423 protein-coding genes, 8 tRNA genes, 4 pseudogenes and 2 riboswitches (2 of these 437 only partly in view) are annotated in these 458526 nt (G+C 70.4%); of the genes and pseudogenes, 260 read left to right on the top strand and 175 right to left on the bottom strand.

All coding sequences use genetic code 11. The annotated features are described in order from the left end of the window. Together ABD784_RS05495 and ABD784_RS05490 are read left to right on the top strand one after the other, a co-directional pair. Positions 1 to 941: the 3' portion of a thiamine pyrophosphate-binding protein gene (locus ABD784_RS05495; protein ID WP_344881042.1), read on the top strand. 757 nt of this gene lie to the left of the window's left edge; the window shows 941 of its 1698 coding nt (coding positions 758–1698); its start codon lies off the left edge, out of view; its stop codon occupies positions 939 to 941. 41 nt (positions 942 to 982) lie between these two features. Beyond that, positions 983 to 2045 (top strand): annotated as a pseudogene (locus tag ABD784_RS05490) (zinc-dependent alcohol dehydrogenase family protein). Positions 2046 to 2068: 23 nt separating this feature from the next. Here the strand turns inward: ABD784_RS05490 and ABD784_RS05485 are convergent. Continuing rightward, entirely contained in the window at positions 2069 to 5509 is a 3441-nt protein-coding gene (locus ABD784_RS05485; RefSeq protein ID WP_344881039.1) for a DEAD/DEAH box helicase, read from the bottom strand. Positions 5510 to 5812: 303 nt separating this feature from the next. Between ABD784_RS05485 and ABD784_RS05480 the strand changes: the two genes are divergently transcribed. Continuing rightward, the gene (locus ABD784_RS05480; RefSeq protein ID WP_344881036.1) at positions 5813 to 7318 is read left to right on the top strand and encodes a CoA-acylating methylmalonate-semialdehyde dehydrogenase; all 1506 of its coding nucleotides are present in this window, start codon (positions 5813 to 5815) and stop codon (positions 7316 to 7318) included. A 24-nt stretch (positions 7319 to 7342) separates the two neighbouring features. Here ABD784_RS05480 and ABD784_RS05475 read toward each other — a convergent pair whose 3' ends face one another. Beyond that, positions 7343 to 8452 carry a VIT1/CCC1 transporter family protein gene (locus tag ABD784_RS05475; RefSeq protein ID WP_344881033.1) on the bottom strand — a complete coding sequence of 370 codons (1110 nt, stop codon included), beginning with the start codon at positions 8450 to 8452 and terminating at the stop codon, positions 7343 to 7345. Between the two features lie 134 nt (positions 8453 to 8586). Here ABD784_RS05475 and ABD784_RS05470 point away from each other — a divergent pair, with 134 nt between their 5' ends. Beyond that, a complete protein-coding gene (locus ABD784_RS05470) occupies positions 8587 to 9393 on the top strand; it encodes a DUF4190 domain-containing protein (protein ID WP_344881031.1) in 807 nt (268 codons plus the stop codon). Here ABD784_RS05470 and ABD784_RS05465 read toward each other — a convergent pair. Next, on the bottom strand, positions 9380 to 10306 hold the full coding sequence (locus ABD784_RS05465) for an inositol monophosphatase family protein (RefSeq protein WP_344881028.1): 927 nt from the start codon (positions 10304 to 10306) through the stop codon (positions 9380 to 9382). The two genes, ABD784_RS05470 and ABD784_RS05465, sit on opposite strands and share 14 nt — an antisense overlap. Positions 10307 to 10469: 163 nt before the next feature. Here ABD784_RS05465 and ABD784_RS05460 point away from each other — a divergent pair, with 163 nt between their 5' ends. Both ABD784_RS05460 and ABD784_RS05455 read left to right on the top strand, forming a co-directional pair. After that, a complete protein-coding gene (locus ABD784_RS05460) occupies positions 10470 to 11549 on the top strand; it encodes an App1 family protein (protein WP_344881026.1) in 1080 nt (359 codons plus the stop codon). 49 nt (positions 11550 to 11598) lie between these two features. Continuing rightward, positions 11599 to 12030: an acyl-CoA thioesterase gene (locus tag ABD784_RS05455; RefSeq protein ID WP_344881332.1), complete on the top strand. Its 432-nt coding sequence runs from the start codon at positions 11599 to 11601 to the stop codon at positions 12028 to 12030. On the opposite strand, the gene ABD784_RS05450 is transcribed toward ABD784_RS05455, so the two are convergent. Beyond that, positions 11955 to 12458, bottom strand: a complete 504-nt coding sequence (locus tag ABD784_RS05450) for a hypothetical protein (protein WP_344881024.1) — start codon at positions 12456 to 12458, stop codon at positions 11955 to 11957. The two genes, ABD784_RS05455 and ABD784_RS05450, sit on opposite strands and share 76 nt — an antisense overlap. A gap of 12 nt (positions 12459 to 12470) precedes the next feature. Continuing rightward, a riboswitch (SAM riboswitch) is annotated at positions 12471 to 12609 on the bottom strand. 156 nt (positions 12610 to 12765) lie between these two features. Here ABD784_RS05450 and ABD784_RS05445 point away from each other — a divergent pair. Then, a complete protein-coding gene (locus tag ABD784_RS05445; RefSeq protein ID WP_344881022.1) occupies positions 12766 to 13623 on the top strand; it encodes a siderophore-interacting protein in 858 nt (285 codons plus the stop codon). A gap of 72 nt (positions 13624 to 13695) precedes the next feature. Here the strand turns inward: ABD784_RS05445 and ABD784_RS05440 are convergent, their stop codons facing one another. Both ABD784_RS05440 and ABD784_RS05435 read right to left on the bottom strand, forming a co-directional pair. Continuing rightward, positions 13696 to 17448: a TM0106 family RecB-like putative nuclease gene (locus ABD784_RS05440; protein ID WP_344881020.1), complete on the bottom strand. Its 3753-nt coding sequence runs from the start codon at positions 17446 to 17448 to the stop codon at positions 13696 to 13698. 11 nt (positions 17449 to 17459) lie between these two features. Then, a complete protein-coding gene (locus ABD784_RS05435; RefSeq protein WP_344881018.1) occupies positions 17460 to 17798 on the bottom strand; it encodes a hypothetical protein in 339 nt (112 codons plus the stop codon). 214 nt (positions 17799 to 18012) lie between these two features. Here ABD784_RS05435 and ABD784_RS05430 point away from each other — a divergent pair, with 214 nt between their 5' ends. Next, entirely contained in the window at positions 18013 to 18945 is a 933-nt protein-coding gene (locus ABD784_RS05430; protein WP_344881016.1) for an MBL fold metallo-hydrolase, read from the top strand. A 13-nt stretch (positions 18946 to 18958) separates the two neighbouring features. After that, the gene (locus tag ABD784_RS05425) at positions 18959 to 20236 is read left to right on the top strand and encodes an MFS transporter (RefSeq protein ID WP_344881014.1); all 1278 of its coding nucleotides are present in this window, start codon (positions 18959 to 18961) and stop codon (positions 20234 to 20236) included. A gap of 55 nt (positions 20237 to 20291) precedes the next feature. Here the strand turns inward: ABD784_RS05425 and ABD784_RS05420 are convergent, their stop codons facing one another. Continuing rightward, positions 20292 to 21209, bottom strand: coding sequence for a phosphatase PAP2 family protein (locus ABD784_RS05420; RefSeq protein ID WP_344881011.1), 918 nt, complete (start codon positions 21207 to 21209; stop codon positions 20292 to 20294). 40 nt (positions 21210 to 21249) lie between these two features. Between ABD784_RS05420 and ABD784_RS05415 the strand changes: the two genes are divergently transcribed. The 3 genes from ABD784_RS05415 to menD all read left to right on the top strand — a co-directional run bounded on the left by ABD784_RS05415 (position 21250) and on the right by menD (position 26431). Continuing rightward, a complete protein-coding gene (locus tag ABD784_RS05415; protein ID WP_344881008.1) occupies positions 21250 to 22296 on the top strand; it encodes an o-succinylbenzoate synthase in 1047 nt (348 codons plus the stop codon). A 58-nt stretch (positions 22297 to 22354) separates the two neighbouring features. Then, on the top strand, positions 22355 to 24451 hold the full coding sequence (locus ABD784_RS05410; RefSeq protein WP_344881005.1) for a PhoX family protein: 2097 nt from the start codon (positions 22355 to 22357) through the stop codon (positions 24449 to 24451). 108 nt (positions 24452 to 24559) lie between these two features. After that, positions 24560 to 26431: a 2-succinyl-5-enolpyruvyl-6-hydroxy-3-cyclohexene-1-carboxylic-acid synthase gene (gene menD / locus ABD784_RS05405; protein ID WP_344881002.1), complete on the top strand. Its 1872-nt coding sequence runs from the start codon at positions 24560 to 24562 to the stop codon at positions 26429 to 26431. A 90-nt stretch (positions 26432 to 26521) separates the two neighbouring features. Here menD and ABD784_RS05400 read toward each other — a convergent pair whose 3' ends face one another. From ABD784_RS05400 to ABD784_RS05385, 4 genes are all read right to left on the bottom strand, one after another. Further along, positions 26522 to 27307, bottom strand: coding sequence for an amino acid ABC transporter ATP-binding protein (locus tag ABD784_RS05400; protein ID WP_344880999.1), 786 nt, complete (start codon positions 27305 to 27307; stop codon positions 26522 to 26524). 12 nt (positions 27308 to 27319) lie between these two features. After that, positions 27320 to 28114, bottom strand: coding sequence for an amino acid ABC transporter permease (locus ABD784_RS05395; protein WP_344880995.1), 795 nt, complete (start codon positions 28112 to 28114; stop codon positions 27320 to 27322). An 88-nt stretch (positions 28115 to 28202) separates the two neighbouring features. Beyond that, positions 28203 to 28994: an ABC transporter substrate-binding protein gene (locus ABD784_RS05390; protein ID WP_344880992.1), complete on the bottom strand. Its 792-nt coding sequence runs from the start codon at positions 28992 to 28994 to the stop codon at positions 28203 to 28205. A 141-nt stretch (positions 28995 to 29135) separates the two neighbouring features. After that, positions 29136 to 30383: an isochorismate synthase gene (locus tag ABD784_RS05385; protein ID WP_344881329.1), complete on the bottom strand. Its 1248-nt coding sequence runs from the start codon at positions 30381 to 30383 to the stop codon at positions 29136 to 29138. 212 nt (positions 30384 to 30595) lie between these two features. On the opposite strand from ABD784_RS05385, the gene ABD784_RS05380 reads away from it, so the two are divergent. Then, on the top strand, positions 30596 to 31366 hold the full coding sequence (locus ABD784_RS05380; protein ID WP_344880988.1) for a demethylmenaquinone methyltransferase: 771 nt from the start codon (positions 30596 to 30598) through the stop codon (positions 31364 to 31366). A 109-nt stretch (positions 31367 to 31475) separates the two neighbouring features. Continuing rightward, complete coding sequence (locus ABD784_RS05375) at positions 31476 to 32597, top strand: polyprenyl synthetase family protein (RefSeq protein ID WP_425582921.1); 1122 nt, start codon at positions 31476 to 31478, stop codon at positions 32595 to 32597. Positions 32598 to 32606: 9 nt separating this feature from the next. Here the strand turns inward: ABD784_RS05375 and ABD784_RS05370 are convergent, their stop codons facing one another. Continuing rightward, on the bottom strand, positions 32607 to 33113 hold the full coding sequence (locus ABD784_RS05370; protein ID WP_344880982.1) for an HIT family protein: 507 nt from the start codon (positions 33111 to 33113) through the stop codon (positions 32607 to 32609). Position 33114: 1 nt separating this feature from the next. Beyond that, the gene (locus tag ABD784_RS05365; RefSeq protein WP_344880979.1) at positions 33115 to 33549 is read right to left on the bottom strand and encodes an SMI1/KNR4 family protein; all 435 of its coding nucleotides are present in this window, start codon (positions 33547 to 33549) and stop codon (positions 33115 to 33117) included. 230 nt (positions 33550 to 33779) lie between these two features. On the opposite strand from ABD784_RS05365, the gene ABD784_RS05360 reads away from it, so the two are divergent. Together ABD784_RS05360 and ABD784_RS05355 are read left to right on the top strand one after the other, a co-directional pair. Continuing rightward, the gene (locus ABD784_RS05360; RefSeq protein WP_344880976.1) at positions 33780 to 35360 is read left to right on the top strand and encodes a sodium-dependent transporter; all 1581 of its coding nucleotides are present in this window, start codon (positions 33780 to 33782) and stop codon (positions 35358 to 35360) included. Between the two features lie 2 nt (positions 35361 to 35362). Then, positions 35363 to 35500, top strand: a complete 138-nt coding sequence (locus tag ABD784_RS05355; RefSeq protein WP_344880974.1) for a methionine/alanine import family NSS transporter small subunit — start codon at positions 35363 to 35365, stop codon at positions 35498 to 35500. Between the two features lie 189 nt (positions 35501 to 35689). On the opposite strand, the gene ABD784_RS05350 is transcribed toward ABD784_RS05355, so the two are convergent. The 6 genes from ABD784_RS05350 to ABD784_RS05325 all read right to left on the bottom strand — a co-directional run bounded on the left by ABD784_RS05350 (position 35690) and on the right by ABD784_RS05325 (position 45070). Further along, on the bottom strand, positions 35690 to 36880 hold the full coding sequence (locus ABD784_RS05350) for an MFS transporter (RefSeq protein WP_344880971.1): 1191 nt from the start codon (positions 36878 to 36880) through the stop codon (positions 35690 to 35692). Positions 36881 to 37025: 145 nt separating this feature from the next. After that, positions 37026 to 37970 carry an EamA family transporter RarD gene (gene rarD, locus ABD784_RS05345; protein ID WP_344880969.1) on the bottom strand — a complete coding sequence of 315 codons (945 nt, stop codon included), beginning with the start codon at positions 37968 to 37970 and terminating at the stop codon, positions 37026 to 37028. 51 nt (positions 37971 to 38021) lie between these two features. Beyond that, complete coding sequence (gene eccCa, locus ABD784_RS05340) at positions 38022 to 42023, bottom strand: type VII secretion protein EccCa (RefSeq protein WP_344880966.1); 4002 nt, start codon at positions 42021 to 42023, stop codon at positions 38022 to 38024. Further along, on the bottom strand, positions 42020 to 43234 hold the full coding sequence (locus ABD784_RS05335) for a hypothetical protein (protein WP_344880963.1): 1215 nt from the start codon (positions 43232 to 43234) through the stop codon (positions 42020 to 42022). The genes eccCa and ABD784_RS05335 overlap by 4 nt, the downstream gene beginning before the upstream one ends. A 16-nt stretch (positions 43235 to 43250) precedes the next feature. Further along, the gene (eccD, locus tag ABD784_RS05330; protein ID WP_344880961.1) at positions 43251 to 44744 is read right to left on the bottom strand and encodes a type VII secretion integral membrane protein EccD; all 1494 of its coding nucleotides are present in this window, start codon (positions 44742 to 44744) and stop codon (positions 43251 to 43253) included. Then, positions 44741 to 45070 carry a hypothetical protein gene (locus ABD784_RS05325; RefSeq protein ID WP_344880958.1) on the bottom strand — a complete coding sequence of 110 codons (330 nt, stop codon included), beginning with the start codon at positions 45068 to 45070 and terminating at the stop codon, positions 44741 to 44743. Before ABD784_RS05325 ends, eccD begins: the two co-directional genes overlap by 4 nt. Before the next feature lie 261 nt (positions 45071 to 45331). Between ABD784_RS05325 and ABD784_RS05320 the strand changes: the two genes are divergently transcribed. The 8 genes from ABD784_RS05320 to ABD784_RS05285 all read left to right on the top strand — a co-directional run bounded on the left by ABD784_RS05320 (position 45332) and on the right by ABD784_RS05285 (position 52562). Continuing rightward, positions 45332 to 45685 carry a WXG100 family type VII secretion target gene (locus ABD784_RS05320; protein ID WP_344880955.1) on the top strand — a complete coding sequence of 118 codons (354 nt, stop codon included), beginning with the start codon at positions 45332 to 45334 and terminating at the stop codon, positions 45683 to 45685. Positions 45686 to 45735: 50 nt separating this feature from the next. Further along, positions 45736 to 46044 carry a hypothetical protein gene (locus ABD784_RS05315; RefSeq protein ID WP_344880952.1) on the top strand — a complete coding sequence of 103 codons (309 nt, stop codon included), beginning with the start codon at positions 45736 to 45738 and terminating at the stop codon, positions 46042 to 46044. Positions 46045 to 46297: 253 nt separating this feature from the next. Beyond that, positions 46298 to 47734 (top strand): FAD-dependent oxidoreductase, encoded by a 1437-nt coding sequence (locus tag ABD784_RS05310; RefSeq protein ID WP_344880949.1) that lies wholly within the window; start codon positions 46298 to 46300, stop codon positions 47732 to 47734. Further along, a complete protein-coding gene (locus ABD784_RS05305; RefSeq protein ID WP_344880946.1) occupies positions 47731 to 48729 on the top strand; it encodes a DUF368 domain-containing protein in 999 nt (332 codons plus the stop codon). The genes ABD784_RS05310 and ABD784_RS05305 overlap by 4 nt, the downstream gene beginning before the upstream one ends. A gap of 66 nt (positions 48730 to 48795) precedes the next feature. Continuing rightward, on the top strand, positions 48796 to 50112 hold the full coding sequence (locus ABD784_RS05300) for an MFS transporter (protein WP_344880944.1): 1317 nt from the start codon (positions 48796 to 48798) through the stop codon (positions 50110 to 50112). A 33-nt stretch (positions 50113 to 50145) separates the two neighbouring features. Continuing rightward, positions 50146 to 51018, top strand: a complete 873-nt coding sequence (htpX, locus tag ABD784_RS05295; protein ID WP_344880941.1) for a zinc metalloprotease HtpX — start codon at positions 50146 to 50148, stop codon at positions 51016 to 51018. Between the two features lie 122 nt (positions 51019 to 51140). Next, entirely contained in the window at positions 51141 to 51743 is a 603-nt protein-coding gene (locus ABD784_RS05290; RefSeq protein WP_344880938.1) for a hypothetical protein, read from the top strand. Positions 51744 to 52295: 552 nt separating this feature from the next. Next, on the top strand, positions 52296 to 52562 hold the full coding sequence (locus ABD784_RS05285; protein ID WP_344880935.1) for a hypothetical protein: 267 nt from the start codon (positions 52296 to 52298) through the stop codon (positions 52560 to 52562). Between the two features lie 165 nt (positions 52563 to 52727). On the opposite strand, the gene ABD784_RS05280 is transcribed toward ABD784_RS05285, so the two are convergent. The 3 genes from ABD784_RS05280 to ABD784_RS05270 form a co-directional block, all read right to left on the bottom strand. Beyond that, entirely contained in the window at positions 52728 to 52943 is a 216-nt protein-coding gene (locus ABD784_RS05280) for a MerR family transcriptional regulator (protein ID WP_344880931.1), read from the bottom strand. Next, complete coding sequence (locus ABD784_RS05275; protein ID WP_344880928.1) at positions 52918 to 53172, bottom strand: hypothetical protein; 255 nt, start codon at positions 53170 to 53172, stop codon at positions 52918 to 52920. Before ABD784_RS05275 ends, ABD784_RS05280 begins: the two co-directional genes overlap by 26 nt. Before the next feature lie 412 nt (positions 53173 to 53584). Beyond that, complete coding sequence (locus ABD784_RS05270; RefSeq protein ID WP_344880925.1) at positions 53585 to 53839, bottom strand: hypothetical protein; 255 nt, start codon at positions 53837 to 53839, stop codon at positions 53585 to 53587. A 544-nt stretch (positions 53840 to 54383) separates the two neighbouring features. Between ABD784_RS05270 and ABD784_RS05265 the strand changes: the two genes are divergently transcribed. Both ABD784_RS05265 and ABD784_RS05260 read left to right on the top strand, forming a co-directional pair. Further along, positions 54384 to 55607: an HIRAN domain-containing protein gene (locus ABD784_RS05265; RefSeq protein ID WP_344880922.1), complete on the top strand. Its 1224-nt coding sequence runs from the start codon at positions 54384 to 54386 to the stop codon at positions 55605 to 55607. A 188-nt stretch (positions 55608 to 55795) separates the two neighbouring features. Continuing rightward, entirely contained in the window at positions 55796 to 55933 is a 138-nt protein-coding gene (locus ABD784_RS05260) for a hypothetical protein (RefSeq protein WP_344880920.1), read from the top strand. Here ABD784_RS05260 and ABD784_RS05255 read toward each other — a convergent pair. The 19 genes from ABD784_RS05255 to ABD784_RS05170 all read right to left on the bottom strand — a co-directional run bounded on the left by ABD784_RS05255 (position 55930) and on the right by ABD784_RS05170 (position 71255). Next, a complete protein-coding gene (locus tag ABD784_RS05255) occupies positions 55930 to 56352 on the bottom strand; it encodes a hypothetical protein (RefSeq protein ID WP_344880917.1) in 423 nt (140 codons plus the stop codon). The two genes, ABD784_RS05260 and ABD784_RS05255, sit on opposite strands and share 4 nt — an antisense overlap. Then, on the bottom strand, positions 56345 to 56830 hold the full coding sequence (locus ABD784_RS05250; protein ID WP_344880914.1) for an ImmA/IrrE family metallo-endopeptidase: 486 nt from the start codon (positions 56828 to 56830) through the stop codon (positions 56345 to 56347). The genes ABD784_RS05255 and ABD784_RS05250 overlap by 8 nt, the downstream gene beginning before the upstream one ends. Positions 56831 to 57187: 357 nt before the next feature. Continuing rightward, positions 57188 to 57523, bottom strand: coding sequence for a hypothetical protein (locus tag ABD784_RS05245; RefSeq protein ID WP_344880911.1), 336 nt, complete (start codon positions 57521 to 57523; stop codon positions 57188 to 57190). A gap of 70 nt (positions 57524 to 57593) precedes the next feature. Next, positions 57594 to 57929 (bottom strand): DUF2283 domain-containing protein, encoded by a 336-nt coding sequence (locus ABD784_RS05240; protein ID WP_344880908.1) that lies wholly within the window; start codon positions 57927 to 57929, stop codon positions 57594 to 57596. 61 nt (positions 57930 to 57990) lie between these two features. Beyond that, positions 57991 to 58239 carry a DUF4258 domain-containing protein gene (locus ABD784_RS14335; RefSeq protein ID WP_425582920.1) on the bottom strand — a complete coding sequence of 83 codons (249 nt, stop codon included), beginning with the start codon at positions 58237 to 58239 and terminating at the stop codon, positions 57991 to 57993. 5 nt (positions 58240 to 58244) lie between these two features. Further along, positions 58245 to 58667: a DUF6941 family protein gene (locus tag ABD784_RS05235; protein WP_344880905.1), complete on the bottom strand. Its 423-nt coding sequence runs from the start codon at positions 58665 to 58667 to the stop codon at positions 58245 to 58247. Between the two features lie 330 nt (positions 58668 to 58997). Then, a complete protein-coding gene (locus tag ABD784_RS05230; protein WP_344880902.1) occupies positions 58998 to 60158 on the bottom strand; it encodes a hypothetical protein in 1161 nt (386 codons plus the stop codon). Positions 60159 to 60335: 177 nt separating this feature from the next. Beyond that, complete coding sequence (locus tag ABD784_RS05225) at positions 60336 to 60578, bottom strand: holin (RefSeq protein ID WP_344880899.1); 243 nt, start codon at positions 60576 to 60578, stop codon at positions 60336 to 60338. A gap of 2 nt (positions 60579 to 60580) precedes the next feature. Further along, positions 60581 to 61414 (bottom strand): N-acetylmuramoyl-L-alanine amidase, encoded by an 834-nt coding sequence (locus ABD784_RS05220; protein ID WP_344880895.1) that lies wholly within the window; start codon positions 61412 to 61414, stop codon positions 60581 to 60583. Then, positions 61411 to 61695 (bottom strand): putative phage holin, encoded by a 285-nt coding sequence (locus ABD784_RS05215; protein ID WP_344880892.1) that lies wholly within the window; start codon positions 61693 to 61695, stop codon positions 61411 to 61413. The genes ABD784_RS05220 and ABD784_RS05215 overlap by 4 nt, the downstream gene beginning before the upstream one ends. Further along, positions 61692 to 61904, bottom strand: a complete 213-nt coding sequence (locus ABD784_RS05210; protein ID WP_425582929.1) for a DUF7620 family protein — start codon at positions 61902 to 61904, stop codon at positions 61692 to 61694. Before ABD784_RS05210 ends, ABD784_RS05215 begins: the two co-directional genes overlap by 4 nt. Further along, a complete protein-coding gene (locus ABD784_RS05205; RefSeq protein ID WP_344880885.1) occupies positions 61897 to 62187 on the bottom strand; it encodes a hypothetical protein in 291 nt (96 codons plus the stop codon). The genes ABD784_RS05210 and ABD784_RS05205 overlap by 8 nt, the downstream gene beginning before the upstream one ends. A gap of 77 nt (positions 62188 to 62264) precedes the next feature. After that, complete coding sequence (locus ABD784_RS05200) at positions 62265 to 63107, bottom strand: hypothetical protein (RefSeq protein ID WP_344880882.1); 843 nt, start codon at positions 63105 to 63107, stop codon at positions 62265 to 62267. 3 nt (positions 63108 to 63110) lie between these two features. After that, positions 63111 to 63584, bottom strand: coding sequence for a hypothetical protein (locus ABD784_RS05195; RefSeq protein ID WP_344880879.1), 474 nt, complete (start codon positions 63582 to 63584; stop codon positions 63111 to 63113). 3 nt (positions 63585 to 63587) lie between these two features. After that, on the bottom strand, positions 63588 to 64493 hold the full coding sequence (locus tag ABD784_RS05190; RefSeq protein ID WP_344880876.1) for a hypothetical protein: 906 nt from the start codon (positions 64491 to 64493) through the stop codon (positions 63588 to 63590). A gap of 1 nt (position 64494) precedes the next feature. Beyond that, positions 64495 to 65052, bottom strand: coding sequence for a hypothetical protein (locus ABD784_RS05185; RefSeq protein ID WP_344880873.1), 558 nt, complete (start codon positions 65050 to 65052; stop codon positions 64495 to 64497). Continuing rightward, the gene (locus ABD784_RS05180; protein WP_344880870.1) at positions 65049 to 67265 is read right to left on the bottom strand and encodes a hypothetical protein; all 2217 of its coding nucleotides are present in this window, start codon (positions 67263 to 67265) and stop codon (positions 65049 to 65051) included. Before ABD784_RS05180 ends, ABD784_RS05185 begins: the two co-directional genes overlap by 4 nt. Then, entirely contained in the window at positions 67266 to 68093 is an 828-nt protein-coding gene (locus tag ABD784_RS05175) for a hypothetical protein (RefSeq protein ID WP_344880866.1), read from the bottom strand. It abuts the gene before it with no gap. Positions 68094 to 68102: 9 nt separating this feature from the next. Then, a complete protein-coding gene (locus tag ABD784_RS05170) occupies positions 68103 to 71255 on the bottom strand; it encodes a phage tail tape measure protein (RefSeq protein WP_344880863.1) in 3153 nt (1050 codons plus the stop codon). 43 nt (positions 71256 to 71298) lie between these two features. Between ABD784_RS05170 and ABD784_RS05165 the strand changes: the two genes are divergently transcribed. After that, the gene (locus ABD784_RS05165) at positions 71299 to 71520 is read left to right on the top strand and encodes a hypothetical protein (RefSeq protein ID WP_344880860.1); all 222 of its coding nucleotides are present in this window, start codon (positions 71299 to 71301) and stop codon (positions 71518 to 71520) included. Positions 71521 to 71823: 303 nt separating this feature from the next. On the opposite strand, the gene ABD784_RS05160 is transcribed toward ABD784_RS05165, so the two are convergent. The 17 genes from ABD784_RS05160 to ABD784_RS05080 all read right to left on the bottom strand — a co-directional run bounded on the left by ABD784_RS05160 (position 71824) and on the right by ABD784_RS05080 (position 82416). Further along, the gene (locus ABD784_RS05160) at positions 71824 to 72369 is read right to left on the bottom strand and encodes a hypothetical protein (protein ID WP_344880858.1); all 546 of its coding nucleotides are present in this window, start codon (positions 72367 to 72369) and stop codon (positions 71824 to 71826) included. A gap of 101 nt (positions 72370 to 72470) precedes the next feature. Then, positions 72471 to 72977 carry a phage tail tube protein gene (locus ABD784_RS05155; protein WP_344880854.1) on the bottom strand — a complete coding sequence of 169 codons (507 nt, stop codon included), beginning with the start codon at positions 72975 to 72977 and terminating at the stop codon, positions 72471 to 72473. Between the two features lie 2 nt (positions 72978 to 72979). Beyond that, positions 72980 to 73150: a hypothetical protein gene (locus tag ABD784_RS05150; protein ID WP_344880851.1), complete on the bottom strand. Its 171-nt coding sequence runs from the start codon at positions 73148 to 73150 to the stop codon at positions 72980 to 72982. A 76-nt stretch (positions 73151 to 73226) separates the two neighbouring features. Then, a complete protein-coding gene (locus ABD784_RS05145; protein WP_344880848.1) occupies positions 73227 to 73589 on the bottom strand; it encodes a hypothetical protein in 363 nt (120 codons plus the stop codon). Further along, a complete protein-coding gene (locus tag ABD784_RS05140) occupies positions 73586 to 73975 on the bottom strand; it encodes a hypothetical protein (protein WP_344880845.1) in 390 nt (129 codons plus the stop codon). Before ABD784_RS05140 ends, ABD784_RS05145 begins: the two co-directional genes overlap by 4 nt. After that, positions 73975 to 74367, bottom strand: a complete 393-nt coding sequence (locus ABD784_RS05135) for a DUF6093 family protein (RefSeq protein ID WP_344880842.1) — start codon at positions 74365 to 74367, stop codon at positions 73975 to 73977. Before ABD784_RS05135 ends, ABD784_RS05140 begins: the two co-directional genes overlap by 1 nt. Beyond that, a complete protein-coding gene (locus tag ABD784_RS05130) occupies positions 74367 to 74795 on the bottom strand; it encodes a Gp19/Gp15/Gp42 family protein (RefSeq protein WP_344880840.1) in 429 nt (142 codons plus the stop codon). Before ABD784_RS05130 ends, ABD784_RS05135 begins: the two co-directional genes overlap by 1 nt. Positions 74796 to 74810: 15 nt before the next feature. After that, positions 74811 to 74972 carry a hypothetical protein gene (locus ABD784_RS05125; RefSeq protein WP_344880838.1) on the bottom strand — a complete coding sequence of 54 codons (162 nt, stop codon included), beginning with the start codon at positions 74970 to 74972 and terminating at the stop codon, positions 74811 to 74813. Then, on the bottom strand, positions 74972 to 75874 hold the full coding sequence (locus tag ABD784_RS05120; RefSeq protein ID WP_344880835.1) for a phage major capsid protein: 903 nt from the start codon (positions 75872 to 75874) through the stop codon (positions 74972 to 74974). The genes ABD784_RS05125 and ABD784_RS05120 overlap by 1 nt, the downstream gene beginning before the upstream one ends. A gap of 9 nt (positions 75875 to 75883) precedes the next feature. After that, entirely contained in the window at positions 75884 to 76387 is a 504-nt protein-coding gene (locus tag ABD784_RS05115; protein ID WP_344880832.1) for a hypothetical protein, read from the bottom strand. A gap of 62 nt (positions 76388 to 76449) precedes the next feature. Then, the gene (locus ABD784_RS05110; protein ID WP_344880829.1) at positions 76450 to 77700 is read right to left on the bottom strand and encodes a VG15 protein; all 1251 of its coding nucleotides are present in this window, start codon (positions 77698 to 77700) and stop codon (positions 76450 to 76452) included. A gap of 1 nt (position 77701) precedes the next feature. Beyond that, the gene (locus ABD784_RS05105) at positions 77702 to 79045 is read right to left on the bottom strand and encodes a phage portal protein (RefSeq protein ID WP_344880825.1); all 1344 of its coding nucleotides are present in this window, start codon (positions 79043 to 79045) and stop codon (positions 77702 to 77704) included. An 11-nt stretch (positions 79046 to 79056) separates the two neighbouring features. Further along, on the bottom strand, positions 79057 to 80691 hold the full coding sequence (locus tag ABD784_RS05100) for a hypothetical protein (protein ID WP_344880822.1): 1635 nt from the start codon (positions 80689 to 80691) through the stop codon (positions 79057 to 79059). Between the two features lie 79 nt (positions 80692 to 80770). After that, entirely contained in the window at positions 80771 to 81265 is a 495-nt protein-coding gene (locus ABD784_RS05095) for a hypothetical protein (protein ID WP_344880819.1), read from the bottom strand. A 697-nt stretch (positions 81266 to 81962) separates the two neighbouring features. Beyond that, on the bottom strand, positions 81963 to 82160 hold the full coding sequence (locus ABD784_RS05090) for a DUF7455 domain-containing protein (RefSeq protein WP_344880816.1): 198 nt from the start codon (positions 82158 to 82160) through the stop codon (positions 81963 to 81965). Positions 82161 to 82204: 44 nt separating this feature from the next. Continuing rightward, positions 82205 to 82275: transfer RNA gene (locus tag ABD784_RS05085), tRNA-Trp, on the bottom strand. A 68-nt stretch (positions 82276 to 82343) separates the two neighbouring features. After that, a tRNA-Met gene (locus ABD784_RS05080) sits at positions 82344 to 82416 on the bottom strand. 74 nt (positions 82417 to 82490) lie between these two features. On the opposite strand from ABD784_RS05080, the gene ABD784_RS05075 reads away from it, so the two are divergent. Next, complete coding sequence (locus ABD784_RS05075) at positions 82491 to 83210, top strand: hypothetical protein (RefSeq protein ID WP_344880813.1); 720 nt, start codon at positions 82491 to 82493, stop codon at positions 83208 to 83210. A 377-nt stretch (positions 83211 to 83587) separates the two neighbouring features. Here the strand turns inward: ABD784_RS05075 and ABD784_RS05070 are convergent, their stop codons facing one another. The 6 genes from ABD784_RS05070 to ABD784_RS05045 all read right to left on the bottom strand — a co-directional run bounded on the left by ABD784_RS05070 (position 83588) and on the right by ABD784_RS05045 (position 87857). Then, on the bottom strand, positions 83588 to 84172 hold the full coding sequence (locus tag ABD784_RS05070; protein WP_344880810.1) for a hypothetical protein: 585 nt from the start codon (positions 84170 to 84172) through the stop codon (positions 83588 to 83590). Between the two features lie 56 nt (positions 84173 to 84228). Beyond that, positions 84229 to 84390 (bottom strand): hypothetical protein, encoded by a 162-nt coding sequence (locus ABD784_RS05065; RefSeq protein WP_344880807.1) that lies wholly within the window; start codon positions 84388 to 84390, stop codon positions 84229 to 84231. Beyond that, positions 84387 to 85646, bottom strand: a complete 1260-nt coding sequence (locus tag ABD784_RS05060) for an AAA family ATPase (protein WP_344880804.1) — start codon at positions 85644 to 85646, stop codon at positions 84387 to 84389. The genes ABD784_RS05065 and ABD784_RS05060 overlap by 4 nt, the downstream gene beginning before the upstream one ends. Continuing rightward, positions 85595 to 86272 (bottom strand): hypothetical protein, encoded by a 678-nt coding sequence (locus ABD784_RS05055; protein WP_344880801.1) that lies wholly within the window; start codon positions 86270 to 86272, stop codon positions 85595 to 85597. The genes ABD784_RS05060 and ABD784_RS05055 overlap by 52 nt, the downstream gene beginning before the upstream one ends. A 108-nt stretch (positions 86273 to 86380) precedes the next feature. Then, positions 86381 to 86791 (bottom strand): hypothetical protein, encoded by a 411-nt coding sequence (locus ABD784_RS05050; protein WP_344880799.1) that lies wholly within the window; start codon positions 86789 to 86791, stop codon positions 86381 to 86383. An 871-nt stretch (positions 86792 to 87662) separates the two neighbouring features. Continuing rightward, positions 87663 to 87857 carry a helix-turn-helix transcriptional regulator gene (locus tag ABD784_RS05045; protein WP_344880796.1) on the bottom strand — a complete coding sequence of 65 codons (195 nt, stop codon included), beginning with the start codon at positions 87855 to 87857 and terminating at the stop codon, positions 87663 to 87665. Between the two features lie 96 nt (positions 87858 to 87953). Here ABD784_RS05045 and ABD784_RS05040 point away from each other — a divergent pair, with 96 nt between their 5' ends. Further along, a complete protein-coding gene (locus tag ABD784_RS05040) occupies positions 87954 to 88568 on the top strand; it encodes a helix-turn-helix domain-containing protein (RefSeq protein WP_344880793.1) in 615 nt (204 codons plus the stop codon). Between the two features lie 250 nt (positions 88569 to 88818). Beyond that, positions 88819 to 89670 (top strand): tyrosine-type recombinase/integrase, encoded by an 852-nt coding sequence (locus ABD784_RS05035; protein WP_344880790.1) that lies wholly within the window; start codon positions 88819 to 88821, stop codon positions 89668 to 89670. A 24-nt stretch (positions 89671 to 89694) separates the two neighbouring features. Here the strand turns inward: ABD784_RS05035 and ABD784_RS05030 are convergent, their stop codons facing one another. Beyond that, positions 89695 to 90183, bottom strand: coding sequence for a YajQ family cyclic di-GMP-binding protein (locus tag ABD784_RS05030; protein ID WP_344880787.1), 489 nt, complete (start codon positions 90181 to 90183; stop codon positions 89695 to 89697). A gap of 112 nt (positions 90184 to 90295) precedes the next feature. On the opposite strand from ABD784_RS05030, the gene ABD784_RS05025 reads away from it, so the two are divergent. Continuing rightward, positions 90296 to 90377, top strand: a tRNA-Tyr gene (locus ABD784_RS05025). A gap of 111 nt (positions 90378 to 90488) precedes the next feature. Here the strand turns inward: ABD784_RS05025 and ABD784_RS05020 are convergent. Next, on the bottom strand, positions 90489 to 90893 hold the full coding sequence (locus ABD784_RS05020; protein WP_344880784.1) for a hypothetical protein: 405 nt from the start codon (positions 90891 to 90893) through the stop codon (positions 90489 to 90491). Positions 90894 to 91031: 138 nt separating this feature from the next. On the opposite strand from ABD784_RS05020, the gene ABD784_RS05015 reads away from it, so the two are divergent. Together ABD784_RS05015 and ABD784_RS05010 are read left to right on the top strand one after the other, a co-directional pair. Further along, positions 91032 to 91400 carry a thioredoxin family protein gene (locus tag ABD784_RS05015; protein WP_344880781.1) on the top strand — a complete coding sequence of 123 codons (369 nt, stop codon included), beginning with the start codon at positions 91032 to 91034 and terminating at the stop codon, positions 91398 to 91400. A gap of 356 nt (positions 91401 to 91756) precedes the next feature. Beyond that, positions 91757 to 92275 (top strand): annotated as a pseudogene (locus tag ABD784_RS05010) (AMP-binding enzyme); the annotation flags it as partial. Between the two features lie 64 nt (positions 92276 to 92339). On the opposite strand, the gene ABD784_RS05005 reads toward ABD784_RS05010, so the two are convergent. Continuing rightward, positions 92340 to 93437 (bottom strand): DNA-3-methyladenine glycosylase family protein, encoded by a 1098-nt coding sequence (locus ABD784_RS05005; protein ID WP_344880778.1) that lies wholly within the window; start codon positions 93435 to 93437, stop codon positions 92340 to 92342. Positions 93438 to 93556: 119 nt separating this feature from the next. Between ABD784_RS05005 and ABD784_RS05000 the strand changes: the two genes are divergently transcribed. From ABD784_RS05000 to ABD784_RS04990, 3 genes are read left to right on the top strand one after another with little or no spacing between them, the layout of a single operon-like run. After that, positions 93557 to 94987, top strand: coding sequence for a cystathionine beta-synthase (locus tag ABD784_RS05000; RefSeq protein ID WP_344880775.1), 1431 nt, complete (start codon positions 93557 to 93559; stop codon positions 94985 to 94987). Positions 94988 to 95040: 53 nt separating this feature from the next. After that, the gene (locus ABD784_RS04995) at positions 95041 to 96210 is read left to right on the top strand and encodes a cystathionine gamma-synthase (RefSeq protein WP_344880774.1); all 1170 of its coding nucleotides are present in this window, start codon (positions 95041 to 95043) and stop codon (positions 96208 to 96210) included. Between the two features lie 8 nt (positions 96211 to 96218). Further along, positions 96219 to 96818 carry a hypothetical protein gene (locus ABD784_RS04990; protein WP_344880771.1) on the top strand — a complete coding sequence of 200 codons (600 nt, stop codon included), beginning with the start codon at positions 96219 to 96221 and terminating at the stop codon, positions 96816 to 96818. Positions 96819 to 96944: 126 nt separating this feature from the next. Here ABD784_RS04990 and ABD784_RS04985 read toward each other — a convergent pair whose 3' ends face one another. Genes ABD784_RS04985 through ABD784_RS04975 form a run of 3 tightly spaced genes read right to left on the bottom strand, consistent with a single transcriptional unit; the run spans position 96945 to position 99748 of the window. Continuing rightward, complete coding sequence (locus ABD784_RS04985) at positions 96945 to 97970, bottom strand: D-2-hydroxyacid dehydrogenase (protein WP_344880768.1); 1026 nt, start codon at positions 97968 to 97970, stop codon at positions 96945 to 96947. Between the two features lie 9 nt (positions 97971 to 97979). After that, a complete protein-coding gene (locus ABD784_RS04980) occupies positions 97980 to 99182 on the bottom strand; it encodes an amidohydrolase (protein ID WP_344880766.1) in 1203 nt (400 codons plus the stop codon). A gap of 35 nt (positions 99183 to 99217) precedes the next feature. Then, on the bottom strand, positions 99218 to 99748 hold the full coding sequence (locus ABD784_RS04975; RefSeq protein WP_344880762.1) for a hypothetical protein: 531 nt from the start codon (positions 99746 to 99748) through the stop codon (positions 99218 to 99220). Between the two features lie 50 nt (positions 99749 to 99798). On the opposite strand from ABD784_RS04975, the gene ABD784_RS04970 reads away from it, so the two are divergent. From ABD784_RS04970 to ABD784_RS04910, 13 genes are all read left to right on the top strand, one after another. After that, positions 99799 to 100524: an MOSC domain-containing protein gene (locus tag ABD784_RS04970; protein ID WP_344880759.1), complete on the top strand. Its 726-nt coding sequence runs from the start codon at positions 99799 to 99801 to the stop codon at positions 100522 to 100524. A 397-nt stretch (positions 100525 to 100921) separates the two neighbouring features. Further along, entirely contained in the window at positions 100922 to 102742 is a 1821-nt protein-coding gene (locus tag ABD784_RS04965) for a DEAD/DEAH box helicase (protein WP_344880756.1), read from the top strand. Positions 102743 to 102965: 223 nt separating this feature from the next. Then, positions 102966 to 105353, top strand: a complete 2388-nt coding sequence (locus ABD784_RS04960; protein WP_344880753.1) for an excinuclease ABC subunit UvrA — start codon at positions 102966 to 102968, stop codon at positions 105351 to 105353. Between the two features lie 96 nt (positions 105354 to 105449). Beyond that, a tRNA-Thr gene (locus ABD784_RS04955) sits at positions 105450 to 105521 on the top strand. A gap of 61 nt (positions 105522 to 105582) precedes the next feature. Beyond that, a tRNA-Met gene (locus ABD784_RS04950) sits at positions 105583 to 105656 on the top strand. Positions 105657 to 105943: 287 nt separating this feature from the next. Further along, positions 105944 to 108553 carry a rhamnogalacturonan lyase gene (locus tag ABD784_RS04945; RefSeq protein WP_344880750.1) on the top strand — a complete coding sequence of 870 codons (2610 nt, stop codon included), beginning with the start codon at positions 105944 to 105946 and terminating at the stop codon, positions 108551 to 108553. Positions 108554 to 108793: 240 nt separating this feature from the next. Then, on the top strand, positions 108794 to 110287 hold the full coding sequence (locus tag ABD784_RS04940; protein WP_344880747.1) for a MinD/ParA family ATP-binding protein: 1494 nt from the start codon (positions 108794 to 108796) through the stop codon (positions 110285 to 110287). 10 nt (positions 110288 to 110297) lie between these two features. Next, positions 110298 to 110537 carry a hypothetical protein gene (locus tag ABD784_RS04935; RefSeq protein WP_344880744.1) on the top strand — a complete coding sequence of 80 codons (240 nt, stop codon included), beginning with the start codon at positions 110298 to 110300 and terminating at the stop codon, positions 110535 to 110537. Between the two features lie 65 nt (positions 110538 to 110602). Next, entirely contained in the window at positions 110603 to 111049 is a 447-nt protein-coding gene (locus ABD784_RS04930) for an FAS1-like dehydratase domain-containing protein (RefSeq protein ID WP_344880741.1), read from the top strand. 2 nt (positions 111050 to 111051) lie between these two features. Beyond that, positions 111052 to 111495 (top strand): MaoC family dehydratase, encoded by a 444-nt coding sequence (locus ABD784_RS04925; RefSeq protein ID WP_344880738.1) that lies wholly within the window; start codon positions 111052 to 111054, stop codon positions 111493 to 111495. Positions 111496 to 111497: 2 nt separating this feature from the next. Further along, positions 111498 to 112562, top strand: coding sequence for a UDP-N-acetylmuramate dehydrogenase (locus ABD784_RS04920; RefSeq protein WP_344880735.1), 1065 nt, complete (start codon positions 111498 to 111500; stop codon positions 112560 to 112562). A 19-nt stretch (positions 112563 to 112581) separates the two neighbouring features. Beyond that, on the top strand, positions 112582 to 113838 hold the full coding sequence (locus tag ABD784_RS04915; RefSeq protein WP_344880732.1) for a winged helix DNA-binding domain-containing protein: 1257 nt from the start codon (positions 112582 to 112584) through the stop codon (positions 113836 to 113838). A 41-nt stretch (positions 113839 to 113879) separates the two neighbouring features. Further along, a complete protein-coding gene (locus tag ABD784_RS04910; RefSeq protein WP_344880728.1) occupies positions 113880 to 114071 on the top strand; it encodes a hypothetical protein in 192 nt (63 codons plus the stop codon). An 18-nt stretch (positions 114072 to 114089) separates the two neighbouring features. Here the strand turns inward: ABD784_RS04910 and asd are convergent, their stop codons facing one another. The 12 genes from asd to ABD784_RS04850 form a co-directional block, all read right to left on the bottom strand. Continuing rightward, positions 114090 to 115208 carry an aspartate-semialdehyde dehydrogenase gene (gene asd, locus ABD784_RS04905; protein ID WP_344880725.1) on the bottom strand — a complete coding sequence of 373 codons (1119 nt, stop codon included), beginning with the start codon at positions 115206 to 115208 and terminating at the stop codon, positions 114090 to 114092. Between the two features lie 88 nt (positions 115209 to 115296). Further along, positions 115297 to 115560 (bottom strand): NF038396 family protein, encoded by a 264-nt coding sequence (locus tag ABD784_RS04900; protein WP_344880722.1) that lies wholly within the window; start codon positions 115558 to 115560, stop codon positions 115297 to 115299. A 4-nt stretch (positions 115561 to 115564) separates the two neighbouring features. Further along, positions 115565 to 116113: a dihydrofolate reductase gene (locus tag ABD784_RS04895; RefSeq protein ID WP_344880719.1), complete on the bottom strand. Its 549-nt coding sequence runs from the start codon at positions 116111 to 116113 to the stop codon at positions 115565 to 115567. A gap of 46 nt (positions 116114 to 116159) precedes the next feature. Next, complete coding sequence (locus ABD784_RS04890) at positions 116160 to 116963, bottom strand: thymidylate synthase (RefSeq protein ID WP_344880716.1); 804 nt, start codon at positions 116961 to 116963, stop codon at positions 116160 to 116162. Positions 116964 to 117000: 37 nt separating this feature from the next. Further along, positions 117001 to 117543, bottom strand: a complete 543-nt coding sequence (locus ABD784_RS04885; RefSeq protein WP_344880713.1) for a DUF1648 domain-containing protein — start codon at positions 117541 to 117543, stop codon at positions 117001 to 117003. After that, positions 117540 to 117920, bottom strand: a complete 381-nt coding sequence (locus tag ABD784_RS04880; protein WP_344880710.1) for a GntR family transcriptional regulator — start codon at positions 117918 to 117920, stop codon at positions 117540 to 117542. Before ABD784_RS04880 ends, ABD784_RS04885 begins: the two co-directional genes overlap by 4 nt. Continuing rightward, the gene (locus ABD784_RS04875) at positions 117917 to 119575 is read right to left on the bottom strand and encodes a hypothetical protein (RefSeq protein WP_344880707.1); all 1659 of its coding nucleotides are present in this window, start codon (positions 119573 to 119575) and stop codon (positions 117917 to 117919) included. Before ABD784_RS04875 ends, ABD784_RS04880 begins: the two co-directional genes overlap by 4 nt. 142 nt (positions 119576 to 119717) lie before the next feature. After that, on the bottom strand, positions 119718 to 120026 hold the full coding sequence (locus ABD784_RS04870) for a GNAT family N-acetyltransferase (RefSeq protein ID WP_344880703.1): 309 nt from the start codon (positions 120024 to 120026) through the stop codon (positions 119718 to 119720). 152 nt (positions 120027 to 120178) lie between these two features. Then, complete coding sequence (locus ABD784_RS04865; protein WP_344880700.1) at positions 120179 to 121126, bottom strand: NUDIX hydrolase; 948 nt, start codon at positions 121124 to 121126, stop codon at positions 120179 to 120181. Positions 121127 to 121134: 8 nt separating this feature from the next. Continuing rightward, positions 121135 to 123342, bottom strand: coding sequence for an RNA degradosome polyphosphate kinase (locus ABD784_RS04860; RefSeq protein ID WP_344880697.1), 2208 nt, complete (start codon positions 123340 to 123342; stop codon positions 121135 to 121137). Between the two features lie 112 nt (positions 123343 to 123454). Beyond that, positions 123455 to 124456, bottom strand: coding sequence for a mycothiol synthase (gene mshD, locus ABD784_RS04855; protein WP_344880694.1), 1002 nt, complete (start codon positions 124454 to 124456; stop codon positions 123455 to 123457). 33 nt (positions 124457 to 124489) lie between these two features. After that, complete coding sequence (locus ABD784_RS04850) at positions 124490 to 125194, bottom strand: winged helix-turn-helix transcriptional regulator (RefSeq protein WP_344880691.1); 705 nt, start codon at positions 125192 to 125194, stop codon at positions 124490 to 124492. 219 nt (positions 125195 to 125413) lie between these two features. On the opposite strand from ABD784_RS04850, the gene ABD784_RS04845 reads away from it, so the two are divergent. The 3 genes from ABD784_RS04845 (at position 125414) to ygfZ (ending at position 127976) form a co-directional block, all read left to right on the top strand. Further along, on the top strand, positions 125414 to 126064 hold the full coding sequence (locus ABD784_RS04845) for a hypothetical protein (protein WP_344880688.1): 651 nt from the start codon (positions 125414 to 125416) through the stop codon (positions 126062 to 126064). Between the two features lie 182 nt (positions 126065 to 126246). Further along, positions 126247 to 126843: a heme-binding beta-barrel domain-containing protein gene (locus tag ABD784_RS04840; protein ID WP_344880685.1), complete on the top strand. Its 597-nt coding sequence runs from the start codon at positions 126247 to 126249 to the stop codon at positions 126841 to 126843. After that, entirely contained in the window at positions 126843 to 127976 is a 1134-nt protein-coding gene (ygfZ, locus tag ABD784_RS04835) for a CAF17-like 4Fe-4S cluster assembly/insertion protein YgfZ (RefSeq protein WP_459127258.1), read from the top strand. The genes ABD784_RS04840 and ygfZ overlap by 1 nt, the downstream gene beginning before the upstream one ends. 114 nt (positions 127977 to 128090) lie before the next feature. On the opposite strand, the gene ABD784_RS04830 is transcribed toward ygfZ, so the two are convergent. The 4 genes from ABD784_RS04830 to ABD784_RS04815 form a co-directional block, all read right to left on the bottom strand. After that, complete coding sequence (locus tag ABD784_RS04830) at positions 128091 to 129119, bottom strand: 6-phosphofructokinase (protein ID WP_344880682.1); 1029 nt, start codon at positions 129117 to 129119, stop codon at positions 128091 to 128093. Between the two features lie 181 nt (positions 129120 to 129300). After that, positions 129301 to 129546: a PspC domain-containing protein gene (locus ABD784_RS04825; protein ID WP_344880679.1), complete on the bottom strand. Its 246-nt coding sequence runs from the start codon at positions 129544 to 129546 to the stop codon at positions 129301 to 129303. Between the two features lie 4 nt (positions 129547 to 129550). Beyond that, a complete protein-coding gene (locus ABD784_RS04820; protein ID WP_344880676.1) occupies positions 129551 to 130027 on the bottom strand; it encodes a hypothetical protein in 477 nt (158 codons plus the stop codon). After that, entirely contained in the window at positions 130024 to 131367 is a 1344-nt protein-coding gene (locus ABD784_RS04815; protein WP_344880673.1) for a PspC domain-containing protein, read from the bottom strand. The genes ABD784_RS04820 and ABD784_RS04815 overlap by 4 nt, the downstream gene beginning before the upstream one ends. Before the next feature lie 126 nt (positions 131368 to 131493). Here ABD784_RS04815 and ABD784_RS04810 point away from each other — a divergent pair, with 126 nt between their 5' ends. Together ABD784_RS04810 and ABD784_RS04805 are read left to right on the top strand one after the other, a co-directional pair. Further along, entirely contained in the window at positions 131494 to 132969 is a 1476-nt protein-coding gene (locus ABD784_RS04810) for an ATP-binding protein (protein WP_344880670.1), read from the top strand. After that, positions 132966 to 133667, top strand: a complete 702-nt coding sequence (locus ABD784_RS04805; RefSeq protein ID WP_344880667.1) for a response regulator transcription factor — start codon at positions 132966 to 132968, stop codon at positions 133665 to 133667. Before ABD784_RS04810 ends, ABD784_RS04805 begins: the two co-directional genes overlap by 4 nt. On the opposite strand, the gene ABD784_RS04800 is transcribed toward ABD784_RS04805, so the two are convergent. Beyond that, complete coding sequence (locus tag ABD784_RS04800) at positions 133664 to 134857, bottom strand: pyridoxal phosphate-dependent aminotransferase (protein ID WP_344880664.1); 1194 nt, start codon at positions 134855 to 134857, stop codon at positions 133664 to 133666. The two genes, ABD784_RS04805 and ABD784_RS04800, sit on opposite strands and share 4 nt — an antisense overlap. Positions 134858 to 135075: 218 nt before the next feature. On the opposite strand from ABD784_RS04800, the gene ABD784_RS04795 reads away from it, so the two are divergent. The 8 genes from ABD784_RS04795 to ABD784_RS04760 all read left to right on the top strand — a co-directional run bounded on the left by ABD784_RS04795 (position 135076) and on the right by ABD784_RS04760 (position 140587). Then, positions 135076 to 135148: transfer RNA gene (locus ABD784_RS04795), tRNA-Trp, on the top strand. 159 nt (positions 135149 to 135307) lie between these two features. Continuing rightward, positions 135308 to 135538: a preprotein translocase subunit SecE gene (gene secE / locus ABD784_RS04790; RefSeq protein WP_344880661.1), complete on the top strand. Its 231-nt coding sequence runs from the start codon at positions 135308 to 135310 to the stop codon at positions 135536 to 135538. 76 nt (positions 135539 to 135614) lie between these two features. After that, positions 135615 to 136433: a transcription termination/antitermination protein NusG gene (gene nusG, locus ABD784_RS04785; protein WP_344880658.1), complete on the top strand. Its 819-nt coding sequence runs from the start codon at positions 135615 to 135617 to the stop codon at positions 136431 to 136433. A 144-nt stretch (positions 136434 to 136577) separates the two neighbouring features. Then, positions 136578 to 137009 carry a 50S ribosomal protein L11 gene (rplK, locus tag ABD784_RS04780; RefSeq protein WP_309081139.1) on the top strand — a complete coding sequence of 144 codons (432 nt, stop codon included), beginning with the start codon at positions 136578 to 136580 and terminating at the stop codon, positions 137007 to 137009. A 150-nt stretch (positions 137010 to 137159) separates the two neighbouring features. Beyond that, positions 137160 to 137864, top strand: a complete 705-nt coding sequence (gene rplA, locus ABD784_RS04775; protein WP_344880654.1) for a 50S ribosomal protein L1 — start codon at positions 137160 to 137162, stop codon at positions 137862 to 137864. A 431-nt stretch (positions 137865 to 138295) separates the two neighbouring features. Beyond that, positions 138296 to 138856 (top strand): 50S ribosomal protein L10, encoded by a 561-nt coding sequence (gene rplJ / locus ABD784_RS04770; RefSeq protein ID WP_344880651.1) that lies wholly within the window; start codon positions 138296 to 138298, stop codon positions 138854 to 138856. Positions 138857 to 138924: 68 nt separating this feature from the next. After that, the gene (gene rplL / locus ABD784_RS04765; protein WP_309081136.1) at positions 138925 to 139302 is read left to right on the top strand and encodes a 50S ribosomal protein L7/L12; all 378 of its coding nucleotides are present in this window, start codon (positions 138925 to 138927) and stop codon (positions 139300 to 139302) included. Between the two features lie 169 nt (positions 139303 to 139471). Next, positions 139472 to 140587 carry an acyltransferase family protein gene (locus tag ABD784_RS04760; protein ID WP_344880648.1) on the top strand — a complete coding sequence of 372 codons (1116 nt, stop codon included), beginning with the start codon at positions 139472 to 139474 and terminating at the stop codon, positions 140585 to 140587. On the opposite strand, the gene ABD784_RS04755 is transcribed toward ABD784_RS04760, so the two are convergent. Next, a complete protein-coding gene (locus tag ABD784_RS04755) occupies positions 140535 to 141752 on the bottom strand; it encodes an acetyl-CoA C-acetyltransferase (RefSeq protein WP_344880646.1) in 1218 nt (405 codons plus the stop codon). The genes ABD784_RS04760 and ABD784_RS04755 overlap by 53 nt on opposite strands. A 310-nt stretch (positions 141753 to 142062) precedes the next feature. Here ABD784_RS04755 and rpoB point away from each other — a divergent pair, with 310 nt between their 5' ends. The 29 genes and pseudogenes from rpoB to map all read left to right on the top strand — a co-directional run bounded on the left by rpoB (position 142063) and on the right by map (position 167557). Continuing rightward, the gene (gene rpoB / locus ABD784_RS04750; protein WP_344880643.1) at positions 142063 to 145569 is read left to right on the top strand and encodes a DNA-directed RNA polymerase subunit beta; all 3507 of its coding nucleotides are present in this window, start codon (positions 142063 to 142065) and stop codon (positions 145567 to 145569) included. Positions 145570 to 145690: 121 nt separating this feature from the next. After that, entirely contained in the window at positions 145691 to 149581 is a 3891-nt protein-coding gene (locus ABD784_RS04745) for a DNA-directed RNA polymerase subunit beta' (RefSeq protein ID WP_344880640.1), read from the top strand. 341 nt (positions 149582 to 149922) lie between these two features. Continuing rightward, positions 149923 to 150297: a 30S ribosomal protein S12 gene (rpsL, locus tag ABD784_RS04740; RefSeq protein WP_189349245.1), complete on the top strand. Its 375-nt coding sequence runs from the start codon at positions 149923 to 149925 to the stop codon at positions 150295 to 150297. Next, positions 150297 to 150767, top strand: a complete 471-nt coding sequence (rpsG, locus tag ABD784_RS04735) for a 30S ribosomal protein S7 (RefSeq protein WP_309081131.1) — start codon at positions 150297 to 150299, stop codon at positions 150765 to 150767. Before rpsL ends, rpsG begins: the two co-directional genes overlap by 1 nt. An 87-nt stretch (positions 150768 to 150854) precedes the next feature. Beyond that, complete coding sequence (gene fusA, locus ABD784_RS04730; protein ID WP_344880637.1) at positions 150855 to 152969, top strand: elongation factor G; 2115 nt, start codon at positions 150855 to 150857, stop codon at positions 152967 to 152969. A gap of 226 nt (positions 152970 to 153195) precedes the next feature. Further along, positions 153196 to 154386, top strand: a complete 1191-nt coding sequence (gene tuf, locus ABD784_RS04725) for an elongation factor Tu (protein ID WP_344880634.1) — start codon at positions 153196 to 153198, stop codon at positions 154384 to 154386. Positions 154387 to 154912: 526 nt separating this feature from the next. Then, a complete protein-coding gene (gene rpsJ, locus ABD784_RS04720) occupies positions 154913 to 155221 on the top strand; it encodes a 30S ribosomal protein S10 (RefSeq protein WP_013349689.1) in 309 nt (102 codons plus the stop codon). Between the two features lie 19 nt (positions 155222 to 155240). Further along, entirely contained in the window at positions 155241 to 155891 is a 651-nt protein-coding gene (gene rplC / locus ABD784_RS04715) for a 50S ribosomal protein L3 (protein WP_344880632.1), read from the top strand. A 4-nt stretch (positions 155892 to 155895) separates the two neighbouring features. Then, on the top strand, positions 155896 to 156498 hold the full coding sequence (gene rplD / locus ABD784_RS04710; protein ID WP_344880629.1) for a 50S ribosomal protein L4: 603 nt from the start codon (positions 155896 to 155898) through the stop codon (positions 156496 to 156498). After that, positions 156495 to 156800 carry a 50S ribosomal protein L23 gene (gene rplW / locus ABD784_RS04705; RefSeq protein WP_344880626.1) on the top strand — a complete coding sequence of 102 codons (306 nt, stop codon included), beginning with the start codon at positions 156495 to 156497 and terminating at the stop codon, positions 156798 to 156800. Before rplD ends, rplW begins: the two co-directional genes overlap by 4 nt. 28 nt (positions 156801 to 156828) lie before the next feature. Then, complete coding sequence (gene rplB, locus ABD784_RS04700) at positions 156829 to 157668, top strand: 50S ribosomal protein L2 (RefSeq protein ID WP_344880623.1); 840 nt, start codon at positions 156829 to 156831, stop codon at positions 157666 to 157668. A 12-nt stretch (positions 157669 to 157680) separates the two neighbouring features. Then, positions 157681 to 157962 (top strand): 30S ribosomal protein S19, encoded by a 282-nt coding sequence (gene rpsS, locus ABD784_RS04695; RefSeq protein WP_344880620.1) that lies wholly within the window; start codon positions 157681 to 157683, stop codon positions 157960 to 157962. 56 nt (positions 157963 to 158018) lie between these two features. Continuing rightward, a complete protein-coding gene (rplV, locus tag ABD784_RS04690; protein WP_309081123.1) occupies positions 158019 to 158384 on the top strand; it encodes a 50S ribosomal protein L22 in 366 nt (121 codons plus the stop codon). After that, positions 158385 to 159200 carry a 30S ribosomal protein S3 gene (gene rpsC, locus ABD784_RS04685; RefSeq protein WP_344880617.1) on the top strand — a complete coding sequence of 272 codons (816 nt, stop codon included), beginning with the start codon at positions 158385 to 158387 and terminating at the stop codon, positions 159198 to 159200. Beyond that, positions 159200 to 159616 carry a 50S ribosomal protein L16 gene (gene rplP, locus ABD784_RS04680; RefSeq protein ID WP_309081121.1) on the top strand — a complete coding sequence of 139 codons (417 nt, stop codon included), beginning with the start codon at positions 159200 to 159202 and terminating at the stop codon, positions 159614 to 159616. The genes rpsC and rplP overlap by 1 nt, the downstream gene beginning before the upstream one ends. A gap of 2 nt (positions 159617 to 159618) precedes the next feature. Then, a pseudogene (gene rpmC / locus ABD784_RS04675) lies at positions 159619 to 159861 on the top strand (50S ribosomal protein L29); the annotation flags it as partial. A 2-nt stretch (positions 159862 to 159863) separates the two neighbouring features. Beyond that, positions 159864 to 160154 carry a 30S ribosomal protein S17 gene (gene rpsQ / locus ABD784_RS04670; protein WP_344880614.1) on the top strand — a complete coding sequence of 97 codons (291 nt, stop codon included), beginning with the start codon at positions 159864 to 159866 and terminating at the stop codon, positions 160152 to 160154. Positions 160155 to 160515: 361 nt separating this feature from the next. After that, on the top strand, positions 160516 to 160884 hold the full coding sequence (gene rplN / locus ABD784_RS04665; RefSeq protein WP_309081119.1) for a 50S ribosomal protein L14: 369 nt from the start codon (positions 160516 to 160518) through the stop codon (positions 160882 to 160884). 2 nt (positions 160885 to 160886) lie between these two features. Beyond that, positions 160887 to 161249: a 50S ribosomal protein L24 gene (gene rplX / locus ABD784_RS04660; protein WP_344880612.1), complete on the top strand. Its 363-nt coding sequence runs from the start codon at positions 160887 to 160889 to the stop codon at positions 161247 to 161249. Further along, positions 161249 to 161812: a 50S ribosomal protein L5 gene (rplE, locus tag ABD784_RS04655; RefSeq protein WP_344880609.1), complete on the top strand. Its 564-nt coding sequence runs from the start codon at positions 161249 to 161251 to the stop codon at positions 161810 to 161812. The genes rplX and rplE overlap by 1 nt, the downstream gene beginning before the upstream one ends. A 62-nt stretch (positions 161813 to 161874) precedes the next feature. Beyond that, positions 161875 to 162273 (top strand): 30S ribosomal protein S8, encoded by a 399-nt coding sequence (gene rpsH / locus ABD784_RS04650; RefSeq protein WP_344880606.1) that lies wholly within the window; start codon positions 161875 to 161877, stop codon positions 162271 to 162273. 20 nt (positions 162274 to 162293) lie between these two features. Continuing rightward, positions 162294 to 162830, top strand: a complete 537-nt coding sequence (rplF, locus tag ABD784_RS04645) for a 50S ribosomal protein L6 (RefSeq protein WP_344880603.1) — start codon at positions 162294 to 162296, stop codon at positions 162828 to 162830. A gap of 2 nt (positions 162831 to 162832) precedes the next feature. Then, the gene (gene rplR, locus ABD784_RS04640) at positions 162833 to 163204 is read left to right on the top strand and encodes a 50S ribosomal protein L18 (RefSeq protein WP_309081114.1); all 372 of its coding nucleotides are present in this window, start codon (positions 162833 to 162835) and stop codon (positions 163202 to 163204) included. After that, entirely contained in the window at positions 163201 to 163911 is a 711-nt protein-coding gene (gene rpsE, locus ABD784_RS04635) for a 30S ribosomal protein S5 (protein WP_309081113.1), read from the top strand. The genes rplR and rpsE overlap by 4 nt, the downstream gene beginning before the upstream one ends. A 3-nt stretch (positions 163912 to 163914) precedes the next feature. Next, a complete protein-coding gene (gene rpmD / locus ABD784_RS04630) occupies positions 163915 to 164121 on the top strand; it encodes a 50S ribosomal protein L30 (RefSeq protein WP_309081112.1) in 207 nt (68 codons plus the stop codon). 2 nt (positions 164122 to 164123) lie between these two features. Continuing rightward, complete coding sequence (rplO, locus tag ABD784_RS04625; protein WP_344880600.1) at positions 164124 to 164579, top strand: 50S ribosomal protein L15; 456 nt, start codon at positions 164124 to 164126, stop codon at positions 164577 to 164579. Positions 164580 to 164755: 176 nt separating this feature from the next. After that, complete coding sequence (gene secY / locus ABD784_RS04620) at positions 164756 to 166060, top strand: preprotein translocase subunit SecY (RefSeq protein WP_344880596.1); 1305 nt, start codon at positions 164756 to 164758, stop codon at positions 166058 to 166060. Then, the gene (locus ABD784_RS04615) at positions 166057 to 166632 is read left to right on the top strand and encodes an adenylate kinase (protein WP_344880593.1); all 576 of its coding nucleotides are present in this window, start codon (positions 166057 to 166059) and stop codon (positions 166630 to 166632) included. The genes secY and ABD784_RS04615 overlap by 4 nt, the downstream gene beginning before the upstream one ends. A 91-nt stretch (positions 166633 to 166723) precedes the next feature. Further along, a complete protein-coding gene (gene map, locus ABD784_RS04610) occupies positions 166724 to 167557 on the top strand; it encodes a type I methionyl aminopeptidase (RefSeq protein ID WP_344880590.1) in 834 nt (277 codons plus the stop codon). 7 nt (positions 167558 to 167564) lie between these two features. Here map and ABD784_RS04605 read toward each other — a convergent pair whose 3' ends face one another. Both ABD784_RS04605 and ABD784_RS04600 read right to left on the bottom strand, forming a co-directional pair. Next, positions 167565 to 168206: a maleylpyruvate isomerase family mycothiol-dependent enzyme gene (locus tag ABD784_RS04605; RefSeq protein WP_344880588.1), complete on the bottom strand. Its 642-nt coding sequence runs from the start codon at positions 168204 to 168206 to the stop codon at positions 167565 to 167567. Further along, positions 168203 to 168841, bottom strand: coding sequence for a maleylpyruvate isomerase family mycothiol-dependent enzyme (locus ABD784_RS04600; RefSeq protein WP_344880586.1), 639 nt, complete (start codon positions 168839 to 168841; stop codon positions 168203 to 168205). Before ABD784_RS04600 ends, ABD784_RS04605 begins: the two co-directional genes overlap by 4 nt. A 79-nt stretch (positions 168842 to 168920) precedes the next feature. Between ABD784_RS04600 and ABD784_RS04595 the strand changes: the two genes are divergently transcribed. Continuing rightward, positions 168921 to 169628, top strand: a complete 708-nt coding sequence (locus ABD784_RS04595) for a winged helix-turn-helix transcriptional regulator (RefSeq protein ID WP_344880583.1) — start codon at positions 168921 to 168923, stop codon at positions 169626 to 169628. 115 nt (positions 169629 to 169743) lie between these two features. Here ABD784_RS04595 and ABD784_RS04590 read toward each other — a convergent pair whose 3' ends face one another. From ABD784_RS04590 to ABD784_RS04580, 3 genes are all read right to left on the bottom strand, one after another. Next, positions 169744 to 171135, bottom strand: a complete 1392-nt coding sequence (locus ABD784_RS04590; RefSeq protein ID WP_344880580.1) for an ABC transporter substrate-binding protein — start codon at positions 171133 to 171135, stop codon at positions 169744 to 169746. Between the two features lie 140 nt (positions 171136 to 171275). Next, a complete protein-coding gene (locus ABD784_RS04585; protein WP_344880577.1) occupies positions 171276 to 172184 on the bottom strand; it encodes a carbohydrate ABC transporter permease in 909 nt (302 codons plus the stop codon). Further along, positions 172181 to 173209 (bottom strand): carbohydrate ABC transporter permease, encoded by a 1029-nt coding sequence (locus ABD784_RS04580; RefSeq protein ID WP_344880574.1) that lies wholly within the window; start codon positions 173207 to 173209, stop codon positions 172181 to 172183. Before ABD784_RS04580 ends, ABD784_RS04585 begins: the two co-directional genes overlap by 4 nt. A 271-nt stretch (positions 173210 to 173480) precedes the next feature. On the opposite strand from ABD784_RS04580, the gene infA reads away from it, so the two are divergent. From infA to rplQ, 6 genes are all read left to right on the top strand, one after another. Next, complete coding sequence (gene infA / locus ABD784_RS04575; protein ID WP_344880571.1) at positions 173481 to 173702, top strand: translation initiation factor IF-1; 222 nt, start codon at positions 173481 to 173483, stop codon at positions 173700 to 173702. A gap of 110 nt (positions 173703 to 173812) precedes the next feature. Then, positions 173813 to 173926 carry a 50S ribosomal protein L36 gene (rpmJ, locus tag ABD784_RS04570; RefSeq protein ID WP_102159552.1) on the top strand — a complete coding sequence of 38 codons (114 nt, stop codon included), beginning with the start codon at positions 173813 to 173815 and terminating at the stop codon, positions 173924 to 173926. Between the two features lie 156 nt (positions 173927 to 174082). Then, complete coding sequence (rpsM, locus tag ABD784_RS04565) at positions 174083 to 174457, top strand: 30S ribosomal protein S13 (RefSeq protein ID WP_344880568.1); 375 nt, start codon at positions 174083 to 174085, stop codon at positions 174455 to 174457. 46 nt (positions 174458 to 174503) lie between these two features. After that, the gene (rpsK, locus tag ABD784_RS04560; RefSeq protein ID WP_309081103.1) at positions 174504 to 174905 is read left to right on the top strand and encodes a 30S ribosomal protein S11; all 402 of its coding nucleotides are present in this window, start codon (positions 174504 to 174506) and stop codon (positions 174903 to 174905) included. A gap of 173 nt (positions 174906 to 175078) precedes the next feature. Next, complete coding sequence (locus ABD784_RS04555; RefSeq protein WP_344880565.1) at positions 175079 to 176086, top strand: DNA-directed RNA polymerase subunit alpha; 1008 nt, start codon at positions 175079 to 175081, stop codon at positions 176084 to 176086. A gap of 93 nt (positions 176087 to 176179) precedes the next feature. Next, positions 176180 to 176737 (top strand): 50S ribosomal protein L17, encoded by a 558-nt coding sequence (gene rplQ / locus ABD784_RS04550; RefSeq protein ID WP_344880562.1) that lies wholly within the window; start codon positions 176180 to 176182, stop codon positions 176735 to 176737. Positions 176738 to 177271: 534 nt separating this feature from the next. Here the strand turns inward: rplQ and ABD784_RS04545 are convergent. Further along, on the bottom strand, positions 177272 to 177460 hold the full coding sequence (locus ABD784_RS04545; RefSeq protein ID WP_344880559.1) for a hypothetical protein: 189 nt from the start codon (positions 177458 to 177460) through the stop codon (positions 177272 to 177274). A gap of 230 nt (positions 177461 to 177690) precedes the next feature. Between ABD784_RS04545 and truA the strand changes: the two genes are divergently transcribed. From truA to glmM, 4 genes are all read left to right on the top strand, one after another. Then, positions 177691 to 178632: a tRNA pseudouridine(38-40) synthase TruA gene (gene truA, locus ABD784_RS04540; RefSeq protein WP_344880556.1), complete on the top strand. Its 942-nt coding sequence runs from the start codon at positions 177691 to 177693 to the stop codon at positions 178630 to 178632. Between the two features lie 339 nt (positions 178633 to 178971). Further along, positions 178972 to 179415 carry a 50S ribosomal protein L13 gene (gene rplM / locus ABD784_RS04535; RefSeq protein ID WP_344880553.1) on the top strand — a complete coding sequence of 148 codons (444 nt, stop codon included), beginning with the start codon at positions 178972 to 178974 and terminating at the stop codon, positions 179413 to 179415. A 40-nt stretch (positions 179416 to 179455) separates the two neighbouring features. After that, entirely contained in the window at positions 179456 to 179956 is a 501-nt protein-coding gene (rpsI, locus tag ABD784_RS04530) for a 30S ribosomal protein S9 (protein ID WP_344880550.1), read from the top strand. Positions 179957 to 180101: 145 nt separating this feature from the next. Continuing rightward, positions 180102 to 181457 (top strand): phosphoglucosamine mutase, encoded by a 1356-nt coding sequence (gene glmM, locus ABD784_RS04525; RefSeq protein WP_344880547.1) that lies wholly within the window; start codon positions 180102 to 180104, stop codon positions 181455 to 181457. Positions 181458 to 181601: 144 nt separating this feature from the next. Here glmM and ABD784_RS04520 read toward each other — a convergent pair whose 3' ends face one another. The 3 genes from ABD784_RS04520 to coaA form a co-directional block, all read right to left on the bottom strand. Then, complete coding sequence (locus ABD784_RS04520; protein ID WP_344880544.1) at positions 181602 to 182573, bottom strand: nucleotidyltransferase family protein; 972 nt, start codon at positions 182571 to 182573, stop codon at positions 181602 to 181604. Positions 182574 to 182705: 132 nt separating this feature from the next. Further along, complete coding sequence (gene mscL / locus ABD784_RS04515) at positions 182706 to 183083, bottom strand: large conductance mechanosensitive channel protein MscL (protein ID WP_344880541.1); 378 nt, start codon at positions 183081 to 183083, stop codon at positions 182706 to 182708. Between the two features lie 47 nt (positions 183084 to 183130). Next, the gene (gene coaA, locus ABD784_RS04510; RefSeq protein WP_344880538.1) at positions 183131 to 184090 is read right to left on the bottom strand and encodes a type I pantothenate kinase; all 960 of its coding nucleotides are present in this window, start codon (positions 184088 to 184090) and stop codon (positions 183131 to 183133) included. Between the two features lie 117 nt (positions 184091 to 184207). Between coaA and glmS the strand changes: the two genes are divergently transcribed. Continuing rightward, positions 184208 to 186082: a glutamine--fructose-6-phosphate transaminase (isomerizing) gene (gene glmS / locus ABD784_RS04505; protein WP_344880535.1), complete on the top strand. Its 1875-nt coding sequence runs from the start codon at positions 184208 to 184210 to the stop codon at positions 186080 to 186082. Positions 186083 to 186175: 93 nt separating this feature from the next. On the opposite strand, the gene ABD784_RS04500 is transcribed toward glmS, so the two are convergent. Beyond that, entirely contained in the window at positions 186176 to 186763 is a 588-nt protein-coding gene (locus ABD784_RS04500; RefSeq protein ID WP_344880532.1) for a mycothiol transferase, read from the bottom strand. 59 nt (positions 186764 to 186822) lie between these two features. On the opposite strand from ABD784_RS04500, the gene ABD784_RS04495 reads away from it, so the two are divergent. Together ABD784_RS04495 and ABD784_RS04490 are read left to right on the top strand one after the other, a co-directional pair. Then, a complete protein-coding gene (locus ABD784_RS04495; protein ID WP_309081089.1) occupies positions 186823 to 187179 on the top strand; it encodes a holo-ACP synthase in 357 nt (118 codons plus the stop codon). A gap of 41 nt (positions 187180 to 187220) precedes the next feature. After that, positions 187221 to 188735, top strand: coding sequence for an NAD(P)H-hydrate dehydratase (locus ABD784_RS04490; protein ID WP_344880529.1), 1515 nt, complete (start codon positions 187221 to 187223; stop codon positions 188733 to 188735). 22 nt (positions 188736 to 188757) lie between these two features. Here the strand turns inward: ABD784_RS04490 and ABD784_RS04485 are convergent, their stop codons facing one another. Then, positions 188758 to 190206, bottom strand: coding sequence for a sugar transferase (locus tag ABD784_RS04485; RefSeq protein WP_344880526.1), 1449 nt, complete (start codon positions 190204 to 190206; stop codon positions 188758 to 188760). A gap of 81 nt (positions 190207 to 190287) precedes the next feature. After that, a complete protein-coding gene (locus ABD784_RS04480; protein ID WP_344880523.1) occupies positions 190288 to 191547 on the bottom strand; it encodes a nucleotide sugar dehydrogenase in 1260 nt (419 codons plus the stop codon). Between the two features lie 168 nt (positions 191548 to 191715). Between ABD784_RS04480 and ABD784_RS04475 the strand changes: the two genes are divergently transcribed. From ABD784_RS04475 to ABD784_RS04460, 4 genes are all read left to right on the top strand, one after another. Continuing rightward, complete coding sequence (locus ABD784_RS04475) at positions 191716 to 193122, top strand: O-antigen ligase family protein (protein ID WP_344880520.1); 1407 nt, start codon at positions 191716 to 191718, stop codon at positions 193120 to 193122. A 1018-nt stretch (positions 193123 to 194140) separates the two neighbouring features. Then, a complete protein-coding gene (locus ABD784_RS04470) occupies positions 194141 to 195361 on the top strand; it encodes a glycosyltransferase family 4 protein (protein WP_344880517.1) in 1221 nt (406 codons plus the stop codon). Further along, positions 195354 to 196160, top strand: a complete 807-nt coding sequence (locus ABD784_RS04465; RefSeq protein WP_344880514.1) for a polysaccharide pyruvyl transferase family protein — start codon at positions 195354 to 195356, stop codon at positions 196158 to 196160. The genes ABD784_RS04470 and ABD784_RS04465 overlap by 8 nt, the downstream gene beginning before the upstream one ends. Next, positions 196157 to 197611, top strand: a complete 1455-nt coding sequence (locus tag ABD784_RS04460) for a lipopolysaccharide biosynthesis protein (protein WP_344880512.1) — start codon at positions 196157 to 196159, stop codon at positions 197609 to 197611. The genes ABD784_RS04465 and ABD784_RS04460 overlap by 4 nt, the downstream gene beginning before the upstream one ends. Here ABD784_RS04460 and ABD784_RS04455 read toward each other — a convergent pair. Genes ABD784_RS04455 through ABD784_RS04440 form a run of 4 tightly spaced genes read right to left on the bottom strand, consistent with a single transcriptional unit; the run spans position 197608 to position 201649 of the window. Further along, positions 197608 to 198711, bottom strand: coding sequence for a glycosyltransferase family 4 protein (locus ABD784_RS04455; protein ID WP_344880509.1), 1104 nt, complete (start codon positions 198709 to 198711; stop codon positions 197608 to 197610). The genes ABD784_RS04460 and ABD784_RS04455 overlap by 4 nt on opposite strands. After that, positions 198708 to 199586 carry a glucose-1-phosphate thymidylyltransferase RfbA gene (rfbA, locus tag ABD784_RS04450; RefSeq protein ID WP_344880507.1) on the bottom strand — a complete coding sequence of 293 codons (879 nt, stop codon included), beginning with the start codon at positions 199584 to 199586 and terminating at the stop codon, positions 198708 to 198710. Before rfbA ends, ABD784_RS04455 begins: the two co-directional genes overlap by 4 nt. A 54-nt stretch (positions 199587 to 199640) precedes the next feature. Then, the gene (locus tag ABD784_RS04445) at positions 199641 to 200549 is read right to left on the bottom strand and encodes an NAD-dependent epimerase/dehydratase family protein (protein ID WP_344880504.1); all 909 of its coding nucleotides are present in this window, start codon (positions 200547 to 200549) and stop codon (positions 199641 to 199643) included. After that, positions 200546 to 201649, bottom strand: coding sequence for a glycosyltransferase (locus ABD784_RS04440; protein ID WP_344880501.1), 1104 nt, complete (start codon positions 201647 to 201649; stop codon positions 200546 to 200548). The genes ABD784_RS04445 and ABD784_RS04440 overlap by 4 nt, the downstream gene beginning before the upstream one ends. A gap of 133 nt (positions 201650 to 201782) precedes the next feature. On the opposite strand from ABD784_RS04440, the gene rfbB reads away from it, so the two are divergent. Genes rfbB through tsaE form a run of 3 tightly spaced genes read left to right on the top strand, consistent with a single transcriptional unit; the run spans position 201783 to position 204538 of the window. Further along, positions 201783 to 202802 carry a dTDP-glucose 4,6-dehydratase gene (gene rfbB / locus ABD784_RS04435; RefSeq protein ID WP_344880498.1) on the top strand — a complete coding sequence of 340 codons (1020 nt, stop codon included), beginning with the start codon at positions 201783 to 201785 and terminating at the stop codon, positions 202800 to 202802. A gap of 13 nt (positions 202803 to 202815) precedes the next feature. Then, positions 202816 to 204009 carry an alanine racemase gene (gene alr, locus ABD784_RS04430; RefSeq protein ID WP_344880495.1) on the top strand — a complete coding sequence of 398 codons (1194 nt, stop codon included), beginning with the start codon at positions 202816 to 202818 and terminating at the stop codon, positions 204007 to 204009. Next, positions 203999 to 204538 (top strand): tRNA (adenosine(37)-N6)-threonylcarbamoyltransferase complex ATPase subunit type 1 TsaE, encoded by a 540-nt coding sequence (gene tsaE, locus ABD784_RS04425; RefSeq protein WP_425582919.1) that lies wholly within the window; start codon positions 203999 to 204001, stop codon positions 204536 to 204538. Before alr ends, tsaE begins: the two co-directional genes overlap by 11 nt. A 24-nt stretch (positions 204539 to 204562) precedes the next feature. Here tsaE and ABD784_RS04420 read toward each other — a convergent pair whose 3' ends face one another. Next, positions 204563 to 206482, bottom strand: coding sequence for a sigma-70 family RNA polymerase sigma factor (locus ABD784_RS04420; RefSeq protein WP_344880492.1), 1920 nt, complete (start codon positions 206480 to 206482; stop codon positions 204563 to 204565). A gap of 201 nt (positions 206483 to 206683) precedes the next feature. Between ABD784_RS04420 and ABD784_RS04415 the strand changes: the two genes are divergently transcribed. The 9 genes from ABD784_RS04415 (at position 206684) to ABD784_RS04375 (ending at position 215009) form a co-directional block, all read left to right on the top strand. Beyond that, positions 206684 to 207544, top strand: coding sequence for a winged helix-turn-helix transcriptional regulator (locus ABD784_RS04415; protein ID WP_344880489.1), 861 nt, complete (start codon positions 206684 to 206686; stop codon positions 207542 to 207544). A gap of 54 nt (positions 207545 to 207598) precedes the next feature. Then, a complete protein-coding gene (gene tsaB / locus ABD784_RS04410) occupies positions 207599 to 208312 on the top strand; it encodes a tRNA (adenosine(37)-N6)-threonylcarbamoyltransferase complex dimerization subunit type 1 TsaB (RefSeq protein ID WP_344880486.1) in 714 nt (237 codons plus the stop codon). A gap of 17 nt (positions 208313 to 208329) precedes the next feature. Continuing rightward, positions 208330 to 208770, top strand: coding sequence for a ribosomal protein S18-alanine N-acetyltransferase (rimI, locus tag ABD784_RS04405; protein WP_344881320.1), 441 nt, complete (start codon positions 208330 to 208332; stop codon positions 208768 to 208770). 128 nt (positions 208771 to 208898) lie between these two features. After that, positions 208899 to 209510, top strand: a complete 612-nt coding sequence (locus tag ABD784_RS04400; RefSeq protein ID WP_344880483.1) for a SipW-dependent-type signal peptide-containing protein — start codon at positions 208899 to 208901, stop codon at positions 209508 to 209510. Positions 209511 to 209513: 3 nt separating this feature from the next. Beyond that, entirely contained in the window at positions 209514 to 210242 is a 729-nt protein-coding gene (locus tag ABD784_RS04395) for a SipW-dependent-type signal peptide-containing protein (RefSeq protein ID WP_344880480.1), read from the top strand. A gap of 61 nt (positions 210243 to 210303) precedes the next feature. After that, positions 210304 to 211725: a S24/S26 family peptidase gene (locus ABD784_RS04390; protein ID WP_344880477.1), complete on the top strand. Its 1422-nt coding sequence runs from the start codon at positions 210304 to 210306 to the stop codon at positions 211723 to 211725. Next, positions 211722 to 212216 (top strand): hypothetical protein, encoded by a 495-nt coding sequence (locus tag ABD784_RS04385; RefSeq protein ID WP_344880474.1) that lies wholly within the window; start codon positions 211722 to 211724, stop codon positions 212214 to 212216. The genes ABD784_RS04390 and ABD784_RS04385 overlap by 4 nt, the downstream gene beginning before the upstream one ends. 37 nt (positions 212217 to 212253) lie before the next feature. Then, positions 212254 to 213336, top strand: coding sequence for a tRNA (adenosine(37)-N6)-threonylcarbamoyltransferase complex transferase subunit TsaD (tsaD, locus tag ABD784_RS04380; RefSeq protein WP_344880471.1), 1083 nt, complete (start codon positions 212254 to 212256; stop codon positions 213334 to 213336). 104 nt (positions 213337 to 213440) lie between these two features. Continuing rightward, positions 213441 to 215009: a tyrosine-protein kinase domain-containing protein gene (locus ABD784_RS04375; RefSeq protein WP_344880468.1), complete on the top strand. Its 1569-nt coding sequence runs from the start codon at positions 213441 to 213443 to the stop codon at positions 215007 to 215009. Between the two features lie 135 nt (positions 215010 to 215144). Here the strand turns inward: ABD784_RS04375 and ABD784_RS04370 are convergent, their stop codons facing one another. Both ABD784_RS04370 and ABD784_RS04365 read right to left on the bottom strand, forming a co-directional pair. Beyond that, positions 215145 to 215735, bottom strand: coding sequence for an arsenate reductase/protein-tyrosine-phosphatase family protein (locus ABD784_RS04370; protein WP_344880465.1), 591 nt, complete (start codon positions 215733 to 215735; stop codon positions 215145 to 215147). 38 nt (positions 215736 to 215773) lie between these two features. After that, a complete protein-coding gene (locus tag ABD784_RS04365) occupies positions 215774 to 216916 on the bottom strand; it encodes a glutamate--cysteine ligase (RefSeq protein WP_344880462.1) in 1143 nt (380 codons plus the stop codon). Positions 216917 to 217004: 88 nt separating this feature from the next. On the opposite strand from ABD784_RS04365, the gene ABD784_RS04360 reads away from it, so the two are divergent. The 3 genes from ABD784_RS04360 to ABD784_RS04350 all read left to right on the top strand — a co-directional run bounded on the left by ABD784_RS04360 (position 217005) and on the right by ABD784_RS04350 (position 221098). Further along, a complete protein-coding gene (locus ABD784_RS04360) occupies positions 217005 to 218972 on the top strand; it encodes a glycoside hydrolase family 3 N-terminal domain-containing protein (RefSeq protein WP_344880459.1) in 1968 nt (655 codons plus the stop codon). 20 nt (positions 218973 to 218992) lie between these two features. Beyond that, positions 218993 to 219805, top strand: a complete 813-nt coding sequence (locus ABD784_RS04355) for a shikimate 5-dehydrogenase (RefSeq protein WP_344880456.1) — start codon at positions 218993 to 218995, stop codon at positions 219803 to 219805. 252 nt (positions 219806 to 220057) lie between these two features. Next, positions 220058 to 221098: a hypothetical protein gene (locus ABD784_RS04350; RefSeq protein WP_344880453.1), complete on the top strand. Its 1041-nt coding sequence runs from the start codon at positions 220058 to 220060 to the stop codon at positions 221096 to 221098. 173 nt (positions 221099 to 221271) lie between these two features. On the opposite strand, the gene ABD784_RS04345 is transcribed toward ABD784_RS04350, so the two are convergent. Then, positions 221272 to 222525, bottom strand: a complete 1254-nt coding sequence (locus ABD784_RS04345) for a class I SAM-dependent methyltransferase (RefSeq protein WP_344880450.1) — start codon at positions 222523 to 222525, stop codon at positions 221272 to 221274. A 147-nt stretch (positions 222526 to 222672) separates the two neighbouring features. Between ABD784_RS04345 and ABD784_RS14330 the strand changes: the two genes are divergently transcribed. Both ABD784_RS14330 and ABD784_RS04340 read left to right on the top strand, forming a co-directional pair. Continuing rightward, positions 222673 to 223014 carry a type II toxin-antitoxin system HicA family toxin gene (locus tag ABD784_RS14330; protein ID WP_425582918.1) on the top strand — a complete coding sequence of 114 codons (342 nt, stop codon included), beginning with the start codon at positions 222673 to 222675 and terminating at the stop codon, positions 223012 to 223014. Between the two features lie 7 nt (positions 223015 to 223021). After that, complete coding sequence (locus ABD784_RS04340; RefSeq protein WP_344880447.1) at positions 223022 to 223609, top strand: hypothetical protein; 588 nt, start codon at positions 223022 to 223024, stop codon at positions 223607 to 223609. A 377-nt stretch (positions 223610 to 223986) separates the two neighbouring features. Here the strand turns inward: ABD784_RS04340 and ABD784_RS04335 are convergent, their stop codons facing one another. The 5 genes from ABD784_RS04335 to ABD784_RS04315 all read right to left on the bottom strand — a co-directional run bounded on the left by ABD784_RS04335 (position 223987) and on the right by ABD784_RS04315 (position 228902). Continuing rightward, positions 223987 to 224667, bottom strand: a complete 681-nt coding sequence (locus ABD784_RS04335; protein WP_344881317.1) for an HAD-IA family hydrolase — start codon at positions 224665 to 224667, stop codon at positions 223987 to 223989. A gap of 5 nt (positions 224668 to 224672) precedes the next feature. Beyond that, positions 224673 to 225719 carry an NAD(P)-dependent alcohol dehydrogenase gene (locus ABD784_RS04330; protein ID WP_344880444.1) on the bottom strand — a complete coding sequence of 349 codons (1047 nt, stop codon included), beginning with the start codon at positions 225717 to 225719 and terminating at the stop codon, positions 224673 to 224675. Between the two features lie 25 nt (positions 225720 to 225744). After that, positions 225745 to 226611, bottom strand: a complete 867-nt coding sequence (locus tag ABD784_RS04325) for a carbohydrate ABC transporter permease (protein WP_344880441.1) — start codon at positions 226609 to 226611, stop codon at positions 225745 to 225747. Further along, positions 226608 to 227465 carry a carbohydrate ABC transporter permease gene (locus ABD784_RS04320; protein ID WP_344880438.1) on the bottom strand — a complete coding sequence of 286 codons (858 nt, stop codon included), beginning with the start codon at positions 227463 to 227465 and terminating at the stop codon, positions 226608 to 226610. Before ABD784_RS04320 ends, ABD784_RS04325 begins: the two co-directional genes overlap by 4 nt. A gap of 66 nt (positions 227466 to 227531) precedes the next feature. Beyond that, a complete protein-coding gene (locus ABD784_RS04315) occupies positions 227532 to 228902 on the bottom strand; it encodes an ABC transporter substrate-binding protein (protein ID WP_344880435.1) in 1371 nt (456 codons plus the stop codon). A gap of 143 nt (positions 228903 to 229045) precedes the next feature. On the opposite strand from ABD784_RS04315, the gene ABD784_RS04310 reads away from it, so the two are divergent. From ABD784_RS04310 to ABD784_RS04175, 28 genes are all read left to right on the top strand, one after another. Continuing rightward, positions 229046 to 229972, top strand: a complete 927-nt coding sequence (locus ABD784_RS04310) for a sugar-binding transcriptional regulator (RefSeq protein ID WP_344881314.1) — start codon at positions 229046 to 229048, stop codon at positions 229970 to 229972. Positions 229973 to 230092: 120 nt separating this feature from the next. Continuing rightward, positions 230093 to 230443 carry a DUF6507 family protein gene (locus tag ABD784_RS04305; protein WP_344880432.1) on the top strand — a complete coding sequence of 117 codons (351 nt, stop codon included), beginning with the start codon at positions 230093 to 230095 and terminating at the stop codon, positions 230441 to 230443. 2 nt (positions 230444 to 230445) lie between these two features. Then, positions 230446 to 231795 (top strand): hypothetical protein, encoded by a 1350-nt coding sequence (locus tag ABD784_RS04300; RefSeq protein ID WP_344880429.1) that lies wholly within the window; start codon positions 230446 to 230448, stop codon positions 231793 to 231795. A gap of 75 nt (positions 231796 to 231870) precedes the next feature. Next, on the top strand, positions 231871 to 232383 hold the full coding sequence (locus tag ABD784_RS04295) for a hypothetical protein (protein WP_344880425.1): 513 nt from the start codon (positions 231871 to 231873) through the stop codon (positions 232381 to 232383). Beyond that, entirely contained in the window at positions 232380 to 233732 is a 1353-nt protein-coding gene (locus tag ABD784_RS04290) for a hypothetical protein (RefSeq protein ID WP_344880422.1), read from the top strand. Before ABD784_RS04295 ends, ABD784_RS04290 begins: the two co-directional genes overlap by 4 nt. Positions 233733 to 233953: 221 nt before the next feature. Continuing rightward, the gene (gene groES, locus ABD784_RS04285; protein WP_309082146.1) at positions 233954 to 234250 is read left to right on the top strand and encodes a co-chaperone GroES; all 297 of its coding nucleotides are present in this window, start codon (positions 233954 to 233956) and stop codon (positions 234248 to 234250) included. Positions 234251 to 234316: 66 nt separating this feature from the next. Continuing rightward, a complete protein-coding gene (groL, locus tag ABD784_RS04280; RefSeq protein WP_344880419.1) occupies positions 234317 to 235921 on the top strand; it encodes a chaperonin GroEL in 1605 nt (534 codons plus the stop codon). 129 nt (positions 235922 to 236050) lie between these two features. Beyond that, entirely contained in the window at positions 236051 to 237121 is a 1071-nt protein-coding gene (locus tag ABD784_RS04275; protein ID WP_344880417.1) for a LacI family DNA-binding transcriptional regulator, read from the top strand. A gap of 319 nt (positions 237122 to 237440) precedes the next feature. Then, positions 237441 to 239072 carry a xylulokinase gene (locus ABD784_RS04270; protein WP_344881311.1) on the top strand — a complete coding sequence of 544 codons (1632 nt, stop codon included), beginning with the start codon at positions 237441 to 237443 and terminating at the stop codon, positions 239070 to 239072. A 74-nt stretch (positions 239073 to 239146) separates the two neighbouring features. Further along, a complete protein-coding gene (locus ABD784_RS04265; protein WP_344881308.1) occupies positions 239147 to 239827 on the top strand; it encodes an L-ribulose-5-phosphate 4-epimerase in 681 nt (226 codons plus the stop codon). A gap of 43 nt (positions 239828 to 239870) precedes the next feature. After that, positions 239871 to 241382: an L-arabinose isomerase gene (gene araA, locus ABD784_RS04260; RefSeq protein ID WP_344880414.1), complete on the top strand. Its 1512-nt coding sequence runs from the start codon at positions 239871 to 239873 to the stop codon at positions 241380 to 241382. A 370-nt stretch (positions 241383 to 241752) separates the two neighbouring features. Continuing rightward, positions 241753 to 242745: an ABC transporter substrate-binding protein gene (locus ABD784_RS04255; RefSeq protein ID WP_344880411.1), complete on the top strand. Its 993-nt coding sequence runs from the start codon at positions 241753 to 241755 to the stop codon at positions 242743 to 242745. 8 nt (positions 242746 to 242753) lie between these two features. Beyond that, positions 242754 to 244331, top strand: a complete 1578-nt coding sequence (locus ABD784_RS04250; protein ID WP_344880408.1) for a sugar ABC transporter ATP-binding protein — start codon at positions 242754 to 242756, stop codon at positions 244329 to 244331. Further along, a complete protein-coding gene (locus tag ABD784_RS04245) occupies positions 244328 to 245347 on the top strand; it encodes an ABC transporter permease (RefSeq protein WP_344880405.1) in 1020 nt (339 codons plus the stop codon). Before ABD784_RS04250 ends, ABD784_RS04245 begins: the two co-directional genes overlap by 4 nt. Further along, positions 245344 to 246339 carry a galactofuranose ABC transporter, permease protein YjfF gene (gene yjfF, locus ABD784_RS04240; RefSeq protein ID WP_344880402.1) on the top strand — a complete coding sequence of 332 codons (996 nt, stop codon included), beginning with the start codon at positions 245344 to 245346 and terminating at the stop codon, positions 246337 to 246339. The genes ABD784_RS04245 and yjfF overlap by 4 nt, the downstream gene beginning before the upstream one ends. A gap of 256 nt (positions 246340 to 246595) precedes the next feature. Next, positions 246596 to 250912, top strand: a complete 4317-nt coding sequence (locus ABD784_RS04235; protein ID WP_344880399.1) for an alpha-L-arabinofuranosidase C-terminal domain-containing protein — start codon at positions 246596 to 246598, stop codon at positions 250910 to 250912. Positions 250913 to 250997: 85 nt separating this feature from the next. Next, positions 250998 to 253292, top strand: a complete 2295-nt coding sequence (locus ABD784_RS04230; protein WP_344880396.1) for a LamG-like jellyroll fold domain-containing protein — start codon at positions 250998 to 251000, stop codon at positions 253290 to 253292. Between the two features lie 335 nt (positions 253293 to 253627). After that, the gene (chvE, locus tag ABD784_RS04225) at positions 253628 to 254797 is read left to right on the top strand and encodes a multiple monosaccharide ABC transporter substrate-binding protein (protein WP_344880393.1); all 1170 of its coding nucleotides are present in this window, start codon (positions 253628 to 253630) and stop codon (positions 254795 to 254797) included. A gap of 110 nt (positions 254798 to 254907) precedes the next feature. Next, the gene (gene mmsA, locus ABD784_RS04220; protein WP_344880390.1) at positions 254908 to 256446 is read left to right on the top strand and encodes a multiple monosaccharide ABC transporter ATP-binding protein; all 1539 of its coding nucleotides are present in this window, start codon (positions 254908 to 254910) and stop codon (positions 256444 to 256446) included. Further along, a complete protein-coding gene (gene mmsB / locus ABD784_RS04215; RefSeq protein ID WP_344880387.1) occupies positions 256443 to 257624 on the top strand; it encodes a multiple monosaccharide ABC transporter permease in 1182 nt (393 codons plus the stop codon). The genes mmsA and mmsB overlap by 4 nt, the downstream gene beginning before the upstream one ends. A 314-nt stretch (positions 257625 to 257938) precedes the next feature. Further along, a complete protein-coding gene (locus ABD784_RS04210; protein ID WP_344880384.1) occupies positions 257939 to 260026 on the top strand; it encodes an acyltransferase family protein in 2088 nt (695 codons plus the stop codon). 88 nt (positions 260027 to 260114) lie between these two features. Further along, a complete protein-coding gene (gene guaB / locus ABD784_RS04205) occupies positions 260115 to 261620 on the top strand; it encodes an IMP dehydrogenase (RefSeq protein ID WP_344880381.1) in 1506 nt (501 codons plus the stop codon). Positions 261621 to 261627: 7 nt separating this feature from the next. Further along, positions 261628 to 262962 carry a DUF4872 domain-containing protein gene (locus ABD784_RS04200; protein ID WP_344880378.1) on the top strand — a complete coding sequence of 445 codons (1335 nt, stop codon included), beginning with the start codon at positions 261628 to 261630 and terminating at the stop codon, positions 262960 to 262962. A 142-nt stretch (positions 262963 to 263104) separates the two neighbouring features. Further along, positions 263105 to 264250 (top strand): GuaB3 family IMP dehydrogenase-related protein, encoded by a 1146-nt coding sequence (locus ABD784_RS04195; protein WP_344880375.1) that lies wholly within the window; start codon positions 263105 to 263107, stop codon positions 264248 to 264250. 2 nt (positions 264251 to 264252) lie between these two features. Next, positions 264253 to 265992 (top strand): glycerol-3-phosphate dehydrogenase/oxidase, encoded by a 1740-nt coding sequence (locus ABD784_RS04190; protein ID WP_344880372.1) that lies wholly within the window; start codon positions 264253 to 264255, stop codon positions 265990 to 265992. A 118-nt stretch (positions 265993 to 266110) separates the two neighbouring features. After that, complete coding sequence (locus ABD784_RS04185) at positions 266111 to 267565, top strand: SURF1 family cytochrome oxidase biogenesis protein (protein WP_344880369.1); 1455 nt, start codon at positions 266111 to 266113, stop codon at positions 267563 to 267565. A gap of 95 nt (positions 267566 to 267660) precedes the next feature. Beyond that, positions 267661 to 269247: a glutamine-hydrolyzing GMP synthase gene (guaA, locus tag ABD784_RS04180; protein WP_344880366.1), complete on the top strand. Its 1587-nt coding sequence runs from the start codon at positions 267661 to 267663 to the stop codon at positions 269245 to 269247. Positions 269248 to 269426: 179 nt separating this feature from the next. Next, positions 269427 to 273284, top strand: a complete 3858-nt coding sequence (locus ABD784_RS04175; RefSeq protein ID WP_344880363.1) for a DUF4011 domain-containing protein — start codon at positions 269427 to 269429, stop codon at positions 273282 to 273284. 43 nt (positions 273285 to 273327) lie between these two features. On the opposite strand, the gene cpaB is transcribed toward ABD784_RS04175, so the two are convergent. From cpaB to ABD784_RS04160, 3 genes are all read right to left on the bottom strand, one after another. Continuing rightward, on the bottom strand, positions 273328 to 274023 hold the full coding sequence (gene cpaB, locus ABD784_RS04170; RefSeq protein ID WP_344880359.1) for a Flp pilus assembly protein CpaB: 696 nt from the start codon (positions 274021 to 274023) through the stop codon (positions 273328 to 273330). 116 nt (positions 274024 to 274139) lie between these two features. Then, positions 274140 to 274436 (bottom strand): FmdB family zinc ribbon protein, encoded by a 297-nt coding sequence (locus ABD784_RS04165; protein ID WP_344880356.1) that lies wholly within the window; start codon positions 274434 to 274436, stop codon positions 274140 to 274142. Between the two features lie 42 nt (positions 274437 to 274478). Continuing rightward, positions 274479 to 275117 carry a 5-formyltetrahydrofolate cyclo-ligase gene (locus tag ABD784_RS04160; RefSeq protein WP_344880353.1) on the bottom strand — a complete coding sequence of 213 codons (639 nt, stop codon included), beginning with the start codon at positions 275115 to 275117 and terminating at the stop codon, positions 274479 to 274481. A 90-nt stretch (positions 275118 to 275207) separates the two neighbouring features. On the opposite strand from ABD784_RS04160, the gene ABD784_RS04155 reads away from it, so the two are divergent. From ABD784_RS04155 to ABD784_RS04140, 4 genes are all read left to right on the top strand, one after another. Beyond that, positions 275208 to 275846: a GNAT family N-acetyltransferase gene (locus ABD784_RS04155; protein ID WP_344880350.1), complete on the top strand. Its 639-nt coding sequence runs from the start codon at positions 275208 to 275210 to the stop codon at positions 275844 to 275846. 66 nt (positions 275847 to 275912) lie between these two features. Then, on the top strand, positions 275913 to 276947 hold the full coding sequence (locus ABD784_RS04150; RefSeq protein WP_344880347.1) for a hypothetical protein: 1035 nt from the start codon (positions 275913 to 275915) through the stop codon (positions 276945 to 276947). Positions 276948 to 276959: 12 nt separating this feature from the next. Continuing rightward, the gene (locus tag ABD784_RS04145; protein ID WP_344880344.1) at positions 276960 to 278294 is read left to right on the top strand and encodes an aminoglycoside phosphotransferase family protein; all 1335 of its coding nucleotides are present in this window, start codon (positions 276960 to 276962) and stop codon (positions 278292 to 278294) included. A gap of 152 nt (positions 278295 to 278446) precedes the next feature. Then, positions 278447 to 278893 carry a hypothetical protein gene (locus ABD784_RS04140; RefSeq protein ID WP_344880341.1) on the top strand — a complete coding sequence of 149 codons (447 nt, stop codon included), beginning with the start codon at positions 278447 to 278449 and terminating at the stop codon, positions 278891 to 278893. A gap of 62 nt (positions 278894 to 278955) precedes the next feature. Here the strand turns inward: ABD784_RS04140 and ABD784_RS04135 are convergent, their stop codons facing one another. The 4 genes from ABD784_RS04135 to ABD784_RS04120 form a co-directional block, all read right to left on the bottom strand. Beyond that, on the bottom strand, positions 278956 to 279633 hold the full coding sequence (locus ABD784_RS04135; protein ID WP_344880338.1) for a response regulator transcription factor: 678 nt from the start codon (positions 279631 to 279633) through the stop codon (positions 278956 to 278958). Continuing rightward, a complete protein-coding gene (locus ABD784_RS04130; protein WP_344880335.1) occupies positions 279634 to 281148 on the bottom strand; it encodes a sensor histidine kinase in 1515 nt (504 codons plus the stop codon). Continuing rightward, complete coding sequence (locus tag ABD784_RS04125; RefSeq protein ID WP_344880332.1) at positions 281145 to 283031, bottom strand: tetratricopeptide repeat protein; 1887 nt, start codon at positions 283029 to 283031, stop codon at positions 281145 to 281147. The genes ABD784_RS04130 and ABD784_RS04125 overlap by 4 nt, the downstream gene beginning before the upstream one ends. An 88-nt stretch (positions 283032 to 283119) precedes the next feature. Then, entirely contained in the window at positions 283120 to 283605 is a 486-nt protein-coding gene (locus ABD784_RS04120) for an Lrp/AsnC family transcriptional regulator (RefSeq protein WP_344880329.1), read from the bottom strand. Between the two features lie 133 nt (positions 283606 to 283738). Between ABD784_RS04120 and ABD784_RS04115 the strand changes: the two genes are divergently transcribed. The 5 genes from ABD784_RS04115 to ABD784_RS04095 all read left to right on the top strand — a co-directional run bounded on the left by ABD784_RS04115 (position 283739) and on the right by ABD784_RS04095 (position 288910). Then, a complete protein-coding gene (locus tag ABD784_RS04115; RefSeq protein WP_344880326.1) occupies positions 283739 to 284995 on the top strand; it encodes an MFS transporter in 1257 nt (418 codons plus the stop codon). 44 nt (positions 284996 to 285039) lie between these two features. Then, positions 285040 to 285561, top strand: a complete 522-nt coding sequence (locus ABD784_RS04110) for an NUDIX hydrolase (RefSeq protein WP_344880323.1) — start codon at positions 285040 to 285042, stop codon at positions 285559 to 285561. A 125-nt stretch (positions 285562 to 285686) separates the two neighbouring features. Then, positions 285687 to 286670, top strand: a complete 984-nt coding sequence (locus ABD784_RS04105; RefSeq protein ID WP_344880320.1) for a glycine betaine ABC transporter substrate-binding protein — start codon at positions 285687 to 285689, stop codon at positions 286668 to 286670. 19 nt (positions 286671 to 286689) lie between these two features. Beyond that, positions 286690 to 287934: a pyridoxal phosphate-dependent aminotransferase gene (locus tag ABD784_RS04100; protein WP_344880317.1), complete on the top strand. Its 1245-nt coding sequence runs from the start codon at positions 286690 to 286692 to the stop codon at positions 287932 to 287934. Positions 287935 to 287998: 64 nt separating this feature from the next. Further along, a complete protein-coding gene (locus tag ABD784_RS04095) occupies positions 287999 to 288910 on the top strand; it encodes a PPK2 family polyphosphate kinase (RefSeq protein ID WP_344880314.1) in 912 nt (303 codons plus the stop codon). A gap of 78 nt (positions 288911 to 288988) precedes the next feature. Here the strand turns inward: ABD784_RS04095 and ABD784_RS04090 are convergent, their stop codons facing one another. Together ABD784_RS04090 and xseA are read right to left on the bottom strand one after the other, a co-directional pair. Then, positions 288989 to 289255, bottom strand: a complete 267-nt coding sequence (locus ABD784_RS04090; protein WP_344880311.1) for an exodeoxyribonuclease VII small subunit — start codon at positions 289253 to 289255, stop codon at positions 288989 to 288991. A 70-nt stretch (positions 289256 to 289325) separates the two neighbouring features. Continuing rightward, on the bottom strand, positions 289326 to 290657 hold the full coding sequence (gene xseA, locus ABD784_RS04085) for an exodeoxyribonuclease VII large subunit (protein WP_344880308.1): 1332 nt from the start codon (positions 290655 to 290657) through the stop codon (positions 289326 to 289328). A gap of 109 nt (positions 290658 to 290766) precedes the next feature. Between xseA and ABD784_RS04080 the strand changes: the two genes are divergently transcribed. Together ABD784_RS04080 and ABD784_RS04075 are read left to right on the top strand one after the other, a co-directional pair. After that, positions 290767 to 291855: a 4-hydroxy-3-methylbut-2-enyl diphosphate reductase gene (locus tag ABD784_RS04080; protein WP_344880305.1), complete on the top strand. Its 1089-nt coding sequence runs from the start codon at positions 290767 to 290769 to the stop codon at positions 291853 to 291855. Positions 291856 to 291952: 97 nt separating this feature from the next. Continuing rightward, entirely contained in the window at positions 291953 to 293641 is a 1689-nt protein-coding gene (locus ABD784_RS04075) for an SLC13 family permease (RefSeq protein WP_425582917.1), read from the top strand. Between the two features lie 115 nt (positions 293642 to 293756). Here ABD784_RS04075 and ABD784_RS04070 read toward each other — a convergent pair whose 3' ends face one another. The 5 genes from ABD784_RS04070 to ABD784_RS04050 all read right to left on the bottom strand — a co-directional run bounded on the left by ABD784_RS04070 (position 293757) and on the right by ABD784_RS04050 (position 298569). Next, complete coding sequence (locus tag ABD784_RS04070; protein WP_344880302.1) at positions 293757 to 294368, bottom strand: response regulator transcription factor; 612 nt, start codon at positions 294366 to 294368, stop codon at positions 293757 to 293759. Next, positions 294365 to 295456 carry a sensor histidine kinase gene (locus ABD784_RS04065; protein WP_344880299.1) on the bottom strand — a complete coding sequence of 364 codons (1092 nt, stop codon included), beginning with the start codon at positions 295454 to 295456 and terminating at the stop codon, positions 294365 to 294367. Before ABD784_RS04065 ends, ABD784_RS04070 begins: the two co-directional genes overlap by 4 nt. Before the next feature lie 41 nt (positions 295457 to 295497). After that, positions 295498 to 296259, bottom strand: a complete 762-nt coding sequence (locus ABD784_RS04060; RefSeq protein ID WP_344880296.1) for an ABC transporter permease — start codon at positions 296257 to 296259, stop codon at positions 295498 to 295500. Next, positions 296256 to 297173: an ABC transporter ATP-binding protein gene (locus ABD784_RS04055; protein ID WP_344880293.1), complete on the bottom strand. Its 918-nt coding sequence runs from the start codon at positions 297171 to 297173 to the stop codon at positions 296256 to 296258. The genes ABD784_RS04060 and ABD784_RS04055 overlap by 4 nt, the downstream gene beginning before the upstream one ends. 91 nt (positions 297174 to 297264) lie before the next feature. Next, positions 297265 to 298569 carry a DNA recombination protein RmuC gene (locus ABD784_RS04050; protein WP_344880290.1) on the bottom strand — a complete coding sequence of 435 codons (1305 nt, stop codon included), beginning with the start codon at positions 298567 to 298569 and terminating at the stop codon, positions 297265 to 297267. A 92-nt stretch (positions 298570 to 298661) separates the two neighbouring features. On the opposite strand from ABD784_RS04050, the gene ychF reads away from it, so the two are divergent. Further along, positions 298662 to 299747 (top strand): redox-regulated ATPase YchF, encoded by a 1086-nt coding sequence (gene ychF, locus ABD784_RS04045; RefSeq protein WP_344880288.1) that lies wholly within the window; start codon positions 298662 to 298664, stop codon positions 299745 to 299747. 53 nt (positions 299748 to 299800) lie between these two features. Continuing rightward, complete coding sequence (locus ABD784_RS04040; RefSeq protein ID WP_344880285.1) at positions 299801 to 300499, top strand: catalase family protein; 699 nt, start codon at positions 299801 to 299803, stop codon at positions 300497 to 300499. 18 nt (positions 300500 to 300517) lie between these two features. Here ABD784_RS04040 and ABD784_RS04035 read toward each other — a convergent pair whose 3' ends face one another. Continuing rightward, a complete protein-coding gene (locus ABD784_RS04035) occupies positions 300518 to 300757 on the bottom strand; it encodes a hypothetical protein (protein WP_344880282.1) in 240 nt (79 codons plus the stop codon). Further along, positions 300754 to 301029 (bottom strand): hypothetical protein, encoded by a 276-nt coding sequence (locus tag ABD784_RS04030; protein ID WP_344880279.1) that lies wholly within the window; start codon positions 301027 to 301029, stop codon positions 300754 to 300756. Before ABD784_RS04030 ends, ABD784_RS04035 begins: the two co-directional genes overlap by 4 nt. A gap of 115 nt (positions 301030 to 301144) precedes the next feature. Here ABD784_RS04030 and ABD784_RS04025 point away from each other — a divergent pair, with 115 nt between their 5' ends. Together ABD784_RS04025 and ABD784_RS04020 are read left to right on the top strand one after the other, a co-directional pair. Continuing rightward, positions 301145 to 301744 (top strand): class I SAM-dependent methyltransferase, encoded by a 600-nt coding sequence (locus ABD784_RS04025; protein ID WP_344880276.1) that lies wholly within the window; start codon positions 301145 to 301147, stop codon positions 301742 to 301744. A 6-nt stretch (positions 301745 to 301750) separates the two neighbouring features. Beyond that, positions 301751 to 302446: a hypothetical protein gene (locus ABD784_RS04020; RefSeq protein ID WP_344880273.1), complete on the top strand. Its 696-nt coding sequence runs from the start codon at positions 301751 to 301753 to the stop codon at positions 302444 to 302446. Between the two features lie 92 nt (positions 302447 to 302538). Here ABD784_RS04020 and ABD784_RS04015 read toward each other — a convergent pair whose 3' ends face one another. Both ABD784_RS04015 and ABD784_RS04010 read right to left on the bottom strand, forming a co-directional pair. Next, the gene (locus ABD784_RS04015; RefSeq protein ID WP_344880270.1) at positions 302539 to 303156 is read right to left on the bottom strand and encodes a DNA alkylation repair protein; all 618 of its coding nucleotides are present in this window, start codon (positions 303154 to 303156) and stop codon (positions 302539 to 302541) included. Between the two features lie 103 nt (positions 303157 to 303259). Then, entirely contained in the window at positions 303260 to 303850 is a 591-nt protein-coding gene (locus ABD784_RS04010; RefSeq protein ID WP_344880267.1) for a GNAT family N-acetyltransferase, read from the bottom strand. 131 nt (positions 303851 to 303981) lie between these two features. Here ABD784_RS04010 and ABD784_RS04005 point away from each other — a divergent pair, with 131 nt between their 5' ends. Then, positions 303982 to 304968, top strand: a complete 987-nt coding sequence (locus ABD784_RS04005; protein WP_344880264.1) for a squalene cyclase — start codon at positions 303982 to 303984, stop codon at positions 304966 to 304968. Positions 304969 to 304995: 27 nt separating this feature from the next. Here the strand turns inward: ABD784_RS04005 and ABD784_RS04000 are convergent, their stop codons facing one another. From ABD784_RS04000 to ABD784_RS03985, 4 genes are all read right to left on the bottom strand, one after another. Continuing rightward, complete coding sequence (locus ABD784_RS04000; protein ID WP_344880262.1) at positions 304996 to 305325, bottom strand: carboxymuconolactone decarboxylase family protein; 330 nt, start codon at positions 305323 to 305325, stop codon at positions 304996 to 304998. Positions 305326 to 305365: 40 nt separating this feature from the next. Continuing rightward, positions 305366 to 306796: an MFS transporter gene (locus tag ABD784_RS03995; protein ID WP_344880258.1), complete on the bottom strand. Its 1431-nt coding sequence runs from the start codon at positions 306794 to 306796 to the stop codon at positions 305366 to 305368. A gap of 182 nt (positions 306797 to 306978) precedes the next feature. Further along, positions 306979 to 307608: an isochorismatase family protein gene (locus tag ABD784_RS03990; RefSeq protein ID WP_344880255.1), complete on the bottom strand. Its 630-nt coding sequence runs from the start codon at positions 307606 to 307608 to the stop codon at positions 306979 to 306981. A 47-nt stretch (positions 307609 to 307655) separates the two neighbouring features. Further along, positions 307656 to 308741: an LLM class flavin-dependent oxidoreductase gene (locus tag ABD784_RS03985; RefSeq protein WP_344880252.1), complete on the bottom strand. Its 1086-nt coding sequence runs from the start codon at positions 308739 to 308741 to the stop codon at positions 307656 to 307658. A gap of 75 nt (positions 308742 to 308816) precedes the next feature. Between ABD784_RS03985 and ABD784_RS03980 the strand changes: the two genes are divergently transcribed. Both ABD784_RS03980 and ABD784_RS03975 read left to right on the top strand, forming a co-directional pair. Continuing rightward, complete coding sequence (locus tag ABD784_RS03980) at positions 308817 to 309404, top strand: CGNR zinc finger domain-containing protein (RefSeq protein ID WP_344880249.1); 588 nt, start codon at positions 308817 to 308819, stop codon at positions 309402 to 309404. 451 nt (positions 309405 to 309855) lie between these two features. Then, on the top strand, positions 309856 to 310605 hold the full coding sequence (locus tag ABD784_RS03975; protein ID WP_344880246.1) for a response regulator: 750 nt from the start codon (positions 309856 to 309858) through the stop codon (positions 310603 to 310605). A 63-nt stretch (positions 310606 to 310668) separates the two neighbouring features. On the opposite strand, the gene arfB is transcribed toward ABD784_RS03975, so the two are convergent. Continuing rightward, positions 310669 to 311109 carry an alternative ribosome rescue aminoacyl-tRNA hydrolase ArfB gene (gene arfB / locus ABD784_RS03970; protein ID WP_344880243.1) on the bottom strand — a complete coding sequence of 147 codons (441 nt, stop codon included), beginning with the start codon at positions 311107 to 311109 and terminating at the stop codon, positions 310669 to 310671. An 84-nt stretch (positions 311110 to 311193) separates the two neighbouring features. Between arfB and ABD784_RS03965 the strand changes: the two genes are divergently transcribed. From ABD784_RS03965 to ABD784_RS03950, 4 genes are all read left to right on the top strand, one after another. Beyond that, positions 311194 to 311721: a DUF421 domain-containing protein gene (locus ABD784_RS03965; RefSeq protein WP_344880241.1), complete on the top strand. Its 528-nt coding sequence runs from the start codon at positions 311194 to 311196 to the stop codon at positions 311719 to 311721. Positions 311722 to 311808: 87 nt separating this feature from the next. Next, positions 311809 to 313497, top strand: coding sequence for an ABC-F family ATP-binding cassette domain-containing protein (locus ABD784_RS03960; RefSeq protein ID WP_344880238.1), 1689 nt, complete (start codon positions 311809 to 311811; stop codon positions 313495 to 313497). A 66-nt stretch (positions 313498 to 313563) separates the two neighbouring features. Beyond that, a riboswitch (TPP riboswitch) is annotated at positions 313564 to 313658 on the top strand. Positions 313659 to 313740: 82 nt separating this feature from the next. Further along, on the top strand, positions 313741 to 314577 hold the full coding sequence (locus ABD784_RS03955; RefSeq protein ID WP_344880235.1) for a 3-oxoacyl-ACP reductase: 837 nt from the start codon (positions 313741 to 313743) through the stop codon (positions 314575 to 314577). Next, positions 314577 to 315902, top strand: coding sequence for an LLM class flavin-dependent oxidoreductase (locus ABD784_RS03950; RefSeq protein WP_344880232.1), 1326 nt, complete (start codon positions 314577 to 314579; stop codon positions 315900 to 315902). The genes ABD784_RS03955 and ABD784_RS03950 overlap by 1 nt, the downstream gene beginning before the upstream one ends. Positions 315903 to 315924: 22 nt before the next feature. Here ABD784_RS03950 and ABD784_RS03945 read toward each other — a convergent pair whose 3' ends face one another. Continuing rightward, positions 315925 to 317385, bottom strand: coding sequence for a sodium/glutamate symporter (locus ABD784_RS03945; protein WP_344880229.1), 1461 nt, complete (start codon positions 317383 to 317385; stop codon positions 315925 to 315927). Positions 317386 to 317607: 222 nt separating this feature from the next. Between ABD784_RS03945 and ABD784_RS03940 the strand changes: the two genes are divergently transcribed. The 10 genes from ABD784_RS03940 (at position 317608) to ABD784_RS03895 (ending at position 331112) form a co-directional block, all read left to right on the top strand. After that, a complete protein-coding gene (locus ABD784_RS03940) occupies positions 317608 to 318462 on the top strand; it encodes a formate/nitrite transporter family protein (protein WP_344880226.1) in 855 nt (284 codons plus the stop codon). A 48-nt stretch (positions 318463 to 318510) separates the two neighbouring features. Continuing rightward, positions 318511 to 319422, top strand: coding sequence for an NADP-dependent oxidoreductase (locus ABD784_RS03935; protein WP_344880223.1), 912 nt, complete (start codon positions 318511 to 318513; stop codon positions 319420 to 319422). Between the two features lie 303 nt (positions 319423 to 319725). Further along, on the top strand, positions 319726 to 321015 hold the full coding sequence (locus ABD784_RS03930) for a mechanosensitive ion channel (protein ID WP_344881302.1): 1290 nt from the start codon (positions 319726 to 319728) through the stop codon (positions 321013 to 321015). A gap of 248 nt (positions 321016 to 321263) precedes the next feature. Continuing rightward, positions 321264 to 321836 carry a mismatch-specific DNA-glycosylase gene (locus ABD784_RS03925; protein WP_344880220.1) on the top strand — a complete coding sequence of 191 codons (573 nt, stop codon included), beginning with the start codon at positions 321264 to 321266 and terminating at the stop codon, positions 321834 to 321836. Between the two features lie 340 nt (positions 321837 to 322176). Next, entirely contained in the window at positions 322177 to 323916 is a 1740-nt protein-coding gene (locus ABD784_RS03920; protein WP_344880217.1) for an ABC transporter family substrate-binding protein, read from the top strand. A gap of 119 nt (positions 323917 to 324035) precedes the next feature. Further along, on the top strand, positions 324036 to 325556 hold the full coding sequence (locus ABD784_RS03915; protein ID WP_344880214.1) for an ABC transporter permease: 1521 nt from the start codon (positions 324036 to 324038) through the stop codon (positions 325554 to 325556). Beyond that, on the top strand, positions 325553 to 326605 hold the full coding sequence (locus ABD784_RS03910; RefSeq protein WP_344880211.1) for an ABC transporter permease: 1053 nt from the start codon (positions 325553 to 325555) through the stop codon (positions 326603 to 326605). The genes ABD784_RS03915 and ABD784_RS03910 overlap by 4 nt, the downstream gene beginning before the upstream one ends. Before the next feature lie 2 nt (positions 326606 to 326607). After that, positions 326608 to 328302 carry an ABC transporter ATP-binding protein gene (locus ABD784_RS03905; RefSeq protein WP_344880208.1) on the top strand — a complete coding sequence of 565 codons (1695 nt, stop codon included), beginning with the start codon at positions 326608 to 326610 and terminating at the stop codon, positions 328300 to 328302. A 168-nt stretch (positions 328303 to 328470) separates the two neighbouring features. Further along, positions 328471 to 330378 carry a translational GTPase TypA gene (gene typA, locus ABD784_RS03900; protein WP_344880205.1) on the top strand — a complete coding sequence of 636 codons (1908 nt, stop codon included), beginning with the start codon at positions 328471 to 328473 and terminating at the stop codon, positions 330376 to 330378. Positions 330379 to 330656: 278 nt separating this feature from the next. Next, positions 330657 to 331112 carry a hypothetical protein gene (locus ABD784_RS03895; protein ID WP_344880202.1) on the top strand — a complete coding sequence of 152 codons (456 nt, stop codon included), beginning with the start codon at positions 330657 to 330659 and terminating at the stop codon, positions 331110 to 331112. A 6-nt stretch (positions 331113 to 331118) separates the two neighbouring features. On the opposite strand, the gene ABD784_RS03890 is transcribed toward ABD784_RS03895, so the two are convergent. Both ABD784_RS03890 and ABD784_RS03885 read right to left on the bottom strand, forming a co-directional pair. Beyond that, positions 331119 to 331625, bottom strand: coding sequence for a helix-turn-helix domain-containing protein (locus tag ABD784_RS03890; RefSeq protein WP_344880199.1), 507 nt, complete (start codon positions 331623 to 331625; stop codon positions 331119 to 331121). 75 nt (positions 331626 to 331700) lie between these two features. After that, the gene (locus ABD784_RS03885; protein ID WP_344880196.1) at positions 331701 to 331946 is read right to left on the bottom strand and encodes a hypothetical protein; all 246 of its coding nucleotides are present in this window, start codon (positions 331944 to 331946) and stop codon (positions 331701 to 331703) included. A 167-nt stretch (positions 331947 to 332113) separates the two neighbouring features. On the opposite strand from ABD784_RS03885, the gene fdxA reads away from it, so the two are divergent. The 3 genes from fdxA (at position 332114) to ABD784_RS03870 (ending at position 334970) form a co-directional block, all read left to right on the top strand. Next, positions 332114 to 332437 carry a ferredoxin gene (gene fdxA / locus ABD784_RS03880; protein ID WP_344881298.1) on the top strand — a complete coding sequence of 108 codons (324 nt, stop codon included), beginning with the start codon at positions 332114 to 332116 and terminating at the stop codon, positions 332435 to 332437. Between the two features lie 6 nt (positions 332438 to 332443). Continuing rightward, positions 332444 to 333553 carry a succinyldiaminopimelate transaminase gene (gene dapC / locus ABD784_RS03875; protein WP_344880193.1) on the top strand — a complete coding sequence of 370 codons (1110 nt, stop codon included), beginning with the start codon at positions 332444 to 332446 and terminating at the stop codon, positions 333551 to 333553. Between the two features lie 133 nt (positions 333554 to 333686). Beyond that, on the top strand, positions 333687 to 334970 hold the full coding sequence (locus ABD784_RS03870; protein ID WP_344880190.1) for a citrate synthase: 1284 nt from the start codon (positions 333687 to 333689) through the stop codon (positions 334968 to 334970). Positions 334971 to 335072: 102 nt separating this feature from the next. Here ABD784_RS03870 and ABD784_RS03865 read toward each other — a convergent pair whose 3' ends face one another. Continuing rightward, entirely contained in the window at positions 335073 to 335978 is a 906-nt protein-coding gene (locus tag ABD784_RS03865) for a hypothetical protein (protein WP_425582916.1), read from the bottom strand. Positions 335979 to 336012: 34 nt separating this feature from the next. Then, the gene (gene dapD, locus ABD784_RS03860) at positions 336013 to 336957 is read right to left on the bottom strand and encodes a 2,3,4,5-tetrahydropyridine-2,6-dicarboxylate N-succinyltransferase (RefSeq protein WP_344880187.1); all 945 of its coding nucleotides are present in this window, start codon (positions 336955 to 336957) and stop codon (positions 336013 to 336015) included. 40 nt (positions 336958 to 336997) lie between these two features. On the opposite strand from dapD, the gene dapE reads away from it, so the two are divergent. Further along, entirely contained in the window at positions 336998 to 338125 is a 1128-nt protein-coding gene (dapE, locus tag ABD784_RS03855; protein WP_344880184.1) for a succinyl-diaminopimelate desuccinylase, read from the top strand. A gap of 49 nt (positions 338126 to 338174) precedes the next feature. On the opposite strand, the gene ABD784_RS03850 is transcribed toward dapE, so the two are convergent. From ABD784_RS03850 to ABD784_RS03835, 4 genes are all read right to left on the bottom strand, one after another. Then, positions 338175 to 339056 (bottom strand): amino acid ABC transporter permease, encoded by an 882-nt coding sequence (locus ABD784_RS03850; RefSeq protein ID WP_344880181.1) that lies wholly within the window; start codon positions 339054 to 339056, stop codon positions 338175 to 338177. Next, a complete protein-coding gene (locus ABD784_RS03845) occupies positions 339053 to 339733 on the bottom strand; it encodes an amino acid ABC transporter permease (protein ID WP_309080106.1) in 681 nt (226 codons plus the stop codon). The genes ABD784_RS03850 and ABD784_RS03845 overlap by 4 nt, the downstream gene beginning before the upstream one ends. An 85-nt stretch (positions 339734 to 339818) precedes the next feature. Next, complete coding sequence (locus ABD784_RS03840) at positions 339819 to 340661, bottom strand: glutamate ABC transporter substrate-binding protein (RefSeq protein WP_344880178.1); 843 nt, start codon at positions 340659 to 340661, stop codon at positions 339819 to 339821. A 71-nt stretch (positions 340662 to 340732) separates the two neighbouring features. Further along, complete coding sequence (locus ABD784_RS03835; RefSeq protein ID WP_425582928.1) at positions 340733 to 341452, bottom strand: amino acid ABC transporter ATP-binding protein; 720 nt, start codon at positions 341450 to 341452, stop codon at positions 340733 to 340735. A gap of 176 nt (positions 341453 to 341628) precedes the next feature. Here ABD784_RS03835 and ABD784_RS03830 point away from each other — a divergent pair, with 176 nt between their 5' ends. From ABD784_RS03830 to ABD784_RS03820, 3 genes are all read left to right on the top strand, one after another. Then, on the top strand, positions 341629 to 342465 hold the full coding sequence (locus ABD784_RS03830) for an LOG family protein (RefSeq protein WP_344880172.1): 837 nt from the start codon (positions 341629 to 341631) through the stop codon (positions 342463 to 342465). Between the two features lie 4 nt (positions 342466 to 342469). Then, positions 342470 to 342766, top strand: coding sequence for a DivIVA domain-containing protein (locus tag ABD784_RS03825; protein ID WP_344880169.1), 297 nt, complete (start codon positions 342470 to 342472; stop codon positions 342764 to 342766). A 165-nt stretch (positions 342767 to 342931) separates the two neighbouring features. Further along, positions 342932 to 343099 carry a DUF3117 domain-containing protein gene (locus tag ABD784_RS03820; RefSeq protein WP_309080102.1) on the top strand — a complete coding sequence of 56 codons (168 nt, stop codon included), beginning with the start codon at positions 342932 to 342934 and terminating at the stop codon, positions 343097 to 343099. A gap of 77 nt (positions 343100 to 343176) precedes the next feature. Here the strand turns inward: ABD784_RS03820 and ABD784_RS03815 are convergent, their stop codons facing one another. Next, positions 343177 to 343809, bottom strand: a complete 633-nt coding sequence (locus ABD784_RS03815) for an O-methyltransferase (protein WP_344880166.1) — start codon at positions 343807 to 343809, stop codon at positions 343177 to 343179. A gap of 153 nt (positions 343810 to 343962) precedes the next feature. Here ABD784_RS03815 and sigE point away from each other — a divergent pair, with 153 nt between their 5' ends. From sigE to ABD784_RS03800, 3 genes are all read left to right on the top strand, one after another. Next, complete coding sequence (gene sigE / locus ABD784_RS03810; protein ID WP_344880163.1) at positions 343963 to 344565, top strand: RNA polymerase sigma factor SigE; 603 nt, start codon at positions 343963 to 343965, stop codon at positions 344563 to 344565. Between the two features lie 8 nt (positions 344566 to 344573). Further along, positions 344574 to 345689, top strand: a complete 1116-nt coding sequence (locus ABD784_RS03805) for a zf-HC2 domain-containing protein (RefSeq protein WP_344880159.1) — start codon at positions 344574 to 344576, stop codon at positions 345687 to 345689. 83 nt (positions 345690 to 345772) lie between these two features. After that, positions 345773 to 346261 (top strand): Sec-independent protein translocase family protein, encoded by a 489-nt coding sequence (locus ABD784_RS03800; RefSeq protein ID WP_344880156.1) that lies wholly within the window; start codon positions 345773 to 345775, stop codon positions 346259 to 346261. 90 nt (positions 346262 to 346351) lie between these two features. On the opposite strand, the gene ABD784_RS03795 is transcribed toward ABD784_RS03800, so the two are convergent. Genes ABD784_RS03795 through ABD784_RS03785 form a run of 3 tightly spaced genes read right to left on the bottom strand, consistent with a single transcriptional unit; the run spans position 346352 to position 349372 of the window. After that, positions 346352 to 347479, bottom strand: a complete 1128-nt coding sequence (locus ABD784_RS03795) for an Mrp/NBP35 family ATP-binding protein (RefSeq protein ID WP_344880153.1) — start codon at positions 347477 to 347479, stop codon at positions 346352 to 346354. Further along, positions 347476 to 348099, bottom strand: a complete 624-nt coding sequence (locus ABD784_RS03790) for a DUF1003 domain-containing protein (protein WP_344880151.1) — start codon at positions 348097 to 348099, stop codon at positions 347476 to 347478. Before ABD784_RS03790 ends, ABD784_RS03795 begins: the two co-directional genes overlap by 4 nt. Next, the gene (locus ABD784_RS03785; RefSeq protein ID WP_344880148.1) at positions 348092 to 349372 is read right to left on the bottom strand and encodes a magnesium transporter MgtE N-terminal domain-containing protein; all 1281 of its coding nucleotides are present in this window, start codon (positions 349370 to 349372) and stop codon (positions 348092 to 348094) included. The genes ABD784_RS03790 and ABD784_RS03785 overlap by 8 nt, the downstream gene beginning before the upstream one ends. 154 nt (positions 349373 to 349526) lie before the next feature. Here ABD784_RS03785 and ABD784_RS03780 point away from each other — a divergent pair, with 154 nt between their 5' ends. Beyond that, complete coding sequence (locus ABD784_RS03780; protein ID WP_344880145.1) at positions 349527 to 350516, top strand: general stress protein; 990 nt, start codon at positions 349527 to 349529, stop codon at positions 350514 to 350516. Between the two features lie 143 nt (positions 350517 to 350659). On the opposite strand, the gene ABD784_RS03775 is transcribed toward ABD784_RS03780, so the two are convergent. Beyond that, the gene (locus tag ABD784_RS03775; RefSeq protein ID WP_344880142.1) at positions 350660 to 352207 is read right to left on the bottom strand and encodes an aminopeptidase P family protein; all 1548 of its coding nucleotides are present in this window, start codon (positions 352205 to 352207) and stop codon (positions 350660 to 350662) included. 61 nt (positions 352208 to 352268) lie between these two features. Between ABD784_RS03775 and ABD784_RS03770 the strand changes: the two genes are divergently transcribed. Continuing rightward, positions 352269 to 353117 carry a PHP domain-containing protein gene (locus tag ABD784_RS03770; protein ID WP_344880139.1) on the top strand — a complete coding sequence of 283 codons (849 nt, stop codon included), beginning with the start codon at positions 352269 to 352271 and terminating at the stop codon, positions 353115 to 353117. 15 nt (positions 353118 to 353132) lie between these two features. Here the strand turns inward: ABD784_RS03770 and ABD784_RS03765 are convergent, their stop codons facing one another. From ABD784_RS03765 to ABD784_RS03755, 3 genes are all read right to left on the bottom strand, one after another. Next, a complete protein-coding gene (locus tag ABD784_RS03765; RefSeq protein ID WP_344880136.1) occupies positions 353133 to 354005 on the bottom strand; it encodes a DNA-methyltransferase in 873 nt (290 codons plus the stop codon). Between the two features lie 3 nt (positions 354006 to 354008). Further along, the gene (locus ABD784_RS03760; protein ID WP_425582915.1) at positions 354009 to 355718 is read right to left on the bottom strand and encodes a DEAD/DEAH box helicase; all 1710 of its coding nucleotides are present in this window, start codon (positions 355716 to 355718) and stop codon (positions 354009 to 354011) included. Positions 355719 to 356000: 282 nt separating this feature from the next. Next, positions 356001 to 357458 carry an RNB domain-containing ribonuclease gene (locus ABD784_RS03755; protein WP_344880133.1) on the bottom strand — a complete coding sequence of 486 codons (1458 nt, stop codon included), beginning with the start codon at positions 357456 to 357458 and terminating at the stop codon, positions 356001 to 356003. Between the two features lie 70 nt (positions 357459 to 357528). Here ABD784_RS03755 and ABD784_RS03750 point away from each other — a divergent pair, with 70 nt between their 5' ends. Continuing rightward, positions 357529 to 358188 (top strand): ferritin-like fold-containing protein, encoded by a 660-nt coding sequence (locus ABD784_RS03750; protein ID WP_344880130.1) that lies wholly within the window; start codon positions 357529 to 357531, stop codon positions 358186 to 358188. A gap of 32 nt (positions 358189 to 358220) precedes the next feature. Here ABD784_RS03750 and ABD784_RS03745 read toward each other — a convergent pair whose 3' ends face one another. Both ABD784_RS03745 and ABD784_RS03740 read right to left on the bottom strand, forming a co-directional pair. Beyond that, positions 358221 to 358442 (bottom strand): DUF3107 domain-containing protein, encoded by a 222-nt coding sequence (locus ABD784_RS03745; protein ID WP_344880127.1) that lies wholly within the window; start codon positions 358440 to 358442, stop codon positions 358221 to 358223. Positions 358443 to 358457: 15 nt separating this feature from the next. Further along, positions 358458 to 359111: a TetR/AcrR family transcriptional regulator gene (locus tag ABD784_RS03740; protein WP_344880124.1), complete on the bottom strand. Its 654-nt coding sequence runs from the start codon at positions 359109 to 359111 to the stop codon at positions 358458 to 358460. 166 nt (positions 359112 to 359277) lie between these two features. Between ABD784_RS03740 and moeB the strand changes: the two genes are divergently transcribed. Continuing rightward, a complete protein-coding gene (gene moeB, locus ABD784_RS03735) occupies positions 359278 to 360492 on the top strand; it encodes a molybdopterin-synthase adenylyltransferase MoeB (RefSeq protein WP_344880121.1) in 1215 nt (404 codons plus the stop codon). A gap of 92 nt (positions 360493 to 360584) precedes the next feature. Here the strand turns inward: moeB and ABD784_RS03730 are convergent, their stop codons facing one another. Next, the gene (locus tag ABD784_RS03730) at positions 360585 to 361979 is read right to left on the bottom strand and encodes a glutamyl-tRNA reductase (RefSeq protein ID WP_344880118.1); all 1395 of its coding nucleotides are present in this window, start codon (positions 361977 to 361979) and stop codon (positions 360585 to 360587) included. Positions 361980 to 362128: 149 nt separating this feature from the next. Here ABD784_RS03730 and hemE point away from each other — a divergent pair, with 149 nt between their 5' ends. The 8 genes and pseudogenes from hemE to hemL all read left to right on the top strand — a co-directional run. Next, entirely contained in the window at positions 362129 to 363190 is a 1062-nt protein-coding gene (hemE, locus tag ABD784_RS03725) for a uroporphyrinogen decarboxylase (protein WP_344880115.1), read from the top strand. A 31-nt stretch (positions 363191 to 363221) separates the two neighbouring features. Continuing rightward, the gene (locus ABD784_RS03720) at positions 363222 to 364784 is read left to right on the top strand and encodes a protoporphyrinogen/coproporphyrinogen oxidase (RefSeq protein WP_344880112.1); all 1563 of its coding nucleotides are present in this window, start codon (positions 363222 to 363224) and stop codon (positions 364782 to 364784) included. Positions 364785 to 364848: 64 nt separating this feature from the next. After that, positions 364849 to 365556 (top strand): hydrogen peroxide-dependent heme synthase, encoded by a 708-nt coding sequence (gene hemQ / locus ABD784_RS03715; protein ID WP_344880109.1) that lies wholly within the window; start codon positions 364849 to 364851, stop codon positions 365554 to 365556. Continuing rightward, complete coding sequence (locus ABD784_RS03710; protein ID WP_344880106.1) at positions 365556 to 366776, top strand: ferrochelatase; 1221 nt, start codon at positions 365556 to 365558, stop codon at positions 366774 to 366776. Before hemQ ends, ABD784_RS03710 begins: the two co-directional genes overlap by 1 nt. Continuing rightward, positions 366773 to 367741: a hydroxymethylbilane synthase gene (gene hemC, locus ABD784_RS03705; protein ID WP_344880103.1), complete on the top strand. Its 969-nt coding sequence runs from the start codon at positions 366773 to 366775 to the stop codon at positions 367739 to 367741. Before ABD784_RS03710 ends, hemC begins: the two co-directional genes overlap by 4 nt. 11 nt (positions 367742 to 367752) lie before the next feature. Beyond that, positions 367753 to 368691, top strand: coding sequence for a uroporphyrinogen-III synthase (locus ABD784_RS03700; RefSeq protein ID WP_344880100.1), 939 nt, complete (start codon positions 367753 to 367755; stop codon positions 368689 to 368691). A gap of 42 nt (positions 368692 to 368733) precedes the next feature. Then, complete coding sequence (hemB, locus tag ABD784_RS03695; protein WP_344880097.1) at positions 368734 to 369714, top strand: porphobilinogen synthase; 981 nt, start codon at positions 368734 to 368736, stop codon at positions 369712 to 369714. A 12-nt stretch (positions 369715 to 369726) separates the two neighbouring features. Then, a pseudogene (hemL, locus tag ABD784_RS03690) lies at positions 369727 to 371082 on the top strand (glutamate-1-semialdehyde 2,1-aminomutase); the annotation flags it as partial. 103 nt (positions 371083 to 371185) lie between these two features. On the opposite strand, the gene ABD784_RS03685 reads toward hemL, so the two are convergent. The 4 genes from ABD784_RS03685 to ABD784_RS03670 form a co-directional block, all read right to left on the bottom strand. Then, positions 371186 to 372019: a MetQ/NlpA family ABC transporter substrate-binding protein gene (locus tag ABD784_RS03685; RefSeq protein ID WP_344880091.1), complete on the bottom strand. Its 834-nt coding sequence runs from the start codon at positions 372017 to 372019 to the stop codon at positions 371186 to 371188. 126 nt (positions 372020 to 372145) lie between these two features. Continuing rightward, positions 372146 to 372826, bottom strand: coding sequence for a methionine ABC transporter permease (locus ABD784_RS03680; RefSeq protein WP_344880088.1), 681 nt, complete (start codon positions 372824 to 372826; stop codon positions 372146 to 372148). 2 nt (positions 372827 to 372828) lie between these two features. Then, a complete protein-coding gene (locus ABD784_RS03675; RefSeq protein ID WP_344880085.1) occupies positions 372829 to 373818 on the bottom strand; it encodes a methionine ABC transporter ATP-binding protein in 990 nt (329 codons plus the stop codon). Positions 373819 to 373985: 167 nt separating this feature from the next. Then, complete coding sequence (locus ABD784_RS03670) at positions 373986 to 374708, bottom strand: 3'-5' exonuclease (RefSeq protein WP_344880082.1); 723 nt, start codon at positions 374706 to 374708, stop codon at positions 373986 to 373988. 81 nt (positions 374709 to 374789) lie between these two features. On the opposite strand from ABD784_RS03670, the gene ABD784_RS03665 reads away from it, so the two are divergent. The 3 genes from ABD784_RS03665 (at position 374790) to ABD784_RS03655 (ending at position 381993) form a co-directional block, all read left to right on the top strand. Then, the gene (locus ABD784_RS03665; protein ID WP_344880079.1) at positions 374790 to 375167 is read left to right on the top strand and encodes an MGMT family protein; all 378 of its coding nucleotides are present in this window, start codon (positions 374790 to 374792) and stop codon (positions 375165 to 375167) included. 71 nt (positions 375168 to 375238) lie between these two features. Further along, the gene (locus ABD784_RS03660) at positions 375239 to 378586 is read left to right on the top strand and encodes an ATP-dependent helicase (RefSeq protein WP_344880076.1); all 3348 of its coding nucleotides are present in this window, start codon (positions 375239 to 375241) and stop codon (positions 378584 to 378586) included. Then, the gene (locus ABD784_RS03655) at positions 378583 to 381993 is read left to right on the top strand and encodes an ATP-dependent DNA helicase (protein WP_344880073.1); all 3411 of its coding nucleotides are present in this window, start codon (positions 378583 to 378585) and stop codon (positions 381991 to 381993) included. Before ABD784_RS03660 ends, ABD784_RS03655 begins: the two co-directional genes overlap by 4 nt. A gap of 76 nt (positions 381994 to 382069) precedes the next feature. On the opposite strand, the gene ABD784_RS03650 is transcribed toward ABD784_RS03655, so the two are convergent. Beyond that, positions 382070 to 383422 carry a phosphotransferase gene (locus ABD784_RS03650; RefSeq protein WP_425582914.1) on the bottom strand — a complete coding sequence of 451 codons (1353 nt, stop codon included), beginning with the start codon at positions 383420 to 383422 and terminating at the stop codon, positions 382070 to 382072. Positions 383423 to 383599: 177 nt separating this feature from the next. Here ABD784_RS03650 and nudC point away from each other — a divergent pair, with 177 nt between their 5' ends. Together nudC and ABD784_RS03640 are read left to right on the top strand one after the other, a co-directional pair. Beyond that, positions 383600 to 384673: an NAD(+) diphosphatase gene (gene nudC, locus ABD784_RS03645; RefSeq protein WP_344880067.1), complete on the top strand. Its 1074-nt coding sequence runs from the start codon at positions 383600 to 383602 to the stop codon at positions 384671 to 384673. Beyond that, positions 384670 to 386775 carry an ATP-dependent DNA helicase UvrD2 gene (locus ABD784_RS03640; protein WP_344880064.1) on the top strand — a complete coding sequence of 702 codons (2106 nt, stop codon included), beginning with the start codon at positions 384670 to 384672 and terminating at the stop codon, positions 386773 to 386775. Before nudC ends, ABD784_RS03640 begins: the two co-directional genes overlap by 4 nt. 14 nt (positions 386776 to 386789) lie before the next feature. Here the strand turns inward: ABD784_RS03640 and ABD784_RS03635 are convergent, their stop codons facing one another. Beyond that, positions 386790 to 387905, bottom strand: coding sequence for a hypothetical protein (locus ABD784_RS03635; protein WP_344880061.1), 1116 nt, complete (start codon positions 387903 to 387905; stop codon positions 386790 to 386792). A 159-nt stretch (positions 387906 to 388064) separates the two neighbouring features. Between ABD784_RS03635 and ABD784_RS03630 the strand changes: the two genes are divergently transcribed. Then, entirely contained in the window at positions 388065 to 388751 is a 687-nt protein-coding gene (locus ABD784_RS03630; protein WP_344880059.1) for a M48 metallopeptidase family protein, read from the top strand. Between the two features lie 22 nt (positions 388752 to 388773). Here the strand turns inward: ABD784_RS03630 and ABD784_RS03625 are convergent, their stop codons facing one another. After that, a complete protein-coding gene (locus ABD784_RS03625; protein ID WP_344880056.1) occupies positions 388774 to 390279 on the bottom strand; it encodes a zinc-dependent metalloprotease in 1506 nt (501 codons plus the stop codon). 99 nt (positions 390280 to 390378) lie between these two features. Between ABD784_RS03625 and ABD784_RS03620 the strand changes: the two genes are divergently transcribed. From ABD784_RS03620 to ABD784_RS03600, 5 genes are all read left to right on the top strand, one after another. Then, positions 390379 to 391452 (top strand): YlbL family protein, encoded by a 1074-nt coding sequence (locus ABD784_RS03620; protein WP_344880053.1) that lies wholly within the window; start codon positions 390379 to 390381, stop codon positions 391450 to 391452. 153 nt (positions 391453 to 391605) lie between these two features. Further along, a complete protein-coding gene (locus tag ABD784_RS03615) occupies positions 391606 to 394638 on the top strand; it encodes a UPF0182 family membrane protein (RefSeq protein ID WP_425582913.1) in 3033 nt (1010 codons plus the stop codon). A 53-nt stretch (positions 394639 to 394691) separates the two neighbouring features. Further along, positions 394692 to 394765 (top strand) — tRNA-Met (locus ABD784_RS03610). A gap of 169 nt (positions 394766 to 394934) precedes the next feature. Next, a complete protein-coding gene (locus ABD784_RS03605; protein ID WP_425582912.1) occupies positions 394935 to 395882 on the top strand; it encodes a cytochrome b/b6 domain-containing protein in 948 nt (315 codons plus the stop codon). 110 nt (positions 395883 to 395992) lie between these two features. Next, positions 395993 to 396066, top strand: a tRNA-Met gene (locus ABD784_RS03600). Positions 396067 to 396175: 109 nt separating this feature from the next. Here the strand turns inward: ABD784_RS03600 and ABD784_RS03595 are convergent. Together ABD784_RS03595 and ABD784_RS03590 are read right to left on the bottom strand one after the other, a co-directional pair. Continuing rightward, a complete protein-coding gene (locus ABD784_RS03595; RefSeq protein WP_344880050.1) occupies positions 396176 to 396949 on the bottom strand; it encodes a PspA/IM30 family protein in 774 nt (257 codons plus the stop codon). 97 nt (positions 396950 to 397046) lie between these two features. Further along, positions 397047 to 399263: a TPM domain-containing protein gene (locus tag ABD784_RS03590; RefSeq protein ID WP_344880047.1), complete on the bottom strand. Its 2217-nt coding sequence runs from the start codon at positions 399261 to 399263 to the stop codon at positions 397047 to 397049. A 312-nt stretch (positions 399264 to 399575) separates the two neighbouring features. Here ABD784_RS03590 and ABD784_RS03585 point away from each other — a divergent pair, with 312 nt between their 5' ends. The 4 genes from ABD784_RS03585 to ABD784_RS03570 all read left to right on the top strand — a co-directional run bounded on the left by ABD784_RS03585 (position 399576) and on the right by ABD784_RS03570 (position 403812). Beyond that, positions 399576 to 401105 (top strand): trypsin-like peptidase domain-containing protein, encoded by a 1530-nt coding sequence (locus ABD784_RS03585; protein WP_344880044.1) that lies wholly within the window; start codon positions 399576 to 399578, stop codon positions 401103 to 401105. Positions 401106 to 401269: 164 nt separating this feature from the next. Next, positions 401270 to 402079 (top strand): electron transfer flavoprotein subunit beta/FixA family protein, encoded by an 810-nt coding sequence (locus ABD784_RS03580; protein ID WP_344880041.1) that lies wholly within the window; start codon positions 401270 to 401272, stop codon positions 402077 to 402079. Between the two features lie 18 nt (positions 402080 to 402097). Next, a complete protein-coding gene (locus ABD784_RS03575; RefSeq protein ID WP_344880038.1) occupies positions 402098 to 403051 on the top strand; it encodes an electron transfer flavoprotein subunit alpha/FixB family protein in 954 nt (317 codons plus the stop codon). Further along, positions 403048 to 403812 (top strand): PIG-L deacetylase family protein, encoded by a 765-nt coding sequence (locus tag ABD784_RS03570; RefSeq protein WP_344880035.1) that lies wholly within the window; start codon positions 403048 to 403050, stop codon positions 403810 to 403812. The genes ABD784_RS03575 and ABD784_RS03570 overlap by 4 nt, the downstream gene beginning before the upstream one ends. Before the next feature lie 75 nt (positions 403813 to 403887). On the opposite strand, the gene ABD784_RS03565 is transcribed toward ABD784_RS03570, so the two are convergent. From ABD784_RS03565 to folP, 5 genes are all read right to left on the bottom strand, one after another. Then, complete coding sequence (locus tag ABD784_RS03565) at positions 403888 to 404559, bottom strand: anti-sigma factor (RefSeq protein WP_344880032.1); 672 nt, start codon at positions 404557 to 404559, stop codon at positions 403888 to 403890. A gap of 198 nt (positions 404560 to 404757) precedes the next feature. Then, a complete protein-coding gene (locus ABD784_RS03560; RefSeq protein ID WP_344880029.1) occupies positions 404758 to 405231 on the bottom strand; it encodes a tRNA (cytidine(34)-2'-O)-methyltransferase in 474 nt (157 codons plus the stop codon). Positions 405232 to 405323: 92 nt separating this feature from the next. Beyond that, positions 405324 to 406256, bottom strand: a complete 933-nt coding sequence (locus ABD784_RS03555) for a J domain-containing protein (protein ID WP_344880026.1) — start codon at positions 406254 to 406256, stop codon at positions 405324 to 405326. Positions 406257 to 406332: 76 nt separating this feature from the next. Next, positions 406333 to 407076 carry a pyrimidine reductase family protein gene (locus ABD784_RS03550; RefSeq protein ID WP_344880023.1) on the bottom strand — a complete coding sequence of 248 codons (744 nt, stop codon included), beginning with the start codon at positions 407074 to 407076 and terminating at the stop codon, positions 406333 to 406335. Continuing rightward, the gene (gene folP / locus ABD784_RS03545) at positions 407076 to 408029 is read right to left on the bottom strand and encodes a dihydropteroate synthase (RefSeq protein ID WP_425582927.1); all 954 of its coding nucleotides are present in this window, start codon (positions 408027 to 408029) and stop codon (positions 407076 to 407078) included. Before folP ends, ABD784_RS03550 begins: the two co-directional genes overlap by 1 nt. A 121-nt stretch (positions 408030 to 408150) precedes the next feature. Here folP and ABD784_RS03540 point away from each other — a divergent pair, with 121 nt between their 5' ends. The 3 genes from ABD784_RS03540 to mnmA all read left to right on the top strand — a co-directional run bounded on the left by ABD784_RS03540 (position 408151) and on the right by mnmA (position 411405). After that, on the top strand, positions 408151 to 408942 hold the full coding sequence (locus ABD784_RS03540) for a hypothetical protein (RefSeq protein WP_344880017.1): 792 nt from the start codon (positions 408151 to 408153) through the stop codon (positions 408940 to 408942). A 130-nt stretch (positions 408943 to 409072) separates the two neighbouring features. Next, positions 409073 to 410263: a cysteine desulfurase family protein gene (locus ABD784_RS03535; RefSeq protein ID WP_425582926.1), complete on the top strand. Its 1191-nt coding sequence runs from the start codon at positions 409073 to 409075 to the stop codon at positions 410261 to 410263. Then, entirely contained in the window at positions 410260 to 411405 is a 1146-nt protein-coding gene (gene mnmA / locus ABD784_RS03530) for a tRNA 2-thiouridine(34) synthase MnmA (RefSeq protein WP_344880011.1), read from the top strand. The genes ABD784_RS03535 and mnmA overlap by 4 nt, the downstream gene beginning before the upstream one ends. A 37-nt stretch (positions 411406 to 411442) precedes the next feature. On the opposite strand, the gene ABD784_RS03525 is transcribed toward mnmA, so the two are convergent. After that, positions 411443 to 411817, bottom strand: a complete 375-nt coding sequence (locus tag ABD784_RS03525) for a hypothetical protein (protein WP_344880008.1) — start codon at positions 411815 to 411817, stop codon at positions 411443 to 411445. An 87-nt stretch (positions 411818 to 411904) separates the two neighbouring features. On the opposite strand from ABD784_RS03525, the gene ABD784_RS03520 reads away from it, so the two are divergent. The 8 genes from ABD784_RS03520 to secA all read left to right on the top strand — a co-directional run bounded on the left by ABD784_RS03520 (position 411905) and on the right by secA (position 422377). Beyond that, complete coding sequence (locus ABD784_RS03520; protein WP_344880005.1) at positions 411905 to 412345, top strand: chorismate mutase; 441 nt, start codon at positions 411905 to 411907, stop codon at positions 412343 to 412345. Further along, entirely contained in the window at positions 412342 to 413424 is a 1083-nt protein-coding gene (locus tag ABD784_RS03515) for a uroporphyrinogen decarboxylase/cobalamine-independent methonine synthase family protein (protein WP_344880002.1), read from the top strand. Before ABD784_RS03520 ends, ABD784_RS03515 begins: the two co-directional genes overlap by 4 nt. A 133-nt stretch (positions 413425 to 413557) precedes the next feature. Next, on the top strand, positions 413558 to 414235 hold the full coding sequence (gene mtrA / locus ABD784_RS03510; RefSeq protein ID WP_344879997.1) for an MtrAB system response regulator MtrA: 678 nt from the start codon (positions 413558 to 413560) through the stop codon (positions 414233 to 414235). A 53-nt stretch (positions 414236 to 414288) separates the two neighbouring features. Continuing rightward, positions 414289 to 415836 (top strand): MtrAB system histidine kinase MtrB, encoded by a 1548-nt coding sequence (gene mtrB, locus ABD784_RS03505; RefSeq protein WP_344879994.1) that lies wholly within the window; start codon positions 414289 to 414291, stop codon positions 415834 to 415836. Then, positions 415833 to 417578, top strand: a complete 1746-nt coding sequence (locus ABD784_RS03500; RefSeq protein ID WP_344879990.1) for an LpqB family beta-propeller domain-containing protein — start codon at positions 415833 to 415835, stop codon at positions 417576 to 417578. The genes mtrB and ABD784_RS03500 overlap by 4 nt, the downstream gene beginning before the upstream one ends. 97 nt (positions 417579 to 417675) lie before the next feature. Next, positions 417676 to 418611: a ComF family protein gene (locus tag ABD784_RS03495; protein ID WP_344879987.1), complete on the top strand. Its 936-nt coding sequence runs from the start codon at positions 417676 to 417678 to the stop codon at positions 418609 to 418611. Between the two features lie 145 nt (positions 418612 to 418756). Further along, the gene (gene hpf, locus ABD784_RS03490) at positions 418757 to 419434 is read left to right on the top strand and encodes a ribosome hibernation-promoting factor, HPF/YfiA family (RefSeq protein ID WP_344879984.1); all 678 of its coding nucleotides are present in this window, start codon (positions 418757 to 418759) and stop codon (positions 419432 to 419434) included. Positions 419435 to 419656: 222 nt separating this feature from the next. Further along, on the top strand, positions 419657 to 422377 hold the full coding sequence (gene secA / locus ABD784_RS03485; RefSeq protein ID WP_344879981.1) for a preprotein translocase subunit SecA: 2721 nt from the start codon (positions 419657 to 419659) through the stop codon (positions 422375 to 422377). An 84-nt stretch (positions 422378 to 422461) separates the two neighbouring features. Here secA and ABD784_RS03480 read toward each other — a convergent pair whose 3' ends face one another. Both ABD784_RS03480 and ABD784_RS03475 read right to left on the bottom strand, forming a co-directional pair. Then, the gene (locus tag ABD784_RS03480) at positions 422462 to 423055 is read right to left on the bottom strand and encodes an Rv3235 family protein (RefSeq protein ID WP_344879978.1); all 594 of its coding nucleotides are present in this window, start codon (positions 423053 to 423055) and stop codon (positions 422462 to 422464) included. A gap of 291 nt (positions 423056 to 423346) precedes the next feature. Beyond that, entirely contained in the window at positions 423347 to 424180 is an 834-nt protein-coding gene (locus ABD784_RS03475; RefSeq protein WP_344879975.1) for a LysM peptidoglycan-binding domain-containing protein, read from the bottom strand. Positions 424181 to 424427: 247 nt separating this feature from the next. Between ABD784_RS03475 and ABD784_RS03470 the strand changes: the two genes are divergently transcribed. The 5 genes from ABD784_RS03470 (at position 424428) to ABD784_RS03450 (ending at position 433364) form a co-directional block, all read left to right on the top strand. Continuing rightward, on the top strand, positions 424428 to 424979 hold the full coding sequence (locus ABD784_RS03470; RefSeq protein WP_344879972.1) for a hypothetical protein: 552 nt from the start codon (positions 424428 to 424430) through the stop codon (positions 424977 to 424979). Positions 424980 to 425106: 127 nt separating this feature from the next. Next, entirely contained in the window at positions 425107 to 425757 is a 651-nt protein-coding gene (locus ABD784_RS03465; RefSeq protein ID WP_344879969.1) for an SAF domain-containing protein, read from the top strand. Further along, positions 425754 to 427013 (top strand): AAA family ATPase, encoded by a 1260-nt coding sequence (locus ABD784_RS03460; protein ID WP_344879965.1) that lies wholly within the window; start codon positions 425754 to 425756, stop codon positions 427011 to 427013. Before ABD784_RS03465 ends, ABD784_RS03460 begins: the two co-directional genes overlap by 4 nt. 68 nt (positions 427014 to 427081) lie before the next feature. Further along, entirely contained in the window at positions 427082 to 431902 is a 4821-nt protein-coding gene (locus tag ABD784_RS03455) for an NAD-glutamate dehydrogenase (RefSeq protein ID WP_344879963.1), read from the top strand. Position 431903: 1 nt separating this feature from the next. After that, the gene (locus tag ABD784_RS03450; protein ID WP_344879960.1) at positions 431904 to 433364 is read left to right on the top strand and encodes a sensor histidine kinase; all 1461 of its coding nucleotides are present in this window, start codon (positions 431904 to 431906) and stop codon (positions 433362 to 433364) included. Between the two features lie 99 nt (positions 433365 to 433463). Here the strand turns inward: ABD784_RS03450 and ABD784_RS03445 are convergent, their stop codons facing one another. After that, on the bottom strand, positions 433464 to 435011 hold the full coding sequence (locus ABD784_RS03445; RefSeq protein WP_344879956.1) for a LysM peptidoglycan-binding domain-containing protein: 1548 nt from the start codon (positions 435009 to 435011) through the stop codon (positions 433464 to 433466). 351 nt (positions 435012 to 435362) lie between these two features. Between ABD784_RS03445 and ABD784_RS03440 the strand changes: the two genes are divergently transcribed. Beyond that, positions 435363 to 435716: an Rv2175c family DNA-binding protein gene (locus tag ABD784_RS03440; RefSeq protein WP_344881283.1), complete on the top strand. Its 354-nt coding sequence runs from the start codon at positions 435363 to 435365 to the stop codon at positions 435714 to 435716. Positions 435717 to 435723: 7 nt separating this feature from the next. On the opposite strand, the gene ABD784_RS03435 is transcribed toward ABD784_RS03440, so the two are convergent. Further along, positions 435724 to 436833: a polyprenyl synthetase family protein gene (locus ABD784_RS03435; protein WP_344879953.1), complete on the bottom strand. Its 1110-nt coding sequence runs from the start codon at positions 436831 to 436833 to the stop codon at positions 435724 to 435726. 74 nt (positions 436834 to 436907) lie between these two features. On the opposite strand from ABD784_RS03435, the gene dinB reads away from it, so the two are divergent. The 20 genes from dinB to ABD784_RS03335 form a co-directional block, all read left to right on the top strand. Further along, on the top strand, positions 436908 to 438107 hold the full coding sequence (gene dinB, locus ABD784_RS03430; protein WP_344879950.1) for a DNA polymerase IV: 1200 nt from the start codon (positions 436908 to 436910) through the stop codon (positions 438105 to 438107). 227 nt (positions 438108 to 438334) lie between these two features. Further along, positions 438335 to 438706 (top strand): DUF3040 domain-containing protein, encoded by a 372-nt coding sequence (locus ABD784_RS03425; protein WP_344879946.1) that lies wholly within the window; start codon positions 438335 to 438337, stop codon positions 438704 to 438706. Between the two features lie 297 nt (positions 438707 to 439003). Then, on the top strand, positions 439004 to 439435 hold the full coding sequence (gene mraZ / locus ABD784_RS03420) for a division/cell wall cluster transcriptional repressor MraZ (RefSeq protein WP_344879943.1): 432 nt from the start codon (positions 439004 to 439006) through the stop codon (positions 439433 to 439435). Between the two features lie 257 nt (positions 439436 to 439692). Continuing rightward, positions 439693 to 440721: a 16S rRNA (cytosine(1402)-N(4))-methyltransferase RsmH gene (rsmH, locus tag ABD784_RS03415; RefSeq protein ID WP_344879940.1), complete on the top strand. Its 1029-nt coding sequence runs from the start codon at positions 439693 to 439695 to the stop codon at positions 440719 to 440721. 5 nt (positions 440722 to 440726) lie between these two features. Next, positions 440727 to 441473 carry a hypothetical protein gene (locus tag ABD784_RS03410; RefSeq protein WP_344879937.1) on the top strand — a complete coding sequence of 249 codons (747 nt, stop codon included), beginning with the start codon at positions 440727 to 440729 and terminating at the stop codon, positions 441471 to 441473. Positions 441474 to 441544: 71 nt separating this feature from the next. Continuing rightward, positions 441545 to 443398 carry a peptidoglycan D,D-transpeptidase FtsI family protein gene (locus tag ABD784_RS03405; protein ID WP_344879934.1) on the top strand — a complete coding sequence of 618 codons (1854 nt, stop codon included), beginning with the start codon at positions 441545 to 441547 and terminating at the stop codon, positions 443396 to 443398. A gap of 2 nt (positions 443399 to 443400) precedes the next feature. Then, on the top strand, positions 443401 to 445104 hold the full coding sequence (locus ABD784_RS03400) for a UDP-N-acetylmuramoyl-L-alanyl-D-glutamate--2,6-diaminopimelate ligase (RefSeq protein WP_344879929.1): 1704 nt from the start codon (positions 443401 to 443403) through the stop codon (positions 445102 to 445104). Then, a complete protein-coding gene (locus ABD784_RS03395; protein ID WP_344879924.1) occupies positions 445101 to 446567 on the top strand; it encodes a UDP-N-acetylmuramoyl-tripeptide--D-alanyl-D-alanine ligase in 1467 nt (488 codons plus the stop codon). The genes ABD784_RS03400 and ABD784_RS03395 overlap by 4 nt, the downstream gene beginning before the upstream one ends. Then, positions 446564 to 447673, top strand: coding sequence for a phospho-N-acetylmuramoyl-pentapeptide-transferase (mraY, locus tag ABD784_RS03390; protein WP_344879921.1), 1110 nt, complete (start codon positions 446564 to 446566; stop codon positions 447671 to 447673). Before ABD784_RS03395 ends, mraY begins: the two co-directional genes overlap by 4 nt. Then, entirely contained in the window at positions 447673 to 449181 is a 1509-nt protein-coding gene (murD, locus tag ABD784_RS03385) for a UDP-N-acetylmuramoyl-L-alanine--D-glutamate ligase (RefSeq protein WP_344879918.1), read from the top strand. The genes mraY and murD overlap by 1 nt, the downstream gene beginning before the upstream one ends. Positions 449182 to 449215: 34 nt before the next feature. Further along, complete coding sequence (gene ftsW / locus ABD784_RS03380) at positions 449216 to 450394, top strand: putative lipid II flippase FtsW (RefSeq protein WP_344879915.1); 1179 nt, start codon at positions 449216 to 449218, stop codon at positions 450392 to 450394. Further along, complete coding sequence (gene murG / locus ABD784_RS03375; RefSeq protein WP_344879912.1) at positions 450391 to 451563, top strand: undecaprenyldiphospho-muramoylpentapeptide beta-N-acetylglucosaminyltransferase; 1173 nt, start codon at positions 450391 to 450393, stop codon at positions 451561 to 451563. The genes ftsW and murG overlap by 4 nt, the downstream gene beginning before the upstream one ends. After that, complete coding sequence (murC, locus tag ABD784_RS03370; RefSeq protein WP_344879909.1) at positions 451560 to 453029, top strand: UDP-N-acetylmuramate--L-alanine ligase; 1470 nt, start codon at positions 451560 to 451562, stop codon at positions 453027 to 453029. Before murG ends, murC begins: the two co-directional genes overlap by 4 nt. A gap of 7 nt (positions 453030 to 453036) precedes the next feature. After that, positions 453037 to 453777 carry a cell division protein FtsQ/DivIB gene (locus ABD784_RS03365; RefSeq protein WP_344879906.1) on the top strand — a complete coding sequence of 247 codons (741 nt, stop codon included), beginning with the start codon at positions 453037 to 453039 and terminating at the stop codon, positions 453775 to 453777. A 213-nt stretch (positions 453778 to 453990) separates the two neighbouring features. Next, positions 453991 to 455274, top strand: a complete 1284-nt coding sequence (gene ftsZ, locus ABD784_RS03360) for a cell division protein FtsZ (protein ID WP_344879903.1) — start codon at positions 453991 to 453993, stop codon at positions 455272 to 455274. A gap of 83 nt (positions 455275 to 455357) precedes the next feature. Then, complete coding sequence (locus ABD784_RS03355) at positions 455358 to 456167, top strand: polyphenol oxidase family protein (RefSeq protein WP_344879900.1); 810 nt, start codon at positions 455358 to 455360, stop codon at positions 456165 to 456167. Further along, positions 456164 to 456937: a YggS family pyridoxal phosphate-dependent enzyme gene (locus tag ABD784_RS03350; protein ID WP_344879897.1), complete on the top strand. Its 774-nt coding sequence runs from the start codon at positions 456164 to 456166 to the stop codon at positions 456935 to 456937. Before ABD784_RS03355 ends, ABD784_RS03350 begins: the two co-directional genes overlap by 4 nt. A 68-nt stretch (positions 456938 to 457005) precedes the next feature. Beyond that, positions 457006 to 457530 (top strand): cell division protein SepF, encoded by a 525-nt coding sequence (locus ABD784_RS03345; RefSeq protein WP_344879894.1) that lies wholly within the window; start codon positions 457006 to 457008, stop codon positions 457528 to 457530. Positions 457531 to 457545: 15 nt separating this feature from the next. Continuing rightward, positions 457546 to 457839, top strand: coding sequence for a YggT family protein (locus tag ABD784_RS03340; protein ID WP_344879891.1), 294 nt, complete (start codon positions 457546 to 457548; stop codon positions 457837 to 457839). Positions 457840 to 458004: 165 nt separating this feature from the next. Then, positions 458005 to 458526, top strand: the 5' portion of a protein-coding gene (locus ABD784_RS03335) for a DivIVA domain-containing protein (RefSeq protein ID WP_344879889.1). The gene runs 183 nt beyond the window's last position; only the first 522 of its 705 coding nucleotides appear in the window; it begins with the start codon at positions 458005 to 458007; its stop codon lies off the right edge, out of view.

Genomic DNA, 458526 nt, shown 5'->3' with positions numbered 1-458526 from the left:
ACCCCCTCTCGCTGCAGTCGTGGATCGAGGACCGCTGCACCACCGACCTGCTGGAGGAGGCCGACGTCCTGCTCGCCGTCGGCACGTCCCTCGGCGAGGTCTCGTCCAACTACTTCACGCTCGCCCCGCGCGGCCGGCTGATCCAGATCGACGCCGAGCCCCGCGTCCTCGGCTCCAACCTGCCCGGGCTGGGGCTCCACGCCGACGCGCGCCTGGCGCTGGAGGCCCTCGCCGCGGGGATCGAGGCGCAGCCGGGGCAGCCGTCCGCCTCGGACTGGTCCGGCCGCAGCGCCGCCGCCGAGACCGCCGCGAGACTGGGGGCCGTCCGCGACCGGCTCGACGCACAGGACCTCGGGCACGAGCGGACGTTCATGCAGGCAGTGCGGGACGCCGTGCCGTCCGGGGCGCAGACCTTCTGGGACATGACGATCGCCGCCTACTGGGGCTGGTCCTGCTGGGACGCCCGGGCCGGCGCGTTCCACTCCGCCCAGGGCGCCGGCGGCCTCGGCTACGGATTCCCGGGCGCCCTCGGGGGCGCTGTCGGGCTCGCGGCGACGGACCGGACCGAGCGCGTGCTCGCCGTCTCCGGCGACGGCTCCGCCATGTACTCGATCGCCGAGCTGGCCACCGCCCGCCAGCACGGCGCGGCCGTGACCTGGCTGATCGTCGACGACGGCGGCTACGGCATCCTCCGCGAGTACATGACGGACGCGTTCGGCCAGGCCACGGCGACCGAGCTCGCCCGCCCCGACTTCGCGGCCCTCGCCGAGTCCTTCGGCGTGCCCGCCCGCACGGTCGAGGCAGCCGAGGTCGGCTCCGCGCTCGAGTGGGCGTGGGCGCAGGACGGCCCGAACGTCGTCGTCGTCCGCACGCTCCTGCGCATGTTCGCGCCCACCCACCTGGAGGAGGCGCAGCCGGAGGACGCGGCCGCCGCGTCGTAGGCTGGGAGCGGACCACCAGCCGCCCCAGACAAGGAGCATCCATGCGCGCCGCCATCATCCACGCCCCCGGAGACATCCGCGTGGAGGACCGCCCGGAACCGCAGCCGATCCGCCCGACCGACGCCGTCGTCCGGGTCAGCGCGTCCTGCGTCTGCGGCTCGGACCTGTGGCCCTACCGCGGCGTCCGGGCGGTGGACGAGCCGCGGCCGATCGGCCACGAGTTCGTCGGCCGCGTCACGGCCGTCGGGGACGAGGTGCGCGCGGTGACCGTGGGCGACTTCGTCGTCACGCCCTGGAAGAACAGCTGCGGGGACTGCATCAACTGCCGCAACGGGGTCCTCGTCGCGTGCGAGCACGCCGCGGGCTGGGGCTGGAGCGACGAGCACGGCGATCCGGTCGAGGGCGGCCAGGGCGAGGCCGTGCGCGTCCCCAACGCCGACGGCACCCTCGTCCCCGTCCCGCAGTTCCGCGCCGAGGACCCCGACGAGTCGACCCTCAAGTCCCTGCTGGCGCTCACCGACGTGATGGGCACCGGGCACCACGCGGCCGTCTGCGCCGGGGTCGGACCCGGCCGGAGCGTCGTCGTCGTGGGCGACGGCGCCGTCGGCCTCTGCGCGGTCCTCGCCGCCAAGCGCCTCGGCGCGGAGCGGATCATCGTGATGTCGCGGTACGAGGACCGGGCCGCGCTGGCCCGCGAGTTCGGCGCCACCGACGTGGGTCCCCGAGCGCGGAGCCGACGGGGCAGCCCGGGTCCGGGAGCTCCTGGGCGGCCGGCTCGCCGACTGCGTCCTGGAGTGCGTGGGCACCAAGGAGTCCATGGAGCAGGCGCTGCGCTCGACGCGGCCGGGCGGCGCCCTCGGGTTCGTGGGCGTGCCCGCCGGCGGGGCCGAGATCCCCGCGGGCGTGCTCTTCGCCAAGAACATCGCCGTCTCCGGCGGGGCGGCGTCCACGCGCCTGTACATCCCGGAGCTGCTCGAGGACGTCCTCGCCGGGACGATCGACCCCGGCCGGGTCTTCGACGCCGTCCTGCCCCTCGAGGACGCCGCCGAGGCCTACCGCGCCATGGACGAGCGCCGCTCCATCAAGGTCATGCTCCGGCCGTAGGACCGGGGCGGCCGGGGGATCCGTCAGTCGTTCAGCAGGTCGCGGATGTCATCCGCGGAGAGCACCGAGCCGAAGCCGTCGCCCTCGTCCATGACGGAGGAGATCAGCCGGCGCTTCGCGTCCTGGAGTGCCACGACCTTGTCCTCGATCGTGTCCTTGGCGACCATGCGGTAGACCATGACGCTGCGGGTCTGCCCGATGCGGTGGGCACGGTCCACGGCCTGCGACTCGGCGGCCGGGTTCCACCAGGGGTCCAGCAGGAAGCAGTAGTCGGCCTCGGTGAGGTTCAGCCCGAAGCCGCCCGCCTTCAGCGAGATGAGGAAGACGGGGGCCTGACCCTCCTTGAACTGGGCGATGACCTCCGGCCGGTTGCGCGTGGAGCCGTCCAGGTAGACGTAGGGGACCTCCTCGGCCTCGAGCCGGTCCGCCGCCTTCTTCAGGAAGGACGTGAACTGGCTGAACACGAGGGCCCGGTGCCCCTCCGCGAGGACGTCCTCCAGCTGCTCGAACAGCATGTCGAGCTTGGAGCTGGCGACGCCGTCGTACTCCGGGTCCACCAGGGAGGCGTCCAGCGCCAGCATCCGCAGCAGCGTCAGCGACTGGAAGATCGTGAACCGGTTCTTGTCCATGTCGTCCACGAGCCGCAGGATCTTCTGGCGCTCGCGCTGCAGGTGCGTGTCGTAGACCTTCCGGTGCTTCGGCGCCAGCTCCACGTGCAGCACCTGCTCCTGCTTCGGCGGCAGGTCCGTCACCACGGCGTCCTTGGTGCGTCGCAGCATGAACGGCCGGACGCGGCGGCGGAGCCGTTCGCGCGGCTCGTCCAGACCCTGCCGCTCGATCGGCCGCTGGTAGTGCTCGGCGAAGCGCAGCGCGGACGGGAAGAGCCCGGGGGAGACGATCGCGAAGATCGACCACAGCTCCATGAGGTTGTTCTCCATGGGCGTGCCCGTGATCGCGAGCTTGAAACGCGCGTTCAGGTCCCGGGCGGCGTGGTGGGCCTTGGTCGCCTTGTTCTTCACGAACTGCGCCTCGTCCAGGATCAGGCCGGCCCAGGTCTGTTCCTGGTAGGCAGCGTCGTCCAGCCGGAAGAGCGTGTAGGAGGTAATGACGACGTCGTTCTCCGCGGCCAGCTGCCGCAGCTTCACCCGGGCGCGGGGCTGGGTGTCGGTGACGGTGGCGATCTTGAGGTCGGGCGCGAACTTGCGGGCCTCGTCGGCCCAGTTCCCGACCACCGACGTGGGCGCGACCACGAGGAACGCGCCCGGGAGGTTCGCGTCGGCGGCGGTGGTGCTCGCGGTGACCTCGGTGCGCTCGCCCTGTCCGTCCGGGCCCGCCGCGGCCCACGCCTGCTTGGCGTGGAGCATCAGCGCCAGGGTCTGCAGGGTCTTGCCCAGGCCCATGTCGTCGGCGAGGACGCCGCCGAGGCCGTTCTGCCAGAGGGTGGACAGCCAGCGGAAGCCGTCCACCTGGTAGGGCCGCAGGGAGGCGTTCAGGCCGGCGGGCAGGTCCAGGGGCCCGGTCTCGGCGAAGTTCAGGAGGGACCCGACGCCGGCGTACCAGGAGTCCGGGCCCGCGGTACTGGCCGCCAGCGCGTCCAGCTCCTCCCAGAGCGAGGCCTGGTAGCGGGTGATGCGCAGCTCGTCCGACTTGCGGTCCGCCAGCTGGGACGCCTCGGCGACCAGCGCGCGCAGCTTGTCGAACAGCGGGTGCTCCAGGGAGAAGTACGTCCGGTCCGGCATGAGCATCCGCGCCTGGCCCCGCGAGAGCGCGCGGAGCACGTCGGCGAACGGCATGCTCAGCTCGCCGACCCGGATCATCAGCCCGAGGTCGAACCAGTCGCGCTTGTCCGACTCCACGGTGGTGACCGTCAGCTCCGGGGACTCCGTTAGCTCCGTGAACTCCGGCGGCTCGCCGTGGGTGCGCACCTCCGTGTCCTCGAGCGTCTCGAGCGCCGGCAGGACCCGGCGCATGAAGTCCACCGTGTCGAGCCCCTTGAGCGTGCGGGGGACCAGGACGTTCCCCGCCAGCGGAGTGTCGGCGAGGGCGGCGAGCGCGGCGTCCTCGAGGCGCTGCTCCACCTCGGTGTCGCGGGTCTCCGCGTCCACCGTGGTGCCGGCGTAGTCGAAGGACCAGTTCAGGGACGCCTTGTCCTCGCCGGTGTAGTCCACGTCCAGGACCAGGCGGGGCGGCTCGATCCGGGGCAGCAGCACTTCCGGGTCGGTGCTGGAGACCGAGACGCGGCGGCCCAGGCGCGGGTACACGCGCTTCATGAACTCGTCCACGTCGCCCGCCGGGATGTCGATCCGCTCGGGGGACCGCAGCATTTCCTGCTCGGCGGGGTTGAGCCGGTGGTCGGTCGGCGCGATGGTCAGCGCCGCGCCGCGCAGCGCGTAGACGCCGTGGTCGCCGATGGCGCCCATCGGGCGGTTGGACGCGACGGCGAGCGACTCGCCGTTGAGCTCCAGATGCGGCGAGAGTCCGAGCCCGCCGTCGTTCCCGGCACCGCTGTTCCCGGCACTGCCCTTCCCGGCACCGGCGGTGCCGGCTCCCTCCGCGGTGGCCCCGGAGCGTTCGACGGCGAGCGTCACCCGGGCGGGCGGATCGATCCGGACCGTCTCGACGGGGGAGAGACCGAGGAAGCGGATGCCCAGCCCGGCGGCCTCCTCCAGCAGGGTCCAGAGCAGCGGGGAGGAGAAGTCGTCCAGGTAGATCCAGTCGTTGTCCTCGCCGAAGTACAGCTGGCCGTTGGCGCGGTAGAGCGGGACGAACTGGCAGAACCACCGGTGCTGCTCCTCGTCGAGGTTCAGCCCGTAGGTCTTGAAGCTGATGGTATTCCAGCGCAGGTTGCCGCGGACCCAGCGCCCGTTGCCGGAGCGGACCATCGGACGCACGCCGAGGCGGAACCGGCGGGTGGGACGCTGGCGTCCGGCGCCCGAGCCGGGCGCCCAGCCGCGGTGGGCGGAGAGCTGGCTGTCCTGCACGTCGAACTGCAGGGCGAGCGGCTGGACTGGGTCCGGTGCGTCGTCGCCGCCGCGCGGGCGGGGCGAGGCCTTCGCGCGGGTCGGCTTCGCCGCGGTGCCGGCGCTGAGGAGGGTGCTCAGGCTTTGGTGCCACCCCGGGGCGGGCTCTGGCTCCCGGTAGACCACGTCCTTGGCCTGCAGGTGCAGCGTGTTGGAGAGGATCATCAGCGCCGCCGCGTGCTTGCACGCGGTCCCGACGGGGCAGCTGCACCACGAGTCCGCGATGGCCCAGGCGCCCTTCTTGTCGACCAGGCGGACCGTGGTCGAGTACGGCTCGCGCTCCGTGCCCTGGACGCGGCCGGAGAGCTCGGCGGCCCCGGGGTCCCAGGCCAGCTGGGAGATGTGCTCCGACGAGGCGTAGCCCTTCCCGCGCGTGAAGGCGGCGCCTCCGACGACGCGGAGGATCTCGCGGGCATCGATCAGCGGGAACTGCGGGCCGGTCATCCGCACATCTTTTCACGCCGCGTGCTGGCAGGCGAATCGGCCCCTGTCCGGGCCGCCGGATCCGGCTGTCGGCACGGCCGTCGGGACGGTCGTCGGGATGGCCGCCGGGATCCCGACGGGGCCTCCGGGCGGGCCCGGCGACACGGAGCTTCGTGGAGTGGTTCGACGGCGCTTACGATCAGGGAAGTCCGGCCTCCTCGCGGAGCATGACCACGATGGCGTGCGCGAGGCGTCCGCTACCTGATCGAGCACCCACGAGTCCGTCGAGCGCACCGGCGCCCGACACGCAGAGGCAGGCAACAGATGACCACCAGCATCAAGCACTTCATCAACGGCCAGGAGACCCCCGGGTCCGGGGGAGCCACCCAGCCGGTCTACAACCCGGCGACCGGTCAGGTCTCCGCGGAACTCCACCTGGCCGGGCAGGAGGACCTCGACGCGACCGTCGCCGCGGCCCGCACGGCCGCCGACGCCTGGGCCGAGGCATCGATCGCCAAGCGCACCGCAGTCCTGTTCAAGTTCCGCGAGCTGCTCGCGGCCAGCCGCGACGAGCTCGCGGCGATCGTCACCAGCGAGCACGGGAAGGTGCTCTCCGACGCGGCCGGCGAGGTCGGCCGCGGACTCGAGGTCGTCGAGTACGCCTGCGGCGTCTCCCAGTCGCTGAAGGGCGAGTTCTCGGACCAGGTCGCCACCGGCATCGACGTCCACTCGTTCCGCCAGCCCGTCGGCGTCGTCGCCGGCATCACGCCCTTCAACTTCCCGGTCATGGTTCCCCTGTGGATGGCGCCCGTCGCGATCGCCACCGGAAACGCCTTCATCCTCAAACCCAGCGAGCGGGACCCGTCGGCATCGGTCTTCATCGCCCGGCTGTGGAAGCAGGCCGGCCTGCCGGATGGCGTGTTCAGCGTCCTGCACGGCGGCAAGGAGACCGTCGACGGCCTGCTGACGCATCCGGACGTGGACGCGATCTCGTTCGTCGGCTCCACCCCGATCGCCAAGTACGTCCACGAGACGGCCACCGCGCACGGCAAGCGCGTCCAGGCCCTGGGCGGAGCCAAGAACCACGCCGTCGTCATGCCCGACGCCGACATGGACGTCGCGGCGGACCACCTGACGGCGGCCGCGTTCGGATCGGCGGGGCAGCGCTGCATGGCGATCTCCGTGGCCGTGGCGGTCGGCGAGGCCGGCGACCTGGTCGTGGACAAGCTGATCCAGCGCGCCAACGACGTCAAGGTGGCCGAGGGCACCGTGCCGGACGCGGACATGGGCCCGGTCATCACGCCGCAGTCCAAGGCCCGCATCCAGAGGATCGTCGGCGAGGCCGAGCAGGACGGCGCCGCCATCCTCGTCGACGGCCGCGACCTGGTCGTCCAGGACCACGAGGATGGATTCTTCGTCGGCCCGACCCTCGTGGACCGCGTCACGAGCGAGATGAGCGCCTACACCGAGGAGATCTTCGGCCCCGTCCTCGTGCTCGTGCGCGTCGACACCCTCGAGGAGGCGATCGAGCTCGTGAACGCCAACCCGTACGGGAACGGCACGGCGATCTTCACCTCCTCCGGCTACGCCGCCCGCACCTACACGCGCCGCATCCACGTCGGCATGGTGGGCGTCAACGTGCCGCTGCCGGTCCCGGTGGCCTGGCACTCCTTCGGCGGCTGGAAGGACTCGCTGTTCGGCGACCACCACATCTACGGCCCGGACGGCGTCCGCTTCTACACCCGAGGCAAGGCGGTGACGACTCGCTGGCCGGAGGTCTCCGAGGCCTCCGGAGCCTCGTTCGCCTTCCCGTCCTCGGGCAAGCACTGACGAGTCGCCCGAGCGGCGGCGCTCCTAGACGACCGTGGTGCCGAAAAGGAGGCCGAGCACGTAGGTCACGGCGGCCGCGCCCCATCCGATGGCGAGCTGCCGCAGCGCCCGCCGCAGCGGCGGAGCGCCTGAGAGGAGCCCGACGACCGCGCCGGTGCACAGCAGGGCGATGCCCACGAGCGCCACGGACAGCACCAGGGCGGCGACCCCCGTCATCCCGAACAGGTACGGCAGGATCGGGATCAGCGCCCCGGAGGCGAAGAAGCAGAAGCTCGACGCGGAGGCACCCACGGCGGAGCCCATCGTGTCCTCGTGGTCCTCGGCCGGGCGTTCGTCCTCCGGCCTGAAGGAACGGGACGGGTCGCAGTCGCAGGCGAAGTAGCCCATGCGCTCCGCCGCGCGGTGCTCGGCGGCCTCCTCGGTCATGCCGCGGGCCTTGTAGACCAGGACCAGCTCGTTGTGGTCCAGGTCCAGGTGGGGCGCGGCCGAGAGCGTCACCTGGGTCGGCTGCGAGGCGCTCACCAACTCGCGCTGCGACCGGACGGACACGAACTCGCCGGCCGCCATCGACAGGGCGCCGGCGAGCAGGCCGGCGACACCGGAGACCAGGACCAGGCCGCTGCCCACTCCCGTGGCCCCGATGCCCATGACCAGGGCCAGGTTGGAGACCAGGCCGTCGTTCGCGCCGAAGACGGCGGCCCGGAAGTTGCCGGAGAGGCGGCGCCGGCCGGCGGTCGCGAGCGCCCGGACCACTTCCTCGTGGACCATCTCGTCCGCGGCCATCTGCCGGGAGGCGTCGGTGTCGGCGGTGTAGGGGGAGCTCCCCTCGGCGCGCTGGGCCAGCGCGAGCACGAAGACGGAGCCGAAGTGCTGGGCGAAGAAGCGCAGCAGGGCACGGCGCGGCGACGGCGCGGTGGCCCGGGCGGCGTCGTCGCCGAGGAGGTCGATCCAGTGCTGCTCGTGCCGCTGCTCGGCCTCGGCCAGCCCGAGCAGGATCATCCGCTCCTCGCCCGTGCGCTTCTCGGCGAGCGTCTCGTAGACGGCCCGCTCCGCCCGCTCATCGGCCAGATAGCGACGCCAGCGGCGCAGCTGGGCGGGTGTGGGGGACGCTTCTGCGTTGCGGTGCGGAGTCATCACCGGAAAGTATAGAGCCCGCCGTCCGGCAGGACCCTCCCCGGTGACAGCGGATATCGTCCACGAGGACGACGGCGCTCGCCGGTCTCCCGCCTAAGCTGGACGCAGCAGCACCGCAGGAGGCGAGCACCACCATGAGCCAGAACGACGACGGCCGACGACCGGCCTGGGAGAACCCCTGGGACCGCCCGCACCATCAGGGCCCGACCGACCCGAACGCGCCGTCGGCCTGGGAGCAGCCGGGCCCAGTACCGGGGCAGCCGGACCCGCGGACGATGCCGCCGGGCGGCGATCCGCGCGATGGCCGGCCCGCCCCTGCCGCACCGGGCTACGGCCCCGGCGGACCGTACGGCTCAGGAGGAGGCTACGGGGGCGGCTATCCCGGGCCTCCCGGGCCGCCGAGAGCCACCGGCCTGACCATCACCGCCCTGGTCCTGGGCATCGTCGCGGTGGTGGTCTCCGTGGTGCCCGTGGTGCACTTCCTGGCGTTCGTGATCGGCCTGGCGGCCGTCGTCCTCGGCATCGTCGGGCTGGCCCGCCGGCAGCCCCGCCGGGGCTTGTCCATCGCCGGCATCGTCACCGGCGTCTTCGCCCTGCTGTTCGCCACCCTGTGGACGATCGCCTCCGTGGCACTCTTCGGCTGGGTCTCCGACTCGATGGGGGAGACGGCCGAGTTCCGGTTCGAGGCCATCGCCGAGGGGCCGGCCACCGCCACCTACACGCTGACCCTGGAGGACGTCACCACCGTCCCGGTCGGCCCGGAGTCCCCCTGGTCCGAGGACGTGCAGGCCAACCCGCTGTTCGGCACCATCACCGTGGAGAGCGACGAGGGCAGCGGCCGCGTGGGCTGCCGGATCCTCGACGCGGAGGGGACGGTCGTCGACGAGGAGTTCGGCAGCGGACCCGGCGCCAGCGCCGAGTGCCACGTCACGGACTTCTGACCGGCTCGACGTCCTTGCCGCGGTAGCCGGCCCGGCGGCGGGTATCCATGATCCGGCGGACGGCGGCCAGCGCCGTCGCCGCATCGGTGCCCGGCGCATGCGCCAGGTACGTCGGCGCCTCGTGGGCCCGGCGCCCCAGGACGCCGGGCGCGGCCGGCGACGCGTCGTCGTCGTACCGGAAGGGCACGTAGGTGCCCCCGGCCTGCGCCACGATGAACGCCCCCGCCGCGACGTCCCAGGGATTCGTGTCGAAGCCCAGCGTGATGTCGGCCCAGCCGGCGGCCACGTGGGCCAGCTCCAGCGCGCCGGACACCTTGCGGCGGACGGTCGCGTACGTGGTGACGAGCTCGGCGAAGGCGTCCAGCGCCGCGCCGCCGTCCACCTCGATCGCCTCGGCCGAGGGATAGTCCGTCATGACGGAAGCCGCGTGCTCCTCCTCCGCCCCGGCGGGGGCCAGGGGCACACCGTTGCGGAACGCCCCCGTGGCGTCGGCGGCGAAGAGGTCCCCGGCGACCGGGTCGTAGACGACCCCGGCGACCACGGCGTCCTCGACCACCGCTGCGATCGAGACGCAGAAGAACGCGACCCCGTGGGCGAAGTTGCTGGTCCCGTCCACCGGGTCGATGATCCACTCGACCCGTCCGGAGCCGTGCGCGCCGCCCTCCTCGCCGCGGAACCGGCTGTCGGGGACGGCCGCCGCGAGGGACTCGACGATCCGCGTCTCGCTCGCGCGGTCGAACTCCGTGACCAGATCGTGGTGGTTGCGCTTGCTGGTGGCCGTCATCGCGGAGCGGAAGGCCCCGCGGAGCAGGTCGCCCACACCGGTCGCGGCGGACTCGGCGGCGGCGCGGAGGCGGCGGGATTCGTCGTCGGACACGGGCAGGAGGGCGGGGGAGGGTTCGGAGTCGGCCACGCCACCAGCCTAGCGACTGCCCCGTCCCGCCCGGTCCCCGGCCACCGGCGGGACGGGCGCCGAGGAGCGTGCGGCGGAGCGCGCGGTGGAGTGTGCGGTGGAGCGTGCGCGGGGAGGGCCGGCGATTCGGCGCGCGAGCCCGGGGGCGTGCGAGACTGATCCCATGCCCGCACCGAAAAAGCACCCGGGGGTCCAGCTCGAGGACGCCTGGCACGCCTACCGCGAGCGCGCGTCGCGTGCGCGCGGCCACCTGCCCACGGTGACGCCGTTCCGGGGGTACGGCGCCACCGCCGACCCGACCTCGGAGAACGACGCCGAGGCGTCGGGCTGGGTGCGCGTGCTCGCGCGCGTGGTCCTCGCCAAGCCCGGGATCTTCACCAACGGCCTGCGGCACTCGAAGATGGTGGCCGACGGGATCCGCGGCTGGCGCAACTTCATCTCCCCGCCGATCCCGTACGCCGAGGTCGAGGCGCGCGTGGGCGGCCGCGTCTTCCACGTCGACGCCGACCGCGGCGGGGTCCTGGACGTCCGGCTCGCGATCGACCTCGAGCCGGGGTGGCACGAGGTGGTGCTCACCGCCGAGGGGTCCGAGCCGTCCACCGTCGACGTCTTCGTCGTCGACGCGTCCTCCGACTTCGGGATCGTCTGCGACGTCGACGACACCGTGGTCGTCACGGCCCTCCCGCGGCCGCTGCTGGCGGCGTGGAACTCGTTCGTGCTCTCCGAGCACGCCCGCCTGGCTACGCCCGGCATGGCCGTGATGATGGAGCGACTCGCCACGACCTGGCCCGGCTCCCCGGTCATCTACGTCTCCACCGGCGCCTGGAACGCGGCGGCGACGCTCACCCGGTTCCTCACCCGGAACCTCTACCCGACCGGGCCGCTGCTGCTCACCGACTGGGGGCCCACCGAGGGCCGGTGGTTCCGGTCCGGCCTGCAGCACAAGGTGGACGAGCTCCGCCGCCTGGCCCGCGAGTTCCCGCACGTGAAATGGCTGCTCATCGGCGACGACGGCCAGCACGACCCGGAGATCTACGCGGAGTTCGCCAGCCGCCACCCCGGCCACGTCCGCGCGATCGTCATCCGCCAGCTCACCCCGTCGGAGGCCGTGCTCGCCGGGGGCCGCTCCTTCCACACCGTCCACGCCACCCCCGGGGTCCCGTGGGTGTACGGGCCGGACGGGGCCACCATCGCCAAGCAGCTCCGCGACCTCGGCCTCCTCGAGGAGGCCGAGGGTGAGTAGCGAGGCGGCCTCCCCGCCCGCCGGCGGCCGCGTCCCGGTCCGCGTGCCGATGCGCTGGGCCGACATGGACGCCTACGGGCACATCAACAACGTCAACATCGTCCGGATGATGGAGGAGGCCCGCATCGCGGCCTTCGGCGTCCCGGGCGGGACCGGCAGGCCCGTCAGCCAGCCCCGGGTGGACCTCTTCGCCAACGTCCCCGAGGGGACGCAGGTCCTCGTCGTGGAGCACCGCGTGCGCTACACGCGGCCGCTGGAGTACCGCAACGTCCCGGCGGAGGTGGACGTGTGGATCTCCAGTCCCAAGGCCGCCAGCTTCGACGTCAGCTACGAGTTCCGTGACGCCGTGGACGGGACCGTCTGCGTGCGCGCGCTGACCACGCTGGCGTTCTTCTCCACCGCCGATCAGCGGCTGATGAGACTGCCCGGGGAGCACCGGTCCGCGCTCGCGGCCTTCGTGGGACCGCCCGCCGTCGGATAGTCCTCCGGCGGCGGCCCGGACTTCTCCACCCCGGCGCCGAGTGCTGCGCCGGGTGCTGCGTGGCATGCGTCGAGGGGCGCCGCGGCCAGGCTCAGGGCCCGCCGGACGATCTCCCGGTGCAGCCCCCGCGCGCGGACCGCGATCTCCGGGCCGATCAGGACGCCGAGGTCGGCGTTCCAGAGGCAGCCCCGGCCGAGCGGCAGGAACCGGGCCACCGCGGCGGCGTCGTGGTGGTGCGCCTCGAACGGGGCGCCGGAGGCCGGCTGCACGGTGAACCTCCCCGTCCGGCGGTCGGCGCTCGTCACCGTGGCGGGCAGCCACTCTCGACGGTCGGCCTCGAGGACGGAGACGATCTGGGTGGTGCTGAGCGCGTGGCCGGGGGCGGGGTGCGCGCACACGGCGCCGCGGTCGGCGAAGACGACGGTCACGGGGTTTCCCTTTCGTTGCTCTTGCCCGCGCGCGTCTGCGCGGGGCCGCTTCGTCATCCGAACCACCCGTGAGACCGCCGCGAGGCGCTCTGTGAGCATGGGGTTGGTGCGCGGCCGGGTCGGAGCCCGTCGTTGGCCGCATCTCGTGAAGCTGCCCCCATCCTACAGCGGCCGCTCGGCGCGCGGGCAAGCCCTGGCACGGGAGCGATCCCGGGCCGGCGACGGTTTGCGATTCATTCCGAGTTAGGAGAGCCTAAGAACTGAGGCCCGGTCGAGTTCCCCGGGCCCGCCGACGAAGGAGTGACCGATGTCCGACGCCCGTCCAGCCCGCGGACCCAAGCCCCAGGTGGTCCTGGAGGTCCTGCGCAGCGAGCGGATCGGCGGCCACATGGTCCGGCTCACGCTCGGCGGGGAGGGCTTCGCGGCCTTCCAGGACAAGGAGGCCACCGACAAGTACGTCAAGCTCCTCTTCGCCGATCCCGAGCTCGGGCTGACCCCGCCGTACAACCTCGAGGAGCTGGCCAAGGCCCTCCCGCCGGAGCGGATGCCGGTCCGGCGCACCTACACCGTGCACGACGTCGACCACGACGCGCAGACGCTGCAGATCGATTTCGTCGTCCACGGCGACCAGGGCCTCGCCGGGCCGTGGGCCGAGCGCGCCCAGCCGGGCGACGTCGTGTGCTTCGCCGGACCCGGCGGGATGTACCTCCCGGACCCCGCCGCGGACTGGCACCTGATCGGCGGCGACGAGTCCGCGCTGCCGGCGATCTCGGCGACGCTGGCCGCGCTGCCGGCGGATGCCCGCGGCCTGGTCTGGGTGGAGGTCGTCGACGCCGCCGACGAGGTCCCGCTGCAGGCGCCGGAGGGCGTCGAGGTCCGTTGGGTCCACCGCGGCGGCCCGTTCGCCCCGGAGTCGACGCGTCTGGCGGCCGCGATCCAGGACGGGCCGTGGCTCGACGGGGACGTGCAGGTCTTCGTCCACGGCGAGCGGGAGATGATCAAGGCGGTCCGTCGTTACCTCACGGACGTCCGCGGGGTGCCCCGCACCCGGATGTCGCTCTCGCCGTACTGGGCGTACGGCCGGGTCGAGGACGTGTTCCAGGCGGAGAAGCGCGAGCCGATTGGCCAGATCTTCCCGGAGAACCAGCCGCTCCCGGGCAACTGACGCGCCGCGGCGGCGCGGCCGCCCCCAGCACGGGATCCACCGCCGGACCGCTCCCGCGTCAGCGTCCCTGCATCAGTTCCCCCGCCCCGGCGCCCCGGCGTCGGTTCCCCCGGCCTCGAGGCGCAGGAACGCGCCGAGCTCGGCCATGGACGCCGGGCTGGACGGCAGGAAGTCCGTCAGCCGGGGCGAGCGGACGATGACCGCCCTCCACATGCCGCGCGAGACCGCGACATTGAGCCGGTTGCGGTTCAGGAGGAAGTCCATCCCGCGCGGGGCCTCCTCGGGCGAGGAGACGGCCAGGGACAGGATGACGACCGGCGCTTCCTGGCCCTGGAACTTGTCCACCGTGCCAACCCGCACCCGGCGCAGACCAGCGGCGTCGAGCGCCTCCCGCAGCAAGTGCACCTGCGCGTTGTACGCGGCCACGATGAGGACCTGCTCCTCGCCCAGCGGCTCGGGCGCCGAAGTCGGACCGGCGCCCGGACTCGGACCGGCGCCCGGGGCGGGACTGGCCTCCGGGGCGGGGCGGAGGCCGTCCGGATCGTGCCACGGGGTCCCGAGATGCCGGCGGACCTGCTCGACGGTCGCGGCCGCCTCCTCCGGCGAGGACGTGGTGCAGCCCGCGTGGTCCACCAGGACGGTCTCGACGCCCGCCGGGAACCCCTCGAGCCGTCGACGGGACGCCGCCGGGGCGGACTCCAGCTCCCCGGCGTAGCTCAGCCGCGACACCGGGCGGCACAGGTCCGGGTGCATCCGCCAGGTGTCGGCGAGGAAGTAGCCGAACTGCGGCGGCAGCGTGGCATGGCCGGCGGAGAGCCAGCCCAGGGCCGACTCGTCGACCGGGGCCGGGTGCTGGCCCTGCGATACCTGGGGCAGCTGCTGCGGGTCGCCGAGGAGGAGCAGGTTCCTGGCCGCCCGTCCGACGGCGAGGGTGTTGGCCAGGGAGAACTGCCCGGCCTCGTCGATGACCAGGAGGTCCAGCCCCTGCCGGGGGACCCGGCGCCCGGTCATCGTCCACGCGGTGCCGCCGACGAGGCAGCCGCCGGGCTCCGCCAGCAGGTCCTCGAGGGCGTCGTCGGTGACGTGGCGCCAGGGCGGCGGGCCGGAGTCGGCGCCGGCCTTGGGCTTCTTGGCGACGCGGTCGGCGGGGACGCCGGCCTCCACGGCGCGGGCCAGCAGGCCGTCGACGGTGACGTGGCCCTGCGCCACGACGCCCACCTTCCACCCGTCGCGGACGAGCCGTTCGATGACGCGGGCACCCACGTAGGTCTTGCCGGTCCCGGGCGGACCCTGGACCGCCAGGTAGGAACCGTCGAGCCGGCGCACCGCCTCCGTCACGGCTCCCGCGTAGTCGTGGCCCGTGGACGTCTCCTGCGCCCGGGGGAGGGCGACGCCGTCACGCAGCCGGGGGCGGGCACGGGTCAGGAGGTCCATCCCGGCGCTGGCGGGCAGGGAGGGCAGCGCCGCGCCGACCTGCTGCGCCACCTCGGAGAGCGCCTGCTCGATCGAGGCGGTGTTGATCGGCCGGTCCGGCGTCAGCGCCAGCGGGAGGTCGGTGTATCCCTCGGCCCCGGCCCTGGCGCGCTCGGTGCAGACCAGCGTGATCCGTCCGTCCGGGTGCGGATGCACCTCGTCCACGGCGAGGCCGAAGTGCCCGGCGCGTCGCGACTCCGCTGGTGCGCCCCCGTGCCGCGGGCCCGTGGCGTGGCCCGGGGCCGCCGCGCCCTGCGGCTGCCGGTCCAGGAGCTGCTCGGGGGCCGGCGCCCCGTAGAGGGCGAACCAGTTCGAGCCGGGGCCCAGGACGGTGCCCTCGCCGGGTCGCCCGGTCAGCCGCAGCCGCCGCTGGAAGGTGCGCTTGCGCGGCGGCTTCTCCCAGTCGAGCTCGACCTCGCCGTGCTCGACGACGATCACGTCCCGGGTGTCCCGCCAGTCCTCGAGGCTTCCCTCGAGGCGGTCGTAGTGGGCCCACCAGAACTGCTTCCGCTCGCGCCGGTGGTAGGCCGTGGCCGCGGCCGTGAGGGCCACGGCCCGCTGCTGCGGCGTCTGCGCGGCGGCCTCGGGGAGCGCGGCGAGGTACTCGGCGAGCCGGGTCTCCTCGGCGCTCGGCTCCTCCTGCACCGGTCCTGCCTCCGGCTCCCCGGACGCCTCCGCGCGGGAGGGGTCCTCGCGGTCGCTGCCGTCGGCGTGGGCGGGGTCCGGTCCGAGGTCGAGCCGCCGGGCCGGATGCCGCCGGCCCAGCTCGAGGAGCCAGTCGCGCAGCCGGAGGGTGGAGAGGCAGTCGTACCGGTTGTAGTCCGCGATGCTGTCGAGCACGGAGGCGGCCTGGCCGTCGTCGCCGGCGTCGCGCGCCGCGCAGAAGGCGGCGTACGCGACCACGGAGGCGCCGGCATCGGTCACGTCCCCGGCGCGGTGCTCATCGCCCATGTAGAACGGCTCGAGCTTCTTGATCGAGTAGGAGCTGGAGCTGATCCGCAACGAGTCGCGGACCGTCTCGAAGAGGTCCACGAGCAACCCGGTGCGCAGCCAGTCGTCGACGATTTCCTCCGCGGCGCCGTGGCGGGTGGACAGGTGGCGCAGCGCCGTCTTCTCGTACGGCGCGTAGTGGTAGATGCGCAGGTCCGGCCAACGACGCCGGCGCTCCTCGACGTAGTCGACGAACGCGAGGAAGGCGGCGCGCTCCTGCCCGCGGCTGTGCGCCCAGAACGGCCGGAACACGGGCGCCCCGGAATCGTGCTCCACGACGCCGAAGAGGTACTCGAGACCCCAGGAGCCGTCCGCCGGGTCCTGCCAGAGCGGGTCGCCCTCGAAGTCGAAGAAGATGTCCCCGGCGCACGGCTCCGGGAGCGCATCGAGCCGATGGCGCTCCAGGACCCGGAAGCGGAGGGACGCGTCCCCGGGGGCCCGGCCGTGCCCGGCCTCGAGACCGCACTGCATGCGGGCCTGGTCCCGCAGGCGGGCGAGGGCGCCGGGGGAGACGCGCAGCCCGGCCGTGCGGGCGGCCTCGTCCGTCAGCTCGGCGAGCTCGCGCACCGTCCGCACGCCGACGGCGCGCAGCCGGGCGCGGGTGGAGAGCGTCATCCGGGAGACGAGCAGTACGTCGTCTCGCTCCCGGGCCTGCCCGGCGCAGTAGTCGCAGCGTCCGCAGACGAGCAGGCCGGACTGCTCCCAGTCGACGGGTCCGGTCGCGGCGCGGTGCGCCTCGACGAGGGCGAGGAAGCGCCGGCGCCGCTCCCGCAGGACGGGGATGAGCTCCTGGACCGGGTGGCGCGACTGCTGCCCGGTCCCGAGGACCAGCACGGCGTCGTCGGCCGGCTCGAGGCCCAGCCCCTGCAACTGCTCGGCGTAGGCGGCGATCTGCAGCAGCGCCGTCGGCTTGGCGTGCCGGGCGAGCTTGGTGTCCCAGACGGCGTAGCGGCCATCCGGCTCGCGGACCAGGAAGTCTGCGAAGCCGACGAAGCCGTCCTTCCAGAAGGTGGCCTGGAAGACGACGTCGGCCCCGCACCGCAGGGCGTCCTCCGTCGCCCGCCGCCGCTCCGCCAGGACGTCCGGGGACGTCTCCCCGGCGGCGGCCAATTCCAGGACGCCGCGGCCGGAGTCCGGGTCCCAGCGGCCGAAGCGGTCGACGAGCTCGTCGAGGACGCGCCGCTCGTGGGCGTCGCCGAGCCGCGCAGCGCGCTCGAGCATCTCGTCCGGGTCGACGTCCGGGGCCGGGCGCCGGCCGAGCCGGTCGTCGAGCTTGACCAGCGTCTGGTACTCGCACTGGCTCGCGGTGACCAGGTCGCTCGCGGAGTAGACGAGGTCGCCGCCCGGCTCCTGCAGGTACATCCGGGACGGCTTTACTTCCGGCGCTTCTTCGCCGACGCCGGCCGGTCCTGCCGGCGGGGTCCGCCGAGGACGAGTGAGGCCAGCGCGGTGACGCCGGTGACGGTGAAGACCGCCGGCCAGGCGCCGATGCGCTTCGCCAGCGGGTGGGACAGGCCGAACGACGCCACATACACGGCGGTGAGCAGCGTGGCCCGAGCGGTGCCGGCGTCGTTCCTCCAGACGGTGAAGGCGGCCGCGCCGCAGGCGGCCAGGACGGTGCCGCCGGCCTGGCGGTTGCCGGTGTCGCGGGCGACCTTGTAGCCGAGCAGCAGGCCGGCCTTGGCGAGGCCGGTGGAGACGATGCGGGACATGGTGGCTCCTGTGGGTCGGGGATCGGAGGTCGGTGATCCGACTGTCCGTCTCAGCATAGGGGCGTGCCCCGCGGATATGGGACGGCGTCAAGGAGCGTCGTGTTGCGCCAACGTCGAGGGGCTCGCGTTAGGCTGAGATGCACCGCACAGAACGTGGCACAGCAACCGGGAGCATGCGGCCGAACCGTCGTGGGACGGGGCCGGGAGGGGCACTATGAGCGAGCGCAGCACGGGCGAGGGCTTTCACGACCGGTCGGCTTTCGGGCCGGGGCCGGCCGAGCCGCAGGATTCGACGGAGGCGGTGCTGCCCACGGTCGACGCCGGCTGGCTCCGCGTGGGCGGGCGCACCCATGCCATGACGCTGCCGTCCTTCGACGTCAACGTCGGGCTCGTCATCGGCGACGAGCGCGCGCTCCTCGTGGACACCGGCTCCGGCCCGGCCGACGCTGCACGGATCCACGCAGCCATCCGGGAGGTCACGGACCTGCCCCTCGTGGTGGTCAACACGCACGCCCACGCGGACCACTTCTTCGGCAACGCCTACTTCGCGGCCCAGGGCGTCGAGGAGTTCTGGGCCCACGCCGGCGCGGCGGCGGCCATGGAGGCCGCAGGCGAGTCCCAGCGGGCGCTGGTGCGCACGGCGGACCCGGCCATGGCGGCCGCCGACGGCGAGCACACCGGACTGCACCTGCCCACGGACCTCGTCCGCGACGAGCCGGTGGACATCGACCTCGGCGGGCACACCGTGACGCTGTTCCACCTCGGGCCGGGGCACACGGACGGAGACCTGCTCGTCGGCTCGGACCGCGTCCTGTTCGCCGGCGACCTCGTCGAGGAGGGCGGGCACCCCAGCTTCGAGGACTCCTACCCGTACGAGTGGCGCCGGACCCTGGGCAAGATCATCGCCATCGACGAGCTGTACTCGGAGATCATCCCCGGCCACGGGCGGGTGGTGGACCCGGACTTCGTCCGGTCGCAGCTGAAGAACCTGCGCCAGGCCATCCGGACGTGCACCACGGCCATCCACGAGGCCTCCGTGGACTACACCAAGGCCGTACCGGTCCTGCCGTACGGTCCGGTCCAGTCGCGGCACCTGATCATCCGGCTCAAGGCGACCGAGCCGGGCAACGTCGTCCCGCAGCAGTAGGCGCGCCGGACGGGTGGGTGCGGCGGAGAGCTTCGGGCTGCGCGACCTCGGCCTGAAGGTCTACGGCCCCTCCCTCCTCTACGCGGTGGGCCTCGGCGCCATCACCCCGGTGGTCGCGCTCACCGCGCGCGAGCTGGGAGCGTCCGTGGCCACCGCGGCGCTCGTGGTCACGCTGATCGGCGTCGGATCGCTGATCACCAACGTGCCTGCGGCGCTGCTGACGGCGCGGTTCGGGGAGCGGCTCTCGATGATCGCGGCAGCGGGCGTGGCCGCGCTCGGCATGGTGCTCGCGCTGCTGGCGGACGACGTCGCGCTGCTCGCCGGGGCCATCCTCCTGGTGGGGATGGCCGGCGCCGTCTTCAACCTGGCCCGCCAGAGCTATCTCGCGGAGGCCGTCCCCGCCTACTTCCGGGCGCGGGCCATGTCCACGCTCGGCGGCACCATCCGCATCGGCGCGTTCGCCGGCCCGTTCCTGGGCGCCGCCGTGATGTCCTTCGCCGGGCTCGACGGCGCCTACTGGTTCGGGCTCGCCGCGATGCTCGCCGCCGCCGGCGTCGGGTTCCTCGTGCCGGAGCTCCCGGTCCCCGTCGCGCCCGGCCCGGCCCCGCGGCCGGACGGCGTCCCCCGTGAGGCGGGGGCAAGCGGCCAGGCCGCCGACCCGCTGGCAGCCGACGCCGGCGGGCCCGGCCGGACGACCATGCGCGCGATCGGGGTGCGCTACTGGCGGACCTTCGCGACGGTCGGGACCGGCGTGGTCATCCTCTCGGCCATCCGCGCCTCGCGCCAGGTCGTCATCCCGCTCTGGGCGGACCAGCTGGGACTCGACGCGTCGACGGCGTCGCTGGTCTACGGGGTCTCCGGTGCGCTGGACGTCCTGGTCTTCTACCCGGCCGGCCGGCTGGCCGACCGCAGGGGCCACGTCTGGGCCGGGGTGCCGTGCGTGTTCTTCCTCAGCGCCTCGCTGGCCCTCATGCCCCTCGCGCACGACGTGACGACGCTGATGGGGATCGGCGCGCTCATGGGCCTGGCGAACGGGATGGGGACCGGGATCGTCATGACCCTGGGCGCCGAGTACGCCCCGCCGGACGCCCGGCCGCAGTTCCTGGGGCTGTGGCGCCTGTTCGCCGACACCGGGATGATGGCCGGGCCGATCGTGCTCTCGGCGGTCGCCTCCGCGGCGTCGCTGGCGACCGGCATGTGGGTGCTGGCCGGAGCCGGCCTCGTGGGGACCGGGGTGTTCGCCTGGTACCTGCCGCTATACCAGCACGGGCGGCGCGGCCGGCCCCGGTGAGCCGGTCGGCTCGGCCAGCCCCGGTGAGCCGGTCGGCCCGGGCGACCCGGGTGGCTCAGTGCCGGTGCCGGATCCGGCTCTGCAGCATGTAGACGGTGTTCGTCAGTGCGAAGACGAGGAGGGCCGCGCTGCCGATCGCGAGGACGCCCCCGAGCAGGAAGCCGAGCAGCTGCTGCGGGTCGTCGTCCCCCTGCGTGCTCGGGAGGAACGCGAGCAGGCCGGCGGAGGCACCGAGGGCCAGCAGGCCGGGCGCCCACAGCAGCACGGACCAGAGGCGCGAGGCCGCCCAGAACCGGCGCGGGTGCCAGCGGTTCCAGCGCGGCGCCGCCACGGAGAGGCACCAGCCGGTCAGCAGGGCCCAGGCGGCGGCGATCAGGTAGGCCCCGACGATGTCCGCTGGCCGGTGCCAGCCGAGCACCAGCGTCGCCATCCCCGCCACCGCCGAGAACGCGCCGCCGAGCAGCGCCACGAGAGGCCGCCAGCGCGGCGTCACCACCGCGTACACCGCGAACATCGAGGCGGCGGCGAGCGTGGTGTGGCCGGAGGGGAACGAGTTGACGGTGGCCTCCGAGATGCCCATGTCCGGCCGGGCCAGCAGCTCGTGCTTCAGCAGCTGGGTGGTCAGCAGCGCGCCGCCCGTGCCCAGCAGGGTGATCAGCGGCGCGGTCACGGACCGGTGGACGATCGCCGAGGTCACCAGCGCGATCGCACCGAGCACGGCGGAGATCCGGGGCAGCTCGCCCAGCAGCGCCAGGGCCGGCAGCCGGGCCTCGTCACGCGCGGCGAGGAACACGTTGGCGCCGCGCAGCGCGTCGTCGTCCACCTGCTGGCCCATCGGCGTCAGCACGAACAGCCAGAAGGCCGCGCAGAAGGTGGCGGCCAGCAGCAGCAGGGCGACGATCCAGCCGACCGGCCAGAGCACCCGCTGTCCATCGCGCCCGCCCCTGCGGACACCGTCACCCGTGTGAGTCATCGCCCCCAGCTTGCCACGGTGCCGGTCTAAAGTGACGTATATGCCCGTGCCGAATCCATCACCCCTGCCGCCGCTGGAGGAGGTCCTCGCCGCGCTGCATGTGGTGCGCCTGCCGCTGACCGTGCGCTTCCGCGGCGTCACCGAGCGGGAGGCCGTGATCCTCGCCGGACCCCGCGAGCACGCCGAGTTCTCCCCCTTCCTCGAGTACGGCGACGCCGAGGCGGCCGCCTGGCTGCGCTGCGCCCTCGAGGCCGGCTGGCACGGGTTCCCGGATCCGCTGCGCACGGAGATCCCGGTCAACGCGACCGTCCCCGCCGTGGCCCCGGACGCCGTCGAGTCCGTCCTCGCGCGCTACGGCCCCGGCGGGCCGCACACCGTGAAGGTCAAGGTCGCCGAGCGGGGGCAGACCCTGCACGACGACGTCGCGCGCCTGGCCGAGGTCCGCCGCCTGGCGCCGTCGGCGGCCCTGCGCGTGGACGCCAACGGAGGCTGGGGCCACGACGAGGCGCTGACCGCGCTCGAGGCCCTCGCCGGCTTCGGGCTCCAGTACGCCGAGCAGCCCGTTCCCGGGGTCGTGCCGCTGGCCGAGTTGCGCGCCGAGCTCGTCCGGCGCGGCCTGCCCGTGCCGATCGCCGCGGACGAGGCCGTGCGCAAGGAGGCCGACCCTCTCGCCGTGGCCCGGCTCGGAGCCGCGGACGTGATCGTCATCAAGGCCCAGCCGCTCGGGGGAGTGCGGGCGGCGCTGGACATCGTCGCGGCCGCGGGCCTGCCCGCCGTCGTCAGCTCCGCCCTGGACACGTCGGTGGGCACCCGCGTGGGCGCGGCCCTGGCCGCCGCGCTGCCCGCGCTGCCCTACGCCTGCGGCCTCGGGACCGTCGCCCTCTTCGGGGAGGACGTCACCGCGGACCGCTACGTCCCCCGCAACGGGTCCCTGGACCTGCGCCGGATCGCCGCCGACCCGGAGCTGCTGCAGCGGCACCGGGCGCCGGCGGAGCGCCGCGCATGGTGGGCCGAGCGCGTACGCCGCTGCCATGAACGCCTGGTTAACGCGGCTTCGCCCGCAGTTCAGGCGGATGCTCCGAAGTAGTTGCTTGAAGCTGGAAGCGTGAGGGCCGGAAAAGTCCACCCCAAGCGAAAGACGGACGATGACTCCTCGCAACATGCTCCAGCTCCTCCCGATGGCCGGGCACACCCGCGGCAACCGCTCCGCCGCGACCTGCCACTTCAAGTGCGGCGACGCCTGTGCCAAGGACGTCTGCAACACCAGTGACAACTCCTACTTCCGCGACATCGCCGACCAGGCCCTGTCCCGCCGTGCGGCCCTCGGCCTCGGCGGCGTGGCCGCAGCCGCAGTCGTGGTCGGCCAGCAGCTCGCCTCCGCGCCGTCCGCGGCCGCGGACAACGGCGGATTCGGCAAGGGAGGCGGCAAGCTGCCGTTCCAGGCCATCGCTCCGGTCGAGCGGACCGTCGACGCGGTGACAGTGCCCGAGGGGTACGACTGGGCGCCGGTCATTCGCTGGGGCGATCCGCTGTTCTCCTCCGCCGGGGACTTCGACGCCTCGAACCAGTCCGCCGAGGACCAGAAGCAGCGCTTCGGCTACAACTGCGACTACCTCAACATCCTCGCCGACCGCGGCAACGGGACCACCGGTGTCCTCGTCGCCAACCACGAGTACACCAACGAGAACGTCATGTTCGACCCGGCCTGGCTCGAGGCCAACCCCGACGAGGCCCGCCTCACGGCCATGGCCGCGCACGGCTTCTCCGTCGTGGAGGTCCGCCGCGACAAAGCAGGCCAGGCGTGGAAGCCGGTGGTCGACGGCAAGCGCAATCGCCGCATCCACATGCACACCGAGTTCGCGGTCGACGGGCCGGCCGCCGGCTCCGACCTGCTCAAGACCAAGGACGACCCGACCGGCACGGTGGTCTGGGGCATGAACAACAACTGCGCCGGCGGCACCACCCCCTGGGGCACGGTCGTCACGGGCGAGGAGAACTTCAACCAGTACTACGTCGGCCGCGGCACCCCCGAGGAGGCGCGCTACGGGATCAGCACCGAGCCGAGCAGCCGCGGCTGGGAACTGACGGAGGAGCGCTTCGACGCGAAGAACGCCGGCTACGAGAACGAGGCCAACCGCTTCGGCTACATCGTCGAGATCGACCCGCACGATCCGGAGTCGACCCCCGTCAAGCACACCGCGCTGGGCCGGTTCAAGCACGAGGGCGCCAACGTCACGATCGCCGCCGACGGCCGCGCGGTCGCCTACATGGGCGACGACGAGCGGTTCGACTACATCTACAAGTTCGTCTCCAGGAACAAGTACCGCGAGGGCGATCGCGAGCACAACAAGACGCTGCTCTCCGAGGGCGACCTCTACGTCGCGAAGTTCAACGCCACCAGCGCCGCCGAGATCGACGGCTCCGGCAAGGTCCCGTCCGACGGCGCCTTCGACGGCTCCGGCGAATGGCTGCCGCTCCTGGTCCGCGGAACCTCCCGCGTGCCCGGCATGAGCGTCGAGGAGGTCCTCGTCTACACGCGCCTGGCCGGCGACAAGGTCGGCGCCACGAAGATGGACCGCCCGGAAGACGTCGACGTGAACCCGGCCACCGGCAAGGTCTACGCGGCGCTGACCAACAACACCCGCCGCGGCACCGACGGCAACGCGCTCGCCGACGAGGCGAACCCGCGCTCGCGCAATCGCGACGGCCACGTCCTCGAGCTCACCGAGCGCAACGGCGACGCGGCGTCGCTGACCTTCGGCTGGAACATCCTCCTGGTCGCCGGCGACCCCTCCGTCGACACGACGACCTACTTCTCCGGCTACCCCGCGGACAAGGTCTCGCCGATCTCCTGCCCGGACAACGTCGCCTTCGACTCGGTCGGCAACCTGTGGATCTCCACGGACGGGCAGCCGGGCACCATCGGCTACGCCGACGCCCTGCACAAGGTCACGCTGACCGGCGACGAGCGCGGCCGCGTCCAGCAGTTCCTCGCCGTCCCCAACGGCGCGGAGACGTGCGGCCCCGTCATCCACGACCGCGAGAACTCGGTGTTCGTCTCCATCCAGCACCCGGGTGACGACGGCACCTGGGACGAGCCGACGTCGTTCTTCCCGGACTACGTGGAGTCGCGGGCGACGGCCGGCCGGGGCGAGTTCTTCGGCCCCCGCCCGTCCGTCATCCAGGTCTTCCGGACCACCGGGAACAACGGCAACGGCAAGGGCCGCGGCCCCAAGAAGTAGGCCGCGGGGCGCGGGCGCTGCACCGGTCCGCAGCGCGCGCCGGGAACAGGCTCTGGCCAGGCGCGGGGCGCGCGGGGGCGGCGCGCGGCCCGTCCTAGGATGGACCGTATGACGACCGGAGCACCGAACCCCGATCCCCGCGAACCGGGCTCACGCGAACTGGGCTCGTGCGAACTGGGCTCGCTCGAGGTGGCCCGCCTCCTGCTCGATGCACTCGTCGAGGAGGGGGTGGGCCACCTCCTGCTGTCTCCGGGCTCGCGCAGCGCTCCGCTGGCGTACGCGGCGGCGGAGGCCGAGGCCGCCGGCCGGCTCGCCGTCCACGTGCGCATCGACGAGCGCGACGCCGGTTTCACGGCCCTCGGCCTGTCCCTCGCCACCGGTGCGCCCGTGGCGGTGGCGACGACGTCCGGTACCGCCGTCGGCGAGCTGCTCCCCGCCGTGATGGAGGCCGACCACGCCGGGGTGCCGCTGCTAGTCCTCTCGGCCGACCGGCCCGCCGAGCTGCACGGGACTGGGGCGAACCAGACCACCCGCCAAGCGGGGATCTTCGGCACGCACGTGCGGGCCGAGGCCGGCGTCGCCGCCGGGACGGACCCCCGGGGCCCGCTGGGACATGCCCTGGCGGCGCTCGCCGGGCAGGGCGCCCGCGGCGTGGGACCGGTGCACGTCAACGTCGAGTTCCGCGACCCGCTCGTCCCGGACGACGGCGACAGTCTCGCCGGGGCCTGGAGGGAGCCGGCTGCCGTCGGGGCCGGCAGAACAGGGGGCGACGCCGGGGCCCCGGCAAGCGCGCTCGGCGCTCGCGACGCCGCGCAGCGACCCACGCCCGCGCCCGTCCCCCCGGCCGCGCCCGCCGCCCCGGCCGTGCCCGCGCCCACGACCTCGGGCCTGGCGCGGCGGCGCACCGTGGTCGTCGCCGGCCACGGTGCCGGCGAGGAGGCGGAGCGGTTCGCGCGCGCCCTGGACCTGCCGCTGCTCGCCGAGCCCAGCTCCAACGCCAGATTCGGGCCCAACGCGATCGGGCCCTACCGGGTCCTCCTCGGTCACTTCGCGGGGCACGCCGACGCGCCTGCGCCGCCGGGGGAGCGGATCGAGCGGGTCGTCGTCTTCGGCCGGCCGACCCTGAGCCGTCCGGTCGCCCGCCTGCTCGCCGATGCGCGGATCCCCTCCGCCCTCTACCTCCCCGAGGCCGTCGCCTGGTTCGAGCCCGGCCGCCGCCGCGAGGCCGTGATCGCCGACCTCGACGAGCTCGCCGCCTTCGCGGGCGCGGGGCCCGAGTGGTGGCTGGACGCGTGGCGCAGCGCCGGGGAGCTGGCCGGGGCCGCCGTCGAGCGAGTGCTCGCGGGCGAGCGCCGCGACGGCCTCACTGGGCCCGACGCCGCCCGCGCCGTCTGGGAGTCGGCGCCCGAGCAGCTGGTGATCGGATCATCGAACGCGATCCGCGACGCCGACCTCTTGGCGGTCCCGGACACCGGCGCCGGGACGGCGGGCCGGCGCGTCTTCGCGAACCGGGGGCTCGCCGGCATCGACGGGACCGTCGCCACGGCCACCGGGATCGCCGCCGCAGCGCCGGCCGGGGACCGCACCTGCCTGCTGGTCGGCGACGTGACCTTCCTGCACGACGTCGGCGGGCTGCTCCTCGGCGACGGTGAGCCCGAGCCGCGGCTCGACGTCGTGGTCCTCAACGACTCCGGCGGGGCGATCTTCTCGACGCTCGAGCACGGCCGGGTCGCCGCCGGCGGCGCCTACGGAGACGCCGTGGAGCGCCTCTTCGGCACGCCGCACCGGGTCCGTCTCGGCGCGCTCGCCGAGGCCTACGGGCTCGACTACGTCCGCGTCGCCACCCTGGAGGAGCTCCGGGCGGCCCTCGCCGCGCCGCCGGAGCGGCCGCGCCGCCTCATCGACGTGATCCTGCTCCGGGACCGGGTGGCCGGGCGCCACCGGCTGATCGCCGAAGAGCTGGGCGCCGTGCTCGGCTGAGACGTGCCCGCCAACGGCGACGGCGCCCGTCCCCGGCTCCGGCGTGGAGCGAGGGACGGGCGCCGTCGGCGTCCGCGATGGGCCAGCGGGTTACTCGTCGACCTCGACGTGCGTGGGATCCAGGACGCGCTTGAGGAAGTCCTGGGTCCGCGGCTGCTGCGGGTTGCCGATGACCTCCTCGGAGGTGCCCTCCTCGACCACGACGCCGCCGTCCATGAAGACCACCCGGTCGGCCACGTCGCGGGCGAAGGCCATCTCGTGGGTCACCACCAGCATGGTCATGCCGTCGCGCGCGAGGTTGCGCATGATGGACAGGACCTCGCCGACGGTCTCCGGGTCCAGGGCCGAGGTCGGCTCGTCGAAGAGCATCAGGCTCGGATCCATGGACAGGGCACGGGCGATCGCCACGCGCTGCTGCTGCCCGCCCGAGAGCTGGGCGGGGTAGCGGCTCGCGAACTTGCCGAGGCCGACCTTCTCCAGGTTCCGCTGGGCGACCTGGTCGGCTTCGGCCTTGCTTCGCTTGAGCACCTTCAGCTGGGCGACGGTGCAGTTCTCCAGCACGGTGAGGTGCGGGAAGAGGTTGAACTGCTGGAACACCATGCCCACGTGGCGGCGCATCTTGTCCACGTCGACGTCGGGGTCCGTGACGTCGAAGCCGCCGACGTCGATGGCTCCGCCGTTGGGCTGCTCCAGGAGGTTCACGCAGCGCAGCAGCGTCGACTTGCCTGAGCCCGAGGGCCCGATGAGGCAGACGACCTGGCCGGGCTTGACCTCGAGGTCGATGCCCTTGAGGACCTCGATGGGCCCGTAGGACTTGCGAAGTCCCTCGATCACGACACCGGCTGCCTGGAAGTCCTTGGGAGGTGTAGAAGTCATGTTGGTTTTCTCCTAACGCTTCGCCAGATTGGACTTGGCTTCGAGGCGGCGGGTGAGCAGGCTCAGCGGGACGGTGATCACCAGGTACAGCGCGCCGGCGACGACGAGGGGCGTCAGCCCGGCGCCGAGCGAGGTGATGCCGTCGCGGCCGAACTTGGTCATCTCGTACTGCGACGCGACCGTGCCCAGGATGAACGCCAACGAGGTGTCCTTGGTCAGCAGGATGATCTCGTTGGTCAGCGGCGGGAGCACGATCCGGAACGCCTGCGGGATGATGATCGTGACCATCGCACGCCAGGCCGGCATGCCCAGCGACCGGGCCGCCTCGGCCTGGCCCCTGGGGACGGCCTGCAGGCCCGCGCGCAGCGTCTCGGCGATGTAGGCCGCCGCGACCAGTCCGAGCGAGACCATCACGACGACCGCGTATGGCCAGGAGGTCCCCGGGAAGGCCGCCGGCACGCCGTAGCCCAGCGCCAGGAGCACCAGCAGTGCGGGGATGCCGCGGAAGAACTCGATGTAGCCGGTGGCGAACCACCGGTAGGGGGCGAAAGTCGCCATCTTCATCAGGGCCAGGACCATGCCGAGGACCAGGCCGAAGGCGAACGAGATGGCCGTGTAGTAGATGGTGTTCTTTAGGCCCACCAGGATCAGCCCGGGGAACATCGGTGCGATCTTGTCGAACGCGAAGAAGGATTCGGCGACCCTGGCCCAGTCCATCGCCAGCACCACGGCGACGACGATCGCGATGAACAGGACGATCTGGACGATCTTGCTTGCTCGGGCCCGTTGAGTTGTGGTCATAGCCATGGGATGGAGCTACCTTCCGGTTAGAGCGGGCCCCGGGTCAGCCGGCGCAGCGGCGACCCCGGGCCCGCGACATCACGAGGTGGGGCGACTACTTGGTGTCCAGCCACTTCTCGGTGATGGCGTCCAGCTCGCCGGACTCGCTCAGGCGCGTGAGCGTGCCGTTGACCTTCTCGATCAGCTCCGTGTTGCCCTTGGCCGCGGCGATGCCCAGCTGCTCGCCGGTCGCGATCTTGTCCACGACCTCGAACTCGTCCTTGTCCTTGATGGCGTGGCCCATGACCGACTGGTTGCCGAGGGCCGCGTCGACCTGCCCCGACTCGAGCGCCTGCAGCTGCAGCCCGGCGTCCTCGTAGCCGACGGTCTCCAGGCCGTTCTCCTGGCCGTAGTTCTCGCCGGTCGTCGCCTGCTGGACGGCGACCTTCTTGCCCTTCGCGGACTCGAAGTCGGTCACGCCCGAGCCCTTGCGGGCGATGAGCATGAGGTCATCGTCCAGGTACGGGTCGGAGAAGTCCATGTTTCCCTTGCGCTCCTCGGTGATCGAGATCGAGGACATGGCGAGGTCGCACTGGGTGCTGAACAGGCCGGACTCGATCGCGTCGAACGAGGAGTCGACGATCTTCGTCTCGAGCTCGAGGTCCTTGGCGATCTCGTTCGCGAGGTCGATGTCCAGGCCGACGATCTCGCCGTTCTCGTCGGTGAATTCGAACGGCTCGTAGGGGATGTCCGAGCAGACGGTGAGCTTCCCTTCCTCTACGAACTGCAGCCCCTCCTGGCCCTCGGCGGCGGGCTCGTCGGACTGGCCGGAGGAGCAGGCGGTGAGGGCCAGGCCGGCGGTCGCGACGATGGCGACGGCCTTCCAGGCACGCGAGGTGATCTTCATGATGGGGGAGTCCTTCTCAAGAGACAGTGAAAATTTATGCAAGCGCGTGCGATTCTATACATCGGAGATGTCGACCGCGTCACGCCGTGTGCCATCACAATAGCCGGTGTGATGCAATTCACTGCACTTGAAAGGAAGTCTTCAGATTCCGAGGGCCTCGCGCATGGGGCGCATCTTGGCCCAGGTCTCCGCGAGCTCGGCCTCCGGCTCCGAGGCCGAGACGATCCCGCCGCCCGCGTACAGCCGGACGTGGCGCGGATCCTCGACCACCCCGCCGCGCAGCGCGATGCCGAATTCGCCGTTGCCGGCCGCGTCCACCCACCCCACGGGGCCGGCGTACGGCCCGCGGTCCATGCCCTCGAGCCGGCGGATCAGCGCGGCGGCCTCCTCGGTGGGCGTCCCGCACACCGCCGCCGTCGGATGCAGCACCTCGGCGAGGTCGAGGGCGCTGGGCGTCCGGCCGTCGTCGTGCAGGGTCAGCTGGGCCTCGACGTCCGAGGCGAGGTGCCACACGTTGGGCAGCTGCAGGACGAACGGCTCGGCGGGAGCGGTCATCGTGTCCACGAGCGGGCCGAGCTGGCGCGTCAGCGAGTCGATGGCCAGCTGGTGCTCGTGGCGCTGCTTCTCGTCGCCGGCGAGCACGCGGTCGGCGTATCCGGCGTCGCCGGCGGGCGCCGTGGCCCGGTCCAGGGTGCCGGCCAGCACGCGGGCCTGCGCCGTGGTCCCGGTGACCCGCACCAGCATCTCCGGGGTCGCGCCCACCAGGCCGCGGACGCTGTAGGTCCAGCAGTCGGAGTAGCGCAGGGCGAGCTCGCGGAGGACCTGCGCCACGGCCACCGGTTCGTCCAGTTCCGCGACCGCGTCCCGCGCCAGGACCAGCTTGGTCAGATCGCCCGCGCGGATGGCCTCGACGCCGGCGGCGACCGCGGCGACGTGCTCCTCGTCCGAGATCCGGCCCGGCTGGAGCGTGCCCCCGGAGCCGAGCTCGTGCTCCAGGGAGCCCTCCTCGAGCAGCAGCGCCAGCTCGGCCTCCGCCGACTCGACGGACAGGTCGGCGTCCGGATCGTCTGAGATCACCGTCAGCCAGCTCTCGTCGCCCCGCCGGCCGACGATCAGCCGCGGCACCACCAGCGTGGAGGGCCACGTGCTCGTCGCGTCGAACGCGATCGTCGCGAAGGCGGCCGGCCCGGTCCCGGGCCAGCCCAGGGGATTCCGCACGACGGCGGCGCGGCCGATCGCGTCCCACCACCGGCGGGCGCCGTCGAACCGTTCCGCGCCCCGGGCGGTGAAGCGGGCGACCTCGCCGAAGCCGACGATCCCGTCGCCGCGGCGGGCCCAGACCAGCGAGTCGTCGCGCACCAGGTAGTCGAGCAGTCCGGCCTCGCTCATCGGCGGACGACGGTGGGTGGCGCTGTGCAGGACGGGAACGGGGGAGCCGTCCGCAGGGGTGCTGGGGGCCGCCGTTCCGGGTGCGGGGGCGGTGCCGGGGACGGCGCTGGAGGTGGCGGGCGCGGGCGTGGACATGATGGCAACAGCCTACTCCGGCGGCGATACCGCGGTGTCGTTTCGCGCCTCTGACGAGGTTTGCAAGAATGTGGGACGTGAGTCGCGCAACGCTGCAGAAGCGTCCCGAAGAAGTCCAGGCCATGTTCGACGACGTGGCGCCCCGCTATGACCTCGTCAACGACGTCCTCTCCCTGGGCCAGGACCGGCGCTGGCGCAAGATCGTGGTGGACGCGGTCGGCGCGGAGCCCGGGCAGACCGTCCTGGACCTGGCGGCCGGGACCGGCACGTCCTCGGAGCCCTACGCCGACGCGGGGATCCGCGTGGTGGCGTGCGACTTCTCCCTCGGAATGCTCGAGGTCGGCAAGCGTCGCCGCCCCGACATCGACTTCGTCGCCGGCGACGCCACGGCGCTGCCCTTCGCCGACGACACGTTCGATGCGGTGACCATCAGCTTCGGCCTCCGCAACGTCTCCGACCCGCACCAGGCCCTGCGCGAGATGCTCCGCGTCACCAAGCCGGGCGGCCGCGTCGTGGTGTGCGAGTTCTCACACCCCACCTTCGCGCCGTTCCGCACCGTCTACACGGAGTACCTGATGCGGGCGCTGCCGGCCGTCGCCGAGCGCATCTCCTCCAACCCCGACTCCTACGTCTACCTCGCCGAGTCCATCCGCGCCTGGCCCACCCAGGACCGGCTGGCCGGCTGGCTGTCCGAGGCCGGCTGGGAGGACGTGAAGTACCGCAACCTCTCGGCCGGCATCGTGGCCGTCCACCGCGGCTTCAAGCCGGGCGCAGCGGGCACTGCGGCGGAGCGCGCCGAGCGCGCGTCCGAGTACCTGCGCCGCCGCGCGTCCCGACGGCCGCACTAGTCGCGCACCGGCCGCGCGGGAGCGGAGGGGACGTTGCGCCGGGCGCTAGAGTGACAGTGCGGGGCGACGCGCCCCGTCGCTGGACCGAGACCGAGCCGGAGCCCCGGCGATGACCAATGAGGCAGCTAGAGACGTGACTGAAGCCCAGAGCAACTGGACCTCCGCCGGGCACTCGGTGCCCGAGGCGCTGGACCTGAATCCGCAGACGGCGGCGCTCGCTGCCACGATCAAGCTGCCCGCCGGATTCCGCGCCGTCGCCGACGACCCGGAGTTCGGTCCCGCCATCTCCGAGGGCATGGCCCGCGTCGAGAAGCTCCTGCGCGATGCCGTCGCGAACTCGGACCCGCTCATCGACGCGACCAGCCGCCACCTCGTCGAGGCCGGCGGCAAGCGCATCCGGCCGCTGCTCGTCCTCCTCTCCTCGCTGCTGGGCCAGGGCATCAACGAGGACGTGGTGCGGGCCGCCGCCGTCTGCGAGCTCACTCACCTCGCCACGCTGTACCACGACGACGTCATGGACTCCGCGCCCTACCGCCGCGGCGCCCCGACCGCCCACGAGGTGTGGGGCAACTCCGTGGCGATCCTCGCCGGGGACCTGATCTTCGCCCGCGCCTCCGTCATCGGCTCCGAGCTCGGCCCGGAGGCCGTGAACATCCAGTCGCGCACGTTCGAGCGCCTCTGCCTCGGCCAGCTCCACGAGACGATCGGGCCCCGCGAGGGGGACGACGCGATCGACCACTACCTCGGCGTCATCGGCGACAAGACGGCCTCGCTGCTCTCCACCTCCGGCCGCTTCGGCGCCCTGTTCGGCGGTGCGGAGGAGCTCCAGCCGATCATGGCCGAGTACGGCGAGAAGGTCGGCGTCGCCTTCCAGCTCGCCGACGACGTCATCGATGTCACCGGCGCCCAGGAGAGCTCCGGCAAGACCCCGGGCACGGATCTGCGCGAGGGCGTGCCCACGCTGCCCGTCCTGCTGCTGCGCCAGGCCGCGGACGACGGCGACGCGGCCGCCCAGGAGGCGCTGGCCCTCGTGGACGGCGACCTGACCAGCGACGAGGCCCTCGCCGACGCCGTGCGGGCGCTCTCCGCCCACCCGGCCACCGCCCGGGCCTGGGAGGTGGCGCGCGAGTGGGCCGACGCAGCCGTGAGCGCGCTGGCGCCCCTGCCGGACGGCACGGTCAAGACGTCGCTGGCCGCGTTCGCCGACGCCGTCGTCACCCGCGAGGTCTAGCCGCCGCCGTCAGCCGCCGAAGCCGACCTCCTCGAGGGCGTCCGCGAGCTCGCGGGCCTTCCTGGCCCGGTCCTCGACGGGCACCCGGTGGCGGACCTGCCCGTAGAGCCGGTCGTCCGCGTAGCGGGGGAACACGTGCTGGTGGTAGTGCCAGACGTGCTGGTTGCCCGAGGGCTCGTTGTGCTGGCGCGTGGACGTGCCCTCCGGGGCCCAGGCGAGCTTCATCGCCTTGGCGGTCTCGCGGGTGGCCCGCATGATGGCGGCGGCGACGTCGTCGGGCAACTCGTAGAGGGTCTCCAGATGCGCGGTCGGGATGACCATGGCGTGCCCGCCGTAGGGGCCGAAACCGTCGCAGGCCATGATGACGGCCACGGTGGAGTCCCGGTAGACCAGGTCGCTCAGGGCGCACAGGTTGCCGGGGGAGACGATCTCGCCGGTCAGCAGCTCGCAGAACGGGCACGCGTAACCGGCCGGCGCATGCGAGCGCCACAGCGGGTCCCGGCGTGCGCCCGGCATCTCAGTTGTCGAGTTCCGGCTCGAGCTCGTCGAAGACCCACGAGTACATGTCCAGCATGTACTCGCTGAAGGTCCCCTCCTCCGACTTCCAGGTGCCACGCTGGTTGTTCCGGCGGTGCACGATCGGGTCCGGGACGTCGAGCTGGTCCACGCGCAGGCCCCACGTGTACTTCTCGTCCTCGTCCTCCATGAAGAGCAGGTAGCCGTCGTCGTACTCGAGCTCCTCGGGGTCCCAGACGTAGTAGTAGGCCTCCATGAGGTCCTCGCAGCCGCCCAGGGTCAGGTAGAACTCCCGCAGGGCCAGCGGGATCTCGACGCCGGCCTCCTCGAGCGCGTCGTCGAGCTCCTCGGGGCTGAGCCCGTCCTCCGAAACCCACTGGTCATCGAGGTATTGCGGAACGAGGGAGCGGAACTTGTCCACGAACATCTCAGCCATGCCCCAAATCCTATCCGGCCCCGGGCCGGCCCGTTGCGCCCGCGCCGGGGACCGCCGGCGCGGCGGTCCGACGGCAGGGTCCGAGGGCACGCAGCGGCGGCACCTCGGGGGAGCGGCGCGGGGCAGCCGGGGATGCTACTAGAATATTTTCGAACTGTGTCCAAATTGTGACGCTTCATATACCGGGACCGATATGTTCGCAGGCCGGAATTCCGTCTAGCGTGACCGTTATGAACACTGCACCCACCCGCAGCAACGGCGGCAGCGCCGTGCGCGAGACGTTTTCCTCGCGGAAGCTGTTCATCCTCTCCGCCATCGGATCGGCGGTCGGGCTGGGCAACATCTGGCGATTCCCCTACGTGGCCTACGAGAACGGCGGCGGCGCCTTCCTGATCCCGTATCTGGTGGCCCTCCTGACGGCAGGCATCCCGCTCCTCTTCCTGGACTACGCGATCGGGCACAAGTTCCGCGGCTCCGCGCCCCTGGCGTTCCGCCGCATGAGCCGCCCGGCCGAGTTCCTCGGCTGGTGGCAGGTCCTGATGTGCTTCGTCATCGCCGTCTACTACGCCGTGATCATCGGCTGGGCCGGCATGTACGCGTGGTACTCCATCAGCAAGGCGTGGGGCGACGACGCCACCGGCTTCTTCACGGGCACCTTCCTGGAGGTCGGCGACCCCGGCGTCTCCATGGACTTCGTCCCCCAGGTCCTCTGGCCGCTCATCGCGGTCTGGGTCATCACGATCGTCATCCTCGTCGCCGGCGTCCGCAAGGGCATCGGGCGGGCCAACGGCATCTTCATGCCGCTCCTGCTCGTCATGTTCCTCCTGCTGGTCATCTCCTCCCTGTTCCTCCCCGGCGCGGCCACCGGCCTGAACGCCTTCTTCACGCCCAACTGGGAGGCCCTCGGCGATCCGGCCGTCTGGGCGGCGGCCTACGGCCACATCTTCTTCTCGCTGTCGATCGCCTTCGGCATCATGGTGACGTACTCGTCCTACCTGCGCCGCAAGACGGACCTGACCGGCTCCGGCATGGTCGTGGCCTTCGCGAACTCGGGCTTCGAGATGCTCGCGGGCATCGGCGTCTTCGCCGCCCTGGGCTTCATGTCCGTTGCGGCCGGCACGTCGGTGGAGGAGTCCGCCGCCGGAGGCGTCGGCCTGGCGTTCATGGCCTTCCCGACCATCATCTCGGAGGCGCCGTTCGGCGCCGTTCTGGGTGTGCTGTTCTTCGGCTCGCTGGTGTTCGCCGGCCTGACGTCGCTGACCTCGATCGTCGAGGTGATCATCTCGGCGGTGAAGGACAAGATGGGCTGGGCGCGCCGCGCCTCGGCGCTCGCGGTCACCCTGCCCCTGGCCCTGGTCTCGGTGCTGCTCTTCGGCACCACCACGGGTCTGCACGTCCTCGACATCGCGGACGCCTTCGTCAACCAGTTCGGCATCCTCTTCGGCGCGTTCGTGACGGTCGTGGTCGTCGCCTGGCTGGCCCGCAAGCTGCCGGTGCTGTCCAACCACCTCAACCTGTACGGCTCCATCCGGATGGCGGGGGTGTGGAAGCTGCTCGTCGGCATCGTCGCCCCGATCGCCCTGGGCTACATCAGCTTCGAGGCGTTCCGCACGTTCATCACCGAGCCGTACGGCGGGTACCCGGACTGGATGCTCAACACGTTCGGCTGGGGCATGGCGGCCGCGCTGGTGATCATCGGCATCCTGCTCACCCTGATCCCGTGGAGCAAGAACTCGCTGCTCAACGACGATCCGGAGTACGACGCCATCAAGGCCCACGAGGACACCCTGTCCCCGACCAAGGAGAAGTAGCCATGACCGCAACAGCCATCGTCATGATGATCATCGCGCTGGTCACCGTCTGGGGCGGCCTCGCGGCGGCCCTCGTGCACCTCTCGCGCCACCCGGAGCTGGACGAGGACCTCCCGGCGCAGACCGCGCCCGAGCTCTAGCCGGACCGGCACCGGACCTCCAGCGCCCGGGCCTGAAACGCGGAAGGCCCCTCATCCGTCACGGGTGAGGGGCCTTCCGCGTTCCCGGCTCCCGGGTGGCGTTCCGTCGTGTGCGCCCGCCGCCCGTCGCCGTGGGGCCCTTCGCGGTGCCGCCCTTCGCGGTGCCGACCGTCGCCTTGCCGGGCCGGCTCAGGCGGCGACGGCGTGGCGCGCGCGGGCCCACAGCAGCACGGGGATCAGCAGCAGCGCGAGGATGCCGCCCCCGAGCGCCAGCGCCTGGTAGCTCGTGGCCGTCATGACCACGCTGGACATCGCCCCGCCACCGGCCCCGGACAGGGCGACCAGGACGTCGATGGTGCCCTGCGTGCGCGGGCGGTTCTCGGGGACGGTGGCGTCCACCACCAGAGCGGTGCCGGCCACCAGGCCCAGATTCCAGCCGAGGCCGAGCAGGACCAGGGAGAGGATCAGCAGGCCGAGGGAGTCGCCCGGGGCCGCCGCGCCGACGGCCCCGGCCAGGAGCAGGGTCACGCCGGCGGCGATGACCATCGGGGTGCGCCCCAGACGGTCGACCAGCACGCCGGTGACGAGGGAGGGCAGCCACATGGCGCCGATGTGCAGCCCGATGACCAGCCCGACGGCGTCCAGCCCGTGGTGGTGCGCCCGCATGTGCAGCGGCGTCATCGTCATGACGGCGACCATCACGATCTGTGTGAGGACCATGACGGCGGCGCCGACGTAGGCGCCCGTCCCGACCCGCGGCACCGGGCCGGACGCGGCCGGGCCGTCCGCCTGCGCCGCGGCGGCCGTCGCCAGCCGTCTCGCCAGGAGGTAGGGGTCGGGGCGCAGAAGGACGAACAGGACCAGTCCGGCCGCACCGTAGGCGGCCGCGGCCAGGATGAACGGCCCGGCCAGGGCGGGGACGCCCCACACCTCGGCCAGGCGGCCGAGTGGTCCGATCAGGTTGGGCCCCGCGACCGCGCCCACGGTGGTCGCGACCATCGCCACGCTGGCGCCGAACCCGCGCCGGTCCGCCGGGGCCAGGTCGGTGCCGGCGTACCGGGCCTGGAGATTGGTCGCGGAGCCGGCCCCGTAGACGAGCAGCGAGACGAGGAGCAGCGGGATGCTGCCGGTCGCGGCCGCGACCACGACGCCGAGGGCCCCGGCGCCGCCGGCCATGAACCCGTAGGCCAGGCCGATGCGGCGGCCGAGCCTCTGCGTGGAGCGGCCCACCAGGAACGCGGCGAGCGCCGATCCGAGCGTGAACAAACCGGTGGGGAGCCCGGAGAGGGCGTCGGACCCGAGCATGTCCTGGGCCAGCAGCGCGCCCACGGCGACTCCGGCTGCGAGACCGGCCCCGCCGAGGATCTGGCTCAGGACCACGACGCTCAGCGTCCGCCGGTGGACCCGTGCACGCTCGGCCTCCGCGGCGGGCGCGCCACCGGGCCACCCGCCCGGCGCCGGCGGGCCCGCGACCGGAGAGCCGGCGCCCGGCGCGCGCCCCCGGGGCGGCCTCGGCCGTCCCACGTCAGGCACCTGCCGTCCGGCGCGGGCGGCGGCGGAAGAGATCGACGCTGAAGACGATGATCGCGATCCAGACCAGCAGGAAGCCGATCCACCGCTCCACCGGCATCGGCTCGTGGAAGAGCACCAGCGCGATGACGAACTGCAGCGTCGGCGCGAGGTACTGCAGGGAGCCGAGGGTCGACAACGGCAGGCGCGAGGCGGCGGTCCCGAAGAGCAGCAGCGGCACGGCGGTGATGACGCCCGAGGCCGCGAGCAGCCAGAAGTGCCCGGACCCGAGCTCGGTGGCGGTCGCCAGCCGGCGGGCGGAGAGGACGGCGATCGCGATCGCCGCCGGCAGCGCGAGGAGCGCGGTCTCCACGGTCAGGCTCGCCACCGCCGTCGTCCGCTTGCCCACCCGGTTCTTCGCGTACCCGTAGAACGCGAAGGACGTCGCCAGGATCAGCGCCGTCCACGGCAGCGAGCCGTAGCCGACGGCGAGGACCACCACGGCGACGACGGCGATGCCGACGGCCAGCCACTGCAGGCGGCTCAGCCGCTCGCCGAGCAGCAGGACGCCCAGGGCCGTCGAGACCAGCGGATTGATGTAGTAGCCCATGGCCGCGGAGACGGTGTCGTGACTCAGCACGGCCAGCGTGTAGGTCAGCCAGTTGACGGCGATGAACGCGGCGGCCAGGCCGAGCCAGCCGATCGCGCGCGGGTCCGCGACCAGCGCCATCAGCTGACGGCCCTGCCGCGTCACGGCGATCAGGAGCCCGCAGAAGAGCAGCGACCAGAGAACCCGGCTCGCGACGATCTCCACCGGGTCGGCGGCGGAGACCAGGACGAAGTACAGCGGCAGGATGCCCCAGAGCCCGTAGGCGGCCGTCCCCGAGAGCAGACCGACGCTCTGCTCGCTGCGGGGCGGGCGGCCGCCGCTCGGCGGGTCGGGGACCGGTGGAGTGCTCACCGGAACATCCTACTCAGTCGACGTTTGCCCGGGCCCGCCCCGGACCGGCGCTCAGCCGTCCGTCCGCGGGGTGCCCGGGTGGAGGAACGTCTGGACGGTCTGCACCGGCCGGCCGGTCTGGACGAGCTGGCCGCGGCCCGGCGGGAGGGCGCGGGCGCGGACGTTGTTGACCAGCATGCCCTCGGACCGGTCGCCGCTCATGATCAGCGTCGAGGACCCGGAGTCCCGCAGGACGGAGAACAGGGACTCGTACATGCCGCGGCTGGCGCCGCGCACCTTGCGCGTGAGGACCACGTTGAGGTTCAGCTCCCCGGCCATGGGCAGGTAGTTCGCCAGCCGGCCCATCGGCGAGCTGTTGCCCGCGGTGAGGACGTCGTAGTCGTTGGCCAGCACCACGAGCCGCGCGGCGCCGGGCTGCTCGTCGTCGGTCCCGCCGTTGAGGCGCAGCCCGAGCTCCTTCACGAGGGCCGCGGTGAGCTGCTCGCCGACGGCGGCGCTGCCGGCGTAGCCGCCCAGGTAGTCGTCCGGCACCACGTCGTCGAGGTCCTTGCGCGGGTCGTAGACCGCGAACAGCAGCTCGTCCGGGGTGTGCTGGGCGACGAACGCGTCGATCAGGTTCCGCAGCAGGTTGGACTTCCCGGTGCCCTCGTCGCCCATGACGATCAGGTGGCGGTCCTTGTGGGTCATGTCCATGGTCTGGGCGGCCAGGTCCACCTCGCGCAGGCCGATCGGGAACAGTCCCTGCGTCGCCGGCACGGGGGCCTCCGCGGTGGAGACCTCGGCCGGCAGGACGCGCACCTGCATGGCGGTCTCGCTGGTGGACGCGGCCACGGCGTCGACGAGCGCGCGCAGCCCGTCGGAGAGCGTCTCCGGGTCCGCGTCGCCGTCGATCCGCGGCAGTGCGACGTGCCCGATGAGCTTCTGGTCCGAGAGGCCGCGGCCCGGCGCGTCGGAGCGGACGCCCTGGGCGACCTTGCGGTCGATCGCGGAGTCCGCCGGATCGGCCAGCGCCAGCTCGACCTTGTTGCCGAAGAACCCCTGCTGGGCCATGCGGATCTCGCCGGAGCGGTTCAGCGTGGCGACCACGTGGATGCCGTAGCCGCCGCCGCGCATGATGAGGGTGGTGACGGCGTCCTGGATCTCCTCGAAGTCCTCGTTCATCTGGGCGTACCCGTCGATGAGCAGGAACACGTCGGCGCTGGGCAGCTCGGGCAGCTCGCCGGCGGCGTGCAGGCGGCGCATGGTCGCCAGCGAGTCGATCTGCCGCAGCTCGAAGAGGCGCTCCCGGTGGTAGAGCATTCCGAGGATCTCCTCGACGGTGCGCCGGACGACCTCCCGGTTGGTGCGGATCGCGGTGCCGCCCACGTGCGGCAGCCGACCCAGCGGCAGCAGGGCCGAGCCGAGCAGGTCGACGCAGTAGATGCCCACCTCGCCGGGCCGGTGCGTCAGCGCCAGCGACGAGGCGATGGTGCGCAGCAGCGTGCTGCGGCCGGACTGCGGCCCGCCGACGATCATCAGGTTGCCGCCGCCCGAGGCGAAGTCGATCTCCCAGAGCCCCTGCCACTGCTTGGCCGGATCGTCGAGCAGGCCGATCGGCACCCGCAGGCGGCCGCCGTGCTCGAGCCGCAGCCCGTGCTCGCCGGGGTGGACCTGGCCGACGACGGCGTCCAGGGTGATGGCGTCCGGCAGCGGGGGGAGCCAGATCTCCTGCACCGAACGGGGGAACGTCCGCAGGGTCTCCATCAGGGTCGACATGACGGTGGGGCCGGTGGTGCGCTCGGGCAGCGCCTTGCCCGCCGGCTTGGGTGCGGATCCGTCGTCGTCCCCGGCGCCCGCGGCGGCCTCCCCGGCGTAGAAGCCCAGCGGCAGGACCTCGGGGCGGGCCGGCTCGACCGGCTCGTCGGTCCGGCCGCGCTCCGCGTCGACCGAGCCGGAGACGTAGCCGGACTTGAAGCGCGTGTAGACGGTCGTGTCCACCTTCAGGTAGCCGTAGCCGGGCATCGGCGGCAGGTGGAACGCGTCGCCGGTGTCCAGGACCGTGCGGGACTCGGCCTCGGAGAGCGTGCGCAGGCCGATCCGGTAGGACAGGTACGTCTCCAGCCCCTTGAGCTTGCCGCCCTCGACGCGCTGCGAGGACAGCAGCAGGTGCACGCCGATCGAGCGGCCGATGCGCCCGATGGAGAGGAAGAGGTCGATGAAGTCCGGCCGGGCGGTGAGCAGCTCGCCGAACTCGTCGATGATGACCACCAGGTGCGGCAGCGGGTCCATGTCCTCGCCGCGGGCCAGGCGCTCGGCCCGGTGCGCCTGGTAGTCGGTGATGTTCGCGATGTTGCCGGCCGCCTTGAGGACCTCCTGGCGGCGCAGGATCTCGCCGTTGAGGCTCGCGTAGACGCGCTCGATCAGGGAGAGGTCGTCGGAGAGGTTGGTGATGATGCCGGTGACCTGCGGGGCGCCCTCGAAGGGGGCGAAGGTGGCGCCGCCCTTGAAGTCCACGAGGACCATGGCCAGCACGTCGGGGGAGTGGGTGGCCAGCAGGCCGAACACGAGCGAGCGGAGCATCTCCGACTTGCCGGAGCCGGTGGCGCCCACGCAGAGCCCGTGCGGGCCCATGCCGAGCTGGGCGGACTCCTTCAGGTCGAGCATGACCGGCTTGCCGCGGTCGTCCGGGCCGAGGGGGACGCGCAGGAAGTCGGCGTCGGCGCGGGGGCGCCAGGTCCGCTCGACGTCGGCGCGGCCGAGCTCGGGGGTGAGCCCGAGCATCTCCAGGAAGGACTGGCCGCCGGCGTTGGACGGGCCGTGCTCCAGGGAGTCGGCCGAGAGCCGCAGCGGCGCGAGCTCGCGGGCGAGCGCGCTGGCGGTCGCCGCGTCGAGGGCGTCCAGCTCGCCGTGGCGGACCACGGGCTGGGCCGGGTCGTTCCGGTAGTCCTCCAGCCGGAACCCGCCGTCGGTCTCGGTGATGCGCAGCGCGACGTCGTCGGGCTCGTCGTCCCGCCGGGAGACCAGGTGCAGCACGGTCGTGCCCAGCTGGGCGGGGGTGACGTAGCGGTCCGCGAGTGGGAGCTCCTGGGCCGGGGCGCCGTGGACGTCGCTGACCAGCACCAGCCGGGCGAGCACGCCGGAGGCCGCCTCGGAGTTCTTGCGGGCCTCCGCGGCGACCTTGGAGCGCTGGGCGAGCTCGGGCGCCATGACGTCGGCGAGGTCGTCGAGGCCGGCCCCGATCCGCCGGACGGGCCCGGCCGCCGTCGTCTGCTGCTGGTCCGCGAGGTGGGGCAGCCACTTGGCCCAGTCCCAGTCCCCGCGCCGGTCCGTGGGGACGGCGAGCCCCAGGCCGAGGTCCTCGGGCGAGTGCAGGGCCGCGGCGCTGGTGAGCAGGTTCCGGGCGACGGCCAGGGCGAAGCCGCGGGAGCCGACCACGGAGACGTTGCCGACCGAGTCGAGGGGCACGGTCACGGGCATGGTGGGGCTGGTGGCGTAGCGGCGGCGCAGGATCTCCGCCTCGGCGACCATGAACGTGTCCTCGAGCTGACCCGGTGCGGACGTGTCGGCGACCCGGAGGCCGCGGACCGGCCGGTCGCCGGTGCCGAGCCGGACCTGCAGGAAGTCCTCGTTGGAGCGCCGGCGCTCCCACAGGCGCAGCGGGTTGCGCACGACGTCGAACAGGGCCTCCGGGGGAGGGCTCGCCACGCGCGCGGTGGCCAGGGCCTCCTGCTCGTCGGCGCGGAGCCTCACGCGGGTGCGCTCGAGGTAGCGCAGGTAGAGGTCGCGGGCCTGCCGGCGCTGGCGCTGCTGCTTGCCGCGCTGGCTGAACATCATGAACACGGCGACCACCACGGTCAGCACCATCATCATGGCGCCGACGGCCGCGAACGGCGAGTTGCGGAACAGCATCATGACGGTCATGGACACGGCGCCGCCGAGCATGGGCACGATCGCCATCATGTTGGGGCCGGCGGCCTCGCCCTCGCTGGGCGGCGGGGCGTCGATCGTGAACGGATGGTACTCGCGCAGCGGCGGCGTGGTGCGGGCCGGGCGGTGGACGAGGCGCTGGCTCATGCCCGCCGTCCGGAGCGCGGTGCCGCAGACGGGGCGGAGGCCGGTGCGGCGTTCGCGACGTCCAGGACGCGGGCGGCCAGCCCGGCGAGCGCGGTGCGGCGCTCCGCGCCGAGGAGGCCGGCCCGGATCCGCGCGCCGGCGGCCAGGTGGGCGTCGTAGCCGAGCGCGTGCGCCTCGTAGCCGAGCTCGTTGAACCGGCGGGCGTGGACGGCGGTGGGCACGGGCGCGGCGCGGTCCTGCTGCGCGACGACGACGAGCAGCCGGCCGGAGGCGGCCAGCCCGCGCAGGGTCGGCCCGGCCAGGCGCGCCAGGGCGTCCTCCACGCCGCTGAGGGTGCCGGGGACCACCCACACGGCCGCGTGCGCGTCCGCCAGCGCGGCGCCGGTGGCCGGCCGCCGGATGCCGGTGGGGCAGTCGACGATCGTGAGGGCGAAGTAGCGGGAGATCGTCGCGCAGGCCTCGCGCAGCAGCGAGCCCGGGACCTCGTGCGCCTGGTCGGCCGCGTCGGCGCCCGGGCTGGCGGTGGCGGCGAGGTTCTGCGCGGCGTGGCCGAGCAGCCCGTCGAGCTCCTCGGCGGTCGGCAGGTTCCCGCCGGTGGTCGCGGGCAGGAGCCCGGCCAGGGTTGCGGGCCCCGGCCGCCCGCCCGCGACGCCCAGCCGCAGCCCGAGCGAGCCGTGCTCCTCGGCCGCGTCGAGGACCGCCACGCGGTCCGGCCGGGCCGCCGAGAAGAAGCGGGCCAGCAGGGCCGCCGTCGTGGTGGCGCCGGCGCCGCCGCGGGTCGCGAACACGGCCACCCGTCGCCCCGTCGCGACCGGGGCCTGGGCGAGCGCCGCCAGCTCCGGCAGCCGCTGCGCGTCTGGGTCCCCGCCCACCAGGGCGCCGAGCGTGCGGGCGAGCGCGGAGTCGCTCCCGCGCACGCCCGACAGGCGCAGGACGTCGTAGCTCAGCGCCTCGCCGACGCCGCCGGCGCCGGTGCCGGCCGTGACGCGGGATCCGCCCCTGCCGCGCGGGGCGCCCGCGCCCCGGCGGGACGAGCCCGGGACCGGCTGCTCGATCGTCCGCCGCGCCGCCGGCGACCCCGGCCGGGGCCCTGCGGCGGGAGTCCCGGGCTGGCCGGCGCCGCCGCCGTCGTCGGGCCCCCACGGGTCGGGGAGCGTGCGGGAGAGCGGCCGGCGCTGGCCGTCGGGCTGCGGGGGAGTGTTCGTCGACATCAGGGACCCTCGGGCGTTAGAAGGAGTTCAGCAGCAGGTGGAAGACGCCGAAGTACCCCACGGCCAGGGGGACGGAGGCGAGGGCCGTCAGCGCCTCCACCCGGGAGGCGAGCTGGCGCAGGCGCGCCTGCGTGTGCTCGGCCAACCGGGTCACCAGGCCCAGTCCGGCGAGCACGCCGAGGACCACCAGGACGACGGCGACGAGCCAGGTCCGCTCCGGGAAGGCGGCGGCGAGCCGGGCCGCGGTGGCCACGACCCCCAGGACCGCCGCGGCGTACAGCGCGTACCGCTGCACGGCCAGCGGGAAGGACCGCGCGCGCAACCCCGTCGCGGCGGCCAGGACCAGGGCCAGCGGCACGGTCCAGACCAGGCCGGCCCGGGCGTCGTCGGCGGGCCCGCCGGAGGCGAGCAGGACCAGGGCGGCGCCCACCGACGCGGCGGCCACCACGGTGGACCAGCGCAGAGCGCTGTGGGCGGCCCGGATGGCGTCGAGGGCGTGGCCGCGCGCGATCTCGGCGCCCTGGGCGCGCAGGTCGTCCAGGCGGGCGAGGCCGGAGGCGTTCAGGGCCAGCGTGGGGAGCAGGCCCAGCGCGGCGACCGAGCCGATGCCGGCGATCGCGGCCGTGCCCACCAGCGGGTCGGCGGCGGCCGGCTCGGCCCCGGAGGTGCCGACGGCCCAGACCGAGAGGAGCGCGGCGGCGGCCCACAGCGCGGTCAGCCCGCCGGCCACCCCGGCCGTCGCGTAGACCGCCGGCGGACGCGGGGCCAGCGGGGCGAGCCCGCCGATCAGGAGCGTGCCGACCAGGGCCGCGGCCAGCGCCGCCACCCCGACCGGCAGCCAGCCGGCGTTCCACACGCCCAGCGCCGCGACCACGGCGCCCAGGACCTGCAGCGTCGCCGAGACCGGGCGGTGCGTCCGGACCAGGGCGGCACCCGTGACCAGGAGCGCGGCGCCGACGGCCAGGAGGATCCACCAGGCCCGCCCGCCGGCGTAGGTGCTCGTGAGGGTCCACAGCCCCAGCAGGACACCGAGGCCGGCGGCGACGCCGGAGGCGACCAGCAGGTGCGTGCGGGTCCACGGGGACGCGGTCCGCTCCGACTCGTCCACCACGGCGTCCGTCACGTCGTAGACCACGGCCGGCGGCGGGGCGTCGTAGTTGTTGTGCAGGCTAAGGACCGCCCCGTCCGCCACGCCGGCCTCGGCGAGCGTGGTGTGCGCGGGCAGTGGGGCGCCGGTGTCGGTCAGCAGGATCTTCGAGGCCACGCGCTCGCCGGGGGTGTCGCCGAGCAGGCGGAGGATCTGCGGCATCAGCGTGCCGATCTCCGCCGTGGACGGCAGCACCAGGTCCAGCCGGCGGCGCTCGCCGACGAGGGTGACGCGCGTGTACGGCTGGACGGACGTGGTGGTGTTGGACCGGCCGCCGGCCGCCGCGGCGGCCTCCGTGCCGGCCCGGCGCGGGCCGCCGTCCCGGCCGGGGGCCTGCAGGGTGCTCAGGGAATCGTGCATCATGCTCCGGTACCGCTCGTGGTCGCTTCGGCCGCAGGGGCCGGGAGGAGTGGGTGGGCCAGGGGATCCGCGGGGGCCTCGACGACGGCGGCGGCGCTCTGCCGCTCGGCCTTCTCGGCGGCCTGCTGCTCCAGAATGTTGCTCACGAACGAGATGCCCACGCAGACGGCGGCGATGAGCGCGGCGATCACCACGCTGTAGACGAACAGGCGCACGGTGCTCTTCCAGCGCCGCTCCGTGGGGTTCGCGCCGAACAGCAGCGCGTCGGTCAGCCGGTCCCGGCGCACGGAGACCGCTTCGATCAACTGCGCGTCGAACTCTGTGGACATCGCTCCTCCTCCCGGCGCGGTGCGCTGCGCTCGTCTCGCGGAGGGGCCGCCTCCGTCCTGGTCCGGTCCCATCATGTCAGCTCCGACCCCGCCCCGGGCGGGAATCCGGGGCAGGTGGGGAGTTCTCCCCATCGCCCGACCTTGACCGGGTGCCCGCCAGACCGTTGGATTGGAGTGTGCCCCTCGCCGGGCGAACCGGACAGAATTCCTGCAGCAGCACGCCGCGAGCCGCCGCTGCACCAACGTGAAGGAGAACCGCCCATGACTGGATTCAAGGGCAAGATGAGCGTCCCGGCCATGTCGGACGCCTCCCAGCAGTCGGAGGGTTCCGGCACCGAGCTGGTCCGCCTGGTCGAGGAGATGATCGATGGCGTCGAGGAGCTCAAGGGCACCTTCAAGGGCAACGCCGCCGTGAAGTTCACGGAGTTCATCAACGAGGCGACCCGCGTGGAGGGCGAGCTCATCGCCGCCCTGGCCTCGATCTCCAGCGGCCAGGCCGAGGCCGCCAAGGCCTACCTCGACATGGACGACGAGATGGAGGGCGACGGCCGCGACGCCGCCAGCGTCGCCGCGGCCGCCTCCGGCAGCACCGGCTTCAATCTCGGTGGTCGCTGAGCCGACGCTCACCGATCCTGACCCCCACAGACTTCGAAGGAGAACACACCATGCCCACCGAGAATGACGTCATCCAGTTCGACACCGCGTCCGCCGGACAGATGGAGGCGACCGTCCTGCGCATCGCCGGCCGGATCGAGACCATCATCGGCGACCGCGAGCAGCAGCAGAAGTTCGTCGCCGACAACTGGGAGGACGCGAACAACCGCGAGGGCTACGACACCAAGGAGCGCGCCTGGGTCACCGCCGCGGGCGACACCCTCGAGCTGGTCCGTCGCTGCCGCCGACTCCTCGCCGACAACCAGGTCACCGCCACGAGCACCGGACGCCGCGTCGGGAACATCGTCGACAACATCTGAGCCGGCCCCGCACCTCGCAGCCAGCACAGCGCACGCAGCCAGCACAGCACAGTCAGCACAGCCCCGTCCCTGCACGATCGCAGGGGCGGGGCTGCGCCGTCGTGCCTCGTCCCGTGCGGGCGTGCGCGGGTGAGGTCGGGCACACGGGCGATGGACGACGTCGTGCGGGCAATTACACTAGGGAGCCGTGCGCTATTCGTGCCGCGCGCTCACCATCCCGTAGCTGCGCGATTCCCCTCCGGAAGGACAACACGTGTCACACTCCGTCGACGGACGTCCGTTGCGCGTCGCCATCATCGGTGCCGGTCCCGCCGGCGTCTACGCGGCCGACATCCTGACCAAGGCCGAGCGGGACTTCGAGGTCTCGATCGACCTGTTCGACGCCTACCCGGCGCCGTACGGCCTGATCCGCTACGGCGTGGCCCCGGACCACCCGCGGATCAAGGGCATCGTGACGGCCCTGCACCGGGTCCTGGACCGCGGCGACATCCGCTTCCTCGGGAACGTGACCTACGGGCGGGACCTGCTGCTCTCCGACATCCGCGACATGTACGACGCCGTCATCTTCGCCACCGGCGCGATCAAGGACGCGCCGATGGACGTCCCGGGCGTCGAGCTGGAGGGCTCCTTCGGTGCCGCCGACTTCGTCTCCTGGTACGACGGGCACCCCGACGTCCCCCGCGAGTGGCCGCTGGACGCGAAGGAGGTCGCCGTCATCGGCAACGGCAACGTCGCCCTCGACGTAGCCCGCGTCCTCTCCAAGCACGCGGACGACCTGCTGAGCACCGAGATCCCCGACAACGTCTACCGGGGGCTGAAGGCCTCGCCCGTCACCGACGTGCACGTCTTCGGCCGCCGCGGCCCCGCGCAGGTGAAGTTCACGCCGCTGGAGCTGCGCGAGCTCTCGCACAGCCGCGACGTCGACATCGTCCTGTACCCGGAGGACTTCGAGTTCGACGCGGCCTCCGACGAGGCGATTAAGACCAACAACCAGGTCAAGACCATGGTCAACACGCTGACCAACTGGCTCGTGGAGCAGGAGGAGCGCGAGGAGGCGGGCCGCGCACCGGCCAGCCGCCGCCTGCACCTGCACTTCCTGCACTCACCGGTCGAGATCGTCGGCGAGGACGGCCGCGTGACCGGCATGCGCTTCGAGCGCCAGGAGCTCGACGGCACGGCCAACGTCCGCGGCACCGGCGAGATCGTCGAGTACCCGCTGCAGGCCGTCTACCGGGCGATCGGCTACTTCGGCTCGGAGCTGCCCGAGCTCGGCTTCGACGCCCGCCGCGGCGTGGTCCCGAACGACGGCGGCCGCGTCCTCGACGCGGACGGCGCCCCGGTGCCCGGCGTCTACACGACCGGATGGATCAAGCGCGGCCCGGTGGGCCTCATCGGCCACACCAAGGGCGATGCGCTGGAGACCATCGGCAACCTCCTCGAGGACCGCCACGACCTCCCGGCGGCGAGCCGCCCGGACGAGGAGGCGATCCTCGAGCTGCTGCGCGAGCGCGGCGTCGAGCACACCACCTGGGAGGGCTGGCTGGCGCTCGACGAGCACGAGCGCGCCCTCGGCGCCGCCGCCGGCGCCGTGGTGACCGAGGCCGGCGAGATCACCCGCGAGCGCATCAAGGTGGTCCCGCGGGCGGACATGGTCCGCATCTCCACCGACGGCGCAGTGCAGCGCGCATGAGCGGGGCACCGGAGACCGTGGAGCAGGGCACCCCGGGGGAGCGGAACCCGGCCGGGGCCGCCCGGAGCGGGCGCGCCGGACGGCGCCCCGGACGGGAGATCGTCGCCAACGGGCTGCGCGGCGCCCTGATCGGCACCGTCGAGACCATGCCGGGCGTCAGCGGCGGCACCGTCGCGCTGGTCGTCATGGTCTACGAGCGGCTCATCGCCAGCGCATCGGCGCTCATCGTCGGCGTCTGCGGTCTGATCGCCGGGATCTTCCGGGGGCCCGAGCGCCGCAGCGCGGCGCGGGATCGCCTGCGCGAGGTGGACTGGCTGCTGCTGCTGCCGCTCTTCGCCGGCATGGGCGTCGGCATCCTCGTGATGGCCCACTTCATGGAGGACCTCGCAGCGAACCACCCGGTGCTGATGCGGGCCGCGTTCTTCGGTATGGTGCTCGTCTCGCTGCTCGTGCCCATCCGCCTGGCCGGCCGGTGGCGCAGCCGGGACTGGCTCTACCTGGCCATTGCCACGGCGGTCGCCGCCGTCGCGGTCAGCCTGCCCGCGCAGAACGTCGCGATCACGCCGGTCACGCTCATGCTCTGCGCCGCGCTGGCCGTCGGCGCCCTCGCGCTGCCGGGGCTGTCCGGGTCCTTCCTGCTTCTCGCGCTCGGGGTCTACGAGCCGACGCTGGCCGCGGTGAACGATCGCGACCTGGGCTACCTCGGCGTCTTCCTCGCCGGCGCGCTCGTCGGCGGCGTCCTGATCGTGCTCGCCCTCCGCCGGCTGCTGGCCGTCCGCCACCACGTGACCATGGTGGTCATCACCGGGCTGATGGCCGGCGGACTGCGCGCCCTGTGGCCGTGGCAGGCGGAGGACCGGAGCATCGTCCCGGCGGACCCCGCCACGGTCTGGCCCGTGATCGGCCTCGCCCTGGCCGGGGCGGCGGTCGTCGGCGCCGGCGTGTACCTGGAGCGGCGGATGATCGCCCGGGAGGCCGCGCACTCCGAGGCGTAGCCCGGCCCGCGCCCCGCCCGCGGGGCGCTGCCGCCCTGCGCGCGGGGAGGGGCTAGGCTCACGAGCGTGCCCAGACTCCTCGCCGACCTCACCCCGCTGCGGGTCAGCCCGGACTTCCGGCGGCTGTGGCTCGGCAACACGCTGTCCGCGGTGGGCAGCCAGCTCACGCTCGTCGCGGTGAGCCTGGAGGTCTACAAACTGACCCAGTCGAGCCTCTACGTGGGGCTCCTGGGCCTGTTCGCCGTCGTGCCGCTCGTCGTGGCGGGCCTCTACGGCGGGGCCGTCGCCGACGCGTTCGACCGCCGCCGGGTCGCCCTCGCCTCGGCCGCGGTCCTGTGGCTGGCGACCGCGGCCATCGCCGCCCAGGCGTGGGCCGGGCTGGAGAACGTCTGGGTCCTCTACGCGCTGATCGCCGTCCACTCGGGCGCCGTCGGCATCAATCAGCCCACGCGTGGGGCCATCATCCCCGCCCTCGTCGGCGTCAAGCTCCTGCCGGCCGCGAACGCCCTGAACATGCTGACCTTCAGCGTCGCGATGATGGTCGGCCCGCTCCTGGGCGGTGTACTCGTCGCGCAGGTCGGCTACGCCTGGACCTACTCGGTCGACGTCGTCACCTACCTCGCCGCGCTCTGGGCGATCTGGCGCCTGCCGCCGCTCCCGCCGGGGCAGGGGGAGGACAGCGGCGGTGCGGCCACGCTGTCGCCGCGGCGGCGCCGCGTGGGCCTGGGGTCGGTGATCGAGGGCTTCGGGTTCCTCGCGACGCGGCGGAACGTGCGGATGACCTTCCTCATCGACCTGGCGGCCATGATCATGGCCGCCCCGCGCGCCCTGCTGCCCGCGATCGGCGCCGTGCTCATCGGCGGCGGCGAGACCACCGTCGGCGTGCTGCTGGCGGCCACGGCCCTCGGCGCGTTCCTCACCGGCCTCTTCTCCGGCCCCCTGGGCCGCGTCCACTGGCACGGGGCGGCCGTGTACTGGTCGGTGGTCGCGTGGGGGCTGTGCATCTGCGGCTTCGGCGTCGTCGTCTACCTCGCCGCCGGCTCCGAGCTGCCGGACGACGGCGGTGCGACCGCCTGGCTCTGGCCCGCCGCCGGGTTCATGCTGCTGGCCGGCGTCGCCGACTCGGTCTCCGGCGTGTTCCGCAACACCATCCTGCAGTCGGCCACGCCGGACCGGCTGCGGGGACGCCTGCAGGGCGTGTTCATCGTCGTCGTCGCGGGCGGACCGCGCGTCGGCGACCTCGTCGCCGGCGGGGCGGCGAACATCGTCGGCGAGCCGTGGACACTGATGGTCGGGGGCGTCCTCTGCGTGGCGGTCGCCACCGGGCTGATGCGCTGGCAGCCCGGCTTCCTGCGCTACGACGCCCGGCGCCCCGTCCCGTAGCGGGTGGCCTCGCGGGGTCAGTACTCTGGAACCGTGCACAACCACAACAACGGACTGAAGACGGCCCTGCTCCTGGGGGCCCTGTTCGCGCTGCTCCTCGTCCTGGGCGCGCTGATCGCCTCCGGCACGGGCAACTCGATGTTCATCTGGCTGTTCGCGCTGATCGGCCTGGGCACCACGGCGTACGGCTACTGGAACTCGGACAAGATCGCGCTCCGCTCCATGCAGGCCTACCCGGTCACGGAGGCCGAGCACCCCGCCTACTACCGGATCGTCCGCGACCTCTCGATGACCGCGCAGAAGCCGATGCCGCGGCTCTACGTCTCGCCGACCCTGGCCCCCAATGCCTTCGCCACGGGCCGGAATCCGGAGAACGCGGCCGTGTGCTGCACCGAGGGCATCATGCAGCTGCTGGACGAGCGGGAGCTCCGCGGCGTCCTCGGGCACGAGCTCATGCACGTCTACAACCGGGACATCCTCACCTCGTCCGTGGCGGCGGCCGTCGCCGGCGTCATCACCTCGGTGGCTCAGTTCATGATGTTCTTCGGCGGCGGCGGGGACCGCCGGAACGTGAACCCGATCGCCATGATCGCACTCGCGCTGCTCGCACCCCTGGCCGCCGCGCTGATCCAGATGGCGGTCAGCCGGACCCGCGAGTACGACGCCGACGAGGACGGCGCGCAGCTGACGAACGACCCGCTGGCGCTGGCCTCCGCCCTGCGCAAGCTGGAGCTCGGCGTCCAGCGCGCGCCGCTGCCGGACGATCAGAAGCTGGTCAACACCTCGCATCTGATGATCGCGAACCCGTTCCTCGGCGGGGCCAAGAAGCTGTTCGCCACGCATCCGCCGATGGCGGACCGCATCGCGCGGCTGGAGAAGATGGCGGGACGCCCGCTCGGCTGGTAGCCGCCCGATGCTAGGGTGCGAGGAACATCCAGGACAATCCGTTGGGGGAACCTTGTCGTCGATCACCCGCGCCCACGGCCCCAGGAGGGCCGTCCGCCGCCGCACCGCGCCGGGAGTCGCCCGTGGGTAGGCGCAGTGCTCCGCGCGAGCGCCGCCGGCGCGGCGGCCCGCTGGCGGGCATGCTCCTGCTCCTGCTTGTCGGCACGTCGATCGTGGCCGTCGTCGGCGTCGGCCTCACCATGGGCATCGTCCACCTCGTCCAGGAGGCCCGGGGCGGGCCCGCCCCGGAGACGCCGCGGCTCAGCAAGATCGAGGACTCCGCGGGGACCGGGGCCGACGAGGACGGTGCCGGCGTCGCGCAGCCCTCGGTCGAGGCGCCGGGCCCGGAGGAGCTCCAGGCCTGGGCCGACGAGAGGATGCAGCAGTGGCTGGCCGCCGAGGGCGTCTCCTCGGTCGAAGGCTTCAGCTGCCCGTTCGATCTGATCCGGTCCTGGGACTCCCCGGACGCCGGCCTGCTCGCCCTGCACATCGACGCGGACACCGGCGGCGGTGCGCCTGCGACCTGTCCGGGCACGGAGGCCGAGGTCGACCTCGAGGGGATCGCGTCCGAGGCCATGGCGACCCTCGGGCCGGACGCCCCGGACCTGGACATGGTCGTCGCGATGACCCTCGACGGCGACTCGCTCGCCACCTACACCCGGCAGGATCTGGAGTCGGCGGGCTGATGTCCGGAGCTCCCTGTCGCGACAGAGAGGCCACCACCGTCCTGCGGACAGTGGTGGCCTCTCTGCGTCGCCCCGGCCGCTGCGAGCGCGTCCGGGCCCCGGCTCAGCGGAAGTTGACGGACCGCTGTCACGCTATTGGTTAGCGTTGCGGTCGCCTGAATTCCGCACAAACCCGGGGCACTCAGCATTGGTCGTCGCTGGTAGGGGTAGTTCGGTTTTGGAGCGCTTGCGGACTCCGTGCGGACTACGGCTCGGGGGTGGCCGGCTCAGGGCGGAATATGTCTGGCCACCACGCCGGGTGATGGCGGTCTCGTCCTTCCGGGCCAGCGCGCTTCGCTCTGTGCCCGTCAGGCCGTCGTCACCTTCGATCTCGCCGGGCAGAGTTGAGGAGATCGAGCACCTCGGGGGAAGGTGCCCACTACTGGGCCTTCGCTTGACCTCGGCAACCTGAGACTTGCTTGACTTCCGCCGTCGCTATGTCACGACCAGCGAACCATAGTCTGGTCTCGACCGGCCGTAGTGGACGTCCGGCACCAAGGGAAGGGAGTTCTAATGGCAGATGGCGGATACGCTCAGCCGCAGATCTTCGTCAGGTACATCGCTGACGATGGAGAGCAGTGGGACGATAGCTACTGCGAAACTACGCCGGTGGCGGGACAGTTCATCCTCACCACGAGGGCCGCATACCGCATCGATGAGGTCTGGGACGTCCAAGAAAAACACGGGGCCGTGCCTTACGGCCTGACGGTTTTCCTGACCACAGTCGATGTCATGGATCACCGTCTAGGCAAGAGCGCCCCGGACTACTACAGCGGCTAGGACATGCGTGTGGCCCAGGCGGGTACACGCCTGGGCCACACGTTCAACCCCCTCCGGGATGCGGATCAGGAAGAAACTTGTAGATGAGCCGGACGCGCCGGTGTGCGCCTTGAGCTGCGCGCATGCACTTGCCTGTTCGTCCCAGCGAGCCCACCCGGCCTCGGACTACGACTCCGGTGGCTCGGTCGGGAGTGCCTCGAGCCAGTCCCCGAGTTCCTGGGCACTGATGATTGGCCTGCTGGACGGATAGCGGGCGACCAGGTTACCCCGCTTGATGTGAGCTCTGATGATGTCCTTCGAAACTCCGACTGCGGACGCGGCCTGCTCGACGGTGTAGGCAATCCGGTCAGGATGTTCAGGGAGTTGCGGCAGGTCTTCCATGGGGCTCCTCGGCGAAGGGATCGGGTTCGGGCTCTTCCCACCAGCGGTTTTTCTTCTCTTGTTCAACCGCCAAGTGCCGGAGAACTCGTTCGATGTCGGCCTGGGTTAGCGTGATGCGCCGGCGTTCGAGGCGCGTGCAGAACCCGGTGTTCTTGCAGATGAGGCGCAGGGTTGTCGGCGTGATGCCCAACTCCGGGGCGACTTCTTCGGGGGTTCGGAAGTATGCCATTCGCCCTCCAGTTCCTAGCACGGGCCCGCAATTCACTTGTACGGCCCAATACGCATCAGCTGGGTTGTAAGTTTTGCGAATCTCTGAGTTCGCGGTCAACCTTCCTGTCGCTGGCTGGGACATTCGCGAGGTCCGTCGCTGCACCAGCGTCTCACTGTCAGCCGCTGTGCGGAACGGCGTCGCCCGTATCGTCCGCGAGAAGCCCGAGGAGCGCACCGCGGATCACCCGCTCGGCGGCTCCGATGGCAGCGACTCGAACCATTCGGCTAGTTCATCGACCCCGATCACTGGTCGGCTACTCGGGTAGCGAGCAATCAAATTGCCGTGCCTGATGTGCGCCCGAATGACGTTAGGTGAGATGCCGTATGCGGCCGCAGCCTGCTGGACCGTGTATGCCTTCTGCCCGGGCTGGTCATTTGTCTGCGGCGGATACTCCACGGCTCTCCTCTGTGAAGGGGTCGGGCGTGAGGTCGTTCGCCCCACGGCTTCGCTCGTGCCCGCCGATCAGGTGCTTGATGACGCCTTGAACATTCTCGTCAGTCAGGACGAGCCGGCCGCGCTCGAGGCGCGTGCAGAGGTGGTCGTTGGTTCGGCAGATCCGGCGGAGCATGCCGATCTTCAAACCCAGCTCATTGGCGACGTCCTCGGGCGTGCGGAAATGCGGCATGACAGCATCCTAGGTGGCGACGACGAAATGCTTCACCTGCGCCGGAGCCTCGGGTGGGGCTTCGCCGGGGTTCACCGGACGGGCTGCACGAGCGCCCGTGATACAAGCGGCCATGTGAACGGACCGTCCCGCGACAGCGATGATGGCCCTACGCATGATCTGACCTAGACATGTCCCTAACGCGGCGCAGGACTATGCTCGGTGGCACACACTATGGAGGGCGGTTCATGCGCACTCGTTCGAGGCGGCCGACGATGTTTGCGGTCGCGGTGGGCTCAAGGCCCGCTTCGTCATCGTGCTCGGCGTCACGCGGAGAGGAGTCTCAGCTTTTCTGACGCACCGGGAGCCTGGCGGTGGTCGTGACGCTTGCGAGGGACAGACGCCCGGTGAGCCGGCGGGGTCGGCTGATGTGTAGGACTTGGCGGTCATTCGCCGATGGAGCTGGCGCGCGAGCGGTTCGCGCGTGAGCCCGAGCCCGCTGGCGAGGAGTCGCAAGCGGGGTTTGACGAGCAAAACTAGGGACGACGAGTGATTGGGGCGGGTCATGGAGAAGTTCGAGTTGGTGCGGTGCTCAGCGCGGGCTGAAGTCGTCGGCGAGTCCTACCATCAGCGGGGTGTGCTGGGGGCGTTGATGCAGAAGCCGACGCGGGAGGACTGGGTGTCGGAGGACGTCGAGGCGGACCTGGTGCCGGAGCCAAGCAATCCGAAGGACCCGCTTGCGGTCTCGGTCCGGGTTCGTGGGCACATTGTGGGGTATCTGGATCGTGAAGCGGCGAGGGAGTTAGCACCGGAGCTGCACCGGCTGGCGGCATCGGGGTACCGGGCGACGACACGGGGCAGCATCTTCGCGCAATACCGGGACGGCTACGACTCGTCGCAGAAGGCGACCTTGCACAGTCAGGTGCATGTCCAGTTGCCGGCGGCGGGGAACGTCCTGCCGGTGAACCAGGGGTCGCTCGACGGTGTGGTCGTGCTGCCCCGGGGCGGGTCTCTACAGGTGACGGGCGAGGAGCACCATTTCGAGCATCTCTTCGACTACGTGACCGAGCGGGGCGAGGCCCCGGTGATCCTGACGCTGCACCGGATCGAGCGGCCTGCGAAGTCGGGGCCCGCCCGGGAGCTGGCCGAGGTCCGGCTCGACGGCGAGCGCATCGGCGAGCTGACGGCGGCGAGTTCGAAGCACTTCCTGCCGACGATCGACCGGATCGAGGCCGACGGGTGGAGCCTGGGCGTGTGGGGAGTCGTGGTAGGCAATGAGCTGAGTGCGGAGGCCAAGGTGCTCGGGGCGAAGGCCGCCGAGTTGCCGGGGTCGTGGCTGACGACGCCGACGAAGGCGCCCATCCTGGTCCCGCCGGCGGCGTCCTACGACGTGCCCGAGCCGGAGCCAGCGGCGGGACGGGGCGAGGCCGGACTCCGGCCGGGGCAGAAGGCCCCAAACCAGGACGAGAAGGCGCCCGCGGCGGCCCGACGGCCGTTGCCAGGAGAGCGCGACGCCGCAGACCCGACCGCACGGGCCGTGCAGGTCGGGAAGAAGATCGTCCACGTGACCGACCGGGAGCGCCGGACCTCGCCGACTATGCACCGTGTCAGCGGAGTCGTGATCCTCGTGCTCGCCATCGGGATCGGACTGCTGCTGGGCCTGATCCCGGGCGTCGGGCCCCTCCTGACCATCGGCTGCATCGTCGTCGGGATCGTCGTACTCATTCAGTCCCGGCGCATGGCTAGGGCCGTCGAGGTCGACGCCCTGGAGCTAAGACCAGAGGCCTAGGCCGGGGGCGCCTCGGGCCGACGCGCCCAGGACCCCAAGTAATTCCTCCGGTCGGCCGACGTTCTCGATGTCCGACTGCACGACGGCCGGCACGCCGCGGCCCTGCTGCTGCTGATGGGCGTCGACGGGCGCGTTGTCATGGACATGATGGGCTGGTCCCAGGCGAGCATGCTCACGCGATACCGCACGTGATCGATGAGATGAAGCACGCCGCCGCAGCGAAGATGACGAGCGCACTGTCGACCGATCCGGCACCCGCCGAACCGAGCCCAGAGGACTCCAACGTGCTCTCCCTCGAGGCGTTCCGGCGCCGCTCCGGAGCTTAACCTCCGGCGGCCCGTCTGCCGTCGAATAGGTAGTTGGCGATGACATACCCGAGGCCGAGGACCTCAACGAGTGTCGTCGCGAACCAACCGACCATCACGGTGTCCGAGAGTCGCCCCCACTGCGAGATCAGGTAGAGGAACATGCCCACCGCGTTGACCGTCAGGGCTCCCGTGATGAGCCACATGGCCCAGCGGAAGAACTTTTGACGCAGATCATTCTTATCGTGGGCCTCGTTGGCTTCAGCGGCCTTCAGCTCCTTGTCGACGTCTGAGGAGGACGACGCTTCAGCTCCGTCGAGGTCGTCAGCGACCTCGTGGGCAAACTCTCTGTCTAGGGGGTCCGGCTGGCCAGCTGACCTAGCCTCCACGTCTCGGAGCAGCTCTTCGAGCCAGTCCGAGCTCCCTGCAGGTTCAGGCATCAGCGTGAAGCCGACGCAACCGGACCATCATGGCATCCAGGCTCACTCCGAACGCCTTGGCCATCTCAAACGGCTTCTTTCCCTCACGCCCCATCTTCTCGACATCCTTCTGCGGCATGAGGACGTGCCCCGCGAACTCATCGGCGTAGAACTCCTGGAGCGTGCGCTTGCCGCCTCGCTTCTCCACGTAGCCGAAGTCATCGTCCCCCGCGCGAGTCGTCCGCTCAACGAAGTGGCCCAACTCGTGCGCGACCGTGAACCGCTTTCTGGTCGGGACGTGGTCCGTCGCTACATGGATCTCGGCCGGCTCACCGGGGCGCTTCACGATGTAGCCGGAGATGTCGGAGGCGAGAATCGAGTCGAAGACCTCGACGCCCATCTTCTTGGCGATACCGTTGACGTCGACGGGGAAGTTGCCGTCCCAGTACGTATTCAGCACCTGTTCAGCGTCAAGCTTCGCGACTTCCTTTACGAGCACGATTCCTCCTTCCCCGTCTCCAGTTGTATACGCCAACTCTAATGCGCGAGTGTCCATTCCCCGCGCGCCCACGCCGCTCGGCGCGGTCCATGGCGCGACCCCAGCATGACAACTCCGGTCAAACTCCGGTCGAAAACGCGAGAAACGCCCAGCCAGCTCGAGTGACTCGGCTCTGACTGGGGCGTTTCTCGTAGGGAGAGTGGGGCTTGAACCCACGACCCAAGGATTATGAGTCTCAGCCTTGGACGTTCGCCCGTGTCCGGGGTGACTCTCTGCCCCGGATCGACGCCGGTATCGAGGTTATCCCATTCCGGAGCCGTCCGCCGTCGTGGGCGAAAACTCCGGTCAGAACTTCGGTCAGATTGTGGAACCCGTCTCGAGTCGGGGCCACGGGCAGGTGCTCGGCTCCCATCGCACCTCGTATGAATCCCCGGTGCATCGCATTGTCTTGTACTCGGGGAGATTGCCGGGCTCGCGGGTGACCCAGTCGCGGTGCACCCAGAAATCCTCGAGGTCGAAGTGTCCGTCGCCGGTTCGCATCATGACGGCGATCCAGGGGCCGCGCCACATTTGCGCTGACCCGTGGAGGACGTCACCGTCGGGGGTGTCGATGCGGACGAACGGCCTGTCGGCGGGCGGCCACCGGTGGATCTCGTCTGGGTGCTCGGGTGGGCTGGTCGGCGCATCGAACATGGGGCAATCGTAGCTGGCGCCAAATACGCGTAGTGCCCCGCCTCCGAAGAGGCGAGGCACTACGTCATTGCTAGACCGCCAAGGCGCGAGGGTCTGTCCAGCTCGTCGCACGGTTGAAAATTCCGTCGCCCGAGCTCTCGGTACGCACGCTCATCAGTTGCCGCAACTGCGCAACCGCCTCATCGACACGCTCTAGGGCATTCTGGGTCCATCCGTAGCGCTGACCCATGTCGTAAACGTGGTGCGCCGAAATAGGCCCAAGCACCTCGATGCCGACGGGCTCGTCATTCTCATCGACATCCACCAGCAGTGTGCTCGTGTACTCGATCGTCTTCTTTACGGCACGATCCGCAATGTGGGCATAGCCCACCTTCAGTGCCTCGTCAAAGTATGTGCTGTCAGTCACTGTTACGTCATCCTCTCGCAACGTAATCTGGCTTCTACCCGTACGTCCGGGGTTAGCCGTATCACCGCCAGTAGGCAGTGATGATCAGTACCTCACCTGTGGGAGAAGTGTCCTCGACAGGTGGAGAAGTAACTACCACAAGTCTACCGCCCTCCAGGTTGACTTCATACACCATACGGTCCGCATGGTCTTTGGACAGGTAGCTTACGCCACGCCGCCTGTGCTCAGTCAGCACCTCACTGACGTCAGCCTTCGTGATCCCCCGCCTTCGCATCTGCTGCTCTGCGTGCCGGACATATGCCAGTCGCATGGCAGTCAGCTCTCGGGCGAAGTGACCGAGTGAACAGAAAAGTACAGGCTACGGACCAGCTCGTCCTGGAGGAATATCTGGGCCATGTATCGTCCCTCATGGTCGAAAGTAAGCGGGACGCCGGCAGAAAATATCATTCCCACCTTGCCCGAATACGGGTTGATGGCCTTCGTCGGTTCGAGCGTAGTCTCGAGCTCCACACCACTAGATCGGTCGTCTGGGCCAAGCCTGAGGCGAAGGCCAAACGGATCTCCACCTTCCTCTGCCCGCACCCTACCGGCAACGTAGATGGTGGCCGTTGAAGGAAACGTTGCCACCTCTACGCGCGTGAAGCTAGCGCCGACCGAGGTCAAACTGTCCCCTTCGACGCGTGCGAACTCAGCGAGGAACGCGTAGTCCAGGTTCGGAAGTGCGCTTGGGCTGCTCATGTCGATCATGCTAGCCCTATGTAGCTGCTCACTACCACCAACACGAATAGCGCCCCACCCTCGTGATGATGAGGGTGGGGCGCTTCGAGGCGCAGCGCTGGACCATTTTCGCTGCTTGACGAAAAAGGTCTGCGTCTGCTAAGTCTGCCAGTCGCTCGGGTAGCTGCAGGCTCCGAGCGACCGGCAGTGCGACGGTCTCACCCCGCCGTCGCGCGGGGGTCTAGTGGACATGCAAACAATCGGGCCGATTCTTTACACGTCGGGTGGATGGTCGAAGGATGTTGGCACGTTACCCATAATTCTCGGTCGCGGGCTTATGGGTAACTGCGGTTAGGCGGCGATGAGTGCGCCGTTGTAGATGGCGGCACCGTTGCGGATCCGGTACACCTGTGGCCATGACTCGGTGTCGGTGTAGAGCAGGACACCGAAGCCCTGCTGCCAATTCTCCACCACGCCGGCCGGAGTTCCGTCAGCACCGATGGCGCCATTCACGGACGGCACAGCACCATCGGTCCGGCAGAGGCACCCGGGGTTCGCCGAGTAGGATTCGACGGGCTGTCCACGGTGGCCGATGGATGACCGGTAGGTGATTTCCGTGCGGTGTGTGTGACCGGCCCAGGTGTTGAGGTGGGGCAGGTCGGACACGTACTGGGCGGTGGTCGATCCGCGGCTGTTCGCCTTGGTGCCGTGGATGTTGCGGGTGGTGTCGTTGTCCCAGTCCGTGGCTGCCGGGTAGGCGTCCACGTAGCGAACGCTCAGCTCGTCCAGGCGCAGCAGGTAGGGCAGGGACATGACGGGCCACGAGTCGGGCATCTGAGCCCGCTTGAGACCGAATGCAGCGAGCGCGTTGGCCTCGATGAACGACTGCATGCGCTTGTCATGGTTACCCTCGATGACGATGATGTCAGCGGTGGGGCATGCGGTCCGCAGCTCGGCCAGGAACTGGTGCCCCGTGTCGAGTGCAGCCTGCGTCGTCTGCGCGAACGCCGCCTCCTGTGAGAAGCGGCCCTGCGATGCGAGGTCCAGGAAGTCGCCGAGAATCTGGATCTTCTCCGGCTGCTCCTGGAGGCACACCTTGACGAACGCTGCCATCGCTGCGGCATCGTGGAACGGGTCCATCGTGCCGTCGGCGAGCTGCCGGAACCCGATCTGCGTGTCCGCACCCTTGATCGCCATGAGCAGGTCACGGCGGGGCCTGGATGGTCGGTGCGCGATGGTCACCTGGACGGGTGCCGCCTGCTGGATGACCGGCCATGCGGTTCCCGGCGTACAAGCTTCGTCCTGTTTGATGGGACGAACGTTGTTGAGCTTGTTCCAGAAACCGCCGCTGGGGTTCGAGGTCCAACCCCACGTGAAGGTGACCTCGTCGGGATCCTGCCCCTGCTGGCGGATGAAGTCGCAGTGGTCCTCATATCCCCACGGCCGCTCGGAATAGCGGACGTAGCTCGAGCCTGTCGCCGAGTGGAGCTCCGATTCGCCCGCCGCCTCCACCACTGGGTCGCTGCCGCCCGCATCGCATGAGCATGTCCCGGCACGGTGCGAGCTGATCGTGGCCTTGTGGACTGCTCTGCCGATGCCTTTGAGTGCGAGTGCGACCTGCGCCCCGGACAGGTCGTGGTCTATCTCTGGTGTCTCAGCTTTTGCCCGCGCATAGACGCACGCCACGGGTCAGCCGGCCCGGTGCTTGGGCTCGTTGGTGTTGACGAGGGATGGGGTGTGGTCGCCGATGCCGGATGCTGCGACGGCCTTGAGGAGTGCGACGACACCGCCACCGACGGAGACCGCAGCGATGGCAGCCCAGTCGGCCTCGATGACGTTGAACGCCTCAGCGCCGATGGTGACGAGTGCGACCTGCGCGATGGTGGAGATGACGCGTTCAGCCGTGTCTTTCCAGAAGGTTGCTGTCCACATGGTTACTTGACCACCTCTACGAGATCGGGGGTGCCGTTGAAGTTGCGGGAGAGTTCAGCGTTCTCCTCGGCGGTGACTGCGACGACCTTGTGCCCGGCCTTGATCATCTTCTCGGCGAGCGACTTGCTGACCCCGCGGTATGCGGTGCCGGAGAGGAGGCGGTACTTGGCGCCTCCGAGCTTGAAGAGCTGCATGTCGATGTCCTCCTGTGGGGCCGGCTTGGGCTCGGCGGGTATGGCTGGTGCTGGTGCGGCGGCGGGCTTGATGGTCCCTGCCGGCTTGGTGGTGGGCTTGGTCCAGTAGCCGCGTCGGACGGCTGCCCGGAAGTCGGCCATGTCGAAGCCGTTCGCGGAGAAGTTCGGGTCGATCTTGCGGCGGGGTGCGATCTCCTTGTGGCCGAGCACGTCATTGGCGGACAGCCCGAACTCATCGATCAGTGCGCGGCAGAGCTTCACGTAGGCGTCGAGCTGCTTGTCGGGCCAGCGCTCACCGAGGCCCGTGTTCTCTGCTTCGATGCCGATGGCGCAGTGGTTGCGGTGGGCTGGGGCGAGCTGGGAGTCCTTGCCCGCGTGCGCGCAGAGCCCGGCGGCGATGACGTAGATAGTCCCGTCGCGGCCGATGCCGTAGTGGGACAGTGGCCCCTTGAGCCCTGTGCGGCCGTATGCAACCACGTTCAGCGACGGGTAGTTTCCCGTGCTGGATCCGGCGGTGTGGTGGCAGACGATGGTGCGTACGGCCCCCATGTGCCCGTGTCCGCGCCCCTCCCAGCCGTCGACCTCAATGACTGGGTATCCGGTGGCACGAGCGACCCTTGCGAGGCCGGTGAAGTAGGTCATGGCCTATCCTTCCCGCGGAAGTGCCACTGCTTGTAGGTGATGGTCCCGAGATTGAAGGCGAGGGCGGCGGCGAGGATGCCGATGACCGCAGACTCACCCCACGCCGGAAGCTGACCGAGGATCGCCTCTGCCAGGAACCATGTGGTGGCGATGATCAGGGCCGTGAAGAGGGCGAACGTTGCCCGGCCAGCCCGAGTCGTCCACCAGGGGGCGACGATGACGTAGGCAATGAACGTCAGGTAGGCCAGGATCGTTGTGATGACGACGAGCGTGAACGTCATGTTGTTCTCCTGTCATAGAGCGATTGCAAGCTCTGCCCGAAGTGGTTGCGTTCACGCATGCGCCGAAGCTCCCCGCCGATGCGGTGGGCGCCGGCGAGGCTGTCGACTGCTTGCTTGTGCTGCAGTTCGGCCTCAATCTTGGCGGCGAGCTGGTCGGGGCTCGGGGCGGACGTGTGGGCCTTGCGGCGTCGGAACGGCCAGTTAGCCATCGTGTACACCTGCCTTGTCTTGGATGGCCCCCATGACCTTCGTGACTGATGCACCGGTCTCGTCTGCGAGGATCCTGTTGGCCTCGGAGAGGAGTTCGATGGTGTGGTCCTTCTTCTGTGCGGTGGTCCGCCAGAAGGTGAGTTGTTCGACGAGTCCGGCTTTGACGTCCTCGAGGGTGGACCTGGGAACGATGCGGCCGGTGAGTACGAGGTAGACGGCGAGGGCGAGTAGGCCGGGGGTGCCGATGGCGCCGATAGCTGCGAGTGGTAGCTGTTCCAGCACGCGGCCTCCTTCGGGTATGAGTGATGGGAAGCAGTGAGGCCCCCGCGATTGCGAGGGCCTCACTGGGTGGTGCGGGGTTACGCGAGCGGTGTGGCGGTGTCGCCGGACCAGCGGCCGGACGCGCCCGCCTGGAACGCCTGCTGGTCGAGCGCGGACACCTGCGCGTGCGTGCGCCCGGACACCGTCAGGTCCTCGATGTACAGGGACCGGAGGATGAAGCTCGGGCTGTTGTTGACCGCGGACCCGTTGTAGGGTCCGGCGCCGACCACGTACGAGGACGCGTCGGCGGCGAGGTTGTTGTTCAGCCCGTTCGACGTGAGCGCGGCGAAGCGGTTCGCGTTGGTCCCCGTGGTGCTGTCGAAGCCGAGCCGGGTCGCATCGGAGGACGTCGGGTAGCCGGCGAATGTCCCGTCCGCCAGCAGCCCGAGGGCCACCTGTGCTCCGACTCCCCAGTTGGTGCCGGAGAACACGCCTCCGAGGTATCCGACGGTCGCGCCGGCGGTGCCGACGCGGGTCGTCTTCACAGCCAGTCCCACATAGAACTTGTGAGTCTTGTTCGCGAACAGGTAGCTCCGGAGAGCTGCGGGGATCGCGAGGCCGACACGCTCTTCGAGGACGTCCACGGTCACGGACGTGGTGAAGTGCAGCGACCCGGAGGCCGTGCGTTCGATCTTGGCCTTCGTGGTGGCCGTCGCGGTGTTGAAGATCTCGACATTGTCCGCAGCGACTCCGATGGCGAGGGCCTGCGTCTTGGCGATGTTCGGCACCAGCGACCCGTGTGTGAGTGTCCCGCTGTAGGGGTTCGTCGGGTGCGTGGTGTCGACCAGCAGCAGCGATCCGTTGACCAGCCGCCCATCGGCCGGCGGGATCGGGACACCCGTGATCGTGGCACCCGGGATGCGGAGGATGCTCGGAGACATGGCTCAGTCCTCCGTCATCGTCAGGGCAGGGCTCTTGAATCCCGGGTCAGTGCCCCCCGTGAAAACCGGGTAGAACCGCAGCCGCACCGAATCAACGTGCAGCTCAGGGATCGTCACCGCGAAGAAGTGCGGGAACGCTGTCCCGGCCTCACTCGAAGCGATCTGGACGGTGCCCGCAGCGTTGATCGTCGCCCCGGAAACCTTTGCCCCCAGGAAGCCGGCGTCAACGTCCATCCACTCAGGGCGAGAGTTCTGGTAGCCGGACGTGTGGACCTGCAGGATCTGGAAACGCGCCTCGAGCGACCACCCCGTCGGGGCGCCCACGAGACCGGGCAGCATCCCGGTGAAGGTGACGGCCCTGACCTTCGTCTGCCTGTGGTTGTTCGGCGGCTGCACGAGCGAGACGCCGCCCGTGCCAGCCGTGTTGAGGGTCTGGGGGTATCCGGCAGAGAGCAGGATGTGAGTCATCTTCGGCATGGGTTAGGCCTCCTTGTCTCCGTAGGTGACCAGCACGTTGGTTAGCAGCAGTGCTGCCGACCGGAGATCCGGCTGATCGGTGCGCGCCTGAATCCCGAAATGCGGGTTGAAGCCGCCACGGAAGTCGGCCCACGGGTCCGTGTCGCTGTACTGCAGCGGCTCGACAATGTCGGGCAGGGCGAGCCCGCGGAGGTCGTGGACCTGCGAGCCCATCTGCGCCTCGATGTAGCGGGGGGTCGCCCCGTACTCGAAGGTAATCCGGCCGTACGCCAAATTCGTCTTGTTCTCGTTCTCGCCGATCATCGTCCCGCCGAGCGAGGCAACGGCCGAAGCCGCCGGGGAGCCGGAGGGGTTGCGGTGCGTCCGCAGGAGCCAGCGTGAACCGATGGCCCGGTCCTCCGACGGTGTCGGCGCCCCGGGGAAGGTGGGGCGACCGAGGAGTTCGAAGAACTGCCTATTCGCGTTCTGCGGGTCCTGCGTGTCCAGGCCGAAGCCGATCTGGAAGGCGCCGGGCGCGTTGACGCTGGTGGGCGCGTGGTAGTGGTACTCGGTGGAGAGCCCGTACATGAACGACACCGAGGCGATTCCGCTTCGCTCCGGGCGGTTCAGGCGGACGATTGCGGTTGCCGCGTTCCCCTGCTGCCCGTACCCGGTGCCGCTGCCAGGGCCCGTGCCGATCCGCAGGGCACTTCCCATGCCGGGCAGATTCACGATGGACAACGGGACACACGCGGGGTTGCCGCCCGCATTGAACACGGGGTTGAATCCGCCGTACCCGTCCTCGAAGTTCTCCGCCATGACGACCTTGCCGCGACTGTGCAATGCTCCGCCCCGGTCCGAGAGGATGTCCTGTGCGGCGAAGCGCTGGATCACGTCCGTCTCGCTGCCGATGGATGTCCATGTAGTCAAGTCAGTTCCGTCCGATCTGGGTGTCGATGGGGGTCCCGTCACCGGTGGTGCGGACCCAGAGGATGAAGTTTCCGGGGTACACGTACGGTGGCGTGGGTCCGGCGTAGTAGTGGACGGCGTTGGCGATGGCGGTGGTCGCTACGAGATCGGGTCGCCCGTCCGGGCCGGCGGAGAGCCATGTGGGCTCCCCGCCGTTCCCGGCGAGCCGCAGCCCGTCATCGTCGGTTTCTGTGGTGGTGTGCGGGACGCCGGCCGTGTAGAGGCCGTCGACCGCACCCGCGGTTGGCATCCCGTATCCGTCGTACTGGATCCAGGAGGGCCGCCCGTCCTTGTCGCCGACCACCCCCTCGAAGGGGGCGATAGCGGTGATGAGGGCGGTCGCCGCGGTCTTCTCGACGAACGCGATGTCGTCCTCGAGCATCGAGATTGATGCGGTCATGTCCGTGTCGATGGCCATTGCCAGGTCGACGATGTCCACCCGGAGGTTGTCCGTCGTGTTTCCCCGGATCGGGTCGCCACCGATGGGCATCGGGTATCCGCGGGGGCTTGGTGTGCTCATTGCGGGTCTCCCGTCGTAGAGGTGAAGCTGTCGTAGGACTGGCTGGTGAGCGCGTCCCACTGCTCATACGCGAGCGGGGTCGCCGCGGCGTCCCACGCGTTGTAAGACATCGCGGTCACGGCTATGGCGATAACCCGGACGGTTAGGTCTTGCGTGTAACTGTCCGCATGACCCTCATCGATGCCGAGGATCACGGCGGTGATCGTCACCCCTAGGTACTTCGGCGAGGGGATTCTGATGATGTCGCCTCGCTGGCGGCGGGGGTCTGCTCGGACCCTCATGCGCCGGATCATTGGCTCAGGTGCCGTGACCCTTGCTGCGATGAAGTCGCGCAGGTAGTCCGGGTGGGACCAGTTGCCCGACTCCCAGCCCGCCCAGTGCTTGACGTCATGCTCAAGCGAGGGGCCCGTGGTCGCGGCCGCCACCGTTGTTGTTTTGGCCTCGGCGAACATGACCTTTGGGCCGCGGAGCAGCGGCAGGCCCACGCCCCGATACTTAGGCCACAGGGTGGTCGACGCGTTCTCCGCGGTCTGCAGTGACAGCTTCCACCCAGTGGTGAGGCCGGAGACTGTGTGCGTGAACTTGAACGTGCGGTAGGAGATCCGCTCGAACACGACGGTGAGGACCGCGTTCGCCCACTCCCACACGTTCCCGTCGGAACTCATGGCCCCGCCGACGAACGAACCCCGGCCCGTGTTGAAGGACGGGGCGCCGGCCTCGGCGGTGAACGCAGGGAGATCGTCGAGTTCGACGAGCCATTCCTCGTCGTTCGGGACGTTGACGAAGTCCTGCCGGCTTTCGCCCTCCTCCATCTGGTCCCCGGAGCCGCGCCACAATTCGACGTTGCGGCGCTGCGTGTTCGCGTACACATGGCTGAGTCCGGTAACCGTGACGTCCTTGCGGCGCGAGAGGAGGTTGGTCTCCCACTCAATGTCGAGGACGTCCAGCTCGGTCCCGACATCCTGGACGGGGCTCCCTGTCGCGAGCCGGTCCGATGACCGAATGACGAGGCGCCCCAGCTCGTCGAAGTGAGTCGCTAAGAGGAGTGCACGCGAGATCTCGTCCAGGGTGTCCGCCGCCATGGTCGATTCGATGGCCCTAATGACGACGTTGACCGGCATGTGCTGATAGGAGACGTCGAGAGTGAGGTTCGGAGTCCAGGTCGTCGGCAGCGTCCAGGTGCGCGCCGCACTGACGCCGGCGATGTTCGCCCCGACCGCGGCCACCACTTCGATGGAATCGAGTGAGGTCGTGGGCCGGGCGGTGCCGGTGAGCGTGGTGGTCCCGGTCGCCGTCTTGATGACGTACGAGGTGCCGGAGACGTGGAGGGTCGCATGGACCCCGGTGCCGAGCGAGCGGCCGCCCAGGTTCGTGTTACCCACCCACGCCTCGGCGACCCGTGAGGCGGAGATCCGCAGGCGAACGCTCGAGGCGCCGTAGTGGGCGAAGATCGACGCGGCCGCCGTGTGATCGGCGCCGACACTGACCATGAGCTGCAACGGCTGGTCTCCGGTCGCCGTGTACTGGGGGGTGTACCGGGCACGGAGGTCGTGCATTCCCCAGCCGAAGCTCGCGGTGGTGCGGAAGTTCGGGAACCCGCCGTCGACGGCAATGTTGCTGGCACTCGTGCACCGCCCGGCGAGAGGCCACGCGGACCCCTGCAGTGGTGCGTCCACGAGGACCGTACCGATGGGCGGGTGCACCGACCGGTACCCTGCCGTAGCGGCCGCGGCCGTGAGGACCTGCACCGGTGACGTCGACACCCGGCGCCACGCCCCACCGTCAGTCAGCGGCGGCATCGACCGGATCACCGGCGGATAGTTGAACGGGACCTGCAAGTTTTCGCGGTCATCGATGATGGACGAGGTGGCAGTTCCGTCGCGGAGGGCGCCGCTGGTGCTCGCTATGCGGCCCTCGAATCGCGGGAAACTAGTAAGGCCGTCGGATACGTAGATCTGCACGCGGTCGCCGTCCGCTGGGAGCCATCCCTCGCCACCTCCCAGCGGGTTGGTTGGCGCGCCCTCGGACAGCTCGGTCGCCCATTGAATCGCGCCGGTGATCTGCGAGAGGCCATTGCCAGCCTCTACGGCGTCTGGCAGGTCCCCCGTGATCTCACCCGATGCCGACCATTGGCCGGAGCGTTCGATTCCATTGACCAGGATCTTCGTCGTGAACTGTCGAACGTTCGACGGGTCCAGACTTCCGGGAAGCATTTATCCGACCTCCTGGATTGTGAATGAGGGCCGCGAGAACCGGCCGCCCGCTGTGCCGCTCGCCGCCATCACCAGGTCGCGCGAGTCGCCGTACGGGATGGCCTGCTCGCAGCCCTGCCCCTTGCCATACTCGAGGAGCGAGCTGGTCCACGTGATGACGGGGTCCGCGGTCGTGGACGCTGCGGCGTTGGCGTGCACGCGGGCCGACACGGCCCCGGCGGGAACCGTGGCGGTTACGAATGATCGAGCAACGGTCGAAGCGCTAGCCGTCACCGCCGAGATGGTCGATGTGATCGTGGCGCCGAGCCCGTTGTAGAAGATGATCCCGGCGGCCGCCCCTGCCCCGCGGACGTACGCGGAGGCGGTGACGACGGTTCCGGGGACGACAACCGTGGGGTTGGCGCCGTAGAACAAGCTGCCATCGTTCGTCTTGTTCCAGGACCGTGGCGTGGTCCGCCCGCCCGGGAGGGTCAGCGGGCCACCCTCGGTCACCTGTGTCAGGCCGGGGCCCTTCACGTAGGTGCCGGGGCGGCACGCGGACGTCTCCGGGGTGAGCGTGTTCACGACGAGCGCTTCGGAGGACAGAAACGCGAAGGGTCCGACGTCCCAGTCCCCGTCGAGGAAGCCCGCGAGCACGGCGACCTCGGAGGGGGTGGTCGCTTCCGGGAGGGACGCGTCCCAGACTCGCCGGCCGATGGGCCGGACCTGCCCACTGACGCGTCCCTCCACGGATTCCTCCGGGGTGAAGCGGGGTGCCGGCGTGATGCGCAGGCTGGACGCCCCCTTGATCTCGATCATGCGGCCGGGTGTGCCGAGGTACATCGCCACTGGGGCCTCCTATTTGCGGTAGATCGACTGCCGGCCAGATGTGGCGTTCTTGACTTCCCTGTTGACCAGGTCGGCTAGAACGCGGCCTGCACCTGGGCCGAACTTCGCCTCGAGGGTGCTCGGGAACGAGGCGGCAATGGCGGCGGACACGGCCGCCGATACCTGCTCGGCGATTTGAGCGCCACCCTGCACGCCGACCGGCCCCGCACTTCGAGGGCTCGGTGACGGCGCAGGAACAAGGCCGCCACCCGCGAGCTGCGGGAACGTGCCGTTATTGATGGCCTGCAACTCGTCGTGATACTTGTCCGACATGCGCCGATTGATGACCCACTCACGGTCATCAACCCATGCGGTCGGGTTGCCGTTCGCGTCCATCCCGAGGATCTTGTCGGTGCCCAACCCGGTAGCCGGGAGTCGGCCACCGTTCGAGTACCTGCGAATGACCCGCCCGCCGTGCTGCTGACGTGACTGTCCAAAGTTCGCCCGCTCGGCAGCACGCTGGCCCGTGGACGTGTAGTTCGTATGGATCGTGGCGGTGCGGCTGCGAGCCAACCAATCGAGAGCACTGTTCGCAGCCCCTGTAATCGCTTCCGCGTCGATCTTCGCGGTGCGCTTCTTCCCGGCTGTCTTGTCGATTTTCTCGCCGGTCGCCGTCGTGCCCGTCTCCGAGACTTCGATCCGACCATCGGGCAGAGTCGTCACGATGTAACCGAGGTCCTCCAGCGCCTTCTTCGTCACCGGGGAGTCGTCCGTGATGGTGATCTTCTTATCCGGGGTCGACTGAATCCATGCGTGCAGATCCGTGATTTTCTGGATCTCGCCGGCCGCGTTCGACTCGTACTCCGTGAACACGTTGGCAGGAATCAGATTCGCCTCGTCGGCTAGGCGCGCAGCCTCGTCGGCCTCCATACCGGCAGCAGTCGCGGCCTGAATGAACGCGTCACGGCCCTTCTGGACCTCGACAGCCATCTCGCCGGCCGTGCGCCCACTGTCCTGCATGGAAGACATCACACCGTGGGTGGCATCTGCGATCCCGTTGAGGGCACGCCGATTCGCTGCACCCTTCTCGGTGTTGATATCGAGCGTCTTGCCGTTCTCGTCCAAGGCCGACGCGGCACCGCGGATGGACTCGGCGAGCCGGATGTGCGCTTCACTCTCCGAGATGGCTATCTGACCAGTCGCGACCAGCCCGTCGAAGTAGTCATCGAGCGCGTCCGCCGCATCCTGTGCAGCGTCAGCGGACTCCTGCATCGGATCCACGGTCTCAGCCACAGCCTCGGCCATCGCGGGAGACTCGGCCTCCACGCGAGCCAAAGCGTCCGCGTACATCGGGAACAGACGGGCCGCCTCTTCGGCGCCAACCCCGGACTCCTTGAGTTTCGATTCGACCAAACCCATGGCATCGGCTGCCGCGTCGGCACTGCCCGAGCTGACCAAGTTGGCAAGCTCCTGATCGATACCCCCGAAGGCGTCCTCGGCGATGGACACCGAGCCCTTGATTCCCGTGAGGGGCGTGATGATCCCCTGCGCCCAGCGCTCGGCCTTCTGCACTCCCGAGTCGCCGAACAGGACGTCGATGGCGTCATTCATGCTCTTGATGGACGGGGACAGGCCTTCCCCGTTGATGCCCGAGAAGACCGAGTCGAGGGCCTCTGCTGCCCCCGGGGCCTCCTGCGCGACCTTCGCCAGCGCTTCGGCAATATGGCCAGTTCCCTCGGGGATGTCCTTCATGTAGCCGGCCGACTGGATCTTGCCGCCGATGACCGCGAACGCGGCGAGCCCGGCCGCAAACCCGGCGGCCTTCCCGACATTCTTCAGGGCTCCGCTGGCCTTCGATCCGGCGGGGGCCAGTGCTTGGAGGGCGTCTCGTGTGGCGCGGACTTCCGGCGCGAGCTTCAGGAACGCACCGACTACACCCGCACCCACGCCGGTAATGCCCCCGAGGAGCACCAGTGCGGTTTGAACGGGCGCAGGCAGGCTCCCGAACCACTGCGCCAAGTCGGCCACACCGTCGGCCAGTCCCGCGATCATCGGGAGCATCACCTCGCCCGCCGTGATTGCGGCGTCCTTGATGTTGTTCCAGGCGATCTTGATCTTCGACTCAGCCGTCTCATACCGCTTCTGGGCTTCCTCGGTCAGAGCCGAGTTCTCTTCCCAGGCGGCAGCGCCCATCTTCAGCGATTCGGTGAGCAGGTCGCCCGAGTTGGCGAGGGCGAGCATGACCTGAGTCTCCTCGGTGCCCTTGATGCCCATGTCCTTGAGCGTGGCGGTCACGTTGCCGCCGGCTTCGTTGACGTTGTTGATGCCACCGGCGACGAGCTGCAGGGCCTCCATCGGGGAGGACCGGAACTTGGATGCGAACTCCTCGGCGGAAACGCCCGCGGTCTCCGCGAATGTCTGCAGCGAATCGCCGCCCTCGTCGACAGCCGTGCGCATCTTCAGCAGCACGCGGGTGGCGACACCGCCACCAAGCTCAGCCCGGACACCCATCGATGCGAGGGTGTTCGACAAGGCGAGAACGTCGGACTCGGTCGCGCCGACCGTCGCACCAGCGCCAGCGATCCTTTGCGCCATGTTCAGGATGTCGGCCTCAGTGCTGGCACCGTTGTTGCCCAGCTCGACGAGGGTGGCGCCGAAGCGCTCCACACCCTCGGAGCCTTCGCGCTCCATCGTGCCCATGACGTTCGAGATCTGCGCGATAGAAGTCGCGGCGTCCTCGGCGGTCAGGTTTGTTGACACCCCGAGGTCGATCATCGTCTCGGTGAAACCGAGGACATCCTCGCGAGCCACACCCAACTGACCGGCCGCCTCAGCGACGCCAGCGATCTCCTCATGCGTCGCCGGCAGGGTCTTGGCCAGGTCGCGGAGCCCCTGCTCCAGTGCCTCATACTGCGCGGGGGAAGCGTCGACTGTCTTCATGACGCCGGCCCACTGGGACTCCCAGTCGATGGCCGCCTTGCCTGCGGCGGCGAACCCGGCCCCGATGACAAGGCCGACGCGCGTTGCGTCGGTGCCGATGCGATCCAGGGAGGCTGCATTCTTCTGCTGGAACGTCTCGAGGCGGTTGCCAAAATCTGAAACGGCGCGCTGGCCCGTCTTGAGCCCGTTGACCAGACCCGTGACCTTTGCATCCAGCGTCAACTTCACGGAGCGATCAGCCACGGGTCCTCCTATTAATTGGGGTGAGCGCGCATACACTTGGCGCATGACGATCAAGAATGAGAACAAGGCCAAAGTTGCCGTGCCCGGTGATTTCCTAATTGGGATCGGCGGTGCGCTGGCCACAATCTGCGTATTGATCGCGATCTTCGTGGCGTTTAGCGGGGGAACTGCCGGCACCGTGCTTGGCGGAGTAGTCCCCGGGCTGCTGCTGGTGGTGGTCGGCTACCTCAAGAAGATTGCCGTCGCGGTATCGGCGGATCTGTAAGCAGACGCGACCGCAGCATGAGCGCGCCCGTCTCCTTGCGCCCCTGCTTCTCCCACTGATCGACCTCACGAATATGTGCGGTCATCCGATGGCAGCGGGTCGGCGGTTCGACGGCGTACCGGCCCTGATTCTTCGGGTCCGTGCACTCGCCTAGTGGGCCACCGCACTTCGGGCACAACAGCGCCTCATAAGTGGACAGGGCGAGCATCTTGTCCTGCTCCATGTCCGACCACTCCGACTCACCCTCGGCAGGCATCCAGCCCCGGAAACGCCGGTGACTGATGCCCAACTGCCGGGCAACCTCTACTTGCCGGCGGAATCCTGCGTCGCCTTGAAGGCGGTCAACGAAAAAGGGACTGCCGACTCACCCGCATTCACGTTCGTCACCGCGGCACGAAACCGCTCGAACTGAGACCGGGTGAGATCCTTGGAGAACTCGGTCCAGTCAGCCGGCTTGAACTCCTGCAGCGCACCGTCCGCGTCCAGCACCTCGGCGATGGAAGCCGGGGCGTCGTGCGACAGGATCGCGTCGAAGATCGTCTCCGTGTTGAAGCCGTACTCTTTGTCCAGCTCGACGCCCTCGCGCGGCGGGTGGGCCTCAACGAACTCATCCCACTTGGAGCGGGGCAGGCCGCGGACCACGAACGTGACGGTCTGCTCGCGCTGGGCCTCGAACAGCCGGTGCTGCTCGCGCTGCAACGCGGCCACCGGATCGTTGAGGCGGTTGTCGATCAGCTTCTCTTTCAGCTTCGTCTCGAGCTGCTCGGTCACTGCCTCGTACTGGGCCACAAGCGACCCGTCCAGGCAGACACTCACACGACGCTCGGCGCGCTTCACGGAAAGGGCCACAGGGGCCTCCTAAACCTTTGGGGGCAGGGTGTTGGTGGGGGTAGAACCCCGTGAGTGCCGCGCCCCACCGGCACGACACTCACGGGAGATAGAAGGGGCTACTAGATCGCCACCGTCGCGTCCTTCACCTCGCCGGTGACGAACATCTTCGTGGTGGCCGTCAGGACCGAGTTCGCCTCGGGCGCGTTCGGGCGATATGCGCCAGCCTCGGTCGGATACACGCGCACCTTCTGCGACGCCGCGAACGCATCCTCGTAGGCGATGCCGCGACGGATCACCACGTAGCCGGTCGTCCCCCGCACGAGGGTGTCCACCGCCTTGTTGTCCGTCGCCGCGTTCGGCGAGTTCGTGTTGTCGATGTACGTGAGTTCGAGCGAGTTCGAGGACCGGCCCGGCTGCTCGAATACCTGCACAGAGCACAGGCGCTCGTCGGCGATTGACTGCTCATCGACCGTCGCGGCCAGTCCGCCGCCGGTGATGTAGCAGGACAGGTCGACAGCGGTGCCGGCGCCAAGCTCGGTCACCGTCGGTGCCGTCGGATCAGCGATGGTCGGAACGAAGACCACACGGACATTGCCGTCGGCCGGAGTGGATGGAATCTCAGCCATATCTAGGCCTCCTTCTTAGGTGCTGCCGACTTGGCAACGACGTGATGTTTGGGCCGGCGAGGCTGCTGCGCCGCCGGGTATCTGTCCGACTTGATGAGCTCGAACAGGCCGGCATCGATGCGCCAGTCCGTCTCGAGCACGTCGAACTCGTGCTTGGTTTCCTTGTCCTTCACGCGGACATAAGCCACGGGCGGACTCCTTTCGGGCATGAAAAAAGCCGCCCCGAAGGACGGCTCAGAACTCATGGAATTAGGGGAGGGTCACGCGCCAGTCGAGAACCGCGTAGCTCACCGGCGGGCTGACATCGAGATCCTGCATGATGTGCTGCACGTTCGGCACCGCCTCCACCCGCTGACCGGCCACACGCGCCCCCTCAAGGGCCGCAATGACCTTCCGGCAGATGATGTGCGCCGACGTCTGATTCGCGCCCACAACAGTCGTCCTCCACCGCTCAACACGGCCGTGAACATCCCGGGACAGTGCGCGCTTCGACGGGGACTGCGCGGACCCCATCACCAGCACATACGGCAGCAACGGCGTATCCGGCACATCGCCGTCATGCACGTTCGCGATCCCCGACAACAGCGCCAGAAACTCCGAATGAGCACTCAAAGCGAGTCACCCCACTTCGACACCAGCTTGCCCAACTCCGAATACGTGCGCGGCTCCTCAGTAGCAAGCGGGCCATCAATATCGCCCGTGCCACCACCACGGCTCGTACCGAAGTAGTAGATGTTGCCGAGAGCGCCACCGCGGCGGCCCTTGTCCGGCCCGATCTCATAGCGAAGATGGCCAACAGCAGCCGCAGAGTCATACGAGATCGCACCCGTCATGCCCTTGAAGTGGGCTGACTCCTTCACTGCTGCCACCATGTCGTTCTTGATGTTCAGCGCGCCCTTCTCAAGGACCGCATCAACCTCCGGCAAAGCCTTCGACGCGATGCGGCCAAGACTGGCCTCGAACCTGTGGAGTTCGGACAGGTCAACTTCGATGCCCATCACTTCACCCACAATTCGACGGCCCAGCGATCAGCGGTCTTGTAGGTGCCACGAGCCATCTCCACCAGCCGAAGCCGCAAGCCCACGAGATCCGGGTCCATCGGCGACGCATCAATGACCACCTGGTCGTCAATACGAAGCTGCGACGTCACCGGAAAGTGGACTGCGAGCTGACCGAAGTAGTAGTTCGTTGCCCCGGCCGCTTCCTCCTTGGCTTGAAGGCCCGAGGATTGCACCTTGCACTTGCCCGTATAGGCGGTCGTGAAGGTCGGCGAAACGACGCCCGTCTCCGGGTCCGTTGCCTCCGAGCCGGGCCGAAACACCGTGCAAGAGTCCGTCATCAGGGACTCAGCCCAGAAGCGGCCCTCCAGCGTTGCAGCCTCAGGGATCATCAGTAGGACTCCCATGTCGTCGGACTCGACCAGTACCCAGCCAGGCGAGCGGCGTTGTACGGCGTGATCGTGAATGCATCGCCACTGGAGCCCGGAGAGAGCAGGCCCCATTCCTCGTCCGTCAGGTAGAGCGCGCCCGACGACAGTGCCGAATCGACGGTCTCTGTGCGGGAGAAGTCGTCAATCGACACGGTGTGCTGACGGAGGCCCTTGGGATTGTTCAGAACCCGGATGATCGCCGTAGCGAACACCGACCGAACAACGCCGGCAGGGATATCGCCAGCGGCCACCTGCTCAGCGAAGTCAGGAACCCGGGACAGCACCATCGCCTCTAGATCGTCCAGCCACGCCGTCACCTGAGCCGTCTCGGCAGTGGTGAGGGCGCGGCCAAGACGAACGCTCACATCATCGACGGTTGCGTATGCCATGGCCGCGCCTCCCAGCTATTCGGACTTCTTCGCGGTGCGCCTGCGCGGCGCGGGAGACTGCTTCTCCTGCGCCGCTTCAACGGCCGGCTCCGTAAAACCGGCACGCACAAGCTGGTCGACGAACGCCTCAGCGACGTCAACCGGCTTGCGCGTGTACGGATTGATGAGAGTCGGCATTACGGGGCGGTCGTCGCGCCGGTCAGCTTCACGAAGTGAGCGCCGTTGCGGACGATGAAGCCGACCTCGACCTCAGCACGCAGAGCGAACATGTTGCGCTGCCAGAGGTTGATCTGCACGCCACCGTTGTTCACGGTCGCCTGGTCGCTGATGTCGACCTTGATGCCCTCGACCGAACCCCAGATGGCCGAACGGGCGAAGTCGCCGGCGAAGCCGATGGTGTCGGGGGCCGGGTCGGTCGGGTTGCCGTAGACGGCCGTCGACTTGAGGACTGGACGGGAGAGCAGGGAGCCAATGGCGCCCGAGTCGTTCCGCACGTCGCGCATCAGGGCGTAGTTGCCCTGACCGTCCTTCGCCGTCATGACCGTGCCCTCGGCCTGCGGGGACAGTAGCCAGTGGCTCAGATCGCCGCCGGCCGTAGCGACCGTCGACAGGGCGTTCACCAGGTCGCCAACAGTGTCAGTGCCGTCGACGGCCACAGCGGACGAGCTGGACAGGACGTCGAAGTTCGAGCCCGGAGCGGTCCCGTGGAGGATCGTCTGGTCGAACTTGCGGCCCAGAGCAGCGGGAAGCCGGCGAGCGAGCTCCGCGTACAGGCCCGGCAGGTCGCGGCGGAACTCGTCGGAGAACGTCTCGATGACGGCCAGCTTGTACGGGGTGATGGACTTGTTGCTTACCGTGGCCTGCGAGACCGGCTTTTCGTCGGTCTCGTTGACCCAGTCAGCCTCAGCGTCGCCGGTGATGATCGGGATGGTCAGCCCGGAACCCGGGAGAGTGATGCGCCGAGCGGCCTGCATGATGACAGACTCGTTCACGGCGTTGGCCCAGATCTCGGACGAGATCTCCTTCGGGAGGAGATCGGCCGCACCAGCGGAGGTGCGGTTCAGGTCGATGCCTGCCATTTGTTACTCCTAAGAGGACAGTTTTGAGGTGAAGAAGTCCGCGAACTGGTCACCAGTGGAGGACTTCTTGTCGCCGCCTTTCGCACCCTGCGAAAGGTCAGGCTTGGGGGACTTCGGAGCGGTCAGGCGAGACATGAGGAGATCAGCCTTCGCGGCAATGTCTTCCTCCGTGTCGCCAGTGAGGAACCCGACCAGATCGGCGGGCACCCCCTTCTCGAGGGCCACGCGACTCCGCAGGGACTCGGTACGCAGTGCGGCAAGCTCGGCGGCAGATTCAGCCGCCAGCCGGTTCGCCTTCTCAACCTCGGAGAGGTTGGCGTCTTCGATCTCCTTGAGCTTCGCCTTGTACTCGGCCGCAGCCTTCTCGGCTGCCTTGCGGGCATCGCGCTCCGCCTGGATAGCCTTCTTGCCGGCATCCCCCAGCTCGGGGGCTTCGGCATTTTCGGTTTCCGTCGACTCCGGGGCAATCGCCTCGGGCTCGACGGTCGGGTTCTCAGTGTTCTGCTCCGACATTGCGATTTCCCTCCATCGCGGAAGTGGCCCCAAGCGCATCGCGCGCAAGGGGAAGATTTTTGTTATTCCTCGCTGAACCATTTGCGGGGTGAGATTTTCGTTTCCTCTCGCCCGTAAACATTCAGAAGTCGGTACTCGTACTCGATCTGCGCCTCCTGCTCAGGAGTGAGGCGCCATCGCCCGTATGGGTTTCGCCCCTGTTGGACGGCTTCCCATCGCAGTCGAGAATCCTGAAGCCTGCGCTCGGCGGCAGTCAGAGAGTTTCGGGCGCCCTCCGGGCGTATGCCGGTGCGGCGAGCTTCTGCAATCTCTGCGCTCGCTCCTCGCCGAGTGCCACCTCGCCCGAGGGCGCCGAAACCGTCGACCCTCCCGCGGATCGCCCCTTCGGGGGTCTGGCCCCCGCCGACGATGTACCCGTAGCGCTCAAGCTCGGCAATCGTCTCCTCGCGGGAGAGCCCCTTGCGATAGATGGCCTCGGGCGTCAGGCGTGGCGGCTTCCCGCGGCCATAGAATCCACGACGCGACGTTCCCTCGTATGTCACAAGCCCGCCCGGCTTCATGCCTCGGCGAGAGTTGACGACCTGATAAATGTCGGCGCCATCATCAATGGCCTGCGCCCCCGCCTTGGTGAACACCTTTTGGCGCTCCTTGTCGGACAGGCTCTCGAAGTATTCATAGGGGTCGGTGGTCGCGCCCTCGGCCTTGCCGTGCATGGTCTGGACGTGCACGCAGTCGCACCCCGGGTGCCGACTAAAGCCCGTGTTCCACCAATAGACACGGCCGGCGAGAATCACGCACCGTGCGCACGATGGGGGGTTCAACATTCGGACGTACTGCACGCCCTTGCGAGTCGCCGTATCGACACCAGCGGCACCTCGGCCGCTGTCGGCAATCAGGGTGCCGACGGCCATCTCCAGGAACTTGCCGCCCTTGATCTTGGCCTGCTGCGGATCCATGCCCCCGCCGATCAGGCGCTTAGTGTGCGGCGCTGCCGAATACATGAGCCCGTCGAGCGGGCGACCGTCCGACGCGAACCCCGCGAAACCCGTCGGGTCGACGAACGCCTGCGGGGGCTCATAAAGACCCTGCGCCGCGAGCGTCGCCGCCCCGTAGGATGCGCCGGCTACCGCGGCCTCCTCCTGCAGCGCTGACATTGCTGCCACCAGCCCGGAATTGCGGAGAATTAGCTCCCAGGACGGCGAGATCATGCCAACCTGAACCTGGGACCAAGCGCGCCGGGCCTGCAGCTTTCCAAGCGACTGTAGACGCTGCATCTGCTTGTAGTGATCAACCGCCGGAGCCGGGATAGTCACGTCAGACCTCCTCGGCCACATCCTTCTCAAGGGCGGTCAGGGTGATTCGGGCCTCGCTCTCGAGATACCCGCGCTCCCGATCCTTGCGCGCCTCAGACCACCCAAGCTCGTCCCAGACACCCTCGCGGGAGAGGATGCCCTGACCGTTGGCATACAGCTTCGACATCGCATCCGCGGTCTGTGCCCGCGTCGGGGTGCCCGCGTCGTACCACTCGGTCTTGATGCGGGAACCCTGCACCCAGTCGCCAGTGCGGAACCGCAGCGATAGGGCCATGACCCAGCCCCACGAATCGCCAAACATCGCCTGCTTGCGCTCGGCATTCAGGATTAGCCGGGACTCATCCGCACGAATCGCGCCCTCGGCGGCCGGGTTCACGGACGTCTGACCGAAGTAGCGAGCGGGCAGGCCGGTAATGCCGGCGACCTGCTGCGCGTAGTGGTTGACGGTGTCATGGAAGTTCTTGAGATCCGACGCCGCGAACTGGCCCACCTTGGCGTCCTTGTTCGCGTTCGCCCAGATCGAATTGAAGTAGGCCTCCCACGCGGGAATCGGGTTCCCTGCCTTGTCTACGAAGTCGCCCTTCGTCATGCCGAGGACGTACTTCTGCGGCACCGAGTGGGTCTCGCCCGCGAGCTGCAGGTTCGTCAGTGACCGGCAGGCCGCATCCGTGAGCGAGATGACGTCTTTCATCTCCGAGCTGCCATCCCACCGACCAACGCGCCGGCGATTCAGGAACATCACCAGGGGAACGACGCCTAGGCCGTGCTCATCCTTGTCGATCTCTGTCCACTGACCGCGCACCCTCTCGAACCATGTGGTGCTGTTCGGCTCATACAGGGTTGCGAACTGGGCGGTCGGGTCCAAGTCGTCCTCGCCCGGCTCGAAGCGGGCAGCGACATCGATTCGTCGCCACCGTCGGTTGACGCGGGCCACAATCTCCCGCGGCGACTCCACTCGAATTAGCGGGAACTCAGGGTCGGCCTCGTTCGCACCGACCGACACGAACCCGCGCCCCAGGATCATCGTCTCCTGGTGATTCAGGACCGCCTCAGAATCAAGGTTGTTGTAGTCCCACTGTTCGAGCAGGTCATCGGACGCCTGGTCCTCGCCGGGCATGTAGAAGCGGCGCATCTGCAGCCGATCCGAGACCGAATCGACGGTAGTCCGGCACCAGTTCACTACAGTCTCGAGCTTCTCCATCTCCGGGGGAACCGCGAGACCAAGCCGCTCAAGCCGATGCGAGCCCTCGTAGTAGGCGTCATACCGGGTGTCGTCATTGACCCGCTGCTGAAGCTCCCGCTCCAGTTGCTCGAGGAGGTCTGAAACCTCACGGCTAACAGCCATCGGCTACCTCCTCATAGACAGAACATGCGGGAATCGACTTCTTCTTCAGTGAATTCATCAGCCACCAGCGCGTCGGACCATGCCTCATAGCAGAGGACGGACGACATGGCTTGATCGATTTTCTGGTTCTCGTTTGGCTTGCCCAGGATGTATCGCTGGCCGGTGCGCGCCCGAACCACCGCGTTCAAAACGTGCGTCCGAGTTATAACGCACCCGTCATGCCGAAATTCGGAATCATCACCATTGACGGCCTGCTTGAAGGCCTCGAGGACAGGATGGATTTTCGAGACGGTCGACGTTTCCCAGGCGAAGACCTTCGGCGCCCCGTCGGCGGTCTTGTATTTCGCCTGCCATTGTTTCAACTCGAGACGCCAGGAATCGTCCTCGACAACCTCCATAGCATCCGCTTCGGCGGAAATACCGCGGGCCGAGCCGGCGGGATCCAAGTAAGAGCGAACGACCTTGAAGCGGGCCTGCAGCTCATCGAACGCCGCGCGAACCTCGGCGCGGGGGATCAGAAGCGATCCGTCAGTGGGGCGCCAAATCGCGGGTTCGTGATTAGGGCCGTACGTCGGAGTGAACTGGTACCCGTCGGCAGTCATGGCCCGGAATCCCGTCCAGTCGTTATTGTTGGACAAGTCTCCCGCGAGCACGATGGGGGTGCCATCTGGTACCTCTCGGGGGGCCGACTTGCCGTCCCATGGGATTTCTTTGAGCCACGCGCCGGAGCCCTGGACGCGGCGGTTTCCGTAAAATCGCTCGGCCTCCGCCGGGTCGCGCCGCATCGCCTGCTTGATGTCCTCCTCGAGTCCATCAAGATTCATGAGCACCCAAGGGGCGTCCGAGTAATTGAATTTCAGGATCTTGCGGCGGTCGGCCTGGTTGGTCCACTTCCAACGCGCCGGCGGGGGCGTCCACTGGAAGTAGACGCCATCGGACGGGTTCTCGTAGAGATCCTTGACTACATTGTCGGTCGCGGGGTCGTCGGGATTGGAGGTAATGAACCCTCGTCCACCCATGGCCGTTAGCCCGCGCTTCTGTGTGCGGAAAACCTTCCACATGGACTCGTCGGCAAACAGGCCGGCCTCATCCCAGGGGACGCAAGTGACGCGTGCGCCAAGACGGGACTTGGCCTTGGAAGTCACGGGGACGATCTGATTCGATTTCCCGCCGGGGAGGCGAATGACCTCTTCGCCGGTCCGGGGAATCTGAGAGGAGAGGGGGCCGTAATCGATCATTGGCCGGAGGGCGCCGTAAGTATTCTCGGTCTGGGCCTCAGAGTTCGCCGTGATCTGAATTAGGGGCGCCGTCCATTTGCGCGCCATCGGCTCGCCGGGGCGGTAGTGGTAGACCCATCCGCAGTCGCAGCCCTGCTCTTCGCAATCCCAGACTTCTCCGCCCTTTGCGAACCCAGCGAAGAGGGCCGGGCCAACTGCCTCCACGCAAATCATGGCGGCCACGAGGGGCGACTTTCCCTTCTTCTGGGAGTCGATCAGAACCGAGAGCTGATGCACGAACGCCGAGGATTTCATCCCGGGCGTTGCCGACTTGCGGATCGCATAATGATTCGACACGAAGCAAAGCTGATAGTCGCGCAGTAGAAATGGCGGCTTGCGGCCATATGCATCGAAATCTCCGTCAGGCACGACGCAATGCTTCTCGATCCACTCCGGAACGACGTCCAGACTTAGGCCAGGCCACCACTTCAGCGCCTCAGAGGCTGTCTTAGGTTCCACCGCCATCGCCAACAGCCCTCAACCTTCGCTCGCGCGCCGACAGAGTGCCACTCGAGCCCTCATTCGACGACCTAGCCGCCTCTCGCTCGGCGCGCCGCTTGGATACTTGATCCCGAGCGATCTGCCAGCCGTTCAGACGAAGACCTGCGGGCGTCAAGCCGATCTGCTCGCGATAACGATGGAGCTGCCCGACAAGAGAGGCGTTCGAGCCGGGATCCAGCTCAACGGTCACCTTGAGGCGGCAATACTCCGCGATGACCGGCCAGCGCCATGGATCCAGTGCCCACGCGGCGGCCTGCGGAGTTCGCCACGCCTCGGCCCATACAGCGCCCTCGCGCGAATGAAAGTCCTCCGACGCACCCTCGTCGACCTCTCGGATCTTCTTCCCATCAGCAAAGTGCTCCGCGAAGAGCACGATGGGGTCGAGGGGGAAGGCGGGAATGTCACCCGAGAAGCCCTCCGAGGGGAGGGCCTGGAAGTCCAACCCACGTGCGGCCGAGCGACCGGAAGCGGGGTCCGGAGCCGGCCCCGAGTTCGCGCGGAATCCACCACTTGACATGCCGGACCACCGCCCTCCTGAATTGTTTGAACCCTCCGCGGACTTTTTTCACCTCACCGGCGGTGTCGGTGACTAGGCCCTTTAGGTCCCCCCGGGTAGGGTCATCCACAGGGTTATCAACAGGTTATCCACACGTTATGCACAACCTCCACATGTAGGTACAAAGGTTGATACAAACGCGGTTCAGGCATCGAATTGATGTGCTCGTTTGCCGCCATCAGATGTGTTGCAGCTTGGATGTTCAGCGCCCTTGTAGCCTGACCGATCATCGGTGTGGCCGAGGTGGAAGGGTGCGCCTGGCTGGATGGGTCGGTCGCAGGTGGGGCAGGTGACGCCACCCTGGTCGACCCGGGCCCGCCACTGTTTGCGTAGGCGGATATGGTCGGCGCCGTATCCGCGTTCGGTCCTCGTGCCGCGCTGCGCCTCGTACTCCCTGTTGTGCTGGGGACAGTACCGGCCGTCGCATATGCGGGGGCATCCGGGGCGTGGGCAGATGCGCTTAGCTCGTGGCATGTGACCTCGCTGGCTTGGCTCTACGCTCCGATGGTGACGGCCTCGTTGGCCCGTGAGCACCAGTCGGGGCCGGGGCGGCGGTGAGCTTGCCGGGCCCTACTGGCCGGGCCTATGCCGCGACTGTCACCGGCTCGTAGTTGATCTCGTATTCGCAGGTGAGGTCGGTCGCGGTGAGCTGTCGGCTGTGGTGTGCGCAGAAGTACAGGTCGAGCATGACGGGGATGACGGTCATGCGTGCTCGTGCTGCTGCGCCGCATCGGTCGTCGCCTACGTCGCAGCGTGTGCCTGTGGGGATGATGTCGCCCATGTCCCGCTCCTTTGCGGTGTGGCCCGCGGTGTGCGGGCTGGTTGCAGCGGGGCCGGGAATCGAACCCGAGGCTGCGGTTTTGGAGACCGCCGTTCTGCCACTGAACTACCCCGCCTGGCAGCGCTGTAACGGGCGCTTCCCGGACCGTCACCGTCAGGTGTCACGCTCGTTCGGCGTGGATCGTGGCAGCGTCAGGGCTCGAACCTGAAACCTCCCGCTTATGGGGCGGACGCTCTACCAATTGAGCTACAAAGCCGAGAACCCCCGAAGTGCGCATCGTCGAGAGGCGTCGGGGGTGTGGGGTGGGGACGATTCGAATAAGATGCAACCATGCCTATTACGTCGCAATTTGCTTCAAATTCTTCCAGTGAGAAGTCAACTGGAGAAGGTGCATCCGATGAGAAGGAGCTGAGCCCCGCCCAGGCCGGCAACGAGCGCCGCACTCGCCTAGCCCTATTCGCGGGAGCGTTTTTGATCGTTCTAGGTCTCGTTATATTGAGCTTCGCACTTGTTCGATTTATCACCGAGCGCCGCGGCATTGGACTAGTCGTTCCAGGATGCAGTCTGGTGGCGGCCGGCGTAGCCTCACTGGTCGCCACAATGGGAATTGCCTCTTGGAGCGAGCAACGAGAGCGCGACCGACAGGCGAAAGAGTATGAACATCGTGAAAAGGTCTATGAATCCATTGCCGAATTCATGATCGCCAGGTTCGTCGGCAAGGGCTACGACGCTTCGGCTGACGGTCAATTGCGCGCACGAGCGGCGCTCTGGGGTAGCCCAGCCGTTGTCGACGAACTTGCTGAATGGCAGCAAGCGTTAACGGTAGTCCTCGAGCGTTCCCGCGTCTTCTCGGTCGACGATAGTGGTAATCCTACGAGGGTCATGAGCCCACAAGATAGCGCGCTGGCAAAGAGGCGGCTGGGGTCCGCCCTGGCCGCAATGCGTCGAGATCTAGCTTCCGAGACCTCGCTTGAAGTAGACAAGGTATCGATCCTGCGTTCCATCTTCAACGAGGACATCCCCGCCAGCCTTTATGAAGAGGAAGCGTAGGGTGCGGCAGTTGAGCAGCGCGGACGCATGCAAGCGCAGCTAGGAGGCTGAAGCGTTGAGTTCGGCCCATGCCTAAGAAGCACCCCTCGCAGGTTGGCCATGGCATCGGATGCGATACACAACCTGCGAGGGGAAGGGCATAAAAGATGCCCCGCCGAGCGGCTAGGGCTTGATTTTGGGTTCGCTGTTTAGCGCTTTTGACTCACTTTATCATGATGAGGGAAGCTTGCCAACCCCAACGATGATGGCCGCGGCGTAGGCGGTCCGGAGGTGCTTGTGACATAGCTGGATACTTACCTTGTCGGGCACTTCGGCCGCACAGAAGGCGTACTGGCAGATGCCTTCGTCGTTGTTCTTGGGTCGGGCGTGGTGGAGGATCATGCGTGGGACCTTTCGTTCCAGACGTCTAGGACTTCGTGGGGCAGATAGGTGGGTAGTGGTTTCCTGTCGACCGGCCGCAGCCAGCCCCGGCGGCTCCAGTTGTTGATGTCTGTGCGCTTGATCGGAATGCCGGCCTTTTCGCGCAGGAACGCGAGGAGCTGCCGCGTCGGCATTGGGGGTGCGATGTTGGCAATGCGCTCCTGCAGTGCGGCGTGGTCAATGAACTCTGGTTTGGGCCCGCTGACGAGCAGCTCGGCCTTCTGGTGCCAGTCGCGGATCATGCCTGCGATTCCAGCCGCGAAGGGGTCGGCTGCATAGTCCGTGGCGTCCCGAGCGATGCTGCGTAGGTTCTGCTGGAGCTGGACCGCGTCGAGGCTGACTGGCGGCATTGAACCGGCCTTCTGGCCCGCCCCGCCGGTTTGTGCGACATGGCGGAGCCTGTCTTGCCTCATGATGGTGACCGTTAGTTCCGGGGCTAGGTCGATGGCTTGGTCGATCCATGATTGGAGGTCGCTGACGCAGCGGCCGCACAGGTATGTCTCGGTTGGAAGTTCGCAGTCGACGGTGGTGCAGAGTGCCATGCGGTCTCCTTGGGTGCCTTGTTGATGGGGTGAGCGAGGGTGTAGACGGCGGTCGGTTAGGCGAGTAGCTGTTTGAGGATTTCGCCCACTCGTACGGGGTCGGAGAGGTGGGTTCGGTCGGGCGGCCCGGGCCATGAGCCGGTGCCGTGTTGGCCCTCGTACAGGTCCTTGATTGTGGTGCCGATGGTCTCGTTGAAGAACTTTGGTTCGTCGCTCACGGGTTGCCTCCGTAGTATCTGCGTCTGGTCTCGGGGTGTACGTTGTCGGCCGTCCATGGGAACGGCCCTCCCTTCCATAGCTGGGTGGGCCACAGGCGCTTGCGGTCGCGGTCAGCGCGCCATCGCTTGATCTCGGCGCCTTCCTCGCTCGGTGCGAGGCCGAAGCCGAACTCAGGCCAGCCCATGAGCGCGGCCGAACCACGGGGAGCCAGGTTGCGCTCGCCCATCTGCCCCTTGGGCGCATGTGCCTCCATGACCAGCACGAGGCCCCGATCCCGCAGCGTGTCGAGTGCGGCGATCAGTGGCGCGGCCTCCTCATCCGAGTTGATGCCGGTCGGCACGAGTCGGTAGATCGGGCCGATGAACAGGATCTCCGGGCGATGCTCATCCACGAGGCGATGAACGAGGCCTAGATCTTTGTCCCGGCGCAGGTCCATCCGCCCACCACAATGGATGTGCAGGTTGTCGCGTGGGCTCTCGAGGCCGTGCGACGCAGCCTTAGCGGCCATGCCGAACGTCTCGCGCTTCCACTGCTTCTCACTGTTCTCGACGTCCACCACGAGCCCGCGAACCGGGGAACGCAGATGATCCAACGTCACCGGATTGATGCCCGCTGCCGCACAGATCGCCATCTGCCTGATCCACGTGGTCTTGCCGAGCCCCTCGTAGCCGGTGACGATCAGCCGGTCACCGCGCTCGAAGAGTCCGGGGATCACCCAGTCGGCCTCCGTGTCCTCGAGGTCGAGGATCTGGCCGAGGCTCTTGGCGATCAGCTCCGGATTGGTGGAGTTGTCGCGGATGGCCTGCAGCCGTTCGAGCATGAGCGCCACGGTCTCCGCGGCGGGCACGGATGGGTCCGTGACGTCACGGTGAAACGAGGCACCCGCCCGTGAGAGCCGCCGGCGGGTTGCCTGCTCCTTGACCTCGCGGGCGTAGTGCTCGACGGATTGCGCCGACCCGACACCGCTGAGCCAGAAGTGCAGGTGGGTGATCTCCAGGCCGCGGGCGCCGAGTTCGATGGCCCGACTGAACACGGTGAACGGCTCGACCGGTTGGCCCGCCTTCTTCAGGGCGACCATGGCCCGGAACACGATCTCGTGGCGGGGCTCGGCGAAGTCGCCGGGTTCCAACTGATTCGACGCGAAGGGGATCGCATCGGGGCTCAGGAGGCAGCCGCCAAGTACGTACTCGTCCGGGGTCATGGTCACCAATTCGTCGGGTCGGATAGATCTCTTGTGCTCGTCGGCGGCTTCCACCCCTTCGCCTCGGCGTCTTGCTGCTTGCGGCGCATCCAGTTGCGCCAGGTTGTCTCCCAGTTGGTCTTGGGCTTCTGGCAGTCCCGCCAGTAGTCGACGAAGTCACCGGTTGCGAGTGTCGCGTTGACGGCGGGGGTGTTCTCTTTGGCCCAGGTGGTTCGCTCGGGGGTCAGGGAGAAGTCTTCGGGGATCGGGTGGGGCTCACTCCTTTCCCCTCCACTTCCTTTCCTTTCCTTTCCTTTCCCACCCGGAATGGTGTCGGAGCCCTCCGTTACCATTCCGGTAGGAGTAGCGGACGGGGCGGGGAGCTTGGATGGAGTCGGCTTGGCAATGCGCTGATGAGACTCCCAGTTCGTCACCTCTAAGAACCGCTTTCCGTCGACCTCATAGCGGACGATTCGGCCGGCTCTTTCCAGCTCCTCAAGGTCTTGGTCCACGTCTTCCGAGAGCACGTTGTCCTCGAGTGGCCAGATGCTCCCCTTGATCAATCTGGGGCTGTCCTTGTGCCGTCCCGCGTCGTCGGCGTAGACCCAGAGCCCGATCCACGTCAGCCGCGCCCGGTAGCTCAGGGCCGCGACGTCTTCGGACTGGAAGAACTCAGGCTTGATGGTCCTGATGCGTGCCATGCACACCTCTTCTCATAGTGCTGCGGTTGCGAGTACGAACGAGGCCTCCCTTGAACGCCATATGCGGCGTTCAAGGGAGGCCTCCGAATCGTGATGCGAGCGCGGCGGTTACGCTGCAGCCTCCGTGTAGCGATCGGCATTGATGGCGACGAGAGTTTCGGCCTCATCGGCCTTGGCGACGAGCCAACGCCCGAGTGCCCGCAGTGAGTCGGCGGACTGGTCGAGATTGACGGACCAGTCACCGTCGTCCGTCTCGTCTACATCCGGGAAGCCGCTGAGGCGCACAATGACGAGACGGGCGACGCCTTCTTCGTCCCGGACCTCATTGAGGACTGCCTGGGCGGTGATGCCGGCGTTGAGCCAGCCGTCATCGCCGGACGTCGTGAACTCGGACCGGAAGTCGCCGAGGTCGCGGAGGAACCACGCTTCCGTCTCGGTGATGATTTCCTGCCGCTCGGCCCAATCCGGGCACTTGATGGAGGGAGAGAGGGTGACGGTAGACTGGGACATAGTGATCATTCCTTTCAGTGGGATTGGTCAGACGGCTTCGGAGCAGATCTTGGCGGATGGCTCCGGAGCCGATTTCTTTTGTGGGCTTAAGGTCAAAGGCCTGAAAAACGGTTTCTACGTGCGAGGGCGACCGCATGATCATGCTTCGACTGCGAGCCGGTCTACATGGGTGGCATGCGGAGCCCGAAGTATTCCAGGAGGGCACAGCCGGGGCAGGTAGGCGTCGATGGCCGAGCACACCGGCCACCGGTTCCCGGAATGACTGCGAGTCCGACCCAAGTGCCGCAGCGCGAGGGAACTTTGACGCCGTCGACCAGGGAGTGCGTGATGTCCTCTGGTGCGAAGAAGTGCGCATACTTCCTGCCAGAAGAACGAACCGTGACCGCCAACGTTGTGACCATCTGGATGTCAATGCTCTCGGGGGCTGCGGTGGGAGCGGTGGTCATCGGCTCGATGGTCGGAGTAGACTGCGGCATAGTGATCATTCCTTTCAACTGGGTTGGTCAGGCGGCTCGAGGATCTTCTTGGTGGGAGGTCTCGGGCCGCTTTTTCTGTAGGTGGGGGAGGGACGTTCGGCCGGCGCTCAAGTGCCGTACTACGTCGTTGTGGGTGGGGTCGCTGTAGCCGTCCACGTGGCGGCGAGTGAATGTATTCGCGGGCGGGTGAAGTAAGTCTGCCCAGCCGCTCGGCAGGTGCCTCCGAGCGACAGCTTCATCACGAAGCGCTTCCCAGGCGATGCCCCGGGCGGCTCGCTTCGAGTGGTTTCGATCTTCGCGGAGGTACTGCTCGACCTCGCGCTGTGTGATGGTTCGTCGATCTTCGATTGTCGGCATGGCGCCTCTTTCGTGCGACCCCGGGCATCCGCCCGATGGGCCGGGGGTTAGCTGGCTTTACCGGTTTCGAACGCTTCATTGAGCCAGGCATCGACGTCTCCCCGCCGGTACATGAGGCGCTTCCCAATGCGTGCACACCGCGGGCCGGAACCTTTGTGTCGGTACCAGTAGAGAGTGGCAACGGGGATGCTGAGTTCCTCCGAGAGCTCATCGATGGTCATCAGTCGGGCAGTGGCGTTCATGGCTGACTCCTTGTTCCCATTGGCAACGTTTGTTCTAGCTGACAATTCAACGATAACCGTTGGACATGTTGTGGTCAAGCGCATAGCATGTTCACCATGCAACAAGGACACGCGGGAAGCCCTGAGGAGCTATTCGGGCGAGTCGTCGCCATGATTAGAAAGCATGAGAATCTCAGCCAGCGGGAGTTTGCTGAGCGGCTCACTCGGCGAGGGATGCCCGTGGACGCATCCGCCGTCTCTCGGATTGAGAAGGGGACGCGCTCTGTCCGTCTCGTGGAGGCGCTCGTCATCGCAGAAGTGCTGGATGTCGACTTGAATACACTGGCCGGGTTGTCGGAGACGCCGGGACAGTCGTTGAGGCACGCCCGCAAGGCGGCGGACCGAGCCATGCAAGAGGCCTTGCCACGCCTGGTCGCGATGGGGTGGGCTTTGCTGGATGCTCAGGACCTTCTCGACAGCGAACCATCTTTGCTTGAGCAACTTACGGATGACGCGGGCGGCGGACCCCGTGATGCGGAGGACTACCTAGCGTGGGTTGCTCGTCGCATCAGTGAATGGGACGAGCCGAAGACTGAAGAGCACGTCGTCGTGACCGGAAGTGACGAGCGGACTGCTCGCATGCGCGGCGTCTATCTGGCGCTGATCGATCAGGTAGTGACGACAGCGGGGGAGGCCGAGGGCGGCGATGGCGAGCGTCAAGAAGAGGCCTGATGGCAAATGGCGCGCCCGCTACCGTGACGCGGCTGGCAAGGAGCATGCTCGGCACTTCCCGCGGAAGGTCGACGCGCAGCGTTGGCTTGACGAGGTCACGGCGGACGTAATGACGGGACGCTGGGTGGATCCGCGTAGCGGCAAGGTTCGATTTCGGGACTGGTTCGCCACTTACGCTGAGCGCCAGATCTGGTCACGGGGGACGCGCTTGTCGGCCCAGCAGGCTCTCCATTCGGCGACCTTCGCGGACATGCCGATTGGGAAGATCGCGAACGCGCACATCCAGGAGTGGATCAAGGGCATGACGGTCCGTGGCGCCAAGAAGGCCACGGGACTCGCGCCGGCGACCATCGAGACCCGATACAACTTGATCCGCCAGGCCTTCAAGCAGGCTGTCCGAGACCGCGTGATCGCCGAGGATCCGACCGACGGCGTCAAGCTCCCCAGACAGCGCCGCAAGGCGGCCGCCATGACCGTTCCCACTGTCGAGCAGGTCCGTCGTGCGCTCGAGTGCGCTCCAGACTGGTTCAGGACGTACGTGGCCGTGTGCGCCTTCGCGGGCCTCCGCCTCGGGGAGGCGGCAGGACTCCAACTCAAGGACGTCGACTTCCTGCGCCGGACGATCAGCGTGCGGCGGCAGCTACAGGGCGCCAACAACCACGCCCTTGAGGAAGTGCCGCCCAAGCACCAGTCGGAGCGCGCCATCTATATCCCGCTGCGGCTCGCCGAGATGCTGTCCGCCCACGTCCAGGAGTTCGGAGTGCGCGGTGACGACGAGTGGCTGTTCAGCGTGAACGGCAGGCTCCTCAATCGGGGGTCGGCGGGCCACTACTGGCGGGAGACGCGCAAGGCGGCCGGCTTGGACGAGTTCACCCTCCACGACCTGCGACACTTCTACGCCTCGGCGCTCATCGCCGACGGGTGCGACGTCGTCACGGTGCAGCGTGCCCTCGGCCACTCCGTCCCGAGCATCACCCTGAACACGTACTCGCACCTCTGGCCGACGGCCGAGGACAAAACAAGAACCGCAGCCACCGGGCTGATGACTGCGGTTCTTGACGGCGGTGCGGACTCCCTGCGGACCGCCGAGGGGTCGCCCTAGTCTGACTAGGCTCGATGTGTCGTTTTAGCGGAAGTTGACGAACTGCAGCGCAGCCTCGTCGAAGCCCTTCAGCAGGGAGATGGTCTGCTGGAGGTCGTCGCGCGACTTGGACGTCACGCGGAGTTCGTCGCCCTGGATCGTCGCCTTGACGGACTTGGGTCCCTCGTCGCGGATCAGCTTGGTGATCTTCTTCGCGACGTCCTGCGCGATGCCCTCCTTGATGGTGGCCTCGATGCGGTACTCCTTGCCGGAGGCGAACGGCTCGCCGGCGTCGAGGGACTTCAGGGAGATGTCGCGCTTGACGAGCTTGGACTGGAAGACGTCGAGGATCGCCTTCACGCGCTCCTCGGAGCTCGCCTTCATCAGGATCTTCTCCCCGCTGAAGTCGATCTCGGCGCCCACGCCCTTGAAGTCGTACCGCTGCGCGATCTCCTTCTGCGCCTGGTTCAGGGCGTTGGAAACCTCCTGCTTGTCGACCTTGCTGACCACGTCAAACGTAGAATCGCTCGCCATGACTCACCTTTCGGATCGGGTTGGTGTCTGCGTCCAAGGGTACCGGGATCGCACGATTCGATTCTGCTGGCAAAGTTCGGTAGAGTATTTTCTCGTTCCCGAGGGAACACCGGGCAGATTACCCGAGCGGCCAAAGGGGGCTGACTGTAAATCAGCTGGCAATGCCTACGGGGGTTCGAATCCCTCATCTGCCACCCGGTTCGAATGGCTCCGCTTCCACCAGGAAGCGGGGCCATTCGTGTCTCCGGAGCCTGTTCCCGGGGCCGGCTCCGCGCACCGGCCCCGGCGCTGGAACGGACCGGCGCTCAGGCGGCGAGCTCGTCGGCCAGACGCAGATCCCACAGCACCAGGTAGGACCTCGGCGGAGCGTCCATCACCGCGTTGTAGTGCGCCCACTGCCAGGCCGTGGCCCCGTTGTCCTCCGGCGGCGGGGGCGGGCAGGATCCGGGGGTCAGCCAGCCGCCGCCGCGCCAGATCGCATGGACGGGCCCCAGGCTCGTCTCCGCCGAGTCGCCAGACCGGGAGGGACGCAGCGGGCGGATCCGCTCCTGGATGCGCTCGGCCTCGCCGAACGCGTAGAGCTCCTCCGACTCCACCGGCAGGCCGAGGGGGAAGTCCTCGCGGTAGCGCAGCGCCAGGTCGATGGACTGGCGGATCGCCCCGGACAGGGGCGCCTCGTCGATGATGAACAGGAGCGAGCAGCGGCTCATGGCCCCTCCTAGCGGGGTCGCAGGCGGTGGAGTGATCGTCCAGAACGCTAGGCGTGTCGCCCGCCCTGGGCCAGAGCTGCCCACCCGCCTGTGGACAAGTCGCCGACGACGGGAGCCGGGCGCGAGTACCGTGGAGCCATGGCAACCGTAGACATCACCCAGGCCGACTTCGGCCAGACCCTCGAGGACCACGAGATCGTCTTCATCGACTTCTGGGCCGGCTGGTGCCGGCCCTGCCAGGCGTTCGCACCGGTCTACTCCGCCGTCTCGGAGCAGCATCCGGACATCGTCTTCGGCAAGGTGGACACCGAGGCGGAGCAGGAGCTCGCGGCCGCAGCGGCGATCACCTCCATCCCGACGCTCATGGCGTTCCGCGACCAGGTGCTGGTCTACTCGCAGCCCGGCGCCGTCGACGCCGGGACCCTCGCCGGGCTCGTCGACGCCGTCAAGGGCCTGGACATGGACGCGGTCCGCGCCGAGATCGCCGAGGGCGGCGCCGCCGAGTAGGCACCGGGCCACTTGCCGTCCCGCGGCTCGGCGGGCGCACCCGGGCCGGCAGCAGGCCCGCCGGAGCCGCCCGCAGCGGCACGGCGCCAGTCCGGAATCAGCGCGGCGCCAGCCCGGAAGCAGCGCGGCGCCGGCGTTAGCGGCTATTAACATCCGGGATCGGCCGCTGCTATGGTCTGGATCACACTGACGTCCGTCGATCCGGAGCCGATGATGCCGCACACCCGAACGCCCCGCCCCACCCCAGACCTCCCGCGCCCGCCCCGGACCTCCCGCGCCGCGGAGGCCCCGGCCCGGACGGCTCCGGCGGGCGCAGCCTGCACGGCCGGGCCCACGGACCTGCCCCTCCTGGACGAGCCGGGGAGACCGTGGCCCGCGGGGAGGCCGGCGAGCTGTGCACGCGCGGCTACGCCGTGATGCGCGGCTATTGGGGCGAGCCGGAGAAGACGGAGGCCGCCATCGACGCCGACGGCTGGATGCACACCGGCGACCTCGCCGTCATGGACGACGACGGCTACGTCCGCATCGAGGGGCGCATCAAGGACCTCATCATCCGCGGCGGCGAGAACATCTCGCCCCGCGAGATCGAGGAGTTCCTGCACCGGCACCCGGACATCCAGGACGTGCAGGTGATCGGCGTGCCGGACGAGCGCTACGGCGAGGAGGTGATGGCGTGCATCATCCCGCACGAGGGCGCCGCCGAGCTCACGGCCGAGGAGCTGCGGGAGTACTGCCGCGGCAGGATCGCGCACTACAAGATCCCGCGCTACGTGCAGATCCGCTCCAGCTTCCCCATGACGGTCTCGGGGAAGGTGCGCAAGGTGGAGATGCGCCAGGAGGCGCTCGACGTCGTCCGGAGCCGGGACAGCGCCTAGTCCGGTCCCCGGTTCGGGCGTTGGTCAGGCGTCGGTCAAGGGGGGGCGTCGGTCTGGCGGTGCTCTAGCGGCGTCGGTGGTCCATCGGTGCGAGCCGGGGCCCGTAGGTCGGCTTGCGGAACCCCGTGGCCTGGATCAGGCGCACCACCCGCTGGCGGTGCCCCCGCCAGGGCTCCAGGAGCCGCAGCATCCCCGCGTCGTCCGTCCTGCGCCCGGTCAGGGCCGCACCGACGTACGCGGCCAGATGGTAGTCGCCGACCGACACGGTGTCCGGCGCGCCGTGGCTGCGCTGCAGCGTCTCCGCCACGGTCCAGGGCCCGATGCCCGGGATGGACTGCATGGCCCGGCTGACCGCGTCGTGCTCCGCGGCGTCGAGGATCCGGCGCGCGCCCAGGCGGTCCAGCCCGGCAGCCGATTCGGCCGCCAGCAGCAGGGCACGGCTGCGCTTGGCGTCCACGCGGGCCGCATGCCACTCCCAGGACGGCACGCGACGGAGCTGCGCGGCGGTCAGCGGGAGCCGCAGACCCTCCGGGAGGGCGGCCGTCCCGGGGGCCGGCGCCGGATCGCCGAAGCGCCGCACCAGGTACCGCCAGGCGTGCCGGGCCTCGATGGTGGTGACCTTCTGCTCCAGGACCACCGGCACCAGCGCGTCGAAAACGCGGCCCGTCGCCGGAAGACGAAGCCCCGGGGCGCGGCGCCGGGCCTCGCGGAGGGCGCGCGGCAGGGACGCCGCGACGTCGGGACGGTCCAGGCCGGACCAGTCGTCCTCGGCACCCAGGAGCCGCTCGACCCGCCCCGGCTCGGCCGCCAGGTCCGCCGCCCCGTCGCCCCAAGCTCGCCACCGCACCCTGCCGGCACCCTGCTCGGGGCCGCCCGGCCCGGTGTCGTCGTCGTGGGGCCCGGGGTCGTGTGTCCCCGACGCGTGGTTGCTGCGGTCCCGGCCCGATCCGCGCACGGGCGGGTCGTGCTGGAGGAGGAGGGTGACGGGCCCGGACGGGGTCCGGAAGCACAGCCATGCCGTGCGGTCGCCCACCCGCACGCACGGGTCCCTGGTGCCGCGCTGGAGGACGCCGAGGGTCGGCCGCAGCGCGTACGCCCGCCCCGGCCGCCAGACGCCCTCGGCATCCGGGCGCGCCAGCGGCAGGGCGGGGGACTCGGTCATGCCCTCTATGATGCACCCCGCCGCCCCCCGGAAGGCGCACGGTGTGCCCGGGCCCACGCGCGTGAACCAGCGTTTCCTCGCCCTCGGCCGCGCGGGGCCCCGCCGGTAGAGTCGGGCCCATGAAGTACGCCAACTCCGTGATCGACCTGATCGGCGACACACCCCTCGTCCGCCTCAACCAGGTCACCCAAGGGCTCCGCGCCACCATCCTGGTCAAGCTCGAGTACCTGAACCCCGGCGGATCCATCAAGGACCGGATCGCCCTGAAGATGGTCGAGGAGGCGGAGCAGTCCGGCGCCCTGCGCCCCGGCGGCACCGTCGTCGAGCCGACCTCCGGCAACACCGGCGTCGGCCTGGCCCTCGTGGCGCAGCAGAAGGGCTACCGGACCGTCTTCGTCACCCCGGACAAGGTGGGCGAGGAGAAGCGCGACGTCCTCCGCGCCTACGGCGGCGAGGTGGTGGTGACGGCCTCGTCCGTCCCCCCGGAGTCCCCGTACTCCTATTACGGGGTCTCGGACCGGCTGACCCGCGAGATCCCCGGCGCCTACAAGCCGGACCAGTTCTCCAACCCGGCCGCCCCGGCCAGCCACTACGAGACCACCGGCCCGGAGATCTGGCGCGACACCGACGGGCGGATCACCCACGCCGTGATCGGTGCCGGCACCGGCGGCACCATCACCGGCACGGGCCGCTACCTCAAGGAGGTCTCCCGGGACCGGCCCTCCGGCCCGGTGCGGATCATCGGCGCGGACCCGGACGGCTCCGTCTACTCCGGCGGCACGGGCCGCCCCTACTTCCTCGAGGGCGTCGGCGAGGACATGTGGCCGGGCAACTACGACCCGGAGGTCGCGGACGAGGTCGTCCCCGTCACGGACGCCGAGTCCTTCGCCATGACGCGGCGCCTGGCCAGGGAGGAGGGCCTGCTGGTCGGCGGCTCGTCCGGCATGGCCGTCGTCGCGGCCCTGCGCGCGGCACAGGACCTGACCGAGGACGACGTGGTGGTGGTCATCCTGCCCGACGGCGGCCGCGGCTACCTCGCCAAGATCTTCAACGACGACTGGATGGGCCGCCACGGCTTCCCGCTGGAGCAGCACCCGGCCGGGGAGGACGGGAACGACGGCGGCCCGACCGTCCGCTCCCTCCTCGTCGCGGACGATCCTGACGGCGGCCCCGACGGGGGCCTCCGCGCACTGCCGCATGTGCGGTCCGGCGCGACCGTGCGGGAGGCGCTGGAGGCGCTGCGCGAGTCGTCCCTGCCCGCCTTGCCCGTGCTCGACGGCCAGCCCGCGGCCGGCGGCGTCCGGCTCGGCGAGGTGGCCGGCGCGGCGACGGCCCAGGGGCTGACCGAGGCCGTCTTCACGGGTGCGGCGCCCCTGAACGCCCCGGTCACGGATCACCTGGACGGGCTGCCGGCGCTGATCGGCGTGCGGCAGCCGCTGGAGGCCGCCCGCCGCCTGCTGGCCGAGACGGACGTCGCCTTCGCCACCCTGGACGGCGACCTCGTCGGCGTGCTGGCGCGGCGGGACCTCGTCGCCGCCGCCACCCGTTGACGGCCCGCCCCGACCCTCCACGATTCCGCCACGATCCCGAAGGACGGCAGAGCATGACCAACGCAGAGAACACCACGCCCGGCTTCAACACGCGGGCCATCCACGCCGGGCAGGAGCCCGAGCGCCACACCGGGGCCGTGGTCCCGCCGGTCCACTTCTCCACCACGTACGCGCAGGACGGCATCGGCGGCCTGCGCAACGGCTACGAGTACGGGCGCGGGACGAACCCCACCCGCGACTCGCTGCAGGAGCAGCTGGCCGCCCTGGAGCAGGGCACCCACGGCCTGACCTTCGGTTCCGGCCTGGCGGCCGAGGACGCCATCATCCGCGCGGTGCTGCGCCCGGGGGACAGCATCGTCCTGGGCAACGACGCCTACGGCGGAACCTACCGGCTGATCAGCAGGATCTTCGGGGACTGGGGCGTCGCCAACCGCCCGGTCGACATGGCGGACCTGGACGCGGTGCGGGCCGCCGTCGCCGAGACCGGCGCCCGGCTGGTCTGGCTCGAGACGCCGTCCAACCCGCTGATGAAGATCACCGACATCGAGGCGATCGCCGCGATCGCCCACGATGCCGGCGCCCTGCTGGTCGTGGACAACACCTTCGCGTCCCCGTACCTCCAGCAGCCCCTGACGCTCGGTGCCGACATCGTCATCCACTCCACCACCAAGTACATCGGCGGCCACTCCGACGTCGTCGGCGGCGCCGTGGTGGTCCGCGACGACGCGCTGGCGGAGAAGATCGGCTTCCTGCAGTTCGCCGCCGGCGGCGTGAACGGGCCGATGGACGCGTTCCTCACCACGCGCGGGCTCAAGACGCTCGGCGTGCGGATGGACCGGCACTCGGACAACGCCGAGCGGATCGCGGCCTGGCTGCTGGAGCGGCCGGAGGTGGAGAACGTGCTGTACCCGGGGCTGGAGGGGCACCCCGGGCACGAGCTGGCGAAGAAGCAGATGACGCGCTTCGGCGGCATGGTGTCGGTGCAGTTCGCCGGCGGCGCGGAGGCGGCCCGCACCGTCGCCGAGTCCACCCGGCTGTTCACGCTGGCGGAGTCCCTCGGCGGCATCGAGTCGCTGATGAATTACCCGTCGGAGATGACGCACGCGTCCGTGAAGGGCACCGAGCTCGCGGTGCCGGAGAACCTGTTGCGCCTGTCCGTCGGCATCGAGGAGGCGGAGGACCTCGTCGCGGACCTCGAGCAGGCCTTCGCGAAGCTGGCCTAGGCGCAGTCGTGGCAGGCTTCGGATTCGGGCGCTTCCTGCGCCGTCGGCGTCCGGCCGCGCCGGGCCCCGGGGGTTCGGCGCGCCCGCCGCTGCGGTGCTTCCCGGGGTGGGCCGGCTCGCTGCTCTGGTGGCCGTTCCCGCTCGACTACGAGGAGACGGCCCTGCCCGCCGAGCTCGTCTCGGAGCTCAGGGACTGGGAGGCGCGCTGGGAGGCGCGCTCCAGTGCCGCGATGGGCGGTGACGATGCCGACCTCGACGCGGGCACCGATGCCGACGTCGCCGAGGCCACGGAGCAGCAGCGCCAGCTCGTCGCCCTGGCGACCCGCGTCGCCGAGGAGCTGGGCGCCGGGTACTGCATCGAGCTGGACGACCCCGATGCGCAGGTGCCCCTCCACCTGCCGCCGCGGAAGCTGCGCCTCGCCAGTTCGCGGCCGGGCTCGCCGGACGTCGTCGCCGCCTTCGAGCGTCTGGAGGAGAGGCTCCGCGACGATCTCTACCCGGAGCGCAACGCCCCCGCGCCCGGCGAGCGCTGGTACGCGTACGCGCCACGGACCGGGGCCTTCTTCTCGCCGCGGCGGCGCGGACGCCGCGGGAAGCCGGCGCCGTAGGGGAGGCCCGCCCGTCCCTTCCGTCCCGCCCGTCCCTTCCGTCCCGCCCGTCGCCCCAGCTGCCCGTGCCGTGACCAGACGTACTCGGCCGGGGGAGCGCCCCAGGCGGCGTTGCGGCCGTGTTGGTCAGGACGCCGGGACGGGCACCTTCTGGGCGTACCCGCGTTCCTTGTCCACCGGGTTCCTCAGTTCCCGGCCCTCGACGAAGCGGTGCAGGTTCTCGAGGAACTGATCCGCGACGGCGTCCTGCCAGCCCGTGACGTCGCCGCACATGTGAGCCGAGACGTGGACGCTGTCCATCCTCCAGAACGGGTGCTCCTCCGGCAGGGGCTCGGTGGCGAAGACATCCAGTGAGGCCGCGGCGATCTGATCGGTCTGGAGGGCCTGCACGAGGGCCGGCTCGTCCACGAGGGCGCCCCTGCCGACGTTGATCAGGTGGGCCGAGGGCTTCATCGCGGCGAGGACCCGCGCGTCCACGACGCCCCGGGTGTCCGGTGTCAGTGGCGCGATGAGGACCAGATGGTCGGCCCAGCCGGCGTGCTCCGCGAGCTCGGAGCTGGGGACGACGGTGCCGAAGTCCGGATCGTCGTCGCGCTCGGTGCGCCCGGCCCCGCGCACCTCGAGTCCGACGGCGGAGAGGAGGCGGGCCGTGGCCCGTCCGATGCCGCCCGTGCCCACGATGAGCACCCGCTGGCCGGCGGTGCGCGTCAGCTCGCGGCGTCGCCATTCCCCGACGCGCTGGAAGCCCTTGCTGACGTGGAGCTGCTTGTCGTGGGCCAGCACCGCGCCGAGCACGAATTCGGCGATCGGCGCGTCGTAGACGCCGTGAGCATTGGTGACGCTGACCGGTGCGTCCCGGAGGCCGTCGAAGAGCACTGAGTCGACGCCGGCGGCGGCCACGTGGACCCACTGCAGTCGGTGTGCGGCAGGCCAGGCCCGTTGCAGCACACCGGCGAAGCGTGTCCAGAGGAGCAGCGCATCGGCGTCCGGCAGTGCCGTCCCGAGCCCGTCCGGCGTGGTGTACACCACGTCGGCCAGGTCCTCGATGGCGGCGGCGTTGTACGGCTTCGGCGCGCCGTCGATCGTCTGGATGACGAGCCGCGGCCTGGGAGACTGGCCAGGGTGCGGCGAGGTCCGTTTCGCTGTTTCCACGGGTCCAGCCTAGGAGATGGCGCTGCGGGCGGCGACGCGCGGGGCGCGGGCGTCGTCGTCGTACTCCATCACCGTCCGCCCGCCGATGAACACGCGGCGGGCGCGCTGCATGACGTCGAGCGGGTCGCCGGACCAGAGCACCAGGTCGGCGTCCTTGCCGGGCTCGATCGAGCCGATCCGGTCCGCGAGGCCCAGCACCCGGGCCGGGTTGATGGTGATGGAGCGCAGCGCGGTCACCGGATCCAGCCCCTCCTTCACCGACAGCGTCGCCTGGTGGACCAGGAAGTGGATCGGCACCACCGGATGGTCCGTGATGATCGAGATGTCGACGCCCGCGGCGGCCAGCCTCCCCGGGTTCGCCAGGGAGCGCCCGCGCAGCTCCACCTTGGACTTGGTGGTGAACAGGGGCCCGATCAGCACCGGCGTCCCGCGCTCGGCGAGCACGTCCGCGAGCACGTGCGCCTCGGTGCCGTGGTCGAGCACCAGCTCGTACCCGAACTCGTCGGCGATGCGCAGCGCGGTCGCGATGTCGTCCGCCCGGTGGCAGTGCTGGCGCCAGGGGATCTCGCGCTGGAGCACCTGGCCCAGGGCCTCCAGCCGGGCGTCCCGGGGTGTGGTGTCGTCGGCCTTCCGCGCCCGCAGGTAGTCCTGGGCCTCGATGAAGGCCTGGCGGATGACCATCGCCGTGCCCAGCCGCGTGGACGGCGTCTGCTTCTTCTCGCCGTAGACCCGCTTGGGGTTCTCGCCGAGGGCGGACTTCAGCCCGCTGGGGGAGCGCAGCACCATCTCCTCGAGGTAGCGGCCGTGCGTGTGCAGGGCGACGGCGAGCCCGCCGACCGGGTTCCCGGAGCCCGGATTGACGTTCACGGTGGTCACGCCGCCGGTGAGCGCGTCGTCGAACCCGGGGTCGAACGGGTCCACGGCGTCGATCGCCCGCGCCGCGGCCGTGACCGGGTCGGTCATCTCGTTCACGTCGGCCGTGGAGGCGTTCTCGCCCTCCGGGTCCATGCCCAGGTGGACGTGGGCGTCCACGAAGCCGGGCAGCAGCCACTGGCCCCCGGCGTCGATCATCTCGCCCTCGGGGACCACGTCGGCCCCGGCCGCCGCGATGCGACCGTCGCGGACCACCACGGTCCCGTCGAAGGGCGCGCCGCCGGTGGTTCCGCCCTCGATGGGGACGACGTGCGCGTTGACGATGGAGAAGGTACTCATTCAGCAGTCCTTTCGGATCGGGTGGTACTCCGACCCTACTCCCGCCGCTGTCTCCCCTGGAGGCGGTCCTTCTCGCGGCGGCGCGCTGCGCGGGCCTGCCGCGCCTGCGCCTTGAAATAGCGCAGCGACGGCGGCAGCCACAGCAGCAGCACGCCGATGAGCAGCCCGATCGCGGGGATCATCAGCCGCGGCCCGCGGAAGAGCAGCGGCAGCCCGGCGATCAGGCCGAACGTGGTGAGCTGGGTCCGGCCGGACAGGCGGCCCCGCAGGAGCAGCACCACGCCCCACCCGGTGACCACGGCCAGCCCGCCCAGGAAGACGCCGAGGACCACCAGCGCGGACCGGTCCGTCCCGTCGCCGAGCAGCTGGTGGTTCGCGAAGGCCGCCGCGGCGAAGACCACCAGCGCCACGGCGAGCATGCCCCACCAGACGGTCGCCGCGCGCAGCGTGCCGGGCAGCCGCGGCCAGGCCCACCGGGCGCTGGAACCGACGCCGGGGCGGGTGCCGGCCGCCGGCTCCTGGTCGCGGGAGGGCTCGGGTCGGCGGTTCGAAGGCGAGGGATTCACGGGTCGAGCCTACCGGCGGCGCCCTTCGGCGTCCCAGTACGCTGGGAGGCATGAGCGCCGACCAGCACACGCCGTCCACCGCCCCGGCAGCGGGCACCGCCGCGTCACCCGGGCCGGGCCCGGCGCTCGCCGTCGGCGAGGTGCTGGCGGTCTGCCGGGTGCACCAGCTCGTCCCCGACGCCGGGCCGGTGGGCGTCAGCGCGATCGACAAGCGCCCGGTCCACGGCGCCGTGAAGGTCGGGCGGCTCGGGCTCTACGCGGACGTCCAGGCGGACCGGGCCCACCACGGCGGCGAGGAGCAGGCGGTCTACGCCTACGCCGAGGAGGATGCCGCCGCCTGGGCGGAAGAGCTCGGCCGCGAGATCCCGCCGGGCCTCTTCGGCGAGAACCTCCGCCTGCGCGGGCTGGCGGTGTCCGACGCCGTCGTCGGCGAGCGCTGGCAGGTTGGCACCGCGCTGCTCGAGGTCACGGTCCCGCGCACCCCGTGCGCGACCTTCGCCCGCCGGATGGCCGAGCCGAAATGGGTCCGGCGCTTCTCCGAGCGCGCCGCCACGGGCGCCTACCTGCGGGTGCTCCGCCGCGGCGAGCTCTCCGCGGGGGACGCGGTCGCCGTCGTGCACCGTCCCGGGCACGGCGTCACCGTCCGGGACCTCTTCCTCGGCCCGACGGAGGAGGAGGCGCGCCGGCTGCACGCCGGACGCGAGGCCGGCGCCTGGGAACTCACGTCGAAGGCCGCCCGCGAGGTGGACCGGGTGCTCGGCACCGTGGAGTCTTGACGGAGTAGCGACGCCGCAGGAGCGGCGGCGTGGCAGCGATGTGCCGCATCGCACGCCGCCCGGAGCATCCGCTGGGAGACGCGGCGCCGCGCGTCGGCTAGAATGAAGTGTTCACTCATTCCGGTTTCCCTCGCTTCCTGCCCAATATTTGAGGCAGGAGCCCCCTCGTGTCGTGTGTGTAATCCGCAGGCTGCTGACTGAAGTAGTGCGGGTCAGAGTCATAGGGGAGTCGCCGGGCCGTAGTGATCGAGTCCGAATGCGTAGCGGCCTCCCGCGCCCAGCGCGGCGATCCTGCCGCCCCCGCCACACCAGCCCATTGCAGCGCCCGCCACGGGTTCCGCGCCTGGGCCAACCACACAGAGGTTATTGAACCGTGTCTAACGACGTGTCATCTGACGTGCCCACGAACGAAGAGAACATCCCCACTTTCGCCGAACTCGGCATCGACGGCCGGGTCCTGGCCGCCCTGCAGGACGTCGGCTATGAGAAGCCCTCGCCCATCCAGGCCGCCACCATCCCGCTGCTGCTCGAGGGCAACGACGTCGTCGGCGTCGCCCAGACGGGCACCGGCAAGACCGCCGCGTTCGCCGTGCCGGCCCTGTCCCGCATGGCCGAGCTCGCCGATCTCAACGGCACCGCCAAGAGCCCGCAGGTCCTGGTCCTCGCCCCGACCCGCGAGCTCGCGCTCCAGGTCGCCGAGGCCTTCACCTCCTACGCCAAGCACATGGACGGCGTCACCGTCCTCCCGGTCTACGGCGGCGCGCCGTACGGCCCGCAGCTGAACGGCCTGCGCCGCGGCGCCCAGGTGGTCGTCGGCACGCCGGGCCGCGTGATCGACCACATCAGCAAGGGGTCCATGGACCTCTCCGACCTGCAGTACGTGGTCCTCGACGAGGCCGACGAGATGCTGCGCATGGGCTTCGCCGAAGAGGTGGACCGCATCCTCGAGGCCACGCCGGCCACCAAGCAGGTCGTCCTGTTCTCGGCCACCATGCCGGGCTCGATCCGCCGCATCTCCAAGCAGTACCTGCGCAACCCGCAGGAGGTGACGGTGAAGTCCCAGACCTCCACCGGCACCAACATCCGCCAGCGCTACGTCCAGGTCATGGGCGCGCACAAGCTGGACGCCATGACCCGCATCCTCGAGTCGGAAGAGCACGACGGCGTCATCGCCTTCGTCCGCACCAAGATGGCCACCGAGGACCTCGCGGACAAGCTGCAGGCCCGTGGCTTCACCGCCGCCGCCATCAACGGCGACATCCCGCAGCAGCAGCGCGAGCGCACCGTGGAGAACCTCCGCGCCGGCAAGGTGGACATCCTCGTCGCCACCGACGTCGCGGCCCGCGGCCTGGACGTGGAGCGCATCAGCCACGTCATCAACTTCGACATCCCGCACGACACCGAGTCCTACGTGCACCGCATCGGCCGCACGGGCCGCGCCGGCCGCAAGGGCGACGCGATCCTCTTCATGACCCCGCGCGAGAAGTACCTGCTGCGGGCCATCGAGAAGGCCACCCGCCAGCCGGTCGAGCTCATGCAGCTGCCCAGCGTGGACATCGTCAACGACAAGCGCCTGGACAAGTTCGCCCAGCGCATCACGGCGACCCTGGAGTCGGAGGACCTCTCGGTCTTCCGCAACCTCGTCGAGAAGTACGTCGAGGAGCACGACATCACGGCCGTCGAGGTCGGCGCCGCACTGGCGCACATGGCCCAGGGCGGCCGCCCGCTGCTCATGCAGGACCTCCCGGTCCCGCCGACCAAGCAGGCCCGCATGGCCAAGGGCGCCAAGGACGGGTTCGGCTCCCGCGGCCCGACGCGCTCGCTGACCGAGGGCAACGCCACCTACCGGATCGCCGTCGGCCGCCGCCAGCGCGTCATGCCCGGCTCGATCGTGGGCGCGCTCGCGAACGAGGGCGGCTTCAACGCCGCCGAGATCGGGGGCATCGACATCCGCAGCGACCACTCCCTGGTGGAGCTGCCCGCGGACCTGAGCAGCGAGCAGATGCAGGCGCTGTCCAAGACCCGCATCGGCGGCGAGCTGATCAACCTCGAGCTCGACTCCGGCCGCAAGCCCCGCCGCGACGGCGACTCCGGCGGCTTCCGCGGCGGCAAGGGCGGCGGCTTCCGCAAGGAGCGCGGCGGCTTCAAGAAGGAGGGCGGCTTCAAGCGCGGCGGCTACAGCGAGGGCCGCGGCGGCCCGCGCAACTCCCGCGGCTGACCAGCCACTCTCGTCCGGGCCGCAGGCCCGGACGCCGGCCAGATCCGGCCGGCACCCGACCACGGGCCCCGTCCCGCGCACAGCGCGCGGCGGGGCCCGTCGTCGTTCCCGGCCCTGCGCCCATCCGCCGGAGGATTTCTCCAGAACTGCTCGATCCGGCCCCGCGGGCCCGAATCCGGGCCCAGCGGTGCCGCTCGCGGCGGATCGGTGCTCATAATGGGGCATGACCTCCACCACTCACACCGCTGAGCACGCCCTCGACGGCGAGCATCCCGCCGACCGGCACGACGTCATCCGCGTCCGCGGCGCGCGCGAGAACAACCTGCGCGGCCTCGACCTGGACATCCCCAAGCGGCGCCTGACGGTCTTCACGGGCGTGTCCGGCTCCGGCAAGTCATCGCTGGTGTTCGGCACCGTGGCCGCCGAGTCCCAGCGCATGATCAACGAGACCTACAGCGCGTTCGTGCAGGGCTTCATGCCGTCGGTGCCGCGGCCGGACGTCGACGTCCTGGAGGGGCTGACGACGGCGATCGTCGTGGACCAGGAGCGCCTCGGCGCCAACCCGCGCTCCACCGTCGGCACGGTGACGGACGCGAACGCCATGCTCCGGATCCTCTTCAGCCGGCTCGGCGAGCCGAGCATCGGCGGGCCCACCGCCTACTCGTTCAACATCCCCACCCAGAAGGCCAGCGGGGTGATGACCAGCGCCAAGGGCGAGAAGAAGATCGTCAAGGACGTGGTCTACCTGGGCGGCATGTGCCCGGAGTGCGAGGGCCGCGGGACGGTCTCCGACGTGAACCTCGCCGAGGTCGTGGACGAGTCCAAGTCGATCCTCGACGGGGCCATCAAGGTCCCCGGGTACACCGCGGACGGCTGGATGGTCCGCGGCTTCGCCGAGTCCGGGTTCTTCCCCGCCGACGAGCCGGTCTCCACGTTCACCGAGCAGCAGCGCCAGGACTTCCTCTACAAGGAGGCCACCAAGATCCGCGCGCTGGACATGAACATGACCTACGAGGGCCTGATCCCCAAGATCACCAAGTCCATGCTGTCCAAGGACGTGGACTCCCTCCAGCCGCACATCCGCGCGTTCGTGGAGCGCGTCGCGACGTTCACCGCCTGCCCGGAGTGCGAGGGGACGCGACTCACGGAGGCGGCGCGGAACTCCAGGATCGACGGCGTCTCGATCGCCGACGCCTGCCGGATGCAGGTCACCGACCTCGCCGCGTGGGTGCGCGGGCTGGACCTGCCGTCCGCCGGGCCGCTGCTGGAGGCGCTGGGCGCCAACCTGGACGCGTTCGTCACCCTGGGCCTGGGCTACCTGAGCCTGGACCGGCCCTCCGGGACGCTCTCCGGCGGCGAGGCCCAGCGGATCAAGATGCTCCGCCACCTCGGCTCCGCCCTGACCGACGTCACCTACGTGTTCGACGAGCCGACCATCGGCCTGCACCCGCACGACATCGAGCGCATGAACACGCTGCTGCTGCAGCTGCGGGACAAGGGCAACACCGTCCTGGTGGTCGAGCACAAGCCGGAGGCGATCGCGATCGCCGACCGCGTGGTGGACCTGGGCCCCGGCGCGGGCAGCAACGGCGGCGAGCTCTGCTACGTCGGCGATCTCGAGGGCCTGGCCGCCAGCGACACGACGACGGGCCGGCACCTGCACTACAGGGCGCGCCTGAAGGACTCGGTCCGGCAGCCCGAGGGCAGCCTCCGGGTCCGCGGGGCGGACGCGAACAACCTGCAGGACGTCGACGTCGACGTGCCCCGCGGGGTGCTCACCGTGGTCACCGGGGTCGCCGGCTCCGGCAAGAGCTCCCTGATCCACGGCTACATCGCCCCGCAGGAGGGCGTGGTGGCGATCGACCAGAGCGCCATCAAGGGGTCCCGCCGGTCCAACCCGGCGACCTACACGGGGCTGCTGGAGCCGATCCGCAAGGCGTTCGCCAAGGCCAACGGCGTCAAGCCGGCCCTGTTCAGCGCCAACTCGGCCGGCGCGTGCCCGTCCTGCAAGGGCGCCGGCGTCATCGTCACCGAGTTCGGCTTCATGGACACCGTGGAGACGCCCTGCGAGGACTGCGGCGGGCGCCGCTTCATGGCGGAGGTCCTGGAGTACACGCTCGGCGGCAAGGACATCACCGAGGTGCTGGACCTCCCCGTCGCCGAGGCGCGGGCGTTCTTCTCCTCCGGCGACGCGAAGCTGCCGGCGGCGGAGAAGATCCTGACCCGGCTGGACGAGGCCGGCCTCGGCTATCTCAAGCTGGGCCAGCCGCTCTCCACCCTCTCCGGCGGCGAGCGGCAGCGCATCCGCCTCGCCAACCAGATGGGGGAGAAGGGCGAGGTCTACGTCCTGGACGAGCCGACCACCGGCCTGCACCTCGCCGACGTGGACAACCTCCTGGGCCTGCTGGACCGGCTCGTGGACGCGGGCCGGACCGTGATCGTGATCGAGCACCACCAGGCCGTCATGGCGCACGCGGACTGGATCATCGACCTCGGCCCCGGGGCCGGGCACGACGGCGGCCGGATCGTCTTCGAGGGCACCCCGGCCGACCTCGTGGCGGACCAGACGACGCTTACCGGGCGCCACCTGGCCCAGTACGTCGGAGCCTGAGCGACGAGGCCGGGGCCCGAGTGACGAGCGACACGGCCGCGCAGGTCATCGCCGATTTTGCGCGGACCCCCGGCGCTGGTAAAGTATTTCTCCGTTGCCCCCCTAGCTCAGTGGTAGAGCGCGTTCTTGGTAAGAACGAGGTCACGGGATCGATTCCCGTGGGGGGCTCTGAATGGATGCCCGCGTCTGTGTCGTGCAAACTGGCGCAGTCGCGGGCAGACCCATTCGTGGCGGTGTAGCTCAGCTGGTTAGAGCGCACGACTCATAATCGTGAGGTCCCGGGATCGAGTCCCGGCACCGCTACCGGACGAGAGGCCCCGAGATCATCGATCTCGGGGCCTCTCGCGTCTCCGCGGCCGGTGCGCGGCGGCGCCCCGGGGCGTTCGCGCACCGCCCCGCCGCCGAGGACGGCGCCGACATCTCCTTGACCCTGACTGTGACGTGGATTACGTTCGTGGGCGGAATGCGCGTTCCGCGCGTCCGACTCCCGCGGCCCGTGCCGCGGATCAGCGGCGGACCACTGCGACGTCCGCCTCCCAGAGGAGATGCAGGTGACCAGAAATTCGATGACGAACAACTCCGGCCTAGCAATGAATCGATTCACAAACGGGTGGTCAACCGGGCGGCCGCGGCCCCGCGGCTGGCCGCGAGCCGTCGCGGCGACCCTCGCCGCCGGCGCGCTGGCCCTCGGCGCCGCCCCGGCCGCGGCGGCACCGGCCGACCCAGCCGCGGCGGCCCCGGCCGACCCGGCCCCGTCGCGCGGGTCCGACGGACCGCTGGTCCTCGGTGGCGTGCAGCTCGAGAACCTCGATCGCGGCCTCGTCGCGGCGGCCGCGGACGAGCAGGTCTTCCTGAGCTGGCGGCTGCTCGCGAGCGAGACCCGCGGCGCCACCGCAGACGGGGCCACCGGCGCCGACTTCGCCGTCTACCGCGACGGCGAGCGGATCGCGGAGGTCTCCGACTCGACGTCGTACGCCGACCCGGACGGGACCGCGCAGAGCACCTACGCGGTCGCCCCGATCGTCGGCGGCGTCGAGCTCGAGCCCAGCGCCGGGACCACGGCCTGGGCGGACGGCCACCACGACCTGCCGCTCCAGCGGCCGGAGGGCGGCGTGACGCCGGCCGGCGAGGAGTACACGTACTCGGCCAACGATGTCTCCGTGGGCGACGTGAACGGCGACGGGACCTACGAGTACGTGGTCAAGTGGTACCCCTCCAACGCCAAGGACGTCTCCCAGAAGGGCTACACCGGCAACACCTACCTGGACACGTACACGCTCGGGGGCGAGCTGTTGAACCGGATCGACCTGGGCGTCAACATCCGCTCGGGCGCCCACTACACGCAGTTCGTGGTCCAGGACTTCGACGGCGACGGCCGCAGCGAGATCATGGTCAAGACCGCGCCGGGCACCAGTTCCACCGCGTACGCCGACGGCGAGGCCGCGGAGCGGCGCCACGTCACCCTGCCCGAGGACGACGTCGCCGCCGGCGTCACGCACGACGACGACTACCGGATGAGCGCCGCGGACTACCGCGAGCACCTGATCGGCATGTTCTCCGCCTGGGACGAGCACCCCGAGGTCGTGGCCGGGAACTGGCCGGCGACGATCGAGGAGGCGCTCGGCATCGAGCCGCGGCACGAGTACCCGCTCTCCGAGGCCGCCGCCACCGACCTGGCCGATTACTTCATCGACGAGTACGCCCCCGCGCGGAGCAGCCGCAACGACCTCACCACGTTCGAGGGCTTCGTCGTCACCGGCCCCGAGTACCTCACCGTCTTCGACGGCGAGACCGGCGCCGAGCTGGACACGGTCGAGTACGAGCCCGGCCGCGGCGACGACGGCCTGCTCTGGGGCGACTACGCCATGAGCCGCATCGAGCCCGGCAACCGCGTGGACCGCTTCCTCGCGACCAGCGCCTACCTCGACGGCGAGCAGCCGTCCGCCGTCTTCGCCCGCGGCTACTACACGCGCACGGCGGTCGCCGCCTACGACTTCGACGGCGAGCGGCTCACCCAGCGCTGGATGGCGGACAGCGGGCACGTGCCCATGGACAACCCGTTCGACGCCAACCCCCACGGCAAGGACGGCAGCGACCCCGTACACGGGGAGATCGCGTCGCAGGGCTTCCACTCGATGAGCCCCGCCGACGTGGACGGCGACGGAAGCCAGGAGATCGTCTACGGCGGCGTGACGCTGGACCACGACGGCTCGGTGCTGTACAGCTCCACGGACGTGCTGCCCGAGGGCAGCGTCGCGCCGGGCGAGACGGCCAAGCTCGGCCACGGCGACGCCATGCACGTCGGTGACCTCGACCCGTCCCGCGAGGGCCTGGAGATCTGGACGGTCCACGAGGCCGGCCGGTGGGCTCCGTACGGCTCGGTGATGCGCGACGCCGCCACGGGCGAGGTCCTGTTCGGCGCCTACTCGGGCCGGGACACCGGCCGCGGCATGGTCGGCGACGTCGATCCCGCCACTCCGGGCCTCGAGGTGTGGGCCTCGATGCCCGGCGGCACCGACGCCTCCGGCCTGCTCTCGGCCACGGGCGAGCACCTGCGCGACGAGACCCCCGGGACCAACGCCTCGATCCGCTGGGCGGCCGACGGGACCACCGGCATCGTGGAGCGTGACGGCGAGTCCCAGCCGGTGGTGCGCAATGTCGCCGCCGGCACCGAGTGGGTGGCCGAGGGGACGCGGACGAACAACGGCACCAAGGGCAACCCGTCGCTCGTCGCCGACGTCCTCGGCGACTGGCGCGAGGAGCTGATCGTGCGCACCGAGGACTCCTCCGCGCTGCGGTTCTACACGAGCACGGAGACCGGCGCGGACAAGCTGCCCACGCTGATGCACGACCCGCAGTACCGGTCGCAGGTCGCGGGGCAGCAGACGGCGTACAACCAGCCCGCCTATCCCGGTTTCTACCTGGCCTCGGACGCGGACTACGGCGACCTGCCCGTGCTGACCGCGGACGCCGCGCCAACGGCGCCGAAGGTGCTGGACCGGGCCGGCGCCGACCGCGACGAGGTCAAGGTCAAGAGCCAGGATCCGGCCTTCCGGTACTTCGTCCACGGGGCGGAGGTCACCGCCGCCAACGGCAAGGTCCGGCTCGACGGCGCGGCGACCGTGGTCGCCGTCCCGAAGCCCGGCTTCCGGGTGGCCGAGGGGACGCGGACCCAGTGGGAGGTGACGGCGGGGCAGTAGCCGCACCGCGCCAGTAGCCGCACCGCGCAAGCAGCCGCCCCGCGCCCCGTTCGGAGTAGCCCGCCCGGCCCGATCCCGAGACGTCAGTCCCGGGATCGGGCCGGACGCGGTTCTGTAAGCTGGGCGGAGGCCCGGGGGAGTCGCCGGGGCCGCTCGACGGCCGTGCGCGGACCGGTCGGGCATGCACCGGTATCGAGATCCGCAGAGAGGACGGCCGTGGCAGAGCCGAACAGGGAATTCATGACGCGCGCTGAGTTGCGACGCGCGCGGCAGCAGGCCGAGGAGGAGCGCCGGCGCGCCGAGGACGCCGAGCGGCAGCGTCACGCGCAGGAGGTCCTCGCGGAGGAGAGCGCCGACGAGTTCGACGACGTCGACGAGTCGCGCGCCGAGGACGCCGAGTACGCGCCGGAGGGTGATCTCGACGACACCGACGCCGCGGAGCCCGAGACCGCCGCGACGCCGATCATCACCGCCGTGCCCCGTGCGGGGCGTACCGGCACCGGGGCGACCGGCGACGCCGCCACCCGCCCGGACGACTTCGACGACGTCGTCGGGCCCCAGCGAAACGAGAAGCAGCACGTGACCCACGCCCCGCAGGATCCCGCAGCGCAGGCCCCGGACCTCCAGGATCCCGCCCCGCAGGCCGCGCAGGCCCGGCCGGCGTCGCCTCCCGCGGACGAGCCGAGCGCGTCGGCGGTGGCGGAGCCGACGGTGGCCCAGCCGGCGGTGGCTGCGTCGACGGCGGCCCGGGCCGGCGACCGTCCGGGGGCCGCGGACGCCGACGACCGGCAGACCTTCCTCCGGCACGACGAGGACCTGGGCGAGCTGCCCGCCCAGCAGGGGCTGCGCGGGTTCCTGAACCGGCTGGGCTTCTCCCTGGAGCCCACGGGCGAGGAGCTGCGCGACCGGGCCCGCCGCGCCCGCGTCGGCCGGCGCGTCGGCCGCCCGCGCACCGTGTCGATCGTCAACGGCAAGGGCGGCGCCAATAAGACGCCCACCACCGTGCTGCTCGCGGCCGTCTTCGGGCGGAACTCCAGCCAGTCGGTGCTCGCCTGGGACAACAACGGCACCCGCGGAACCCTCGGCTGGCGCACCGCCAAGGACGCGCACGAGGGGCACGTCATGAATCTGCTCCACGACGCGGACCGGCTGCTGGGCGTCTCGCCGACCGAGCTGAGCATCGACGGCTACGTGCACTACCAGCAGACCGACCGGTTCAGCGTGCTGCGCACGGAGCCGACCCTGCTGGCCGCGGAGCAGTCCGTGTCCAGCAAGGACTTCGACACCCTCCACGAGGTCGTCAGCCGCTACTTCCAGCTCACGTTCGTCGACTCCGGCAACGACGAGTCGGCCGAGCGCTGGCTGCGCATGATCGACCACACCGACCAGCTGGTCATCGCGTCCACGACGGTCGAGGAGCACGCCGAGGCCGGCGCCCTGCTCCTCGCCGCGCTCACCAAGCGCGGCGGCCGCTACGCCGAGCTGGCGCGCAACGCCGTCGTCGTCGTGTCCCAGCAGTCCCCGAACATCAACCCGGGCCAGCTCCGGCGAATCCGCCGCGGATTCGAGGACCTGGCCCGCGATGTGGTCACCGTCCCGTACGACCCGCACCTGGTGAAGGGCAAGATCCGCTACGACGCCCTGAAGCCGGCCACGCAGCGGGCCTGGCTCGAGGCGGCCGCGGCGGTCTCCGACGGGCTCGTCGACGCGGCGTCGGAGCCGGCGCCCCAGTAGACTGGCAGGCATGCTCTCGATCCCGTGGGACGCGCTCTCCCCGCTGTACAAGATCCTGGTGGCCGCCTCGATGGGCCTGTCGGCGCTCGGCATCGTGCTGGCCCTCGTCGGCGCAGGCACCAGCACCCAGCCGCTGCTCTACACCGCGATCGGGCTGATCGTCGTGGGCGTCGGCCTGCACGTCGCCGGTCTGGTGGTCCGCGGTCGCGACGCCCGTGCCTACCGGATGCAGAACCCGCCGCGCCAGTAGGCGCCGAGAGCCCACCACCGACCGCGGGCGCAGCCGCGTCCGCCCCCGAGCGCAGAAGGAGCCGCATGTCGATCAACCCGGAACTCGCCGGGCGGGTGTACCCCGCCGGTGAGCCCTACCTCGTGGGACGCGAGAAGATCCGCGAGTTCGCCGCCGCCGTGAAGGCGAACCACCCGGCGCACTTCGACCCCGCCGCGGCGCAGGAGCTCGGCTACGCCGACGTCGTCGCGCCGCCGACCTTCGCCGTCATCGTCGCCCAGCGCGCCGACGCCCAGCTGATCGCGGATCCCGCGTCCGGCATCGACTTCTCCCGCGTGGTCCACGCCGACCAGCGGTTCACGCACCACCGCCCCATCGTCGCGGGGGAGGCGCTCGCCGCCGAGCTGCACGTGGACCAGGTCCGCGCCATGGGCGGCGGCGCCATGATCACCACGCGCGCCGAGATCAGCACCACCTCGGGCGAGCGCGTCGCCACCACCGTCTCATCGCTGCTCGTCCGAGGAGAGGACTGACCATGGCCGTCGAATTCGAGTCCCTCGCCGTCGGCGACGTCATCGGCGAGACCGCCGTGGCCCTCAACCGTGCGGACCTGGTCCGCTACGCCGGCGCCAGCGGCGACTTCAACCCGATCCACTGGAACGAGCGCTTCGCCACCGAGGTGGGCCTGCCCGGCGTCATCGCCCACGGGATGCTGACCATGGGGGCCGCCGTGCAGCTCGTCACCGACTGGGCGGGCGACCCCACCGCCGTCGTCGACTACCAGACGCGCTTCACCAAGCCGGTCGTGGTCGAGGACGTCGCCGGCGTCTCGCCCACCGACGCGGAGGGCACCCCCGTCCGCATCGAGGCGAAGATCGGTGCCAAGGACGACGACGCCCGCACCGTGCGCGTCGACCTGGCGGTCAGCGTCGAGGGACAGAAGGTCCTGGTCAAGTCGCAGGCCGTGGTGAGGTTCTGAGCGTGCGCCTCGCCGAGCTCACCACCACCGGCGTCGGCGGGCCCGCGGCCCGCTACGTCGAGGCGACCACCGAGGCCGAGCTGATCGACGCCGTCACACGCGCCGACGACGCCGGGGAGCCGCTCCTGCTGATCGCCGGCGGCTCCAACCTGGTGGTCTCCGACGCCGGCTTCGCCGGCAGGGTGGTCCGCGTCGCCACCCGGGGCTCCTCCCTCGAGGACCTCGCCTCCTGCTCCGGCGGTATGATCGCCGTCCAGGCCGGGCACCCGTGGGACGAGTTCGTCGCCGAGACCCTGCAGAACGGCTTCGTGGGACTGGAGGCCCTCTCCGGGATCCCCGGGTCCGCCGGCGCCACGCCCGTGCAGAATGTCGGCGCGTACGGGGCCGAGGTGGCCCAGACGATCTCCCGCGTGCGCACCTGGGACCGGGCCGAGCGCCGGATCGTCTCCTTCGCCAACGCCGACCTGCAGTTCGCCTACCGCGACTCGCTGCTGAAGCGGACCACCGCCAACGGGTCCCCGCGCTACGTGGTCCTGCAGACCACGTTCCAGCTGAAGCAGGGCACGCTCGGCGCCCCCATCGGCTACGCCGAGCTGGCGCGCGCCCTGGACGCAGAGGTCGGCGACCGGGTGGAGGCCGCCCGGATCCGCGAGGCCGTCCTGCGGCTGCGTGCCGGCAAGGGGATGGTGCTGGACGCGGCGGACCGCGACACCTGGAGCACCGGCTCCTTCTTCACCAACCCGATCGTCCCGGCGGAGCGCGCCGAGGGCCTGCCCGACGGCGCGCCCCGCTACCCCGCGGGGGACGGGCTCGTGAAGCTCTCCGCCGCCTGGCTCATCGACCGGTCCGGGTTCGGCAAGGGCTACGGGCTCGAGGGCACGGACGGCTTCGGCCTCGCCGGCGGCCGGGCCTCGCTGTCCACCAAGCACACGCTGGCGGTGACCAACCGCGGCGGCGCCACGGCGTCGGACATCCTCGCGGTCGCGCGGGCGGTGCGCGACGGGGTCGAGGAGCGCTTCGGCATCCGGCTCCACAACGAGCCGCTCCTGATCGACGAGAGCCTCTAGGCGACGAGGGGGAGGGCCCATGGAGCGCACGGTCGGCCGGCTGCGGCTGCTCGCGCAGGGCCTCCTCCCGTCCGCGTCGCCGACGGGCGGCGCCCCCGCCTGCGTCGAGGACGTGGTGCGCCGGCTGGGCATGGTCCAGGCGCAGGACCTGCGCCAGGCCTTCTGGGCCGTGGGCGTGCGGCTGCCGGGCTCCAGTGAGGCGGACCTCCGTGCCGCGTTCGACGCCGGGCGGATCGTCCGCACCTGGGGGGCCCGCGGCACGCTGATGCTGCTGGCGCCGGAGCGCGTCCGGCCGCTGCTCTCCCTCACCGCCCCGCGCATGATGGCCCAGATGGCGTCCCGCCGGCGGGAGCTCGGGATCGACGACGGCGTGGTCGCCACGGCCGTCCAGGTGGCCCGGCCCCTGTGCGCGGTCCCGCCCGAGGCCCGGCCGCCGGAGGCGCGTTCGCAGGAGGCCCGGCAGCTGGCCAGCGGACCGACGCCAGCCGTCCCCGGTCACCGCGCCCCGGACAGGACGGGCCCCCGCGCGGCCCGCCCCGGGGCGACGCGGGCGGAACTGCTCGCCGCCTTCGAGGAGGCCGGGCTGCGCACCGACGGCCAGCGGGGCATCCACACGCTCATGGCGGTCTGCCTGGCCGGGCACCTCGTGCAGGGGCCCATGGCGGACGACGGCCGGACCGCCGGGCAGCGCTTCGTCCTGGCCGAGCACTGGCTCCCCGCCGGCGACCTCGCAGGACCGGGCGACCCGGCGGGACCGAGAGTCCTGGACCGGATCGCCGTCGACTACTTCCGCGGCCACGGGCCCGCCACGGAGCGCGACCTCGCCTGGTGGTTGGGCCTGCCCCTGACGCCTGTCCGTGCGGCAGTGGAGCGGCTGACGCAGCCGGCGCCCGGCGAGCCGGGGCTCGTCGGACGTGAGCGTGCCGGATCCGAGGAGCGCTACTGGATGGCCGCGGAGACAGCGGAGCGCTGGGACGACCCGCCGGGGGCGCGCAGCGTCCTCGCGCTCCCCGGATTCGACGAGTTCCTGCTCGGCTACGCGGACCGCAGCGCCGTGCTGGACCCCGCGCACGCCCAGCGCGTGGTGCCCGGCAGCAACGGGGTCTTCCGCCGCACGCTGGTGGTCGGCGGGTCGGTGGCCGGCTGCTGGGAGCCTCCCGCACGGGGCGGCCGCGACGAGCCCCGGGCCGAGCACTTCGAGCCGCCTCCCGGCCCGCGGACGCGCGCCGGATGGGCGGCCCGCATGCGCGAGTACCAGCGGTTCGTGGGCCGCTGAGATCGCTGGACAAGCGACGGGCGCGGATGGAGGATTGCCGTATGGAACACACGACGAGTCTCGAGATGGCCATGGAGCAGGCGGACGGCAACTACAAGGAGGCCAAGCGCCTCCTGGACAAGGCCCGGGCGCAGCACGAGGCGGGGGAGATCGACGCCGACCGGCTCGCCCAGATCGAGCGCCTGTTCGAGGCCGCGGTGTCCGAGGTGCAGCGCACCCACCGCGAGGCCTAGCAGCCCGCCGGTGACGGGCTAGAGGCGCCCGAGCGCGATGGCCAGCATGCGGCGCAGCGGCTCCGCCGCGCCCCACAGCAGCTGGTCGCCGACGGTGAACGCGGAGATGTACTCCGGGCCCATCTCCAGCTTCCGGATGCGGCCCACCGGGATGTCCAGGCTGCCGGAGGCGGCGACCGGGGTGAGGCCCTCCATGGTGGCCTCCTTGGCGTTCGGGATGACCTTCGCCCACTCGTTGTCGGCATCGAGCAGGCGCTCGATCTCCTCGACGGGGAGGTCCTCGGTCAGCTTGATTGTCAGGGCCTGCGAGTGCGAGCGCATCGCGCCGATGCGGACGCAGAGACCGTCCATGGTGATCCGGTTGGCCTCGGTGGTGCCCAGGATCTTGTTGGTCTCGACGCCGGCCTTCCACTCCTCCTTGGACTGGCCGTTGCCGAGATCGGCGTCGATCCACGGGATGAGCGACCCGCCGAGCGGCACGCCGAACTGGGAGGCGTCCAGGCCGCCGCGCTGGGTCTCCAGGACCTTGCGGTCGATCTCGAGGATCGCGGAGGCGGGGTCGGCCAGCTCGCCGGCCACGGAGGCGCTGATGTCGCCGAACTGGGTCAGCAGCTCGCGCATGTGGCGGGCGCCGCCGCCGGAGGCGGCCTGGTAGGTCATCGCCGTCGCCCACTCCACCAGCCCGTTGCGGAACAGTCCGCCGAGGCCCATGAGCATGCAGGAGACGGTGCAGTTGCCGCCCACGAAGTCCTTGACGCCAGCCTCGAGGCCGCGGTCGATCACGTCCCGGTTGACGGGGTCGAGCACGATGATGGAGTCGTCATTCATCCGCAGGGCAGATGCGGCGTCGATCCAGAGCCCGTCCCAGCCGCGGCCGCGCAGCTCGCCGTGCACGGCCTTGGTGTAGTCGCCGCCTTGGGCGGTGACGATGATCGGCAGCTTGGCCAGCGCGTCGAGGTCGTGGGCGTCCTGGAGCGGGCCGGCCCCCTCGGCGAAGGACGGCGCCGCGCCGCCGGGGTTGGACGTGGAGAAGAAGACGGGGTCGATGCCCGCGAAGTCGTTCTCCTCCAGCATGCGCTGCATCAGAACGGAGCCCACCATGCCGCGGTAGCCGACAAAACCAACGGAAGAAGTCATGCCTTCCATGGTAGAGGCAGGCCCCGGTGCGCCGCAGAGTCGATGACGCGCATGTGATGAGGCCGGCGCCCCCGTGACGCGAGGGAGCCTACGGCGTGTCCCTCTTCGACTGCGGGGTGTCCAGGATCCGGCGGCGGCGGGCGATGGCCCAGAGGGCGCCGATCGCGAAGACCTGGGTCACCACCAGCAGGACGATCAGCCCGCCGGCCCGCTGGCCGGTGATGACCATCCACAGGCCGAGCGCGGCGAAGACCACCGCCAGCAGCGGGAAGAGCATGTAGCCGAGCAGGAACAGCGGCTCCGGCTTCGAGACGAAAGCCCGGAGGGCGGTCTTGAGATCGGTCTTCTCCACCGGATCAGTTCCTTTCGGCGGTGCGCCGCCAGCGTTCGATGCGGAATTCGGTGCCGTTGGCGGCGGTCCGCCAGCCGTCGGCGGGCTCGGCGGAGGCCAGCTCCCACTCGGCCCCGAGCGCGGGGGCATGGGTGTCGCCGGCGACCTCGGCGTTGATGACGGTCACGACGGCGGTGTCCGCCAGGGGGACCGACGCGGCGAAGACCTGGCCGCCGCCGATCACGCAGATCGTCTCGCCGCCCGCGGCCTCGCGCCCGGCGCGGAGCGCCTCGTCCAGGCGTTCGACGACGACGCCGCCGGCCCGGCGGACGTCGTCGGCGGTCTCGGGATCGCTGGTCAGGACGATGTTGGTGCGGCCCGCGAAGGGCCGGAAGCGCGGCGGGATGGAGGCCCAGGTGCGCCGACCCATGATCACCGGGTGCCCCATGGTCTCGGCCTTGAAGTGGGCCATGTCCTCGGGGAGGTGCCACGGCAGGTCGCCGTCGCGGCCGATGACGCCGTCGACGGTCTGGGCCCAGACCATGGCGACGGACGCGTGCTGGTGGGAGGTCATGGTGCTCTCACAGTTCGTGTGGGGTGCGTGGGGGAGAGGGGCACCGTCAGACGGCGATCGGCGCCTTGATGCCGGGGTGGTGCTGGTAGTCGAGGACCTCGAAGTCCTCCAGCGTGTAGTCGAAGATCGAATCCGGCACGCGGGCCAGCCGCAGCCGGGGGTAGGGGTACGGTTCCCGCTCGAGCTGCTGCCGCACCTGGTCCAGGTGGTTCCCGTAGATGTGGACGTCCCCGCCGGTCCACACGAAGTCCCCGACCTCCAGCCCGGTCTGGGCGGCGACCAGGTGCGTCAGAAGGGCGTAGGACGCGATGTTGAAGGGCACCCCCAGGAACAGGTCCGCGCTGCGCTGGTACAGCTGGCAGGAGAGGCGCCCGTCCGCCACGTAGAACTGGAACAGGGCGTGGCAGGGCGGGAGCGCCATGTCCTCGACCTCGGCCACGTTCCACGCGCTGACGATGTGCCGGCGCGAGTCCGGATTGGACTTGATCTGCTCGACCACGCGGGCGATCTGGTCGATGTGTCCACCGTCCGGGGTCGGCCATGAGCGCCACTGCACCCCGTAGACGGGGCCGAGCTCGCCGTCGGCGTCGGCCCACTCGTCCCAGATGGTCACGCCCTGCTCCTGCAGCCAGCGGACGTTGGAGTCGCCGCGGAGGAACCAGAGCAGCTCGAGCGCCACCGACTTGAAGTGCACCCGCTTGGTGGTGATCAGCGGGAACGACTCCGTGAGGTCGAACCGGATCTGACGGCCGAAGACGCTGTGCGTGCCGGTGCCGGTGCGGTCCGATTTCACGGTGCCGTTGGCCAGCACGTCGCGCAGCAGGTCCTCATACGGGGTGGCGGTAGGCATGCTCCCAGTCTAGAGGAGCTCAAGCAGGTCGGCGGGCCTACCGCAGCGGCGCGGGGCGCTCCGGGTAGCGCCGGCGGATCCAGTCGTTGAGCCGCCCGGTGTCCCGGAAGGCGCTCACCAGGGTGGGGACCACGAGCGCCAGCGCGAGCATCGACCAGGCGCTCCCCGTGGCGATCAGCAGCGTGGGCAGCAGGCAGAGCAGCCAGTTGGTCCAGCAGAGGCACTTGAAGCACACCAGCCGCAGGAACCGGCCCTTGACGGCGTAGTACTCGTCCGCCTCGGCCGCGTCCAGGCCGCGGGGATCGCGCACGCCGTTGACCGGGACCCGGCGCGGATCCGCGCGGCCCAGACCCACCAGGAGCGCCGTGAGAGCGGCGATCAGGCCGAGGTAGGCGATGAACTGCCAGGGCGACTTCGCGGACCAGGCATCCGGTTCGCCCGCCCCGTTCCAGTGCGTGGGCATCGGATCGGGCAGCAGCGGGTAGGCGAGCACCATGGCGACGACCAGAAGCGCCACCGGCGCGAGCCCGGCGAGCAGCCAGGGCCGCGCCGCCTCCTGGAAGGGCGGGTCCGGCCTCATGCCTTCAACCTCCTGCTGAGCAGCGCGATGAGGGCATCGTCCGGCAGCCGCTCGCCGCGGGCGAGGGTCACCAGCGCGTCGACCGCGGCATCCACCGCGGACGACGGTACCGGCGCCGAGGGTGCGGCGCCGACGGACCCGCTGACGACCGTCCCCGCCCGGCGCCGGCTGGCGATCAGTCCCTTGGACTCGAGCTCCCGGTAGGCACGGTTGACGGTGCCTGTCGAGACGCCGAGGTCGGCGGCGAGGGCGCGCACCGTCGGGAGGCGCTCGCCCGGGCCCAGGTCTCCGAGCATGATCGACGCTGCGATCTGCTGGCGGATCTGCTCGTAGGGCGGCGTGGGCGCCTCCAGATCGATGGTGACGGAGACGGTCACGCCGAGGACCGTTCCGCGAGGGCCGGGCGCGGGACGGGGCTCCCGGGCATCCTTGCCGGCAGGTAGCAGAGGACGACGGCGGCGCCGAGCAGGAGGTTGGGCACCAGTGCCCCGTCCAGCCACGGGAAGGTGTGCTGGTCCAGCCGGATCAGCTGGGCGAGCAGCGCGAGACTCGCCGCCCCGAGGGCGCGGACGGCGCGATGCACGGTGACCATCCGGGTCTCCCGGTCGTCCAGGGGCGAGGCCAGCCCCAGCGGTCGTCGCACGCGCGCGAGCCAGGCGAGTGCCAGAACCAGTGCGCCCACGGCCAGCAGGCATGCGGCCGCCGTGAGCGCGGGGCCCAGGGTCGCCCCGCCCCGGGAGAGCCCCACAACGCCCAGGGTGGTCGCGGTCAGCGCCACCAGCGCGAGCGCGAGGGCGCGCAGCCAGCCGGGAAGCAGGGCGCTGTGGTCCGGCGGGGTCCTGCGGGGGTCGCCGTGGGCGCGGGCGAGCAGGAACTCCATGATCAGCAGGCAGGCGAGGTACAGACCAGCGACGATCAGGACCTGCAGGGCCGCCACCGCCGCGGCGTCGAAGGGGAACGGGCCGGCGGGGCGCCCCTGCTCGTCACGGAGGGGATCGCTGTAGGCCTCCGGGGGCAGCCGGAGGGGAGCGGCGACCACCCACCCCACGACGGCCAGGATCGTCGCGAAGAACAGGGCGAGGTGCTGGTGGTACTGCGCGGCGCGGAACGTACCCTGCGTCGCTTCCGCGGAGTCACGGTCCGCGCGGAGGGTCGGTGGAGCCCACAGGAGCACAGCCGCGACGAGCACCGCCGTGCCGATCCCGTGGGCGGTCTGGAGCTGGGGCAGGGCGAGCGGCAGGAGGGAGCCGGGGCCGGCCGCCGCCTCGCCGCGGTAGGCGAGTGCGGCCCCGGTGAACCCGAACGCGACGAGCGAGGCGGTCCGCAGCAGGCGGTTCAGCCAGATCCGGCGCAGGGTGCGGCTGTCGTCGGCCTCGAGGGCGGACAGGGGAGGCCGCCGCACGATGACGCGCGCGGCGAGCGCGACCGCGCCCACGAGGAGTGCCAGCCCGCCGAGCAGTGCCGTCCCGACGATGCTCCCGGGCAGCAGCCCGGGCATCCCGACCTCCGCGGTGAGGTCGCCGACGGTGCCCGCCCCCGGCGTTCCGGCGCGGCCCGGCATCCAGAGCATCGAGGCCGCGGCGGCCACCGCTGAGGCCGTGCAGCAGGCGAAGAGCGCGGCGAGGCCGCGCGGCGGGTAGTCGCGCACGCGGCGCACCTCGAGCGTGGCGCGGCGGACGGGGCCGGCGGGCTTCGGCCAGGTGTGCTGGCCGATCACGTAGCAGGCACCGAGCCAGAACGCCGGGCCTGCGGCGTCGACCGCGAGCTCGACCGTCTGACCCGCGGTGAGCTGGCCCCAGGAGGCGGGGACGCGGCCGGCCTCCTCCGGCAGCCGGCCGAGGGCCGCCAGGCTGTTGGTGCTCGAGGCGAAGAAGGCGATCACCGCCGTCCACAGCGCGTGGCTCTGGATCTGCGGGAGGGCCGCCCGCGAACCCGGTGACCAGGCGACGAAGCGCAGGAACCCGTAGAGCAGGAGGGCCGCGAGGGCCATCTCCAGGGCGGCGTTGGAGAACGCCGGGATCAGTTCATTCACTGTGCTCCCCCTCTGCACGGTTGTCCGCGCGGACGCCGCCGACCGCCTCAATGTATCAAGTGGTTGAGACAAATGGACAGAGGGAGGCCAGAGGGTCAGGCAGCCGGGTCGACGACTCCGGCACGGCGGGGCAGAGGACAGGTCAGGCCAGGAGGTCCTCGTACTCCGGGTAGCGCGTCAGGTAGTCCTGCACGTAGGAGCACTCCGGGACGATCTTCACGCCCTCCCCGCGGAGCCGGTCCAGCACCAGCGTCACCAGCGCCCGGGCGTACCCGCGGCGGCCGTAGGCCTCGTTGATGATCGTGTGCTGGAGCGTGGCGACGCCGTCGTTCAACTCGTAGCCGAGGAACCCCACGTAGGTGGCCCCGTGCCACAGGCTGTAGCGCTGGCGGCCGGGATCGTGGTCCAGCCGGAGTCCATGGTGCACGATCTTCTCGGGCGCTGCGGTCATCGTTCCTCCTGGGCGTTCGTCCTGCCGGGAGGGCGTGGCGCGGGCCATGCCCCCTGCGCTCAGCCTAGCGCCGAGCCCCCGCGGGCGGGAGCACCGACCGGCGCCCGGTGCGGGAGCAGCCGGGCACGGCCTGGAGCGCCCGCCGCAGCCGGTCAGTCGTCGTAGGACTCCACGACCTCGATCGAGACGATCCTCCCGTTGCGCGCCTGCTGGGCGACGATCGCCGCACCCGGACGGAGGTACGGGTCGGACTCGGGCAGGCACGCGGCGACCTGCGCCGTGCTCCGCTGCCGCAGCAGCTCGATCGCGATCGGCAGCACCGGCCGGTGCGTGCAGACGGCCGCGGGGACCCGCTTGTCCAGCAGCTTCTCGAACGACTGCGTCGCCTTGTGCGGGCGCCGGCCCGCCTCGGCCTCGGTGATGTTCTTCAGCAGCTTGAGCTTGCCGTCCTGGGCGTGGACCAGCGGCGACATGGTCTGCACGCAGCGCTTCCACGGGCTGGAGGCCAGCTTCAGGGCGCCCCAGCAGCGCAGGAGCCGGCACACGGCCCAGGCCTGCCGCTGCCCGGTCGCCGCGAGCGGCCGCTCGCCCTCCGCCTTGGTCCAGGAGGACCGCGGCTTGGCCTTCGCATGGCGTACCACCACGTAGGGCGTCGTCGCGAGGGTGCCCGCCTCGTGCGCGGCGACGAGCGCGTCGAGCGGCTCGATGTCGCTGGTGTTGGTGAGCCACTTGCGCGCCTTCCGGGCGGAGACCCACTCGCAGCGGTCCACCTCGTCGCCGTCGGGCACGGGCGCGGCCGATACCTCGGCCGCCCAGTAGTAGACCACCTTGGGGCCCGACTTCACGTCGTACCGGATGGCGGGCAGCGGCACGCCCAGCGCGACGTCGAGGCCGACCTCCTCGCGGGTCTCCCGGACCGCGCACTCGGGCAGCGTCTCGCCCGGGTCGCGCTTGCCCTTGGGCCACGACCAGTCGTCGTAGCGCTCCCGGTGGATCATGAGCAGCTGCAGCTCGTCGTCGCGCAGCCGCCAGGGCAGGACGCCGGCGGCCACAACGGCGGGGGACTCCACCGTGCCCGGGACGTCGGACGAGCGGCACATCGCCACCACTAGCGGCGCACCGTTCCGCGCTTGCGGGACTCCAGCAGCCAGGTCTGGACGTCGATCAGGGGGCGGCCCTCGGCGTCCCGGTGGTGGCGCGTCCACTTGCCGTCGGCGCCCAGGTGCCAGCTCGAGGTCGCGTCGTCCAGGTACCGGTCCATGATGCGGCTGAGCTCGGCGAGCGACTCGCGGTTGGAGAGCCGGACCAGGGCCTCCACGCGGCGGTCCAGGTTGCGGTGCATCATGTCGGCCGAGCCGATGTAGACCACCTCGTCGCCGCCGTTGCAGAACATGAAGACCCGCGAGTGCTCCAGGAACCGGCCCAGCACCGAGCGGACGCGGATGTTCTCGCTCAGGCCCGGCACGCCGGGGCGCAGCGCGCAGATGCCGCGGACCACGATGTCGACGCTCACGCCGGCCTGGGAGGCGCGGTAGAGGGCGTCGATGATCGCCTCGTCGACCATCGAGTTGACCTTGATCACCACCCGGGCCTGGAGGCCCGCCTTCTTGTTGGCGATCTCCTGCTCGATCCGGTCGATCAGGCCCGAGCGCAGCGAGCGGGGCGCGACGAGGAGGCGCTTGTACGTCGACCGCGGCGCGTAGCCGGAGAGCTGGTTGAACAGCCGCGAGACGTCGTCGCCGACCTGGTCGTCGCAGGTGAGGAGGCCGAAGTCCTCGTAGTACCGGGCGGTGCTCGGGTGGTAGTTGCCGGTGCCGATGTGGCAGTAGCGGCGCATCCGCTCGCCCTCGCGCCGGACCACCAGGGAGAGCTTGCTGTGCGTCTTCAGGCCCACGATCCCGTAGACCACGTGCACGCCGGCCTGCTCCAGCTTCCGGGCCCAGGAGATGTTGGCCTGCTCGTCGAACCGGGCCTTGATCTCCACCAGGGCCAGGACCTGCTTGCCGGCCTCGGCGGCGTCGATCAGGGCGTCGACGATCGGCGAGTCGCCGGACGTGCGGTACAGGGTCTGCTTGATGGCCTGGACCTGCGGGTCGGCGGCGGCCTGCTCCAGGAACGCCTGCACGGAGGTGGAGAACGAGTCGTACGGGTGGTGCAGCAGGATGTCGCGCCGGCGCATCGCCGCGAACACGTTGGCCGCCTTGGACGTCTCCGACTCGTTCAGGTAGCGGGAGGTCTGCGCGAGCTGGCGCGGGTAGTGCAGGTCGGCGCGGTCGACCTTCGCGATCACGCCGAGGCCGCGCAGGTCCAGCGGGGCGGGCAGCTCGAACACCTCGTCCCGCTCCACCCCGAGCTCGCGGACCAGCAGGTCCAGGACGGCCGGGTTGATGTCGCTGCCGACCTCGAGCCGCACCGGAGGGCCGAAGCGGCGGCGCAGCAGCTCCTTCTCGAGCGCCTGCAGGAGGTTCTCGGCGTCGTCCTCCTCCACCTCCAGGTCCTCGTTGCGGGTGACGCGGAACGTGTGGTGCTCCACCACCTCCATGCCGGGGAAGAGGTGCTCGAGCTGGTGGGAGATGACGTCCTCGAGCGGGATGAAGCGGGCGCGGCTGCCCGGGTTCTTCCCCGGGTGGCGGCCGTCCACGGAGACCAGCCGCGGCAGCGTGTCCGGCACCTTCACGCGGGCGAAGAGCTCCTTGCCGCTGGTGGGGTTGCGCACGATCACCGCGAGGTTCAGCGACAGCCCGGAGATGTACGGGAAGGGATGCGCCGGGTCCACGGCGAGCGGCGTGAGGACCGGGAAGACCTGGTCCACGAACCACTGGTGGAGGCTGTCCTGCTCCTCCTCGTCGAGGGCCGCCCACGAGACCAGGTGGATGTTCTCCTGCTCCAGCGCGGGGCGGATCCTGTCCGCGAAGACGGCTGCGTGCCGCTCCTGGAGCCGGCGGGCGCCGTCCAGGATCTGCTCCAGCTGGACGCTGGGGCTGACGCCGGCGGCGGAGGGCACCGCCAGGCCGGTCGCGATGCGGCGCTTGAGGCCGGCGACGCGGACCATGAAGAACTCGTCGAGGTTGGACGCGAAGATCGAGAGGAAGCTGACCCGCTCCAGCAGGTACAGGTCGTCGTCCTCGGCGAGCTCGAGGACGCGGGCGTTGAAGTCCAGCCAGCTGAGCTCGCGGTCCAGGAAGCGGCGCTCGCTGGTGAAGTCGCCCTCGGGGCCGAGCGTCGGCTCGAACTCGGGCAGCTCGATGCGGTCCTGTGTGGCCCTCGCGGCCGGCATGTCCCGGTCGCCGAAGGTATGCGTCTTGACGGTGTTCATGGCACGTTCCCTCCCGGGCCCCGGACGGCTGCGGGTGCAGAGCGGGACCGGCATCGTCGCAGTTCACCGACAACATTACCGGCGAACCGGCCGCACCCGCGGAGCGGAGGGGTCAGGCGCGCGGGCCGAACATCACGTCGACGTCCCAGCGGGTGAACCCGAGCCGCTCGTAGAGCTTGACGGCCGCCGTGTTGTCGGCGTCCACGTAGAGCATGACCCCGTGCACGTCGCGGCCGAGCAGGTAGTTCACGCCGGCCACGGTCAGGGCCCGGCCCAGGCCGCCGCCCTGCGCGCCGGGGAGGACCCCGACCACGTAGACCTCGCCGATCGCGGCGTGCTCGCCGGTCTCGTCGGTGGCGGCCGGGTGGACCTTCGTCCAGTGGTAGCCGAGCACGTTGTCCTCGTCGTCGACGGCCAGGAAGAAGCCGGCCGGGTCGAACCAGTCCTCCGCCATCCGGGCCTTGAGGTCCGTCAGCGTCAGCCCGCCCTGCTCCGGGTGGTGGGCGAACGCCTCGGCGTTGGCGCTGAGCCACTTCTGGTCGTCGTGGCCCGGCACGAACGTGCGCAGCCGGACGCCGGCGGGCAGCTCCGGCTGGTCCAGCGCGGTGTGGCCGCTGAGGCGCATCCTCCACAGCTCGCGGACGGGCTCGAACCCGTGGCGCTCGGCCAGGCGCGCCGCACCGTCGTGCTGGCCGTGGGACCAGGCACGCAGCAGCTGCACGTCGGTCTGCGCGGCGACGACGTCGGCGAGCGCGCCGCCGATGCCGTCGCAGCGGAAGCGGGGGTGCACCACGAGCTCCAGGACGCCCGGGCCGTCCGCGGTCGGCTTCGGCAGGACGGCGACCGCCACGCCCACCAGGTCGGCCCCGTCCAGCGAGACCGGGGACGGTGCGCCGGCCGCGGGGGACTCGGCGAGGTAGGCCAGCGCCACGAACAGGTCGGCGCTGCCCGTGCGCAGCTCCACCAGGGTCTGCTCGGAGAGCGGGGGATTGCCGTCGGCTGCGGCGGCGCCCGCGGCGAGCGCCTCGATCGCTTCCAGCTGCTCGGCGGTGGGGGCGGACGTGCGGGTGCGGATCGTCCAGTCGGTCGTCGCGGTGGTGTCGGCGTCGCTCATGGCTCCAACTTAGCCCGCGAGCCGCCCGACGGGCTACGCCTCGGCGGCGGTTTCCGACTCGACCGGCTGGCGCGGCGCGGTGAACCGGTAGCCCACGTTGCGCACGGTCCCGATGAGCTGCTCGTGGTCCGCGCCGAGCTTGGCGCGCAGGCGGCGGATGTGCACGTCCACCGTGCGCGTGCCGCCGTAGTAGTCGTAGCCCCAGACCTCGTGGAGCAGCTGGTCGCGCGTGAACACGCGGCCCGGGTGCTGCGCCAGGTACTTGAGCAGCTCGAATTCCTTGTAGGTCAGGTTCAGCGGCTTGCCGTGGACCTTGGCCGTGTAGCTGGCCTCGTCGATCACCACGCCCGCGGCCCGGATCTCGGTCGGCTCGTCCTCCGCCGGGGCCTGCGTCCGCGTGGAGGCCAGCCGCAGCCGGGCCTCCACCTCCGCCGGACCGGCCGACTCGAGCACCACGTCGTCCGCCCTCCACACGCTCGAGACGGCCGCCATGCCGCCCTCCGTCAGGACGAGGATGACCGGCACGGACGTCCCGGTGGTGTGGAGCATCTGGCACAGGGAGCGGGAGCCGGACAGGTCGCGCCGGGCGTCCACCATCACGACGTCGGCGCGGTCCGCGTCGAGCAGGGCCGTCGCCGAGGCGGGGAGGACGCGGATCTCGTGGGCGAGGAGCTCGAGGGCCGGGAGGACGCCCGAGGGCGCGTCCCTGGTGTTCGTCAGGAGCAGGATGCTCGCCATTTCCGGTTCTCCTCTGTGCCGTGGGACCGTGCGTCGGGGTGACCGAACACGCCGGTGGGCCGGATTCGTTCCAGTATAGGAGCGGGCCCGTTTCCGGCAGATTGCGTATGTCACGCCCCTGTTACACGGGACCGGTCGCGGCGGCCCCGGCGGAGCGCCCGCCTCGCGCCGGGAGCGCGCTGTCGCCCCCGGCGGCGTGGGTAGGGCAGGATGGAATCCGTGAGTACTCGAAGCCCGGCCGCCACCGCGATCGTCGCGCCGACTGCCGTCGTCGGAGCCGGCGCCCTGATCAGCGGCGGGCTGTTCGCCGCCGCCCTCGGCGCCGATGCGTCGACCGAGGCCCTCGCCGCCGTGCCGATGGCCGGGATCGTCGGGCTCCTGGTCGCCGCCTTCGCCTACGGGTGGCCCCGCCTGCTCGGGCTCCCCGGCCCCTGGCACGTCACCTGGCTCCTGCTCCTGGTCGGCTTCGCCTCGGCGCTCGCCGCCCTCTGGACCCCGCTGCCGAACCCCATGCAGTGGCTCCCCGCCGCGATCGGCGTGGGCGTCCTCGCGACGTTCGTCACCCAGCTCGTCCGCGGCACCGGCACCAGCCAGCGGCTGGAGGCCACACTCGCGTCGCTGCTCGGCGTCGTCGTGGTCGCCCTCGGCTCCGGCTGGGTCGGCGTCGTCACGACGTCGGCGCTCGCCGGCAGCCCGCTGACGGTCCCCGTGGCCGCGGGGGCGGTGGCGCTCGCGACGCTCGGCGTCCTCTGGGTCCTGGCGCAGCGGATCCCGCGCATGGGCGTCTGGGCCGTCGCGGCCCTCGGGATCGGCCCGCTGCTGGCCGCGGGGAGCGCCGCCTACTTCGTCCAGCGCCTGCTCTCGGCGTGACGCCGCGCGCTTAGCCGCACGCGCCCGCGGGAACTAGTATGGGGGCCATGGAAAACTACCTGGCACTGGAAATCTTCTTCATCAGCCTGCTGGTCGTCGCCGGGCTCGGCATGGCCGGCGTCGCCGGCCTGGTCATCTCGCGCCTCTTCAAGGGCCAGAAGTAGAGCAGGAGCCCTAGCTCTATGCCGATCGAGATCCCCACGAACCTCACTCCGGAGCTCGTCCCGCTCTTCTGGCTGCTCGGCACCTGGGAGGGGACCGGCCGCCTCGGCGAGGGCGCCGTGGACGACGAGTACTTCTTCCAGCGCGTCGAGTTCACGGAGAACGGGCAGCCGTTCGTCCAGTACCGGGCCGAGAGCTGGCTCGTGGACGAGGACGGCAACGTGCTCCGCCCGCTCGCCGTCGAGCAGGGCTTCTGGCAGCTGCGCCGCGGCCAGGTCGACGCCGACGTCGGACCCGGCATGGTGCCCGCGGACGTGGTCCCGGCGCTGCGCAACGCGGAGGACGTCGAGCAGCTGCGCGGCGAGGGCGGGTTCCCGATCCAGGCGAACATCGTCCACCCGGGCGGCATCTCGGAGATGTACTACGGCACCATCGACGGGCCCCGCGTGCAGCTGGAGACGGACGAGGTCATGCGGGCGGACGGCTCCAAGGACTACGTCCGCGCCACCCGCCTCTACGGGCTCGTCAACGGCGAGCTCTTCTGGCGCTGGGACTCCCAGCGCACCGGCGAGGACCTCGCAGCCCACGCCTCCGCCGTCCTGAAGAAGCAGCAGTAGTGGCCGGCGAAACCGCGACCCCGGCCGACGGGCAGCCGCTCGGCCCCGCCTACTCCTCCCCGCTCCTGGCCCGCCCCGGCGCGGTGGCCGGCACCGGTCTGGACGCCGGCGTGGCCGCCCACTACGGAGAGCCGCTCCAGGAACAGCGGCGTCTGGAGCGCGGCCAGGCCGTGGCGGACCTCTCCCACCGCGGCGTCGTCACCGTGACCGGCCCGGACCGGCTGAACTGGCTGAACTCCCTTTCGTCGCAGCACCTGCTGAACCTGCGCCCGGGCGTCTCCACGGAGGCCCTCTTCCTCACCGTCCAGGGCCGCATCGAGTTCGACTGCCGTGTCGTCGACGACGGCGGGACCACCTGGCTGATCGTCGAGGCCTTCGAGGCGGCGCCGCTGGCCGCGTGGCTGGACTCCATGCGCTTCATGCTGCGCGTCGAGGTCGCGGACGCGACCGCCGACTGGGCCGTGCTGGGGGCGACGGCGCCGATCGAGCCCCTCGCGGACCGGCTCGCGTGGACCGATCCATGGCCCCACGTGCAGGCCGGCGGAGTCGCCTACTCCGTCGCCGAGCACCCGGGCGCCGAGCGCACCTGGATCGAGTACCTGGTGCCCCGGGCGCAGTTGGAGGAAGCCGTCGCGGACCGGCAGCTGGCCGGCACGCTGGCCGTCGAGGCCCTGCGCATCGCGGCCTGGCGGCCCCGCCACGGGCTGGACACGGACGAGAAGACCATCCCGCACGAGCTGGACCTGCTCCGCACCGCGGTGCACCTGGAGAAGGGCTGCTACAAGGGCCAGGAGACCATCGCGCGCGTCCACAACCTGGGCCACCCGCCGCGCCGGCTCGTGTTCCTCGACCTGGACGGCAGCCACCACACGCTGCCCGAGCCCGGCGCTGACGTGCTCTTCGACGATCCGGGCCGTGGCGAGCGCAGCGTCGGCCGCGTGACCTCGGCGGCGCTGCACCACGAGGCCGGGCCGATCGCCCTCGCCCTGGTGAAGCGCACGGTCGACCCCGAGGCGACCCTGTCCATCGTGGTGGGCGAGGACCGGCTCGCCGCCGCACAGCACGTGATCGTCTCGCCGGACGCGGGCAAGACCGTGGGCCGGCAGAGCGGATTCCTCCGCGGACCCCGCTGACCCGCCGGCGCCGCGGCCCCGGCGGAGCACCGCGCACGGAACGCCGAGGCGGCCCGGACCGATCGGTCCGGGCCGCCTCTGCGTTCCCTCGGCCCGTCCCCGGGCGGTCGCGCGCTAGCCGAAGAGGATCGCGGCCTCCTCGTAGCGCTTCGGCGGGACGCGCTTGAGGTTGTTCAGGGCGGCCTGGAACGGCACGCGGATGACCGAGGTCCCCCGCAGGGAGACCATCATCCCCCATGCCTCGTCGGACACCGCGTCCACCGCCGCCATGCCCAGCCGGGTCGCCAGGGTGCGGTCGAACGCGGTCGGGACGCCGCCGCGCTGGATGTGCCCGAGCACCGTCGCGCGCGACTCGATGCCGGTCGCGGCCTCGATGGACTCGGCGAGCTGCTCGCCGACTCCGCCGAGCCGGGGCCGACCGAACGAGTCGAGCCCGCGGGTCGAGAACGCCTCCTCGGCGCCGTCGGGGATCCAGCCCTCGGCGACGACCACCAGGGGCGCGCGGCCGCGCTCGGCGGCCTGGCCGACCCACTCGTTGACCTGCTCCATGGTGACGGACTGCTCGGGGATGAGGATCGCGTGCGCGCCCGCGGCCATGCCGGAGTGCAGGGCGATCCAGCCGACGTTGCGGCCCATCACCTCGGCAACCATGCAGCGGTGGTGGGACTCGCCCGTGGTGCGGAGCCGATCCATGGCCTCGGTGGCGATGGACACGGCGGTGTCGAAGCCGAACGTGTAGTCGGTCGCGTCCAGGTCGTTGTCGATGGTCTTCGGGACGCCGACGATGTTGAGGCCGGCATCCGTGAGTCGCTTCGCGGCCGCGAGGGTGCCCTCGCCGCCGATCGCGATGACGGCGTCGATCCCGAGCTCGGCCATGGTGCGGGAGATGTTCTCCGGGCCGCCGCGCTCGCCCTCGAAGGGGTTGGTGCGGGAGGTGCCGATGATGGTGCCGCCCTGCTTGGAGATGCCGCGGACCTCCGCGCGGGGCAGCTCCATGACGTCGCCCTCCACGAGGCCGCGCCAGCCGTCGCGCAGGCCCACGAACTCGTGTCCGTAGGTCTTGATGCCGTTGAGGACGGCGCCGCGGATGACGGCGTTGAGGCCGGGGCAATCACCGCCGCTGGTCAGAATGCCGATGCGCATGCGTTCTGCTTCCTGTCTCGCTGTGGTCGGCAGATGCCGAACTGACTGTTGAGCACGACGCTGGGCTGACATAGATGCTAGCAACAAAGGAGACGGCCACCACAGCCTGGGCTGTGGTGGCCGTCGGGGTGACGCCTGGTCGGGATGGGCCGACGCTCGGTCGGGGAGGGGCTGCCGCCGGTCAGCGCGCGCTGCCGACGAGCTTCTCGAGGGCGATCGTGCCGTCCTCGTAGGGGATCAGCAGCCAGGCGACCACGTAGAGGCCGATGCCGACCACCGGCAGGAGGAAAGACAGCAGGACGCCGATGCGGACGAGCGTGACGTCCCAGCCGGTGCTGTCGGCGATGCCGCCGGCGATGCCCGCGACCACGCGGCGCCGGCTGCGGCGGAACTTGATCGAGCGGAGCGTGTCGAAGAACTTGTCCATGGCGTCAGCCTCTCACATGGGGGTCGGTGGTGTCAGCGTTGTAGGGGTCGGAGCCGGGGCGGTGATCCTCGGCGTCCCTGCGCCGCCGGGTGGCGGCGATGCCGCCGATGACCATGATGGCACCGGCGCCGAGCAGGATGAGGACCACGACGATGGCCGGGTTCACGGCGATGTCCAGGAAGGCGTTCGCCAGGAGCGCGACCGCGACGACGAGCGACGCGAGGCCGAACACGAGCGTCCCCAGGGGGATCCCGCGCTTGATCGGCCGCTGGGCCGGGACCGGGGGTGCGGGCGGGGACCAGGCCGGGTCCGCTCCCACGGTTCCCTCGGGGGTGGGCCGCTCGCCCTGGAGGGGCCGGGCGGGCTGCTCGTCGTGGATCGGCCGGGTCGGCTGCTCGTCGGCGGCGTACTCCTCGGCCGTGCGTTGCTCGTCGGCGGCCTCGGGGCGGCGGCCGTGGTCGGGGATGTCGGGGTTGTTCACTGGGTGACCTCCTCGGTCTTCGTCTCCACCACGTCGATGGTGACGTCGTTGAAGGCGCCGTTGAGCACCAGGCGCAGGGCGGGTCCCTCGGTCGTGTCGGTGACGAGCACGCCCTTCGGGCCGCTGATCCCCTCGAACTCCTGCGTCCGCTCGTCGGCATCGGAGCCGGCGCCGCTGCGGTTGATGGTCAGCTCGGCGAAGGCGCTGTTGGCGTCCAGGTACACCGGGATGCTGTCCGGGACGCGGATGGTGGTGTCGCTGAAGGCCAGCGAGAGCGGCACGGTCACGTCCTCCGTGAGCGAGCCCGCGTAGCCGGTCATGTCCAGCGTGTGGTCGGAGAACACGTATCCGCGCTCCCCGGTCCCGGAGTCGATGGAGAACGGCTGGTTCCAGTCCTGCCCCCACCGGTCCGCGCCGTGGTCGCGGAGGCTGGCCAGCCCGCCGAAGAGCAGCGCGGCGATGAGCGTCAGCACCGTCCAGCCGGTCAGGGCGCCGCCGCTGCGCTGGGAGAGCGCGCTGGTGACCACGCCCAGGGCCAGGACGGCCAGGGCTACGGCCAGGGCGATCGCCAGCGCCGCCGCGCCCTCGGGCAGGACGCCCAGGTTCAGGACGTCGAGCAGGAACACGGCCCCGCCGGCCAGGACGGCCAGGCCCAGCCAGATCAGCGTGCCTCCGGTGCCGAGGGGACGGTACATCGGCTTCAGCGGCCGCGGAGGCTTCGGCGGGCGGGGCGGTGCCGTGGACGACGCCGTGGCGCCACCGTCCGTGCCCGGCCGGTCCGCTGCGGCACCGGCCGCGGCGAAGGACGCCGGGGCGGCGCCCCTCGCGGAGGCCTCGGCTGCGGCGGACGCGGCCCGTCCCTCCGCGTGTCCCTCTGCGCGTCCCTCGGCGCCGTGGTCCGTGGCGGTGGGGCTGCCGTCGTTCTTGCGGGACCGGGCGATGAGGAACCAGACCACCAGACCGACGATGAGGAGCAGGACCACGTCGCCGCCGTCGAACCCGCCGTCGAACGCGTGCCAGGGGCGGAACCAGCCGAAGAGGCCGATGAGCGAGACGACGAGGGCGCCGGTGAAACCGGTGGTCCAGTTGCCGCGGGCCACCTCCTGGGCGTGGATCCGCCCGTCCGGGCCGGGCAGCAGGGCCCACGCCGCACCGTAGAGGAGCAGCCCGAAGCCGGTGAAGATGACCACCAGGGCGGTGAGGCCGCGGACGAGGATCGGGTCGAGGCCGGTCCGGTCGGCGAGGCCGCCCGCGACGCCGCCGATCCATCGGTCGGAGCTGCGGGCGACGCCCAGCGACCGCAGCCAGCGGAAGAAGGAGTTCTCAGGCATGGGGTTCATGGCATCCATCCTTCTCCTTGCCGCCGTGCCGCACCATGAGGGGAGGCCCTGAACGGACCCTGAACCCGCCCCGGGGTACCCCGGGATCGGCCCCTGGCGGGAGGGTCCGCGTGCTTTAGTAGTTCCATGACTGCCACTCCACCCGGGACCCCGCCGGGACCCGACGCCGCCGGCGCGCGTTCGGCCGGCCGGGAGCCGTTGCTGCGGAGCGAGCCCGGCGTGCTCGCGGGCGTCTGCTCCGGGCTCGCCGCGCACCTGGGGACCCAGGCGTGGGTGGTCCGGCTGCTGATGGTGCTGGCCGCCTTCGCCGGCGGGGCCGGCGTCTTCCTGTACGCGTGGCTGTGGATCCTGCTGCCCAGCAGCACGGACGCCGCCCGGACATCGGAGACGCTCGGCGCCTCCCGGCGCCGGACCCTGGCCGACGCCATGCGCGGTCTCCCGGCCGGTCTCGGCGACCCGGGCGCGGGACAGGCCCTGCGGACCGTGCTGATCGGCGTCGCCCTGCTGGCCGCCGGTCTGCTGCTGGTCGCGCAGCTGCTCGGCGTCGACCTGGCGTGGGGCTTCGTGTGGCCGATGGTGGTGACCGCCGCGGGCGCGGCCCTCGTGTGGACGCAGATCGACGCGGGGCGCTCCCGCTTCCATGCGTCGGCCCCCGCGGAGCCGGGCGCCCGGGCGGACGCCGATCCGGAGGCAGGCGCCGCCGGGACTCCGCGACGGGGCCGGCGCTGGATCCTCGGAGTCCGGCTCGCGGCCGGTCTCGCGCTCGTGATCGTCGGCCTGATGCTCCTGCTCGCGCAGAGCCTGCAGGTCGAGGCGATCTGGGCCGGGGCCCTGGTCTCCCTGGTGGTCCTGGCGGGCGTGGTGGTGGTGCTCCTGCCCTGGGGGCTGCGCTTCTGGCGCGACTACCAGGCCGAGCGCGCGAGCCGCATCCGCGCCGCGGAGCGGGCCGACATCGCCGCCCACCTGCACGACTCCGTCCTGCAGACCCTCGCCCTGATCCAGCAGCGCGCCGGCGACGAGGCGCACGTGGTCCGGCTCGCCCGCGCCCAGGAGCGGGAGCTGCGGCAGTGGCTCTACCGGGACGCGCCGACGGAGCAGACGGACGTCGGGGACGGGATCCGGAACGAGGCCGCCGAACTGGAGGCGCACTACCCGGTCCGGTTCGACGTCGTGACGGTGGGCCGGGTGGAGGGCGTGCCCGGGCAGGACGCCCTGGTCCAGGCCGCGCGCGAGGCGATGGCCAATGCGGCCAAGCACGCCGGCGGCAGCGTCTCGGTGTACGTGGAGAGCGGCCCGCGCGAGGTCGCGGTGTTCGTCCGCGACCGCGGGGACGGCTTCTCCCTGGACACCATCGCCGAGGACCGGCTCGGCGTGCGCGAGTCCATCATTGGACGCATGCAGCGTCATGGCGGCACCGCCCGGATCCGCAGCGGTCCCGACGGCACGGAGGTCCAGCTCTGCCTGCCCGTGACGGCCGAGGACGGGCGCAACGGGAACGGGAACGGCCGCGCGGGCGGCCGGTCGACCGACGGACAGGGCGCCGGCGACGAGCCGGCCCACGAGGAACGGGCGCAGCGCGCCCACCAGGAGGAACAGGCATGAACCAGCACGACGGCGTCGTCCCGGACCAGCCGACCGGCGCCCCGGGTGCCGGGGCACCGATCCGGGTGGTGGTCGTGGACGACCACGCGGTCTTCCGGGCCGGCCTGCGGGCCGAGCTCGACGGGCGGCTGGAGGTCGTCGGCGAGGCGGCGACGGTCGAGGAGGCCGTCGCCGCCGTGCAGCGGCTGCGGCCGGAGGTCGTCCTGCTGGACGTCCACCTGCCGGGCGGTCGCGGCGGCGGCGGGGCGGAGGTGCTCGCGGTCTGCGCGGGCCAGCTCGCGGCGACCCGCTTCCTGGCCCTCAGCGTCTCGGACGCGGCCGAGGACGTCGTGACCGTCATCCGCGCCGGCGCGCGCGGCTACATCACCAAGTCGGCCTCGGGCCGGGAGATCTCCGACGCCGTCGTGCGGGTGGCCGGGGGAGACGCCGTCTTCTCGCCACGGCTGGCGGGTTTCGTGCTGGACGCGTTCGGCACGGGTGCCGCGGTGAGCGCGGACGACGATCTGGACCTGCTCTCGGCGCGCGAGCTCGAGGTCATGCGGCTCATCGCCCGCGGCTACAGCTACAAGGAGGTCGCGAAGGACCTCTTCATCTCCGTCAAGACCGTCGAGACCCACGTCTCCTCCGTGCTGCGCAAGCTGCAGCTGTCCAACCGGCACGAGCTCACGCGCTGGGCCGTGGACCGCCGCATCCTCTAGCGGGCGAGGAGCCTCTGGATGCGGGCGACGCCCTCGGCCAGGTCCTCGTCGCCGAGGGCGTAGGAGAGACGGATGAAGCCCGACGGGCCGAAGGCCTCGCCCGGGACGACCGCGACCTCGGCCTGCTCGAGGATCAGCGCCGCCAGCTCCGCGGACGTCGTCGGGGTGGCCCCGCCGATCTCCCGGCCGAGCGCCCCGCGGACGTCGACGTACGCGTAGAACGCGCCCTGCGGCGTCGGCGCGTAGAAGCCCTCGATCTCGTTCAGCGCGGAGACCATCGCCCGGCGGCGGCGGTCGAAGGCCGCGCGCATCTCGTGCACCGCGTCCAGCGACCCCGTGACGGCGGCCAGGGCCGCGCGCTGGGAGACGTTGGAGACGTTGGAGGTGGCGTGCGACTGCAGGTTGGTGGCCGCCTTGATGACGTCCTGCGGGCCGACCATCCAGCCGACGCGCCAGCCGGTCATGGCGTAGGTCTTCGCGACGCCGTTGAGGATCACCACGCGGTCGGCCAGCTCGGGGACGGCGCCGGCGATCGACGTGAACTCGACGCCGTCGTACACCAGGTGCTCGTAGATCTCGTCCGTCACCACCCAGAGGCCGTGCTCCGCAGCCCAGCGGCCGATCGCGACGACCTCGTCCGGGGAGTACACGGCGCCGGTCGGGTTGGAGGGGGAGACGAAGACGAGGATCTTGGTCCGGTCCGTGCGGGCGGCCTCGAGCTGGTCGACGGTGACCTTGTACTCGGCCTCCGGCCCGGCGAACACGTCGACGGGCACACCGCCGGCGAGGCGGATGGCCTCCGGGTACGTGGTCCAGTACGGGGCGGGGACCAGGACCTCGTCCTCGGGGTCCAGCAGCGTCGCGAACGTGTTGTAGACGGCCTGCTTGCCGCCGTTGGTCACGAGGACCTGGCTGGCGGCGACCTCGTACCCGGAGTCCCGCAGCGTCTTCGCGGCGATCGCCTCGCGCAGCTCCGGCAGGCCGGCGGCGGGGGAGTAGCGGTGGTTCCGCGGATCGCGCGCGGCCTCGACGGCGGCGTCGACGATGTACTCGGGGGTCGGGAAGTCGGGTTCGCCGGCGCCGAAGCCGATCACCGGGCGCCCGGCGGCCTTGAGGGCCTTGGCCTTCGCGTCGACGGCGAGGGTGGCGGACTCGGCGATGGAACCGACGCGGCGGGAGATCCGGGACATGCGCTTCTGGCTCGCTTTCACTGTGGTTGCGGGGCGACGGTCCCAGCTTAGTGGTGCGGGCCCGCGACATGGTGCCCGGCGGCTCGCCGCGACGTCCGGTTCGACTTGTGGCGATCCATTGCGTAAACTTTTACCTCGGTGTTGCGAAGCACCGCGATCGGACCGTGCAGTCGGTGGGGCAGTTGCCCCGAGCCGGGTGCGGGCGATCGGAACAACCTAGGGTAGTGGCGCAATTGGTAGCGCAGCGGTCTCCAAAACCGCAGGTTGCAGGTTCGAGTCCTGTCTGCCCTGCGCAGTGGCCATCATGGATCCGTCCGTGATGTGCTCAGCGATAACCACGTCACGGTGTCTCGCGGGTCTGAGGGACCAGCGGGGCACCGTGACTGTTTCATCGGAAACCACCTGGATCGAGGTAGCGTGAGCGATACCGCGGCGAGCGACTCTAACGACATGCGAGCTCCCAAGGCCGACAATCGGGGGATCTTCGCCAAGATCGCGCTCTTCCTCCGTCAGGTCGTCTCCGAGCTGAAAAAGGTCGTCACGCCGACGAAGAAGGAATGGGTCAACTACACGATCACCGTTCTCTGCTTCGTCATCATCGTGATGCTGATTGTCAGTGCACTGGACTTCCTGTTCGGCAACGCGTCGATCTTCGTTTTCACGGAACCGCTGGAGCAGTAAGTCTCGTTGACGCGTGGCGACGGCCCGCTGCACGATGAACACTTCTGGTTAACCAGTGACAGAAAGCAGGAACCCCGTGTCCGATCAGGAACTCGAAGCCCAGGGCAACGAAGAGAACGTTGACCTGGCACCGGAGGCCGACGCCGAGGCGTCGGCCGAAGCTGCCGTTTCCGAGGGCGCAGATTCCGACGGCGCAGCGCCGGCGCAGGACGCGCCCGCCGCCGAGGCGGACGCCGAGGCCCCGGACGCCGAGTCGGCCACCGAGGACGCGGACGCCGCGCCGGAGGTCGACCCCAAGGAGGAGTTCCGGGCCAAGCTGCGCCGCCAGCCGGGCGACTGGTACGTCATCCACTCCTACGCGGGCTACGAGAACCGCGTGAAGGTCAACCTGGAGACCCGCATCCAGACCCTCAACATGGAGGATTTCATCTACGAGATCCAGGTCCCCATGGAAGAGGTCATGGAGATCAAGAACACCACCAAGAAGATCGTCCGCCGCGTGCGCATCCCGGGCTACGTGCTCGTGCGCATGGAGCTCACGGACGAGTCCTGGGGTGTCGTCCGCCACACTCCCGGTGTGACCGGATTCGTCGGCAACGCCCACGATCCGACGCCGCTGAGCCTGGACGAGGTCTTCTCGATGCTGGAGCACACGATCGTCTCGGAGGAGGACGGGGAGGGCTCCTCGAAGCCGGGCCGCGCCCCGATCTCCGAGGTCACCGTGGACTTCGAGGTCGGCGAGTCGGTCACCGTCAACGACGGCCCGTTCGAGACGCTGCCGGCCACGATCTCCGAGATCAAGCTGGACACCAAGCAGCTCGTGGTCCTGGTCTCGATCTTCGAGCGCGAGACGCCGGTGACCCTGTCCTTCGACCAGGTCACCAAGATCCAGTAGCGATCCCGTAGTATTAACAGGCTTCGGCCCCATTCCGGACCGCTTTGACCGGATGGGGCCGTTCGGTTGCCGCGCCACGGCAATCAACCCCCTCCAGCACGCTCCTGTGCTGCGTGGGAAACGTAAAGAGTAGAAGGACCCGACATGGCCCCCAAGAAGAAGGTCACCGGCCTCATCAAGCTGCAGATCCAGGCAGGCGCCGCCAACCCGGCCCCGCCGATCGGTCCCGCGCTTGGTCAGCACGGTGTCAACATCATGGAGTTCTGCAAGGCGTACAACGCTGCGACCGAATCCCAGCGCGGCAACGTGATCCCCGTGGAGATCACGGTCTACGAGGACCGTTCCTTCACCTTCATCACGAAGACCCCGCCGGCCGCCGAGCTCATCAAGAAGGCTGCAGGCGTCCAGAAGGGCTCCGCCACCCCGCACACCGTCAAGGTCGCCAAGCTGACCCAGGCGCAGTGCGAGGAGATCGCAGAGCAGAAGATGACGGACCTGAACGCCAACGACGTCCAGGCCGCCGCCAAGATCATCGCCGGCACCGCCCGCTCCATGGGCATCACCGTCGAGGGCTGACCAGCCCCACCCCGCCCCGGTTCGTCCGGAGCAGTCCCACCCGGGACACCTCAACATCGAAGACGCGGGCCGGCCGAATGAGCCGGACACCGCAAGTGGCAGGGTCGAGCGCGACCCACTGGACCACGACTGCATAAGGAGAAAACGCAGATGGCAAAGCGCAGCAAAGCATACGAGGCAGCTGTAGCCAAGATCGACTTCGGCAAGCTGTACTCGCCGGCCGAAGCCGTGGCTCTCGCCAAGGAGACCGCTGTCTCCAAGGCCGACCCGACCGTCGAGGTCGCCTTCCGCCTGGGCGTCGACCCGCGCAAGGCCGACCAGATGGTCCGCGGCACCGTCAACCTGCCGCACGGCACCGGCAAGACGGCCCGCGTGGTCGTCATCGCCACCGGAGACAAGGCCGAGGCCGCTATCGCCGCCGGCGCCGACTACGTCGGCTCGGACGACATCATCGAGAAGATCCAGGGCGGCTGGACCGACTTCGATGCCGCCGTCGCCACCCCGGACCTCATGGGCAAGGTGGGCCGCCTGGGCAAGATCCTCGGCCCACGCAACCTCATGCCGAACCCGAAGACGGGCACGGTGACCATGAACGTCGCCAAGGCCGTCGAGGACATCAAGGGCGGCAAGATCGACTTCCGCGTCGACAAGCACTCCAACCTGCACTTCATCATCGGCAAGGCGTCCTTCGACGTCGAGAAGCTCGCCGAGAACTACGCTGCAGCCCTGGAGGAGATCCTCCGCCTGAAGCCGACCGCTTCCAAGGGTCGCTACATCAGCAAGGCCACCGTCGCCACGACCTTCGGCCCGGGCATCCCGGTCGACCCGAACGTCACCAAGGTCGTCACGGCCTAAGGTCCCCGGACCGCCGCCGGAAGGCCCCGCTGCTCGCGCAGCGGGGCCTTCCGCGTCTCCGGGCCAGTCCGGGTCCGGGCGGGTGGGCGGGATCCGCTCCCGCGGCTCGCCGCGGGGCCCGCCTCGGGGTGCGGCCCGCCGATTTGGCGCGCGGACGCCGCATCGCTATAGTTGTCTGTACCTAAGACCGTCGGTCGGTGTGTGCCCATGGCGAATCCGCGAGGATGAGCCGGGGCGGGCATCTGAAAGTTCCTCGTAGAGGACGACCCACGCAGGTGACACACTTCCTCCACGGTGACCACGTCGTCGTACTCGAAGCCCTGTGCGCCTGCACGGGGCGTTTTTTGTGTGCGGCCCTCCCGGGCCCGAGCCCCCAGGGGCGGGACTTCCGGAACTGATCGACATCCGACTCAATCCCCGGAAGGAGGGTTATGGCAACGCAGAGCAAGATCACCGCTGTTGAGGAGATCACCGCCGACTTCAAGGAGTCGAACGCCGCTGTCCTGACCGAATACCGCGGGCTCTCGGTGGCGAAGCTCAAGGATCTGCGCCGTGCACTTGGTCCCGAGACCAAGTACTCGGTCGTCAAGAACACCCTGACCAGCATCGCCGCCAAGGAAGCGGGCATCGACGCGTTCGATGACCAGCTCTCCGGCCCGACCGCCATCGCCTTCATCAAGGGCGACGCCGTGGCTGCTGCCAAGAGCCTCACGGACTTCGCCAAGGACAACAAGCAGCTGGTCGTGAAGACCGGCTTCTTCGAGGGCAAGGCACTCGACGCGAGCGGGGTCGAGGCCCTGGCCGCACTCGAGTCGCGTGAGCACCAGCTGGCCCGCGTCGCCGGTGTCCTGCAGGCCCCGGCGTCCGCCGCGGCCCGCATCATCGACGCGCTGCGCGCGAAGCTCGAAGAAGAAGGTGGCGCCCCGGCTGAGGCTCCCGCCGCCGAGGCCGAGGAAGCGCCCGCTTCCGACGCCGCCACCGAAGAGGCCTGAGGCTTCTCACCCCACCGCAAACTTGCGGCGCCTCCAGGGCGCCGCTCAAAGGAAAGGACGCCAAAATCATGGCGAAGCTTACCACTGACGAGCTGCTCGACGCTTTCAAGGAAATGAGCATCATCGAGCTCTCCGAGTTCGTGAAGTCCTTCGAGGAGACCTTCGAGGTCACCGCTGCTGCCGTCGCCGTTGCCGGCCCGGCCGCCGGTGGCGGCGAGGCCGCTGCCGAGGAGCAGACCGAGTTCGACGTCATCCTCGAGGCCGCCGGCGACAAGAAGATCGGCGTCATCAAGGAGGTCCGTGGCCTCACGTCGCTGGGCCTGAAGGAAGCCAAGGAGCTCGTCGACGGCGCTCCGAAGGCCGTCCTCGAGGGCGCCAACAAGGAGACCGCCGAGAAGGCCAAGGAGGCCCTCGAGGCCGCCGGCGCCACGGTCACCCTCAAGTAAGTCCCCCGGACTTCTCGAGGCCGGTCCCGACCGGATCTCACCGACGAAACCCCGTTCCCCGCAGCAGCGGGGGACGGGGTTTCGTCGTACCAATCCGCCCCTCCGGCGCGCACCGGCGTCCCAGTCAACGTTGACCGGGCTCCAAGCCTGACTTCGTATCGTTACCAATATGAGATCTCGGCTGGCCCTCCTCGATGTCACGCGCCTCGTGGCGGCGCTGCTGGTGGTCTTCTACCACTACACCGCATGGCACCACAGCAACTGGGGTCCGGACAACGCCAGCGAGGCCTGGCCGCTGCTCAGCCGGATCACGACCTTCGGCAACCTCGGCGTTCCGCTGTTCTTCATCGTCAGCGGCTTCGTCATCCTGCTCTCCAGCTACGGCCGGCGGCCCAGCCAGTTCGTCGGTTCGCGCATCGGCCGGCTCTTCCCCGCCTACTGGGTGGGCGTCCTCGCCACCGGGGTCCTCGTCTTCTTCATCTGGGCCGACGCCGGCGACAAGCTCACCTACGCCGACTGGGCCGTGAACTTCACGATGTTCCAGTCCGCGGCCGACGTCCCGGACATCGACGGCGTCTACTGGACCCTCTGGGCCGAGATGCGCTTCTACGGCTGGATCCTGCTGTTCATGCTCCTCGGCTGGCTCACGCCCGGGCGCATGCTCGCGTTCGCCGGCCTCTGGCCGGTGGCGGGGATCCTCGCGGACGCCGCCGGGCTCGGGGCGCTGGACGCCGTCCTCATGAAGCAGCACGCACCGCTCTTCGCCGGTGGCATCGCGCTCTTCCTCATCTTCCGCTTCGGGCACACGCCGCTGCGCTGGATCGTCCTGGGCACCAACGTGGCCCTCAGCGCCTTCTTCACGGGCAAGCGCATCAGCGGCGAGGTCGAATCGCTGGTCGGCTACACGATCGCCCCCGAGGTCTACTGGCCGATCGTGGTGGCCCTGTTCGCCCTGCTCGCGGGCATGACGCTCACCCGGGCCCGCGACTGGCAGGTCCCCGGCGCCACGACTGCTGGCGCCCTGACCTACCCGGTCTACCTCCTGCACCAGATGTGGGGCTGGTGGCTCATCGGGATCCTGGCCCCCGTCCTCCCGCGCCCCCTGACGCTCGCCGCCGTCGTCGCCCTGGTCCTCGTAGCGGCCTACGCGGTGCACCGCGCGGTCGAGCGGCCGTACGGCAAGCCGCTCTCCCACGCGGTCACGCGCGGCCTGGACTGGGCGGGGGAGCGCGTCAGCGCTGCAGCAGGAGGGCTTCGCCCTGCCCTCCTCCGCCGCACAGGCTGACCGCGGCCCGGCCGGATCCGCGGCGCGCGAGCTCCAGCGCCGCGTGCAGCGCCAGGCGCGCACCGGAGGCGCCGATCGGGTGCCCCAGCGCGATCGCCCCGCCGTGGATGTTGGTCCGCTCCAGCGGGTAGTCCAGGTCCCGCAGCGACTGGCACGCCACGGCGCCGAAGGCCTCGTTGATCTCGACGAAGTCGACGTCGGCGATGCTCCAGCCGGCGGTCGCCAGCGCCCGCTCGATCGCCCGGGAGGGCTGCGAGTGCAGCGAGTTGTCCGGGCCGGCCACCTGCCCGGGGGCGCCGATCGCCGCCAGCACGGTCAGCCCGTGCTCCTCGGCGTAGGCCCGGGACGCGACGACGACGGCCGCCGCGCCGTCCGAGAGCGGCGAGGAGTTGCCGGCCGTGATGGTCCCGTCGGGGTCGAAGGCGGGGCGCAGCCCCGCGAGGGTCTCCGGGGTCGTGTCCGGCCGGACGCCCTCGTCCGCGGAGACCACCACGGGCTCGCCCTTGCGCCGGGGGATCTCCACCGGCACGATCTCCTGCTCGAACACGCCCTCGGCCTGGGCGGCCGCCGCGCGTCGGTGCGACTCGGCGGCGACCTCGTCCTGATCGGCGCGGGCGATCCCGAGGCCGCTGTTGTGCCGCTCGGTGCTCACGCCCATGGAGACGCCGTCGAACGCGTCCGTCAGCCCGTCGTGGGCCACGGAGTCGACCGCCGAGATGTCCCCGTAGGTCCAGCCCCGGCGCGATCCGGGCAGCACGTGCGGGCCGTTCGTCATGGACTCCATGCCGCCGGCCACGACCACGTCCGCCTCGCCCAGGCGCACCAGGCGGGCGGCGTCGGTGACGGCGGCCAGCCCGGAGAGGCAGACCTTGTTGATGGTGACGGTGGGGACGTCCCAGCCGATGCCGGCGGCGACGGCCGCCTGCCGCGCCGGGTTCTGGCCGGCGCCGGCCTGGACCACCTGGCCCATCACGACGGCGTCGACGGCGTCCGCGCCGACCCCCGAGCGCTCCAGTGCCCCGGCGATCGCGCGGGCGCCGAGCTGCACCGCGGTCAGGGCCGCGAGGCCCCCGTTGAACCGGCCGAACGGCGTGCGCGCGCCGCCGACGATCACGGCCTCCCGGGCGGCGCCGGCGTCCTTGCTCCCCATATCCCGAATGCTCATGCAACCACTCTAGCGTGACCAATGACACAGTGGAGTCCGCTGGTCAGGGCCGCATCGGCGGGAATCCCGCGTGTGCCGCTTGTCAATCCTCCACTAGACATGCTAGGTGCCCGTATGTAGAATGGAGCTTTGCGTCTTCCCTCTCTGCGTTCTGGCCTTCATATAGCGGTGGGTCCGAGAATCCCGTGATGTCGACCGGCAACCCGATCAGCAGCACCCAGTACGACGACTGGTGTGCCCGACTGACGGCGGCGGCATGGACGGGCGGGGGAGGCGCTCGGAAACCTGACGGTCTGTGGAAGGATCCATCTTGGTCGCCTCGAGCACCTCTCAAAACGTAACCGCTAGTTCGGCGCGGTCCGCAGAAGCGGCTGGCCGAATCTCATTCGCAAAGATCCACGAACCGCTGGACGTGCCCAACCTGCTGGCACTGCAGACGGAGAGCTTCGACTGGCTGGTGGGCAACCAGCGGTGGAAGGACCGCTTCGCGGCGGCCCAGGAGATCGGCGACGACAGCATCGCCGAGGTCTCCGGCCTCTCCGAGATCTTCGAGGAGATCTCCCCGATCGAGGACTTCCAGCAGACGATGTCGCTGAGCTTCTCCGATCCGGAGTTCGCCGACCCCAAGTACACCGAGGCCGAGTGCAAGGACCGCGACGCGACCTACGCCGCGCCGCTGTACGTCAAGGCCGAGTTCATGAACAACAACACGGGCGAGATCAAGCAGCAGACCGTGTTCATGGGCGACTTCCCGCTGATGACCCAGAACGGCACGTTCATCATCAACGGCACCGAGCGCGTCGTCGTCTCGCAGCTGGTCCGCTCCCCGGGCGCCTACTTCGAGCGCACCCCGGACAAGACGTCCGACAAGGACATCTTCACCGCCAAGGTCATCCCCTCCCGCGGTGCCTGGCTCGAGCTCGAGATCGACAAGCGCGACCAGGTCGGCGTCCGCCTCGACCGCAAGCGCAAGCAGTCCGTCACGGTCCTGCTCAAGGCCCTCGGCTGGAGCGAGGCCGACATCCTGGCCGAGTTCGGCAACTACGAGTCGATCCGCGCCACCCTGGAGAAGGACACCACGGAGACGCAGGAGGAAGCCCTCCTCGACATCTACCGCAAGCTCCGTCCGGGAGAGCCGCCGACAGTCGAGTCCGCGCAGAACCTGCTGGACAACCTGTACTTCAACGCGAAGCGCTACGACCTGGCGAAGGTCGGCCGCTACAAGATCAACCGCAAGCTGGGGCTGGACAAGCCGCTCTCCGGTCCGGGCGCCTCGGTGCTCGGCAACGACGACATCGTCGCCATGATCAAGTTCCTCGTCGCGCTGCACGCGGGCGAGGCCACGGTCCCGGGTCGCCGCAACGGCGAGGACGTGGACATCCGCGTCGAGGTCGACGACATCGACCACTTCGGCAACCGCCGCATCCGCGCCGTCGGCGAGCTGATCGAGAACCAGGTCCGCACCGGCCTGTCCCGCATGGAGCGCGTCGTCCGCGAGCGCATGACCACGCAGGACGTCGAGGCCATCACGCCGCAGACGCTGATCAACATCCGCCCGGTCGTCGCCGCGATCAAGGAGTTCTTCGGAACCTCCCAGCTGTCGCAGTTCATGGACCAGAACAACCCGCTGGCCGGCCTGACGCACAAGCGCCGCCTGTCCGCGCTCGGCCCGGGCGGCCTGTCCCGCGACCGCGCCGGCATGGAGGTCCGTGACGTCCACCCGTCGCACTACGGCCGCATGTGCCCGATCGAGACCCCTGAAGGCCCGAACATCGGCCTGATCGGCTCGCTCGCGACCTACGCGCGCATCAACGCGTTCGGCTTCATCGAGTCGCCGTACCGCAAGGTCGTCGACGGCCGGGTCACCGAGGAGGTCCAGTACCTCACGGCCGACGAGGAGCTCGACGCCCTCATCGCCCAGGCCAACGCGCCCCTGACGGACGACCAGCGCTTCGCCGAGGACCTCGTCCTCTGCCGCGAGCGCGGCGGCGGCGGCGAGCCCGTGCTCGTCTCCCCGTCCGAGATCGACTTCATGGACGTCTCCCCGCGCCAGATGGTGTCCGCGGCGACGGCCCTGATCCCGTTCCTCGAGCACGACGACGCCAACCGCGCGCTCATGGGCGCCAACATGCAGCGTCAGGCCGTGCCGCTGCTCCAGTCGGAGGCCCCGCTCGTGGGCACCGGCATGGAGAAGTACGTGGCCGTCGACGCCGGTGACGCCGTCACCGCCGAGAAGGCCGGTGTGGTCACCACGGTCTCCGCCGACCTGGTCATCGTCATGAACGACGACGGCACGGAGTCCGCGTACCCGATCATGAAGTTCGCGCGCTCCAACCAGGGCAACGCGTACAACCAGCGGGTCCGCGTCTCCGAGGGCGACCGCGTGGAGTTCCAGAGCATCCTCGCCGACGGTCCGTCGACCGACAAGGGCGAGCTGTCGCTGGGCAAGAACCTCCTGGTGGCGTTCATGTCCTGGGAGGGCCACAACTTCGAGGACGCCATCATCCTGTCCCAGCGGATGGTGTCCGAGGACGTCCTGACCTCGATCCACATCGAGGAGCACGAGGTCGATGCCCGCGACACCAAGCTCGGTGCCGAGGAGATCACCCGCGACATCCCGAACGTGTCCGAGGAGGTGCTGAGCCAGCTCGACGAGCGCGGCATCATCCACATCGGCGCCGAGGTCGAGGCCGGCGACATCCTGGTCGGCCGCGTCACGCCGAAGGGCGAGACGGAGCTGACCCCGGAGGAGCGCCTGCTGCGCGCCATCTTCGGCGAGAAGTCCCGCGAGGTCCGCGACACGTCCCTGAAGGTGCCCCACGGCGAGTCCGGCACCGTCATCGGCGTGCGGATCTTCGACCGCGACAACGACGACGAGCTGCCCCCGGGCGTGAACCAGCTGGTCCGCGTCTACGTGGCGCAGAAGCGCAAGATCACCGACGGCGACAAGCTCGCCGGCCGCCACGGCAACAAGGGCGTCATCTCGCGCATCCTGCCCGTCGAGGACATGCCGTTCCTCGAGGACGGCACGCCGGTCGACGTGATCCTGAACCCGCTGGGCGTCCCGGGCCGCATGAACATCGGCCAGGTCCTGGAGATCCACCTGGGCTGGGCCGCGAAGCAGGGCTGGAAGATCGAGGGCGAGCCCGAGTGGCTGCAGCACCTCCCGAACCTGCCCCGCGAGTCGGGCCCGACGACGGTCGCGACCCCGGTCTTCGACGGCGCCGAGGAGGGCGAGGTCCGCAACCTGCTGGACCACACCACCCCGACCCGCGACGGCCAGCGGCTGATCGGCAACACCGGCAAGGCGAACCTGTTCGACGGCCGCTCCGGCGAGCCGTTCCCGGACCCGATCTCCGTCGGCTACATGTACATCCTGAAGCTGCATCACCTGGTCGACGACAAGATCCACGCGCGCTCGACCGGCCCGTACTCCATGATCACCCAGCAGCCGCTCGGCGGTAAGGCCCAGTTCGGCGGCCAGCGCTTCGGTGAGATGGAGGTCTGGGCCCTGGAGGCGTACGGCGCCGCCTACACGCTGCAGGAGCTGCTGACCATCAAGTCCGACGACGTCCACGGCCGCGTGAAGGTCTACGAGGCGATCGTCAAGGGCGAGAACATCCCGGACCCGGGCGTGCCCGAGTCCTTCAAGGTGCTCATCAAGGAAATGCAGTCGCTGTGCCTGAACGTCGAGGTGCTGTCCGCGGACGGCACCACGATCGAGATGCGTGACTCGGACGAGGAAGTCTTCCGGGCCGCGGAAGAACTCGGCATCGACCTCTCGCGGGCCGAGCCGAGCTCCGTCGAGGAGGTCTAGTACACGGGCGGGGGCCCGGCGCACCGCCGGGCACCCGCCGTCGTACCGATCTTTTTCCCGAACCCATCAGCGGCCCGCGCCGCTGGACAAGACTTCAGAGAATTAGAGAGATAGGGACCATATGTCCAACGATTCCTCCTTCGGCCTCATGCGAATCGGCCTGGCCACCGGCGAAGACATCCACGAGTGGAGCTACGGCGAGGTCAAGAAGCCGGAGACCATCAACTACCGCACCCTGAAGCCCGAGAAGGACGGACTCTTCTGCGAGAAGATCTTCGGTCCGTCCCGGGACTGGGAGTGCTACTGCGGCAAGTACAAGCGCGTGCGCTTCAAGGGCATCATCTGCGAGCGCTGCGGCGTCGAGGTGACCCGTGCCAAGGTGCGCCGCGAGCGCATGGGCCACATCGAGCTGGCCGCCCCCGTCACGCACATCTGGTACTTCAAGGGCGTCCCGTCCCGTCTGGGCTACCTGCTGGACCTGGCCCCGAAGGATCTCGAGAAGATCATCTACTTCGCGGCCTACATGATCACCTCGGTCGACGAGGAGCGCCGTCACGCCGAGCTGCCGAACCTGCAGGCGCAGCACGACCTGCAGCGCAAGCAGCTCGTCGAGAACCGCGACTCGGACATCGCCGCCGTCGCCCGCGACCTGGAGAACGACCTCGCCCGCCTCGAGGCCGAGGGGGCCAAGGCCGCGGAGAAGAAGAAGGCCCGCGACCTCGCCGATAAGACGATGGCGCAGATCCGCAAGCGCGCCGACGCCGAGATCGAGCGCCTCGAGCAGGTGTGGGACCGCTTCAAGAACCTCAAGGTCGCCGACCTCGAGGGCGACGAGGGCCTGTTCCGCGCCATGCGCGAGAAGTACGGCCTGTACTTCGAGGGCGCGATGGGCGCCGAGGCGATCCGCAAGCGCCTCGAGTCCTTCGACCTCGAGGCCGAGGCCGAGCACCTGCGCGACATCATCAAGAGCGGCAAGGGCCAGCGCAAGACCCGTGCGCTGAAGCGCCTGAAGGTCGTCAACGCGTTCCTGACCACGGACAACAGCCCGCTGGGCATGGTCCTGGGCGCCGTCCCGGTGATCCCGCCGGAGCTGCGCCCGATGGTCCAGCTGGACGGCGGCCGCTTCGCGACCTCCGACCTGAACGATCTGTACCGTCGCGTGATCAACCGCAACAACCGCCTGAAGCGCCTGCTGGACCTCGGTGCCCCCGAGATCATCGTGAACAACGAGAAGCGTATGCTCCAGGAGGCTGTGGACTCCCTGTTCGACAACGGCCGCCGCGGCCGTCCGGTCACGGGGCCGGGCAACCGTCCGCTGAAGTCGCTGTCCGACATGCTCAAGGGCAAGCAGGGCCGCTTCCGCCAGAACCTGCTCGGCAAGCGCGTCGACTACTCCGGCCGTTCGGTCATCGTCGTCGGCCCGCAGCTGAAGCTGCACCAGTGCGGCCTGCCCAAGCAGATGGCGCTGGAGCTCTTCAAGCCGTTCGTGATGAAGCGCCTGGTGGACCTCAACCACGCGCAGAACGTCAAGAGCGCCAAGCGCATGGTCGAGCGCTACCGCCCGCAGGTCTGGGACGTGCTCGAGGAGATCATCACCGAGCACCCGGTGCTGCTCAACCGTGCACCTACCCTGCACCGTCTGGGCATCCAGGCGTTCGAGCCGCAGCTCGTCGAGGGCAAGGCCCTGCAGCTGCACCCGCTCGTCTGCGCCGCGTTCAACGCCGACTTCGACGGCGACCAGATGGCAGTGCACCTGCCGCTGTCGCCGGAGGCGCAGGCCGAGGCGCGCATCCTGATGCTCTCGTCGCACAACATCCTGAAGCCGTCCGACGGCCGTCCGGTGGCTCTGCCGTCGCAGGATATGATCATCGGCCTCCACCACCTCACCACCAAGCGCGAGGGGGAGAAGGGCGAGGGCCGTGTCTTCACGACCGCGGCCGAGGCGATCATGGCGCACGACGCCGGCGAGCTGCACCTCAACGCCGTCGCCAGGATCCGCGTGGAGGGCTTCGTGCCGTCCGACGAGCAGCCGGCCCCCGAGGGCTGGGAGCCGGGCACCCCGGCGCTCATCGAGACGTCCCTGGGCCAGGTGCTCTTCAACGAGACCCTGCCCGAGGACTACCCGTGGGTCGAGCACGTCGCGGGCAAGGACGCGCTCTCGGAGATCGTCAACGACCTCGCCGAGCGCTACCCGAAGATCATCACCGCGCAGACGCTGGACAACCTGAAGGACGCCGGCTTCTACTGGGCGACCCGCTCGGGTGTGACGGTCGCGATCTCGGACGTCTCCTCCAACATGAACAAGGCGGAGATCCTGGCGCCGTACGAGGAGCAGGCACTCAAGGTGCAGGCCCAGTTCGACAAGGGCCTGATCGCCGACGACGAGCGCCGCACCGAGCTGGTCGACATCTGGACCAAGGCGACCGACGAGGTCGCCGAGGCGATGAAGAACGGCATGGAGAAGCTGAACACCATCAACCGCATGGTGACCTCGAAGGCTCGAGGCAACTGGCTCCAGCTGCGCCAGATCGCGGGTATCCGTGGTCTCGTGTCCAACCCGCGCGGCGACATCATCCCGCGTCCGATCAAGTCCTCGTACCGTGAGGGCCTCACGGTCCTCGAGTACTTCATCGCGACGCACGGTGCGCGCAAGGGCCTGGCCGATACGGCGCTGAAGACGGCCAACTCGGGCTACCTGACCCGTCGTCTGGTCGACGTCTCCCAGGACGTCATCGTCCGCGAGGACGACTGCGGCACCCGCCGCGGCCTGACCGTGCCGATCGCGACCGTCGACGACCTGGGCACCGTGCGCAAGCACGAGACCGTGGAGAACTCGGCCTACACCCGCACGCTGGCCACCGACGTCAACGACGCCGAGGGCAACGTGCTGGCCGAGGCCGGCGCCGACGTGGGCGACGTCCTGATCGACCGCCTCTACGAGGCGGGCGTCCAGGAGATCAAGGTCCGCTCCGTGCTGACCTGCGAGTCCGCCGTCGGGACCTGCGCGCTCTGCTACGGCCGCTCCCTGGCCACGGGCAAGCTCGTGGACATCGGCGAGGCCGTCGGCATCATCGCCGCGCAGTCCATCGGCGAGCCGGGCACGCAGCTCACCATGCGTACGTTCCACACGGGTGGTGTCGCCTCCGCAGAGGACATCACCCAGGGTCTGCCCCGTATCCAGGAGCTCTTCGAGGCCCGCACCCCGAAGGGTGTGGCCCCGATCTCCGAGGTCGCCGGCCGCGTGACTATCGAGGACGCCGACCGTCAGCTGCGCATCGTCATCACCCCGGACGACGGCACCGAGGACATCGCGTACCCGATCCTGCGCCGTGCCCGCATGCTGGTCGTCGACGGCGACCACGTGGAGGTCGGCCAGCAGCTCGTCGCCGGTGCGATCGACCCCAAGCAGGTGCTGCGCGTGCTCGGCCCGCGGGAGGCGCAGAAGTTCCTGGTCCGCGAGGTCCAGAACGTCTACCAGTCCCAGGGTGTGGGCATCCACGACAAGCACGTGGAGGTCATCGTCCGGCAGATGCTGCGCCGGATCACCGTGATCGAGCAGGGCGACACCGACCTGCTGCCGGGCGAGCTCACCGACCGCGCCCGGTTCGTCTCGGAGAACCGCAAGGCCGTGTCCGAGGGCAAGACCGCGGCGTCCGGCCGCGACGAGCTCATGGGCATCACCAAGGCCTCGCTGGCGACCGACTCGTGGCTCTCCGCCGCCTCCTTCCAGGAGACGACGCGCGTGCTCACGCAGGCCGCCATGGAGGCCAAGTCGGACTCCCTCGTCGGCCTGAAGGAGAACGTGATCATCGGCAAGCTGATCCCGGCCGGCACCGGCCTGGACCGCTACACGAAGGTCTCGGTGGAGCCGACCGAGGAGGCCAAGGCCAACCTGTTCACCGGGCCGAGCGCCTTCACGGGCTTCGACTACGAGGGCATGGACAACGGGCTGAGCCCCGAGTTCACGGCCATCCCGATGGACGACTACGACCTGGGCAGCGACTTCCGCTGATCACAGGCAGTAGGGGACTGATCCCCTAGGGGAGAGGTCATCCGGCCGATCCACGACGAGGGGCGGCACCGCAGCGGCGGTGCCGCCCCTTCGCCGTCGCCGGGCTCACACGCTCCGATTCGGAGCACGGGCCCGAATCGTGGTAGATTGATGTCAATTGTTTTGTGTGTGGCAAAGGGACACGGTCCGGGTCGCGGGGAAGTTGCGCGACGAATGCCACACTTTTGCACGCCTACGGTCGATTCCGCTGCCGTTGCGTTGCGATGAAACGACCACACCGCAGTGCCGGCGGCTCCCTGGGCCCACGGCGCGGCAGATCACAGAAACCGGAGGACACGAAAGTGCCTACTATTCAGCAGCTGGTCCGCAAGGGCCGCTCGCCGAAGGTCAACAAGACCAAGGCCCCCGCCCTGAAGGGCGATCCCATGCGCCGTGGCGTGTGCACCCGTGTGTACACGACCACCCCGAAGAAGCCGAACTCCGCGCTCCGCAAGGTCGCCCGCGTGCGCCTCTCCGGCGGCGTCGAGGTCACGGCGTACATCCCGGGCGTCGGCCACAACCTGCAGGAGCACTCCATCGTGCTGGTCCGCGGCGGCCGTGTGAAGGACCTCCCTGGCGTGCGCTACAAGATCGTCCGCGGTGCTCTCGATACCCAGGGTGTGAAGAACCGTAAGCAGGCTCGTTCCCGCTACGGCGCCAAGAAGGAGAAGAAGTAATGCCTCGTAAGGGTCCGGCGCCCAAGCGCCCGCTCGTCGCCGATCCGGTCTACGGGTCGCCGCTGGTCACGCAGCTCATCAACAAGGTCCTCGTCGACGGCAAGAAGTCGACCGCCGAGCGCATCGTCTACGGTGCCCTCGCCGGTGCCGAGGCCAAGTCCGGCAACGACCCGGTGGTCACCCTCAAGAAGGCCATGGACAACGTCCGCCCGGCCCTCGAGGTCCGCTCCCGCCGCGTCGGTGGCGCCACCTACCAGGTCCCGGTCGAGGTCAAGCCGGGCCGCGCCACCGCCCTCGCCCTCCGTTGGCTCGTCGGCTACTCCAAGGACCGCCGCGAGAAGACGATGATCGAGCGTCTCATGAACGAGATCCTCGATGCCTCGAACGGTCTCGGTGCCGCTGTGAAGCGCCGCGAGGACACCCACAAGATGGCCGAGTCCAACAAGGCCTTCGCTCACTACCGCTGGTAAGCATGACGTCGCGTGGACGACGGCGGCCGAAGCACCCAGGTGCCCCGGCCGCCGTCGTCCCCGGGTCAACAGACAAAGGGAGACAACGTGGCACAGGATGTGCTCACCGACCTCAAGAAGGTCCGCAACATCGGCATCATGGCCCACATCGATGCCGGTAAGACCACCACGACGGAACGCATCCTCTTCTACACGGGTGTGAACCACAAGATCGGCGAGACGCACGACGGCGCCTCGACGACCGACTGGATGGAGCAGGAGAAGGAGCGCGGCATCACCATCACGTCCGCCGCCGTGACCTGCTTCTGGGACAACAACCAGATCAACATCATCGACACCCCGGGCCACGTTGACTTCACCGTCGAGGTCGAGCGCGCACTGCGCGTGCTCGACGGCGCCGTTGCCGTCTTCGACGGCAAGGAGGGCGTGGAGCCGCAGTCGGAGACCGTGTGGCGCCAGGCCGACAAGTACGACGTCCCGCGCATCTGCTTCGTCAACAAGATGGACAAGATGGGCGCCGACTTCTACTTCACGGTGGACACCATCGTGAAGCGCCTGGGCGCGACCCCGCTGGTCATGCAGCTGCCGATCGGCTCCGAGTCCGACTTCGTCGGCGTCGTGGACCTGCTCTCCATGAAGGCCCTCGTGTGGCCGGGCGACTCCAAGGGCGACGTCACCATGGGTGCGGCCTACGAGACCCGCGAGATCCCCGAGGACCTCAAGGAGCGCGCGGAGGAGTACCGCAACAAGCTCATCGAGCAGGTTGCCGAGTCCTCCGAGGAGCTCATGGAGAAGTACCTCGAGGGTGAGGAAATCACCAACGAGGAGCTCAAGGCCGGCATCCGCAAGATGACGGTCAACTCCGAGGCCTACCCGGTCTTCTGCGGCTCCGCCTTCAAGAACCGCGGCGTCCAGCCGATGCTGGATGCGGTCATCGACTACCTGCCGGCCCCGCTGGACGTCCCGCCGATGATCGGTCACGACCCGTCGGACGAGACCGTCGAGCTGACCCGCAAGCCGAGCAAGGACGAGCCGTTCTCGGCCCTCGCCTTCAAGATCGCCTCGCACCCGTTCTTCGGCCAGCTGACCTTCGTGCGCGTCTACTCGGGCCGCGTCACGGCCGGCACGCAGCTGCTGAACACGACCAAGGGCAAGAAGGAGCGTCTGGGCAAGCTGTTCCAGATGCACTCCAACAAGGAGAACCCGGTCGAGGAGATCGTGGCGGGTCACATCTACGCCGTGATCGGCCTCAAGGACGTCACCACCGGTGACACCCTGAGCGCCACGGACGCCCCGATCGTCCTCGAGTCGATGACCTTCCCGGAGCCCGTGATCTCCGTGGCCATCGAGCCGAAGACCAAGGGCGACCAGCAGAAGCTGTCCACGGCCATCCAGAAGCTGGCCGCCGAGGACCCGACCTTCACGGTCAACCTCAACGAGGACACCGGCCAGACCGAGATCGGCGGCATGGGCGAGCTCCACCTGGACATCCTGGTGGACCGCATGAAGCGCGAGTTCAAGGTCGAGGCCAACGTCGGCAAGCCGCAGGTGGCCTACCGCGAGACGATCAAGAAGGCCGCCGAGAAGGTCGACTACACCCACAAGAAGCAGACGGGTGGCTCCGGCCAGTTCGCCAAGGTGCAGGTCTCGTTCGAGCCCCTGGACACCTCCGAGGGCGAGATGTACCAGTTCAAGAACGCCGTCACCGGCGGTCGCGTCCCGCGCGAGTACATCCCGTCCGTCGACGCCGGCATCCAGGACGCCATGCAGTTCGGCATCCTGGCCGGCTACCCGGTCGTGGGCGTCAAGGCGACCCTGATCGACGGCGCGTACCACGACGTCGACTCCTCGGAGATGGCGTTCAAGCTCGCCGGTTCGCAGGTCTTCAAGGAAGGCGCACGCCGCGCCAACCCGGTCCTGCTCGAGCCGGTCATGGCCGTCGAGGTCCGCACCCCGGAGGAGTACATGGGCGACGTCATCGGCGACCTGAACTCCCGCCGTGGCCAGATCCAGTCCATGGAGGACGCGCAGGGCGTCAAGGTCGTCAAGGCCTCGGTCCCGCTGTCCGAGATGTTCGGCTACATCGGCGACCTGCGTTCCAAGACGCAGGGTCGTGCCGTCTACACCATGACGTTCGACAGCTACGCCGAGGTCCCGAAGGCCGTGGCCGACGAGATCATCCAGAAGTCCCGCGGCGAGTAATCGCCTGAGGAACCTGGTCTGCCGCCGCCCGGAGACGGTCGGCGGCGACCGGGCGGGGACCGCACCGGCGGTCTCCGCCCGGGCAGACTGAGGGGCCCGGACGACGCGGGCGCCTGCGGAAAGCAAATTTAGCGAAACAAACCAGCCCCCATTAGACTTGCATGAGTTTCGTCCACGAACCGCGTGGGCGAGGGTAAGTCTTCTGACTATGTTCTAGGAGGAACCTGTGGCGAAGGCAAAGTTCGAGCGGACTAAGCCGCACGTCAACATCGGCACCATTGGTCACGTTGACCACGGTAAGACCACGTTGACTGCTGCCATTTCCAAGGTGCTTGCTGACAAGTACCCGGATCTGAACGAGCAGCGCGATTTCGGCGCCATCGACTCCGCACCGGAGGAGCGCCAGCGCGGCATCACCATCAACATCGCGCACATCGAGTACCAGACCGAGGCGCGTCACTACGCCCACGTCGACGCCCCGGGTCACGCTGACTACGTGAAGAACATGATCACCGGTGCTGCTCAGATGGACGGCGCCATCCTCGTTGTGGCCGCCACCGACGGCCCGATGGCCCAGACCCGCGAGCACGTGCTGCTGGCCCGCCAGGTCGGCGTGCCGAAGCTGCTCGTGGCGCTGAACAAGTCGGACATGGTCGACGACGAAGAGCTGCTCGACCTGGTCGAGATGGAGGTCCGCGAGCTGCTGTCCTCCCAGGAGTTCGACGGCGACGACGCACCCGTCATCCGCGTCTCCGGCCTGAAGGCTCTCGAGGGCGACCCGCAGTGGGTCAAGGCCGTCGAGGACCTCATGGAGGCAGTCGACGAGTACATCCCGACTCCGGTCCGTGACCGCGACAAGCCGTTCCTCATGCCGATCGAGGACGTCTTCACCATCACCGGCCGCGGCACCGTCGTGACGGGCCGCGCCGAGCGCGGTACCCTCGGCATCAACTCCGAGGTCGAGATCGTCGGCATCCGTCCGGTCCAGAAGACCACGGTCACCGGCATCGAGATGTTCCACAAGCAGCTCGACGAGGCATGGGCCGGCGAGAACTGTGGCCTGCTGCTCCGCGGCATCAAGCGCGAGGACGTCGAGCGCGGCCAGGTCATCGTGAAGCCGGGCTCGATCACCCCGCACACGAACTTCGAGGCGAACGTCTACATCCTGTCCAAGGACGAGGGTGGGCGTCACAACCCGTTCTACTCGAACTACCGCCCGCAGTTCTACTTCCGCACCACCGACGTCACCGGCGTCATCACGCTGCCCGAGGGCACCGAGATGGTCATGCCGGGCGACAACACCGAGATGACCGTTGAGCTCATCCAGCCGATCGCCATGGAAGAGGGCCTCGGCTTCGCTATCCGCGAGGGTGGCCGCACCGTTGGCTCGGGCCGCGTCACCAAGATCATCAAGTAAGGTTCCGACCTTCTTGTAGATCCGCAGGATCGCACGAGAGGACCCCGTCGCCGGAAGGCGGCGGGGTCCTCTCGCCGTTAACGCCGGCACCGGCCGCCGGGGCGGGCCGGCCATGAGGGATCTCACGCGCCGGCGAGCGGTGCGGGGGAGGCCCCGAGTTGCAGCGCCGCGGCCGGGCATGGCACACTAGACAAGTTGTTCATTTGCTTTGCCTGCGGTCAGCCGTGTCCGGTACCAGGACATGGTCCGCAGGCCGGCTCCGACGGAGCCAGCTCCCCGCCCGGGATAATGCCCGGGGCGGGGGAGTGGCCGACTGGAGCGAACAGAGCGCAACTGAAGATCCCCCTACGGCAGGCAACTCTGAGAAGAGTTAGCGACACGCCCGACCGCGGGGGTCGGACCTCGGCGGGGTGAGGAACCCGGATTCATCCGGATTCAGTCCGTGCGAGGCGTGCCGGTCCGACGAGGACCACGTCTAGGGCACAGCAACTGTACAGAGAGTGCTATCAGAAAGAGGCATGACGCCATGGCGGGACAAAAAATCCGCATCCGGCTGAAGTCGTATGACCACGAGGTCATTGACGTTTCTGCCCGGAAGATCGTAGAGACGGTCACGCGCGCAGGCGCAACCGTAGTCGGCCCCGTGCCGCTGCCGACGGAGAAGAACGTGTACTGCGTCATCCGTTCGCCCCACAAGTACAAGGACAGCCGCGAGCACTTCGAGATGCGCACCCACAAGCGCCTGATCGACATCGTCGATCCGACTCCGAAGGCCGTCGACTCGCTCATGCGTCTCGACCTTCCGGCTGACGTCAACATCGAAATCAAGCTTTAAGGGGAGGTGCTGAGAGACTATGACCGCAACCCGTAATGTCAAGGGCCTGCTGGGCACGAAGCTCGGCATGACCCAGGTGTGGGATGAGAACAACAAGCTCATCCCGGTCACCGTCGTCCAGGCCGACTCCAATGTCGTGACCCAGCTGCGCAACGCAGACCGCGACGGATACACCGCGCTCCAGATCGGCTTCGGCCAGATCGACCCGCGCAAGGTCACCAAGCCGCTCGCCGGCCACTTCGAGGCCGCCGGTGTCACGCCGCGTCGCCACGTCGTCGAACTGCGCACTGCTGATGCCGGCTCCTACGAGCTCGGCCAGGAACTCTCTGTCGAGATCTTCGAGGCCGGCCAGAAGGTCGACGTCGTCGGAAAGAGCAAGGGCAAGGGCTTCGCCGGTGTCATGAAGCGTCACGGCTTCTCCGGCGTCGGCGCTTCGCACGGCGCGCACAAGAACCACCGTAAGCCGGGTTCCATCGGTGGCGCGTCCACCCCGGGCCGCGTCTTCAAGGGCCTGCGCATGGCTGGCCGCATGGGCGCCGTTCGCCACACCACGCAGAACCTCACGGTTCACGCTGTGGATGCCGAGAAGAACCTCCTCTTGATCAAGGGTGCCGTTCCCGGCGCCCGCGGCCAGGTCGTCCTCGTGCGCTCTGCCGTGAAGGGAGCATAACCAAATGGCTAACTCTGTGAAGGTCGATCTCCCCGCCGAGATCTTCGACGTCCAGACCAATGTCCCGCTGCTGCACCAGGTCGTCGTTGGCCAGCTGGCCGCGGCTCGCCAGGGTACGCACAAGACGAAGACCCGCGCCGAGGTTTCGGGTGCAGGCCGCAAGCCGTTCAAGCAGAAGGGCACCGGCCGGGCTCGTCAGGGCTCGATCCGCGCCCCGCACATGACCGGCGGCGGCATCGTGCACGGCCCGACCCCGCGCGACTACTCGCAGCGGACCCCCAAGAAGATGAAGGCCGCCGCGCTCCGCGGTGCTCTGTCGGATCGCGCTCGTCACGAGCGCATCCACGTCATCGAGTCCCTCGTGGCCGGCACCAAGCCGTCCACCAAGGAAGCGCTGGCAACCCTTCGCGCTCTCACCGAGCGCAAGAACATGCTCGTTGTCATCGACCGCGCCGATGACGTTGCAGCACTCTCCGTGCGCAACCTCACCGACGTCCACGTGATCTACGTCGACCAGCTCAACACGTACGACGTGCTGGTCGCCGATGACGTGGTCTTCACCAAGGCTGCCTTCGATGCCCTGGTCAACAAGGAGGAAGCCAAGTGAGCGCCGCCTTCACCAAGACTCCGCACGACGTGATCATTGCTCCCGTCGTCTCCGAGAAGAGCTACGGCCTGATCGACGAGGGTAAGTACACCTTCCTGGTCGACCCGCGCTCGAACAAGTCCGAGATCAAGAACGCCGTGGAGAAGATCTTCGGCGTGAAGGTTGCCTCGGTCAACACCATCAACCGTGCCGGGAAGCGCAAGCGCACCCGCTTCGGCTGGGGCGAGCGCAAGGCTACCAAGCGTGCGATCGTGTCGCTGAAGGAAGGCACTATCGACATCTTCGGCGGTCCGCTTTCCTAAGCGGAGACCACTTTAACGAGGAATAAAAATGGGAATCCGTAAGTACAAGCCGACAACGCCGGGCCTCCGTGGCTCGTCCGTTGCCGACTTCGCAGAAATCACCCGGACCACTCCGGAGAAGTCGCTGGTTCGCCCGCTGACTAAGTCCGGTGGTCGCAACAACAGCGGCAAGATCACCACCCGTCACAAGGGTGGCGGCCACAAGCGCGCCTACCGTCTGATCGACTTCCGTCGTCACGACAAGGACGGCGTGCCGGCGAAGGTCGCTCACATCGAGTACGACCCCAACCGCACGGCCCGCATCGCGCTGCTCCACTACGTGGACGGCACGAAGCGCTACATCATCGCCCCGAACAAGCTCTCCCAGGGCGATGCGGTCGAGGCCGGCCCCAACGCCGACATCAAGCCGGGCAACAACCTCCCGCTGCGCAACATCCCGGTGGGTACTGTCATCCACGCCGTGGAGCTGCGTCCGGGCGGCGGTGCCAAGATGGCCCGCTCGGCCGGTGCCTCCATCCAGCTGGTGGCCCGCGAGGGCAAGTTCGCCCAGCTGCGTCTGCCCTCGGGCGAGATCCGCAACGTCGACGTCCGCTGCCGCGCGACGATCGGCGAGGTCGGCAACGCCGAGCAGTCGAACATCAACTGGGGCAAGGCCGGCCGTAACCGCTGGAAGGGCATCCGCCCGACCGTCCGCGGTGTGGCCATGAACCCGGTCGACCACCCGCACGGTGGTGGTGAGGGCAAGACGTCCGGTGGCCGTAACCCGGTCAACCCGAACGGTAAGAAGGAAGGCCGCACGCGCCGCCCGAACAAGGAAAGCGACAAGCTCATTGTGCGTCGTCGTCGTACTGGCAAGAACAAGCGATAGGAGCCTGGAGACATGCCACGCAGCCTGAAGAAAGGCCCCTTCGTAGATCAGCACCTGTTCCTCAAGGTTCTGGCTGAGAACGAAAAGGGCACCAAGAACGTCATCAAGACGTGGTCCCGCCGTTCGATGATCGTCCCCGACATGCTCGGGCACACGATCGCCGTACATGACGGCCGCAAGCACGTGCCGGTGTTCATCACCGAGTCGATGGTCGGGCACAAGCTCGGCGAATTCGCTCTGACGCGGACTTTCCGCAGCCACGTGAAGGACGACAAGAAGGGCAAGCGCCGCTAGTCCCCTCGGGGACCGGAGGCATTTGCACTTCTTCGAAAGACGAGAGAAGGAAAGCAATGGAAGCCAAGGCTATTGCGCGCCATATCCGCGTGACGCCTATGAAGGCCCGGCGCGTCGTCGACCTTGTTCGTGGCAAGCAGGCGAATGAGGCTCTGGCGATTCTGAAGTTTGCCCCGCAGGGCGCTTCGGAGCCGGTCTACAAGGTAGTCGCATCGGCGGTCGCGAACGCTCGCGTCGCAGCCGACCGTGCCGGTGTTGCGTTCAACGAGGACGAGCTGGTCATCAGCGAGGCCTTCGTGAACGAGGGTGCCACCATGAAGCGGTTCCAGCCGCGGGCCCAGGGCCGCGCGTTCCGCATCAACAAGCGGACCAGCCACATCACGGTGGTTGTGTCCAGCCCGGAGAAGGGTGGGGAGAAGTAAATGGGTCAGAAGATCAACCCGAACGGTTTCCGCCTCGGCATCACGACCGACCACGTGTCGCACTGGTTCGCCGATTCGAGCAAGCCCGGTCAGCGCTACAAGGACTTCGTTAAAGAAGATGTGAAGATCCGCGAGCTCATGACCACCGGCATGGAGCGTGCCGGTATCGCCAAGGTGGAGATCGAGCGTACGCGTGACCGCGTCCGCGTCGACATCCACACCGCCCGCCCGGGCATCGTCATCGGCCGCCGCGGTGCCGAGGCCGAGCGCATCCGCAGCGAGCTCGAGAAGCTCACGGGCAAGCAGGTGCAGCTGAACATCCTCGAGGTCAAGAATCCCGAGATCGAGGCTCAGCTGGTCGCCCAGGGCATCGCCGAGCAGCTTGCTTCGCGTGTGGCGTTCCGCCGCGCGATGAAGAAGGCCATGCAGGGTGCGATGCGCGCCGGCGCCAAGGGCATCCGTGTCCAGTGCTCCGGCCGTCTCGGCGGCGCCGAGATGTCCCGCAAGGAGTTCTACCGCGAGGGTCGCGTGCCGCTGCACACCCTGCGGGCGAACATCGACTACGGCAAGTTCGAGGCCAAGACCACCTTCGGCCGCATCGGCGTGAAGGTCTGGATCTACAAGGGCGACGTGACCGCGAAGGAGCTCGCAGCCCAGGCTGCCGCCGCTCCGGCCCGCGGCCGCGGTGGCGACCGTGACCGTGGTCCCCGTGCCGGTGGCGAGCGCCGCCGTCGTAACGACCGCAACACCGGTGGCAAGCCCGAAACGGCTCCGGCCGCCCAGGCGCCGGCCGCCGCAGAAGGAGGACAGGCGTAATGCTTATCCCACGCCGAGTTAAGTACCGCAAGCAGCACCACCCCAAGCGGAGCGGCGCTGCCAAGGGCGGCACCACGGTGTCTTTCGGTGAGTACGGCATCCAGGCCATCACTCCGGCCTACGTGACGAACCGCCAGATCGAGGCCGCTCGTATCGCCATGACCCGCCACATCAAGCGTGGCGGCAAGGTCTGGATCAACATCTACCCGGACCGTCCGCTGACGAAGAAGCCTGCCGAGACCCGCATGGGTTCCGGTAAGGGTTCGCCGGAGTGGTGGGTCGCCAACGTCAAGCCGGGACGCGTCATGTTCGAGCTCTCCGGTGTCAATGAAGAAGTGGCTCGCGAGGCTCTGCGCCTGGCGATCCACAAGCTGCCGATGAAGGCTCGCATCGTGCGTCGTGAGGGTGGTGAATGAGAATGGCAATCGGTTCTAAGGACCTTGCTGTCGAGAAGTTGAATGGTCTCGACGACGCAGCCCTCGTCGAGGAGCTGAAGAAGGCCAAGGAGGAGCTGTTCAACCTCCGGTTCCAGTCCGCCACCGGCCAGCTGGAAAACCACGGTCGCCTGAAGACTGTCAAGCGCGACATCGCCCGCATCTACACGGTGCTGCGCGAGCGCGAGCTGGGCATCCGTCAGGCCGCACCCGCAGAGGACGCCAAGTAATGAGCGAGAAGGAGAACGCAGTGGCTGAGCAGGCAGAGGCCCGCGGTTACCGCAAGACCCTTCGCGGGTACGTGGTTTCCGACAAGATGCAGAAGACCATCGTCGTCGATGTGGAGGATCGCGTGAAGCACTCCCTCTACGGCAAGGTCATGCGCCGCAACAAGAAGGTCAAGGCCCACGACGAGAACCAGACCGCCGGCATCGGCGACCTGGTGGTCATCGCCGAGACCCGTCCGCTGTCCGCGGACAAGCGCTGGCGCCTCGTCGAGATCGTCGAGAAGGCCAAGTAGCCCTCTCGTCACTCGACGGACTGCAGACCACGGCGGCCCCCACCTCACCCGAGGCGGGGGCCGCCGTCGTCGTACCCGGGCCTATATCACGGGATTGGCGCGATGCGCCAACATGGCCTAGACTGGGAGATCTGTGCGCTCTGTGCGTCGGGACTATCCACCCCGGCGTCGGACATTCGTGGCAGGAGCCGGCAACGGCCGCCACGGCACGGCCCCGCGATATTCGCCTCGGCCCTGCTTCACTCATGCAGCTGACTCACGTCCGCGCTGTTTCGAAGCAGGGGTAAGCGCCAGTCGCGGGCGGTACATATCCGTTCCGCAAGGCTCCCAGCGAGAACCAGCGAGACGACAGGAGCAGATAGTGATTCAGCAGGAGTCGCGACTCAAGGTTGCCGACAACACTGGTGCCAAGGAAATCTTGACCATCCGTGTTCTCGGTGGCTCTGGCCGTCGCTACGCAGGCATCGGCGACACGATTGTCGCCACCGTCAAGGATGCAATCCCTGGCGGCAACGTCAAGAAGGGTGACGTCGTCAAGGCCGTCATCGTTCGTACCAAGAAGGAGCGCCGCCGTGCGGACGGCTCCTACATCAAGTTCGACGAGAACGCAGCCGTCATTCTGAAGAACGACGGCGAGCCGCGCGGTACCCGTATCTTCGGCCCGGTCGGACGCGAGCTTCGCGACAAGAAGTTCATGAAGATCGTTTCCCTGGCTCCGGAGGTGCTGTAACCATGGGTGCAAAGATCAAGAAGGGCGACCTGGTCCAGGTCCTCAACGGCGCCAAGCAGGACCGCGGCGGAGACCGCGGCAAGCAGGGCAAGGTGCTGAAGGTCTTCCCGGAGACCAACCGCGCCATCGTCGAAGGCATCAACCGCGTGACCAAGCACGTCAAGGCCGGTCAGAACGCATCGGGTGGCGCCACCGGCGGCATCGAGGTCGTCGAGGCGCCGATCCACATCTCCAACCTTGCGGTGGTCGACCCTGAGTCGAACAAGCCGACTCGTGTTGGTTTCCGCGAGGAGACCGTCGAGAAGGATGGCGTGAAGAAGACCGTGCGCGTTCGCTACGCCAAGGCTTCCGGAAAGGCTCTGTAATGACTGATGTGAAGATTCAGCCGCGACTCCGGGGCAAGTACCTCGGCGAGGTCCGCGACGCTCTCCAGGCGGAGTTCGAGTACGCCAACGTCATGCAGGTCCCGACCCTGACCAAGGTTGTCGTGAACATGGGTGTCGGCGAGGCCGCCAAGGACTCGAAGCTCATCGAGGGCGCTGTCCGCGACCTCACCCAGATCACCGGCCAGAAGCCGGTCGTCACCCGTGCCCGCAAGTCGATCGCCCAGTTCAAGCTGCGCGAGGGCATGCCGATCGGTACGCACACCACGCTGCGCAACGATCGCATGTGGGAGTTCGTCGACCGCCTGGTCACCCTGGCGCTGCCGCGTATCCGCGACTTCCGCGGCCTCAACGGCAAGCAGTTCGACGGCAACGGCAACTACACCTTCGGTCTGACGGAGCAGTCGATGTTCCACGAGATCGACCAGGACCGCATCGACCGGGTCCGCGGCATGGACATCACTGTGGTGACCACCGCCAAGACGGACGAGGAAGGCCGCGCGCTGCTCAAGGCGCTGGGCTTCCCGTTCAAGACCGAAAACTAGACAACTACGTTGCAGGTCCGCACTGATCGCGGAAACCACAACGAGGAAGGGCTGAAGCCCACATGACTATGACAGATCCTGTCGCAGATATGCTGACTCGTCTGCGCAACGCCAACTCGGCTTTCCATGACTCGGTCTCCATGCCGTCGTCGAAGCTGAAGATGCGCGTCGCGGAGATCCTCAAGCGCGAGGGCTACATCGCCGACTACGCCGAAGAGGCAGCTGAGGTCGGCAAGACGCTGACCATCACCCTGAAGTTCGGCCCGAGCCGCGAGCGCTCGATCGCCGGCATCCGCCGCATCTCGAAGCCGGGCCTTCGCGTGTACGCGAAGTCCACGAACCTCCCGCACGTGCTGGGCGGCCTCGGCATCGCCATCCTGTCCACGTCCTCCGGTCTGCTGACGGACCGCCAGGCAGCCAAGAAGGGTGTGGGTGGGGAAGTCCTCGCCTACGTCTGGTAACGGGAAGGGAGAACAGACACATGTCCCGTATTGGAGTACGTCCAATCACCGTCCCGTCCGGCGTCGAGGTCACGATCGACGGCAACGTCGTGAAGGTCCGCGGTTCCAAGGGCGAACTGTCCCAGACCATCGCTAACCCCATCACGGTTTCGATCGAGGAGAGCACCATCACGGTGTCCCGCCCCGACGACTCCCGTGAGGCCCGCTCGCTGCACGGCCTGAGCCGCACGCTGATCGCCAACATGATCCAGGGCGTCACCGAGGGTTACACCAAGAAGCTGGAAATCCACGGCACCGGTTACCGCGTGCTGGCCAAGGGCCAGGACCTCGAGTTCGCCCTCGGCTACTCGCACCCGATCACCGTCACCGCGCCGGAGGGCATCACGCTCGCCGCCGAGGGTGCCAACAAGGTCGTCGTCTCCGGCATCAGCAAGCAGCGCGTCGGCGAGGTCGCCGCCAACATTCGCAAGCTGCGTCGCCCCGACCCCTACAAGGGCAAGGGCGTCCGCTACGAAGGCGAACAGATCCGCCGCAAGGTCGGAAAGGCTGGTAAGTAGATATGGCTATCGGTATCAAGGGTAAGAGCAAAGCCGCGGCTCGCGGCCGCCGCCACCTGCGCCTGCGCAAGAAGCTGGCCGGCACGACCGCGCGTCCGCGCCTGGTCGTCACCCGGTCCACGCGTCACATGTTCGTCCAGATCGTGGACGACAGCCGCAGCGTGACCGTGGCCTCCGCTTCCACCATGGAAGCCGACCTGCGCGCGTTCGACGGCGACAAGACCGCCAAGGCCAAGCGCGTCGGCGAACTGGTCGCCGAGCGCGCCAAGGCTGCCGGCATCGAGGAGGTCGTCTTCGACCGCGGCGGCAACAAGTACCACGGCCGTGTGGCCGCGGTTGCCGACGGCGCACGTGAAGGTGGGCTGGCACTGTGAGCGAAGCAACTAACGAGAAGGAAACCCAGGTGTCTGAAGCTACTGAGCAGACCGCCCAGGCGACCGGCCAGGCCGAGAACACCGGTGGCCGTCGTGGCGAGGGTCGCGGCCGGGGCGAAGGCCGTGGCCGTGGCGAGGGTCGTGGCCGTGGTGGCCGCGATTCGCGCGACAGCCGCAACGACGACAAGGACAAGTTCCTCGAGCGCGTTGTGACCATCAACCGCGTCTCCAAGGTCGTCAAGGGCGGCCGTCGCTTCAGCTTCACCGCCCTCGTGGTGGTCGGAGACGGCAACGGCCTGGTCGGCGTCGGCTACGGCAAGGCCAAGGAAGTTCCCGCGGCCATCGCCAAGGGTGTCGAGGAGGCGAAGAAGAACTTCTTCCGCGTCCCCCGCGTCGGCACCACCATCCCGCACCTGGTGACGGGCGAGGCCGCTGCCGGCGTCGTCCTGCTCCGCCCGGCCGCACCGGGTACCGGCGTTATCGCCGGTGGCCCGATCCGCGCCGTGCTCGAGTGCGCCGGTATCCACGATGTCCTGTCCAAGTCCATGGGCTCTGCCAACCAGATCAACATGGTGCACGGCGCCATCGCTGCTCTGAAGGGCCTCGAGGAGCCGGCCGCCGTGGCCGCGCGCCGTGGACTGGCTCTGGACGAGGTCGCGCCGGCAGCGATGCTGCGCACCCTCAATGATCAGAAGGCAGGTGCCTAGCCCATGGCGAAGAACCTGGTCCCCAGCGACACCAAGCTGGCCATCACCCAGACCAAGTCCACCATTGGTGGCAAGCAGAACCAGCGCGATACCCTGCGTTCGCTCGGTCTCAAGCGCATCGGCCACACCGTGGTCCGTGACGCCGACGCCGTGACCGTGGGCATGATCAACACGGTTCGGCACCTCGTTCAGGTTGAGGAGGCGAAGTAATCATGGCTAAGAACGAATCGGCTCTCAAGGTTCACCACCTGCGTCCCGCCGAGGGTTCCAAGACCGCGAAGACCCGTGTGGGTCGCGGCGAGGCATCCAAGGGCAAGACGGCAGGCCGCGGTACCAAGGGCACCAAGGCTCGTTACCAGGTCAAGGCCGGCTTCGCAGGCGGGCAGCTGCCGCTGCACATGCGCCTGCCGAAGCTCCGCGGGTTCAAGAACCCGTTCCGCGTCGAGTTCCAGGTCGTGAACCTCGACAAGCTGAACGAGCTCTTCCCCGAGGGTGGCGAGGTCACCGTCGAGTCCCTGGTCCAGAAGGGCGCCGTTCGCAAGAACCAGCCCGTCAAGGTCCTCGGCACCGGCGACATCACCGTCAAGGTGGACGTGAAGGCCAACGCCTTCTCGAAGTCCGCCGCTGAGAAGATCGCCGCCGCAGGCGGCTCCGTGACCGAGCTCTAGGCTTGGCCCACGGCTAGGCGAGCCCCCGGCCGACGCGCACTGCGTCGGCCGGGGGCTCGCTGTTTAACCCCTATTTCACTCTCGGGTGAGCCTAATGTGAGCGCCGCGTCACGATTGCCGGTAGACTTCAACGGGCATTCCGCCCCCGTACGCCCCCACAGTTCTCAGGAGGACGCTTGTTCAGCGCCATTGCCCGGATCTTCCGGACGCCTGACTTGCGACGCAAGTTGTTGTTCACGCTTGGGATCATCGCGATCTATCGCCTCGGTGTCTTCATCCCGACCCCCGGTGTGGACTACGGCAACGTCCAGCGGTGCCTGGCACTGGGCAACACCTCGGGTGGCGTCTACGAGTTCGTCAACCTCTTCAGCGGTGGCGCACTCCTGCAGGTCTCGATCTTCGCGATGGGCATCATGCCGTACATCACGGCGTCCATCATCGTGCAGCTGCTCCGCGTGGTGATCCCACGCTTCGAGGAGCTCCACAAGGAGGGCTCGGCCGGTCAGTCGAAGCTGACCCAGTACACGCGCTACCTGACCATCGCCCTCGGCCTGCTGCAGGCGACGACCCTGGTCTCGCTCGCCCGCAGCGGCATGCTCTTCAACGGCTGCCAGTTCCCGGTGGTCCCGGACCAGCACCTGCTGATCATCCTGCTGATGATCCTCACGCTGACGGCCGGCACGATCGTCATCATGTGGATGGGCGAGATGATCACCGAGCGCGGCATCGGCAACGGCATGTCCATGCTGATCTTCGTCTCCATCGCGGCCGGCTTCCCGTCCTCGATGGGCGCCATCGCCTCCGCCCAGGGCTGGGGCGTCTTCGCCGCGGTGATCGCGATCGGCCTGCTGGTCATCGCGGGCATCGTCTTCGTGGAGCAGTCCCAGCGCCGGGTCCCGGTGCAGTACGCCAAGCGCATGGTCGGGCGCCGCACCGTCGGCGGCTCGTCCACGTACATCCCGATCAAGGTCAACATGGCCGGCGTGATCCCCGTGATCTTCGCGTCCTCGATCCTCGCGCTGCCCGGCATGCTGGTGCAGTTCAACTCCAACCCGGAGGGGCCGCAGCCGGGCTGGGCCACCTGGCTCGGGACGTACATGAGCAGCTCGAGCCCGCTGTACATGGCGGTCTACGTGCTCCTGGTCATCGGCTTCACCTACTTCTACGTCTCCATCACCTTCAACCCCACGGAGGTCGCGGAGAACATGAAGAAGTACGGGGGCTTCATCCCCGGCATCCGCGCGGGCCGGCCCACGGCGGAGTACCTGCAGTACGTCCTCAGCCGCATCACCTTCCCGGGGTCCCTGTACCTGGGCGTGATCGCGCTGACCCCGTTGATCGCCTTCGTGCTGATCAACGCCGACCAGAACTTCCCCTTTGGCGGCATCTCGGTCCTCATCATGGTCGGTGTGGGCCTTGAGACCGTCAAGCAAATCAATGCTCAGATGCAGCAGCGACACTACGAAGGACTCCTGCGATGACACGTCTCCTCATTGTCGGCCCCCCAGGTTCGGGCAAGGGCACCCAGGCCGTTCGGATCTCCGAGCGCCTCGGCGTCGTCGCCATCTCCACCGGCGACATCTTCCGCGCCAACGTCAAGGGCGGGACCCCGCTGGGCCTCGAGGCCAAGAAGTACATCGACGCCGGCGACTTCGTTCCGGACTCGGTCACCAACAACATGGTCCGCGACCGGCTCCAGCAGGAGGACGTCAAGGACGGGTTCCTGCTGGACGGCTACCCACGCACCTCGCCTCAGGTCGACGAGCTGGACAGCATCCTCGCCGAGAACGGCCAGGAGCTGGACGCCGTCCTGCAGCTCACCGCGGACGACGAGGAGCTCGTGGAGCGCCTGCTCAAGCGCGCGGCCGTCGAGGGCCGCGCCGACGACACCGAGGACGTCATCCGCCACCGCCTGGCGCTGTACCACGAGCAGACCGAGGTCGTCGTGAAGCGCTACCGCGAGCGCGGCATCGTCCGCGAGGTGAACGGCATCGGCGAGATCGACGAGGTCACCGCCCGCGTCCTCGACGCCCTCGGACAGCCCGCAGCCTGACCGGCACCCGACTCACCCGGACGGCAGCCCTCGCACGCACCGCGAGGGCTGCCGTCTTTGCCGTCCCACCTGCTCCACCGATAGGAACTCCATGAGCTTCATCCGCTCGTCCAAGATCGAGTACAAGTCCAACCCCCAGATCCTCAAGATGCGCGAGGCCGGCCTCATCCTGGCCGAGGCGCTGGACGCCACCGTCGCCGCGGCGGCGGTCGGCAAGACGACGGCGGAGCTGGACCAGGTGTTCGAGTCCGTCATCACCGGGCACCACGCCACCAGCAACTTCAAGGGCTACCACGGCTTCCCCGCCACGATCTGCGCGTCCGTCAACGAGGAGGTCGTCCACGGCATCCCGGGGGAGCGGGTGCTCCAGGACGGCGACGTGCTGAAGATCGACGGCGGCTGCATCGTGGACGGCTGGCACGCCGACTCGGCCCGCACCGTCATCGTCGGCACCGCCGACCCCGCGGACCAGCGTCTCTCCGACGTCACGGAGGAGGCCATGTGGCGCGGCATCGCGGCGCTGGCCGAGGCGCGCTTCGTGGGCGAGATCGGCGAGGCGATCGACGACTACGTCTCCGAGCAGGACGGCGCCCGGCTCGGGATCCTCGAGGACTACGTCGGCCACGGCATCGGCTCCGAGATGCACATGCCGCCGGACGTGCTGAACTACCGCTCCGGTCACCGGGGCCCGCGGGTCAAGCCGGGCATGTGCCTGGCGATCGAGCCGATGCTGGTGCGCGGCGACATCGAGACCGCCGTCCTCGAGGACGACTGGACGATCGTCACGACCGACCGCAGCCGGGCCTCCCAGTGGGAGCACACGGTCGCCGTCACCATGGCGGGGATCTGGGTGCTCACCGCGCACGACGGCGGGGCGGAGCGCCTCGCGAAGTACGGCGTCACGCCGTCGCCGATCCAGCCGTAGCCGGACGTCAGCGGGTGGGGACGCGCGAGCGGAGCGTGGGCAGCCCGGGGCCGTCGAGCTGCTCGAGATAGACCGCCCGGCCCGCCATCGCCATGACCAGCGCGAGCGTCGGACCGGAGACCGCGGGGCCGGAACCCGCGGCGAAGGGGCCGTCGTCCGCGCGGAGCTCCAGGCCCGCCGCCGTCTTCCGGCTGGAGACGGTGAAGTCGTTGGCTGCGAAGAACTCCGCGACGGGAGTGAGCGCCTCGACGCTGGGGGAGTGGTCGAGGCCCAGCGGGTGCCGGATGTCCTGCGCGTGGACGAGGACCTCGCCGAGGTAGGCGGGCGTGTGACCGGACGGCGCCGTGGTACTGCCGATCACCCCGCGGAAGCGAGCCAGCGTCTCCTCCGGGGTGGCGCCGCGGTGCTCCTCCAGCCGCCGTTGGTTGTGCAGGTCCGGCCGGAACCGGGCGCCGACCATGCTGCGGATCCACGCCCACTGGCCGATGCTCGCCGCGGCCGTCAGGTGCGCCACGACGTCCTCGACATTCCAGGCCCCGCAGAGCGTCGGGTGCCGCCACTGCTCTGCCGAGAGGCCGGCGAGGTCGTCCGCCAGGGCGGCCCGCTCGGCGTGCGCGAGGGCCCACAGCTCGTCGTCCTGCTGCTTCATGCCGCGGCCGTCCCGTGAAGTCGGGGAGCGCCGGGGCCCGAGAGGCGGTCGGCATCGATCGGGCGGCCGGAGACGGCCAGCAGCAGGTCCACGCCGTCCGCGACGACGTCGTCGCCGGAGCCCCACGCCGTGCCCGTGCCGGACTCGACGAGGCGCAGGCCCGCGACGCGCTCGCGTCCGCCGCCGAAGGAGACCGGCGTGCGGACCTGGTAGTCGATGGCCCGGGTGACGGCCTCCGCCGGGTAGTCCCCGGTCAGGCCGAGGGGGCGCCGGATGTCCTCGCCGTGGACAACGCCCTCGACGAGTCGGGTGGCGGGGCTGGCCGGGGGCGTGCGCTCGAGGCCGGCTGAGGCCTCGAGGTCCGCGAGTGTCTCCTGGGGAGAGGGTCGCCTGGACCGGGCGATCCCAAGCTCGTTGGCCCGGTCGAAGTCGAAGCCCGCCCGCACCAGGTCCCGGACGAAGGCCAGGCGGCCGGAGCGGGCGGAGTCGACGAGGTGGGCCACGACGTCGTGCACGTCCCAGCCGGGACAGAGCGAGGGCGTCCGCCACTGCTCGGGCGAAAGCCCGGCGAGGTCGCGGACGAGGCGCCGGCGCTCGGTGTGCACCGTGGGCCAGACTGGTCGGGATGTGCTCATATCGCTCCCCTCGAGCGCCCCACGAGGAACGCTACTACTAATGAAGTCGACACTACTGCAGCAGTAGTACGATGTGTCAATGGCTTCCCGACGCTCCTACGGCTCCTACAACGACGGCTGCGCGGCCGCCCACGCCCTGGATCTGGTGGGCGAGCGATGGACGATGATCGTGGTCCGGGAACTGCTGTTGGGCCCCAAACGCTTCTCCGACCTGCAGCGGGACGTCCTCGGGATCGGCCCGGCGGTGCTCACGCAGCGGCTCCAGGGACTCGAGTCCAGCGGCATCGCCGTGCGGCGCCGGCTCCCGGCGCCCGCCCGGGTGGAGGTCTACGAGCTCACGGAGTGGGGCTACGCCCTGGAGGACGTCAACACGGCGCTGTCCCGCTGGGCGGTCTCCTCGCCGGCGCTCCCGATCGAGGCGGACATGAGTCCCGACACGGTGGTCCTGGCCATGCGCGCCCACGCGCGGCCGGTGCCGGGGCCGGCGGGGGAGCAGCGGATCTCGCTGCTGCTCACCGACTCCCGGCGAGAGGGGGCGGATCCGGTCGGCTACACGGCGCTGGTCTCGGAGCAGGGCACCAGCGTGGTCCGGGACGAGGCGGGCGACCCGTCGCGGGCCGACGCCTGGATCGCCGCGACGACGCGGGACTGGAAGGCCTGCCTGATCGGAGGCGTCCCGCTGGACGATCTGCCCGGGGTGACCGTCTCCGGTGACCCCGGGGCGGTGCGGCGGCTCGTCGGCGCCACCGCGCTGCGCGGCCCCGCCAGCCCTGCCAGCGTCGGGTGATGCGGCGCAGCCCCGCCAGCGCCGGGTCGGGCTGACGGGGCTGCGCGACGAGCGAGGCAGCGAGCTAGGCAGCGAGCTAGGTAGCGAGCGAAGCAGCGACCGAGGCGGCGGGCGGTCAGGCCTGGAGCTTCGGCGCGACGTCGTTCTCGTAGATCCCCTCGAGCGTCTCGCGGAGCTCGGACAGGGCGCCCGCTGGATCGGCCTGCTGGGTCAGGATCGCCGTGGCGGTCTTGGCCATCTCCTGATCGGCGCCGGGAAGGAACACGCGCGCGTAGTCCTGGACGCGGGTGACGGCGAGCTGGTCGACGGCGGTCTGCAGCTGGGGGACCTCGGCCAGCACCGAGCTCAGGTCCGCCGACTTCCGGTTCGGCAGGTAGCCGGTGGCGGCGGAGAAGGCCGCGGTGTTCTCGGGCTCGCCGACGAACTTGATGAACAGGGCCGCGGCCAGCTGCTCCTCCGGCGTGACGCCGGACGGGATGCCGAGCCCGGCGCCGCCGGTCGGGCAGACGGGGCCCTCGACGCTCCCGCCGGGCAGGAAGCCCACGCCCACGTCGAACTGGGCGTTCTCCAGCACGCCCACCAGCGAGCCGGTCGAGAGGAGGGTGGAGGACACGGCGCCGGAGGAGAAGTCGGCCGCCGCGTCGGAAGAGGAGACGCCCGCCCACCCGTGCGTGTACACCGAGTCCTGCATCCACTGGAAGGCCTGGACGGCGGCGTCCGAGTCGCACGCGATCTCCCACTCGTCGGACCAGGCGGCGCCCTCGCCCCAGAGGTTGTTCTGCATGGTCCACCCGGCGTAGCCGGCCACGTCCGGGTACATGAAGGCGTGCAGGAAGCCGTCCACGCCGCGGCCGGAGGCCATGAGCTCGGGCGCCCACTGCCCGAACTCGGCCCACGTCTCCGGGGCCCGGTCCGGCAGGCCGGCGGCCGCGAAGTGCTCCTTGTTGTAGTAGAACAGCGGCGTCGAGCGTCCGTACGGCATGGCCCACTGGGCGCCGTCGTACTGGTAGTCGGCGACGAGCGAGTCCTGGTAGTCGGACAGGTCCCAGTCGAGCGCGGAGATCATGGGGTCCAGCGGGACGATCGTCCGGTCCATGTAGTAGCGGAACCACCAGACGTCGGAGAGCACCACGACGGCGGGCAGCCCCGACTTCGCCGTGAGGGTCGACTGGAACTTCTGGGCGATCTCCTCGTAGTTGGAGCCGGCCGTCACCAGGTTGACCTTGATGTCGGGGTGGGCGGCCTCGAACTTGGCGATCAGCTCCTTCTCCACCGCCTGGGACTGACCGGGGTGGTTGGACCAGAAGTCGATCTGCGCGGCGGGGGTCACGCCGCTGAAGTCGACGGCGGCGGACGCCTGGGCGGCCCCGCCGGACGCCGTGGACGGGCCGCCGCAGGCCGCGAGGGCGGCGGTGGCCCCGCCCAGCGCCGCGAGCGACAGGAAGCGGCGGCGACCGAGGCCGCGGGACGGGTCGGAGTTCGGGAGGACGAGCTGGTTCGCGGGCATGGTGGCCTTTCGGTTGTTGGCTCGGGCGAGCCGGTGGAGGGCGGATGATGTTGAGGTGGAACGAGGTGGGTGGAACAGCAGGTGGGTGGAACGGCGGGGGAGAGCGGCGGCCGGGAGGCCGGCTCGGAGGGTGCGGGCGGTCAGCCGGTGACGGACCCCTGGGTGAGCCCGGCGACAATGTGCCGCTGCAGCAGGGCGAAGACGATGAGGACCGGGACGATCACGAGGACGGCGCCGGCCATGAGCACGCCCCAGGCCGCGTTGCCCTCGGAGTTCTGCAGCAGGGTCAGGCCGACGGGGAGCGTCATGACGTCGGGGCTGTCGACGATGATGAGCGGCCAGATGTACTCGTTCCACTCGTTCACGATCGTGACGAGGGCGACGGTCGCGATGGACGGCATGGAGACCGGGACGATGATGTGCCACAGCCGCTTCCAGTGCCCGGCGCCGTCCACCTCCGCCGCTTCCACCAGGGCCCCGGGCAGCGTCAGGAAGTGCTGGCGCAGCAGGAAGGTGCCGAAGGCCGTGCCCAGGCCCGGCAGGATGATGCCCCACAGGGTGTTGCGCCCGCCGAGCTCGGTGACGAGCAGGAAGTTCGGGAGCACGGACACCTGCGGCGGCACCATGAGGGCCACCAGAATGAGGACGAAGATCGCGTTCTTGAAGGGGAACCGGACGAACACCAGCGCGTAGGCGGTCAGGATCGCCAGCAACACCTTGATGACGGAGCCGACGGCCGTGACGATCACCGAGTTCAGGAAGAACGTCCCGAAGGGGACCGAGCTCATCGCGGTGGCGTAGTTCTCCAGCGTGGGCTGCTGCGGCAGCAGGCTGAGCTGCGTGGTGACGATCTCCTGGGCCGGCTTCAGCGAACTCAGCACCATCCAGGCCAGCGGCAGGAACACCATGGCCACGGACAGGACCAGCGGGACGTAGCCGCCGCGACGGCGGGCCCGGGGCTCGCCCGGGCGGTGCGCTTCGGCGTCGTGGTCCTCGGTGCGGTGCTCCCCGGTCCGGCCGGCGGGGGCGGGGAGGACGGGGGTGCTCACGAGTAGTGCACCTTCCTCTCGACGAAGCGGAGCTGCAGCAGCGTGACCGCCAGCAGGATGACGAACAGGACGGTGGAGATCGCGGCCGAGTAGCCGGCGCGGTTGTAGCCGCCGAAGGCCTGCAGGTACGCCTCGTACACCAGCGTGGAGGTGCCCTGGCCCAGCGGCGTCATGATCCGGATGAGGTCGAAGGCCTGCAGGGAGGAGAGCAGGCACGTGATGGACAGGAAGAACGTGGTGGGGGAGAGCAGGGGCAGCTTGATGCTGACCAGCTGCCGCCACCCCGAGGCCCCGTCCAGGGCCGAGGCCTCCAGGACGTCGCGGCTGAGCGACTGCAGCCCGGCGAGGTACACCACGGCGCAGTAGCCGAGGTTCTTCCAGACGTAGACCACGATCACCATGACCAGGGCCAGCTGCGGATCGTTGATCCACTGCGGGCTCGCGATCCCCGCCTGGCGCAGGATCCAGGACAGGACGCCGTACACGGGATCGAAGATGAACAGCCAGACCAGGCCGATGCCCACGCCGGAGAGCACGTAGGGCGCGAAGACGGCCGAGCGCGCGAAGGTGGTGCCGCGCAGGCGCTGGTTCAGCGCGAAGGCCACGGCCAGGCCGAGCAGCATCGAGCCGCCCACGGTGGCCAGCGTGAAGACCAGGGTGGTGCCGAGGACGTCGGCCGCGTCGCCCGAGGAGAGGAACCGCTCGTAGTTCCCCAGTCCGACGGCGGTGGCCGTCGGGGAGCCGAGCGTCCAGTCCAGCGTGGAGTAGTTGAGGTTCGCGATCAGCGGCCGGTAGGTGAACACGAGGATCAGGGCGATGTTCGGCAGGGCGAAGGCGAGGAAGATCCAGCGGTCGCGCCGGGTGCGGCGGCTGCGGATCCGGTAGTCCCGCGGATCCACGGTCCGCGGCTCCAACCGCGCGGCAACGGCGCTGTGGGGGACGGCGCTGCTCGGGACGGTGCTGTTCGGACCGGCATCCGACGGGCCGGCCGGGGGCGCGCCCGGATCGATGGTCTGGGAGGTCATGAGGAGCACACTCCCAGCGGTTCGTGCTCCGGGGATGGACGCCGTTTGAACACGCGGTGTCGGGAATGCGAAGCCTTGCGATCAGGCTGTGTTAGGCCTCTCGTCGCCTCGATTTCAGATTCGTGCGGTGACGGAGTAACCTTGACTGTTGGTTGTCTCTATAGCCATGCCCAAAACGCTGCATCCCCGATGCGGCGGGCCTGGAGACCGGGGCGACCAGTAAACATCAGCGCCGGGGCCCAGGCAACCGGCACAAACGTTAGCGGAGGATATGGCCAAGAAAGAAGGTGTCATCGAGGTAGAGGGCACTGTGTCCGAGGCGCTGCCGAACGCGATGTTCCGCGTCGAGCTGCCCAACGGACACACCGTGCTTGCCACGATCTCGGGCAAGATGCGTCAGCACTACATCCGGATCCTCCCCGAGGACCGGGTCGTGATTGAGCTCAGCCCGTACGACCTCAATCGCGGCCGAATCGTCTACCGCTACAAGTAAGGGCTGCGCCGCGCGCATCGCCGGTCGTGCTTGGCTCTCGAGTCAGGACTGCCCGGAGCTGGGCGCAACGCTTGCTGCTCCACTCAAACACATCGCAAAAGGAAGAAACCTTGAAGGTCAACCCTAGCGTGAAGCCGATCTGCGAAAAGTGCAAAGTGATCCGCCGTCGTGGCGTGGTCATGGTGATCTGCGACAACCCACGCCACAAGCAGCGCCAGGGCTAATTCCCTGCTCGGGAACCCCTGCGCGTAGTTAGTAATTTCGGCAGTGCAGCGTCCACTACGCGGGACGCACACCCCCGGCACGGAGGCCGGGGACCGGTGGAACCACCGGACGTACTGCTCTAGACCTCCGCATCATCAGAAAGAAGACAAACCGTTATGGCTCGTCTCGCTGGCGTAGACATCCCGCGCGAGAAGCGTGTGATCATTGCGCTCACCTACATCTACGGCGTGGGCAAGACCCGTGCAGAACAGACGATCGCGGAAACGGGCATCGACCCGAACACGCGCGTCAAGGACCTCTCCGATGAGCAGCTGCTCCAGCTGCGCGACTTCATCGAAGGCAACTTCAAGGTTGAAGGCGACCTCCGCCGCGAAGTGGCAGCCGACATCCGCCGGAAGGTCGAGATCGGCTCCTACGAGGGCATCCGCCACCGCAAGGGCCTCCCGGTCCGCGGTCAGCGCACCAAGACCAACGCGCGCACCCGCAAGGGCCCGAAGCGCACCGTCGCCGGTAAGAAGAAGGCCCGCTAAATCTAGCGGAGCCCACTAAGCCAAAATTTCGTAGGAGTACATCTCAATGCCCCCAAAGACTCGTGGAGCGGCGCGTAAGCCGCGTCGCAAGGACAAGAAGAACATCGCCCTGGGCCAGGCCCACATCAAGTCCACCTTCAACAACACCATCGTGTCCATCACGGACCCGACCGGTGCTGTCATCTCGTGGGCTTCCGCCGGTGAGGTCGGATTCAAGGGCTCCCGCAAGTCGACCCCGTATGCCGCTCAGATGGCTGCCGAGTCCGCTGCGAAGCGCGCTCAGGAGCACGGCATGAAGAAGGTCGACGTCTTCGTGAAGGGCCCGGGCTCGGGCCGCGAAACCGCAATCCGCTCGCTGCAGGCCGCTGGCCTCGAGGTCGGGTCCATCCAGGACGTGTCCCCGAGCGCGCACAACGGCTGCCGTCCGCCGAAGCGTCGCCGCGTCTAAGTTGCCGCCATCGCGTCAGGTGACCGCCGCCGTCGTGCTCTGAGAGGAGACGACGGCGGCGGTCCCGACGGGAGCGTCAACTCACTTCAAAGACGGACGCCAACATCGGCCAACGTCGTTTCCACCCACATGTGTTGCGTCATATAGCGGACGCTCGCTGAAAGGAAATGTAAGTGCTTATTGCACAGCGCCCCACCCTCACCGAAGAAGTCGTCTCGGAGAACCGCTCCCGGTTCACCATCGAGCCGCTGGAGCCGGGCTTCGGCTACACCCTGGGCAACTCGCTCCGCCGCACGCTGCTGTCGTCGATCCCCGGTGCCGCTGTCACCAGTGTTCGCATCGACGGCGTGCTGCACGAGTTCACCACCGTTCAGGGTGTGAAGGAAGACGTCACCGAGCTCATCCTCAACATCAAGAACCTCGCTGTGTCCTCCGAGCACGACGAGCCGGTTGTGGCCTACCTGCGCAAGCAGGGCCCGGGCGTCGTCACGGCTGCCGACATCACGCCGCCCGCCGGCGTGGAGTTCCACAACCCGGACCTGCACATCGCGACGCTGAACGCCGATGGCAAGTTCGATCTGGAGCTGACCATCGAGCGCGGCCGCGGCTACGTGTCCGCCTCGCAGAACAAGAGCGCAGATGCAGAGATCGGCCGTATCCCGGTCGACTCCATCTACTCCCCGGTTCTGAAGGTCACCTTCCGCGTCGAGGCGACTCGCGTGGAGCAGCGCACGGACTTCGACAAGCTGATCGTGGACGTCGAGACCAAGTCGGCCATCGCCCCGCGCGATGCCGTCGCCTCGGCCGGCGGCACGCTGGTCGGCCTGTTCGGTCTCTTCCACGAGCTGAACCGCGAGTCGGAGACCGTCGAGGTCGGCCCGTCGCCGACGGACGCCGCCCTGGCTGCCGACATGGCTCTGCCGATCGAGGACCTGGACCTCACGGTCCGCTCGTACAACTGCCTCAAGCGCGAGGGCATCCACACCGTGGGTGAGCTCGTTGCACGCTCCGAGGCCGACCTGATGGACATCCGGAACTTCGGTGCCAAGTCCATCGACGAGGTCAAGGCCAAGCTGATCGACCTGGGTCTGAACCTGAAGGATTCCCCTCCAGGCTACGATCTGGCCGCGCACGCCGCCTCGCTCGAGGACGAGCCCGAGCACGCTGAAGAAGAGTTCTAACCTTCCCGGTTGACTCACCCACTTTGATGTTTACAGTCCAGTCTCCCCGCCGCGAGGATGCGGAGCTCGGACTCCATTTGAGGAGAAATACCAATGCCTACCCCCGCTAAGGGCCCGCGTCTCGGCGGCGGTGCCGCCCACGAGCGCCTGATGCTCGCCAACCTGGCTGCCCAGCTGTTCGAGCACAAGCAGATCACCACCACGCTGCACCGCGCCAAGCGCCTGCGCCCGTACGCCGAGCGCCTGGTGACCTTCGCCAAGCGTGGCGACCTGGCCTCGCGTCGTCGCGTCCAGGGCGCCATCGCCTCGCGCAGCCGCACCAACAAGTCGATCGTTCACGAGCTGTTCGAGAACATCGCACCGGTCATGGCCAACCGCGACGGCGGCTACACCCGCATCACGAAGATCGGCAACCGCAAGGGCGACAACGCCCCCATGGCCGTCATCTCCCTGGTGATGGAGCCGCTGTCCCCGAAGCAGGGCGTCGTGGCCGAGGCCGAGAAGGCCGCCGCGAAGTCCGCTCCGGTGGAGGAGCCGCAGGTCGAGGAGACCGAGGTCGCGCAGACCGAGGCTCCGGAGGCCACCGAGGCCCCGGTCGAGGAGACCGAGACCGCCGAGGCCACCGAGGAGAAGGCCGAGGAGACCAAGTAAGGTCCCTCGCCGCTCCCGGCAGCTGCTGAAGAAGGTCCGCACCCCCTGGGTGCGGACCTTCTCTGCGTTCGGAGCCTGCCGGTTCCCTGACGACGACGACGGCGGTCGGCCGGGTCGGTCGCGACGTGCGTTCCCGGCACGAGTCGGCCCGCCAGGGTCCACCCCAGCACGTCACCGTCCGCGAAATGCCGGTCGAGCACCGGTCTGCGGTCCGATGCGGTGCTGGTCCGGCATCTCGCGAGGCCCGGCGTGCTGTCCGCGCATCTCGCGTGTCGGGTGGCAGAGGCCCGACGCCGCAGGCGGGCGGCGGCGACATCGAAGGATCGGGGTCGCAATCCTGCAGGCGAAGAGGTGGCTGGGGATGTAGGAGTGCGACGTCGAGGCCGCGGACGTGGTGCTTCGCGACGTCGATGCGCGGATCCTGTACGAGCGCAACGTCGACGGACGCCACGTCGCCAGACGCGATCTCGACGGGCGCGGCCGCGGGGCGCCGGCCCCGAGGGGGGCGGGTCCGGTGGCTTCAGCCGGGTGCGACTACATCCGCGCTTCGCTGCGACGACGCCGACGGCGCAGGATCCGCACGCCGAGGACGACGGCTGCGATGGCGAGCAGGGCGCTGAGGCCCTGCAGGCCGGGGGAGTCGTCCGCCTCGCCGTAGACGAAGCCCATGGCCCCGAGGCTGAGGCCGACGGCCATGATGAGTATGGCGAGCAGGTAGCGCATGATGAGTCCTTCGGTGGGCGAGTAGGGCGGACGGTGACGTCGGGCGGGAACGACACGGTGCCCGTGGGACGAACCCAACCTAGGGACCAGGCCCAGGGCGCCGCAGCGGCCTGCAATCGATAATCGCTCGGTGCCTATCGAAAGTCAATAACTCTTCGGTCATCGGCTCGACGCCGGTCGAGGGAGCGGCTCGCCGCTCGCGCCGTCGGGCCGCCATTAGACTGGTCGGCATGCCCGATACCGACCTGCTCGCCGAGGCCGGCCTGACCGTTGCCGGCGCGGACGCGCCCGCCCTGACGCGGATCCGCCTGCGCCTCGCCTACGACGGCACGGACTTCTCCGGCTGGGCCCGCCAGCCGCACCTGCCGACCGTGCAGGCGAGTCTCGAGGACGCGCTGGCCCTGCTGATCCGCCGACCGGTCCGCGTCACGGTCGCCGGCCGGACCGACGCCGGGGTCCACGCGCGCGGCCAGGTGGTCCACTTCGACCTCACGGAGGCGGAGGTCGCCGAGCTGACCCGCGGCCGGGACATCGATCCGATGTACTCGCTGCTCCGCCGCCTGCGCGGCGTCCTCGGCCGCGACGGCCACCGGGTCCTGGTCCACGAGGCCGCGCTGGCCGCGCGGGGCTTCGACGCCCGCTTCTCGGCCCTGGCCCGCCGCTACTCCTACCGTATCGCCGACGGCCCCGCGTGCTGGGACCCGCTGACCCGGGGCATCACCCTGTGGCACCGCGATCCGCTGGACGTCAACGCCATGAACCACGAGGCCGCGAGCGTCCTGGGCCGCTACGACTTCCTGACGTTCTGCAAGCCGCGCGAGGGCGCCACGACCATCCGCACCCTGCAGGAGTTTTCCTTCACGCGGGGGAGCGACGGCGTCATCACCGCCCGCCTGGTCGCCGACGCGTTCTGCCACAACATGGTGCGCGCCCTGATCGGCGCCACCCTCAAGGTGGGCGACGGGCGGGAGGCCCCGGGCTGGCTCGCGGCCCGTCTCGCCGAGCAGACGCGGGACTCCCGGACGGTTCTGGCCGCCCCGCATCCGCTGGTGCTGGAGGAGGTCCTCTACCCGGGGGACGAGGCCCTGGCTGCGCGCGCCGAGCAGACCCGTGCCAAGCGGGCGGCGCACGACGTCGTACCCGGCCTGGCCGCGGGCGCCTCGCCCGAGTAGGGAGCGGCCCGCGCGACGGCGGTCCCCGCCGGGCCCGGTCCGCGGGATCCGCGCGGTGGCGCGGCGCACGGCGTTTGGTCGATACCACTTTGTCGCGTAAAGTTAAAGGCTGCTAGTGCGTGTCCTCTGCCTGACATCCCGCATATCACGTGACGGCCCAGTTGCAGGGCCCTGGTCTGTGATGTGTGCAGGCGCAATAGGGAAGCCGGTTGGAATCAGTCCTCACCTGATGAACTGGTAGAGCGCTACTCGTAACACAGCGTGCGCAACGTCGATGGATCTCACAGCCGTCGCGGTGGGCGCGCTTGACCAGTAACTAAGGAAACGAAGGCAATTACCGTGCGTACGTACACCCCGAAGCCCGGCGACGCAGATCGCCAGTGGCACGTAATCGACGCCACTGATGTTGTTCTGGGCCGCCTCGCCAGCCAGACTGCAACGCTGCTGCGCGGCAAGCACAAGCCGACCTTTGCTCCCCACCAGGACATGGGCGACTTCGTGATCATCATCAACGCTGAGAAGGTCGCCCTCACCGGTGCCAAGCTCGAGCAGAAGCGTGCCTACCGCCACTCCGGCTACCCGGGTGGCCTGAAGTCCATGAACTACGCGGAGCTGCTCGAGAAGAACCCGGTCCGCGCCGTGGAGAAGGCCATCAAGGGCATGCTCCCCAAGAACAAGCTGGCCGATGCCCAGCTGTCCAAGCTGAAGGTCTACGCAGGCGCCGAGCACCCGCACGCCGCCCAGCAGCCCAAGGCATTCGACATCACCCAGGTTTCGCAGTAACTGGGCCCCGAAACAAGAGAACTAGTTTTCAAGGAGAATCGTGGCTCAGAACACTGAAGAGCTGAACGACTTCGAGGGCGAGACTCCCTCGAGCTACACCACCGAGTCGACTCAGGCCGAGGAGACCGTCGCCACCGAGCGCCCCGCGCTCACCATCGGCGGCGGCGCCGTGGGCCGTCGCAAGCAGGCCATCGCCCGCGTGCGCCTGGTCCCGGGCTCCGGCAAGTGGACGGTCAACGGCCGCACGCTGGAGGAGTACTTCCCGAACAAGCTGCACCAGCAGGACGTCAACGAGCCCTTCAAGGCCCTGGGCCTCGAGGGCGCCTACGACGTTATCGCGCGCATCCACGGCGGCGGCCCCTCCGGCCAGGCCGGCGCGCTGCGCCTGGGCGTGGCCCGCACGCTGAACGAGATCGACCGCGAGAACAACCGCGCCACCCTGAAGAAGGCCGGTTACCTCACGCGTGACGCTCGCGTCATCGAGCGCAAGAAGGCCGGCCTCAAGAAGGCCCGCAAGGCTTCGCAGTTCTCCAAGCGCTAAGCCGCATTACCGCTTCTGGTACCGGAAGGCCCCGCAATCTCGATTGCGGGGCCTTCCGCGTTCCGGGGCGCGCTGCGCACCCATTTGCAGATCCGGACCGATGCGTGCGCACGATTATCTCTATCCGGTCGTATGATAGGCAACGATGAGCAGACTATTCGGCACGGACGGCGTCCGTGGAAAAGCCAACGGACTGATCACCCCGCAGCTGGCCATGTCGCTGGCGCAGGCCGCGGCAGTGGTCCTCGGGTTCAATCAGGTCGAGGCCGGCAGGCGGCCCGTGGCCGTGGTGGCGAAGGACCCGCGGATCAGCGGCGACTTCATCTCGGCCGCCATGGAGGCAGGCCTCGCCGCAGCGGGTATCGACGTGTTCGACGCCGGGACGCTCCCGACGCCGGCCGCCGCCTACCTGGTCGCGGACCTGGACGCCGACTTCGGCGTGATGATCTCCGCGTCCCACAATCCGGCCCCGGACAACGGGATCAAGTTCCTGGCCCGCGGCGGCCAGAAGCTGGACGACGCCCTCGAGGACGCGATCGAGGCCCAGCTGGAGCTGGATCCGCCGCGTCCGCTGGGTGGCGAGGTGGGCCGCATCCGCCGGTTCGCGGACGCCGAGGACCGCTACGTCATGCACCTGCTGGGCACGCTGCCGAACCGGCTGGACGGCCTGAAGGTGGTCCTGGACTGCGCCCACGGTGCGGCGAGCGGCTGCTCCCCGCAGGTCTTCACGGACGCCGGCGCGGAGATCGTGGTCATCGGCGCGGAGCCGGACGGCGTCAACATCAACGACGGCTACGGATCCACCCACCTGGAGCACCTCCAGGCCGCTGTGCTGGAGCACGGCGCGGACCTCGGGATCGCGCACGACGGCGACGCCGACCGCTGCCTGGCCGTGGACCACGAGGGGACGGTCGTTAACGGCGACCAGATCATGGCGATCATGGCCATGGCCCTCAAGGAGAGCGGCCGGCTGAAGGATGACACGCTGGTCGCCACCGTGATGAGCAACCTGGGCCTGAAGCTCGCCATGGCCGAGGCAGGCATCAGCATGCGCGAGACCGGCGTGGGAGACCGCTACGTCCTGGAGGCGATGCGCGCGGACGGGTTCAACCTCGGCGGCGAGCAGTCCGGGCACGTGATCTTCTCCGACTACGCCACCACGGGGGACGGCGTCCTCACCGGCCTGCAGCTCGCGGCCCGGGTGAAGGCGACCGGCAAGACGCTCAAGGAGCTCGCGGCGTCCATGACGGTGCTGCCGCAGGTCCTGATCAACGTGAAGGACGTGGACAAGGACAGCGCCAAGGTGAACCCTGCCGTGGCCGATGCGGTCCAGGCCGTGGAGGCCGAGCTGGGAGCCACCGGGCGCGTCCTGCTGCGCCCCTCCGGCACCGAGCCGGTGGTCCGCGTGATGGTCGAGGCGACCGAGCTGGAGGTCGCTGAAGCCATGGCGCGCCAGCTGGCCGCCGTGGTGCAGACCGAGCTCAACCTCGCGAAGGCCTGACCCCGGCACTCAGTAGCTTCAACGAAAGCGGGACGGACACCGATCATCGGATGTCCGCCCCGCTTCCTCGTTAAGCCGCGGCCATGGAGATCGATCGGGGAACGGCCACAGCCTCGAACCTGCGCCGCCTGCGCCGTAGCTGGATCAGTCCCGCCGTCCGGCCGCGTTCTCATCGGGCAGGGGCGGGGTGTTCTGCGTGCCCTCGTCGAAGGCGTGCTGCCGTTGGTTCCTGGTCTGGGGGCGGAACTTCAGCCACTGCCGGAAGACGGACGCCCCACTTGCCACGAAGCGCTTCAAACGCCGACGGCGTGCGGTCCACAGTGCAGCTTGGTCGGCTTCGAGAAGCGTGATGTCGAGACTGGCCAACATCTCCCTCGACGGAATGAGAGCCCGCCACACGTACGCGGGTCGTTGCCGCCACGGAAGGTTCTTTAAGAACAGCATGCGGTGTACGCCGGGAGCTGAGATGCCGGCGCGGAGGAGCCAGCGGTGGCTCGGGTCGGGCAGTGCTGCCGTGTTGACCTCGGGGAACCCCTGGGCGATGTAGGGCCGTAGGGCGCCCAGAGACTGCGTGGCGGATGCGAGCGGTTGCAGGTCCGACCAGCGCGGCCGGCGCGCGTCCTCGAGGAGGAACGCCAGTTCACGCCGATTCGATTCCTTGTGGATCTCTCGGAGCGCGTGCAGAGCCTGGATCAGCGTGCTGCCCGTGATGTCCAAGGCATTCACCGGTTGACCGGCAAGTGCCGTTTCGCGCCGGCATTCCCAGAGGGCCCGGAACGCCGAACGGGGGTCATCGTCCATTCCCGGGAAAGCGAAATGGATATCGATGTCGCAGGGCCAGCGCGGGTGATACAGCGTGATCGAGTGAATGGGATGATCGCCCTCGTGGGTGACAGGCCGCTCAAGCCATCCTCGGCCCTGCAGTGCTTCCATGAGCCGTTGTGCGTCCGTACGCTCGAGGAGGACGTCGACGTCGCCCGGCACCTTGGGTGGTCGTACCCCGATATCGCTGGCAGGTGTTCCCTTGAGCAGGAGAGCTGCGATATTCAGTCGGCGGCATTCGTGGAAGGTGAGTGCGGCGGCCAGAGGCACGGCGTCATCGAGCCGTAGATCCAAGTTGCCCCCCTGAAACACCCCGTGGGCTTCTGCCCGAGTGCATTATCGCGTCATGCGTTCCTCTGATGGTACGGCAAAAGAAAGGGGCGGTACCGGCAGTGAAGCCGGTACCGCCCGAATATCGGGGAGGGGTCAGCGCGTCTGGAGGCTGTCGCGGATCTCGGTGAGCAGTGCGATCTGCGGATCCACGGCTTCCTCCTCCTCGGAGATGCCGAGACGGCGGTTGCGGCGCTCGATCATCTTGTTCATCGGCAGCACGACGATGAAGTAGATCGCTGCGGCGATGAGGAGGAAGTTCACGAGCGCAGTGAGGAAGACGCCGAACCTCACCTGTCCGAAGACGAGGAACTCGTCGAAGTTCGGGGCGCCGACCAGCATGGAGATCAGCGGCATGATGATGCTGTCCACGAGTGCGGTGATGACGGCGCCGAATGCGGCGCCCATGACGACGGCGACGGCAAGGTCGACGACGTTGCCCTTCATGATGAATTCCTTGAATCCCTGAATCATGCTGTCAGAGTACCGGCCGCCGTCAGACTGGCCGGATTGCGCCGCAGTTAAATTTTCCTCAACAGGATGCGTCGAATCGAGTGGTCAGGGCTCTTCGTCAGGACCAGCTGGGCCCGCCCCCGCGTCGGGAGGACGTTCTCCCGGAGGTTCGGCTCGTTGATGCTGCGCCAGATCCTCAGCGCCGTCGAGCGGGCGTCCTCGTCGGACAGCGTGGCGTACCGGTGGAAGTAGGAGGCCGGATCGGCGAAGGCACCGCTGCGGAGACGCATGAAGCGCTGGACATACCACTCCTCGATGTCCTGGCCTCGGGCATCGACGTACACGGAGAAATCGAAGAAGTCGCTCAACGCCAGACCGGTGGTCCCGTCCGATCTGACGCGCGCCGGTGCGAGGACGTTGAGGCCCTCCAGGATGAGGACGTCCGGGCGGCGGACCACGACCTCCTCGTCACGGAGGATGTTGTAGGTCAGGTGCGAGTACATGGGGGCCCGGACCTCGTCGGCACCGGATTTCACCTCGGCGACGAAGCGCAGGAGCCGCCGCCGATCGTAGGACTCCGGGAAACCCTTGCGGTGCATGATGCCGCGACGCTCCAGCTCCTCATTCGGGTAGAGGAAGCCGTCGGTCGTGACGAGTTGCACATTGGGCGTGTCCGGCCAGCGGCGGAGCAGCTCCTGGAGCACGCGGGCGGTGGTCGATTTCCCGACCGCGACGGAACCGGCGACGCCGATGACGAAGGGCGTCCGCTGGGTCTCCTCGCCGAGGAACGTGGTGGTCGCGCTGTGCAGCTCGCCAGCTGCCTGAACATAGAGGTAGAGGAGCCGAGAGAGCGGCAGATACACGTCGCTGACCTCGGCGAGGTCGAGTTGGTCGCCCAGACCGCGTAGGCGGTCGAGGTCGGATTCGTCCAGCGGCTGCTCGATGGAATTGGCGAGGCGGGCCCAGGTGTCCCGCTCCAATTCCACGAAGGGGGAGACGCCGTTGTCTGTCAGCCGGGGGGAAGTCACCCGCCCATTCTGCCAAAGTCCGCGCAGCGACCTGTTCGCGGTCACCCGGCGGCCGCACCCTCCGCGCCAGCAGGGGCGATTCCACGAGCCGGTTTCCAAGACGGTACCCTTGGGGGCATGTGTGGAATCGTAGGCTATGTTGGCCATTCTTCTAAGACGACGGGCGACCACGGCGCCCTCGATGTGGTCCTCGAGGGCCTGCGCCGCCTGGAGTACCGCGGCTACGACTCTGCCGGCGTCGCGGTCCTGACCGATCAGGGCATCGAGGCTCGCAAGAAGTCGGGCAAGCTCGCGAACCTCATCAACGTGATCGAGGAGGAGCCGCTGAGCGCCTCCCTCACGGGCATCGGGCACACCCGCTGGGCCACCCACGGCGGCCCCACCGACCAGAACGCGCACCCGCACCTCGCGGACAGCGGCAACCTGGCCGTCATTCACAATGGCATCATCGAGAACTTCGCCGAGATCAAGCAGGAGCTGCTGGCCAAGGGCCACACCTTCCTCTCGGAGACGGACACCGAGGTCGCCGCCGTCCTGCTGGGCGACATCTACCGCGGCGAGGGCGCGCAGGACCTGACGAAGTCCCTGCAGATCGCTTCCCGCAAGCTCGAGGGCGCCTTCACGCTGCTCGCCGTCCACCGCGACCACCCTGGCGTGGTCGTCGCATCCCGCCGCAACTCCCCGCTGGTCGTGGGCCTGGGCGAGAACGAGAACTTCCTGGGCTCCGACGTCTCCGGCTTCATCGACTTCACGCGTCGCGCCGTCGAGCTGGGCCAGGACCAGATCGTCACCATCACCCCCGACGCCCACGAGATCACCGACTTCTTCGGCCAGCCGGCCGAGGGCAAGGAGTTCACCGTGGACTGGGATGCCGCGGCCGCCGAGAAGGGCGGATTCGATTCCTTCATGGCCAAGGAGATCCACGACCAGCCGGCAGCCGTCGCCGACACGCTGCTCGGCCGCGCCGATGCCGAGGGACGCCTGACGCTCGACGAGCTGCGCATCGATCCGGAGGAGCTCAAGGGCATCTCCAAGATCATCGTGCTGGCCTGCGGCACCTCGGCCTACGCCGGCTCCGTGGCCAAGTACGCGATCGAGTCGTGGTGCCGGATCCCGGTCGAGGTCGAGCTCTCGCACGAGTTCCGCTACCGCGAGCCGATCGTGGACGAGAAGACCCTGATCGTCTCGATCTCCCAGTCCGGCGAGACCATGGACACGCTCATGGCCGTCCGCTACGCCAAGGAGCAGGGCGCCAAGACGCTCTCGATCTGCAACACCAACGGGTCCACGATCCCGCGTGAGTCGGACGCCGTCCTGTACACGCATGCCGGCCCCGAGATCGCCGTCGCATCGACCAAGGCGTTCCTGGCCCAGATCACCGCGACCTACATCCTCGGCCTGTACCTGGCGCATCTGCGCGGAAACCTCTTCACCGGGCAGATCAAGGACATCCTGGCGGACCTCGGCAAGATCCCGGCCAAGATCCAGGACATCCTGGACCGGGGCGACGAGATCAAGGATCTGGCCGTCTCGATGGCCGAGAACCAGTCGGTGCTGTTCCTCGGCCGCCACGTGGGCTACCCGGTGGCCATGGAGGGCGCGCTCAAGCTCAAGGAGATCGCGTACATCCACGCCGAGGGCTTCGCCGCGGGCGAGCTCAAGCACGGCCCGATCGCCCTGATCGACGACGGTCAGCCGGTGTTCGTGGTGGTGCCGTCGCCGCGTGGTCGCGACTCGCTGCACGCGAAGGTCGTCTCCAACATCCAGGAGGTCCGTGCCCGTGGCGCCAAGACCCTGGTCATCGCCGAGGAGGGCGACGAGGCCGTCAAGCAGTACGCCGAGTTCGTCTTCTACGTTCCGGAGACGCCGACGTTGCTGATGCCGCTGCTGGCCACGGTGCCGCTGCAGATCTTCGCCTGCGAGCTGGCGACCGCCAAGGGCTTCGACGTCGACCAGCCGCGCAACCTCGCCAAGTCGGTGACGGTCGAGTAGTTCGGGACTCCGTCCGAGGACGGTTCGGTTCAGCTAGGGCAGCTCCTCCGGGAGCTGCCCTTGTTGTTTCTGCATCCGGATGGCCGGAAGGGTTCAGCTGTCCCCGGCAGGCCGAGAGATCCCGCGGTCGAAGAGACCCTTGACGTAGGCGGCCTGCCCTGCGTGCTGGGTTGCGTCGTTGAGGACGCTGGCGAGCCGGACGCCGATGCTGACCGGAGGGTCCCAGCGGAGATCGCAGATGGTCGAGTAGTCCGCGGGCTCGAGGCGCTCCAGCAACGCCGCAGCGCGCTCCTGGACCGCCGCGTGGTAGCCGTCCAGCAGCCCGGCGTCGACGGCCGGGAACGCTCGAACGTCGTCCGGCGTGTGTCCCAGACCGAAGTCGTCGACGGCATACGGGAGGCCGAAACGATCCGCCCAGTCCAGGTGCCAGACCTGTCCGGCGGGAGCCGGCTCCTGGCCGCCGGCCGGGGGAGCGCCACCGTCGAGGACGGCTGTCACGCCGACGATATGGTCGTCCATGACGCGGCTGAGGTGCCAGACCAGCCAAGCGATGTGATTGCTGCCGGCCGAGGGCTGCCAGCGGAGCCCCGCAGGCGGCGTGGCCTCGAGAATCTCCGCGACGGTCTCGCGGACGCGGTCGAATCCATCGGCCAGGATGCTGCTCGCCAGTTCTCGTGTCATGCGGCGACCGTACGTCCGTCATGCCGGGCTGTCGAGGCGTCGCCGATAGACTGACGTCCATGATTGTGGGCGTGGGCGTGGACGTTGTCGAAGTCTCCAGATTCAAGGAGCAGCTGGAACGTACCCCTGCACTCCTCGAGCGGCTCTTCGTCCCTGCTGAACGGGAACTGCCCATCCGGTCGCTGGCTGCCCGCTTCGCCGCCAAGGAGGCTGTCGCCAAAGCCCTGGGCGCCCCGGTCGGCATGAACTGGCAGCACTGCCAGGTGGTCAAGGACGACGCCGGCGACCCGCACATCTTCGTGGACGGAACGGTGGCCCAGGCGGCCGCTGCGAAGGGCGTGGAGTACTGGCACCTCTCGATGAGTCACGACGGTGATCTGGCCACCGCGATGGTGGTCGCCGAGAAACTCTCCTAGTCCGGCTTCAGTCGCCGCCGTGCCCGTGGTTAGGTGGGGCCATGATCGACGTCTATACGGGTACAGAGGTCCGTGCCGCCGAGCGGCCCCTCCTCGACGCCGGGCACGGCCCGGCCCTGATGAAGCGTGCCGCCTACGCGCTGGCCCAGCACACTGCCGCTGTCCTGCGCGACCGGGCCGGCCGAGTCTACGGCGCTCACGTCGTGGCATTCGTCGGGAAGGGCAACAACGGCGGCGACGGGCTCCACGCCCTGGCCATGCTCCGGCGGCGCGGCGTCGCCGCCACCGCGGTGCTGCTCGGACCCGACGCCCATGCTGACGGGATGCGCGCCCTGCGGGAGGCAGGCGGCCGCATCATTCGCGCGGAAGGGGACCTGACTTCGCGCGAGGTGCGAGCGGCCGTCGACGGGGCCGACGTCGTCATCGATGCTGTGCTCGGGACCGGCACTCGGGTGCCAGCTCCAGCAGCGGACAACGCCGAGACTCGTCGGCCCGGGCCGCTGGCGGGGGTCGACGTCGGGGACGACGCGTACGTCATCGCCTGCGACCTTCCCTCGGGCGTAGACGCCGATACCGGTGCTGCCACGGAGGGGGTCCTGAGGGCCGATTCGACGGTGACGTTCGGTGCCTTGAAGAGCGGTCTGGTCGTCGGCGCGGGAGCGACCTTGTCCGGACGGATCGAGACGGTGGACATCGGACTCGGCGAGTATCTCGGCGAGCCGGCAGCGCGGCTGATGGAAAAGGTCGATGTTGTCGACACCGCCCTAGAGCCGGACGCCCACAAGTACTCCCGAGGTGTACTCGGGCTGGTCGCCGGGTCCGATCAATATCCTGGCGCCGCGGTTCTGTCCGCCACGAGCGCCGTCAATGCGGGTCTCGGCATGCTCTACGTCATAGCGGAGGGGAGAGCCCGGGAGCGCGTGGGGGAGGCTGTCCCAGAGTCCGTAGCGATGGAACACTCGGCCGTTGACCGCGCGGGTCCAGCCAGCCGTGTCTCAGCGTGGGCGATGGGGCCGGGTATCGGGGAGGACGCACGACAACATGGAGTGATCAAGGCGGTTCTCGCTTCGTCCGCCGAGCGCGGCACTCCATGTGTTGTCGACGCCAGCGCGCTCCAGTCGTTGAAGCCAATCCAAACGCGCGCCGAGAGGCCGTTCGCGGTCCTCACACCGCATGCAGGGGAGCTGCGAAGGCTGCTGTCGGCAGCAGGGGAGGACGTCACCGGAGCGGAGATAGCCCACGACCCGGTCAGGTGGGCCCGTTGCGCAGCTGAGGCGTACGGAGCCGTTGTTCTGCTCAAGGGACCCAGTACGGTCTGTGCAGCCACGGACGGCGAAGTGCGGGTCGTTCACGCAGCGCCGGCCACGCTCGCAACGGCAGGAAGCGGGGATGTGTTGACGGGTCTGGTTGGTCAGACCCTGGCGACACATCCGCCCGTCGGACTGGCGAACTTGCTGGCCTGCGCGGCCACAGCTGCCTATCGGCATGCTGAGATCGCCAGAAGTCTTGGCGCAGGCGGCTTCGGCGCCCGGAGACTGGCCGACGCCGTTCGCTGAGCGGGGCCGACTGATCGAGGCCCTAGTAGGCTCCGTCCTTCCCAACGACCGCCTTGGCTGTCTTGGCCAGGATGAGCAGGTCCTGCGTCAGCGACCAATTCTCCACGTAGTAGAGGTCGAGCCGGACACTGTCATCCCAGGAGAGATCTGACCGACCGCTGACTTGCCAGAGGCCGGTGATACCTGGTTTCACCATCAGGCGACGATCGACATACTGCTCGTACATGGCAACTTCGGAGGGTAGAGGCGGACGGGGACCGACCAGACTCATATCCCCGATGAGCACGTTCCAGAGCTGCGGCAGCTCGTCCAGACTGTAGCGTCGTAAGAAGGCCCCGATTTTGGTCACTCGGGGATCGGTCTTCAGCTTGAAGAGGACTCCATTGCCCTCACTGAGCGTCGCGAGGTTCTCCAGCTGCTCTTCGGCGTCGACGACCATAGATCGGAACTTGTACATCCGGAACGTTTTGCCGTCTTTTCCAACACGCTCCTGGTGGAAGATGGCGGGGCCCTTGTCCTGGGTCTTGATCGCGAGAGCGATCGCGAGGAAGACGGGGGATAAGACGATGAGCGCAATGGCGGCCGCGACTATATCGAAGGCGCGCTTGGTTGCTGCCTGCAGTCCCTCAAGTTTGGGAGTGGCGACGTGGATCAGGGGAAGTCCGGCGATCGGCTGGGTATGTATACGCGGGCCCGCCACATCCGTCAGCGCCGGAGCCATAATCATGCTGACCTGTCGTGACTGTAACTCCCAACCGAGCTGCCGAACGGCTGTGGGATGCAAGTCGGAACCCGCCGAGATGGCCACGGCGTCAATTGCCTTGGCGTCGATCACCTGTGTGATCGACGGTACGGACTGGTTCCGTGCCAGGAGTGGTACCGAAAGCGATGCCAAGGCTTCAGGTTCGGCTCGAGCGGAGAGGACAGCTCCGACGGGCACGTACCCCGCGCCAGGGGCGAGGCGCAGCGATTTAGCCAGGTGATCTACGGCATCCGGGGCGCCGATAAGGAGCAATCGCCGCGTGTAGATGCCGGCTCGCCTGCGATGAAGGAGGTAGCGCCGGAACGTCCACCGTCCAATGAGGAGGAGACATAAACCCAGCGGGAGCGCGACGCCTACGTAGCCTCGGGCCGTCTCGATCCTGAGGGCGTAGGACAGAATCGCAATGGCACCGAAGAGGGCGAGCGATGAGGCGGACACGCGCTTGTACTCTTCGCTTCCTGAACCGAGGATCTTGACGTCTCGACTGTTCCAGACTTTGAGCACGACGATCCAAGCGATGCCGATAGCGACGCCAAAAGTGGTGTAACTAAACTCGATACGATCGCCTCGCGTGAAGATCGGCACAGACGCATCGGTTCCGAATCTGATTAGATGCGCGATGCTGATGGCCGTGATCACTGCTACGGCGTCGACGAAGGACAAACGACGGGGAAGCGATGCCCGCCAGTCCGAATTCTTATAAGCCATGATGGCTTCCCCCAGATGAAGACCTCTATTTGGTTGCTGCGTCGTAGTGTCCTCCGCAGTGCGGTGACAGCGACTCGGAGTTCAGAGACGAATCACGTTTGCTCCCTCTGCTCGCCCGCGGCAGTCCAGCGTCCTCCGGGAACTTGCGACGATTCCGGCGAGGTCGACGTTAGAGTGGTCCTGCAGAATCACGACCAAATCCGCTTCTGCGGCTGCCTTCACGACATCGGGTGAGCAGGTCAGGGGGCTAGCTGGGGCCTTCCAGTGAGGCACGTGCGGGTCGAAGTAATGCAAGTCGGCACCGGCCGCTTGAAGCAATGAAGCGATTGGGGCAGATGGAGATTCGCGTTGGTCCGCAATGTTGGGCTTATATGTTACACCTATCAACAGAATGTTAGAGCCCTTGATCGATTTCATGTCGTCGTTGAGAATTTCGGAACAACGAGAGACGACATAGCGTGGCATCGACCCGTTGATTTCCTGGGCTAGTTCGACAAACCTGAAGGGGTAACCGAGGACCTTCTTGACCTGATATCCAAGGTAGTTGGGATCGATCGGGATACAGTGGCCGCCAACGCCAGGACCGGGGTGGAACGCCTGGAAGCCAAAAGGCTTGGTCGATGAACCGCGGATTACGTCCCATATGTCGATGTCCAGCTCATGACAGAACTTCGCCATCTCGTTGACGAGTGCGATGTTGATATGCCGATAAGTATTCTCGAGTAATTTGGCCGTTTCTGCCTCTCGAGCCCCCTTCATCGGAACAACTACATCGACGAATGTCTTATAGAACTGGGTCGCCTTCCGAGTGGCTTCGTCTGAGACTCCGCCCACTAGTTTCGGCGTGTTTTCGAGCCTGTAGTTGCGGTTTCCCGGGTCGATTCTCTCCGGGGAAAATGCCAAATGGAAGGTCTCGCCCTGGACAGCTCCCTTGGATTCCAGAAGCGGGAGAAACAGCTCCTCGGTCGTGCCAGGATAGGTTGTCGACTCCAGCACGACGAGGCACCCGGACTTCATATGCGCGGCGATGGCCTCGCCCGAGGAGACAATCGCGCTTAGGTCCGGGCTCCCATCCTCGCCGAGAGGCGTTGGAACGCAGACGACGACGACGTCGGCCCGACTGATTGAGCTGGGATCGCCCGTGGCGCTGTAGCCCGCCTCGAGCATGTTGCGCACATCTTCGTCTGGAATGTCATCGACATGGCTTGAGCCGTTATTGAGGCGGGCAACGGTGCGAGGGTTCGCGTCCAGACCAGCGACCGAGAACCCGGCCCGTGTTGCCGCTCGGGCTAGCGGGAGGCCGACATAGCCCTGCCCTATGACTACAAGCTGCTTCGTCAATGCTGGTTCCTCCTGCGCGTGTTGGCCAAGGTCGGCCAACAACCGCCGAGCCCCCTGTCACAAAGTGTACGCGTCAACCAGGGCGCGACGGCGTTGCTGGGATACTGGCGGTCGGCCGTGGCCACTAGGATGGGGAGCCGGAAGACACATCGGCCAGGGGGAGTCAGAGTGAAGGAAGTTCTTCTTGGCGTCGGTCTTGTGGTGGCCGTTGTCATTGGCCTTGCCTTGGTGCGCCTAGTCTTGCCGAGGGTGTCGCTCCCAGTATTGAGTGCGATCGCTATTCTAATGGCAGTCGCCGTTCCGCGTTCGGTCGTCGAGCTCGTTCCCCATACCAGCGATGTTTTCTCGACCCTTGGCCCGCCTGTTCCCACTGTGACGACCTACGGGGCGGTCGTCGCCGGATGCCTTATTGCTTTCTTGCTCGAGCGACGCCACGTTCCCGTACCCGCGATGTATTACGTCTTCATTGCCTGTGTCGCCGTGGGCCTGTGGACGGTGTGGGAGGGAAGCGCCCTGCAGTGGTCGGGGCTTATCGCTCTCGCCCTCGGAGTCCTTGCGTGGGCTTTTGGCCGGGTAGTCGGCCGCGAGATTTTCGCCAACAACGCATCGGCGCGATACCTCATGATCGCGATGGCTGGGATTCTGACGCTACAGCTTGGTGTGTCGGCCGCGCAGTTGCTGGGGCTCGAGGTTCCGTCCTGGCTGACAGGTACGGATCGAACTCTCGAGGGCTTGATCGGCCGTGCCTCGGGTACAGTCGGGCACCCAGCCAATCTCGCGAAAATCGCGTTCATTACTTGTTTGATCGCGCTCCCCTTCACGCTCTCCAAGGGACGAAAAGTCCGATTCTGGGCGTGGACGGTTGTTGGCCTCGGACTTGTCACATCCGGACTCACCATCAGCCGGGCCAACCTGGCCGCTCACTTTCTTCTCATTGGGCTCTGGATCGTCACGCTTCCCGGCAAGGCCCGCTTCATGGTTCGACTCGCTTCCGGTGTCGCCTTGGCAGTCTTGGCCCTGATTTTTCTGCCACCACTGCTCGAGCGGTTCGAGATGGATGAAACGGGTGGGCAGCGGCCTGTCTTGCTGGACGCCGCGTGGATGCAGCTGTCCCAGAACCTGTGGACGGGGACCGGCCCTAACTCCTATATCTCCGTTGTTGGCGGATTCGACGCAGCCACAGCATCGGGCCTGCCGGTCCACAACGCATTTCTGCTTTATACAGCTGAGCTCGGCTTGACGCTAGCTGTGGTTTTTTACGCCCCAATCCTGCTTCTCCTCCTGCGCTCGTTGAGGCGCGCGGGCCGACGAGGTTCGCAGCTTTCCGCCGCGAAGGTTCTCGTCTTCGCCTTGCCCGGATACCTGATGATCACGTTGACCGGTTGGAGCCTGATGGCAAACTTCAGCCTTGTCGCAACGATGCTGACTTTCGGAATTCTCGATGCGGCAGTGCCGAAGAGAGGTACCCAACGCTCGGAGCGCCGAGCCAGGGAGGACTCTCATGGGGCCAGTCCGATGTCTGAGGAGAGCTCCCGAGCGAACGAGGACCACGGCAAACGGATGGCAGCGCTGTGATACAGCGGGACGCTGGTGGCCCTCGAGTCCTCATCACCGTTCCACCGGGGGGCGCGTCGGGGAACCCGTTCATCGACTTGTTGACTGATGCTGTCGGCGCGGCAGGCGCCCGCCCCGTGAGGTTCACCTGGTTACGCGGCATATGCGGACGATACGACGTGGTGCACTTTCACTGGCCCGAGCATCTGTTCATCGCCTCGTCAGTGCGGAAGCGGCTCCCCAAAATTGTCGTGGGCATTGTGTTCCTCCTGCGATTGGCTATTTCGAGGGTCCCTGTTGTTCTAACGCAGCACAATCTGGCGACTCATGAGAGCGTTCCCGGCTACGTTAGATTCTTTAATTCGTGGGTCGGGCGGATGGTAGACCTGCGGGTGTACCTGAACGAGTCCCCGGAGAACGACATGAGTCGTGGACTCGTCATCTTGCACCCTGTTTACCCGCGACGGGGTAACGAAGTGCTGACGCAGGTGGTAGGGCCGGTAATTTCGACCTTCGGCTCGCTACGGCCGTACAAGGGCCTTGAGGGGTTACTTGAGGCATTTGCACTGGCGAAGGCCACGGACTGCGTGCCCCCAGAGTCGAGTCTGATCATTGCAGGTCAGCCGTCATCGCCTGACTACGCTACGCATATCTCGAAATTGGCGGAGGAGTGTCCCGGAGTCGAGTTCAGGCCGGGGTATGTGGACGATGCGGATCTAGAAGATTTAATCGAAGGATCGAGGGCAGTCATATTGCCTTACAAGTCGATGTACAACTCGGGCGCCGTGATACTCGCTTTAGGGCTAGGAGCCCGAGTGCTCATTCCGAGCAGCCCATCCACCGAGTCGCTGAAACGTGAGTTCCCGGCTGCGGTGTCCACCTACGAGGGCTTACCGTCGAGTTCGGACGTGGCCGAAGTCCTGGCCCCACGAAGCGAAGATTCGGTTGACAGCAGTTCCTTCCGCCGGCGGCGATCCCTGGACGCCGTAGGCCGGCTTCATGCAGATCTCTACGTCGGTCTGACGCGCCTCCCACGTCGATGGACACGGGATCGGCGTCGCCGTGTGGCGCTGGATTCAGTTCGGCGGAAACAGGAGTTTGTAAGCCATTCAAGGCTCAATGCGAGCATGAATGCGATCGAGAGGCATTCATGACGAAGCACGTAGTCTTCGCCGATCACAGCAGCGAGCTCGGTGGTGGCCAGCTGGGGCTACTCCGGTATTTGGCCCAGCCCAGCCGGTTCAAACGAAGCGTCGTCGTCCTCGGAGAAGGACCGCTCGCTGGGCGTGTACGTGACTTGGGCATCGATGTCAGGGTTATGCCGGGCGTCAGTACATATGCAGACAAGGTGAGATCTGCGGGTCACCTGCAGTCCACTATTCGATCTATGGCGCCGGACGTCGTCGTCGCTAACAGCTTGCCTGTCGCTAATATTTTGGGTCTGCGATCGGGTCAGGACTATATCCGTATCGCCTACCTGCGGGAGGACCTCTCAGTTCCCTCGCTGCCTGGCCGACTCAAGAGACTCGCGATGTTCAAGCACACGCTGGCCGGATTCGACGGATTCTTGGCGAATAGTTCGTACACAGCCTCGACGCTTCCCCGTGGACTGCAGGGACGTCCAACAGAGGTAGCACATCCCGTCTCTGGGACTGGTCGGGCGACGTGTCGGGAGTTCCCAACAGGCGAATTTACAATCGCATCCCTGAGCAGACTGGATCATTCCAAAGGCGTCCACGTGCTTCTTGATGCAGTTGAGCACCTGGTTTCCAACGGTCTGAATGTAAGGGCCCTGATTGCCGGAGGGTCTGCACATGCTGATCCCCGGTATGCCGATGACCTGCATCGCCTGGCCGATGAACGGAGCCTACCGGTTGACTTCTTGGGCCATGTCGACAACGTGCAAGAGGTCCTCGAGCGATCACACGTCCTCGCACTGTGCACATTGCGGCCAGAGGCCTTCGGCCAGGTGATGGTACAGGCGATGGCGTCCGGACGTCCGGTGATTGCGACCGCTATGGGTGGGCCTGTCGAAGTATTAGGTCCAAGTCGGGCGGGCCTGCTCGTGCCTCCCGGCGATTCCCGCGCCCTCGCCCGGGCCATTCGGGGCCTCCATGACGACAGGGAGGGCCTGAGCGCAACGGCGCGTCTGGGAATCGCAGAGGCCCTTCGTTTCACGGACGACGTCACCTCGGCCAGACTGGACGAGGGCATCTCCAGGATCGCCGAAGCTATCGAGGCAGGGAACACGGGTGGTTGACCTCTACGCATGGAATCCGAGACGCCCGGTCATGCGGGGACCGCTGGGCCGTCTCATCCCCTTACGGCGTCCTGTCAACAATTTCGGCGACCTTCTGGGACCGCAACTCGTCGAGCGCATGCTCGCAAGTCGGGGGCTCAGGATGGACCAGGGGGCCAAGAACGTCAGGCTGTTCTCAATAGGCTCGGTGATGCACGAGGTCGGGAACGCTGATCATGTTTGGGGCTCAGGGGTCAACGGCAAGGAGGTGGCCCGGGACTACACCGTTTCGGGAGCACAATTTCACGCAGTCCGGGGACACCTCACCAAAGCTTTCCTCGACGAACGAGGTGGGTCCGTCCCCGAAGTCTACGGAGATCCGGGGATCCTGACGGCCAGGTACTTCCCAGCCGCGAACCTCGGAAGACCGCTCTTTCAATCCGATTACACCATCGTGCCGAACCTCCATGACTACAGATCTATGGCGGGAGCACCGAATGTACTGAATCCGAGAGCGCCGCTACTCGAATGTCTCGCCACAATCGCCACGAGTCGATTCGTGGTGGGGTCGTCCCTTCACGGATTGGTAGTGGCGGAATCGTACGGGGTGCCAGCGAGACGCATGGTTTCGTCGGCCGAGCCCGATTTCAAGTACGACGACTACTACTCGGGCACAGGCAGGCGCCCGCAGCAGGCTGCCTTCTCTGTCGAGGAAGCGTTGGACCTCGGCGCCCCTGATTCGCCGGAGGGCGACCATGAGCGCCTCATCTCTAGTTTCCCGTGGCACTTGTGGGGCACCGACCAGGCCAGCGGATCATGACGCTCGCGTCCGACGCACATCATGCTCGACGAGGCGTAGCCACTACTGCGGTCTCGCAGAGCGCCAAATTTGCTCTCCAGCTCCTCTCGACCATAGTCCTCGCCAGGCTATTGGCTCCGGCAGATTTCGGGCTTTTCGCGATGGTTTTCGCCGTGGCTGGCCTGACTACTGTCATTGGGGATTTCGGGTTGTCCTCCGCGGCGATCCAGGCAAGGGCCCTTTCTGCACAGCAACGTACCAACCTGTGGTGGATGAGCGTCGGCCTCGGGTTGTTCCTCTGGGGCGTTCTCTGGCTTGTGGCTCCTTGGGTCGAGAGCTTCTACGCCAAGGCCGGCGTTTCGGAGATGCTCCGAATCCTTGGAGTTGGATTCGTCGTTTCGTCCGCCAGCGCCCAATACGTCGCCGACCTGACGAGAAGATTGCGCTTCGGCTGGCTGGCCGCCTCGGAGGTGGGGGCGCTGATCGTGGCTTTCGGGCTCGCTGTCCTATCAGCGCTAGCCGGCGCGGGTGCCTGGTCCCTGGTCATTCAACAAGTGACTTACGCGGTCGTTCTTCTGGTCATGGCTGCCGGAGGAGGTCGCTGGCTCCCGGGCCTCCCCAAGGCGGCACCGATGCGGTCCCTCGTCGCATTCGGCGGCAACACTCTGGGTGTCCAGCTGCTGTCATACCTGAGCACCAACATCGATTCGATGGTGCTGGGGCGGGTGGCAGGTCCTACGCAACTCGGCTTGTACGACCAGGCATACCGCCTCTTCAAAGTCCCCGTGCAGCAGATCGCCGCACCGTTGACGCGAGTGGCGCTCCCGCTGTTGGCTCGCCGCCAGGATGATCTTCGAGAGTTCTCCCGGTATGTAGTCGTCGCGCAGACCGCGTTGTCCTATGCATTAGGTTCCGCATTCGTTGTCGGCGCAGCCTTGGCCGAACCTGTTGTAGGCGTTCTACTGGGAGCCCAATGGGACGCCGCAGTCCCGTTGTTCGCCATTCTCGCCATCGGCGGCGTTTTCCAATCGATGGGCTACGTCTACTACTGGATCTTCTTGGGGCTCGGGATGACGTCCTTGCAGCTACGCTACTCACTTGTAACGCGGACGATCATGATCATCGCAATTGTCGTGGCGGTTCAATGGGGCGCCTTCGGTGTCGCCGTCGCAGTTGCCGCTTCGTTGGCCCTCAACTGGGCCGTACTCTCGCTGTTCCCTCTGAGGCGGACCGGGCTGGCTGTCCGAGAAATCGTCGGGAGCGCATGCCGCAGTTTCGTGGTCCACGCCGTAGTCGCAGCAGCGCTGCTGGCAACGGACACACAGTTGCTGGCTGCATTTTCAGATGTCTTGCGCCTCAGCATTGGTCTGGTCCTTGCCGCGGTGCTCTACACGGTGATTCTGATAATGGTGCCTGTCCTCCGACGCGATGTTCGCCCGATAATTCGACAGGTGCGCTCCAGACGGGCCTAGCCGGAAGTGCTCGTGCGAGTGACTTCCTCGAGAAGGTGCGCCGCCGACAACCGCCAGGAGAATCGAGCCGAGTTCTCTCGGCCGTGTTCCCTGAGTTCGGTGCGCAAATGGTCGTTCGAGGCCAGCTCGTTGAGTGCTCCGGCGATCGACGAGGTATCGAGCGGGTCGATGTAGAGCACGCTGTCACCGAGGACTTCCGGCATGGAAGCCGTCTTGGAGGCGATGACCGGGGCGCCGGCCGCTTGCGCTTCGAGCGGCGGGATGCCGAATCCTTCGTAGAGTGAGGGGAAGACGAATGCGAGGGCACCCGCATAGGCATCGGCGAGTTCCGAATCCGACACGCGCCCAAGGTATCGAACGCGGGTGGATCCGGGGACCTCACGCTTGGCGAAGCTCTGCGACTGCTGCCCGATGATGCGCAGCTCGATATCGCTTTCGTCGCCCGCTGTGAACACTTCGAAGGCCTGCTCGAGCCTGTCGAAGTTCTTGTGGATATTGGGCGAGGAGACAGCGAGGAAGTAGGGGTGCTCAGGGGCGCCCGGCGTGGCCCGCACGCTCCGTTGGGACTTCTGCGCGAAGATCGCCGACGGTGCGTTGGGCACGACGATGATCTTCTCGGGGTCAACCTTGAAGTGCTCGGCAATCTCCGACCGGGAGAACTCACTGACTGTGATGATCCGCATTGCTGACTTCAAGAAGAATGGTGCGAGAACCCGGTAGAGAAGCCGGAACTTCCAGGAGAAGCTCTCCGGGTACCTGACGTAAGTGACGTCGTGATGAGGCGCGAACTGGCGCTTGTAGAAGGCCGGCGCCGTGCTGCTGAGACCGATCAGAAGGGGAGAGCCATGCCGCTTCAGGTGGAGGGGGAGATCGACCTGCTCCCACAGATGTCCTCCGGTTCGACCCACCTCGGTGACGGGGGCCCCGACGAGGGGGCCGTCGGCGCGGGGACGGACGCCGCGAGGCACCAGGATCTCAATCGGGAAATCGGCGAGCTCCAGCAGGGCAGCGGTGATTTCCTCGGCAAAACGTTGCACACCGGTGACCGGCTGCCCCAGGAAACGGCCGTTGATGACTACGCTCTTCTTGCCGTCCTTCACTGCCCAGACCTGCCCCGTGCTACGAGCTCCTCCAAGTAAAGTCCATAACCGCTCTTGGCCAAGGAACTGGCGCGCTTCAGCAGGTCTTCATCGGTCAAGTAGCCTCGCCGCCAAGCGATCTCCTCTGGACAGCCGACCTTCAGGCCCTGCCGGTGCTCGAGAGTCCGGATGAAGTTGGAAGCGTCGTTGAGGGAGTCGAACGTCCCCGTGTCGAGCCAAGCGGTCCCGCGCGGCATCAGACGCACGCGAAGCGCCTCGTCCTCCAGATAGAGGCGGTTGAGGTCGGTGACCTCCAACTCGCCACGCGGCGACGGGCGGAGCGATCGGGCTCGTTCGACCACAGAATTATCGTAGAAATAGAGTCCCGGGATCGCGTAGTTGCTCCTGGGTTCCAGGGGCTTCTCCTCCAGGGAGATGGCCTGTCCTGCGTCGTCGAACTCGACGACACCGTAGGCGCGGGGGTCCTTCACCCAGTAGCCGAAGATCGTGGCACCGCGACAGTCGGTGAGATCCTCGAGACTCAGACCGAGGCCTGGGCCGTAGAAGATGTTGTCACCTAGGACCAGCGCCACAGAGTCGTCGCCGATGTGCTCCTCGCAGAGGAGGAACGCCTGCGCGAGGCCGTCCGCCGACGGCTGGACCCGATAGGTCAGCGATACACCGAACTGGCTGCCATCACCGAGGAGACCCTGGAACAACGGCTGTTCTCGTTCAGTAGTGATGATCTCAATGTCAGTGATGCCCGCGAGCATCAACGTCGACAACGGGTAGTAGATCATCGGCTTGTCATAGACCGGGAGGAGCTGCTTGCTTACCCCGTGGGTGATCGGAAAGAGACGGGACCCCGTCCCTCCCGCCAGAATGATGCCCCGCACTGTTCCCCCAACTCGTCCTCAGTGGTACCCGGATTCACGTGATCCAAGCCGCTCTCAGCGGATAGCTTCCCACATCTGTTCGATACCGTCGCCCAGTGGACGCGGACGCGTCACCTCGAACTCCGTGAGGACGAGGCTCGGGTCCAGCACGCTCCGGTCCACATAGGTGGCGGGGTTCTCCCCGACATGCTCGACCAGTGGCAAGCCGGTGACGCGGCGGACCAATGAGAGGACTTCGCTGACACTGTGCCCGGTCCCGCTGGCGATATTGAAGATGCGATGGGGGGACGGCGCCAGCGAGGCCGCGAGCACCTGCTCCACCAGATCGTCGATATGGAGGTAGTCACGGATGGCGTTGCCGATGCGATGGAATGGCTCGTCCCGGATGGCTTTGCTTAGAGCAACGGCAATGAGGCCGCGAGGCGCTGGGATCATCTGGGCGGGTCCGTAGGGATTACCGATTCGCATGACCCGGTACTCCAGACCGTGCTCCAGGCGGAAGTACTCGAGGTAGCTCTCCATAGCCGCCTTGCCGATCCCGTAGGGGGAGATCGGCCGCAGGGGAGCGCTCTCGTCGATCCGTCCCTTTCCGGCGACCGGGCCATAGACCGTCCCACCGGACGATGCGTAGATCATCCGCCGAACTCCTGCCGCAGCCGCTGCGGCGGCGAGTCGGACCGACAACGCCAGATTCTCGGTGATGTCCCGGAGCGGCTCGCCCGCCGCGGTAGCCGGCGTTGTCGTAGAGAGGAAGTGGAAAACCACCTCGACGTCGGCCAGCGCCCTGGCCATGGCCTCTTCATCGTCCAGTGTGGCGCGATGTTCATCCACGCCGTTGGCCTGATACCTCCGCGGGGAGCTGAAGCGGTCCAACACACGGACCGAGTGCCCGTCGGTTGTGAGGGCGTCGACCAGAGCGGCACCCAGGAAGCCGTTTCCCCCTACGACGAGGACGTTGCTCATGCGGTCGCCCCGGCGTAGATGTCGAGAGTCTGCCGCCCCACGCCCTCGTCGGTCAACGACCGGTGCGCCCAGACCCGGGCGGCATCGGACATGCGCTGGCGAAGCGTCGCATCGCTCAGCAGTTCGCGGGTCCTGCGGATCAGTTCGGCGTCATCGGCGCACACGTAGCCGGAGATCCCATGGCGGACAGCGTCCCTGTTGCCCACGGTGTCGGAGACGACAGAGGGGATTCCATGCGCCTGGGCCTGCATCAAGGCCATTGGCATGCCCTCCCAGAGTGTCGGAAAGAGGAACACATCGACGTCGGCAAGCTCATGCCGGAGTTCGACGGGCGAGAGCCACCCGGTGACTTCCACGGGAGCGTCGCCGATCCAGCGCTCCCTGTCCTCGTCGGGGCCGCCACCGATCCAACGGAACTCGGCCTCCGTGCCGAGCTGGCGCGCGACCTCCGCGAAACGCCATGGCGCCTTCTGGTGGCAGATGCGCGCGATCGTCGCCACGCGGAGTCGGCGCCCGGTGCGCTGCTCCGGTGCCGCGTCGGTCACCTCGCCGGGGTCGACGCCCGTCTGGATGAGGGCGCTCCGCCGGGGGGAGACTTGATGGATGCCGTAGTCGTACTCACTGCGGCTGGTGAGGACCACAGTCGCTGGTCCGCGAGCCAGGATCTTCTCGACAAGGATGAAGCCGCGTCTCGCCCAGACCGGAAGGTCCAATCGCAGAAAGGCCCATCCATGCGGGGAGTAGAAGACGCGCCGGCCTCGACGACCCAGGGGCACGGCGAGGCGGGCGAGTGCGCCGGCAATCGAAGAGTGGGCGTGCACGTAGTCGACGTCTCCACGGCGAAGGCGGCCTCGGATGGCGAGCGCGAGCTGCAGCAGACTAGCTGCCCGCGACCCCGACGCGTACTCGACCAGACGGGTCCCCGCAGGGAACTGGCGCTCCAGAGAGGTTGCGTCCGGAGTCTCGGGGCGGCGCAGGTAGTGCACTTCCACGTTGGCGCCCTCAGCCGCCTGCCGACGCGCGATGGAGGCGATGACGGTCACGATGCCGCCGCCCATGGCCTCGGTGACATGCGCGATGCGGCAGGAAGGTGATGGCATGGCAGGCCCCTAGTCCGATAACGACGGGGCGCTTCACCCCCGCGAGTCATTCTATGGTTCTCCTTCCGGGCGCGGACGACGATGTCAGGCCCGATACGGAACCTGGTGCGGCTGCGTTCGGTAGTCTCATTCCATGCGGAAATTGCTAGTAACCGGTGGGGCGGGCTTCATCGGCTCGAACTTCGTCCACTTCGTCGTCACCCAGACGGACGTCGACGTCGTCGTTCTGGACAAGCTCACCTACGCCGGCAACGCGGACTCCCTGGCCGGGCTGCCGGAGGACCGCGTCCGTCTCGTCGTCGGCGATGTCGCCGATGCAGAACTCGTCGACGCGCTGGTCGCCGAGGTCGACGCCGTCGTGCACTACGCCGCAGAATCGCACAACGACAATTCGTTGCACGACCCGTCGCCTTTCGTCGAGACGAATCTCGTCGGAACGTTCCGGCTCCTAGAAGCCGCTCGCGCCCACGGCGTCCGCTACCACCACATCTCCACCGACGAGGTGTACGGAGACCTGGAACTGGACGACCCGTCGCGATTCACAGAGGAGACGCCCTACAACCCCTCGAGCCCGTACTCGTCGACCAAAGCCGGCAGCGACTTGCTGGTCCGAGCGTGGGTCAGGTCCTTCGGATTGCAAGCCACCATCAGCAATTGCTCCAACAACTACGGCCCCTACCAGCACGTCGAGAAGTTCATCCCACGTCAGATCACCAACGTCCTGGACGACGTGGAACCCAAGCTGTATGGCGACGGGCTGAACGTGCGCGACTGGATCCACGCCGACGACCATTCGTCGGCCGTGTGGACCATTCTCCAGCGCGGCCAGATCGGGGAGACGTACCTGATCGGTGCCGACGGCGAGAAGAACAACAAGGAAGTCGTGGAGACGATCCTGCGCCTCATGGGCCGCGCGCCGGACGCATACGAGCACGTTCGGGACCGTCCCGGTCACGACCTGCGCTACGCGATCGACTCGTCGCGTCTGCGCACGGAGCTCGGTTGGCGGCCGAGCTACACGGACTTCGAGGCCGGCCTGGCCGCGACCATTGACTGGTACCGGAGCAACGAGGCCTGGTGGCGCCCCAGCAAGGCGGCGACAGAGAACAAGTACGCGGCAGTCGAGGCCGCCCCGGCCGCCCAGTCCCACTAAGGACCCAGACGTAGTGAGTTCAGAGCTTCATGAGACCGGCCATGCCGTCCCTTCGAGACCTGCGGGTGAGTGGGAGCGGGTGGCCGAGATCGACCTGTCCGCCGTCCGGCACAACATCCGGAGGATCAAGGACCTAGTGGCCCCGGCCCGGGTCATGGCCGTGGTCAAGGCCGACGCCTACGGGCACGGCGCGGAGCGCGTGGCCAGAGTCGCGGTCGACGCCGGTGCCGCGTGGCTGGGCACGGCCCACGTCTCCGAGGCCCTGGAACTGCGCGCGGCCGGGATCGAGGCTCCCCTTCTCGCCTGGCTGCACACTGCGGGGACCGACTTCACCGCCGGGATCAACGCCGGCATCGACCTGGGCGCCTCCGGCTGGGAGCTAGAGCGGATCGCCGCGGCCGCCGAGGAAGCGGCTCAGCCGGCGCGCGTCCACCTGAAGATCGACACCGGGCTCGGCAGGAACGGTGCAACCGCCGACCAGTGGGAGGACGTCCTCGACGCCGCCATGGGCTACCAGGACGACGGACTGCTGCGCGTAGTGGGTGTGTGGACCCACCTGGCCGTCGCGGACGAGCCCGACCGTCCCGAGACGGACGAGCAGCTCGAGGCGTTCCGCGCCGCTGTGGCGCTGGCGGAGAACGCCGGGTTCGACCTGGAGCACCGGCACGCAGCCAACACGCCGGCGCTGCTGTCCCGGCCCGATTCGCACTTCGACATGGTTCGGCTCGGCCTCGGCGCCTACGGCCTGAGCCCGTTCGCGGATCAGACCTCAGAGGACCTGGGGCTGCGGCCCGCCATGACCTTGAAGACCCGGATCGCCAATGCGAAGCGCGTCTCCGCAGATCAGGGAGTCTCCTACGGGCTCCGCTACCGGACCGCCGAGGAGACCACGTTGGGCCTGGTCCCGCTGGGGTACGGGGACGGCATCCCTCGGATCGCCGTGGAGGGACCCGTTCAGATCGACGGGCAGCGGATGCTCTCCCGAGGGCGGATCGCCATGGACCAGTTCGTCGTCGACGCCGGGCCGGACGTCGCCCCCGAGGCCTTGCTGGGTCGCGAAGTGGTGGTGTTCGGACGCGGCGGACCATCAGCCGACGAATGGGCCCTGGCGGCCGGGACCATCAACTACGAGATCGTCACCAGGATCAGCGGGCGCGTCCCGAGGACCTACGTGGAAGGCAGCTGGGGTGAAGCCGGTGAGGAATGAGGGGAACGACGACGCTCCGCGTTGGACAGCGGAGATCGAGAGCATCGATGCCGACACCACGCGCAGCTTGGCGGAGCGGCTGGCAGGCAACCTGGTGCCAGGCGACGTCATCCTCCTCTCCGGCGAGCTCGGCGCCGGGAAGACGACATTCACGCAGGGACTCGGGAACGGTCTCGGCGTCCGGGAGGGCGTCATCTCACCGACCTTCGTCCTGGCCCGCATCCACCCGTCGCTGGGAGACGGACCCGACCTGGTCCACGTTGACGCGTATCGGTTGAGCTCGGCCGAGGAGCTCGACGACATCGACCTCGAGTCCACGCTGGGGTCCTCGGTCACGGTGATCGAATGGGGACATGGGAAGGCCGAGCACCTCTCCGAGTCGCGTCTCGAGATCCATCTCGCCCGTGCCACGGGGAAAGACGCTGGCGATGAATTAGTCTTCGACTTCGAGGAGACCGACGACGCGGACCCGAGACTGCTGCGGATTCGAGGCTTCGGGCCCCGGTGGGAGCACAATCCGCTGACGTAGACGCCTATGGACTGAAGAGCTGATTCAGAAGCGGGAGACTCGCAGGATGAGGCCGAGGACCGTGTCCACGGTCCCGACGACGGTGTCCTCCACGATCTCCAGCAAGGTCTCGTCCGTGGGATCGGCGGCTCCGCTCTTGCCGGGGCCGCCGCACTTCTCGTGCCACGCCGGCTCGCACTTCGGCGGCGGTGTCGGCTCGAGGGTGGGCACGGGTGTGACCGTCGGCGTGGGATCCGGAGTCGGGCTCGGCACGAGCGTCGGCGCCGGCGAGGGAATCGGCTCCGGGGTGACCGTCGGAGCCGGTGTCGGCGACGGAACGAGTGTCGGCTCGGGTGTGGCCGTGGGCGGCGGCTCCGGAGATGGGCTCGGCACCAGGGTGGGCGTCGGCTCCGGCGTAGGAGTCGGGTCGGGAGTCGGGCTTGGCACGAGCGTCGGCGTCGGCTCCGGGGCACCGGTGGGCGATGGTTCGACTGTCGGAGTCGGGGCCGGAGTCAGTGTCGGGTCGGGAGCCGGGCTCGCCGTCGGTGTCGGCTCGCTTGTCGGACCGGGGCTCGGAGTCGGCACAGCGGACGCAGAAGGCGACTGGGCCGGAGACGCGGTGGACGGCGGCGTCACCGGAGGCGCCTCGCTGGGGCTCGTCTCGCTCAGGGCCGGCTCGGATGACGTGGCCGGCGCGGCCGGCGGGTCCGGCGGGTCCGAGGGCACCGTGAGCGGAGCACGAGGAGCCGGCGGCGGCAACGGGGCCTCGGGTTCCGGTGGCGCGGGCTCCAGGGGTGCAGGCACTGGTTCGATGGCAGCGGGGGCCGAAGCCGCGTCCGGTCCCTCGTGCGGCGAGGGGGCGGACTCGGCGGGAGGCGGCGCGTCGGCCGGCGGAGCGGGTGCCGCCGCGCCACCGCCGGCGGACTCCCCGCCCGGGCCGGCGGGAGCCGCCTCGCCGGCATTCCCGCCGCCCTCGGACGCGCTCGAGACCGCGGCCTCCTCCGCCCCGAAGAAGCCCCCGGCCACTGCGACCCCGCCGACCACTGCGGCGGCCGCCACGGCCGCACCGACCACCACGAGGGTGACGCCCTGGGTGCTGCCCAGGAGGCCTGGCTTCGGCGCGGTGGCGGCACCGGCCCCGGCAGCCCCCGCGCCGGCGGCTCCCGCGGCCCCGGCCACGAGACCGGACACGGGCAGCCATCCGAGGAAGGCGGCCGCGCCGGTCCCCAGGAACAGCGGCGCGATCACACTGTGCATGGCGGCGCTGACGTCCTTGAGCTGCATGACGGCGCTGAAGCAGGCGGAGCAGTGCTCCAGATGCTCCTCGTACCGCTGCTGCTTCTTCGCCGAGAGGGAGCCCCGCAGGTACGCGGCCGTCCGGTCCGCCTGGGAGCAGCCCTCGAAGGTCTGCGCGTTCATGTGGGCGCTGAGGTAGGCCGCCCGTAGCCCCTCGCGGGCCCGGACACCGATCGCCGAGACGGCATTGGCGGACGAGCCGAGCTGGGCGGCCAGGTCCGCGGGTTTGGCACCCTCGATCTCCAGGTGCCACAGGACCAGCTGCCAGCGTTCCGGCAGCGACCGGAACGCCTGGCCGAGCAGCTCCGACTCGAAGCTGTCCATCACCGGGTCCGCGTGGTCGGTGTCCTTCTCGAAGAGCTCGATCGAGTCCGTGTTCAGCTCGCGGTCGTCGGCCTGGTTCATGCGCAGGGCGCGGCGCGAGACGCAGGTCAGCAGGTAGGGGCGGAAGGCCTCGTCCGGACCGCGGCCGGCACGGAGGAGCTGCAGCATCGCGGAGAACGAGTCGGCCACCACGTCCTCGGCGAGCGAGGAGTCGAAGAGCCGCCAGCGGGCCGTGCGCAGGGCAGCGTCGTAGTGCCGCTGGTAGAGGGCGGCGTACGCCTCGTCCGAGCCGTCGCGGGCGGCCCCGATGAGTTCGGCGTCGGTCGCCGACTCGTGCTCTTGCATCGTGGGCCTTTCACATCCCGGAGTCCCCAACGAAGTCCGATCCTCATTGTGCCACCATGACCGCCGGAAGTCGCCGTCGCGCGAGCCCGCCCCGGCATCTCTCAAGTCGGGGTCAAGACTTCGGCACGGCCCGCTCAAGAGGCTCAAGAAAAAGTTTGCAAAACCGCGTCACGTTCCACCCGGAGCTGGCTCTTAACGGGCATGAAGACGAACGAGAGAACCGCAGCCGCCAGCAACCAGCCGCGCGTCGTCGTCGCACAGTGCGAGCGCGTCGCCCGGGAAGTCACGCTCTCCCTCGGCCAGGCCAACGGCCTGTCGATGGTGCCCGTCGAGAGCGCCCGCGCCGTCGTCGAGCAGGTCAGCGCCGTCCAGCCCCAGCTCGTGGTGCTCGACTCGCGGCTGCCGGACGCCACCACCCCCTATCTGATCCGGCAGCTGCGCGCGCTCACCCCGGCGCGGATCGCGGTCATCGCCTCCCACGGGGACATCGAGACGCGCATCGCGAGCTTCGAGGCCGGCGCGGACAACTACATCGACACCGGTCTGAGCCCACGCGAGCTGCGGGCCCGCCTGCGCGCGCTGCTGCGCCGGGACGCCTTCGCCCAGCCGGCCAAGCGGCCCTCCACCGTGCGCAGCATCTACACGTGCGGGGAGCTGACGGTGGACCCGGCCGGCCACCGCGTGACCGTGGGGGTGGAGGACGTGGAGCTGACCCGCACCGAGTTCTCCATCCTCATGGCCCTCTTCGCCGCGCAGATCCAGGGCGGCCGGGTGCTGGGGCGGGAGGCCCTCATCCACCGGCTCGGAGGCACCGAGGCCGACCGCTCGGCCCAGCGGACGCTCGAGGTGCACATGGCCAACCTGCGCCGGAAACTGGGGGAGAAGGCGAGCGCGCCGCGCTGGATCCGCACGGTGCGCGGCGTCGGCTACCAGTGGGTGGAGCCGATCCAGGCGATCGAGGTGGACGGCTCGCAGTCCGCCCGCGGCGCCAAGGACGAGGACGCGACCGACGGGGACGAGGGACCCCGCCGCCGCCTGCACCTCGTGGGCTCGGCCGGGTAGTCGCCGGGCGGCGGGCCGGCCCGTCGGCGGCCGGTCCGCCTTAAGATGGGCAGCATGCTGATTCTCGCCGTGGACACCTCCGCCCTGGCCACCGCCGCGCTGCTGCGCGTGCATGACGACGGACAGGCCGAGGTCCTCGAGTCCTTCGCCGCGACCGAGACCAACGCGCACGCTGAGGTGCTCGCCCCGGCCATCGGCGGGATCCTGGAGCAGGCCGGCATCGCCGGGAACCAGCTGGACCGCATCGTCGTCGGCGTCGGCCCCGGCCCCTTCACGGGCCTGCGCGTCGGCCTGGCCACGGCGCAGGCGCTCGGCTTCGCCTGGCAGGTGCCGGTCGGCGGCGTGGTCAGCCTCGACGCGATCGCCTGGCAGGTCGCCCGGGGCGCCGTCGAGGGCGGGGGAGCGGAGGGACGGGAGTCCCTCGCCGGGGAGTTCACGGTCGCGATCGACGCCCGGCGTCGCGAGGTCTACTGGGCCCGGTACGACGACGCCGGCCGGCTCCTCGACGGCCCCCACGTCGGCGCCGCGGACGGCGTCCCGGCCGGAGCTGTGGTGGGGATCGGCGCCTCGCTCTACCCGGAGGCACTCGAGTCCGCCGGTGCCCATGCCGTCCCCGGGCTGGACCGGCTCCAGCCGCAGGCGGCGGCACTGGGCGCGGCCGCGGCGGAACTCCTCCGCACCGGCGAGGCCCTGCGGCCGCCGGTGCCGCTGTACCTGCGCGAGGCGGACGCCAAGGTGCCCAATGCCATGAAGGGACGCACCGCGTGAGCTTCACCCTCCGCGAGATGACCGCAGCGGACCTGGACACCGTCCACGCCCTGGAGCAGCGACTGTTCCCCGAGGACGCCTGGCCGCGGGACGCGTTCGAGGCCGAACTGTCCCAGCCGCAGACCCGAAAATACTGGGTAGCAGAAGTCGACGGGAGCATCGCGGGCTACTGCGGCATGATGTGCGCGCTGCCGATCGCCGACGTGCAGACCATCGCCGTGGTCCCGGAGCACGAGGGGAAGGGCATCGGCAGTGCCCTGCTGACCGGGCTCATCGAGGAGGCCCGGGGCCGCCGCGCGCGCGACGTGCTCCTGGAGGTGCGCGCCGACAATGCCCGGGCGCAGGCGCTGTACGAGCGGTTCGGATTCCAGCGGATCCATGTGCGCCCGCGGTACTACAAGGGCGGCGTCGACGCTGTCATCATGCAGTTGGAGCTATCGGGCGCACCCGGTGTCTGAGCGCCGGCTGGAGCCCCGCTGAAAACAGATCCGGTTCATTTATACGAACGCGTGACAAAAGCGGTGGACTCGCTCTAAGATCTCCTCAACGGTCCATGGAGGACCGTTTTCTTATGTTGGGGGATCCCATGGGCCAGGAAAACACTCGCAAAGCCCGCGCCATCATGGCCGGCGGCCTCGTTCTCGGCGTCGGGGCAGTCGTCACGCTCGCCGCCTGGACGGACTCGGAGTTCGCGGAGGGCCTCTTCACCGCCGGCTCGTACAACCTCGAGGGCTCGGACGACGGCACCACCTACGCCGACCAGGACACCGCGGGCACCGCGCTGGACCTGACGTTCAGCGGCCTGTTCGCCAACTTGACGGCCGACACCACCGTCCACGCCGCCTACTGGCTCCGCCTCGACGCGGCTACCACCACCGACGGCACGCTGACGCCGGCCGGGGTCACCGCCACGGACACCGTCACGGGCACGGCCAACGCTGGCGCCATCAGCTACGAGATCATCCAGGTCACCGCAGGGGACTGCGAACTGGGCACGGCGACCGGCACCGTGGTCGCCTCCGGCACCACGCTCAACGCGCAGGAGGTCGCCAACTCGGTGGACCTCGTCGCGAACGCCGCCGGCACGCCCGGCACGGCCGTGCCCCTGTGCGTCTCGGTGACCACCGGACCCGAGGGCACGTTCCTCGAAGGCGGGAATACCTCCGCGGTCTGGCAGTTCACCTCCGTGAGCGACTAGCCCGTGGGGCCCGAACCCGGCCGCGCTGAGATCGGGACGGACTCCGGTATCCGGGCGGTCTCCGGTACCGGGGCGGACGGCAGCGGCCCGGCCAGTGGGCGCGCAGCCAGTCGGCGGGAAAGCCGGACGCAGGCGCGGCGTCGAGCGCGCCGCCCTACCGGCCGCAACGCCTGGACGCGCGTCCGCGCCCTCCTGGCCGGAGGGCTGGTCCTCGGTGTCGGCACCACGCTGACGCTGGCCGCGTGGACCGACTCCGAGTACTCGGCCGGGACCTTCACTGCCAGCGTCTTCGGGATCGAGGGCAGCACCGGCGGAGTCTTCGCCGAGCATGCGACCACCGGAACCGCGGCGGCCATGTCCTTCGACGCCGGGGCCATGTCGCCGGGCGCCGTCGCCTACGGCTTCCTCGACGTGCGCACCACCGCGGCGTCGACCGTCGGCGGCACCGCAGCGCTCACGGAATCCGTCCCGACCGGCAGCACCCTCATCACGAACAACCTGGTGTACCGGGTGGCCGTGGTGCCGGCCGGCACCGCCTGTTCGGGGGCGGCCTACGGGGGATCCGACACCGGTGCGGGCAGCGTCTTCGCGGGCGCGAGCGGACCGCTCGGCTCCGCTGCGCAGGACACGGTCCGGTTCTGCTTCCGGGTGACCATGGCCGCCGGTACGCCGAGCACGGCACAGGGCCAGAGCGGCACCATCACCTGGCGCGTCACCGGCACGTCGAGCTGACGGCCCAGCGGCGCATGCCGCACCCGGACCACATGACGATCCAGATCAGGGCAGGGGGAGTATGAGCAGGCAGCGCACCACGGTGCTCGGCGTCCTCGGCGGCGCCCTCCTCAATGTGGCCGCCGCCGCGGGCGCGGTCTGCATCCTGCTGGCAATCGCCGCCGTCTTCTTCAACGTCTCGGTCATGCTGTTCAAGACGGGTTCCATGGAGCCGACGATCCCGACGGCGTCCGCGGCGCTCGTGCGCGAGATCCCCGCCGCAGACGCCCGTGTGGGCGACATCGTCACCGTCGAGCGGCCGGGCCTCATGCCGGTCACCCACCGCATCACGTCGATCGCACCGGCCGGTGACGGCGGGGCCTACACCCTCACCATGCAGGGCGACGCCAACGAGCAGGAGGACCCCTTCCCCTACACCGTCGCCGAGGTGGGACGTGTCTTCTTCCACGTGCCCGGCGTCGCCAACGCGGTGGTGTGGTTCGGCAATCCGTGGGTGCTCGGCTCCCTGACCATCGCGGCGTCGCTGCTGGTGGTCTGGGCGTTCTGGCCCCGCGAGCCGAAGGAAATGGGCGCGCCGCGACGCCACCGGCGCCACCGGAGCAACTCGAGCCGACCGGGTCGCCCGAGTCGCCGGAGCGAACAGAGCCACCAGAGCCACCGGAGCCACGGGGCGCCGGTGGCCGGGGTCCTGGCCCTCCTGGCGGTCCCGGCCGTGGCGGCCGCCGCACTCGCCGTGCCCGCCTCGGCGGGGGCCGAGGCGGTCGGCGGGGCGACGGCGCGCGTCCACACGGACGTGATCCGCAGCGAGCACATCACGCTGACGTCCCTGACGGTGCCGGACCTGATGGCGGACATGTCTCCCGGTGAGATGGTGCGCTGGATCGTCGGCGTCGACGTCCACGCGCAGGAGCCGACCACCTGGTCCGCCACGCTCTCGTCCGTCTCGGACCGCGGGCTCCCGCTGCAGGTGCGCTCGCGCAGCTGCGACGAACGGTGGGAGGCGGCCGCCGACTCGTTCACCTGCCCCGGCACCGAGACGAGGCTGTCCGAGCGGTCCCTGGCGCTGGGTGGCGAGGAGGCTGTCCAGCTGGTCGATGCATCCCCTATGGGACAGACCGTCTGGCTGGCCTTCGAGGTGAACATCCCGGATGCCGCCGCTCCGGCCGCGGGCAGCAGCCAGGCGCTCCGCGTGACCGTGGACGCCATGGGCGAGGAGGTCTCGGCCGTGCCCGGCGGTGACGGTCCGGGCGCAGGCGGCGCAGGCGCCGGCCCGGGCGGTTCGGCGTGGGGGATGCTCCCCGATACCGGGGCGGCCCTCCTGCTGGCCCTGTTCGCGGCGCTCGCGGCCCTGCTGGCCGGCCTCGGGCTGTCCGCGCTCTCCCGAAGGCTGCGGTCTCCCCGGAGGCTGCGGTCTCGGCAGCCGGCGGAGCCGGAGAGCGCAGTCGGCCCGGCCGAGACGCGATCGCCCGGGGGCGGGGTGTGAAGCGGCGGGCAGAACCGCACCGGCTCCCAGTGCGCCGGCGGCTCCTGCTGGCCCTCGCGGGCACGGTGGCGCTGGCGTCCGTCATCGGCGCTGCCGTGCAGCCCACCGAGGCGGCGTGGGTCGACGGAGAGTACGGCACCAGCGGATTCGCCGCCGGCGTCGTCCAACCGGCGACGAACCCGCAGTGCGCCAAGGCGAGCCTGACCACCGTCCGCTTCTCCTGGGCGAACGCCACGGGCGGGCTGACGCGGACCGGCTACCGCTGGGAGCTGCGGCAGCCGGACCTCCTCGGGCTGCTCCGCACCACCGCCACCGGGACCCTCGCGCCCGGCGCCACCTCGGTGCAGCCACAGATCAACCTCACGGCGCTGGGCACGGGCGAGTTCCGGCTCTACGCGGTGCACCGGCCGGCCGGGAGCACCGTGGACTGGGAGTCCGTGGCGCTCGTGGACAACCTCACCGTGGTCACGGCGCTGCTGGTCAACTGCTAGCGCGGACCGCCCCGCCCGCCCAACTAGAATCGAACCCATGTCTGACGCGCCCCTGATCCTCGGCATCGAATCCTCCTGCGACGAGACAGGCGTCGGGATCGTGCGCGGCACCGAGCTGCTCGCCAACACGGTCAGCACCTCCATGGAGCAACACGTCCGCTTCGGTGGGGTCATCCCCGAGATCGCCTCCCGCGCCCACCTCGAGGCCATGGTGCCCACCCTCCAGCGGGCTCTCGACACCGCCGGCGTCGGCCTCGACGACGTCGACGGGCTCGCCGTCACCAGCGGGCCCGGGCTCTCCGGGGCACTCATGGTGGGCGTGGCCGCGGCGAAGGCCCTGGCCGTGGCCACGGGCAAGCCCCTGTACGCCGTGAACCACCTGGTCGCCCACGTCGGTGTCGGCGTGCTCGACGGCGGAGAGCTGCCCGACCGGCTCGGCGCCCTGCTCGTCTCCGGAGGCCACACCGAGATCCTCAAGATCGACTCGCTGACGGAGGACGTCGAACTGCTCGGGGCGACCATCGACGACGCCGCCGGCGAGGCCTACGACAAGGTGGCACGGCTCCTCGGCCTCGGCTACCCGGGTGGCCCGGTCATCGACCGGCTCGCGAAGGAGGGCGACGGCAAGGCCATCCGCTTCCCGCGCGGCCTCAGTCTGCCGAAGTTCGTCGGCACCGCGGAGGCGCCAGGCAAGCACCGCTACGACTTCTCCTTCTCGGGGCTCAAGACGGCCGTCGCCCGGTTCGTGGAGCAGTACCAGGCCAAGGGGCTCGAGGTCCCCGTGGCGGACGTCGCGGCGTCCTTCCAGGAGGCCGTGGTGGACGTGATCACCAAGAAGGCCGTCATGGCGTGCACCGAGCACGGGATGGAGAATCTCCTGCTCGGCGGGGGAGTGGCGGCCAACTCGCGACTGCGCCAGCTGCTCCAGGCGCGCTGCGACTCCGCCGGCATCGCGCTGCGCATCCCCAAGCCGAGCCTCTGCACCGACAATGGGGCCATGATCGCGGCCCTGGCCGCCCAGGTGGTGGCCGCCGGCGTCGCACCGAGCGGGCTCGGCTTCGCCACCGACCCCGGCCAGCCGGTCACCCAGATTACGCTGGCGGACCTGCACAAGGTCTAGGCGTGGCCATTCTCATAGATGCCGGGCATTCGCCGGTAGACTCAGAGGGCGTGTGCCGCGAGGGGGCGCACCACTCGCACTACTAGGAACATGAGGACGACGACTTGGAACCACGGGACGACCAGGCAGAGGCAGGCCCTGACCTGCGCCACTACTTCACCATCGTCCGGTCCTACTGGAAGGGCATCGTCTCGATCCTTCTGGTGGTCCTGATCCTGACGTTCGGGTGGACGCTGCTGCAGCCAAAGGTGTACGAGTCATCGTCCTCCGGTCTCGTGATGGTGGCCGGCGCCAGCGATCTGGGGACGGCGCTCGCCGGCGACAACCTCTCCAAATCCAAGGCGACGTCCTACAGCAGCATCGCGGCGACCCGGCCGGTCGCGGCGCGGGTCAAGGAGGAACTGGGCCTGGACGCCAGCGAGGACGCACTCCTCGGCCGGGTCTCCGTCGAGGTTCCGACGGCGACCGCGGAGATCCGCATCACCGCCAGCGCCGAGACGCCGGAGCAGGCCCAGGAGCTCGCCAACGCGTGGGTCGAGGCCCTGTCCGCGCAGGCCGTGGACATCGAGACGCAGGGCGCCACGGCCGACATCGGTCCGGCCGTGACCGTCGAGCCCCTCGGCCGGGCGGCCCTCCCGACCAGCCCGACCTCGCCCAACGTCCGTCTGGCGATGGCGATCGGCGCGGTCGCAGGCCTGGCGCTCGGGCTGGCCTATGCACTGATCCGCAACCACCTGGACCGCCGCATTCGTTCGGCGGCCATGGTCGAGCGTCTCGGCCAGGCCGTCGTGGGTACCATTCCGCGCGATGACCGGCTCGAGAAGGGCCGGGCTGTGGTCGAATCGGACGCGCTCATGCTCGACGGGGACCGCCAGGCCCACGCGTTCTCCGAGGCGCTCCGCGAACTGCGCACCAATCTCTCCTACATCGACGTGGACAATCCGCCGCGGTCGATCGTGGTCACCTCGTCCGTTCCCTCCGAGGGCAAGTCATCGCTGGCGGCCAACCTCGCGGCGGCGATCGCCTCGACGGGCCAGCGCACGGTACTCATCGACGCTGACCTTCGTCGCCCGGTCCAAGCCGGCATCTTCGATCTGCCGGCCGGCGGCGGGCTCACCGATGTCCTCTCCAGCGCGGCCGATCTCGACGATGTCCTCATGCCGTTCGGGCCCCTGCCGGCCCTGGAGGTTCTCGGTGCGGGCCGCATTCCGCCGAACCCGTCGGAACTCCTGGGCTCCAACTCCATGAAGCGGCTCATCGCCTCGCTGGTGGAGGACGCCGTCGTCATCATCGACGCGCCGCCGCTCCTTCCAGTGACCGACGCCGCCGTCCTCTCGACCGCCGTGGACGGAACCCTCGTCACGGTCAAAGCCGGGCAGACGACGATCGACGAGCTGGAGAAGTCGCTCGGCAACCTGCGCCGGGTGGGCACCCGCGTCCTCGGCGTCATCCTGAACCAGGTCCCGACTCGGGGCGTGGGCTCGGCCGAGTACGGCTACTACGGCAAGTACTACTACTCGAACAGCGAGTCCGGCGGCTCTTCGGCAGGCCGGGAATCTGCCAAGGCCGCTGCCGCTCGGGACACCCAGTCGGCGTCCTTGAACGACGCCGACCTCTCGGAATTCGACGAGGAGCTGCACGGCGTGCGTCACGCCCGCCGTACGCGGAGCTAGTCACGCGGCCCGGGCCCTGCCCGGTCACGATCAGCAAAGGCCAGTCGCCATGGGCGACTGGCCTTTGCTGATCTCTGGGGCTCGGGCTGAGTCTCGCTCCCGTTCCGGCGCCGGCACCGGCACCGGCGTAGCGGGTCAGCGGGAGGCGGCGGCCTCCTCGAACGCGACGATCTCCTCCAGGGCCGGCAGCAGCTGCTCCGTCATCTGGTCGTACACGGAGTCCTCGCGCCGGTAGGGATCCACCACGTCGAGGTCCCCGCCCGCCTGCGATCGCACCTCGGAGCGGTGCAGCGCCGCGAGGCGGAACACGGCCTTCCAGCGGGCCTCGGCCTGATCGGCGCCGGCCGGGATCCGCTCGGCGTCGCGCTCCGAGATCCGCCGCAGCACCAGGGCGAACTCGCGGACCGTGAACGCGCGCTTGAGCATCCGCGGCGCCGCGGCGACCACGGCCTCCCGGTGCTCCTCGGCGAGCGTGAGGACGAAGTCCGGGTCCTTCAACAGCTTCTCGTTCAGCCGGCGCGCCACGAACTCGCCCGGCTCCACGCCGCTGGCGACGAGCTTCGCGGCGGCGCGCTCGTCCATGGCGTTGCCGGCCAGCCCGTAGGTCCCCGCGCTGGCGACCTCGAAGTTCCCCGGAGAGACCCGCTCCAGGTGGTGCTTCAGGTACAGGTGCGCGAACGGCGAGCGGCAGATGTTGCCCGTGCAGACGGTCAGCAGTCGGATCATGCGATTTCCCCCGATGAAGATCGAACTGTCCCTCTGGCCTAGGCCAGGCGCATGCGCTGGATGTTGTCCGCGACCACGGCGTGCAGGTCGCCGGAGTTCTCCGCCGCCACCTTGCGCTGCCACTGGTAGCCGGCGCCGCCCTTGATGATCCGCTCGATGTCCGCGAGCTCGTCCGAGCAGCCCAGCTCCTTGGCGATCGGCTCCAGCCGGTCCAGGATCCGGTACAGCTCGTCCGTCACGAGGGCCTCGTTGCCCTCCTTGTCCAGGATGATGATGGAGTCCAGGCCGTAGCGGGCCGCCCGCCACTTGTTCTCCACGCGGAACCACGGCGGCATGACGGGGATGGCCCACCCGTTGTCCAGCGCCGTGGACATTTCATGCACCAGGCACTGCGTCAGCGCGGCGATCGCGGCCACGTCGCGGGTGCTGCTCAGCCCGTCGCAGATGCGCATCTCCACCGTGCCGAAGCGCGGCACCGGACGCACGTCCCAGCGCAGCTCGGAGATGTCATCGATGATCCCGGTGTGGACCATGTCGCCCACGTAATGCTCCAGTCCCTCCCACGTCTCGAAGTGGTAGGGGATGCCGGCGGTGGGGAGCTGCTGGAAGATCAGGGAGCGCTGCGACGCGTAGCCGGTGTCCTCACCGCCCCAGAACGGGCTCGACGCCGTCAGCGCCAGGAAGTGCGGCTGGTAGTTGATGAGCCCGTCGGTGATGGGCAGGGCCTTCGAGCGGCGGTCCAGGCCCACGTGCACGTGCACCCCGTAGATCGCCATCTGCTGGCCCCACCACTGGGTGCGGTCGATCAGCTTGGCGTAGCGCTCCTTGTCCGTCACCGGCTGCCGGCGCGCCTCGGAGAACGGGTGGCTGCCCGCGCAGTACAGCTCCACGCCCATGGGATCGGTGATCCCGCGGATGTCGTCGAGGGTCTTGCTCAGCTGCAGCCGTGCCTCGTCCACCGTGTGGCACACGCCGGTGACGAGCTCCACCGTGTTCAGCATCAGCTCCTGCGTGACGTGCGGGTGCTCTTGGTCCTCGGCGAGCCCGCCGTGCTGCTCGCGCACCCCGCGCAGGACCTCGTTGGCCACCGAGCGCATCTCGCCGGTCTCCCGGTCCACCAGCGCGATCTCCCACTCGATGCCGAGGGTCGACTGCTCCGACTTCGCGAAACTGATCTCCACTGGTGTGCTCCTTGCGTCGGGGCCGGACGGCCGCAGCCCGCTGAGAACGGGCCAGACCACAATTCTAGGTGCGCGATACCCTGTCAACGTGCCACAGCTGTCTGAAAGATCCCCGGAACCGTCCGCACGATTCCCCCGGAGCCTGCTGGCGGCGGCGGCTGCGGTGACCGCGGCGGCGCTGCTGGCCGGGTGCTCGGTGCTGGCACCGCCGCAGTCTTCGCCCTCCGGATCCGGTACCGCGCCGGAGGCGACCCCCGACGCGCCCGCCCCGGCCCCGCCCCGTACCTCCTGGGGCCCCCTCGAGTCGACGCTCGAGGAAGCCGGCGCCGCGGTCTCCGGGATGACCGCCGAGGAGAAGGCCGGACAGGTCCTGGTCCAGTTCTACTCCGGCACCGACCCGGACCGGGCGATCGCGCTCGCCGAGCAGCTCCACCTCGGCGGGAGCATCATCATGGGGGACAACGTGCCGCAGAACCGGGACGGCGTGGACACCGAAGCCCTCACGGCGACCACCCACGCGCTCCACGCGGCCTCCGGACGCGACTGGCCGGCCATCGTCGGCGTGGACCAGGAGGGCGGGACCGTCGCGCGGCTCCGCGCACCCCTGACCGAGTGGCCCGTTCCGATGGCCTTCGGCGCCGCGGACGACCCGGAGCTCACCGCCCGCGCGCAGCAGGCGATGGCCACCGACCTGGGCGTGCTGGGCTTCACCATGAACTTCTCGCCGGACGCGGACGTCACCGCCGGCCCGCAGGACCCGGTCATCGGGGCGCGGTCCTACGGCTCCGATCCCGCACTGGTGGCCGAGCACGCGCTCGCCGCCGTGGACGGCTCCCTGGCCGCCGGCGTCCTGCCGACCCTGAAGCACTTTCCGGGGCACGGATCCGTCACCACGGACTCGCACGTCGGCCTGCCCGTGCAGGAGGCCAGCCTCGAGGAGCTGCGCGAGCGGGACTGGGGTCCGTTCCGCGCAGGCGTCCCCGGCGGGGGAGCGGGGGCCGAGGGCACGGGCGAGGCGTCGGGCACCGGGGCCGACGGCGAATCCGGCGGCGAACCGGGCGGCGGGCCCGGCGAAGCGCAGGGCCGGCTGGGCGAGGAGACCGGCGCCCCGGTGGTCATGATGGGGCACATCGCCGTGACCGCGGTGGACCCCGGCGTGCCGGCGTCGCTCTCGGCGGCGGCCTACGACGTCCTGCGCGACCCGGACGCCGGCATCGGCTTCGAGGGCGTCGCCGTGACCGACGCGCTGAACATGGGCGCGCTCGCCGAGACGCCCGGCGACCCGGCCGTCAACGCGCTCGCCGCCGGGGCCGACCTGCTCCTCATGCCGCCGGACGTGGCCCGGTCGCACGCGGCGATCGTCGCGGCCGTGGAGGACGGCACCGTCCCGCAGGAGCGGCTCGACGAGGCGGCCACCCGCGTGGTGGCCCTCATGATGTGGCAGGAGGGGCTCGCCCGGGGCGAGGGCGAGGACCAGGGGCCGCCGGCCAGCACCCACGGTGCCTCTGACGCCGCTGCGCCGCAGGAAGGCGGCGACGAGCCCGCCGGCTCGGACGCTCCTGCCGATGCGGCCGCACCCGGCTCTGCTGTCCCCGGCTCTGCGGCCTCCGGGTCCGCTGCCTCCGAGCCCGCGGGCTCCGAGGCCGCCCCGGACAGCCGGCCGGTCGCCGCGGAGATCGCCGCAGCGGCCGTCACCGTCGTCGACGGCCAGTGCGGGGAGCCCCTGGTGGGCGACTCGATCCAGATCGTCGGCGGCAACGCCCAGGACCGGGCGCGTCTGACCGACGCCGCGCAGGAGGCCGGCCTGCAGGTGGGCGGCGGCGACGTCGTCACGCTCCTGGGCACGGGGGCACGGGCGGCGAGCGGCGACGTCGTCGTCACCCTCGACGCGCCATGGCCGCTGGCCGAGTCCGCGGCGAGCAGCGCCAAGGTGGCGCTCTTCGGCCGGACGGAGGAGTCCTTCGCCTCGGTGGTCGACGTGCTCACCGGCGACGCCGAGGCCCCCGGAGCGCTCCCCGTCGACGTGGGGGAGTACCCGACGGGCACGGGCTGCTGACCCCGCGATAGCCTGAGGCCATGCCCATTCTGAACAAGGACATGACCCTCTGCATCTCGCTGTCGGCGCGTCCCAGCAACAACGGCACGCGCTTCCACAACCACCTGTACGAGCAGCTCGGCCTCAACTGGATCTACAAGGCGTTCCGGCCCACGGACCTCGAGCAGGCGATCGCCGGCGTGCGCGGACTCGGCATCCGCGGCTGCGCGGTGTCCATGCCGCACAAGGAGGACGTGATCCGCCTGGTGGACCACATGACGGAGTCCGCGGCGGCGATCGAGTCCGTCAACACCATCGTCAACGACGACGGCGTGCTCACCGCCTACAACACCGACTTCCTGGCCGTGGCCCAGCTGGTGCAGGACCTGGACCAGGGCCTCTCCGTGGCGGTGCGCGGCTCCGGCGGTATGGCCAAGGCGACGGTCGCGGCCCTGAAGAGCGCCGGCTTCGGCGACGTCACCGTGGTGGCGCGCAACGAGGAGCGGGGCCGCGCGCTCGCCGAGCAGTACGGCTTCGCGTACGCGGCGGACGCGCCGGAGGCCGCGACCATGCTGGTGAACGTGACGCCGGTCGGCATGGACGGCGGCGACGGGGAGGGCCAGCTGTCCTTCACCGAGGAGCAGATCGGCCGGGCGGAGGTGGTCTTCGACGTGATCGCGGTGCCGGCCGAGACACCGCTGATCCGGGCCGCCCGGGGCGCCGGCAAGCGCGTCATCACGGGCGCCGAGGTGATGACGCTGCAGGCGCTGGAGCAGTTCGTCCTCTACACGGGGATCACGCCGACCGACGAGCAGGTCGCGGCGGCCGAGGAGTTCATGCGCTCGGAGGCGTAGCCACCCGGCGGCGTCGCGGGGTGCCCTCAGCACCTCGGCGCGCGCGAAGTGCGGATTCAGCACCTCGGCGTGCGCGAAGTGCGGATTCAGCACCTCGGCGTGCGCGAAGTGCGGTTTCAGCACCCTTGCCTCTGCTAGGGGCCGCTTGAGCACGTTTTAGAGGCCGAAATGCGTGCTGGCATGGCACGTCGGGGGTCATGAGGTGCTGGAATGCGCCGTCGCGGCTCTCCCGGGTCGAGGGAAGGGGCCTCTATGGCCTACCCCAGGGCGGCCCGGCCTGTGGACAACGGCTGCCTGCTGCTTCCGTTCGGGCAGGATGGCACCATGCCGACGGATGACACCCTGACCAAGGCACTCATGCGCCTGCCGAGCGTCTTCCCCGCCAGCCAGGCGCGCGAACTCGGGCTCACGCGCCGGCAGCTGCAGGGCCGGCACTTCGTCTGCGTGGCGCGCGGCGTCTTCGCCCTCGCTGACGCGCAGCCCGACCATCTGGACCTGCTCCGCGCTTTCTGTCCCGGGACCGCTGATGAGTTCGTGAGTCACTCGTCGGCGGCCCGGGCCTGGGGGCTGTGGCTCCCGCCGCAGCTCTCCGGCATCCTCCCCGTGCATCTGAGCCGGCTGGGACCTGAGACAGCGGTGCTTCGCAATCGAAACGTGCGGGGACACCGGAGCCAGGCGACACGCGCCGACCTCCGGGTCGTCGATGGCATCCGCCTGGTGTCGCCCGAATGGTGCTGGACCGAGCTGGCCGGCCTGGGGCTGGACGTCGAGCAGTTGGTGGCAGCCGGGGACGCCTTGCTGCAACGCGCGGACGGTCCGCAGCGGCCGAGCGGTGTGGTGGGCCGGAATCCGTTGACCACGCGTGACCGGATCGAGGACGTCCTGGTCCGGCGCCCCACGTTCCGCGGCCGGAAGGGAGCGCGCCGTGCGCTGGGCATGATCCGCGAAGGCGTCGACTCTCCCATGGAGAGCCTCGTGCGCCTGCGCATCGTCCGGCGCGGCTGGCCGGAGCCGGCGGTGAACCCGCGGATCGAGGTCGCTCCCGGCCGTTTCGTGAGGCCGGACCTCGCCTTCCCTGACTTTCGGATCGCGGTCCAGTACGAGGGTGCCCATCACCGTGACGGCCCCCAGATGACGAAGGACATCAGGCGCGATCACGCGCTTGAGGCGATCGACTGGATCACGGTCCGCGCGGACGGGGCGATCCTCACGGCGCGCGGCGAGGCGGAGTTCTTCGAGCGGCTGCGTCTGGCCTTCGTCCGTCGCGGGGCCCGGCTGCCGTCGACGGCCTGATCAGGATCCTGGGCCGCGAGGTGCGTGTCCAGCACGGGTCGGCCCGCCAGGTGCGCCGTGAGCACCCGATGCAGCGCCAAGTGCGTGCCGAAGTGCTCACTCGCGCGCAGTAGCGTGCTGAGTCAGCACGCCGCGGGCCCTCCGAGGCGAAGCGGCAAGCACCCCGCGGAGCTTCAGACCGGCTCGACCTCGATCGCGTAGCGGGAGTCGCCGATCCGCGTCAGCACCAGAGTCGCCTTCTTCTTCGCCTTCTTGCCCGCGCCGGCCAGCAGCACCCGCCGCAGCTCCTCCGGCGTGACGTCCAGGCCGCGCTTCTTGATGTCCAGCACGCCGATCCCGGCGGCCTTGACCCACGCCCGCAGCGCTTTGACGTTGTACGGCTTCACGTCGAGGACGCGGTAGGCGCGGGCGAACGGCGTCTCCACGGCCTCGGGCGCACAGAAGTACGCGATGTGCGGATCCAGCAGGTGCCCGCCCACGGCATCCACCACCTGCTCCACCAGGCCGGCCCGGATCACGGCGCCGTCCGGCTCGTACAGGTAGCCCTCCACGTCGCCGGTGGGCCGGGTCCCGCGCGCCCGGGCCGCCTCGGCCGCGTCGGTCTCCGACGTCAGCTCCGCCGCCCCGTGCCCGCCGACCACCAGCGCGGCCCGGCGGACCCCGTTGCGCCGGAGACTGCCGAACCACAGGGTCGCCTCGGTTACCGCGCCGCCGACCGACACCCACTGCGCCTCGCAGTCCGCGGGCACCGACTCGTGCGGGATGCCCGGCCCCAGCTTCACGCCGACCGGCTTGCCGGCGTCCGCGAGCGCCTCCACGAAGGACAGCGGCGGGCTGAACGCCTCGGGGTCGAAGATCCGCGACGTGCCGGACGTCGTGGTGGTCCGCCGTGCCGGATCCAGCCAGACGGCGTCGAAGCCGGAGACGTCGAAGCCCTCCGCATCGGCGTTGACCACCCGCGCGTTCGGCCAGGGCATGAGGTTCATGGTGGCGGCGGCGGCCGTCGTCTCGTCGAGTTCAACGGCGGTCACGTCGAGCTCCAGCGACGCCATCGCCATCGCGTCGGAGCCGAGGCCGCACCCAAGGTCCGCGACCCGGGTGAACCCGGCCTCCACGTACCGCCGCGCGTGCAGGGCGGCGACGTTCATCCGCGTCGCCTGCTCCAGCCCGGCCCGCGTGAGGATCATGTGCTCGGCGAACGGCCCCAGCTTGGTCTTCGCCAGGGCGCGCAGTCGCGCCTGGTGCACGACGGCGGTGACGACTTCCGGGTCATGGCCCGTCTTCCGGAGAGAGAGGTTGAGCTCGAGGGCGGCGCGATCGGTGGCCGCTGCCTCGGGTGCCAGGGAGGACAGGAGGCCGAAGCCCTCGGGGGACAGGACCGGCATGAGGTTCTCGGTCGACTGCTCGGCGGCGGGGGTGGAAGCCATGGTCTCCAGCCTAGCGGCGGAGAGCTCGGCGGCCTCGCCGCGGCCCGGTAGCGCGCGGACTGGCCCGCTGGCTTGCATCCTAACTCCCATCCGCTCGTCCGGCCGAAGCATCCTCACGGCAACAGACACCGGATTCCCAGATCGCCCATGAGTCACCAAATCTGTACGCGATGCGGAGACGCACAGGTACGGATGCTATGTTTGCGAAGTCACGCGACGTCTGTTGGGGGAGGCAGCCGGTACATGGGTAGCAGTGACTTCCCGTCTATGGACGCCAAGAAGCTTCGGCGCATCGTCGAAGGACTTGGCTACAGGTCCACCGGGAAGGGTAAGGGCTCCCACGACGTTATGAGTTGTGAGGGTCGCCCACAGATCGTCTTCGCATTCCATGCTGGCAAGGAGATTGCTGGCGGTCTTGTCAAGCAGTATCTGATGCGGCAAATTGGGCTTACGCGTGACGAAGCGAAGGAGGCAGTCAGTGGTAAATAACGCTCAGATGATCATCACCTCATGGGGCGATGACTTCGCGCACTCAGTCTCGAGCCCACAGCTCCCGGGCATCGTCGCGGCGTTTGATGACCTTCCATCGCCGGCCGAAGTTCACAGCCTCGCAGTCGAGGCAGGCCTCGACCCCGACGGAAGCATCGACGGTCACATGGAGTTCGCTCTCGAGATTGAGGGCGACACCTTCCTGCTCCGGGCCCGACACGACGCACGATTCGATGACCGGCGCGACGTCGCCCATCGCATCGAACGGGCCTTGCATACGGACGCGGGAATTCGCGAGTATGCCGAGACCGACTCATTGGGCGACAAGGTCGTAGTTGCAGCCCTTCCGAACGATCGGCTTCGAGACGTGATGGCTACCGTTCTCGTCGACCAGCCGGTGACCATCGGGTGTGTGACCAATCCGGGAACGCTGGAGTTCATTGGTATCTCGATGGCTTCAACGGTCGAGTACCGCCGCACCCTGGCCGACATGGACCTCACCAGCTCAAGCACTGTGGGAGAACTGATGCTGCGTGCGAACGGAGCCGAACCATCGGATGTTGTCCAGCATGAGCGCGTACTCGTAGGAGCCTAGTTGCACCGCGATGAGGGCCCCGCCGCAGAGTGGCGGGGCCCTCATCGCGCAACGACGCACACGGACCGCTATACCGTTCCTGCAAGGTCTCTTCAGGATCATTCGTCATGGGCCTGAGGCCGAGCGGTTTCCTCACGTAGGCGACGGCGCTGTTCGAGGAACGCACGTCCTTTCGCGCTCTCGGGATGACCAGAGGCCGTCCCCAAGCGCGAAGGAAGCGCTCCCGAATCTCGGGCCCGGCGGCGATCAAACGAGTCTCAGCGGTGATCGCCAGTACTCCCCGGCCAGCCTGAGCCCCGTCACCTGGAGCACCACGTACGTGTCGCGGGCGTCTCGATGCCGGCCCCAGAGAGGCGGCAGGCCGGGCAATCCGGCCCCTACCACCCGGCGGTGCTGACCTCCAGGACGAGCCCGCGGGACCCCGACTCCACCACGGTCACCGCGGAGAGGCTGTCGACCAAGTGGTCGGCGTGGGGACGCAGCTCCTCCGCCGGGTAAGTCCCGATGATCCCCACAGTCGCGCATCCGGCGGCGCGGGCGGAGGCGAGCCCGGCGAGCGTGTCTTCGAAGGCCAGCGCCGGGCCGGTCCTGACCAAGCCGGCGAGGAACGGCGCGGGCGATGGCTTGCCGTGCTCTACGTCGTCCCCGCTGACCAGCCGATCCGGAAGCGGCACGCCGGCCGCGGCGAGCCGCGCGACGGCAACCGGCCGCGCCGCGGACGTCACGATGGACCACCGGTCCGCCGGCAGAGCGGCCAACAGTTCCAGCGCGCCAGGCAGAGCGATCACGGGACTCGCCGGCTCCCGCTCCAGCTCCTCGAGTCGGTCGAGCGCGGCCTCGAACAGGTCGTCCGGAACCAGCGACGCGACCAAATCGGCGGCTGTACGGCCGTGGAACTCGCTGCCCGGCAGCATGACGACGTCGAACTCCGCCGCCCAGCTCTGCCACGCGGCCTCCACGGCAGCGATCGAGTCGATCAGCGTCCCGTCCATGTCGAAGAGAATCTGCTCGACGATCAGGCGCACCGGGCCGGTGCCCCGCCGGGCCGCCGGTTCCATCCACCTCACCCCTCGGAGGCTGTCAGCGACGGGATGATCATCGTCTTGATAGCCACGGGGTCCGTCTTGGCCTTGGTGAGGGCCTCCTCCACGGCGTCGAGTCCATAGCGCCCCGTTACCAGCGAGTCGACCTCGATGGCCTCGGTGGCGATCAGGTCGATCGCGGTCGGCCACGTGTTGACGTACCGGTAGGTGCCAGTAAGGGTGATCTCCCGGTGTTGGATCATGGCGATCGGCACGTCGAGGTTCAGGCCTCCCATGCCGACCAGCACAGCGACGCCGCCCGGACGGATGGCCGGGAACGCGGATCCGATGGCGCCAGCGTGCGCCGACGCGTCGATGTACACGTCGAAGTACTGGTCGTACCGGCTCAGGTCTGCCTCGGCGGGGTCGAGCGCCTGAGTGACGCCACGGGCCTCGGCGTACGCTCTGCGGTGCGGGATGGGATCGCTGATGACCACCTCGGTGGCCCCGAACGCACGCGCTACCTGGGCGGTGAGGACGCCAATGGGTCCGGCACCCGTGATGAATACCTTGGCCCCGGGAACGATGCCGGCCCGCCGGCACGCGTGGACGGCCACGGACACGGGCTCGACCAGGGCGGCCTGCTCCGGCGTCATCCCCTCCGGGATGGGGTGGGCGAAATCATCATCGATGAGGGCGTATTCGGAGAACGAGCCGTCCACCGGGTACGCGCCGTAGAAGCGCATGGAACGGCACAGGTGGTAGCTGCCGGTCTTGCAGAAGTCACAGCGGCGGCACGGCATCTGCGGCTCGATCGCGACCTGCTCGCCGACGCGGGACGGGTCCACGCCGGCCCCGACGGCGACGACCTCGCCGGCCGTCTCGTGGCCCAGAACGATCGGCCCGTCGACGACGATATCGCCGATGCGCCCCGTCTCGTAGAAGTGGGTGTCGGATCCGCAGACCCCGACGGCGGTCACCCGCATGAGGACCTGGCCGGGCCCGGGGGCCGGGACTCCGACGCGCTGGAGTTCGATGCGTTCGGGCTCGGTGAGGACACTGGCGAGCATGGTCTCGGGGATGTTCATGATGACTCCTGGTTCGTGGTGGGGGTCAGCCCTTGACCGTTCCCGCCGTCAGACCGTCGACGATCCAGCGGAGGGAGAGCAGGGCGAAGAGGATGCCGGGGATCAGGGAGATGACGGTTGCGGCCGCCATCGGCCCCCAAGCGATGGACTGGAAGGAGATGTACTGCTGGATGCCGGTGGTGATGACCTCGGTATTGCGGCCGCTGAGGACCAGGGGCAACGTGTAGTTGTTCCAGGCCCAGATGAAGGACAGCATCAGGCTGGCCCCGAGGCCCGGGGCCATCAACCGGAACAGCACGTGCCGGAACGCCGTCCAGCGGGTGCCACCGTCGATCGCCACGGCCTCCTCGAGCTCCTTGGGGAGGTCTTCGATGAAGGAGCGGAGCATCCAGACCAGCATCGGGAGTGTGACCAGCTGGTACGCCAGTATGAGGCCGAGGTAGGTGTCGTGGAGGTTGACGTTCTGGAAGATCAGGTACAGCGGCAGGATGATCAACAGCTCTGGGGCGAAGCGCAGGGAGAGGATTCCGAAAGCGATGTTCTCTCGGCCCTTGAAGGCAAATCGCGCGAGCGAATAGGCCGTCGGCAGGCCGATCACGAGGGTCAGCGCCAAGGCGCCCAGCGTGACAATCAACGAGTTCGCGAATGGGGTCAGGAATTCCGGTCCGCTCAGGACCTCCGCGTAGTTCTCGAGCGTCGGCGTGAAGAAGAACTTTGGCGGGTAGGACGCGATGTCGCCAGGCTGCTTCAGCGACATCATGAGGATCCACACGATCGGCGCCAGGGCGAAGACTGTCCACGCGCTCAGAACGGTGATGACGACGGCGTGCTTGGAGTTCTTGCGACGACGGCGGCGTTTGGCCGCTTCCTCGTGGATCAGGACGGCGGTCATGACATCGCCTCCTTTCGGCGGGCCTTCAGCAGGAAGTGCGAGATCAAGTAGCACAGCACCCAGAGCACGACGAGCGCGGCCATGGCCATGCCGAAGTTGAGGTTCCGGATACCGTCGAGGTACGCCATGACGTGCAGGTTGGTGGTCGCGTCGATCGGCCCGCCCTTGGTGGTGGTGTAGATGATGTCGAACATCTTGAGCGAGTCGACGCCGCGGAACGTGACGATGACGATCAGGATGGGCGTCAGCATCGGCAGTGTCACCGAGACGAAGTTGCGGATCGGTCCGGCGCCGTCGACGGCCGAGGCCTCGCGGAGCTCCGCGGGGATGCTCCGCAGTCCGGCCTGTGCCAGGAGCACGACGAACGGCGTGAAGATCCAGACGTCGATCAAGATCACGGACCACAGGGCGGAGTCCTGGCCGTTGAGCCAGAGCAGCCGCTGCCCGCCGAGGGATTCGAGGATCCAGTTCGCGATGCCGTTCTCCGTCAGCATGACCTTCCACATCAGCGCAGCGATGACCGGCGGCAGCAGCATGGGGAGGACGATGAGCAGACGGAAGAAATTGCCGTACCGCCCGTAGTTGAGCAGCATGGCGAGGCTGATGCCGAGCAGACACTCGATGACGACGACCACGCCGGCGTAGGTCAGCGTCACACCGATGGCGTGCAGACCCTCCCCGGAGGAGAAGAGGGTGACGAAGTTCTCGCCCCAGTTGAACTCGGGATCGCCGCGGTTGAGGCGGTAGGACGTGAACGACCACCAGGCGCCGGTGAGGAATGGGTAGAGGATGGCGACGAGGACTGCCAGTCCGGGTAGGGCCAGGAGGTAGGGCAGTGAGGCTCTGTGCTTCATGGGGAACCCTTCGGTGGGGGACCGGGCGCGGCCGGGAGGAGGTCAGCCGCGCCCGGTGGCCGAGGACTACTTGATGGCTTCGTCGATCTTGGCGGCGGCCTCATCGAGCGCCTCTTCGACGCTCTGGTCGCCGAGGACCGCGGACTGGATGGCGGTCGCCCAGATGTCGCCGACCTCGGGCCATGTCGCGGAGGGGGCGTACGGCCACTCGGCGTAGTCGGAGAGGATCTCCTGCCAGACCTCGTTGTAGTCGCCCCACTCGGCGGTGGCGGCGGCCATCTCGTCACTCTCCGCGACGGAGACGCGGGTCGGGTTCATGTTGCCGTCGGCGATCGCGTTCGTGAGCATCTCCTTGGAGGTGGCCCACTGGATGAACTGCCACGACGCGCCCTTGTGCTCGGAGGAGGCGTTCATGCCCAGGGACCAGACCCACAGGCTCGACGCGCGTCCCTCCGGGCCCTCGGGAGGCAGGGCATAGCCGACCTTCCCGGCGATCGGGCTGCCCTCCTTCTCGAAGTCCGGCGCCATGTGATCGGCGTCGATGTAGAACGCAGCGTTGCCACCGATGAAGTCCTGCTGCGCCTCGTACCACGTGTAGGTGCTGGCCGCCTGGGGTGCGGTGCCCATGAGCTCAACCCACTTGCTGACAGCGGCAACGCCCTCGGGGGAGTTCACCGTTGCCTTGCCGTCCGTCACGTCCTGGGCGCCGTACGCGCCGGCGAACGTGGAGAAGGGATTGAGGGTCGGGTACGTCTTGTCGCCGCGGCTGACGAAGCCTGAGATCTTCTGCCCGTCGTACTCCGTCCCGTCGAGCTGCTTGGCGGCAGCGATGAGCTCGTCCACCGTCTGTGGGACCTCGATGCCGTTGGCCTCGAGAATGTCCTTGCGGTAGAAGAGCGCGTAACCCTCCTCATTGGCCGGGATGGCCCAGAGGCCGCCCTCGCCGGCCCCGCCGAAGTCCGTGGTGTCCCAGCGGTTGGCCTCGATGAGCGCCGGGTAGAAGTCGTCGAAGTCGTATTCCGGCGACGTGTGATTGGGGTCCTCGACCCAGGGCTGCAGGTCCTCGATCCAACCGGCCGCGGCGTACTGGTAGTTCATGGGCTGGGAGGTCATGAAGACGTCGTAGGAGCCCGAGCCGGACTGCAGCTCGGTGAGGATCTTGACCATGTAGTCGGTCTCCGACTGGGTCTCGATGTTCACCTCGACCCCGGTGAGCTCCTCGAATTCCTCGACGTGGCTCTGGATCGCATTGGAGAGCGGGTGCTGGCTCATGAGGATGTTGAGTTCCTCGCCCTCGAAGTTCCGCCAGTCGAAGGATTCGACCTCGACGTCCGGACCGCCGGAGGGGCTCGATGCGCAACCGGTGAGCATCGCTCCGGCGGCGATCGCGACGAGTGCGGTGCGAGCGAGCGCCGCTGGTTTCCTGGTGAGTTCCATTGCTGCTCCCTATGAGTGATGAAGGGGTGTGAACGATGAGGATGGAGAGCGGAGCGCCGCTGGACTCGCAGCCGCCCCGGTTGACGGATGTAATGCTAATCACAGTGGCACGGGCGAGCGGCTAGACTGCTCAGGTGAGCAAGATGACAATCGACGAACAGATGCGCTGCGTCTATGCGGCGCTCCAGCGGCTCAAGTACAACCGGTCTACGGTGGACATCGCCGAGGAGCTGGGAGTCTCCCGCTTCATGGTCGGCAGGATGGTCCAGCGGGCCCGCGACGAGGGGCTCGTGGAGATTCGCCCTGTCATGGCGGATCCGATAGATACCGAGCTCTCCCATCGGCTTGCGGATCGGTTCGATCTGTCGGCCGCCTATGCCGTGCCGGCGCCGGTCGGCGGCACGGAACAGGTCAGGACGGCTCTCGCCTCGGTGTGCGCGCGACTCTTGGTGGACTCCATAGAGGAGGACGACATCGTCGGGATGACACCCGGACGCACGATCATCGAGATGTGCGAGCGCCTCGAGTTGCTGCCGATGTGCGACGTCGTGCAGCTGACCGGCGTCGCATCGACCGACGAGGGCGAGATCCTCCGGGCCATCACCGCCATGACATCTGCCGTCCGGGGGAAGATCCACTCACTGCACGCCCCGATGCTCGCCACGGACGCGGCCGCTGGCCGCGCCATCGCGGCCCAGCCCGCCGTGCGCCGGGCCTTGGCACGGATGGACGGCCTGGACCGCGCGATCGTCACGATCGGCGGATGGCCGGATGCCTCGCTGCTGGCCGCCCAGGCCGACCAGCTGGGCGAGGTGGAGCAGCTGGTGGACCGCGGTGTGGTCGCGGAGGTCGGGACCACGCTCCTGGACGCCGATGGGGTGACCCTCCCGGCATTGGAAGGACGGACCATAGGGATCTCCGAGCAGCAGTTGAGGGCGACGCCGTCCGTTACCGCGGTCGGCGGAGGTCCCGGCAAGGAGCGCGCGGTTCTGGCCGTCGCCCGCTCGGGCCTGGCCGATGTTCTCGTGACAGACGTGCCAACAGCCCGATTTCTGCTCGAGCACGCCTGACCGGCGCAGAGCGGCGTGAGCATGGGGAGTTCTCACCATCGCGCCCGGAGCTCGGGCCGCATAGGGTTGGATCGCCGGAATTCTCGGCGCTGATCGAACGAGCAGGGAGGAGCGGGCACCGTGGCATTGTCGGGATACGACGTCAGTCCTGGGACCATGCGGACCGTCAAGGGCAAGGTCGAGGGGCACATCGATGATCTGCCCGGGAAGCGCAGCGCGCTCTCGACCGCCGTGGACAACAGCATTGAGTCGTGCAAGATGCCGCAGGTCGCCTCGGCTCTGACCGGTCTCTGGAACGACATCCTGGCCCTGCAGACCGAGGCCGCCGAGACGCGCGTGAAGAACGCGTGCACGGCGCTGGGGGACGTGGCCCAGGCCTATGAGAACGGCGACCAGTCGATGATGGACGACGCCGAGGAGTCGATCGTCGCCGTGCCGGAACTGGACATCAACGACGGGAAGACGGTGTAGTCGTGGCCTTCGATACCTCCGGCCTGCAGGGATGGCCCGACCCCGCCACCATCAAGACCGACGCCGGGCAGCTGCCGAAGAAGGGCAAAGAGATTCACGAGGTGGTCGGCGACTGCGCCACCGAGTGGGCCGCCGTGGACGGCGCCTACCGCGAGGGCCCCGGCCGCGACGCCGTCGTCCAGGCGATGACCATGCCGCTGGCGCACGCCACCGCCGTGGAGGTCGTCGCCGAGCAGGCGAAGGGCCACCTGGAGACCTACGCCGAGACCGTCACCGAGCTCAAGACGCGCAAGACGAACCTCGAGAGCCGCATCTCCACGTTCAACTCCAACGCGTCCTCCTCCGACCCCGACGTGGAGAACCCGGAGTTCGGCTATGGCTCCCAGGCCGAGATCCAGGGGAAGATCAACGATCTCGTCGCCGACCTCACGGCCGCTGCGGACACCTGCGCCAAGGACATCAACGGCATCGACGTCACCGACGATGGCTTCGTGGACCTGCTCACCGAGAAGGAGGCGGGCCTGGCGACGGGCCTGCTCGGCGGTGGACTGGCCCTGACCATGTTCGAGGACGTCCGCTTCAGCCAGCTGACCATCGTCCAGACCACCTACCAGCGCTGGAAGCTGACGGCCATCACCGTGCCCAGCCGCGTGATCGTCACGCCCAACGGCCGCTACATCGCCACCGTCACGCTGGTCCAGGAGACGCTGGAGACCATGACGGTCACGGACGTCACCCGGCGGACCTGGACCCAGCGCCAGTTCCTCAACCTGCGCCCGGAGATCAACGAGTACCTCTACCGCAACTCCGCGAAGTACCGCGCCCACGTGGACGCCCACCCGAACCGGTGGGCACCGATGGGCCCCGGCAACCGGCCCGCATGGTGGCGCCCGGACCAGAAGCTCACCAACTTCGTCGACGACTTCCGCACCTCCAACGGATGGACCAAGTTCGTCCGCGGCGCCGGCCCGGTGCTCTCCGTGGTCATGGCGGGGCTGACCTACCGGGACGAGTACGAGGACGCCAAGGCGCGCCTGCTCGAGGAGCACCCGGACTGGTCCGAGTCGGAGATCCACAACCGCGCCCTCTACGAGTCCGCCACCCGCGGCACCACCAAGGTGGCACTGGACGTCGGTGCGGGCATGACCGGCGCGGCCATCGGCACCATGATCGGCGGCCCGCTGGGCACCGTGGTCGGCTTCGGCGTCGGCATCGGCATCTCCTACCTGATGGACGCCACGGGCTTCAAGGACTGGGCCGCCGAGGGCGTCACCGACCTGGTGGACGGCGCGGGCGAGCTGCTCGACGACGCAGGCGACGCCCTCTCCGACGCGTGGAACTCCATCTTCTAGGCTGGACCCACCCCGGGCGCCCAGCTGCTCTTCGACGAATCATGCCGGCGCGCGCCGGTGGAAGGGAACACCCCCTTGGATCAACCGGTCTTCTTCGCCATCCTGCTCGGCATCGGCGGAGTCAGCTTCGTCTCCGGCGTCCTGGCCTACCGCGGCAAGTACGTCGCCTGGCTGGCCCTGAAGTCCTTCTTCCCCGGCTGGCCCGGCCTGGCCGGCCTCTACATCGGCGCGGCCATCCTGTCCGGCGCCGGTGCCGCCGTGATCCTCCAGGCCATGCCGGAGGGGAACATCGTCCGCGCCCTGCTGGGCCTGCTGCTGATCTTCACCATGATCGCCGGAGCCATCATCGGCATCATCGGCATGTTCTGGCTGCCCCGATTCATGCTGCCGCAGTGGGTCAAGGACACGATCGATGAGATCAAGCGCGGCGAGGACCCGCTCAGCCAGGCGCTCCGCCCCGGCGGGAGCCTGTACGGCCGGCTCGGGAACCCGGACGCCGGCCCGGCCCCGGCCCGGCGGGACGACGCCCGCCCCGGCCAGGACTCCCACCCCCACGAGGACCGCGACGACCGGGAGGGCCCCCGATGACCGAACGAATCCTGCCCGAGGGCTACACCTACCTCGAGCACGACGGCGCCCGCCTCGCCTTCCCCGTCGAATGGGAGCGGGCCGATGCCCCGGCCGGCAGCCTGGCCGTGGTCCACCCGGAGGCCGAGGGGCTCGCGTTCCGGCCGAACGTCGTGGTCCGCGTCTCCGACTACGCCGGCTCGCTCCCGGCCCTGGCCGCGTTCTCGCTGGCCACCACCCGCGCGCAGATCAACGGCTGCCACTTCGTCGCCCACGACGAGCTGGACCTCGACGGCGGCGAGGGCCGCCGCCAGCGCTTCGCCTACGCCGCCGGCGGCTTCGACCTGGTGGTGGACCGCTACCTGGCCGTCCGCGGCGGACGCGCCCTCGAGATCACGGTGACCGCGACGGTGGCCCTGGCCTACGAGATGCTGCCGGTCGGCGCGGTGGTCGCCGGGTCGCTCGACTGGGACGCCGCGGCCGTGCCCGCCAGCAGCGGCACCCGCGACGCCGAGGTCAGCAGCGGCACCAAGGAGCCGCGCCACGACCGCTGGCTCAGCGAGCTCGCCGGCCATCCGATCGAGGACCTGTCCAAGCTCCCCGCGGTGCAGGGCTACCGCTCGGACGGACCCACCCTGAGCGCCGCCGCCGTGAACCTCCTCAAGGAGCACGCCAAGCGCAGCCGCTTCGGCCGGTTCGACGTCGCGGCCCACCAGGCCGAGATGGGCGAGCTCCGCGCCGCCGGACTGATCGACGCCGCCGGCAAGTTCTCGCCCGACCTCGAGTTCATCCTCGGCGCGCTGCGCGAGCCGGAGTTCCGCATCGAGATCGGCGCCCGCCACCAGGGCCTGGACACCACCCTCGACATCCACGTGGGCGCCGGGCGGGCGCTGGTCCTCGCCGGCCCCTCGGCCCCGGAGCTGATCCACGGCGTCGCCCCGCGCAGCGACGGCCTCGGCGGAACACCCCGCGGTACGTTCCTGCTGGACCTGGCCACCACCGAGGGCGTACCCGCGCTCATCGCGGCCTGGGCCGGCCTCGGCCCCGCGTGGAGCGTCACCGGGAACGTGCGGACGCTCGAGCCCGGCGAGCTGGAGCGCGGCTGCGACGCCCCGCTCGCGGTGCCGACGGACGCCGACGCGGCCTCGCGCCGGCTTCTCGCCCAGCCGTGGTTCGGGTGGAGCATGACCATCCCGGACCTCGGCTTCGAGCGGACCTGGCTGAACGCCGGGGCGGCCGGGCACTACGCCGTCGGGGCCCTGGACGACGGCGGCTCCGAGCTGGTGCCCGTCGCCTCGGCGCAGGTGTGGGACGTGCTCCTGCAGGAGATCGGCGCCGCCACGATCGCGCGCCCTGCGGCCTGGGAGTAGCGGCCCGCAGCAGCGCTCCGGCACGGGCCTGCCGACGACGCGCCGGTCCCGGAATTAGCAGTCGTGTTGCGTGAGTGCCAACGGTTCCATAAAGTGTGATTAGCACTCGGCGCCGTCGGGTGCTAGCGCCTGAGGAACTGCCAACTGGCACCGCGACGACGGTTGGTTACACCCCAACGGCCCCAGTAACCATTGGTAACTCACGCAAAGGAGAGAGCCGCATGTCGGTCTCCATCAAGCCCCTCGAGGATCGTATCGTTGTCCAGCCGCTCGAGGCTGAGCAGACCACCGCTTCCGGACTGGTCATCCCCGACACGGCCAAGGAGAAGCCCCAGGAGGGCAAGGTCGTGGCCGTGGGCCCGGGTCGCTTCGACGACAAGGGCAACCGCGTCCCGGTCGACGTCAACGAAGGCGACGTCGTCATCTACTCCAAGTACGGCGGAACCGAGGTCAAGGTCGGCGGCGAGGAGTACCTCGTGCTCTCCGCCCGCGACGTCCTCGCCACTGTCGTCAAGTAAGTCTTTCCGCGTATAGCCCCGGCCGTTCAGAGCCGGGGCTATACGCGCCCCTGAAGGAGTTAGAACATGGCAAAGCAGCTCGCCTTTAACGATGCCGCTCGCAAGGCGCTCGAGGCCGGCATCGACAAGCTGGCCGACACGGTCAAGGTCACCCTCGGCCCGCGGGGCCGCAACGTGGTCCTCGACAAGCAGTGGGGCGCCCCGACCATCACCAACGACGGCGTGACGATCGCCCGCGAGATCGAGCTCGAGGACTCCTACGAGAACCTCGGCGCCCAGCTCGCCAAGGAGGTCGCCACCAAGACCAACGACGTCGCCGGCGACGGCACCACCACGGCGACCGTGCTGGCCCAGGCCCTGGTCAAGGAGGGCCTGCGCAACGTGGCTGCCGGCGCCGCCCCGGGCGACGTCAAGCGCGGCATCGAGGCGGCCGTCGAGGCCGTCGCCGGCCGCCTGGCCGAGAACGCACGCGCCGTCGAGGGCGAGGACGTGGCCAACGTGGCCTCGATCTCCGCCCAGAGCGACGAGGTCGGCGCGCTGCTGGCCGAGGCGTTCAGCAAGGTCGGCACCGATGGCGTCATCACCATCGAGGAGTCGAACACCACCCAGACCGAGCTCGACATCACCGAGGGCATGCAGTTCGACAAGGGCTACCTGTCCCCGAACATGGTCACGGACCCGGAGCGCCAGGAGGCCGTCCTCGAGGACGCGCTGATCCTGATCAACTCCGGCAAGATCTCCACGGTGCAGGACTTCCTGCCGCTGCTGGAGAAGGTGCTCGAGTCCAAGAAGCCGCTGTTCATCATCGCCGAGGACGTCGAGGGCGAGGCCCTGTCCACGCTGGTGGTCAACAAGCTCCGCGGCATCCTGACCGCCGTGGCCGTCAAGGCCCCCGGCTTCGGCGACCGCCGCAAGGCCATGATGCAGGACCTCGCGGTGCTCACCGGCGCGCAGGTCGTCTCCCCGGAGCTCGGCCTGAAGCTGGACCAGGTCGGCCTCGAGGTGCTCGGCTCCGCCCGCCGCATCACGGTCACCAAGGACAACACCACGATCGTGGACGGCGCGGGCGACCAGGCCGACCTCGACGACCGCGTGGCGCAGATCAAGGCCGAGGTGGAGCGCACCGACTCCGACTGGGACCGCGAGAAGCTCCAGGAGCGTCTGGCGAAGCTCTCCGGCGGCGTAGGCGTCATCCGCGTCGGCGCGGCCACCGAGGTGGAGCTCAAGGAGCGCAAGCACCGGATCGAGGACGCCGTGTCCTCGACCCGTGCCGCGCTCGAGGACGGGATCGTCGCCGGCGGCGGCACCGCCCTGGTGGACGCGCTCGGCGCGCTGGACACCGATCCGGCCGTGACCGCCCTCGAGGGCGACGCAGCGACCGCCGTCGGCATCGTCCGCCGCGCGCTGGTCCAGCCGGTCCGCTGGATCGCCGAGAACGCGGGCCACGACGGCTACGTGGTGGCCGCCAAGGTCGCCGAGCAGCCGGCCAACCACGGGTTCAACGCCAAGACCGGCCAGTACGAGGACCTGCTCGCCGCAGGCGTCATCGACCCGGTCAAGGTCACCCGCTCGGCCCTGCGCAACGCCGCCTCCATCGCGGCGCTGGTGCTGACCACCGAGACCCTCGTGGCGGAGAAGCCCGCCGAGGACGAGGACGGTCACAAGCACTAGCGGCCACCGCCCGCCGCGCCCCACGGGTCGCGGCGGGCGACCGGATGTGTAGCCAGTACGACGCCGGTGCGTCGCCCACGCGGGCGGCGCACCGGCGTCGTACGTTGGGGCATCAGCCATAATGACGGAGTGAGCACCGGAGTGAACGCCTCAGGCCAGTCGACGAATCGGCCGCCCTCGATGTCGGACGTCGCGACGCTGGCGGGTGTGTCCCACCAGACGGTCTCGCGCGTCCTGAACGACCACCCGAACGTCCGCCCCGGCACCAAGGAGCGCGTCCTCGCGGCCATCGAGGAGCTCGGCTACCGGCGCAACCGCGCGGCCCGGGCGCTGGTGACCTCGCAGAGCAGCACCATCGGCATCCTGACCGTCGGCAATGCGAACTTCGGCCCGGCCAGCACGGTGCTCGCCGTCGAGTCCGCGGCGCGCGCGCAGGGCTACTTCGTCTCCGTCAGCTCGCTCGAGGCGTTCGACGCGGTGGCGGCCCGGACCGCCCTGGGGCACCTGGTGGACCAGGGGATCGACGGGATCGTCGTCGTGGCGCCGCTCGTCGAGGTCGCCCGCGTGGTCGAGGAGGCCGGGCTCCAGGTGCCCGCCGTGATCGTCGCCGCCAACCCGGACGCCGCCGCGACCGACACCCTGCGCTACGTCTGCACCGACCAGCGCCGCGCCGCCCGGGACGCCACGGAGCACCTCCTCGGGCTCGGGCACCGGCGCATCGCCCACGTCTCCGGCGAGATGGCGTGGATCGACGCGCTCGAGCGCAACGCCGCGTGGCGGGCCGCGATGGAGGAGCGCGGTCTGGAGGCGACCGAGTACGCGGCCGGCGGCTGGGCCGCCGCGAACGGGTACCGGATGGGCCGGCGCATCGCCGACGAGATCGTCGCCGGCGACGGGCCCACGGCGATCTTCGCCGCCAACGACTACATCGCGATCGGGCTGCTCCGGGCGTTCTGGGAGCGCGACCTCCGCGTCCCGGAGGACGTCTCGGTGGTCGGCGTCGACGACCTGCAGGACTCCGCGTACTTCATCCCCGGCCTTACCACCATCCGGCAGCCCTTCACCGCGATGGGCCAGGCGGCCATGCGCGCCCTCCTCGGCATCGCGGCCGGGCAGCCGCGCAGCGAGGGGCGGTTCGACGCCGTGCTCGAGCCCGAGCTGATCGTCCGGGACAGCACCGCCCCGCCGCCCGCGGGCTGAGCGGGCCCCCTCCATTCCCGCACCACGGCTCCTGCGCGACCGCTCGTGCCTCCGAGCCGCCGCCACCGCCCCCGCCCGGATCGGTCCGACATGGTTGGTCATCCGCTCTTGTTAGCGCTAACATTCTGAGTGGCGCACAGCACAGCAGGGCACGGCACAGCCGCGCCGATCGAGAACGTCGCCCGCCCCGGCGGGACGGAGGGAGCACCACGTGAGCACAGAGCCCGGCCACCGGACCGCCGACCACACGGCGGACGCCGCTGCCGAGAGCGCCCGCGGCGCCGAAGCACCGGCCGCGGACGCGGCGGCCCGCGAGGCGATCCTCGCCGGGGACACCTCGCTGGGCATCGAGCTGGGCTCCACCCGGATCAAGGCCGTGCTCGTCGGCCCGGACTGCACGCCGCTGGCCAGCGGCGGCCACGCGTGGGAGAACCGCTTCGAGGACCGCGTCTGGACGTACTCCCTCGAGGACGTGTGGTCCGGCCTCCAGGCCTGCTACGCGGACCTCCTCGCCGACGCCGAGTCCCGCCACGGCGTCCGCCCGAGCACCTTCGGCAGCCTCGGCGTCTCCGCCATGATGCACGGCTACCTCGCCTTCGACGCCGCCGGTGACCAGCTGGTCCCGTTCCGCACCTGGCGCAACACCAGCACCGGCCCCGCAGCCGCCGAGCTGAGCGAGCTCCTCGGCTGCAACATCCCGCTGCGCTGGTCCATCGCCCACCTGCGCCAGGCGATGCTGGACCGCGAGGCCCACGTGCCGGACGTCGACTTCCTCACCACCCTGGCCGGCTACGTCCACTGGCGGCTCACGGGCGAGCGCGTCCTCGGCGTCGGCGACGCGTCCGGCATGTTCCCGATCGACAGCGCGACCGGCGGCTACGACGCCGGCCTGCTCGAGGCCTTCGACCGCCTCGCCGCCGACCAGCTGGGCGGCCGCGGCGTCGCGGACCTGCTCCCGTCCGTGCTCGCCGCGGGGACCGACGCCGGCCGGCTCACCGAGGAGGGCGCCCGCCTCCTCGACCCGAGCGGCGCCCTCGCCGCCGGGATCCCGCTCTGCCCGCCGGAGGGCGACGCCGGCACCGGCATGGTCGCGACCAACTCGGTGGCGCCGCGCACCGGCAACGTCTCCGCGGGCACCAGCATCTTCGCCATGGTGGTCCTGGAGCGCCCGCTGGCCCGCGTCCACCACGAAGTGGACCTCGTCACCACTCCCGCCGGCGACCCCGTGGCCATGGTCCACTGCAACAACGGGGCCAGCGAGCTCGCGGCCTGGGCCGACGTCTTCGGCCAGTTCGCCGCCGCCCTCGGCCGGCCGGCCGAGCCGGACGAGGCCTACGCCGCCCTCTTCGCCGCGGCCCTCGACGGCGAGGCCGACGCCGGGGGGCTCCTGGCCTACAACTACCTCTCCGGCGAGCCGATCACCGGCCTCGAGGAGGGCCGCCCGCTCATCGTCCGCACGCCGGGCTCCGCGCTGAGCCTGCCCAACCTGATGCGCGCCCAGATCTACGGGGTCTTCGGCACGCTCAGCCTCGGCCTGCGCGTCCTCGCCGCCGAGGACGTGGCCATCGACGCGATGTTCGCCCACGGGGGCCTCTTCCGCACCGCCGGCGTGGCCCAGCGCTTCCTCGCCGCCGCCACCGGCGCGCCGATCGCCGTCGGCGAGACCGCCGGGGAGGGCGGCGCCTGGGGCATCGCGGTGCTCGCCGCCTACGCCCGCCACGCCACCCGGACACCCGGCGGGACCGGCGCCGGCAGTAGCCCGGCGGGGGAGCAGGGGCACGACGGCGGCCGCGCGTCGCTCGGCGAGTTCCTGGACCGCCGGGTCTTCGCGGGCACGGCGCTCGACGTCGTCGAGCCCGTCCCGGCCGACGTCGACGGCTACACCGCCTACCTCGAGCGCTACTCCGCCGGCCTCGCCGTCGAGCGGGCGGCCACCGAGTCCCTCCGCTGAAACCCGTACCGACCCACCCCGAGGCAGGAGCCCCCATGACCGCCCCCGCGACCCTGGAGCACTACCCGCAGGCCATGCGCGAGGAGATCGCCCGCGTCCGCCGCGTGGTCTCCGACCTGCACGCCGAGCTGCCGCGCTACGAGCTGGTGGTCTGGACCGCCGGCAACGTCTCGCAGCGCGTGCCGAACCCCGACGTGCCGGACGGCAGCGCCGACCTGTTCGTCATCAAGCCCTCCGGCGTCTCCTACGACGAGCTCACGCCCGAGTCGATGGTCGTCTGCGACCTCGACGGCGCGCTGGTCGACGGGACCCGCGGGCCGTCGTCGGACACCGCGGCCCACGCCTACGTGTACCGGCACCTGCCCGAGGTCGGGGGAGTGGTCCACACCCACTCGACCTACGCCACTGCGTGGGCGGCCCGGGGCGAGGAGATCCCCTGCGTGCTGACCATGATGGCCGACGAGTTCGGCGGCCCCGTGCCCGTCGGCCCGTTCGCGATCATCGGCGACGACTCGATCGGCCGGGGCATCGTCGAGACGCTGCGCGAGTCCCGCAGCCCGGCCGTGCTCATGCGCAACCACGGTCCCTTCACGATCGGCCGCGATGCGCGCGCCGCCGTGAAGGCCGCCGTGATGTGCGAGGAGGTCGCTCGCACCGTGCACATCTCCCGCCAGCTCGGCGAGCCGCTGCCGATCGAGCAGCGACACATCGACTCGCTCTACGACCGCTACCAGAACGTGTACGGCCAGAAGTAGCCGGCACCGCCTCCTGCACGTCCCCCGAAAGGAAACGCCCCGCATGACCAAGCCCTACGCAGACCAGGAGATCTGGTTCCTCACCGGCAGCCAGGACCTCTACGGCGAGGAGACCCTCCGCCAGGTCGCCGAGCAGTCCCAGCAGGTCGCCGCCGCCCTGGAGGCCTCCTCCGACGTCCCGGCCAAGGTGGTCTGGAAGCCGGTGCTCAAGGACTCCGACTCGATCCGCCGCGCCATGCTGGACGCCAACGCGGACGACGCCGTCCTCGGCGTGGTGACCTGGATGCACACGTTCAGCCCCGCGAAGATGTGGATCTCCGGCCTGAACGCGCTGCGCAAGCCGCTGCTGCACCTGCACACGCAGGCGAACGTGGAGCTGCCGTGGGACAGCATCGACTTCGACTTCATGAACCTCAACCAGGCCGCCCACGGCGACCGCGAGTACGCCTACCTCGCCACCCGCATCGGCGCCGCGCGCACCACGGTGGTGGGACACGTGTCCAACCCGGCCGTGACGGCCCGCGTGGGCACCTGGGTCCGCGGCGCCGCCGGCTGGGCCGCCACCCAGTCCCTGAAGCTCGTCCGCTTCGGCGACAACATGCGCAACGTCGCCGTCACCGAGGGCGACAAGACCGAGGCGGAGCTGCGCTTCGGCGTCTCCGTGAACACGTGGGCGGTCAACGACCTCGTGGAGGTCGTCGACGCGGTCCCCGAGGCCGACGTCGACGCGCTGGTCGCGGAGTACGAGGAACGGTACGACGTCGCCGCGGAGCTGCGCGCCGGCGGGGAGCGGCACGAGTCGCTGCGGTACGCGGCCCGGCAGGAGCTGGCCATCGAGTCCTTCCTCGAGGGCGTGGGCGCCAAGGCGTTCACCACCAACTTCGAGGACCTCGGCGGGCTCCGGCAGCTGCCCGGCCTGGCCGTGCAGCGGCTCATGGGCAAGGGCTACGGGTTCGGCGCCGAGGGCGACTGGAAGACCGCCGTCCTGGTGCGGGCCGCCAAGGTCATGGGCGCCGGCCTGCCCGGCGGCGCCTCCCTGATGGAGGACTACACGTACGACCTCACGCCGGGCGAGGAGCTCATCCTCGGCGCCCACATGCTGGAGGTCTGCCCGTCGCTCACCACGGCGCGGCCGCGCCTCGAGGTCCACCCGCTGGGCATCGGCGGGCGCGAGGACCCGGTGCGCATGGTCTTCAACGCGGACGCCACCGAGGGCGCCGTGGTGGTCTCCCTGGCGGACATGCGGGACCGGTTCCGGCTCACCGCCAACGTGGTGGACGTCGTGGCGCCCCCGCACGACCTGCCGCACCTGCCCGTGGCCCGCGCCGTGTGGAAGCCGCGGCCGGACTTCGCCACGTCGGCCGAGTCGTGGCTCACGGCCGGCGGCGCGCACCACACCGTCATGTCCACGGCCGCCGGCGTCGAGGCGTTCGAGGTCTTCGCCGAGATCGCCCGCACCGAGCTGCTCGTGATCGACGAGTCCACCACGCGCCGCGGCTTCGCGGACCAGGTGCGCTTCAACCAGGCGTACTACCGGCTGGCCCAGGGCCTCTAGACCAACCGGCCTCTAGACCAACCGGCCTCTAGACCAACCGGCCTCTAGACCAACCGGCCTTTACACCAGCCGGCCTCCGGCCGACCGCCGGCCGTCGGGGCGCGCTCGCCCGGACGCGGAGCGGCCCCGCCCGCCGGCGGTAGCCGGGTGCCCCGGAGGAACCTCCGGGGCACCCGGCCCTTCGGCGTGCCCGCGCCCCGCGGACCCCGTGGCGCGCCCTCCTCGGGACCGCCCAGAACGTTACCTCTTCGTGACTTGAGCCACCCTTGCGCTCCGTATTGTTAGCGCTAACATTGTGAGCGTTGACACATCACATCGCACCCCAGGGTGCTCGACCGCGGCCCGGCCGCGGCATCTCGAGGAGGACAACATGAAGCGGAAGACTTTCCTGCGCAGTGCAGCGGCGGCGGCCTCGATCGCGGCGGTCGCCGCACTGACCGCCTGCGGTGGCGGCGGCGACGACGCGGCCGCCGGGGGAGGCGGTGGCGGGGACACCATCTCGATCGGGTTCTCCCAGGTCGGCGCCGAGTCCGGCTGGCGCGCGGCGAACACCAAGTCCATCCAGGACACGCTGACCACCGAGAACGGCTTCGAGCTCAGCTTCTCCGACGCGCAGCAGAAGCAGGAGAACCAGATCCAGGCCATCCGCTCCTACATCGCGCAGGGCATGGACGTCATCGCATTCTCGCCCGTGGTGGAGACCGGCTGGGACGCCGTGCTCCAGGAGGCCAAGAGCGCGGGCATCCCCGTGATCCTCACCGACCGCGCCGTCGACACCCCGGACGACTCGCTCTACGAGTCCTTCATCGGCTCCGACTTCGTCCTCGAGGGCGAGCGCGCCGGCGAGTGGGTCGCCGAGAACTTCGACGGCCAGGGCATGAAGCTCGTCGAGCTGCAGGGCACCACCGGCTCCGCGCCGGCGATCGACCGCAAGGAGGGCTTCGCCACGGCCATCGAGGGCACCGACATCGAGGTCATCGACTCCCAGACCGGCGACTTCACCCGCGCCGGCGGCAAGCAGGTCATGGAGGGCTTCCTGAACTCCCACGACCAGATCGACATCGTCTTCGCCCACAACGACGACATGGGCCTCGGCGCCATCGAGGCCATCGAGGCCGCCGGGCTCACCCCGGGCGAGGACATCAAGATCGTCACCATCGACGCCGTCAAGGACGGCATGCAGGCCCTGGCCGACGGCAAGATCAACTACATCGTCGAGTGCAACCCGATGCTCGGCGAGGACCTGGCGGAGGTGGCCAAGAAGGTCGTCGCCGGCGAGGAGGTCGAGAAGCGGATCGTCGTCGAGGACGCCGAGTTCACGCAGGAGCAGGCCGCCGAGGCGCTGCCGACCCGCGAGTACTGAGGGCTCCCATGACTGCAGCCACACCCGAGACCAGAACGGCGGCCCCGCCCCGCCCCGACCCGCCCACGGCCCCCGTGGTCGCCATGGAGGGCATCACCGTCGAGTTCCCCGGCGTCAAGGCGCTCGACGGCGTCGACTTCCGGCTCTTCCCCGGCGAGGTCCACGCCCTGATGGGGGAGAACGGCGCCGGCAAGTCGACGCTCATCAAGGCGCTGACGGGCGTGAACCCCGTCGCCGCCGGGAGCATCGCCGTCGCCGGGGTCGAGACCCGGTTCAACGGCCCGGCCGACGCCCGCGAGCGCGGCATCTCCACCGTGTACCAGGAGGTGAACCTCTGCGGGAACCTCACGGTGGCGGAGAACATCATGCTCGGCTCCGAGCCCCGGCGCCTGGGCGGCCTCGACTGGCGCGCCATGCGCCGGGAGGCCGCCCGGCACCTGGAGCGCATGGGCCTGGGCATCGACCCGGCCAGCTCGCTGGACTCCCACTCCCTGGCGATCCAGCAGCTGGTGGCGATCAGCCGGGCCATGGTGGTCGAGGCGCAGGTCCTGATCCTCGACGAGCCGACGTCCAGCCTGGACGCCGGCGAGGTCGAGCAGCTCTTCGCCGTCATGCGCCGGCTGCGGGACGAGGGCGTGGCGATCCTCTTCGTCTCCCACTTCCTGGACCAGATCTATGAGATCTCCGACCGGATCACGGTCCTGCGCAACGGCCGCCTGGTCGAGGAGCGCGCCACGGCGGACCTGCCGCAGCGCGAGCTCGTCTCCCTCATGATCGCCGGGAAGAGCGGGGCGGACATCGGCGAGGCCCGCCCCCGCGGCGAGCGCGCCGCCCGCGACCCGCAGGCGGCGCCGCTGCTGCGGGCCGTCGGGCTCGGGCGCAAGGGCTCCGTGGAGCCCTTCGACCTGGACCTCTACCCGGGCGAGGTGGTCGGCCTGGCCGGGCTCCTCGGCTCGGGCCGCACCGAGCTGGCCCGGCTCCTCTCCGGGGCGGACCGGGCGGACGCCGGGGCGATCCAGTTCGGCGGGGAGACCACCCGGCTGCGCACGCCGCGGGCCGCCCTCGCGCACAAGATTGCCTACACCTCCGAGGACCGCAAGGGCGAGGGCGTCGTCGGCGACCTCACCGTCCGGGAGAACATCGTGCTCGGCCTGCAGGCCGCGCGCGGATGGATGCGGCCCCTGCCCCGGGGCAACGTGGACCGCATCGTCGCCGAGTACATCAAGGCGCTCGGCGTCCGGCCCGCCGACCCGGAGGCGCTGCTGCGCAACCTCTCCGGCGGCAACCAGCAGAAGGTGCTCCTGGCGCGCTGGCTCGCCACCGCGCCCCGGCTGCTGCTGCTGGACGAGCCCACCCGCGGCATCGACATCGGCGCCAAGACCGAGATCATGAACCTCGTCTCCGAGCTCGCCGCGCAGGGCATGTCGGTGGTCTTCATCTCAGCCGAGCTCGAGGAGGTCCTCCGGCTCAGCGACCGGATCGCCGTCATGCGCGACCGCCACAAGGTCGCCGAGATCGACGGCGGCGACGACGTCGGCGTGCCCCAGCTCATCGACCTGATCGCCAGTGGAGGCCAGACCCAGTGAACCGCATCCTCAAGAACCGGCTCCTCTGGCCGCTCGTGGCGCTGGCGGCCCTGCTGCTCGCGTGCACCGTCCGCCGGCCGGACATCCTCGGGGTCACCGTCCTCGACGGCCACCTCTTCGGCGCCCCCGTCGACATCCTGCGCAACAGCGCCCCGCTGCTGCTCGTCGCCCTCGGCATGACGCTGGTGATCGCGACCCGCGGCATCGACCTCTCCGTCGGGGCGACGGTCGCGATCGCCGGAGCGGTGGCGATGACCTTCATCGCCAGCTCCCCGGACCCCGGCTCCCTCGGCACGGCGGTGGGCGCCGTCGTCGTGGCCCTCGGCCTCTGCCTGGTCCTCGGGCTCTGGAACGGGTTCCTCGTCTCCGCGCTCGGGATCCAGCCGATCATCGCCACCCTGATCCTCATGACCGCCGGCCGCGGCGTCGCCATGCTGATCACCGGCGGCCAGATCACCACGGTCAACAGCGCGCCCTTCGCGCAGCTGGCCTCCGGATTCTGGCTCGGCCTGCCGGTCGCGGCCCTGATCGCCTACGGCGTCTACGCCGTCGTGGCGCTACTGGTCCGGCGCACCGCGCTGGGCATGCTGCTCGAGTCGGTGGGGATCAACCCCAAGGCCAGCCGGCTGGCCGGGGTCAAGGCGCGGACGCTCACCTGGACCGTCTACGCGCTCTCCGGGCTCTTCGCGGGGCTCGGCGGCCTGATCCTCGCGTCCAACACGATGGCGGCCGACGCCAACAACGCCGGCCTGTTCATCGAGCTCGACGCCATCCTCGCCGTGGTCATCGGCGGCACCGCCCTCTCCGGCGGCAAGTTCAACCTCGGCGGGACCCTGGTCGGCGTCCTGGTCATCACCACCCTGACCCTGACCGTCACCGTGCTCGGGGTCTCGCCGCTCGTCACGCCGCTCTTCAAGGCGATCGTCGTGGTCGCCGTCACGCTGCTGCAGTCCCCGAGGCTGCGGGCCACGCTCGCCGGCCTCGGCCGGACCCGTCCCCAGGAGGTACGCGCATGAGCGCCATCGCCGCACCGCACCAGATCGCCGGGGCGGGCCGCTGGTCCCCGGACCGCCGGTACCTGCCCGTCATCGGCACGTTCATCGTCTTCGCCCTCATGGTCACCATCGGCGGGCTGCGCTACGAGAACTTCCTCTCCCCGGCGGTGATGTCCAACCTCTTCATCAACAACGCCCACCTGATCGTCCTGGCCGTCGGGATGACGTTCGTGATCCTCACCGGCGGGATCGACCTCTCCGTCGGGGCCGTGCTCGCCCTCTCCTCGGTCATCACCGCCACCCTGCTGCAGGCGGGGTGGGCGCTCGCCCTTGTCGTCCCGGTGGCGATCCTCGCCGGCTCGGCGATCGGCTACGGCATGGGCGTGATGATCCAGTACTTCGAGATCCAGCCGTTCGTCGCGACGCTCGCCGGGATGTTCCTGGCGCGCGGGCTCTGTTTCCTCTTCGCCCCCGAGTCCGTCCCCATCCGTGACGAGTCGTTCATCGCGCTCGCCGGCTGGGGCGTCCCCCTGGGCCGCTGGCGCGTCACCGCCGCCGTCGTCATCGCGCTGCTCATGGTCGCGGCCGCCTGGTGGGTCCTCCACCGGACCCGCTTCGGCCGCACCGTCTACGCGGTGGGCGGCGGCGAGCAGTCGGCCACGCTGATGGGGCTGCGCGTCGCCCGGACCAAGGTCCTCGTGTACGTCATCTCCGGCACGTGCGCCGGCGTGGCCGGACTCCTCTTCGCGATGTTCTCCCGCTCCGGCTACGCGCTCACCGGCGTCGCCATGGAGCTCGACGCGATCGCCGCCGTCGTCATCGGCGGCACCCTCCTGACCGGCGGCACGGGGTTCGTCCTCGGCTCGGTCATCGGCGTGATGGTCCTGGGCTTGATCCAGACCATCATCACCTTCGAGGGCACCCTCAGCTCCTGGTGGACCAAGATCGTCATCGGCGCCCTGCTGCTGATCTTCGTGGTCCTCCAGCGCATCCTCACCCTGCGGCGCACCTGACCGCACGGTCCGGGATGCGGCGGCGGCGGGGACCCCGCCGCCGCCGCACCCCGAGCGCCCGCCGCCCCCGGCGCCGGGCACCACCGTCGACACCCCCTGCCCGGCCCCGCCGGGACCCGAGCGATCCGCGGCCCCGCGCCCCGGAGCGCCCTGTCGGCGTACCCGCACCACAGCCCGTCCAGCGGCCCTGCGCCCGCCCGGCTCCACGGCGAGCACGCCCGTCCGCGGGACAACCCACCACGGAGGTAGTCACCCGATGCAACCCCGAAAACTCTGGGCCACGCCGCTGGCGCTCGCCCTCGCCCTGGCCCTGCCGGCCTCGGCCGTGGCAGCGCCGCCGGCGCCGCCCGGCCCGCCCGGCCCGCCCGTGCCGGCCGCCGTCGACGTCGACGACGCGGACTACGGCGCGTACGTCTTCCCCTACTTCACCGGCGAGAGCACGGACGACGGCGAGAAGATCCATCTGGCCGTCAGCGAGTCGGACGACCCGATGTCCTGGCACACGCTCAACGGCGGCGAGCCCGTCCTGGAGTCCACGCTCGGCACCCAGGGCCTGCGCGACCCGTTCCTGATCCGCTCGCACGACGGCGCCAAGTACTACCTGATCGCCACCGACCTCAAGATGCACGGGGGCGGCACGTTCGGGGACGCGCAGGAGACCGGCAGCCGCTCGATCATGGTCTGGGAGTCCACCGACCTGATCGACTGGTCCGAGCAGCGCGAGGTGGTCGTCGCCCCCGAGAGCGCCGGCAACGTCTGGGCCCCCGAGGCCCACTGGGACGAGGCCAACGGCGAGTACGTGGTCTACTGGGCCTCCGCGCTCTACCCGGACGACGTCGCCCCGGAGGACCGGGACATCGCCACCTCCTACCAGCGGATGATGTACGCGACCACCACCGACTTCGTGGAGTTCTCCGAGCCGCAGGTCTGGATCGACGAGCAGCGCGGCGACGGCCGCGGCATGATCGACTCGACCATCGCCGAGGTGGGGGACACGTTCTACCGGCTGACCAAGGACGAGAAGGACATGACCGTCCGGCAGGAGTCCTCCGAGGACCTGCGCCGCACCCAGGGCGTGACCGAGGGCGACGGCTGGGACCTGATCGCCGAGCAGATCGGCGTCGGCCAGCCCAACCCGTGGGGCGGCACGTTCACCTCCGGCGAGGGACCCACCATGTTCCCGTCGCTGACGGACGACGGCTGGTACCTCATGATCGACCAGCCCTCCTACCACGGCGGCCAGGGCTACATGCTCTTCGAGACCGAGGACCTCGCCACCGGCGACTGGACCGCGGTCCCGGACGCGGACCTGCCCTCCAGCCCCCGCCACGGCACCGTCGTGCCCATCACGGACGCGGAGCAGGACGCCCTGCTGGAGGCCTACCCGCCCACCGCGGTGCCGGACCTCGTCCCCGAGGACCCCTTCCTCCTGAACGGGCCCGCCGCCACCCGGCACCTGGTCGCCGCCGACGACGGCGCCCTGGGCCTGGCCGCCGACCGGCCGCTGGAGGCCCTCCGGCTCACCGCGGCGGAGACCGCCGCCGAGGACGGGGACGACGCCGTGCGCCCGGTGACGCTGACCGCGGACGCCGGCAGCGTCGTCGTCCGCGACGGCCGCCTGGCGCTCGCCGACCCCGCCGACGCCGGCGGGACCGCGTGGCGCCTGACCGACGCCGGTGGCGGCGAGATTCGCCTCCGGCTCGCCGACCCGGCGGTGGACGAGGCCGCGGCCTACGCGACCCGCACCGAGGACGGCGCGCTCGCGCTCGGCCCCGCGGACCAGGCCGCGGCGTTCACGCTCGGCTCCGGCGCCCTGCAGGACCACACCCTGCGGATCGACGGCGACGCCACCGCCCACGAGATCAGCGACACCATGTACGGCGCGTTCTACGAGGACATCAACTACGCGGCCGACGGCGGCCTGTACGCCGAGCTGGTGCGCAACCGGTCCTTCGAGTTCGCCCCCGCGGACAACGCCTCCTTCAACGGTCTGACCGGCTGGGAGACCGTCGGCGCGGGCAGCGTCACCGTCGAGTCCGAGCGCGAGACCTGGCTCAACGACTCCAACCGCGCCTACCTGGAGATCGCCGCCGAGGGCCCCGGCGCCGGCGTGCGGAACACCTCCTACAACGAGGGCGTGGCCCTCGAGGAGGGAGAGTCCTACGACTTCAGCGTCTGGGCCCGCACCCCCGTGGCGCAGGAGCTCACCGTGACCCTCGAGAACGCCTCCGGCGAGCGGGTCCACGGCGCCGCGACCGTCGCGGTGGACGGCTCCGACGAGTGGAAGCAGTACACCGCGACCCTCGAGGCCGACGCGGACACCAACGCGGCCCGGCTCGAGGTCGCCGCCGGCGCGGCCGGCACGCTGCGCCTGGACATGGTCTCCCTCTTCCCGCAGGACACGTGGGTGGGACCGGTCAACGGCAAGTCCGTGCTGCGCAAGGACCTCGCCGAGATGGTCGCCGAGCTGGACCCGGGCTTCCTGCGCTTCCCGGGCGGCTGCGTCACCAACGTCGGCACGTTCGACACCTACCTGGAGTCCGACGGCGCCGACCGCCAGCGCACCTACCAGTGGAAGGAGACCATCGGCCCGGTGGAGTCCCGGCCGACCAACTGGAACTTCTGGGGCTACAACCAGTCCTACGGCATCGGCTACCTCGAGTACATGAAGTGGGCCGAGGACCTCGGCGCCACCCCGCTGCCCGTGGTCTCCGTCGGCGCCAACGGCTGCGGCTCGAGCATCCCGGAGATGACCGACGACGAGCGGATCGACCGCTGGGTCCAGGACACCCTGGACCTCATCGAGTTCGCCAACGGCGGCGTGGACACCGAGTGGGGCGCCGTGCGCGCCGACCTCGGCCACCCCGAGCCCTTCGGGCTGGAGTACATCGGCCTGGGCAACGAGGAGAACACCCGCACGTTCGAGGCGAACTTCCCGCGGTTCCGCGACGCGATCGCCGCCGCGTACCCGGACATCACCATCATCTCCAATACCGGGCCGGACGACTCCGGCACGCGGTTCGACGAGCTCTGGGAGTTCAACCGGGCCCAGGGCGTGGACATGGTCGACGAGCACTACTACAACGACCCGTCCTGGTTCCTCGGCAACGACGAGCGCTACGACTCCTACGACCGCGAGGGGCCGGACGTCTTCCTCGGCGAGTATGCCTCCCGCGGCAACACGTTCGCCAACGCCCTCTCCGAGGCCGCCTACATGACCGGCCTGGAGCGCAACTCCGACGTCGTGAAGCTGGCGTCCTACGCGCCGATGTTCGCCAACGAGGACTACGTCCAGTGGGCCCCGGACATGATGTGGTTCGACAACGACGAGTCCTGGGCCTCGGCGAACTACTACAACCAGAAGCTGTGGATGAACAACGTGGGCCACGAGGTGGTCCCGTCCACGCACGAAGGCCCGGCCACCGCGGCCGGCGATGTCTCCGGCGGGATCTTCCTCTCCAGCTGGCTCACCCAGGCGGCGTACGACGACGTCAGCGTCACCGACAACGCCAGCGGCGAGGTCCTCTTCTCGGACACCTTCGAGGACGGATCCCAGTGGGAGCCGGTCGCGGGGCAGTGGTCCGTGGCCGACGGCGAGTACGTCCAGGCGGACGCGGGCGTCGAGGACGCGCGCAGCCTGATTACCGACGCCTACGCCAAGGACTGGGACAACTACACGCTGGAGCTGACCGCCCGCAAGGACGGCGGCAGCGAGGGCTTCCTGGTGGGCTTCGCCGCCGGCGCCAGCGACGACTTCTACTGGTGGAACCTCGGCGGCTGGGGCAACACCCGGTCCGTGCTGGAGCGCGCCGACGGCGCGCGCCAGGGCGAGGTCGCGGCCAAGGAGGGCTTCTCCCTCGAGGAGGGGCGCGAGTACCAGGTGAGGATCGTCGTCGACGGCCGCACCGTGGAGCTCTACCTCGACGGCGAGCTGCACCTGTCCTACACGGAGCCGGCCCCGAAGGCGCTCTACCAGGTGGTCACCCGCGACACGGAGACCGGGGAGCTGATCGTCAAGCTCGTCAACGCGACCACCACGGCCGCCCGGACCACCATCGCGGTCTCCGACGCGGAGGTCGCCGAGACCGTGCAGGCGACCGAGCTGGTGGCCGATCCCGCGGCCGTCAACACCAAGGCGGACCCCGAGCGCGTCGTGCCGCGCGACTTCGAGGTCCCCGGCGCCGGGGGCGAGTTCGTCTACGAGGTCCCGGCGAACTCGATCACCTTCCTCCGGCTGGACACCGGGGCCGGTGACGAGCGCGCCGCGACCACCAGCGAGGCCAAGCTGACGCCCGGCACGGTCACGGCCGGGCATGGTGCCAAGGCGCACGTGAGCGTCGCCGCCGCGACGACCGCCGCCGAGGATGCCGCGGGGGCAGCGGACGCGCCCACGGGCGAGGTCCGGGTCACGGTGGACGGCACCGAGCACACCGCCGTCCTCAAGAACGGCAAGGCCAGGGCCACCGTGCCCACCGACGGGCTCTCGCCCGGGACCCACCCGGTCACGGTGGAGTACCTCGGCGACGAGGCCCACGCCCCGAGCGCGACGGAGGTGACGCTGACCGTCCGCTGACCGCAGGACCGGCCGGGTCCCGGCGCTCACCAGCGCCGGGGCCCGGCCCCTCACGCACGACCCCGCACCACCAGAGGAGACGAGCATGCCCCGACCCCCGATCCTGCGAACCCTGGCGGCCACCGCCGGGCTCGCCCTGCTGCTGCCCCTGGCCGCGGGCCCGCCGGCCGCCGCCGCACCGGAGACCGCGGCCCCGAAGCCGCGCACCGCGCCCGCCGAGGCACCGCGCGCCGAAGCCCCGCGCGGCGAGGCATCCCGCGGCGACGCCGTCCCCGCAGCGGCCGACGCGTCCGGGACCGAGCCGACCGGGACCGAGCCGTCACCGACGGACCCCTACGGCTACCTCTTCTCCTACTTCGTGGGCGAGGGCACCGCCGACGGCGAGCAGGTGTACTTCGGCCTCAGCGAGGGGGACGACCCCCTGAACTACCGCGACCTCAACGACGGCGAGCCGGTCCTGACCTCCGGCATCGGCGAGCAGGGCGTCCGGGACCCCTTCATCATCCGCTCGCCGGAGGGCGACAAGTTCTACCAGATCGCCACCGACCTGAAGGTCCACGGCTCCTGGGACTGGGACGGCTTCCAGCGGCACGGATCGCACTCGATCGTGGTCTGGGAGTCCACGGACCTCGTGGACTGGAGCGAGCCCCGCCTCGTGGAGGTCGCGCCCGAGAACGCGGGCAACACGTGGGCGCCGGAGGCGTTCTACGACGAGGAGCTCGGCGCCTACGTGGTCTTCTGGGCCTCGAAGCTCTACGCCGAGGACGACCCGGAGCACACCGGCAGCCAGCACAACCGGATGATGTACGCGACCACCCAGGACTTCGTGACGTTCAGCGAGCCGCAGGTCTGGATCGACCCGGGCCACTCCGTCATCGACTCGACCGTCATCCGCGAGGACGGCGTCTACTACCGGTTCACCAAGGACGAGCGCTCCAACACGGCGGCCAGCCCGTGCGGGAAGTTCATCACCGCGGAGAAGTCCACGGCGCTGCGCTCCACCGACTACGAGTTCATCGCGGACTGCATTGGCCGGGCGACCGCCGACTCCGCCGGCATCGACCGGGGCGAGGGGCCGCTGGTCTTCAAGGACAACCACGCCGAGCGCTGGTACATGTTCATCGACGAGTTCGGCGGCCGCGGCTACGTCCCGTTCGTCACCGACGACCTGGACTCGGGGGAGTGGCGGGTCGCCGAGGACTACAGCATGCCGTCCCGGCCGCGGCACGGGACCGTCCTGCCCGTGACCCGGGAGGAGTACCACCGGCTCCTCGCCGCCTACCAGCCGGACCAGCTCGTCGAGACCGTCCAGCCGGTCGAGGTGGCGACGCGGAAGAAGCAGGAGCCACTCCTGCCGGACGAGGTCCCCGTGACCTTCGCCGACGGGACCAGCGGGAGCGCCGCCGTCGACTGGGACGCCGTCCCGGCGGAGGACTACGCCGCCCAGGGCACGTTCCAGGTCTCCGGCACCGTCGCCGACTCGCTCGAGGCCGCGGTCGCCACCGTGCACGTGCAGGCCAAGCCGATCAAGGCGACGTCCGTGGACATCGAGCAGGAGGGGATCGAGCTCTGGCAGCACGGCAGCGCGAGCCTCGCGGCCGCCGTCGTGCCGGCCAACGCGACCGCCGGGATCCGCTGGGAGTCCTCCGCGCCCGGCGTCGCCACCGTGGCGGACGGCGTGGTCACGGCGGTCGCCCCCGGCACCGCCGTCGTCACGGCCGCCTCCGGCGGGGTGCGCGACACGGTGGAGGTGACCGTGACCGAGGAGCCGCCCGGCCTGACCGCGCACTTCCCGCTCGACGAGCGCGGGGGAGCCTCGGCGGTCGACGGCGTCCCGGACGCCGTCCTCGCCGGCGGCGCGACCGCCGGCGAGGACGGCGTGAGCCTGGACGGGGTGGACGACCACGTGGTCCTGCCGCAGGATCTGCTGGCCGGAGTCGAGGACGTCACCGTCTCGCTCGAGGTGCGGATCGACCCCGGCCAGCGGACGCCGTACTTCATCTACGGCCTGGGCAACAGCACCGACGGCGCCGGGGACGGCTACCTCTTCACCACCGGGGACGCGTACCGGACCTCGCTGTCCCCGGGCAACTGGTCCGGCGAGCAGACTGTGTCCTCCGGGCGCGCCCTCGAGCGCGGGGTCTGGAGGACCCTGACCTACACGCTCGCCGGCGAGACCGCCACGCTCTACCTGGACGGGGCCGTGGTCGGCACCCGGGAGGGCGTCACGGTGGACCCGGCCGACCTCGGCGACGGCAGCACCGCCGCCAACTACATCGGCCGGTCCCTCTACGCGGCGGACCACCACCTGCACGGCGAGGTGCGCGACTTCCGCCTCTACGACCGGGCCCTGGCCCCGGAAGAGGTCGCCACGATCTGACCCAGCGGGAGAGGACGCGGGAGAGGACGCGGGAGGGAACGCGGGGAGCCGCAGGCCGACGCGACCGGAACACGGGACGGGAACACGGGACCGGGCGCCGCCGACGGGCGGGGCCCGGCACCCCGTGTTGCCGAATCGTGACCCGCCGGGGTTCGCCACGGCCAATTGTTATCGCTAACATAGTGTGAGTTGAAGCACGATGGGAGCGTTCCCGCAGGTTCTGCGGGTCCCGGAAGGGCCCTGGGACGGGGTTCCCAGCCGTTCACGGCTGGGAACCCCGTCCCGGTCCGTCACCCGCATCCGGCCGGCCACCCGGCCGATCACAAGGAGAAGCAATGGCTAAGAACATCTGGACTACGCGCGCGGTCGCCTCGCTCGCCGGCCTGACCCTCGTGGGCGCCCTCGCGGCGTGCGGCGGATCCGGCGCCGGGGGCGCCGGTGCCGGCGGCGGCGGCGAAGAGCAGGCGCCCGAGGACATGACCATCGGCGTGGCCATGCCGACGCAGACGTCGGAGCGCTGGATCGCCGACGGCGAGGCGGTCAAGAGCGGCCTCGAGGAGGCCGGCTTCGAGGTGGACCTGCAGTTCGCCAACGACGACATCCCCACCCAGCAGCAGCAGATCGACCAGATGATCACCAAGGGCGCTGACATCCTCGTGGTCGCCTCCATCGACGGGACCGCCCTGGGCAACCAGCTCAAGGCCGCCGCCGACCAGGACATCCCGATCATCGCCTACGACCGCCTGATCAACGACACCGAGAACGTGGACCACTACGTCACGTTCGACAACTACAACGTGGGGGTCCAGCAGGCCACGTCGCTGCTGCAGGGCCTCGGCGTCCTCGACGGCGAGGGCAACGAGACGGGGGAGGAGGGCCCGTTCAACATCGAGCTCTTCGCCGGCTCGCTGGACGACAACAACGCGCACTTCTTCTGGAAGGGCGCCATGGAGACCCTCCAGCCGCACATCGACGCCGGCACGCTGGTGGTCCCCTCCGGGCAGACCAGCATCGAGCAGGCCGCGACGCTGCGCTGGTCGCAGGAGACGGCGCAGAAGCGCATGGAGGATCTGCTCACGGCCCACTACGGCGGCGGCAGCGACCAGCTCGACGGCGTCCTCTCGCCCTACGACGGCATCTCCCGCGGCATCATCACGGCCCTGAAGAACGCCGGCTACGGCGACACGATCGAGGCCGGACTGCCCGTCACCAGCGGCCAGGACGCCGAGATCGCCTCCGTGAAGCTCATCAACGACGGCGTCCAGTACGCCACGATCTTCAAGGACACCCGCAAGCTCGCCCAGCAGGCCGTGGCGGCGGCGACGTCGTACGCGGAGGGCGAGGAGCCCGAGGCGAACGACACCGAGTCCTACGACAACGGCGTCAAGGTGGTCCCGTCCTACCTGCTCGAGTCGGACATCGTGGTCAAGGACAACATCCAGTCGCTCCTGATCGACTCGGAGTACTGGACCGCGGAGGAAGTCGAGGCGGGGCAGGCGGGCTGACCGCCGCCACCTCCCGGCCGGCGCCCGCGCCCGGCCTCGTCAGTCACCGATGAACGCGGGGGCCGAACGCCAGTTCGGCCCCCGCGCCATGATCGAAGGACAGGTCCACCATGGACAGCACCATCCTGCAGATGCAGGACATCACCAAGACGTTCCCCGGGGTCAAAGCCCTCCAGGACGTCAACCTCTCCGTCGAGCGCGGCGAGATCCACGCGATCTGCGGCGAGAACGGGGCCGGCAAGTCGACCCTGATGAAGGTCCTCTCCGGCGTCTACCCGCACGGCAGCTACGAGGGCCAGATCCTCTTCGAGGGCCAAGAGATGAAGTTCTCCTCCATCAAGGACTCGGAGCGCCAGGGCATCGTGATCATCCACCAGGAGCTCGCCCTGGTCCCGTACCTCTCGATCGCCGAGAACCTCTTCCTCGGCAACGAGCGCCAGGCCGGCGGCTTCATCGAGTGGAACCGCACCAACCAGGACGCCGCCGCGCTGCTCAAGCGGGTCGGCCTGGACGAGAACCCGGTGGAGCCGGTCGGCAGCCTCGGCGTCGGCAAGCAGCAGCTGGTGGAGATCGCCAAGGCCCTCAGCAAGGACGTGCGCCTGCTCATCCTCGACGAGCCGACCGCCGCCCTGAACGACGCCGACTCCGAGCACCTGCTGCAGCTGCTCCGCGAGCTGCGGGAGGAGGGGATGACCTGCATCATCATCTCCCACAAGCTCGGGGAGATCGAGGACATCGCGGACACGACGACGATCATCCGCGACGGGCAGACCGTCGAGACGCTGGACATGTCCGCCCCCGGCTCCACGCAGGACCGCATCATCCGCGGCATGGTGGGCCGCGACCTCTCCCACCGCTACCCGGAGCGCACCCCGCAGATCGGCGACGTCGTCTTCGAGGTCCGCGACTGGACCGTGCACCACCCCACGCAGGCCGGCCGCGTGGTCGTCGACCACGCCAACCTGGAGGTCCGCGCGGGGGAGATCGTCGGCATCGCCGGCCTCATGGGCGCCGGGCGCACCGAGCTCGCGATGAGCGTGTTCGGCCACTCGTACGGCCGCGGCATCTCCGGCGAGGTCCGCATGGACGGCCGTCCCGTCGACACGTCGACGGTGGACAAGGCCATCAAGGCGGGCATCGCCTACGTCTCCGAGGACCGCAAGCACTACGGCCTGAACCTCATCGAGGACATCCGCGTGAACACGAGCGCCGCGGGCCTGGACAAGATCTCCCGCAGCGGCTTCGTCAACGGCAACGAGGAGATCCGCATCGCCGAGGGCTACCGGAAGTCCATGAACATCAAGGCCCCCACCGTGATGTCCGTGACGGGGAACCTCTCCGGCGGCAACCAGCAGAAGGTCGTCCTCGGCAAGTGGCTGCACACGGCCCCCGAGCTGCTGATCCTCGACGAGCCCACCCGCGGCATCGACGTCGGGGCGAAGTACGAGATCTACACGATCATCAACCGCCTCGCCGAGGCCGGGAAGGCGGTGCTCGTGATCTCCTCCGAGCTGCCGGAGCTCCTCGGCATCTGCGACCGCATCTACACCCTCGCCTACGGCCGGCTGACCGGCCAGCTCCCGCGCGCCGAGGCCAACCAGGAGCGCCTCATGGAGCTCATGACCATCGAGAAGGAGGCAGTCCGGTGACCGTCGCCAGCGACATCAAGGACCTCTTCACCAAGAATCTCCGCACCAGCGGCATCTACATCGCGTTCGCCCTGATCATCGTCCTCTTCACGGTGCTCACGGACGGGCTGCTGCTCAGCCCCATCAACATCACCAACATCGTGCTGCAGTACTCCTACGTGCTGATCCTCGCGCTCGGCATGATCATGGTGATCGTCGCCGGGCACATCGACCTCTCGGTCGGGTCGCTCGTCGCGTTCACGGGCGCCGTCTCCGCGGTGCTGGTCATCCAGCAGGACCTGCCCTGGTGGCTCGGCGTCCTCGCGGCCCTGGGGATGGGCGTCCTGTGCGGGGCGTGGCAGGGCTTCTGGGTGGCCTACGTGGGCATCCCGGCCTTCATCGTCACCCTCGCGGGCATGCTGCTCTTCCGCGGCCTGACGTACCTGACGCTCGGCAACATCTCCCTCTCGCCCTTCCCGGGGGAGTACCAGCGCGTCGCCGGAGGCTTCCTCAACGGCCTGCTCGGCGGCTACGGGTACGACCTCTTCACCCTGATCATCGGCGTCTTCGCGGTGGCCGGGTTCGCCTGGTCCCAGTGGCGCTCGCGCCGCGCCCGCATCCGCTACGAGCAGCAGGTCGAGTCGCTCGGCCTCTTCGCCACCAAGCTCGTCCTGGTCGCCGCCGTCGTCCTGTGGTTCTTCTGGCAGCTCGCGCACAGCCGCGGCATGCCGATCGTCCTGATCATCCTGGCCGTCCTGATCATCACGTACCACGTGGTCACCACGCGGACGGTGTTCGGCCGGCACATCTACGCGATCGGCGGCAACCTGGCCGCGGCCCGCCTCTCCGGCGTGAACGTCAAGCGCGTCAACTTCTGGATCTTCATCAACATGGGCCTGCTCGCCGGCGTCGCCGGCGCGGTGTTCTCCTCGCGCTCCAACGGCGCGCAGCCGGGCGCCGGCAACATGTTCGAGCTGGACGCGATCGCCGCCTGCTTTATCGGCGGCGCCTCCACCACGGGCGGCGTCGGCCGGGTCACCGGCGCGATCGTCGGCGGCCTGGTCATGGCGGTCATGTCCAACGGCATGCAGCTGATGGGCGTGGACCAGTCGACCCAGCAGATCGTCAAGGGACTCGTGCTCCTGCTCGCCGTGGCGTTCGACATCTACAACAAGCGCCGCGCCGGGGCCAGCAAGTAGCCCCCGTCCGCCGCGCCCCGTCGGGGCAGGCGCGGCGGGACGCGCAGGCTCCACCACGACGCCGGCGCGTCGCCCCACGCGGGCGGCGCGCCGGCGTCGTCCGTCCGCGGGTGTGGAGGGCGAGTCCCGCCGCGCACGGCGCCGACAAGCTCCCCAGTCAGCCCCCAGTCAGCCCCGGGACGGGCATCGGGAGGCCTCGGAGGGACGGGCTGCTCCGGGGCCGACTGGAACCGCACTGGTAAAATTGGACGTCGGGCCGCGCGCGATCCAGCCGCCGGCGCACCGAAACCGTCCCCTGCAGGAAGACCACCTCGATGCCCGTCAGCACCCCTCTGCCGCAGGCCGCGGCCGTCGCGAAGCCAGCGTACCGGCCGGAGGTCCAAGGGCTGCGGGCCTTCGCCGTGCTCATGGTGGTGCTGTACCACGTCTGGCTCGGCAAGGTCTCCGGCGGCGTGGACGTGTTCCTGCTGCTCTCGGCCTTCCTGCTGACGGTCTCCTTCACGTACCGGGTCGAGTCCGGCCGCCCGCTGGAGCTGGTCCGCTACTGGCTCAACCGGCTCCGGGGGCTGCTGCCCGCGGCGATCGTGGTGCTGCTGGCCGTGCTCGCCGCCACCGTCTCGCTGCTGCCCCGCACGCGCTGGGAGGACGTGGCCAGCCAGACCGTCTCCAGTCTCTTCTACGTCCAGAACTGGAACCTGGCCCTCGGCTCGGTCGACTACTACGCGGCGGACCACGCCACCGCCAGCCCGCTGCAGCACTTCTGGTCGCTGAGCATCCAGGGCCAGGTCTTCGTGCTCTGGCCGCTCCTCATCGCCGGCGCGGCCCTGCTCTGGCGGGCCCTCGGGCGCCGCCGGCCGGGCCTCGGCTTCCGGCCCGTCCTCGCCGGCGTGTTCGGCTCGGTCTTCCTCCTCTCCCTGGCGTACTCGGTCTACATCACGGCCACCCGCCAGACCTGGGCGTACTTCGACACCGGCGCCCGCCTGTGGGAGTTCGCGCTGGGCTCCCTGCTGGTCGTCGCCCTGCCCTGGATGGAGCGGCTCCCGGTCCTGCTACGCGTCGCCATGGGCTGGACCGGGCTGCTCGCCATGCTCTCCTGCGGCATCCTGCTCCAGGTCGAGGCCTCGTTCCCCGGCTACGTGGGCCTCTGGCCGACCCTGGCCGCGGCCCTGATCGTCGGCTCCGGCGCCACCGGCCACCCGCTCGGGGCGGACCGGCTGCTCTCCACCCGGCCTCTCATCCGGCTGGGCGACATCTCCTACGCGCTCTACCTCTGGCACTGGCCCATCCTCGTGATCTACCTGGTCACCAACGGGCTGGACAGCGCCGGCTGGCTCGGCGGCACCGCCGTCATCGGCCTCTCCCTGGCCCTGGCCTGGGCCACCACCAAGATCGTGGAGACCCCCTTCCACCAGTGGCACTGGCCCACCCAGCGCCGCCGCCGGCTCTCGCTGGTCCTGGCCGCCCTGATCGGGCTGGTGCTCCTGCCGCTGAACAGCTGGCAGAACCGGGTGGAGGCGTTCGAGGACGCCGCCGCCAGCCAGACGGCCGCCGACAACCCCGGCGCGGCCGCGCTCCAGTCGGGCTTCGCCGGGGAGCCGAGCGCCGAAGCCGCCGTCCTGCCGCTGTCCACATCGCTGGACGAGGAGTGGGCCAACGTCGGCGGGGCGTGCCTGAACTCCTACGCCCCGGCGGACGAGCGGATCGAGTTCTGCAAGCAGTTCGGGGACCCGGCGACGGCCGAGAAGTTCGTCATCGTCCTCGGCGACTCCCACGCCCAGCACTGGAGCACCGCCCTGCACCCGGCCGCGGTGGGGAACGACTGGGCGTGGATCATGATCCACGAGCCTTCCTGCCGGTTCGGCACCACCGGCCCGGACCGCACCGAGCGCTGCAACGACTTCATCGAGGCCGCCACCGGCTACGTCCTGGAGCACCGCCCGGACGCCGTCGTCACCGTCGCCTCCCACACCGCCAAGTACCCGGACGACGCCGGGCGCACCCCCGCCGAGCAGGAGCGGGTCGCCGATGGATACGTGGAGTCCGTCCTGCCGTTCGCCGAGGCCGGCATCCAGGTCGCCGGCGTGCGGGACACCCCCCGCTACACCTACGCCGTCCCCGAGTGCGTGGACATGCGCGGCGCCGAGGCGTGCGGGCTGCCGCAGGAGCAGCTGCTCGCCGCGGAGAACCCGCTGGACGCGCTGCAGGCGCAGGTCGACGCCGGCCGGCTCCCGGACGAGCTGAGCTTCTTCGACATGACGGACCAGTTCTGCGTCGAGGGCACCTGCCGCGCCGTGATCGGCAACGTGATCACCATCCGGGACGAAGATCACATCACCCGCACCTACGCCCAGACGCTCGCGCGCGTGTTCGAGCAGCGCCTGACCGCGGCGCTGGGGTGGTAGAGGCACCGGCCGACGGGTAGGAATGCGTCGCCCCGTGCACGCGTTCTAGGATGTAATCACCCTCCTCTGGCTCGCGAAAGGCCCCCCTGTGTCTGAGTTCAACCCGTTCGCCCTCGAAGGCCTCACCTACGACGACGTGCTGCTGCTGCCCGGCCCCACGGATGTGATCCCCTCGGAGGCCGACACGGCAACGCGCCTGACCAAGCGCATCAGCCTGAACATGCCGCTGGTCTCCGCCGCGATGGACACCGTGACCGAGGCGCCGATGGCGATCGCGCTGGCGCGCCAGGGCGGCATCGGCATCATCCACCGGAACCTCTCGATCGACGACCAGGCCCGCCAGGTGGACAAGGTCAAGCGCTCCGAGTCCGGCATGATCACCGACCCGGTCACCATCACCCCGGACGCGAGCCTGCTGGACCTGGACGACCTCTGCGGCCACTACCGGGTCTCCGGCCTGCCCGTGGTAGACCAGGACAAGAAGCTCCTCGGCCTGATCACCAACCGCGACATCCGCTTCGTCCCGCGCGAGGAGTTCGCGACCACCAAGGTCTACGAGAAGATGACCCCGATGCCGCTGATCACGGCCAAAGTGGGCGTCGAGCCGGCCGAGGTCCAGCGCCTGCTGGGGGAGAACCGCATCGAGAAGCTCCCGCTGGTGGACGACGAGGGCATCCTCCAGGGCCTGATCACCGTCAAGGACTTCGACAAGGCCGAGCAGTACCCGCAGGCCACCAAGGACGACCAGGGCCGCCTGCGCGTCGGCGCCGCCGTCGGCTTCTTCGGCGAGGGCTACGAGCGCGCGATGGCGCTGGTCGACGCGGGCGTCGACGTCCTCGTGGTCGATACCGCCAACGGCCACAGCCAGGGCGTGCTGGACATGATCGCCCGCCTGAAGAAGGACCCGGCCGCCGCCCACGTGGACGTCATCGGCGGCCAGGCCGCCACCCGCGAGGGCGCGCAGGCCATCATCGACGCGGGCGCGGACGCCATCAAGGTCGGCGTCGGCCCGGGCTCCATCTGCACCACCCGCATCGTCGCCGGCGTCGGCGTCCCGCAGGTCACCGCCATCCACGAGTCCGCCAAGGCCGCCATCCCGGCCGGCGTGCCCGTCATCGCCGACGGCGGCCTGCAGCACTCCGGCGACATCGGCAAGGCCCTCGTGGCCGGCGCCGACTCCGTCATGCTCGGCTCGCTGCTCGCCGGCACCGCCGAGTCCCCGGGCGACCTGGTGTTCATGAACGGCAAGCAGTTCAAGACCTACCGCGGCATGGGCTCCCTCGGCGCCATGCAGACTCGCGGCAAGAACACCTCCTACTCGAAGGACCGCTACTTCCAGGCGGACGCGCCCTCGGACGAGAAGCTGATCCCCGAGGGCATCGAGGGCCAGGTCCCGTACCGCGGCCCGCTCTCCGCCGTCGCGCACCAGCTGGTCGGCGGGCTGCGCCAGACCATGTTCTACGTGGGCGGACGCACCATCCCGGAGCTCAAGGAACGCGGCAAGTTCGTGCGCATCACGGCGGCGGGCCTCAAGGAGTCGCACCCGCACGACATCATGATGACCGTCGAGGCCCCGAACTATAAGTCGCGGTAACCCGGACATGCCCGCCCCCCGCAAGCGCACCGGCGCCCCCGACCTGACCCCCAAGCAGCTCCAGAAGCTCGCCCGCGAGCGCATGGCGCGCACCGAGGAGACGTACACGCAGGCGCGCAAGGCGGTCCTCGCCGGCGCCCCCGAGCGCGGCGGGAACCGCCCGGCCCGGCCCGGCGCGCCGTCCTCGCCCGGGGAGGGGTACGACGACGGCGCGGACCTGCCCGAGTACCCCGCGCCCGGGGACGTGGTCCAGTACGACGCCGGCCTGTGGCAGCGCGTCCTGACCCAGGCCGGCGTCACCGACCCGGCCACCGGGCAGGCGCCGAGCCAGGCGCTGCTCGCCGGGCTCGGCGGCGGCATCGGCTTCATGGTCTTCACCTTCGACTACGACTCCGGCGTCACCGCCACCGTGGTGACGCGGGCGCACCCGGAGCCGTACGTCGAGAACCTCATCGGCCGCCTCGGCGTGCCGGTGCGGCAGACCCACACCTCCAGCGCCAAGCTCGCCCAGCAGCACCTGGACGAGGCGCTCGACGCCGGCCGCGCCGTCGTCGTCCGCGTCACCGAGTCGATGCTGCCGTGGGTCAAGGCCACCGGCAGCGCGGAGGACGCCGAGTCCGTGGATCTCGCCGTCCTCGGCGAGGACGAGTCCGGCAAGTACCTGGTGGACGACGGCTCCGGGGAGCTGCAGCTGCTGCGCCCCGGGCAGCTCTCGGCGGCGCGCTCGCGCCGGAAGAAGGACCGGCACTGGCAGGCCTGGGTGCCGGAGCCGCTGTCGCCGCGCCCGGAGCACCTGCGCGCCGCCGTGGTCGAGGCCGTCGCCGAGACCACCGGGCGCCTCCTCGGCGAGACCGAGCTGCAGGGGATCCCCGCGCACTTCGCCAAGAACTTCGGCGTCGCCGGGATGCGCACCTGGGCCGAGCGGCTCACGGGCACGGGCCAGCGCGACTGGCCGGCCCTGTTCGGCACCGATGAGCGGCTCGCCGGCGGCCTCGGGATGGTCGCCGAGTTCTTCGCCAACGGCCGCTTCGCCGGCCGCGGCGGCCTCCGCGGGCTCTACGCCGAGTTCCTGACCGAGGCCGGGGCCCTGCCCGGCCTCGAGCCGCTCGCCGCGTGCGCCCCGGCCTACGCGGACCTGGCGGGGGAGTGGGACGCGCTGGCCGCCGAGCTGACGCCCGCCGCCGCGGGCACGGGCGAGGACGCGCGGCTGCGCTACTTCGCCTCCCTGGCGGAGCGGATCTCGCGGCTCGCCGACGGGGAGGAGGCGGCCGCCCGCGCGCTGCGCACGGCCGTCCTCGGCCTCGAGGCGCCCACGGCCGGCGGGAACCCGGCGGAGGGCTGACCGGTGTCGGCTCCGGACCGAGCCACGGCAACACGCCCCGGCCACGGCACGGGACGCGGGCCGGCCGGCGGCGTCGGCTTCATCGGGAGGCCCCGGCCCGCGGGAATCCGGCCCGCGAGGGCTGCGCTGATAGGCTGACGGCGTGATGAACGAGATCGAAATCGGCCGCGGCAAGCGCGGGACACGGGCCTACTCGCTGGACGACATCGCGATCGTCCCCAGCCGTCGCACGCGCGACCCGCAGGACGTGTCCGTCAGCTGGCAGATCGATGCCTTCCAGTTCGGCGCGCCCATCATCGGCGCGCCCATGGACTCCGTCATGAGCCCGCGGACCGCCATCATGCTCGGCCAGCTCGGCGGCCTGGGCGTGCTGAACCTCGAGGGCCTCTGGACCCGCTACGAGGACCCGGAGCCCGTCCTCGCGGAGATCGCCTCCCTCGAGGCGGAGACCAGCGGGAACTTCAACCCGGCCGTCACCCAGCGGCTGCAGGAGCTCTACGCCGCCCCCATCCAGCCCGAGCTGATCACCGCGCGCCTGGCGGAGGTCCGCGAGTCCGGCGTCGTCGTCGCCGGGTCCCTGACCCCGCAGCGCACCCAGGAGCACTACAAGACGGTCGTGGATGCCGGCGTCGACCTCTTCGTCATCCGCGGCACCACGGTCTCCGCCGAGCACGTCTCGCAGAACCAGGAGCCGCTGAACCTCAAGCAGTTCATCTACGAGCTCGACGTCCCGGTGATCGTCGGCGGCGTCGCCGGCTACACCCCGGCGCTGCACCTGATGCGCACCGGCGCGGCGGGCGTGCTCGTCGGCTTCGGCGGGGCCGCCACCGGCGCCAACCGCCAGGCCACCGGCATCCACGTCCCCATGGCCACGGCCATCTCCGACGTCGCCGCGGCCCGCCGCGACTACATCGAGGAGTCCGGTGGCCGGTACGTCCACGTCATCGCCGACGGCGGCATGGGCTACGGCGGCAGCGTGGTCAAGGCGTTCGCCATGGGCGCCGACGCCGTCATGCTCGGCACCGCGCTCGCGCGCGCCGAGGAGGCCCCCGGCCGCGGCTGGCACTGGGGCCTGGAGGCCACCCACCCGGACATGCCGCGCGGCGACCGGGTGCATGTCGGCAGCGTGGGCCCGCTGCAGGAGATCCTCTACGGGCCGTCCCACCACACCAACGGGACCTCGAACCTGGTCGGCGCGCTGCGCCGCTCCATGGCCACCACCGGCTACTCCGACCTGAAGGAGTTCCAGCGCGTGGAAGTCATCGTCTCCCCCTACCAAGCGAGGTAAACATGGCAGCGACTCGGTCAGGAACGTTGGGCCCCCAGGAGCGGGCCGAGTCGATAGAGGCGCTCAAGGCGTCGGCCAGCCCCGGCGGCGAGCTCGACGTGCTCATCGTCGGCGGCGGGATCGTCGGCGCCGGCACCGCGCTCGACGCGGCCACCCGCGGCCTGCGCGTGGGCATCGTCGAGGCCCGCGACTGGGCCTCCGGCACGTCGTCGCGCTCCTCCAAGCTCATCCACGGCGGCCTGCGCTACCTGGAGATGCTGGACTTCGGCCTGGTCCGCGAGGCGCTCCAGGAGCGCGGCCTGCTCATGGACCGCATCGCACCGCACCTGGTCCGACCCGTCCCGTTCCTGTACCCGCTGACCAAGCGGATCGTCGAGCGGCCCTACGTGGGCGCCGGCATCGCGCTCTACGACGCGCTCTCCATGGCCTCCGGGCACAGCCGCGGCGTGCCCCTGCACCGGCACCTCTCGCACAAGGGCACCCTCAAGGCGGCGCCCTCCCTGCGCGACGACGCGCTCGTCGGCTCCATCCGCTACTACGACGCGCAGGTCGACGACGCCCGGCTCGTCGTCGACATCGTCCGCACCGCCGCCAAGTACGGCGCGGCGGCCGCCAACCGGCTCAAGGTCGTCGACTTCCTCCGCGAGGGCGAGCGCGTGGTCGGCGCGGTCCTGGAGGACCAGGAGACCGGCGAGCGGTTCCAGGCCAAGGCCAAGCAGATCATCAACGCCACCGGCGTCTGGACCGACGAGACCCAGGACATGGTGACCGACCGCGGCCAGCTGCGCGTGCGCGCGTCGAAGGGCATCCACCTGGTGGTCCCGCGCGACCGCTTCCAGTCCACCGTCGGCCTGATCCTGCGCACCGAGAAGTCCGTGCTCTTCGTCATCCCGTGGGGACGGCACTGGATCATCGGCACCACGGACACCGACTGGACGCTGGACAAGGCGCATCCGGCCGCGTCCAGCAAGGACATCGACTACGTGCTGGAGCACGTGAACAAGGTCCTCAAGCGGCCCCTGACCCGCGAGGACGTCGAGGGCGTCTACGCGGGGCTGCGCCCGCTGCTGGCCGGCGAGAGCGACTCGACGGCGAAGCTCTCCCGCGAGCACGTGGTCACCCACCCCGTCCCGGGTCTGGTGGTGGTCGCCGGCGGCAAGTACACGACCTACCGGATCATGGCCAAGGACGCCGTGGACGAGGCCGTGCGCAGCATGGACATCAACGCCCCGGCCTCCTGCACCGACACCATCCCCGTCCTCGGCGCGGAGGGCTACCGTGCCGCCTGGAACAGCCGGGCGCGCATGGCCCAGGCCGCGGGCGTCCACGTGGTCCGCGTGGAGCACCTGCTCCAGCGCTACGGATCCATGGCGCGCGACGTGCTGGACCTCATCGCCGCGGACCGCTCGCTGGCCGAGCCGCTCCCGGGGGCCGACGACTACCTGGCCGCCGAGGCCGTGTACGCGACGCTGCACGAGGGCGCCCGGCACATCCACGACGTCCTGACCCGGCGCACCCGCATCTCCATCGAGGCGTGGGACCGCGGCGTCTCCGCCGCGCCCGTCGTCGCCGAGCTCATGGCCCCGCTGCTGGGCTGGTCCCCGGCCCAGGTGGACCGCGAGGTGCGGCACTACCTCGCCCGCGTGGAGGCCGAGCGGGCCAGCCAGGAGCAGCCGGACGACATCTCCGCGGACAAGACCCGCATGAACGTCGAGGACATCGTCCCCGTCCGGGAGGACTGACCGGCGGAGCCTGCCCGGAGACGACTGACCGGAGACGGCTCCCCGGCGGCGGGGCCGGGCGGCCCGGCGGCCCCCTCCCGGTTCGGAGTTCTACAGGGCATCGAAGTACGCTGGACGGGTGTTGAAAACCGCCCTGAAGCCGAAATGGCTGCTGGCTCTCCTGCTCGCGCTGGCCCTCGCCGGAGGCTTCGTCTGGCTGAGCCAGTGGCAGTTCGGGCGCGCCCAGACCGCCCCGCCGCCGCCGGCGAGCGTGACCGAGACCCCCGTGGCGCTGACCAGCCACTTCGGGCCCTACCGGCCGCTGATGGCGGAGGACGCGGACCAGATCGTCCGGTTCGACGGTCGGTTCCTCCCGGGCAGCCAGGTCCTCGTCGCCGACCGCCTGCACGAGGCGGAGGACGGCGGCGAGCGGTCCGGCCACTGGGTGGTCGCGGCCTTCGTGCTCGCCGACCCGCTCCCGGACGGGGTCGAGCCGCCCGCCGGGTCCGCGGCCGCCGCGGGCGGGGACGTCGTGATCCCGGTGGTCCGCGGCTGGCAGGAGAGCGCCGCGGAGCCCCCGCCGTTGCCGCAGGGCGAGCTCCAGGTGACCGGCCGCCTGCTGCCGACCGAGTCGCCCGTCGAGGAGCCCGTCCCGGCCACCGGGGGTGTGCCGGTCCTCGAGTCGCTCTCCGTCGCCCAGCTGCTGAACGTGTGGGCCACGGACTCCTACAGCGGATTCGTCGTCGCCTTCGACGTCCTCGGCGCCGCCGGCCAGGACGCCGGGGCCGCCGCGGCCGGGCTCGAGGAGGTCTGGGTCGGCCCGCAGCCGCCGGGGCCGCAGATCAACTGGCTCAACATCTTCTACGGCCTCGAATGGGCGCTCTTCGCCGGGTTCGCGTTCTTCCTCTGGACCCGGCTGGTGCGCGACGACTACCGCAACGAGCAGCGGGCCCGGCTCGCCGCCGCCCGCGCCGCCGGGGCAGCGGGCGGCCCCGACGCGCCGTCGACCGCGGAGCCCACGGGCGCCCGGATCGACGCCGGCACCGGCGCCACGGCGGACGCCACCGCGGGCGCACGCGCCGGCGTCGTACCAGAAGACCAGAACACCACCGCTCAGGAAGGCGACGACGTGTCCAGCCAGAACCTCTCCACCCAGGGCCGCCGCCTCGGCGGCACCGACGCCCAGATCCGCAACGCCGCCGGCTGGTTCAAGATCGCCGCCTACATCACCGGTGTCTTCCTCCTGCTGCTCGTGGTGGAGATGACCGCGAAGTACGGTTTCGGCGTGGAGCTCGTCGCCGGCGGGACCCTCGCGGACGGCTCCTCCCACGCGTTCGGGTTCGTGCCCGTGGACTCCTACGCCGGCGGGTTCAACGTGACGTTGGCCATCCAGATCGCCCACGGCTGGATGTACGTGCTCTACCTCCTGTGCGACTTCCGGCTCTGGATGCTCATGCGCTGGAAGTTCACCCGGTTCCTCTTCATCGCCCTCGGCGGCGTGGTGCCGTTCCTCTCCTTCATCGTGGAGAAGCGCGTGCACCGCAGCGTCGAGGAGGAGGTCGCCACCAACCCGCAGGCCGTCAAGCGCTACTAGCCCGGCCTGCACGCCGGCTGCCCGGCCACCCCGCCCGCAGCACCCACCCACCGGCCCGTTCGGGCCTGAGAGCCGAGTCGACTAAAGTGGAGCCCGTGACCAACCCACCCGCAGCCCCAGAACATCAGCCGGTTCTGGTCGTCGACTACGGGGCCCAGTACGCGCAGCTCATCGCTCGCCGCGTGCGCGAGGCCAACGTGTATTCGGAGATCGTTCCGCACACCATGCCCACCGAGCAGATCCTGGCCAAGAACCCGGCCGCGATCATCCTGTCCGGCGGCCCCTCCAGCGTGTACGCCGAGGGCGCGCCGCGGGTCGAGGCCGACCTGTTCCAGGCCGGCGTGCCCGTCCTGGGCATCTGCTACGGCTTCCAGGCGATGGCCAACGCGCTCGGCGGCAAGGTCGCGCAGACCGGCCTGCGCGAGTACGGCGCCACGGACGCGACCATGTCCGGGCAGGCCCGCTCCATCCTCGCCGGCACGCCCGCAGCCCAGAACGTCTGGATGAGCCACGGCGACTCCGTGCACGAGGCCCCCGAGGGCTTCGAGGTGCTCGCCACGACCTCCGGCGCCCCCGTCGCCGCGATCGCCGACGACGAGCGCCGCCTCTACGGCGTCCAGTGGCACCCCGAGGTCAAGCACTCGGACCACGGCCAGCGCATCCTGGAGAACTTCCTCTTCGAGGGCGCCGGCCTGAAGGCCGACTGGACCACCGGCAACATCGTCGAGGAGCAGGTCGAGAAGATCCGCGCCCAGGTCGGCGACGGCCGGGCCATCTGCGGCCTCTCCGGCGGCGTCGACTCCGCCGTGGCCGCCGCCCTGGTGCAGCGCGCCATCGGCGACCAGCTCACCTGCGTGTTCGTCAATCACGGCCTCCTGCGCGAGGGCGAGGCCGAGCAGGTCGAGAAGGACTTCGTCGCCGCCACGGGCGCGAAGCTCTACATCGCCGACGAGCAGGAGCGCTTCCTCACCGCGCTCGCAGGCGTCACCGACCCCGAGACCAAGCGCAAGATCATCGGCCGCGAGTTCATCCGCGCGTTCGAGACCGCCGAGGCCGAGATCGTCAAGGCCTCCGCGAACGCCGGCGAGCCGGTGAAGTTCCTGGTCCAGGGCACCCTGTACCCGGACGTCGTCGAGTCCGGCGGCGGCGAGGGCGCGGCGAACATCAAGAGCCACCACAACGTCGGCGGCCTGCCGGAGGACCTGCAGTTCGAGCTCGTCGAGCCCCTGCGGACCCTCTTCAAGGACGAGGTCCGCGCGGTCGGCGCCGAGCTGGGCCTGCCGGCCGAGATCGTCCAGCGCCAGCCGTTCCCCGGCCCCGGCCTCGGCATCCGCATCATCGGCGAGGTCACCGAGGACCGCCTGAACACGCTGCGCCGGGCTGACGCCATCGCGCGCGCCGAGCTCACCGCGGCCGGCCTCGACAACGAGGTCTGGCAGATGCCCGTCGTGCTGCTCGCGGACGTCCGTTCCGTCGGCGTCCAGGGCGACGGCCGCACCTACGGCCACCCGATCGTGCTGCGCCCCGTCTCCAGCGAGGACGCCATGACGGCCGACTGGTCGCGCCTGCCGTACGACCTGCTGGCCCGCATCTCCAACCGGATCACCAACGAGGTCGACGGCGTGAACCGCGTCGCCCTCGACGTGACCAGCAAGCCGCCGGGAACCATCGAGTGGGAGTGACCCGCGGGTGAGGGCCCCGTCCCCGCCGACCAGCCGCGCGCTGGCCGGCGGAGGCGGGGCCCTCGTCGATCCGGGCCCGCAGTGTTTCGGTCGCCGGATCCGGCGGGCCGCTGGCGTAGTTTAGAAGGGGTCGCCGCGTCCGCGGCGGCCGCCAGGCGAGCAAGGAAGGCGGTATTCAGGTGGGGACTGAAGCAAGCGGGTCGGCCATCGCCGATTGGCTGGAGAAGCTCGGACCCGGTGCGGGCACCGACACCCTGCTGCGCTTCGCCGGTTCCTCCTCGAACAGCGTCGAGGTCACGCACGCGCACCCCTCCGGGCTGGCGCAGTTCATGGCCGGCCGGCGCACCCGCCTGTCCATGCTGCTGCGGGACCAGGAGGTCTTCGCCCCCGGTCTGCGCACCGCACGCGGCCTCCGCGCCAAGATCCGCGAGCTCGCCGACGAGCGCGGGATCGACGTCGGCTACCTCGCCGCCGGGCTCGTCTCCTGGCGCGCCACCGTCGACGGCCGCAGCGAGCAGCTCAGCGCCCCCGTCATGCTGGTGCGCGTCTCCCTCGCCGCCCGCGACCGCGACGACTTCGAGATCCAGCTCCTCGGCCGCGCCGAGGTCAATCCCGTCCTGGTCCGCTACTTCAAGGAGCACCACGGGACCGCCATCGACGTGGAGAAGCTCTACGCCGCCGCCTACATGATCGCCCGGTTCGACCCGCGCCAGGCCATGGACGAGCTGCGCCGCCAGCTCGCCGACGTGCCCGGCGTCGTCGTCGAGCACCGGCTCCTCGTCTCCACCTTCGCGGACGTCGCCGACCCGGCCGACCCCGCGACCCTCGACACCGCCCACCCGGTGGTCTCGGCCCTGCTGAAGGACTGGGAGCAGCACGACGGCGTCGGCACTCCCGAGCCCGTGGCCGAGCCCGACGTCGACGTGAAGACCACCGACGAGCGGGACCCCGCCGACGAGCTCCTCGTCCTCGACGCCGACGCCAGCCAGCAGGCCGTGCTGGACCTCGTCGAGGCCGGCGAGTCCTTCGTGGTCTCCGCCCCGCCGGGCACCGGGCAGACGCAGACCGCCATCAACGCGGCCGCGGTCCTCGCGGGGCAGGGCAAGCGGGTCCTCGTGGTCGCCGAGCGGCGCCAGACCGCCAACGAGCTCGTCCACCGGCTCGCGTCCCTCGGCCTGGACAGCCTGGCGCTGCGCATCGCCCCCGAGGTCGACGCGGAGGCGCTGCGCCGCCAGCTGACCAAGTCGATCCTGCGCAACGAGCGCGCGGAGGAGTCGCGGCTGGCCAAGGCGCACCAGACCCTCAAGCGGCACCGGCACGCGCTGCGCGACCACGTCTCCTCCCTCCACAACGTGCGCGAGCGGTGGGGCTGCTCGCCCTACCAGGCGATGCAGGAGCTGGCCCGGCTGACCTCCCTCACGCCGGCCCCCTCCACGTCCGTGCGCCTGAAGCGGTCCGTGCTGGACCAGATCGTGGCCCGTGACGAGACCCGGATCAAGTTGCGCCGGGCCGCCGAGGTCGGCGCGTTCGAGCAGTCCGTCACCCGGAGCCCCTGGTACGGGGCGCGCCTGCGCAACGCCAAGGAGGCCGAGGACGCCTACGAGCTGGCCCAGCGCCTCGCCGAGGACCTCCCGCGCCTGCTCGAGCGCATGCAGCGCGTCGCCGAGCACTCCCAGATCAAGCCCGGCGACTCGTTCGCGCAGTGGGGCGAGCAGCTGGACCTGCTGGTCGCCGTCCGGGAGAGCCTGGACAAGTTCGAGCCGGACGTGTTCGACCGGGCCGTGGACGATCTGATCGCCGCGACCGCCTCGTCCTCCTGGCGCCGCGAGCACGGCGTCGAGATGGGCTCCGTCACCCGCAGCCGCCTGCGCCGGGTGGCCAAGGAGTACATCCGCCCCGGCGTGCACATCGCCGACCTGCACACGTCGCTGCAGCACGTCCAGCAGCAGCGCGCCGCCTGGAAGAGCTACGCCACCAGCCAGCGCCACCCGGCGGTGCCCACCGGGCTGCTCGAGCTCAACCGGCACTACCGGGACGCGCAGGACCGGCTGGAGCAGCTCGGCCGCGTCCTCGGGGACGCCGTGCGCTCCATCGGCTCCGCCGACGGCACGGGCACGCCGGACCTGACCCGCGCCCCCATCCGCGACGTCGTCGCCCACGTCCAGCGCCTCGCCGAGGACCACGACGCCCTCCAGAGCCTGCCGGAGCGGACCCTGCTGGTCGAGCAGCTCACCGAGGCCGGACTGAAGGACCTCATGGCCGACCTGCTCGAGCGCGAGGTCCCCGCCGACCAGGTCGGGCACGAGCTGGAGCTCGCCTGGTGGCAGTCGGTCCTCGAGGCGATGATCAGCGGCGACGACTACCTGGCCATGTCCGACGGCTACCAGCTCCGCCAGCTCGAGGCCGAGTACCGGCTGGTCGACAACATGCACATCGCCTCCGGCGCCGCCCGGCTGAACTGGAAGCTCGCGCAGCGGTGGAAGGCCGCGCTGCTGGACCACCGGGCCGGCAGCCGCGAGCTGAAGGGCATGCTCCGGGACGGGGAGCCCAGCGTCGCGGCCCTCGCCGATCTCGGCGCCCCGCTGGTGAACTCGCTGGTGCCGCTGTGGATCGGCTCGCCGTTGATGATCCCGTCCGTGGTGCCGGCCGAGACGAAGTTCGACGCCGTGATCCTGCTCGACGCGGACGCCCTGTCGCTGCGCAGCGCGGTCGGGGCGATCAGCCGCTCCGAGCAGGTCATCGCGTTCGGCGACGGCAAGCTCGGCGCGCCCACGACGTTCAGCGTCTCGGTGGACCCCACCGCGTCGCTGCGCGCCCCCCGCACCCCGGTCAGCACGTTCGCGGCCCTCTGCCGGGTGCTCCCGGTGCGCGGGCTCGACACCGTCTACCGCGGCGTCGACGACGGGCTCACCGACGTGCTGGGGGAGTGCTACGGCAGCCAGCTGCACCGGCTCCCGTCGGCCACGAACCTCACCGACCCGGGGCAGGGCCTGCACGTCGAGTACGTCCAGGACGGCACGGGGCTGCCCGACGCCGGAGCGGAGTCGGTCGAGTCGACGGTCGCCGAGGTCCAGCGCGTCGTCGACCTCGTGTTCGCCCACATCCGCCGGCGCCCCGGCAAGTCGCTCGCCGTCGTGGCGGGCAACCAGCGCCACGCCACGCGGATCGCCGAGGCGATCCAGGTCCAGCTGCCGAACTACCCGTGGGCGGAGGAGTTCTTCCACCGCGACGACGAGCGCTTCCAGGTCTCGACGATCCAGCGCTCCCGCACCGTGGTGCGGGACGCGGTGATCTTCGCGCTGGGCTACGGCCGCACCCCCCACGGCAAGGCCGTCCACGAGTTCGGCGGGCTCTCCGGCCCGCGCGGCGACGAGCTGTTCGTCACCGCGATGACCCGTGCCCGCGAGAGCCTCACGATCGTCACGGCGGTCCGCGCCGACGACCTCGACCCGGAACGGGTCACCGGCGGCGCCGCCCGCCTGATGCAGGTCGTCGCCGGGGCGGAGGCGCCCCGGCCGGGCAGCGACGCCCCGCTCGAGGACCCCCTGGTGGCGGACCTGCGCAACCGGCTCGTGGCCCGCGGCGCCAGCGTCGAGCAGCGCTACCGCGGCGAGCTGGACCTGGCCATCTGGAACCCCCGGGGCGATGCCGACGAGCCGGTCCCGCCGCTGGCCGTGGTCTCCGACGGGACGCAGGAGTACGCCCAGCTCAGCGTCCGCTACCGCTCCCGCCAGCGCCCGCAGCTGCTGGAGAAGGCCGGCTGGCGGTACGTGCCGCTGTGGACGATCGACGTCTTCAGCGACCCCGCGCGGATCGCCGAGGCCCTCGCCGAGTACCTGAACCTTCCCGCCGCCCAGGAGGACGACGTGACCGAACCGGCAGGCCGCCCCTCGGGCCGCCGCGCATCCAAGCCCCAGCTCGTCGCCGAGCCCGTGATCCCGAAGGCGGCCGGCGAGGACGACCCGCGCAGCTGGGGCGAGACCGCGGAGGACCGCGACTCCTGGCTCCAGGAGCAGCGCCCGCCGCACTGGGGCTGAGCCGCCGGCGCCCCGCCCGGGCCCGGCGCCCGGCGGTGCGCCGTCACGGCTCCGGGGTGACCAGCATCAGGTGGATGCTGCCCCGGCTGCCGGCACTGGCCAGCTCCGCCGCCTCGTCGGCCGTGGCGGCGACGACCACCGTGGACGTCCCGCCGGCCCCCGAGGAGGCGTCCATCCAGCCGCCCCCGCCCTCGGCGGGCACCCAGAGGACGGCCACGTCCCGGGCCACCGGGGCCGACTCGATCGGCTGCTCGTACCCGTTCCCCTGGCTGAGCACCACGTCGACGTGCAGCCCGGGGGAGAGGAGCCCGAGGACCTCCGTGTTGGCCGGCTCCAGCGGCACCGCGACGGTCCCCGGCGGCATCCCCGTCAGCAGGTGGTCCCCGACGAGCAGGCCCGCGTGCAGCGGCGTGCCGGCGGCGATCCCGATGGCCACCCGCTCGCCGACGGCGTCCGCGGCCCGGAGGTCGTGGCCCGGCGGCAGGGCGGCGCGGGCCACCTGCACCGGCTCGACGTCGTCGGCGCCGATGGTCTGCCCGGCGGCGATCTCCCGGGCCGCCACGAGCGTCTCGACCGTGGGAGCCCGCTCCGGTGCGACGGCCGCCAGCGCCGCCGCGACCGCGAGGGCCGCCATCCCGGCGGCGGCGGGGCGGCGGTAGCGGGCGCTGACGTCGCGCCAGGTGCGCCGGTAGCGGCGGGGTCGGCGGGACGGTGGCCTGCGGGCTGGTGATCCGAGCATGCGGACCAGTCCACCGGAACGGGCGCAGACGCAGCAGGAGCCGCCCACCTGGCTGTGGACGGCTCCTGCTGGAGGGCCGGGGTGTGGAGGACGAGCCGGTCCTCCGGGGTGCTCCTCTAGGAGGCCGCCGCGGCGGACGCGGTTGAGCCGGAGGAGGCGGAGCCTGACGTGCTGGTCGCCGACGAGCTGGTCGACGGCGTGCTGGATCCCGAGCCGCTCGACCCGCTCGAGCCGGTGCCGCGGGAGTCGTTGCGGTAGAAGCCGGAGCCCTTGAAGACCACGCCACCGACGTTGAAGACCTTGCGCAGGCGGCCGTCGCAGCTGGTGCAGGCGGTCAGCGAGTCGTCGGTGAACGACTGGAAGACCTCAAACTCGTGGCCGCAGTCCTTGCAGGCGTATGCGTATGTAGGCATCGGAACCCTTCTAGCACTCGGTTGGTTTGAGTGCTAATTCTACTACAGGGCGAAGCGGTGCACGCCGGACGCCGTCACGACGCCGTCCACCGGCTGGTCCGTGGGCTCCGTCGGGAAGGCGCCCGTCTCCAGCACCTCGTGCTCGTAGACGACGGCGAGGGGAGCCGGGCCGCCGAGCGCGTGCAGGCGCTGCAGGAACCTGTCGTAGTAGCCGCCGCCCTGGCCGAGCCGCCCGCCGGCGGCGTCGATCGCCTGCGCGGGGATCAGCAGCAGGTCGGCCGCGGCCACCGCCTCGGGGCCGCGCCGCTCGCCGGAGGGCTCGTGCACCCACGCGCGCTCTGAGCGCACCAGCTCGGTCTCCGGGGTCCACTCGGTCCAGCCGAGCTGCCACTCCGGCAGGCAGACCGGGACCACCACGGTCCCGCCGGCGCGCACCACCTCCTCCAGCACCGGCCGCACGTCCGGCTCGGCGCCCACGGGGAGGTACGCGGCCACGCGCGGCCGGGGCCCGGCGGCGTCGACCAGACGCCGCAGATGGTCCGCGACGGCGGTCATCTGGCGCTCCCGGGACGCCGGGTCCAGGGCCCGGCGCCGGGCGCGGAGGTCGCGCCGCAGCGCGGCCTTCCGCTCGAGGGCCTCGGCGTGCAGCCCGCTGGCGGGGGGTGTCGTGGGGTGGGCCATGGCGCCATCCTAGCGGCCCGGCGGGGGACCCCGGCAGGGGGTGCGGCCGCCCCTGCCGGGGATCGTTCGCGCCCGGCTAAACTCGTGCCCATGTCGCGCATCTGGCCCTGGGAGTCATCCGCCGTCTCCTGGTGGCCCACCACCCTCGAGCACGGGGATCTGGTGCTCCGGCCGCTGCACTGGTCGGATGCGACGGCGTGGGCGGACCTGCGCCGGCGCAACCAGGCGTGGCTGCGCCCCTGGGACGCCACCGACCCCGACGGCGGAACGCGCCCGACGTTCCGGCAGATGGTCTCCAGTCTCAACCGGCAGGCCCGCGCCGGGCACTGCCTGCCCTGGGCGATCGCCGTGCGCACCGGTGCCGCGGACGAGCCGGTGCTCGCCGGCCAGTTGACGGTCTCCACCATCACGTGGGGCGCGGCGAGGAGCTGCTCGATCGGCTACTGGATCGACGCCGGCCTGGCCGGGCGGGGGCTGGTGCCGCAGGCCGTGGCGCTCGCCGGGGACTTCGTCTTCGACGCCCTGCGGCTGCACCGCGTGGAGATCAACATCCGCCCCGAGAACGCCGCCAGCCTGCGCGTGGTGGAGAAGCTGCGGTTCCGGGACGAGGGCCTGCGGGAGCGATTCCTTCACATCGACGGCCAGTGGGCCGATCACCGGACCTTCGCGCTGACCCGGGAGGACATGTCCGGCAGCTTCCTCGAGCGGCTCCAAAGCACAACCGCGTGATTTATCCGGCGGACACACCGGACGCAATGCGAGCGCCTGCACGGGCCACGCCGTAACGTCTGGTACGTGGATGTGAGGATTGAGAGCTCGATGGTCCTCGTCGTGGCGATCATGCTGCTCCTGATGCTCGTGTCCACCGTGGTCCGCAGGTCCGAGGGCGCCGCCGAGAGGCAGCCCGTGGGCGGCCGGACCGCGATCCGCCAGATGAACGCCGCGCCCACCAGCGACGCCCTGGTCCCACCGATCCGCCGGGATCGACAGGACTACGAGCCCGCACCCGGTACCGGGAGGAGCCCCATGAACGCGACTGGACAGCGAGACGCGAGCGAACTGCGACCCGCGCCCGAGAGCGCGCCCGCCGGCCCCGCGCCGCTGCGCATCCGCTGGGGCCGCGTCGCCGTGGCACTCGCCGGCGTCGCCGGTCTGGCGCTCTTCGCCGTGACCGGCGTGGTTGCCCTCTTCGGCGCCGTCTCCGGCCTGGTGCCCCTCCTCGGCCTCGCCGCCTTCGTGCTGGCGGTCGCCGGGCTGCGCACGCTGGCCGTCCGCGACCGGCGCCGTCGTGTCCTGGCCCGGATCAACCGCACCTACGCCGACGCCGTGGAGGCCGCCCAGGAGCAGGTCGCCCGCGAGCAGGAGCGGACCGAGACGCCGTCCCGCGCCCGCGGCGGCGAGCTGTTCGACGGCCAGCCGGGCCAGGCCGAGCGCCGGGCGCCCACCGTGCAGGAGCTGCGCGAGGAGGCCCGCCGGGTCGCGGCCCGCGAGCGGGAGCAGGCGGGCCCGTCCGTCGCCGACACCCGCACCTGGACCCCCGTGGACGTCCCGACCCCGACCTACGTGAAGGCCGCCAAGGCCGAACGCCCCGAGCCGGCCCCCATGCCCCGCCCCGAGGAGCGCCGCGCCCAGTTCGTCACCAGCATCCTCGCCGACACGCGCGCCCAGTCCTCGGCAGCCCAGTCCTCCGCAGCCTCGTCGTCCGCAGCCACGTCGTCCACCGCCCAGCCCAGCGCGGCCCACGCCGACTCCGGCCGCGCCGCGTCGGCCCCGTCCGGCGCGCCCCGGATCAACCTCGACGACGTCCTCCAGCGTCGCCGCGGCGCCTAGCGGAACAGCCCCATGTGGCCGGAGGCGCAGCACGTCGCCTTCCTGACCGACGCCGCCGCCCGCCTCGTCGCCCTGGTCCGCCCCGGCATCGAGCCGGCCGTCCGCTCCTCCGGGCGGCACCTGCGCCAGGTCCAGCTCCAGCACCGGCCCGGCGCCGGGGTGAGCGTCCTCTACGAGCTCTCGGTCGAGCTCGGCGGCGGGTTCGTCGGCGTCACCACCGAGACGCTGCCGGCCCCCGCGGGCGGGCCCGACGCGGCCGCGGGGCCGGGGCACTACGTGCAGGTGCGGGTTCCGGCGTCGTCGTACCCCGGCGTCGACCCCGCCGCCGGTGAGCTGGCGGTGAGCGTGTGGGACCACCCGCACGATCCCCGGCTCCCGGGCCTGGCGGTCGCGACGGTGCCCGAGCTCGTGGTGTCGCGCTGGGCGCGGGGGGAGCGGCTCGTCGGGCTCCAGACCGTCACCTACCGACCCCTGCGCCGGGCGGTCCTCCGGGCCGACCTGACCACGCCGGGGCCCATCGCGGTCCCCCGCCGCATCTACCTGAAGGTCGTGCGGCCGGACGTCGCCGACGAGCTGCTCCTGCGGCACCGCATGCTCGCCGCCGCAGGCCTGCCGGTCCCGCGGCTGCTCGAGGACGCGCGGGCCGGCACGGCGCACGCCCCCGAGGACCCCGCCGGGATCCTCGCCCTCACCGAGGTGACGGGCCGGCCGCTGTCCCAGCAGATCATGCACGACGGCGGCACCAGCCTCGACCCGGACGCGTTCGTCGCGCTCCTGGACGCGCTGCCGGAGCCGGTCCTGGACCTGAAGCGCCGGCCGGCCTGGTCCGAGCGGCTGGACCGCTACGCGCACGCCGCGCGCACCGCGCTTCCCGGGGCGGCCGAGCGGCTCCGCCAGCTGGAGGCCCGGATCCAGGCCGTCATCGACACCACGGACCGCGGTCGCACCGTGCCCACCCACGGCGACTTCTACGAGGCCAACCTGCTGATCGGCGAGGGCCGGGTCTCCGGCCTGCTCGACGTCGACTCGCTCGGGCCCGGGCACCGGGTGGACGACTACGCGTGCTTCCTCGGGCACCTCGCGGTCCTGCCCGGGGTGGACGAGCGGTACGTGCACGTCGAGGAGGCGCTGGCGCACTTCGGGTCGGCGTTCCGGATCGACCTGGAGCGCCACGGCGTGACCGGCCGGGGCCTCTGGGCCCGCGCCGCCGCGGTGGCCGTCTCGCTCATCGCGGGGGCACGCGTGCCGGGCGCCCCGCGGGAGTCATGGGAGCCGTCGGCGTACCGCAGGCTCGCGGCCGCCGAGCAGCTGCTGGCGCTCGCCCGCCGCAGCGGGCTCGTCGCCTGACGCACCGCGCCGGCGCGGGGACCGGGTCTCATCCGTTTCTCCTCGTCCTCTCATCTGGCCGGGGCACACTGGTCGTTGGACGGGACCGGACAGGACGGCCGGGCGCGGGTAGCGGCCCGGCACCAGCACACGCGACAGGAGACGAGCGCAGCATGAACACCAGGCTCTGGGTGACCGCGGGGGCGGTGGGCCTCATCGCCCTCGGGACGGGCGTGGTGGTCGCCGACCACGCGTTCACCGAGCCGAGGGACCTGGGCCCCGGGATCACCGTGGTCGACTCGTCCGCGCTGCCCGACGAGTCCACGCTGCCCTCCGCGCCGAGCGGTGCCGCGACGACGCCCGCCGGGGAGCCGTCCGCGTCGCCGGCGCCCACGGAGGGGCCCGCCGGCGAACCCTCGAGCGCCGCCCCGAGCTCCGCCCAGGACACGGCGCAGGACGCGGCGCCGAGCACCCCGCCGGGCACGGACGCGCCCGCGACGCAGCCGGCGCCGCCCGAGGCGGACGACGACGATGACGACGACGTGGCACCGGCGGCCCCCGCGGCACCGGACGACGAGGACGACGGAGACGACGATGGCGGGGCCGACGAGGAGGACTGAGCCGAGCCGAAGGGGTCTGCGTTCAGCCGAGGAGCAAGGGGTTCAGCCGAGAAAGACTGAGCTCAGCCGGCGGGGTTCCGCACCGCCAGGCGGTAGCCGAGCCCGCGCACCGTCTGGAAGCGCTCGCCGCCGAGCTTGTTGCGCAGGTACCGGACGTAGACGTCCACCACGTTGGATCCGGGGTCGAAGTCGTACCCCCACACCCGGGCCAGGAGCTGCTCGCGCGTGAGCACCTGGCCGGCGTTGCGCAGGAACGCCTCCGCAAGGGCGAACTCGCGCACGGACAGGTCCACCGGCGCGCCGTCGACGTGGGCGGTGTGCGAGCGCAGGTCCAGGACCAGCCCCTCGTGCTCGAGGGTCTCCTGGTCGCTGCCGTTGGCATCGGAGCGCAGCCGGAGGCGGATGCGGGCCACGAGCTCCTCGAACCTGAACGGCTTGGGCACGTAGTCGTCGGCGCCGCCCTCGAGCCCCGTGAGGGTGTCGTCGATGCTGGTGCGGGCCGTGAGCATGATGACCGGGACGTCGTGGCGTCCGCGCCGGATCTCGCGCAGAACGCTGAATCCGTCCAGGTCGGGCAGGCCCACGTCGAGCAGGACCAGCTCGAAGTCGCCCGTCGTCGCCAGGGCCAGCCCCTCGCGCCCGGTCTCGACGACCGTCGGCTGGAACCCGGCCGAGCGCAGGCCCTTGGCGACGAAGGAGCTGATCCGCACCTCGTCCTCGATGATCAGGATCCGACTCATCTACCGCCCTTCCACGTCTGGCTCGAGCCTAGCGGGCACCGGCAGGTGGAGCGCGAAGATCGAGCCGAGGCCCGGCGTCGAGCACACGCTGACGCGCCCGCCGTGCCCGACGGCGATGGCCCGGACGATCGTCAGGCCGAGGCCCGAGCCCTCCGCGCGCGACCCGTTGGCCCCGCGGGTGAAGCGCTCGAAGATCGACGCCGCGTCCTCCTCGGTGATGCCGACGCCGTGATCGCGCACCCAGAGGCGCAGCTCGCCGTCCTCCCGGTCCGTCGGGCCCGCGCCGCCGGCATCGGCCGCACTGCCCGCGCCGTCCGGCACCGTGAGCTCCGCCCCGAGGGCGACCTCCGAGCCGGGCGCGGAGAACTTCATGGCGTTCTGGCAGAGCTGCAGCAGCGCCTGCGTGATCCGCCGCTGGTCCAGCGGGGCGGTCGCGGCGACGTTCTCCGCGATCCGCCACTGCCGGTCGCCGAGCGCGCGGGCCTTGTCTGCGACGTCGAGCAGCAGGCTGTCGACGTCGACCGGGCGGGGCTGCACGAAGTCGTCGCGGTCCGAGGTCGCGAGGGTCACGAGGTCCTCGACGAGCATCGACATCCGGTCCAGCTCGTCGAGCGCCACCTCGTGGGTCTGCCGCACGTCCTCCGGGTCCTCCGGGTCGGAGAGCTCGAGGTGCCCGTGCACGATCGTGATCGGGGTCCGCAGCTCGTGCCCGACGTCGTCCAGCAGGCGGCGCTGGGACTCCAGGACCGACTCCAGCCGGTCGAGCATCTCGTTGAACGTGCGGGACAGGTCCGCGAGGTCGTCGCTGCCGGTGACCTCGATCCGCTCCCCGACGCCGCCGGCCGTGATCCGCTGGGCCGTGCGCCGGAGGTCCTCCAGCGGCCGGAACAGCCGGCGCACCAGGGCCCACGCCACCACGGCGGCGATGGCGAGCGCCACCAGGCCGGCGCCGAAGAAGACCACGTAGGTGCGCCGCAGCTCCGCGAGCTCGGCGTCGATGTCGCGGGCGAGCACCAGGCGCAGCGGGGCCGGGTCGTCCTGCAGCTGGACTGGCACGACGGCGACGCGGTACGTCGTCGTGCCCGTCGCCTCCGTGGTCAGTCTGATCCGCTCGGGGACGGGCGCACCGAGCAGCCGCTGGATCAGCTCCGGGTCCTCCTCGAGCCGCACCTCCACCGTCACCGGGGCGTTCCACCGGATGCCGGAGGAGTGCAAGGCGATCATGCCCTCGTTCCGGGCGGGCGACGTGCGCTGCATCGCCAGGTAGATCAGGTCGGCGGCGGAGGTGAACGGCTCGCCGTTCTCGGGGTTGATGCCGGAGGCGTGCAGGGCCTCGAACTCCTGGACCTCGCGGGCGAGGTCGTCGTCGATCCGCGAGTACAGCTGGCCCACGTGGACCAGGTAGGAGGCCGCGCCGGCGATCCCGAGGGTGACGATCGCGACGACCAGCATCGAGGCGAGCACCTGCTGGGCGACGGGCCACCGCCGCCAGAAGGGCGCCGACTCGGCGGTCACCGTCGGCCGTCCGCCGGTCCGCCGGGGTCCTCGGCGTCGCGCGGGTCCTCGTCGTCCTCAGCCTCGTCGTGCGGGTCCTCGCCGTGCGGGTCCTCGTCGTGCGTGCCCGCGTCGCCGGCCTCGGTGTCCGGGTCGTCGCCGATGGCCTCGACGACGGTGTCGGCCGCGTGCTCGAGCGCGTTGTCCACGACGGCGCGGGCCGCGGCCCGGGCCTCCTCGGCCTGGAGGTAGAGCCCCTGCTTCTCCAGTACGTCGCCGAGCCCGTTCTGCGCCGCATTGACGTGCGCCACGCTGTCGGCGTGCTCGGCCGCGATGAGCCGGTAGAGCGACGCCGCCTCGTCCCACTGGCCCGACTCGGCCAGGACGTGCGCGGCGAACAGCTCGGCGTTGCCGGCGGCGTCGGGGTCCTCGACCACCCGGAACAGGTCCGCGGCCTCGAGCGCCTCGGCGATGGCCCCGCGCGCATCGCCGAGGGACCAGCGGCCGCGGGCGTGCGTGTCCCGGAAGTCCGCGGAGTGCCACTGCGCCTCGTGCGCGTCCGCCAGGGAGATCGCCTCGTCCAGCAGGCCCAGGCCGTCCGGGTCGTGCTCCTCGCACAGCGCGTGGCCGAGGGCGTGCAGGGCGGTCGGCAGGGCCGCCGGGTCGTCCTCGGCCTCCCGCGCCAGCTCCACGGCCCGCTCGAAGCGCGGGCGCGCCCCGGCGAGCGACTCCTCGCGGCTGACGAGCGTCCCGGCGGCGATCAGCGTGCGGGCCGCCTCCCCGTTGAGCTCGGCGGCGACGAACACCTCGGCGGCCTCGTCCCACGTCCGCAGCGCCTCTGCGAGGCGCTCCTGGTGCCGCAGCGCGTGCCCGAGCGAGACGAGCGTCCGGGCCCGCGCGGTCGGGCGGCCGGCCGCGCCGAGCCGCTCCGCCAGCGGGGCGAGCACGTCCTCGGCGAGTGCGAACTCGCCCGCCTCGAGCAGCTGGTGCCCCAGGGCCAGGCGGACGGCCCAGGTCTCGTCGATCTCGCCGCGCTCGGCCTGCTCGACGGCGACCTTCCAGGCGAGGATCGCCGCCTCGTGGTCCGCCGCCTCGGAGGCGGCCTGCGCCACGCCGGCCGCGGCCGACACGGCGCCCTTGCGGACCCCCGCCGCGGCGTAGAGCTCCAGGGCGCGCAGCGCGCACCCCTCGGCCTCGAGCCGGTGGTCGGCCTCGGCGTGGGTGGTGGCCTTGACCATCCAGACGGCGGCCTTCATGGCCCGGTTCAGGGGCAGGTCCAGCAGGCGGTCGGCCGCGGCGAGCGCGAGCTCGTGGTGGCCCTCCTTCGCGTGGGCGTGCGCCAGGTAGAGCAGCGCCCCGCCCTCCGACTCGGCCCGTCCGGCCTCGCGGTAGGCGCGGGCGCACCACTCGAGGGCGTCGAGCGCCCCCTCGGAGCCGTAGCTGTGCAGTGCCACGGCGAACGCCAGCTTGATGTCCGCCAGCACGTGGTCGGGCGCACCGGCCGTCTCGTGGGTGATGAGCGCCGCCTCCAGCACGGGCAGCTCCTCGGGGGAGGCCTCCCGGAACAGCAGCGCGCCGAGGTCCTCCTCCATGTCCGCCTGGAAGTCCCAGCCCGCCGCCCGCAGGAGCGACAGCCGGGCCCGCGCGGCCCGCCGGGCGCCGTCGTCGTCCCCGCCGAGGTGGCGGATGGAGGCGAGGGAGCCCCAGAGCGAGAGCAGCGTGTCCAGGTCGTCCCCGGCCAGCTCGAGGCCGAGCATGGCGGCCCGGATGGCGCCGGCGTAGTCCTCGGTGTAGGCGCGCTCGTAGGCCAGGTCCAGGCACTCGCCGGCGGTGGTGCAGGCGACGAACGGGTCCGGCGAGGCGGTGCCGAGGAGCGCGCGGAGGCGGTCCGACAGGGCTGACACTGCGGCGGCTCCTCTCCAGCCGGCGCGGCGGGCGGCTGCGGTTCGGGGTAGGCGGTGGTCGATGGGGGAGTGCGGTGGTCCTCCGAGCTTAGGCGTCGGCGAGGGAGTGCCGCACCAGCGGGCCCGCCCGGAAGGGGATGTGTTCACTCAGCGCCAAGGACGTCTCCGTGCGGATGACGCCGGGGAGCTTGAGGATGTGGCGCAGGACCTGCTGGAGGTTGTGGGTGTCGCGGGCCGCGACGCGGCACCAGACGTCGCCGCGGCCGGACGTCTCGAAGACCTCCAGGACGTGCTCGCGCCGGCCGAGCGCGGCGACCACGGAGTCCAGCTCGCGGTGGTCGACCTCGATCGTGATGAAGGCGAGCACGTCGTACCCGAGGGCGGCCAGGTCGATGTCGCGTCCGCCGTCGCGCAGGATCCCGGCGCGCGCGAGCCGGCGGAAGCGGGTGTGCACGGTGTTGCGGGCCAGGCCCAGCGAGTCGGCGAGCTCGCTGATCTGCGCACGGGGGTCGTTGACCAGGCGCAGCAGCAGCTCCAGGTCGGTCGAGTCCAGGCGGGGGGTCGTTCGTGGCACGGTGCTTCATCCTCCCTCGGTGCGGAGAGCTGTTTTGAGCTTCCTGCTCAATTATGGACCCTTTCTCCGATCACGAACACCAGTCCGCCCCACCATTGACCCTGGACACACCGCACCGGGGAAGGGGCGCCGCATGACCGTCATCAGCGAACTGCGCATGCAGACCGTCGTCGAGCCGACGCTCCGCGACGGCTGGGACGCCTCGCTGCGGGCGCGCGTGGTCCTGACGGGCGCCGTCATGGGCCTGCTGTTCATCGGCGTGAACATCGCCACGCCCATCTACCCCGTGCTGCAGGCCGAGCTGGGTCTGGGCCCGTTCGGCGTCACCGTCGCGTTCACCGCGTACGTGCTGGCCCTCATCGTCGGGCTCCTCTGCTACGGGCACTGGTCCGATCACATCGGCCGACGGGCGGCGCTCGTGATCGCCGTCGTCCTCGCCCTGGCCGGCGGCCTCGTCTTCGCCTTCGCGCCCAGCCTGTCCTTCCTCGTCGTCGGCCGCGTGCTCCAGGGAGCCGCCGTCGCCGCCGCCACCGGCGCGTCCAGCGCGGCCCTGCGCGAGTTGATGCCGGGCCACCCGGAGTGGGCGGGCCGCTTCACGCTGCTGCTCAACGCCGGCGGCGTCGCCGCCGGTCCCGTGATCGGCGGGGCGCTGAGCCAGCTGCCGGATCCCACCACCACCCCGTTCCTGATCCACTCCGTGGCGCTGCTGCTGGTGCTGGTGCCGCTCTGGCTGGTCCGGGCCCGCCCGGCCCTCGCCCCGGCCCCGGGCCGGGCCCGGGAGGCACTCCGGCCGCGCCCGCCCAAGCTCGCCCGCGAGGCGCTCGTCCAGTTCTGGATCGCCGCGCTCACCGGCCTGCTCAGCTTCGCGCTCTTCGGGCTCGTCCTGTCGCTGGCGCCGGTCTACCTCGGCTCCGTCTTCGGCATCGAGAGCCCGCTGCTCCTGGGGATCATCGCCGCACTGACCCTCGCCGCTTCCGCGGCCAGCCAGCTCGTCGGCCGGGCGACCCCGGCCATCATCGGCCCGGCCCTGGTGGTCATGGGCCTGGGCACGGTCGCCCTCGCGTACGGGGCCCACCTCGAGTCCCTCGCCGTCGTCGTCGCCGGCAGCCTCGTCGCCGGCGCCGCGCAGGGCCTGGCGTTCCGCGGGGCCTTCAACGACGCCTCGGCGGCCATCCCGGCCGCCCTCCAGGCGCAGGTCACGAGCTTGATCTACCTGGTCACCTACCTGGGCAGCGCCATCCCCGTCCTCCTCCTCGGCTTCGTCGCCGGCCGGATCGGCATGGACGCCTCCTTCGGCTACTTCTCGGCCGGCATGCTCGCCTGCTGCATCGCGCTCGCCGCCGTGGCCGTCGCACGCCACCGTCGGCTGCAGGCCCGCGCCGCCCGCTGACCCGGGTGACCGGATCGCCCCCGGCGCCTAATACGCTAGAGGGCATGACCGATGCCCGCCCCACCCCCGCCCCGCACGACGCCAGCGCCGCGGTCAGCAGCGCCGTCCCGCCGGCGGCCCGCCCCTGGGACACGCGGCTCGCCGCCTACTGCGTGGTGGTCCGCGAGGGCCGTATCCTCCTGGCCCTCTGGGACATGCGTGCCAGCCACCCCGACTTCCGGCCCCGCTGGACCCTCCCCGGCGGGGGAGTGGACCTCGGCGAGCAGGCAGCGGCCGGGGCCGTCCGCGAGGTCGCCGAGGAGACCGGGTACGACGTCGCCGTCACCTCCCTGCTGGGCGTCGAGACGGGCGTCGTCCCCGCCGGGCAACGGCTCCACGGCGAGGCGCGGCCCCTGCAGACCGTGGCCGTGATGTACGCGGCCGAGGTGGTCGGCGGCGAGCTCGCCCACGAGATCGGCGGCACCACGTCGCGGGCCGCCTGGTTCGACCTCGACGAGGTCGCCTCCCTGGACCGCGTCGCGCGGGTCGACGAGGCCCTGCGCCTCTACCGCGCCCGCCGCGAGTAGCCGCCGCGCCCGCCGCGAGTAGCCGCCGCGCCCGCCCAGCCCCGCAGATCCCGATCCCAGCACCCTCCCCAGCACCCGACCCAGCACCCGACCCCGGCCCGCCGGGCACCCTGGAACAGGACCTCATGACGCACCTGAACGCAGCCGCGGACCCCTCCCGCCGCCGTCGCACCTCCGCCCCCGCGGCCGGCTCGCGGGCCCCCCGCGCCCGGCTCGCCGTCCTCGCGGGAGGCCTGGCCGGCACCCTGGCGCTCGCCGGATGCGGCACGGCCGGCGAGACCGAGCCCGCCCCGAGCACCGTCGCGACGCCGCTGACGCTCGCCGCGCCGGAGAGCACCGAGGCGCGGATCGCCGCGCACATCTACGCCGGGGCCCTGCGCGACGCCGGCTTCAAGGCGGCCGTCGCCGTGGAGCCGGGCGACCGGGCCGGCTACCTCGCCGACGTGGAGAGCGGCGGCGTGGACGTCGTCGTCGACTACACGGGCTCCCTCCTGACCCGCTACGACGCCGGCGCCGACGCGACCGAGCCCGGCGACGTGACCGCGGCCCTGCGCGAGGCCCTGCCCGAGGGCACGGAGCTCCTGGACCCGGCCGAGGCGGACCGGGCCCCCGTGCTGGTCACCACCCGCGCCCGCTCCGTCGGCGACGAGATCGACGCGCTCTCGGACCTGGGCGAGGTCTGCTCCGGGCTGACCTTCGCGGGCCCGTCCGCCTTCGCGGGCGAGGAGCGCGGCCTGTCGCTGCTGGCCGAGGAGCTGGAGTGCACCCCCGGGACGTACGCCAGCAAGGAGGACCCCGCTGAGATCCTGGACGACCTGCTGACCGATTCCGCCCAGATCGCCGTGCTGCCGCGCACCTATCCGGGGATCGGCCGCAACGGGCTGGTGGCCCTGGAGGACTCCGGCCAGTTCTTCCGGGCCCAGCAGGTCGCCACCCTCGTCCACGCCGAGACGGTGCCGGATGAGGCGCGCGACGCGCTGGGCCGGGTCTCCAACGACCTGACCACTGAGGAGATGCTCCGGCTCAACGGCCAGACGGTCGGGGACGCGCCGCTGACACCCCGCCAGGCCGCTGAAACATGGCTGGCGGAACACGGGTTCGGATCGTAGCTGTGACAAGCTAGATGTCATGTCAGCCTCGGAACAGACCTCTCGGGAAGACCGGCGGTTCAAGCAGTCGTCGAAGCTGCGGGACGTCCTCTACGACATCCGCGGGCCCGTGCTGGAGCACGCCCAGCGGATGGAGTCCGAGGGCCACCGCATCCTCAAGCTGAACATCGGCAACCCGGCCCCGTTCGGCTTCGAGGCCCCCGACGAGATCCTCGTCGACATGATCCGGAACCTGCCGAACTCGCAGGGGTACTCCGATTCGCGCGGCATCCTCTCCGCCCGCACCGCGGTCTCGCAGTACTACCAGACCCGCGGCATCCGGACCATCGGCGTGGACGACATCTACCTCGGCAACGGCGTCTCCGAGCTGATCACGCTCAGCCTCAACGCCCTCCTGAACGACGGCGACGAGGTGCTCATCCCGGCGCCTGACTACCCGCTGTGGACGGCCTCCGTCTCGCTGGCCGGCGGCACGCCGGTGCACTACCTGACGGTCGAGGAGGAGGGCTGGATGCCCGACCTCGAGGACATGGCCGCCAAGATCAGCCCGCGCACCAAGGGCATCGTGCTGATCAACCCGAACAACCCGACAGGTGCGGTCTACCCGAAGCACGTCATCGAGGACATCCTCGAGCTGGCCCGGCGCCACAACCTCATCGTCTTCTCCGACGAGATCTACGAGAAGATCCTGTACGAGGACGCCGTCCACTACAACACCGCCGCGCTCGCGGACGACGTGCTGACGCTGACGTTCTCCGGCCTGTCCAAGGCCTACCGGGTCTGCGGGTTCCGCGCCGGGTGGATGGCGATCTCGGGTCCGCGCCAGCGCGCCGCCGACTACATCGAGGGCATCAACATGCTCACGAACATGCGCCTCTGCGCCAACGTCCCCGGCCAGAACGCCATCCAGACCGCGCTCGGCGGGTACCAGTCGATCAACGACCTCATCCTGCCCGGCGGACGGCTGCTGGAGCAGCGGAACCTGGCGTATCAGCTCCTCAACGAGATCCCGGGCGTCTCCGTACAGCAGGCCAAGGGGGCCATGTACCTCTTCCCCCGGCTGGACCCGGAGGTCTACCCCATCAAGGACGACGAGAAGTTCGCCCTCGACCTGCTGAAGCAGCAGAAACTCCTGGTCACCCACGGCACCGGCTTCAACTGGATCGCGCCGGACCACTTCCGGCTCGTCACGCTGCCCGCGAAGCAGGACTTGCGCGACGCGATCGGGCGGATCGCCGAGTTCCTGGAGGTTCTGCGGGCCTAGCCCGGCCCCCGCGGAGTAGGCTCGGCCCCACATTCATTCGTCCCCACCGGCGGAAGGTGAAGCGATGACCGAGACAGCGAAGGCGCCGACCGGGCGCCGCCCGGATCCCGACCCCGACGAGCGCCGGCCGCTCGACTTCGAGACGAGCCCCACCGAGCTGCTGCGCGCCGGGAGCGGGTTCGAGCTCGGGGCGGTGGACCCCGGTTCCAAGCCGGGCTACTCCGGCGCGAAGGCCGACGGGAAGGTCACCCTCGAGGCCATGGATCCGGTGCTCGACGAGCTGCAGGAGCGGCTGTTCGCGGCCTCCCGCTCCGGCGGTGAGGACCGGATCCTGCTGATCCTCCAGGGCATGGACACCTCCGGCAAGGGAGGGATCGTCCGCCACGTCATCGGGGCCGCCGATCCGCAGGGCATCCACCACCACGCCTTCAAGGCGCCGACTCCGGAGGAGCGGGAGCACGACTTCCTCTGGCGCGTCGAGAGGCAGCTGCCCGGCCGGGGCATCATCGGCGTCTTCGACCGCTCCCACTACGAGGACGTCCTGGTCCAGCGGGTGCGCGGGCTGGCGCCGGAGGAGGAGATCGAGCGCCGCTACGGCGCGATCCGGGAGTTCGAGGAGAAGCTGGCCCGCAGCGGCACCCATGTGCTCAAGGTGATGCTGCACATCTCCAAGGAGGAGCAGAGGGAACGGCTGCTCGAACGCCTGGACCGGCCGGACAAGCACTGGAAATTCAGTCCCGGGGACATCGACGAGCGCGCCCTCTGGGACGACTACCAGCGGGCCTACGAGACGGCGATCCGGCGCACCGACACCGATTCCGCACCGTGGTTCGTGGTCCCCGCCGACCGGAAGTGGTACGCGCGGATCGCCGTCCAGCAGCTGCTGATCGACGTCCTCCACGGGATCGACCCGCAGTGGCCGCCGGCGGCCTTCGACGTCGACGAGCAGCGCGCCCGCCTGCTGGCCTCGGACTGACCCAGACACAGCCCCGGGGGCGGAGGCCTCGTCCGCGGCACCCTCGCCGGGACGTCCCCACCGCGCGCGGCCGGGGCGTCAGGCCTCGCTGCCGCCCTGCGCCTGACGGGCGGCCTCGAGGCGGCGCCGCGCGCCTTCGAGCCAGGCCTCGCATCGGGCCGCCAGAGCCTCGCCGCGCTCCCAGAGCGCCAATGACTGCTCGAGGGTGGCGCCGCCGGCCTCCAACTGGGAGACGACCGCGATCAGTTCTTCGCGGGCCTGCTCGTAGCTCAACTGGGCGACGTCGGTGTTCGGGTCGTCAGTCGGGGCCGCCTCGGTGCGGGCGGCGTCCGGGGTCTCGGTCATGGTGCGCTCCTGTCGGTGTCGGTGTCGGTGTCGGTGCTGGTGGCGCGGGGGCCGGCGGCCCGGCGTGCGCTCACGTGTTGCTCGGGTGCGTGGCCGTCACGGTGGCGTCCAGACTGCCGACCGCGACACGGACGAGGAGCCCGGCGCCGTCCGGCACCGTCGTCGCGTCCCGGACGATGTCCCCGGGCTCGACGCCCGCCGGAGCGGCGCCCCGCGGATCGATCTGGACGACGGCGTAGCCGCGGTCCAGGGTGTGCTGCGGGGAGAGCTGCCGGACCTGCGCCCGGAGGTGGCGGAGGTCCGTCTCGGCGCGGTCCACGGCCTGCCGGGCCGCCGCCCGGTTCCGGTCGCTCGCCCGGGCCAGGTCCTCGGCGCGGGACTCGATCATCGCCTCGGGGTCCGCGAGCACGGGACGGGTGCGCAGCGCCTCGAGGCGCTGCCCCTCGCGCTCGACGAGGTGGTAGACGGCCCGGTCCAGGCGCAACCGCGCCTCGGCGATGCCCGCGCGCTCCTCGGCGACGTCCGGCACGATCCGCTTGGCGGCGTCCGTCGGCGTCGAGGCCCGCACATCGGCGACGTCGTCGAGGATCGGCCGGTCCGCCTCGTGCCCGATCGCGCTCACGACCGGGGTGCTGGCCGCCGAGACGGCGCGCACGAGCTCCTCCGAGCTGAACGGCAGGAGGTCCTCGAGCGCGCCGCCGCCGCGGGCGATCACGATGACGTCCACCTCCGGCAGGCCGTCCAGCTCGGCGAGGGCCGCCATCACCTCGCCGACGGCGTTCACGCCCTGGACCGCCGTGTTCCGGACCTCGAACTCCACACCGGGCCAGCGCAGGGTCGCGTTGCGGATGACGTCCTTCTCCGCATCCGAGTCGCGCCCCGTGATCAGCCCGATGCGCTGGGGGAGCAGGGGCAGCGGACGCTTCCGCCCGGGGTCGAACAGCCCCTCGGCGCCGAGCGCCTGCCGGAGCCGTTCCAGCCGGGCCAGCAGGTCCCCGAGCCCCACCGGGCGCAGGTCCGAGGCGTTCATGGAGAGCCGACCGGTCTTGAGGTACAGATTCGGCTTGATGCGCGCGACGACGCGGGCACCGACCTGCGGCTTGGTCTCCAGCCGGTCCATGGTCGAGCGCCACACGGTGACTGACAGAGAGTTCTCGACGTCCACGTCCCGCATCGTCAGGTAGGCGTGCCCGTTGCGCACGTTCGCCTCCAGGAGCTGGCCCTCGATCCAGGTCTCCGGGGCGCGCTCGATGTGGTTCTTCAGGATCGAGGCGAAGTGGTGCAGCGGCCAGGGGTTGTCCGGCGAGGTCTGCCCCGCCGTCTCCGGGAGGGTCCGCCGGCCGGAGTCCTCGGCCGCGGCGTCCGCCCCGTCGCCCGGGTCCGTCCTGTAGCCGTTCTCCACGTGGTGCCCTTTCCTCCGGTGTGCTGCTAGACATTCCTATCAGCATCGGCCCCGGTTTTAGTGATCGGGCCCGCAGACCTGTGGAGGGCCGACCGCGTAGCATGGAGGCATGCCTACCCGCTCTGCCGCTCCCGTTTCCGTGCCCATGCCGCGCATCCCGCGGCAGCGGCGCAGCCCGGCGGAGGTCGCCGCGGCCGCGCCGGTCGAGGGCCCTCAGCGCGTCCTGCTCGCCGCCCCGCGAGGCTACTGCGCCGGCGTCGACCGCGCCGTCATCGCCGTGGAGAAGGCCCTGGAGCACTACGGGGCCCCGGTGTACGTGCGCAAGCAGATCGTCCACAACGTCCACGTCGTCTCCGAGCTGGAGGCCCGCGGCGCGATCTTCGTCGAGGAGACGGACGAGGTCCCGGAGGGCGCGCTCGTCGTCTTCTCCGCGCACGGGGTGAGCCCCGCCGTCGTGCAGTCCGCCGAGGACCGGAATCTGCGCACCATCGACGCGACCTGCCCCCTGGTGACCAAGGTCCACCGCGAGGCCGTGCGCTTCGCCCGTGCCGGCAGCCAGATCCTCCTCATCGGGCACGAGGGGCACGAGGAGGTCGAGGGGACGTACGGCGAGGCGCCGGAGCACACGACCGTCGTGAACAACCCGGCCGAGGCACGGACCGTGCAGGTCGAGGACCCTGACAAGCTGATCTGGCTCTCCCAGACCACGCTGTCCGTCGACGAGACGATGGAGATCGTCACCATCCTGCGGGAGCGCTTCCCGAACCTGCAGGACCCGCCCAGCGACGACATCTGCTACGCCACCAGCAACCGGCAGGCCGCGATCAAGAAGATCGCCCCGGACGCCGACCTCGTGATCGTCGTCGGCTCGGCCAACTCGTCCAACTCGGTCCGCCTCGTCGAGGTCGCGCTCGAGTACGGTGCCCGCGCTGCCTACCGCGTGGACTTCGCCGACGAGATCGACGAGACCTGGTTCGAGGGCGTCTCCACCGTCGGCGTGACCTCCGGCGCGTCCGTCCCGGAGGTCCTCATCGGCGACGTGCTGCGCCTGCTCTCCGAGTACGGCTTCGGGGAGGCCGAGGAGGTCGTCACGGCCGAGGAGGACATCCTGTTCTCCCTGCCGAAGGAACTCCGCGCCAAGCTCAAGGAGGCCGGCGACGACTCCCGCGGCCTCGGCGGGCGCGTCAAGCAGGGCTGACGCCGGGCGGGACACCGCCCCCACTGGTGACGTTCGGCGATTCCGCGGGTAGCGTGGTGCAGGTCACACTGACCGACCCGACGTCGTGGAGGTTGCCGTGTCCAGTTCCTACACCCCAGGTGAGCGCCCCCGGAGCGTGGAGGATCGCGCCCGCGGCAGCGGACACCCCTCGCCCGGACTCCTGGCCGAGCCGGTGGAGCCGCGGACCAACAAGCGCCGCTGGATCGGGCTCGCCGCCGGACTGCTCGCAGCCTTCCTCGTCTACTTCTCGATGCCGCAGGACCTCGATCCCGCGGCCCGGCTCACGGCTGCGACGGCGGTCCTCATGGGCATCTGGTGGATGACCGAGGCCCTGCCGATCCCCGCGACGGCCCTGGTGCCGCTCATAGTGTTCCCCGTCTTCGGCGGGGTCGACATCGAGGAGGTCGGCTCCAGCTACGGCAACGACATCATCTTCCTCTTCATGGGCGGGTTCATCCTCGCGCTCGCCATGCAGCGCTGGAACCTGCACCGACGCATCGCCCTCATGACCGTCTCCGCGATGGGGACCCGGTCCAACATGGTGATCGCCGGCTTCATGCTGGCCACCGGCTTCCTGAGCATGTGGGTCTCCAACACGGCCACCACCGTCATGATGCTGCCCATCGGCGTCTCCGTCCTGATGCTGGTCACCAACCTGGGCGTCACGGGGAATCGCGGCGACCAGGAACCGGCCCCGTCGCCGGGGGACGCCGGCGTCCCCCTGCCGGGCAGCGCGGACGAGCCCGCCGGCGAGGAGGCCGGCGGCAGCGGGGAGGACGGAGAGACCACCCGGGCGGCGGACGCGGACGTCAAGGAGGCGGTGATCGCCTCCAACTTCGGTACCGCCCTGATGCTCGGCATCGCCTACGCCGCGTCGGTCGGCTCGCTGTCCACCATCATCGGCACGCCCCCGAACACCCTGCTCGTCGGCTACATGAAGGACGCCCACGGCGTGGACATCGGCTTCGGCCAGTGGATGCTGGTCGGCTTGCCGTTGGCCGCGGTGATGCTGGTCCTGGTCTGGCTCCTCCTGACCAAGGTCCTGTTCAAGCCGGAGATCGACGAGATCCCCGGCGGCCGGGAGCCCATCCGGCGGCAGCTCCGCGAGCTGGGGCCCATGAGCACGGGGGAGAAGCTCGTCCTGGCCATGTTCGCCCTGGCGGCCCTGTCCTGGGTCTTCATGCCGATGATCGCCAAGGGCCTGATCTCGGATGCGGGCATCGCCATGACCGTGTCCGTCCTGTTGTTCCTCCTGCCAGCCGGGGCCAGGCGCGGCGTCCGGCTGCTCGACTGGGAGTCGGCGGTCAAGCTGCCGTGGGGCGTCCTGCTCCTCTTCGGCGGCGGTCTGGCGCTCTCGGCCCAGTTCAGCGCCTCCGGCCTCACGGAGTGGATCGGCGAGCAGGCGCAGGCGCTGGGCACCGTCCCGCTGGTGCTGCTCGTGCTCATCATGGTCGCCGGTGTCATCTTCCTGACGGAGCTCACCAGCAATACCGCGACGGCGGCCACGTTCCTGCCCGTCGCGGGCGGCGTGGCACTGGGGCTCGGCGTGGACCCGCTGATGCTGGCGGTGCCGGTCGCGCTGGCGGCGACGTGCGCGTTCATGCTCCCCGTCGCCACGCCCCCGAATGCGATCGCCTATGGTTCCGGCTACGTGACGATCGGGCAGATGATGCGCGGCGGCATCTGGCTGAATCTGGCGGGGATCGTGCTGATCACGGTGGTGACCATGAGCCTGCTGGTCTGGGTGTTCCAGCCGGGCGGCTAGGGGAGCCGGGTCAGACCCTGCCCCGTCAGAGCCGGACGCGTGAGAGCCGGACGCGTGAGAGCCGGACGCGTGAGAGCCGGACGCGTGAGAGCCGGACGCGTCAGATCCAGCCGCGTCAGATCCAGCCGCGGTACTGGGCCTCGCGTGCGGCCTCGTAGCGGTTCTGGCTGTTGGTCTTGCCGATGGCACTGGAGAGATGGTTCCGCACCGTGCCGGGGCTCAGGTGCACCGACTCGGCGATGGCGCGGATGGAGCCGCCCGCCGCGGCGGCCCGGAGGACGTCCCGCTCGCGGTCGGTGAGCGGGTCGATCCCGCCCGCCAGCGAGTCGGCCGCCAACTGGGGATCCACCACGTGCTGGCCGGACGCGACCTGACGCACCATCTGTGCCAGCCGCTCCGCGGGCGTGTCCTTGACGACGAACCCGGAGGCGCCGGCCTCCATCGCCCGGCGCAGGTAGCCGGGCCGGCCGAAGGTGGTCACGATCAGGCAGCGGCAGCCCAGCAGGGCCGACGTGACCTGGCGGGTGACCTCGATGCCGTCCGCGCCCGGCATCTCGATGTCGATCAGGGCGATGTCTGGGCGGTGGAGGCGCACCGCGTCGAGCACTTCGTCCCCGCGGCCGACCTGCGCGACGACCTCGAGGTCCGGCTCCAGGGAGAGGAGCGCCGCGAGGCCTCCGCGCACCAGGTCCTGGTCGTCGGCCAGCAGCAGCCTGATCGATGTCACCGTGTCACCTCCAGGGTGGACCCGGGGCGGTCGCCGTCGGGGTGGGTGGGCCGCAGATCGACTCGCGCCCCGACGGCGCGGGCGCGCTCCCGCAGGCCCCGCAATCCGCTGCCGGGCTCCGACCCGGCGAAGCCGGCGCCGTCGTCCGCGATCGTGAGCGTGCCCGGACGGACCTCGATCCGGCAGCGGGTGGCCCCGGAGTGCCGGACGGTGTTGGTGACGCCCTCGCGGATGGCCCAGGCGAAGAGATCGCCGCCGTCGTCCCTGACATCGGGCCCGATGACGACGTCGGCCTCGATCCCGGCCGCCGCCAGCGCAGTGCGCGCCGCCTCCACCTCGGAGGCGAGGCTCGGCGTGCGCAGCCGGGTGACGGTCGAGCGGATCTGTCCCAGGGACTCGCGGGCGAGCGCGTCGATCTGGTCCAGTTCCTCGCGGGCCCGGTCGGGGTCGATATCGAGCAGTCGCCGGGCGAGCTGCGCCTTGATCGACAGGACGGTGAGCGAGTGCCCCAGGACATCGTGGACGTCGCGGGCGATGGCGTTGCGCTCGGCGGCGACCTGCAGGTGGTTCTGGGCGTCCCGGGCCCGCTGCTCGTTGTGCTCCATGAGCCGGGCGAACACGATGACCGCGACGCCGAAGCCGGGGCCGAGCAGCGTCCAGAGGGTTCCGGAGAACTCGGTCGCGACCGCGCTCGGGATCAGCCAGACGAGGCCGCCCGCGGCCAGGCCGGGGACGAGCGGGAGCGTGAAGATCAGGACCGCGGCGAGGAACGGCGTGAAGGCCGAGACCCAGGCCCCGGCCGCTGGGGTGGCGAGCCCAGCGAGGACGGCCAGCAGGAGGGTCCCGACCAGGAGGACCCTGCGCGCCGGCGGGACGCCGATGTCCGCGCCCGAGAGGACCCAGAAGAGCCAGATGTAGACGGCCGCGAACGCGACGGTCGCGACCACCGCGACCGTGGTCCAGCCAGGCCCCGCCGGACCGCTGAGGGCGGAGACCAGGGGGAAGCCGAGGAACAGCAGCCAGATCGCGGCGTAGAAGACGCCCGCGAGGGGGCGCTTCGGGTGCGCGGGGGTCTCCATGTGCGTCATTCTGCCAGTCTCGGCGGGGCGGGTCCGCTGGTCGATCATCACTACTGCCTCCTGGTGCGGCGGCGCTGGAGCATCAGGCACGCCGTCGCGAAGACCAGCGTCCAGCCGATCACGTTGGCCAGGACCATCCAGAGCGGATCGTTGCCGGCGATGCCGTTCACGGAGATCTGGTCGCCGCCGGTGAGCGGGTAGCGGGCCAGGGCCACGACGCCGTACAGCGGCGTGAAGCGGCCGATGTCCAGGAGAACTCCGTCCAGCGGTGTGAAGGCGTTGCCGAGGAAGCTGAAGATGACCAGCAGACCGGTCGCGGTGCCCACCGCCGCGTCGGAGCGGAAGGCCATGCCGATGGCGAGCCCGTAGAGCGCGAACGGGATGACACCGACCACGGTCAGCAGCGCGGTGGCGATCCATGTCCCGACGGGCATGTCGGTCACGGTGAGGACGCCGGCGATGTTGAGGACGAGCACGGGCAGGACGGCGATGCCGAGGGCGACGGCGGTCTTGGCGGCGACGAAGCCCCCGTGCGGCAGCGCGGTCAGCGCCAGTTGGCGGCCCCAGCCCTGCTGCAGTTCGACGGCGGCGGAGCCGGAGAGCGAGGTCGCGGCCATCGCGGCGCCGTAGCAGGCGATCGAGATCATGGTCCAGGCGCTGATGTTCCCGTCGCCGACGGCGACGTCCGACCATGACATGGAGGCACCGAAGAAGAGGAAGAGGACCGTCGGCAGCACGATCACGAAGAAGCTGTTGCCGACGTTGCGGAGGTTCCGCCAGAAGTCCATGGCGATGTAGGTCCAGATGTTCATGCTGCAGCCGTCCTCTCGGTCTCTGCCGCGGTCAGGTAGCGGAAGGCCTCGTCGAGGCTCGCGGGTGCGACCTCGAGGCCGTGGGCGTCGGTGCGTGAGAGCAGGTGGCGGGTCAGCGAGTCGGCGTCGTCGGTGCGGAACTCGATGCGGGGCCCGTGCCGCTGGATATCGGCCACGTGCTCCAGCTCGACGAGTTCGGCGTCGGTGGGGGACCAGGTGACGGTCACGCGGGCCACTCCGGCCCGTTTCCGGACCTCGTCGGTGGGCCCGTCGGCGAGGACGGTGCCGGCGTTCATGAGGACGGCCCGGCGCGCGAACTGCTCGGCCTCCTCGAGGTAGTGGGTGGCGAAGATGATCGTGGAGCCGGCGTCCGCCAGGGAGCGCATGCTGTCCCAGAAGTCGCGGCGGGCATTGACGTCCATTCCGGCCGTCGGCTCGTCGAGGATGAGGATCTCCGGCCGCGTGAGCAGTGCCAGGGCGAAGCGGAGCCGCTGCTGCTGGCCGCCGGAGCAGCTCGAGACGCGCCGGGAGGCGAAGTCCGCGGCCCCCGAGGCCTCGAGGGCTTCCTCCACCCCGAGCGGGTCGCGGTGGAGGGACGCGATCATGCGGACCGTCTCGCGCACCGTGAGGTCCGGCAGGAGACCGCCGGTCTGCAGCAGTGCCGAGATGCGCCCTGCGGTGACCGCCTTGCGGGGGCTGGTTCCGAGGACGTCGACGGTGCCGGACTCCGGTGCCGTCAGCCCGAGGATCATGTCGATCAGGGTGGTCTTCCCGGCGCCGTTGGGGCCGAGAAGGGCGACGACCTCGCCGGAGCTGATGGTCAGGTCCACGCCGTCGACGGCGCGGACCCTGCCACCGCCGGACGGGAAGGAACGGCGGACGCCGCTCAGGGTGATGACGGGTGCTGTATCCATGGCTACAGGCTAGGTTCGCGCGGCGCGGGGCACCCGGGCCTGCGATCACGGATGTGCCATGACAGTTGTCATGCCCGTCCACCGGTCCGGGTCAGGCCGACTCCTCGGAGAGGAGTTCGGGAGCGCTCAGCACCCGGGGAGTGGATTCGAGCGGCGTCACGTCGACTGCCTGCGCCTGCGTGGTCTCTGACAGCCCGGGATCGAGGTCCTGGAGCCGGCGGGTGGAGGGCAGGACCCGCGACTCGAGGGTCCCGACGAACGAGTTGTAGCGCTCGACGGACGTCTTCAGGGACTTGCCGAGCCCGTTGATGTGGCCCCCGAGGGTGCCGAGGCGCTTGTAGAGCTCCCGCGCCTCCTCGAACAGCGTCTGCGCATTCTCCGTCAGCAGTTCCTGCCGCCAGGCGAAGGCGAGGCCCTTGAGGATCGAGAAGAGAGTGGCCGGCGAGGCGAGCGCGACGCTCTTGGAGTAGGCGTGATCCAGCAAGCCCGGGTCCGCCTGGAGTGCTGCGGCCAGGAACGACTCGGCCGGGAGGAAGCAGACGACGAGCTCGGGCGATCCGGGCAGCGACTCCCAGTACTCCTTGCCGCCGAGCTGGTCCACGTGTGCGCGCAGAGCCTTGGCGTGTGCCGCCATCAGGCGGGACCACTCCTGCTCCTGCTCGGACGACAGCGTGCCCGAGGCCCCGATCTCCTGCGCCGCCAGGTAGGAGTTCAGCGGGACCTTGGAGTCGACGGCCACGGCCTTGCCGCCGGGAAGGTTCACGACCATGTCCGGACGAAGTCCGCCCCCGGTCCCGTTCCGGGCGGCGCCGAGCGTGGCCTGCTCGGTGAAGTCCACGTGCGCCAGCATGCCGGCCGCCTCGACGACGCGGCGCAGCTGCGCCTCGCCCCACGTTCCCCGAGCCGCGTTGTTCTTCAACGCGCCCGCCAGCGAGGCGGTGGTCCGCAGCAGTGCGGCATCCTGCTCGGCGGCCGAGGCCAGCTGCTGGCTGAGCTGGCCGTACTGCTCCACCCGGTCCCGCTCCAGCAGGGCGACCTGCTCCTGGACCGTCCGGAGACGATCCGCCAGGGGAGCGAGCATCTGCGCGACCGACCGGTCCTGGCCCGAGCGCTCGCGCTCCGCCAGCACCTGGCTCTGCAGTGCCGACCGCTCGGCCGTGAGGCGTTCCTGCCACGCCTGGTGCTCGGCGGCGAGCCGCTCCTGCAGCGCCGCCCGTTCCGCCTCGGCCGCAGCGAGCGAGACCTGGACGGCGTTGAGACGCTGCACCACGTTGTCGTACTCATGCTGGGCCGGGCCCTCGCCCATGCGGCGGGCGGCCCACCACGCGCCGGCCGCGCCGAGGGCAGCGCCCACCAGCAGGGTCAGGACCGGGAGAATCACACTGAGAGCATCCATGGCACCAGCATCGCCGCTCCCGCCCACGGGATAGAGCAGGCTCGCGCCCGCCGTTGAGCGCGGCCGGAGCGTGGCGGGTAGACTCGTCTGCCGTGGCTCTAACTATCGGAATCGTCGGACTGCCCAACGTTGGCAAGTCCACCATGTTCAACGCACTCACCCGCGCACAGGTTCTCGCGGCAAACTACCCGTTTGCCACGATCGAGCCGAACATCGGCGTGGTGCCGCTGCCGGACTCCCGCCTGAAGGTGCTCGCGGACATCTTCAAGTCCGAGAAGATCCTGCCGGCCACCGTGTCCTTCGTGGACATCGCGGGCATCGTCAAGGGCGCCTCCGAGGGCGAGGGCCTGGGCAACAAGTTCCTCGCGAACATCCGCGAGGCCGACGCGATCTGCCAGGTCACCCGCGCGTTCGAGGACTCCGACGTGGTCCACGTGGACGGCAAGGTGGACCCCGCGTCCGACATCGAGACGATCGCCACCGAGCTGATCCTCGCCGACCTGCAGACCATCGAGAACCAGATGCCGCGGCTCGAGAAGGAGCTGCGCGCCAAGAAGATCGACGCATCTTTCGTGGAAGCCGTGAAGGAGGCGCAGAAGGTCCTCGAGGAGGGCAAGACGCTCTTCGCGGGCGCCGCGGCCGCCAAGCTGGACCTGGCCGAGCTCAAGCCGATGCAGCTGATGACCACCAAACCGTTCATCTACGTCTTCAACATGGACGAGGCCGGGCTCGCGAACGCCGAGCTCAAGGCCGAGCTGACCGAGCTCGTGGCGCCGGCCGAGGCGATCTTCCTGGACGCCCAGTTCGAGGCCGACCTGGTGGAGCTGGACGAGGACGAGGCCGAGGAGATGCTGCACGAGGCCGGCTACGACGAGTCCGGCCTGGAGAAGCTGGCGCGCGTGGGCTACTCGACGCTCGGCTTGCAGTCCTACCTGACGGCTGGCCCCAAGGAGACCCGCGCCTGGACGATCCCTCAGGGTGCGACGGCACCCGAGGCCGCCGGCGTGATCCACACCGACTTCCAGCGCGGCTTCATCAAGGCCGAGGTCATCAAGTTCGACGACCTCGTGGAAGCAGGCTCGGTCGCTAACGCGCGCTCGGCCGGCAAGGCCCGCATGGAGGGCAAGGACTACGTCATGCAGGACGGCGACGTGGTGGAGTTCCGCTTCAACGTGTGAGGCCGCCGTGAGCGGGTCTTTCCGCAGCGCCGCTCGGTCGGGATAATGGCCGCATGCTCGCTCAATCTGCAGCGGTACCCGGGGCGGCGCTGCGCGGCTTTTTCTCTCTACTACGGCGCATCCGTCATCCGCGCCCGATCCACTCGCGCGGGCTGGTGCTCACGGGGCGGGCAACCTGGATTGATGATGCGGCGACGTCAGGCGTTGGCTGGATCGATGACGACTGGCGGAAGCCGCTCGAAGTGACCGCGCGACTGTCCCGCGCGGTCGGGCTGCCCGACAACCTGCCGGACGTGCTGGGTCTCGCCTTGCGATTTCACCCCGACGACGGTCCGCACGTGGATGTTCTGCTTGCGTCGGCCGGCCGCAGGTTCCCCTTGCGGTTCGTACTCGTGCCCCGGCGCTCGGCGACGGATGCGACGTTCGGGAGCCTCCTGCCGTGGCGATCACCGCACGGACCGGTTCTGATCTGCGCCCGGAGCGTCCCTTCTCGGGCGCTCCCGGCTGACCTCGCGGGACTCCAACGGTCGCTCGACGAGCAGCCATGGCAGGTGAGGCTCTATTGCGCGGCACCGACCGGCAAGTGGCACCCCTTCGCGGATGTCGTTCTCAAGCCCGCCGCTGAAGGGGACTCGGCCGAGCTGCGGTTCGATCCGGTAGGACATCCTCCTCCCGGGTCCGCCACTTACCCGTGGGTGCGCAGGTTGCGCGAGCCGAGCTACCGCGTCGCGCAGCGCGGGACCGCAGGGTAGATCAGGGGTGGCGTGCGGTTAAATCGCAGACCGCGCGCCGTTGTCCGACTCCGCACCCGCCTCGGCCTCGAAACCCATCGAGTCGTACATGCCGGCGAGCTCGAACGCCGCCCGGCCGTCCGCCGCCGGGCACGCCTCGGCCAAGGCGCGCATCGCCACGACCCCGCCCTCGCGGTCGAACTCGTCGCAGCGCTCCCACAGGTCCTCGACCGCCGACTCCCAGCGCTCGACGGCCGCGTTCTCGATAGCTGCCCTCACGACGCCGGCCCCGCCACGCGCCATGAGCCCTCGCCTGTGGATGTCAGCTCCCAGTGCTTCGCCTCGATCCGGCTCCCCGCGCCCGTGCGGTACTCCTCGACCCGGAGCGTCAGCCCGTGGCCGGCGGTCTCGAGGAGCCCTTCGGCGTGCACGCCGTCGGAGAAGAGTACGACGACGTCGGTTGCGCCCGTGGGCCCGGCACCGTCGAGGCGCAGCCTCGCCCCGGGGAAGAGGTGCGTGCGGTCCGCGGTGAGTGTCGGGAGGGTCTCCATGCTCCGATCCTACGGTCGGAGCTCCCGCGGATGGGAGACCCGTGGAACACGGGCCGGTCGGTACCAGGTGATTCGCGCCGGGGCTCTATCCGCGCCGAGGATCTAGCATGGAGCCATGGCAGAACCGACGCGCTGGGCGACCGAGACCAAGGACGGCCACTCGCAGTGGTACATCGACCGCTTCCGCGGAATGGCGGCCGAGGGACAGGATCTCGTCGGGGAGGCGCGGTTGATCGACGCCATGGTCCCGCGGCGGGCCCGGATCCTCGACGCTGGGTGCGGCCCGGGCCGGCATGCCGGTGAGTTGCACGCCCGGGGCCACGACGTCGTCGGCGTCGACGCGGACCCCGAGCTGATTGCGGCCGCCCGGCAGGATCACCCGGGCCCGTCCTACGCCGTCGTCGATCTGACCGAGCTGGATCTGGAGACACTGGAGCGGTCCGACCCCTTCGACGCGGTGCTCATGGCCGGCAATGTGATCGTCTTCGTCGCCACGGGCACGGAGACCGACGTGCTGCGCCGGGTCAGGGCCTGCCTCAGCCCCGAGGGTTTCATCGCCGTCGGCTTCCACGTGAACCGGCACCTGGCGCTCGCCGATTTCGATCGCTCTGCGGCGGATGCCGGATTGCGGGTCGAGCATCGCTTCTCGACCTGGGACCTCAGAGCCTGGCACGACAACGCCGACTTCGCCGTCACCATCCTGCGGTACGCGTAGGACCGCATGGTTTCCGCGCTGATCCTCCCCAGCCCGCTGCTGGGCCAGGCCCCCTACGAGCCATTGGTGTCCGTCCTTGCGGCTACTGCCGGTTGGCACGTCGCCGTGGCAGACCTTCCACTCGACCCCTCGGATCCGCACGAAGTGCTCACGGCGTTCGGGAATGCGGTCTGCGACTCCACCGACCTGCTCGTCGCTCACAGCAACGCCGGGTATTACCTGCCGGCGCTGGCGCAGGTCCGCGATATCGCGGCCGTCGCGATGGACGCCGCGCTCCCGACCGGGGACGGCACGGACACGCTGCTGGCTCCGGTCAAGCTGAGGGACTTCCTGGCAGGTCTCCCGAAGGACGACGCCGGCCGGCTTCCCCCATGGCCCGAGTGGTGGGCGCGGGAGGACGTCGAACCCCTCTACCCCGACGTCGCTTCATTCGAGCGATCCTTGGCGGCGGCACCACGTCTCTCGATGTCCTACTTCACGAGCCGGTTGCCGGTACCAGTTGGGTGGGCGACGGGACGGCGCGCCTATCTGGCCTTCGGCCAGACGTATGCAGTGGAGCGCGCCTGGGCGAGCGACTCAGGGTGGCGTGTGCGAGAGGTCCCCGGGGCGCATCTGGAGTTTCTGACCGACCCCGGCCTGGTTGCGTCCGAACTCGTGGCACTCGGTGCCGAGCTCGGTCTTCCGGAGCCGCCCCGGAGCTGAACCCTGGAGGGTTCACAGTCACGACGAGGCCCAGCATGAGTCCACTCGCCGCCCGGGAGCGGGGACCCGACGTGCCGACGTGTTCGGATGGGTCATCCGTCTTCCCCGTCATTCCGCAGCCGTTGGTCGGCGTGCTTTCGGAAGATCTGTACTGCGGAGCGGACGCGCGGGTGCTCGTCGCCAGCGAGCGAGTCCGCGATCGCGAGTCCGCGGACGACGTCCTCCGGGGAGCCCTTCTTGATGAACCAGAGCGGGGCGGTGATGGCCGATCGGCGTCGGAGTGGATCGGTCGCGGCCGCGAGATCGTCGAGTACGCCGCCGTCGATGGCTCCGATGAGAATCGGCCAACCGAGAACACGTGGAGCCGCCCGGTCCACCATGTCCCAAGCGGTGATGACGTCGTGCCGCTCCAAGTAAATCCTTGCCAGCGCGGCACGCTCGCGGTCCGCGAGTTTTCGGCGGGCACGAAAATCCAGGATGCAGAAGGCTGACATGCGTGCTTCGTAGGCCGGATGCTCGAGCAGCGTCTCGAGCTCCTTCTCCGGCAGGTCGACCGCCCACCGTGCGGCATCGAACAGCGTTCCCATCCGCACGCCGATGACGACGTCGTCGTCTGCCACGCGGTTGCGGATCTTCTCCGCCTCGTTCGGATCGGAGGCTGCGTGCAGGGTCTCCAGGACCCGGGCTGCAGTCGTGAGAGGGCCGCTCATGACCCGAGCCTATGCGTGGGTGTCGGCGCCGAGAAGACTCGCGCGCGAGACAGACTTCCAACGGCGTGAATGTGCCGCTAGAAGGAGGACCGACCTAGGTACGCTATTCTGCGGGCTCAAAGTGCATTGAGACATAGGCGGAGAAGCCGGCGAGTCGGGCGAATCTGACTCGTCGCGTGCGCATTTCGCGAAATCCGAGTTTGCGGTAGAGGGCCAGCGCGGCGGAGTTCGAGTCCTTGATGTCACGCAGGACGAACTCCTGGTACGGCAGGTGCAGGATTTCCATCATCAGAGCGGTCGCGACACCTTTGCCCTGGCAGTGCGGCGCGGTGGTCACGAATCCGACCTCCGCCAGGCCGTGCCGTGCGCCGTCGTAGGCGCCGAGGAACTGGTTCCGGACGATGAAGTAGCTGAAGGACCCGTGCCAGAGTCCAAGCACTCGGCGGAATTCCCGCCAGTCGGGCGCGAAGCACTCCTGGTTGCCCTCGGTCACCGACGCGATCGCCGCTGGCTCTCCGTCGACCAGCGCAACGTGGAAACGCTCGAGGAGGAGCATGTGCTCGAATGCGTCCGTCAGCGTTTTCGGGTCCTTGGAGAAGTACTCGAAGTCATCGGCGAATCCGTGGACAAGGACCTCCGTGATTCGTCGTCGGTAGACCTCGCCGAGTTCGTCACCACGCGCGATCTCGATCATGGGTTTCCTTCTATGGTGGCGGACTCGAAACGCCGCGTCCGAGCCTCGCTTGATGGATGCAGCCTAGGCCATAGCGTCTAGTCGAGTCTGCCGTCCAGGGTTATGCTCGCAAAGGGACGGGGCAAGGGAGTATGGACAAGAAACTCGAAGCGTGGCTGCTCGATTCCGATCCAGCGTTGCGCTGGCAGGTTGAACGCGACCTGCTGGACGCACCGCCGACTGTCTGGGAGAGCACTCGCGCGAAGGTCGCCACGGAGGGGATCGGCGCCGAGCTGCTCTCGCGCCAGGACCCGGAGGGCACCTGGGCCGGAGGCGCCTTCTTCCCGTCGGACTGGGAATTCCGCGAGGATCGGCCGCAGCCGTGGACCGCCACCACCTGGGTCCTCACGGACCTGCGGGAGTGGGGCGTCGACGCCCGCGTCTTGGGGGGCACCGCCGAGAGACTCGAGCGCATCGTCTGGGAGTACGACGACCTGCCCTACTGGCAGGGCGAGGTGGATTGCTGCATCAACTCGTGGACGCTCTCCAACGGCCTCTGGCTGGGAGCGGACGTCGACGGGATCACGACCTGGTTCCTGGACCATCAACTGCCGGACGGCGGATGGAACTGCGAATGGACGGAGGGCTCGAGCCGACCGTCATTCCACTCCACGCTGAACGCGCTCGTCGGGCTGCTCGACTACCAGGTCGCCACGGGTGACGCTGACCGGGTGCGTGCTGCACGCCGCCGTGGGGAGGAGTACCTGCTGGAGCGCTCGCTGTTCCGCCGCCTCTCGACCGGCGAGCCGTTCTCCGAGCGCGCCCTCAGCCTGGCCCATCCACGGCGCGCGTACTACAACGTCCTCGCCGCGGCGGACTACTTCCGGGCCGCCGGCGTCGCCGATGGAACGGTAGCGGACGAACGCCTGGCCGAGGCGATCGGGATCATCCGCGCCCAACGCCAGCCGGATGGCAGATGGCTGCAGGGCCACCGGCTCGCCGGGGAGGTCTGGGCGCATGTCGACGTCCCCGCCGGTGAGCCGTCGAAGTGGGTGACCTTCCAGGCGCTCCGCGTGCTGGCCTGGTGGGATCGATTCACGACGACGACCGCGGTGCCCGGGACTGTGCAGCGTCGATGACGAGCCCGGGGCACGGTCAGGGCGCGGTCAGTCCGACTCGGCGATGCTCTTCATCGCCTTCCAGCCGTGGGTGACGCCGCCGCCGGCCCGCAGCGCTGCCGCGACCATGACGGCCTCGGCGATGTCCGCCTTGGAGGCACCGGCCCGCGCCGCTCGCTTGGCGTGGTCCTCGATGCAGAACGAGCACTGCGTGGTCACCGCGACGCCGACGGCGATCAGCTCGCGAGTGGCGAGATCGAGGTTCCCGGTCTCCTTCCTGAAGACGGCCTTGTCGAAGTCGAACATGGCGGCCACCATCTCCGGTGCGCCTTCTTTGAGGTCCGCCATGAACGCGGCCTCGTCGTTGTGGGAGTGCATGGTGCCTTCCTTTCGTCGTGGCTTGTGGTGTCAGGGGAGGTCAGGAGGGCGACTCGCCGACGGGCTGGGGCGCCTGCGCCTCCGGTGCCACCCGGTCGCTGACCGTGGCAGCGGCCAGTGCGGCCGCCGCGAGAAGGATCGCGGTGCCGACCAGCAGGGCAGTGCTGTATCCCTCCACGAGCTGCCCCGGCGCCGAGCCCGCCGCCCCGGCGGACACGGCCGCTGCGACTCCGGCGAGGACCGCCAGGCCGAGCGCGACGCCGATCTGCTGGGCCGAGTTCAGCAGGGCCGAGGCGATCCCGGCCTTGTCTCCGTCGACGTCGTACACGGCCGCCTGGGTGAGGGCGATGACGCCGAGGCCGAAGCCGAAGGCGATGACGAGCATCGCCGGCGCCATCCCGGTCCAGTAGGCGGTGTCGACCGTGATCCGGGAGAACCAGAACGCGCCGGCTGCACCGAGCAGGGCACCGAGGGCGGCCACCCGGCGGGGCGCCGCGGAGAGCAGCAGCTTGGGCGCCACTCCGGCGCCGAGGACGATGCCCAGTGCGAACGGCAGCCAGGCGAGTCCGGTCATCAGCGGGCTGTACTCGCGGACCTGCTGCAGGTAGAGCGTGATGACGTAGAACGTGCCCATGGGGCCGATCGCCAGGCCCAGCATCGTGAGGTAGGCGCCCGCACGGTTTCGGTCGGCGAGCAGGCTCAGCGGCACCAGCGGGCTCCGGCTGGTGCGCTGGGTGCGGACGAAGACGGCCAGCAGCACGGCGGCCGCGCCGACGAGGGCGTAGGCGACGGGATCCGTGAATCCGTTGGCGCCGAATCGGGTGACGGCGTACACCAGTGCCACCATGCCGCCGGTGCCGAGCCCGGCCTCGACCGTGCCCAGCCGGCCGGCGTGGCGGTTCGCGCCGACCAGGGTGCGGCTGCCGGCCAGCACGAGCAGGCCGATCGGGACGTTGATGAAGAACACCCACCGCCAGTCGAGCAGGTCGGTGAGGACCCCGCCCAGGACGAGGCCGATGATGATGCCGAGGCCGGACATGGCCCCGTAGAGCGAGAGCGCGGCGTCGCGCATCCGCCGGCTGTCGAACGTCGTGGTGATCAGGGCCAGCGCGTTGGGCGCCGCCATGGCCGCGCCGACGCCCTGGACGGCCCGCGCCGCCACCAGCATCCCCGTGCTCTGGCCGAGCCCGCCGAGGAGGGAGGCGAGCACGAAGACCGCGATCCCGACCTGCAGGGTGCGCTTGCGCCCCCACAGGTCGCCGATCCGGCCGCCGAGGAGCAGCAGCGCGCCGAAGGCGAGGACGTAGGCGTTGACCACCCACGGAAGGTGGACCGGCCGGACGTCCAGCTCGGACTGGATGCTCGGCAGGGCGATGTTCACGATCGAATCGTCCAGCACCAGCATCAGCTGGGCGGTGGCGATCACGAGCAGGGGGACGAGCCCGCCTCTGGCCTTCGTGGTTCCTGTCACTCTCTTCTCCTTCTCTGCTCCGGCGGCGGCCGGTGCTGCAGCGTACCGAGGCCCGCGGTCGCCATGCGGTGCGGGGCAACGGTAGGAGAATATACCCCTAGGGGGTATCAATGTCGAACGGGTCCGCACCTGTCGGCGCGCGGGCCCCTCGGGTGCCGCGCGCCGGCCGACGTCGGGCGGCGTCAGCTGCGGGCTCGTCCCTGCGCCGCTGAGGTGACGAGGTCGCTCTTGGCCAGCGCCTCGCCGGAGCGCAGCGCCGCGGTCCACGCCTGCGTCTCCGCCACGGCCGCCCAGTTCGAGTGGAGCAGCGCCATGAGCGTCTCGTGGACCTCCCGCGCGGAGGCGCTGCCGGCGTCGTTCGCGAGGTCGATGGCCCCGGTCGCGTCGGAGAGGACCTCGACGGCGATGCCCAGCGGTTCCGCGGCGGCAGCGGACGCGAGCACGCAGTTGTTCGTCATGTAGCCGACGAGCGTCACCGTGTCGATGTCCCGCTCGCGCAGCCACTCCTCGAGGCCGGTGCCGGCGAAGACGCTCGAGAACTGCTTGGCGATGCGCTGGGCCGCGCGGTCCTCGGCGGCGGCGATGTCCGGGTGGTTCCGCCAGGTGGCGGAGTCGACGGCGAAGACGGGCGCCTCGGCCGGCAGCTGGTGCTGGACGACGACGATCGGGGTGCCGGCCTCCGCGGCGGCGTCGATCGCCTCACGGACGCGGGAGACCGATTCGTCGCGGTCCGGGTGCTGGATGGGCAGGAGGCCCTCGAAGTACTCCTGCTGGGCGTCGATGACGATGAGGGCGCGGCGTGGTGCGGACATGTGGTGCTCCATTCGGTGGTGGGTTGAGGTGGAACTGGTCTGGTCGGTCAGTCGCGGGGGAGGCCGTAGTGGTCGGCGATGAGCCCGATGCCGCGCTCGTCGAGGGCGGCCGAGTGCCCGCCGACGACGAGCATGAGCTCGTCCGCGCCGGTCCGCGCCTGCAGCGCCTCGAGGCGGGCGGCGACGGTCGCGGGGGCGCCGTGGAAGGTACGGGCGGTGTAGGCGTCCAGGATCTGGCGCTCCTGCGCGGTGGCCTGGTATGCCTCCACCTCCTCGGGCGGCAGCAGCAGGTAGCCCTCCCGCTTGAACATGCGGAGCATGGCCATCGCGGACGTCGCGGCCTGGCGTTCCGCGGCCCGGTGGTCGTCGCTGACGGCGACGGGCACGCTGACCAGCGTCCGCGGTTCGGCGAGCGCCGCGGAGGGTTGGAAGCTCTGGCGGTAGGTCTGCAGCGCGGAGTCCACGTCTGCGTCCCCGAACTGCAGGGCGAAGGCGTAGGGGCAGCCCAGCTGCGCGGCCAGCCGCGCGGAGTAGAGGGAGGAGCCCAGGATCCAGGCCTCGGGGCCGGTCGACCCGTGGTGGACGCGGTTCTGCTCGGCCTGCCACGGTCCGGGCACCGCGTGGACGTCCCGGTAGGGGTGGCCCGGCGGGAACTCGTCGCCCAGGAAGCCGAGGAGGTCGAGGAGCTGCTGCGGGAACCCGTCGTTGGCGTCCGCGCCGCGGCGGAGGGCGGCCGCGGTGGCGGGATCGGTGCCGGGCGCGCGGCCCAGCCCGAGGTCGATGCGGTTCGGGGCCAGCGCCTCGAGCATTCCGAACTGCTCTGCGATCAGGAGCGGCGCGTGGTTCGGGAGCATCACGCCGCCGGCGCCGAGTCGGATACGGGCCGTCTCGGCGATGAGCCGGGCGATCATCAGCGGAGGGGATGACACGGAGGTCGCCGCCATGGCGTGGTGCTCGGACATCCAGAACCGGCGGTAGCCGCGCGCGTCGGCCACCCGGGCCAGCGAGACGGTGTTGGCCAGGCCCTGTTCGGCCGTGGTGCCCACGCCGGTCCCGCCGGCGGCGAGGACGGAGAGGGCGAAAGGGGCGGTGCCCGAGGTGGGCTGCTCTGGCATGGAGAACTCAATTCTCATGGAAAACAATCAACTTTTGCGTGACTGACTCTAGCAGGAGTCTCACGGGAAAAGTCCACTGCTACCATGTGAATCATGCAGGAGATCAGCCAGCCACCCGCCCCGGGGTCCGCGGAGCACCCGAGCCTGGCGCTGGCGGGGAGCCTCAACGACCTGCCGGGCACCAGGGGATTCGACGATCTGGCGGATCCGGAGGCGGCCACCGCCTGGCTGGCGGCCCGCGACCTGATCTCGCCGGATGCGGTCCTCTACGAGCTGTGCCGCGGCAGGCTCGTCGGGCTGCGCGCGCACCTGCGGGCCCTCTTCGCGGCACGCGTCTCCTGCGAGGCTCCTCCGGCGGGAGCGATCCAGGCCCTCAATGACGCCCTGACGAGCGTTCCCGGCGCCCGCCTGCTCCGCCACGATCCTGTGGCGGGATTCAGGCGCGAGGCCGATCACCCGGCGACCCAGGTCGTGGAGCACGCCATGGCCACGATCGCCGAGGACGCCGCTTCGCTGCTCACGGGGGCGGAGGCCCCGCAACTCGCCGAGTGCGAGGCGGGGTCGTGCCAACGGTTCTTCCTGCGCACTCATGCCCGACGGCAGTGGTGCTCGAACCGTTGCGGGGACAGGGTCCGCGCCGCACGCGCCTATGCCCGCAAGCGCGTCGGAAGCGGTGTGTAGGAGTCCGCGCCCGCAGGAGGTTCGAGCCTGAGCGGCTCAGGGCTCACCCTCCGTGAGGATGCGGTTCGTCCGACGGCACTCGTGCTGGTGCGGCGAACGCCTTGTGAGCCTCGTCGGACGGCTGTCGCCACGTCAGCCCGAATGCGCCTACCGCGCTGGCCAGCTGGCGAATCCCTGTCCGTGTCCGGTGGAGAGTGCAGCGCGTGTTCTCGAACGCTGCGGACTCACACGAACAACTTTGGGCCTTCACTGGCCCAGTTGCTGACACGGGCGCTCGTGCGGCCCGATATTCCCCTCGAACGACGGAGGTGGTTGAATTCGGTTCCAGCGTCCGTCATCGGGAGTCGGGTGGGTAGAAATGACGTCCAATAGGGGCGGAGATGTCTCCGCCGAGATCGATCGGCCTCAGGGAACATTCGGGAAAGCCATCAAGAGCGGTGTGTATGGCGTCGTGACCATCACGCTCATCTTGGCAATATTATGGGGTGCGGGAACCCTCGCTTTCGACTTTGAGACGGAACTGGCCAACATTGGATTAAATCTCACATCGTTGCTCTCCTTCGCGGCTACCGCTTTCGCGATTGTGCTAGCGGCAGCGATTTATCACATCCAATCGGAAGAGGCCGCTAACGACAGTGAACGTCACAGGGCGGTCCTGGAAAAAATCAAAGGAACGTCTTTCGCCGCTGCCGAGAGTGCGAGATCTGCCCATACCAATACCGACGAAATCCTGAGGTACCTCAACGAGGCGCAGCGGAACCGCACCGGGCATGACATGAACCCCTCGCGGGCCTCCGAAGTCACCGAGAGCCTGTCGTCAATGGTGGTGGACAAGGTTGCTCCAGTTCTCTGGGTCGACGACGATCCTGCATCGATAGTTCTGGAACGGGCTGCATTGCGAGCGGCAGGTATCGCCACCGTATGGGTCGACAGCACTTCTCGTGCGCTGGATCTCCTGGACGGCAATGAGTTCGGAGTCGTGATCACCGACATGGGTCGCAGGGAAGGGCCGCGCGAAGGGTACGTGCTGCTCGAAGCGATGCAGGATCAACGCCATCGAACGCCGGTCATCGTGTACTCCGGGTCGGACCGGCAGGAGCACGAGCAAGAAGCATTGAGCCGGGGATGTGCAGGTGCTACGAGCGATCCTACGAGGCTCTTCCAACTGGTGAGGCGCGAGCTTCAGCGAGACCGGGGCTGAAGGCCGGCGTCCTTCATGCGATGTTGCACGCGCAGGGGCGAATCGGCCCCGGCTTCACCGGGGTCATTCGTGCCGCGGGTCTCGCCGGTTGCGCTTGACCTCGGAGCGCTGCCGCTTGGCCACGATCCGGCGCCGCTGCGAGCCGCGGGTGGGGCGGGTCGCCCGCCGCGGCGGGACGGGTACGACGGCGTCGCGCAGGAGCTCGGCGAGCCGTTGCCGCGCGGCCGCCCGGTTCCGCCACTGCGACCGGTGCTCGGAGGCGTCGATGGTCAGGATGCTCCCGGTGCATCGCTCCGCCAGCCGGTCCAGGACCCGTCGGCGCTGCACGGGGTCGAGCGCCGTCGTCGTCCCCAGATCCAGGCTCAGCTGGACCCGGGAGTCCGCGGTATTGACGCCCTGGCCGCCCGGACCGGAGGAGCGCGAGAACTGCTCGACCAGCTCCGCCGCCGGGACCCTGAGCCCGTGCGGCGCGCCGGGTCCCGGGGGTACGCGTACGTCGTCCACGGGACCAGTCTGCCGCACGCCGGCCGGGGCCGCGGCGACGCGGGCGGGCTGGACGGGGCAGCCCCGCTGCGGCACGCTGTGCCCATGTGGTTCGATTCCTGGTCAGACCTCCTGCGCATCGTGCTGGTCGGCGCGGCCGCCTACGCGACGCTCGTCGTCGTCCTGCGGCTCACCGGGAAGCGGACCCTGGCCCAGCTCAACGCCTTCGACTTCGTGGTCACCGTGGCGTTCGGCTCCACGCTCGCGACCATCCTGCTCAGCGCCGACGTCTCCTGGACGGAGGGCGCGGCGGCCTTCGCCGTGCTCGCGTCGCTGCAGCTGCTCGTGGCGCTCATCGCGTCCCGCTGGCCCGGATTCAAGAAGGCGGTCACGGCCGAGCCGGACGTGCTGCTCCTGCACGGCCGGATGGACGCCGACGCCCTGCGCCGCCACCGGATGACGGAGAGCGAGGTCCGCCAGGCCGTGCGGCAGACCGGACGGGGAGACCTCGGCGACGTCGCCGCCGTCGTCCTGGAGACCAACGGGACGCTCAGCGTGATCGGCGCGCAGGACTGGGGCGACGCGTCCGCGCTCGAGGGACTCGACGTCGGCCAGCGGCCCGGGCGGGACTGAGTCGCCGCGACTGGGCGGGCGCGACTGAGCGAGCGCCAGTGAGCGGCCGGGACCGCGGCGGCGGGACGGCAGTGGGAGAATGGGCGGATGACCGCAACCCTCGTCGCCCACGGCCTCGCCGGCGGGTACGGCCACCGCACGCTCTTCGACTCCCTCGACCTGACGGTCGCGCCCGGCGACGTGGTCGGCGTGGTGGGAGCGAACGGCGCCGGCAAGTCGACGCTGCTCAAGCTCCTCGCCGGCGTCGAGGCACCCCAGGCCGGGAGCGTCACCCTCTCGCCGGCCGACGCGTTCGTCGGCTGGCTGCCGCAGGAGCACGAGCGCGTCCCCGGGGAGACCGTGACCGAGTACATCGGCCGCCGGACCGGGTGCGCCGAGGCCACGCGCAGCATGGAGGCCGCGGCGCTGGCGCTCGCCGACCCCGACGCCGGAACCGGTCATCGGGACGGCGGCCAGGACCCCGGCGACGTGTACGCTGCGGCGCTCGACCGGTGGCTCGCCAGCGGCGCCGCCGACCTCGACGAGCGGCTCCCGGTGGTGCTCGCCGAGCTCGGCCTGGACCTGGACGGGCCGCTCACCGCCGACCGCGCCGAGCAGATGCTCATGACGTCGCTCTCCGGCGGGCAGGCCTCGCGCGTGGGGCTGGCGGCGCTCCTGCTCTCGCGGTTCGACGTCGTCCTGTTGGACGAGCCGACGAACGACCTCGACCTGGACGGGCTCGAGCGGCTGGAGGAGTTCGTCCGCGGACTGCGCGGGGGAGTGGTGCTGGTCAGCCACGACCGCGAGTTCCTGGCCCGGTGCGTCACCCGGGTGCTCGAGCTGGACCTGGCGCAGGGCTCCAACCGGGTGTACGGCGGCGGCTACGACGCCTACCTCGAGGAGCGGGCGACCGTCCGGCGCCACCTGCAGGAGAAGTACGACGAGTTCGCCGAGAAGAAGGCCGACCTGGTCTCGCGGGCGCGCACCCAGCGGGAGTGGTCCAGCCAGGGCGTGCGGAACGCGATGAAGAAGTCGCCGGACAACGACAAGATCAAGCGGAAGGCGTCCACCGAGTCCAGCGAGAAGCAGGCGCAGAAGGTACGGCAGATGGAGAGCCGGATCGCCCGGCTGGAGGAGGTCGAGGAGCCGCGGAAGGAGTGGCAGCTGGCCTTCACGATCGGTGCGGCGCCGCGCTCGAGCTCGGTCGTCTCCACGCTCAGCGGTGCCGTGGTCCGGCAGGGCGAGTTCACCCTCGGCCCGGTGTCGCTGCAGGTCAACGCGGGGGAGCGGATCGGCATCACCGGTCCCAACGGTGCCGGCAAGTCCACGCTGCTGCGCACGCTGCTGGGCCGCCGCCGTCCCGACGAGGGGACCGCGAGCCTCGGCCCGAGCGTGCAGATCGGCGAGATCGACCAGGCGCGCTCGCTGCTGGCCGGGCCCGAGCCGCTGGCCGCCGCGTTCGAGCGCGTGCTGCCGGAGATGGCGTCCGGCGAGGTCCGCACGCTGCTGGCGAAGTTCGGGCTCAAGGCCGAGCACGTGAACCGTCCCGCCGGGGAGCTGTCGCCGGGGGAGCGGACCCGGGCCGGCCTGGCCGTGCTGCAGGCGCAGGGCGTCAACCTGCTGGTGCTCGACGAGCCCACCAATCACCTGGACCTGCCGGCGATCGAGCAGCTCGAGCAGGCGCTCGAGAGCTACGACGGGACCCTGCTGCTGGTCACCCATGACCGCCGCATGCTCGCGACCGTGCGGACGGACCGGCACTGGCGCGTCGAGGCCGGCACGGTCACGGAGGCCTGAGCGTCACGCAGGCGTCGCCGTCGTGATCCGCGCCTCGGCGGACCAGCGGCCGTGGTACGGTCCTCATGCAATGACTCGGGGCGCCACCAGCGGTGGCTGAGAGAGAACCCGTCGAACCTGATCCAGTTAGCACTGGCGTAGGGATGTCTGCAGCGATCCTCCGCGGGTCGCCCGGCGCGCGACGCCAGGGCGGCGCCGCCGAGCGTCCGCACGCGCCCTCGCCACCAGCAGAAGGGCACGCACATGACGACCACCGAAGCCGGCACCGCAGACCGCGGGGACGCCTCCACCACAGGCACCCCGGCCACCACGGCCGCGCCGCCGATCGCGGAGCAGACCGTCGTCGTCACCGGCGGGGCCCGCGGGCTCGGCCGGAGCATCACCGAGGCGTTCCTCCGCCACGGTGCCCGCGTCGTCGTGGGCTACCACTCCAGCCGGGACGCGGCCGAGGAGATCGCGGCCGCGCACCCCGGCCGGGCGGTGGTCGTCCGGGCCGACGTGCGGGACCGCGCCCAGGTCGACGCGCTCGTCGCACGCGGCCGCGAGGCCTTCGGCGCTCCCGTCGCCACGGTGGTCAACAACGCCCTGGTCGACTTCTCCTTCAACGGCGACGCACGCGCCCGCGCGCACGAGATCGGCTTCGACGCCTTCGCCGACCAGTTCTCCGGCGCCGTCCAGGGCGCCGTGAACGTGGTGCAGGCCGCTCTGTCCGACTTCGACGCCCTCGGCTCCGGCCGTGTGGTCAACATCGGGACCAACCTCTTCCAGAACCCCGTGGTCCCGTATCACGACTACACGGCCGCGAAGGCCGCCCTGCTGTCGCTGACGCGCACCTTCGCCGCCGATCTGGGCCCGCGCGGGGTCCGGGTCAACATGGTCAGCGGCGGCCTGCTGCGCACCACGGACGCCAGCGCCGCGACCCCGGAGGCGGTGTTCGACGCGATCGCGGCGGGGACCCCGCTGGGCTCCGTCACCACGCCGGAGGAGTTCGCCGACACCGTCCTCTTCTTCGCGTCGCCGTGGTCCCGGGCCGCCACCGGGCAGAACCTGGTGGTTGACGGCGGACTGGTGAACAACTGATGGGGGACGACGCCGCCGTCCGCCCGAGCATCCACCTGAACCTCTTCGCCTTCGGCTGCGGGCACCACGCCGCCGCCTGGCGAGCGCCCGACTCGAGCGTGGACCGGCTGGGCGACATCGCCTACTGGGAGGAACTGGCCCGCACGGCCGAGCGCGGCGGCCTCGACGCGATCTTCCTCGCCGACGGCCAGTCCGTGGGCCTGGACGGCATCGACCGCGGCCCGCGCTGGTTCCTGGAGCCCATCACCACCCTCGCCGCCCTCGCGCGGGCGACCGAGCGGATCGGCCTGGTCACCACGGTCTCCAGCACGTTCTGGACGCCGTTCCACGCCGCCCGGCAACTGGCCGGGCTCGACCACATCTCCGGCGGCCGGGCCGGCGTCAACGTCGTGACGTCCATGACCGATGAGGAGGCCCGCAACCACTCCATGCCCGCGCTGCCCGGCCACGCCGAGCGGTACGGCCGGGCCGAGGAGTTCGTCTCCGCCCTGACCGCGCTCTGGGACTCCTGGCCCCGTTCGGCGATCCTCGCCGACGCGGACGGCGCCTACGTCGACACGGAGCAGCTGCGGCCCGTGAACCACCGCGGCGAGTGGTTCGACGTCGCCGGCCCGCTCAACGTGCCCCAGCCGCCGCAGGGGCGCCCGGTCCTGTTCCAGGCCGGCGCGTCCGGGCCGGGGCGCGACCTCGCGGCCCGGTACGCGGAGGGGGTCTACGCCGTGGCCTGGGACCTCGAGTCCGCGCGCGCCTACCGGGAGGACGTCCGCGACCGCGCCAGGCGCCTGGGCCGGGACCCCGACGACGTCGTCGTCATGCCCGGGCTCGTCACCTTCGTCGGGGCCACCGAGGCCGAGGCGCGCGAGCGCCAGCGAGCCCTCAACGAGCTCCTGCCCGTGGAGGACTCGCTGCGCCAGCTCGCGTTCTTCGTCGGGACAGACACGTCCGGCTGGGAGCTCGATGCACCAGTGCCGCCGCTGCCACCGCTCGAGGAGTTCACCGGGCCGCAGGGCCGCTACGCCACCGTGCTGCGGATCATCGAGTCCAAGCGGCCGACGGTCCGCGAGCTCCTCGGCTATCTGGCCGCCGGCGGCGGGCACGCCACCTTCGTCGGCACCCCGGAATCGGTCGCCGACGAGATCGAGCGGTGGGTCGACGCCGGGGCCGCCGACGGCTTCAACCTCATGCCGCCGGCCCTGCCGCAGGGGATCGAGGACTTCGTCGACCACGTGGTCCCGATCCTGCAGGAACGCGGCCGGTTCCGCCGGGGCTACGCCGGCCGCACCCTGCGCTCGCATCTGGCCGCCGACGTCGTCCCCGCCGGATAGGACCGCCGCGGAGCCGCGGGCGTCAGGCCGGGGTGCGCTGGAGCTCCGCGGCCCGCTCCCGGTGCTCCCGCCGGGCGGTGGGGCCGAAGGCCAGCAGACCGCCGACGGTCGCGACGAGGAACAGGATGCCCATGCCGATCAGCAGCGGCCACGGGCCGACGAAGAAAATGATCGGCACGGCCATGGCCGTCACGAGCCCGCCGCCGAAGAACGGCTCGAAGACCAGCTGCTTGTAGCCGAACGCCTCGAAGGCGGGGGACTTCGCCTCCGGGTCGGTGATGCGCATCAGGATCAGCCCGGTCGCGGTGACGCCCATGGACTGGCCGAAGTCGCCGATCGCGCGCTCGAACCAGAAGCGGCCGATGACCTTGGGGGCGAAGAAGTAGAAGACCGCCACGGTGAAGGCGATGCCGGCGACCGCCAGGAGCAGGAAGGTCGCCAGGTTCTCGCCGATGGCCGTGATGGACAGGGTGGCGATCGCGGAGACGATCAGGAAGTCCAGCGCCAGGCCCTGGATCCGGAGCATCATCTGGTGGTCGATCAGGTGGTCGACCCGGAGCGCCTTGGCCGCCGCCTGCACGATGACGCCACCGAGCAGCGCCAGCGGGAAGAGCGGGACGCTGCCGAAGATCTCGAGGGTGACGCCGTCGCGGATCTCGGTGCTGCCGTAGGTCGCGGACTCGATCCAGCGCAGCGCCTCGAGGATCGCCCAGCCCACGAGGATCGCGACGGCGCAGATGGCCACATGCAGTGCCAGCGGTTCCACGGAGGCGGGCCGGGACGTCATGGTCGCGGCCGGGTAGTACTCGTCGCGGCGGAAGAGTCCGCGCTGCTCCTCCACGGAGGCGGAGACCTGCCCGCTGAGGAACTCCGTCCGGCCGGTGCGGGCGCCCCAGTTGATCAGACCGATGCCGATGACGATGCCGCCGACGATGCCCACGGTCGCCAGTCCCACCGCGAGGTCAGCGCCGGAGTCGAAGCCGAGCGACTGGAACGTCTCGCGCATGCCGGCCGCGGTCCCGTGGCCGCCCTCGAAGCCGACCTCGATGAGCGCGCCCACCATGGGCGTGGCGGAGAAGAAGGGGACCAGGACCAGGATCGCGAGCAGCAGACCCACGACGTACTGTCCCGACCCGAGGGCCACGCCGAGGCTGAGCTGCGGGCCCACCAGCTTCACCGCGCGGGAGAACCGGGGCAGGTCCTGGCCCAGGAACATCGTGGCGAACACGACGCTGATGAGCAGTCCCGGCAGCGCGCCCCAGACCTCGAGGATCTGCGGGGTGAAGATCCCGGACTCGGCCAGAGAGCCGCCGGCCAGTTTGCCGAGCACCTGCGGCCCGAGCAGCAGGAGCAGGGCCCCGGCGATAATCGAGCTGGGCAGGAAGAGCCGCTGCACCCATTTGACCTTGACGCGGACGAGCTTCCCGACGATGAGGAAGGCACCGAGCACCAGGATGGCGAACCCGATCTGGGCAGGGGACATATCGAAGAATCTCCTTGCAGTTCACAGTTTCCGACCCGCTCGCGGGCGGTTCCGGCTCACGCGGGGCCCACGGGCCCCGGCGGAGACGACGGGATGGCCGTGGCGAGGACGCACCCGGCCACCCGGGAACGATACGGTCTGCGGCGCTCGAGCGCCCTGCGGCGCGCGGGGCCGGGCCCGAATCCGCCCTCCGGCACGGCACCGCGGCCGTATGCTGTGCGCATGGAGGAGAGGGAGCAGCGCGAGCGACTCGGCAGCAACGACCTGGACATCGAGGACGCGCTGCTCGACGAGGCCGTCGGCACGGTGGTCACGGGGGCGGAGCGGCTGAACCGCCGGTGGCCCGAGCTGATCGTCACCGGGTTCTTCGGCGGCGTCGACGTCGGGCTCGGCATCCTGGCCATGATCCTCGTCAAGGAGGCCACCGGCTCGGACATCCTGGCGGGGCTGGCCTTCGGCGTCGGGCTCCTGGCGCTCAAGCTGGCGCACTCCGAACTGTTCACCGAGGAGTTCCTGCTCCCACTCAACGCCGTCATCGCCGGGCAGGGCACGTGGCTGCAGCTCCTGCGGCTGTGGTCGGTCAGCCTGGTCACCAACCTGCTCGGCGGGTTGGCGTTCGGCTGGCTGATCGTCCTCGGCCTGCCGGACTACCACCGGGTCCTCATCGACGCCGCGGTCGGGTACCTGGACCAGCCGTCGCTGGTCGTCATGATCGCGCTCTCGCTGCTCGCCGGCGCCGTCATCACGCTCTCCACCCGGATGCAGCAGGGCACGGGGGAGGACACGGTGGCCGCCGTGATCTGCTTCGTCTCCGGTCTGCTGGTCATCGGCTTCGGCATGCTCCACGGGGCGCTGAACGCCATCATCATCTTCGCCGCCATGCTCGCGGGCGCGGACATCTCCGTGGCCGACTTCCTCGGCTGGTTCGCCGTGGTGATCCCCTTCAACATGCTGGGCGGGCTCCTGGTCATCGCCCTGCCCCGCGTGGCGCGCACCCGGCGGATCCTCAAGGCCCTGCGCACCGGGCGCCTCTCCCTCGAGGAGCTGGAACGGGAATCCGGCGAGAAGTCCGGCTGAACCGGGAATGCGTCCCGGCCCGCGGGGGTTGACGCCGGTATGCGAGCCATGACGTACGCCGAATACGGCGAGCCCAGGACCCTGACCCCGACCGAACTGCCCACGCCGAAGGTGGGCCCCGGCAACGTGCTCATCAAGGTGGAGCGCGCCTCCGTGAACCCCGTCGACTGGAAGCTCATGGCGGGCGGCCTCGACGGTCTGCTCGACGTCTCCTTCCCCGTGGTCCCCGGGTGGGACGTCTCCGGTGTGGTCGAGGCCGTCGGCCCCGACACCCCGGAGTTCTCCCCGGGCGACCGGGTGGCCTCCTACGCCCGCAAGGACGTGGTCTCCGGCGGCACCTACGCCGAATTCGTGTCCGTGCCGGCCACCAGCGTCGCGCGGATCCCGGACGGAGTGGAATACGACGTCGCCGCGGGCCTGCCCCTGGTCGGCCTCACCGCGCTGCGGTCCCTCGAGACCCTCGAGCTCACCGAGGAGGACACGCTCCTCATCCACGCCGCGTCCGGCGGTGTGGGCTTCGCCGCCGCCCAGCTCGCCGTCGGGATCGGCGCCACGGTCATCGGCACGGCGTCGGAGCGGAACCACGAGCGGCTGCGCGGGATCGGCGTCCAGCCGGTCGCCTACGGTGACGGGCTGGAGGACCGGGTGCGCGCGCTGGCCCCCGACGGCGTCACCGCCGTCGCCGACTTCGTCGGCGGCGTCCGCGAGACCACGCTGGCCGTCCTGGCCCCCGGCGGGCGGCACATCTCCATCGCGGACCCGTCCGTCGAGGAGGCCGGGGGCCGCTGGGTCTGGGTCCGTCCCGACGGGGCCCGCCTGCAGGAGCTGCTGCAGAAGGTCGCCTCGGGAGCGCTGCGCGTCGTCGTCGACCGCGTGTTCCCGCTCGAGGAGGCCGCCGCGGCGATGGAGGCGAACATCGCCGGCTCCGACGGGAAGGTCGTCATCGACGCGACCCGCTGAGCCGGGGGGCCGCTGCCCCCGGTACCCCGTGCTGCTGGAGCCCCGACCGGATCGGGCGGGGCTCCCGTGCGTCCTGCGCACCGGCGGCCATCAAGGCCCGCTCAATCGATATCGGCAACGGCTCAAGATCGACAGCATTTGTTCGCAAGAGGCCTAGTCATACCACTGTGCGAGTTCTAGTGTGGCGATCAGGGGGATGAGCCGGCTCACAGTCGGCGGGAATCGAAGACGCAACGAAGGAGCCCGACGATGCAGGACACAGGAACGTGGGGAAACATCGATTGGCCCAGTATGGCCATGAAGGTGGCATTGGCCATTGTGATCTTGTTGGTCACCTGGATCATCGCCAAGGCGGTCAAATGGGCCGTCGCCAAACTCGTAACCAAGATCCCGGCCCTCCAGAAGCAGGGCGGCGACGGCCGGCAGGTCGGTGAATCACTCGGCCAGATCGCCTCGCTGCTCGTCTGGCTGTTCGGCCTGATGGCCATCCTCCAGCTGTTTGCCCTGCAGCAGGTGCTGGCACCGATCCAGGGCCTGCTGAACGGAGTGCTGGGCTTCCTGCCGAACCTCATCGGCGCGGCCGTCCTCTTCATCATCGGCTACGTGCTGGCCAAGATCGTCCGTCAGCTCATCGAGGCGGCGCTGGGCACCGTCGATCTGAGCAAGCTGACGAGCAAGTTCAAGAAGCGTGACGAGCCCGTCGACCCCGTGGAGTCGGTCGAGCAGAACAACAAGGTCGCCGCCCTCGTGGGCAACCTGGTGTTCGGCATCATCATGATCGTGGTCTCGATCGCGGCCCTGCAGGTCCTCGGGATCGAGGCGATCTCCAACCCGGCGCAGGACATGCTGAACATGTTCCTCAACGCCATCCCGGCGATCATCGGCGCGGCCATCCTCCTGGCCATCGGCTACGTGATCTCCAAGTTCCTCGGCAAGCTGCTCGAGGACCTCCTCCGCGGCCTCGGCACCGACCGCTCGCTCCGCGAGCTGGGGATCGTCCCCGAGGGCACCAGCGGCTCCACCGTGATCACGCGCATCGTGCAGTTCGCCATCATGGTGTTCTTCGCGGTCATGGCGGCCCGCCTGCTGAACTTCCCCGAAGTCACGCGCATGCTGGAGGAGATCCTGGAACTCGGCGGCGCCGTCCTCTTCGGCGGAGTCATCATCGCGGCCGGTTTCCTGATCGCCAGCATCATCGGGCGCTTCATCACCAACAAGGCCGCCAGCGGCATCCTCCGCTACGCGACCATCGCCCTGTTCATCGCCATGGGCCTGCGCTACATGGGGATCGCGGACTCGATCATCAACCTGGCCTTCGGCGCCATCGTCGTCGGCGCGGCGCTGGCCGCGGCGCTGGCCTTCGGCCTCGGCGGCCGCGAGGCCGCCGCGAAGGTCCTCCAGAAGGTGGACGTCCAGGAGCTCGGCGCCAAGGCGGAGGAGTCCACGCCGAAGTCCGGCGGGAGCCGCACGGCCCCGCCGACGCCTCCCACGCCGCCGGCCTCCCCGTCCGCCGGCACCGACCCGACGCACCGCGCCGGCGGCCCCGGCTCCACGCCGGGATCCACCCCGGGGCAGGGCGGTCCGGTCCTCTGACCGGATCGGGAAACCACCTCCGACTGAAGCGAACCACCTCCAACTGAAGCAGGACCGGCCCGGGTGACCCCCGCCCGGGCCGGTACCGCGACGGCGGCGCGAGGCGACCCGACCCACGGGCGTCGCGCGCCGCCGTCGTGCTGTTCTGCCACCATGGACCCAGTCCGGACAGGAACCGCGGCACGCCGTGCCGCGCAGACGACGACGCCGCGCCCCGGTCCGTAGCCGGCGGCGGGAGAGGAGCGGGCATGGGATTCAGCCGCAGCGAACTGGAGTCCTTCCGGGACGCGGAGGTCCCGGACCTGCTGCCGGAGGACCTGCGCCTGCTGCTGGTCGGCATCAACCCGAGCCTCTGGACGGCCGCGACGGGCGCACCGTTCGCGCACCCCGGGAACCGCTTCTACCCCGCCCTGCACGCCGCCGGCATCACGTCCTACCGGATCGACGCCTCCGCCGGCTACTCGGACGCCGACCTGGACGAGCTCCTGGGCCGCGGCATCGGCATCACCAACCTGTCCAGCCGGGCCACGGTGCGCGCCGACGAGCTGACCCGGCAGGAGCTGCGCGACGGCGCCGCCCGGCTCGACGCGCTCGTCGCGGAACGGCGGCCGGCCGTGGTGGCGATGCTCGGGGTGACGGCCTACCGCACCGCCTTCGGCCTCCCGCGGGCCAGGACGGGGCTGCAGGAGCAGCGGTGGCGGGGCGTCGAACTGTGGGTGGCGCCCAACCCCAGCGGACTGAACGCGCACGCGACCACCGCATCGCTGGCGCGCGACTACCGAACCATCGCCGAACGCGCCGGACTGGACGTCGCCCGGTGACGGGCCGCCGGACCCGCGTCATGAAACGACCGATTGAAAACATCTTGTTACAGGCCCGCTGAGCCGCGCGGGGACGGCAGGAAGTGATTGAAAACAGCCAACCTGAAAGACTTCCTTGATTTTCCGGACCTCCCGCGCGGTCCGGCCACACCCGGGCGGGGAGCGGAGGCCCGCAGAGCGAATGTTGCGACTGAGTAACTTTCAACGGGGCCTGAAAAATCCCATATTCAAGAACCGCTTCAGGGGCTAAGGTGTCTCGTGTGAGGTAGACCACGTTGGATGGTTTGCCGGGTCCGGCCTGGTGCCGGAGCCCATCCACCATGAAACACAAGGAGGCGGAATGCGTCTGAAGCGTATTTCCATGGCAGTTGCAGCAGGTGCCGCGCTGGGTCTCGCGCTGAGCGCCTGCGCACCCACCGACGCCGGCGACGGCGGGAACGGCGAGGCCAACGGCGGCAGCGCGGACCAGTCCATCGCGGTCTCGGTCGGACCGAACGACTTCATCAGCTACAACGGCTTCACGCCGGAGTCCTACAGCACCTACAACTCGTCGATCGTCGACCGGATGCAGGCGGGCTTCTCGACGTTCGGCACCGAGGGCGAGATCATCCCGAACGAGGACCTGGGCTCCTACGAGATGGTGAGCGAGGACCCGATGGTCATCGAGTACACCATCTCCGATGACGCCGTCTGGTCCGACGGGACGCCGATCACCGTCGCCGACGCCGTGCTGGCGTGGACCGTCCAGAACGCGACCCTGACCAGCGGCGACTCGCCCCTGTTCAACTCCGTCTCCCAGGACCTCGGCGAGGAGGTGCCGGAAGGCCCGCAGGGCGACCCGGCGGGCAAGAAGTTCACGGTCGAGTTCGCCGAGCCGAACCCGGACTGGGAGATCCAGACCTGGATGCTCCACCCCGCGCACGTCGTCGCCGAGCAGGCCGGCATGAGCATCGAGGAGTTCGTCCAGGCCGCCCGCGACGGCGACGCCGAGGCGCTCGCTCCCGCGGCCGAGTTCTGGAACACCGGGTGGCACACCGACCCGGGCACGCTCCCGGACGAGGCGCAGGTGCCGGTCAGCGGCCCGTACAAGTTCGGCTCCTGGGAGGCCGGGCAGTCCGTGACGCTCGTCCCGAACGAGAACTACTACGGCGAGAAGGCGGCCAACGACGAACTGGTCTTCCGCTTCGTCGACCAGGGCGCCATGGTGCAGGCCCTGGACAACGGCGACCTCGACGTCATCGCCCCGCAGCCGACTGTCGATACGCTGAGCCAGCTCGAGGGCCTCGGCGATGCGGTGAACATCCACCAGCGCGACACGCTGACGTGGGAGCACCTCGACTTCAACTTCGTCGACGGGGCCCTCTTCGCCGACAACCTGGAGCTGCGCAAGGCCTTCGCCATGTGCGTGCCGCGCCAGCAGATCGTCGACAACCTCATCAAGCCCATCAACCCGGAGGCGCAGGTCCTCAACGCACGCGAGGTCTTCCCGTTCCAGGAGAACTACGAGGAGATCGTCTCCGACTCCTACGAGGGCCAGTACGACGAGGTCGACATCGAGGGCGCGAAGGCCATCGTCGACGAGCTGGGGGCCGCGGGCACCGAGGTCCGCATCGGCTACTCGGCACCCAACCCGCGGCGCACCGACCAGGTCGCCATGATCAAGTCGTCCTGCGACCAGGCGGGCTTCAACATCGTCGACGCCGGCAATGCCGACTTCTTCCAGCCGGGCGGCACCCAGGAGCGCGGCGACTACGAGGTAGCCCTGTTCGCCTGGGCCGGCTCCGGCCAGATCACCTCCGGCGAGAACATCTACGGCACGGGCAAGCCGCAGAACTACGGCCAGTACTCCAACGAGGAGGTCGACGCGGCCTGGAACCGCCTGGCCACCTCGCTCGACGAGTCCGTCCACATGGAGGAGACCAAGAACATCGAGCGACTGCTGTGGGAGGACCTCTTCGGGATCCCGCTCTTCGCCCACCCGGGTCTCGACGCCTCCGCCTCCGACATCGAGAACGTCGAGGGCACGGCGACGCAGGACGGCATCGTCTGGAACGCCGAGGAGTGGCACCGGGCCGAGTAGTCGGCGGCTAGTGCTCACAAAATAGACGTGTGGGGCGCGGCGCACAGCGTGCCGGGCCCCACACGCCCGTCCGGGGCCGCCAGCGGGCGGCCCCGCGGGTATGAAAGGGACGACTTCAAGTGCTCAAATTCATCATCCGGAGGCTCGGCGCCGCGATAGGCATCCTGTTCGGCGCCTCCCTCCTGCTCTACGTACTGGTCATCAACTCGGGCGATCCCCTGGAAGACCTGCGGGAGAGCAACGCCGAGAACCGTGAGTATCTGATGCAGCAGCGCATCGAGTTCATGAACCTCGACGTGCCGTGGTACCAGCGCTACTGGGACTGGCTCGTGGGGGTCGGCAAGTGCTTCGCCCTCCAGTGCGACCTCGGGACGAACCGCTCCGGCGTGTCCGTGGACAGCCTGCTCGCCCTCGCGGCCAGCTCGACGCTCCGCCTGGTCCTGCTGGCGACGATCCTCGCGCTCATCGTCGGCATCGCGATCGGCATCCTGACCGCCATCCGGCAGTACTCCGGTCTGGACTACGGCGTCACCTTCGCCACGTTCCTCTTCTTCTCGCTGCCCGTCTTCTGGGCGGCGGTGCTGCTCAAGGAGTACATGGCGATCGGCTACAACGACTGGCTGCGCGATCCCGACTTCACGCTCCAGCAGATCCTGGTGATCGCCGCGCTCGCCGGCTTCCTCATGCAGGTATTCCTCGCCGGCAGTCTCCGGCGCCGCATCATCACCTTCGCGGCGACCGCGGTCTTCATCGGTGCCGCCCTGCCCACGCTGCTGGCCCTGGGCTACTTCCGGGAGCCCCGGCTCGGCTTCATCGGCGTGGCGGTGCTCACGTTCGCCGTCGCGCTCAGCGCCACGGCGATGTCCGTCGGCCTCAAGACCAAGAAGGTGCTCTACCCGGCGCTCATCACGGCCGCCCTGGTCAGCGTCCTCCAGATCGTCCTCGTCAACGTCTTCGTCTACTACATGAACTGGTGGATCATGGCCGCCGGCCTGGTCCTGGCGTTCGTGATCCCGTGGTTCATCGGGCGCTCCATGGGCGGCCGCTACAAGGACCTCGCCGCAGGGGTCAGCATGATCACCGGCGTCGTCGGTGCGGGGCTGACGGTCCTGGACCACTTCTTCCGCAGCTGGCCCGGGTTCCTGGACCTGAAGCCGCGCCCCATCTCGACGATCGGCTCGCAGACGCCCAACTTCGCGGGCGGCTTCTGGGAGACCGCGCTCGACTACGGCACCCAGCTGGTCCTGCCCACCATCCTGCTGACCGTCATCTCCCTGGCCAGCTACAGCCGCTACACCAGGGCCTCCATGCTCGAGGTCAGCCGCCAGGACTACATTCGCACGGCCCGCTCGAAGGGACTGCCCGAGCGGACCGTCATCTTCCGGCACGCGTTCCGCAACGCGCTGATCCCGATCGCCACCATCGCGGCCTTCGACTTCGCGGCCCTGATCGGCGGCGCGGTGATCACGGAGACCGTGTTCGGGTGGAAGGGAATGGGGGAGCTCTTCATCACCGGGCTCAACCAGGTGGACCCGGCGCCCGTGATGGCGTTCTTCCTGGTCACCGGCACCGCGGCCATCCTCTTCAACCTGCTGGCCGACATCTTCTACGCAATTCTGGACCCGAGGATCAGGGTATGAGCATCGACAAGAACATGAACGCGCCCCAGAGCGGCGATGTCTACTCGCTGGCCGAGGCTGAGGACGCCGCCCTCCTGGCGAAGGACACCCAGTCCCTCTCCCAGGGCCAGCTCGTCCGGCGGCGCTTCGTCGCCCACAAGGGAGCGATGATCTCGCTCGGCGTGCTGATCTTCATCACGCTCTTCGCCTACACGTCCGTGGGGTTCGCCGGGATCCCGGGGTGGTGGGGCAAGAGCTACCTGGACGCGGCGACCACGGTCGACGGCGGCCGGCCCACCCTCGGCCTGATCCCGCAGTGGCTCGGCGGCTCCGGCATCGCCTGGGGCGAGCACCCCTTCGGCCAGGAGAACACGGGCAAGGACTACTTCGCGCTCGTGATGCGGGGGACCCAGAAGTCGATCATCATCGGCGTGGTCGTGGGCATCGTGGCCACGACCATCGGCGCCGTCATCGGCGCCGTGGCGGGTTACTTCCGCGGCTGGGTGGACTCCATCCTGATGCGCCTGACCGACCTCTTCATCGTCATCCCGCTGCTGGTCCTGGCCGCGGTCCTCGGCCAGATCGCCGGCAACCTGGGCGGATCGATCATCACCCTCGCAGTCGTCCTCGGACTCGTGACCTGGACCGGCCTGGCCCGTCTGGTGCGCGGCGAGGTCCTCTCGCTGCGCGAACGCGAGTTCGTCTCCGCCGCGCAGGCGATGGGCGCCGGCTCCGGACGCATCATCTTCAAGCACCTGCTGCCGAACACCATCGGCGTGATCGTCGTCAACGCGACCTTCGCGATCGCCAGCGCCATCCTGCTGGAGAGCTCCCTGAGCTTCCTCGGCTTCGGCGTCCAGCCGCCCGAGTCGTCGCTGGGCCTGCTCATCAGCCAGTACCAGAACGCGTTCACCAACCGCCCGTGGCTGTTCTGGTGGCCCGGCATGATCATCCTGGCCATCGCCCTCTCCGTGAACTTCATCGGCGATGGCCTCCGCGATGCGTTCGACCCCCGCCAGAGCCGCAAGCACAAGCGCGGACTCTTCGGCCTCACGAAAGCGAAGGGCTGACCATGAACAGCAACCCCTCACCCGGAACCGGCCATGAGCGGCGCGGCGACGCCGCCCTCGGCTTCACCGATCTGGACGTCCGGTTCACCACCGAGTTCGGAGGCGTCCACGCCGTCAAGGGACTCACCCTCGAGGTGGCCCGCGGCGAGGTCGTCGCCCTCGTCGGCGAGTCCGGATCCGGCAAGTCCGTCACCTCGACGGCGGCTATGGGCCTGCTCCCGGAGAACGCGTCCGTCACCGGCGAGGCGCGCGTGGGCGGCGTCAACGTCGTCGGACTGGACTCCGAGAAGGTGCGCCGGATGCGCGCCACGAAGATCGCGATGATCTTCCAGGAGCCCATGACCGCGCTCAACCCGGTCCTGACCATCGAGCGGCAGATGACCGAGGCACTGGAGCTGCACGACATCGCCTACGGCCAGGACGCCACGGCGCGGGCGGTCGAGCTCCTGCAGCTCGTCGGCATCCCCGATCCGGAGCGGCGGATCAAGCAGTACCCGCACCAGTTCTCGGGCGGGCAGCGCCAGCGCATCGTCATCGCGATCGCGATCTCCTGCGACCCCGAGGTGATCATCGCCGACGAGCCGACGACGGCCCTCGACGTGACGGTCCAGGCGGACATCCTGGACCTGCTGCGCCGGCTCAAGGACGATCTCGACGTCGGGATCCTGCTGATCACGCACAACATGGGCGTGGTCGCCGACCTGGCCGACCGCGTGGCGGTCATGTTCCGCGGGCAGCTCGTCGAGACCGGCAGCGTGGACGCCGTCCTGAACCGACCGGAGCATCCCTACACCCGCAAGCTCCTCGAATCGGTGCCCAAGCTCAGCCAGGTGGACCTGCGCGAGGCCTACACCGACGCCCCCGAGGACCCCTTCCGCGAGCTCGTGCTGGAGGCCAAGGACCTGGTCCTCGAGTACGAGATGCGCGGCAAGCGGTTCCGCGCCGTGGAGGACGTGTCCTTCTCCGTGGGCCGGCAGGAGATCCTCGGGGTAGTCGGCGAGTCCGGCTCCGGCAAGTCGACGGTCGCTAAGGCCGTCCTCGGCCTGCTCCCGATCGCCAGCGGCACGCTCGCCGTGCGCGGCCGCGACCTCGCCCAGCTGCGTCCCCGGGAGGCCAAGGAGGTCCGCCGGAAGATCGGCGTGGTCTTCCAGGACCCGGCGGCCTCGCTCAACCCGCGGTTCCCGATCGGCGACTGCATCGTCGAGCCGATGGTGATCCACAAGGTGGGGGACCGGAAGAGCAGGATGGAGCGCGCCCAGGAGCTCCTCGACGCGGTCCGCCTCCCGCGCGACGTGGTCAACCGCTACCCGCACGAGCTCTCCGGCGGCCAGCGCCAGCGCGTCTCCATCGCCCGCGCGCTGACGCTGCAGCCCGAGCTGCTGATCGCGGACGAGCCGACGTCGGCCCTCGACGTCTCCGTCCAGGCGGCGGTGCTAGAGATGATCAAGGAGCTCCAGGCGCAGTACGAGTTCGCGTGCCTCTTCGTGAGCCACGACCTCGCCGTGGTCGACATGCTGGCCGACCACGTCGTCGTCATGAAGGACGGCCACGCCGTGGAGCGGGGGAGCACCAACTACGTCCTGCACCACCCGCAGAACGACTACACCCGGCGCCTGCTCGCGGCCGCCCCGGTCCCGGAGCCGGCGGAGCAGCGCGAGCGCCGCGAGGCGCGTCGGGAGCTGCTCGCCCAGGGCTGACGGACGCCCGGGAATCCGGGTCTGAGCAGGGCGAACAGGACGACGGCGGGGCGCCGGAACGTGCCGAATGGCACGGGGCGCGCCGCCGTCGTGCAACTTTCGACTAGAATGGAGATGTCTGGGCCCTCCGCGCGCCCGCTCCCTCTATTTTAAGCGAGTCTTCTACGCATGACTGAAACCATCACCCGGCGCGATAATCTTCGCAACGTCGCCATCGTGGCGCACGTCGACCACGGAAAGACCACGCTCGTCGACGCGATGCTCGGCCAGACCGGTGCCTTCTCGTCCCATGGCGAGACCGAGGACCGCGTGATGGATTCGGGCGAGCTCGAACGCGAGAAGGGCATCACCATCCTCGCCAAGAACACCACGGTGTTCTACTCCGGCCCCGCGGCCAACGGCGAGGAAATCCTCATCAACGTCATCGACACGCCCGGCCACGCCGACTTCGGCGGCGAGGTCGAGCGCGGCCTGTCCATGGTCGACGGCGTCGTCCTCCTCGTCGACGCGTCCGAGGGCCCGCTGCCGCAGACGCGCTTCGTCCTCGGCAAGGCCCTGGCCGCCAAGCTGCCCGTGATCCTCGTGGTCAACAAGACCGACCGTCCGGATGCCCGCATCGACGGCGTCGTCTCCGACACCATGGACCTGCTCCTGGGCCTGGCCTCGGACCTCGCGGACGATGTGCCGGACCTCGACCTGGACTCCGTCCTGGACCTGCCCGTGGTCTACGCGTCCGGCAAGGCCGGCCGCGCCTCCACCGTGCAGCCCGGCGACGGCCAGCTGCCGGACAGCGAGGACCTCGAGCCCCTGTTCGAGACGATCCTCAAGCACGTCCCGGCCCCGACGTACACGCCGGGCGAGGTCCTGCAGGCGCACGTGACCAACCTCGACGCCTCGCCGTTCCTCGGCCGTCTGGCGCTGCTGCGCATCTTCAACGGCACCCTCCGCAAGGGTCAGCAGGTCGCCTGGGCCAAGTCGGACGGCACCATGTCGCACGTGAAGATCACCGAGCTCCTCGCCACCAAGGGCCTCAGCCGCGTTCCGGCCGAGGAGGCCGGGCCCGGCGAGATCGTCGCCGTGGCCGGCATCGAGGACATCATGATCGGCGAGACCCTCACCGACTACGACAACCCGAAGCCCCTGCCGCGCATCACCGTGGACCCGCCCGCGATCTCCATGACCATCGGCATCAACACGTCGCCGCTGGCCGGCAAGGTCAAGGGCGCCAAGGTCACCGCCCGCCAGGTCAAGGACCGCCTCGACAAGGAGCTCGTCGGCAACGTGTCGCTGCGCGTGCTGCCGACCGAGCGCCCCGACGCCTGGGAGGTCCAGGGCCGCGGCGAGCTGGCGCTGGCCATCCTCGTCGAGCAGATGCGCCGCGAGGGCTTCGAGCTGACCGTCGGCAAGCCGCAGGTCGTCACCCGCGAGGTCGACGGCAAGATCCATGAGCCGATGGAGCACATGATCATCGACGTCCCCGAGGAGTTCCTCGGCGCCGTCACGCAGCTCATGGCCGGCCGCAAGGGCCGCATGGAGGGCATGACGAACCACGGCACCGGCTGGGTCCGCATGGAATTCGTGGTCCCCGCCCGTGGCCTGATCGGCTTCCGCACCAAGTTCCTCACGGAGACCCGCGGAGCCGGCATCGCCAGCTCCTACTCCGAGGGCTACGAGCCGTGGGCCGGCCCCATCGAGTACCGCACCAACGGCTCCATGGTCGCCGACCGCGCCGGTGTGGTGACCCCGTTCGCCATGATCAACCTGCAGGAGCGCGGCAAGTTCTTCGTGAAGCCGACCTCCGAGGTCTACGAGGGCATGATCGTCGGCGAGAACTCGCGCGCCGACGACATGGAGGTCAACATCACCAAGGAGAAGAAGCTGACGAACATGCGTTCGGCGGCCGCCGACTCCTTCGAGAACCTGACCCCGCCGCGCATCCTCACCCTCGAGGAGTCCCTCGAGTTCGCCCGCGAGGACGAGTGCGTGGAGGTGACCCCGGAGGCCATCCGCATCCGCAAGGTCATCCTCAACGCCAGCGAGCGCGCCAAGGCCGCCCGCTCCCGCGCGCGCGTCTGATCCGCGCCCTCCCGCAGGGAGGGCCCGCGGGGCCGTCCGCCGTCGTCGGAGCACGACGCCGGGCGGCCCCGCCGCGCTGCACCGCCGACGCCCCGTCGCCGCACCCGCGGCGGCGGGGTGTCGCCCGTGGGCCGCGGGAGCGGTGGAGGACTCGAACGACGGCGTAGAATCTCGTCGAACCACGGCACGGAATCACTGCACACCACGGAGTCACTGCACACCACGGAGTCACTGCACACCAGCCCGGCACAACGGCCCGACACGACCGGAGGACCCCCATGTCCGCACTGCACACCGACGGATCCGAACCGGCGACCGCCCGGCCCGGCGGGCAACGCCTGGCCGGCACCGTCTCGGCGATCGTCTGCTCGGTGATCGCGGCGCTCCTCGCTGCCGTCCTGGGGACCCTCCTGCACGCCCAGATCCTCTACGTCCAGGACCTGCCCGTCCCGTGGGGCGCCGTGGCAGCGCTGGTCCTGGCCGGCGCGGCGGCGGTGGTGGCGGCGACGTACTCCGGCCGGCTGTGGGCGGCCGCGCTCACGGGCGCGCTCACCTACGGGGTGGTCGCCCTGGTCACCTTCGACACGGACAACTGGTTCATCGTCTCCTGGGCGCAGCACCACGCCATGCCCGGACCCGCGCTGGCCGGCGCCCTGTGGGTCTACGGGCTGGTGGCCTCCACGGTGGCGGCGCTGCTCATCGCGGCGCGGGCGCTGCGCGGCGGCGCCCGGTAGGGCGGGTCAGCCCGCCGTCTGGTCCAGGTGGTGGGCGATGAACAACGACGTCGCCACGCCGTCCTCGTCCGGCTGGCGCAGCGCGTAGTCGGAGACGAGGGCGGTGATCTTCTCGATCAGCTCGCGCTGGTTCTCCGGGCTGAGCTTCAAGCCGATGCGCATGATCTGGATCTCGTCCGGCGTCAGGCCCTCGATCTCCTGGAGGAACGTGTCCACCAGGACGGGGGCGGCGTCCGGGATCTTGGTGCCCCAGGACATCCGGGTCGCACGGTAGGGGACCTCCTTGGCCCCCCGCTTGCCGCGGCGGGGCTCCTCCGCCTCGAGGAAGCCGTTGGCCAGCAGGGTGCGCACGTGGTGCAGGGAGGTCGCCGGGTTGACGTCCAGCAGGTCGGCGATCTCCTTGTTGGTGCGCGCCTTGTGCAGGCACAGCCGAAGGATGCGCAGGCGCAGGGGTGAGCTCAGGGCGCGGGCGCGGGCCTGCATCTCCTCATCGGTTCCCTTGGCGGAAGACATGCCGTCAAGCATACGGGAGGAAGCGGGCAGTGATTGGTCTTCTCAAACCGCACGGCGGGGCAGGTGCTGCCGGCGTCAGCGCCGGCGCGGCGGGGGAGGGGGGACCCGCTTGGCGTGTGTGACCGCGGCGAGCGGGACCGCGACGACCCCGTGGCGGGTCTCGATCCTGATCACGGGTCCCTCGGGCCCGCCCTCGTCGACGCCCCGGCAGGTGCCCAGGGCGTCGGAGAGAGTCGAGCCGTCCGTCCCCGGCTCCGCGAGCCGGTAGCGCACCACCAGCCGTTCACCCACGGCAACGTCGCGTAATGAACGGATCTGCATGTCACGAGTTTAACGCCATGTGAGCCTCGAGACGGCCGCTGCTCGGCGGCCGGGGAAAAGGTCTAAGCTGGGAGGCAGTGTCATCGCGTGCAGCCGACGCTCCTCGGGAGTGCCCGGAGCCACGCGTGCAGAAGCTCTCGATCTCAGTTAGGAAGGCACCGGGTTCCGTGACCTACATCATCGCCCAGCCGTGCGTGGACGTTAAGGACAAGGCCTGCATCGACGAATGCCCCGTCGACTGCATCTACGAGGGCGAGCGCTCCCTGTACATCCACCCGGACGAGTGCGTCGACTGCGGCGCCTGCGAGCCGGTGTGCCCCGTCGAGGCCATCTACTACGAGGACGACGTCCCGGACGAGTGGGCCGACTACTACAAGGCGAACGTCGAGTTCTTCGAGGAGATCGGCTCGCCCGGCGGCGCCGCCAAGCTCGGCAACACCGGCAAGGACCACGCGCTCATCTCGGCGCTGCCCCCGCAGAACCAGGACTGATCCGGCGTGCTGACGCTGCCGGACTACCCCTGGGAATCCCTCCGGCCCTACCGCGAGCGAGCGGCCCGGCATCCCGACGGCACGGTGGACCTGTCCATCGGCACGCCCGTGGATCCGACGCCGCAGCTGGTCCAGGCCGCGCTCGCGGCCGCCGCCGACGCACCGGGCTACCCGACGACCCACGGCACGCCGGCCCTGCGGGAGGCGATCGCCGACTGGTACGCGCGCCGCCGGCGCGTTCCCGGGCTTGACCCCGAGCACATCATGCCGACGGTCGGCTCGAAGGAGCTGGTCGCGTGGCTGCCGCTGTTGCTCGGGCTGGGGGCCGGCGACGTCGTTGTCCGCCCCGTGGTGGCCTACCCGACCTATGACATCGGTGCCCGGCTCGCCGGCGCCGAGTCGGTCGCCGCGGACTCGCTGGAGGACCTGGACGAGGACATCCGCCGCCGCGTGAAGCTCGTGTGGGCCAACTCGCCCGGGAACCCCACCGGCATCGTCCGTAGCGTCGCCGAGCTCAAGGCCGTCGTGGACGACGCGCGCCGGCTCGGCGCCGTCGTCGCCTCCGACGAGTGCTACGCCGAGCTCGGCTGGGGCGCGTGGGAGGACGGGGTCCCCGGGATCCTGGAGGACGCCGTCAGCGGCGGCGACCTAACGGACCTGCTCAGCGTCTACTCGCTCTCCAAGCAGTCCAACCTGGCCGGCTACCGAGCGTCGTTCGTCGCCGGCGCGCCGAACCTGATGGCCACCCTCGTCAACACCCGCAAGCACGCCGGCATGATCGTGCCGTTCCCCGTGCAGGAGGCCATGCGCGTGGCCATCGGGGACGATGCCCACGTCGCGGCGCAGAAGGACCTCTACCGGGGCCGCCGCCAACGGCTCGAGCCGGCGCTGGAGTCCTTCGGCCTCCGCATCGAGCACTCGGAGGCCGGGCTCTACCTGTGGGCGACCGCGGGAGGGGGCACCTGGGACACCGTCGGACGCCTCGCGGACCTCGGGATCGTCATCGGACCTGGCAGTTTCTACGGCGCCGCGGGGGAGGGGTACGTCCGCCTGGCGCTGACCGCTCCGGACGAGCGGATCGACGCGGCCGTCCGCCGACTGGGCGCCACCGCTTGACCGTTTTGTGGCGGGTCGACAGATAACCCGATTAGAAATGTGGTGAGTCCGACAGGTACCGTGTTGCCTGATTAAGGCCGGCGCGGCACCATGCCCACGCCGAACCACCTTCACTCCGAACCAAGGAGAGGTCATGACGGAACAGAATTCCGCACGCCTGGCGTTCGATGGCGCAGAGCTCGAGCTGCCGGTCGTCCCGGCGGTCGAGGGCAATGCCGGCTTCGACATCGCACCACTGCTGAAGACCACCGGGAACGTCACCTACGACCCGGGCTTCATGAACACGGCCGCCACCAAGTCGGCCATCACCTACATCGACGGCGACGCCGGCATCCTGCGCTACCGCGGGTATCCAATCGACCAGCTGGCCCAGAACTCCAGCTTCCTGGAGACCTCCTACCTCCTGATCTACGGCGAGCTCCCGACTCCGGCCCAGCTGGAGGAGTTCGACCACCGGATCCGCCGCCACACCCTCCTCCACGAGGAGCTCAAGGGCTTCTTCGGCAGCTTCCCCCGCGACGCGCATCCGATGCCCGTCCTCTCCTCCGCCGTGTCCGCGCTCTCGACCTGGTACCAGGATTCCCTGGATCCGTTCGACGACGAGCAGGTGGAGCTCTCCACGACCCGCCTGCTGGCCAAGGTCCCGGTGATCGCCGCCTACGCCTACAAGAAGTCGATTGGCCAGGCGCTGCTGTACCCGGACAACTCGCACAACCTGGTCGAGAACTTCATGCGGCTCACCTTCGGCATCGCCGCCGAGCCGTACGACATGGACCCGGAGCTGGTCCGGGCCCTCGACCTGCTGCTGATCCTGCACGCGGACCACGAGCAGAACTGCTCGACGTCGACCGTCCGCCTGGTCGGCTCCTCGAACGCCAACCTCTTCGCCTCCGTCTCCGCCGGCATCAACGCCCTCTTCGGCCCCGCCCACGGCGGCGCCAACGAGGCCGTGCTGAAGATGCTGCGCCGCATCCAGGCCGACGGCATCTCGCCGGAGGACTTCATGGAGAAGGTCAAGAACAAGGAGGACGGCGTCCGGCTCATGGGCTTCGGGCACCGTGTCTACAAGAACTACGACCCGCGCGCGAAGATCATCAAGCAGACCGCGCACGACATCCTGGGCAAGCTCGGCGGCAACGACGAGCTCCTCGACATCGCCATGCGCCTCGAGGAGAAGGCCCTCGCCGACGAGTACTTCATCGAGCGCAAGCTGTACCCGAATGTCGACTTCTACACCGGCCTCATCTACAAGGCGATGGGCTTCCCGGAGCAGATGTTCACGGTGCTCTTCGCCATCGGCCGCCTGCCGGGCTGGATCGCCCAGTGGCGCGAGATGATGCAGGACCCCAAGCTCAAGATCGGCCGCCCCCGGCAGATCTACACGGGCGAGCCGGAGCGCCAGTTCCCCACCCGCTGACACGAGCCCGGCGGCCGGATCCCCGGCCGCCGGGTGGAGTGCAGAGAGCCGCGACCCCGCACCGGGTCGCGGCTCTCGTGCGTCCGGTGGCGGGCGCCCGCGTCAGTCGTCGGTGGCGAGCGTGATGACGACGGCGTCGGCGGGCGCCTCGGGCGCGCGGCCGGCCACCGCCGTGGAACCGGCATCGCCAACCGCGACCCACTGGCCGGTCGCCCGCTCCCAGACGCGGCCGTCCGCCTGCACGGCCACGATGTGCTCGGCCGCGGCCTGTGCCACCGCCCAGTGGGCGACGACCCACGCCTCGCGCCCGGTGGCGGGCACCACGACGCGGCCGGGCTCGGCCGTCGCGGCCAGGCCCAGGTGGGCGTCGAGGGCGCCGGCGACGGCCTGTGCGTCCCCGGCGCCCTCGGCCGGCCGGAGCGTGCAGGTCAACGCGCCGGGGGAGTGCCCCGTCAGGGCGGAGGCGAAGGCCCGGGCCATCGGCTCGTGCTGCGCGTACGCCTCCGGGAAGGCGCTGCGCTGGACCCTCTGCGCGGCCTGGGTCACGCGCATCGAGGCGTAGTCGAACGTCGCGAGCTCCTGGAAGAACCGGTTCGCCGCGTAGACCGGGTCCATGACCTGCGCCTGCGTGCCCCAGCCCTGGGACGGCCGCTGCTGGAACAGACCGCGCGAGTCGGGGCCGGCCTCGTCGCCGTAGTCGATGTTGCGCAGCTTGGACTCCTGCATGGCCGTGGCCAGGCCGATCGTGGCGGCCCGGGCCTGCATCCCGCGGCGGACGGACGTCCCGGCCACCAGGGCCGCGTTGGCGGCCTGGTCCGGCGCGAGCGACTGGTTGAGCATCTCACCGGGCCGCTCCGGATCCGGTACCACGGCGGTGCAGCGCTCGCGGACGAACTGCCGCGAGTCCGTGGCCCAGTTGACGGCGGCCACCACGCCGGCGACGAGAACGGCGACGCCGAGGATCACTGTCAGGCAGGATCCCCAGCGCCGCCGTCGTCGGTTCTTCACCGTGGTCCGGATGACGTCAGTGCCGCGAGCGCGGTCAGTTGGCGTGGAGGGCGGAGTTCAGCTCCACGGTCTGCCCGGCGCGGGCGAGCGCCTCGACGGCGCCCGTGGTCGAGTTGCGGCGGAAGAGGAGGTTCGGGACGCCGGAGAGCTCCAGTGCCTTGACCACCCGGCCGTCGACGGCCACGCGGGTGCCGGCGGTGACGTAGAGGCCCGCCTCGACCACGCAGTCGTCGCCGATGGAGATGCCCACGCCGGCGTTGGCGCCGAGCAGCACGCGTTCGCCGATGACGATCTTCTCCTTGCCCCCGCCGGAGAGGGTCCCCATGATCGAGGCGCCGCCGCCGACGTCGGACCCGTCGCCCACCACGACGGAGGCCGAGATGCGCCCCTCGACCATGGAGGTGCCGAGCGTGCCGGCGTTGAAGTTCACGAAGCCCTCGTGCATGACGGTGGTGCCCTCCGCCAGATGGGCTCCCAGGCGGACGCGGTCGGCGTCGGCGATGCGCACCCCCGCGGGGACGACGTAGTCGACCATGCGCGGGAACTTGTCCACGCCGTAGACCGTCACCGGTCCGCGGCGGCGCAGCTTCAGGCGGGTGGTCTCGAAGCCCTGGACCTGGCAGGGGCCGAAGCTGGTCCACACCACGTTCGCGAGGTGCGCGAAGATTCCGTCGAGGTTGATCGTGTTCGGGGCGGTCAGACGGTGCGAGAGCAGGTGCAGGCGCAGCCACACATCGGCCGGGGTGGTCGGTGCGGCGTCGAGATCGGCCTCGACCGAGACGACCTCCTGGGTGGTGCCGCGGTCGGCGTCGTCGGCGACGGCGGCGGAGAGCTCGGTGGTCAGGTCCTGGGCCTGGTCGAGGGGGCCGAGCGCCGGGGCCGGGAACCAGACGTCGAGGACGGTTCCGTCGGCCGCAACCGTGGCGAGGCCGTGGCCGGCGGCGAGGCGCGGGGAAGCGGTGGGTGCTGCAGAAGTCATGCACCCATCCTAGGGGCGCACCCGACGATAGGCTGGATGCGTGACACACTCTGAAACCGCCGCATCGGCGCCCGTGGAACTGGACCTGGCCGGCGACGTCGCGCTCCTGACGGAGCAGCTGATCAACATCGCCTCGGTCTCCGACGACGAGCGGCCGCTGGCCGATGCCGTCGAGGCCGCCCTCGCCGCCCTGCCGCACCTGACGGTCCACCGCGACGGGGACTCCCTGGTGGCCCGCACGGAGCTGGGCCGGCCCGAGCGGATCATCCTGGCGGGGCACCTGGACACCGTTCCGCTGCCCACCTCGGAGGGCTCCCGTGGGACGGTCCCGGCGAGCTGGACGGCCGACGAGCGCGGCGACGTCCTCTACGGGCGCGGTGCGACGGACATGAAGGGCGGCGTCGCCGTCCAGCTCGCGTTGGCGGCGGCTCTCGCGGACCCGAACCGGGACGTCACCTACGTCTTCTATGACCACGAGGAGGTCGAAGGCTACAAGTCCGGCCTCGGCCGGCTCTACCGCAACGCGCCGGAGCTGCTCGGCGGTGACTTCGCCATCCTGCTCGAGCCGACGAATGGCACCGTGGAGGGCGGCTGCAACGGCACCATCCGCTTCCGCGTCACCACGCACGGCAGGGCGGCGCACTCCGCGCGCGCCTGGATGGGGGAGAACGCGGTGCACGGCATGGCGGACGTCCTGACCCGGCTCGCCGTGCACCGGCCGGTCACGGTCGACGTCGACGGCCTCGCCTACCGGGAGTCCCTCAACGCCGTCCGCATCTCGGGCGGCATCGCTGGCAACGTCATCCCCGACCACTGCGAGGTCGAGATCAACTACCGCTTCGCCCCGGACAAGGGCCCGGACGACGCGGAGGCCTACGTCCGCGCACTCCTGCCGGGCTACGAGCTGGAACGGACCGACGCGGCAGCCGGGGCGCGCCCCGGCCTGACGCACCCGGCGGCGGCGGCCTTCGTGGCCACCGTGGGCCAGGAGCCGAAGCCCAAGTACGGGTGGACGGACGTCTCGCGGTTCTCCGAGGCCGGCGTCCCGGCGGTGAACTTCGGTCCGGGTGACGCGCTGCTGGCGCACACCGACGACGAGCACGTCCCGGCGCAGGCGGTCCGCGACTGCTACTCCGCGCTGCACCGCTGGCTCACCGCCCCGGCGTAGTCCCCGGCGGCGACCGCCGGGGACTACGCCCAGGACGCCCCGGCCCTGGTCAGACCGTGGCGGTGGTTCCCAAGGTCTGGTCCGCGCCCGGGGTGTCGTCGTCCGTGGCGCTGGCCTTCGCGCGGCGCCGGGCCACGCGGGTCGAGACCCACTGAGCGAGGTAGGTCAGCGCGAAGTTGATCAGGATGAAGATCGCTGCAACGACCACCAGTGCCTGGAAGACATTGGCGTTGCCGGTGCCCACCAGCCGGCCGCTGAACAGCAGCTCGTTGTAGTTGATGATCGCGCCGAGTGCGGAGTCCTTCAGGATGACCACGAACTGCCCGAGCAGCGCCGGCATCATCGCCACCAATGCCTGCGGCACCTCGACGAGGCGAAGCGATTGGCCGCGGGTGAGGCCGATGGCGATGCCGGCCTCGCGCTGGCCCTTGGGCAACCCGTGCACGCCCGACCGGACCAGCTCCGCGACGACAGAACCGTTGTAGAGCGTCAGTGCGAGCACCACCGCGACGAAAGGAGCGTCGCCGGAGGGGACGATGCCCATGCGGCCGAAGAAGATCCAGAAGAAGATCATCATCAGGAGCACCGGCACTGCGCGGAAGAATTCCACGATGACCGAGCTGACGCCGTTGATGAGCTTGTTCTGCGCGAGCCGGCCCATGCCGAACACCAGGCCGAAGACCAGCGATGCGACGATCGCGATGGCGGCCGACTTCAGCGTGTTCACCAGACCTGGCAGGAGATAGTTCTCCCAGGTCCCCGACTGCGCAAAAGAGGTCCACTTCGCAGCGTCGAGCTGGCCGAAATCGGCGAGGACCTTGAGCACCCACGCCAACAGGGCGAGGACGGCCACAACGCCGAGAATATTGGCGATCAGGATGCGCCGCCTGGCCCGGGGGCCAGGGGCGTCGAATAGGACGGACCCGCTCATCGTGCCACCGCCAGCTTCTTGGAGAGGTACGTCGTCAGCATGCCGACCGGGAGCACCACGATCACGAAGAACACGGCGACGGTCAGGAAGATCGGGATGCCCACGTCCGGCCGGAACTCCATCATCACCTTCATGGTGCCGGAGATCTCGGCGACGGAGCCGGCCGTTGCGACCGTCGAGTTCTTGATCAGTGCGATCAGGACGTTGCCGATCGGAGCGATCGCACCCCGGAAGGCCTGGGGGAGGATCACGATGCGCGCCGCAGGGAGGAAGCTCAGCCCGATCGCGCGGGCCGCCTCAGCCTGGCCGAGCGGCACCGTATTCACGCCGGAGCGAATGGCCTCGCAGAAGAAGGCCGCGTGGTAGATCGTCAGGCCGATGATGGCGATCCGGAAGAAGTTCAGGTTGAAGTCGGACGCCAGAGTGACCCGGAAGACTCCGAAGAGGACCAGCACGCCGAACGTGAGGATGATGGTCAGAGGGGTGTTACGGAAGATGTTGACGTACGCAGCGCCCGCCCAGCGGAGGCTGGGCACGGGGGAGATGCGCATGAGCGCCAGCAGCGTGCCCAGCAGGAACGACGCGATTGCCGCCCAGAAAGTCAACTGCAGGTTGGTCCAGAACGTGGACAACATCTGTCCGCCGTAGGTTTCCCAGAGGGAAAGGTAGGCATCCACGGCCTAGCTCCTTTGCGGTCGGGTCTGACGCGAACCGGCGGCCCGGCATCCGCCCGGCCGCCGGTTCGCGTTCATCATTCGAGGACTACGCGCAGGCGTCCGGCGTCGGCGGGTTGAGCTCGGAGTTCGGCTCGTAGCCGGTGCCCTCGGTGTTGGCCTTGAGGGCCTCCTCCCAGGCGCCTTCCTCGATCATCTTGGTGATCGCGGCGTTGACGTCCTCGCAGATGTCGTTCTCCTGGGGGAGACCGACGCCGTAGCGCTCCTCGGAGAACGTGTTGCCGACGACCTTGAACTTGCCCTGATTGGCCTCGGTGGCTGCGAGGCCGGCGAGGATGATGTCGTCCGTGGTGATCGCGTCGATGCTGCCGGTCTCCAGCAGTCCGAGGCAGTCTGCGTAGCCGCCCTGCTCCACCAGGTTGATGCCCGGGTGCAGGTCCTTCAGCTTCGTCGCCGACGTGGAACCGGTGACGGAGCAGAGCTGCTTGCCCTCGAGGTCCTCGGGACCCGAGATCGAGTCCTCGTCCGCCCGGACCAGGAGGTCCTGGCCGGCCACGAAGTACGGTCCCGCGAACGCCACACGCTCCTTGCGCTCGTCGGTGATGGAGTAGGTCGCGAAGATCATGTCGACGCCGTTCGTCTCCAGGAGCGTCTCGCGGTTCGCCGACGGGGCGGAGACCCACTCGATCTGGTCCTCGGAGTAGCCGAGCTCGTTCGCGACGTACTTGGCGACGTCGACATCGAAGCCCGTGTACTCCGAGCCCTCCTGGAAGCCGAGCCCCGGCTGGTCGAACTTGATGCCGATGCGGACGGACTCGTCGCCCTCGCCGCCGCCGCCCTCGCCGCCACCGGCGTCAGAGCCGCCGCAGGCGGACAGGGTCAGCGCAGCGACGGCCGCCATGGACGCCAGCGCGATGCGGTTCTTGCGCATGTTGTTCTCCTTGTGTCTGGCCGGTGTCTCCGGCAGTCATGAAATCCGGCGCCTGCCGGAGGCGATGGGTGCTAGTTGGTGATGAGTTTGCCGAGGAAATCCTTGGCGCGGTCGGACTGGGGGTTCGTGAAGAACTCCTGCGGAGCCGCCTGCTCGACGATCGCGCCGTCGGCCATGAAGACCACACGGTCGGCCGCCTTGCGGGCGAAGCCCATCTCGTGCGTCACGACGATCATGGTCATGCCCTCCTGGGCGAGGCCGACCATCGTGTCCAGCACCTCCTGGATCATTTCCGGGTCCAGGGCGGAGGTGGGTTCGTCGAAGAGCATGACCTTCGGCCGCATCGCCAGGGCGCGGGCGATGGCCACGCGCTGCTGCTGACCGCCGGAGAGCTGTGCGGGAAGCTTGTCCTTCTGGTTCGCCACCCCGACGCGGGTCAGCAGCTCCATCGCGAGCTTCTCCGCCTCGTCCTTGCGCATGCCCTTGACCTTGATCGGCCCCAGGGTGACGTTCTCGAGGATCGACTTGTGGGCGAAGAGGTTGAAGGACTGGAAGACCATGCCGACGTCGGCGCGCAGCCGGGCCAGAGCCTTGCCCTCCTCGGGCAGCTTCACCCCGTCGATGTAGATGGCGCCGTCATCCACCGGCTCCAGCCGGTTGATGGTCCGGCAGAGCGTGGACTTCCCCGAGCCGGAGGGGCCGAGCACCACGACGACCTCGCCGCGCGCGACCTCCAGCTCGATGTCCTGGAGGACGTGCAGCGGCCCGTAGTGCTTGTTGACCTTCTCCATGCGGACGACCGGGCCGGCGGCTTCGGCGCCCCTGCCTGTGTCAGTTGCGTTCATGGGAGAGACACTACTGGATGTAACCGGTACCACAAGGGTGGGAGGGCCCGTTCACAAGGGGAAATTTACCGCATTGCAATGTAAAGCCCGGCCGCGCCCGTTTCGCCCCGTAGGCTGGACGCATGGCTAAGCACCACATCTCGGCCGCTGACTTCGACTCGGTACCGGACCCCGCCCGCCGCAAGGGCTCGGTCGTCCTCCGGCGTGCCCGCGCCGAGACCCGCCAGTCGGATCAGATGCTGTTCCAGACTCCGCGGGACACGACGTTCGTGCACTCCGATCCGTGGCGCGTGCTGCGGATCCAGAGCGAGTTCGTCGAGGGCTTCGGCACGCTCGCCGAGCTGGGCCCGACCATCTGCGTCTTCGGTTCGGCCCGGACCCACCGCGACTCCGCGGAGTACCGGACGGCGGAGCAGATCGGGCGCCTCCTCGTCGAGCACGGCTTCGCCGTCATGACCGGCGGCGGCCCCGGCGCCATGGAGGCCGCCAACCGGGGCGCCATGGAGTCCGGCGGCACGTCGGTCGGCCTCGGCATCGAGCTGCCCTTCGAGACCGGCCTGAACGAGTACGTCGACATCGGCATCAACTTCCGCTATTTCTTCGCGCGGAAGACGATGTTCCTGAAGTACTCCCAGGGATTCATCGTCATGCCCGGCGGGTTCGGCACCCTCGACGAACTGTTCGAGGCGCTGACGCTCGTCCAGACCGAGAAGGTCACGAACTTCCCGATCGTCCTCTTCGGGTCGGCGTTCTGGTCACCGCTCCTCGACTGGCTCAAGGGCACACTCCTGGAGCAGGGGACGATCTCGGAGGAGGACCTGGACCTCTTCCACCTCACGGACGACCCGGACGACGCCGTCGAGTGGGCCACCGCCTTCCTGCGCGCGGCGGCGCAAGGGGAGGAAGACGCCCAGCAGCAGCGGGGTTCCGAGGAGGCCCGGCGGCTGGGGCCGCAGTAGGACCATGGCGTACGCACTCCTGTTCCTCGCCGTCCTGGTCCTCGGCGCCACGGCGCTGCTCGTCTTCGGCCGGGGCCGCGCCGCCGCCGCGGCCGGGGCCGGTCTCGACGAGGCTCCGACGTCGCTGCCACCGGTGTTCCTGCCTGAGCGGCCGCGGGAGGCCGACATCCGGGCAGTGCGCTTCTCGCTCGGCTTCCGCGGCTACCGCTGCGACCAGGTCGACGACGTCCTGGACGCCCTCTCGGGCGAGATCGAGCGCCTCAATGCGTGCCTCGAGAGCGAGCGAAACCGCTGTGATTAGCACCACGGGACGAAGTTCGGAATAATGTGAAAGGCAGATTGAAGGGGACTGCAGGTCGGAGGGGCGGCGCGCAGGCACCGAACCGCCGGCCCGTTCGATTCCGTTCGATCCACCACTTGGCGGGGCCGCAGGGGTTCCGTCTGTCGAGAGAGGAAGTCAGCACCGATGGCTGCGATGAAACCGCGTACCGGCGACGGCCCCATGGAGGTCACCAAGGAAGGCCGGAGCCTCATTATGCGCGTGCCGATCGATGGCGGGGGGCGTCTCGTGGTGGAACTCAACGCCGACGAGGCGGCCGAGCTCAAGGAGTGCCTGGTCGGCATCACCGAGTAGCCGGCCGGTGAGACCAGGGAAGAGCGGTGGGGATCGAGGCAGTGGCCTCGATCCCCACTGCCGTCCTCGCGGTCCCGTCAGCGCTTGACGGCCAGGAGCACGCCGGTGCCCGTCGGGAGCATCGAGACCATCAGGTCCTCGCGGTCGCGCAGCAGGCGCGAGGCCTGGCGTGCCGCCACGGTCCCGGGCTGGCGCACCGCCGGCAGCGGGACCTTGTCCATGTCCAGGGCGTCGTTGAGAACCAGCATGCCGCCGCTGCGCAGCAGCCGCACGCCGTGCTCCACGTACTCCACCAGATGCGTCTTGTCCGCGTCGAGCAGGACGAAGTCGTAGGCCGCGGTGGTGAGGCGGGGCAGGACGTCGCGCGCCCGGCCGGCGATCGTCCGCGTGCGCGAGGCCGGCACGCCGGCCTCGGCGAAGGCCTGCCGGGCCGCGTCGAGATGGTCCACGTCGACGTCGATCGTCGTGAAGACGGTCTGGGCGGAGAACCCGCGCAGAAGGCTCACTCCGGAGACTCCGGCGCCGGTCCCGACCTCGACGGCGGTGCGGGCGCGCGACTGCGCCGCCAGGACCGTCAGGAGGCCGGCCGTCCCGGACGTCACGGCGCGCACGCCGAGCTCGTACGCCCGCTCCCGTGCCCGCATCAGCACCTCGTCCTCCAGCGGCAGCGCCTCGGAATAGGACCAGCTGCTGTGCTTGTCGGTGCTCATCGGCGGGTGCAACATCCTTCGGGGTCGGGGCGGTCGACGGCGGCACGGGTGCGTTCCTGGGCCGCGAACCATCACAGTTTAGCGCCGGCCGCCCGGAGCGCGCGCCGGGCCGGTATACAGACATTTCTCAGTGACGGATGGCACCATTGAAGCGTGAACTATTCACCAGTCCAGTCCGACTCCGCGGCGGCAGAACCCGAGGGCGTGCCCAGCTGGGAGACCATCGTGGAGGAGCACTCGTCGCAGGTGTACCGGCTGGCGTACCGACTCACCGGGAACGCCCCTGACGCCGAGGACCTGACCCAGGAGACTTTCGTCCGGGTCTTCCGCTCCCTCCACACCTTCACCCCCGGCACCATCGGCGGGTGGCTGCACCGCATCACCACCAACCTCTTCCTCGACCAGGCGCGCAGGAAGAGCCGCATCCGCTTCGACGCGCTGGCCCCGGACGCCGAGTCGCGTCTAGCCGGCCGCGAGCCCGGGCCGGAGCGCACCTTCGAGCACAACAATCTCGACGTCGACGTCCAGCGCGCCCTGGACGCGCTGCCCGCGGACTTCCGCGCCGCCGTCGTGCTCTGCGACCTCGAGGGCTTCTCCTACGAGGAGGTCGCCGCGGCGCTCGGCGTCAAGCTCGGCACCGTCCGCTCCCGCATCCACCGCGGCCGTGCACTGCTCCGGGACCGCTTGGAGCACCGCAATCCGCGCCGCAAGACTCCGACCATGACGCTCCCGCGGGTGAAGCGGGCCGTCTCGTAGGCATCAGCATGCATCGAACCGAACGTCTCCTCGAGCCGTACATCGCAGGCGAACTGCCCACCCGGCGCTCGCACAAGGTGGAGAACCACCTGAGCGAGTGCGCCGACTGCCGGCTCGAACTGGCCACGCTCCGCCGTCGTCGCCTCCGCGCCGAGCGGCTCCGCCACGCAGCCGCGCGCTCCGTGCCCGGCTTCGGCGTCGCCGGGCCGCCCGCCGCACTGGTCGCCGGCGCCTCCGAGCAGCGGGGCCGCCGCGAGGGAGGCGCCGCAGTGATCCCCGGACGCGCGCCCCATCGGCCGGACCCGGCGGACGCTGCGCCGTCCGCCGGGGACCGGGCCCGCTGGACGAGGCCCCTCGGAACGGACCACGCCGGCGGACAGCCTCGACGACGCCGCGTGGCGTTGCCGATGCTCGGACTCACCCTGCTCTGCTCCCTCATCGCCGTGCTCGCGGCCGCCTGGACGGTCGGCGGAGCCCCGGGTCCCGCTGCGGCCGATGCCGCCGCATCCGGCGGTGAGGGCGCCCTCTGGGGAGAGGAGGGGACCGAGCTGGACCCGGCGACCGTCGTCCGCCTCCAGAACAGCGGGTGGAACCTGCCGGACCTGTCCGCCATGGACTACCGGCCCGTGCGTGCGCTCGGATTCGCCGTGGACGGCCAGCCCCGGGTCGAGCTGACCTACGAGGGACCGGCCGGGACGATCGCCCTGGTCGAGCGACGCAAGGAGGAAGCGGAGACGACCGCCTCCGACCCGTCGGTGGCGGCGGATGCCTCCCGGCTCGCGGCCGATGCCGCCGAGCCGCTCGAGGGCGGCGAACCCGGCGGGGCCGGCCTGGACGAGGCCGCCGCCCCGAGCTTCGGCCTGCACGGGGTTCTGGTGCAGCACGCCGTCGCCCCGGTGTCCCCGACGGCCCGCCGGCTCGAGGGGGAGAGCTCGTCCATCGACACCCCGGACGCCGTGTACACGCTGACGGTGCCGGACGGCGGACCGCGCGAGGCGGTGCTGAACCGGGTCGTGCTCACCGAGTACTCGCAGCTCGACCACGCTCCGGCGGCCGAGGACGATGCGCTCTCGCGGCTCGCCCGCGGCTTCGCCCGCATGGGCCTGCTCGATGCGCTCCGCTAGCCCCGCCGCCCGGTCCGCCGTCCGGCCGCGACATGGGCGGGCGCGGGTACGGGCTGCGAGGGCGGAACAGGTAGTCTCATAGCGTGTTTGGAATCAACGGTGGCGAGTTCCTGATCCTCGCGTTGCTAGCGGTGCTCGTGCTGGGCCCGGACAAGCTGCCCGGCTATGCACAGCAGCTCGCCGAACTGGTGAAGAACGTCCGCCGGATGGCCCAGGGCGCCAAGGAGCAGCTCCGCGACGAGGTCGGCGACGATATCGCGGACATAGACTGGCGCAAGCTGGACCCGCGCCAGTACGATCCCCGCCGGATCATCAAGGAGGCGCTCCTCGACGACTTCGAGGACGCGGCCCGGGCCGCCAGGGAGACCCCGCAGGCCACCGCGCGGAAGTCCATCCCCTCGGCCGGCACGGCCGGCGCAGCCCGCACGGCTCCCGCGAACCGCGCGATCACCGGCAACCAGGCGGCGGGAGCGATCGGTGGCGCAGCCGCCCTCGGCGGGGCCGCCGCGCTGGGCACGATGAGCCGTCTCGCCCCCGGCGATCCGGCCCCCTTCGACGTCGAGGCGACCTGACCCGACGGGACGCTCGCACCTTCGGCGAGCACGGAGCGGACCCCCGGTGCCGGACGGACCGACGTGCCAGATGCCCGCGACCGCGCTCTCCTAGCGCGGCGTGACGTCCAGCCGGAGCCCGGCCAGCCCGCGCGGGCGGTGGGCCAGGCGGTGGGCGATCCCGCGGATCTCCCGCGAGGCGGCCGAGTCGGGCCGCCCGACGACGATCGGGACGCCGGCGTCCCCGCCCTCGCGGAGCTCCGGTTCCAGCGGCACGGATCCCAGCAGCGGCACCTCCGCGTCCAGTCGGTCGCGCAGCCGCTGGGCCAGTGCCGCGCCGCCGCCGGAGCCGAACGGCTCCATCCGCGTCCCGTCCGGGAGCTGCAGCCAGGACATGTTCTCCACCACGCCGACCACCTCCTGGCCGGTCGTCTCGGCCACGGCGCCGGCTCGCTCGGCCACCTCGGCGGCGGCCGACTGGGGAGTGGTCACCACGAGCAGCTGCGAACCGGGCAGCAGCTGCGAGACCGAGATGGCGATGTCGCCGGTGCCGGGCGGCAGGTCCAGCAGCAGGACGTCGAGATCGCCGAAGTGGACGTCCGTCAGGAACTGCTCCAGCGCGCGGTGGAGCATGGGTCCGCGCCACACCACCGGCTGGTTCCCCTCGACGAACATGCCGATCGAGATGACCTTCACCCCGTGGGCGACCGGCGGGAGGATCATCTCGTCCACGCGGGTCGGCGGCTGGGTGATGCCCATCAGGCCGGGCACCGAGAACCCGTGGACGTCCGCGTCGATCACGCCCACGCGCAGGCCGTCGGCCGCCATGGCGCACGCGAGGTTCACGGTCAGGCTGGACTTGCCCACGCCCCCCTTGCCACTGGCGACCCCGATGACCCGGGTGAGGCTGTTCGGCTGCGTGAAGGGCACCACGCGCGACTTGAGACCGTCCTTCAGGGCCTGGCGTTGCTCGGGCGTCATGACGCCGAGCTCGACCTCGACCGAGCGGATGCCGGGCACGCCCGTGCCGGCAGCCGTGACGTCCTCGACGATCGTGTTCCGCAGCGGGCACCCGGCGATGGTGAGCAGCACGTGCACGGCGGCCGAGCCGTCGTCGTACGCCTCGGCGGAGGCCACCATGCCCAGGTCGGTGATGGGCCGGCGCAGCTCCGGGTCCTGCACGGAACCGAGGGCCGCCGTGAGGCGGCGGGTGAGATCGGCGTCGACGGCGCGGTTCACGGCGTCTTCCCGGACGGGCCGGGGCCGGAGGGGTCGGCGCCGACCTGCGGGATCTGGGTCGTGGCGTCGGAGACCCGCTCGCGCCGCTTCGGGGCACGGCCGCGCAGCCGGATCTCCTCGCCGTCGTTCGACTCGAGCAGGTCCTCCAGCGCGCTGCGCAGCTCGCTGCGCACGTAGTCGCGGGTGGCGACGTCGCGCAGCGCGATGCGGAGGGCCGCGAGCTCGCGCGTCAGGTACTCCGTGTCGTGGAGATTCCGCTCGGCGCGCTTCCGGTCCTCGGTGAGGGACACCTTGTCGCGGTCGTCCTGCCGGTTCTGGGCGAGTAGCAGCAGGGGTGCCGCGTAGGACGCCTGCAGGGACAGCATCAGCGTCAGGGCGGTGAACCCGAGCGCGGCGTCGTCGAAGCGCCACTCGATGGGTGCCAGCGTGTTCCAGAGCAGCCACACCACGCAGAAGACCGTCATGTAGAGCAGGAACAGCGGGGTCCCCATGAAGCGGGCGAAGCCCTCGGTGGCGCGGCCGAACGCGTCCGGGTCCGGACGGAACCGGGGGCGGTGGCGGGCGGTGGCGGGAAGCGGGGTGTCGAGGGTGCGCTGGGGCCGCGTGCTCTTCTCAGCCATTCGCTGCCTCCTCCGCATCGTCGTTGGTCCGCCAGTCGTCCGGCAGCAGGTGGTCCAGCACGTCGTCGACGGTGACCGATCCGACCAGGCGCCCCTGGTCGTTGACCACCGGCAGGCTCGTCAGATTGTACGTGGCCAGCATCCTCGCCACATCCGCCACCGGTGCGAGATCGTTCACCGGCTCCAGATCAGTGTCGATGATGTTGCCGAGCGGCTCCGGCGGCGGCATCCGCAGCAGCGCCTGGATGTGCACCACGCCCAGATAGCGCCCCGTGGGCGTCTCCAGGGGCGGGCGGCACACGTAGACGGCGGACGCGGTCGCCGGGCTGAGCTCCTCCTGCCGGACGTAGGCGAGGGCCTCGGCGACCGTCGCCTCCGGCGGTAGGATGACGGGCACGGGCGTCATCAGCGAGCCGGCCGTGTTCTCCTCGTACTCGAGCAGGCGGCGGACGTCCTCGGCGCCGTCCGGCTCCATGAGCTGCAGCAGCGCCTCCTGCTGCTCGTCGGACAGCTCGTTGAGGAGGTCGGCGGCGTCGTCGGGGTCCATCTCCTCCAGGACGTCGGCGGCGCGCTCCATGTCCAGGGCGGAGAGGATCTGCACCTGCTCCTCGTCGGGGAGCTCCTGGAGGACCACGGCGAGGCGGTCGTCCTGCAGCTCGGCGGCGACCTCGAGCCGGCGCTTGTCCGACATCTCGTGGAGTGCCTCGGCGAAGTCGGCCGGCTTGAGCTCGTCGTGCGCCGCCACGAACTGGGTGGCCGCCTGCGGCTCCGAATCGTTGATGTGGAGGATCTCGTTCCACTCGACCACGACGCGCTCGCCGCGGGAGAGCCGCCGGAACGGCCGGAAGCCGGTGTCCCGATCGCCGCGGCGCACGTAATAGGAGGAAACGACCCAGTCGCCGTTGCGCAGCTGGTCCAGTCCGATGTCCTCGATCACGCCGGTGCCGGACCCGTCCTTGAAGGTGACGCGCTGGTCCAGCAGCTCGCCGACGGCCAGCCGCTCCGCGCCGCGCTTCTGGAAGCGGCGGAGGTTCACCAGACCCGAGCAGATGATCTGGCCGGCCTCGATGGCCTGCACGCGCGTGACCGGCACGAAGACGCGGCGCTTCCCCGGGACCTCGACGAGCAGACCCACGGTGTGCGCGGGTTTGCTCGGCCCGCGGTCGACGACGACGACGTCGCGCAGGCGGCCGAGGCGGTCGCCGAGCGGGTCGAAGACGTCGAGGCCGAGCAGACGGGCGACGAATACCTTGGTGGTCAGGGAGCTGCTCATGCCCTCAAGGCTACTGCCTGTGCCCCGCCCGGGCTGCGCCGTCGCCGGCCGTCGGGGCCGGTCGCGCGCCCCGGAGCGACGTGCGGGTTCACCCGCAGCGATACCCGCCGGGCCATCACAGCCCGCGGACGGGGAGAGGGGGCACAATGGGGGTATGTCGACTCCGTTTGGTTCCACTCCGTCCCAGCAGGACCAGTTCACGCTGCCGCGCGGCGAGATCCTCGGCCGCTACGAGTCCTACCTCGATGCGCAGAAGGTGGTGGACTACCTGGCCGACAACGACTTCCCCGTCGCCAACGTCAGCATCATCGGCTGCGACCTCAAGAGCGTGGAGCGCGTGACGGCCAAGCTGAGCTACCCCAGGGTGGCCCTCTCGGGCGCGGCGCAGGGCGCCATGTTCGGCATCTTCGTGGGGCTCCTCCTGAGCCTGTTCACCACCGGCAACCCGATCAGCCAGTTGCTCTCGTCCATCGGCCTCGGCATGGCGATCTGGATGATCGTGGGCGTGGTCGGCTACTCGCTGCGCCGCGGCAAGCGGGACTTCGCGTCGTCCAGCCAGATCATGGCGGGCTACTACGACGTCGTGGTGGCCTTCGAGCACGCGCATGCGGCCCGGAATCTGGCCTCGAGCCTGCCGATGAGCCGGGTCCAGGCCGGCAGCGTCACCCCGGCCTGGGCGCCGCGGGACAACGGTGCCCCGCGCGACCAGGGCGCCCCACGGGACCAGAGCGGGTCGACGCCGGCCCCGGCGGCGCAGTCCCCGTCAGCGGCCCCTGACGCCGAACAGCAGGCGTCCGCACCGGCGTCGCGCCCGCGCTCCGGCTACGAGGACCTGCCCGACGGTCGTCCGCGCTTCGGTGCCCGTCGCGAGCCGGAGGCGCAGGAGCCCCAGGCCACGCCGTCCGAGGGTGTATCTGCAGAGTCCGGGACGTCCGGTGTGCCCGCGACGGGCACCGACCAGGCGCACGCCGAAGCGCCCAGGAGCGAGGCGTCGCCGTCCGATGAGCGGGTGGCCGAACAGCGAACCGACGAACACCGCACCGACGAACACCGGACCGACGAACAGCGGACCAACGAGCACCGGCCCGACGAGCAGCTGACCGACGAGCACCGGCCCGGGGAGTCCCGAACCGACGAGCGCTGAGCCGGACGGCCGTGGCGGTCGGCCCGGCCGATGGCACCTGACCGGCGGAGGAAGGCTCCGGACGCGGGGCAACAGACGAGAGGCGGCGGCGAGATTCGATCTCGCCGCCGCCTCTCCGCGTCCGGTCCGGTGGACCCGGTGGGTCAGCCCTGCTGGGCCTTGAGCCAGGCCTCGATCTCGTCGGGCGAGCGCGGCAGGTCGGCCGACAGGTTCACACAGCCGTCCTCGGTGACGAGCACGTCGTCCTCGAGGCGCACGCCGATTCCGCGGTACTCCTCCGGGACGGCGAGGTCCTCGGCCTTGAAGTACAGGCCGGGCTCGATCGTGAAGACCATGCCGGGCTCCAGCACACCGTCGAGGTAGAGCTCGCGCTTGGCCTGCGCGCAGTCGTGCACGTCGAGTCCGAGGTGGTGGCTCGTCCCGTGCGGCATCCAGCGGCGGTGCTGCTGGCCCTCGTCGGAGAGCGCCTCCTCGAGGGACACGGGTAGCAGGCCCCACTCGTCCAAGCGCTGGGCCAGAACGGTGATCGCGGCCTGGTGCAGGTCGCGGAAGCGGCTCCCCGGCTTCGCGACCTCGAACGCCGCGCCCTGCGCGTCGAGGACGGCCTGGTAGACCTTCCGCTGGACCTCGGAGTAGGTCCCGTTCACGGGCAGGGTGCGCGTGATGTCCGCGGTGTAGAGGGAGTCGGCCTCGACGCCGGCGTCGACGAGGATCATGTCCCCCGCGTTGACCTGCCCGTTGTTGTGGATCCAGTGCAGCACGGTGGCGTTGTTGCCGGAGGCCGCGATGGTGTCGTAGCCGAGGTCGTTGCCCTCCTCGCGGGCACGGGCGAAGAACGCGCCCTCCACGACGCGCTCGCCGCGCTTGTGCTCCACGGCCCGGGGAAGGGCCTTGGCGACCTGGTGGAAGCCGTTGATGGTGGCCTGGACGGCCGTGCGCATCTGCTCGACCTCCCATTCGTCCTTGACCAGCCGGATCTCGGAGAGCGCCTCGGCGAGCTCCGCGTCGAGCCGGTCCGACTCCTCCAGATCGACGGCGGTGTTGATGCGGGAGGTGTCCACTAGGGCGTCGCAGTTGAGGTCCACGTCGCGCAGCAGGCGGATCCGCAGGCCGCCGAGGGCCTGGTTGCCGGCGTTCTCCGTGATGGCGTCCTCGAGCTTCTCGTCCATGTGGGCCGTCGGCAGGCCGAGCCGGGCCTGGAGTTCCGCGAGCGTGGGACGCGGTCCGATCCAGAACTCGCCGGTGCGGGCGTTGGAGTAGAACTCCTCCGAGTCGCGGCCGGCCATGGGGCGGAAGTAGAGAGTCGCCCGGTGGTTCCCGCCGTCGTCGCCGGTGCCGTCCGCGACCGGCTCGAACACCAGCACCGCGTCGGGCTCGTGGTCCAGGCCGAGGCCCGTGAGGTGGGCGAACCCGGAGTGCGGGCGGAACCGGTAGTCGGTGTCGTTGGAGCGGACCTTCAGCGGTCCGGCCGGGACGACCAGACGCTCGCCGGGGAAGCGCTCGGAGAGCTTCCTCCGCCGCTGCGCCGCGAAGGGCGCCACGGCGTCCTCGGGCGGGAGCGAGGTGTCGGCGGGAGCCCAGTGGCTCGCCATGAATTCCTTGAACGCCTCCGACGAGGGACGCTGCGAACGGTTGTTCACACGGTCCTCGATGGGCTGATCGCTGCCAGAAGTGGGGTTGTCTTCAGTCATCACCGACACATCGTCTCATTCGGCGGCGGACTCCACCACTGGGCCGGACTATGGTGGTGGCATGCTGATCGATCTGCACGCGCACTCCCGGGTCTCCGATGGCACGGAGTCGCCGCGGGACCTCGTGCGGGCGGCTGCCGCGGCCGGGCTCGGGGTCGTCGCGCTGACCGATCACGACCAGACCGCCGGCTGGGACGAGGCCGCGGCCGCCGCCCAGGAGCTCGGCCTCGGCTTCGTCCCCGGCATGGAGGTCTCCTGCATGACGCGGGCCGGGATCAGCGTCCACCTGCTCAGCTATCTCCACGACCCGGCGGATCCGGGACTGCTCGCGGAGATCGGGCGGGCCAGGGACTCGCGGATGCACCGGGCCCGGCGGATGGTGGACCTGCTCGGCGAGGACTTCCCCATCAGCTGGGAGACCGTCATGGAGCACACGGCGGAGGGGGCGACGATCGGGCGGCCGCACATCGCCGACGCCCTCGTGGCGACCGGCGTGGTCCCCACGCGCTCCCGCGCCTTCGAGACGATGCTCTCCCACCGGTCGCGGTACTACGTGGGCCACTACGCGCTCGACCCGGTCGAGGCGGTGCGGCTCGTCGCCGGCGCCGGCGGGGTCCCGGTGTTCGCGCACCCGGTGGCCTCCGAGCGTGGGCGCGTGGTCGGCGAGGACGTCCTCGAGGCGATGATCGCCGCCGGGCTGGCAGGACTTGAGATCGACCACCGCGACAATCCGGAGCCGGGCCGCCGGAGGCTGCGCCAGCTCGCCGCCGAGCACGACCTTATCGTCACCGGGTCCAGCGACTACCACGGCACGGGGAAGCCCAACCGGCTCGGCGAGAACTCGACGGCGCCGGAGATGCTCGAGCGGATCGTCGCCGCCGGCACCGGGAGCCGCCCCGTCGGCCTCTGAGCCGCGGGTGCCGAGTCAGGGGCGGACGACGGCGGCGTGCTCGCCGAGCCGTTCGCCCATGACGTGCACCGCCTCCTCGTTCGCATCGACGCAGACGAACCGTCGCCCCAGCTGGGACGCGGCCGCGCCAGCGGTCCCGGACCCGGCGAAGAAGTCCAGGACCCAGTCGCCCGGCCGCGAGCTGGCGCTGATGATCCGGCGCAGCACCCCGAGCGGCTTCTGTGTGGGATAGCCGGTCTTCTCGCGGCCGGTGGGGGAGACGATCGTGTGCCACCAAACGTCGGTGGGGAGCTTGCCCAGGGCCGCCTTCTCGGGCGTGACCAGACCGGGCGCCATGTAGGGCTCCCGGTCCACCTCGGCCGCGTCGAAGTGGTAGGCCGCGGGGTTCTTCACGTACACGAGGATGTTGTCGTGCTTCGCCGGCCACCGGTTCTTGGACCGGCCCCCGAAGTCGTACGCCCAGACGATCTCGTTCAGGAAGCTCTCGCGGCCGAAGATCGTGTCCAGCATGACCTTGGCGTAGTGCACCTCGCGGTAGTCCAGGTGCACATAGAGCGTGCCGTCGTCCGCGAGCAGCCTCCAGGCCTCCCGGAGGCGCGGCTCGAGGAAGCCCCAGTAGTCGTCGAAGGCGTCATCGTAGCTGCGCAGGGCACCGCGGAGCGTCGAGTAGGAGACCCCCTTGAAGCCGACCCGGTCGCCCTCGCCGTCGGCCACGCGGACGCTGGTGGTCGACTGGCGCAGCTGCCTGCGGCCGGTGTTGAACGGCGGGTCCACGTAGATGAGCGTGAACGCGCCGTCCGGCAGTGAGGGCAGGTAGTCGGCGTTGTCGGCGTGGACCACCAGGTTCGGGCCCGTGGGGGTCCACGCCGCGGATCGCGTCGGTTCCACCCCTTACTCGGAGTCGGAGTTCTTCACGACCTCGCCGTTGCGGCGACGGGTCCGGGAACGACGACGGCGCGGCTCGGCGCTGCCCGCACCGCCGGCGTCGGCGCCCGCCCCGGAGGCCCGGGTCGGCTCGGCCTCGGCCGACTCGGCGCGGCGGCCCCGTCCCTCGCCGGTGGCCTCCCGGTTCGGGCGGTCGGCCCGTCCGTGGCCGCGGCCGTGACGGCGCTCGCCGTCGTGCCCGCTCTCCGCCCGGCCGCCGCCGCGTCCGCCGCGCGAGCGTCCCCGCCCGCCCGCGGATTCCTTGGCGGGCCGCTTGCCGGTCTCGCCCAGGTCCTCGACGGCCTCGCCGGCCAGACCGTCCAGCTTGCGCTGGTGGCGGGGGAGGCGTCCCTTGGTGCCCTCCGGGATGTTCAGCTCGGTGTACAGGTGCGGCGAGGACGAGTACGTCTCCACCGGTTCCGGGCGGTCGAGGCCGAGGGCCTTGTTGATGAGGCTCCAGCGGGGGAGGTCCTCCCAGTCGACCAGGGTCACGGCGGTGCCCTTGTTGCCGGCGCGGCCGGTGCGGCCGACGCGGTGGACGTAGGTCTTCTCGTCCTCCGGGCACTGGAGGTTGATGACGTGCGTGACGTCGTCGACGTCGATGCCGCGGGCGGCGACGTCGGTGGCGACCAGCACGTCGATCTTGTGGTTGCGGAAAGCGCGTAGCGCCTGCTCGCGGGCGCCCTGGCCCAGGTCGCCGTGGAGCGCGCCCGCGGAGAACCCGCGGTCGGAGAGCTCCTCGGCCAGCTTGGCGGCGCTGCGCTTGGTGCGGGCGAAGACGATGGTGCGGCCGCGCCCCTCCGACTGGAGGATGCGCGCGACGATCTCGTCCTTGTCCAGCGGGTGCGCCCGGAAGATCACCTGGCGGATGTCCTTCTTGGTGATGCCCTCGTCCAGCGGGTCGCGCGCGCTGATGTGGGTGGGCTGGGACATGAAACGGCGGGCCATGGTGATGACCGGCCCCGGCATGGTCGCCGAGAAGAGCATGGTCTGGCGGACCGCCGGCAGGGCGCCGAGCAGGCGCTCGACGTCCGGCAGGAAGCCCAGGTCCAGCATCTCGTCGGCCTCGTCCAGGACGATCATCCGGATGTTGCTCAGATTCAGGTGGCGCTGCTTGTGCAGGTCCAGGAGGCGGCCGGGCGTGCCGACGACGACCTCGACGCCCTGCTCGAGCTGCTCGATCTGCGGCTCGTAGGCGCGCCCGCCGTAGATGGTGGCGATGCGGGTGGAGCTCAGCCGGGCGGCCTTGGTCAGGTCCTGGGCCACCTGGACGGCCAGCTCGCGGGTCGGGGCGACGATGAGGGCCTGCGGCGCACCGGGGGTCGGCAGGTCGCCGTAGCCGGGCTCGTCGGGATTCACGACGCGGTGCAGGACGGGCAGGCCGAATCCGAGCGTCTTGCCCGTGCCCGTCTTGGCCTGCCCGATGATGTCGTGGCCGCTGAGCGCGATCGGCAGTGTCATGGACTGGATGGGGAACGGGGCGAGGATGCCGGCGTCCGCCAGGGACTTCACGAGCTCGCCGCGCAGCTCGAAGTCGGCGAACGTCTGCTCGGGGGCCTCGGCGGGGGCTTCGATCGGGGCTTCGAGGGGAGCCGTGCTCTCCTCGTTGGTGTTCTCAGGTGTGGTCGTCAATGACTTCTCATTCTTCTCGGCGCCAGCCTCGCTGCCGTCTCGCATCGAGGAGCCGGCCCGGGGCGCTCTGCCCGTCGCGTCGGCCGCTCGTCGGCGGATGCGGTGAACGGGGGCGGTCGGGGTCGGTCCCGCGGACGGGGCGGACGCTGGCGCGTCCAGCGGAGCCGATCGTGGTCTTCTGCGGCGACGTGCGCACCCGGTGGGGCGGCGTCGCTCAAAGGCAGGTTCGCTGGGAAACGCTGCAAAAGATGGTCTAACTCGTACGATCGGGCATCCTTCTCTACGCGGCCAGTCTAACCCGGCGCCCGCCGGAAAGGCGCGAGGCCGTCAGCCGCGGTCGCCGGGGCCCGTCCGCGCCCCCGTGATCTCGAACCGCACCCGGCGCCGGGCGACGTCCGCCTCGGCGACGCGGACCCTGACGCGGTCGCCCGGCGCGGCCTCGCCCTCGGCCCGGCCCATGATGGCGGGATCCACGATCTGGATGGTCCCGTCCTCGTCGATCACGACGGCGTCGAACTCGTCCCCGATCCGCTCCGCCAGCAGCGCGGCCTCGACGGCGTCGATGGCCTCGCGCTCCGCGGCCGACGCGCGGCGGGTGGACGCCCGCATGAGCTCGGGGAGCTCCGGCAGGGCCTCCCGGACGGGCCCGGGCACCGGCTCGCCGTGGACCAGGTGCCAGCAGGTCTGCAGGACGAATCGGTCCACGAGCCGGCGCAGCGGGGCGGTCGTGTGCGCGTAGGGCGCCGCGATCGCGGCCTGCTCCACGTCGTCGGGCACCTCGCCGTCGAACGCCGTGTAGTCGGCGCCGCGGAACAGGATCGTCGCCGCGTGCATCAGGGCCAGGGCCTCCGGATCGGAGGTGTCCAGCGAGGCGAGGAACTCGCCGTACGGCTGCCCCTCGGGCCAGGGATGGCCCAGGGCCTCGGCCTGCCGGCGGAACTCGGCGACGCGGCGCTCGTCGGGGCCCGGCATGGTGCGCAGGACGCCGATGCGCCCCTCGAGCATGATGCGCGCCGCCTCCATGCCGGTCATCAGGGAGATCTGGGCATTCCAGTCCTCCACCGGCAGTCCTCCGCGCTGGACCAGCTCGTAGCGCCCGGACTCGTCCAGCTCGACCTCCTGCTCGGGCAGGTTGAGGCTGGCCCCGCCGCGCTCGCGCTCCAGCGCGCCGCGGAGCGTGCCGACCTCGCGCAGCAGCGGCAGGGTCCCGCCGCCCGGCAGGTCGGTCTCGCCGGCGTCGAGGGCGGACTGGACGCCCTCGTAGCTGAGCTTGGCCCGGCTGCGGACCGTCGCCCGCTCCAGGCCGGTGCGGACCACCGCTCCGGAGGCGTCGAGCCCGAACGTCCAGACGTAGGCGCCCCGGCCCCGGTCCGGCAGCAGGCTGCCGGCGTCCTCGGCGACGACCTCGGGGTGCAGGCCGACCCGGCGGTGCGGCAGGTAGACGGTCTGGCCGCGCTCGCGGGTCGCCCGGTCCAGCGCTCCGCCGGGTTGCACGAAGGACGGCACGTCGGCGATGGCGTAGCGCACGGTGAAGCCGTCGCCGTCGCGCTCGATGTGGACCGCCTGGTCGAGATCCGTGGACGTCGGTGGGTCGATGGTCACGAACTCGACGTCCGTGAGGTCCAGGTCCGGCAGGACGACGTCGGCGGCCGCCCGCTCGGCCTCGGCGAGGGCGTCGGCGGGGAACTCCGCCGGCGGCTCGAGCCCGGAGACGATGTCCGCGAGGGCGTCGGCGAGGCTGGACTGGAGCGCGCGGGCCGAGAGCCCGACCTGTTGGGTGATCACGGCCACACAATAGCAATCGGGCCGGGCGGCGGGTCGGAGTCGGCGACCGCGCCGCCGGTAGGGTTGGAGCATGGTGGACAGCTCCCTCGACCGATCACTGGAACCGGCCCTGTACGGCCTCATGGCGTACCGCGAGCTGACGGCGTTCGAGCGGCTCTCCTCCGACGCCCGCTTCTCGCCCACGCTGAAGGACCGGATGGAGCTGGCGCGGCTGGCCGTCACCGAGTACGAGCACTTCGAGCTGGTCCGAGCGGCGCTGCTCGACGCCGGCCTCGAGCCGGATGCCGCCATGGAGCCGTACGTGGACGGGATCGATCGGCTGCACGAGCGGACCCGCCCGGGCGACTGGCACGAATCGCTCATGAAGGCGTACGTCATGGACGCGCTGACCAGCGACCTCTACGCGGCGCTCGGGACCGGTCCGGAGGAGCGAAGGCTCCTCGGCGACAGTGCCCGGGCGCTCGTGGAGCGGGTCCGGCGCATGGACGAGCAGACGACGTGGCTGGCCCAGCGGCTGCAGCGGGCGATCGACGACGACGAACGGCTCGCGCCGCGGCTGGCGCTCTGGGGGCGCCGCGTGGTGGGGGAGTCGCTGACCCAGGCACGCCGCCTCCTGGACCGCGACGACGTCGGACCGCTCTTCGGCGGCACAGACGCGAGAGCGGCCCTCCTCGCGACCCTGACGCAGCGTCACTCCAGGCGCATGTCGGCGCTGGGACTGACCTCGTAGGGGGAGGGGGCCGCCTCGGCGGGGGCGTCTGGCTACTGGGCGAAGCCGACGGGGCGCGGGGTGACGTTGCCGATCTCGACGAAACCGATCGTCGCGACGGGGACGACGACCTGCCGGCCCTTCGCATCGTTGAGGGTCAGCAGTCCGCCGTCGGCGAAGGCCTTCGAGATGATCTCGGCGACCGCCTCCTGCGACTGGTCCGAGTCGACAACGACCTCGCGGGCAATGTTCTGAATACCGATGCGTACGTCCATGGTGCTTAACCTACTTCAGGACTCCTTCGGGAACCGGCCAATTCCGCGCCAAGCTAAACGCGCCACGAGCTCGCTGGCCTCGTCGAGATCGACTTGGTCGGCGACCTCGAGCCAGGCCCGGGCGGCGACCTGCGCCATGCCCGAGAGGCTGCGGCCGAGCAGGAGCGCGCGTGCCTCGTCCAGATTCGTGTCCCCGGCGATCACGTGGGCGATCTCGTCGGCGATGCGGGCGTTGAACTCGTCGAAGCGGGCGCTGACCTCGTCGTCGTTCAACAGGTCCGACTCGAACACCAGGCGGTGGGCCTGGTGGTCCGCGGCGACGAAGTCGAAGTACGTGCGGATCGCCGCGTTCACGCGCTCCTTGTTGTCGGCCGTCGAGCGCAGGGCCTCCACCATCGCCTCGGTGAGAACGGCGAGATGCTGGTCGATCAGGGCCAGGTAGAGCTCCCGCTTGCCGGGGAAGTGCTGGTAGAGGACCGGCTTGCTGACCTGGGCCCGGTCGGCGATGTCGTCCATCGCCGCGCCGTGGTAGCCGTTGGCCACGAAGACCCGGTGGGCGGCCTCCAGCAGCTGGGCGCGTCGCTGCGCCCGGGGCAGGCGGGCCGGACGCCGTGCACCGTCGTCCGCCGCCCCGGCGCCGACCGCGCCCTGCCCGCCGCTCTCCTCCACGCTGCTCCGCCTCTCCCGACGCCTCGGGCCCTGTGCCCCGGGGCGCCCCCGCTCTGCTGATCCATGTCTCGTCGATGCCGCTGTGTGACGCGGCACGGACCCCGATTCTACGCGCGCCCGGGGCCGTGACCGCGACGTGCCGCCGCCGGGATCCTAGAGTTGGTGCATGGACTCCGCGACCCACCGCCCCGCCAGCGCCTCCTCCACTGCCCCCGGGCCCGGCTCGGTGCCCCCGCTCGTCGCCCCCGGGCCCGAGCTCACGGAGGAGGAGTACCAGCGGTTCTCCCGTCACATCCTCATCCCGGAGATCGGCGTCACCGGGCAGCGGCGGCTGAAGAACGCCAGGGTCCTGGTGATCGGGGCCGGCGGTCTGGGCTCCCCGGCGCTCATGTATCTCGCCGCGGCCGGCGTCGGCACGCTCGGCATCGTCGACGACGACGTGGTGGACGCCTCGAACCTGCAGCGTCAGGTCATCCACGGCACCAGCCGGATCGGCCGGCTCAAGACGGAATCGGCGCGGGAGACGATCGCCGACCTCAATCCGGGGACCGCCGTGGTCCTGCACGACGAGCGGTTGACGCGGGAGAACATCCTGGACATCTTCGCCGGGTACGACGTCGTCCTCGACGGGACGGACAACTTCGCGACCCGCTACCTCGTCAACGATGCTGCGGCGATCCTCGGCAAGCCCTATGTGTGGGGCTCCATCCTGCGCTTCGACGGGCAGGTCAGCGTCTTCTGGCGCGGTCACGGTCCCACCTACCGGGACCTGTACCCCGAGGCGCCCCCGGCCGGCAGCGTCCCCTCGTGCGCCGAGGGCGGCGTGTTCGGGGTGCTGTGCGCGCAGATCGGATCCGTCATGGTGGCCGAGGCGATCAAGCTCATCACGGGCGCGGGCGAGCCGCTGCTGGGCCGGGTCCTGATGCTGGACGCGCTCGCCATGTCCTGGCGGGAGATCCGCCTGCGGCCGGACCCGGCCGTGCAGCAGCCGACCGAGCTGCTCGAGGACTACCCGGCGTTCTGCGGCATCGCCCCGCCCCCGGACGATGTGGTGCCCGGTGTCTCGGCGACCGAGCTGCGCGACCTGCTGGACGCGCGGGCGGCGGGAGGCGCCGGGTTCCGCCTCATCGATGTGCGGGAGGCCGGGGAGGCCGAGATCGTCTCGATCGAGGGGGCGGAGCTGGCGCCGCGCGGGGACATCCTCGGCGGCGAGGTCGACCTGCCCCGAGACGAGCCGCTGATCCTCCACTGCAAGTCGGGCGGCCGCTCGGCGGAGGTGCTGCGCCACCTGCGCTCCCAGGGGTACGACGACGTCCGGCACCTCGACGGCGGCATCACCGCCTGGGTGCGCGACGTCGAGCCGGAGAAGCCGCTCTACTGATCACTGCCCCGGCGCGGCACCGGGCATGCCCTGCGTCGGAAGGAGACGTCGATATCCGACGCCGGATCGGACGCAGCGGTCAGACCCCGGGATCAGGCCGTGCGGTGGGGCGCGTGGATCGCGTCGTCTGGCATCGCGGCCCGGCGGGCTGCGGCGTCGTCCAGCAGATCGGCGGCAGCCGCGGCGCCGCGGGCACGGTCCGTCTTCTTCGCCCGGCGCTGCTTGGCGGTCTCGGCGATCTGCTCCTCGGAGATGTCGAAGAGGGCGCCGAGCGCGTTGACGACCTCGTCGCTGCGGCCCTCGGCGGCGAGCTCGCGGGCCCGCACGGTGGGCACGTGGAGCAGCTGGCGCATCATGCGGCGCATCGCGAACTCCACCTCCTCGGCGGCGGCGGTGCACCCGTGCTGGGCCCGGACGCGCTCGATCTCGGTCTCGAGGACCCGGTGCGTGTGCTTGCGCAGGGCCACGATCGCCGCGTCGGCCGAGCGTTCCCGCAGCTCGAGGTCGAACTCGTCCACGGCCTTCGCGACGATCCCGCGGGCCTCGTCCAACGCCGCGGCCTGCTCGGCCGGCGCGGCCATGCGGACGGACTCCAGAGTGATGACATCGACGTGGTCGAGGTCCTCCAGCGACGGATCGAAATCGCGGGTGAGTGCCAGATCGATGGCGACCAGGGGGCGGTCTCCGCGCCCGGACTCCGCGAGATCCTCGGCCGCAATCCGGTTGTCGCCGCCGGAGCAGCCGATGATGACGTCGGCGGTGGCCAGGGCCTCCGGCAGCGTCTCGTCCGTCAGCGGGGTCCCGCCGCGCGTGGCGGCGAAGGCCTGCGCGCGGCCGGAGTGGGAGTAGACGCCGATGCGGCCGGCGCGGCGCTGCTGCAGCAGCGACATCGTGGCGCCGGCGTACGCACCGGTGCCGAAGACGACGACGGACTTGCCCGCCCAGTCGTCGTCGGCGAGGTCCTCGGCCAGATCGAGGGCCACCGAGACGATCGACAGCCCGCGGCCGCCGAGACCGGTGCTGGAGCCCACGTCCTTCGCGGTCCGCGAGGCGGTCTGGAAGAGGCGCACGAGGGAGCCGGTGGCAGTGCCGTTCTGCTGCGCCTCGATGAGGGCGCGGCGGACCTGGCCGGCGATCTCGCGCTCGCCGATGACGGCGGAGTCGAGGCCGGCGCCGACAGCGAAGAGGTGGCTCACGGCGTCGCGTCCGGTCTTGGTCGCGAGCGCGGAGGACACGGTGTGCTCGTCCAGCCCGGAGAGCTCGGCGATCTCGGCGATGACCGCGGAGCGGGCCGCCTCGACGTCGTCCTCGGAGGCGGCCTCCGCGTAGACCTCGTACCGGTTGCACGTCGCGAGCACCACGGCACCGTGGATCGGCGTCGTGCCGTCGAGCACGCCGGTAGCGACCTCGGAGGCGCCGGCGCTCAGGCGGGCGACCGTCTCCAGGTCCACATCTGAATGGGAAGCAACGAGGGATAGGAAAACCACAGTGTCTCCATGGTATCCCCAGGAGGGGTTAAGGGTGCCCTAAGCAGGGTGTGGGTGACACCTCCCGGCCACGTGGCGTTCACCACCCGGGACCGTCCGCGCGCCCGCGGGATTAGCGGAACCCGACCCCGGTTGGCAGAATGACGTGCATGACCTTGAGCGCCAACCACCCGCTGCTGGACGGCCGTACAGCGGGCTCCCCGTTGATCGCCGCCTACCGCGGGGAGAAGCCGTCCCGCCGTCCCGTTTGGTTCATGCGCCAGGCCGGCCGCTCGCTGCCCGAGTACCGGAAGCTGCGTGAGGGGATCGGCATGCTCGACTCCTGCCTGAAGCCGGACCTCGCCGCCGAGATCACGCTGCAGCCGGTCCGCCGGCACGACGTCGACGCCGGCATCTTCTTCTCCGACATCGTCATCCCGCTCAAGCTCGCCGGCGTGGACGTGGACATCGTCCCAGGTGTCGGCCCGGTGCTCGGCAGTCCCGTGCGGACGGCCGCCGACGTGGCGAACCTCCCCGAGCTCGACGACGCCGCCCTGGAGCCCATCCGCGAGGCCGTCGCCCTGACGGTCGCGGAGCTCGGCAGCACCCCGCTGATCGGGTTCGCCGGCGCCCCCTTCACCCTGGCCGCCTACATGGTCGAGGGGCGCCCGTCCCGCGACCACCTCGGCCCGCGCACCATGATGCACGCGGAGCCGGAGACCTGGGATGCGCTGGCCGCCTGGGCGGCGGACGCCTCCGGCAAGTTCCTCCGCGCCCAGATCGAGGCCGGCGCCAGCGCCGGTCAGCTCTTCGACTCCTGGGCCGGCAGCCTGGGCCTGGCGGACTACGAGCGCCACGTCGCCCCGGCGTCCGCCCGGGCCCTCGACGCCGTGCGCGACCTCGGCGCCCCGCTCGTCCACTTCGGCACTGGGACCTCCGAGCTGCTCGTCGCCATGCGCGACGTCGGGGTCGACGTCGTCGGCGTGGACTACCGGCTGCCGCTGGCCGAGGCCAACCGCCGCCTCGGCGGCACGGTCCCCCTGCAGGGCAACATCGACCCCGCCCTGCTCTCCGCGCCGTGGGAGGTCCTCGAGCAGCATGTGCGCGACGTCGTCGCGTCCGGCTCCGGTGCCCCCGGGCACGTCGTCAATCTGGGGCACGGCGTGCCCCCGGAGACCGATCCGGAGGTCCTCACCCGGGTCGTCTCCCTCATCCACTCGATCGACCAGTAGGCCCGCATCACAACCCGTCAGGGAAGGCATCGTGTCCACAGCTGAGAGCAGTCCGCGCCGCATCGTCCCCGCCGCCGTCGTCGGCGGGGGCGTCTCCGGCCTGATCGCCGCGCGCGAACTCGCGATCGCCGGGTTCTCCGTGACGCTGCTCGAGGCGACCGGGGACCTCGGCGGATGCGTGGCCGCCCACGAGGTCGCAGGGCTCGTGCTCGACGCCGGCGCCGAGTCCTTCGCCACCCGCAGCAGCGCCGTCGCGGACCTGCTCGAGGACCTCGGGCTGGGCGACGAGATCGTCTATCCCGCCGGCGGGGGCGCGTGGCTGTACTCGGCCGAGGCCCATGGGCCGTCACGGCACGGACGCGACGGCGAGGCAGCCGCCGACGCCGGCCTGGCGCAGCCCCTCCCGCAGACCGGCATCCTCGGCATCCCGGGCGATCCACTGGCCGACGACGTGCGTGCGCTCATCGGCCAGACGGCCGCCCTGCGCGCCGCCGCCGATCTGGCGATGCCCGTCTCGAAGTCCCTCACCGACGGCCCGATGAGCCTCGGCGCGCTCGTGCGCTCCCGCATGGGGTCCGCCGTGCTCGACGCGCTCGTCACCCCCGTGGTCTCCGGCGTCCACTCGGCGGACCCGGACACGCTCGACGTCGACGTGGTCGCCCCCGGGCTGCGCGCCGCCGTCGTCGAGCACGGGTCGCTGGCCCGCGCCGTGGCCGCCCTGCGCCGGGCAGCGCCGGCGGGCTCCGCCGTCGCCGGGATCCGCGGCGGCGACCAGCGGCTCACCCAGGCGCTGGTCGCCGACCTCGAGGACCGGGGCGTCGAGCTGCGCCGCGGCGTGCGGGTCACCCGCCTGCGTCGGCACGACGACGGCTACACCGTCTCGCTCTCCGAGTCCGCGGGCGGCCGCGGAACCTCCGGGCCGGGCGCCGCTGGTCCGGACGCCGCGGGTCCCGACTCCGTTCGTCCCGACTGCGCAACCCCGGACGAGGCGCTCGAGGTGCAGCGGCTCGTCGTGGCGACCGACGGCCCCTCCGCCGTCGACCTCCTCGGCCAGCTGGAGCCCGCCCTGAACGAGCACCGCCCCGAGGCCGGCGCCGGCGTCCGCCTCGTCACCCTCGTGGTCGACCGCCCGGAGCTCGACGAGGCGCCGCGCGGGAGCGGCGTGCTCGTGGCCCCGGACGCGTCGGACGTCGCCGCCAAGGCCCTCACCCACGCGACCGCCAAGTGGCAGTGGCTGGCCGAGGAGGCCGGCCCCGGGACGCACGTGCTCCGCCTGTCCTACGGCCGGCTGTCCGAGGAGAGGGCGCGCGTCGCCGACGCGGACGACGCGACCCTCTACGCCACCGCCCTCGCCGACGCGGGCACGCTCCTGGGCCTGGCGCTCACCGAGGCGGACGTCCTCGGCTGGGACGTCGTCCGCTACCGGGGCGCCCTGCCCTTCGCGACGACCGGCCACCGCCGGCGCGTCGAGACGGTCCGGGAGATCCTGGAGGGATTCCCGCAGCTCGACGCCGTCGGGGCCTGGCTCTCGGGCACCGGGCTCGCCGCCGTCGTCGCGGACACCCGCTCCCGCACGCGCATCAGCGTCAGCTAACCGGCGCCGACCACACACCGCCAGCGACGCCGCTGGACCCACGCCACATCAAGAAAGAGGCACCATGAGCGAGAACCGTTCGAACAGCCCCGTGATCGCGGACCGCGAGCGCGAGGGCGACACCCTGCATTTCACGCTGTGGACGGTGTTCAAGCGCGAATCAGACCTGGACCGCTCCGAGGGCGTCGGCGCCTTCGAGGCGCTGGTGGAGGAGCTCGCCGCCGACGGCGTCACCCTGCGCGGCGCCTACGACGTCTCCGGCATGCGCGCCGACGCGGACGTCATGACCTGGCTCCACGGCCCCAGCGCGGAGGCCCTGCAGGAGGCCGTGCGCAAGATCCGCCGCACCTACCTCTTCGCCGAGACCTCCGTGGTCTGGTCCTCGATGGGCGTGCACCGCGACGCGGAGTTCGCGAAGGACCACTCGCCGGCCTTCTCCCGCGGCGTCCCCGCCGGCCAGTGGATGACGGTCTACCCGTTCGTCCGCTCCTACGAGTGGTACCTGCTGGACCCGGCCGAGCGGGGCAAGATGCTGCGCGACCACGGCATCCTGGGCCGCGACTTCCCGGACGTCCTGGCGAACACCGTCGCCGCCTTCGCCCTGAACGACTACGAGTGGATGGTCTGCCTCGAGGCCCCGGCCCTGATCGACCTCGTCGACATGATGCGGCACCTGCGCTACACCGACGCGCGCAACCACGTCCGCGAGGAGATCCCGTTCTACACGGGCCAGCGGATCGACATCGCGCAGATCGCGGAGGTGCTGCGCTGATGAGCCGCGCCGAGAACCAGACCACCGAGGGCCTGGGCTACGACGCCGTCCTCCTCGCCTCCTTCGGCGGACCCGAGGGCCAGGACGACGTCATCCCGTTCCTGCGCAACGTCACCGCCGGCCGCGGGATCCCGGACGAGCGCCTCGAGGAGGTCGCCACCCACTACCGGGCGAACGGCGGGGTCAGCCCCATCAACGAGCAGAACCGGGACCTCCTGGCCGCCCTCGAGGCAGAGATCGCCCGCCGCGACTGGAGCCTGCCGCTCTACTGGGGCAACCGCAACTGGGACCCCTACATCCCCGAGGCGCTCCAGCAGATGTACGACGACGGCCACCGCCGCGTGCTCATGCTGGTCACCAGCGCCTACGCCGGCTACTCGAGCTGCTGCCAGTACCGCGAGGACATCGCGCAGGCCTACGAGAAGACCGGTCTCGAGGGCAAGATCGACGTCGTGAAGATCCGCCAGTTCTTCTACGACCGCGCCTTCATCGCCCCGTTCCAGGAGGCGCTCGCCGCCGGGCTGGAGGACGTCAGGGCGCAGCTGGCCGCCAAGGGCGAGCCGGACGCGCAGCCCAAGGTCGTCTTCGTCACCCACTCCATCCCCACCGCCGTCGCCGATGCGCAGGGACCGGACCACGTGAAGGCCGAGTACGGGACGGACGCCTACACGGCCCAGCACCTCGCCGTCGCCCGGACGCTGATGGAGACCGTGCCGGAGGCCGCCGGCCTGGAGCACTCCCTGGTCTTCCAGTCCCGCTCCGGAGCGCCGACCACCCCCTGGCTGGAGCCGGACATCAACGACGCGATCGAGGAGTACGCCGCCGCGGGCACCCGCGGCGTCGTGGTCATGCCGATCGGCTTCGTGTCCGATCACATGGAGGTCAAGTGGGACCTCGACACCGAGGCCCGGGACACCGCCGCGGAGCTCGGCCTCGCCTTCCACCGGGCCCCGACGCCGGGGACGCATGCCGCCTTCGTCGGCGGACTCGTGGACATCGTCGCCGAGCAGCTCCACGGTGCCGGCGGCCAGGCCCCCGCGAGGGGCGAGCAGGTGGTCCCCGGCGACTGGGGCGACATCTGCTGCGTGACCGGCTGCCGGCCCATGCTGACCGCTCGCTCCGGCGCGCGTCGGCCGGTCGCCGAGTCGGCGCCCGCCCCGTCCGACTCCGCCCCGTCCGACTCCGCCCCGTCGGCGCAGGCCGGGCCGGCGTCGCGATGAGCGAGTTCACGGTCGGCACGCGCGGATCCGCCCTGGCCACCACCCAGACCGGGCACGTCGCCGAGGCGCTCAGCGGGCTCACCGGGCAGGAGCACCGCACCGTGCTGGTGAAGACGGAGGGCGATGTCACCTCCGGCTCGCTCGCCCAGCTCGGCGGGACCGGTGTCTTCGCGGCGGCGCTACGGGTGGCGCTGCTCGAGGGCCGGTGCGATCTGGCCGTGCACTCGCTGAAGGACCTGCCGACGAAGCAGCCGGAGGGCCTGGTCGTCGCGGCGATCCCGCCACGGGTGGACGTCCGCGACGCGCTCTGCGCGCGCGACGGCCTGTTCCTGGCGGAGCTGCCCGAGGGCGCCACCGTCGGGACGGGTTCCCCACGCCGCGCCGCGCAACTGCGGTACGCCCGGCCCGACCTGCAGATCGTGGACATCCGCGGCAACGTCGGGACCCGCCTGGGCCGGGTCAAGGGCTCCCCGGACCAGGCGGACGACGGCGGCGTGGGTCGCGTCGCCCAGGGCGACCTGGACGCCGTCGTCCTCGCCGCGGCCGGACTGGAGCGGCTCGGCCTGCACGCGCACATCACCGAGTACCTCGACCCGGCCGACGTCCTGCCCGCGCCGGGCCAGGGCGCGCTCGCCGTCGAGTGCCGGCCGGAGACCGCCCGGACCGGTGAACTGGCCGAGGCGCTGCGCGAGTTGGACGACCTGCCGACCCGGCTCGCCGTGACGAGCGAGCGCGCGCTCCTGGCCCAGCTGGAGGGCGGCTGCGCCGCACCGATCGGCGCGCTCGCCCGCGTCGAGGCGGACCAGCTGCTCCTCGACGCCGTCGTCGCCGCCCCGGACGGCACGGACGTGATCCGCCGGAGCGCGTCCACGCGAGAGCTGACGGTCGGCGGGGCCGACGCGCTGGGGCGCGAGCTCGCGGATCTCATGCTCCGCGAGGGCGCCGCGGACCTGGCCGGACTGTAGGGGCGCCGGCCATGGGCAGTTCAGTGGGCGCCGGGGCGGCCGACGCACCGGGCAGCGGAGCCAGTGCGGCCCTCTCCGGGAGGACCGCGCTGCTCATGCGCAGCCCCGACCGTGCGGGCCGGACCGTGGAGGTCCTGGCCCGGCACGGGGCCGCCACGGTCCTCTGCCCGCTGATCGACTTCGAGCTGCCCGCGGACACCGCCGCCCTCGACGCAGCCCTGCTGGCCCTGCTCGACGGCGGCTACGACTGGATGATCCTGACCTCGATCACGACCATCCGCGCGCTGAAGCAGCGGGCGCGGGCCCTGGGGCGCGGGCTCCACCTCCCCGCCGGGACCCGGATCGGCGCCGTCGGCGACGCGACCGCCCGCGCGGCGCGGGCCGAGGGGATGGACATCGAACTGCTCCCGACCCCCGAGCGGGGACAGTCCGCCGAGGGGCTCGTCTCGCTGTGGCGGGAGACGGTCGCGGCGGGGCCCGGGCACACCCCCGCGCGGATCCTCCTCCCGCAGGCCGACCTCGCCTCGGCGACCCTGGCGACGGGGCTGCAGCGCGCGGGGGAGTCGACCGACGTCGTCGTCGCCTACCGGACCGTGGACGCACCCGCGCGGCCCGGGCGGCGGCTCACGGAACCGCTGGCGGTCGCCGACGGCACCGTGCCGGAGAACGACGCAGCCCGGCTGGCCGCGGCGGACCTGCCCGGCCTCGTGCGGGCAGGCGGGGTCGACGCCGTCCTGTTCACCTCGCCGAGCATCGCGCACCGCTTCACCGACCTGGCCGGACCGATCGGAGGAGCCGACGGGATCGTGCCCGTGGCGATCGGCCAGCCGACCGCCGCCGCCCTGCGCGAGCTGGGGCACCGGGGGATCGCGGTGGCCGCCGCTCCCACGCCGGAGGCCATGGCGGAGGCCTGGGCGGCTGCCCGAGCCGACGCCGCCCCGCCCGGCTGACCGCCGACCGACGACCATCCCGACACCACGAAGGAACCACGCATGAGCTTCCCCCACCACCGCCCGCGCCGCCTGCGCACCACCCCCGCGATGCGCCGACTCAGCGCCGAGGTCTCCCTGGACCCGCAGCACCTCATCCTGCCCGCCTTCATCCGCGAGGGGCTGAGCGAGCCGAACCCGATCCAGTCGATGCCCGGCGTCGTGCAGCACACCACGGACTCGCTCAAGCGCGCCGCGGCCGAGGCCGCGGAGCTCGGGCTCGGCGGCATCATGCTCTTCGGCATCCCCGAGCACCGGGACGCGACCGGCAGTGCCGGCCTCGACCCGGACGGCGTCCTGAACCGGGCCATCGGGGACGTGCGCATCGAGGTCGGCGACGAACTCGTGGTCATGGGGGACGTCTGCCTCGACGAGTTCACCGACCACGGCCACTGCGGTGTCCTCGACGCGCAGGGCGGCGTCGACAACGACGCCACACTGGAGCTCTACGGCCGGATGGCCGTAGCGCAGGCCGACGCCGGCGCGCACATGCTCGGCCCGTCGGGGATGATGGACGGCCAGGTCGGCGTCATCCGCCGGGCGCTCGACGCCGCCGGCCACCACGACGTCTCCATCCTCGCCTACGCGGCCAAGTACGCCTCGGCCTTCTACGGCCCGTTCCGCGAGGCCGTGGACTCCCAGCTGACCGGCGACCGGCGGACCTACCAGATGGACGGTGCCAACCGCCGCGAGGCGATCCGCGAGGTGGAGCTGGATCTTGCCGAGGGCGCGGACATGGTCATGGTCAAGCCGGCGATGAGCTACCTGGACATCATCGCCGACGTGGCCGCGGTGTCGCCCGTGCCGGTGTCCGCGTACCAGATCTCCGGCGAGTACGCGATGATCGAGGCCGCCGCCGCCAACGGCTGGATCGACCGCCGCGGCGCGGTCCTCGAGTCGGTCCTGGGCATCCGCCGCGCCGGCGCCGATACGGTCCTCACCTACTGGGCGGCCGAAATCGCCGGGTGGCTGCGCGAACGCTAGGCTGAACGCCGAGAAGAACGAGCACCGAGAGAGGTTCCCTTGAGCGCAACACAGAGTCAGAACGAGGCCTACTACGCGACGGCGCAGCAGCTGATGCCCGGGGGCGTGAACTCCCCGGTGCGGGCCTTCGGCTCCGTCGGCGGCAGCCCGCGCTTCATCGTCGAGGCGGACGGGCCCTACGTGACCGACGCCGACGGGCGGCGCTATGTCGACCTGGTCTGCTCCTGGGGTCCGGCCCTTCTCGGTCACCGGCACCCCGCCATCCAGGAGGCAGTCCACGCCGCCGTCGACCGCGGGCTCTCCTTCGGCGCCTCCACGCCGGACGAGTCCCGTCTGGCCCAGCTCGTCGCCCAGCGCGTCGGGGGAGTGGACCGCCTGCGCATGGTCTCCACGGGGACCGAGGCCACCATGACGGCCGTCCGGCTGGCCCGTGGCTACACGGGCCGCGACCTCGTCGTGAAGTTCGCCGGGTGCTACCACGGCCACCTCGACGGGCTCCTCGCGGCCGCCGGGTCCGGCGTCGCCACCATGTCGCTGCCGGGATCCGCCGGCGTCACGGCGGCCACCGCGGCCGAGACGCTCGTCCTGCCGTACAACGACCGTGCCGCCATCGAGGCCGCCTTCGCGGAGCATGGCCAGAACATCGCCGCGATCATCACCGAGTCCGCGCCGGCCAACATGGGCGTCGTCACCCCCGAGCCGGGCTTCAACCGGTTCCTCAAGGAGACCGCGCACGCCCACGGAGCACTGCTGATCCTCGACGAGGTCCTCACGGGCTTCCGCGTCTCCGACGCCGGCTACTGGGGTCTCTCGGGCCGCCAGGAGGGATGGACCCCGGACCTCTACACGTTCGGGAAGGTGATCGGCGCCGGCCTGCCCACCGCGGCCCTCGGCGGCCGGGCCGCCGTGATGGACTACCTGGCGCCGACCGGGCCCGTCTACCAGGCGGGCACGCTCTCCGGGAACCCGGTCGCGATGGCCGCGGGCATCGCCCAGCTCGAGAACGCGACCGCCGACGTCTACGCGCACATCGACGCCCGGAGCGCGGAACTGCAGCGCGCCCTGGCCGATGCGCTCGACGCCGCCGGGGTCGACTACTCGATCCAGACGGCCGGCAACCTGTTCTCCGTCGCCTTCGGCACGCGCGAGCACGGAGTCCGCGACTACGCCCAGGCCCAGGCCCAGGAATCCTTCCGCTACGGCCCGTTCTTCCACTCGATGCTGGAGTCCGGCGTCTACCTGCCGCCTAGCGTCTTCGAGGCCTGGTTCCTCTCCGCCGCGCACGACGACGCGGCGATGGAGCGGATCTTCGCCGCCCTGCCGGCGGCCGCCCGGGCTGCGGCATCGGCCCGGCCCGCTGCCGGCTGACACGGTCGGGAGCGGCTCGCTACGACGACGGCGGCCGGTCACCTTCGCTGAAGGTGACCGGCCGCCGTCGTTGTGCCCGGGGAAGGCGAGCGTGCTGCCGTGACTACTCGGTCGGCATGACGTCCCCGTTGGGCCAGGACTCCTCGATGAACTGCTTCACCTCGTCGGACTGCATGAGCTCCTCGAGCTTCTCGATCGCCGGGGTGCTCTCGCCCGCGCGCCACGCGAGGAAGTTGGCATAGGGGTTCTTCGCCGTGACGTCCTCCACGAGGAGCGCGTCCTCGGTGCTCATGCCGGCCTCGAGGATGTAGTTGCCGTTGACGATCGCGACGTCGACCTGCGGGTCCTGGACCTGCTGGACGAGGACCTCGGGCTGGTTCTCCTCGAACTCCAGGCCCTTCGGGTTCTGCTCCTCGGTGAGGGACAGTGCCGTCGTGTCGTCCTCGATGTTCTCGAGCAGGCCGCCCTTCTCCAGCAGCTTCAGCGCGCGCAGCTGGTTGGAGGGGTCGTTGGTGATGGCGACCATCCCGCCGTCGGGGATCTCCTCGACGGAGCCGTGCTGCGAGAACGCGGCATAGGGCTCGATGTGGATGCCGGCGCCGTGCTCGAACTCGTAGCCCTTGGTCGCCACCTGGTCCTCGAACCAGGGGAGGTGCTGGTAGTAGTTGACGTCGATGCTGCCCTCGGCGAGGGCGATGTTCGGCGTCTGGTAGTCGTCGAACTCCTGGACCTCGATGTCGATCCCCGCCTCCGGGGCGAGGTTCTGGTCGACGTACTCGAGGATCTTGGCGTGCGGGACGGGCATGGCGCCGACGGTCACGACCACCGGATCCTCCGGGTTCGGGGTCTCCGCGCTGGGGGTGGACGAGCCACCGCAAGCCGTCAGCGCGAGGAGAGCGACCGCACCGGTCGCTGCGAGTGAGAGCTTGTGACGCATGGGAACGCATCCTTTTCGGGTCCGGCCCGCCCCGGGCGGCGGGGAGGGCAAGTGGTGCGACCGGCGGCTACCAGTCGCAGTCCGCCGCGCAGGGCGGCGGGGATCTGTGGGGGCGGGGGCCTGTGGCTAGCGGTGGTCCACGCGGCGGCTCAGCCAGTCGCCCACGACCTGGATCAGCTGGACGAGGATCACCATGACCGCGATGGTGACGATCATGACCGCGACGTCGTACCGCTGGTAGCCGTAGTTGTAGGCGAGGCGGCCGAGGCCGCCGCCGCCGATCAGGCCGGCCATCGCCGAGTAGCCGACGAGCATGACGAGGGTCGTCGTGACGCCGGAGACGATCGACGGCATCGCCTCCGGCAGCATGACCTTGCGGATGACCTGCCGGCGGCTCGACCCCATGACCAGGGCCGCATCGATCTTGCCGCCCTGGATGTCGCGCAGGGACGTCTCGACGAGCCGGGCGAAGAACGGGGCGGTGGCGATGGTGAGCGAGACGCAGGCCGCGACCGGGCCGATCGACGTGCCGACGATGAAGCGCGTGAAGGGGATCAGGGCGAGCATCAGGATCGCGTAGGGGATGGAGCGGGTGATGTTCACGACGACCCCGGACAGGACGGCGTTGAGCGGGCGCATGGGCGCGAGGCCGCCCGGCGCGGTCACGTGCAGGATGATGCCGAGCGGGACGCCGATGAGCACTGTCGCGACACCGGAGATGATGACCATCTGCAGCGTCTCCATCACCGCCTCGGGCAGCGCGCGGGTGATGCCGGGGTTCTCGAAGAGCGAGTTCAACCAGTCCATGTTCAGGCCTCCTTCACCGAGACAGCGACGCCGATGGCACCGAGGTGTGTTTTGATCGCTTCGATGTCGGCGTCGGTCGGCAGGTGGATGCGCAGGTGCGCGAACTGCGTGCCGCCGAGATGCTCGACCGATCCCGCGAGGACGTTGACGTCGACGCCGAACCTTCGGGTGAGACTCGAGATGACCGGTTCGACGGCCTGGTCGCCGGAGTAGAGCAGCTCCAGGATGAAGCCGGCCGGGATGGCGTCCGGTGCGTCTCCGGGCAGCGGCAGCAGCGCCTGCGCGAGGCGCCCGTCGATGTCCGCGACGACCTCGGCGAGGCGTCCGTGCTCGACGATTCGCCCGGCCTCCAGCAGGGAGACGGAGTCGCAGGCGCGCTTCACCACGTTCATCTCGTGGGTGATGATCAGGACGGTGACGTTCAGACGGTCCCGGACGGCCTTGATCAGCGTCAGGATCTCGTCCGTCGTCGCGGGGTCGAGGGCCGACGTCGGCTCGTCGCAGAGCAGGACGTCGGGGTCCGTGGCGAGCGCCCGGGCGATGCCGACGCGCTGACGCTGCCCACCCGAGAGCTGTGAGGGGTAGGCGTCGGCGAAGCGGGCCAGACCGACGATCTGGAGCAGCTCGTCGACCTTCGCCCGGGTCTCGTCCTTCGGGGTCCCCACCAATTCGAGTGGATAGGCGATGTTCTGCGCCGTCGTCCTCGAATCGAACAGGTTGGCGTGCTGGAACACCATGCCGATCCGCCTGCGCGCCGTCAGCAGCTCCTTGTCCGAGATGCCGGAGAGATCGCGGCCGTCGAGGGAGACGGAGCCGGACGTGGGGCGGTCGAGCAGCGTCAGGCACCGCACGAGCGTGGACTTGCCTGCGCCGGAGTGTCCGATGATGCCGTGGATCTGCCCCTTGTCGACGCCGAGGGAGACGCCGTCGAGTGCGACGACCTCGCGGTCTCCTTGGCGGTAGACCTTGCGCAAATCGGTGATGGTGATCAAATGAACCTCAGGGGGTCGCTCGGCGGGGGTCGGCATCTATTGAAACACCCGGGGCACCGGTATCAGGACACGGCCGGTCACAGGCCGACATGAAAATACGGGCCTGTCGTTCCGAGTGTGCTAAACGACACGTCGGAGCCGCCGGCCGCTGGCCGGCCGGAGAGCTCTCAGAGCGCGGGTTTGTGCGGCCATGTGCCGTCGACGACCGCGAGGGGGTCCTTCCCCCGGAGGAACTGCTGGAAATCCTCCGCCCAGGCGAGGTGCCAGTTGATCTGGGCCGCGTGGAGCTCGAACGGCTCGATCTGAAGTTCCCGGTACCGGGCGGTCTGAGCATCGGCGACGCCGATGGTCGCAGCCGCATCGGCGAGCGATGTGTGCGCGTTGCTGAGGGGGACCCGGTAGAAGTCCGCCAGCGCGGAGAGCGTCCTCTTGCCCCGGCGGTACCGGTCGACGCGGCGGTCCAGCACCAGCGGATCGATCACGGGAGCCGGATCCAGCAACCCGTGTCCGTGCCGGGCGGCCTCCCGGTTGAGCACGGTGAAGTCGTAGCAGGCGTTGAAGGCGAGGACCGGCATCGTCGCGAAGAGGTCGGTCAGGTGAGCGGCGATCTCGCCGACGGCCTCCAGCGCCGGAAGACCCTCGGCGCGGGCCCGCTCGGTCGTGATCCCGTGGACCGCTGAGGCGGCCGCCGGGATCTCCACACCGGGGTCCACGAGCCATTCGCGGTGGTGCACGATCTCGCTGCGTCCGTTCACCACGATGACCGACGCGGTGACGATCCGCGCCGACTCCGGGTCCGTGCCGGTCGTCTCCAGGTCGAAGGCGGCGCGGGGCAGCTGGTGCCAGAGGACGGGACTGGCCGGTTCGGTGTACTCGGACTGCTCGATCATGCTTCAACGGTACCGGCAGGGACCCCTGCGATAGGACTCCGTCGCCGCAGCACCGCCGAGGCGGCCGCTACGCTGTCCGATGTGCACAGCCCACTGAACCTCGCGATCCACGAGCTCGTCGTGCTCGTTCCGGCCGGGACCGCGGTCTCCTACGGCGACGTCGCGGAACTGCTCGGGGCGGGCGGGCCCCGGCAGGTCGGACGAGCCATGGCGGGAAGCGAGGGCGAGGACCTCCCGTGGTGGCGCGTCGTCCGCGCCGACGGGTCCCTCCCGGCGGAACTGGCGGTCCGGGCACGGCCCCACTGGGTATCCGAGTCCACACCCGTGCGGGGCGCGGGGCCGGACCGCGTGCGCTTCCCCGACGCCAGATGGCAGCCCTCCGCCGAGGACTTCGCCCGGATCGACGCGCTCGCCGACCGGTTGCGGCCGAATGACCCCTGCGGCGGTGATCGTCCATGACGTCAATTCGTGGGCCGCACGTGATTCGATGAGGCCCTGGCCATCAGCACAGGGGACAGAGGAGGATCGGCATGGACGCGACTGAGGCGGAACCGGGCACCGCTGCGGAATCCCGTGCGGCGCGGACCGACGACCATGCGCTGCTGGCGCGGCTGTCGCCGGCCCAGGAGGCCGTCGCAGGCCTTCGGCGCGGACACGGGCCCGTCCTCGTCCTGGGGGCTCCGGGGACCGGCAAGACGACGGCCCTGCTCGCCGCCGTCGCGCGCCGTCTCGGGTATCCCGTCGGCCGGGCCGACAGCGCGCGCCCGGAGACGGGGGCCGGGTCCGCGGCCGGTGGCGACGGAGACGCGCCCGCCGACCTCGCCCCCGGACAGCTGCTGGTGCTGACGTCGGCCCGGGCCCACGGGGCGCGCCTGCGGGACCGGCTCTCGGAGGCCGTGGACGTCACGTTCTCGGAGCCGGCGGTGCGCACGTGGTCCTCGTACGCCTTCGACCTGATCCGGCGTGCTCGGCTCGGAGGCTTCCTGCCGCAGCTCCAACGGCCCCCGCGTCTGCTCACAGGACCCGAGCAGGACGCGCTGATCGGCCAGATCCTGAGCGGCCACGCCGACGGGGCACCGAGCGCCCCGCGCTGGCCGGAGGCGCTGGGCGAGGCCGTCGGGACCCGTGGCTTCCGCGGACAGCTCCGGGAGTTCTTCGACCGGCTCTCCGAGCACGGGCTCGAACCGGCTGATGTGCAGCAGCTCGGCCGGCGGCATCTCATCCCCGAATGGGAGGCGGCGGCCCAGGTCTACCAGGAGTACCGCGACCTGCTGGACCTCGGGAATGCCGAGGCCTTCGACCCGGCCGGGTTGATCAGCACCGCCGTCGCTCTCCTGGAGGAGCACCCGGAACTCCGCGAGACCGAGACCGCTCGGTTGCAGCTCATCGTCGTCGACGACCTCCAGGAGGCGAACCCCGCGCAGTACCGGCTGCTCGCGGCGCTCGGCCGGGGCCGGGACGTCCTGGCGTTCGCCGCACCGGATTCGGTCGTCCAGGGGTTCCGCGGCGCCCGCCCGGATTTCCTGGCCCGGATCGACTCATTCCTCGGCGTCCCTGACCACCCGGTCAGGCGGCTGGAACTCCACGAGTCCTTCCGCATGTCGTCGGCCGTCGGGGAGGCGTGGACGCGGGTCGTCCGCCGGATCCCGCTTTCGGCGGGGCGCGCCGGCCGGGAGGTCGGCACTCTGGAGACCAGTCCGAGCGGGGTCGCGGCCGCTCATCTCGTGGAGAGTCCCGTCCACGAACAGCGCTACGTCGCGCTCCGGATCCTGCAGGAGCACCTGATGAAGGGCAGATCGCTCAACGACATCGCCGTCATCGTCCGTCACGGCGGACTCGTGCGGGACGTCGCGCGACACCTCACCCAGCAAGGAGTGCCGGTCACCGTTCCTCCGGCCGAGGTTCCGCTCAAGGCCGAGCCCGCCGTCTGGCCGCTGGTCGCACTGCTGCAGCTCGCCCAAGGCGAGGACCCCGTCCCCGACCCAGAGCTGGCCGAGGAGCTCATGACCTCGCGTTTCGGCGGTGCGACGGCCCTCGACGTCCGTAGGCTGCGCCAGCGGCTCCGGGCCGCGGACCGCTCCGTGCCGCGGCGGAGCAGCAGCGAACTCCTCGGCGCGGTCTTCAGGGAGCCCGAACTCCTGACCGGAGTCGGGCGCGAGGCGAATGGAGCCCGGCGGCTCGTGCGGATGTTCACGGCACTGCGCACCCACCTCGAGGGCGAAGGCGCCAACGCCGAGACCGCCCTGTGGTCGCTCTGGCAGGCCTCCGGGCTCGAGCAGCCATGGCGCGAGTCGGCGCTCGCCGGCGGTAGCGCAGGACAACGAGCCGATCTCGACCTGGACGCCCTGCTGGCTCTGTTCCAGGCAGCCGAGCGGTACATCGACCAACTGCCGGGCGCCACCATCGCCCAGTTCGTGGACTACATCGAATCGCAGGACCTGCCGATGGATTCGCTCGCCGGCCGCGGGGGCGCAGCGGAGGCGGTGTCCGTCCTCACCCCTGCGGCGGCCGTCGGCCGGGAATGGGACCTGGTACTCATACCGGGTCTGCAGGAGGGAATCTGGCCCAACACCAGGCTCCGCGGCGAACTGCTCAGAACCGGGGCGCTCGCGGCGCTGGTCGAGGACGGGCCCGAGGCCATGAAGCAGCGCGACGCGGCGTCGCGGGTGCGCGCCGTGCGTGCCGATGAATTCCGGAGCTTCGCGGCAGCAGCCTCCCGCGCGCGTGAGCAACTCGTGTGCATCGCGGTCGCGTCGGAGGACGCCCAGCCATCCGCTCTCATCGATCTCGTCGATCCGCTGGAGGCGGAACGTCCGCTCACGACCGTTCCGCGACCGCACACTCTCTCGGGTCTGGTCGCCCACCTCCGGCGCACGGCCGAGGCCGGCAGCGCCGCAGGGGAGACCGCTGGCTCGGCGTCCAGCGGAGCCCTCCAGGCCGCTGACGGGACCGACCCCGCCGTCGGAGGGGACGCCGCCGTCGTGCTGGGCGGCCTCGCCCACTCGGCCGTCCGCGGGGCCCACCCGGATAGCTGGTGGGGCCTCGTCCCGCCCACGACCACTGGTCCGGCGGCCCCGCCGGACCGGGTCCCCGCAGTGTCGCCCTCGCGGGTGCAGGCCGTGCTGGAATCACCGCTGAACTGGTTCGTCCAGGCCGCAGGCGGGGAGGCCGCGGTCGACTTCGCCCGCAGTCTCGGCACGCTCGTGCACTCGATCGCAGAGCAGCTGCCGGAGGCTACGGGCGAGCAGTACAAAGCGGAGCTGGAGCGACGGTGGCCGGACCTCGACCTGCCCCCGGGCTGGGAGACGGAGAAGGACCGGGACCGTGCCGAGGAGATGCTCCGCAAGCTGGCCCTCTACGGCATCGAGATGCGAAAGAGCGGACGGCGGCTCGTCGGCCAGGAGGTCCCAATCGACGTGGTCGTGGGGCAGGACGGCCGGCAGGCGCGCATCAAGGGTGTCATCGACCGGGTCGAGGTCGGTGACGACGGGCGGCCCTACGTCGTGGACCTCAAGACCGGCAAGTCGAAACCGACCCAGGAGGAGGTCCAGCAGCATCCGCAGCTCGGCACGTACCAGGCCGCCGTGCTCGCCGGAGCGCTCGGGGACCGCGTTCCGTCAAGCGTCCTGCCCCGCCCCGCAGGTGCGGCCCTGGTCCAGCTCGGGGACGGGACGAAGACTGCCAAACCGCAGGAGCAGCAGCCGATCCACGACCCGGACGAGGACTGGGCCACCCCTCTGGTGCTCGAGGCCGCCGGCCTGATGGGGGCCGCGGATTTCATAGCTCGGCACGATCCCTCCAAGGGGCGTTCCGTCCCCTGCAGGCTCCCGGGCGTCTGCCCGCTGTGCAACGAAGGAAAGCAGGTGACCCAGCCGTGATCACGTCGATGCGTTTCACCCCGGAGGACTTGGCGGACAAGCTCGGACAGTTCCGGCCGACGGAGCAGCAATCGGCGATCATCTCCTCGCCCCTGGAGCCGATGCTGGTCATCGCCGGCGCGGGGTCCGGCAAGACAGCGACCATGGCCGACCGGGTGGTGTGGCTCGTCGCCAACGGCCTCGTCAGGCCCGACGAGATCCTGGGAGTCACCTTCACGCGCAAAGCCGCCGGAGAGCTCGCGCACCGCATCCGCGTCCAGCTCATGCGGCTCGCCGAGCACGGCCTCATCGAGGGAGAACTCGACGAGCTGGGCGAGCCGAGCGTGTCGACGTACCACTCCTACGCGAACTCCCTCGTCGCCGACCATGGAATGCGCATCGGCATCGAACCCGATGCGGAGCTCCTCGGCTCCGCCCAGACCTGGCAGCTCGCCGACCGCATCGTCCAGGAGTACGACGGCGACCCCGCCGAACTGCAGGCGGCCCGTTCGACGCTGACCGATGCTGTCGTCCACTTCGCCTCCGAATGCGCCGAGCACCTCGTCTCGCCCAGCGACGCGACCGCCTTTGTCGCGGCGGAGGCGGCTCGACTCGACGCGCTGCCGTATATCGCGGACAAGGAGAAGCCCCGCGCCCAGGCCGCAGAGAAGATCGTCGGCATGCTGCGCACCCGGGCCGCCGTCGCCCAGCTCGCCACCCGCTACGCGGAAGCCAAGCGCGAGCGTTCCGTGCTCGACTACGGCGACCTCGTCGCCCTCGCCGCCAGAATCGCGCGAGACGTCCCGGCGGCGCGCGAGGAGGAGCGAGCCAGATTCAAGGTCGTCCTCCTTGACGAGTTCCAGGACACCTCGCATGCCCAGATGGTCCTGTTCTCGTCCCTCTTCGGGGACGGCCACGCCGTCACAGCCGTGGGAGACCCGAACCAGTCGATCTACGGCTTCCGGGGGGCCTCGGCAGGGCAGCTCTTCCGCTTCCCCCAGGAGTTCCCCAAGGTCACCGAGACGGGGAGGGAACCAGCCGCCGCCGCCCACCTCACCACGGCATGGCGGAACTCCGTACACATCCTCGAGGCAGCGAACGCCGTCTCCGCGCCACTCGTCGGGGACTCCGCGCGGGGTGGCACGGTCGGCGTGGAACCTCTCGTCCCGAGCCCTGTCGCCGAGGCCGGACGAGTCGAACTGGCACGGCTCGCCACCAGCGGAGAGGAGATGCGCTGGCTCGGCCGCCGCCTGCAGGAGGCCCGCGAGACGTTCCTGCGTGAGTCCGGTTCGCCGCCGACGTCAGCCGTCCTGTTCAGGCGCAGGGAGGAACTCGCCGAGATGGCCTCGGCCCTCGACGAACTCGGCATGGCGTACGAGATCGTCGGCCTCTCCGGACTGCTGGCACTTCCGGAGATCGTCGACATGGTGGCGACTCTGCGCATTCTCGTGGACCCCAATCGGTCCGACGCGTTGCTGCGCCTGCTCGCCGGGGCACGCTGGAGGCTCGGCCCAGCCGATCTGCTCGCCTTCTCCGAGTGGGCGCAGGCCCTCGCCTGGCGCCGACAGCGCGCACTCGCGGCTCCCGAGAACGGCGGGGAGGACACAGCAGGCCAATCGGCCGCCGGCGCGGATCCATTGCACGCACCGCAGGAGATCACCGACATGGCGAGCCTCGTCGAGGCGCTCGACGAGCTCCCGCCCCCGGGATGGACCAGCCGGAACGGCCGCAGTCTGACCGTCGCGGCCCGCGAGCGGCTCGGCCGTCTCCAGCACGAGGTCCGCTATCTCCGCACCTTCGTCGACGACGACCTGCTCAGCCTGCTGCACGAGGTCGAAAGAACCCTCGGGCTCGACATCGAGCTCGCCGCCAAGCCGGGGCACGACATCCACGCGGCTCGCCGCAACCTCGACGCGTTCGCGGATGTCGCCGCTACGTACCGTTCCACCACCGCAGGAACGTCGTTGACGGGGTTCCTGGCCTGGCTCGACGCCGCAGCGGAGCAGGAGGGCGGCCTGCCGATACCGCAGGCCGACGCGAACCCGCGTGCCGTCCAGCTCCTGACCATCCACGCCTCCAAGGGGCTCGAATGGGATGTCGTGGCCGTGGCCGGACTGAATGACACCGTCTTCCCCTCGACCCGCGACAACCGCTGGAGCAGTGGGCATCAAGCGCTGCCCTGGCCATTGCGCGGCGACCGGCACGATCTGCCCCAGTGGGACCTCGACCAGCCGGATCTCAAGTCGGTCCTCGAGGCCGAGAAAGACTTCAAGAGCAATGTCTCCGCCCACGCCGAGCTCGAGGAGCGGAGGCTGGCCTACGTCGCCCTGACCCGCGCACGGCATCTGCTCATCGCCACCTGCTCCGTCTGGTGCGGCAGTCGGAGCAAACCGGTCGCGGTGTCGCCCTTCCTGCAGGATCTGCTGCCGCTCGCCGAGGAGCCGACCCCGCGGGCCTCGATTCCGCTGTGGTGCGCCGACGAGGAGGCGCCCACCGAGAATCCCTACCGAGCGGAGCCGCTCGAGGCCCTCTGGCCGTTCGACCCGCTCCAGGGACCTCGCGTCACGCGCGGGGGCGTGGAGCTGACGTCCCCGCCGTCCCGACGACCCGCCCTCGAAGGGGCCGCCGCGCTGGTCCGGGAGGTAGCGAGTGCGCTCGGGCAGGCCGCCGCAGGGCGCCGCAGCGAGACGCTCGCCGAAGTCGAGCACGTCGATCTCCGCCGGCGTCTCACCACGGACGAGGGGCGGGCCTGGCTCGCCGAAGCGGAACTCCTCCTCGAGAAGCAGCGCCGGGCCATGGCTCCGAAGGAGTACGAGCTTCCCCGACACGTGCGGGCATCCCTCTTCGTCGATCTGGCGAGCGAACGAGAAGCCGTGCTCGCCCAGCTCCGGCGCCCGGTCCCGCGACGCCCCGGCCTGGCAGCACGGAAGGGAACCGCCTTCCATGCGTGGGTCGAGGAGCGGTTCGGCAGCAGCGGCATGCTGGACATGGACGAATGGGCGGCAGCAGCGGATGCGCACATCGACGACGCATACGACCTCGAAGAGATGAAGGCGGCCTTCCTCGCCTCGGAATGGGCTGACCGCCAGCCCGTCGAGGTAGAGGTTCCGTTCGAGACGAACGTCGGCCCGGTCAATGTCCGCGGACGGATCGATGCCGTCTTCGCGGATCGCGATGAGGAGGGCGAGCTCCGCTGGACGCTCGTCGACTGGAAGACCGGTCGCGTGCCGACGGGCCGCGAGGCAGAGGCGAAGTCGATCCAGCTGGCTGTGTACCGGCTCGGCTGGGCGCGTCTGCACGGACTGGACATCGACCGGGTCGACGCGGCGTTCTTCTACGTCACGCAGGGCCGGACGCTGCGGCCGTCACGGCTTGCGTCGGAGAGCGAACTCGAGGAGCTCATCTCCTCGGCGTTCGGCAGCGACTGAGGAGAGCTCCGGGACCGGCCTCGGCCGGGCCCGGAGCGCCACTGCGCGGTCGGAACCGCCGGACGTCGACGGAGGGTCAGTCGTCCCGGTGCTTCGCGTGGATCTGGATGATGGGCATATCGGATGTCGCGGCCTCGGGCTCGGCAGCCTCGGCCGGAGATCCCGCGGCGGGCTCGGGCTCAGCCTCGGAGCCCGCCGGAGCCGCTGCTCCTGGCTTCGACTCGTCCTGGTCGGCGCCGGGACGCGGATGCTCCGCGCGCTCGGCCCCGGTGGGGGTGGAGTCCGCGGCTGCATCCATCGTCCTCCTCGTTCCCTGCCCGGCGGACACGTCCGGCTCTCGGTCCGGGGACGGGAGCTCGACGACGCGCGGCCCGGCCGGCGCCGAGGCGTCGGTGGAGGAGCCGGCTGGTGCCTCCGCCGGCCGCGCTCGCTCGTCGTCCGATGGACCGGAGTGGTGCGTCCCTGACTCTGCCTGCGAGGCGTCGTCCCCGGTGTACCGCGGCGGTTCGACCACGCTGATCGGCTGCCCGCCGTACTCGGCGATGTCCTGATCGAGATCGATGAGCATCTGCTCGGCGTCCTGCACCCGCTCCGGCTCACCGGTGGCGAGGGCCTTGGAGAGCCACTGGGCCAGTGCGAACTCGGCGGCCAGGGCGGCACGGCGCATGATGTGCGGATCGGACTTCTCGCCGCGTTCGGCGACGTACGCCTCGACTACGGCATCGCTGAACGACGGCTCGGACGCCGCGGCGAGCCATGCGAGGTCGTCGGCCGGATCGCCGATGCGGAGATCGGTCCACCCCGTCACGGCCGTGACCGCGGCTCCCTTGATCAGGAGATGGTCCTCGTGGAGGTCCCCGTGGACCACGGTCGGATTGAAACGCCAGAGGCCCACGTCCTCGAGCGCGTGCTCCCAGCGACGCAGCAGGCGGGCCGGGATCTTGCCGGTCGTGGCCGCCTGATCGAGCTCGTTCAATCGGCGCTGGCGGAACTGGTCCGCCGAGTACACGGGCAGATCGGCGCGGTCGACCACGTCCTCGGGCAAGCTGTGTACCGCCGCGATCGCGCGGCCGATGTTCGCGGCCGTCGCCCCTCCGGCGGCGATGAGCTCGTCCAGCGGCAGCGCGAACCCGTCCAGGTGGTTGTAGACGAAGGTGCGCAGCGGTCCCTGCCGGACGGTGCCCGCGATCGAGGGGATCCGGAAGGGAAGCGCGGCGCGCACCGCCGGGGTGAACGAGCGCAGTGCGGCGAGTTCGGTCTCGAGCCGCATGCTGGCCTCGTCGTGGCGTGGTGCGCGGATCCTCCACTGGTTGTTCTGCGAGTCCCGGACCAGCGCCGAATCGAAATCATCGGCATCGTCTGCCAGCGCGGCGACGCCGACCGGGGAGAGCCCCGGGACCGCGGCCGTCGCGATGGCGGCAAGTTCCATGGGAGAGCGTTTCACCCTTACACCGTAGTGTGCGCCGACGGCCGGGGCCCGCCGACGAGGGCGGCGAGTCGCCAATATTGGGCAAACGTACAGGTCGAGTCCCTAGTCGACTTGTCGTCTTCCACAGGCGGCAGGGACCGGCGCGAGGACGGCCGCGCGCCGAGTACGGTAGGACTCATGACTGCTGGTCCCCAACCATCCACCCCCGCGTTCCTGGCTCCCGGCGCGTCGGCCGCCGATCCCCTCGAGCGCCACTGCGCGGCGCGCGCCGCGGACGACTGGATGGAACGACTCGCGGGCGACGAGGCCACGCGCTATCTGGCCGTCTGGCCGCAGTCAGGCACGTTGGCGGTGCCGACGCGCCAGGATGCGTCGCACGGCTCCCGCCTGCTCCTCGCCGCCCAGGACCCGTACGACGGCCGCAGCCCGGCCGGCGCGGGACTGCTCAGGGTCTATCTCGGCGAGGCGAACCTCGCCGACGCCGTCAGTGCCGGGACGACGCCCCGGCATGTGATCGCCGTCGTGCCGCTCGCTCCGGCGCACCCGCAGTTCGATGGCGAGGCGCACGGCACGCCGCCAGCCCTCCCGGACGAGATGGGAACGACGGACGATGTGGTCTGGGCGGGGCTGCGCGGGCTCGCCGCCGAGCTCGGGCCCGCCGAGAACGAATTGGTCCTGGCGGCTACGGCCATCATCAACTGGCATCGCACCCACACCCACTGCCCTCGCTGCGGAACACCTACGTCGGTGACGCAGAGCGGGTGGGTGCGCGAGTGCCCCGCGGACGGAACGCAGCACTTCCCCCGCACCGACCCGGCCGTCATCGTCGCCGTCACCGATGCGGAGGACCGGTTGCTGCTGGGCGCCAACGCCGCGTGGGGTGGACGGCGCTACTCCACTCTGGCCGGCTTCGTCGAGCCGGGGGAGACGCTCGAAGCCGCCGTCGTCCGGGAGATCCAGGAGGAGGCCGGGATCAGGCTCCACAGCGTCCGGTACGCCGGATCGCAGTCCTGGCCCCTTCCGGCCTCGCTCATGCTCGCGTTTACGGCCAGCACGGACGATGTCGAGCCGACGCCCGACGGCGAGGAGATCGTCGACCTGCGGTGGTTCACGCGCCAGGAGCTGGGCGCAGCCGTCGAGTCCGAGGAAATCGGCGTCCCCACGAGAGCCTCCGTCGCGAGGAGTCTGGTGGAACTTTGGTACGGTGGGCCGTTGCCAGAACCGCGCCAGCCGGAGAACCAGAGCAAGTGAGCACCGACCACCCCATCCTCGACGGACTCGATGCTGAACAGCGCGCCGTGGCCACCAGTCTCGCCGGGCCCCTGTGCGTCCTGGCCGGGGCCGGAACCGGCAAGACCCGCGCCATCACCCACCGGATCGCCTATGGCGTCCAGACGGGCGCCTACCAGCCCAATCAGGTCCTGGCGGTCACGTTCACCGCCCGCGCCGCGGCCGAGATGCGCACCCGCCTACGCGACCTCGGGGCCCCCGGGGTCCAGGCCCGGACCTTCCACGCCGCCGCCCTGCGTCAACTGCAGTACTTCTGGCCCCAGTCCATCGGGGGACAGATGCCCGCGATCATCGACTACAAGGCGCAGATGGTGGCCGAGGCGGCCCGACGCCTCCGTATGAGCACCGACCGGGCCAGCATCCGAGACCTCGCCGCCGAGATCGAGTGGGCGAAGGTCTCCATGAACACGCCGGAGAACTACGTCGAGGCGGCCGCCGGGCGTGCGGACGTCGCCGGATTCGACCGGACGACCGTCGCCCGGATCTTCCAGGCCTACGAGGACGTCAAGACGGACCGGCACATGATCGACTTCGAGGATGTGCTGCTGCTGACCGTCGGCATCCTCGACACCGACGAGCGCATCGCCGCACAGATTCGCAGCCAGTACCGGCACTTCGTCGTGGACGAGTACCAGGACGTCTCCCCGCTGCAGCAACGGCTCCTGGACCTCTGGCTGGGAGACCGGAGAGAGCTGTGCGTCGTCGGCGACGCCAGCCAGACCATCTACTCCTTCACGGGCGCCACGCCGGCGCACCTGCTCGAGTTCACGAAGTCCTACCCCGAGGCGCCGGTCGTCAAGCTCGTCCGCGACTACCGGTCGACGCCGCAGGTCGTCGAACTCGCGAACCTGCTCCTCAACGGACGGAGGATCGAGGCCGGGGTGCCGGACCGGAACGTCGTCTGGCCGGAGCCCCTCGAGCTCGTCGCTCAGCGCGGGGACGGGCCGCAGCCCTCGTTCCACGAGCTCGCCGACGACGAGGCGGAGGGCGCCTACGTCGCCCAGCGGATCCGCAAGCTCATCGAGGAGGGGACCCAGCCCGCCGAGATCGCCATCCTCTACCGGACCAACGGCCAGTCGGAGACGTACGAGCAGGCGCTCGCGGCGGCGGGCATCGGCTACCAGCTGCGCGGAGGCGAGCGGTTCTTCCAGCGTCGCGAGGTCCGTGACGGAATCCTCCAGCTCCGTGCCGCCTCCCGCATGGACGCGGAGGGAAGCGTCGCCCAGCAGGTCAAGGACATCCTCTCCTCCCTCGGCTACAGCGAGACGGCCCCGGCGGCCTCCGGGGCCGTCCGCGAGCGCTGGGAGTCGCTCAGCGCGCTCGTCGCGCTGGCCGAGGAGCTCGAACGCACCAGGTCCGGACCTGAGCAGTCGTTCACGCTGATGGAGTTCGTCGCGGAGCTCGACGAGCGGGCGGCCGCGCAGCACGCCCCGACCGTCCAGGGGGTCACCCTCGCCTCCCTGCACTCGGCCAAGGGGCTCGAGTGGGACGCGGTGTTCCTGGTCGGGCTCAGCGACGGGTTGATGCCGATCTCCTTCGCGGACGACCAGGCAGGATACGACGAGGAGCGACGCCTCCTGTATGTCGGCATCACCCGCGCGCGGGTCCACCTTTCGCTGACGTGGTCGCTCTCCCGAACGCCCGGCGGCCGGGCCAGCCGCCGCGCCTCACGGTTCCTGGACCGGATCCGCCCGCGCGGCGAGGCCGAGGCGATCCCCGGGGCGAGGCCGGTCAAACGGCGCCGTCAGACTGGGCCGCCGACCTGTCGCGTGTGCGGAAGCCTGCTCTCGACTCCGGGGCAGCGCAAAGTGGGGCGTTGCAACGACTGCCCGGCCGGGTACGACGAGGCGGTGTTCGAGCGGTTGCGCGAATGGCGACGCGTCACTGCCTTGGACGCCGCGGTGCCCGCGTTCGTGATCTTCACCGACGCCACGCTCATCGCCATCGCCGAGCAGAATCCGCCGGACACCGCAGCCCTGTCCAGGATCCCCGGGGTCGGGCGGACGAAGCTCGAACGCTACGGGGCGGAGGTCCTCGAGATCCTGGCGGGCCAGGACGCCTGACGCGCCGCCGCCGATCAGGCGGCCGCCAGGCACAGGCAGCCGGGCCTGGGCGAGACATCGTCGTAGCGCAGGCCGCCCGTTGCCAGATCGACGCCGATGATCCGTGCCGCCGTGGCCGGCACGTTCACGGCATCGACCGCCATCAGCACGTGCATCGCGGCCAGGCTGCCGACCGTGGAGGCGAGGGTCAGCTCGAGCTCGGTGGGGCGGGGCAGGCCCGGCAGCGCAGACCGCTCCGCCTGCAGCCGCGCCGACGCCCGGTCCCCGCACTCGAGGCACGGCGTCAGGCCGGGGACGTGCAAGGGTCCGACGGTCGCCACCGCATCGCCGTGCTCGAGCGGCAGCACGAGCCATGGCCCGGTGGACTCGGCCGCGGCCGGATCGTCCGCCGGCCGGCACTCGCGCCGGCCGGAGGGAAGCAGGACGACCGTGGTGCTCTCGGGGTCGATGTCCGGCATCTCGGCGCACAGCCGGGCATCGGGATGGCGGGAGGCGAGGGAGCGGAGCAGCTCGGAGCCACGCGGCCGACCGACCCGGTGCGGGCCCAACAGCCCGGTGAGCGTGTCCGGCGGGGCCACCGCATCCGTGTCGCGGACGACCAGCGTGCCGATGCCCGCCGCGAGGAGCAGATCCGCGGCGTACTGCGCGGCCCGAGGCGCGCCGTCCAGGACGACGACGGCCTCCGCCCGCCGCTGGAGCCCGCCGCCCGCGTGCTGATCGTAGGCGAGCGACCAGTGCGAGACGTCCGGGGCGAGCGCCAAGCGCCGGCCCGTGCGCTCCGGGCGGGCCGGGATCGGGACGAGGGCAGGGGTCAGCAGGGAATCGAGCTCGAGGCAGCGCTCGCGCGGCGGGTACCCGGGCTCCGCCGGGATCGGAGGCGCAGCGCGCGATATCCGCCGGGCGAGGGCGAGGATGTAGGCGTGGTCGGCGGCATCGACGCCCTCGAGTTCGAGACCTGTCCGCCCGCCCCCGATCAGGAGGCGATCGCCCACGAGTTGGAGGGAGAATCCGGGGTTGATGCAGCGCCGCGGCGGATGCTGCATCCCGAGGGGGGAACCTGCGAGGCCGGACGGTGCCGGCCGCGACGGGTCCGGCCGGGAAGTCGGTGCGGGGAACGCTTTGAAGCTCATGTCGGCATCGTCGCATGGCTCACACCGGGCGCGTGGCGTTATCCACAACCGGCTGACGAGATGCCGGCGCCCGACGTGCACGGCGGTAGATTCTCAACTGTCGAGAGCACCGGGCGGCCCGCGGCGGAGCGCCCGGGGGAGGAACGAGGAGGACGGACCATGGCCCTACAGGTCATCCGCGAGTACCGGAGCGACGACGGCACGCCCGTCCGCATCGTGGCGTCGACCCGACGGAACAAGTCCGTGGCGGCAAAGTGGAGCGGCGCCGCCATCGAGGTCACGGTGCCGGCCTGGATGAGCGAGGACGTGCAGGCGCGGCACGTCGACTCCCTGCTGCGGCGCATGCGCTCCAAACGCGGCCAGGCGGCCCATCGTCGCAGCGACCAGGGGCTGCTCCAGCGGGCCCGACGGCTCGACGTCGAATACCTGAACGGGCAGGCACGGCCCGAGGTCGTCCGCTGGGTGACGAACCAGAACTCACGCTGGGCCTCGGCGACGCGCGCGCACCAGTCGATCCGGGTCTCGCATCGCCTCAAGGGCGTCCCCGACTACGTGCTGGACGCGGTGCTCGTCCACGAGCTCTCCCATCTGATCGCGACCGACGGGCACGGCCCGCAGTTCCGGGCGCTCGAGCGGCGCTACCCCCGACTCGACGAGGCCAACGCCTTTCTCGCCGGGGCGAGCTTCGCGTGGAGAACGACCCCCGAGGGCGGCTCCTCCGGCCTCGACGACGACGCCGACGACGGCCGCCCCGACGACGGTGGCGAGCCGGCGGAGGCGGCCGACGGGCAGGGACCGAGCGGGCGCCGCGACGCCGATGGGCTGGACCTCACCGGCTGGATCTAGAGTCGCCGGGGACCGGAGATCGCTACCGGTTGTCCCGGTCCTCGCCCGCGCCGTCGCCCTCGCCGGGGCCGCCCGGCCGATCCTCGCCGCTCCCGGCGCTGCTGGAGTTGCCGCTGTCGGTCTCCGTCTCGTCCGCGGGCTCATCGAAGCCGCCCGCCAGCAGTTTGGTCAGTGCCTCGTCGATCTCGCTGTCCGCAGCCTCGGCGAGCCGTCGGCGCTCTGTGAAGCCCTGCGGATCGTCGAGATCCTCCGAGGTGGGCATCAGATCGGGGTGGGCCCAGACCTCGTCCCGGCCCTCGAAGCCGCGCTCCTCGCGCATGACCCGCCAGAACTCGGCCGCGTCCCGCAGCCGGCGCGGCCGCAGCTCGAGCCCCACGAGCGAGGCGAACGCCTGCTCTGCGGGACCGCCGGTGGCGCGACGGCGGCGCAGCATCTCGCGCAGGGCCGGGGCCGAGGGGAGATTGACGGAGGCCTCCGCCACGACGTCGTCCACCCAGCCCTCGACGAGGGCGAGAGCCGTCTCGAGCTTGGCCAGTGCGCTGTCCTGCTGCGGGGTCCGCTGGGGCGTGAACAGCCCTTCGCCCGCGATGCTCTGGAGCGACTCGGGCTGCATCGGGTCGATGTCCCGCATCGCCTCCTCGACCCGCGACATATCGATGTGGATGCCCCGTGCATACGCCTCGATGGCGCCGAGCACATGGGCACGGAGCCACGGGACCCGTGCGAACAGTCGCAGGTGGGCCGCCTCCCGCAGCGCGATGAAGAGGAGGATCTCCTGTTCCGGCGCATCGAGGTCCGCACCGAACTCCTTGACGTTCTGCGGCAGCAGCAGCGGCCGCTGGCCCGCGAGCGGGAGGCCGATGTCCGTCCCGCCGAAGACGTCCTTGGCCAGTCCTCCGACGGCGGTGCCCAGCTGCATCCCGAACAGGGCGCCGCCGAGGTTCCGGAACATGCCCTGCGCGCCGGCGAGCATCGCCTTGGCCTCCTCGGGCACCTGCTCCTGCATCGCCGCTGTCATCGCCTTCGACATCGACTCGGCCACGTCCGCCGTGAGGACCTTCCACGTGTCCATCGTGGCGGCGATCCACTCGGCCCGGGACACCGCCTCGAGGTCGGCCGCAACGCCGTCGAAGGCCGTCGCCCGGTCGAGCCACAGCCCGGCCAGATGGCCGGCCTCGCGGGCGGCCTGCTTGAGCTGGTCGGACACGCTCGGGTCGTCGCCGGCGGCGGCCTGCCGTGCCGAGTCCTGGGCGAGCTTCCAGTTCACGGGCCCGCCGTCGCCGCTGGCCATGGCGCCCATGAGGGACTGCATCTGCCGGAACATCGCCTGCATGGCCTCGGGGTCGGCCTGCCCGCCCATCGCCTTCTTCAGCTCATCCGGCAGCTGGCTGGCGTCCATGCCGCGCGGGTCGAATCCGGGCACTCCGCCCTGCCCGCCGAACAGCTGCGAGAACATCTCGCTGAACGGGTCGCGGTCGCGGTCGTCGTCCGATCCGTCGGGACGCTGGTTCTCCGAGTTGTCTGCCATGCGTCAACCGTACTCCGCGGGCGGGTGCAGCGGACCTCCCCCGCGGCTCGGTTCGCTGACGGCAAATCCGATCCGCGACGGGCCACTAGGCTTGAGTCCATGGACTCAGGAGCCCCGACGCAGCGCGCCCGCCGAGCGCCCGGCCCGCAGCGGCGCGCCCGCACCCTGACAGCCGCGACGGCGATCGGGGTCGGGCTCTCGTTCGTGGCGATGATCCTCCCCGCGCCGTACGTCGTCGAGGCGCCTGGACCGGTGGTGAACACGGTCGGGGAGATGCAGGGCCGGCCCGTCCTCTCCATCGACGGTCACCCCTCGTATGCGAGCTCCGGGCAGCTGGACCTCACCACGGTCTACGTGCGCGGCGGCGCCGGGCGGCAGATCAGCTTCTTCGACACGCTCGTGGCATGGGGCAGCGAAGACCAGGACGTCTTCCCGGCGGAGAGCGTCTATCCGCGAGGCGTGACCGGGGAGCAGGTCTCGGAGCAGAACACGGCCGCGATGGACGACTCGCAGGAGACCGCCGTCGCGGCGGCCCTGACGGAGCTCGGCATCGAGTACCGATCGGAGATCGCCGTGGTCGACTTCGCGAGCGAGCTCAACAGCGACGTGCTCGAGGCCGGCGACGTCGTCGTGGCCGTCAACGGCGCCGAGGTGACCACCGCGCAGGACGTGCGCGACGCGCTGCAGGAAGCCGAGAGCTCCACCCTCCGTATTCTGCGCGGCGGCGATGAGCTGGACGTCGAGGTCGACAGCGAGGAGGTCGACGGGGCCCGCCGAGTGGGTATCTACCTGCGCACCGACTACGAGTTCCCGTTCGACGTCCGGTTCGGCCTCGACGACATCGGCGGCCCGAGCGCCGGCATGATGTTCGCCCTCGGGGTGATCGAGCTGCTGACGCCCGGCGAGCTCCCGGGGGACACGCACGTCGCCGGCACCGGCACCGTCACGGCCGGGGGAGAGGTGGGCCCGATCGGCGGCATCGCGCAGAAGGCCGTCGGCGCGCGCGAGGCCGGGGCGGAGGTGTTCCTGGCGCCGGCCGGCAACTGCGCCGACCTGGAGGGACGCGTCCCGGACGGCCTCGACGTCGTCCGGGTGGAGACGGTGGCGGACGCGTACGACGCCGTCGCGCACCTGGGCGGCGGAGGCGAGGCAGGCGACCTGCCGACCTGCTGAGCCGGCCCGCGGGTGCCGGCGCGGCACCGGGTATGACGACGGTCAGGATTTCTCCAGTGCGTGGTTCGCCACACAGGCTCTGTTCAGGCAGAATGGGCGGCAAACTATGCCTCGCCGGGCATGGTGACGAAAACCCGTTGACGTGAGGTTCTCATGACGTTTGGTACAGACTTCCCCTTCGGCGGACGCCCTCCGGGCTCCGGCGATTCCGACGCCGACGGCCCACCGCCGGGGGAGCCCCGCCGGAAGCGTTCGCCGCTCATGGCGACGCTGATCGTCCTCGCGGTGCTCGTCGTCGCCTTCGTCTTCTTCGCCAACACGTACGCCGAGGTCCTCTGGTTCAACCAGCTCGGCTACTCCGAGGTCTTCTGGACCCAGAAGCTCACGCAGATCGCGATCTTCGTGGTGGCCTTCCTGCTGATGGGCGTCGGCGTGTGGGCCAGCCTCCGGATCGCCTACAGGTCGCGGCCGATCTACGCGTCCGCTGCCGGGCAGAACGACATCCTCAGCCGCTACCAGTCCCAGCTCGAGCCGATGCGGCGACTGCTCATGGTCGGCGTGCCCGCCGTGCTCGCGGCCTTCTCCGGCGCGGCGGTGGCGAGCCAGTGGGACACCGTGCTGCTCTACCTGCACCAGCAGCCGTTCGGCGAGGTCGATCCCGAGTTCGGCATGGATCTCTCCTTCTTCCTCAACACGCTGCCCTTCCTCGGTCTCGTGCTCGGCTACCTCGTCTCGGTGGTGCTGATCGGCGGCATCGCCGGCATCCTGATGCACTACCTCTACGGCGGCATCCAGATCGAGGAGCGGGGCAGCGTCAAGGTCACCAAGGCCGCCCGCCTGCACATCGTCGTCGTTGTGGCGCTGTTCCTCCTCCTGCAGGCCGGCAACTACTGGCTCGACCGCTACTCGACGCTCCTCGCGCAGGACGGCCGCGTCGCCGGCGCCCTGTACACAGACGTGAACGCCGTCATCCCCACCAAGACCATCCTCGCCGTGGCCGCCGTGCTGGTCGCGGTACTGTTCATCGTCGGCGGGATCCTGGGCCGCTGGAAGCTGCCCATCGTGGGCACGGCCATGCTCGTCGTCACGGCGATCGTGGCCGGCGGCGTGTACCCGTTCGTGGTGCAGCAGTACCAGGTGGTCCCGTCCGAGAAGACCCGTGAGCGCGAGTACATCGCCAAGAACATCGAGATGACCCGCCAGGCGTACGGCATCGACGACGTCCAGGCGGACAACTACGATGCCACGACGGACACGGCGCAGAATGCGCTGGCCGCCGACTCGGCGACGACCACCAACATCCGCCTGCTGGACCCGAACCTCGTCTCCGATGCGTTCTCCCAGCTCCAGCAGTTCCGTCCCTACTACCAGTTCGCCGAGACGCTCGACGTCGACCGCTACGAGATCGACGGCGAGATGGAGGACACGGTCATCGCTGTCCGCGACGTCAACGTCGACACCGACGACTCCTGGGTCAACCAGCACATCACCTACACGCACGGCTACGGCGTGGTGGCCGCCTACGGCGCCCAGGTCGCCGCCGGCGGCCGTCCCGACTTCTCGCTCGGCGGTATTCCGACGACCGGCGAGCTGGCCAGCGAGGACGACTACGAGCCGCGCATCTACTTCGGCGAGTTCTCCCCGGAGTACTCGATCGTCGGCGGCCCGGAGGGCTGGGAGCCGCGCGAGCTGGACCGCCCGCAGGACGAGTCCGGCGAGGGCGACGCCAACACCACCTTCTCCGGGGACGGCGGGCCGAACGTCGGCAACCCCCTGAACCGGCTGGTCTATGCACTGAAGTTCGGGTCGACCGACCTGCTGCTCTCCAGCGACGTCAACGCCGAGTCGCAGATCCTCTACGACCGGAACCCGAAGGAGCGCGTCGAGAAGGTCGCCCCGTACCTGACCGTCGACTCCAACTCCTACCCGGCGATCGTCGACGGGCGGGTCAAGTGGATCGTCGACGCCTACACGACGAGCGACAACTTCCCCTACTCGCAGGCGCAGCGCCTCGAGTCGGCGGTGACCGACTCCCTGTCCGACGGCGAGCGGGCCGTCACGGCCTCCGGCCAGGTCAACTACATCCGCAACTCGGTGAAGGCCACGGTGGACGCCTACGACGGCTCCGTCGACCTCTTCGCCTGGGATCCGGAGGAGCCGCTGCTGAAGGCCTGGCAGTCCGTGTTCCCGACGTCGATCAAGCCGTACTCGGAGATGTCGGCCGACCTGATGGCCCACGTCCGCTACCCGGAAGACATGTTCAAGATCCAGCGCGAGGTGCTCGGCAAGTACCACGTCACCGATCCCGACAACTTCTACGAGTCGAACGACGCGTGGCAGGTCCCCAGCGATCCGACCTCCGACGAGCAGGTCAAGCAGCCGCCGTACTACCTGTCGATGAAGATGCCCAAGCAGGAGGAGGAGACGTTCTCGCTCACCTCGACCTTCATCCCGCAGGGGAACCAGTCCGGCAATCAGCGCAACGTCCTGTACGGCTTCCTCGCCGCCGACTCCGATGCCGGCGGCGAGGCCGGGAAGAAGGCCGAGGGCTATGGAACGCTCCGGCTGCTGGAGCTGCCCCGCAGCACCGTCATCCCCGGCCCGGGGCAGGCGCAGCAGAACTTCGACTCCAACACGGCGGTCTCCCAGGAGCTCAACCTGCTCCGGCAGGGAGCCTCCACTGTCATCAACGGCAACCTGCTGACCCTTCCGGTCGGCGGCGGCATCCTGCACGTGCAGCCCGTCTACGTGCAGTCGACCGGGCAGACGGCCTACCCCACCCTGCGGAAGGTCCTCGTCTCGTTCGGCGACAAGGTCGGCTTCGCAGACACCCTGTCCGGTGCGCTGGACCAGCTCTTCGACGGTGCCTCGGGCGCCGAGACGAGCGAGGGCGAGGGCGGCGGCACAGGCGAGGAGGCCCCCGGCGAGGATCCGGCGGCGGCGAGTGCCGAGCAGCGGCTGAAGGATGCGCTGGCGGCGGCCAACTCGGCCATCCAGGCCGGCCAGGCGGCGCTGGCCGAGGGCGACTTCGCAGAGTACGGCGAGCAGCAGAAGATCCTCCAGGACGCCCTGCAGGCGGCGATGGATGCCGACGCCGAACTGACCGGCGAACCGGTGGTCCCGGAGGACGAGGAGGCCCCGGCCTCGGAGTCGCCGGCGCCGGAGGGCGAGGGCGGGAACGGCTAGCAGCCGGCCGATTTGCCTTCTCCGCCCCGCGGTGCAAGAATTGAGTCTTGCGGCGCGGGGTGGAGCAGTTCGGTAGCTCGCCGGGCTCATAACCCGGAGGTCAGAGGTTCAAATCCTCTCCCCGCAACTGAAAACCGGCCCTGACAGGGAAACCTGTCGGGGCCGGTTCTTTTGTGCGCCCTCGTGTCGTCATGATTCGTGTTGTGCCGTCATGGTGCGTGACGTGCCAACTGCAGCGGTCTGCCGCGGCGGCCGGCCTAGTAGTCTGAATCCGAGATTCGTCGAAAGGACTGCCAGTGAACGCGCCAACCTCGACCACGTCGCGTGACGCCCGTGGGCCGGAGCAGCCCCCTGCCTGGAGGAAGCTCGGAGCGTACGTGGGCGGCGCCGTCGTGCTCTTCGCCCTCGCCGTGCTCGCGGCGAGGTGGCTCGTGGGCCTCGACGGCGTCCAGGAGTTCCTCCAGCGCTACCCCGGGCACACGCCGCTCCCGGAGGCCACGCCCGTGGGACTGCCGGCCTGGCTGGGTTGGCAGCACTTCCTCAACGCCTTCTTCCTGGTCCTGATCATCCGCAGCGGATGGCTCGTCCGGACGCAGCAGCGACCCCCGGCGCATTGGACGCGCAACAACAAGGGGCTGATCAAGACGAAGAACCCGCCGAAGCGGATCAGCATCAACCTCTGGCTCCATCTGACGCTCGATGCCCTGTGGGTGCTCAACGGGCTGGTCTTCCTGGTGCTCATCTTCGCCACGGGCCACTGGGCCCGGATCGTGCCGACCAGCTGGGAGATCTTCCCCAATGCGGTCTCGGCCGGCCTGCAGTACCTCTCGCTCAACTGGCCGCTGGAGAACGGCTGGGTCAACTACAACTCGCTGCAGGTCCTCGCGTACTTCGTGACCGTGTTCATCGCTGCTCCGCTGGCGATCGCCACCGGTCTGCGGATGTCGGAGGCCTGGCCGAAGAGGGCCGCCGTCAACCGGTTCTACCCGATCGAGGCCGCCCGCGCGGTGCACTTCCCGACCATGGTGTACTTCGTGGGCTTCATCGTCGTCCATGTGGCGCTCGTCCTGGCCACGGGGGCACGGCGGAACCTCAGCCATATGTTCGCCGCCCAGGAGGACGCGGGCTGGCTCGGCTTCTGGATCTTCCTGGTATCGGTCGCAGTCATGGCCGCCGGCTGGTTCCTGGCCCGGCCGGCGCTCCTGGCGCCGCTCGCCAACCTGATGGGCCGCGTCAGCCGCTGACCGCGGGCCTCCGGAGGGCTCGGGGGCGCGGCCGCGACACCCCGAGGACACCCGCGGTTCGCCCCCGATTTGGACATCGGTCATCGAGCGTGTAGAGTCTTATATCGCGCCGCGGGGTGGAGCAGTTCGGTAGCTCGCCGGGCTCATAACCCGGAGGTCAGAGGTTCAAATCCTCTCCCCGCAACGAGAAGTAGGCCCTGACTTGGGAAACCAAGTCAGGGCTTACTGCTTTAACGTGCGGGCCCCGGCGCGGAGACGCGCCGGGGCCGATGCGGTCCGGGCGGCCTGGGCCGTCAGGCGCCGTGGTACGTATTGGCCTCGGTCTCGCCGCTGGCCTGGCCGAGCTCCGCGGGGGAACGGCCCTGCTTCAGCGCGGCGAGCCGGGCCTCGACCTCGAGCTGCTCGCCCAGGTCGTCCAGCTGCTCGAACTGCGAGTCCAGGCTCGACGCCGCCAGCTCGTTCGCCCCGATGACCTTCGCCTCCTCGCGCCGGATCTTCTCCTCGAAGCGCGAGAGCTCCGAGGTCGGATCCATGAGATTCACGCTCTTGAGCGCGTCGTGGACCTGGTTCTGCGCCGAGGCCGCCTTGGACCGGGCCACGAGCTCGTCCCGCTTGGCGACCAGCTGCTGGCGCTTCGACTTCATCTGCTCCAGGCCGGACTTGAGCTTCTCCACCACCTGCTCCTGCGACGCGATCGTCGGCTCGACGGACTTGGCCTCGCCCTCCGCCTGGAGCTGCCGCTGGATGGCCACCTTGGCGAGGTTGTCCCACTTGGCCGCGTCGGCCTCCTGGCCGGCCGTCCGGTGCTGCTCGGCCCGCGACGACGCCGCCACGGCCTTGCTGCCCCAGTCCTCTGCGGTGCGGAGATCCTCGTCGCGGTCCTGCTGCATGAGCCGGAGGTTCCCGATCGTCTGCGCGATGGCGGACTCCGCCTCGGCGATGTTGTCCGTGTAGTCGCGCAGCATCTGGTCCAGCATGGTCTGCGGATCCTCGGCCTGATCGATCAGCGCGTTGATGTTCGCCTTGGCCAGCTGGGCGATCCGGCCGAATATCGACTGCTTCTGCATGGTGTTCCCTTTCGTTGATTGATGTCTGAGTAGGTCTGTACGGGTCGGTGCTGTTCAATGCGCAGCGTCGGGCGGGCCGAGCGGGCGGTATCGGTGGTTAGAACGAGCCGCCACCCCCGCCGCCGAAGCCTCCGCCTCCGCCGCCGAAGCCGCCTCCGCCCCCGCCGAAGCCGCCTCCGCCTCCGGAGAAGCCGCCGAAGCCGCCTCCGCCCCACATGCCGCCACGGTCGTGACCGTCGTGCATCATGTCGGACAGGATGCCGCCCAGGAGCACTCCACCGAGCATGCCCATCCCGTCACCGCCGCGGCGGTAGCCGCCCCGGCCCATCGGGCCGCGGCCGAACGGGTCGAAGCCGGCGACGTCCTGCTGGGCCGTCTCGGAGGCCTGCTCCGCCAGACTCAGAGCCCGGTTGGCGTGGTTGAGGGCTGTCGCGGGATCGGCCCCGCGCAGGCGGATGGCCTCATCGAGGTGCCGCTCCGCCTCCGCCAGGCGGGTCCGGGCTGCCGCACCGACGCCGCCGCGCCGGACTCCGACGAATTCCGAGGCGCTGCGCAACCGCAGCTGCGCCGAGTAGATCGCGGACTGGACCTGCTCCGCCGCTCGCGCCTGCTGGTCCTGCTGGGACCGCAGCCCCGCGAGGGGAGCATCGAGTTCGGCGTGGGCCGCCTCGAGCCGGCGGAGCAGCGCCACGGGATCGTGGGCTCCGTCCTGGATCTCCGTCCGCACCCGCTGGAGCTCGTGCTCGACGGCGGCCGTCGCCGCTGCGAGTTCGGGTGCCTGCCGCGTCTGGGCGAGCGAACGGACCTGGGCGAGGTCCCGCTCGGTCGTTCCGACGGCCTCGCGGAGTGCAGCGGTAGCCTTGTCGAGCTCCGGCTCGGCGGCCTCGACGGCGTCGAGCAGCTCGCCCGCCTGCCCGATGGCCTCCTCGGCGGCATGGAGCCGCAGGGCCGCAGCGCCGGCGCCGCTCGAGGCGATCTCGCGCTCGGCCTCGGCGAGCTGCTCCAGGGCGAAGTCCAGGCGGCCTGCCGCCTGCTCGTCATTGTCGGCGACGTGGGCCAGGGCCTCGTCGCTGAAGCGCCGGGAGAGCCGTTCGAAGACGGCCGCCGCCGCGCCGATCCGGCCTCTCGTGCGCTGCTCGTCGACCCGCAGCCGGAGGAGCTCCTCGGGCGCGCGCCGCTCCAGCTGCCGCAGCTCCTCGAACTCCGTGCGGTGCGACTCGAGGGTCGCATCCACCGTCATGCACAGGCGCTGGATCTCTCGCAGCCATGCGGACTGCTCCTCCGGGGTGTCCGGCACGTGGTCGTCCAACTTCTGCTGCAGCTCGAAGGCTCGGGTGACCTGCTGCTTGGCCGTCATCAGATCCGCCTGGAACGTCTCGACGGCGGCGTCGCCGTACTGGGCCCGGGCGAACTCGACGTCCTGGCGGCTCGACCGCACGGCGTCGTCGGCGGCGACGAGCAGGCTCCCGGCGTTCTGGCGCTGCTGCTCGATCTCCTCCGCGGAGAGCACGGTCTCCTGAGGCGGGGCGGCCGAGCCGGCGCCGTCGTTGAGTCCACCGTCCCGCCCGTCGGAGCGACGCTTGCGCCGTTGGACGAACCAGACGCCGCCGGCGACGGCGGCGCCGACCGGCAGCAGCCAGAGGAGCCCAGCGCCCCCGCCGTCGCCCTGGGAGCCGCCTTCGCCGAGATCTGCCTCGAGGACGCCTGCGGCGGCGGCCCGGAGGGCGCCGGAGTCGAGGCTTCCGCTGCTGAGCTCGGGGACGATCCGCTCCTCCCAGATCCGCTGGGTGTCATCGGCGAGCCCGGAGGACTGGTGCGCCACGAATCTGCCGTAGCGGAGCTCCGGGTCGACTGCGAGGACGGCGTCGCGCTGCCCCAGGCCGGACGTGTACTCCTCCAGCGCCGCGTCGAACTCCTCGGTCGAGCCCAGTCCGGAGGTGAAGCGCACGTGGAGGTCGATGCCCGCCTGCTCGGAGACCTCCGCGATGGCCGACTCCACGGCCCTGGCGTCGCCCGCCGAGAGCAGTCCCGAGGCATCCTCGAGGCCGGAGGCCCCGGCGGATGCCACCGCGACGCTCGGCGGGAGTTGTGCCACGGGGAGGCCCGCCCGGAGTGCCAGGGGCGAGGCGGAGGCCGCTGGCGCGACCGTGACGGCCAGCGCCAGGCCGGCTCCGAGGGCTGCGACGCGGACGGTCCTGAGGACTCGTCCCGCCCGGCGGTCCCGGCCGGTGTGCGGGCGGGCAGTACGGCTCGCCGCGGGTGCAGGCGGGTCGAACCGGTCGCGGGCGGGCGGGAGGTGAGCGGACTGCAGCATTCGATGCCCTTCGTGGCGGGCCTCGCCGCGCACCGCATCGGTGTGCGGCGACGACGGTGGCCCATGCCGTGGATCACGTGTGGCTTAGGGCGATTCTATGGCCTCCCGGCGGGTGTGTCTGCCACTCCTCCGCGGGGTGGCGCCGGAGCCGCCGGCCGGGCGCGCGGGCGGGGGCAAGCGACCCCTTCCGCGGGGGAGGCGGCCGTTCGCGTGGAGCGAAGACTCAGGAAACGCATAGCGATGGCGGGCACGGAACACAGGGCGGCCGGGCATAGTTGAGTCCGAAAGTACCGACGAAAGGACGACAAGGCCATGAGTGACCGCCACGGCACGGATCCGCAGGACGAGCGCCCCGGGCACGAGGGGGCCGGTCTGCCCCCTCGCCCGGAGACGCCTCCGCAGGCGCCCGGGCCGGAGCACCGGGAGCAGCCGACCGCGCCGTTGTTCGGCACGGGCCACGGCGACTCGACCGCGAACGGCCGCCCGGGCGGACCCGGCCCGCGGCCCGACGGGCACGACGACACCCCGTACGCCCGGACCCAGGAGGGCGAATCCCAGGGCGGCGAAGCCCCGTACGGTGGCTCTCCGTACGGCGTCTACGGCCGACCGGACGACTCCGAGCCGGCGTACTACGGGATGGCGCCGGCCGGCCCAACCCGCCGGAAGCGCCGTTTCGGCGCCGGCGTGCTCGTGGGCGGGATGGTCCTCGCCGCGCTCGTCGGCGGCGGCGCGGCCGTCGGCGCGGACTACCTGCTCGACGACGGAGCGGGGGCGGTCTCCACGGCCGGGTCACAGGACTCCGTGGTCATCAACAACCCCGAGAACGTGACGGCCGTGACCGCCGCCGCCGCGAAGGCCGCGCCCAGCGTGGTGACCATCGAGGCCGCCTCGAACGAGGGCGGCGGTTCCGGCTCCGGGATCGTCCTGGACCACGAGGGCCACATCCTCACCAATACCCACGTGGTGACCATGGGGGGCGCGACGGCGGAGCCGGTCCTGACGGTCCAGACGGCCGACGGCCGGGTCCTGCCGGCGGAGATCGTCGGCATGGACCCGATGTCGGACCTCGCGGTGATCAAGATCGAGGCCGACAACCTCGTCCCGGCGGAGCTCGGCTCCTCCGGCGAGCTGAATGTCGGCGACGCCGCGATCGCCATCGGCGCCCCCCTCGGCCTGAGCGGGACGGTCACCGACGGCATCGTCTCCAAGCTGAACCGCACCATCAGCGTCCAGTCCTCCGCCGTGCCCGAGGCCCCTACCGAGGGGGAGGGGCGGCCCGAGGAGCAGTTCAAGTTCCCCGGCCAAGAGCAGTCCAGCGGAGCCGGGTCCATCTACATCAACGTCATCCAGACCGACGCGGCCATCAACCACGGCAACTCGGGCGGTGCGCTGGTCGACGTCAACGGCGAGATGATCGGCATCAACGTCGCCATCGCCTCCGGCTCGGAGGGCGAGCAGGGCGGCAACATCGGCGTCGGGTTCGCGATCCCGATCGACTACGCCAAGCGGATCGCCAACGATCTCATCGAGCACGGCACGGCCACCCACGGCCTGCTGGGTGTGAGCGTGCAGCCGCAGGCCGCGCTCAGCGGCGAGCGGCCGACGTCGTTCTCGACGGGCGCGGTCGTGCGCGAGGTCGTGCCGGACTCGCCGGCCGCGGAGGCCGGGCTCGAGGTCGGCGACGTCATCACCGGTGTCGACGACCGGCGGGTCGACGACAGCCTCTCGCTGACCGCCGTGATCCGCGAGTACGCGGCCGGCAGCAAGGCCGAGGTCAAGTTCCTGCGCGACGGCCAGGAGCAGACCGCGGAGGTCACGGTGGGCGAGTCCACGGGCTCCTGACCGGAGCGGTCGGCGGCGGCGCGGTCCGCGGGCATGTCGAGGCCCGCGGACCGCGCCGAAACCGGTTAACAGACATTAACCCATTGCCCCGTCGGCGGGATAGCATGGGGGCGAACCCGGCGGATCCGTGATTCCGCGGGCGACCAACCGACCGAAAGGCAGACATGAGCGACGCATCGCCGCTGAACGTCCTAGTGCTGGTGAAGTACGTCCCGGACGCGCAGTTCGACCGGCGCCTAGACCCGGGCACGCACCGGGTGGAGCGCAACGACAGCATCCTCTCCGAACTCGACGAGTACGCGGTCGAGGCGGCACTGCAGCTGATCGAGGCCCACGGCGGAGCCAAGGCCGGGCACCAGGTCACGGTCCTCACCATGGGACCCGACGGTGCCGGCAGCGCCATCAAGAAGACCCTGCAGATGGGGGCCACCGAGGGCGTCCACCTGTGCGACGACGCCCTCGCCGGATCCGACGCTGCCGGGACGTCCCTCGCCCTCGCCGCCGCCGTCCGCCACCTCGGCGGGTTCGATCTGATCATCACCGGGATGGCCTCCACCGACGCCGAGACCTCGCTGGTCCCGTCGCAACTCGCCGAGCGTCTCGGCCTGCCGCAGCTGACGCTGGTCTCCGAGGTCGCCGTCGACGGCGGCGAGGTGACCGCCCGCCGCGACGGCGACACCCGCACGCAGCGCCTGCGCGCCCCGCTTCCGGCGCTCGTGTCCGTGACGGACCAGTTCGACGAGCCGCGGTACCCGAACTTCAAGGGCATCATCGGGGCGAAGAAGAAGAAGACGCGCACGCTGGCGCTGACCGATCTGGGGCTCAGCGCCGAGGAGGTCGGCGCGGCCGGCGCCTGGACCGAGGTCGTCTCCAGCGCGGCCCGACCGCCGCGCTCCGCCGGCACCGTCATCACCGATCAGGGGGACGCGGGCGTCAAGCTGGCCGACTTCCTGGCCGACCAGAAGCTGCTCTAGGACACCGAGGGAGACAACATGAGCACCACACTCGTCTATCTGGATTCGCCCTCGCTGGCACAGGGCGCCGAGCCGGGCAAGGCCGACCGCGAGCTGCTGGCCATCGCCGCATCGCACGGCGAGGTCGTCGTCGCGGTCCCGGCCGAACTGCCCGAGCCGGCCGTGACCGCGCTCGGAGCGTACGGGGCGACCGCCGTCGTCGTGCCCGATGCGCCGCTCGAGGAACTGCTCGTGGCACCGCAGGCGGCCTTCGTCGTCGCCGCCGCGCAGGATGCCGGCGCCGATCTGGTCCTGCTGCCCAACACGGGTGAGGGGCGCGAGATCGCCGCCCGCGCGGGGATCCGGCTGAGCGCAGGCGTCGTCACCGATGTGGTGGCCGTCGGGCCCGGCAAGACCTTCACCAAGTCGGTCCTCGCCGGCGCGTACACGTCCGAGTCGCGGGCGACCACCGGGATCGCGGTCGCGACCGTCAAGGCCAACAGCGTCGAGCCGGCGGCCAAGGGCGCGGGCCATGCCACGCAGCGCACCGTCCCCGTCCCGCAGGCCGGGCCGGCGGCGCGCATCGAGTCGACCGAGGAGAAGCCCGCCTCGGGCCGGCCCGCGCTCGAGGACGCCCGGGTCGTCGTGGCTGGCGGCCGGGGCGTCGAGGGGGACTTCGCCGCCGTCGAGCAGCTCGCCGACGTCCTCGGCGCCGCCGTGGCGGCCTCGCGCGCCGCCACCGACGCCGGCTGGATCGAGCACGGCTACCAGGTCGGGCAGACGGGCAAGACCGTCTCCCCCCAGCTGTACATCGCCGCGGGCATCTCCGGGGCGGTCCAGCACAAGGCCGGCATGCAGACCGCCCAGACCATCGTGGCCATCAACTCCGACCCCGACGCGCCGATCTTCGAGATCGCCGACTTCGGCATCGTCGGCGACCTGGGCGACGTCCTGCCGCAGGCGGCTGCGGAGATCCAGCGGCGCCGGGCGTGAGCGCGGGGGCGGTGTTCGACCCGGAGCGCGAGCGGGTCGAACGCGTGCTCGCCTTCGCGGCGCATCCCGACGACCTCGACTTCGGGGCGGCCGGGACCGTGGCGTCCTGGACGGCCGCCGGAGTGGACGTGCAGTACTGCCTGATGACCGACGGCGACGCCGGCGGCTTCGACCCCGCCCAGCGCGACCGGATCGTCGAGCTGCGCCGCGAGGAGCAGCTCGACGCCGCCCGGCGCGTCGGCGTCGAGCGCGTCCACTTCCTCGGGCACCGGGACGGGTTCCTGCAGCCGGACCACACGGTCATGGAGCAGGTGGTCGCCCTCATCCGCCGGCTGCGGCCCGATGTGGTGCTCGCCATGCACCCGGAGCGGGACTGGACCCGGCTGCAGCGGTCCCATCCGGACCATCTCGCCTGCGGCGAGGCGGTGACGCGGGCGGTCTACCCGGCCGTGGAGAACCCGTTCGCGTACCCGGACCTGCAGGCCCGGGGCCTCGAGGCGTTCAAGCTGCGCTGGCTGTGGCTCTACGCCGGGCCGGCGGAGCGGGAGAACCACCGGGTGGACATCACCGCCCACGTGGACACCAAGCTGGAGGCCCTGCGGCAGCACCTGAGCCAGCACCCCGATCTCGGGCGGATGGAGGACTACGTGCGGCGGCAGCTCGCGGAGAAGGCGGCCGACGGAGGCCTCCCGGAGGGACGCTTCGCGGAGGCGTTCCATGTGGTCGCCGTCAACGCGGAGGACACGATCGCCGGCTTCTGAGCCCGCCGTGGCGGACCCGGAAGCCGGCGATCGGCGTGTCCGAGGGGGTGGTGTCCGCCCCGTGGCGGCGAGTGGCTACTCGACCGGCGGCACCTCGATGGAGACCAGCGGCTCGCTGGTCGGCTGCTCCGCCCCGCCGACCTGCTCCAACGTGATGTTGACCGTGGCGACGTCCTTCAGGCCCGTGAAGCCGACGGCGCCGCTGCCTGATCCGGGCTCGAACTGGTCCAGCGGGCTGTGCGTCCCGGTCTGGCCCTCGACGACCCAGGCCTGGTAGGCCATGCCGCCCTCCGGGGCGGGCAGGTCGGCGATCTCGACGAAACCGGCGTTCTCGTCGGGGGAGACGACGACGCTGGCCGAGCCGCCGCCGTCGTGCTCGACGCTCACGGGAGGCCGCGCGTCCGAGGCGCCGCGTACATCGGCGACGATGTCGCGCGGGGAGAGCGTCAGGAAGGCGGCGATCACGCCCGCGATCACCACTGCGACGGCGACGACCAGCAGCGTCCGCTTCGTCGCCCGGCCGTCGCGGCGGGGCGAGCGCGATGTGGCGACCTCGTCGACGAGGGAGAGACCCAGATCATGGTCCGAAGGGGAGGCCGACGGGTCCCCGAAGGCGTCGTCGACGTCCGCGGCCTGCCGCTCGGGAGCGTGGGCTCGAGTGTCGGGCGCCGGGGTGTCCCGAGCCAGCCGGTCCTGTCCTGCGGACCTGCGGCCCTCCATCCGCCGTGCCTCGGAGCGTTCGCCCATGATCTCCATCCGTTCCGTTCCACCCGATCCGCATCGGGGCCGACTCGTTATCGACCCGTTACATTACACGCTACCCCGGGCAGTTGTGCGAACCGTAGGAGCGGACGGGGTGCGGCGTGGCCGGTCGGCCCGATGCCGCGGGCGGGGCGGGGAACGGCGCCGAGGACCCGGGCGTCGACTCCGACCGGGTGGGCAGGCTCACGCGCGCGGGCCGGCCCCGGCGAAGCCCTGCTGCCGCCACGCCTCGAAGACCGCGACCGAGGCAGTGTTGGCCAGGTTCATGGAGCGTCGCGAGGGGAGCATCGGCAGCTTCACGAGGTCGGAGATGCGCGAGTCCCGCTTGACGTCCTCGGGCAGGCCGACGGACTCCGGGCCGAACATCAGCACGTCGCCCGGGGCGTACTCGAGGTCGGAGTAGACGGTCCGGCCCTCGGCGGTGAAGGCGAACACGCGCGCCGGCAGCAGGGCCTCGTACGCCGCCTCGAGGGACGGGTGCACGGTCACGCGTGCCAGGTCGTGGTAGTCCAGGCCGGCCCGGCGGAGCTTGGCGTCCTCGAAGTCGAAGCCCAGCGGCTCCACCAGGTGGAGCTCGGCACCCGTGACGGCGGCGAGGCGGATGGCGTTCCCGGTGTTGCCCGGGATCTCGGGCGTGTAGAACAGGATTTTGAACACCGGGACATCCTAGCCCCGGGCCGGCCCGGGGACCGGCGCGACGACGCGGCCGGTGGCGGTCCCGCTCGACGAGGCGGGCCGGGCGGCCGGGGTCAGTACATGCCGCCGATCATCCTCGCGAGCAGCGGGACGTCCACGACGTTCGGCTCGGGCCCGGTCGCCAGGAAGAGCTTCAGCTCGCGCACCAGGTTCGCGGCATTGACCACATGCATCGGCGCGGCAGCGGAGGAGGGCTCGGCGCCGCGCGCGTAGTCGATCACCGGCTCGTGCAGGTTGCCGTCCGGGGCATGGATCACGGTCCACCCCGTCACGTTGACCTCCGGCAGCAGCAGGTCCTGCATCCGCCGGACGGCCGGGGCCAGCCGGGGCGGCGAGATGGGCCGGCCGTTCTGCAGGAGCGTCTGGCCGTCCCAGCGGTAGACGCCGCGGGGGAGCAGCATGGAGTCCACGAGGGCGAGCCGGTAGCCGGCGAGGACGGCGTGATCGATGAACCCCCGGTCGGCGGGGGAGTGGAGGCCGTTGACCAGCCGTGCCGACGGCAGGACGGAGAGCACCTGGTTCGAGAGCAGCGACACGGTCCTCGCCTCGCGCTGGAGCCGCGCCTGACCCGTGAAGAGGCCGCGCTTGCGGGGGACACCGTGCACCCGCTGCTCGGCGAGCTCCCGGCTCAGGACGGGTACGACGTCGTCCCGGAACGGGGGGACGTAGCGGGTCGGCTCCGTCGCGGTGCTCCGGCGCGCGGGCCCCGTCGGCGCCGCGGAGGCCGAGGCGCGGTACGACGCGGCCTCGTCGTCGGCGGCCCGGGTGTAGGCCGAGGCGCCGCCGTAGCTGCGGTCGTAGACGGCGCGCGCCCGCTCGTCGGAGAGCGTCTCGTAGGCGAGCGAGACCAGACGGAACTCGGACGGGTCCCCACCGTGGTCGGGATGGGTCTGGCGCGCCGCGCGCCGGTAGGCCGCCTTGATGTCCGTGGCGCTGGCGTCCCGGGGCACGCCGAGGATCTCGTAGTGCGTCCGCTGCTGGGGCACGCTCCGCCTCTCGTCGTTTCCGGTCAGCCTCGGCCACCATCCTAACGAAGCCGCCACGGGGCGGGGCCGCACGGCCCTACGGAGCGGACGCCTCCGGATCCCGTCGCCGGTACTCGAGGAAGAGCGCGTCGTCCTCGGTGAGCACGTGGTGCAGTGCCAGGCGGCGCAGGTCCGGCTCGTCGTCGCCGGCCGCGATCCGGCCGGCCGTCCCGCCCGCGAGCAGGGGGCTCACCGTGAGGCAGAGGCTGTCCACGGCGTCCCCGGCGACGAACGTCCCCAGCAGGTGCGGGCCGCCCTCGCCGTGGATCACCCGGTGGCCCCGGCGGGAGAGCTCCTCGACGATGGGCGCCGCCGTCGTCCCGCGCTCCAGGACGACGACGTCCGCCACCTCCTCGAGGCGTCTCCGGCGCCCCTCCGGGGCGTCCGGACCGGTGAGGACGATCGGCCGCACCGGGCACTCGGCGACGAACGGACTGTCCGGCTCGAGGCCCAGGGAGCCGCTCACGACGGCGACCGCAGGGTGGGCCGGCAGGCCGCGCCCCACGCGCCACGTCTGCGCAGCGACATCCACCAGCGCCCCCGCGTAGCCCTCGGCGCGCACGGTGCCGGCCCCGACGAGGATCACGTCCGCGTGCCGGCGCAGCAGTGCGAAGATGCGCTGGTCCGCCTCATTCCCCAGGGCCCCGGAGACGCCCCGGTGCGTCGCCGCGCCGTCGAGCGTGGAGACGAAGTTGAACCGCACGAAGGGTGCCGTGGTCCGCGGTGGCGCATAGGCCTCCAGCAGCTCGGCGTCCGTCATGGACTGGTGGGCCGGGAGCATCAGCGCCTCGCCTCCCGGACCCGCGGTGCACGGACGGGGGACGGGGGATCCGCCGCGGGCTCGTTGACCTCGCCCATGTTGTGCCTCAGGTACGCCGGTTCCCGCCACCCCATGGCCGCCTCGATCAGCCTCATGGCCTGCACGGACTCCTCGACGCCGTGCATGCGGACGATGCGTGCACCGTTCATGGCGCACATGGCCGCCGCGGCCAGGGAGCCGGCCGTGCGCTCCCGCTTCGACACGTCGAGGGCCTCGCCGATGAAGTCCTTGTTGGACACGGCCGCCAGCGCGGGGTAGCCGAGACCGGCGACCTCGTCGAAGCGGCGCGTGACCTCGAGGGTGTGCAGGGTGTTCTTGTTCAGGTCGTGCCCGGGATCCACGATGATCTTCTCGGGCGCCACACCGGCCGCGAGGGCCGTGTCGACCCGCCGGCGGAGGAAGTCGACGACCTCCGCGACGACGTCGCCGTAGCGCGGGCGCGGGTACACGGTGCGGGGCCGGGCCAGCGAGTGCGTCAGGACCACGTGCACGCCGCCGTCGGCCACGACGCGGGCCAGATCCGGGTCGGCCAGGCCGGTCGTGTCGTTGATGACGTCCGCCCCGGCCTCGATGGCCGCCTCCGCCACCGCCGGCAGGAAGGTGTCCGCCGAGATGACGACGTCGGATTCGGCACGGACGGCTTCGATCACGGGGACGACGCGCTCGGCCTCGGCCGCTGCGGGCAGCGCCGGCCCGGGGGCGAACGGCACACCGCCGATGTCGACCCAGTCGGCACCGGCACCGACGGCGCGCAGGGCGGCGCCCACGGCCTCGTGCAGGCCGAACGTCGAGCCGCTGTCGTAGAAGCTGTCCGGGGTGCGGTTCACAATGGCCATGACGGCGATCCGTCGGGAGAAGTCCACCGTGCGGTGGCCGAACTCGTGCACCGGGTGCAGCAGTCGCGGTTCGAACATGCCCATGGTGGTTCTCCTTCTCGTCACCCCATTCTTATCAGGCCGGGCCGCGGTCTAGTCCTCCGTCGCCCCGCGCGCAGACCGGACGCACCGCCGCCGGGCGACTTGTACGCTGGTGGACATGCCGATCACTTTCGCCGGCTCCGCCGCCGGCCGCTGGGTCGCCGAGGCCCGTGCCGCCCACCGCTCCGCGATCCCCACCGTTGCCACCCAGGTGCCCTCCGGGTACCCGGCCGTCGCCCGGATCTTCCACCCGGCGCGGGACTTCGACGGCCGCCCCGTGCGCTGGGCCGCCGTCGCGGCGGCCCGCGGCACGGTCTTCCACGCAGGGGCCCAGTTCGCGGCGCTCGCCGGGATCGACGAGGCCGGGTACGCGCTCTGCGAGGACGCCTGGGAGGGGGACGCCCCCATCGCGCACGGGCTGCCCCAGCCGGACCTGGCGCAGCTCGCCGGGCTGCTGGCCGCTCACACCGCGACCCCGGATCAGATCTGCCTGGGCCTCTGGAACGGCTACGCGTTCGCCGCGGGCGTCACCGCCGAGGACGGGGCCCGGATCGAGCTGACCGCCGCGCAGCAGGCGGACGTCCTCGAGCTCGACCCCTCCGGGTACCAGACCTACTGGGTCTTCCGCGGCGGCGCCGCCGACCTGGCGGACCCGCTCTGGGCTGGGAACGACGTCGTCGCGGAGCGCCAGGCCCCGGACCTGGCCTGGCCGGCGGACCGCGCCTGGTTCCTCTCCACCGAGCTGTACGAGGACTCGACGCTCCTCGCCGGGCCGGCGGAGCTGATCCGTGCCGTCGTGGAGCATCCCGGCCTCGAGGCGTTGCCCGTCGGACGCGACGTCCGTCTGGACGCCGAAGGTGACGAGATCAACCCGCTCCCGGCGGAGCCGGACGAGGACCCGGAGGCGTAGAATTGCGGGGAGCACGAGCCACCCGGCTCGGCGCACCGCCCGCTCCCGACCCGCCTTGGAGACCGTGGATTCCATCCCCGCAGCCGCACCGCCGGGACCGGTCTACCTCGACCACGCCGCGACGACGCCCATGGCGCCGGCGGCACTGGAGGCCATGACCGGGGAGCTCGCGCGCACCGGCAACCCCTCCTCCCTGCACGGCGCAGGACGGCGGGCCCACCGTGTGGTCGAGGACGCCCGCGAGGAGCTGGCCGCCGCGGCCGGCTGCCATCCCACGGAGATCGTCTTCACCTCCGGGGGCACCGAGGCCGACAATCTGGCGCTGAAGGGCCTCTACTGGGCCCGTCGGGACGAGGATCCGGCCCGCAACCGCATCCTCTGCCCAGCCATCGAGCACCACGCCGTGCTGGACACCGTCGAGTGGCTGGAGCAGCACGAGGGAGCCGACGTCCGCTGGCTCCCCGTCGACGGTCTCGGCCGGATCGACCTGGACCGCCTCCGCCAGGAGGTCGCGGACGCGCCCGAGCGGATCGCCGTCGTGACCGCCATGTGGGCCAACAACGAGGTCGGCACGGTCCAGGCCGTCCGGGACGTCGTCGCGCTCGCCGAGCCGCACGGCATCCCCGTCCACTCCGACGCCGTCCAGGCGTTCGGGGCCCTGCCCCTCGACTTCGCCCGGTCGGGCCTGGCCACGATGGCCGTCAGTGCGCACAAGATCGGCGGACCGGTCGGCATCGGGGCCCTCGTGGTCCGCCGGGACGTGCGCCTCACCGCCGTCCAGCACGGCGGGGGCCACGAGCGCGCCCTGCGCTCCGGAACCCTCAACGCGGCGGCCGCGGCCGGATTCGCGGCGGCAGCGCGCGAGGCCGTCGGGCACCTCCCGGTCGAGGCCGAGCGCCTCGCCGGTCTGCGGGACCGGCTGATCGACGGGGTGGCGGACGCCGTCCCCGAGGCGCGGCTGAGCGGACCCGCCGACCCCGGGAACACGGGGGAGCGGCTGCCGGGCAACGCGCACTTCACGTTCCCGGGTTGCGAGGGCGACTCGCTGCTGTTCGTGCTGGACATGCTCGGCGTGCAGTCGTCGACGGGCTCGGCCTGCACCGCCGGGGTGCCCCGGCCGAGCCACGTCCTGCTCGCCATGGGGATGAGCGAGGAGAGGGCGCGGGGGGCGCAGCGGTTCACGCTCGGGCGCACGACGACGCGCGCGGACGTCGACGCCCTGGTCGCGGCGATCGGCGAGGCGTACGCCCGCGCCAGCCGGGCCGGGCTGGCGGCCCGGCAGAGCAGCATTCGGACAGCAGGAACGGGATGGGGAGCATGAGAGTACTGGCAGCGATGAGCGGCGGCGTCGACTCCGCCGTGGCGGCGGCCCGAGCCGTGGACGCCGGGCACGACGTGGTCGGCGTCCACCTGGCGCTGTCCCGCATGCCCGGCACCCTGCGCACCGGCAGCCGGGGCTGCTGCACGGTCGAGGACTCCAACGACGCGTGGAGGGCCTGCGACAAGCTGGGCATCCCGTACTACGTGTGGGACTTCTCCGAGCGATTCAAGGAGGACGTGGTCGACGACTTCATCGCCGAGTACGCCGCCGGGCGCACCCCGAACCCCTGCATGCGCTGCAACGAGCGGATCAAGTTCGCCGCCCTGCTGGAGAAGGCGCTGGCCCTCGGGTTCGACGCCGTCTGCACGGGGCACTACGCCAAGGTGGTCGAGAACCCGGACGGCTCCCGTGAGCTCCACCGCGCCGCCGACTGGGCGAAGGACCAGTCCTACGTGCTGGGGGTCCTCACGCACGAGCAGCTCAAGCACTCCCTCTTCCCGCTCGCGGAGACGCCGTCGAAGGCCGAGGTCCGCGCGGAGGCCGCCGAGCGCGGCTTCACGGTCGCCAACAAGCCGGACAGCCACGACATCTGCTTCATCCCCGACGGCGACACCCGCGGCTGGCTCGCCGAGCGGATCGAGATGACCGAGGGGGAGATCGTCGACCACGAGGGGAACGACGTCGGCACGCACCCCGGAGCCAACGCGTTCACCGTGGGCCAGCGACGCGGACTGAAGATCGGTCGTCCCGCCGCGGACGGCAAGCCGCGCTTCGTTCTGGAGATCCGGCCCAAGGAGAACAAGGTCGTCGTGGGGCCGCAGGACCTGCTCGAGGTCGATCGGCTGCGCGGGATCAAGATCAGCTGGGCCGGGCTGCCGCTGCCCGAGGCCGAGGCCGGGGAGTCGTTCGAGTGCATGGTGCAGGTCCGCGCCCACGCGGACCCGGTACCCGCCCGGGCGTTCGTCACCACGGACACTGAGGACGACGACGCGGCGTCCGAGCTCGTCGTCGATCTCGACGGGCCCCTCAAGGGCGTCGCCCCGGGGCAGACGATGGTGCTCTACCAGGGCACCCGCGTGCTGGGCCAGGCGACGATCAACTCCGCCCGGAACCGGTCCTGGGACCCGGCCGCCGTCTCCTGACCGCGGACGCAAGACCGCGGGGCGTCGGCTCGGCCGGTCAGGCGGCGGGGTCCGCGGATTCGTCGACGACGCCGGTGAGGCGCGTGCCGACCTCCTCGTACTCGCAGCGCACGCGTCCCGGCGGCGTCGGCGGCAACTCACGCGCCGGGTGGGACGCGCAGTAGAGGAAGTCGAACTCCGGCCACCACTTCTTGGGCCGGACCGCCTCGGTGAACCCGCAGACCGTGCAGGTGAGGTGGAGCCAGACCGGTCGTCTCCCGGTGCGGTTGGCCTTCGACTGGGCGAGCCAGGCCGGAGGGTCGGCGACCAGGGCCCGGAGCTCGGCGTCGGAGAGCCGGGCGGGGATCCCGTGGCGTCGGGCCATCTCGAGCGGGATGTCCAGGGCGATGGCGGCGTCTCGGCGGGTCAGCATAGCTCGCCAGCGTAGCGGTACCCGGGGCGCGCGCAACAGTCGGGACCCGGCGGGCGTCGGCTGCGGCCCGCCGATAGACTGGAGGGCATGAGCGAGACGCAGCCGGCGCGCGCCGAGGACACCGACCCCACGCCCGTCGCGGAGCCGATCCCGGAGGGCGACGACGGCGGCTACGATCCCGCGGCCAGCTCCCTGCAGGGCGCCGTGGACTCGGCGGTGATGCGCGAGCTGCTGGCCGTGCGCGGGAGCATCGACAACATCGATGCCACCCTCGTCTACCTCCTCGCGGAGCGGTTCAAGGCGACCCAGCGCGTGGGACACCTCAAGGCCCGCCACCGGCTCCCCGCCGGGGACCCCGGGCGGGAGAAGGCCCAGATCGCCCGCCTGCGCCGCCTGGCGGAGGAGGCGCAGCTCGATCCGGCGTTCGCCGAGAAATTCCTGAACTTCATCATCTCCGAGGTCATCCGCCACCACGAGGCGATCTCGCAGAACCACCAGCAGGACCCGGCCCGGCAGCAGCGCCCATGACACCCGGCCACACCGTCACACCCGGCCACACCGTCCGGGCCAGCGCGCGCGGCCCCATGCCCGGCACCGATCCGCTCGAGGCGTCGCGCATCGTCCACGGCGAGCTCGGGCATCCCCACCTGCCGCATCTCGTCGAGCTGCCGGACCGCGGCGTCGGGTCCGACGCCGTGGGTCGCACCGCCGGGCTGCTCGAGGAGCTGCACGTCGACCTCCAGTCGTACGGATGGCGCCTGAGTGCGCGCCCAGGCCGCGACGCCGTGCGCATCGCCGGCGCCCTGCGCAGCGACATCAACGCCACGGCCGACGTCCTCGGTGCGCAGTCGGACCCAGCGGCCGAGCTCAAGGTGCGGATCGTCGGCCCCCTGGCCCTGGCGCGGAGCCTGTACCTGTCCAACGGCGAGCGTGCGCTGAGCGACCACGGCGCCCGGCGCGACCTCGCCGAGTCCCTTGCCGTCGGGGCCGCCCGCCACGTCGACGCGGTGCGCAGCGGCACCGGCGTCGAGCGCATCACCGTCGAGATCGACGAGTCCGGCCTCGGCCCGGTCCTGGCCGGCGCCGTGCCGACGGTGAGCGGCTATCGCACGCTGCGCTCGGTGCCCCGGCACGAGGCCACCGCCGCCTGGCGGACACTCGCCGACGCCCTGCGCGCGGCGGGGACCGAGACGGTGCTCAGTACCGACGTCGACTCGGCCGACGTGCCCGTCGTCGTCGAGTCGCTCACCGGCGCGGGGTTCGACGGCGCCGGCCTGAACGTCGCCGCGCTCGACACGGCCGCCTGGGAGCAGCTTGCCGGGCTCGTCGAGGGCGGGCGCTCGGTGTGGCTCGGGCTGCTCGATCCGGCGCGGTTGGAACTGGACGCGGAGGACGTCCCGAGGCTGCCGCGCGTGACCGAGATGGTCCGCCGCATCCACCGGCCGTGGCGGCAGCTCGGGCTCGCCGAGGCGCAGTTGCCGCAGACGGTCCTGATGCCGGCCTCCGGTCTGGAGGCGTTGCCGCCGGTCGCGGTCCGGGCCGTCCTGACAGCACTGACGGACACCTCCGAGGCCCTCAGCCAGCTCGCTGCCGAGGCGGCCGCCTGACGCACGGCCGGGGCTCGACCGGCAGTATTACGCGCCGAGGTTCGCGCAGCTGGCCCGGGATCGGCACGGTTCCGGTTAGGCTGAAGACTGGATGCATGCGGCCACGCCGCGACGGCTGCGACGAAGGGGAGTCATGAAGGCCCGGATTCTGGTGGTTGACGACGACGCCTTGGCTGAGATGATCGGCATCGTCCTGCGCAACGACGATTTCGATCCGATCTTCTGCAACGACGGCGCGGCCGCGCTGGAGGCGTTCCGCGAGTCGAATCCCGACTTGGTCCTGCTGGACCTCATGCTGCCGGGTCTCGACGGGATCGAGGTCTGCCGGCAGATCCGTGCCGAGAGCGACGCCCCCATCGTGATGCTGACCGCCAAGTCGGACACCGCCGACGTCGTCCGTGGCCTCGAGTCCGGTGCCGACGACTACGTGCCGAAACCCTTCAAGCCCGCCGAGCTCATCGCGCGCGTCCGGGCGCGTCTCCGGCCCGGCGAGAAGCAGGCGCCCGAGACGCTCCGGATCGGCGACCTCACCGTCGACGTCGCCGGGCACTCCGTGATGCGCGGCACCGAGCGACTCTCGTTGACCCCGCTCGAGTTCGACCTCCTCGTCGCCCTCGCCCGCAAGCCCTGGCAGGTCTTCACCCGCGACCAACTGCTCGAGCAGGTCTGGGGTTACCGGCACGCCGCGGCCGACACGAGGCTCGTCAACGTGCACGTCCAGCGGCTCCGCTCCAAGGTCGAGCGCGACCCGGAGAACCCCGAGGTCGTCCTGACCGTCCGGGGCGTCGGCTACAAGGCGGGTACGAACTGACCTGGATCCGCCGGCTCGCCAAGCGCGCGCGTCTGGCATGGCGACTCGCCGCCATGGTCTGGAGGCGCTCCCTGCAGCTGCGGGTCGTCGCCGTCACGCTCACCCTCTCGGCCCTGGCCCTGGGGGCGACCGGGGTCTTCGTGTCCCACCAGGTGGCCTCCGGGCTGTTCAAGGAGCGCTTCAACCAGCTCCAGGTCGACGCCATGAACGGGCTGAACAACGTCAAGGCGACCTTCGCGTCCCTCGAGACCGGTGGCGAGCGCGATCAGGTGTGGACGGACGTCCGCCAGACCCTCGAGGCCCACGCCAATCAGGGCGCCAGCGGCGAGCGGGACTTCGTCCTCGCCCTGCTGCCCGGCAGCGAGACGATGTACGTTCCCTCCATCGCATCGCCGGGACTGACCACCGGCTCGGTCCCGTTCGAGCTGACCGAGGCCGTCCGCGACGGGAACGGCATCTACTGGCAGTCGATGTCCTACGTCGTGGGCAACGAGCAGGTCCCGGGCCTGGCCTTCGGGACCAGGGTCACGCTGCCGCCGGGCGCCGACTACGGCCTCTACTGGATCTACGACCTCTCCAGCGTCCAGGAGACCCTCGACTTCTTCCACCGCACGATCCTGCTGGCCGGCATCCTCCTCCTCGTCGTCATCGGCCTCATCGCCTGGTACACGACCCGCCTCGTCGTCGGGCCCGTCTCCAATGCCGCCGCGGTCTCGGAGAAGCTCGCCTCCGGACGGCTGGAGGAGCGCATGGAGGTCCGTGGCGAGGACGAGGTCGCCCGTCTCGGCAACTCCTTCAACCACATGGCCTCCAGCCTTCAGGACCAGATCATCCAGCTGGCGACGCTGTCGCAGATGCAGCAGCGCTTCGTCTCCGACGTCTCGCACGAGCTGCGCACCCCGCTGACGACCGTGGCGATGGCCGCCGAGGTCCTGCACGACGCCAAGGAAGACTTCGACCCGGTGAACCGCCGGTCCGCCGAGTTGCTGTACCGCGAGGTCGAGCGCTTCGGCACGCTGCTCAACGACCTCCTGGAGATCTCGAGGTTCGACGCCGGAGCGGCAGCGCTCGACGCCGACGACCTGGATCTGCGGCCCGTCGTCCAGCGCGTGCTCGAGACGGCCCAGCCGCATGCCGAGAAGGCCGGCGCCCCGCTCCGCCTGCACGGTCCCGAGAAGCTCGTGGTGGAGATGGACCCGCGCCGGATCGAGCGGGTGGTGCGCAACCTCGTCATGAACGCCGTCGAGCACTCCGAGGGCCGTCCGATCGACGTGTCGATCGGCGGCAACGACTCGGCGGTCGCCGTGTCCGTCCGCGACCACGGCATCGGCATGTCCAAGGAGCAGGTCGCCCACGTCTTCGACCGCTTCTGGCGGGCGGACCCGGCCCGCAACCGCACCACCGGCGGCAGCGGTCTCGGCCTGTCGATCGCCACGGAGGACACGCGACTGCACGGAGGCTGGCTCCAGGCCTGGGGCGAGCCCGGCGAGGGCTCCTGCTTCAGGCTCACGCTGCCGCGCCGGCTCGGGGGCACGATCGGCGAGTCCCCGCTGCCGCTGCCGCCGCCGCGTGAACTCGCCGCAGAGGAGGGCACCCGATGAGAACCGTCTCCAGCCGCCCACGGCTGCTGCTCGCGCTCCTGGGCGTCGTCGCGCTGCTGCTCAGCGGCTGCGCCTCGATCCCGACGGACGGCCCGGTCGGCGTCAGCGCAGCGGACGCCACCCAGCCGGGCGGGGTGACGTACGAGTTCAACCCGCCCGGGCCGGCGCAGGACGCGGAGCCGGAGACGATCATCGAGGGATTCGTCACCGCTGGCCTCTCGCCCGCGGACGAGTACGGCACGGCGCGGGAGTTCCTCACGCCGCAGCTCTCCCGCAGCTGGCAGCCCAGTGCCGCCACCCTCGTCTACACGGGCCAGCCCAACGTGGTCGGCGGTGCGGGGGCGGGCGAGTACTCCGTCGAGGTCGCGACGACGGCGAGCATCGACGAGTTCGGAGTCATGCAGCGCTTCACCGAGCCCAGGATCGAGACCGTCCGGATGGTCCTCGACGAGGTCGACGGGCAGTGGCGCATCGCGGAGACGCCGAACCTCACGCTGCTCGAGGAGGGCAGCTTCATCGACGTCTTCGGCTCCTACCCGCTCTACTTCTACAACGCCACCTACTCGCACGCCGCCCCGGACTACCGCTGGTTCGCGCGGCGCCAGTCACTGGCGTCGACGCTCGTGCGGGCCCTTCTCGAGGGACCGCAGCCGTACCTCCAGGGAGCCGTGGTCACAGCCTTCCCGGAGGCCGGCGAACTGGCCCGGAACGCCGTGCCGGTGGAGGGGAGCACCGCGACGGTCGATTTCCAGGAGGGGGTCTTCGCCGACGCGTCCGCCCTCACCAGACTGCGCATGCAGCAGCAGCTCGAACTCACCCTCGACGGCGTCAACAACATCAGTGCCGTGCAGATGACCGTCAACCAGACGGCCGTCGCGCTCGAGGGATCCCAGGAGTTCGTCGAGGTCTCGGCGGAGGCAGAGGTCCCGGACGTCCAGATCGGCATCGCCGACGGGGAGCTGGTGCTCTACCAGGGCGGCGGCAGCACCATCGAGATCGGCAACATCCCGAACGTGAGCTCCTACGAGCCGATCGAACCGGCGATGTCGCCGGCCGGGGCCGAGGTCGGCGGCAGCCAGTACGCCTTCCTCAGCGGCGACCGCACCCACGTGTACATGGTCTCCCAGAGCACGGGGGCAGATGGGGCCCTCGCCGAGGTGGCCATGGGCGAACGCTTCGTCAGGCCGAGCATGGACGTCCACGGCTGGCTGTGGGCCGTGGACTCCGGCACCGGCAAGGTCTCCGTCATCCGTGCCTCCGCCGACGAGGGCCTCGAGAACCGGCAGACCCTGGAGATCGCGGCCGAATGGCTCGATGGCCTCACCGTCGACTCGTTCCGGGTCTCCCCGGACGGCACGCGCGCCGCCGTCATCGCCGGGCGAGGCGACGAACGCCGCCTCTACGTCGTCGGGATCATCCGCGACTCGACCGGCGTGCCCCGTGGCTTCACCTCACCGATCGAACTGCCCGCGACGGTGCCGCTCGGCGAGGTCGTCTGGGACGCGTCCGACGCCGTCATCGTCATCGACCCCAGCGACAGCGAGACCGTCCGGCCCGAACGGGTCCGTCTGGACGGACGGACCGAACCGCTCAACGTGCTCCTCGGCATGACGAGCATCTCCAGCGGCCCGGGCGACGACATCATCGTGTATGCCGAGGCGCAGGGAACGGTCTGGTCCCAGGTGGCCAACGTCTGGAAGGACAACGGGATCCAGGTCCGCGGTCTCGCGTATCCCGGCTGACCGAGTCGCCCTCCACAGCGCCCCGGGCACCGCGGGACCATCCCCGCGGCCCCGGGCGGCCGGTGGCGGCGTCCGTCCCGTCGGGCATCCTCGCGGAGTGGACGATCGAGACGAGAAGGCACGGGAGAACCGCCCCGGGACGGTCCTCCGCCGTTCCGCGACGGCCGTGGACGGCTGGGTCCTCGGCCGCTCCGGCCGCTCGCTCGCGGCAGCGGCCGGGGAGTTCCTCGGCCTCGTGGCCCCGACGGAGTGCGTCGCCTGCGGAGGCCAGGACTCCGTCCTCTGCCCGTCCTGCGCTGCGCGGCTCCGGCACAGCACGGTCCGGCCCGCCCGGGTCGAGGACGCTGCCGAGGCACTCCCGCTCGACGCCTTCGACCGGCCCCTGCCCGTCGTCGCCGCAGGGCCCTACGCCGGGGAGCTCTCGGCCAGCCTCCTCGCGTACAAGAACCGTCAGCGCACCGGGCTGCTGTCCGTCCTCGGGCCGGCCCTGGCCGGGGCCGTGCACGCCTTCGCCCCGGAGGCGCAGCGTGCCGCCGCCTGGGCCGGCAGCCGCACGATCCTCCTGGTGCCGGTTCCGTCCCGCAGCTCCGCCTCCGTCCGCCGCGGCTACGCGCCCGTGCAGGAGTTGCTCCGCTGGATGCGGCGTCGTCGTCTGGAGCCGCCGGGCTTCGGCGTCGCCTCCGTGCTGCGCACCGCGGAACCCTGGACGCATGTCCTGCCGTCGGCCCCGGTCGTCGCCGTGCTCGAGGCCGCGCGGGCACGGCTCGGGGCGGGCCCCGAGGGGGCGGGGGCGCAGAAGGGGCGGGGGCGGCGCGCCCGGGCCGCCGTCCGCGGGACCATGCGATCACAGGCCGACCTCCGGGGGTGCACCTGCGTCATCGTCGACGACGTCCTGACCACCGGCTCGACCGTCGCGGAGGCGCACCGCGCCCTGGCGGCCGCCGGAGCCGTGGTTGCCGGCGCCGTCGTCGTCGCTGCCACCCACGATCCGCGCGGCTCCGAAATGACTGTGAACCGCATCAACGGAGGGTAAACATTCCGGAAATCTCTTGCATCCTGACGTAGGTGATCTACGGTGAAGTATGGGCATCCCGACAGGGACGACGCACCCATCTTCAGCGGTCCGGAGGCGCGCGATTCCGGCCGTTGTCGTGTCACCGAGGACGTAGGAGGACACCATGGAGATGACTTTCACCGGACGCAATATCAGCGTCTCAGACCGCTTCCGCGAGTACGTGGAGGAGAAGGTCGACAAGGTGGAACAACTGGCCGCGAAGCTTCAGCGGCTCGATATCAAGGTGACGAAGGAGCCCCACTGCAAGAACCCCGAGACCCAGCTCACGGTTGAGCTGTCGGTGATGACAAAGGGCCCGGCGATCCGGGCCGAATCCCACGCGGCGGACAAGTTCGCCGCTTTCGATCTGGCGTTCGGCAAGCTGCTCGAGCGTCTCCGCCGCGCACGCGACAAGCGCAAGGTCCACCACGGTCGCCACACGCCGACCGCCGTCTTCCAGGCCACCGGGGGGCTGGAGCCGGCGCCGAGCGGCGTGCCCCTGCACGCTGCGGCCGCCGACGAGCCGGTGGAGCAGAACGAGGGGCAGGACCACGCCAACCCCGTCGAGATCCGCCGCAAGGTCTTCCCCGCGACGCGGATGAGCGTCGACGACGCCGTCGACCGGATGGAGCTCGTCGGCCACCCCTTCTACCTCTTCGTCGACGACGCCACCGGCCAGTGCGCCGTCGTCTACCGCCGCAAGGGCTGGTCCTACGGCATCATCGAGCTCGACGGCGACCGTCAGGAACCGGAGACGGTCGAGACCCGTCACTACCGGGACGAGAAGCCTGCAGGCGTCTGAACCGAGCCAGTAGTCCACCGGCCGGACCGTGAGGGGCCGGACCTGCAGAACCTGCGGGTCCGGCCCCTTCCGCGTGCCCGGGGAGCGCCGCCAGACGCCCCGGTGCCGTGGCCGTTCGCTCGCGGCGCAGGCCGACGCCCGGTGCCGCGGCCTGCCGTTCCGGGCAGCCCGTATAGACTGGCCGAGCCAGTTTTCCTGTGCCATAGAAAATGGAGCTACCACGTGGCGTCACTGCTAGAACGCGTCCTACGTACCGGCGACAAGAAGACCCTCAAGCGTCTTCGCGGGTATGTCAGCGCAATCAACGCACTCGAGGAGGAGTTCCGGTCCATGACGGACACGGAACTCCGCGCTGAGACCGACAGTTTCAAGAAGCGCATCGCCGACGGCGAATCCCTCGACGCCCTCCTGCCGGAGGCCTTCGCCGCCGTGCGGGAGGCGGCCGATCGCACGCTCGGCATGCGCCACTTCGATGTGCAGCTGATGGGCGGGGCGGCCCTGCACCTGGGGAACATCGCAGAGATGAAGACCGGTGAGGGCAAGACCCTCGTGGCGACGGCCCCGGCCTACCTCAACGCCCTGACCGGGCGCGGCGTCCACATCGTGACGACCAACGACTTCCTCGCCGAGTACCAGTCCGACCTGATGGGACGCGTCTTCCGTTTCCTCGGTCTGACGAGCGGCTGCATCCTCTCGAAGCAGGATCCGGCGGCCCGGCGCCAGCAGTACCAGGCGGACATCACCTACGGCACGAACAACGAGTTCGGATTCGACTATCTGCGCGACAACATGGCGTGGTCGAGGGACGAGCTCGTCCAGCGGGACCACAACTTCGCCATCGTCGACGAGGTCGACTCCATCCTGATCGACGAGGCGCGTACCCCGTTGATCATCTCCGGGCAGGCGCAGGGCGACGTGAACCGGTGGTTCGCCGAGTTCGCCCGCATCGTCCAGCGCCTCGAGCTCGGCTCCGACTACGAGGTGGACGTCAAGAAGCGCACGGTCGGCGTTCTCGAGCCCGGCATCGAGAAGGTGGAGGACTACCTCGGCATCCACAACCTCTACGAGACGGCGAACACGCCGCTCATCGGGTTCCTGAACAACGCGATCAAGGCCAAGGAGCTGTTCACGAAGGACAAGGACTACGTCGTCATCGGCGGCGAGGTCCTCATCGTGGACGAGCACACGGGCCGCACCCTGGCCGGGCGTCGCTACAACGAGGGCATGCACCAGGCGATCGAGGCCAAGGAGGGGGTGCAGATCAAGGCCGAGAACCAGACCATGGCCACCGTGACGCTGCAGAACTACTTCCGCCTCTACGAGAAGCTGTCCGGCATGACGGGCACGGCCACCACCGAGGCCGGTGAGTTCATGGGGACGTACAAGCTCGGCGTGGTCGAGATCCCCACCAACCGCCCGATGCAGCGCAAGGACCAGGCGGATCTCATCTACAAGAACGAGGTCGCCAAGTTCGACGCCGTCGTCGAGGACCTCGTGGAGCGGCACTCGGCGGGCCAGCCCGTGCTGGTCGGCACCACGAGCGTCGAGAAGAGCGAGTACCTCTCGCGGAAGCTCGCGAAGGCCGGCGTGCGGCACGAGGTGCTCAATGCCAAGCAGCATGCGCGGGAGGCCGGCATCGTCGCTCAGGCCGGCCGCAAGGGCGCCGTCACCGTCGCCACCAACATGGCAGGTCGCGGCACGGACATCATGCTCGGCGGCAACGCCGAGTTCCTGGCGGTCGCCGAGATGAACCGCCGCGGACTGGACCCGGAGGAGAACGCCGAGGAGTACGAGCGCGTCTGGGACGACGTCTTCTCGCAGTGCAAGGCGAAGGTCGAGGCGGAGGCCGAGGAGGTGCGCAGCCTCGGCGGGCTCTACGTCCTCGGTACGGAGCGGCACGAGTCCCGCCGCATCGACAACCAGCTCCGCGGCCGTTCCGGCCGTCAGGGAGATCCCGGCGAGTCGCGGTTCTACCTCTCCATGACCGATGAGCTGATGCGCCGCTTCAACGCGGCCGCGGCCCAGCGGATCATGAACAATCCCAACCTTCCCGACGACATGGCGCTCGAGTCCAAGATCGTCTCCAAGGCCATCGAGACGGCTCAGGCGCAGGTCGAGTCGACCAACGCCGAGCAGCGCAAGAACGTCCTGAAGTACGACGACGTCCTGAACCGTCAGCGCGAGGCCATCTACACCGACCGCCGCCGGATCCTCGACGGCGACAACCTGCACGAGAAGGTCCAGCATTTCCTCGAGGACGTCATCAACGCCATGGTGGCGGAGGCGACTGCCGAGCGGAACCCGGATGACTGGAACCTGGAGCAGCTCTGGATCAACCTCAAGCAGCTCTACCCGGTCAGCATCAGCCTCGACGAGGTGGCCGAGGAGGTTGGCGGTCGCGGCAACATCACCGCGAGCCTCCTGAAGGAGGAACTGCTCTCTGACGCGCGCCTGCAGTACCAGGCGCGGGAGGACTCGATCGGCGAGGAGAACATGCGGGAGCTGGAGCGCCGCGTGGTCCTGAGCGTCATCGGTCGGAAGTGGCAGGAGCATCTCTACGAGATGGACTACCTGAAGGAGGGCATCGGCCTGCGAGCGATGGCTCAGCGCGACCCCCTGGTGGAGTACCAGCGCGAGGGCTACGTCCTCTTCCAGACCATGATGGAGTCCATCCGCGAGGAGAGCGTCGGCATGCTCTTCAACATCAAGGTCGAGACCAAGCCCGCCGCCCCCGCCGTCAATCTGCCGGGCGTCACCGACGGGCGCTCCGCGGCCGCAGCTCCGACACTGTCGACACCGGGCCTCGACGCGCCGGCCAAGCCGGCGTCGTTGCGCTACACCGCGCCGAGCGAGACCGGCGAGGCCGCCACGAAGGAGGAGCGGCAGGCCGCCGCCGAGCCGGCGAACCGGGCGGAGCGCCGAACCAAGAAGAAGAACAAGTAGTCCCTGCCACTGGGGTCCTGTCCCGGCCGTCGGCCGTGGCAGGACCCCAGTGGCGTGTCCGCTGCTCGAGGTCGGGAAGCGGGCTCAGCCGAGTTCCAGCGCGCAGACCTTCCACTGCCCGCGGCGCTTCTCCAGGCGCACGGCGGCAGCGCGGAGTCGGCCGCCGACATTGACGATCACGGACGCCTCGTAGGTCTGCGCCGCGACCCGGCAGACGCGTAGCCGCTGGACCGGGGTCTGCGTCGGACGGGTGGCGCCCCGCGGGGCGTTGGGCCCGCTGCGGGCTGTGGCCGGAGCAGGGTGGAGCGAGGCCGCCGGCATTCGCGGATTGACCGGTTGTCCGAAGACGATCTCGAGTCGCTGCTGCAGCCGCTCGAAGGTGGGCGCGTCGAGCCACCGGCTGAGCTGGACCAGCGGGCGCACGCCCGCCAGGACCTCGAAAGTCGATTGTCCGACCAGCCGGACCACCTGGGCGACGTGGCGCTGCTCCTCGCGGAGCGCTTCGCTTCGACGCGCCCGCCGTTCGGACTCCGCCTCATCGGTCCGCTGCCGCTCGCGCGTCCGCCGGATGTGCTCGGCGACCAGCGTCGAGGTGGTGGCCTGAGCTGCCGTCCCTCGTTCCCCGTCGTCCTGGGCCGCAGCACCGGGCGTCTCCTGAGGCTCCGCTGACGGCGCCACCCAGGGAGCGACATCGGCGAATCTCCGGACTGGCGCGGTGGCAGCGCCTGGCGCCGGCGTTTCGTCGAGGCGGATGAGTCGCAGCCTGGGGTGCCCGTTCTCGCGGCCGCTTCCTTCGGCTGCGGTGTCCGGGGAAGGGGACGGTTCAGAGCTGCGGTGGGCTATCGCGGTCATGGGAACTCCTCGGGTGGGTGAGCTGGGAAGACTCGAATGATGGGGGGCGGCAGCAGGTCGCTGCAGCGGTGTCGATTGACCTCTCCGTGTCGACGCGGAGCAGGGGAGGGGTAGCGCCTAGCCCGTCGGCGGTCGTAGCGCCATTCCGGGGTGGAGACTGTTCGGATCCGAGCCGATCACCCCCAGATTCGCGTGGTACCAGCGTGGCCATTCCTCCGCGATGTCGAGGTCCGACGCGTCCGGGCCGAGGTGCCGGGCAGCCAGGCTCCAGAGCGTGTCGCCCGGCCTGACGACGACTTCGTCGGAAACGGGGCGGGTCGGGCCGAGCACGCGCTCCAGGGCGGGTGGCGGCGGGGCAGGCCGCCAGGCCGGGTCCGGGGCCTCGAGGGGCCGGGACGTGCTGCTGTGACCGCGGTCTGCGCCGGTCGGCGTCACCCACCCCGGAGACGGTGCGGTGGCCGGCGTCGCTGTTCCGGCGGCGACGGACTCGATGGCAGCAGGCTCAGTCCCCGATGCGCCGAACGCGGCCGGGGCCGTGGCCACATTGAAGCAGACGACGAGCGCGGCGATCCTGCGCATGTGCGACGGAGCGAGCCGGTCGATCCCCGACGCGAGCCGGGGAAGCCGGATCCGCCGGAGGCATGCGCCGAGAACTGCCAGGGCGAGAGTGCCAGCCCACCACAGGCAGGCGAGGGCGGCTACTGCGGCCAGGAATGCGACGACGGCCGCCTGGAGGCCGGATTCCGAGACCTGCTGTGGGAGCAGCAGGAGCGCGTCCCAGGGCTGCGAGTCGAGATGGGATCGTGCCGCCGCGAGGACTACAGGCATGACGCAGAACGGGATGAGGGCGAGCACCACGTCCGACGGGAGGGGCTTTCCCGGGCGGGTGCTGGTTTCCTCCTCCGTTTCGTCGAGCAGGGGCTCCGGCCCGGACGCCAGTGCGGTTCGCATCGGATTTCCTTTCCCGCGCAGATCGACTCCTCGGCGAACGAGTGACTCCTCGTGGCCGGCCGCAGCTGCCCACGGATCTGTACGAATCATTTTGATGCTGTTTGATGTTCTTTCATCCTGACAGCTGCGTTGGGTGCTTGTCCAGACGTTTGGCTCTCTTGGTCGTCGACCGGTCCGCTCAGGAGGCTCTGCGCACTCCACGCCGGATCCAGAGCGGCGACCCCGGACTGCCGCTAGGCTTGCCCGCATGAGATGGGACTCGCTCTTCGCCGACCTGGAGGCTCAACTCGAGGCCGAGGCGGTCCACGATCGGGCCGCCGAGGTCCAGGAGATGGTGCGGATCGAGAAGTCGCAGGTCGCGCTCGCCGCGCGCCTGGTGGCCTGGGTCGGGCAGTCGGTCGACGCGACGACGCTGGGTGGCCAGCGGTTCTCCGGAGTGCTCTCCCATGTCGGTACCGGGTGGATCACGCTGGGCGCGGCACCGCTCGAGTACCTGCTGTTGACGTCCGCAGTGCGCAGCCTGGTTGCCGACGGGGAGCGCGTCGCGCCCGAGTCCGACCTCCGGCAGACCAAGATCAGCCTGCGGATGGCGCTGCGGGCCGTGGCCCGCGACCGAGCGCCCGTGACGATCTACGCGGTCGATGGTTCGGCGGCAGCGACGGGCACTGTCGATTATGTCGGCGTCGACTTCATCCAGATCGCCGCGCACTCCGTGGGCGAGTATGTCTCCAACTCCCGGATCGTGGCGCGTCACGTACTGCCGCTGTCCGGTGTCGCCGCCCTGCAGCGGACCGTCTGAGGTTGTCCACAGTGCGTGTAGTCGATATCACCTCGCGCGGGGCCTCCGAATAGGCTGGGGGCCAGACCGACCGCCGAACCGGATGCCTCTGTCATGGCCCCGAGGAGGCAGACGAGAGGACGAGGGATTGAGCTCCGCGACACCGAACGCCGACACCGCGCGCCTGCGCCGACCCGGTTGGAGGGATCCACGACTGCTGATCGGCCTGCTGCTGGTCATCGGGTCCATCATCGGCGTCGTGGCGCTGGTGGGGGCGCTGGACCGCACAGTGCCCGTGTATGCGGCGAGTGAGGACATCTCGCTCGGCGACCCTGTCGGGACCGAGAACCTGGAGATCGCGGAGGTGCGAATCGACGGCCTCGAGGAGCGGTACCTGACGGCCGACGAGGAGGTCCCGGACGGGCTGCGATCGAGCGTCTTCATCGGCGCCGGCGAGCTCGTCCCCCGGCGGGCCCTGAAGCAGGGCGACCCCCTCGGGCGGAAACCCGTCGCTGTCGGCATCGACGGCACGGTCGCGGATGCGATCGTCGCCGGTTCGCACGTCGATGTCTGGGCGGCTGCCCAGGACGATGCGGGGCGGTCCTACGAGGAGCCGGAACGGCTGCTGGAGGGCATCGAAGTCGCAGGACGGGAGAGCGTCGAATCCGCCTTCGGGGGAACGAGTGGGACAGAGCTGGAGCTGCTCGTCACCGACGAGCAGCTTCCCGACCTCTTGGACGTCCTCGCGAACGAAGCGAAGGTCACCGTGGTCTACAGCCCGGCCGGAGGCTCGGAATGAGCGTGTCCGTCGTCGTGTGGGGGGACTCCTTCGGCGTCTGCGACGGCATCGAGGCACTCCGGGGCGAGGTGACGGTCGCCCGCCAGTGCGGGGAGCTGGCCGAGACCCTCGCGCTCGTCGAATCGGGACTCGCTGACGCAGCCCTGCTCGCGGGGCCGGCCTCCGACGTCGATGCCGCCGTCGTGGACGGCCTCCGCGAGAGGGGTGCCGCAGTCGTTGCGCTCGTCGACGACCCGGGGGAGCGGTCGCGGCTGAGCGGCTACGGAGCCGTCTGCGAGTCCGTCACGGCCTCGCCCCAGGCGCTCGCCGACCTCCTCGAGCTCGTGGCGGCCAGTGGACCCCGGATCCAGCCCGTCGTGCCACGGACCGCGGCCCCGGCTGAACCCGCATCCAGGGCCGGCCGGGGCCAGATCATCGCGGTCTGGGGTCCGCACGGCTCGCCGGGGCGCACCACCGTGGCGGTCAACTACGCGGTCGAGGCGAGTCTGGCCGGTTCGCGGGTAGCCCTCGTCGACGCCGACACCTACGGGGCGAGCGTCTCCGTGCTGCTCGGTCTCATGGAGGAGTCGGCCGGAATCGCACAGCTGTGCCGCCTCTCGGATCAAGGCGTCCTGGACGGGGAGAGCTGGCAGCGCGCCTGCCCGCTCCTGACCGTCGCCGGTGCCCGGCTCAGGGTCGCCACGGGCCTGCCACGACCCAACCGCTGGCCCGAGCTCCGGCCCGCGTCCCTCCGGCGGGTCCTCGAGCATCTGACCGCGGCCGTGGACGTCGTGGTCGTCGATGTGGCGCCCTATCTCGACGTCGACGAGGACCTCTCCTTCGACACGACGGCGCCACAACGGAACGCCGCCACGCTCGCGGTGCTGGAGCGCGCCGATGAGATCCTCGCGGTGGGCCAGGCGGACAGTGTCGGCGTCCCGCGTCTGATCAAGGCCCTCGACCGCCTGTCGGAGACGCTCCCGGACGCGATGCCGCGGATCGTCTTCAACAAGGTCGCCCGGGCGGCGCTCGGCCCCAACCCCGAACGGCAGCTGCGCGAGACGTGGTCGCGCTTCGGACCGGGCGCCCCCCTCCGGGGGTATCTTCCCTGGGATCCCGGGGCCGCAGCCGAGGCGCTGCTGGCCGGGACCGCCTTCGCCGAGTCGTCCCCGGAGGCCCCGCTTCGAGCGGGCATCGCGCAGCTGGCCGGGCACGATGTGGTGGCCCGGAAGCGGCTCTTCGGGCGCCGACGCGCGGCAGATGGGACACGCTCCTGAACAGCGTTAGGCTGGACCCATCATGCCGACACTGATCGGCCGAAATACTGACGCGGAGGCGCAATAGAATGTCGACTGGGTCCAGCAAAGCCGAACGGTTCATTGCTGACACACTGACACCAGAATTCGTCCGGGCCTACTACGGGCACCTCACGGAAGACGAGGCGAAGAGCTACAGCGACGTAGACCTTCAGGCCCGAACCCGGACACACCTAGAAATCGGCTTCGAGCGGTCCTCGAAGCAGGCGCGCATCGAGGTTCGGAACGTCGGCGGCGCGACCGTCGTGTTCGTTGTCAATGACGACATGCCATTCCTCGTGGACTCGGTCGTTGCCGAGATCGTCCGCCAGCAGCATGCGATCACGCTGGTCACGCACCCGACGTTCGTGGCGCGGCGTGAACTGGCCGACGGCCGTCTGACCTGCTTGGACCCGGTGTCGACCGCATCGCCGATCTCCAGCGGCGACACGGCGACGCTGCCGAACCTCGCTCGCTACCTGGATGACGCGGACGGGCAGACCCAGGTCGAGTCCTGGATCGCGGTCGAGCTGGGCCGTGAGCTCGGGGCAGAGGCAGCCGACGAACTCGTCGAGGGCCTCAGCGCCGCGCTGGTGGACGTCCGGTTCTCGGTCGAGGACTGGCAGCTCATGCGCAACAAGGTGCACGAGATCGCTACCGAGCTCGACGAACGCAAGGATCGGCTGCCGGTGCCGGAGCTCGGCGAGGCGGCCGGGCTGCTGCGTTGGCTCGACGACGGCCACTTCACCTTCCTGGGCTATCGGGAGTACACGCTCGTGGATCTCGACGGCGAGGACGCCCTCGAGATCCAGGTCGACAGCAGTCTGGGCCTGATGCGCCGCACGACGCCGGACAACCTCCTTCAGCGCCTCAATCCGGAGGGGCTCAAGCACGCACGCGAACCGCGCCCCCTGGTGATCACGAAGGCGAACCGCCGCTCGCGGGTCGACCGCAGCGTGTATCTGGACTACATCGGCGTGAAGTCCTTCGACGAGCAGGGCAATGTCACTGGCGAGCGTCGCTTCATCGGGCTGTTCGCCTCGAGCGCCTACATCCGCTCCGTGCGCGAGATCCCGGTCATCCGCCACAAGGTCGACTCCGTCCGGAGGCGTGCCGGATTCGCTGCCGAATCGCACTCGGGCAAGGATCTCGTCTCCATTCTGGAGGCGTATCCCCGCGACGAGCTCTTCCAGATCGAGGAGGACGACCTCTACGAGACCGTCATGGGAATCCTGCGTCTGCAGGAGCGGCGAGTGACGCGGCTCTTCCTCCGCCCGGACACGTACGGGCGGTTCATGTCGGCCATGGTCTTCGTGCCCAGGGACCGGTACACCACCGGCGTCCGTCGCCGTATCGAGAACGAACTGAAGCAGGCGCTCGGCGCCGAGTCCCTCGACTTCGAGGTGCGGATGACCGAGTCCGCCCTCGTCCGGGTCTTCTTCCGAATCCGCCTGCCCAAGGGCGGGGTGGTTCCCGAGGTCGACCGCTCCGAGCTCGAGGGCAGCATCGCCCGTGCGGTGCGTTCCTGGCCCGAGGGCGTCACCGACGCGCTCGCAGAGCGCGACCCGGACGGGGCGCGCGATCTGGCGGCGAACTGGGCCGACGCGTTCCCGGCGACGTATCGAGTCGCCTTCGAGGTCGAGGACGCGCTGGCCGACATCGCGGAGTTCACCCGCCTGGAGTCCGCGGACCACCGCGGACCCGTCGTCCGCGTCGAGCCGGCCTCGGACCGGGAGTCGGGCGTCACTGCCCGACTGAAGATCTACGTCGACGAGACGATGTCGCTGAGCCGCATCCTCCCCGTCCTCTCCAATCAGGGTCTCGAGGTGATCGACGAGACGCCGTACGCCGTCCAGCGCGGCGACGGGAAGGGCTTCTTCCTCTACGTCTTCGGCCTCCGCTACCCGGACGGGGCCGATGTCGAGGCGACCAACGAGCTGCTCAGCGAGGCCTATCGGGCGGTCGCCCTGGGCGAGGCGGAGTCGGACAACTTCGATCGGCTGATCCTGACGCAGGGCATGACCTGGCACCAGGTCTCCATACTGCGCGCCTACGCCAAGTACCTGCGCCAGCTCGGAAACGCCAACTCCTTCGAGTTCATGGGAGACACCCTGTTGGCGAACCCGGCCGTGGCGCGGGCGCTGCTGGATGTCTTCGAGGCGACCTTCGAGCCCGGACAGGTCGAGCAGGCCCGCGAAGAGCGGATTCAGCGGGCCCAGGACGAGCTGGCCACGCACCTCGAGTCCGTGGCGACTCTGGATGCTGACCGTCTGCTGCGACGCTTCGCGAACGTCATCGACGCGACGCTCCGAACCAATTACTACCGCAGGACTCGCTCGGCGCTCGCGTTCAAGGTCGCACCAGAAAGGATCGAGGGCGCACCCTTCCCCCGGCCCGAGTTCGAGATCTGGGTGTACTCGCCGAAGGTGGAGGGAGTCCACCTTCGCTTCGGCGCCGTCGCACGCGGTGGACTCCGCTGGTCCGACCGCCGGGAGGACTTCCGGACCGAGGTCCTGGGTCTGGTCAAGGCGCAGGTCACCAAGAATGCCGTCATCGTCCCCGAAGGGGCCAAGGGCGGATTCTTCGCGAAGCAGCTGCCGGATCCGGGCAAGGACCGGAGCGCATGGATGGAAGCCGGAAAGGATGCCTACCGGGTCTTCATCCGCGCACTGCTGTCCGTGACCGACAACCTGGACATCGCAGCCGACGGGACGCAGACGGTCATCCCACCGGAGAACGTCGTCCGGCTCGATGGTGACGACAGCTACCTCGTCGTTGCAGCCGACAAGGGGACGGCCTCGTTCTCCGACATCGCGAACGAGATCTCGCTGGAGGAGGACCACTGGCTCGGCGACGCGTTCGCCTCCGGCGGGTCCGTCGGCTACGACCACAAGGCCATGGGCATCACCGCGCGTGGCGCTTGGGAGTCGGCCAAGCGCCACTTCAGCAGCTTCGGCCACGACACCCAGACGGAGGACTTCACTGTCGCCGGCGTCGGCGACATGAGCGGCGATGTCTTCGGCAACGGCATGCTGCAATCGGAGCACATCCGGCTCGTGGCCGCCTTCGACCACCGCCACATCTTCGTGGACCCGAATCCGGACGCGGCCGCGTCCTTCGCTGAGCGGCAGAGGCTCTTCGAACTGCCGCGCTCCAGCTGGGCGGACTACAACACGGAGCTGATCAGCCAGGGCGGCGGGGTGTTCCCCCGTCAGTCCAAGACCATCCCGATCAGCCCTGAGATCCGCGTGGCGCTCGGACTGGACGAGGAGACCACGGAGATGTCGCCGCCCGAGTTGCTGCGCGCCATCCTGCTGGCGCCGGTCGATCTGTTCTACAACGGCGGCATCGGCACGTACGTGAAGGGCAGCACCGAGTCCAACGCCAGCGTGGGGGACCGTGCGAACGACGCCATCCGCGTCGACGGTGCCGACGTTCGCGCCAAGGTCATCGTCGAGGGCGGGAACCTGGGCCTGACCCAGCTCGGCCGCATCGAGGCGGCCATGAACGGGACCCTGGTCAATACCGACTCGATCGACAACTCGGCCGGTGTCGACTGCTCCGACCACGAGGTCAACATCAAGATCCTCGTGGACCGGCTCGTCGCCGCAGGCAAGCTCGATGCGGCTGATCGCGCGGCATTCATCGAATCCATGTCGGACGAGGTCGCCGCCCTCGTGCTCGGGACGAACTTCGCCCAGAACGTGCTCCTGGTCAACGAGCGCCAGCGCATGAAGCAGTGGAACTCCAGCTACGACCGCCTCATGGACTGGCTCGAGGCCACCGCCGGGCTCGATCGCCAGCTGGAGTTCCTGCCGACGTCGGACGAGCTCCGGGCGCGTGGCGAACGCGGATTGACGTCGCCTGAGCTGAGCGTCCTGACCGCGTACGCCAAGCTGCAGTTGACGAACGCGCTTACCCAGGCGGAGATCGGCGACGACCGCTACTTCGACCGGTTGCTCCTCGAGTACTTCCCGGAGCAGCTCCGCGAGCGGTTCCCGGACGAGGTGCTCTCGCACCCGCTGCGCAACGAGATCATCGCGATGCGCGTCGCCAACGACATCGTCAACATCGGCGGTATCACGTACGCCTTCCGCGTCATCGAGGAGATGAACGTCTCCGAGGCCTCGGTGGCACGTGCGTTCGTGGTCCTGCGTGAGGTCTTCGATCTCGACGGCCTGATCGACGCCGTGCACCAGTTGCCGGCATCGTTCCCCACGGATGCGTGGAGCGACATCCAATTGGACACCCGCCGCCTGCTCGACCGGGCCACGCGTTGGTTCGTCTCGCACGTGAGCATCGACGATCTCGCCGCGACGATCGAGGCCTTCAAGCCGACGGTCCAGGGACTCACCGCCCAGGTCGGATCGCTGCTGCATGGTGCGGACGCCGAGCGAGTACGGGCCCACCACGAGCACGCACTCGAGCTCGGGGCCACGGAAGACATCGCGCGACGCTGGGCCGAGCAGTTCGAGACGTTCCCCCTGCTGGACATCGCCCAGACGGCCCACCGCGAGGACGTCGACGCCAAGCGGCTCGCAGCGGTGTACTACGCCGTCTACGAGCGGTTCTCCATCGACGAGCTGCTGGTCCGGATCTCGAGTCTCCCGCGTGAGGACCGGTGGCAGGCCCTGGCCCGGGCCGGACTCCGGGACGACGTGTACACGACGGTCCTGGACATCACGGTCGGAGCGCTGCGTCTGGCCCCGGAGGCGGATCCCTACGACGCTCTCGAGGCGTGGGAGCACGAGCATGCTCGCGGCCTGACGCGGGTGCGTCGTGTATTCGAGGAGATGAGCAGCCAGCAGCGCGACGATATGGCTCCGCTGTCCGTCTCGCTCCGGATGCTGCGATCGATCGTCCGGAGGTAGCGTGGCGATCATTACGGATGTCGTCCGGGACTATGCGGATTTCGGACCAGGCGACGAGGACTGGCTCCACCTGCTGGTGGGGGACTGGCAGCTCATCGCCGATCTGGCGTTCGCGGACCTGGTGCTGTGGCACCCGGCCCCGGACCATTCGTACATCGCGCTCGCCCATGTGCGCCCGTCGACGAGCCACACCGTGTTCCACACGGACTTCGTCGGTGAACGCGTCCGCAAGGACCTGAAGTCCTTCGTGGACGACGCGTGGAGGACGGGCACCGTCCAGGAGACGAGCGGGGATGGCTCGATGCACATCGAGGCCGTCCCGCTCCTCCGCGGCGGGCGTGTGCTGGCCGTGCTGACGAGCCACACGGACGTCGGGGGCTCCCGCCTGCCCTCGAGGCTGGAGATCACGTACCGACAGTGCGCCCGGGACGTCCTCAGGATGTGTCATCTCGGCATCTGGCCGGACTTCACCTCCCCGACCGGCTCGCGCCGCGGTGCACCGCGCGTCGGGGACGGGATGATCCGACTCGATGCGACCGGGGCGGTGGAGTACGCCAGCCCCAACGGGGTCTCGGCGTTCCGCCGCCTCGGCGGCAGCGAGAGTCTGGAGGGGCGTTCCCTGTCCGAGTTCGCCACGATGCTGATGAAGGACCGACGGATGTCCGACGAGGCGCTTCCGCTCGTCCTGGCCGGCAAGATGCCGTGGCGGAGCGAGATCTCCTCCGACGGCGTCACGTTGTCCCTGCGCGCGATCCCGCTCCGCGATCGCGAGAAGCGTTACGGGGCGATCGTCCTCTGCCGCGATGTCACCGAACTGCGCCGACGGGAGATGGAGCTCGTCACGAAGGACGCGACGATTCGCGAGATCCACCACCGCGTGAAGAACAACCTCCAGACGGTGGCCGCCCTGCTGCGCATGCAGGCGCGCCGGATGAAGAGCGAGGAGGGCAAGCAAGGGCTCGATCAGGCGATGCGCCGGGTGGCGACCATCGCCCTGGTGCACGAGACCCTGTCGCAGGGCCTCGCCCAGAGCGTCGACTTCGACGACCTCATCGACCGTCAGTTCAGGCTCGCCGCGGAGGTCGCCTCGCCCGGGCAGGTCGTCCGGACGGAGCGCACGGGAAGCTTCGGAGCCCTCCCGAGCGAGATCGCCACGCCCTTGTCCCTGGTCATCAACGAGCTGGTCGCGAACGCCGTCGAGCACGGGCTGGGCGAGCGCGACGGCACGATCACGCTCGAAGCGGAGCGGACCGTGGAACCCACGGGACGCCAGGTGCTGACTGTCTCCATCGCGGACGACGGGGTGGGGATCGCCGGCGAGCCGGGGGACTCCGGTCTCGGCCTGCAGATCGTGCGGACCCTCGTGACCAGCGAGTTGAGCGGGAGCATCCGTTGGGAGCCCCGCGCGCCATCGGGCACGAAGGTCGTCATCGCTCTTCCGGTGGAGCAGCGCTCGCACTGAGTCCGCGGGAGGAGTCCCGAGGACGGCTTCCCGCCGGACACAGGAGAGGGCGGGTCCGGGAACCGATTCGGTTCCCGGACCCGCCCTCTCGCGTTACGGTCAGAAGCTGGCCATGTGCGTCTTCACGGACTTCACGTAGGACTTCGTGTCGTCGTACATGCCGTTTCGGCGGACCGAGCCCTGCCCTTGGTAGTAGGAGGCAATGCCCTCCTCCAGGGATTCCGACGTCCGCTGCAGGGCGGCGATGATCGCGACGCCGGCGACCACATTGTCGTCGGGATCGAGCAGATCCAGCGGTCGGCCGACCAGCTGCGATGCCCATTCACCCGAGGTCGGGATGACCTGCATGGCTCCGATGGCGTTGGCGGGGGAGACAGCGCTGGGGCTGAACCCGGACTCCTGGTACGCGTGCGCCAACGCCAGAGACGGGTCGACGCCCAGGGACTGGGCGGTCGCGACGATCTTGCTGCGCATCTCCGACCGGCTCGGGAGATCCCGGGACAGGAGGATCGCCTTGTTCTCGTTGGCGCTCCGGACGGTGGCCTCGGGGTACCGGTAGTGGAGGAACGTCGACGGGACCAACTGCCCGCTGGAGGCCGCTGCGGTGGCTCCGCCCGGCACCTTCAGCGTCTGCCCGGGACGGATCACCGACGTCTTCGAGAGGCTGTTGGCTTCGAGGAGCTTGCTCAGTCCCACGCTGTAGGTGCCCGCGATCCCCGAGAGCGTCTCTCCGGAGGCCACAGTGTGCGTGCGGGCCTCGGAGGGCGCTGCTGAGCTCGGAGCCGTCGTCTTGGTCGCTGCGGTGGTGGTCCCGCCGGCGACGGTCAGCTTCTGGCCCGGATGGATCGTGTCGGAGGCGGAGAGTCCGTTGAGGCGCAGGAGCCGGCTGAGCGACATGTCGTGGTTGATCGCGATCCCGCCGAGCGTATCGCCGGCACTCACCGTGTACGAGCCCGTGGAGGCGCTGGAGGCGGTGCTGGTGGACGCCGGCTTGGCCGGTGCGGGGGCGCTGGCGGTCCCGCCGGCGACGGTCAGCTTCTGACCCGGGTAGATGATGGAGGTCTTGCTGAGCCCGCTGTTCAGGCGCAGGAGACGAGCGAGGGACATCTCGTGACGGAGGGCGATCCCACCGAGGGTGTCGCCGGCCTGCACCGAGTACGTCTTCGTCCCGGTGGAGGGGGCGGCTGGGGCGGCTGCCTTCGCGGCGCTACCACCGCTGAGCTTGATCTTCTGTCCGGGGAAGATCGTCGAGGATGCCTCGAGGCCGTTGGCCTTCAGGATGGTGCTCAGTGCGACGCCGGAGCGGATCGCGATGTGGGAGAGGGTGTCGCCCGCCTTGACGGTGACCGTCGAGTTCTTCGCGGCGGGAGCGGGTGCTGCCGGAACCAGGCGTGCCGGCACCTGGGAGGCCGCCAGGCTGGCCGCGATGCGGTGCTGGGCTGCCGCGATGTTCGCTGGAGTCGCGGTCTTGGGTGCGACCGGCGCCTGCGCGGGGGAAGGGGCGGCCACAGCGGGTGCTGCGGCGCCGAACCCGGTCAGCACCACGGCCGGGAGAGTCGCGGCGGCGAGAGTGCTGGAGGCGATCCGGGACCGGCCGGGGCGGCTGGTCGCTGTCCGTGGTGCGCTTGCTGCGTGAGGCTGTGGCATGGGAATCCTCTGCTAGGTCCGAACGCAACGGGCCCGAAGCATCGTCCCCGTGATACTTCTGTGACTCATGTTGCAAGAGTGTCTCTTGTGAATTTACACCATGCCCTCAGACGGGGGAAACCCCTTTGGAGGGCGCAATCCTGCCAGTGTTTCCGCCTATCAGGCGGGGGTGCCGCAGGGAATGTCGGCATCGATGGGGCGCCACAGCACCTCCCTCTCGCAGACGACCGTCCTCCAGGGTGCCGACGACCGGACCGCGCAGGCGGGAACGAGGCCGGAATGCCGCCTACGCGTGACGGAAACGTGACTGATCCGCGCCGTCGGGCCTCCGTGTGTGGCACCCTTGTGCGTGTGAATAACGTTGAAGAACTGGTCGGCGACTGGATGGCACTGCCGGACGTGGCCGAGGCACTCGATCTGAATATCCGCCAGGTCCACACCCTGATCCGCGAGCGCGCGCTGATCGAGCACCGTGTGGGCGAGGGGCGCATCCGCGCGGTGCCCGCCGCATTCCTGATGGACGGGCGGGTGCTCGACAGCCTGAAGGGAACCGCCTCTGTGCTCGCCGACGCCGGATACACCGAGGAGGAGGCCCTGCGTTGGCTCTTCACCGAGGACGATTCCCTTCCCGGTCGGCCGATCGATGCGCTCCGCAGCGGTCGGAAGACGGAAATCCGCCGCCGGGCGCAGGCGCTCGCCTGGTAGCTGCCGTCTAGGCTGTGCGCCTGATCGCTTGCAGCCCGAGTGCGCGCAGCGATGCGACGACCTCCGCCGGTACCGACGGGATACCGGTCAGGAGATCCTCGAGGGCTGCGAAACCGCGTTCCGAGAGCCGATCGATGGAGCTCTCGGTCTCCTCGAGCGCACCGGAGGCCGCGAGGATCGAACACATCCGCCGGACCTCCTCTTCGCGCAGGTCGTCGGCGCCCAGCCGGTCCTGGATGAACTCGGAGTCGTCGGGGTCCGCGAGGCGCAGCGCGTGGGCCACCAGTTCGGTCCGCTTGCCCTCGCGGAGATCGTCTCCAGCCGGCTTGCCGGTGGTGCCGGGATCCCCGAACACACCCAGCACGTCGTCGCGCAGCTGGAAAGCCTCGCCGAGGGGCAGCGCGAAGGTGGAGTAGCGCTGCACGAGGTCATCCGAGATCCCGGCGAGCGTGCCGCCGAGGAGCAGCGGATTCTCGATCGAGTACTTGGCGCTCTTGAAGCGGACCACCGTCCGGGCCCGCTCCAGAGCGGCTTCCGCCCCGTGGGAGGGGCCCGCCGACTCTTCGAGCACGTCGAGGTACTGTCCGGCCATCACCTGCGCTCGCATCGCATCGAAGACCCGGCGGGTCGGTGCCGGGACCGCCATGGTTCCGAACAGCTGTTCGCTGAAGGACAGGCAGAGGTCCCCGGCCAGGACCGCGGCGGCCTCGCCGAAGCGGGCAGCGTCGCGGGCCCAGCGCGACCGGCGGTGGAGCGCTTCGAAGCGGCGATGAACGCTCGGCTGGCCCCGTCGCGTGTCGGAGCGGTCGATGAGATCGTCATGGATGAGCGCGGCGGCCTGGAAGAGCTCGAGCGAGGCTCCGAGACGGACGATGTCGGCCGAACCGGGGTCGCCGCCTCCGCCGAGGAAGCCCAGATAGGCGAAGCGGGCGCGTAGGCGCTTGCCCTGGCGTGCGAGGTCCCTGATGGCGGCCACCAGCTCGTCGGCGTCGGGGGAGATCGCGTAGACGAGCTTCGACTGATCCGTCAGGAATCGCTCGAGCAGCTCGCCGACGCGCCGGACGTACTCTTCGATGCCGAGCGCTCCGGCGCTGACTACAGGGAAATCAGAGGACATTCAGACGCTTCTCACTCGTGCTCGTTCCGGGGGGCGACGCTATGCCGCCAGCTCCACTCTATAGGCTGTGTTCCATGGCCAATCCGGCGCGCGAACGCGCGATCCTCCACGTCGACATGGATGCGTTCTTCGTCTCCGTGGAGCTTCGGGAGCGTCCCGAGCTGCGTGGCCGCCAGGTCATCGTGGGAGCGCCGGAGGGGCGGTCCGTGGTCCTCTCGGCCTCGTACGAGTGTCGCCGGCTGGGCGTCAAGTCTGCGATGCCGATGGCGGCCGCTCTGCGGATGGCGCCGCAGGCCGTGGTGATCCCGCCGCAGCAGCGCGTGTACTCGGCGGTCTCGCAACAGATCATGGCGGTCTTCCGATCCATCACGCCGACCGTGCAGCAGGTCTCCGTCGACGAGGCCTTCCTGGACGTGACGGGGAGCCTCCGGCGCCTCGGCGCCCCACCGCAGATCGCGCAGGACATCCGCGACGCCCTCCGCCGGGAGCTGGACCTGCCCGCCAGTGTCGGAGTGGCGAGGAACATGTTCGTGGCCAAGATCGCCTCGACCCGGGCGAAGCCCGACGGCCTCCTCGTAGTGCCGCCGGCCCGGACCGTGGAATTCCTCCACGAGCTGCCGGTCTCGGCCCTCTGGGGCGTGGGCAGGAAGACCGAGGAGACCCTGGCCACCGCCGGTCTGACGACCGTGCGCGACGTCGCGCAGACGCCGGTGCCGACCCTGACCAGGCTCCTCGGGACCGCCGGAGCACACCTGCACGACCTGGCGTGGGGGATCGACGACCGTCCGGTCTCGCCCCACCGCGAGGAGAAGAGTCTCGGTGCCGAAGAGACCTTCGCCCGCGATGTCGACGATCCCGAGCGGCTCCATTCGGAGTTGCTCCGGCTCGCCTACCGCGTGGCCGAACGCCTGCGCGGGATCGGCAAGAATGCACAGACGGTCGCCATCAAGGTGCGCTACGAGGACTTCCGGACGGTCACCCGGAGCAGGACCCTCGTCCAGCCGTCCTCATCCGCAGTCACGCTCGCCCGGGCCGCGACCGATCTCCTGGACGCGTTGCTGCGGCCCGGCGACCGTATCCGCCTGATCGGCCTCCGTGCGGAGAACCTGACCGCGGAGAAGGGCTTCCAGCTCAGCATCGACCGGGCCGACGCCAACTGGGAACAGGCACAGCAGGCGATGGACCGGATCAAGGCCAAACTGGGCGGGCAGGTGGGTCCCGCGAGCCTCCTGGATGGGCGGCGCCGGGGAGGAGGCTGTGAAGGCGCTCAATAGACTGGTCGGAGCGGCTTCCCCGACTTCCGGTCCTCTTCCCAGTGGACGTATTCTAGAGGTGACGTATTCGAACGACGTCGGGGCCATCCGGAGCACCGGCAGCGGCAGCGGTTGCAACCGCCGGGAACACGGGGCATGCGTCCCGCGTTGAGCGGATACAGCTAATACGCCTCACGGCGACCGGCGGAGGGAATCCGGCGGAGACCGCGACGAGAATGGGGAAGAAAATGCCGCTTTCGGAACATGAACAGCGACTCCTGGAGCAACTGGAACAACAGCTCCACGAGGATCAGCGCTTCGCCTCGGCCATGAAGTCCGGGGGCGGCTATTCGACGCGGAACATCGTCATCGGTGCTCTGGTGGTCGCCGTCGGCCTCGTGGCCCTCATTCTGGGCATCTCGAGCAAACTGATCATCGTCGGGGTGCTCGGCTTCGCGGCGATGTGCGTCGGGGTGTACATCGCGCTCTCGCGCACCGGAAAGGCCGGTGCCGGGGCAACCGGTGCGGGGGGACGCCCGGACGGCAAGCCCGGCAAGAGCTCCTTCATGGCGGATCTCGAGGCCAAGTGGGACGAGCGACGGCGCGACCAGGACCTGTAGCCCTCCTCCACTGCACTCCCCACTTTCCACCACAGCCCGCTCCAGAGCGGGCTGTCGGCGTTTAAAGCGCCCCCGAGACCTGCCTGAAGGACGAATTCAGCCAAAGTTCAGGTAAATCCCCTCCACTTCTCACCACAGCCCGGAATCCCCGAGATTCCGGGCTTCTCTCATGTTCGGGCCGGATTTCGGCGTGCTCGATTCGTTGACAGTGGTACATGGTGGAGTAAAGTGGGGACCAGTAGAGGGCAGTGGGGGAGACCCCCGCCGACGGCCCTTCTGACCGAGAGGCGGTTGTGCATGTTCCTGGGGACATACACGCCGCGTCTCGATGAGAAGAGCAGGCTCATCCTCCCGGCCAAATTCAGGGACGAACTCGGCAACGGGCTCGTCCTGACACGCGGCCAGGAGCGGTGCCTCTACGTCTTCAGCCAGCGGGAGTTCGAGCGGGTGCACGAGCAGATGCGGCAGGCGCCGATCTCCTCGCGCCAGGCTCGTGACTACATCCGCGTCTTCCTCTCGGGAGCCTCGGACGAGGTCCCCGACAAGCAGGGACGGGTCACGATCCCGGCCTCGTTGCGGGAGTACGCGGGGCTGAAGCGGGAAGTCGCCGTCATCGGCGCCGGTACCAGAGCGGAGATCTGGGACGGCGACGCGTGGAACGACTACCTCGCGGAGCAGGAGAAGACCTTCTCCGAGACCGACGAGGAAGTGCTGCCCGGGATCTTCTGAGGAAACGGGCGCACCGTCGCGGCGACGGGACAACCGAATAGACAGCGAAAGACCCGGCACGCGTCGAGACGACGCCGCCACGGGCTTGGACCAGATCTCTCTCCGCCCGGCTGCACCACCTGACTCACCTTCCCCGGAGTCAGGCGGGAGTCACCGGAGCGGCGGGGGATCTGATCCAAGGGCCGACCGCCTCCGCACCGCAGGGTGCAGGCGACCACAAGCATCAGCACCGGTACACCGCCTGAAAGGGGCACATGATGACCGCTCGGGACGCGCACAGCGAATCCGCAGCGCGCCCCGAGAGCGGCGAGCCGGCCACGCCCACCAGCGATCGCCACGTCCCCGTGCTGCTGGATCGGTGCGTGAGTCTCCTGGAGCCCGCGGTCGAGGCCGCGCGGAAGGCCGGGCGGACTCCCGTCCTCGTCGACTGCACGCTCGGCATGGGAGGCCACTCCGAGGAGATGCTCCGGCGGTTCGACGATGCGCACCTCATCGGCCTGGACCGGGACGAGCAGGCACTGGAGCTCGCCGGCGAGCGTCTCGCGGCCTACCGGGAACGGACCGACCTCGTGCACGCCGTCTACGACGAGATCGACGACGTCGTGGCGGACCTCGGCTTCGGCGGCGTCGACGGCGTGCTGTTCGACCTCGGCGTCTCCTCGCTGCAGCTGGACGAACGCGAGCGCGGCTTCGCCTACTCGTTCGATGCCCCATTGGACATGCGGATGGACACCTCCCGCGGGCCGACGGCCGCTGACCTCGTCAACACCCTGGACGAGAACGAGCTGGTCCGCATCATCCGGACGTGGGGCGAGGAACGATTCGCCGGAAGAATCGCTGCGGCGATCGTCCGAGCCCGGACCGAGACTCCCTTCTCCATGACCGGGCAGCTCGTCGAAGCCATCAAGGACGTCGTCCCGGCCGCCGCGGGACGCACCGCCGGACACCCGGCCAAGCGGACGTTCCAGGCGCTGCGCATCGCCGTGAACGAGGAACTCGACGTGCTCGAACGCGCCATCCCTGCAGCCCTCGGTTCGACGACACTCGGCGGCCGCGTCGTGGTGATGAGCTATCACTCGCTCGAGGACAAGATCACGAAGAAGTACTTCCAGAAGGTCTGCGCCTCCTCCGCGCCGGTCGGCTTCCCGGTGGAGCTCGAGGAGCACAAGGCCAGGTTCAGGAACCTCGTCAAGGGGACCGACAAACCCACCGAGCAGGAAATCGAAGAGAACCCACGGGCGGCATCGGCGAAACTCCGCGCCGTCGAACGGATCATGAAGGACTGATGGACATGCGAGCACCGGCCCCCATCCGCCGTGCGTCCCGTTCCACGGGACCGCAGAACCCCGCGTCCACCTCGTCGCGCCAGCGGCCGGCGTTCACCCCGCCGAACACGGACGGCGCGACGGCCCTGGCCGTTGAGCCGGCACCGGGCTCCGCTTCGGCGCCGGCCTTCGATGCCCCGAGTCGACGTCGGACGCCGCTGGCGATCGTCCCAGCGGTCACCAGCAATCGCCGACTGCCCTTCCTCCTTCTCTGCGTCTTCTTCCTCATGGCGGCACTGGCCGGAGTCCTGCTGCTGAACATCAACGTCTCGAGTGGACAGTACGAGCTGGTCAAGCTCCGGGGCCAGGAGCGCACGCTGACCCAGGAGAACGAGGCGCTCGCGCAGCAGGTCCAGCATCTGCAGGCCCCGCAGAACCTCGCCCACAAGGCCGCCGACCTCGGAATGGTCAAGCCCGGCGACGTGGCGGCGATCGACCTCGGGACCGGGAAAGTCTCAGGTGTCGCAACGCCGGCGACCGAGGAGGACACAGTAACGTCCTTCGTGGAGGCGCCGAAGACGGCTCCAGAACCGGTGAAGAAGACGTCGGCGGAGAAGAAGGCGCCCCCGGCCGCGAACACCGAGGCGAAGCGGGGCACCGGCGAGGAGCAGGCCGGCTCGAGTACCCAGTCCGCCGAGAGCAGGAACTTCACCGAGGCGGAGCTCAACGGCGGCACCATCCCGTCGCCGACACAGAGCGGCGATCAGCCGTGAACTGATCGAACAGGACAGACCGCGGACCGCGCGAACCGCGGCCCGCCTCGCGAGAAGGGGACCGAGGAGCCATGGCGCGATCCGACTCACGCTTCAAGAGCGTCGACGCAGCGGAGTCGCTGGACCCGCGGCGGCTCCGCATCGGCCTCGCCCTCTGCCTGGCCATGCTGCTCGCCCTCACGGGCCGACTCTTCTTCGTCCAGGGCCTGGATCCGGAGGCCGTCGCCCAGGAGGCCGCGTCCAGCCGGACCCGCACGCAGCTCATCGCCCCCACGCGCGGTGACATCCTCGACTCCGAGGGGCGCGCCTTCGCGACGTCCGTCATCCGCTACGACCTGGTGATCGACCAGAAGTGGTACAAGGAGGAGTTCGACCGCCGGAACCCGGAGACGGGCGAACGCGAGTCGGCCCGGATGGACGAGGCCATCGACCAGCTGTCGACGATCGTGGGCCAGGAGACTGAGACGCTGCGGGGCTCGATCGTCCCGGCGGACCCGGACGACCCCAAGCGCTACTCGGTGGTCGCCAAGGGTGTCACCCCGGAGACCAAGGAAAGCGTCATGGATCTCGGTATCCCGGGGCTGCTGGCCGAGCGCACCAGCGACCGCCAGTACCCGAACGGGTCCGTCGCCGGCACGCTGCTCGGCTTCCTGAGCGCTGCCGACCCGAACAAGGCGGGCCAGAACAGCGGGGCCGAAGGACTCGAGCTGACGCAGAACGACATCCTGGCGGGAACACCGGGGGAGAGGAAGTTCGAGGTCGGCGCCGACGGCGTGCGCATCCCCACCGCGCCCTCCACGACCACGCCCGCCATCGACGGCAAGGATCTCCAGCTGACGATCAACCACGACGTCCAGTGGGCCGCGCAGGAGGCCGTGATGGCCAAGCAGGAGCAGTTCGACCCCGACTGGGTCTCCGCTGTGGTGCTCGACGTCAAGACCGGCGAGATCCGGGCCATTGCCGATTCGCGCTCCGTCGATCCCAACGACCCGGCCGCGGTCGATGCCCGCTACCGCACCTCGACCGCGCTGACCCAGGCCTTCGAGCCCGGCTCGACCGGCAAGCTCCTCACCTTCGCAGCAGCCCTCGAGGAGGGGGTCGTGGAGCCCGAGGAGGCCTTCACCGTCCCGAACGCCTACACGGTCCAGAACGAGACCATCAACGACTCCCTCAAGCATGCGACCTACCCCATGACGGCCGCCGGTATCTTCGCCCGCTCCTACAACACCGGCACCGTCATGATCGGCGAGCGGCTGAGCAACGAGCAGCGCTACGACTGGTTCAAGAAGTTCGGCGTCGGCGAGGAGATCAACATGGGCGGCCTCCCGGTGGCGGAGGGGATCTTCGTGGATCCCTCCTCCTGGGACCGCCGTCAGCAGTTCACCACCATGTTCGGGCAGGGCTACACGCAGACCGTCCTCCACACGGCGCAGATGTTCCAGGCGATCGCCAATGGCGGAGAGATGATCGAGCCCTCGCTCATCGACGCCTACATCGGGCCGGACGGAGCCCGCGAGGAAGTCGACCCGCACGCGCCGGAGCGGGTCGTGTCCAAGGAGACGGCGGACGTCATGATGCGCATGATGGAGACCGTGGTGACCGACGGCACCGCCCAGGGGGCGGCGATCGACGGCTACCGGGTCGGCGGGAAGACCGGCACCGGACAGGCCGCGGACCCCGAGGGCGGCGGCTACGACGGGCACACCAGCTCCTTCGCCGGCGTCGCACCACTGGACGATCCCCGATTCGCCGTCATCGTGACGATGCACCGCCCCCAGGGGAACTGGAGGGACTGGCATGTCACGGATACCTTTAAGACCATCATGGAGGCGACCCTGAACACCTACGACGTCCCGCCGTCGGACAGCAAACCGAACCCGTACCGGGCCTTCGTCGGCGACCAGCAGAAGTACGGCTGGGAGTAGGCGTGGACGTCGACCATCGCGAGGCCGAACGGGCCTTCCGTCCGGCCCATCCCCGCGCGAGCAGCCTGGCCGAGCTGATCGGCCGGCTCGCTGACGCGGACGTCGTCTGGGACTTCGTCGGCGACGACGACGTCGCGGTCACGGGCGCCTGCCTCGATTCGCGCGCCGTGCAGCCCGGGGACCTCTACATCGCCCTGCCGGGAGCGCGCGCCCATGGTGCGGACTTCGCGGAGCAGGCGGCCGCCCACGGGGCCGCCGCCATCCTGACGGACACCGACGGGCGTGGCCGCGCCGAGGCGACCGGGCTGCCCGTCCTGACGGCGGACTCGGTGCGCGACGTCGTCGGACGGGTCTCGGCGGAGATCTACGGTACGGAGCCCGACGCGCCCGAGCTGCTCGGGGTGACCGGGACGAATGGCAAGACCACCACCACTTACCTGGTGCGCTCGCTGCTGCGCGCCCTGGGCCGGACCACCGGCCTGGTCGGCACCATCGAGATCGTCGCCGGCGAGACGCGGATCCCGTCGGTCCTCACCACGCCCGAGGCGCCGCAGCTGCACGGGATCATGGCCCGCATGCGGGAGGCCGGGATCGGCGCGGCCGCGATGGAGGTCTCCTCCCATTCCCTGGACTACCGCCGCGTGGCGGGGCTGACGTACCGGGTCGCCGGCTTCACCAATCTCACCCAGGACCACCTGGATCTGCACGGCAGCATGGAGGACTACTACTCCACCAAGGCCGAGCTCTTCGCGCCCGGAACGGCGGCCGTCGCCGTCGTGACGGTCGACGACGCGTGGGGACGCCGCCTGGCCGCGGAGCGCCGCGCGACCTGCGGGTCCGAGACGCTCTGGACGCTCGCCACGACCGATGCGGCGGACGGGGACGACGCCGACTGGCGGGTTGAGCACGTCGAGCGGCGCGGGCTGGGCCACGCCTTCGAGCTCGTGGGGCCCGCCGGTGCGCGCCTGCGCGCCGCCACCGGTCTGCCGGGCGGCTTCAACGTCGCCAACGCGGCCCTCGCGGTGCTCATGGTGCTCGCCTCCGGCGTCGAGGCGGCGGAGCTCCAGCGTGTGCTCGACGACGCGGACCCGTTGACGATCGAGGTGCCGGGCCGGATGCAGGTCATCGCGACCGAGCCCGCCGCCGTCGTCGACTTCGCCCACAACTCCGACGCCCTGGAACGGGCCATCGAGGCCGTCCGGGGCGACGGGTCGGGGCGCGTCATCGTGGTGTTCGGCGCGACCGGGGACCGTGACGCGACCAAGCGGCCCGTCATGGGCGCCGTCGCCGCGCGGCACGCCGACGTCGTGGTCGTCACCGACGACGATCCACACGGCGAGGAGCCGGCCGGCATCCGCGCGGAGGTCCTCGCGGGCGCCACGGAGGCCATCGCGGCCGAGGGACTCGCCACCGAGGTCGTCGAGGCCGCACCCCGGGCAGCCGCCATCCGCGAGGCCGTCCGGCTCGCCCGGCCGGAGGACACGATCCTGGTCGCCGGACGTGGCCACGAGACGGTCCAGGAGATCGCGGGGGTGAACCACGCCCTCGACGACCGGGTGGAGCTCCGCAGCGCCCTGGTCGAGGCGGGCCGCAGCGTCCTCGCCGGCGACCAGGGCGCCGCTCCGGGGCGAGACGCTGAGGCCAGTGCCACAGGCGTCGAGAAGCAGCCGGCGGGGGCCGAGAGAGTAGAGTCCACAGAGCCATGATTGAACTTTCGACAGCAGAGATCGCCGAGATCACCGGCGGGCGGCTGAGCCCGACCGCCGACCCGGCCTCCCGGATCACCGGCGTGACGACCGACTCGCGGGAGATCCTCCCCGGCTGGCTCTTCGTCGCCAAGCCCGGCGAGTCCAGCGACGGCCACCACTTCATCGGCCGCGCGCGCGAGGCCGGTGCCGTACTCGCCCTCGCGGAGCGCACCACGCTCGACGCCGAGGGCACGGCCGACCCCGCCGTCATCGTCGACGACGCCGTCGACGCCATGGGCCGGATCGCCGCCCATCTGGTGGGCCGGCTGCGCGCCGACGGGGCGCGGGTCGTCGGGATCACCGGCTCGGCCGGCAAGACGACCACGAAGGACCTGCTCGCCGCCGTCCTGGAGACGACCGGCGAGACCGTCGCGCCCGTCGGCTCCTACAACGGCGAGGTGGGCGTTCCGCTGACCGTCTTCCGCGCCACGGAGCGCACCCGCAACCTCGTCATCGAGATGGGCGCCACGGGGATCGGCCACATCACCTACCTGACGGACATGGTCCGCCCGGAGGTCGGCGTGGTCCTCTGCGTGGGCACGGCGCACGCGGGCGAGTTCGGCGGGGTCGAGAACATCGAGCAGGCGAAGGGCGAACTCGTCGAGGCCCTTGCCGAGCACGGGACCGCGGTCCTCAACCTCGACGACCCCCGGGTCGCCCGGATGGCCGCCCGCACCCGCGCCCGCCTCCTGGGCTTCGGGGTGGACGCGGAGCCTCGGGACGGGGTCGACGTCGTCTCCGCCCGCGGACTCGAGACGACGCCCGCCGGGAACCCGGAATTCGACCTGGTCTTCCCCGACGGTACGGCTTTCCACCTGGTCAGCGGTCTCATCGGCCGCCACCATGTCTACAACCTCCTGGCCGCCGCGACGGCGGCCTACGCGCTCGGGGTCGCCCCGGCCACCATCGCCGAACGGCTCGAGGGCCGCGCCGCCGCCAGCCGGTGGCGCATGGAGCGCACCGACCGGGCCGACGGCGTGACCGTCATCAACGACGCGTACAACGCCAACCCGGAGTCGATGCGCGCCGCGCTGCAGACCCTGGCCGGCCTCGGCGTGCCCGACGGGGACGGCGTCCAGCGCCGCACCTGGGCCGTGCTGGGCCCGATGCTGGAACTCGGCGAGGACTCCGTGCTGGAGCACGACATCCTCGGGCGCCTCGCGGTGCGGATGAACATCAAGCAGCTCGTCGTCGTCGGCCCCGAGGCCAAGCCCGCGTACAACTCCGCCGTCCTCGAGGGGAGCTGGGGCGACGAGGCCCACTACGTCGAGACCGTCGAGGAGGCCGAGGCGCTGCTCGCGCGCGAGCTCCGCCCGGGTGACATCGTCCTGTTCAAGTCGTCCAACTCCGCAGGCCTGCGGTACCTGGGCGACCGCATCGCCGCCGCGGGAACGCCCGCCGCCGAGGAGGCCCACCCGTGATCGCACTGCTCATGGGCGCCAGCATCGCCCTCCTGATCTCGTTCCTCGGAACCCCGCTGTTCATCAAGCTGCTGGTGCGCCGGCGCTACGGCCAGTTCGTCCGCGACGACGGCCCGACCTCGCACCACACCAAGCGCGGCACCCCCACCATGGGCGGGGCGATGATCGTCCTGGCCGTGGTCGCCGCCTACTTCATCACCCACGCGATCCGCTCGCTGGCCAGCGAGCACGCGACCGGACCGACGGTGTCCGGTCTGCTGCTGCTCTTCCTCATGGTCGGCATGGGACTGGTCGGCTTCCTGGACGACTTCATCAAGATCTCCAAGCAGCGCAGCCTCGGGCTGCGCCCCTGGGAGAAGATCGGCGGCCAGGCCGCCGTCGGCATCGGCTTCGCGCTGCTGGCCCTGCAGTTCCCGGACTCCAAGGGCCTCACCCCCGCGTCGCTGAAGATCTCCTTCATCCGCGACATCCCGTGGCTGGACATGGCCTTCTTCGGGCCCATCGTCGGTGCTGTCCTCTTCGTCGTCTGGTCCAACCTCATCGTCACCGCCACCACCAACGGCGTCAACGTCACCGACGGCCTGGACGGACTGGCCACCGGCGCGTCGATCATGGTCTTCGGGGCCTACACGCTGATGGGCATCTGGCAGTACAACCAGGCCTGCGGCTCCTCCCGCGCCATCGGCAGCGTCTGCTACGAGGTGCGCGACCCGATGGACCTCGCACTGCTCGGGGCCATCCTCTGCGGGGCGCTGATCGGGTTCCTCTGGTGGAACACGTCGCCGGCCCACATCTTCATGGGCGACACGGGCTCGCTCGCCATCGGCGGCGCGCTGGCCGCCTTCGCGATCCTCTCGCGGACGGAGCTGCTGCTGCTGGTCCTGGCCGGCCTCTTCGTCCTCATCACGCTGTCCGTCATCATCCAGGTGGGGTACTTCAAGCTCTCCGGCGGCAAGCGCGTCTTCCTCATGGCGCCGTTGCAGCACCACTTCGAACTGAAGGGCTGGGCCGAGGTGACGGTGGTGGTCCGCTTCTGGATCCTGGCGGGCCTCTTCGTCGCCGCCGGCCTGGGCATCTTCTACGCCGAATGGGTGGTGGGGCTCTGATGCGGCTCGACCACCTCACCAGCTGGGACGCCGACTGGGCCGGCCTGCGCGTGGTCGTCACCGGCCTGGGGCTCTCCGGCTTCTCGGCGGCGGACACCCTGATCGAGCTGGGCGCACGGGTCGTCGTGGTCGACGGGCGGGACTCGGAGGAGAACCGGCAGCGGGCCGACACGCTCCGCATCGTCGGCGCCGCGGACGTCCTGCTGGGCCCCGAGCACCAGGGACGGCTGCCCGACGTCGACGGGCAGCCCGCCCAGCTCGTCGTCACCTCGCCCGGGTGGAACCCGCGTCAGCCGCTGCTGGCCGCCGCGTACGACGCGGGGCTCGAGGTCTGGAGCGACGTCGAGCTCGCGTGGCGCGTCCGGGAGCGGGAGGGCCGCACGCCGGCCGAGTGGCTGGTCCTGACCGGGACCAACGGCAAGACGACGACGGTCGGCATGGCCGAGTCGATGCTGCAGGCCGCGGGCCTGCGGGCCCTCGCCGTCGGCAACGTCGGCACGCCAGTACTCGACGCGATCCGCGACCCCGAGGGATACGACGTCCTCGTCCTGGAGCTCTCCAGCTTCCAGCTCCACTACACGCACACGATGTCCCCGCTGGCCTCCGTGGTCCTGAACATCGCCGAGGACCACGTGGACTGGCACGGATCCTTCGAGGAGTACCAGGCGGCGAAGGCGAGGATCTACGAGCGCACCCGCGTCGCCGCCGTCTTCAATGCCGAGGCACCGGAGACCGTGCGCATGGTCGAGAACGCCGACGTGGTGGAGGGGTGCCGGGCGATCGGCTTCACCACCGACGTGCCGGCGGTGAGCATGCTCGGCCTCGTCGACGGACTGGTCGTGGACCGGGCCTACATCCCCGAGCGCAGGGAGTCGGCGACGGAACTGGCCTCGCTCGAGGACTTCGGCGAGCTCGCCGCGCGCCACAACGTCGCCAACGCCCTGGCCGCGGCCGCCCTGGTGCGCGCCTACGGCGTCGCTGCCGAGGCCGTCCGGGACGGGATCCGCAACTACGAGCCGGGCGCGCACCGGATCCAGGCGGTCGCCCGCCGGGACGACATCCTCTGGATCAACGACTCCAAGGCGACCAACCCGCACGCCGCCTCGGCCTCCCTCAGCGCCTTCCGCTCCGTGGTCTGGATCGCCGGCGGCCTGTCCAAGGGCGTCGACTACGCCGAGCTCGTGGCCGAGAACGCCGACCGGCTGCGCGGGGTCGTCCTCATCGGCGCGGACACCGCTCCGCTCCGGCGCGCCCTGGCGGAACACGCCCCGGATGTGCCCGTGTTCGACGCGGCCGTGGGGGACACTGGAACGGACGCCGCCACCGACGGCAGCGCGGTCATGCACGAGGCGGTCCGTCTCGCGGCGGGCCACGCGGTCCCGGGCGACACGGTCCTCATGGCTCCTGCGGCGGCGTCGATGGACCAGTTCGCGTCCTACGCGCAGCGGGGCCACGCCTTCATCGAGGCCGTGCGGGTCCTGATGGAAGACACGCCGACCGAATCGTGAGGAGCCGAACGTGACAGCCGGGCCAGCGAGGGGGATGCAACGCTTCTGGCGCCTGCTGGAGGGCAGCGACGGCGGCCGCAACAGCGGTTACTACATGATCCTCGGCAGCGCGCTGGCGCTGACCGTCATCGGCCTGATCATGGTCCTCTCCTCGTCCTCCGTCACCGCCATCGCCAACGGCACCAGCTCCTTCGTCCTCTTCCTCCGCCAGGGGATCTTCGCGGTGCTCGGCATCGTCCTCATGCTCGTCCTGTCCAGGTTCCCGGTCCGGTTCTACCGGCGCTATGCGTGGATCCTGTTCGCGCTCTCGGGTGCCCTGCTGCTGCTCGTCTTCACGCCGCTGGGCGTCACCGTCAACGGAAACCGGAACTGGATCGAGATCGCCGGCATGCGGGCCCAGCCGTCCGAGGCCGCCAAGCTCGCCCTGAGCATCTGGGCGGCCCAGGTGCTCGTCACCAAGGGACCGCTCGTCCGCACCGACTGGAAGCACGCCGTCGTGCCCGTCGTGTTCCCCGGCGGTGCCCTGATCCTCGGCCTGGTCCTGCTCGGGCACGACGTCGGCACGCTCCTCGTGCTGGCCATGATCATTGCTGCTGCGCTGTTCATGGGCGGTGCCCAGGGACGGATCTTCGCCGTCGGCAGCGTCCTCGGCGTGGTCGGGATGCTCGGGACGTTCCTGACGTCGGACAACCGCATGAGCCGCCTCGCGGCGTGGCTGCAGCTGGACTGCGAGACGAACGACGCCTGCTACCAGCCGATGCACGGCTTCTACGCCCTCGCCTCCGGCGGCTGGTGGGGCGTCGGGCTGGGCCAGTCACGGCAGAAGTGGAGCTATCTGCCGGAGAGCCAGACCGACTACATCATCGCCATCATCGGCGAGGAGCTGGGGCTCATCGGCTCGCTGGTGATCGTCGTCCTCTTCGCGGTCCTCGCGATCGCCCTCTACCGGGTGGCGTACCGCAGCCACGACCCCTTCGTCCGGATCGCCACCGCCGCCATCATGGCGTGGCTCATCGGCCAGGCCTTCGTCAACATCGCGATGGTCACCGGGCTGCTGCCGGTGATCGGCATCCCCCTCCCGTTCATCTCCTATGGCGGGTCGGCACTGACCCTCTCGCTCGCGGCCGTGGGCGTCGTGCTCGCGTTCGCCCGGCAGACCGCCCGCCAGCCGGTCGCCCCCACCCCCGACGGAAAGAGCTCGCAGCGCGCATGAAGGAACCATCGATCGTCCTCGCCGGCGGAGGCACGGCCGGACACGTCTCGCCCCTGCTGGCCATCGCCCGCGCCCTCCAGGACCGACACCCGGAGGCGCTGATCGTCGCGGTCGGCACCGAGTCCGGTATGGAGACGCGTCTGGTCCCGGCCGCGGGCTACCGGCTGGAGACCATCGAGCGAGTGCCGATGCCGCGTCGCCCCGGACGGGCGCTCCTGCGCCTGCCCTTCCGCTTCGTCCAGGCCGTGAAGCACGCCGGCGACATCATCGAGCGGGCCGCGGCCGACGTCGTCGTGGGGGTCGGCGGGTACGTGTGCACCCCGGTGTACATCGCCGCGCGGCTGCGCGGGGTCCCGGTCGTGATCCACGAGGCCAACGCCCGCGCCGGCCTGGCCAACAAGGTCGGCGCCCGCATCGCGGCCCGGGTCGCGGCCGCCTTCGAGGGCACCGGGCTTCCCCGGGCCGAGGTGGTCGGCATGCCGATGCGCGCCGAGATCGCCGGACTGGACCGTGAGGCCGAGCGCCGCTCGGCCCGGATCGGGCTCGGCCTCGACCCCGAGGCCCGCACGCTGGTCGTCACGGGCGGGTCGTCCGGCGCGGTCTCCATGAACCGCGCGGTCGCCGACGCCGTCGCAGCGATCACGCGCCGGGTCCCCGGCGCCCAGGTCCTGCACATCACGGGCCGGGACAAGCAGATCCTCGACGACGAGGGGCGGCTCGTGACGGCCCCCGGCTATGTGCAGGTCGAGTACGTCGACGGCATGGAGCGCGCCTATGCCGCCGCGGACCTGATGGTCTGCCGCTCCGGCGCCGGCACCGTCTGCGAGCTGGCCGCCGTCGGACTGCCGTCCGTGCTGGTCCCGCTGCCCATCGGCAACGGCGAGCAGCGGCACAACGGGCAGCCGCTCGTGAACGCCGGCGGGGCCGTCATGGTGGAGAACTCCGAGTTCACCGCCGAGTACTTCGAGACCACGGTGCTGCCCCTCCTGGACGACGCCGAGCGGCTGGAGGCCATGGGCCGCCGCGCCGCCGCCTACGGCAAGCGCGACGCCGCCGAGGCCATGGCGCGCATCGTCGAGCAGGTCATCGGCGCCCCGGCGGCCGGCCGGGGCGGCGACGGCGGACCCAGCGACGAGGCATCCGACGACGAGGGGACGGGACGCAAGTGAACGACGGTACGGCAGCACGGGGGCGGGCCCCCCGCCTCGACGAGCTCGGGCGAGTCCACTTCCTGGGCCTCGGCGGCGTGGGCGTGTCCGCGGTCGCGCGGCTCATGCAGGCCCGCGGGGTCGCGATCTCCGGCACCGACGCCAAGGACCTCCCGGTGCTCCGCGAGCTCGCGGCCCGGGGCGCCCGCGTCCACGTCGGGTACGCCGCCGGGAACCTCGGGGACGCGGAGACCGTGGTCGCCTCCTCCATCATCAAGGACGGCAATCCGGAGTACGACGAGGCCAAGCGCCGCGGCCTGCGGATCCTCCACCGCTCCGAGGGCCTCGCGGCCACCATGGAGGGCCACACGGTCGTGACCGTCGCCGGCACGCATGGCAAGACGACCACGACCTCGCTGATCGCCGTGATGCTGCGCGAGGCGGGTCTCTCGCCGTCGTTCGCCATCGGAGCGAACGTGGGGGGCCTGGGCGTGAACGCCGAGCTCGGCACGGGGCGGGTCTTCGTGGCGGAGGCGGACGAGTCGGACGGCTCGTTCATGAACTACACGCCGGACGTCGCGGTCGTCACCAATGTCGAGGCCGACCACCTGGACCACTACGGCACCGCCGAGGCGGTGCACGGCATCTTCCGCGAGTTCGCGGCCCTGCTGCCGGAGGAGGGCCTGCTGGTCGCCTGCGCCGACGATCCGGGGGCAGCGGGTCTGGCCGCCTGGGCGCGCTCGGAGCGTCCCGACCTGCGGGTGCGGACGTACGGTTTCTCCGACGCGTCCGACCTGCGGCTCGTCGGCGCCGCGGCCGACGGTCTCCGCTACAGCTGCACGCTCGAGTGGGGTCCCGGCGACCGGATCGAGCTGAACCTCGCCGTGCCCGGCGACCACAACCTCCTCAACGCCGCCGCGGCCTTCGCCGTGGGCCTGGACCTCGGCGTGGAGCCGGGGGCCGCGGCCGCCGGCCTGGCCGCGTTCCGAGGGGCGTCGCGACGGTTCGAGTACCGCGGCGAGGCGGCCGGAGTCCGCGTCTACGACGACTACGCGCACCACCCCACCGAGGTCGCCGCCGCGCTTGCGGCGGCGCGGTCCGTGGCCGGCCGGCACCGGGTGCACGTCCTCTTCCAGCCGCACCTGTTCTCGCGGACGCGCGAGTTCGCCGGCGAGTTCGCGGCCGCGCTCTCGCAGGCCGACGCCGCCCACGTGCTGGACGTCTATCCGGCCCGGGAGGCCCCCATCCCGGGCGTGACGAGCGACCTGATCGTCGCCGGGCTCGCCACGGAGGGCGGCCTGGTCGCCGCCGAGGACGCGGCCGCCGCCGTGGCAGCCGGCGCCGGCCCCGGCGACATCGTCATGACCATCGGGGCCGGCGACGTCACGGAGTACGGCGACCGGATCCTCGCCGCCCTCGCGGCCGCCGACGGCACGGCCGACGCCTCCGGCGAGCGGATCCCCACCGCCGGCTCCGGCGACGCCTGAGGTGCCGATGACCGCGAAGTCCCCGAACGTCGTCGAACTCCCGCCCACGCGGCGGAGCGTCTGGAGACGCCGCCTCCTGATCTGGGGCGGCAGCATCCTGGGTTCCGTGGTGGCGCTGATCCTGGTGCTGCTCTACTCGCCGCTGCTGGCGATCGAGCAGGTCGAGATCGAGGGCAACCGCCTGACCCCGACGGCGCGGATCCAGTCCGAACTGGAGCCCCTGATCGGCGTGCCGCTGCCGCGCGTCGGCCCCGGGACGGCCGAGGAGCTCCTCGCCGACCAGCCCGCGGTGAAGTCCGTGGTGATCCAGGCGGAGGCACCGCACACGCTGCGCGTGGTGATCGAGGAACGGCAGCCGGTAGCGGTGGTCGGGGAGCAGGGCGCCCTGCAGATGGTCTCCGACACCGGTGAGCCCCTGGCGCCGGTGGAGAGCCGCGACGCCGTGGAGCTGCCCTACATCGAGGGTGTCAGCGCCGACCAGCAGCCGGAGGTCTTCACCGCCGTGACCTCCGTGCTCTCCACGCTGCCGCCCGAGGTGCTCAAGCAGATGGAGTCGGCGACGGCGCAGAGCATCGACTCGGTCGAGCTCAAGCTCGCCTCGGGGGAGCGGGTGGTCTGGGGCAACTCGGAGCACGGGGCCCAGAAGGCAGCAGTCCTCGCGGCGCTGCTGACGGTCGAGACGCCGAAGGGCCAGGAGCCCGTGAAGGTCATCGACGTGTCCAGCCCCGAGCGGCCGGTGACGAACTGAGTCGGCGAGCGGCGCCCGCCGAAGTATTGGGCGACACGCGGCCCCGGTCATTGCTTCGGGGCGGGGCGGCCCATAGCGTCTATATAGACACAGCTTGACATAAGTATAACTCTCAACCTGAGGGTTAAGGTTAGTCGGCTCCGTAGGCGAAGGTTCCGCCTTCGGCTGCACACTGAGCACACCGTAGAGCACATCGAGCAAGGGATACAGGACGTGGCAGCTCCCCAGAATTACCTCGCCGTCATCAAGGTCGTCGGCATCGGCGGTGGCGGCGTCAACGCCGTCAACCGCATGATCGAGGTCGGCCTTCGAGGCGTCGAGTTCATCGCGATCAACACGGACGCGCAGGCGCTGCTGATGAGCGATGCCGACGTCAAGCTCGACGTGGGTCGCGAACTCACTCGCGGTCTCGGCGCGGGCGCGAACCCCGAGGTGGGCCGGCAGGCCGCCGAGGACCACGCCGAGGAGATCGAGGAGGTCCTCCGCGGTGCGGACATGGTGTTCGTGACGGCCGGCGAGGGCGGCGGGACCGGCACGGGCGGCGCGCCCGTGGTCGCCCGCATCGCCCGCTCGCTCGGCGCGCTGACCATCGGCGTCGTCACCCGTCCGTTCACGTTCGAGGGCCGCCGCCGGGCCAACTCGGCCGAGGCTGGCATCGACGCGCTGCGCGACGAGGTCGACACCCTGATCGTCATCCCGAACGACCGGCTGCTGTCCATCAGCGACCGGAACGTCTCCGTGCTCGACGCCTTCCGTTCGGCCGACCAGGTGCTCCTCTCCGGTGTCCAGGGCATCACGGACCTGATCACCACGCCGGGCCTGATCAACCTCGACTTCGCCGACGTCAAGTCCGTCATGCAGGGCGCCGGCTCGGCCCTCATGGGGATCGGCTCCGCGCGCGGCGAGGACCGTGCCGTGCAGGCGGCCGAGCTCGCGATCGCCTCGCCGCTGCTCGAGGCCTCGATCGACGGCGCGCACGGCGTGCTCCTCTCGATCCAGGGCGGGTCCGACCTGGGCCTGTTCGAGATCAACGAGGCCGCCCGGCTCGTCCAGGAGGTCGCGCACCCCGAGGCCAACATCATCTTCGGCGCCGTCATCGACGACGCGCTCGGCGACGAGGCGCGCGTGACGGTGATCGCGGCCGGTTTCGACAAGGTCGACGCGACGAGCGCACCCGCCGCGTACGGCTCGGGCGCCACCCCCGCGTCGTCCCTCTCGAACGGCTCGGCGGCGGGAGCCGCCGGCGCCACGGCGGCCGCGGCCACCGGCGATCAGGCGCAGCAGCCGGGCGGCGTCCCGGGCACCGTGCCCCTGGACGGCCCGTCGGCGACTCCGGTCCGCGGGACGGTTCCGTTGGAGCCGGTCGGCGCCCCGGCGCAGTCCGCGACCGCCGGAGCCGAGGGCGGCTCCCAGTACGACGAGCTGCCGTCGGTCGTCGACCAGGACCTCAGCGCCGGCGGCACCGACGACCTCGACGTGCCGGACTTCCTGAAGTAGCCCGACCGCCGCAGCAGACCACGCGACCCCGGCCGGTCGGACCCAGTGTCCGCCCGGCCGGAGTCGTCTCTGGAAGGATCCCCATGCTCCACGTCGACGCCGGCCCGGTCCGGTCCGCCGGTCCCGTGCCGCGAGTGGCGTTCACGACCGTGGAGGAGGGCAACCTCGCTCTCCACGTCGCCGACGACGGCCCGGCGGTCCACCGCCGGCGGGCCGCCGTCGCCTCGGCCCTGCGCGTCGACCGCGTGCACTACATGGATCAGGTGCACTCCGCGGACGTCGTCGTTCCCGCACGCGGGACCCCGCCGGCGGACCGCGCCCCCACGGCGGACGCGCTCGTCACGGACGACGACGGCGCGGCGCTGGCCGTCATGGTGGCGGACTGCGTGCCGGTCGTGCTGGTCGGCGTGCCCGCCGGGACCGGCTCCGGCCGGACGGCGCCCGGTGCGGGGCGCAGCGGGACGGTGCGGGCGGTGGCCCACGCCGGACGGCGCGGCCTGCTGGCCGGGATCCTGCCGGCGACGGTCGCCCGGATGCGAACGCTCGAGGCTGATCTCGAGATCACCGCCTGGATCGGGCCGGCCATCTGCGGCTCGTGCTACGAAGTCCCCGAGGAGATGGCGCAGCAAGCCGAGGCGGAGCAACCGGGGATCCGCGCCGCCACGGCCTGGGGGACCCCGTCCCTCGACCTGCCCGGCGCGGCGGCGGTCCAGCTGCGCGCCGCCGGAGCCGCCGTCGTTCCCTCCGGGATCTGCACCCTGGAGGACCCGCGTTTCTACTCCTACCGGCGCGACAACGGCTGCGGGCGGTTCGCCGGACTCGCCTGGATGGGCGCCGCGGCCGACGCCGACCCGGCGCACACCCCCGACAACACGACAGGAACGACGCCATGAACGACGCAGGGGCGCAGGCGCGCCGGAGCGAGCTCGCCGCGCGACTCGAGCGGGTCCGGCACCGCATCGCCGCGGCGGCCAGCGCCGCGGATCGCGAGGCGCCGCAGTTGATCGTGGTGACCAAGTTCTTCCCGGCGGCCGACGTGCGGCACCTCAGCGCCCTGGGCATCCGGTCGGTCGGGGAGAACCGGGACCAGGAGGCTGCCGCGAAGGCCGCCGAGACGTCCGACCTGGACCTGGAGTGGCACTTCATCGGGCAGCTGCAGAAGAACAAGGCCAAATCGGTCGTCCGGTATGCGGCCGCCGTGCACTCGGTGGACCGCGCGTCCCTCGTCGAGGCCCTCGCACGGGCGGTCGAACGGGAGCAGGTTCGGCGGCGCGAGGCGGGCGAGCCCCCGCGCGCGGCGCTGACCGCGCTGGTCCAGGTGGACCTCGAGGCGCCCGACTCCCGAGCCGGCGGCGGGTCCGGCGACGTCGGAGCCGGTCGCGGGGGTGCCGCGCCCGCCGATGTGTCGGCGATCGCCGCCGCGATCGCAGCGGCGCCGGGCCTGGAGCTCGGCGGGGTCATGGCCGTCGCGCCCCTGGGCGGCGATCCGGACGAGGCCTTCGGGCGGCTGCAGACGATAGCCCGGAACCTGCAGGAGCAGTACCCGGACGCCACGATGATCTCGGCTGGGATGAGCCAGGACCTGGAGTCCGCCGTAGCACACGGTGCGACACACCTGCGAATAGGCTCTGATGTCCTCGGGGCCCGTCCCGCTGTGCGGTAGCGTCGACTCAGCGGGAGATCCAGCGATTCCGGCGGTGCTGGGCCGCGCACGATCTGAAGGAGAAGACCATGGCTGGCGCACTGCGCAAGACGATGATCTACTTGGGCCTCGCCGACGGCGACGAGCACTACGAGGAGACGGCACGCGTCGAATCGGCCGAACGCGACGACGTGCGCCGACCCGAGCCGGCGGCCGCCCGCGAAGAGACCAGGCCCGCGGTGGCGCCAGAGCCGCCCGAGGCCGACAACGAGTACCGGGCGCCGGTCACGCCCATCAAGCGCGCAGCTTCATCGAGGGACGAGGATTTCGAATTGCGTCAGATCACGACCGTTCACCCGCGCTCGTACAACGATGCCAAGATCATCGGCGAGAGCTTCCGGGACGGCGTCCCGGTGATCATGAACGTCACCGACATGGGGGAGGCCGAGGCCAAGCGACTCGTCGACTTCTCCGCCGGTCTCGTCTTCGGTCTCCACGGCACCATCGAGCGCGTGACGAACAAGGTGTTCCTGCTCTCGCCGTCGACCATCGAGGTCCTCGGGGAGGACCAGAAGGCCTCGGAGGAGCAGACCTCCTTCTTCAACCAGAGCTAGCCGGGCCGCCCCACCGTGGATCTCCTCTTCGCCGTCCTCTACATCGCCCTGACGGTCTTCCAGATCGTGCTGATGGTCAGAATCGTCTTCGACATCGTGCAGTCCTTCGCCCGGACGTGGCGTCCCGGCGGGATCGCCCTCGTCGTCGCGAGCTTCGTCTACCGCCTGACGGACCCGCCGATGCGCTGGTTGCGCTCCAAGATCCCGCCGTTGGATCTGGGCGGGATGCGGTTCGATCTCGCGTTCCTCGTCCTCTATTTCGTGGTCATCATCGCCAAGGTGATCGTCTCGACGATCGCTGGAGCCTGAAGACTCCATGAAGAACCGGCGGTTTCCGTTAGCCCTTCGGGGATAACCGTTATAGTCTTGTTAGCGAAGTGATCAGGGGCTTTGGCCTCCGTCCCACTGAATGTGAAAAGCCTGCCCGGCCGATCTGCTGAGGCTGGGAACAGACCTAAGTATCGAGGTGACCAGATGGCGCTCACGCCAGAAGACGTTGTCAACAAGCGATTCCAGCCGACTAAGTTCCGCGAGGGCTACGACCAGGATGAGGTTGATGACTTCCTCGACGAGATCGTCGTCGAACTGCGTCGCCTGAACCAGGAGAACGACGAGCTCCGCCGCCGCATCGCGGAGTTCGAGTCCGGCGAGGGCGCCGAGACCTCGGCCGTTCCGGCGCCGGTCGCCGCGGCTCCGGCCGAGAAAGCGGAGGCCAAGACCGAGACCGAGGCCCCCAAGGCATCGGAGAAGGTCGCCGAGAAGCCGGCCGAGAAGGCCCCTCAGGAGTCCGCAGCCGCCGCACCGGCCGCACCGGCCGCCGAGGCGCCGGCTGCCTCCGCTGCACCGCAGGGCGGCGACTCCGCCCAGTCGGCCGCCGGTGTGCTGGCCATGGCCCAGCGCCTCCACGACGAGTACGTCAACGAGGGGGCCAAGACGCGGGACAAGATCATCGCCGAGGCTCAGACCAAGGCCAAGAGCCTGGTCGAGGAGGCCGAG

The sequence above is a fragment of the Zhihengliuella alba genome (assembly GCF_039538765.1).
Classification (GTDB): domain Bacteria; phylum Actinomycetota; class Actinomycetes; order Actinomycetales; family Micrococcaceae; genus Zhihengliuella; species Zhihengliuella alba.
This window is presented reverse-complemented; position numbering and strand designations above follow the sequence as displayed.

Coding starts and splice junctions, on each gene's coding strand:
- rsmH (WP_344879940.1), top strand. CDS start 439,693: ATGACCGCTCGGGACGCGCACAGCGAATCCGCAGCGCGCCCCGAGAGC.
- ABD784_RS04145 (WP_344880344.1), top strand. CDS start 276,960: ATGTGGCCGGAGGCGCAGCACGTCGCCTTCCTGACCGACGCCGCCGCC.
- ABD784_RS04945 (WP_344880750.1), top strand. CDS start 105,944: ATGAATCGATTCACAAACGGGTGGTCAACCGGGCGGCCGCGGCCCCGC.
- ABD784_RS03775 (WP_344880142.1), bottom strand. CDS start 352,207: ATGACTGAAGACAACCCCACTTCTGGCAGCGATCAGCCCATCGAGGAC.
- ABD784_RS04230 (WP_344880396.1), top strand. CDS start 250,998: ATGCCCCGACCCCCGATCCTGCGAACCCTGGCGGCCACCGCCGGGCTC.
- ABD784_RS05130 (WP_344880840.1), bottom strand. CDS start 74,795: ATGGCATACGCAACCGTCGATGATGTGAGCGTTCGTCTTGGCCGCGCC.
- groES (WP_309082146.1), top strand. CDS start 233,954: ATGTCGGTCTCCATCAAGCCCCTCGAGGATCGTATCGTTGTCCAGCCG.
- ABD784_RS03840 (WP_344880178.1), bottom strand. CDS start 340,661: ATGCGCAAGAACCGCATCGCGCTGGCGTCCATGGCGGCCGTCGCTGCG.
- map (WP_344880590.1), top strand. CDS start 166,724: ATGAGCTTCATCCGCTCGTCCAAGATCGAGTACAAGTCCAACCCCCAG.
- ABD784_RS03940 (WP_344880226.1), top strand. CDS start 317,608: ATGGAGGAGAGGGAGCAGCGCGAGCGACTCGGCAGCAACGACCTGGAC.
- ABD784_RS03895 (WP_344880202.1), top strand. CDS start 330,657: ATGTCCGCACTGCACACCGACGGATCCGAACCGGCGACCGCCCGGCCC.
- ABD784_RS03625 (WP_344880056.1), bottom strand. CDS start 390,279: ATGGCAGACAACTCGGAGAACCAGCGTCCCGACGGATCGGACGACGAC.
- menD (WP_344881002.1), top strand. CDS start 24,560: ATGACGACCGGAGCACCGAACCCCGATCCCCGCGAACCGGGCTCACGC.
- ABD784_RS03455 (WP_344879963.1), top strand. CDS start 427,082: ATGTCGACTGGGTCCAGCAAAGCCGAACGGTTCATTGCTGACACACTG.
- ABD784_RS05305 (WP_344880946.1), top strand. CDS start 47,731: ATGAGCGGGGCACCGGAGACCGTGGAGCAGGGCACCCCGGGGGAGCGG.
- ABD784_RS04065 (WP_344880299.1), bottom strand. CDS start 295,456: ATGACGCACATGGAGACCCCCGCGCACCCGAAGCGCCCCCTCGCGGGC.
- rplP (WP_309081121.1), top strand. CDS start 159,200: ATGCTTATCCCACGCCGAGTTAAGTACCGCAAGCAGCACCACCCCAAG.
- ABD784_RS04400 (WP_344880483.1), top strand. CDS start 208,899: ATGGGCCAGGAAAACACTCGCAAAGCCCGCGCCATCATGGCCGGCGGC.
- ABD784_RS04200 (WP_344880378.1), top strand. CDS start 261,628: ATGCCCGCCCCCCGCAAGCGCACCGGCGCCCCCGACCTGACCCCCAAG.
- ABD784_RS04010 (WP_344880267.1), bottom strand. CDS start 303,850: ATGATCGAGATCGCGCGTGGTGACGAACTCGGCGAGGTCTACCGACGA.
- ABD784_RS05265 (WP_344880922.1), top strand. CDS start 54,384: ATGGAGAAGTTCGAGTTGGTGCGGTGCTCAGCGCGGGCTGAAGTCGTC.
- ABD784_RS04485 (WP_344880526.1), bottom strand. CDS start 190,206: ATGGCTTATAAGAATTCGGACTGGCGGGCATCGCTTCCCCGTCGTTTG.
- ABD784_RS03820 (WP_309080102.1), top strand. CDS start 342,932: ATGGCTGCGATGAAACCGCGTACCGGCGACGGCCCCATGGAGGTCACC.
- ABD784_RS04055 (WP_344880293.1), bottom strand. CDS start 297,173: ATGGATACAGCACCCGTCATCACCCTGAGCGGCGTCCGCCGTTCCTTC.
- ABD784_RS03935 (WP_344880223.1), top strand. CDS start 318,511: ATGACGTACGCCGAATACGGCGAGCCCAGGACCCTGACCCCGACCGAA.
- ABD784_RS04420 (WP_344880492.1), bottom strand. CDS start 206,482: ATGCAAGAGCACGAGTCGGCGACCGACGCCGAACTCATCGGGGCCGCC.
- ABD784_RS05270 (WP_344880925.1), bottom strand. CDS start 53,839: ATGCCGCATTTCCGCACGCCCGAGGACGTCGCCAATGAGCTGGGTTTG.
- rpsQ (WP_344880614.1), top strand. CDS start 159,864: ATGAGCGAGAAGGAGAACGCAGTGGCTGAGCAGGCAGAGGCCCGCGGT.
- ABD784_RS03770 (WP_344880139.1), top strand. CDS start 352,269: ATGCTGATCGATCTGCACGCGCACTCCCGGGTCTCCGATGGCACGGAG.
- ABD784_RS03960 (WP_344880238.1), top strand. CDS start 311,809: ATGACCGCAACCCTCGTCGCCCACGGCCTCGCCGGCGGGTACGGCCAC.
- ABD784_RS05335 (WP_344880963.1), bottom strand. CDS start 43,234: ATGTCGACGAACACTCCCCCGCAGCCCGACGGCCAGCGCCGGCCGCTC.
- hemC (WP_344880103.1), top strand. CDS start 366,773: ATGAGCGAGTTCACGGTCGGCACGCGCGGATCCGCCCTGGCCACCACC.
- ABD784_RS04915 (WP_344880732.1), top strand. CDS start 112,582: ATGGAGCGCACGGTCGGCCGGCTGCGGCTGCTCGCGCAGGGCCTCCTC.
- mscL (WP_344880541.1), bottom strand. CDS start 183,083: ATGATTCAGGGATTCAAGGAATTCATCATGAAGGGCAACGTCGTCGAC.
- ABD784_RS04335 (WP_344881317.1), bottom strand. CDS start 224,667: ATGGAACCGGCGGCCCGGCGGGGCACCGGCCCGGTGCGCCTGATCGTC.
- ABD784_RS04030 (WP_344880279.1), bottom strand. CDS start 301,029: ATGGAGACCCTCCCGACACTCACCGCGGACCGCACGCACCTCTTCCCC.
- ABD784_RS03830 (WP_344880172.1), top strand. CDS start 341,629: ATGGCTAAGCACCACATCTCGGCCGCTGACTTCGACTCGGTACCGGAC.
- ABD784_RS04850 (WP_344880691.1), bottom strand. CDS start 125,194: ATGGCGAGCATCCTGCTCCTGACGAACACCAGGGACGCGCCCTCGGGC.
- mshD (WP_344880694.1), bottom strand. CDS start 124,456: ATGAGCGACGCCGACACCACCGCGACGACCGACTGGACGATCCGCACC.
- ABD784_RS04800 (WP_344880664.1), bottom strand. CDS start 134,857: ATGTCCCGGATCTCCCGCCGCGTCGGTTCCATCGCCGAGTCCGCCACC.
- eccD (WP_344880961.1), bottom strand. CDS start 44,744: ATGATGCACGATTCCCTGAGCACCCTGCAGGCCCCCGGCCGGGACGGC.
- nudC (WP_344880067.1), top strand. CDS start 383,600: ATGACTGCTGGTCCCCAACCATCCACCCCCGCGTTCCTGGCTCCCGGC.
- ABD784_RS04760 (WP_344880648.1), top strand. CDS start 139,472: ATGAGATCTCGGCTGGCCCTCCTCGATGTCACGCGCCTCGTGGCGGCG.
- ABD784_RS03945 (WP_344880229.1), bottom strand. CDS start 317,385: ATGTCCCCTGCCCAGATCGGGTTCGCCATCCTGGTGCTCGGTGCCTTC.
- ABD784_RS03685 (WP_344880091.1), bottom strand. CDS start 372,019: ATGCGTCACAAGCTCTCACTCGCAGCGACCGGTGCGGTCGCTCTCCTC.
- ABD784_RS04910 (WP_344880728.1), top strand. CDS start 113,880: ATGGAACACACGACGAGTCTCGAGATGGCCATGGAGCAGGCGGACGGC.
- rplE (WP_344880609.1), top strand. CDS start 161,249: ATGACTGATGTGAAGATTCAGCCGCGACTCCGGGGCAAGTACCTCGGC.
- ABD784_RS04330 (WP_344880444.1), bottom strand. CDS start 225,719: ATGAACATCCCCGAGACCATGCTCGCCAGTGTCCTCACCGAGCCCGAA.
- ABD784_RS04110 (WP_344880323.1), top strand. CDS start 285,040: ATGACCGATGCCCGCCCCACCCCCGCCCCGCACGACGCCAGCGCCGCG.
- ABD784_RS03630 (WP_344880059.1), top strand. CDS start 388,065: ATGGCCCTACAGGTCATCCGCGAGTACCGGAGCGACGACGGCACGCCC.
- ABD784_RS05000 (WP_344880775.1), top strand. CDS start 93,557: ATGAAGTACGCCAACTCCGTGATCGACCTGATCGGCGACACACCCCTC.
- ABD784_RS04105 (WP_344880320.1), top strand. CDS start 285,687: ATGACGCACCTGAACGCAGCCGCGGACCCCTCCCGCCGCCGTCGCACC.
- ABD784_RS05195 (WP_344880879.1), bottom strand. CDS start 63,584: ATGCCGAAGATGACTCACATCCTGCTCTCTGCCGGATACCCCCAGACC.
- glmS (WP_344880535.1), top strand. CDS start 184,208: ATGTGTGGAATCGTAGGCTATGTTGGCCATTCTTCTAAGACGACGGGC.
- rpsS (WP_344880620.1), top strand. CDS start 157,681: ATGCCACGCAGCCTGAAGAAAGGCCCCTTCGTAGATCAGCACCTGTTC.
- ABD784_RS03780 (WP_344880145.1), top strand. CDS start 349,527: ATGTCGACTCCGTTTGGTTCCACTCCGTCCCAGCAGGACCAGTTCACG.
- rfbB (WP_344880498.1), top strand. CDS start 201,783: ATGCGGAAATTGCTAGTAACCGGTGGGGCGGGCTTCATCGGCTCGAAC.
- ABD784_RS03805 (WP_344880159.1), top strand. CDS start 344,574: ATGCATCGAACCGAACGTCTCCTCGAGCCGTACATCGCAGGCGAACTG.
- ABD784_RS05245 (WP_344880911.1), bottom strand. CDS start 57,523: ATGTTCGATGCGCCGACCAGCCCACCCGAGCACCCAGACGAGATCCAC.
- dapD (WP_344880187.1), bottom strand. CDS start 336,957: ATGACTTCTGCAGCACCCACCGCTTCCCCGCGCCTCGCCGCCGGCCAC.
- rplR (WP_309081114.1), top strand. CDS start 162,833: ATGGCTATCGGTATCAAGGGTAAGAGCAAAGCCGCGGCTCGCGGCCGC.
- ABD784_RS05385 (WP_344881329.1), bottom strand. CDS start 30,383: ATGAGCGAGGCCGGACTGCTCGACTACCTGGTGCGCGACGACTCGCTG.
- ABD784_RS04255 (WP_344880411.1), top strand. CDS start 241,753: ATGAAGCGGAAGACTTTCCTGCGCAGTGCAGCGGCGGCGGCCTCGATC.
- ABD784_RS03885 (WP_344880196.1), bottom strand. CDS start 331,946: ATGCAGATCCGTTCATTACGCGACGTTGCCGTGGGTGAACGGCTGGTG.
- ABD784_RS04545 (WP_344880559.1), bottom strand. CDS start 177,460: ATGCGCTACCTGCTCGCCATACTCATCATGGCCGTCGGCCTCAGCCTC.
- yjfF (WP_344880402.1), top strand. CDS start 245,344: ATGAGCGCCATCGCCGCACCGCACCAGATCGCCGGGGCGGGCCGCTGG.
- ABD784_RS04745 (WP_344880640.1), top strand. CDS start 145,691: ATGTCCAACGATTCCTCCTTCGGCCTCATGCGAATCGGCCTGGCCACC.
- ABD784_RS05420 (WP_344881011.1), bottom strand. CDS start 21,209: ATGACTCACACGGGTGACGGTGTCCGCAGGGGCGGGCGCGATGGACAG.
- ABD784_RS04165 (WP_344880356.1), bottom strand. CDS start 274,436: ATGCCTACATACGCATACGCCTGCAAGGACTGCGGCCACGAGTTTGAG.
- ABD784_RS03410 (WP_344879937.1), top strand. CDS start 440,727: ATGCGAGCACCGGCCCCCATCCGCCGTGCGTCCCGTTCCACGGGACCG.
- ABD784_RS05255 (WP_344880917.1), bottom strand. CDS start 56,352: ATGCCTGAACCTGCAGGGAGCTCGGACTGGCTCGAAGAGCTGCTCCGA.
- ABD784_RS04415 (WP_344880489.1), top strand. CDS start 206,684: ATGAAGACGAACGAGAGAACCGCAGCCGCCAGCAACCAGCCGCGCGTC.
- ABD784_RS04615 (WP_344880593.1), top strand. CDS start 166,057: ATGACACGTCTCCTCATTGTCGGCCCCCCAGGTTCGGGCAAGGGCACC.
- ABD784_RS03925 (WP_344880220.1), top strand. CDS start 321,264: ATGGGATTCAGCCGCAGCGAACTGGAGTCCTTCCGGGACGCGGAGGTC.
- ABD784_RS04840 (WP_344880685.1), top strand. CDS start 126,247: ATGCCGATCGAGATCCCCACGAACCTCACTCCGGAGCTCGTCCCGCTC.
- ABD784_RS04100 (WP_344880317.1), top strand. CDS start 286,690: ATGTCAGCCTCGGAACAGACCTCTCGGGAAGACCGGCGGTTCAAGCAG.
- rpsG (WP_309081131.1), top strand. CDS start 150,297: ATGCCTCGTAAGGGTCCGGCGCCCAAGCGCCCGCTCGTCGCCGATCCG.
- ABD784_RS03620 (WP_344880053.1), top strand. CDS start 390,379: ATGGACTCAGGAGCCCCGACGCAGCGCGCCCGCCGAGCGCCCGGCCCG.
- ABD784_RS05135 (WP_344880842.1), bottom strand. CDS start 74,367: ATGATCCCTGAGGCTGCAACGCTGGAGGGCCGCTTCTGGGCTGAGTCC.
- rplD (WP_344880629.1), top strand. CDS start 155,896: ATGGCTAACTCTGTGAAGGTCGATCTCCCCGCCGAGATCTTCGACGTC.
- ABD784_RS04490 (WP_344880529.1), top strand. CDS start 187,221: ATGATCGACGTCTATACGGGTACAGAGGTCCGTGCCGCCGAGCGGCCC.
- typA (WP_344880205.1), top strand. CDS start 328,471: ATGACTGAAACCATCACCCGGCGCGATAATCTTCGCAACGTCGCCATC.
- ABD784_RS05020 (WP_344880784.1), bottom strand. CDS start 90,893: ATGAGCCGCTGCTCGCTCCTGTTCATCATCGACGAGGCGCCCCTGTCC.
- ABD784_RS03345 (WP_344879894.1), top strand. CDS start 457,006: ATGGCTGGCGCACTGCGCAAGACGATGATCTACTTGGGCCTCGCCGAC.
- rplO (WP_344880600.1), top strand. CDS start 164,124: ATGGCTAAGAACGAATCGGCTCTCAAGGTTCACCACCTGCGTCCCGCC.
- ABD784_RS05030 (WP_344880787.1), bottom strand. CDS start 90,183: ATGGCGAGCGATTCTACGTTTGACGTGGTCAGCAAGGTCGACAAGCAG.
- ABD784_RS04235 (WP_344880399.1), top strand. CDS start 246,596: ATGCAACCCCGAAAACTCTGGGCCACGCCGCTGGCGCTCGCCCTCGCC.
- ABD784_RS05155 (WP_344880854.1), bottom strand. CDS start 72,977: ATGGCTGAGATTCCATCCACTCCGGCCGACGGCAATGTCCGTGTGGTC.
- ABD784_RS03585 (WP_344880044.1), top strand. CDS start 399,576: ATGAGTGACCGCCACGGCACGGATCCGCAGGACGAGCGCCCCGGGCAC.
- ABD784_RS03745 (WP_344880127.1), bottom strand. CDS start 358,442: ATGGACGTACGCATCGGTATTCAGAACATTGCCCGCGAGGTCGTTGTC.
- ABD784_RS03470 (WP_344879972.1), top strand. CDS start 424,428: ATGAGATGGGACTCGCTCTTCGCCGACCTGGAGGCTCAACTCGAGGCC.
- ABD784_RS03615 (WP_425582913.1), top strand. CDS start 391,606: ATGACGTTTGGTACAGACTTCCCCTTCGGCGGACGCCCTCCGGGCTCC.
- ABD784_RS04135 (WP_344880338.1), bottom strand. CDS start 279,633: ATGAGTCGGATCCTGATCATCGAGGACGAGGTGCGGATCAGCTCCTTC.
- ABD784_RS05275 (WP_344880928.1), bottom strand. CDS start 53,172: ATGGCATACTTCCGAACCCCCGAAGAAGTCGCCCCGGAGTTGGGCATC.
- ABD784_RS05315 (WP_344880952.1), top strand. CDS start 45,736: ATGCCCACCGAGAATGACGTCATCCAGTTCGACACCGCGTCCGCCGGA.
- murG (WP_344879912.1), top strand. CDS start 450,391: ATGAAGGAACCATCGATCGTCCTCGCCGGCGGAGGCACGGCCGGACAC.
- ABD784_RS04115 (WP_344880326.1), top strand. CDS start 283,739: ATGACCGTCATCAGCGAACTGCGCATGCAGACCGTCGTCGAGCCGACG.
- moeB (WP_344880121.1), top strand. CDS start 359,278: ATGGACTCCGCGACCCACCGCCCCGCCAGCGCCTCCTCCACTGCCCCC.
- ABD784_RS05045 (WP_344880796.1), bottom strand. CDS start 87,857: ATGAACGCCACTGCCCGACTGATGACCATCGATGAGCTCTCGGAGGAA.
- ABD784_RS05475 (WP_344881033.1), bottom strand. CDS start 8,452: ATGACTCCGCACCGCAACGCAGAAGCGTCCCCCACACCCGCCCAGCTG.
- ABD784_RS03650 (WP_425582914.1), bottom strand. CDS start 383,422: ATGGAACTTGCCGCCATCGCGACGGCCGCGGTCCCGGGGCTCTCCCCG.
- ABD784_RS03520 (WP_344880005.1), top strand. CDS start 411,905: ATGAGCGAGACGCAGCCGGCGCGCGCCGAGGACACCGACCCCACGCCC.
- ABD784_RS04050 (WP_344880290.1), bottom strand. CDS start 298,569: ATGGATGCTCTCAGTGTGATTCTCCCGGTCCTGACCCTGCTGGTGGGC.
- ftsW (WP_344879915.1), top strand. CDS start 449,216: ATGCAACGCTTCTGGCGCCTGCTGGAGGGCAGCGACGGCGGCCGCAAC.
- ABD784_RS05285 (WP_344880935.1), top strand. CDS start 52,296: ATGGCAGATGGCGGATACGCTCAGCCGCAGATCTTCGTCAGGTACATC.
- ABD784_RS03850 (WP_344880181.1), bottom strand. CDS start 339,056: ATGAGCGGGTCCGTCCTATTCGACGCCCCTGGCCCCCGGGCCAGGCGG.
- ABD784_RS04040 (WP_344880285.1), top strand. CDS start 299,801: ATGCTCGCTCAATCTGCAGCGGTACCCGGGGCGGCGCTGCGCGGCTTT.
- cpaB (WP_344880359.1), bottom strand. CDS start 274,023: ATGCTCGGATCACCAGCCCGCAGGCCACCGTCCCGCCGACCCCGCCGC.
- ABD784_RS04315 (WP_344880435.1), bottom strand. CDS start 228,902: ATGGAACTCACCAGGAAACCAGCGGCGCTCGCTCGCACCGCACTCGTC.
- ABD784_RS05455 (WP_344881332.1), top strand. CDS start 11,599: ATGCGCTGGGCCGACATGGACGCCTACGGGCACATCAACAACGTCAAC.
- ABD784_RS04605 (WP_344880588.1), bottom strand. CDS start 168,206: ATGAAGCAGCAGGACGACGAGCTGTGGGCCCTCGCGCACGCCGAGCGG.
- rplQ (WP_344880562.1), top strand. CDS start 176,180: ATGCCTACCCCCGCTAAGGGCCCGCGTCTCGGCGGCGGTGCCGCCCAC.
- secE (WP_344880661.1), top strand. CDS start 135,308: ATGCGAGCTCCCAAGGCCGACAATCGGGGGATCTTCGCCAAGATCGCG.
- ABD784_RS04310 (WP_344881314.1), top strand. CDS start 229,046: ATGACAATCGACGAACAGATGCGCTGCGTCTATGCGGCGCTCCAGCGG.
- ABD784_RS04600 (WP_344880586.1), bottom strand. CDS start 168,841: ATGAGCACATCCCGACCAGTCTGGCCCACGGTGCACACCGAGCGCCGG.
- ABD784_RS04090 (WP_344880311.1), bottom strand. CDS start 289,255: ATGACCGAGACCCCGGACGCCGCCCGCACCGAGGCGGCCCCGACTGAC.
- ABD784_RS05120 (WP_344880835.1), bottom strand. CDS start 75,874: ATGGCAGGCATCGACCTGAACCGCACCTCCGCTGGTGCGGCCGATCTC.
- ABD784_RS05125 (WP_344880838.1), bottom strand. CDS start 74,972: ATGCCGACTCTCATCAATCCGTACACGCGCAAGCCGGTTGACGTCGCT.
- ABD784_RS05440 (WP_344881020.1), bottom strand. CDS start 17,448: ATGTACCTGCAGGAGCCGGGCGGCGACCTCGTCTACTCCGCGAGCGAC.
- ABD784_RS03525 (WP_344880008.1), bottom strand. CDS start 411,817: ATGCTGACCCGCCGAGACGCCGCCATCGCCCTGGACATCCCGCTCGAG.
- ABD784_RS03965 (WP_344880241.1), top strand. CDS start 311,194: ATGTGGTTCGATTCCTGGTCAGACCTCCTGCGCATCGTGCTGGTCGGC.
- ABD784_RS04015 (WP_344880270.1), bottom strand. CDS start 303,156: ATGAGCGGCCCTCTCACGACTGCAGCCCGGGTCCTGGAGACCCTGCAC.
- ABD784_RS03760 (WP_425582915.1), bottom strand. CDS start 355,718: ATGCGAGACGGCAGCGAGGCTGGCGCCGAGAAGAATGAGAAGTCATTG.
- ABD784_RS03980 (WP_344880249.1), top strand. CDS start 308,817: ATGCAGGAGATCAGCCAGCCACCCGCCCCGGGGTCCGCGGAGCACCCG.
- rimI (WP_344881320.1), top strand. CDS start 208,330: ATGACCGCAGCGGACCTGGACACCGTCCACGCCCTGGAGCAGCGACTG.
- ABD784_RS04155 (WP_344880350.1), top strand. CDS start 275,208: ATGTCGCGCATCTGGCCCTGGGAGTCATCCGCCGTCTCCTGGTGGCCC.
- ABD784_RS03550 (WP_344880023.1), bottom strand. CDS start 407,076: ATGCTCCCGGCCCACCAGTCCATGACGGACGCCGAGCTGCTGGAGGCC.
- ABD784_RS05445 (WP_344881022.1), top strand. CDS start 12,766: ATGTCCGACGCCCGTCCAGCCCGCGGACCCAAGCCCCAGGTGGTCCTG.
- ABD784_RS14335 (WP_425582920.1), bottom strand. CDS start 58,239: ATGCGACTGGCATATGTCCGGCACGCAGAGCAGCAGATGCGAAGGCGG.
- ABD784_RS05410 (WP_344881005.1), top strand. CDS start 22,355: ATGACTCCTCGCAACATGCTCCAGCTCCTCCCGATGGCCGGGCACACC.
- ABD784_RS04580 (WP_344880574.1), bottom strand. CDS start 173,209: ATGACCTCCCAGACCATCGATCCGGGCGCGCCCCCGGCCGGCCCGTCG.
- ABD784_RS03565 (WP_344880032.1), bottom strand. CDS start 404,559: ATGGGCGAACGCTCCGAGGCACGGCGGATGGAGGGCCGCAGGTCCGCA.
- rplC (WP_344880632.1), top strand. CDS start 155,241: ATGACCGCAACCCGTAATGTCAAGGGCCTGCTGGGCACGAAGCTCGGC.
- mtrB (WP_344879994.1), top strand. CDS start 414,289: ATGGTCTGGAGGCGCTCCCTGCAGCTGCGGGTCGTCGCCGTCACGCTC.
- ABD784_RS04390 (WP_344880477.1), top strand. CDS start 210,304: ATGAGCAGGCAGCGCACCACGGTGCTCGGCGTCCTCGGCGGCGCCCTC.
- ABD784_RS05200 (WP_344880882.1), bottom strand. CDS start 63,107: ATGTCTCCGAGCATCCTCCGCATCCCGGGTGCCACGATCACGGGTGTC.
- ABD784_RS03395 (WP_344879924.1), top strand. CDS start 445,101: ATGATTGAACTTTCGACAGCAGAGATCGCCGAGATCACCGGCGGGCGG.
- glmM (WP_344880547.1), top strand. CDS start 180,102: ATGAGCAGACTATTCGGCACGGACGGCGTCCGTGGAAAAGCCAACGGA.
- ABD784_RS04590 (WP_344880580.1), bottom strand. CDS start 171,135: ATGCCCGCGAACCAGCTCGTCCTCCCGAACTCCGACCCGTCCCGCGGC.
- ABD784_RS05180 (WP_344880870.1), bottom strand. CDS start 67,265: ATGCTTCCCGGAAGTCTGGACCCGTCGAACGTTCGACAGTTCACGACG.
- ABD784_RS05370 (WP_344880982.1), bottom strand. CDS start 33,113: ATGCCGGGCGCACGCCGGGACCCGCTGTGGCGCTCGCATGCGCCGGCC.
- ABD784_RS05105 (WP_344880825.1), bottom strand. CDS start 79,045: ATGGCTGTTAGCCGTGAGGTTTCAGACCTCCTCGAGCAACTGGAGCGG.
- ABD784_RS05040 (WP_344880793.1), top strand. CDS start 87,954: ATGCAACAAGGACACGCGGGAAGCCCTGAGGAGCTATTCGGGCGAGTC.
- ABD784_RS03710 (WP_344880106.1), top strand. CDS start 365,556: ATGAGCCGCGCCGAGAACCAGACCACCGAGGGCCTGGGCTACGACGCC.
- ABD784_RS04000 (WP_344880262.1), bottom strand. CDS start 305,325: ATGCACTCCCACAACGACGAGGCCGCGTTCATGGCGGACCTCAAAGAA.
- ABD784_RS04495 (WP_309081089.1), top strand. CDS start 186,823: ATGATTGTGGGCGTGGGCGTGGACGTTGTCGAAGTCTCCAGATTCAAG.
- ABD784_RS03435 (WP_344879953.1), bottom strand. CDS start 436,833: ATGTCCTCTGATTTCCCTGTAGTCAGCGCCGGAGCGCTCGGCATCGAA.
- ABD784_RS03680 (WP_344880088.1), bottom strand. CDS start 372,826: ATGGACTGGTTGAACTCGCTCTTCGAGAACCCCGGCATCACCCGCGCG.
- ABD784_RS04825 (WP_344880679.1), bottom strand. CDS start 129,546: ATGGACAAGTTCTTCGACACGCTCCGCTCGATCAAGTTCCGCCGCAGC.
- mnmA (WP_344880011.1), top strand. CDS start 410,260: ATGAGAGTACTGGCAGCGATGAGCGGCGGCGTCGACTCCGCCGTGGCG.
- chvE (WP_344880393.1), top strand. CDS start 253,628: ATGGCTAAGAACATCTGGACTACGCGCGCGGTCGCCTCGCTCGCCGGC.
- asd (WP_344880725.1), bottom strand. CDS start 115,208: ATGACTTCTTCCGTTGGTTTTGTCGGCTACCGCGGCATGGTGGGCTCC.
- ABD784_RS05005 (WP_344880778.1), bottom strand. CDS start 93,437: ATGACCGAGTCCCCCGCCCTGCCGCTGGCGCGCCCGGATGCCGAGGGC.
- ABD784_RS04830 (WP_344880682.1), bottom strand. CDS start 129,119: ATGCGCATCGGCATTCTGACCAGCGGCGGTGATTGCCCCGGCCTCAAC.
- ABD784_RS04370 (WP_344880465.1), bottom strand. CDS start 215,735: ATGATCCGACTGCTGACCGTCTGCACGGGCAACATCTGCCGCTCGCCG.
- ABD784_RS05215 (WP_344880892.1), bottom strand. CDS start 61,695: ATGACGTTCACGCTCGTCGTCATCACAACGATCCTGGCCTACCTGACG.
- araA (WP_344880414.1), top strand. CDS start 239,871: ATGACCAAGCCCTACGCAGACCAGGAGATCTGGTTCCTCACCGGCAGC.
- rplA (WP_344880654.1), top strand. CDS start 137,160: ATGGCAAAGCGCAGCAAAGCATACGAGGCAGCTGTAGCCAAGATCGAC.
- dinB (WP_344879950.1), top strand. CDS start 436,908: ATGGCCAATCCGGCGCGCGAACGCGCGATCCTCCACGTCGACATGGAT.
- ABD784_RS04265 (WP_344881308.1), top strand. CDS start 239,147: ATGCGCGAGGAGATCGCCCGCGTCCGCCGCGTGGTCTCCGACCTGCAC.
- rpsK (WP_309081103.1), top strand. CDS start 174,504: ATGCCCCCAAAGACTCGTGGAGCGGCGCGTAAGCCGCGTCGCAAGGAC.
- ABD784_RS05185 (WP_344880873.1), bottom strand. CDS start 65,052: ATGAGCACACCAAGCCCCCGCGGATACCCGATGCCCATCGGTGGCGAC.
- ABD784_RS04440 (WP_344880501.1), bottom strand. CDS start 201,649: ATGCCATCACCTTCCTGCCGCATCGCGCATGTCACCGAGGCCATGGGC.
- rplB (WP_344880623.1), top strand. CDS start 156,829: ATGGGAATCCGTAAGTACAAGCCGACAACGCCGGGCCTCCGTGGCTCG.
- rpmD (WP_309081112.1), top strand. CDS start 163,915: ATGGCGAAGAACCTGGTCCCCAGCGACACCAAGCTGGCCATCACCCAG.
- ABD784_RS04250 (WP_344880408.1), top strand. CDS start 242,754: ATGACTGCAGCCACACCCGAGACCAGAACGGCGGCCCCGCCCCGCCCC.
- ABD784_RS04460 (WP_344880512.1), top strand. CDS start 196,157: ATGACGCTCGCGTCCGACGCACATCATGCTCGACGAGGCGTAGCCACT.
- ABD784_RS03870 (WP_344880190.1), top strand. CDS start 333,687: ATGACGGAACAGAATTCCGCACGCCTGGCGTTCGATGGCGCAGAGCTC.
- ABD784_RS03500 (WP_344879990.1), top strand. CDS start 415,833: ATGAGAACCGTCTCCAGCCGCCCACGGCTGCTGCTCGCGCTCCTGGGC.
- ABD784_RS14330 (WP_425582918.1), top strand. CDS start 222,673: ATGAGTCACCAAATCTGTACGCGATGCGGAGACGCACAGGTACGGATG.
- ABD784_RS05325 (WP_344880958.1), bottom strand. CDS start 45,070: ATGTCCACAGAGTTCGACGCGCAGTTGATCGAAGCGGTCTCCGTGCGC.
- ABD784_RS04870 (WP_344880703.1), bottom strand. CDS start 120,026: ATGACCGCAGCGCCCGAGAAGATCGTGCACCATGGACTCCGGCTGGAC.
- ABD784_RS03365 (WP_344879906.1), top strand. CDS start 453,037: ATGACCGCGAAGTCCCCGAACGTCGTCGAACTCCCGCCCACGCGGCGG.
- ABD784_RS03905 (WP_344880208.1), top strand. CDS start 326,608: ATGAACAGCAACCCCTCACCCGGAACCGGCCATGAGCGGCGCGGCGAC.
- ABD784_RS05050 (WP_344880799.1), bottom strand. CDS start 86,791: ATGATCACTATGTCCCAGTCTACCGTCACCCTCTCTCCCTCCATCAAG.
- eccCa (WP_344880966.1), bottom strand. CDS start 42,023: ATGAGCCAGCGCCTCGTCCACCGCCCGGCCCGCACCACGCCGCCGCTG.
- ABD784_RS05035 (WP_344880790.1), top strand. CDS start 88,819: ATGCCGATTGGGAAGATCGCGAACGCGCACATCCAGGAGTGGATCAAG.
- hpf (WP_344879984.1), top strand. CDS start 418,757: ATGGAGATGACTTTCACCGGACGCAATATCAGCGTCTCAGACCGCTTC.
- ABD784_RS03660 (WP_344880076.1), top strand. CDS start 375,239: ATGGACGCGACTGAGGCGGAACCGGGCACCGCTGCGGAATCCCGTGCG.
- ABD784_RS05360 (WP_344880976.1), top strand. CDS start 33,780: ATGAACACTGCACCCACCCGCAGCAACGGCGGCAGCGCCGTGCGCGAG.
- ABD784_RS05415 (WP_344881008.1), top strand. CDS start 21,250: ATGCCCGTGCCGAATCCATCACCCCTGCCGCCGCTGGAGGAGGTCCTC.
- hemQ (WP_344880109.1), top strand. CDS start 364,849: ATGAGCGAGAACCGTTCGAACAGCCCCGTGATCGCGGACCGCGAGCGC.
- rplK (WP_309081139.1), top strand. CDS start 136,578: ATGGCCCCCAAGAAGAAGGTCACCGGCCTCATCAAGCTGCAGATCCAG.
- rpsJ (WP_013349689.1), top strand. CDS start 154,913: ATGGCGGGACAAAAAATCCGCATCCGGCTGAAGTCGTATGACCACGAG.
- ABD784_RS04445 (WP_344880504.1), bottom strand. CDS start 200,549: ATGAGCAACGTCCTCGTCGTAGGGGGAAACGGCTTCCTGGGTGCCGCT.
- ABD784_RS04210 (WP_344880384.1), top strand. CDS start 257,939: ATGCCCGTCAGCACCCCTCTGCCGCAGGCCGCGGCCGTCGCGAAGCCA.
- ABD784_RS04500 (WP_344880532.1), bottom strand. CDS start 186,763: ATGACACGAGAACTGGCGAGCAGCATCCTGGCCGATGGATTCGACCGC.
- rpsM (WP_344880568.1), top strand. CDS start 174,083: ATGGCTCGTCTCGCTGGCGTAGACATCCCGCGCGAGAAGCGTGTGATC.
- ABD784_RS05375 (WP_425582921.1), top strand. CDS start 31,476: ATGACCAATGAGGCAGCTAGAGACGTGACTGAAGCCCAGAGCAACTGG.
- rplL (WP_309081136.1), top strand. CDS start 138,925: ATGGCGAAGCTTACCACTGACGAGCTGCTCGACGCTTTCAAGGAAATG.
- ABD784_RS04935 (WP_344880744.1), top strand. CDS start 110,298: ATGCTCTCGATCCCGTGGGACGCGCTCTCCCCGCTGTACAAGATCCTG.
- ABD784_RS03515 (WP_344880002.1), top strand. CDS start 412,342: ATGACACCCGGCCACACCGTCACACCCGGCCACACCGTCCGGGCCAGC.
- ABD784_RS04925 (WP_344880738.1), top strand. CDS start 111,052: ATGGCCGTCGAATTCGAGTCCCTCGCCGTCGGCGACGTCATCGGCGAG.
- ABD784_RS04930 (WP_344880741.1), top strand. CDS start 110,603: ATGTCGATCAACCCGGAACTCGCCGGGCGGGTGTACCCCGCCGGTGAG.
- ABD784_RS04025 (WP_344880276.1), top strand. CDS start 301,145: ATGGCAGAACCGACGCGCTGGGCGACCGAGACCAAGGACGGCCACTCG.
- ABD784_RS04940 (WP_344880747.1), top strand. CDS start 108,794: ATGACGCGCGCTGAGTTGCGACGCGCGCGGCAGCAGGCCGAGGAGGAG.
- ABD784_RS05365 (WP_344880979.1), bottom strand. CDS start 33,549: ATGGCTGAGATGTTCGTGGACAAGTTCCGCTCCCTCGTTCCGCAATAC.
- ABD784_RS04865 (WP_344880700.1), bottom strand. CDS start 121,126: ATGTGCCGCTCGTCCGACGTCCCGGGCACGGTGGAGTCCCCCGCCGTT.
- hemB (WP_344880097.1), top strand. CDS start 368,734: ATGAGCTTCCCCCACCACCGCCCGCGCCGCCTGCGCACCACCCCCGCG.
- ABD784_RS05015 (WP_344880781.1), top strand. CDS start 91,032: ATGGCAACCGTAGACATCACCCAGGCCGACTTCGGCCAGACCCTCGAG.
- ABD784_RS05395 (WP_344880995.1), bottom strand. CDS start 28,114: ATGGCTATGACCACAACTCAACGGGCCCGAGCAAGCAAGATCGTCCAG.
- rplF (WP_344880603.1), top strand. CDS start 162,294: ATGTCCCGTATTGGAGTACGTCCAATCACCGTCCCGTCCGGCGTCGAG.
- ABD784_RS04805 (WP_344880667.1), top strand. CDS start 132,966: ATGAACCAGCACGACGGCGTCGTCCCGGACCAGCCGACCGGCGCCCCG.
- truA (WP_344880556.1), top strand. CDS start 177,691: ATGCCCGATACCGACCTGCTCGCCGAGGCCGGCCTGACCGTTGCCGGC.
- rplX (WP_344880612.1), top strand. CDS start 160,887: ATGGGTGCAAAGATCAAGAAGGGCGACCTGGTCCAGGTCCTCAACGGC.
- ABD784_RS05485 (WP_344881039.1), bottom strand. CDS start 5,509: ATGACCGGCCCGCAGTTCCCGCTGATCGATGCCCGCGAGATCCTCCGC.
- ABD784_RS05400 (WP_344880999.1), bottom strand. CDS start 27,307: ATGACTTCTACACCTCCCAAGGACTTCCAGGCAGCCGGTGTCGTGATC.
- ABD784_RS03985 (WP_344880252.1), bottom strand. CDS start 308,741: ATGAGAATTGAGTTCTCCATGCCAGAGCAGCCCACCTCGGGCACCGCC.
- ABD784_RS03750 (WP_344880130.1), top strand. CDS start 357,529: ATGGTGGACAGCTCCCTCGACCGATCACTGGAACCGGCCCTGTACGGC.
- mraZ (WP_344879943.1), top strand. CDS start 439,004: ATGTTCCTGGGGACATACACGCCGCGTCTCGATGAGAAGAGCAGGCTC.
- ABD784_RS04095 (WP_344880314.1), top strand. CDS start 287,999: ATGACCGAGACAGCGAAGGCGCCGACCGGGCGCCGCCCGGATCCCGAC.
- ABD784_RS03535 (WP_425582926.1), top strand. CDS start 409,073: ATGGCGCCGGCGGCACTGGAGGCCATGACCGGGGAGCTCGCGCGCACC.
- groL (WP_344880419.1), top strand. CDS start 234,317: ATGGCAAAGCAGCTCGCCTTTAACGATGCCGCTCGCAAGGCGCTCGAG.
- ABD784_RS05115 (WP_344880832.1), bottom strand. CDS start 76,387: ATGTCGGAGCAGAACACTGAGAACCCGACCGTCGAGCCCGAGGCGATT.
- rplJ (WP_344880651.1), top strand. CDS start 138,296: ATGGCAACGCAGAGCAAGATCACCGCTGTTGAGGAGATCACCGCCGAC.
- ABD784_RS04290 (WP_344880422.1), top strand. CDS start 232,380: ATGACCGAACGAATCCTGCCCGAGGGCTACACCTACCTCGAGCACGAC.
- ABD784_RS03425 (WP_344879946.1), top strand. CDS start 438,335: ATGCCGCTTTCGGAACATGAACAGCGACTCCTGGAGCAACTGGAACAA.
- ABD784_RS04970 (WP_344880759.1), top strand. CDS start 99,799: ATGAGCGCCGACCAGCACACGCCGTCCACCGCCCCGGCAGCGGGCACC.
- ABD784_RS05220 (WP_344880895.1), bottom strand. CDS start 61,414: ATGACCTACTTCACCGGCCTCGCAAGGGTCGCTCGTGCCACCGGATAC.
- ABD784_RS03595 (WP_344880050.1), bottom strand. CDS start 396,949: ATGCAGAAGCAGTCGATATTCGGCCGGATCGCCCAGCTGGCCAAGGCG.
- ABD784_RS03445 (WP_344879956.1), bottom strand. CDS start 435,011: ATGCCACAGCCTCACGCAGCAAGCGCACCACGGACAGCGACCAGCCGC.
- ABD784_RS04320 (WP_344880438.1), bottom strand. CDS start 227,465: ATGAAGCACAGAGCCTCACTGCCCTACCTCCTGGCCCTACCCGGACTG.
- mmsA (WP_344880390.1), top strand. CDS start 254,908: ATGGACAGCACCATCCTGCAGATGCAGGACATCACCAAGACGTTCCCC.
- ABD784_RS03355 (WP_344879900.1), top strand. CDS start 455,358: ATGCTCCACGTCGACGCCGGCCCGGTCCGGTCCGCCGGTCCCGTGCCG.
- ABD784_RS03950 (WP_344880232.1), top strand. CDS start 314,577: ATGGGGGACGACGCCGCCGTCCGCCCGAGCATCCACCTGAACCTCTTC.
- ABD784_RS03590 (WP_344880047.1), bottom strand. CDS start 399,263: ATGCTGCAGTCCGCTCACCTCCCGCCCGCCCGCGACCGGTTCGACCCG.
- ABD784_RS04345 (WP_344880450.1), bottom strand. CDS start 222,525: ATGGCTTCCACCCCCGCCGCCGAGCAGTCGACCGAGAACCTCATGCCG.
- ABD784_RS05460 (WP_344881026.1), top strand. CDS start 10,470: ATGCCCGCACCGAAAAAGCACCCGGGGGTCCAGCTCGAGGACGCCTGG.
- ABD784_RS03580 (WP_344880041.1), top strand. CDS start 401,270: ATGAGCGACGCATCGCCGCTGAACGTCCTAGTGCTGGTGAAGTACGTC.
- ABD784_RS05055 (WP_344880801.1), bottom strand. CDS start 86,272: ATGGCACGCATCAGGACCATCAAGCCTGAGTTCTTCCAGTCCGAAGAC.
- ABD784_RS05225 (WP_344880899.1), bottom strand. CDS start 60,578: ATGTGGACAGCAACCTTCTGGAAAGACACGGCTGAACGCGTCATCTCC.
- ABD784_RS03955 (WP_344880235.1), top strand. CDS start 313,741: ATGACGACCACCGAAGCCGGCACCGCAGACCGCGGGGACGCCTCCACC.
- ABD784_RS03835 (WP_425582928.1), bottom strand. CDS start 341,452: ATGGAGAAGGTCAACAAGCACTACGGGCCGCTGCACGTCCTCCAGGAC.
- ABD784_RS03475 (WP_344879975.1), bottom strand. CDS start 424,180: ATGCGAACCGCACTGGCGTCCGGGCCGGAGCCCCTGCTCGACGAAACG.
- ABD784_RS03670 (WP_344880082.1), bottom strand. CDS start 374,708: ATGATCGAGCAGTCCGAGTACACCGAACCGGCCAGTCCCGTCCTCTGG.
- ABD784_RS03460 (WP_344879965.1), top strand. CDS start 425,754: ATGAGCGTGTCCGTCGTCGTGTGGGGGGACTCCTTCGGCGTCTGCGAC.
- ABD784_RS04080 (WP_344880305.1), top strand. CDS start 290,767: ATGCCTACCCGCTCTGCCGCTCCCGTTTCCGTGCCCATGCCGCGCATC.
- ABD784_RS03785 (WP_344880148.1), bottom strand. CDS start 349,372: ATGAGCAGCTCCCTGACCACCAAGGTATTCGTCGCCCGTCTGCTCGGC.
- ABD784_RS04160 (WP_344880353.1), bottom strand. CDS start 275,117: ATGGCCCACCCCACGACACCCCCCGCCAGCGGGCTGCACGCCGAGGCC.
- ABD784_RS05140 (WP_344880845.1), bottom strand. CDS start 73,975: ATGGGCATCGAAGTTGACCTGTCCGAACTCCACAGGTTCGAGGCCAGT.
- ABD784_RS04885 (WP_344880713.1), bottom strand. CDS start 117,543: ATGAGGCCGGACCCGCCCTTCCAGGAGGCGGCGCGGCCCTGGCTGCTC.
- ABD784_RS03825 (WP_344880169.1), top strand. CDS start 342,470: ATGGCGTACGCACTCCTGTTCCTCGCCGTCCTGGTCCTCGGCGCCACG.
- ABD784_RS03890 (WP_344880199.1), bottom strand. CDS start 331,625: ATGTCTTCCGCCAAGGGAACCGATGAGGAGATGCAGGCCCGCGCCCGC.
- ABD784_RS03350 (WP_344879897.1), top strand. CDS start 456,164: ATGAACGACGCAGGGGCGCAGGCGCGCCGGAGCGAGCTCGCCGCGCGA.
- ABD784_RS04980 (WP_344880766.1), bottom strand. CDS start 99,182: ATGAGTACCTTCTCCATCGTCAACGCGCACGTCGTCCCCATCGAGGGC.
- infA (WP_344880571.1), top strand. CDS start 173,481: ATGGCCAAGAAAGAAGGTGTCATCGAGGTAGAGGGCACTGTGTCCGAG.
- ABD784_RS05070 (WP_344880810.1), bottom strand. CDS start 84,172: ATGGCACTCTGCACCACCGTCGACTGCGAACTTCCAACCGAGACATAC.
- ABD784_RS05165 (WP_344880860.1), top strand. CDS start 71,299: ATGACGATCAAGAATGAGAACAAGGCCAAAGTTGCCGTGCCCGGTGAT.
- ABD784_RS04595 (WP_344880583.1), top strand. CDS start 168,921: ATGGCTTCCCGACGCTCCTACGGCTCCTACAACGACGGCTGCGCGGCC.
- ABD784_RS04960 (WP_344880753.1), top strand. CDS start 102,966: ATGACCTCCACCACTCACACCGCTGAGCACGCCCTCGACGGCGAGCAT.
- ABD784_RS05470 (WP_344881031.1), top strand. CDS start 8,587: ATGAGCCAGAACGACGACGGCCGACGACCGGCCTGGGAGAACCCCTGG.
- ABD784_RS03990 (WP_344880255.1), bottom strand. CDS start 307,608: ATGTCCGCACCACGCCGCGCCCTCATCGTCATCGACGCCCAGCAGGAG.
- ABD784_RS05280 (WP_344880931.1), bottom strand. CDS start 52,943: ATGGAAGACCTGCCGCAACTCCCTGAACATCCTGACCGGATTGCCTAC.
- ABD784_RS04995 (WP_344880774.1), top strand. CDS start 95,041: ATGACCAACGCAGAGAACACCACGCCCGGCTTCAACACGCGGGCCATC.
- ABD784_RS04350 (WP_344880453.1), top strand. CDS start 220,058: ATGGCCTACCCCAGGGCGGCCCGGCCTGTGGACAACGGCTGCCTGCTG.
- ABD784_RS03920 (WP_344880217.1), top strand. CDS start 322,177: ATGCGTCTGAAGCGTATTTCCATGGCAGTTGCAGCAGGTGCCGCGCTG.
- ABD784_RS04340 (WP_344880447.1), top strand. CDS start 223,022: ATGATCATCACCTCATGGGGCGATGACTTCGCGCACTCAGTCTCGAGC.
- ABD784_RS05430 (WP_344881016.1), top strand. CDS start 18,013: ATGAGCGAGCGCAGCACGGGCGAGGGCTTTCACGACCGGTCGGCTTTC.
- ABD784_RS05355 (WP_344880974.1), top strand. CDS start 35,363: ATGACCGCAACAGCCATCGTCATGATGATCATCGCGCTGGTCACCGTC.
- ABD784_RS05075 (WP_344880813.1), top strand. CDS start 82,491: ATGCCTATTACGTCGCAATTTGCTTCAAATTCTTCCAGTGAGAAGTCA.
- hemE (WP_344880115.1), top strand. CDS start 362,129: ATGACCTTGAGCGCCAACCACCCGCTGCTGGACGGCCGTACAGCGGGC.
- ABD784_RS03540 (WP_344880017.1), top strand. CDS start 408,151: ATGCCGATCACTTTCGCCGGCTCCGCCGCCGGCCGCTGGGTCGCCGAG.
- tsaB (WP_344880486.1), top strand. CDS start 207,599: ATGCTGATTCTCGCCGTGGACACCTCCGCCCTGGCCACCGCCGCGCTG.
- rpsH (WP_344880606.1), top strand. CDS start 161,875: ATGACTATGACAGATCCTGTCGCAGATATGCTGACTCGTCTGCGCAAC.
- ABD784_RS04890 (WP_344880716.1), bottom strand. CDS start 116,963: ATGCCTACCGCCACCCCGTATGAGGACCTGCTGCGCGACGTGCTGGCC.
- ABD784_RS03575 (WP_344880038.1), top strand. CDS start 402,098: ATGAGCACCACACTCGTCTATCTGGATTCGCCCTCGCTGGCACAGGGC.
- ABD784_RS04860 (WP_344880697.1), bottom strand. CDS start 123,342: ATGAACACCGTCAAGACGCATACCTTCGGCGACCGGGACATGCCGGCC.
- tsaD (WP_344880471.1), top strand. CDS start 212,254: ATGTCTGACGCGCCCCTGATCCTCGGCATCGAATCCTCCTGCGACGAG.
- ABD784_RS05320 (WP_344880955.1), top strand. CDS start 45,332: ATGACTGGATTCAAGGGCAAGATGAGCGTCCCGGCCATGTCGGACGCC.
- ABD784_RS05210 (WP_425582929.1), bottom strand. CDS start 61,904: ATGGCTAACTGGCCGTTCCGACGCCGCAAGGCCCACACGTCCGCCCCG.
- ABD784_RS04355 (WP_344880456.1), top strand. CDS start 218,993: ATGCCCATTCTGAACAAGGACATGACCCTCTGCATCTCGCTGTCGGCG.
- ABD784_RS03405 (WP_344879934.1), top strand. CDS start 441,545: ATGGCGCGATCCGACTCACGCTTCAAGAGCGTCGACGCAGCGGAGTCG.
- ABD784_RS03910 (WP_344880211.1), top strand. CDS start 325,553: ATGAGCATCGACAAGAACATGAACGCGCCCCAGAGCGGCGATGTCTAC.
- rplV (WP_309081123.1), top strand. CDS start 158,019: ATGGAAGCCAAGGCTATTGCGCGCCATATCCGCGTGACGCCTATGAAG.
- ABD784_RS04810 (WP_344880670.1), top strand. CDS start 131,494: ATGACTGCCACTCCACCCGGGACCCCGCCGGGACCCGACGCCGCCGGC.
- ABD784_RS03815 (WP_344880166.1), bottom strand. CDS start 343,809: ATGAGCACCGACAAGCACAGCAGCTGGTCCTATTCCGAGGCGCTGCCG.
- ABD784_RS05435 (WP_344881018.1), bottom strand. CDS start 17,798: ATGTCCCGCATCGTCTCCACCGGCCTCGCCAAGGCCGGCCTGCTGCTC.
- murD (WP_344879918.1), top strand. CDS start 447,673: ATGCGGCTCGACCACCTCACCAGCTGGGACGCCGACTGGGCCGGCCTG.
- ABD784_RS04815 (WP_344880673.1), bottom strand. CDS start 131,367: ATGAACCCCATGCCTGAGAACTCCTTCTTCCGCTGGCTGCGGTCGCTG.
- ABD784_RS04060 (WP_344880296.1), bottom strand. CDS start 296,259: ATGAACATCTGGACCTACATCGCCATGGACTTCTGGCGGAACCTCCGC.
- ABD784_RS04470 (WP_344880517.1), top strand. CDS start 194,141: ATGGACACGGGATCGGCGTCGCCGTGTGGCGCTGGATTCAGTTCGGCG.
- ABD784_RS05090 (WP_344880816.1), bottom strand. CDS start 82,160: ATGGGCGACATCATCCCCACAGGCACACGCTGCGACGTAGGCGACGAC.
- ABD784_RS04020 (WP_344880273.1), top strand. CDS start 301,751: ATGGTTTCCGCGCTGATCCTCCCCAGCCCGCTGCTGGGCCAGGCCCCC.
- ABD784_RS05480 (WP_344881036.1), top strand. CDS start 5,813: ATGACCACCAGCATCAAGCACTTCATCAACGGCCAGGAGACCCCCGGG.
- ABD784_RS03635 (WP_344880061.1), bottom strand. CDS start 387,905: ATGAGCTTCAAAGCGTTCCCCGCACCGACTTCCCGGCCGGACCCGTCG.
- ABD784_RS04895 (WP_344880719.1), bottom strand. CDS start 116,113: ATGACCTCCCACCAGCACGCGTCCGTCGCCATGGTCTGGGCCCAGACC.
- ABD784_RS04140 (WP_344880341.1), top strand. CDS start 278,447: ATGAACACCAGGCTCTGGGTGACCGCGGGGGCGGTGGGCCTCATCGCC.
- mtrA (WP_344879997.1), top strand. CDS start 413,558: ATGAAGGCCCGGATTCTGGTGGTTGACGACGACGCCTTGGCTGAGATG.
- ABD784_RS04325 (WP_344880441.1), bottom strand. CDS start 226,611: ATGACCGCCGTCCTGATCCACGAGGAAGCGGCCAAACGCCGCCGTCGT.
- rpsC (WP_344880617.1), top strand. CDS start 158,385: ATGGGTCAGAAGATCAACCCGAACGGTTTCCGCCTCGGCATCACGACC.
- ABD784_RS04005 (WP_344880264.1), top strand. CDS start 303,982: ATGGACAAGAAACTCGAAGCGTGGCTGCTCGATTCCGATCCAGCGTTG.
- ABD784_RS04755 (WP_344880646.1), bottom strand. CDS start 141,752: ATGAGCATTCGGGATATGGGGAGCAAGGACGCCGGCGCCGCCCGGGAG.
- folP (WP_425582927.1), bottom strand. CDS start 408,029: ATGTTCGAACCGCGACTGCTGCACCCGGTGCACGAGTTCGGCCACCGC.
- ABD784_RS05390 (WP_344880992.1), bottom strand. CDS start 28,994: ATGAAGATCACCTCGCGTGCCTGGAAGGCCGTCGCCATCGTCGCGACC.
- ABD784_RS04190 (WP_344880372.1), top strand. CDS start 264,253: ATGGCAGCGACTCGGTCAGGAACGTTGGGCCCCCAGGAGCGGGCCGAG.
- ABD784_RS05235 (WP_344880905.1), bottom strand. CDS start 58,667: ATGAGCAGCCCAAGCGCACTTCCGAACCTGGACTACGCGTTCCTCGCT.
- ABD784_RS03790 (WP_344880151.1), bottom strand. CDS start 348,099: ATGGCTGAGAAGAGCACGCGGCCCCAGCGCACCCTCGACACCCCGCTT.
- ABD784_RS03700 (WP_344880100.1), top strand. CDS start 367,753: ATGGGCAGTTCAGTGGGCGCCGGGGCGGCCGACGCACCGGGCAGCGGA.